Genomic DNA, 458851 nt, shown 5'->3' with positions numbered 1-458851 from the left:
GGCGCTGGAATTGCACGTAGCGCCCGAGCTGGGCTGCACCCTGCTGGGCGACCCCGCCCTGCTGCGGGGAGTACTCGAATACCTGCTGGCCTACCTGATCCGGGAGACCGCTGCCGGCCCGCTGCGCATCAGCCTGCACGGACAGGTCGAGGAGTCCCGTGTGGCGGTTCGGCTGAACGCCGCCGGCCCTGGCACGCCGGAGCAGGATCCACTGGCGCTCTACTCGCTGGAGGAACTGGCTGCCGACGCTGCGCGGCAACTGCTGCAGGATGCCCCGGTCGGGCTGATCGTCGCCAAGCGCCTGGTCAACCTGCTGCTGGGCGAACTGGTCCTGGCCAGCCCTCCGGGCCAGGGCCCGTCGGTCAGCGTACACCTGACCCTGCCGCTGGCCCCGACTACGGCAGCCTGATTGAAGTCGGCTCAGTAGCCCACCGACTTCAGTACCTCGTCCACGTCGAGGCTCGGCGGCCGGCCGAGGAACATCAGCAGCTGGTCGGTACGGTTGGTGAAGAAGCCGTCCACGCCAGCCTTGGTGAGCTTATCGAAGTCCACCGAGTCGTCGACGGTGTAGGCATGCACGAACAGGCCACGCTCGTGGGCGGCCTGGTTCATCCACGGCTGCACCAGGTCCATGTAACTCTGGTCGCCACGGGCGGTCAGGGTCGCCGAAGGACCCGTGCCCAGCGCGCCATGGGCCTTGGCCCAGTCCAGCCAGGCAAAGAACTCTTCCCTGGACTTCACCTCCTGCCGGGCATAGAAGTCCGCTTTGATCTTCTCGCCGGACTGGGCAAAAGTCGTCGGGCTCTTCGCCGCCATGTAGCCGTCACCGGTCCACAGCAGCAGGATCTTGGGCACCTTCGGCATGCTCTTGTGCAGCAGCTCGAGGCTGCTCTTCTCGAAGGTCTGCAGGACGATCTTGCCTTGCGGTTCGCCCTGCGCATCGAGCCAGCCACGGTTCTCCAGGGTTTTGCGCAGGTCTTCCTCGATGCCGGGGAACTGCCCCGGCGCCTTGGTTTCCAGGTACAGGCCGGGGGTTTCAGCGCCACCTTCGGCGATGTCGATCAGCTCATCCAGGGTGAGGATGCGCAGCCCCGCGTACTTGGAGCGGGCGCGCTCGGGATAGGTGGCGTTGAACCAGCTGCCGGCGTCCAGGCGCTTGAGTTCGGCCAGGGTGAACTTGCTCACCGGGTCTTTCTCGCGGCCGGGAAAGACCTTGGCAATGTTGGTGGTGCGCTCCAGGGTGTCGTCATGCACCGCCACCAGCACGCCGTCGCTGGTGCGCTGCAGGTCCGCTTCCAGGTAGTCCGCGCCCAGGTCACGGGCGGCGAGATAGGCCGGCGCGGTTTCCTCCGGCGCATCGTGGGAAGCGCCGCGGTGGGCGATCACCGTCGGCCAGGGAACGCCGGCGGCCTCGCTGAGGGCGCGGCCGGGTGAGTCCTCGGCGCTGGCGGTGAAACTGGAGGCGGCCAGTACGATGGTGCCCAGTAAAGCGATGATGCGACGGCGCATGTGCGAAACCCCTTCGATGGGTTACGAAAAAGCGGATCAGTCTGGCGCTGGAGCATGAACCTTGTGCGATCGGTGCCAAGGGAACTGTATCGGGCCACGAGCGTAGGACTCTGGTCGCCTGGCGTAATTCCGTCCGTTTTACCGTGACCGTTTGGCAGCGTAGGCGAACTACTTTATAAAAGCGCTCGCCATCAAACTGCCACGACGAGCCTCATGCTAACGACCAAAACAGGGAACATCTGCGCGCTCGCTTGCGCACTTGCAGGATGCAGTGTCAGCAGTGAGCCCAACGGTGGCCCCCACCGGCTCATTGATGATCACGCTGCCGACTTGGCTCATCTGTCCACTCCGCTACAGCTGTCGGTACCGCAACCCGACCACAGGCCACCACCAGTGCCGTACCGGGAACCAGAGCCAATGCACCTGGCACGTCAGGCACTCAATCCCTATGATGTGGCGTTTCCGAAGCCGAATTTCCCCCGCGAAGCGCTGCTACGCCACGTCCAGGGTGAGGTGCAGGCTTACTATGCCTACGAGCCACGCTCCGGAGTCGTGCTCGGCGTATTGGCCGAATCCAGCTACCCCGCCTTCGCCCTGGCCGTATCACAGCAAGGACTGCAGGCCTATGTCGCCTCCAGCCTCGAATTCCCTGCCGATCCCTCTCCTTATCGAGTGGTGCTCAAGCGCTACTTCTTCGTCACTGATGCCTCGAACTACAAATCCACTGCAATCGCGACCAAAGCAGAAGACGAAATCTGGAGCAGAATGCTCCAATCTCCAGGCTCGCTACCTGCGACCAGACCCGAAACTCAATGAAAAAGCCCGCGGACGATCGCTCGCCCGCGGGCCCTTTGCTTGCGTCTACCCGATCAGCGCGGCAGGTCGAAGCGGTCGAGGTTCATCACCTTGGTCCAGGCCTTGACGAAGTCATGGACGAACTTGCGTTCGCCGTCCGAGCAACCATAGACCTCCGACAGCGCCCGCAGCTGAGAGTTTGAACCCAGTAGCAGGTCGATGCGGCTGCCGGTCCACCGGGCTTCGCCGGTCTTGCGGTCGCGGCCTTCGAACTCGGTGTTGTCCGCCGAGGTCGGTTTCCACACGGTCCCCATGTCCAGCAGGTTGACGAAGAAGTCGTTGCTGAGGGTTCCGGGGCGCGCGGTGAACACGCCGTTCTGCGAGCCGCCGGTGTTGGCGCCCAGCACCCGCAGGCCGCCGATCAGCGCGGTGACTTCCGGTCCGGTCAGGGTCAGCAGCTGCGCCTTGTCGATCAGCAGCGCTTCGGCCGGCACGGCGAACTTCGCCTTCTGGAAGTTGCGGAAGGCGTCGGCCACCGGCTCCAGCATGCCCACCGAGTGCACGTCGGTCTGCTCCTGGCTGGCGTCCATGCGGCCCGGCGCGAACGGCACGCTGACCTGGTGGCCACCCTTGCGCGCGGCCTCTTCCACGCCGGCATCGCCGGCCAGGACGATCAGGTCGGCCAGGGAGATCTTCTTGCCGCCCGCGGCGGATGCGTTGAACTCGGCCTGGATTTCCTCCAGCACGCCGAGCACCCTGGCCAACTGCTCGGGCTGGTTCACCGGCCAGTCCTTCTGCGGCGCTAGGCGGATGCGTGCGCCGTTGGCGCCGCCTCGCTTGTCGGAGCCACGGAAGGTCGAGGCCGAGGCCCAGGCGGTGGAGACCAGCTCGGAAACCGACAGGCCCGAGGCCAGCACCTTGGCCTTGAGCGATGCGATGTCCTGCTCGTCCACCAGCGGGTGGTTGACCGCAGGGATCGGGTCCTGCCAGATCAGTTCCTCTTTTGGCACTTCCGGCCCCAGGTAGCGAGCCAGCGGGCCCATGTCGCGGTGGGTCAGCTTGAACCAGGCGCGGGCAAAGGCGTCGGCGAACGCGTCGGGATCTTCATAGAAGCGACGGGAAATCTTCTCGTAGATCGGGTCGACACGCAGCGAGATGTCGGTGGTGAGCATCGACGGCGCGCGGCGCTTGGACTTGTCGTGGGCATCGGGAATGCTGCCGGCACCCGCACCGTTCTTCGGCTGCCACTGGTGGGCGCCGGCCGGGCTCTTGGTCAGCTCCCATTCGTAGCCGAACAGGTTCCAGAAGAAGTTGTTGCTCCAGCGCGTTGGCGTGGACGTCCAGGTGACTTCCAGGCCGCTGGTGATGGCATCGCCACCGGAGCCGGTGCCGAAGGTGCTGACCCAGCCCAGGCCCTGGCTTTCCAGGCCGCCGGCTTCCGGGTCGGCGCCGACGTTATCCGCCGGACCTGCGCCGTGGGTCTTACCGAAGGTGTGGCCGCCGGCGATCAGGGCGACGGTTTCCTCGTCGTCCATGGCCATGCGCGCGAAGGTCTCGCGGATGTCGCGGGCAGCAGCCACCGGGTCGGGGTTGCCGTTGGGGCCTTCGGGGTTCACGTAGATCAGGCCCATCTGCACGGCAGCCAGGGGGTTCTCCAGGTCACGCTCGCCGGTGTAGCGCTTGTCGCCGCCCAGCCAGGTGGTCTCCTCGCCCCAGTACACGTCCATGTCCGGTTCCCAGACGTCCTCGCGGCCGCCGGCGAAGCCGAAGGTCTTGAAGCCCATGGACTCCAGGGCGACGTTGCCGGTGAGGACGATCAGGTCGGCCCAGGACAGCTTGGCGCCGTACTTCTGCTTGATCGGCCAGATCAGCCGGCGGGCCTTGTCCAGGCTGACGTTGTCCGGCCAACTGTTGAGCGGGGCGAAGCGCTGCTGGCCACGCCCGGCGCCGCCACGGCCATCGCCGATGCGGTAGGTGCCGGCGGCGTGCCAGGCCATGCGGATGAACAGCGGGCCGTAGTGGCCGAAGTCGGCCGGCCACCAGTCCTGGGAGTCGGTCATCACGGCGCGCAGGTCGGCCTTGACCGCTTCCAGGTCGAGGGTCTTGAAGGCCTCGGCGTAGTTGAAGTCCTCACCCATGGGGTTGGACTTGGAAGAATGCTGGTGCAGCAGGTCCAGCCGCAGTTGGTTCGGCCACCAGTCACGGTTCGATGTGCCACCACCGGCGGTCTGGTGGAAGGGGCAGCTACCTTTCTTTTCTTCACTCATTGCAGGCTCCTTGTGAGCGCCTGGCGTGGCGCTTCGTATACGCACAACCCATCAGAAGATAGATCAAACGGGACGGGCTGCTATTGCAGTTATTGATCGGCTCGAGCGGTAAAAGGCTATCGATGCGGGGATGGCGAAAAGCCGTGTTACAGAGGGGTGTGCCGGCAGGATTGGCGCGGGGAGGGTCGCGGGCATGGCCCGCTCCTGCAGTCCTGGCGTCGGCGCCCTCGCTTTTTCAGGAGCGGGCCACGCCCGCGAACCCGAAAAGGGATCGCTGACAAAGCCCGCTCCTGCGCTCAGGTCAACATCAGAACGCGAAGCACGAACAGCCGAAGGCGCCCCAGAACCCGGCGAAGTCACTCACCGGGACATCCCTGGTGCGCGCTCGCTCGTGGCTGTGGCCGTGTACACCGCAGGAGCCGATGCACTGGTGCACGGCCTGCTGCAGCGGCGCCTGCGGGCGCCAGTGGCCGGGAACCATGGCCACCGGGGACCATTCCGGCACCACCGGGATGCTCGGCGGGGCCAGCTTGTCGAATTCGCGGTCGCCGTGGACGATCTTGCCGCCCACCACGGTGAGCACCGACTCGATGGTCTTGATCGCCTCTTCCTCGACGCTGAAGAAGTCCTCCGAGAGCACCGCCAGGTCCGCCAGCTGGCCGGCCTTGAGCATGCCCTTCTTGCCCTGCTCGCTGGAGAACCAGGCACTGCCGTGGGTGAACAGCTGGATCGCCACCTCGCGGGTCAGGCCCTCCGGGTACAGGCTGAGGCCGCCCACGGTCTTGCCACTGACCATCCAGTACAGCGAGGTCCACGGGTTGTAGCTGGACACGCGGGTGGCGTCGGTGCCGGCGCCGACCGGCACGCCTTCGGCCAGCATGCGCTTGATCGGCGGCGTGGCCTCGGCGGCCTGCTTGCCGTAGCGGTCGACGAAGTACTCGCCCTGGAACGCCATGCGGTCCTGGATGGCGATACCGCCGCCCAGCGCCCTCACCCGCTCGATGTTCTTCGGCGTGATGGTCTCGGCGTGGTCGAAGAACCACGGCAGGCCGTTGAACGGGATATCCAGGTTGACCTTCTCGAACACGTCGAGCATGCGCGAGATGGACTCGTCATAGGTCGCGTGCAGGCGGAACGGCCAGCGCTGCTCGACGAGGTGGCGCACTACCGGCTCCAGTTCGGCTTCCATGGTGCCGGGCAGGTCGGGACGCGGTTCGAGGAAGTCCTCGAAGTCGGCGGCCGAGAACACCAGCATCTCGCCGGCGCCGTTGTGGCGCAGGAAGTCGGTGCCCTGGCCGTAGGTCACGCTGGAGGTCCAGTTCTTGAAGTCCGCCAGTTCTTCCTTGGGCTTCTGGGTGAACAGGTTGTAGGCAATGCGCACGGTGAGCTGGTCGGCGTCGGCCAGCTGCTGGATCACCTGGTAGTCGTCCGGGTAATTCTGGAAACCACCGCCGGCGTCGATCACGCTGGTCAGGCCGAGGCGGTTCAGCTCGCGCATGAACTGGCGGGTCGAGTTGACCTGGTACTCCAGCGGCAGCTTCGGGCCCTTGGCCAGGGTCGCGTAGAGAATCATCGCGTTGGGGCGGGCGATCAGCATGCCGGTGGGTTCGCCGTTGCTGTCGCGGACGATCTCGCCGCCGGGCGGGTTCGGCGTGTCCTTGGTGTAGCCGACGACTCGCAGCGCGGCGCGATTCAGCAGCGCGCGGTCGTACAGGTGCAGGACGAACACCGGGGTATCCGGCGCCGCCTTGTTCAGCTCCTCGATGGTCGGCAGGCGACGCTCGGCGAACTGGAATTCGTTCCAGCCACCGACCACCCGCACCCACTGCGGCGAGGGCGTGCGCTGGGCCTGCAGGCGCAGCATTTCCAGCGCGTCGGAGAGCGACGGCACGCCCTCCCAGCGCAGTTCGAGGTTGTAGTTCAGGCCACCACGGATCAGGTGCAGGTGCGAGTCGTTGAGGCCAGGGATGACGGTGCGGCGATTGAGGTCGACCAGCTGGGTCGCGGCGTCGCGGTAGGCCATCGCCTGAGCGTCGGTGCCGACGACCAGGAACTTGCCGTCGGCGATGGCCACGGCGGTGGCGTGGGGGCGTTCCGGGTCGACGGTGTGCAGCTTGCCGTTGAACAGGATCAGGTCTGCGTTGCGCTCTGCGTTGCTCATGCTCATGCCCCTCAGCGTTGCAGGAAGGCCAGCAGGTCTTCGTTGAGTTGCTGCGTGTGAGTGACGGCGAAGCCATGGGGAGCGCCGGCGTAGACCTTCAGTTCGGCGCCCTTGACCTGCTCGGCGGCCAGCTTGCCGGTGGTCTCGAACGGCACGATCTGGTCGTCGTCACCGTGGATCACCAGGGTCGGCACGTCGACCTTGGCCAGGTCGGCGCGGAAGTCGGTTTCCGAGAAGGCGCTGACGCAGTCCACGGTGCCCTTGAGCGACGCCAGCAGGGCGATGTTGAGGGTCTGGGTGAGCACGCCGTCGGAGACTTTCTGGCCGTGGTTGGTGCCGTAGAACGGCGCGGCGAAGTCGGCGATGAACTGCGCACGGTCCTGCAGCAGGCCGGCCTTGATGCCGTCGAACACGGCAGTGTCCACACCCTGCGGGAAGTCGGCGGATTGACCGAAGATCGGCGTGACGGCGCCCAGCAGCACCAGCCCGGCGACGCGGGAGGTGCCGTGGCGGCCGATGTAGCGGCTGACGTCGCCACCGCCCATGGAGAAACCGACCAGGGTGACGTCGCGCAGGTCCAAATGCTCGATCAGGCCGGCGATGTCATCGGCGAAGGTGTCGTAGTCGTAGCCGTTCCACGGCTGGCTGGAACGACCGAAACCGCGGCGGTCGAAGGCGATGGTGCGGTAGCCGCGGCTGCTCAGGTACTGCATCTGGTATTCCCACATGTCGCCGTCCAGCGGCCAGCCGTGGCTGAACAGCACGGGTTTGCCGCTGCCCCAGTCCTTGTAATAGATCTCGGTGCCGTCGCGGGTAACGAAAGTGCTCATGGAAACTCCTCTGCCTGCCATGCAGGACGATGTGGGTACGGGCGCCACGCGGGCGCCGCGGGAGGGGACGTCAAGGGAAAGGATCAATCGGCGTTGAGCCAGCCAGCGCAGCGACGGGTCACCCAGGGCATGATCAGGTAGACCACCGGAAGGACGATGCACAGGGTCACCAGCAGGTTGCTCGGCACCACCCCGGCCAGTACCGGGAAGCGCTCGAACGCAGGTCCCCAGAGTGGCGGGATGACCATGGTCAACGGGCTGATCACCAGGTAGGTGAGCAGCGCCTGCTTCCATTTCGGTGGCTGGCGCACGTTGCCGTGTTCGGGGGTGAACCAGAACTCGGCGTCGTTGTGGATCAGCGGGTGGTCGCCTTCTTCCAGCAGCGGCGAAACCTCGTCGATCAGCTCGGCGCGCTCGGCGGAGTCGATCCAGGCCTGCAGCTGCGCGGCGGCGGCGAAACGCACCACGGTGGTGTACATCGCGCCCTCGCCGTCCGGGCGGATCACGTTGACGCCCAGATGCCCCGGCTGCCGGCGCGCGGCCGACACCGTGCGGCGCAGCCAGGCCTCGTAGCTGGGCAGGGCTTCGCAACGCACCTTGTGGTGGACCACCAGCGTCACCACGCTGTTCAGATCGATGGTTTCGGCGCTCATGGGTGTTCCGGACTCATGATTGAGGTCCGGTCACTATGGCGGCGGCAACGGTCGTCCTATTGGACGCATGTGCTGGATCGGTGCCCCGGCGGATAACGCTGGCGCGTTATCCGCCCTACGCCCTGCAGCAGAAAGCGATTCAGGCGGCAGTGATGACCGGCTCGGGCAAGGTCACCTGGCGCAGGTAAGCACGCGCGGTATGGGGTACGCGGTAGCGCACCTCGCTCTCGCCCTGCTCCACCCACAGCAGCGACTTGTCAGCCAGCTGCCGCACCGCGGCGAAGGTGCACTCGCGGCACAGGTGATTACCGTCGAGCGAGGCCACGGCAGAGTCCAGGGTGAAGTCTTCGCCCAGCTGCGCCAACAGCCGCAGACAGCGCTGCTCGGCAACGTCCAGCAGCCCGTAGCTCCAGTCGTAGGTCGCCCGCAGGCTCTGCTGCCGCGCCGGCGCGGTGCGGCGGCCGGGCATCAGCAGTTGCATGGGGGTGTCCAGCAGCGCCGGCAGCCCGGCGAGGCCAAGGATGCCCACCTGCCGCGCAGCCATTTCGATGGCCAGGGGAATACCGTCCAGGCGCCGACAGATATCGATGATTGCGCGCACCTGGCCGGCCTTGAGTTCAAAGCGGTCGCAGACCTCCCGCGCGCGCATCACGAACAACTGCACCGCTGAACTGCACATGGCCAGCGCCAGCGGCGCATCGTCCTGCGCGGGCACCTCCAGCGGCGGCAGGCGCACCACGCGCTCCCCTTCCGCGCGCAGCGGCTCACGACTGGTGGCGAGGATGCTCAGTGCCGGGTGCAGGCGCAGCAGGTGCTCCACCGCCTCGGCGCAGCGGTCGGCCAGGTGCTCGCAGTTGTCCAGCAACAGAAGGGTCGGTTCATAGGCCGGCTCGCGCAGGAGAACGGCGAGACTCTGGCTGAGGGAGACACCGTCCGGGTCGGCGGACAGGTCGAGAAAGCGCACCTCTCTGAAATGCCTGCCGAGCTGCTCGGCGGCGTGGATCGCCAGGGAGGTCTTGCCCATGCCGCCGGGACCGACCAGGGTCATCAGGCGCGTGGCGGGCATCTGCTTCACCACCCGTTCGAGCAGCGCCTGGCGGCCGACCAGCCCCATCAGCAGGACCGGCAGGTTGCTGGCGCGCACTTCGCACGGCAGCGCTACTGCCTGCGCCGGAGCGACCACGCTTTCCACCACACCGACGAAGCCGTAGCCGCGCAACGGCACGTTGGCTATGTAGCGCTCACCTGTGCGGCCTTCGCCAAGGGCACGCCGCAGGGCGGCGATATGCACGCGCAGGTTGATCTCTTCGACCACAGTATCGCCCCAGACCTGGGCGATGATGGTGTCCTTGCCGATGATCTCGCCGGGTTGGCGGATCAGCACCTGGAGAATGTCCAGCGCCCGGCTGCCGATGCGCACCGGACGATCCCCCTGCAGCAACTGGCGCTTGTAGGGGTGGAACTGGAAGCGACCGAACTGCAGGATGGTCTCGGTGCGGTTTTCCGTGCTTGCGCTCATGTCCTGCTCACATCTGCGGATCTGACGGATCGCTCTACAACGGGTCCTCCAGGCGATCTGGCCAGTACCGAGGTGACGCGCCCCTGATTATTGGTCAGGGTATTTTCCCGCCCTCGTGTGACAGCGCAATTCCCACGGGGGGAAGGATTCGGCCAACTTGGGTGCGCCGGACGGTCAACCGGCCGAAAATGCGGCGCACTGCCATCAGGCGAAGCCGAATTGCTCGCGGTACTGACTCGGCGTCATGCCGATCCGCTCGCCGAAAACCGTACGCATGTGCCGGGGGCTGCCGAAGCCGCTGCGGCTGGCCACCTGCTTGAGCGGCAGGTCGCTGCTTTCCAGCAGCTTGCGCGCGTGGTCGATGCGCGCGCTCTGCACGTACTGCATGGGCGTCATGCTCGTCTCGCGCTGGAAGGCGCGGGCGAAGTTGCGCGGGCTCATGGCCACCAGCTCGGCCAGGCGATTCACCGTCAGCGGCTCGTCGATGTGGTCCACCACGTGGGCCTGGGCGCGGGCGATCACCGAGCCATCGCGCACCACCGAGACCAGCAGCGGGCCGAACGGCGTCTGCCCGCCCTGGCGCTTGAGCACCACCAGCAGCACCTTGGCGACTTCCAGGGCAACGTCCTTGCCGTGGTCCTCGGCGACCACCGCCAACGCCATGTCGATGCCGGCGGTAACGCCGCCGGAGGTGATCAGGTTGCGGTCGATCACGTAGATGCGCTCGGCCTGCACCTCGGCGCGGGGATACAGCTGTGCCAGGCGGTCCAGGTAGTTCCAGTGGGTGGTGCAGCGGTAGCCGTCGAGCAGCCCGGCGGCGCCGAGCAGGAAGGCGCCGGTGCACACCGCGCCGTAGCGTTTCGCCGCGCGCGCCGCCGCCGGCAACCAGGCGTTGAGCGCCTCGTTGTTGCCGTTGTAGGCACCGGGCCCGCCGGGCACCAGCAGCAGGTCCACGCCGGCGAGCAGCGCTTCCAGCGGCAGGTCGGCGCTCATCTTCAGGCCGCTGGAGGCGCGCACGCCCTCGGGCTTCGCCGCCACCGTGAGCAAACGGTAATGCCGCTCCGGCGGCAGGTAGCGGTTGGCCATGGAGAACACCTCCATCGGCCCCGTCACATCCAGCGCCAGCACATCGTCGTACAGCACCATGGCCACTGTTTTCATTCTTCTACTCGCACGCAAACGGGGCTTGGCGGTCTCGCGTGCCCCGGTATAGGAAAAAACCACTGTACCCATTTGCCGCGCCGGCGAATCGCACGTTTGCATCATTCTGCGCCGCGCGGGCCGAGCACACAGGTCCAATAAATGCCGTGGCGGCGAAACCATAGTCTGCCCATCGAAGCGCCCCGGACACCCTTGCAGAACTGCAAAACCACCCTGCAAGGCTGTCTGTTCCGCGCCTCGCAGTGTTCGGCAAAGATGTGTCCACGGTTTGCAGCCAAGTCCTGCAGGCCGAAAAAACACTCCAGACGCCCACTTCCCACCCCACGCAATCCACCAGGAAATCCGACCATGACCGCCATCGCCAAAGCCGTTCCCGGCAAGACCCTGCTCAACCCCACCGACCACACCCTGATCATGATCGACCACCAGTCGCAGATGTCCTTCGCGACCAAGTCCATCGACGCGGTGACCCTGCGCAACAACGCGGCGCTGGTGTCCAAGGCGGCCAGGGAATTCGGCGTTTCCACCATCCTCACCACCGTTGCCGAAAAAAGTTTCTCCGGCCCGATCTTCGACGAGATCAAGTCGGTCTTCCCCGAACACAACGTCATCGACCGCACCAGCATGAACACCTGGGAAGACCCGCGCATCGCCGTGGAGGTAAACAAGTTCGGCAAGCAGAAGATCGTCCTGGCCGGCCTCTGGACTTCCGTGTGCATCGTCGGCCCGGCCCTGTCGGCCATCGACCAGGGCTTCGAGGTCTACGTGATCGCCGACGCCTGTGGCGACGTGTCCACCGAAGCCCACGAGATGGCCCTGCAACGAATGATCCAGCTGGGCGCGCGCCCCATGACCTCCCTGCAATACCTGCTGGAACTGCAACGCGACTGGGCCCGCGGCGAAACCTACGACGCGACCGTGAAGACCTCCATCGAGCACGGCGGCGCCTACGGCCTCGGCCTGATCTACGCCAAGACCATGTTCAACGCCAGCGAAGGCCACTGAGCCTGAGCAGCAGAAAGGGGCGGCATTGCCGCCCCTTTTTCATTTCCGGGATACCCACCATGCCGACCCAAGACCGTTCCGGCGCCCTGGCGCTGCTGTTCATGCGCGTAGCCGCCGCCCTCCTGCTGCTCCAGGTACACGGGCTGCCCAAGCTGCTGCACTGGCAGAACGAGCTGCAGCACATCGAAGACCCCTTCGGCCTCGGCGCCACGCCGACCCTGGCACTGGCGGTGTTCGCCGAAGTGCTCTGCCCGATCCTGCTGATCCTCGGCGTGTTCGCCCGCCTCGCCTGCCTGCCGGTAATCGCCGTGCTGCTGGTGGCACTGCTGTTCGTACACCCTCAATGGTCGCTGGAAGAAGGCCAGTTCGCCTGGTGGATGCTGATCCTCTTCGCCGGCCTGGCGATGGCCGGCCCTGGCAGCTATCGCCTCGCCCTGCCCCGCCTGGGTGAACTTCGGACGGAGCCCAGACCGTGAAAAACCTCCTGCTCCCCTGCGCACTGGCGCTTGCCTGCGTCCAGGCCCACGCCGCCGACTGGTCGCTGTTGTCACGCAACTATTTTCTCGACAACGACTACCGCAGCCCCGGTCCCAACGGCCAGAGCCTGCGCCGAGAATGGGCGCAGGGTTTCATCGGCAAGTTCAGCAGCGACGTCACACCCGGCACCGTCGGCCTGGGCGTCGATGCCCATGCCTTCCTCGGCCTGAAGCTCGACGGCGGGCACGGCCACGCCGGCACCGGCCTGTTACCACTGGACAGCCACGGCCGCAGCGAGAGCGAGTATTCCGACGCAGGCGCCGCGCTGCGCCTGGTGCATGAAAAGACTTCCCTCGCCTGGGGCGAGATGGAAGTGGAGACCCCGGTGTTCGACACCGGTGACAAGCGCCTGCAACCCGAGTACGCCACCGGCTGGTTCCTCGACGACCGCAGCCTGCCCAACCTGCGCCTGCAGGCCGGGCGCTTCACTGCCTTCAAGAATCAGGACTCCAGCTCCAGCCACGGCGAGTTCGAAGGCTACGGCGCCAGCACCCGCTTCGGCGGCCTGAGCCTGGCTGGCGCCACCTGGAGCGCGCCCGACACCAACTGGGGCGGCGCGCTCTACGCCAGCCAGCTGGACGACGTCTGGCGCCAGGCCTACGCCAACCTCAACGGCCACTTCGGTCGCTGGTCGGTGGACGCCAACCTGTACAAGACCGGCGATACCGGCAGCGCCCGCGCCGGCGAGATCGACACCCTGGCCTGGAGCCTGCAGGGCAAGGTCGCCCTGGGCAGCCATGCTCTGAGCCTCGCCTACCAGAAGATCGATGGCGATACGCCCTTCGACTTCGTCGGCGGCGACTCCATCTACCTCGCCAATTCGATCAAGTACGCCGACTTCAACGGCCCCGGCGAACACTCCTGGCAGGCGCGCTACCAGTGGGACGGCGCCAGCGCCGGTCTCGCCGGCCTGACCTTTTCCACGCGCTACGTGCGCGGCAGCGGCATCGACGGCACTCACGCCCCGTGCGGCGGCGCCTACAACCCCATGGAGGGCGGCGCCTGCCAGCCCGCCTATGGCGACGGCGGGCGCCACTGGGAGCGCGATCTCGACCTGCGCTACGTGGTCCAGTCCGGCCCGGCCAAGGACCTGGCGCTGAGCTTCGCGCAGGTCTCGCACCGCGCCAACGACGCCCAGGGTGGCGCGGATATCGACCGCATCTACGTGATCGTCGAGTACCCGCTCAAGGGTGTGTTCTGAGTCAGACGCTGGCCGGGGCGCCGGCTTCCGGCGCCGCCTTGAACAGCAGCGCTGTTTCCATCAGCAGGGCCAGCACGATGGCGCCCGCTGCCACCGCGAAGAGCAGCGCGTAATGGCCGTGGCTTGCACTGAACAGCGCCGAGTAGGCGTAGCCGGCGATGGCCTGGAAGCTGGCGAAGGACACCGTCGCGCGGCTCCAGGTGGCGTTCTGCGCGGCGTGACCGGGCACCAGCTGATGCACCCGCGCCAGCGCGAGCGGCACGATGCCCGGCGGGAACGAACCGATCACCACGCTCGCCACGCCCAGCAGGCGCAGGTCGCCGGTTTCCAGCAGCAGGCCGAGGGCAATGCATTGCGCCACCAGCACCAGGCGGATCGCCGCCCGCGCACCGAGATGGTCGGCGAGGAAGCCGTAGACCACCGGCCCGACGATGGCGCCGACACCATACAGCGTCCAGATCATCGCGCCGCCGTGGGTACCGGCGCCGAGGCCCCGGGCCACGTAGTCCACCAGGAACATCATCGGCGCCACGAGTGCCGCGGCCATCAGCGCGTACTGGGCGAACAACACGTAGATGCCCGCGGAGGCGCGCACGCCCTCAACGCTGTGCGTCTGGGGATGAGCCTGCTCCTGTGGCCAGCCGAACCAGCTGCTCAGGCTGAGCACCAGGGCCAACAAACCGAGGCCGAGCCAGGTCTGCACCAGCCCCAGCGCCAGCAACAGCGGCACCAGGGTGCCAGAGGCGGCGATGCCCAGGCCGATGCCGAGGAAGATCGCCCCACTCGCCAGCCCACGCCGATTGGCGGCCACGTGCGGGAGGATGGTGCTGGCGGCCAGCACCATGATCACCCCGCCGGAAATCCCCGAGACCAGCCGCCAGAAGAAGAACCACGCCTGGTTCAGCGGCCAGGCGCAGGCGAAGAACGACAGCGTCACCAGCAGCATCATGCCGCGCAGTACCGCCGTGCTCGACCAGCGCGCCGCCAGCGGGCGCCCGGCCAGCGCCCCGACGAGGTAGCCAGCGAGATTGGCGGCGCCCAGATAAACCACGGCGGAAGCCGAGAACCAGTGCGCCTCGATCAGCGCCGGGATCAGCGGCGTGTAGGCGAAACGCGCCAGGCCGATGCCGACCAGGCTGGCGCAGAGGCCCGCCCAGATCGGCAACCAGAGGGAGCCTCGGCTGGCGAGGCGGGAAGCATCGGTATTCATGACAACCCCTATCGCGCCGTCAGGGCGGCGCCGTTGAGTGGTGATGAGGGGATCATAAAGTCGCGCGAAGATGAAATAATGCAGCGAGTTTTCATCTCAGCACCGCATTTTTGCATCACGAGGATTTCGCCATGATGAACTGGGACGACGCGCGGGTGTTCCTCGCCCTGTGCCGCGAACAGACCCTGCGCGGCGCCGCCCGCGTGCTCGCGGTGGACCAGGCGACCGTGGGCCGGCGCCTGGCGTCGCTGGAACGTTCGCTGGAGGCGACGCTGTTCCTGCGCACCTCGGCCGGCTACAGCCTGACCGCCGCCGGCGAGATCGCCCTGGCGGCAGCGCAGGCCATGGAGTCGTCCGCTGCCGAGCTGCAACGGCGGATCCTCGGCATGGACGACCGCATGAGCGGCGAGGTGCGGGTCACCACCACCGACTCCTTCGCCGCCGATTTCATCATCCCCGCGGTCGCCGCCCTGCACCGCGAGGAACCGGGCATCGAAGTGCAACTGCAGACCTCCACGCAGATGCTCAACCTGAGCAAGCGCGAAGCCGACATCGCCGTGCGCACCCACCAGCCGGAAAACCCTGACCTGATCGTACGACGCCTGGCACGCTGGGGCAGCGGGCTGTTCGCCTCCGCGCAGTATGTCGAGCAACGCGGGGCTCCCGAACCGGGGAGCGCCTTCGCCGGGCACGACCTGGTGGTCTATCAGCCGTACATCGACGCGGGCAAGGAAGTATTTCTCGCCTGCGAGCCGATCATCCTCGGACGCATCGCCATGACCTGCACTTCCGGCTTCATGGTCCGCCGCGCCCTGGCCGCCGGCCTTGGCGTCGGGGAATTGCCGCTGCCGATGGGCGAGGCGGACGGACTGGTCCGCCTGTGGCCGGAGCGCCCGCCCCAGCCCTACGACGTGTGGCTGGTGACCCACAAGGACGTGCGCCATACCGCGCGGGTACGGGCGGTGATCGACGCCATCGCCCGGGCGTTCAGCGCCGTCGCGCCGTAGCGAGCAGCCATTGCAGGAGCGGGATATGCCCGGCACTGACGCACTCCGCTGGACGCGGACTTTGTCCGCGATCGCGGGCCTGGCCCGCACCTGCAAGGGTGCTCTGCTCAGTTCGCAGGGCGCACAACGCGCCAGCGTTGTCCGCCGCAGCTGAGCCGGCGGATAGCCTGTTCCAGGATATCCGCCCTGCGAGCTACAAGGGCGCCTGGTAAGTCTTCAGGAGAAACACACCGTAGGATGGCGTGGAGCGCAGCGATATCCATCAATCCCATGCACCAGCAGCATGGGTATCGCTCAGGCTCCACCCATCCTACAAAGGCCGAAACTCGGGCCTCAGGGCACCGGCGCGCTCATGTACTCGACCATCCGCTCGCGCAGCCAGCGCTCGGCCGGGTCGTTGTCGTGGGCGGCGCTCCAGACCAGCGAGAGCTCCGCGGGCTTGATCTCCAGCGGCGGGTCCTCGGCGCGCAGGCAGCTGTCTTCCACCAACGCGCAGGCGGCGTAGTCGGGAACGGTGGCGATCATCTCGGTGTTGCGCAGCAGCGCGCGCAGGCTGCCGAACTGCGGCACGGCCAGCACCACGCGACGGCGGCGGTCGATGCGCTCCAGGTCCAGGTCGATGGCGCCGTTCAGGTCGCCGGAGAAGGACACCATCACGTGCGGCCGTGCGCAGTATTCGTCGAGAGTCAGCGGGCCGGGGCGATCATCGCCACGCAGCACCTTCACGCCGATATCGCGCAGCTTGCGGCGCTTGGCGTTGGCCGGCAGGTCGGTGGTGTAGCTGACGCCGGCGGTGATTTCGCCAGAAGACAGCAGCGCCGGCATCAGCAGGAAATTGGCGCGGCGCACCACCACGGTGATGTTCGGCGCTTCCTGCTGCAGGCGTGCCAGCAGCGCGGGGAACAGGCCGAACTCGGCGTCGTCGGACAGGCCCAGACGGAAGATATTGCAGCTGCTCTCGGGTTCGAAGGTCTTGGCGCGGCTGACCGCGGCGGAGATCACGTCCATCGCCGGGCGCAGCTCCTCGAAGATGTGCAGCGCCCGGCTGGTGGGTTCCATGGCGCGGCCGGCGCGCACCAGCAGCGGGTCGTCGAACAGGTCGCGCAGGCGCGCCAGGGCGGCGCTGACGGTGGACTGGGTGATGAACAGCTTCTCGCCGACGCGGGTGAGGTTCCGCTCCAGCATCAGGGATTCGAAGATCACCAGCAGGTTCATGTCCAGGCGGCGCAGGTCGTTTCGGTTCATGGCTGGTCGCTCGGGGCTGTGGGAGTCGGCATCTTTGCACAAGACAAGGGTCGCGCCAGTCGATCATGAAACTGGGCTTTTTTCTTGGACGTGTGTGCTCATTCGCGTACCGTTTGGCTTAATCCGATTGAGCAACGGATCACCTTGATTTACCTTGAATTTTTTACATTCCGGAGCGGCATTCGGCCGCCATTAGAACGAGAAGAGAGACGCCATGCCCGCACCTGCCCACCAGGTAGCGACCATGCTCGCCCCCCAGACCCACCGCCTCGTCCGGCAGCTCATGGAGGAGCTGGAAAACCAGGGCGACGGCGTACAGCAAGCCAGCCAGCGCCTTTGCCAGCATCTGCTGGAACACTACCGGGTGCCCGAGCCCTGCAACGACGGGGCGGACACGGGTGAACGCCTCGCCCTCGCCCCCTGGCAGGAGCGCAAGGCCAAGGACATTCTCGCCGGCAGCCTGCTCAGCCGCCTGTACATCGCCGATGTCGCCGAGCAATGCGGCATGTCACGCAGCCATTTTTCCCGTGCCTTCAAGCAGGCCACCGGACTTGCGCCACGGGAATGGGCGCTGCGCCTGCGCATCGACCGCGCCCGCGAGTTGCTGGCCAGCGGCGATGCGCCGATCTCCCAGGTCGGCCAGGAATGCGGCTTCGCCGACCAGTCACACTTCTGCCGCAGCTTCCGCAAGCTGGTGGGCTGCACACCGAACCGCTGGCGGCAGGCCAGTCGGGTGGGTGGGACGGAGGAAATGGCGGCGGATTCTTCGCCGGGTTGATGCGCGGACCTTGTCCGCGATCGCGGGCATGGCCCGCTCCTACAGGTTTCCGAGCAATTCCTACGCCGTTCAGGAAGCGTTCAGCTAGGAATCGAAGAACTTTGAGGTATGACAGTTCCGGTGTAATTCCCGCGGTCTAGTCTGGGGGCAGTCCCACTTTCCCAACAGGCAGGAGCCGGGAGTCAGCGCATGACTGCACCGCAAACCACCGACGGCAAACCGCGAAACACCGAATCCAAAGGCACCGACTGGTACCGCAAGAGCGTCGACCAGACCCTGGCCGACCTGCAGACCAGCGCGCAAGGCCTTTCCCCCGACGAAGCCGAGGCGCGGCTGCTGCGCGTCGGCCCCAATGCCTTGCCGGCCAAGGAGGTCGACCCCCTCTGGCTGCGCTTCGCCCGGCACTTCAACGACGTGCTGATCTACATCCTTCTGGCTGCCGCCGTGGCCACCGCGCTGATGGGCCACTGGACCGACACTCTCGTCATCCTGCTGGTGGCAGTGATCAACGCGGGCATCGGCTTCTTCCAGGAGAACAAGGCGGAGAAGTCCCTCGCCGCCCTGCGCGGCATGCTCAGCAGCACCGCCCATGTGGTGCGCAACGGCAAGAAGATCGAGATGGACGCCGCCCAGCTGGTGCCCGGCGACATCGTCATCCTGCGCCCCGGCGACAAGATTCCCGCCGACGTGCGCCTGTTCGACGTGCACCACCTGCAGGTCGAGGAATCCATGCTCACGGGTGAATCCCTCACCGTGGGCAAGCACGCCGACGCGCTGGACAAGGAAGCGCTGCTGGCCGACCGCACCAACCTCGGCTTCTCCGGCACCAACGTCAGCGCCGGCAACGCCCGCGGCGTGGTGATCGAGACCGGGCCGGCCACCGAGCTTGGGCGCATCAACAAGCTGATCGCCAACGTCGACGAGGGCGAAACCCCGTTGCTGCGGCAGATCGCCGAACTGGGCAAGCGTATCTTCCAGCTCATCATCGGCATGATGGTGGTGCTGTTCGTCATCGGCTTCTTCTGGCACGACTACCCCTTCGGCGAACTGCTGCTGTCGCTGATCAGCCTGGCGGTGGCCTCGGTGCCCGAGGGCCTGCCGGCGATCGTCTCGATCATTCTGTCGCTGGGCGTGCAGCGCATGGCACAGAACAAGGCGATCATCCGCAAGCTGCCCACCGTGGAAACCCTGGGCGCCATGAGCGTGATCTGCTCGGACAAGACCGGCACCCTGACCATGAACGAGATGACCGTGAAGAGCGTGCTGCTCGCCAACGGTCGCTACGCGGTGGAGGGCCAGAGCTACGAGCCCAAGGGCCGCATCACCTTCGGCAGCACCAGCGATGAGCTGGACTGGTCGCAACACGCCGCGCTGGCCGACTTCATCCGCGCGGTGGACATCTGCAACGACAGCAGCCTGCAACTCAACGAGGAAGGACGCTGGGGCGTGGTCGGCGGCCCCACCGAGGGCGCGCTGAAGGTCCTGGCGCGCAAGGCGAACCTGCCGGAAATAGAGTTCCAGAAATTCGGCAAGATTCCCTTCGACTCCGCCTACAAGTACATGGCGCGGCGCTGCGACGTTGCCGGGCAGAGCCTGGTCTACCTCAAGGGCGCACCCGACGTGCTGCTGCGCATGTGCCAACAACAGCTCGGCGCCAACGGCGTGGAGCCGCTGGACCGCGAGTACTGGGAGCGCGAGATGAGCTTCATCGCCGGGCAAGGCCTGCGCATGCTCGCCGCCGCGTACAAGCCAGTGCAGCCCGATGACGGCGTGATCGACCACGAGGACGTGCGGGACGGCATGATCTTCCTCGGCGTCGCCGGCCTGCTCGACCCGCCGCGCCCAGAGGCCATCGAGGCCATCGCGCTGTGCAAGCGCGCCGGCATCCAGGTGAAGATGATCACCGGCGACCACCCGGATACCGCCGTGGCCATCGCCGGCATGCTCGGCATGGGCAACGACCTGCGAGCCATGACCGGCCAGGAGCTGGAGCAGGCCGATGACTCGCAACTGAAGGCCCTCGCCATGCAGTACTCGGTGTTCGCCCGCACCAGCCCCGAGCACAAGCTGCGCCTGGTGCGCGCGCTGCAGGCCAACGAGGAAGTGGTCGGCATGACCGGCGACGGGGTCAACGACGCCCCGGCGCTGAAACAGGCCGACGTCGGCATCGCCATGGGCATCAAGGGCACCGAGGTGACCAAGGAAGCCGCCGACATGGTGCTCACCGACGACAACTTCTCCACCATCGCCGGCGCCGTGCGCGAAGGCCGCCGGGTCTACGACAACCTGAAGAAGACCGTGCTGTTCATCCTGCCGACCAACATGGCCCAGGGCCTGCTGATCGTCATGGCGATCCTCGCCGGCGCGGTGATCCCGCTGGCGCCGCTGCAGATCCTCTGGATGAACATGGCGACCTCCACCACCCTGTCCTTCGCCCTGGCCTTCGAGCCTGGCGAGCCGGGAATGATGCGCCGGCCGCCGCGCAACGCGAAGGAGTCGATCCTCAACGGCTTCGCGGTCTGGCGGGTGCTCTACGTGGGCGGCCTGCTGACCGCTGCGGCCTTCCTGCTGGAAGCCTGGATGGTCAGCAACGGCCAGGATACCGACCACATCCGCACCATGATCCTGCACACCCTGGTCACGGCGCAGTGGGCCTACCTGTTCAACTGCCGCCTGCAGGAGGAGTTCTCGCTGAACACGGCGCTGCTGCGCAACGGCGCGCTGCTCACCGTGACCCTGGCCCTGATCCTGCTGCAGTGCTTCGTGATCTACGTGCCCTTCATGCAGACCGCCTTCCACACCGTCGCCCTGCCCTTCAGCGGCTGGCTGATTTCGCTGGGTATCGGTATCGCGGTGTTCTTCGCGGTGGAACTGGAGAAGCTGGTGATCCGTCGCTGGAAGGCTTCGCGGCGGTAATCCGGAGGGTGCACAACGTCGAACGTTGTGCACCCGATTCCCCATGAGACGTAGGAGCGGACTCCGTCCGCGATGGTTTCGCCCGGCTCCCGGTTCGATCGGAGTGGCGGTGAGTCGATCGCGGACGGAGTCCGCTCCTACGTAGGAATGAAACGTCATGCACCCTGTAGGAGCGGGCCATGCCCGCGAACGGCGGACAAGGTCCGCCGCCAGTCTCGTAGGGCGCATAACGCGCCAGCGTTATCCGCCACTGGTGGAGGCGAACGGCGGATAACCTGTTCCAGGTTATGCGCCCTACGGTCTCTGCATTCCTGAACTCACAGCAGCGGCAGGGAGTAGCTGACGATCAGCCGGTTCTCGTCCTGGTCGCGCTGGGTCGGGGTGCCGGAGCCGCTGGCGGGCAGGCCGCTGCGCAGCATGGCGTTGCGCCAGGAGAAGCCCAGGCCCTTGAGGGTGCCTTCGGGGATCACGTAGGACAGCGTCAGGTCGCGCTCCCATTCGCCCTGGTCGCCGCTGGCGGTCTTGATGTCGTCGCCCTTGAGGTAGATCGCCGCGAAGGTCAGGCCCGGCAAGCCGGCCTGGGCGAAGTCGTAGCCGTAGCGCGCCACCCAGGTGCGTTCGCCTGCGTGCAGGAACTTGCCGATCTGCACGTCGGTGATCAGGTACGCGCTGCCGCTGGCACCATCACCACGGTTCAGGTAGGGGAAGTCGCTGTCGCCGTTCATGACCTGGTAGCCGGCGCCGAGGCTGTGCCCGGACAGGCTGTAGGTGAACATCCCGCTGTAGGCGCGGTTGTCCACTTCACCCTTGGTCACCCGGTTGCCGTAGTAGCCGCTGGAGAGGTAACCGTCGGCACGGCCGGAAGTGCTGCCGTTCTTGCCGTCGGAATCACTGTCGAAGGCGCGCAGGTCGGTCTTCAGCACACCGGGGCCGAGGTTCAGGCTGTGCTGCAGGCCGAGGAAGTGCTGCTGGTAGAACTCGCTGAGCTGGCCGTAGTAGTACTGCAGCGTCAGGTCCTTGCTCAGCTTGTAGTCGCCGCCGGCGTAGTAGAACTCGTTGCTGTCGCGAGCCGTGGCGCCGCTGTTGGCGCCCTGGATCGACATGCCGCGCCAGTCGCTGGAGTTGCGCCCACGGGTGTGCTCCAGCTTGCCGGCCACCAGGCTGAGGTTGTCGATATCGGCGCTGGTCACCTGCCCGCCCTCGAAGGTGCCGGGCAGCAGTCGACCGTCGTTGTAGGTCACCACCGGTAGCTTGGGCATCAGGGTGCCGTAGCGCAGTTCGGTGCCGGAAATCTTCGCCTTCAGGGTCGGGCCGAAGCTGCTGAAGTCGTTCACCGCCTCGCCGTTGCTTTTCGACGGAAACACCGTACCCGCCTGCTGGCTGGCCGATTCGTAATGGGTGCCACCGCCGCTGTCGAGGCGGATGCCGAGCAGGCCGATGGCGTCGACGCCCAGCCCAACCGTGCCCTGGGTGTAGCCCGAGGCGTAGTTGAGGATGAAGCCCTGGCCCCACTCTTCCTGGTGGCTCGGCTCGGCCGTGCCATTGCGGTTGTCGCTGTTGATGTAGAAGTTGCGCAGGGTCAGGCTGGCCTTGCTGTCTTCGATGAAGCCGGCAGCCTGGGCGGCGGGCACGAGAAGGCCGAGGGCGGCGCAGGCGATGGCAGCGCCCAGGGTGGAGTTTTTCATTGTTGTCTCCGGGTCGTGGATTTCAGGGTGAGCGCCACCCGTCCCAGTGGTGCGGGCAGGCGCGGGATTTCAGGCAAAGGGAGGCCGGCGGCGCCGGGAGGCGCCGTCGATCACGATCAGGGGTGGATCAGCCCAGCTGTTGCATCAAGTCACGGGGGCCGGGTTGAACAGCACCAGATCGTTGTGCAGGTGATGCCGCTCGGCCCAGGTGTGGACCTTTCCGCTGGCCACGTCGAGGTAGAGCTGGAAGATTTCCCAGCCCAGCTCGTCCAGGGTCATGCGCCCGGAGGTGACGCGGCCGGCGTCGACGTCGATCAGGTCCGGCCAGCGCTCGGCCAGTTCGGTGCGGGTCGCCACCTTGATCACCGGCGCCATGGCCAGCCCGTAGGGCGTGCCGCGTCCGGTGGTGAAGATGTGCAGGTTCATGCCGGCAGCCAGTTGCAGGGTGCCGCAGATGAAGTCGCTGGCCGGGGTGGCGCAGTACTGCAACCCCCTGCCCTTCACCCGTGCGCCCGGCGGGATGACACCAGCGATGGCGCTGCTGCCGGACTTGGCGATGGACCCCATGGCCTTCTCGACGATGTTGTTCAGCCCGCCCTTCTTGTTGCCGGGCGTGGTGTTGGCGCTGCGGTCGGCCATGCCGCGGGCGAGGTAGCGGTCGTACCAGTCCATCTCGGCGACCAGTTGCTCGGCCACCTCGCGGTTGGCGGCGCGGGCGGTGAGCAGGTGGATACCGTCGCGCACCTCGGTGTTCTCGGAGAACATCACCGTGGCGCCGGCCCGCACCAGCAGGTCGGCAGCCACGCCCAGCGCGGGGTTGGCGGTGACGCCGGAGAAGGCGTCACTGCCCCCGCACTGCATGCCCACCACCAGTTCCGAGGCCGGCACCGTCTCGCGGCGGCGCTGGTCGAGGACCACCAGACGCTCCTCGATCAGCTCCAGTATCTGCGTGACCATGCCCTGGAAGCCGTTGCCGGATTCCTGCAGGCGGTACAGCCACTGCGCCTCGTCCTGCCCGGCGGTGAGTGCGTCGCCGTCCATCAGTTGCACCGGCTGCAACTTCTCGCAGCCCAGGCCGATGACCAGCGCCTGGCCGCCGAGGTTGGGGTTGCGCGCCAGGTTGTACAGCGTGCGGATCGGGATGATCGCATCCGGCGCGTTGATCGCTACGCCGCAGCCGTAGCTGTGGGTCAGCGCCACCACGTCATCGACGTGCGGGTACTTGGGCAGCAGTTCGCGACGGGCGCGCTCCACGCAGTGGTCCAGCACACCGGTCACGCACTGCACCGTGGTGCTGACGCCCAGCAGGTTGCGCGTGCCGACGCTGCCGTCGGCATTGCGGTAACCCTCGAAGCTGTAGCCGGTGAGCGGCTCAGCAGTGGGCGGCACTTCGGTGGCCAGCGGCAGCGCGTCCAGCTCCGGCGGCTCCGGCAGGCTGAGCAGTTGCTCGGTGACCCAGCGGCCCCTGGCGATGGGCGCCAGGGCGTAGCCGATCACCGTGCCGTAGCGCAGCACCGGCGCGCCTTCGGCGATATCCACCAGCGCCACCTTGTGGCTCTGCGGGATCGACTCGGCGGCCACCAGCTCATCCGGGAAGCGACCGCCAGCGGCGACGCCCTGGTCGTTGACGACGATGGCGACGTTATCGTCCGCGTGCAATTTCACGTAGCGCGGCGAATCCTGGTGCGGGATCAACTGCATGACACTCATCTCCGAAATACCCCCGGAACTGCTCAGGAATTGGCCGGGGCCAGACGTTTTTCAGGCACCTGGCGACCCTTTGGGTCTTCTTCGCGCAGCTCCACACGCTCGATGCGGCCGACGATGAACAGGTAGCTCAGCACGGCCACCAGCGCGTTGGCGCCGACGAATACCAGGGCCCACTTGAACGAGCCGGTGGCGCTGATCAGGTAGCCGATGACGATCGGCGTGGTGATCGAGGCGAGGTTGCCGAAGGTGTTGAACAGGCCGCCGGAAAGACCGGCGATCTGCTTGGGCGAGGTGTCCGCCACCACCGCCCAGCCCAGCGCGCCCAGGCCCTTGCCGAAGAACGCCAGGGTCATGAAGCCGACCACCATCCACTCGGCGTCGACGTAGTTGCAGAACACCATGGTGGTGGACAGCAGCAGGCCGCAGACGATCGGCAGCTTGCGGGCGAAGGTCAGCGAATGGCCGCGACGCAGCAGGTAGTCGGAGATGATCCCGCCCAGCACGCCGCCGAGGAAGCCCATCAGCGCGGGCAGCGAGGCGATGAAGCCGGCCTTGAGGATCGACATGCCGCGCTCCTGCACCAGGTACACCGGGAACCAGGTGAGGAAGAAGTAGGTGATGGCGTTGATGCAGTACTGGCCCAGGTACACGCCCAGCAGCATGCGGCTGCGCAGCAGTTGGCTGACGTAGTGCCATTTCGGGCCGTCGCTGGCGCGTTTCTGGTCCATGTCGACCATGCCGCCGCCGGCTTCGATGGCGGCGATTTCAGCGGCGTTGGTGCGCGGGTGTTCCTTGGGGTTGTAGATGGTCTTCATCCAGATACCGGCGAAGACCATGCCCAGCACGCCCATCACCACGAACACGTGCTCCCAGCCGAAGTGGAAGACGATCCAGCCCATGATCGGCGCGAACAGCGCGGTGGCGAAGTACTGCGCAGAGTTGAAGATGGCCGAGGCCGTGCCGCGCTCGGCGGTAGGGAACCAGGCGGCGACGATGCGCGCATTGCCCGGGAAGGACGGCGCCTCGGCGAAGCCCACCATGAAGCGCAGCAGGAACAGTGCGATCACCGCGCTGGCTACCGGCAGGTAGCCGACGAAGCCCTGCAGGAAGGTGAACAGCGACCAGATGAAGATCCCCGCGGCGTAGACCTTCTTCGAGCCGAAGCGGTCGAGCAGCCAGCCGCCGGGAATCTGCCCGGCCACGTAGGCCCAGCCGAAGGCGGAGAAGATGTAGCCCAGGGTGACCGCGTCGATGCCCAGGTCCTTCTGCAGGCTGGAGCCGGCGATGGAGATGGTGGCGCGGTCGGCGTAGTTGATGGTGGTTACCAGGAACAGCATCAGCAGGATCAGGTAACGCACATGCGTCGGTTTGGCGGTTGCTTGGCTCATCGATTGCGTCTCGTGTCTTGTTGTTATGGGAGCGACCGGCGCAGGCCGGCCAGATTATCAGCCGGCCCGTCGTGGCGAGCCGTTACCGCCTCCTTGCCGACGTACGGCGGGCGCGGCCGGTACGTCCGTTCCGACTCGCACGCAGGACACAGCGGCGAGCGACACAGCAGATAGCGCGCCACGGCCGGCAGGCAGCCGGATGGCGTACAGCGAGAGAGCGTGGAGCGAAGAAAAGGGCCCCGCCGGACGCCTGGCGAGCAGGCGAGACGACACGACGCGGCCAGGGAACTGGAGCGGGGAAAGCCGGCGCACGGTGGCGCGGCGATGTGAGATCGGACGGTTCTGCATGACGACCTACCTGCGAAGTTGAGCGGAGTGGGACAGCTCGGGGCGCGGTCAGCGCCTGGGTTCGCGGGTACGTGTCGACGGCGGGCAGTCGATGGTCATGGTATTTCCCCTGCTTTGTTCTTGTGTCGGGGTTCGGGTCATGTTTTGTGCAGCGGATGGCGCTGGCAGGCGCCACCCGCGGGTACTGCTATCGGTCAGGCACCGACGTAGGCGGTCTTCACCGTGGTGTAGAACTCCTGGGCGTAGCGGCCCTGCTCGCGCGGCCCGTAGGACGAGCCTTTGCGACCGCCGAACGGCACGTGGTAATCCACGCCGGCGGTGGGCAGGTTGACCATCACCATCCCGGCCTGGGCGTGCCGCTTGAAGTGCGCGGCATGCTTGAGCGAGGTAGTGGCGATGCCGGCGGACAGGCCGAACTCGGTGGCATTGGCCTGGGCCAGCGCTTCGTCGTAGTCCTTCACCTTGAGGATGCTGGCCACGGGGCCGAAGATTTCCTCGCGGTTGATGCGCATGTCGGGGGTGGTCTCGTCGAACAGCGCCGGGGCCATGTAGTAGCCCTCGGTGGCCAGCGACAGGCGCTCGCCGCCGAACAGCAGGCGTGCGCCTTCGTTGCGGCCGATCTCGACGTAGTCCAGGTCCTGGCGCAACTGCGCTTCGGAAACCACCGGGCCGATGTCGATGCCGTCCTGCAGCGCATTGCCTACCTTGATCCGGCGCATGCGCTCGACCATGGCTTCGACGAAGCGCGGGTAGATGCCTTCGGTGACGATCAGCCGGCTCGACGCGGTGCAGCGCTGGCCGGTGGAGTAGTAGGCGCTCTGCACCGACAGCTCCACGGCGCTGGCGAGGTCCGCATCATCGAGGACGATCTGCGGGTTCTTGCCGCCCATCTCCAGCTGCACCTTGGCGCCACGGGCCACGCACTGCGCGGCGATGCGCCGGCCGACGCCGACCGAGCCAGTGAAGCTCACGGCGTCCACCTGCGGGTGGTTGACCAGGGCCTCGCCGATCACGCTGCCACGGCCCATCACCAGGTTGAACACGCCGTTGGGGAAGCCGGCGCGGGAGATGATTTCCGCCAGCGCCCAGGCACTGCCGGGCACCAGGTCGGCAGGCTTGATCACCACGCAGTTGCCGTAGGCCAGGGCCGGGGCGATCTTCCACGCGGGGATGGCGATGGGGAAGTTCCACGGGGTGATCAGGCCGACCACGCCCACCGCTTCACGGGTCACCTCGACGCTGACGCCGGGGCGCACCGAGGGCAGCAGGTCGCCGGCCAGGCGCAGGCATTCACCGGCGAAGAACTTGAAGATGTTCCCCGCGCGGCCGACTTCGCCGATGGCTTCGGGAAGGGTCTTGCCCTCCTCCCGCGCCAGCAGCGCGCCCAGCTCGGCGCGGCGGGCGAGGATCTCGCTGCCGACCTTGTCCAGCGCGTCGGCGCGGGCCTGCACGTTGCTGTTGGACCAGACCGGGAAAGCGGCGCGGGCCGCCTCCACTGCCTGGTTGACCAGCGCGGCGTCGCCCAGCGCGTAGTCGCCGACCACGTCGGATAGGTCAGACGGGTTGCGGTTCGGGGTTGCGTCGGTGACGGCCAGCCACTGGCCGTCGACGTAGTGCGAATACTGATGTGCCACGGGGACCTCCGGCTTACTGCGGGCCGAGTTTCTTGATCAGCGCGTCGAGCATCTCGACTTCTTCGCCGGTGAGGTCGGTCAGCGGTGCGCGCACCGGGCCCGCGTCATGACCAACCAGCTTGGCGCCGGCCTTGATGATGCTCACGCCGTAGCCTTCGCAGCGGTTGCGGATGGCCAGGTACGGCAGGAAGAAGTCGTCGATCAGGCGGTTGACCGTGGCGTGGTCGTCGCTGGCGATGGCGTTGTAGAAGTCGATGGCGGTCTTCGGGATGAAGTTGAAGACAGCGGAGGAATACACCGGCACGCCCAGCGCCTTGTAGGCCGCCGCGTAGACTTCGGCGGTCGGCAGGCCGCCGAGGTAGGTCAGGCGCTCGCCCAGGCGGCGGCGGATGGCAACCATCGGCTCGATCTCGCCGATCCCGTCCTTGAAGCCAATCAGGTTCGGGCAGCGGTCGGCCAGCTTTTCCAGGCTGTCGGCATTGAGGCGGCAGACGTTGCGGTTGTAGACCACCACGCCGAAGTCCACCGAGCGGCAGACCTGCTCGACGTGGGCCACCAGGCCTTCCTGGCTGGCTTCAGTCAGGTAGTGCGGCAGCAGCAGGATGCCGGCGGCGCCCTGCTTCTCGGCTTCCTGGGCGTAGGCGATGGCCTGGCGGGTCGGGCCGCCGGCGCCGGCGAGGATCGGTACCTGGCCACGGCAGGTATCCACCGCGGTCTTGATGATCGAGGAGAACTCATTGGGCTCCAGCGAGAAGAACTCGCCGGTGCCGCCGGCCGCGAAGAGTGCGCTAGCGCCGTAAGGGGCCAGCCACTCCAGGCGGCGGGCGTAGGTGTCCGCGCGGAAGTTGCCCTGGGTATCGAAGTCCGTCACGGGGAACGACAGCAGACCGGACGAAAGGGTGGACTTCAGTTCTTGTGGATTCATTGGCGATCACCCTGCAAAGCGAATTTTTATAGGAAGAGGTGCAACGACAATCGGCTTATGGCGTCATGTTGTCGGTCATCGTACAACTACAAACAAAAGCCGACAAGTCGTCAGACAACCTTTTCTTCCGTCCGCTCGTCAGCCGAGTTTTTCTTCGGCCGATTCGTGGGCGCGGCGCAGGCGTTCGCGGGAGTTGGTGAGGTGCAGGCGCATCGCGGCGCGGGCGGCGTCGGTGTCGCCGCGGGCGATGGCGTCGAAGATGTCTTCGTGCTCGCGGTTGACCCGCGCCAGGTAGTGGCTCTGGTCGTCATGGGCCAGGCGCGCCGAATTGAGGCGGGTGCGCGGGATGATGCTCGCCCCCAGGTGGCTCATGATGTCGGTGAAGTACGGGTTGCCGGTTGCTTCGGCGATGCGCAGGTGGAACTGGAAGTCCGAGGCCACCGCGTCGCGGCCGTTGGCCTGGCTCTCCTCCAGGGCATCCAGGGCATCGCGCAGGCCCTGCAGTTGCTCGGGGCTGCGGCGCTGGGCGGCGAGCCCGGCGGACTCCACCTCCAGGCTGATACGCAGTTCCAGCACGGCCAGCACGTCGCGCAGGGTGACGATGGTCGCCGGGTCGATGCGGAACGGGCCGTCCTTGGGCGTGTCCAGCACGAAGGTGCCGATGCCGTGACGGGTCTCCACCAGCCCCGCGGCCTGCAGCCGGGAGATCGCCTCGCGGACCACGGTGCGGCTGACGCCCTGCTCGGCCATGATTGCCGACTCGGTGGGCAGTTTGTCTCCGGGCTTGATGCGACCATCGCGGATACGCGCGGAAAGCTCGGCGACCACGTCATGGGCGAGGCTGCGGGAACGTTTGCGGGGAAGCGGGCTGGTCGGCATGGTGGTCGCTGGAATGGATGAAGTGGCGGTCATCGTACAACATCGGGATGGCGCGCGGCCATGGTCGAGCCGTTGTGTGATGACTCTCTCCTGCTCCCGTGTTCCGTCTGTAGGAGCGCCGGAGTTTCCCGGTAGTTGCCGATTCCGCCGCGATCTGCAGGGCTTCACTGATGCAACCGCAGCACCGCCTCCAGTTCTTCGCGCAGCCACGGTTCGTCAATCTGGGGCAGGCGCTGGGTGATCTGCCGGGCAACCCAGCGCTGGCCACGGCCGATGAAGTCGAAGCGCAGCTCCAGGTCGTCGATGGCCATGGCGCTGGCATGGAAATCGCCCACGCCGGTATCCGGTGTGGCGCCCAGTCGTTCCAGGCAACGACGCAGGCGCCGGCAGCTTTCCGCCTCGCCCTGGTGCAAACGCTCCAGGCGGTTGCGTGCCACGGCCTCGTCGGCCTGCCGCAGGCTGTCAAGCATCACCCGTGCACCAGCGCGCTCGGCGCGCATCAAGGTCTGCAACCAGTCAATCAGATCGTCGGACATGACGCCCCCAGGTCATCGCGAAGGCCCATCCTAGACCGTCTCGCGAAACGGTTTTAAATGAATTGAATTGCACTGACGCTGCAATTTTCAGAATACATCCAGCCCACGTCGTACCTCTTCCTTTCCGCTGCGCTGCTCGTCGGCCTTGACCCCGGACAAGGCATTGCAGAGCGGCCGCGTGCCAGCACTCCACCTTGAAATCAAAATAACTGCACTTATGCAGCATTATTATTCGTTTGTTGCATCCATCGCCGCTGTTCAGACTGATCGGGCTCCCTGCGGCGAATTGCCTCCTACCTTGCCTCTTCGCCGATTAAGCAACGCTTAGCACTCTCGGGTGCCCAGGGAGCCGTCAGTCAACCGGAGTACGACGGAATCAAGATGGACAGCGCGATACCCCTCGATCAGCACACCCCCCGCGACGCCGAATACAACTACGACATCGTTCGCCGCTTCACCCTCACCACCCTGGGCTGGGGCATCCTCGGGATGCTCATGGGCGTATTCATCGCCGCCCAGCTGGTGTGGCCGCAGCTGAGCCTGGAGATGCCCTGGACCAGCTTTGGGCGCATCCGGCCGATCCACACCAACCTGGTGATCTTCGCCTTCGGCGGCAGCGCGCTGTTCGCCACCTCTTTCTACGTGGTGCAGCGCACCTGCCGTGTGCGGATCATCTCCGACAGCCTGGCCAACCTGCTGTTCTGGGGCTGGCAGGCAAGCCTGGTGGCCATGGTGATCAGCTACCCGCTGGGCATCACCACGTCCAAGGAATACGCCGAGATGGAGTGGCCCATCGCCGTCTGGGTGACCTTCCTCTGGCTGATCTATGCCTACCTGTTCTTCGGCACCATCGCCCGCCGCAAGGTGCGCCACATCTACGTCGGCAACTGGTTCTACGGTGCCTTCATCGTGGTCACCGGGATGGTCCACGTGGTCAATCACCTGGCGATCCCGGTGACACTGTTCAAGTCCTACCCGCTCTACTCAGGCGCTACCGACGCGATGATCCAGTGGTGGTACGGCCACAGCGTGGTGGGCTTCATCCTCTCGGTGGGCTTCCTCGGCATGATGTACTACTACGTGCCCAAGCAGGCCGAGCGACCGATCTACTCCTATCGCCTGTCCATCGTGCACTTCTGGGCGATCATCACCCTGTACATCTGGGCCGGCCCGCACCACCTGCACTACACCGCCCTGCCCGACTGGGCGCAATCGCTGGGCATGGTGATGTCGCTGATCCTCCTGGCACCCAGCTGGGGCGGCATGATCAACGGCATGATGACCCTCTCCGGTGCCTGGCATAAGTTGCGCACCGACCCGATCCTGCGCTTCCTGGTGGTGTCCCTGGCGTTCTACGGGATGTCCACCTTCGAAGGCCCGATGATGGCGATCAAGACGGTGAACTCGCTGTCGCACTACACCGACTGGACCATCGGCCACGTGCATGCCGGCGCCCTGGGCTGGGTGGCGATGATCTCCATTGGCGCGCTCTACCACATGATCCCCAAGCTCTACGGTCGCGAGCAGATGCACAGCGTCGGGCTGATCAATGCGCACTTCTGGTTAGCCACCATCGGAACCGTGCTGTACATCGCCTCGATGTGGGTCAACGGCATCACCCAAGGCCTGATGTGGCGCGCGGTGAACGAGGACGGCACGCTGACCTACTCGTTCGTCGAGGCACTGGCGGCCAGCCATCCGGGCTACATCGTGCGCCTGATCGGCGGGGCCACCTTCGCCAGCGGCATGTTGCTGATGGCCTGGAATACCTGGGCCACGGTGCGCGCCGGCAAGCCGGTGTCGAACCTCGAAGCGGCCGCGGCCTGAGGAGGCGACGATGCTGCTGAGCCTTATCGGCCTGATCGCCTGTATCGCCGCCTGCTGGCAATCCTGTCGCCATGACGACGAGCAGGCGGCACTGCTGCCTTTCGCCGACGACCCGGACGCCGCACGACGCATGAGCGCGGCCACCGGCCGGCACTGCGAAAGAATCGTCCAGCCGCTGCCGGAGCCGCCTCCGCCCTACCGACTGCGCGCCTGATCTCCGACGCTAGTGATTTCCTGCTCCAAGGACGGAGCCTCCCCGAGTGCCGATGTTGGCACCTTGCAGGGCTCTTTCCCGCGAGAGCCCGTTTTTTCAGACTTCGCTCCCCGGACCTTCCGATGCCCGCCCTCACCGGCTGGCGGCACCGCGCCGCCACGTACCTGCCCGACATTCCCCACACCCGCCCGCGCGAATGGCTGCGCGCCTCGCTCGGCGCCAGCCTCGGCTTCCTGCTCAGCGCCGCCACCTGCGGCCTGCTGTTCGGCTCCTCGGTGGCGCTGCACTTCGCCGGCCCCTGGGCCGCTTCGGCGGTGCTGCTGTTCGCCGTCTCTTCCGGCGCCCTCGCCCAGCCCTGGTCGGTGATCGGCAGCTACCTGTGCGCCTCGCTGGTGGCGCTGCTGATCGGCCTCTTCCTGCCCGCCGGCATCGCCAGCGCGGCCCTAGCCCTGGGCCTGAGCCTGCTGCTGATGTACCCACTGCGCTGCCTGCATCCGCCCGGCGGTGCGCTGGCCTTCTGCATGGTTTTCGCCTCACCCGTACCTGGCGAGCCGGTGTGGATGGCATCGCTATCCGCCATCAGCGGCGGCCTCGGCCTGGTGCTGCTGGCCCTGTTGTTCAACAACCTGACGCGCATGCCCTACCCGCGCCGCCGCAGCCTCGCGCCGGACAATCACCAGACCCAGGACCTTGCCCCCGGCGCGCGGGTCGGCATCCAGGCCGCCGACCTCGACCAGGCGCTGGACGAGCTTGAGGGCTTTGTCGACATCACCCGCGACGACCTCGAGCGCCTGGTGCGCAGCACCGAGCGCCACGCCCTGCGCCGCAGCATGGGCGATACCCGCGCGCGGGAAGTGATGTCCCGCGACCTGATCTGTGCCTCGCCGGAAACCCCGCTCAGCCACGCCCTGCGCCTGCTGGTGAAGCACCACCTGAAGGCTCTGCCGATCCTCGACGAGGAGCGCCGGCTGGTGGGCATCGTCAGCCTGATCGACCTGCTGGTGCCCAGGGGCGTCTGGTGGAAGCGCCTGCTGGGCGGCATCGGCCTGCACCGCGACCGCCTGCTGGGCGAAGTGATGACCCGCCCGGTGCTGCACGTGGATGCCGACACCCATGCGGTGGAACTGATCCCGCTGCTCTCCGACCACGGCCTGCACTGCCTGCCTGTGCTGGAACGTGGCGAACTGGTGGGCGTGATCACCCAGACCGACCTGATCGCCGCGCTGGAGCGTGACCTGCTCAGTCACCTGGGCTGACCGCGCTTTCAGTTCACCTGGGCTAACCGCCCTTTCCGTTACACTGGCCGTCTGATTCGCGCAGAAGCTCTCGCATGGACATCGACCTCACCCGCACCTTCCTGGAAATCGTCCGCCACGGCAGCTTCGTGGCCGCCGCCGACCGCATGCACGTCACCCAGACCGCCGTCACCGCGCGGGTGCAGAAGCTGGAGGCGCACCTCAACTGCACGCTGTTCGTGCGCAACCGCGCCGGGGCCCGACTGACGCCGGACGGCGAGGCCTTCGTCACCTACGCCAACCAGATCCTGCAGACCTGGGAGGCCGCCCAGCGCGACCTGCCATTGCCCGAAGGCATCCACAACGTGCTGCATATCGGTGGCGAGGTGAGCCTGTGCAACCCGCTGATGCTGCGCTGGGTCAGCCGTATCCGCCAGTCGATCGGTGACCACGCAGTGCGCGCCGAGATTGGCGACGGCCAGAGCCTGCTGCGCCAGCTGGAGCTGGGCGTGCTGGATGCCGCGCTCGTGTACCAGCCGACCTACTGGCCGGGGATGCAGGTGGAGCAGTTGCTGGAGGAGAAGCTGATCCTGGTGCGTGCGCAGAACCCCGAGCCCTACGTCTACATCGACTGGGGCGATGGCTTCCGCCAGCAGCACGACAGCGCCCTGCCGGAACTGTCCAAGGCGCCGGTATCGTTCAACCTCGGCCCGCTGGCATTGCAGTACATCCTGGAGAACGGCGGCTCGGGCTACTTCCGCACGCGGGTGGTACAGAGTTATCTGGACCGCAAGGTACTGCGCCGCGTGCCCAAGGCGCCGGAGTTCAGCTACCCGACCTATCTGGTGTATTCGCGGGACCGCGATTCGCAGGTGCTGCAGCAGGCCTTCGCGCTGCTGCGCGAGGTGGTGGCGCAGGACCCGGACTGGTCGCAGCGCTGGGATCCGATGATCTGAGCCCGATGAACCGGTGCTGCCGGCCGCCGTAGGAGCGAGCCCGCCCGCAAGCCCCGCCCGGACAACCATGGCAGGCAGGCTCGCCCCTACAGATGCCACGCCTTGTCCTCCCCAGGTTCCCGGCCCTTCCCTGTCAGGGGAAGGAGGCGTATGCCGGGTGTTGCCTTGACCCATTGAATATCAGGCCAGACACGTAGGGCGGATAACGCCACAGGCGTTATCCGCCCTACGCGGCGACCCTTTCAGCCACGGTTACATCAACCGCGCCTTGAGTAACGGCCGCAGCAGGTAGTTCAGCACGCTGCGCTTGCCGCTGAGAATGTCCACCTCGGCGACCATGCCAGGGATGATCGGCAGCACCTCGCCATTGCGCATCAGCTGGCTGCCGTCGGTCTTGATCAGCACCTGGTAGTAGTACTCCTTGCCGTGCACCGTATCTTCTTCGATCGTGTCGGCGCTGATCTGTTCCAGGGTGCCCTTCAAATCACCGTAGATGCTGTAGTCGTAGGCGGTGATCTTGACCTTGGCCGGCATGCCCGGCACCAGGAAGGCCACGTCGCGCGGCTTGACCTTGGCTTCCACCAGTAGGCGTTCCTCCACCGGAATCACCTCCATGATCGGCTCGCCCGGCTGCACCACGCCGCCGCGGGTGCTGATCAACACGGTGTTCACCCGCCCACGCACCGGCGAGAGGATTTCCGTGCGACGCAGCTGGTCCTTGCGCTGCTGGACGATGGGCTCGATCTGCGCCAGCTGGGCCTTCTTCTCCTGCCGCTCAGTGTAAGCATCCTGGAAATAGGTGTTCTTCAGTTCGGTGAGCTTGCCGCTCAGGGTAGCGATGTCCTGGCTCAGCTTGAGTGCCTCCATCTGGCTCACCGCGCGGCGCTCCACCAGCGGCTTGACCAGCGCCAGCTGACTCTGCGCCAGGCGAACCTGCTGCTGCAGCGAGCGAGTGTTCTCCTCCAGCTTGTCGCGCCGCGACTTGAACAGCTCACGCTCGGAACGCGCCACCGGGCCGTCGGCGGGCATGCCTGCGGGGAAGACGATGTGGTCCTGGCCCATGACTTCCGCGTCCAGCCGGGCGATGGCGGCGCCGAGGACCTCGGCCTGGTTGGCCGCTTCCTGCCAGGAGGTCTCGAAGTGCGTGCGGTCCAGTCGCACCAGCGGCTGACCGACCTGCACCAGCTCGCCCTCCTGCACCAGCAGACGGTCGAGGATGCCCCCCTCCAGGCTCTGGATCTTCTGCATGCGGCTAAAGGGCACCACGCGGCCATCGCCTCGCGTCACCTCATCCAGCTCGGCCCAGGCTGCCCAGGCGACAGCGGCGAACAGGCTCAGCAGCAGTGCCCAGAGCAGCGGCCGCGACACCGGGTGACTGGAAGCCAGCAGCGGGTCCTGCAGCTCGCGGCGCAGGCGTTCGGCAGCGCGGGTTTCACTGGCCATGGACGGCTCCTTCCTGTCCGGGAATCTGTACGGTGCGGTCCTTGACGATCTGATCCAGGGCGCCGTCCATCACCACCCGGCCCTGGCTGAGCACCACGGCGCGGGTAGCCACGGCGAGCATGGTCTTCTTGTGCGTGGTCATCACCAGGGTGCGACCTTCCAGCCAGCGTTGCAGGTAACCGATGACGTGCAGTTCGGTGCTCTGGTCGAAGGTAGCGGTCGGCTCGTCGAGCAGCACCACGGGCGGGTCCTGCAGCAGCACACGGGCCAGCCCCACGGCCTGACGCTGACCACCGGAAAGGCTGCCGTTGCCCAGCAGCGGCAGGTCCAGCCCCAGCGGATGCGAGCGGACGAAATCGCCCAGGCCGACGCCATCCAGTGCCTCGAACATCTCGTCATCGCTGATCGCCGCGCCTTCCAGATTGAGGTTGTCGCGCAGGGTGCCGTAGAACAGCGCGACATCCTGGGGCAGGTAGCCGATGTGGCGGCGCCGGTCGGAAGGGTCGATCTGCGCGATGGCCACGTCGTCCAGCAGCAGGCGCCCGGATTGCGCGTCGTACAACCCAGCCAGCAGGCGCAGCAGGGTCGACTTGCCGGCGCCGTTGCCGCCCAGCAGCGCGATGCGCTCGCCGGGGCGGATCTCCAGCGCGGCGATGTCCACCGCCGGCGGGTTCTCGCCGTGGGCCAGCTTCAGCGCCTCCAGGCGATAGTGTCCGGCGAGACGCTCCTTGCGCACGAAGCGCTTGTCCTGCGGGCGCTCCATGGGCGCTTTCATCAACTGGTCGAGCCCTTCCATGGCGACCCTGGTGTGCTGCCAGCGACCGAGGATGCCGGCGGCCTGGGACAGCGGCGCCACCGCGCGAGCGGCGAGGATCGAGCAGGCCACCAGCGCGCCAACGCTCAGTTCGCCGGCGCTGATGCGGTACACGCCGAACACCACCACGCCGACGTAACACAGCTGCTGCACGATGCTCGCGCCATAGGACAGCGCCGTGGTCAGCGTATGCGTGCGCATGGCATTGCCGGCCAGTTGCGCGGTCAGGTTTTCCCAGAGGTGCAGGCAGCGACCCTCGGCGCGGGTGGCCTTGACCGATTCGAGGTTCTCGATGGATTCGAGCAGGATGCCGTTCTTCACCGCGCCCTCTCGCAGGTTCTCCCGCGACAGTCGCGCCAGCACGCCCTGGCAGAACAGTCCGGGAATCAACATCAGCAATGCCGCCACCGCCGGCACCCAGACCAGGTGGCCGCCGATCAGCGCAATGATCAACAGGAACAGCAGCACGAACGGCAGGTCGCTGATCATCGCCGCACTGGAGGCGGTGAAGAATTCACGCACGCCTTCGAACTCGCGCACCTGCGTGCTGAAAGCGCCCACCGAGCCTGGCTTGGCCGCCAGCCGGGTGTTCAGCACGCGCTCGAACAGGAGCGTGGAAAGCTGCAGGTCGATACGCTTGCCCATGGTGGTCAGCAGGTGCCCGCGCAACCCGCGGATGACGCCTTCCAGCACGATGGCCAGGCCCACGCCGGTGGCGAGGATCCACAAGGTATCCATGGCCGCGTTGGGCACCACTCGGTCGTATACCTGCATGGCGAAGAGCGCCGAAGCAATCGCCAGCAGGTTCGCCATCATCGCCGCCATGGCGACTTCGAAATAGGAACGCCAGAGCCGCTTCAGCGGGCCGAAGAACCAGTGGTCCGGCTCACGCCTGGCGAAGTCGCCGACGCGCCCGTCCGCCCGGTAACGGCACTTGGCGAAGATCGCTACGCCGCTGTAGCGATGCTCCAGTTCGGCCAGCGCAATCCGCTCGACGCCGCCATCGCTGTGCGGCACCAGCACGCTGGCGGTCTGCTCATCCTGCTCGCAGAGCACCAGGGTGCAGCCGTCTTCGAGCAGCAGCAGCGCCGGCAGCAGGTAGTTATCCATCTTCGCCAGGGCCAGGCGTTCGACCCGCGCAACTATGTCCGCGCGACGCAGGGCTCGGGGCACGAAGCGCAGCGGCAGGCGGCCCAGGTGCAGTGGCATGCCCTCCCCCAGCTCGGCGACGCCCAGCGGCCGGCCCAGCTGGCGGCAGAGCAGCGAAAGCCCCTGGCGCAGCGGATCGGCCTCGGCCTCATGGTCCGACAGCAGTGCCACATTCTCGGCGTTCATCAGGAGGCTCCCGGGGCCAGGTGGTTTTCCAGCAGTGGCCCGAGCAGGCCGATCTGCGCGGCGGCACGGTACTCCACGCGCTTGCGCTCGAAGCGCAGGTTGGCCAGTTGGCGCTCGGCCTCGAAGCGCTCGCGCTGCACATTGAGCAGGTCGATCACGTCGCGCCGGCCGACCTCGAACTGGTCCCGGTAGACGCCACTGACCTGCTCCGATTCGCGCACCTGCTGGACCAGCGAATCCTGCCGCCAGCGCAGGGTGTCGTCGGTGTCGAAGAGGGTCTGCAGTTTGCGCTTGATATCGCGCTGCATGGCGTCGCGGGTCCAGCGGGTGGATTCCAGGTGCTGCTGGGCGGCGGTGGGCCGGCGGAAGTTGGACAGGCCTTCGAAGGTGTCCATGCGCAGGCGCAGCGACACCACCGAGTCGTTCTCCAGGTGCCCGCCGATCTCCCGGCGCAGCGACGAGGCCTCCAGGTTCACCTGCGGCAGCAGCGAGGCCTTGCTCTCGCGCAGCTTGGCCTCGGCCACTTCGGCGTCCTCGGCGGCCTTGCGGTAGAGCGGGCTGTCGACGATCAGGCGGTTCACGTCGGTACCGACCAGGTAGCGTTGCATGGACAGGGGCTCCGGTTCGGCGAGGTCGGCCGGCGGTTTGCCGACCAGCACCTCGTACTGGTTGCGGGCGTCCTGCAGGGCGCCCTTCTCCAGCGCCAACTGCTCCTGGGCGCGGGACAGTTCGAGGTTGGCGCGGTCCAGTTCGCTGCGGTCGGAATAGCCGTCGCCGCCACGCGCCTGGGTCATCTCGCGGATGTCGCCCAGGCGCTGGATATGCTCGCGTACCGTCTCGATCCGCGCCTGGGCGGCGAGCACGTCGAGGTAGGTCTCGGTGATGTCCAGCGCCGCATCCTCGCGGCTCACCAGCGCGGTTTCATCCAGCTGGCGGTGAGTGGCCCTGGCGCTGTCCACCTTGCTCTTCATCCTGCCCCAGTCGTAGAGCATCTGGGACGCGGTGAGGTCGTAGACCACCTCGCCGAAGTCGAACTCGTTGGGCCCGCCGGACATGCTCACCTGCGGGTAGTAACCGCCCTTGCTGATCTCCACGTCGGTCTTGCCGCGCTCCGCTTCCGCCACCGCGGCGCGCACTTCGGGATGGATGGCGAGGCCGGCGCGCACGGCCTCCTCCAGTGTCTGCCCATGGCCTGCCACGCTCACCAGCAGCAGGCCGTACAACCAGGCGTTGCGTTGCGTCATGCAGTCTTTCCTTCTTCAGGACACGACGACGTGGACGGTGTTCTCCTCCACCAGCAGCGTGGTGTTGCCGAATGAATAGACGTCGTAGCTGACGCCGCTGTGGACCTGGTTGGCCCCGGTATCCACCGCACCCCTCACGGTCAGGGTGTCGTTGGTGTCGCCGGTGATCTGCAGGACATTGTTGGCGTCGGTCACCGCATCGACCTGCGCCGCGGTGAGGGTCAGGCTGCTGGGCGCGGCGTCGCCCTTGCCCAGGCTGATCCGCTCGATGTTGGTCAGGGTCCCGGTGAACAGCGAGCCGTAGGTGAGGTTGATGCCGCTGTCGAGGATCACCGTGTCGAAGCCGGCGCCGCCGTCGACGCTCTTGAAGGTGGTCGACTGCAACTGGATGGTGTCGTTGCCATCGCCCGCCTGCACGATGTCGCCCGTGCCGATATGGAGGAACAGGTCCGCTCCTGCGTTACCGTAGAAGTGCTCGGTGCCGCTGGTGCCCATCAGTACGTCCGCGCCGGCGGTACCGGTGACGCTGATCTCGCCCAGCGCCAGGCTCAGACCGGAGCCGGTCAGGGAAATGCCGTAGGTCGCGCTGGCGTGGCCGGCGGCGTCATAGGCGATCAGGTTGATGCTCAGCTGGCTGCCCAGGTTGAGCAGCTGGGTGACGGACAGGCCGAGTTGCGCCAGCAGGTCCGGCGCCAGCAGGTTGATGGTGAAATGGCCGGTGCTGTCGACGATGGGGTGCAGCGCGACGTTCAGCAGCGGCGTGATGACCTCCACGCCCAGGCTGCCGCCGGCGATGGCCGTGCCGCTGAGGCCCAGCACCGGCGGCAGCAGCCCGACGGCGAGGCCGAGGTTGCCGATGGTGACGGTGTTCTGGGTCAGCACGTTCTCCAGGTTGATGCCCACCAGGTTGCCGACGTTGCCCGCCGCATCACGGGCGCCGACGGTGACATTGGCGTCCAGCAGCTGGTCCCAGCTCATGGCGGTGGCCAGGCCGCTCAGCAGGTCCAGCGAAGCGAGCCCGGCGTTGCTTGCCGAGACTTCCGTATGCGACACCAGCCCGAGCAGCTTGGCATCCACCAGCAGGGTGCTGCTGGGCTCGGCGCCGATGGTCAGCAGGTTGCCCACCAGTGACAGCACCGGGTTGGCCGGCGCGATGGTGTCGAGGGTGAAGTTCGCCGGGGTCGCTGTCAGCCCGCCGTTGACGTCGGCAGTGACGGTCGCCGCGCCCTGCGGGATCGCCGCCACGCCGGCCGCCGGGAGCATGCTCACCAGCACAACGCCAGCGGTGATTTCCGCCGCCGTGAGCACATGGGCCTGGCTGAAGGTATAGCCGCCGGGGCCGTTGTAGCGCAGGGTCAGGGTCTGCCCGGCGCGGGCGCCGGCCGTCAGGCCCACGCGCACCTGGATACCGTCGGCCAGCTCGGCCTTGTTGATGTAACCGTCGGCGGCTTCGGCGATGGTCAGTACCGGTCGCGTGAGGTCTGGCGCCTGCACCTGGATGGTGGCTCCGGCATTGCCGGCAGCATCCACCGCGTTGACCGTCAGCAATTGCCCCGCCGTCAGCGCCGGGCTGAGGTTGACGGTGAAGTTGCCGCTGCCGTTGGCCTGCACCGTAATCGGGTTGGCCGCATCGCCATTGATGACCACCTTCACCGTACTGTTGGCCTCGGCGATGCCGGTGAGCACCGTGCCATTGGCGGAAACGCTCAGGCCGCTGGGTGCGACCGGCGCCACGCTATCGACGCCAATGGTGGTCGCCACGCTGGTGTTGCCGGCGGCGTCCTTCGCCGTGACGCTGACCTGGGTGTTGTTCGCCAGCGGGCTGCCGGGGGTGAAGCTCCAGTTGCCGGTGGCATCGGCGGCGACCTGGGCGATGACAGCGCCGCCGACCTTGAGAATCACCGTCGAACCGATCTCCGCCGTGCCACTGAGTACCGTGCCATTGCTCGGCGCGACGACCGGCGCGGTCGGCGCCACGGCGTCCACCGTGACGTTGGCGGCGACGCTGGTGTTGCCCACGGCATCCTTGGCTACCACGCTGACCTGCACACCGTTGGCCAGCGCCACGCCGGGGGCGAAACTCCACTGGCCCTGGGCATTGGCGGTGACCTGACCGATGACGTTGCCGCCCACGCTGAGTACCACCGTGGAACCGGCCTCGGCAGTACCGGCCAGCAGCGCGCCGTTGCTCGGATTGACCACCGGCAGCGCGGGTGGCAGCGCATCCACCGTGGTGGTGGCGGCAATCAGGCTGACGTTGCCGGCGGCGTCCTTGGCCACCGCGCTGACTACCACGCCATTGCCCACCGGGGTGGTCGGGTTGAAGGTCCAGATACCACTGGCATTGGCCGTCACCTGACCGAGCAGAGCGCCATTGGCGCCGCTGATGATCACCGTCGAATTGGCTTCGGCGGTGCCGGTGAAAGTGACGCCGTTGCTGGCGGCGATGGTCGGCGTATTGGGTGCGACACTATCCACGGTAACGCTCGCCGCGACGCTGGTATTGCCCGTCGCATCCCTGGCCACCACGCTGACCTGCACGCCGTTGGCCAGGGGCACACCGGGGCTATAGGTCCAGTGCCCGGTGCCATCGGCAACGACCTGGGCGATGGGCGCGCCAGCCACGCTGAGCACCACCGTGGCGCCCGCTTCCGCCGTGCCGGCGAGCACACTGCCATTGCTCGGCGAGACCACCGGCACGTTCGGCGCCACCGCATCGACCACCACGGTGGCGACGCCGCTGAGGTTGTTGCTGGCATCGCGGGCCACTGCGTTGATCACAGTACCGTCGACCAGCGGCGTGCCGGGGGTGAAGCTCCAGTTGCCGTTGACATCGGCGTTGACCTGGCCGATGGGCAGGCCGCCGGTGGTGGTCAGGATGATCGTCGCGTTGGCTTCGGCGGTGCCGCTGATGAGCGTGCCGTTGCTCGGTGTGATCACCGGGATCGCCGGCAGGCTGGCGTCGATCACGATGCCTGCCGCCAGGCCTTCGTTGCCCGCCGCATCGCGGGCGCTGGCGGAAACCTCCAGGCCATTGGCCAGGGGCGTGTCCGGGACGTACTGCCAGTTGCCGTTGACGTCGGCCCTAACCTCGGCCAGCAGATTCCCCGCGCCATCACGCAGGATCACCGTGGCGTTGGCCTCGGCGGTGCCCGCCAGTACCGCGCCGTCGCTGGGCACCAGCACCGGCGGCAGCGGCGCGATGGCATCGATGGTGACGCTGACGCTCGCGCTCAGGTTGCCCGTGACATCCACCGTCACGGCGTCCACGACCGTACCGTTGGCCAGCGCCGAGGGCACCGGGAACGACCAGGTGCCATCGCCCTGCACCGCCACCCGCGCCAGCTCCACGCCATCCACGCTGAGCACCACGGTGACGCCCAGTTCGGCAGTGCCGCTGAGCAGCGTGCCGTTGCTGGGGTCGATCACCGGCGGCTCGGGCGCCTGGCTGTCGACCACCGTGGAAGCGGACCCGCTGGTGTTGCCGGCAGCGTCCTGGGCCACGGCGGTGACTGTGGTGCCGTTGGCCAGCGCCGGGCTGGGAGTGAATGCCCAGTCGCCGCTGCCGTTGGCCTGGGTGGTGCCGATGAGGTTGCCGTTGCCGTCGGTGAGGACAACGGTGGCATTGGCCTCGGCGGTACCGGCCAGTTCGGTGCCATTGCTGGGTTCGATGGTCGGCGGCGTCGGTGCGACGTTGTCGACCGTGGTGCTGACCGAGCCGCTGGTGTTGCCCACGGCATCGCGGGTGGCCGCCTGGATCACCACGCCATTGCCCAGCGGCGTGGCCGGGTCGAAGGACCAGTTGCCGGCGCCGTCGGCGACGACGGTGCCGATGGAATTGCCGCCGCCATCGGTGAGCACCACGGTGACGCCGGCCGTGGCGGTGCCGGTGATGTGCACGCCATTGCTCGGGTCGATGGTCGGTACGGCCGGCGCTACGGCGTCCACCGTGGTGCTGGCGGAGCCGCTGGTGTTGCCGGCGGCGTCCCGCGCCACGACGTTGACCACGGTGCCATCGGGCAGCGCGACGCCGGGCGCGAAGGACCACTCCCCGGAGCCATTGGCCGTCACCTGGGCGATGGGGTTGCCGTTGCCATCGGTGAGGATGACCGTGGCGTCTGCCTCGGCAGTGCCCGTGAGCAGCGCGCCGTTGCTGGCATCGATGGTTGGGGTGGGCGGCGCCAGGTTGTCCACCGTGGTGCTGGCCGCGACGCTGGTGTTGCCGGTGGCATCCCTGGCCACGGCATTGACCACAGTGCCATCGGCCAGCGCTGTGCCAGGGGTGAAGGTCCAGTTGCCGCTGCCATTGGCGGTGGTCTGGCCGATCACGTTGCCGTTGCCGTCGGTGAGCAGCACGGTGGCGTTGTTCTCGGCGGTGCCATGCAGTTCGGTGCCGCTGCTCGCCGCGATGGTCGGCGCGACGGGTGCAACCGAGTCCACCGTGGTGCTGACACTGTTGCTGGTGTTGCCGGCGGCGTCCTTGGCCTGGGCATTGACCACGGTGCCGTTGGCCAGCGCCGGGCTGACCGCGAGGCTCCAGGCACCATTGGCGTCGGCGCGCACCTGGCCGATGGCGTTGCCGCCGCCGTCGGTGAGTAGCACCAGCGCATTGGCTTCGGCGGTGCCGGTGAGCAGCGTGCCGTTGCTGAGATTGATGGTCGGGTCGGCGGGCGCGGTGGTGTCCACCGTGGTGCTGACCGAGGAACTCTGGTTGCCGGCCGCATCCACCGATACGGCGTTGACCGTGGTGCCGTTGGGCAGAGCCGGCGATGGCGTGTAGGTCCACTTGCCGTTGCCATCGACGCCGACCTGGGCAATCGGATTGCCGTTGCCATCGGTGAGCACGATGCTCGCCCCGGCCTCGCCGGTGCCGCTGAGCACATTACCGTTGCTGGGCAGAATGGTCGGCGTGGTCGGCGCGGTGGTGTCGACCACCGTGTTGACCACGCTACTGGTGTTGCCGGCGGCATCCTGGGCCACGGCATTCACCGTGGTGCCACCCACCAGCGGCGGGTTGGGGGTGAAACTCCACTGCCCGGTGGTGGCATCGGCGACGACCTGGCCGAGGGGACTGCCGTTGCCGTCGGTGAGAAACACCGTGGCGCCCTGCTCGGCGCTGCCGGTCACCACGTTGCCGTTACTGGCGTTGATGGTCGGGGCGATGGGTGCCACCGCATCCACCGTGGTGCTGGCGGGCGTACTGACGTTGCCGGCGGCATCCTGCGCGACGACATTGACCACCGTGCCGTTGGCCAGCGGCGCAACGGGGGAGAAGCTCCAGTGCCCGGTGCCATCGGCGGTAGTCTGCCCCACAGGGTTGCCGTTGCCATCGGCGAGGATCACCGTGCTGCCGGCCTCGGCGGTGCCGCTGAACTCGGTGCCGTTGCTCGGGACAATGGTCGGCGTATCGGGCGCCAGGGCATCGATGGTGATGGCACTGACGCCACTGGTGCGGCCCTCGACCACGGCCACGGCCACCACTTCGGTGCCATTGGCCAGGGGCAAGCCGGGTTCATAGCTCCATTGGCCGCTGATGGGGTCCGCAGTGACGCGGGTGATCTCGTTGCCGTTGCCATCGCTCAGCACGACCTCCGCGCCGGGCACGGCGGTGCCGGAGATCACACTGCCGTTGCTGGCATTGATGATCGGCGCGTCAGGCAGGGTGTTGTCGACCACCACGCTCTGCAACGGTCCCTGGTTACCCGCAGCGTCACGTGCTACGGCGTTTACCGTGGTGCCGTCGGGCAACGGGCTGGCCGGCGTGAGGCTCCAGTGGCCGTTGGCGTCGGCGATGGCCGTTCCCAGCGGGTTGCCGCTGCCGTCGCTGAGCAGCACGGTGCTGCCGGCCTCTGCGGTCCCCGACAGCAAGGCGCCGTTGGTGGCGTTGATGACGGGCTGCCCCGGCGGCACCGCGTCGATGGTGACTGCGGTCGGCTGGCTGATGTTGCCCGCCGCATCACGCGCGGCGACCTGCAGAACATCCCCGTCGCCGACGGCGCTCGTCGGAGTGATGCTCCACTGCCCCGTCACCGGGTCAGCGGTCGCGCTGCCCAGTTCGACACCGCCACGGCTGATGGTCACGGTACTGCCGGGCTCTGCGGTGCCCGTGAGCACACTGCCGTTGCTCGCCGCGACCACAGGCGCCGACGGCGGCGTGGCATCGATGATGATGCTCGCCACCGAGCTGGCGTTACCGGCGGCGTCCTGGGCGATCACGTCGATCTTCGTTCCGTCGGCCAGCGGCGGGTTCGGGGTGAAGGTCCAGTTGCCGTCCGGGTCCGTCGTGGCCTGGCCGATCAGTACGTTGTTGGCGTACACAAGGGTGATGGTGCTGGCGATCTCGGAGGTTCCGGTGATCAGCGTACCGTTGCTCGGGTCGATGCTCGGCGCCGGCGGTGCGGAAGCATCGACCACCACGCTGTCGCTGCCACTGGTGTTGCCGGCGGCGTCCTGGGCTACCGCGCTGACTGTCACGCCGTTACCCACCGGGGTGGTCGCGGTAAAGCTCCAGCGGCCTTCGGCATCCACCAGGGCGCGGCCGATCTCTCCATCCGGCCCGCTGAGGATGACCGTGCTGCCCGCCTCGGCGGTGCCGGTGAAGGTGCTGCCGTTGCTCGGGAGGATGTCCGGCGCGCCGGGGGCGAGGCCGTCCACGCTGCCGTTGACGATCGGCGTGGTGTTGCCGGCGGCATCGGTGCCCTGCACCGAGATGGCCGTACTATCGGCGATCGGGCTGCCGGGCGTGTAGCTCCAGCGCCCGTCCGGGCCGACCTGCACGCGGGCCGCTTCACTGCCGGCGACGCTGACGATGACCGTACTGCCGATCTCGCCGGTGCCACTCAGTGCCAGGCCATTGCTCGGGTCGAGTGTTGGAGTGCTGGGGGCGCTGGAATCCACCGTCACCTGCACCGGGCCGCTCTCGTTACCGGCTGCGTCGCGGGCGACGATGGTCACCACGGTGCCGTCGGCCAGGGGCTGGTCCGGGGTGAAGGTCCAGTTGCCACCCGCGCCCACCGTGACCTGCCCCAGCGCATTGCCGGCGCCATCGGTGAACACCAGGGTGCTGCCCTCTTCTCCCGTACCGCTTAGCACGGTGCCGTTGCTCGGCCCGGCGGCAGGATTCGTCGGTGCGCTGGTGTCGATGGTCACCGTGGTGCCATTGCTTGCATTGCCGGCCGCGTCGGTAGCGACCACGGTCACGCTGCTGCCATCGGGCAGCGGCGACGCCGGGGTGATGCTCCAGTTGCCCTGGCCGTCGGCGGTGGTCTGCCCCACCGGATTGTTGTTGCCATCGGTCACCGTGACGGTGCTGCCCGGCTCGGCAGTACCGCTGACCTGCGTACCGTTGCCGGGGTTTACCAGCGGGTCGGCCGGCGGCGTGCTGTCGACGGTCACCGTGGTGGTTTCGCTGCGGTTACCGGAGGAGTCCACGGCGACGACGCTCAGGGTCGCGCCGTCGGGCAGCGGCGAGGCCGGGGTGTAGCTCCAGGTGCCGCCGGGGCCGACCGGCACCTCAGCAATGACTTGGCCGTTGGCGGAGATCACCACCACCTGCGCGTTGGGTTCGGCGGTGCCGCTCAGTTCGGCGCCGGTGCTGGGGGTGACCACCGGCGCAGCCGGCGGCTGTGCATCCACGGTCACGCCCACGGTGCCGCTTTCGTTGCCCGCCGCGTCGCGGGCCATCACCGTCACCTGGGTACCGTTGGGCAGCGCCGGCTGTGGAGCGAAGCTCCAGACACCGCCGCCATCGGCGATGGCCTCACCGATGACGTTGCCGCCGGCGTCGCGAATGATCACCGTGGCGTTCGCCTCGGCAGTGCCGGTGAATAGCTGGCCATTGCTCGGATCGACCGCTGGACTTGGCGGCGCCACGGAATCCACCGTGGTGTTCGCCGGCTGGCTGACATTGCCGGCCGCGTCGCTCGCCGTGACGTTGACCAGCGTACCGTCGGGCAAGGCCGTACCGGGTGTGAAGGTCCACTGGCCGTTGCCGTCTGCCGTGACCACAGCGATGGGGTTGCCGCTGCCGTCGGTGAGCGTGACCGTGGAGCCCGGCTCCGCCGTGCCCGTCAGGGTTGCGCCCGTACTGCCGTTGATGGTGGGCGCGACCGGCGCCACGGAGTCCACCGTGCCGACGATGGGCACGCTTTCATGGCCGCTGACCGGGTCGACAGCGACCACCTGGTAATCGGAGCCGTTGGCCAGCGGCGAAGCCGGCGTGACGCTCCAGTTGCCGTCGCCATCGGCGGTGGTGCGGCCGATCTCGTTGCCGTTGGCATCACGCACTATCACCTGCTGGCCGGCCTCGGCGGTGCCGCTGATGACACTGCCGTTGCTCGCATCCGGTGTCGGCGGCGTGGTCAGGTTGCTGTCCACCGTCGTGGTGGTTTCCGCACCGACATTACCCGCCGCATCGCGCACCGCCAGGCGCAGCACGAAGCCTGTGGGCAATGCCTGGCTGAAGCGGAACAGCCAGAAGCCATTGAGGCCCACCGCCGCCTCCCCCAGGGGCTGGCCGGAGGCATCCATGATCACCACGGTGCTGCCCGGCTCGGCGGTCCCGCTGATCTGCGTGCCGTTGCTCGGCCCGGCCGAGGGCGCAGTGGGCGGCAGGTTGTCGACGGTGATCTGACCGACCTGGCTGACGTTGCCCGCCGCATCCGTCGCGGTGGCGCGCACCTGGGTACCGTTGCCCAGGGGCGTGCCCGGCGTGAAGGACCAGTCCCCGGTGATCGGGTCGGCCACCACCTGGGCGATGGGGTTGCCGTTGCCATCGGTCAGCGTCACCGTACTGCCCGGCTCGGCCAAGCCATGCAGCACGTCGCCGTTGCTCGCGTCGATCTGCGGGGCATCGGGCGCCTGGCGGTCCACGGTCACAGGCGTCGGCTGACCGACGTTACCGGCAGCGTCGCGGGCAACCACGGAAACCTGCGTGCCGCTGGGCAAGGCCGACGGCGGCGTGAAGCTCCACTGTCCGGTGCTGGCGTCGGCCGTGACCTGGCCGATGGGATTGCCATTGGCATCGAGGATGATCACGGTGGCGCCTTGCTCGGCGCTGCCACTGAAGCTCAGACCATTGCTGGCGTTGACCTGCGGCGGTGGCGGCGCGACGGCGTCCACCACGACGCTGGTGGGCGGGCTGGGGTTACCGGCGGCATCGATGGCCCGGACCACCACCACCGCTCCGTCGGGCAGCGAGGCTCCGGGAGTGAAGGACCATGCGCCGCTTATACCGTCGGCGCGCACCTGGCCGATGGGGTTGCCCTGGTTGTCGACGAGGGTCACCAGGCTACCGGGCTCGGCGATACCACTGAGAACGGTGCCGTTGCTGACGTCCACCTGGGGCGCATCGGGAGCCACTCCATCGACGACCAGGTTGACCACCTGGCTCTGCTGACCGCTCTGCGGATCCACCGCGACAACCTGCAACTGGGTGCCATCGGGGAACTGCACGCCGGGGATGTAGCTCCAGTGGCCGTCGCCATCGGCAGTCACGGTCGCGATCGGGTTGCCGTTGGCGTCGCGAATCTCCACGCGATCACCGACATCCGCCAGGCCGCTGATGTTCGAACCGTTGCTCGGGTCGACCGTGGGCGTCGAGGGAATGCTGGAATCCACCGTGACGCTGGCCGCCGCTCCGGTGTTGCCGGCAGCGTCCGCAGCCGTCACCGATAGCACCGCGCCATTGGCCAGCGGCGGGTTGAAGATGAACTGCCAGTGGCCGCTGCCGTCGGCCTGGACCTGGCCGATCACCTGGCCGTCGGCATCGCTCAGCAGCACCGTGCTGTTGGCTTCCGCGATACCGCTGAACAGCCCGCCATTGCTCGGGTTGACCGTGGGCGCCGCTGGCGGCTGGGTATCCAGGGTGGTCTGCGCCGGGCCGCTGAGGTTGCCGGCGGCGTCCTTGGCGACGACGGTGACCTGGGTGCCGTTGGGCAGGGGCGAACCGGGATGGTAGCTCCAGTGCCCGGTCTCATCGGCAACGACGGTCGCCAGCGGGGTTCCGTTACCGGTGGTGAGCACGACCGTTGCACCGGCCTCCGCCGTTCCCTCCAGTCCTCCGGCATTGCCCGAGGTGATGACGGGCGTGCCGGGCGCGATGCCGTCCACCGTGATGCTGGTGGAACCGCTCTCCCCCTGCGGCCCGCGTGCCACGGCATTGACCACGGCGCCGTCGGCCAGCGGAGTGATGGGGGTGAAGCTCCAGTGGCCATCGCCACCGACCAGCGCCACGCCGATCAGGGTGCCCTGGGCGTTGGTCAGGTAGACCTGGGTGCCGACCGTCGCGGTGCCCTGGATGAGGTGGCCGTTGCTCGGGTCGATCACCGGTGCGGGCACGCTCCCGCCCGGCGCGTGGATGGTGGCAATCGGGCTGGCGTTGCCGGCTGCGTCGCGGACGATGATCGAAACGATCTGCCCGGCTGGCAGCGGCGAATCGAGGTTGAGACTGAAGCGGCCGTCGGGCCCGACCTGCACGGTCAGGTCAGGGGTGCCGTCATTGTTCAGGTCGATGGACAGCGAGCTGCCTGGCTCGGCGATCCCGGCAAGGCCCCTGCCGTCGGCGCTGATCGTCAGGTCATGGGCCGGTTCCGGCGGCGTCGTGTCGGGCCCGTTCACCACGGTCGACGGGCTGGTATTCCCGGCCGGGTCGGTCACCGTCACCGATACACCCTGGCCGTTGGTCACCGGAGTCGGGAGGGTGATCTCGAAATGCCCGTCGGAGCCGGCAACCCCGGTGGCGTCGGGGACACCGTCGCCGTTGGTGTCAACCTTCACGGTAGAGCCAGGCTCGGCGCTGCCGCTGACCTTGCTGCCATCCTCGGACACCGCCACGCCCGTCGCGGCCTCCGGCGCCGTGGTATCCGGCGCCGTGACGATTGTGCCGGAACTGGCGCCGCCACCATTGGGCCCGCGCACCACCACTGTGACATTCTCACCGTTGCTCAGCGGCGGACTGACGGGCACCTGGAAGTTGCCGTTGCCATCCACTGGCGCGGTGTAGTCGGGTTGGCCATCGCCGTTGACGTCCACCTCGACGGTCGTACCCGGCGTGGCACGGCCGGTGATCACAGCACCGTCAGGGCTGACCGTGACATCGGTGGCCGGCGCGGGAGGCGCTGGTGGGTTGCTGCCTCCACCACCGCCACCGCCACCGCCACCGCCGCTGCTGGCGATGGCGGCGCCGCCGGCAATCACCGCGGCGCCGGCGAGGATGGTCCCGGCGGTCCCCAAACCGGCGATACCACCGGCGGCACCCGCACTGCCCGCAGCGGCGCCGGCCTCGGTGAGTGACTCGAATCCGGCATCGATGGGCTCGGCGGCGTAGGTAGGCATCAGCGTGCCGTCAGCGGCGACCTGATCCAGCTCGGTCACCACCAGGTCGCCCTTCTCGTCCACCAGGTACAGCTGGCTGGGCGGCTGGCCTTCGGCAAAGAAGTTGGCGATGCGGAGGGTCTCGCCATCCTTGAGCTGCACCACGAGGTCGGCGCCGACCTGCTGGTAACTGGCGACCGCGTCGGCAGTGACGTCCAGGGCCACGTTGCTGGCCTGCTGAAGAACGATGCTCCCTTCGACCGTCTGCTGCGTGGCGGTGGCCACCTGCACCTGAGACGCCACGACCTTCGCCTGGATCGCCATGCTGACTTCCTCTGCCCGGAATAATGTTTTTGTTTATGGCCAGAAAGAGATAGCAGCTTCTGTGCAGCGCGCCGGAAGCGCTCCGAAAGGCTCTTGGACGAAGGGTTTAATTGAAAGGTAGTAACCTATGCACCGGGCAGTAAGTTCAGTTTTTATTGACCAATGGAAGATAGGATCGCCATCAACTACCGCTGCGCTTTTTGACAATTATTTGACATTTGCCGCAGGCGCCGTGCGCTCTGCTCTTTCGCACGAACCGGGCGAATCGATAACTTGAACCGCATGTCGCAACAGGCATCCGACAATATTCAGTCGCTTGTTCGAGTATCGCCAATGGCTGACATCCTTGTAATCCCTGGATTACAGAAAAGCCGTTCGTCGGATTGCCTGATCCGACTCGATCCTGTCCGCCCGGACAGGCCACAACCGGAACACAAAGACGCCCGGAGCCCCGAAACAGAGCGAAGCGGCAGAAGAGACCCGCTGACATGCAAAAATGAATGTAAAAGGTCTATCCCCAGCGGGAAACGACAGCCAGTTCCACCTGTTGAATAGCGCTGGATCAACTTCAGGCGAGACCTGTAGAACCGCGCTTAATTGAAGGCTCGGATAGACCCTGATATTCCAGAGTTGGAATCAGCGTCCGCAATAGAAGCGGTCAACGGCGGAATAACGAATGGCATCCGCCAGGAGATATCGCGCGACGGCCACCCAACTAAAGCCGGGGCAGTTAGACCGCCGGGGATATATAACAGAGTGTCCGAAGACCGAACGGGAAGTCCGGGCTTCGGAACTCACTTACTCAGCGCGCCAACTTACAGCGCCATATCGCTGGAGGCCTTTTCCGGCGCCGGGGCGGCATCGGTCGGCTGGGTGGCCGGGGCCTGGTCGATGGCCGGCGGCGGGTCCAGTTGCAGGACCTTGGCGGTGTAGCTCCACTCCTCGAACGTCTTCTCCGGGCTGTCGTTGAGTCTGGTGCCGTAGCTCGGGACGATCTGGTGGACCTTGGCCTGCCATTCAGGGGTGGCGAGTTTGTCCTTGAACACCTTCTCCAGCACGCTGAGCATGATCGGCGCGGCGGTGGAAGCACCCGGCGATGCACCCAGCAGGCCGGCGATGCTGCCGTCGGCGGCAGAAACGATCTCGGTGCCGAGCTTCAGCACGCCGCCCTTGTCCGCATCACGCTTGATGATCTGCACGCGCTGGCCGGCCTGCCAGAGGCGCCAGTCCTCGGCCTTGGCTTCCGGGAAGTACTCGCGCAGCGCAGCGAGGCGGTCGTCGTCGGAAAGCATCAGCTGGCCGGCGAGGTATTCCACCAGCGGGTACTCGTCGATACCTACGCGGGTCATCGGCCAGACGTTGTGGACGTTGGTGCTGCCCAGCAGGTCGAGGTAGGAGCCTTCCTTGAGGAACTTGGTGGAGAAGGTGGCGAACGGCCCGAAGAGGATCACGCGCTTGCCGTCGAGCACGCGGGTGTCCAGGTGCGGCACCGACATCGGCGGTGCGCCGACCGACGCCTTGCCATAGGCCTTGGCCAGGTGCTGCTGGGCGATGGTCGGGTTCTCGGTGACCAGGAACGAGCCGCCCACCGGGAAGCCGGCGTAGTCCTTGGCTTCCTCGATGCCGGACTTCTGCAGCAGGCGCAGGGCGCCGCCGCCGGCACCGATGAAGACGAACTTCGCGTCGGTCTGGGTAACGCTGCCGTCCTTGAGGTTCTTGTAGCCGACGCGCCAGGTGCCGTCGTCGTTGCGCGTGATGTCCTCGACTTCGCTGGAGAGCTTCAGGCTGAAGTTCGGCCTGGTCTGCAGGTAGCCGGCGAACTGGCGGGTGATCTCGCCGAAGTTCACGTCGGTGCCGATCGGCGTCCAGGTGGCGGCGATCTTCTGCGACGGATCGCGGCCCTGCATCATCAGCGGCACCCACTTGGCGATCTGCGCCGGGTCCTCGGAGTACTGCATGCCGCGGAACAGCGGGCTGGCCTGCAGCGCCTCGTAGCGCTTCTTGAGGAAGGCGATGTTGTCGTCGCCCCAGACGAAGCTCATGTGCGGGGTGGTGTTGATGAACGAGCGAGGGTTCTTCAGCACACCGTTCTGTACCTGCCAGGCCCAGAACTGACGGGAGATCTGGAAGGATTCGTTGATCTCCACCGCCTTGGCGATGGTGACGTTGCCGTCCTTGTCCTCGGGGGTGTAGTTCAGCTCGGCCAGGGCGGAGTGGCCGGTGCCGGCGTTGTTCCAGCCGTTGGAGCTTTCCTGGGCGACGCCGTCCAGGCGCTCGACCATCTCCATGCTCCAGCCCGGTTCCAGCTCGTTGAGCCAGACGCCCAGGGTGGTGCTCATGATGCCGCCGCCGATCAGCAGCACATCGACTTTCTTGGTGTCCGCGAACGCGGGCGCGCAATTCACTGCCAGAGCGAGGCCCAGCAGCGCCCCGCTAACTTTCTTGATCATCGAAAGGTTTCTCGTCGTTAGGGCTTGGCCTTCCCCACCGGCGTCATACAGCGTGAAGGCCAGGCCCCGCGCACGGAGCGCAAACGATGGGCAAGGCGACAGATGACGAGGATGAGTCGGGACTCAGTTCCCTCCTCCGCCGGCTCTGGGGCCTGCTTGATGGAATGAGGGACGTCCTGCGCAGAGAGACACGCAAAGCCTTCGGCTTTGGCTTTTGTTGTGGGAGGGATGCATGGTCTGCTGAAACGTTTGCGCATTCTATAGAAAGCGAACTGCATCACCAACCGTTTCGCTCAACTATCCGTTGCACGGTGCTCCAGCCAGCTATCCCGCCCCGGTCGAAGATCCCGCACCGCGCTGGGCACCAGGCCCGTCCAGCGTTTGAATGAACGGCGGAAGTTGGTGGTGTCGGTGAAGCGCAGGTACTCGGCGACCTCCTCGTTGCTGTAGCCACGCGACCAGTACAGGTACAGCGCCACGTGCTTGCGCACCTCGTCGTGCACCGCCTGGAAGTGCGTCTGGTGTTTCTGCAGCTTGCGCTTGCAGGTGGCCGGGCTGATGCCCATGCGCTCGGCGAGCCGGTCGAGGCTCAGCGGGTCGCGGGCCTCGCGCTGCAACAGGCGGTAGACATGCTCCAGAACGCCCTCACCCAGGCCCAGTTGCTCCTGCTCGCGCCGCGCATCGCGCTGCGCCGCCTGGCCGGCGGTGAGCGAGGCGCGCGGCCAGGGCTTCACCAGGTAGTCGCGGGGAATCAGCATGGCATCGACATGGCAGTCGAACTGCAGGTTGAGCCCCAGGTGCGCCTGGTACTGCTCGATGTAGTCGGGCCGCGAATGGGCGAACAGGTACTTCCACGGCAGGCGCTCGTCGGACAACCAGCGGCACAGCGCAGTCACGGCGGTCATGCCACTCTCCACCAGGAAGCGACGGGCGCCGCCGACACCACAGGCGTCGACCCAGTACAGGCAGGCGAAGCGCTCCTCCACCAGCAGGCGCGGGGCGAGCAACGGGCTGAAGCGCGCGCGGTGGCGGATCAGCAGGTCCAGCGCTTCCTGCAGGTTGGCGGCGTGCATCAGCGCGCCACTGGCGGCGCCCTGGTGCCCCGGCAGCAGGCGCTGGCCGAAGAGAAAGCCCAGCTCCTCGCCGCCGCTGCCCTGGCGGCAATTGTCCACCAGCCGCAGGTACTGCTCGGCGCTGATCAGCCGCTGGCCGGCGATGATGTCTTCCTGGAACAGCCCGGTGCCACGCAGCAGGCGGTGACTGTCCAGTTCGCGGCTGAGCGCGAGGTCGAGCAGGCAGGCTGGCTGGTGTTGCGCCGGGATGAAGCGCAGGTCGCGCTCGTAGTAGTTCAACGGGGCCTCCATGCGACAGGCCTCAGGCGCTGCGGGCCAGGCGCGGCCGTGACTTGGCGCGCGCCATGGACAGGCTCAGCCGCTCCAGCAGGCTGTCCGACGATTCGTCGCGCGCCATGCAGGCCACCGCAGTGGCGCTGAGGACGAGGCTCTCGCCCTGGGGCACGCTCTTGTGCGAGTAGTAGCGCACGGCGTTCTCCAGCTCACCGGCGATGCGCCAGGCCTGGGCCTCGCCAGTGCCGGGCAGGAGGGCAACGAAACGATCGCCGGCCAGCCGGCACAACAGGTCGCAGTGGCGCAGGTTGAGCAACAGCAACTGACTCACCGCCTGCAGCACGCGGTCGCCCTCGGCGTGGCCATGGTTGCGGTTGAAGGGTGCGAAGTCGTCCAGGTCCACCAGCACCAGGGAGAACGCCTGCTGCTCCTCGCCGGAGCGACGCTGCTCCAGCTCGATCTGCCGGCGCAGGTAGGCGGCGCCGTTGAGCGGGGTCAGGCGGTCGTGGTGGAGGTGCTCGCGGAACAGCCGCTCGCGCTTGCTCAGTTGCTGGCCGAGGGCTTTCTGCTCCTTGCTCCAGTGGTACAGGCCGAGCGTGATCAGCAGCAGGCCGATGGGCATCGGCACCGATTCGAGCCAGTGGTCCCAGGAAATCTCCGCAGGCAGCTGGATGAATTCGTCGAGGGCATCCATCCACATGGAGAAGAACACCGCCCCCAGGCCCACCGCCAGCAACGTGGTGACCCGCCCGGCCGGCCGGTGCGCGAGCACCAGGCAGACCCAGCAGAAGGCCAGCAGCGCCGAACCGCCCTCGCCCACCACGTCGAGCCAGTCGATCCGGTCCCAGGTCTTGATTTGCCCGGCTGCGAGGTAGAGCACCAGGCCGATGTTGGCGAGCACGACCAGTGCGATCAGTTTCAGGCGGTGCAGCTTGAGCAGGTTGGACATGGGAGCGGTATCCGCAACGAGTGACGGACGCCAGCCAAACAGGTCCCCGTGATGCTTTGATGACAGCGCCGAGGGTGCAATCGGCTCACTCGAAACCGCCCCCATCCTGCGAAAAAGTCCTGTGCCGCCGCTCCCCGCACCAAGCCCTGCGCCCTGCCGCCGGGGCTGAGCCGAACGCACCGGGTCAATTGGGCTCAGAAACCTGCCCTGCAATGCTGAAACCCCTGTATTTCGCGGCCTGCAGCTGATCGCTGTCACGTAACCGTCATTCCCGCTGCCTAGCTTCCGCTCCCCAGTTGACCGGGCCGAATCGCCCCGGTCGGGGGAACAGGCACAAGGGGAAATGCCGTGATCGATCAGCAATTGCCGCGGACGCTGCGTCCGCTGTTCAAGGTCAGCGCCCTGGCGCTGGCGATTGCCGCCACGCCGTCAGGCTGGGCCGAGGAAACCACCGAGGCCGGCGAAAGCGTCACCGTGTACGGCCAGGCCGACAGCCTGGACAAGGCCCTGCGTCAGCAGCGCCGCTCCGACAGCGTGGAGAGCGTGGTGCATGCCGACAGCATCGGCCAGCTGCCCGACAGCAACGCCGCCGAAGCCCTGCAGCGCGTACCGGGGACGTCCGTCGAGCGCGACCAGGGCGAAGGCCGCTTCGTGCGGGTTCGCGGCCTGGGCCCCGACCTCAATGCCGTCACCATCAACGGCACCCTGGTGCCCTCGCCCGAGGCCGGTCGCCGCGCCGTGGCGCTGGACGTGCTGCCCAGCGAACTGATCCAGTCACTGTCGGTGGTCAAGACCCTGACCCCGGACATGGACGCCAACTCCCTGGGCGGCACCATCGAGGTGGAAAGCCTCTCCGCCTTCGACCATGACGGCCTGTTCTTCAGCGGCACCGCACAGACCAGCTACGACGAGAACACCAACCGCTTCAGCCCGAAATACTCCGGCGCCGCCAGCCAGCGCTTCAGCCTGGGCGACGGCACCGACAACTTCGGCGTGGCCGCCGCGCTCAGCTGGCAGAAGCGCAAGTTCGGTTCGGACAACGTCGAGACCGGCGGCGACTGGGACTTCGACGACGGCGCCCGGCTCAACAGCCTGGAGCAACGCGACTACGACATCCAGCGTGAACGCAGCGGCGGCGCGCTGAACTTCGACTACCGCCCGGACGACGACAGCAAGCTCTGGTTGCGCACGCTCTACAGCGAGTTCAAGGACGAGGAAACCCGGCAGTCCACCAAGATCGACTTCGAGGATGCCCTGGCCGAAGGCGAAAGCGGCGAAGCGGAAGTCGAGCGGCGCCTGAAGAGCCGCGAGGAGACCCAGACCATCCAGTCCTATGTCTTCGGCGGCGAACAGCGGCGCGGCGACTGGACCTTCAGCGGCCAGGTCGGCTGGAGCAAGTCCGACGAGGACAGTCCCGGCCACATCGACCCGGCCGTCTACAGCGGCGGCGACATGGACAGTGGCTGGTATGACAGCGAGAAGCCCCGCCTGAACATCGACTCGGCCTTCTACGACCCGACCCGGTTCAGCCTGGACAAGGTCGAGTGGGGCAAGTCCTACACCTCCGACCGCGAGAAGAACCTGCGCCTGGACCTGGCCCGCGACTACGACCTGGCCGGCAACGCGTCGACCTTCAAGTTCGGCGGCAAGCTCAGCCGACGCACCAAGGACAACGACGAGGACGTCTGGAAGTACGAAGACCTCGCCGACGCGGGCCTGAGCGATGACCAGCTGAACCTCTCCAATGCGCTGGACGGCACCGTTCACTATCGCCTGCAGAAGTTTGGCCAGGGCATCTCCGCCGACGCCATCAAGCACCTCATCGGCGGGCTGGACGCATCGCAGTACTACGACGAGGAAGCCTCCACCATCAATGACTTCCGCATGCACGAAGACATCGATGCCGGCTACTTCATGAATACCGTGGACGTCGGCGACTGGCGCTTCATCGCCGGCCTGCGCTACGAGGGCACGCACTTCGAGGCCAGCGGCACCGGCATCGACAACGGCGACTACCAGGCCATCGAGCGCAAGCGCGACTACCACCACTGGCTGCCGGGTCTGCACGCCCGCTACCAGCTGGACGACCAGACGCAGATCCGTGCGGCCTGGACCAACACCGTGGTGCGCCCGACCTTCGAGCAACTCGCGCCCGGCTATGCCATCGACGGCGACGAAGCCGAGTTCGGCAACCCCGACCTCGCCGCCCTGCGCTCGCACAACCTGGACCTGGCCATCGAGCGTTACCTGGGTCGCGCCAGCGTGGTTTCGGCGTCGCTGTTCTACAAGGACATCAAGAACTTCGTCTACAACACCGACCTCGCCGGCAGCGGCGCCTGGGCGGACTTCGACGAGGCGGCCACTTTCGCCAACGGCGACAAGGCCAAGGTCTACGGCCTGGAACTGGCCTGGTCGCAGAAAATGGTCATGCTCCCCGCGCCCTGGGACGGCCTGCTGCTGGGCGCCAACGCCACCTTCAGCCGCTCGCGGGCCGAGATCGCCGATGCCGACGGCAACAAGCGCAACATAGACCTGCCCAGCCAGTCCGACGTCACCGGCAATCTGCTCATCGGCTACGAGAAGGACCGCCTGAGCCTGCGCCTGACCGCCAACTACAAGTCCGATTACCTCTATGAGGTCGGCAACGTCAGCGACAAGCGCTACGACAGTCGTGTCGACGACCAGACGCAGATCGACTTCAGCGCGCGCTACTCGCTGACGGACAACCTGCAGGTGTTCTTCAACGCCGAAAACCTCGGCGACGAGCCCTACTACATCTACAGCGGCCACCGTCGCTACAACTACCAGTACGAAGAGTACGGCCCGACCTACACCGTCGGCCTGACCCTCACACACTTCTGAGGACCGCGCACGCCGGTCCGCCGGCGTCCGCGCAGCACCACAAGGACAGACGCCTTCCATGAAACGCCGCTACTCCCTGACTCCGCTACTCGCCAGCCTGCTGCTGGCCGGCTACGCCTGCGCCGAATCCGTCGCCCTGCAACCCTGGCCGACCCGTGCCAAGGCCCAGGCCATCGCCCTGCTGCCCGGCGCCGGCAGCGTCGTCGCCAGCAAGCGCGACGGTCTCCTGCTGCTGGACGAGGCAGGCAGCGAACGCGGTCGCCTCGCCGGCCGCTACGACTTCCTCGACCAGCGCCCCTGGGGCGACGGCAGCCTGCTCGCCACCTTCGACCGGGAACGCCAGCAGCCGCTGTTGCAGCCGTTGGCCGGCGACGGCCACTGGGGCGCTGCGCTGCGCCTGCCGAGCCCGGACTTCGCGGTCAACGGCCAGTGCCTCTACCGTGACGCCAGCGCCAACCTCTACCTGTTCCTGGTCGGCGAGAACGGCCAGGGCGAGCAATGGCTGGTCGGCCACGGCCAGAAGCTCGAGCGCGAGGCTCGCAAGGTGCGTCGCCTGGCCCTGCCGCCGAGCGCCGAGCTGTGCCGCGCCGACGACAGCGACGGCACCCTGTACGTCGACGAACCGGGCATCGGCCTCTGGGCCTATGGTGCCAACCCGGAGGCAGACGGCAGCCGCCTGCCGGTGGACCTGAGCGCGCCCTATGGCAGGCTCGCCGGATCGCTCAGCGGACTGGCGGTGGTGCCCGGCGGCGTACTCGCGCTGGACAAGGGCCCGGCCCTGCAGCGCTACGTGCGTCAGGGCGACGGTTGGGAGAACCTCGGCGCGATCGCACTGAACGGCCCGAAGAAAGCCGAACAACTTGCGGCCACCGAACAGGCCGGCACGCTGCGCATCGTCCTGCAGGACGATGCCAGCGGGCACTACTACCACGCCGAAGTCCCTGCCCTGCCCGCACGCGCCGAAGCGCCCCGCACGCTACCCGAGGTGATGCCGGCGGTGCAGACGCAGAGCGTGCAGCGCCATGGCGACGCCGCCGATGACCCGGCAATCTGGGTCAGCGCGAAGAACCCGAAACTCAGCCGCGTACTGGGCACCAACAAGCAGGAAGGCCTGCTGGTCTTTGACCTCCAGGGTCGCCAGTTGCAGAGCCTGGCTGCCGGGCTGGTGAACAACGTCGACGTGCGCCACGGCTTCCGGCTCGGCAATCGCCGCGTCGACCTGGCGGTGGCGAGCAACCGCAGCGACAACAGCCTGACTCTGTTCGCGATCGAGCCGGCCGACGGCAAGGTGCGCGAGATCGGCCGTGTGCCAACGCCGCTGGAGGAAGTCTACGGCCTGTGCCTGTATGCGCCCCGCGACGGCGACATCCAGGCCTTCGTCAATGACAAGGACGGACGCTTCCAGCAGTACCGACTGAGCGCTCCCGGCGGCCAGGTGAAAGGCGAGCTGCTGCGCGAATTCCGCGTCGCCAGCCAGCCCGAAGGCTGCGTCGCCGATGACCGCAACCAACGGCTGTTCCTCGGTGAAGAAGACGTGGCGGTCTGGACCCTCGGGGCCGAGCCGGACGCCAAGGCCGAGCCGGAACAGGTACTGGCCGTGGGCGACCTGCTCCGTGACGACGTCGAGGGCCTGGCCCTCTACCACGGCGCCAAGGCCAGCTACCTGCTGGTTTCCAGCCAGGGCAACGACAGCTACCTGGTGCTCGACGCCGCCGCGCCCTACCGCGTTCGCGGTGCCTTCCGCGTCGGCCTGAACGCCGCAGCCGGCATCGACGGCACCTCGGAAACCGACGGTATCGAAGTCACCTCGGCCAACCTGGGCGGCGCGTTCGGCCAGGGAATGCTGGTGGTGCAGGACGGCCGCAAGCGCCTGCCCGAAGGCACGCAGAACTTCAAGTACGTGCCGTGGGCGGACATCGCCCGCGCCCTCAACCTCGACTGACCACCAGGCTCCCCGTGACGGGGAGCCTCACCGGGAGACCACCATGCAAGCCACTCTCGAACACACCAGCATCTGGGCATTGGTCGAAGCCGCCAGCCCGCTCGCCCAGGCCGTGCTGCTGATCCTCCTGGCCGCCTCGCTGGTGAGCTGGTACGTGATCGTCCAGCGCAGCCTGCTGCTGGGCGGCGCCCGCCGACGCCTGCGCGCCTTCGAAGCGCGCTGGCGGGCCAGCGGCGACCTGCAGCGGCTGTTCCGGGAAACCACCGAACCCGGCGAGGACGCCGGCGTCGAGCGTATCTTCCATGCCGGTTACCAGGAGTTCCTGCACCTGCGTGACGAGCCGGGCATCGATCCCGCGCTGCTGATCGAGGGCAGCGAGCGCGCCATGCGCGTGGCCATCGCCCAGGAGGAGGAACGCCTGCAGCGCGGCCTGCCGTTCCTTGCCACGGTCGGCTCCACCAGCCCGTACATCGGCCTGTTCGGCACCGTCTGGGGAATCATGAACGCCTTCATCGGCCTCTCCGGCGTGCAGCAAGCCACCCTCTCCACCGTCGCGCCGGGCATCGCCGAAGCCCTGGTCGCCACCGCCGTCGGCCTGTTCGCAGCGATCCCGGCAGTCATGGCGTACAACCGTTTCGCTGCCAGTTCCGACCAACTGCTGGGCCGCTACTGCGCCTTCGCCGAACAGCTGCAGGCCCAGCTCAACCGTCGCATCCACGCCGCCCCGGCGCTGGCCGCGGCGGCCTGACCGGAGGCCGGCCATGCGACGCATACGCAGCAAGCACGCGCCCAAGGCGGAAATGAACGTAGTGCCCTACATCGACGTCATGCTGGTGCTGCTGGTGATCTTCATGGTCACCGCCCCGATGATCCAGCAGGGCCTGAAGGTGGAACTGCCCAAGGTGGCCAGCGAGGCGTTACCCAGCGAGACCGAGCGCCCGGTGCTGACGCTCACGGTGCAGGCCGACGGCGGCTACCACTGGTACCTGGGCAGCCAGGTGGATACCAAACAGCGCACCGACGCCGCCGGCAATCTGGACGAGCTGACCGCCAAGCTCACCCGCCTGGGCGCCGACACCCAGGTGTTGATCCGCGCCGACCAGGCGGTGGACTATGGTCGGGTGATCGCCGCCATGGCCGCCCTGCAGCGCGGTGGCGTCAGCGATGTCGGACTGATCACCGAGGCGCCGCAATCGTGAACCGCAGGATCACCCGCCGCGCCCTGCCTGCCGCCATCAGCGTCGGGCTGCACGCGCTCGCGCTGGCCGGCCTGTACATCGGTTTCCACCCTTCGGCGCCGGCCACCCCGGCACCGAAGGTGATGCGTACCGCGCTGGTCAGCCTGCCGAGCCCCGCGCCCATCGCACCAGCGCCTCCACCCGTGGTGCAACCGCCCGAGCCCGTTACACCGCCCCCGCCACAGGTCGAAGCGCCTCGCCCAACGCCGCAACCTGACGTCGCCCAACTGACCCGGCGCAAGGCCGAGCAGCGTGAACGCGAAGAGCGCCAGCGCGAGGAACGGCGCCAGGAGCAGCAACGCATCGCCGAGCAGCAACGCCAGGAACAGGAGCAACGCTCACGCCAGCAGGCCGAGCAACGGGCCCGCGCCGAACACGACCGCCAGCTCGCCGCACAGCAGGCAGCCGCCGCCGAGGCCGCCCGCGCCGCGCAGAACTACCAGCCACTGGTGAAGAAGGCTCCGACCTACCCGGACAGCGCCCTCGACCGCCGTCTGGAAGGCGACTGCACGGTGGAATACACCGTCGCCCCCAACGGTTCGGTACGCGACCCGCGCGTGGTCCCCGGCGCCTGCAGTCACAGCGTGTTCGAGCGCCCGTCGCTGCAGGCCGCCACCCGCTTCCGCTACCAGCCACGGGTAATCGACGGCCAGGCCGTCGCCGTGGCCAACGTGCGCAACACCTTCCATTACCGGATCCAGGAAACCTCCCGATGAGTGCCGAGCCAACCGATTTCCACGCCCATCTTTCCGCCTTCGACGATGAGTCGATCAACCCCTCCGGCAACCTGCCGATGAGCGAGATCATCGACGCCTCGCGCCGCCGCCTGCTGAAGAACAGCCTGGTGCTGGGCGCGGTCGGCTTCCTCGGCGGCGGCCTCTTCCCCGGCCGCTCACTGTTTGCTGCCGACGCCCCGGTGCCCACCGCGCTGCTGGGCTTCAAGGGCGTGCCGGTGCAGCAGGACCCGAAATTCGACCGGGTGATCGTCGCCGAGGGCTACAGCGCGCGGCCGTTCTTCTCCTGGGGCGACGCTGTGGTGAGCGGCTCGCCGGCCTGGAAAGGCGACGCCAGCGAGGACTGGAAAGCCCAGGAACTGCAGGCCGGCGACAACCATGACGGCATGCACTACTTCCCCTTCCCCGATGCGCCGGACAGCCACGGCCTGCTGGTGATCAACCACGAGTACATCAACCCGACGCTGCACCCCAAGGGCCAGACCTTCGAGGACCGCCCCGATGGTTCGCGCGGCCGCCCGGAAGGCGAGGTACGCAAGGAAATCGCCGCCCACGGCCTGAGCGTCATCGAGGTGAAGAAGGACGCCGGCGGCCAGTGGTTGCGCGTCGAAGGCTCGAGCTACAACCGCCGCATCACCGGCAGCTCGCCGCTGGACCTGTCCGGCCCGCTGGCCGGCCACGACCTGCTGCGCACCGCCAGTGACCCCGAGGCCAAACAGGTGCTCGGCACCCTGAACAACTGCTCCATGGGCGTCACGCCCTGGGGCACCTACCTGGCCTGCGAAGAGAACTGGCACCAGTACTTCGTCAACCGCGACAAGGACGACTACGCCAAGCGCGTTTCACACAAGCGCTACGGCCTGTCCAACGGCCAGTTCAGCAACTACTACGCCTGGGAAGCGGTGGATGCGCGCTTCGACGCCACGCCGAAAGCCGACCAGCCCCATGGCGGCCACGTCAACGAACCGAACCGCTTCGGCTGGGTGGTGGAGATCGACCCGTTCGACCCGACCTCCACGCCGAAGAAACGCACCGCCGTCGGCCGTTTCTGCCGCGAGTGTTCGACCCTCTCGCTGGGCGCCGACAACCGCATGGCGTTCTATTACGGCGACGACACCAAGGGCGAGTACATCTACAAATTCGTCCCGGCCGGCCAATACGACGCAAACAACCGCGCGGCGAACGTCGACCTGCTCGACGAAGGCACCCTCTACGTCGCCCGCTTCAATGCCGATGGCAGCGGCCAGTGGCTGCCGCTGGTGCATGGGCAGAATGGCCTGAGCGCCGAGAATGGCTTCGCCAGCCAGGCCGAGGTGCTGGTCAACGCCCGCGCCGCCGCCGACAGGCTGGGCGCCACGCCCATGGACCGCCCCGAGTGGGTCGCGGTGCAGCAGACCACCCGCGAGGTCTACGTCAGCCTCACCAACAACGATGCCCGCGGCAAGAAGCAGCCGGTGGACGCCGCCAACCCGCGCAAGGAAAACCTGCACGGGCAGATCCTGCGCTGGAACGAGGCCGGCGGTGATCCGACCGCCACCAGCTTCCAGTGGGAAATCTTCCTGCTGGCCGGCGAGCACCAGGGCGCCAGCGCGCCGGAGAACCTGATCGGTACCATCAACGGCGACATCTTCTCCTCGCCGGATGGCCTGTACTTCGACGCCGCCGGGCGCCTGTGGATCGAGACCGACTACGACGATGACGTCCCGGCGATGCAGGCCATGGGCTGCAACCAGTTGCTCTGCGCCGACCCGCACAGCCGTGAAGTACGGCGCTTCCTGGTCGGCCCGCACGGCTGCGAGCTGACCGGCATCACCCAGACCCCGGACGGCAAGACGCTGTGGGTGAACATCCAGCACCCGACGCTGAGCTTCCCGGCCAGCGACGGCAAGAGCATCCCGCGTTCCACGACGCTGGTGATCACCAAGGATGATGGCGGTGTGATCGGCACCTGATCGGTCCCCTGCAGGAGCGGGCCCTGCCCGCGAACCGGCCGGCAGGCCGGATCCAGCTGCGCGCCGGCCTGACGGACCTGGCGCGCAGCTGGTCGCACGCACGACCCGCTCCTGCACCGTCTCAACACGCACTACAACGTTACCGATGCGCACCGTGAACGCGCACGAATCACCCCATCCGTTACCGTTTCGCCCCCTTTCCCCGTAGCGCCGCCTACGCCAGTTTCCTACGCGCACCGCTCTACCCCGCCCACTTCCAATCGTTTCGCCAAATTTGGCATGGCAACTGCTTAATTGCATGCATGGATAATTGGATCCAAAAATCCACGAGGATCACCCCATGCGCCTGGTACCCGCTGCCCGCCCACCGATGAGCGCCGAAGACGAGGCCTACGACTACCTTCTCCAGGCTATCTGCACCGGCCGCTACAGGACCGGCGACCGTCTGGTGGCCGAGGACATCGCCAGCGAGATCGGCATGAGCCGCATGCCCGTGCGCGGTGCCTTCAAGCGCCTGGACGCCGAGGGTCTGGTGACCCTGCGGCCCAATCGCGGCGCCATCGTCAGTGGTCTGAACATCGAAGAGATGCGCGAAGTCTTCGAGATGCGCAGCGCCCTGGAAGGCCTGGCCATCCGCATCGCCGTGCCGCAACTGACCGACCGCGACCTGTCCCGCCTGGAGCGCATGCTCGACGAGATGGACGACTACCGCGACGACAGCGCCGAGTGGGTCAGCCGCCACCGCGCCTTCCACGAATACCTCTGCAGCCTCGCCGGGCGCCCGCGCCTGCTGCGCCAGATCACCGCGCTGTATTCGGTGATCGAGCCGCACATGCGTCTGTGGCTGCAGCACGTCGACAAGCCCATGAGCGCCCGCGAGGAACACACCGTGATCCTCGACGCCCTGCGCTCGGGCGATGCCCGCGAAGCCGAGCGGGTCATCTGCGACCACATCGAGGGGACGATCCCCTCGCTGGCGAAGTTTCTGGAGGCTCAAGCCACCTGAAAGCACGTGCCACCCACGCGCAATCCACCCAAACGCAATCCACGAAGAAGCGAATCGAAGCAACGGGCGCCTAGACCCGTACTTCTGTGTCCCTGAACTGCCCCTGGCAACCCCACCCCGGAGCTCAACATGTTCGAACGCAGGATCCCGCAGTGCCTTCTCGCCCTTTGCCTGGCCGCCCCGCTGGCGCACGCCGATGTGAAGATTCCCGACCGCTTGCAGAACGCCAGCAAGGTGACCTTCTGCGGCGGCATGGACTCCCCGCCCATGGGTTTCTATGACTCGAACCAGAAGCTCACCGGGGTCACCATCGACCTGGGCGAAGCCATCGCCAAGCGACTGGGCGACAAGAAGATCGACTGGCGCATCACGCCCTTCTCCGGGCTGATCCCGGCGCTGCTGGCCGGCCAGTGCGACATGCTGGTGGATCAGCTGTTCGACAAGCCCGAACGGCGCGAAGTGATCGACATGGTCAACTACATGTACTCCAGCCAGGCCGTGGTGGTCGCCAAGGGCAACCCCGAGGGCATCCGCACCCTGGACGACCTCTCCGGCAAGAAGGTCGCGGTGCTCAACGGTTCGACCATCCGTACCCTGCTCGACGCCCACAACGAGAAGCTGGCCAAGGCTGGCAAGCCGCCGATGAAGGTGGTGGTCTACAACACCGACACCGATGCCTTCCAGTCCCTGCGCATCCGCCAGACCGACGCCTACGGCACCACCGTGGAAACCGCCGGCTACTACCAGAGCATGGCGCCGGACCTGTTCGAGATCGGCGTACCGGCCTTCGCGCGCATTCTCACCGGCCTGGGCATCCGCAAGGACGACAAGCAGCTCAGCGAGGCTGTCACGCAGATCATCAAGGACATGCAGGCCGACGGCAGCTACGCCGCGCTGCTGGCCAAGTGGCACATCGAAGGCGACAAACTGGACTGAGGTAACGAGACATGAACTTCAGTTGGGACGTGTTCTGGCAATACCTGCTGCGGCCGAGCGACATCTACCTCTACGGCCTCTGGCTGACCTGCGTGATCGCCGTCAGCGCGATGGTCCTGGGCTGCGTGCTCGGGCTGCTGGCGGCGCTGATGCGCCTGTCGACCAACCCGCTGCTGCAATACCCGGTGCGCTTCTACGTGTGGCTGATGCGCGGCACGCCGCTGCTGGTGCAGATCGTCTTCCTCTACACCGCGCTGGCCGCCGGCGGGATCTTCCGCTTCGAGGACCTGGACCTGGGGCTGTTCATCCTGCCGGGCAACATCCAGGCGGCGATCATCGCCCTGGGGCTCAACGAAGGCGCGTACATGGCCGAGATCATCCGCGCCGGCATCGGCGCGGTGGACAAGGGCCAGTACGAGGCCGGCAAATCCCTGGGGATGACCTTCCCCAAGCTGATGCGCCGCATCGTGCTGCCGCAAGCCTTCCGCGTGATCGTTCCGCCGCTGGGCAACGAGTTCAACGTGATGCTGAAGAACACCACGCTGGTCAGCGTGATCGGCGTGCAGGAACTGCTGCTGAGCACCCAGATGGTCACTTCGGCGACCTTCCGCGTGTTCGAACTGTACCTCGTCGTGGCGATCTACTTCCTCGCCCTGACTACCCTGTGGGGCTTCTTCCAGCGCTGGCTGGAAGTGCGCTTCGGCAAATCCGACGGCCACACTGCCGCACCGAACCGCATGTTCGGCCGGCAGGCGATGAAACTGCTGAGGGGGCGCTGAGATGATCCCGGACATGAAAGACGTGGTGATCCAGGCCCGCGACGTACACAAGGCCTTCGGCGAGCTGGAGATCCTCAAGGGCGTGTCCCTGGAGGTGCGCCGTGGCGAAGTGGTGGTGCTGATCGGCGCCTCGGGCTCTGGCAAGACCACCTTCATCCGCTGCATGAACCACCTGGAAGACATTCAGGGCGGCAGCATCCGCGTCAACGGCGAGCTGATGGGCTACCGCGAACGCCCGGACGGCAAGCTGGTGCGCGACTCGGAAAGCAACATCGCCCGCCGCCGCCGCGACATCGGCATGGTGTTCCAGCGCTTCAACCTGTTCCCGCACATGACCGTGCTGGAGAACATCATCGAAGCGCCGACCCAGGTGCTCGGCGTCCCCCGGGGCGAGGCGCTGGATCAGGCCCGCCGGCTACTGGCACGGGTACGCCTGTCGGACAAGGCCGAGCACTACCCCGGCCAGCTCTCCGGCGGCCAGCAGCAGCGAGTGGCCATCGCCCGCGCCCTGGCGATGAAGCCCCAGGCCATGCTCTTCGACGAACCCACCAGCGCCCTCGACCCGGAAACCGTCGGCGAGGTCCTGCAGGTCATGAAGGAACTGGCCGACGAAGGCATGACCATGGTCGTCGTCACCCACGAGATGGGCTTCGCCCGCGAAGTGGCCGACCGCGTAGTGGTGCTGCACCAGGGTGAACTCATCGAGGAAGGCCCGCCCGCGCAGGTCTTCGGCAATCCGCACCACCCGCGCACGCGGGAATTTCTAAGCCGCGTTCTCTAACGATAAGGACAAGTCATGCGTAAACGCGTTCTCTTCGCCAGCACTCTGACCCTCCTCGCCTGCGCCACCGCCGCGCAGGCCGACGACAAGCTGGTGCGCTTCTACAACTGGTCCGACTACATGGGCCCGGACACCCTGAAGAACTTCGAGAAGGACACCGGCGTCAAGGTCCAGTACGACGTCTTCGACACCAACGAGATGCTCGAAGCCAAGCTGCTCTCCGGCCACTCGGGCTACGACCTGGTGGTGCCGTCCAGCCAGTTCCTCACCAAGCAGATCAACGCCGGCGTCTACCAGAAGCTCGATCGCTCGCAGCTGCCCAACTGGAAGAACCTCGACCCGCGCCTGATGAAGCGCCTGGAAGCCGCCGACCCCGGCAACCAGTACGCCGTGCCCTACATGTGGGGCACCGTCGGCATCGGCTACAACTACGACAAGGTCAAGGCCGCACTGGGCGACAGCGCCCCGCTGGACTCCTGGGACCTGATCTTCAAGCCGGAGAACCTGGCCAAGCTGCACGGTTGCGGCGTCGCCTTCCTCGACGCGCCAGTGAAGATCATCCCGCAGGCGCTGCACTATCTCGGTCTGAACCCGAACAGCACCAACCCGGACGACTACACCAAGGCCTCCGCCCTGCTGCAGAAGCTCGCCCCGTCGATCACCTACTTCAACTCCTCCAAGTACACCACCGACCTCGCCAACGGCGACATCTGCGTGGCGGTCGGCTACTCGGGCGACGTGATGCAGGCGCAGACCCGCGCCCAGGAAGCCGGCAAGAAGATCGACGTGCGCTACGTGATCCCCAAGGAAGGCGCCAACCTGTGGTTCGACATGCTCGCCATCCCGCGCGACTCGAAGAACCCCAAGGGCGCCCACGAGCTGGTCAACTACCTGCTGCGCCCGGAAGTGATCGCCCCGGTCAGCGACTACGTCGGCTACGCCAACCCCAATACCGGAGCCACCGCGCTGCTCGACCCCAAAGTGCGTGACAACCCCGGCATCTACCCCAGCGACGCGGTGATCGAGAAGCTCTACGTCTCCGCCGACCTGCCGCCGAAAATCCAGCGCGTGATCACCCGCGAATGGACCCGAATCAAGACTGGCCAATGACCTTCGAAGAGCCCTGCCATGCTTAAGTTTTCCGCTCACGAGTATCCCTACGCCTCCCAGCGCCAGAGCGTGTTCGCCCGCAACGGCATGGTCGCCGCCTCGCAGCCCCTGGCTGCCGAGGCCGGCATCGCCATGCTGCGTGCCGGCGGCAACGCCATCGACGCCGCCATCGCCACCGCCGCCGCGCTGACCGTGGTCGAGCCCACCGGCTGTGCCATCGGCGGCGACGCCTTCGCCCTGGTCTGGATCAAGGACCAGCTGCACGGCCTGGACGCCAGCGGCCACGCGCCCGCCTCCCTCTCCATCGACAAGGTCAAGGCCGCAGGCTTCGACAAGATGCCCGTACACGGCTGGCTGCCGGTCACCGTGCCGGGCATTCCCTCGGCCTGGGCGCAACTGTCCGCGCGCTTCGGCAAGCTGCCTTTCGCCGACCTGCTGCAGCCCGCCATCGCTCTGGCCCGCGATGGCTTCCCGGTGTCCCCGGTGGTCGCCCACCAGTGGGAAATCGCCCGCCGCGAATACCAGCAAAGCCGCGCCGCCGTACCGGCACTGGAGACCTGGTTCGACACCTTCACCGTCAATGGCGAAGCACCGCGCGCCGGCCAGCTGTTCCGCAACCCGGCTCAGGCGAAAACCCTCGCCGAGCTGGCCGAGACCAAGTGTGAAAGCTTCTACCGCGGCGCCATCGCCGAGCGCCTGGCCGCCCACTCCGCCGCCACCGGTGGCGCGCTGAGCGCCGCTGACCTGGCCGGCTACAAGCCCAAGTGGGTCGAGCCGATCAAGACCAACTACCGCGGCTATGACGTCTGGGAAATCCCGCCGGCCGGCCAGGGCCTGATCGCCCTGATGACCCTCAACATCCTCCAGGGCTACGACTTCGACCAGCGCGACAGCCAGCTCACCTGGCACCGCCAGCTCGAAGCGATGAAGAAGGCCTACGCCGACGGCCTGCACTACATCACCGACGCCGAGCACATGCGCGTCAGCACCGCTGCGCTGCTGTCCGACGACTACGCCGCGCGCCGCCGCGCCGAGATCGGCGAACAGGCTGCCGAGCCCAAACATGGCGACCCGCACTCCAGCGGCACCGTGTACATCGCCACCGCCGACGGCGAAGGCAACATGGTCTCGTTCATCCAGAGCGCCTACCACGGCTTCGGCTCTGGCGTGGTGCTGCCCGACAGCGGCATCGGCCTGCAGAACCGTGGCTCGGAGTTCAGCCTCGACCCGGCGCACTCCAACGCCCTGGCGCCGGGCAAGAAGACCTTCCACACCATCATCCCCGGCTTCCTCAGCAAGGATGGCGTGGCCGTCGGCCCGTTCGGCGTGATGGGCGGCTACATGCAGCCCCAGGGCCACGTGCAGATGGTGATGAACCTGGTGGACTTCGGCCTCAACCCACAGGCCGCGCTGGACGCCCCGCGCTGGCAATGGCTGGGCGGCATGAAGGTCGGCATCGAGCAGCACGCCAACCGTGACCTGGCCTTCGGCCTGGCGCGGCGCGGCCACGAGGTGGAGATCGCCTGCGACCTGACCGACTACGGACGCGGGCAGATCATCGTCCGCGATCCGCAGACCGGCGTGCTCTGCGGCGGCACCGAGCCGCGTGCGGATTCGCATATCGCCGTGTGCTGAGGAGAAAGCCATGCATGCTCGTGACCTCAACCTTTCGCCATTGATACTGGGCGGCAACGTGTTCGGCTGGACGGTAGACGAAGCCATTTCTCGACGCCTGCTGGACGCGGCGTTCGACGCGGGGCTGAGCAGTATCGACACGGCGGATATGTACTCGGTCTGGGTGCCGGGTCACGAGGGCGGCGAGTCGGAGGCCATCATCGGTCGCTGGCTCGCCAGCCATCCGGGACGCCGCACCGAGGTGACGCTGTGCACCAAGGTCGGCGCCGAACTCTCGGTACAGCGGCGCGGGCTGTCGCGCCGCTGGATCCTGCAGGGCGTCGAAGACTCCCTGCGGCGCCTGAACACCGACTACATCGACCTGTACTTCAGCCATTACCCCGATGACTGCACGCCCCACGAGGAAACCCTGCGCACCTACGAAGACTTGATCGCCTCTGGAAAGGTGCGCGCCATCGGTGCGTCCAATTTCAGCCGGCAACAACTCAAAGCGGCCGAGGCAACTTCGCGCAGCACCGGCCTCCCCGCATACTCCGCGCTGCAAGTCCAGTACAACCTCTACGACCGCGCGGGCCACGAAACGGAAACCGCAGCCATCGCTGCCGAGCACGGCAACGTCGTGGTGACCTACTTCAGCCTCGCCTCGGGTTTCCTCACCGGCAAGTACCGTGGTCCCAGCGACCTCACTGGCAGTGCTCGTGGCGAAGACCTGGAGGGTTACTTCGATGCCCGCGGGTTGAAGATTCTCGCAGCGCTGGACCAGGTCGCCGAAGAAACCCAGTCGTCGCCGGCCGAAGTCGCCGTCGCCTGGCTCCGCCAGCAGCCCGGCATCACCGCCCCCATCGCCAGCGCCACCAGTGAACGCCAGCTCACCAGTCTGGTGCGGGCTACCCTGCTGAGCCTTTCCGCCACTCAACTCGCCACCCTCGACCTCGCCAGCCGGGCGGGCTGACGAGCTGCTGCTAGCCCTCCTTCAGAAGGGCTTGTGAGCAGAGCGCAGCAACCCTTATCATGAGAAGCATTCTCAAATGATAAAAGTTCTGCCATGTCCTCGGTCGACGCTCCTCTCCACGCCGCCGTCAGTGAGCTCTATCAGCACCATCACGGCTGGCTGCAAGGCTGGTTGCGTCGCCGCCTGGGCTGCCATGAACAGGCCGCCGACCTGGCCCAGGACACCTTCACGCGCCTGCTCGGCTCACGCCGGGTGCTGGATGCCCGCGAGCCGCGCGCGTACCTCACCACGGTGGCCAAGGGGCTGATGATCAACTGGTTCCAGCGCCAGTCGCTGGAACGCGCCTACCTCGAAGCGCTCGCCAATCTGCCCGAAGAGCTGGCGCCCTCGCCGGAGCAGCGTTACCTCGTGCTGGAAACCCTGCACGAGGTGGATGCCCTCCTCGCCCGCCTGCCCGAGCCTGTGCGCCAGGCCTTTCTGCTGGCGCAGATCGAGGGGCTGAAGTACGAGGCCATCGCCGAGCGCCTTGGCGTATCCCTGGGGTCGGTGAAGCGCTATATGCAGCAGGCCTTTCGCCATTGCCTGGAGCTGATGGAATGAGCACCGCCGAGCCTATCGCCGCGCGTATCCTCGACGAGGCGGCGGACTGGCTGGTACGCCTGCAGCAGGATGCTAGCGAGGAAAACCGCCGCGCCTGCATCGACTGGCAACGCCAGAGCCCGCAACACGCGCGAGCCTGGGATCGTGCCGAACGTCTGCTGGGCCACCTTGGCAGCCTGCCTCCGGCGCTGGCGATGCCGACACTGGGCCGCGAACGCACGCTGGATCGCCGACGCGCCCTCAAGCAACTGGCTGTGCTGTTGGCCGTCGCTCCGGTCGGCCTGGCCGCCTGGCGGACGCAGCCCTGGCAGGACTGGAGCGCCGACCAGCACACCGGGATCGGCGAGCAGCGCAAGTTGCCGTTACCCGATGGCAGCCTGCTGACGCTCAACACCGACAGCGCCGTGGACATCGCCTTCACCCCGGCACAGCGCCTGGTGCGTCTGCTGCGCGGGGAGATATTCCTCGATGCGCGTGCGGACAGCCGGCCATTTCTGGTGACAACCCGCGAAGGCCGGGTGAATACCCGCGAGGCGCGCTTCAACGTGCGCCAGGGCGACGCCTTGACCAGCGTCTCCGTCCTTCACGGTCGCGTCGAGGTCGCACCGCTGCAGGGCCCCAGCCAATGGCTGGGCGCCGGGGAGTCTGCGTTGCTGTCGAGCAGAAGAATCAGCACCGCCCCGCCATCCCCCAGCCCGGATGCCTGGACCCACGGCATGCTGATGGCCGACCGCATGCCCCTGCAGGCGCTGCTGGGCGAGCTGAGCCGTTATCGCCGTGGCGTGCTGCGCTGCGACCCTGAGGTAGCACAGCTGGCGGTGTCCGGTGCCTTCCCGCTGCTGGACAGCCACCTCGCGCTATCGATGCTGCAGGCCACCTACCCTCTGCGAGTCCGTCGGGTAACGGACTTCTGGATCACCCTAGCAGCGGCCTGAAGACAAGCGCCGGGCGTTGATGCAAAATATTTTCAAAAAGAAGTGAGACTTTTTCTCACTTCAGCTGGCGACAGGGGAACATCTCCCGACACGAAGCCCGCAGAGGCCCGAAGGTACCCCGTCCATGTCCAGCAATCGACACGCGCAACCCTCTTCGCTTTCCCTGGCGGTACGCACCGCCCTCTTCTCCCTGGCGGTTGCCGTGGCGACGCCAGTGACGGCCGCGCCGGCTGCCAGCGAAGTGCGCAGCTACAGCATCGCCCCCGGTCCCTTGGGTCGCGCCCTGGCATCGTTTGCCGCCGAGACCGGCGTGCACCTGTCCTTCGACCCGACGCTGACCGACGGCTTGCAGAGCCCTGGCCTGAGCGGCGACTACTCGACCCGAAGCGCCCTGGAGCGGCTGCTGCAAGACAGCGGCCTGGAACTGGAGCAGCGCGGCGACGGCACTTTCACTCTGATCCGTTCGCCCAGCCCCGATGCCCTGCAGATGCAGCCTTCGCTGATCACCGGCCAGGCCGCCGGCCCTGAAGACCTGCCCGCCGAGTACACCGGCGGCCAGGTGGCGCGCGGGGGACGCCTCGGTCTGCTGGGCAACACTGACCTGATGGATGCGCCCTTCAGCATCACCAGCTACACCGAGAAGACTATCCAGGACCAGCAAGCGCGCAGCGTCGCCGATGTACTGAGCAATGAGCCATCGGCGCAGATCGGTAGTGCGCGCACCAACCTCAACGAGGACTTCTCCCTGCGCGGCTTCCCGGTGGTCAGCGCGGACGTCGCACTCAACGGTATGTACGGCCTGGCGCCATTCTTCCGCGTCCCAGTGGAAATGGCCGAACGCGTGGAGGTGGTCAAGGGCCCGAGCACCATGCTCAACGGCATGCCTCCCAGCGGCAACGTCGGTGGCGCGGTGAATCTGGTGACCAAGCGCGCCGGCGACGAACCGCTGACTCGCGTGACCATGGACTACCTGTCGGATTCGGTGTTCGGAACCCATGTCGACGTCGGCCGTCGCTTCGGTGAGAACAAGGAATTCGGCGTGCGCTTCAACGGCGTGTACCGCAATGGCGACACCACCATCGACAAACAGGAACTGGAAGACGGCCTGGGCTCCCTTGGCCTGGACTACGCCGGCGAGCGCCTGCGCCTGTCCGCCGACTACATCTGGCAGCGCGAGGACATCACCAACGTGGTCCGCCAGTTCTCCGTCGGCCCCGGTGTGACGAAGATTCCCCACGCCCCGGACAACGACCTGAACTACCCCGGCTACGGCGATTCCGAAATGATCGACCGGACCCTGGTGGTGCGCGGCGAATACGACCTCACTGACTGGCTGACCGGCTACGCCGGCTATGGCGACCGGCGCAGCGAGATGGATGCGCTGGCCGGCAACCCGGTGCTCATGGGCAACGACGGCGACTTCGTTTCCAGCCCGGCCTGGCAGGTCTACGACGTTGGCTCGCACTCTGCCGAGGCGGGCCTGCGCAGCACCTTCAACACCGGGCCGGTGGAGCACCGGCTGAACTTCGGCGCGACCCGCGTGGTGCAGAACTCGGACATCTTCTTCCTCTACACCGCCTTCCCGTCACGCGCGTCGAATATCTACAACCCGGTCTACGAAGGCACGCCGAGCACGGACGGCTACCCGAAGAATGTGCAGAAGTACACGGCCCAGACCCTCACCAGCTACGCGCTGGCCGACACCTTGTCGATCCTCGACGGCCGCGTCGAACTGACCCTCGGGGCGCGCAAGCAGCGCGTGGAATCGCAGAACTTCGAGATGAACGTCGGCACTCCGGTGGGCGACGGCTACGACGAGGAAGAGACCACACCCATGGGCGGCATCGTGGTCAAGCCGTGGGAAAACATTTCGCTCTATGCCAACTACATCGAGGGCCTGAGCCCGGGCGAAACCGCCCCCATCGGCAGCATCAACGCCGGTGAAATGCTCTCGCCCTATGTCTCCAAACAGAAGGAAGTCGGCATCAAGGGCGAGTGGGACGGCTTCGGCGCGACCCTGGCCGCGTTCGAGATCAAGCGCCCGAACAGCGTCAACGACAGCGGTCGCTTCACCCGAGGTGGAGAACAGCGCAACCGTGGCCTTGAACTGAGCCTCTTCGGCGAGGTAACCGAAGGCGTGCGCCTTCTCGGCGGCGCGTCCTATACCCAGGCCAAGCTGACCAAGACCCAGGACGGCCAGTACGACGGCAACGATGGCATCGGCGTGCCGCGCAAGCAGCTGAACCTCGGCGGCGAGTACGACATCACCCAGGTGCCCGGTCTGACCGTCACCGCCCGCACGATCTACACCGACGAGCAGTACGTGGACCAGGCCAACAGCCTGAGCATCCCCGACTGGTGGCGCCTGGACCTGGGCGCGCGTTACCGCTTCGACACTCTCGGCAAGCCGGTGGTGTTGCGCGCCAACCTGGATAACGTGTTCGACAAGGACTACTGGGGCACTTCCACCGCCGGGTACCTGTACCTGGGCGAGGGACGCACCCTGCAGTTGTCCGCGAGCGTGGACTTCTAACGAAGAAAGAGCCTGACGATGACCGCCAAAGCCCTCCGCACCTGGTACCTGGTGCACAAGTGGACCAGCCTGATCTCCACGGTATTCCTGCTGATGCTCTGCCTCACGGGCCTGCCGCTGATCTTCCACGAAGAGATCGAGCACTACTTCGAGCCACACCCGGAGCTCAAGCCGCTCACCGAGCAGTCGCCGAAGATCGACTACGACGACGTGGTGGCTCGCGCCCTGGCCAAGCGGCCCGGCGAAGTGGTGCGCTTCGTGTTCTGGGAGCAGGACGATCCGCTGGGCGCGGTCCTCACCGCTCCGACCCTGGTGCCGCCGCCGGAGAACGGCCACATCCAGCCGTTCGACGCTCGCACCGGGGAGTTTTTCGATCCGCTGCCACCACCGGGCGGCTTCATGTACATCATGCTCAAGCTGCACACCGACCTGTTCATGGGCCTGCCCGGCTACCTGTTCCTGGGTTTCATGGGGCTGCTGCTGGTGGCCTCGCTGGTGTCCGGCGTGGTGGTCTACACGCCCTTCATGCGCAAGCTGGACTTCGCCACCGTGCGCTCGCAGCGCAGCTCTCGACTGAAGTGGCTGGACCTGCACAACGTGCTGGGTATCGTCACTCTCGCCTGGGTGCTGGTGGTGGGCGTCACTGGAGTGATCAACACCCTGGCGCTGCCGATCCTCATGCTCTGGCAAGGCGGCCAGTTGGCCGAGATGACCGCGCCCTACAAGGACTTGCCGCCGCTGGAACAGCTCGGCTCGCTGCACAAGGCCATCGAAACCGCCCGCCAGGCGGCGCCGGACATGAAGCCAAGCTTCGTCGGTTTCCCCGGCACACAGTTCAGCAGCCAGCACCATTACGCGGTATTCATGCGTGGCAACACGCCGCTGACCGAACGCCTGCTCAAGCCCGCGCTGGTGGATGCCGAAACCGGCGAATTGACCGACATGCGCGAAATGCCGCTGTACGTGAAGACCCTGCTGCTATCCCAGCCACTGCACTTCGGCGATTACGGCGGCATGCCGCTGAAGATCGTCTGGGCACTGCTGGATATCGTCAGCATCGTCATCCTCGCCAGCGGCCTGTACCTGTGGCTCGGCAGGCGCCGTACGCCCATCGAGAAGCGCCTGGCGGAACTGGATTCCGGCGGCCTGGCGACGGAGGCAAAGGCATGAGACGCGGACTCTGGATGATCTTCCGCTGGCCCGTCGCGCTGGCCGTGCTGAGCACCTTCGGGCTGCTCTCGGCGCTGCTGGGCGATGGGGTTTTCGACCTGCTGTCGTGGATTTCCCTTGGTGTTCCGCTGCTGCTGATCGTCTTTGTATGGATGAGAATGCCCCGTCGTCCCAAGGAGCCACGCTGAAATGACCGCCATGCCGCCCCAGGCGCCCACCCTCAACCTGCGCCCGCTGATGTTCGAGACCTTCGTCTGCACGGTGGCGGTGATGTCCTTCGTCGCGCTGATCGGCCCGGTGGCGCGCACCCTGGGCCTGGCGCCCTGGCAGGCGGGGATGACGGTCACAGTCGGCGGCATTGCGTGGATGCTCATGGCGCGCGTATGGGGTATCGCCAGCGACCGACTCGGCCGCCGCCGCGTGCTGCTCAGCGGCCTGGCCGGCTTCGCGGTGACCTACGCGCTGCTCTGCGCTTTCATGGCGCTGGCACTGAATACCTCGATGTCACCGCTGCCCGCCTTCATCGGCATCGTCGCACTGCGGGGGTTGGCGGGCGGTTTCTATGCGGCCGTGCCAGCCTGCTCGGCGGCGCTGGTCGCGGACCATGTGAGCGCGGACAAGCGCGCTTCGGCCATGGCCGGATTGGGTGCCGCGAGTGCCGTAGGCATGGTGGTCGGCCCGAGCTTCGCCGGTCTGCTGGCCATGCTCGGTCTGGCCCTGCCGCTGCTGCTCACCTGCCTGCTGCCGCTGCTGGCGTTCGCCGTTCTGTGGCGCTGGCTGCCCGATAGCCAGCGCGTCAGCGAACGCAAGGGCCCGGCGCTGGCGATCAGCGACAAGCGCCTGCGCCGCTCGCTCACCCTGGGCTTCATCGCCATGGTCTGCGTGACCGTGGCGCAGATGACCGTCGGCTTCTTCGCCCTCGACCGCCTGCAGCTGCCACCGGCCGATGCCGCCCGCGTCGCCGGCATCGCGCTCACCTCGGTGGGCGTGGCGCTGATCTGCGCGCAGATGCTGGTGCGCAAGCTGAACTGGGCGCCGCTGCGCCTGATCGGCGTTGGCGGCACTGTCTCCGCGCTGGGTTTCGCCACGGTGTGCTTCGCCATGGCGCCCTGGATGCTCTATGCCTCTTGCTTCGTCGCTGCCGCCGGTATGGGCTGGGTCTTCCCTGCCGTCTCGGCGCTCAACGCCAATGCCGTGGAAGCCGACGAACAGGGTGCCGCAGCGGGTAGCCTCGTGGCCGTGCATGGTCTGGGCATGATCAGCGGCCCACTGCTGGGCACCCTGCTGCACCAGCTGGATAGCCGCGCACCCTATGTACTGGTCGCCGCGCTGCTGCTGTTCGGCGTCGCCTGGACCGTGCTGCCGCGCAAGAGCGCCACTGCATGACTATTGCGGACGTCGTGCTGCTGGCCCTTCTCGCTATTGCATTGCTGGGTTGGTGGCTGCGGCGTCGGGCCCTGGCAATGGTCGCCGCCCTGCTCGCTCTGGTCACGGCGCTATATGACGTATGGGACGACCGATGGCAGGCGGGTGCCGGCGCCGTGGTCGCCCTGCTGCTGGTGCTGGCCCTGCTGGTGCGGCGCAAGCGTCCGGCGCGGCTCCCGCTCTGGTCGGGGCTGTTTTTCACCCTGCTGACGGGCGTGGCGGTCGCCGCGCTGTACTGCTTCCCGGTTTCGCCTCTGCCCAAGCCGGGCGGGGCCTATCAGGTCGGCGTACGCGACTTCGAACTGGTCGACGCCAGCCGTACCGGAGTGCTCGGCGCGCCTGCCGGCAAGGCCCGGCGCCTGCTGGTGCGGGTCTGGTATCCAGCCCGGCCGGTGGCGGGCAGCGAACCACGCAATTACTTCAGCGCCGCCGAATCGCGCAGCACCGCGCGCGGCTTCGGCGAGCTGTTCCATTTCCCGCCCCTGCTCACGTACTTGCGTCATCTGCGGACCAACTCTTTTGGGAACGCGCCGCTTCGCGCCGACCTGGGTCGCCTGCCGGTGGTGTTCTACAGCCATGGTTATGGCTCGTTCGCCGGCATGAACGGGCGGATCATGGAGGAGCTGGCGAGCAACGGTTACGCGGTCTATTCCGTGCAGCACACCGGTGACGCGTCTCCCACACAGTTCCCCAACGGCGAGGTAGCACCGACTGACCCGGCACTCTACGAACACCTGCGCTACGCCTTCGAACACGGCTTCTCGCCGCTTCTGCTGCAAGGCTACGGCGAGGACGACCTGGCCCGCCGCCTCGACGGCCAGTTGCGTTTCGCCACCGAAACCACGCCGCCAGCCGACCGCGCCATCCACCTCAGCGCACCGGTCTGGCTGGCCGACCGGCTGTTCGTCCACGACCGCCTGCAGGCCGGCGAAGTGCCGCCGAATGTGGCCGACCTGGTGGCCGCCAGCGACTTCACCCGTACCGGCGAGATGGGCATGTCCTTCGGCGGCTCCACCAGCGGCGCCGTCTGCCTGGTGGACAAGCGCTGCGCGGCGGCGGTGAATCTGGACGGTGGCGACTTCGACTTCCTGCCCTTTGACAAGGACCTGCCAGTGCCGCTGCTGATGCTGCATTCGGACCTGTCGCTGTTCTACCGCATGCTCGGCCTCACGCCGCCGTCCCGGCCGCGCAGCTTCAACGACTTCTCCTACGAGAACCTGCAACACGCCGGGCAGAACCCGCGCATCCATCGCCTGGTACTGCGCGACGCCCTGCATGCGGGCCTCACCGACAATGCGCTGTACATGCGCCGTCCACTGCGCGACAAGCTCATTGGCAGCGCACCCACCGACGTTCTGATCGAGGCACCGGCGGCGCTGGTTCTGGGCTTCTTCGACCACTACCTGCGCGGGCGCGACAACGGCTTCCCGCAGGCGCAGATCGCGCCTTGGTCCGATTGGCTGGAGCCCTACAGCAACCGCACGGTGAGCCAATGGTGGAACGCTCTGCCAGAGCTCGAACGCATCCAGTGGGAAGAGCGCATACGCGCGATGCACGCCCAGCGTCAGGCGCGGGGCCGCTGAAAGTCTGACGGGCGCAACCGATCGACTGCTTTAGCCGCAGACGCCATCACAAGGTCGTGGACACGCCGCGCCGATCCAGCTCGAACACCTTGCTGCGCTGCAGGCACTCGCGCAGCCAGCGCTCGGCCTTGCCCGGTTGACGCCGGCGTTGCCAGAGCAGGTCGACGCCCACCAGCCAGTCCGTGTGCGGGTAGGCCTCCAGCTGCAACTCCACCAGTTCGCCCGCCGCCAGCTCGCGCTGGATCAATTGCCTCGGCAGGGTTGCCCAGCCGAGGCCGGCACGGACCATTTCCACCAGCGCGAGGTAACTCTCTGCCTGCCAGACCTGGGCGGCGCGAAGGTATTCGCTGCTGGGCAGCTTGTGGGCATGGGCGACGAAGGCCAGCCGACGGTGCGCATGCAGGTCCGCGAAGCCAACCCGTTCGCGCTGTGCCAGCGCGAACTGCGCATGGCAGACGTGGGCCATGATCAGTTTGCCCAGTTGCTGGAAGGCCAGCTCCTGTGGGTACTCCGGCTGGGAGAACGCCACGCCGAGGTCAGCCTCCCCCTTGAGCACCAACTCGCTGACATCACCGTGCACGGGGTGGCGGATCAGCAGGTCGACGAAGGGGAATGCGGCGTCGAATTCGCGCAGCACCGGGATCAGTGAACCGTAGGGCACTTCGATGGCCAGGGTGAGCAAAGGCTCGACCTGCTCCGCCAGGCTGTCGGCGCTGCCCTCCAGCGCATAGCAGCGCTCCAGTACCGCCTCTGCCTGCAGCAACAGCTTGCGGCCGGCAGCGGTGAGAGCCGGGATGCGGCTGGAGCGGTCGAACAGTTCCACGCCCAGGTCCGTCTCCAGATTGGCGATCGCCGCGCTGACCGTGGACTGCGTCCGCCCCAGACGCCGCGCCGCGGCGGAAAAGGACCCGGCCTGGACCGCCGTGACGAACACCTGCAACTGCTCCAGCGAAAAGCGCATGGCTGATCTCCCTTCGATCTATCGATGCTAGCGATGGTTATTCATTTGTTCCATCGCTTATTTCGCAGGAATATTCCTTCCGACATCGGCAGCAGCTGCCCCCGACCACTGTGCTGCGTGTCACTCCGGGCGCCCGTAATAACAACAAGAGCCGCACCTTCAGGAGATTCATGACATGAGCCTTACCCGCGTTCACCCGGTGGACGAGATCCTGCCCCTGCGGCAGCTCTTCACCTTCGGCCTGCAGCACGTCCTGGTGATGTACGCCGGCGCCGTCGCCGTGCCGCTCATCCTTGGCAACGCCCTGGGCCTGACCCAGGCGCAGATCGTCACGCTGATCAACGCCAACCTGCTCACCTCCGGCATCGCCACGCTGATCCAGACCCTCGGCTTCTGGCGCTTCGGCGCTCGCCTGCCGTTGATCCAGGGCTGCTCCTTCATCGCCCTGGCGCCGATGATCATGATCGGCAAGCAGTTCGGCCTGCAGGAAGTGTTCGGCGCGGTGATCGCCGCCGGCGCCATCACCATCGCCATCGCGCCGGTGTTCAGCCGGATGTTGCGGTTCTTTCCGCCGGTGGTCATCGGCAGCCTGATCACCATCATCGGCATCTCGCTGATGCCCGCCGCCGCTATCTGGCTGGGCGGCGGCAACCCGGGATCGGAGGACTTCGGCAAACCGGCCAACCTGTTGCTGGGGATGGCCACGGTGGCGATCACCCTGGTGATCTATGCGCGTTTCTCAGGGTTTATCGGCAATCTGAGTGTGCTGATCGGGCTGGTCGCCGGCAGCCTGCTCGCTGCTGCCTTCGGCATGACCCATTTCGGCCAGGTGGGCGAAGCGGCCTGGTTCGAGTTGAGCCCGCCAATGGCCTTCGGTGTCCCGCAGTTCTCCCTCACACCGATCCTGATCATGGTCCTGGCGATGCTGGTGATCATGGCCGAGACCACCGGCAACTGCCTGGCCATCGGCAAGCTGGTGGGCAAGCCGACCGATCAGCGCACCCTGGGCAATGCCTTCCGTGCCGACGGCCTGTCGACCCTGCTCGGCGGCATTTTCAACAGTTTCCCCTACAACGCATTCACCCAGAACACCGGGCTGATCGCCCTTTCCAACGTGAAGAGCCGCTTCGTGGTCGCCGCCGCCGGCGCAATCATGGTGCTGATGGGGCTGTTCCCCAAGCTCGGCGCACTGATCGCAGCAGTCCCCACGCCAGTACTCGGCGGCTGCGCCATCGTGATGTTCGGCATGACTACCGTGGCCGGCATCCAGGAACTCTCCCGCGTGCGTTTCGAAGGCACCCGCAACGGCATCATCGTCGCGGTTTCGGTCAGCGTGGGCGTACTGCCGATGTCCTTCCCGGCCCTTTTCGAACACGCCAGCGGCCCGCTCAAGCTGGTGCTGGAGAGCGGCATCTTCCTCGGTGCGATTACCGCCATCCTGCTCAACCTGCTGCTCAACAACGACAAGAGCGCTACCGCCGAACCCGCCGGACAGGCCAGCGCCACCGAGTGATCCATCCGGCGTGCGCCTCCGGGCGCACGCACCACTTCACTGCCCAAGGAACTTCCATGACTCACTTCAGCAAGCTCACTCCTGCCGGACTGTCGGATCTCGACCTCGACCTGCTGCGCCAGTCGATCCGCCTTTCCGAGGAGTCCCGTGAACGCGGGCGCCATCCCTTTGCCGCACTGGTAGCCGACGCCCAGGGCCGGGTGATCGCCAGCGCCGGCAACAACTCGATGCCGCCCGAAGGCGACCCAACCCAGCACGCCGAACTGGTGGCCGCCGCCCTTGCTGCGCGTCAGCTGAGCCCAGAGGAACTGGCAAACTGCACGCTCTACACCAGCGCCGAACCCTGCTGCATGTGCTCCGGGGCGATCTACTGGACCGGCATCGGTCGGGTGGTCTACGCGCTCTCCGAGCACTCGCTGCTGGGCCTGACTGGCGCACATCCGGAGAACCCGACCTTCTCCCTGCCCTGCCGGGAAGTCTTTGCCCGTGGCCAGCGTGTGATCGACGTGCACGGTCCAATGCTGGAGGACGAAGCCGCGACGGCCCATGTGGGGTTCTGGGAATGAATGGCGGCCTGTCCATCCATGTCGTCGACATCGCCAGCGGTCGGGTCGCGCAAGGGCTGGAACTGAGCGTGGGGCGGTACGATGGCAGCGTCATCCTGCACGGCCGCATCGATGAGCGAGGCCTGCTGCCAGGGCTGGAGGCGCTCGCCGAGCAGTTTGGCAGCGGGGTCTACGAAGTGCGCCTGGAGGTCGCCGATTTCTACCGGGCAGCCGGAGCTGCGCTGCCCGACACGCCCTTTCTCGACGAGCTGATCTACCGCTTCGGCATCGGCGATGCGCACCAGCACTATCACCTTCCGTTCAAACTCACCGCGTGGGGCCTTTCCTGCTTCCGTGGCGGAGCCTGAGCCACGCAACGATGCAGCGGGGCTTCGCTATCGGGCGAAGCCCCTGCGCTCGGTCAGGCATGCCAGCAGCGATACCAGCCGTCCTGTTCAGTCACCTTCAGCGGCGCCTGGTACAGGGCCGACAGGTGCTCGCTGGTGAGAATCTCGGCCTTTGGCCCGTCGGCCACTACCTTGCCATTGGCGATCAGCACCACGCGCTCGATCTCCGGGATGATCTCGTCCAGATGGTGGGTGGTGATGATCATCGCGTGCTCAGGCCCGCAGAAGCGCCGCAGCAGGGTTAGCATCTGTAGGCTGGCGCCCATGTCCAGGCCGTTGGCCGGCTCGTCGAGGATCAGTGCGCGGGGCTCGTGGATCAGTGCGCGGGCCAGCAGCAGGCGACGCTTCTGGCCGGTGGACAGGCGCTGGAACATGCGTTCGGCATAGTCGCCCATCTCCACGGCGGCGAGCATCTCGCGGGACTTTTCGACCTGTTCTGGTGTGGGTTGCAGGTGGCCATGGCTGCCGATGGCACCGAAGAAACCGGAGATCACCACATCCAGCGCCTGGGTGAACGGCGTGTAGTCCTCCTGCAGGTCCTGGGAGACGAAGCCGATGCGGCTGCGCAGGTCCCAGAGCGTGACGTTCTGCAGGCCGAACAGATTCAGCGAGCTGTCCGGGCGATCCACCGGGTAAAGCTCGCGGCTGATCAACTTGAGCAGAGTGCTCTTGCCGGCGCCGTTGGGGCCGAGGATGGCGACCTTCTCGCCTTCGCCGATGTGTAGGGAGAAGCCGTCCAGCACGCGGGTCTGCTGCTGGTAGGCGGTGACGTTGTTGAAGTCGATCATGGCGGGGTCAGCTGGTGGAGAAAAAGAGAACCTCTTCTACCATGCTCCGTCCGTCAGGGCAGCCCTTTCACGCATAAGCAGGCGATAACCTGATCTGGCCATTGTGTCCGAAGTGCCACCTCACAAGGGATGCAGCCTCAATGTACAAACCCACTTCCCCGACGCTGGACGACGACGTCTGCGTACACATCTTTTCCGTTTCCGCCACCATGGTCGGGGTATGCCTGACGGTGATCGGCATCATCCGCGTGGTCATCACCCTGCGTCAGGAGAACCTGATCTTCGACGACCTGGTGGCGGTGAACCTGCTGTTCTATCTCGTCGCAGCCTTCAGCTCCTACTGGAGCCTGCGCACCCACCGCATGCGCCGCGGACGCCGGATGCTGCACGTGGCGGACACGGCGTTCCTCACCGCACTCGTCTTCACCGCAATCAACGCCGCCGGTATCACCTGGATGATCTCCGCTTTTCCCGGCCACTGATCGGCAGAAAGCGACTCAGGGAACCAGCAGGTGCAGCGCTCGCCGCAAACCGTCCGGCAGACTCACTGGCCGGCGCGACTCGCGGCCGACATAGACATGGACGAAATGGCCCTGTGCCGCCGCCTCGCGCTCGCCCTCACGGAACAGGCCGATCTCGTAGCGCACGCTGGATGATCCCAGCTTGGTCACCCGCAGACCGGCGTCCACCACATCCGGGAAGGCAATGGACTGGAAGTAGTTGCACTGGGTTTCAACCACCAGGCCGATGACCTCGCCATCGGTGAAATCCAGCACCTCCTTGCGCATCAGGTACTCGTTCACCACGGTGTCGAAGTAGCTGTAGTAATTGACGTTGTTGACGTGACCATAGACGTCGTTGTCCATCCAGCGGGTCGGGATGGACAGGAAATGCGGGTAGCTTTCACGAAGGCTGACGACGGGTTTCATCGCTCTGACTCCAGCGGTGAGGGATTGGGATTCAACGGGTTGGCCGGATGCCCTCACTGAAAGCATCCGGCGCACGGCCTCCGGCCGGGGTCTTGCCGTAGCGGCGCACGCGGATATCGGCCTGTTCCTTGTGTCCGGCGAAGCCTTCCAGGGCGCACAGGCGCGAGCAGTACTCGCCCACCAGGGCCGAAGCCTCGTCGGTAAGCACGCGCTGGTAGGTGCAGGTCTTGATGAACTTGCCGACCCACAGGCCGCCGGTGTAACGGGCAGCCCGGCTGGTAGGCAGGGTATGGTTGGTGCCGATGACCTTGTCGCCGTAGGACACGTTGGTGCGAGCCCCGAGGAACAGCGCGCCGTAGTTGGTCATGTGCTGGAGGAAATGGTCCGGGTCGCGGGTCATCACCTGGACGTGCTCGGAGGCAATGCGGTCGGCCTCGCGCACCATTTCTTCATAGGTGTCGCAGAGGATGATCTCGCCATACTCCTCCCAGGCTACCCGGGCGATAGGCGCGGTCTCCAGCTTGGCCAGCTGGCGTTCGATCTCCGCCGGCACCGCGCGGGCCAGCGCCTCGCAGTTGGTCAGCAGGATGGCCGGCGAGTTGGGGCCATGCTCGGCCTGGCCGAGCAGGTCGGCGACCGCCAGTTCGGCGTCGCAGGATTCGTCAGCAATGATCAGGGTTTCGGTCGGACCGGCCAGCAGGTCGATGCCCACGCGGCCGAACAACTGACGCTTGGCCTCGGCAACGAAGGCGTTGCCCGGCCCGACGATCATGTCCACCGGAGCGATGCTTTCAGTGCCCAGTGCCAGCCGAGGCGATCGATGCAGGCCTGCGCCTCATCCAGCCGCCATCCAATGAGCAGCGCCTGGGCATTGAGGTAGATAAGAAAAGGCGTGTTTTCCAGCAGGTTCGCCGAAAGCCGCTCGCGCCAACCCAACCAGCTGTGCAGGTGCTGGCCGGCGAACAGCCAGGCCAACGGAACTCGCTCCATATAGCTGGCCGCGGTATCCACCTGCCCTTCCTGCAGTGCCAGCTCCACTGCATCGCCGACGAAGCCGGCTTCGCGCAGCAAGCGACAGGCCTGCAGGCGCAGACGTCGGGCCTCGCGGGGTGGCAACTCATCGGCCAGCGCCCGCGCGACCACAGGATGCAGGTGCCACCAGCGTGCCTCGGCGTCCAGGGGTGACAACATCCCCAGAGAGAGCAACTGCGAGGCAAACTGCCGGCTGGCATCCAGCTCCGGCCAGAACTCTGCGCACAAGGCGGCAGACACCCTGGGCAGGTGCGCAATGCCGCTGAGCATGTGTCGCTGCGCATCGCTCAGGCGCGACAGGAGATCATCGCGAACATACTCGCGGCGCCTGAGCACCGGCGGCCGGACCGGATCATCCCTTCCCTGCAATCCCAGCCGCACCATGGCGCACCAGCCCAGCGTGGCCTCCCACAGTTCATCGGCGAAGTCCTCGGACTGGCTGCCTGCAATCAGCGGCAGCAGGCGGGCGAATTCCTCACGGGTGAGCGCCAGGCTGTCCGCCCCCAACGCGATGACGTCGCCTTCCAGCGACAGCCGCGCCAACGGCCAGCACGGACGCTGGCGAGCGCTGACCCAGAAGCGCACGGGGGCGTCCTCCTCCAGCAGGCCGAGCAGCCAGGCATCCAGTTCCGATGCCTGGGCCGGATAGTCGTCGAGGATGAGATACAGCGGCGCGGAGGCGTGGCGCAGGCAATCGAGCAGGACCTCCGGCGCGGCCTCCCGGCCGAGGCCCAGCTGGCGCGCCAGCAACCCGGAAAGCTGCGCCGGCGACACCGGCCGGCCATGCAGGGCGAGCCAGGCATAGCGGGTGTCCGCCGGCAGCTGCGCCAGGCTCTCGCGCAGCAAGGCGGTCTTGCCGAAGCCGCCCGGTGCTTCGAGCAGACACAGCCGGTGCGCTGCCAGCACCTGCCCGCTCAGACGCTCGCGGGGCAGATGAATGGCCGGGCTGGAAACCTTCAGGGGCAGGAGGCTGGAAAGCGTCATGAGCGGACACCGGACTGACTGTCAGTCGATCCTTGCCAGCCTTGCGACGTCGCACCATCAACCATTCGAGGTATTCGATCCGAACGGTGACAGCTCTAGTTACCTTTCTCTACTCAGGCGCCCGGGCTCCAGTCACTTCAGCGACACCCACAGGTCTCCGGCACACCGGGTAATCCGCGAAATTACCTGAACAGGCAATTCAGGCCCCTCACTCGACTCCCTAGCATGGCCACTCCACTGACTCACCAAGCGTTTCATTGGAGTACCGCATGACTACAAGAACAACAAAGAGCGGCGCGTTCCAGCCGCGCCTCCTGGCTATCGCCGTCACCATGACCTGCGGCTCGCAGGCCGGAGCTGTCGACTTCAACATCGGGGAAATCGAAGGCAAGTTCGACTCGTCGCTGACCTTCGGCACCAGCTGGTCCACCACCGCGCCCGACAAGCAGTTCATCTCGAACAACAACTCGATGGGCGTGCACGGCGGCAAGTCCTCCTCTCGCACCACCGACGACAACCGCCTGAACTTCAAGAGCGGCGAGAACATCTCGACCATCGTCAAGGGCCTGCACGACCTCGAGTTGAAATACGGGGACAGCGGCGCTTTCCTGCGTGGCAAGTACTGGTATGACTTCGAACTCAAGGACGGCCACCAGCACTTCTACGACATCGACGACCACGGCCGCGACCAGGCCGCCAAGAGCTCCGGGGCGATGTTCCTCGACGCCTTCGTCTACCACAACTACAACCTCGGCGACCTGCCCGGCAACGTCCGACTTGGCAAGCAGGTGGTGAACTGGGGCGAAAGCACCTTCATCCAGAACGGCATCAGCTCGATCAACCCGCTCGACGTCGCCGCCTTGCGCCGCCCCGGTTCAGAGGTGAAGGAGGGTCTGGTGCCGGTGCAGATGTTCTACGTCTCCCAGGGGCTGACCGAGAACATCACCGCCGAAGCCTTCTACCAGTTCAAATGGGACAAGACCGTCACCGACAACTGCGGCACCTTCTTCGGCGCCGACGGCGTGGCCAAAGGCTGCGACGACCGCCTCGTCACCGCCGGCTATGACCTGGCCCCGGGTGACGCGACCAACACCGGTGGCGCGGCCGCCCTGGCGGCAATGAGCGACGACGCCTACATCCCCCGCGCCAAGGACAATGATCCGCGCGACAGCGGCCAGTACGGCCTCGCCCTGCGCTGGTTCGTGCCGGAGCTGAACGAAACCGAGTTTGGCGCTTACGCCATGAAGTACCACAGCCGCAGCCCGTTCCTCAGCACCGTGCGCACCACCAACCCCAGTGCCAGCGCTGCCAACTCCCTGGCCTCGATCCGGGACGCCAAGTACTTCATCGATTACCCCGAGGACATCCGTCTCTACGGCCTGAGCTTCGCGACTAACCTTGCGGGCGTTTCCTGGGGCGGTGAACTGAGCTACCGGCCGAATATGCCGTTGCAACTCAACACCGCCGATCTGGTCAGCGCCACCCTGACCCCGGTCGGCCGCAGCTCGCCGTCCCCGCTGTTCACCACCGGTTTCTCCAGCGGCACACCGGCCGGTGACACGATCAACGGCTACGACCGCAAGCCGGTGCTGCAGGTGCAGACCACCGTGACCAAGCTGTTCAACCAGGTGTTGGGTGCCGACCGCCTCACCGTGGTCGGTGAAGTGGGCTACAACCGTATCAACGGCCTGGGCGATACCGACGGAACCGATCTGCGCTTCGGCCGCAGCCCCGCCTTCGGTTCCGGCATCCTGCCCGGTGCTACCGGTGCCGCCAGCTGCCGCGGCACCAACGTAGGCCTGCCCAACGCCAGCAATCCCGCGCAAGAGTGCAACAGCCACGGCTTCTATACCGCCAACTCCTGGGACTACCGCATCCGCAGTCAGCTGGATTACCCCAACGCCATCGCCGGCATCAACCTCTCACCCAACCTCGCCTGGTCCCACGACGTGGAAGGCACCGGGCCGAACTTCGAGGAAGGTGCCAAGGCCGCCAGCCTCGGTCTGAACGCCGACTACCAGAACACCTACACCGCTGCGGTCAACTACACGACCTACTTCGACGGCCAATACAACACGATGACCGACCGCGACTTCGTCTCGCTGAGCCTGGGCGTGAACTTCTAACGATCATCACGGAGACGCACACCATGAAGAAGCACCTCACCCTCGGCGGCGGCGCACTGGCGCTGTCCCTGCTGGCCAGTGGCGCGCTGGCCGCCATTTCTCCTCAGGAGGCCGAACAACTCGGCGGCGCCAAACTGACCCCGACCGGCGCAGAGAAAGCTGGTAACGCCGATGGCAGCATTCCCGCCTGGACCGGCGGCCTGAAGCCCGGCGCCGCGCCGGTGGACAACGGCTTCCTAGGCGACCCCTTCGCCAGCGACAAGCCTCTGTTCATCATCACTGCGGCGAACGCCGAGCAGTACAAGGACAAGCTGACGCCCGGCCAGCTCGCGCTGTTCAAGCGCTACCCGGACAGCTACAAGATCCCGGTCTATCCCACTCACCGCAGCGCCTCGGCGCCGCAGGCGGTCTACGACGCCATCAAGAAGGGCGCAACACAGGTGGAGCTGGCGAACGATGGCAACGCCCTGGCCCACTTCGAGACCCGCTACACGCCCTTCCCAATCCCCAAGAGCGGCGTGGAAGTCGTCTGGAACCACGAGGGCCGCTACCGCGGTACCAGCCTGGAACGCTACAGCGCCCAGGTCGTGCCGCAGGTGAATGGCGACTTCACTGCCGTAGGTTTCAAGGAAAACACTGGTTTCCCGCAGTTCATGAGCGATGTCGAACCGGCCAAGAGCGCGAACATCCTCTACTACTACAAGCAGGAGATCATCGCCCCGTCGCGTCTCACCGGCACCGTGAACCTCGCTTACGAGACCATCGACCAGATCAAGGAACCCCGCCAGGCCTGGACCTACAACGCCGGCCAGCGTCGCGTTCGCCGCGCTCCGGAAGTGGCCTACGACGGTCCGGGCAGCGCCGCCGACGGTATGCGCACCGCTGACAACTCCGACCTCTACAACGGCTCGCCGGACCGCTACACCTGGAAGCTGATCGGCAAGAGGGAAATCTACATTCCGTACAACAGCTACCAGCTGATGTCGCCGAAACTCAAGCTGGCCGACATCGTTCGCCCAGGCCACATCAACCCCGAGCACACCCGCTACGAGCTGCACCGAGTCTGGGAAGTGGAAGGCACCCTGAAACCCGGCGCCCGCCACGTCTATGCCAAGCGCCACATGTACTTCGACGAGGACACCTGGATGCTCGCCGAGGTCGATCACTACGACAGCCGCGGCCAGCTCTGGCGCGTAGCCGAAGGCCACCAGGCGAACGACTATCAGCAGGGCGTCGCCCTGTACGCCGCGCAGACGCTCTATGACCTGATCGCCGGCCGCTACCTGGCGATGAACCTGATCAACGAAGCCAAGCAAGGCACCCGCTACGACATGAAGTACACCGCTTCGGACTTCACCCCTGCCGCCCTGCGCAACTCCGGCATCCGCTGAGCACCATCGGGCGCCCCTCAACGGGCGCCCTTTTCCCGTTTTCGCTTCAACCCTCCCCGCTCTTCCGCACATCGATACCAAAACTTCCAGCGCCCAGGACAGGTCCACTGCATGACCCTGTTTGAAGTGGCGCCCACTCGAAGAGAGGGGCGCGGCACTGCGCCCGCCTCGCTTCAATGGCGCACTTCGCACAATCAGGCCGCGCCGTTGGCTGCACAGGAGTTCCAACATGAGTGACTACATCGCCCCACTGCGCGACATGCAGTTCGTCCTGCGTGACCTGCAACTGCTCGACAGGCTGAACCAACTGCCCGGCCAGGAAGAGATGAACGCCGAGCTGGTGGACGCCATCCTCAACGAGGCCGCGCGCTTCGCCCAGGGCGAACTGGCGCCGCTGAATGTCGTTGGCGACCGCCAGGGAGCACGCTGGAAGGACGGCGATGTGCGCACGGCCGAGGGCTGGCGCGAGGCCTACGGACGATTCGCCGAAAACGGCTGGAACGCCCTCTCCTGCCCGCCCGACTTCGGTGGCCAGGGCGCGCCGCGACTGGTTTCGGCGCTGGTGGAGGAAATGTGGAACGCCGCCAACGTCGCCTTCGGCCTGTGCCCGATGCTGACCCGTGGCGCCATCGAGGCCATCGATCTGCGTGGCTCGGATGAACTGAAGCAGACCTGGCTGCCGAAACTGGTGAGCGGCGAATGGACTGGCACCATGAACCTGACCGAGCCCCAGGCCGGGTCAGACCTCGCCGCCGTGCGTACACGCGCCGAGCCGCAGGCGGACGGCAGTTACCGGGTATTCGGGCAGAAGATTTTCATCACCTACGGCGAGCACGACCTCACCGACAACATCGTCCACCTGGTGCTGGCCCGCGTGCCGGGCGCGCCGGATGGCGTGAAAGGCATTTCGCTGTTCGTGGTGCCCAAGGTGCTACTGAACACCGACGGCAGCCTGGGCGAGCGCAACGACCTGCGTTGCGTCTCCATCGAGCACAAGCTGGGTATCCACGGCAGCCCGACCGCCGTGCTGGCCTTCGGCGACCAGGGCGGCGCCACGGGCTGGCTGGTGGGAGAAGAGAACCGCGGCCTGGAGTACATGTTCATCATGATGAACGCGGCGCGCTTCTCCGTCGGCATCGAAGGCATCGGCCTGGCCGAACGCGCCTACCAGCGCGCGGTGGCCTATGCCCGTCTGCGCATCCAGGGCACCGAGATTGGTGTTCCGGGGCGGGAAAAGGCGGCGATCATTCGCCATCCGGACGTTCGCCGCCAGCTCATGTCCATGCGCTCTCGGGTGGAAGCCATGCGCGCGCTGGCCTGCGAAGTGGCGCTGGCAACGGACCTGGCCCACAGCCACCCGAGCGATGCGGTGCGCCGCGAACGACAAGCCTTCGTCGAGCTGATGATCCCGGTGATCAAGGGCTGGTGCACCGAAAGCGCGGTGGACATCGCCTCCCTCGGCGTGCAGGTCCACGGCGGGATGGGCTTCATCGAGGAAACCGGTGCCGCCCAGCACCTGCGCGACGCTCGGATCACGCCGATCTATGAGGGCACCACGGGCATCCAGGCGCTCGACCTGATCGGTCGCAAGATTGCCCGCGACAAGGGCGCGGCCGCCTTCGCCCTGATCGCCCGCCTGCGTGAAGCGCAACTGGCGCTACCGGACGACGACCCGCAACTGGCCGCGATTCGTCATCGTCTGTTCTCGGCGATCAACGCCCTGGATGACGCGGTGACCTACGTGGTGAACCACTACGATGAGCAGGTGCGCCAGGTGGCGCTGGGTTCGGTGCCGCTGCTGGAACTGTTCGGTATCGTCACCGGCGGCTGGCAGTTGGCGCGCTCCGCCCAGGTGGCCCGCGAGCGCCTGGCCGGCAACAGCGGCGACGCCGCGTTCTACCGGGCCAAGCTGCGTACTGCGCAGTTCTATGCCGGGCATTTCCTCACCCGCGCGCCGGGTCTGGCGCAGGCCATTGTCGAGGGTGGCGACGCTGCCCTGGCGATGGAGGACTTCGCCTTCTGAGCGGACATGCCCGCCCGTCCGAAGTCTCGGCGGGCGGGCGCCATCCGTAACGACAGCTTTACACCTGCCTTCGATCCTGCCGGCCGTGGCAACAACAGGCCGCGCCCCAGGCGTGTGCATGCTTGGCTATTGCAGGGGGGCGCCGTTATGCAGGAATGCTCATTGACAGTCGTCCGCCGCTTCAGTGAGATGGCCTTTCGTTCAGGCAAATGGCATTGCTGGCCGACTGTGTGTGCGTTGTGTCCTGCAATGCCGCGATGACGAAACTTTGGCGATCCCGACTCGCTTACGAAAGTTTTCTCGTTTCATCGACACAGGAGATGCCGGCGATGTTGAACCAGGCAGCCCGGAACACCCAGGACGTCGAATTCGACGAGCAATTCCTCCTCGCCTTCGAGATCCAGGTCCTGCAGAAGGCCCTGCCGGCCTTCGAAGAGGCCTCGCGCTTCGCCCGCGACCGAGGCCTGCGCTGTAGCGTGGAACTGATCACCAACGCTGACGGCCACCCCGAACTCAGCCTTAGCGCTACCCAGCGCGATGACCTTCCGGACAGTTGCTACCGACTGATCGCCGACCCGGCCGCCCAGGGCATAGTCCATGAGGAGTTCACAGCGGTGAACCGCCGCACGCGTCGCCAGGGTGCGCGCCTGGCGACGCTGACCTCGCGCTCGCTGGAGCTGCAGCTGGAAGCCTTCTTCATGCACGCCTTTGGCATGCGGCTGGACTACAACGTGCTGCGCCTGGACTACTCTTACGAGCATGCTTCTGGGCTATAGGCCTTTTCCGACGCTGCCGGCCGTCGGTTCGGCCGGTGGCGGAACGAGCGTTCCGTCGGACAGTTCCTGCAAAGGATGATTTATGGCAACGATGAACGCGTCGAAGTCGCTATTATTCGCGCCCTGTGCGCCACCTCGTGCGTGTTTCCTCGTTGTCGCTTCGCCATGAATGAATTCCTCGTGCATTTTCAGGACGGTCACTGCCTGGGCAAGACCGTGCTGCGCTCGTTTTCCCGTCAGATGACCCTCTCCGAGGCGCGCGTGCGCCTGCAGGCCTGCTACCCGCTGCGCGTTCCGCACCTGCTGAACATCCTGCACCTGACGCCGATGCTGCCCGGCCGCTGATCCGCACCCACCCGTACAGTTTTCCTGCGCCACTGTGCCTGCAACCGGGCATCGACCGTGGCTAGAGTCGTTCGTCCCGACTTCAAGGAAAGCACCATGGCCGACCTGCAGATTCGCCCCGCCACCGCCGATGACGTTCCGGCCATGCTGGACCTGATCTTCGAGCACGGCCCCAACGACTGGAACTTCCTGCCCGAAGGTCCGGTTCGCGAGCACTTCCAGGGCATCGCCGCGGGGACGGTCTGGGCGCTGGTCGCAGTGGATGGCGATGAGCTGCGCGGCCTGGTGACCTTCCATGAAAGCGCTGCGTTCGGCCGCTTCCAGCACGAAGGGCGCCCGCGTCACGCCTATATCGCCGAGGCCACGGTGCATCGCGGCGAAGCCGGGCGCGGCCTGGGTACGCGCCTGCTGCGCGCGGCCATTGCCGATCTGCTCGCCCGTGGCCTGCCCGACATCTACATCGAGCGCCACGAGGAGAACCCCGGCTCCGCCGGGATGATGCGCAAGGCCGGCTTCGACGAGCTGGAAACCTTCGCCGACCCGCAGCGCCGCCCCAATGGGTCGCGGCGCACGACGATCTGTTACCTGGACGCGCGAACCGGCGCCGCCTGAGCTTCGCCCAGACCGGCGAGGGCTTGCCGTGCCGCTTCGCCGGCCTGCTCCAGCACCTGGCGCTTCCAACCGTCCTCGTCCACGTAGAAGGCATCACGCAGCTGGCGATGGATGCGCAGGGCTTTCTCCGCCGGTACGCCGGGGTTGTTGGCCAGCCACTGGTCCGCGCGCAGCGCCTTGAGCACCTTGAGCCCCGGCAGCGTGCCGAACTCCAGGGCGATGGCGGTCAGCTCGGCCTGCGGACACTCGCTCGCAGCGCTGAGGATCATCTGCCCCTGCAGCTGCACCGACACCGATCCCCCTTCGTGCGCCGAAGTCACCTCATCGCTCCACCAGCGGCGCGTGCGCGCCAGCGTCTGCGGATCGTTCCCGCCCACATAGATGCGCTCGCCGTGGCCTTTGGGCCCAAGGCCGGTGTGCACGTCGATCCAGCCCAGTCGTGCGCAGTCCCGGGCGTGCTGGCGCAGCACCTGGCGCACGGCCTGGTTGCTCCAGGTCGGTTTGGCGCCGATGTAGAACAGGCCGTTGGGATGGCTGTCCTGGCCGCTGGATATGGCTGCCTGCAGTTGCTTGCGGCCGTGGCGCATGGCGTAGCGCAGCAGGCGCAGGTGGCTGGCGAAGGACGGCCAGCGCCGCGGGATCAGGATCGGGTCGAGCGCTGCGTAGGCCTGGTTGCGCTGGCGCGGCTGGGAGAAGTCGATGAAGTTGCGGTTGAGGTCGACGTTCTCGTGGGTCCAGCGCCGCCACCAGGAAAAACCGTAGGGGTTGGCCGCGTGCAGGTAAAGCACTGCGCAATCGGCCTTGGCACATTGCTCCAGCCAGTCGGGATCATTGAGCAGCGCAATCTGCACCGCCGAGCCGCAGAAACCTTCCACCCCATGGCAGCCGCTGCTGATGATCAGCAGGTTCTGCGCATCGCGCGGACCACTGCGCGCCACGTCCAGCGCGAGCGGCTCGCCATCGCGGCCGGCCAGCGGGTGGCGGTGGGATTCGACGACCAGGCCGGCGGACAGGCACGCGGCGAGAAACTTGCCACGCGCTTCGGCGTAGCTCTGGGAAAAACAGGCAGACGGGTTCATCACCGCTCCGGATGATTGGATGTTGCAGGGCCCGCTGGGCGGGCCCTTCGGGGAGTATCAGGCGTGGCCGACCGCACCGGGCAGCGGCGCTTCGCTGTGCTCGCCCTGCAAGGACTGGCGGGTGCGCTCGGGGGCGATGATCCGGCAGCCGAGGATGGCACCGACCACGGTGAGCACGCCGAACAGGCCGAGCGCCGTCTCGAAGCCATGGGCGATGTCACCGCCGCGCAACTCGACCAGTTGGCCGACGATCCAGGGCGCGAGCATGCCGGCGCTGGTCATGCCGCCAATGTGAATGGCCAGCATCGAGCCACGCTGGGCACTCGGGGCGATGTAGGCGACCAGGGTGTTGCAGAAGGTCGGCAGGACGTTCACCAGGATCGCGCCCAGGGCGTAGAGCACCAGGATCGCCACCCGATCGCCGTGCAGCAGGGTCAGCGCGCAGAAAGCAACACCGGCGACCGCTGCGAAGGCCATCGGCGGCAGCACCATGGCGCGCTGCACCGAGGCTCCGCGCTTCATCGCCCGCTGGGAGAGCGTGGAGAGCAGCAGGTTGGCAAGGATCACCCCGACCGTCACCACCATCACCGTGTAGCCCGACTGCATGGGCGTCATGCCCTGGCCCTTCTGCAGGTACACCGGCACCCAGCTGTACACCAGCGCAGTGGGCAGGTAGCTGAGGAAGCCCATCAGGGTGATCCAGATGAAACTGCGGTTGAGCAGCAGGCGGCTGTACGGCAGGCGCAGTGACGACCCCGGCCCCTCTTCCTCGGTCTGCTGGCCTTCACGGCCGAAGATCAGCCAGACGACCAGCCAGACCAGCCCGAGCAGCGCCAGCAGGAAGTACGCGGTGCGCCAGCCGAAGTGCTGGATCGCCAGCGGCAGGCTCAGCGCGCCAAGTACCGCGCCGAGCATGATCGACACCTGGATCAGCGCCGAGGGCAGCACACGCTCCTTCGGGCCGAACCACTTGAAGCAGGCGTGCTGGGTAACCGCCGTGCCCGGCCCGGTGCCGGCGCCCAGCAGCAGGCGCCCGGCGACCAGCGCGGCGAAGCCGCTGGACAGCGCCACCAGCAGTTGCGAGGCCATCCAGACCACCGACATGCCGGCGAGAATCCAGCGTGTCGGGAAGCGGTTGGCGAGGAAGCCCACCAGCACGCCGGAGATCGAATAGAGGAAGAAGAACGCGCTGCCGATGAAGCCGAACTCGGTTGGCGAGAGCTTTAGTTCGTCGATGATCTGCGCGCCGGCGAAGGCGAAGATGGTCTTGTCCAGCACGCTGATGACCATCACCAGCATCAGCAGGATGAGGACTACGGTGCGCTGTTTCATGCCTGCTCCTCTCTCGACAGAGAAGTCTCCACCAGCCGCACCCAGAGCGCCGCGCCGAAGGGAATGGCGCCGTCGTTGAAGTCATAGCCGGGGTTGTGGACCATGCAGCCGCTGGGGCCGCTGTTGCCGTTGCCCAGGGCGATGTAGCAACCGGGGCGGCGCTCCAGCATCCAGGCGAAATCCTCGCTGCCGAGGAAGCCCGAAGGGATCTCGGACAGCAGGCGCTGCGGGCCGACCAGTTCGGTCAGCACCTGGCGCGCGAGGCGGGTTTCTTCTGGCGTATTGACCAGCACCGGCACCAGCTCCTCGTACTCGTAGTGCAGTTCCATGCCGTGCACGGCGGCGACGCCACGGCTGATCTCGCCGATGCGTCGCTTGAGCAATTCACGCACTTCCGGCTTGGTGGCGCGCACGCTCAGGCGCAGGTCGGCATGGTCGGGAATCACGTTCGCCGCCTCCCCTGCCTTGAGCATGCCCACGGTCACTACGGCCACTTCGGTGGACGGCACGTTACGCGCCACAATGCTTTGCAGCGCCAGCACCAGTTCGGCGGCGGCGACAATCGGGTCTTTGGTCAGGTGCGGCATGGCGCCATGGCCGCCGACGCCGGTCAGACGGATCGATACGCGGTCCGAGGATGCCGTCAGCGCGCCCTCGCGGGTGAGGAAGCAGCCCACCGGCAGGCCCGGCGCGTTGTGCAGCGCGTACACCGCGTCGCAGGGGAAACGCTCGAACAGGCCGTCGTCCATCATTGCCACGGCGCCACCCAGGGTTTCCTCGGCGGGTTGGAAGATCAGGTTGAGGGTGCCGTCGAAGTGGCGCTGCTCGGCCAGGTCGCGGGCGGCGCAGAGCAGGATGGCAGTGTGGCCATCGTGTCCGCAGGCGTGCATGCGGCCGGCGTGCTGGCTGGCGTAAGGTACGCCGCTGGCTTCGTCGATAGGCAATGCATCCATGTCGGCACGAATGCCGATGCTGCGCGCACTGCTGCCCTGTCGCAGCACACCGACCACGCCGGTGCCACCCACGCCCTCATGGACTTCATAGCCCCATTCGCGCAGGTAGCCGGCAACGATGGCGGCAGTGCGCGCCTCCTCGAAGCCCAGCTCGGGATGCTGGTGAAGGTCCCGGCGAATCCGGGCGAAGGCTTCCTGGGAAGCGAATAGTCTTTCGACTGTCTCGTGCTGGGTAAGGGGGTGCTGACTCATGCCGCATCCTGCTCATTGTTCTGATGTGGCCGGCAGGATGCCCCACGCGCGAGGCGCTGAATAATGACCTTCGCGCATGCTTATCAAGGCTGGTTATCGACGCCTGCTTTCAATCGGCCTTGCCGTCGGCCTTGCGCAGGTGCGGCCCCTTGAAGGCGTAGACCAGTTCGTCCACCAGGGTCTGCGCCTCGCGGGTCATCAGTTCCGGCGGGCGGCAGACCAGCGAGATGTCGGTTCCCGGCACAGTCTCGGCGATGTCCAGCGCCTCCAGGGTGCCGGCAATGATCGGCAGGTCGAACACCCGCCGCGACCAGAAACTCACCGCGTCGGTGTTGGCCGCCAGTTCCGCGTAGAGCACCACCGAGGCGCACTCGATGACGCGCTCGGGGTGGCGCACCTGGTACTGCTCGAACATCTGCCCGGCGAGGGAAACGTCCAGCGAGTCGGGAACCAGCCACTCCTCGTCGAGCAATTCGTGCAGCGACCGCGCGTTGCGCAGCGGGTGGCCCTTGCGCACTGCCAGCGTGGTGGGCTGGGCATAGAGTTCCTGCCAGTGGAAGCCGTCGACGTTGCGCGATGACGGCTGCGAGGTCAGCACCAGGTCCAGCTGGCCTTCGCGCAGGCCTTCGAGCAGCTTGGCCGGGCGTAGTTCGTTGATCTGCAGCTGCACCTTGGGGTAGCGCTTGCGGTAACGCAGCAGGCTGGCGGCGAACTGCTGACTGGGCGTCACCGGTGACACTCCAATGGCCACGCGGCCATCCATGGCACCCTTCAGTGTCTCGATCTCGTCCCGCGCGCGGCGCACTTCCTCCACCACCAGGCGGGCGCGGCGCACCAGGCGCTCGCCGTATTCGGTAGCGGTAATGCCACGGTTGGAGCGTACCAGCAGCGGCACGCCCAGCTCGGCCTCCAGCTCCTTGATGCTCTTGGACAGGGCGGGCTGGGAGATGTGCAGCAGGCGCGAAGCTTCCTGGATGCTGCCGCTTTCGCAGATGGCGACGATGGCGCGGAGTTGATGCAACTTCATGGAGTGGTCGTCGGCTCGGGGATCGGTAACAGGTCGGAACATAAAGCAAAATCGAGGCCGGCGTGAGTAACGGTTGGTAAACGCGGGTGGACTGGTGGGTCGCGGGGGTGTTTTTGCCGGCTGATTCAGGCGGTGGGCATTTATGGGAGTTTCGTGCATTGCCAGCATGGGTATCGCTGCGCTCCACCCACCCTACGACGAGTCACGCCTGTTGCCCCTGAGCTTGCGGACGGGTTCGCGGGCATGGCCCGCTCCTGCAGGTGGGCGCGCGACCCACAAAAAAAGCGGCCCGAAGGCCGCTGATAAACACATCGGAGCGCCGGTGAGCGCGAGTCGGGTCCGCCGTCAGCGGATGCCGGTGGCGCGCAAGGCGTTGGGGGTGAAGTCGTTGCTGCTGGCCTTCACCGCGAAGTCGTAGCTGCTCTTCTCCTCATTGCGCAGGCCGGACACCGTGTAGCGGCCGGACAGCACGTCATAGTGGGTCTCCGCCGTCAGCCAGGTGAACTGCTGGTCGTAGAACGGCCGCGCATGGCCCTCGGACACCCGCCAGAGGCTGCCACGGCCGTCGTAGGCGTCAGCCTCGGCGATCTGCCAGCTGTCCTCGTCGATGTACAGGTCACGCTTGCTGTAGATATGCCGCTGGCCCGGCTTCAGGGTCGCCACCACGTGCCACACGCGGTGCAGCTCGTAGCGGGTGTGGTCCGGGTTCAGGTGGCCGGGCTTGACGATGTCGTCGTACTTCAGCCCAGGCGAGTCGAGCGCGAAGCTGTTGTAGGGGATGTACAGCTCTTTCTTGCCCACCAGCTTCCAGTCGTAGCGGTCCGGTGCGCCGTTGAACATGTCGAAGTCGTCGTAGGTCCGCATGCCTTCCGCGCCGGGGCTGTCGTAGCCTACCTGCGGGGCACGGCGCACGCGGCGCTGGCCGGCGTTGTACATCCACGCCATGCGCGGTTCCTTGACCTGGTCGATAGTCTCCAGCACCAGCATCACGCTGCCTGCGCGACGCGGCGGCGAGAGAATTTCCTGGCGGAAGTAGTAGAGGATATTGTCCATCTTCGCCGGGTCGTAGTCCTTGAGCCCGAATGGGAAGGCGAACTGCTCCTTCATGTAGCTGATGGTGTAGGCGCCGTTGGTCTGCGGGTTCATCTGCGCGGTGGTGCGCAGCATCGCGTTGCCCCGGTAACGGGTGACGTGGTTCCAGATCACTTCCAGTCCGTTCTGCGGGATGGGGAACGGAATGGTCATGCTGAAATGGGTCAGCCCGTTGCCGCCCTCGGCCAGCGAAGTCGCCGTGGCGTTCTTCTTCGCCGCGTCGATCACCGCCTGCGGGTAGCTCGCACTACGGTGGCTGGGGTAGACCGGAATGCGGTAGGTCTCGGGGAAGCGCTGGAACATCGCCAGCTGCCCCGGCGTGAGCTTGTCCTGGTACTGGCTGGCGTTCTGCGCAGTGATGGTGAACAGCGGCTTGTCCGCGGCATAGGGGTCGGCGAGGAAGCCGCCGGCATCGGCCTTGCCGGCGTTCAGCGCCAGGCCACCGGTCCAGGCCGGGATGCTGCCGTCGGCGTTGCCCGCCTTCTCGGCGCCAATCGGGGTGAGTTCATTGCCCAGGCGCGCGGCCTGGTCGGCGCCGACCGCGGCCATGACCTGCCCGGCGAGCAGGCTCAGCGTCAGGCAGCCGGCCTGCAACCATTGTTTGTTGTTCATGCTTTTACCTCAGGGGGCTGGCGGGCATCAGAAGCTGACGCCCATGCTGACGGCGAGGAAATCGCGGTCGGTGTTGACGTTGTAATCACCGCCGAAGTAGTCGGTGTAACTGATGCTGGCGGTGTAGCGGCTCAGGTATTCGGCGTCGACGCCGACGCTGACCGACTTGTCGCCCTCGTTGAAGGTCGGGCCGTAGCCCTGCACGTCGTGGGAGAACGCCAGGTTCGGGCGCAGCGAAACGCCACCGAGCAGGTCGTTGTATTCCAGGCCCGCGCGCACGCGGTAACCCCAGGAGTTCTGGGTGTAGAAGCCCTTGTCATCGCACTGGCCGGGGTTGGCGGTGTTCACCACCTTCTGGCAGATCGCGTTGCCCGACAGCCCCAGCAGCGCCGAGGTGCCGGCGCTGGCCAGCTCGCCATTGCCGTACACGCTGCTGCGGCCGAAGCGCAGGTCGGAGCCGTCGGTAGAGCCCAGGTCGGCGATGTGGCTGAAGCCGATCTCGCCCACCAGGGTCAGGCGCTCGGCGCCGATCAGTTCGATCTGGTCGAAGGTGTTGGTGAAGGTCATCTGCGCCTGGGTGAACGGCTTGCGCTCGTAACCCTGGATCAGCGAGCCGTAGGCCGAGTCGGCCCAGCCGCTGGAGAAGATCGGCAGGCCACCGTTGACCAGCGGGCTGGTCGCCGCCGAGCCGAGGGTGGCGGCGCCGGAGACGTCGCTGGAGTTGATGCCCAGCGGCATGTTCGGCCGGTAGCTGATCTCGCCCTGCACCGCGGTGCTGCCCCAGGTCGTGTTGAAGCCCAGGCCATAGAGGCGGATGTCCTCGGGGTAGTCCAGGTACCAGCGCGCGGTGCTCACGCCGCCCTGCCCGATCAGCCCGCCGACCGGGTCGGCCAGCGCGCCCTTGCCCACCACCCAGTTACTGGTCGGCGTGCGGCTGTGGTAGTTCATCGCATAGGCGGAGAACTCGGTGTCGTTGTACATCCAGCGCAGCGCCACGCCGAACTGGCCGCCGTCGCGGGCGTCGTGGTCCTTGCCACGCGGTACGTAGCCATAGCCACCCTTGATACCGGTGCCGTCTATGTCACGGTCGAAGTCGCTGCCGTTAACCGCCATGTTGATGTCGCAGCCCTTGGCGGCCACGTCGCTGCCGAAGAAGGTGCCGCAGTTGTCCGGCACGGTCTTCTCCCACTCCAGCTGGTAGAAGGCCTCCATGGACAGGGTGTCGGTGAGCCCCTGGTTGAAATACAGCATGCTCACCGGGATCAGTGCTTCCTTCACCTCGGAACCGGGGCGACGCAGCGCGGCGACGTCCGCCGGATTGATCGAGTTGATGCCGTTCTGGATGAAGGTGCTCTCGCCCCAGCTCACCACCTGGCGGCCCACGCGCACGGTACCCGGCCGGTCCTGCAGTTCGTAGTTGTGGTAGAGGAAGGCGTCGAGCAGCTCGGCGCCGGAGGACTGGGCGGCGGTATCGCGGCCGCTGTCGTCGATGTCATAGAGCGGGCGGTGTTCGTCCTTCAGTTCGAAGTCGTACCAGTACTTGCCACGCAGGAACAGGCCACTGTCGCCGTACTTCAGCTCCAGGTCGTGCAGGCCCTTGAAGATCTTGGAGAAGGTCTCGCCGCGCTTGAAGTTCAGCCGGCCGTCATCGGAGGTCTGGCTGGAGGCCGTGCCGCCGTTGCGGGTGCCGATGAATTTCTTGTCCGGGCTGTCCATCGCCCAGCTCGCGCCGATGGACAGGGTCGAGTCGAAGCGACCCTCGATTTCCCCCACGTTGAAGCTCACTGCCTGAGCCGAAGATGCCCCGCCAAGGGCCATGCTGGTAGCCAGCGCCAGCGCGTGCGGCTTGAAGCCTGCGGCGCCGGTTATTGTTTTTTTCATGCTGCTCTCCGCCTGGATCGTGCTGGTCACGGCAAGCCGTGCCACCCCTGCTCCGCGGCTCTTGGGCCGGGAGGCGAGCGCAGGTTAGAGCGCTGTCACATGGCTGACTTCTGAAAAAAAGTGATGCCCATAGCCAGAATGAAAACGCCAGCACATCAACAGCGCGCGAGGCTTTGCGGGTGATAACCGACGGCTATCGCGATACCCAGGATTCAGCCGACCCGGGCCGCGCATTGCCCTAAAGTCCGCCGCCATCAGCGACTCCCCGACCCTGAGGTGGACCATGAAGATTGCGTTGACCGGCGACAGCATCCTGCAGCGCCGCCTGAACAGCCGCGAAGACCAAACCCTGCTCCCGCTGTTCGACCTGCTGCGCGACGCCGACGTCAGCTTCACCAACCTGGAAGTGCTGCCCAACGACTTCCATGGCGATGCCGTGCTGGAAAGCGGCGGCTCGCACTTCGGTGCGCCGTCGTGGGTGCTCGACGAGCTGGTGGAAGGCGGCATCGACCTGTTCTCCACCGCCAACAACCACAGCCTGGACTATGGGATCGCCGGCCTGCAGGCCGCCCACGCCCAGCTGGACAAGCGCGAACTGCTGTTCGCCGGCACCGGCCGCAACCTCGAAGAGGCTCGCCGCCCGGTGTACTGCACCAAGCCTGCCGGCACCGTCTCGCTGCTGGCCTGCACCTCCACCTTCGGCAAAGGCCAGGAAGCCAGCGAGCAGACCCGCGACATGCCCGGCCGCCCCGGGCTCAACCCGCTGCGCTACGACACCGTGCACCAGCTCGACGGCGCACAGATGGAAGCCATGCGCGGCATCATCGCCAGCCTCGGCCTGGACCGTCTGTACCAGGGCGCGGTGGACCTGGGCTTCGCCCACCCGATTCCCGATCCGTCGCTGGCGGTGTTCGGCCCCTTCACCCCGTTGCTGTTCCGCCAGGGCGAGAGCGCGCGCCTGCGCACCCTGCCGCGCAAGAAGGACATGGACGACATCCTGCGCTGGGTCGAGGAAGCACGTACGCTGTCCGACGTGGTGGTGCTGAGCATCCACGCCCACGAACTGGGCCACGACGCCAAGGGTGAGTGGGACCTGGAAGTGGCCGCCGAATTCATCCAGCCGGTAGCCCGGCGCATGATCGACGCCGGCGTCGATATCGTGGTCGGCCACGGCCCGCACCTGCTGCGCGGCATGGAGATCTACAACGGCAAGCCGATCTTCTACAGCCTGGGCAACTTCATCGGCCAGAACGAGCTGGTGGAGCGCCTGCCGGCGGACAGCTACGAGCAATTCCGCGTGGACCGCAACCAGACGCCTTCGAAGGTGTTCCTGCAGCGCACCCAGAACGACACCCGCAGCTTCCCCTCCGATGCGCGCTTCTGGGAAAGCCTGGTGCCGGTCTGCCAGTTCGACGGCCGCCGCCTCACCGGCATTGAACTGTACCCGGTGAGCCTGGGCCTGGGCGAGGCGGTACACCGCCGTGGCCGCCCACGCCTGGCCGAAGGCGAACACGCACAAGCGATCCTGCAGCGCTTCGCCGCGTTGTCGGAACCTTACGGTACTCGGCTGTCGGTGGACGGCTCGATTGCGCGCGTCACACTCTGATGCCGCAGCGCCGGGCGGCCACAAGCTGCCCGGCGCCCTCTTCTTCCCATACCCATGACCACAACCCGCATTCTCATCGTCGAGGATGACCTGCGCCTTGCCGCCCTCACCCGCGACTTCCTCGAACACCATGGCCTGACCGCCGTCATCGAGTCCGATGGCGCACGCGCCGCCGAGCGGGTGCTGGACGAACGCCCGGACCTGGTGATCCTCGACCGCATGCTGCCCGGCGAAGATGGCCTGTCCATCTGCCGGCGCCTCCGCCCGCAGTACCAGGGCGCGATCCTCATGCTCAGCGCCCGCTCCGAAGACACCGAGCAGATCGACGGTCTGGAGAACGGCGCCGACGATTACGTCTGCAAGCCAGTGCGCCCGAGCCTGTTGCTAGCCCGCGTACGGACCCTGCTGCGCCGCCCGCGAAGCGCCGCCGAGCCGGCGGAACGGCTGGAGCATTCGGGACTGACCCTCGACGCCCGCCAGCGCGAAGTGCGGCGCAACGGCTCGCGCATCGACCTGACCGGCGCCGAGTTCGACCTGCTCTGGCAACTCGTCGCCCACGCCGGCCAGACCCTCAGCCGCGACGACCTGCTCCTGGCACTGCGCGGCATCACCTGGGACGGCCTGGACCGCTCGGTGGACGTACGCGTCGCCCATCTGCGCGCCAAGCTGGACCAGGACCCGCCAAGGCCGCTGATCGTCACGGTGCGCGGCAAGGGCTATCGCTTTGTCGGCTGACAGCGCTTCGTCAGCATGACCGCCCAGCCGAAAATTCGTCGCGCGGGGAACTCCGTCCAGTCAAACCAGGCACCCTCACCGCCGCAGGAGTGCCCGGCATGACCGTCAGCATCGACAACCTCAATATCGCCCTGCCCGTGGGCAAGACCCCGACCGATACCGTCTCCATCGAGATTCCCGGCCCGCAGGCGCTGGCGCAGTACCCGAACCTGGTCACCCGCCTGCCGGACGGCAGCCTGCAACTCACCGCGCCGACCAAGGGCGTGGCAAGCAAGAGCGTCCACCGCACCCGCTGCGAATGGAAGGAACCGATCTACTGGGCCTTGAGCGGCGCCACCGAGCATGTGAACCACCAACTGATGAAGGTCACCCAGGTGAACTCGGCACAGAAGGTAGTGGTGGCGCAGATGCACGTGAAGGACGACGACAGCCCGCTGCTCAAGGTGTTCTGGCAGAAGGGCAAGCTGACCATGGGTTTCCGCCAGAACTTCAACCAGACCACGCCGGTGAACAGCACAGTGCTGGACAACGTGCCGCTGGGGGCGGAGTTCGACATCCTGATCCTCGCCACGTCCAGCCTGATGCTGACGGTGCAGGCCAGCTGCAACGGGCGTAATTCGGCGGTGCCGTCGATGCCGCTGGATGTCAGCTGGGCTGCACGGGTGTTCGATTTCCACGGCGGGGTCTACAACCAGATCGATTTCACCGACACGACCCTGGCGAGCGATGCGTCGGTGTGCGTGATCAAGGACCTGCAGATCAGGCATGCGTGAGTGCGGGGACAGCGGCGCCTTACAGGCGCTGTTCGCGGCCATGGCCCGCTCCTACAGAAAAGCGCTGGCATCCGGTAGGCTGTGGGATCGTCGCACCCAGAGCCCATCCGTATGCCCGCCCTCACCTGCCCCCATCTGACAGGCCAGCACGTCGAACTCCTGCCCCTGCGGGCAGAACACGCACAGGCGCTGCTCGACGCCGCCGCCGATGGCGAACTGTGGAACCTCAAGGTCACGGTGGTACCCGGCCCGGATACCGTCGCGGGCTATATCGCCAAGGCCGAAAAGGGCCTGGAGGAAGGCAGCGTCCTGCCCTTCGCCATCCTCGACCGGCGCACCGGCAGGATCGTCGGCAGCACCCGTTTCTGGAAGGTCGACCGCGCCAACCGCAAGCTGGAGATCGGCCACACCTGGCTCGCGCTGTCGGCGCAGCGCACGCCGATCAACAGCGAGGCCAAGCTCCTGCTGCTCACCTACGCCTTCGAGGAACTCGATTGCGTGCGCGTGCAGTTCACCACCGACGAGCTGAACGAGAAGTCCCGCGCCGCCATCCTGCGCCTGGGCGCGGTGCAGGAAGGCATCGTCCGCCACGAGCGCATCATGCCCGACGGCCGCAAGCGCAACTCGGTGCGCTTCAGCATCATCGACAGCGAGTGGCCGGAGGTGAAGGCACGGCTGCTGGAAAGGCTCGGCCGCGCCCCGACCTGATGGCCGCTCAGCCCTGGTAGAACACCTCGTCGCTGTACGGGTACCACCAGGAGTGGATCTGCGGCTGGTGGTCGATGATCACCATCTTCGAGCGGCGGAACGCATCCAGCCCCTGGCGGCCCAGCTCGCGACCCATGCCGGACATCTTCCAGCCACCGAACGGCAACGCATCGTTGTCGATCAGCGGGTTGTTCACCCAGACCATCCCCGCTTCCAGGCGATCCGCCGCCTCCATGGCTTCGGCCAGGTCGGTGGAGAACAGCGAGGCGCCCAGGCCGAAGGGCGAGTCGTTGGCCAGCCGCACCGCCTCGTCGAAGTCCTTCACCTTGCAGATCGCCGCCACCGGGCCGAAGCACTCCTCATGGAAGATCGCCATGGCCGGGGTGACGTCGGTGAGGATGGTCGGCTCGTAATACCAGCCCACCGGGAACTGCTCGGGGATGCGCCCGCCGCAGACCAGCGTGGCGCCCTTGGCGATGGCGTCGTCCACCAGGCGGATGACCTTGGCGCGGGCCGCCTCGCTGACCATCGGACCGATCTCGGAACGCTCCAGGCCGTGGCCGATGCGCAACGCGCGGGTACGCTCGGCGAAGCGCGCGACGAATTCGTCATGCACCTCATCGACCACATAGAAGCGCTCCGCCGAGGTGCAGATCTGCCCGCTCAGGTGGAAGGCCGCGGTCACCGCGCCGGCCGCCGCGACTTCCAGCGGCGCGTGGCGGGAGATGATCATCGGGTCGCTGCCGCCGGCCTCGATCACCGCCGGTTTCATCCGCTCGGCGCAGGCCACCGCCACCGCCTTGCCGGCGGCGACGCTGCCGGTGAAGGCCACGGCGTGGGTACGCTCGGACTGCACCAGGCGCTGCGCAGTGCTGGCATCGCCCGGCACGCAGCTGACCATCCCCGCCGGCAGCACCTTGAAGTGCTGCATGAACTTCAGCGTGCACAGCGTGGTGCTTTCCGCCGGCTTGACGATGCAGGCGTTGCCCGCCGCCAGCGAGGCGGCCAGGGTCCAGCACATCAGCAGGATGGGGAAGTTGAACGGCATGATGTGCACGCTGACGCCGTAGGGCTCGTAGCGCACATGCTGGAACGAGCCGAGCTGCGTGGTACCGGCGACCTTGCCGGCCTCGTCGCGGGCCATCTCGGCGTAATAGCGGAAAATCGGCGCGCAGTTGGCCAGCTCGCCCATGGCTTCGGGGAACGGCTTGCCCATTTCCAGGGTCATCAGCCGCGCCACTTCACGCTGGGTGGCCTGGTCGGTTTCGATAGCGTTGGCCAACTGGTGAAGGATCGCCGCACGGGACTTCGCATCCACGCGCTTCCACTCGCGCTGGGCGGCGTTGGCCGCGTCGATGGTGGCGTCCACGTCTTCCGCTTCGCACAGGGCGATGCGTCCGACCGGGGTGAGGTCGGCGGGGTTGACGATGTCGCGCCGGCGCTGCGTCGCCACGCCCTGGTAATCCGGGCCGATGAAACGCAGGGGCAGATCAACGTGAAAGTCGGTCATGGAATGCTCCGCAGGGAATCGGATGAAGCCAGGCGCTGGGCGATCACGTCGCTCTCAAGCCCCTGGCGCCAGTTCGGCAGATGGGTGTCGAGCAGCGTCGCCAGCGGGCGCAGCTGTTCGCTGTCGAGCGCGCGCTGGAACAGCCGCAGCACGCGCGGCAGATGCTTGAGGTAGCCGTGCTTGCCGTCGCGTTTGGCCAGGCGCACGAAGATGCCCAGCACCTTGGCGTGGCGCTGTGCGGCGAGCACCTGGAAGTCGGCCATGAAGCGCCGGCCGTCCACTTCCGGTCGCTGGCTGAGGTACTGGGTGAGCAGGGTCACGCGCAGAGTTTCGGGAATATCGCGGCGCGCGTCTTCGAGCAGGGACATGAGGTCGTAGGCCGGCGCGCCGAACAGCGCGTCCTGGAAGTCCAGCAGCCCGCACGCCGCCACGCCCGCCCTGCCCTCCAGCAGCATCAGGTTGTCGACGTGGTAGTCGCGCAGCACCAGCACTTCACGGCGCAGCGATACATCGCGCCAGAGCGCGGCGAACTCCGCCAGATAGCGCTCGCGCAGCTTAGCGGCAGCCTGCTCGCCCACCAGCAGCGGCGCATACCAGTCAATGAACAGCGCCGCTTCATCGCCCAGTTTCTGCCCATCGTAGGCCGCCACGCCTTCGGCGGCCTGGGGGCCCGCGCGGTGCAGGCGCACCAGGGCGTCCACGGCAAGGCGGTACAGCGCCACCTCGTCATGACCATCGGCGAGCAACCGGGTGTAGGTGGCCTGTCCGAAGTCCTCCACCAGCGCCAGACCCAGCTCGCGGTCGGCGGCCAGCACGCTGGGCGCCGACAGCCCGCAGTCGCGCAGCAGCTGCGCCACCCGCAGGTAAGGGGCCAGCGGCTCGGCGCCGGGAGGCGAGTCCATCAGCAGCAGTCCCTTGCCGTCGAGGCGGAAGTAGCGCCGCATCGAGGCGTCCGCCGGCAGCGCGGTGATGGCCGCGCCGTCCAGGCCGCTGCCGGCGAGGAAGGTCTCGCGGGCAGCGGCACGGGTGGTTTCGCAGGGCAGGTTCATGGCATCACCGGATCATGTAGACCTTCTTGATGGTCTCGTGCACGGTGCACACGCCCTTCCAGTCCTTGGGGAAGAAGGCCGCGGTGTCCGGCTCGATCTCGATCACATCGCCGGACTCGTGCACGTAGGTGCAACGGCCCTCGAGGAAGTGGCAGAACTCGTCGCTGGTCACGTGGCAGAACCACTTGCCCGGCGTGCAATGCCAGATGCCGCATTCGGACTGGCCTTCGGGCCCCTTGTGCAGGACCACGCCGCTGACATGGGACTCGCCCTCGAGCATGGTCGGGATCACGCCCCAGTCCTTGAGTTCGGTGACCTGCAGGGGGCGGTAGATAACGGGGGTCTTCATCGTTCACTCCTGATGAGTCGAAGCATGTAGGGCGGATGACCGCTTGCGGTTATCCGCCGGTGGGTTCGGGTGGAAATCGACGGCGGATAACGCTTGTGGCGTTATGCGCCCTACGGGTTCAGGCCAGCATGTAGAGGTTGCGCAAGGTGCTGTGCACGGTGCATTCGCCGGTCCAGCCGGCGGGGAACAGCACCAGGGTGTCGGGCTCGACCTCGATCACCTCGCCCTCGTCGGAGCGGTAGGTGGCGCGGCCGGAGACGAAGTGGCAGAGCTCGTCGCGCGGGATCGACAGCCGCCAGCGGCCGGGGGTGCAGACCCACAGGCCGGTTTCCGGGCTGTTGTTCGGGCCCTTGAACAGCAACCGGCCGCTGGAGTGCGAGACGCCCTCCAGCGCGTCGGACTGCACGCCCCAGTCCACCAGGTCGTCGTAGTCGCGGGCGCCGCGGATGTGCGGCGCAGTACTCTCTCCATTAAAGGACGCGGCCTTGAACTCAGGCATGGTTCACCACCTTGCCCTGCACCAACTGGTCGAGGATGCGCGCGGCGTCTTCCGGGCCCTTGCGCGAGCGCATGTAGTCGCTGGTGCGCGCCAGGCGCCCCTGCATCAGCTGGTCACCCAGCAGCTGGGCGATGTTGCGCGCCAGGTCTTCCTCGCTCCAGTCGTAGCGGTCCATGCGCAGGCCGTGGCCGCTTTCCTGGGCACGCATGGCGTTGTCGTGGCCGTCCCAGACATAGGGCATGACGATGGCCGGCTTACCGAAGAACAGGCACTCGGTGAAGCTGTTGTTGCCGCCGTGGTGGATCACCCCGTCGACCTGGGCGATCACCGAGGGCTGCGGGTACCAGTTGGAGACGATCACGTTGTCCGGCAGGTCGGTGTACTTCTCCACGTGCTCGCCGACGTTGAACAGCGCGCGGTACGGCAGCTTGCCGATGGTGGTGACCAGACGCTTGAGCAGCTCGACGTCGCCCGAGCCCAGGCTGCCGAAGCTGACATACAGCAGCGGCTTGTCGTTGTGCGCCTTGAACTGCGGGATTTCATAGGGCTTGTCGGTGCGCACGCAGCCCTGCAGGTAATGGAACTGCCGCGCCGGCAGCGGATGGCGACGTTCGAACTTCACCGGGTCCGGGTAGAGCAGCAGGTTCATGTAGGGCGACTCTTCGAAGAAGGTGCCCAGCGGATACGGCCGCTCGCCACACTCGGCGAGGAAGTCGTTGAAGTCGGCGTGGATCGGCGCGATCACTTCCTCGAAGCGTTTCTGGAAGCGTGCGTGGCCGTCCTTGTCGTCGACGCTCATGCCCGACAGGTACGGCGGGATGTCCGGGTCGTGCACTTCGTTTTCCGAACAGGAGATGATCCGCACCCAGGGCTTGCCGTAGTGCTTGATGGCCGGGAACAGGATCACGTTGTCCACGCAGATCAGGTCCGGTTTGATCCGGTCGAGGATCGCCGGCAGCTCCTTCTGCGCCCACTTGGAGGTGGAGACGATGGCCTCCCAGCACTCCTTCACGTAGTTGTCGAGCTGGTCGATCGGCGCCTTGCGGAAGTTGGGGATGTGGCCGTTGATGAAGTCGGTCCAGTAGCGCGCCATCTCCTCGGCCGGCATCGGCTCGGACATGTTCACGTAATGCTCCTCGAAGCCGTAGGCCGAGTACACCCCGGTCATCCCCGGATCGGTGAGGAACACCGCCTTGTGCCCCAGCGCCTCGCAGGCCTGGGCGATGCCTACCGAGTTGAGGGCCGGGCCGTAGGCGGCCTCGGGGAAGAATGCGATGACCTTGCGTTCACTACTCATGGTGCTCTCCGTTCATGGGGCAGGCCCATTAGTCTTGTTCTTAGGCGATCAGTGAGTCAGCACGCGGCCGTGCCGCGCATCCCAGCCCAGGCGCACCGGCATGCCGGCGGCGAGGCGCAAGAAGTCGTAGTCCGAGGACGGCACGCGGACGATCAGCGGCTTGCTGGAAAGCGCCGTGTTCACGTGCAGGTTGGTGTCCAGGCCGTGGTAGGCCACTTCGGCCACCTCGCCGTGAATCTGGTTGTCGGTGGCCGGCGTGGCGTCGGTGAGAACCCGTAAACGCTCCGGGCGCAGCGCCAGGGTCACGCTCTCCGGGCTGGACTCGGCGGTGGTCTCGATGTTCAGCACCTGGTCGCCGGCCTGCAGGCGATTGGTGCCCACGCGGCGGCCTTCGATCAGGTTGCTGACGCCGATGAAGTCGGCAACGAAGCGGCTGCCCGGGTTCTCGTAGAGTTCACTGGGGCTGCCGCACTGGCAGACCTTGCCGTCACGCAGCACGGCCATGCGGTCGGACATGACCAGGGCTTCTTCCTGGTCGTGGGTGACCATGATGAAAGTGATGCCACTCTCGTGCTGCAGGCGCTTGAGCTCCAACTGCATCTTCTCGCGCAGCTTCTTGTCCAGCGCGCCGAGGGGTTCGTCCAGTAGCAGCACACGCGGACGCTTGACCAGCGCGCGGGCCAGGGCGACGCGCTGGCGCTGGCCGCCGGAGAGCTGGTCCGGCCGGCGGTTGGACAACGGGCCGAGCTGCGCGGTCTCCAGCACCGCATCGACGCGCTGGCGGATTTCCACGGCTGGCAGCTTCTCCATCTCCAGACCGTAGGCGATGTTGCCGCGCACGGTCATGTTGGGAAACAGCGCATAGGACTGGAACATCAGGTTCAGCGGGCGCTTGTTCGGCGGCAGTGGCGAGATGTCCTGGCCATTGAGATAGATCGCGCCGGAGCTGGGCGTCTCGAAGCCGGCGATCATCCGCATCAGGGTGGTCTTGCCGCAGCCGGAGGGACCGAGCAGCGCGAAGAACTCGTTCTCACGGATGCTCAGCGACACCTGGTCCACCGCCGTCAGGCCCTCGCCATAGGATTTGCTCACCTGCTCCAGCACGAGCAGGTCGGATGACTTAGTCATGGGCTTTGGGCACCTTGTTCAGACGTTGGGAGGCGAACAGCGCGGTGAAGCTGACCAGCATCACCAGGGTGGCGAGGGCGTTGATTTCCGGGGTCACGCCGAAGCGGATCATCGAGTAGATCTGCATCGGCAGCGTGGTGGACGCGCTGCCGGAACCGGAGTTGAAGAAGGCGATGATGAATTCGTCCACCGACAGGGTGAACGCCAGCAGCCCGCCGGCCATCACGCCGGGGAAGATCGCCGGCAGCAGCACGCGGCGCGCGGTGGTGAACCAGCCGGCACCGAGGTCGATGGAGGCTTCGAGGATCGAGTAGTCGAAATGCTTGAGCCGCGTGCGCACCACCGCGCAGACGAAGGCGATGTTGAACACCACGTGGCTGAGGATGATCGAGTGCAGCCCCAGGCTCATCTTAAGCAGGTTGAAGAAGCTCAGCAGCGCGATGGCCAGGACGATGTCGGGGATGATCATTGGCGCCATCAGCAGCGTGTCGGCGAGGTTCGCGCCTTTCTTGCCAGGGTTGTTGCGGGCGCGCATCTCCACCCCGAGGGCAAGCAGCGTACCCAGCACGCAGGCGATGAAGGTGGAGGTCAGCGCGACGATCAGGGTGTTCAGCGCCGCGTGCTGGATCGAGGCATTGGCCAGCAGCTTGGCGTACCACTTCAGCGACGCGCCACCCCAGGCGGTGGGCAGGCCGCTGGCGTTGAACGACAGCAGGATCAGCACCAGGATCGGTACATAGAGGAAGGCATACACCAGCCACAGGTGCGCGCCGAGGGCGATGCCTGATGAATTACGCATGGCGTTCGCCCTCCGCACCCTGGGCCCGGCGCGAGGCCATGGCCTGGATGAACAGCAACAGCATCATGATGCCGATCAGGAAGAAGCTCAGCGCCGCGCCGAACGGCCAGTCGCGTGCAGTGAGGAATTGCGCGTAGATCAGGTTGCCGACCATCTGCACCTGCTTGCCGCCCAGCAGGTCGGCGGTGATGAAGTTGCCGATGGAGAGCACGAAGACAAACACCGCGCCGGCGGCCACGCCCGGCACCGACAGCGGCAGGATTACGCGGCGGAAGGTGGTCCAGCCGGAGGCGCCGAGGTCCCGCGAGGCTTCCCAGAGTTCGTTGTCGATGCGCGACAGCGAGCTGTAGATGGCGAGGATGACGAAGGGGATGTAGTTGTAGACCAGCCCGAGCACCACGGTGGCGTCGGTGTACAGCAGGCTGATCGGCTCGCCGCTGTATCCGAGCAGATTGAACAGCCGGTTGAGCAGGCCTTCGCGGTTGAGCAGGACGATCCAGGCGTAGGTGCGGATCAGGTAGTTGCTCCAGAACGGCAGCATCACCAGGAACAGGAACACCGCCTGCCGGCGCGGAGTGCTTCGGGTAATGGCGTAGGCCGCCGGGTAGCCGATGAGCACCGCGAACAGCGTGGCGAGGCCGGCGATCTTCGCCGAGCGCAGGAGAATGTCGAGGTACAGCGGGTCCACCGCGCGGCGGTAGTTTTCCCAGGTGAACACGTAGTCGATGCCGCCATAGGCACCACGCTCGAGGAAGCTGTAGACCAGCACCAGCAGGCACGGCAGCAGCAGGAACAGGGCCAGCCAGCCAAGGCCGGGCGCGAGCAGCCAGGCCGAGAGTTTCCGGTCGGCGGACAAAGCGGTCATGCGTAGTTCCCCCAACCCCACGCCAGGCGGGGGTGCTTCAGGGTTATTCCGGAGAGGGTTGCGGGGCGCCGGCGCGACGCCCCATCGGCCTTACTGCGCCGCCATAATCTCGGTCACGGCGCGGGTATAGGCCTTCTGCGTCGAGCCACCGACGTCACGCAACTGCTGCTGCTTGACCAGTTCGGCCGGCGTGGTGGTGAGGTTCGGGTACTTGGCCAGCAGGTCGGGCTTCAAGGTCGCCATCGCCGCCTGGTTGGGCACCTTGTAGAGGATGTTCTCGGCGACCCAGGCGTGGTTCGCCGGCTCCAGCATGTAGTTGATGAAGCGGTAGGCGGCGTCGGGGTTCTTCGAGCTTTTCAGCACGACCATGGTGTCCACCCAGAGGTCGGAACCTTCCTTGGGCACGACGAACTTGATCGACTCGTTGGCCTGGGTGCCGTAGTTGCACCAGCCGTCCCAGGCGTGGGCCATCAGCGCCTCGCCCGAGGCCAGCTTGGAGTAGAAGGTGGTGTCGTCGAAGGACAGCAGGCGTTTCTTGGTGGCGATCAGCTGGTCGCGCACCGCATTGATCTGGTCCGGGTTGCCGTCGTTCACCGACCAGCCGTTGGCGAGGAAGCCGGCACCCAGCAGCCAGCGGTCGGTGGCGAGCATGGTGGTCTTGCCCTTGAGGGCGTCGGAGGGCTTGAGCAGGTCGCTCCAGCTCGAAGGCGCCGGACTGACCTTGTCCGAGCGGTAGCAGATGCCGGTGGTGCCCCAGGTGTAAGGCACGGAGAAGTGGTTGCCGACGTCGTATTCGAGCTTCTGCGCTTCGGGGTAGAGATTCTTCAGGTTCGGCACCTTGGCCGGATCGATCTCGGCGAGCAGGCCCTGCTTGTGCAGGATCTCGGCAAAGGGCGAGGACACGAACACCACGTCATAGCCTTCGCCGCCGGAGGCCATGAGCTTGCCCATGATCTCTTCGTTGGTGGCGTGGAGGGATTTGTCGGCTTCGAGGCCAGTGGCTTTCTGGAACTTCTCCAGGTTGTCCGGGGCCATGTAGCCATCCCAGATGGAGATCACCAGATCCTTGGCACTGGCCGTGGTGGCGGACAGCGTGAGCGCGAGGGTTGCCCCTGCGTAGAGCATGGTCTTCAGCTTCATCTTGCGCACCTGACGATTGGTTGTTGTTGTGTCGACGGCAGCGGAACGAAAAGCGTACTACATGTCTTTTTTTCAAAATAAAAACCGAACCACTGGCGAAGTCAACCTTTTCTTGCATTCTTGTTGGACCACCCACGCTGTGGCATAAGGGGTCGCCCTGCGGCGACACGCCTGCCGGGGCCTGCTGGAGAAAAGCCGCTTGAGCAAGGACACCGAGAAAAGACCGCGCACCAACCACCTGGAACTGGCCCGGCGGATCATCGAGCACGCCCAGGACACCGGACTGGGAGACGGCGACGGCCTGTCCGAGCAGCAACTGGCGCGCACCTTCGGCGTATCGCGCACACTGATTCGCGCAGGGCTGGACCTGCTGCTGGAACAGCAACTGGTAGCCCACGAGCCGGGCAAGGGCTATCGCCTCGCCGCCGACCCGTCCGCCCAGGTACTCGGCCCCGCCCTGCCCCAGGCCGAGGAACAGGCGCTGGCCGCCTCGGTACTGCGCGACCGCATGGCCGGGCGGCTGGGCAACAGCCTCAGCGCCAGCGAGCTGATGCGCCGCTACGACATCGGCCGCGCCGCCGCGCAGAAGGTGCTCGCGCAACTCAGCGAAGACCAGGTGCTGGAGCGCGGTGCCGGGCAGAGCTGGTCGTTCCGCCCGCTGCTGAACAACCTTGCGGCGCTGGAAGACAGCCTGCGCTACCGCCTGATCCTGGAGCCGGAAGCGCTGCTGGCGCCCGGCTTCGACCCCGATCTGGCGCGCCTCGCGCTGCTGCGCGGCGCCATGGAAGACCTGCTCGGCGCGCCCATTGAACGCTTCGACGTGGCGCAGTTTCGCGAGCTGGACATCGGCTTCCACGAGCTGATCGCCCAGGGCTGCGGCAACCGCTTCGTCGGCGACGCCCTGCTGCAGCACCAGCGCCTGCGCCGCCTGCCCAATCTGCTGCCGATGGTCAGCGTGCACCGCCTGCAGGAAGCCCTGCGCGAGCACCTGCGGATCATCGAGCAGATCGAACGCGGCCAGCTGGAAGTCGCCGCCGACCTGATGCGCCTGCACCTGCGGCTGTCCTTCGCACAACGCCCGCAGACCGCCAACCGCGGGATTCCACAGTCGTTCGCCATGGGCCGTCGCTGATTATTTTTCTCTCACGGTGTTTTTTTTAACGAAAAAATGCAGTATCAGTTTCACGCAGTGCCCGTGAGCAACACCCGGATGTGCCCATGACGCAAAGAACAAGAACCATCGCCTTCTTCCCCGAGGCCAGCTTCGGCGCCGCGCTGAACTGCATCGGCATCGCCCAGGCCCTGCGCGAGCTCGGCGCCCGCCCGGTGTTCATCTGCCATGCGCACTTCCAGGGCATCTTCGCCGAGTACGGCTTCGCCGAGTACCCACTGCAGCTGGACTCGCCGCTCTCCGCCGCCGACCACCAGCACTACTGGGAGCGCTTCATCGAGCGCAACGTGCCGTACTTCGACCAGCCGCCCCTGGCGCAGATCGACAGCTACGTGGCGCCGGCCTGGGAAGCCATCATCGACACCGCCATCGAGTCGGAAAAGCCGCTGCAGCAATTGCTCGCCCGGCTCAAGCCCGACGCCATCGTGCTGGACAACGTGGTCAGCTTCCCGGCCATCGCCGCCGCCGGCTGCCCCTGGGTGCGCATGGTCTCCTGCGCGGAAACCGAGCTGCCCGACGCCGCCGTACCGCCCTACCTGTCCGGCGCCAGCAGCAGCGATGCTCAGGCCTGCTCGACTTACCGCGAGCACTACCTGCAGGCGACCAGGCCGGCACACGAGCGCTTCGCCCGCTTCCTCGCCGAGTGCGGCCACCCCGCCCTGCCCGCCGGCCAGTTCCTCGAGGACTCGCCCTGGCTCAACCTGCTGCTGTCGCCGACGCCGGTGCGCTACGAGCGCGAGAAGCCGCTACCGGCCGAGCGCTACCTGTACCTCGATGGCTGCGTGCGCAGCGAGGCGCCGTACATCCCGCCGCAGTTCCCCCGGCATGACGACGCGCCGCTGATCTACGTGAGCTTCGGCAGCCTGGGCGCCGCCGACGTGGCGATGATGCGCCGGCTGATCGACGCCGTGGCGCAGCTGCCCTACCGCTTCCTGATCAACGTCGGCGCCTACCGCGAGCACTACGACACGGTGCCGGACAACGTCTACCTCGACAGCTGGTATCCGCAGCCGGCGGTGCTGCGCGAGTGCCAGCTGTTCATCCACCACGGCGGCAACAACAGCTTCTGCGAAGCGCTGTATTTCGGCCTGCCGTCGGTGATCATCCCCTACTGCTGGGACGGCCACGACAATGCCCGGCGCGCCGAGGAAGTCGGCGTGGCGCGCTACCTGCCGCGCTTCGAGGATCCGCTGGCGGCGCTGCCCGCCGCCCTTGCCGAACTGCTCGCGGACAAGGCCATGGCGCAACGCCTGAGCACCGTGCGCGAGCAGATGCAGGCCTCGCGCGGCACCGAAACGGCGGCGCGGGCGATCCTCCGCATCTGCGCCGACTGACAACGGATTGGCTCTGTCGAAGTACTGGCGATTGGCACTCGGCGACGGACCATTCCCCCCTTAAGCTGGGCTCCAGCCACCCTGGAGCCCGGCATGACCGCCTTCGATGACCAGCCGACCCTGCTCGGCCACACCCTGCAATTGCGCCCGCTGCGCGCCGATGATTTCGACGCGCTCTACGCAGCCGCCAACTCTCCCGAGACCTGGGCCGGCCACCCGGCAACCGAGCGTTACCGCCGCGAGGTGTTCGAGCCCTACTTCCAGTTCCTGGTGCAGGCCGGCGGTTGCCTGCTGATTCTCGACCGGCAGACGGGCGAGGCCATCGGCTGCTCGCGCTACTACCCGGTGCCGGACCAGCCGGCCGACATCGGCATCGGCTTCACCTTCATCAACCACCGCTACTGGGGCGGCGCGACCAACCGCGAGCTGAAGACGCTGATGCTCGGCCATGCCTTCCAGCATTTCGAGCGCGTGTGGTTCCACATCGCGCCGAGCAATATCCGCTCGCAGAAAGGCACGGCCAAGCTGGGCGCGAGGTTGTCTTATCAAGCGGACCTGGACCTCTCCGGCACGCCCGCATCCTGGCTCTGCTATGAGTTGCCGCGCCAGCGCTGGGGCAGCGCCTAGATCCGCCCCGACTCCTGCGACAGCCAGCGCTTGCGCCAAGCCAGCGGCGTGCAGTCCTGCCAGCGGCGGAAGGCGCGGATCAGGCTGCTGGTGCTGCTGAAGCCGACTCGCTCGGCGATCTGCTCCATCGACCACTGTGGATCGCGTAGCAGCTGCAGCGCCTGCGCCTCCCGCGTCTGGTCAAGCAGCTGGGTAAAGCTCAGGCCGTGCTGCTGCAAGGCCGTCTCGAGCTGCCCACGGGCAATATCCAGATGCCCCGCCAGCTCCTCCAGTGAACTCGGGCCGGTGAGCAATTCCGCCAGGCGCGCGCGCAGGGCGCTGAGCGGCAGCGGCATGCCGTGCTGGGCCAGGTACTGCAGAATGGGGCGTTCCACCTGGGCAAGCAGGCGCGGGTTGGCCCCCGGCAGAGGCAAATCCCAGGAAGTATTGTGGAACACAAAGGCGCTCAGCGGCTGATCGAAGCTGACCCGTACATTCAGCGCGTCCCACTCCTGCCGGTCCGCCGGGCTCGTCCGGGCCAGCTCGATGCCGCGCATGAATGTGGCAGCCGGCTTTCCCGTCAGGCGTTCGAACATGCGTACGTGGAAATGCCAGTAGAAGTCGCGGGCAATGTCGGTGGGCGTGTAACCACCATTGAGGTGGAACTCCATCCTCCAGTCACTCCGCTCGTCCTGTATCAACAGCGGCTGGCCCACGGTGCTGGCCAGGTTGACCAGCTGCACATGGCGCTGCACAGCCTCGCCGAGCGTTGTGCAGGCGTATAGCGCCAGGTCCATCCCGTAGAGGTTGGCGGACTGGTGGTAACGTGCCGCGCGGATGCCGAAGTTCGCATCGCCAGTCACTTCTGCGCAGAGCAGCCACAGAGGGCTGAGCGAGGTGATGGGCAGGCGTGCGTCGACCTCCTGCATGATGCCCGGATCGATCCCTGCGCGCCTGAGCACCGGAATGGGGTCGATCCCGTAGTGCTGGCCCAGGGTGGTTGCCATGCAGCGCACGACAGTGGCCTGTGTGCTGGGCGGCAGTGAGACAGGGAAGGTGCGCTTCATGATCGGCTGACGGACGGTGGCTCTGAAACGAGCATGGCCGCGGCGCGCAGCGCATTCAACCTCCCCTGCAAAAAAAGCCCCGGTGGGGGCCGGGGCACAAAGGAGCGGTCGCACGATGAATCAGGACTCCCGCTGCACCAGCGGCGGTTGCCAGTCCCGCTGGAGGACCTCGGGCTTCGGCCAGTAGAGGCGCAGGAACAGGCTGAACTCGCTGTCCGGCGCCGGCAGCCAGTTGTTGCGCAACTCCGGGCGCTCGGGCGCTTCGTGCTGGATGTACAGGTCCAGCGAGCCGTCGGCGTTGTAGTGCAGGTCGTCACGGTCGCCGACGGCATAGCGATTCAGCGGGTTGTCGGCGAGCAGCAACTGGGGGTTGTACAGCGTGAGCGACCAGAAGCCCTTCACCGGTGGCAGCTGTGCCTTGTCGAAGTGGATCAGGTAGCGATGCCGTCCACTGAGCAACTGGCCATCCTTGTCGGCACGGGTATTGGGATAGATCGCGTCGTCCGCCGTGTTGGCACCCAGGCCCATTTTCGCCACCAGCGCTCGCTGGGCATAACGGTCCGCGTATGCCCCCATGTCGTAGCTGACCCTCCAGCCGTTGACGGCGGGCAGCTTGTCACGCAACTCCTCGGCATGCGCCATCAGGTCGATGACCTTGCGGTAGCCGAAACGACTGCCCAGGCGCTGCCAGGCGGATTGATGCGGCTGACAATCCTGACTGATCAGACCGGCATCCCTGATGCGGCGCATCTGCGCGTCGTCAATGCCACTGGGCGGGTTGTCCGCGAGCAACTGGCAGAAGGCCGAGAAGAACTCATTCTGGGTCCATGTCTGCAGTTGCTGGTCCGGCGGAATGTCGGCGCTCAGCCTTGGCAGATGGGCCATGGCCACGCTGGCTTGCGCGGGAGCATCGGAGTTCTGCTCCTGTCCAAGCGGGCGCAGGTCGAACTGGCGTTGCAGGGCGTTGATCTCGGCGTAGTCGCTCGGGCCGTGGCTCTTGAAGCGGCCGATGATCCATGCCATCTGCGTGGGCACCCGGATGAGCTGCATGCCCTCCGGCAGAGTGCCCTGCCAGTGCGGGCCGGCGATCAGGAAGCGCCCGGCCTTGCTGCCCTGGGTACGGGTGCCGGGGCTGGCCACCACGTTGGTCCAGGCATCCAGGATCGGCATCATGTAGTAGTACCCGTCCGTGTCGGGAACACTCAGCACCACCGGCCCCGATCGCAGGTCCAGATGAGACAGCGAATAGAGCGTATCGACGTTCGGCGCGACGACGCTGTTGAAACGGTAATCGGGGAAGCGCAGACGGTGATTAAGTTGGTTCACCGAAGTCTGGCCGCGACCAAGCTGGTATTGCTTGGTCAGCTCCATGATCACCAGCGGATAGCCAAAGGCGTAGGCCTCGGCTGTGGCGCGGGCTTGTTGATAGAGGCTGTAGCCGGCACCAGCGGTGGCTAACAGCACAGCACCGGACAGCCCCAGGCCGATTCGGGTTCGCTTGGAGAATGGCATCTGTGATTGATCCTCAGAGATAGGGTTCGCAGGGGCCGTGCCTCACGGCCCCTGCCCGCGCTTACTTGCCCAGTCGCTTGAGTTCGGCCGGGGTGAACTCGGCCTCCGTCACGTCCTTGCCGAACTCGGCACGGTGATCGATCGCGTTGGTCAGATAGTTCACCGCATAGATCCCGGAGATCAGGTCATAGGTGGCTTCGGCCGCGGTCATCGGCAGTTGCAGGTCGTGGTACATGGTCAGGAACGACTCGTAGTTGCGCCACAGCTCGCCACGGTTGTCGTAGATGTCGCTGGCCATGACCTGCCAGGTGTCTTCGTCGATGTAGAAGCGACGCTTGCCGTAGACATGGCGGGCTCCCGGTTTGAGGGTGGCCTCGATGACCCACACGCGGTGCTTCTCGTAACGGTTGACGTCCGGGTTGATGTAGCCCGGCTTGAGCATCTCGTCATAGCCGACCTGCTTGCTGGCGAGGCCGAAGGCGTTGTAGCCCACCAGCATTTCGCGCTTGCCGATCAGCTTCCAGTCGTAGCGATCGGGCGCACCATTGAAGCCATCGACGCTGTCGGAAACCACCTGGCCGAAGCTGTACCGTGCGCTGTTGTCGTAGGCCACCGTCGGCGCGCGACGCACGCGGCGCTGGCCGGGGTTGTACTGCCAGGCTGCACGCGGGGTGCTGACCTGGTTGATCGGCTCCTGTACCAGCGTCACTTCGCCGGCATAACGTGACGGGCTGTTGGTCTGCACACGGGTGTAGAACAGCAGGTTCGCTTCCGGCTCGAGGTCGCTGATTTTCTCGCGGAAGCCCACCAGTTGCCGGTAGGTCACCAGCGTGTAGTCGCCCTTGGCCTGCACGGTGGCCGAGGAGAAGTCACGCGCGATCGAGCCACCGCGGTAGCGGGTGATGTGGTTCCACAGCACTTCCAGCGCCTCGGTGGGTTCCGGGAAGGGAACGCCGAAGTGATAGTTGGTCAGGCCGTTGCCGTTGTCTGCCAGGCCTGTCTGGGTGAGGTTCTTGCGCGATTCGTCCAGGTACGCCTGGGGAATGACCGCGCTGCGGTGACTGGGGAAGACACGCATGCGGTAGTCGGGGTAGCGGACGAACATGGCCTGCTGGCCGGGGCTGAGCAGGTCCTTGTACTGCGCCAGATTGGCCTTGCTGACCACATACAGTGGCTGCTCGCTGGCAAACGGGTCGCTGTAGTCGCCATTGCTGGCAATGGCGGCGGCGCCGGCCTTCATGCCGCCAGTCCAGGCAGGAATGCTGCCGTCGGCGTTCGCGGCGCGTTCGGCGCCTACCGGAGTGAGCTTGCCGTCGAGCAATGCGGCGTCGGTCTGCTTGGCTTGCGCCAGGCCGCAAGCGGCTACGAGAGCGACAGCCAGGGAAAGTTTGCAAAGAAGTGGGCGCATGGCTAGAAGCTCGCTTTCAGGGTGACAGAGGCGAAGTCACGGTCATCGACAGTGGAGAACTCGTTGGAGCCGAAGAAGCTGTTGTAGGCCAGCTCCAGCGAGTAGTTGTTGCGGTAGTCGAAGGTCAGGGCGAGTCCTGCCGCCTGCTGGCCTTCCTGGAAGTTCGGGCCGTAGCCCTGCACGTCGTGGCGCCAGTTGATCGAGGGTGTAACCACCGTCGCCGGAAGCAGGTCCTCGTAGTTCAGCGCCAGGCGCAGGCGATAGCCCCAGGAGAAGTGACTCATCAACCCGTCGGTGTTGCAGTTGTCGGCGTTGTAGTCGGCCAGCTGCGCGGCCGTCACACCACCGGGAATACCGGCTGCGGAGGCAGCACTGCACTGCACGCCATTGGTGGGCGGCGTACGTCCGAACGAGCCGGCTCGGCCCAGTCGATCATCACCGATGCCCTGGATCAGGTTGGCCCCTGCCTCTCCTGCCCAGGCCAGGCGAGTAGCGCCCAGGACATTGTTCACCGTGTCGGTGGCGCCAAGGCTGAACTGCCAGACTGGCAAGCGCACGTAGCCCTGCACTTCATCGCCCCTGGCGGCGCCGAGCTCGGCGGCGGTCATCGGCAGGATCGGCGTATTGGCCTGCCCGGAGAGCAGTGCCACCAGGTCCGCAGGGTTGTAGCCCAGCGGCATGTTCGGCCGGTAGCTGAGTTCGCCGAACAGCGCGGTGGTGCCCGCTACGCCGCTCATGCTCAAGCCGAACATATGGATGTCTTCGGGGTAGACGGTGAAGTAGTCACCGGTATTGAGGTTGGTGCGTGAGGCCGATACTGGCCCTTTGCGGGCGATCACCCCGTTAATCAGCGGGGTACGGCTGTGGTAGTTGGCGTAGTAGACACCCAGGTCCGCGTCGTTGAGCGCTTCGATCACGTAGTGCATGGCCAGGCCATACTGGCCGGTATCGCTGGGGTAGTCGGTGCTGGTGCGCTGCAGGTAGCGCCCCTGGGCCAGCGCCTGGCCGGTGGTTCCGGTGCCGCCGGAGACCATGTAATCGACCTGGCAGCCTTCGGCGATGTTGTCATTGCTGCTGAAGAAGGTGCCGCAGCCATCCAGCACCGTCGGGCGGAAGTTGTACTGCCAGAAGCCCTCCAGGCTGAGCGAGTCCGCGAGGTCGTAGTTGAAGCTGACCATCTCCACCGGCAGCTGGCCCTCCTTGAGTTCGACGCCGGGACGGTTGAAAGCCGACGCATCCAGAGGGTTGATGGCGTTGATGCCGTTCTGCAGGAACAGCGCCTCGCCCCAGCTGAGTACCTGCTTGCCGACCTTCACACCCAGCTTGCGATCGGCAACCTGGAAGTCCTTCCAGACGTAGGCATCGAGGTTCTCGAAACCCTTGAATCTGGCCAGATCCTGCCAGCCGGAATCGTCGAACCGCTGGAAGTCGCCATTGCCCTCCTCCATCGCCTGGTCGTACCAGTACTTGAAGCGCAGGAACACGCCCTGGTTGCCGTCCTGCACATCCAGGTCGGTCAGGCCCTTGAACAGCGTTGAGATTGTCTCGTTGCGGCGGTAGTTGAGCTTGCCGTCGTCGCCGTTGTAGTTGATGCCGCTGCCCTCGCGGCCGATGCTGCGCGCGTCGGCCGCGGTCAGCAGATGCTTGTCGGGAGCGTCCAGAGCCCAGCTGGTGCCGAGGCTGAGCGTGGTATTGGAGGTGGCGCTCCAGTCATCGTTGAGCTGCCAGGTGACGCCGTGGGCGCCTGGGCTGATGGCGGCGCCGATGCATAGCGCCAGCAGGCTGGGGCGTGCGATTCCCCGGGCATGCAGAAGGTGATTCATGCTGAGACGTACCTGTAGTTGTTGTAGTTGGCAGGTCGAGGGACTCGGGGGAGTTGCCGGCGACAGAGGCGCCCACTAAATTCCAGTCCCGGGCGCGGAGTGACCGCAGCCCGTGGGCAAGATGGGAGCAGCGCGGTGTCGGCAGATAGTCTGGAAGGGACAAATAGTTTTCCCGAGCACCGACATAGGGGGGCCTTATGCGGCTCCATCATCCTGTCGTGGGTACAGGGGCTGGAGGACCAGGGCGTGGACCTGGCGCATTTCTTCCCGGCGTGGGGTGTCGACCCTGCGGCCTTGCGTGTGGGCAATCTGCGCCTGCCACTGTTTCTCGCGCGGCGCTTCTGGGAAGTGGCACTGGAGCAAAGCGCCGATCCGGCCATCGGCCTGGAGCTGGCCCGGCAACTGGACCCGGTGCAGATGCAGGGTCTGGCCTATCTGATGCAGCTGATGCCGGATCGCTATTCGGCGTTACAGCAGATGCTGCATTTCTGGCCGCTGGTCGCCGCACATTTCGAGCAGCGGCTCGAACAGGATGGCGACTGCCTGCGACTGACTCTTCGGCCCGTCAACGATTATCAGCTGGCCCTTCCTGAAGTGGACTACTGGATGGTTCGCCAACTGCGCCACCTGCGCAGCGCTCCCGGCGCATTGCCGGCATTGCGCGAAGTGCGCCTGCGGCGCCCGGAGCCGTCCGATCCGCGGCCCTGGTTGCAGGTCATCCGGGCACCGGTGGTGTTCTCCTCCTGCCGGGACGAAATGCTCCTTGACCTCGCCGCCTTGCAGGAGCCACGCGATGGGGGCAGCCCGGCCATCCATGAGGCGCTGAAGCTGTCATTGCGCGAGTACGCCGCGCAGACCGAAACCGGCTCGGAGCTTGAGCGCGTGTGCGCCGAGGTCCTGCACAGGCTGGCGGACAATCCGGGGCTGGATGAAGTAGCGGCTCGCTTGCACATGACGCCACGCACTCTGCACCGCGCATTGCAGCGCGATGGCTGGACCTACAGCCGCATCATCGAGGAACACCGACGCCTGCTGGCGGTGGACCTGCTGCAAGCCACCGCCAGCACCATCGCCGAGATCGCCGACCGGCTCGGCTTCGATGAACAGTCCAGCTTCATCCGCGCCTTCCGCCGCTGGTATGGCGCCACGCCCGGCGCGTACCGGATGCAGAGGCAATGAGGCGATCGCCGCGCGAGTGGCGGCAATCCCCGGCCCCAATACCGCTCAGCGGGTCCAGAGCGGGTCAGTGGTGAAGGCGATGGTCAGCCAGCGATTGGGGCCTTCACCGCCGATGGCCTCGCCGATCTCGTCGCGCAGCCTGTCCCATTCGGCGAGCGTCTGCGCCGGCCAGTCCGGCGGAACGATGAAATACAGCTCGATCTGCTGCGCTCGCCCGACCTTGGCGACGTAGGCCTGGTACGCCAGGAAACCATGCTGCGAGACGACAGCCGCGGCCACCTCGTCGACGTGCTCCTTGAGCTCCGGCGGGGTGACCAGGAGGATGTCCTTGAAGGCCTGGCGGATGGTCAGGAAGGGAATCGGCAGAATCACCAGGCAGATCAGCGCCAGCACCGCCGGGTCGACATAAGGGCCGATGTGCGCGTAGCCGCTCACGGTGGCCACATCACCGACCAGGAAGGCGATCAGCAAGGCCAGGGAAATGCTGCCGGACATCACCCAGGACTTCGCGTCGAGGGCGACGAAGTCCGAGCCGATGCGTTTGTTGGCGCGGAACTGCACCGCCGCCAGGGCGAAACAGACCAGCGTGGCAACTGCCGCGTAGAGGATGGCGAAACCGAACTCCAGCGCATGGCCGCCCGTCAGCAACCGGCCGATGGCGTTGATCAGCGCGTACAGCGTGACGCCCGACAGCAGCGTGCCGTTGAGCGCCAGCACCATGGGTTCCAGGTGCCAGAAGCCCATGTTGAACCGCTCGGCCAGGCGCCGGCTGGCGTCGCCCTCGGTGGTATGGCGGCGGATCAGGGTGGCCACCATCAGCGCCAGGCCGCTCATGCTGGCATCGGCCAGGGAATAGACGCCGTCGAAGACGATGGAGAAGGATCCCGAAAGCAGGCCGACGATGATCCCGAAACCGGCCAGCAGGACGGTAACGATGATGGAAAGCCGCAGGATGCCCTGTTCTGTTTTCATGACTGGCGTGCTCCTCGCGCCTTGAGTGGTTGCGTAGCCGGATGCAGGCCCGATGGGAGCTGGCGGCTTCGCTGGGGGGCGCGACTATATGCCAGCGCCCGCACCAAGGCTATTGGCGCCTGGGCAAAGTCGCTATGCGCGATCGCAAGGCAAGTGCTCTGCGGAAATGGGCCTCGGCGATCAGTGAGGCCCAGGCCGGCTGCCCAATGGACAGGTTGCCGGTGTCTTCGTAAGCTGCACGCAACCAGCCGCTCCCCCGGTTTGCCGACAGGCCAGCGCTGGTGGGGATTGCTCAAGGGACTGCAGCGACACCCGGCACGGACGCCCGGCACGGTCCGTTCGTTTCACGCGCTTATCGCCACACACAAGGAAGCGTCATGCGGAGCGTCAATCTCGCGGTCATGTTTGCGGTTTCCGTCATCAGCGCACTGTCAGGTGCGTTCAATCTGCTGAACGGGGTCAAGCATTACCCCAACAGCCTGCCCTTGACGATGTTGCTCGTGGGCCTTTCGCTGATCTCGTTCGCCTACGCACTCCTGCTGCTGAAACCCGCCGAGAAAGGCAGTCCAGGGCAATGGCTGATTCTTCTGCTTTATGCGGTCAGCGCCGTTTCCGGGACCGTCGCATGCGGCATCCTCGGTACACTCCCCTACATCATGCAAAGCATGGATTTGAGCCTCACCCCGGCGTTGAACCACCTTTCGCTCCCCTTCCTGGCTTGCGCCTTCCTTGCCGTGGTCCCCTTCGTCCTGGCATTTGTCTACCTGCGCCGGCAGAGCGCAGCCCTTCGTCTGAATGCGGGACAGTAGTCAGCAGCGCTGCCTCTTCCGAGCAAGCTCAGGCCTTGCATAGCGGCACCTCTTGCAGCAACCACGACAGCGCGAAGGCCACCGCGCTGACCAGGCACGCCACCAGGAACACCCAGTGCATCGACCCGCGCCCAGCAAGGCCATGTAGAGATTCATCTGCACCCGGCGACGGTTTCAGGATCAGCCACTCGGCCCTCCGGAAGGCTTTGTGCAGAGCCTCTGTCGGCTGCGACTTCGCCCTTTGCCGACGAAAACAGCGACGATTTGTGCTGATACAGGTGATCCCGAGAGCTGTATGGAATAACCTTGCACCACGCAATCAACCTCGAAGCTGTGAATTGAACGATGGGTTTTGAACAACTAGCTGGGCTACGTGACCGCCTGCGGGCAGAAAAAGAGCAGGCCAAGGCCGCTAACGAGAAGCGCCGCAAGCCGAAGTCCTCACCGCAGGAGAAACCTCGTGAGCAGGATCCTGCACTGGAAGCGATCTGGCGCTTGCAGCGGCATTTTCCGTTGGCCTTCCCGGTGAATCCGGCACCCAAGGTTCCGCTCAAGGAGGGAATTCTCAAGGATGCCGAGCAACACCTGGCGCAACTGGGTATCAGCAGCGAGCAGCTCAAACTGGGCGTCGCGGCCTGGTGCAAGGGCACCCGATACTGGGCCAGCATGGTGGAGAACGCACCGCGCCTGGACCTGAACGGCCAGCCCGTCGGCACCGTGACCGCCGCCCAGGCGCTGCACGCGAAGCAGCAGGCTTCCCGGCAACGCAGCCAGGAGCGCCGCAATCGCGAGAAGCTGAAAAACCGCACTCCCGCCGCCGCCGATACCACTGATACCACCGCTGCCACCGCTGCCACCGAGGCTCAGTCTTCGGACTGAACCGCGTCGCGCACTGCATCGCATCGGCCATCACCCGGCTGGGTGACTGTCCGATGCGGCAGGCTGCTTCAGGCCAGGGCTGCCGCTGACTGCCGGCAGCTATCGGCCAGGACCGGAGCCAGCTCAGAGTCCGCAGAGGGTGGGTGATCAATACGGCAATCTCCCGTCTCCCCGGTCTCTGCCACGACGACCGCTGACGATCGAAAACTGGCCTTCCCCTAGTCAGCCTCAGGGCGCTTTGCGGGCGCTGCATACCAGTTTTCACGTGACACCACCTTTTCCACGTCAGGGTCACCCAGGTAGTGCGGCGACATGATCTGTACACCGTATTCGTTGAACACGTCCTGGATGTGGGCATGCAGCATGCTCAGCAATTGTGCCCGCGGGCGCGGCTCGCTGGGGATGGCCTGGGCGACCAGTCGGTATTCGGGATAGAAGTCCGACAGGGCCGTCTGGAACACGTAAGGCGGCGGGACCTGCAAGATGCCATCCGTACGCCGGGCAGCCTCGATGAGCATCGCTTCCACCTGCCGCCAGGGGGTGTCGTAGCCGATGGTGACCACGGTGTCGACGACGTAACCCTGGCCCTGCACTATCCGCGAGTAGTTCTTGGTGACCGATCCGGTGATCATCGAGTTCGGCAGTGTCAGCACCTCTCCGAGGCCGGTGCGGATAGTGGTGTTGAACATACCGACTTCCGTCACCGTGCCCTCATGGTCGCCAATGCGCACGAACTCTCCGGCACGCAGGGTCCGCGAGTAGGTCAGGATCAGACCGGAAGCAGCCTGCCCCACGACGCTGGAGGCCCCCAGCGAGATCATCAGGCCCACGAGCACCGACAGCCCCTTGAACGCCTCGGTACCCGAACCGGGAAGGTACGGATACGCCATGACGACGGCGAACAACCAGATGGCCAGCGAAGTCAGGCGCGTGGTGGGCTGCAGGGTCTCTTCGGTCAACCAGCGAATCGTGCCAGGCCGGGACAGGCGCTCCAGCAACCTTTTGCTGAATCCGCTGATGCCCTTGGCGATGAAGAAGATCATCACGGCGACCGCTATGCCCGGTATCGCACTGACGATCCCGCTGAGCAGGTAATCCAGCAGCCGGAACAGGTAGACGTCGAGGCTTTCCCCCCAGGGCCGGGTATAGGGGAACTGCGACAGCACGTAGCTGAGCCACTCGTAACTCAGCAGAAACACGACGGCCCAACAGAACAGCCAGATCAGCCGATCCGCCAGGTAGTAGAGATACTGCATGTCGAACAGCTGCAGTTGCCCCACCCTGATCTGCCGGGCCCGCTCGCGCATCAGTTGAGGTAGCCGGCCACGCACCTTGCGTCTGAGGAAATGCACCAGCCTCAGCAGCAACACGTACAGGACGGTGGCAACCGCAGAGTATCCCAGGGCCTTGAGCAGGAATCGAAGATTGCGCGCCTGGCCGGTTTCCTCCACCACCACCTTGAGGTTCGCGGCAGCTCTTGCTGCGGCCTCCTGCACAGAGCCCTCCGGCGAATCGACGTCCTGTGGTGAAACGATAAAGGCGCGCCGCCCTCCCAGCAGTACCATGTAGCTGTGGAGGATGGGCGCAGTGCTGACCTGCAGGTCGTCAGTCCCTTGCAGCACATCCTCGATGACTGCCTTGGCCCGTTGCTGTCGGCCCGCTGGCGTCTCGCCCAGCAACGTCGCGCGGAACACGACGATGCTGCGGTTGGCAATCTTCAGCTCCACGGGGTCTGCGGCAACGCCCTCGGTTACATCGGAGCCTGACGCAGGTTCGGCCCTGGCTGTAACCGCACAGGCCAATCCCAATACCACCAGCATCAAGCTGAGCCTTGCGCTGATCCAACGCCCCATCCCATCGCTCCTTGGAAGCAAAGCCGACCTGCCGAGAACAAACTGAATCAAGCGTAGCCAGCTTCTGGACGTCCTGGAGACAGAAGCAGCCCCTGCCTCGGGGAAAATCCATTGGCCCGATAGCTGCCGCTGAACGGACGCAAGGACCGACGGAACTCGAAAGCTGCGAGGGAGATCCAGGTCCGGCGTGCACAACGCACGTCCTGGACTGGTTGTCGCTCAGTTACCAGCGCAACAGCCTTGGCCCTAGCACTGCACCCAGCACGGTTGGCAGAAGCATGCCGAGCAGGTACCAGACACCCCAGAACGAAACGCCCATTTCCGGGCAATGCAGGCAGTACGCCAAGGTCGCCGTGGCTCCCGCCAGCAGGCCACCGGCGGCGCCGGCAATGCGCAAGCGCGTCGGTGCGAGGCCGCGCAGTGCCCAGAACACGCCGATGAAAGTCGGCACCGAAAGCAGCGCGATGTTCAGCGGACAGGTGCGCCAGGTCTTGCCGAGGATCAGGCCAGTGCGGGCGTCGGCGGGTACTCCGGCCAGCTCCATCGCTCCGCCGATCCACACCAGCAGCACGGGCAGCGCCAGCAGCACCCAGGCCGCCCCGCCGCTCACGCCTGGCCGTGCCAGGCGGCTGCTCAGCCACAGGGCAAGCGGGGCAAGGCTGCCGGGCAGAGCGACCTTGGCCCAGAACAGCGGTGTGCGCGCCACCTCGCCCAGGTCGGGGCGTACACCGAAAATTGCCGCCATCAACAGCAGTGCGCCCAGGGCACCGGCCAGCAGCGCGATGGCGAAGCGCTTGCCCAGAGCGTGACGGTCCACTGCGCCCTCGCCTGCGCTCAACAGGTCGATCAGTTCATTGGTCTTCATCGCTTCGCAACCCTCGGATGATGTTCGCCAGGGCCTTGAGCCCGCGGTGGATGCCGACCTTCACGGCGGAGCTGGAAAGCCCGGTCAGGCTGGCGGTCTCTTCCACCGACAGACCTTCCAGCTTCACGTGGACAATCGGCAGGCGCTGCTTGTCGGGGAGCTGTTGCAGCAGCTTGCCGAGATCGCGGCTGGCCTGTGCGGGCTCGCTCTCCTCGGCTGCGAACAGCTCTCCCTCGTCGTCCGCCAGCGGATCATGGAGCGCCTCCCGGCGCGAAAAAGCGCGGAAATGGTCCGCCAGCTTGTAACGCGCAATGGCCTGCACCCAGGCAGTCAGTGGCTGATCGGCACGGTAGGTGTGACGCGCATTGTGTACCGCCAGCAGCACCTCCTGCAGCAGATCTTCGATCTCGCCGGGGCGCTGGCTCAGTCGCCGCCCGAGGAAAGCCCGAAGGTGCATGCCGAGTGCGCCGAGGAACTCACGGTATGCCTTGTCATCACCGTCCATGCCACGCAGCAGCAAAGCCTGCAACTGCGTCTCGCGCGCGATCAACACTTCCTGGCTGGTAGTTCGTTGCATCGGCCGTCCTGGTTACACGGAAGGTGAATTCTTTCCCGGTCCCGCCCCAGCCTGCTGGCGTACCACTGGCCTGAAGAGAAAACAGGCCTTCGTTCAATACGTTAGGGCCACGCAAAAGAATTCTCAAAAAAATTTCGCCGCGCTGTAACCGGATCGGCGCCCCCGGCGAACTACTCATCGAGCCGGCGGAAAGCCTTCCACGGCCCTTCAATCGAACGGGAGACCGCACCATGAAAACCCTGACCCTCGCCACCGCCGCCATTGCACTTGCCGCCATCACCGGTAGCGCCCTGGCCGACGACATGAACACCAAGGCCAGCAATGGCGCGGCCATGGAGAAATGCTACGGCGTTGCCATGGCCGGCAAGAACGACTGCAAGGCCGGTGCGGGCACCACTTGCGCAGGCAGCGCCAAGAAGGACTACGACGGTATGCACTGGAAGAACGTCCCGGCCGGCACCTGCACCACGATCAAGACGCCCAATGGCATGGGCTCGCTGACTCCGAGCAAAGCCTGAGCCAAGGCCGCCGACCATGAACGCATTCCATCAACCGGGCGCCGGGCTGGGGCTGAAGGGGGAACACTACGCCCAGGCCCTGGCCTGTTCCGCCCAGGGTCTCTGGTTTGAGGTGCATCCGGAGAACTACATGGTCGGCGGCCCCCGCCTTGCCTGGCTGGAACGGATCGCCGAACGGCATCCGCTTTCGCTGCACGGGGTCTCGCTGTCCCTGGCGGCCGATGCTGCTCCTGAGGAGGCACACCTACGGCACCTGCGCGCGCTGGTCGAGCGTGTGCAACCGCACTTGATTTCCGAGCACCTGGCCTGGTCGACCTGGCGCGGCCAGTACTTGCCAGACCTGCTGCCCTTCCCGCGCAGCCATGCGGCCCTGGTGCGCATCACCGAGAACATCCAGCGCACTCAGGAAGCCCTGGGCCGGCGTATCGCCATCGAGAACCCCAGCCACTATCTGCGTCTGGAAGGCCACGACTGGGACGAAATCGATTTCCTCACGGAACTCGCGCTGCGCACCGGCTGCGGCCTGCTGCTGGACGTCAACAACGTACACGTCAGCTCGCACAACCTCGGCTTCGATGCGAGACGCTACCTCGACCGCTTCCCGGCGGCCGCCGTCCTTGAGATCCACCTGGCTGGACACAGCCTCGACGAGGCCGGCGAACTGCTGATCGACTCCCACGATGCGCCGGTCGCCGAGCCGGTCTGGGCGCTCTATGAGCACCTGATCCAGCGCATCGGCCCTAGGCCGACCCTGATCGAGCGCGACGACCATCTGCCTGCTTTCGAAGAGTTGCTGGCCGAGCGCGAGCTCGCGCAGGCGATCCTCAACCTGGCCGAGATGAAACCATGAAAACCTCACTCGGCACCTTCCAGGATGCCTTCGTCGAAGCCCTCTACCGGCGCCCTGCTCCTGCGCTGCAAGGCGTGACCACACAGGCGGCCTTCGAGGTCTATCGCAACACCGTGCTCAAGGGCTGTGTCGACGCATTGTGCGACAACTTCCCAACCGTCGAACGCCTGGTGGGGACGGACTGGATTCGCGCAGCGGCGGCAGTTCACGCCCGCGAGGCTCCGCCGGATGACGCTCGCCTGGTTCTTTATGGCAAGAGCTTTGCCGATTTCCTCGATGCATTCGAACCGGCACGGGAACTGCCCTACCTTGGCGCCGTGGCGCGCCTGGACCGGTTATGGACAGAGGCCTTCGTCGCACCTCAGGAGGCGCGCCTCGACCTCGCCAGCCTGGCCGGCATGACCGCCTCGGACCTTGCCACCTGCCACCTGGCGCCGCGCGCCTGCGTGCGCTGGAGCTGGTTTCCCGAGCAACCGGTCTACAGCATCTGGCGCTACAACCGCGAGGCCGTGCCGATACCGGAGGAGCTGCCCTGGCAAGGTGAAGGCGCATTGCTGGTTGGCCATGCCGACGGCGTTGCCTGGCACGCGCTGGAAGCTGGAGGCTGCGACTTCCTCGACGCCTGTGCGAACGGTAGCGACCTCGATCAGGCTTCGGCCCTGACACTTCAGGCGCATCCGGACCTCGACTTCCACGACCTGTTCGGCCGCCTCCTCGGCGCCGGCGTTTTCCGTCCCATCAACCTCGCGTGAGGAGGTCATCATGGACATAGCTCGCAATGCTCTAACCGGGACCGGTCTGCGCCAACGCTGGAATCGCATTGCCGACTTCCTGCAACACCTGCTCGGCGACGCTGTTCTTTGCCTGGTGGCGCGCGTCGGGATTGCCGCAACCTTCTTTCTCTCCGGGCGCACCAAGGTGGAGGGCTTCCTGACCATCACCCCGAGCACCTACGAGCTGTTTCGCACCGAGTACATGCTGCCGCTGCTGCCACCGCAGATCGCCGCCCACCTGGCGACCTACGCGGAGCACCTATTCCCGGTGCTGCTGGTACTGGGCCTTTGCACCCGCGTTTCGGCCCTGGCATTGCTGGGGATGACCACGGTAATCGAGGTCTTCGTCTATCCGGACGCCTGGCCCACCCACCTGGTTTGGGCAGGCCTGCTGCTGTTGCTGATCGGACGCGGCGCAGGTGGTTGGTCGCTGGATCGTGCTCTGGGGATAAGCTGATACAGCGGCCGCCAGCGGCCAGAAGCGAACGTTGCGAGTATTCGATCCGTCGTCCCGACTGCGTGCGACGCTCGCCTACTGGGCAGCCAGATGCAGCTCCAACGCCTCGCTTGCCCGCCGCGATGCGTCGGCACTGACCTGTTCGGCCAGCACCCGGATCAGCTGACGGAGTTGCTGCGGCGTAACCCCGGTGTTCATGGCGATACGGATATGGGCCTGCAGTTGTGGCGCTACGCCCTCCAGTGCAGAGAGCATCGCCACGGTGGCAATTTCCCGACTTTGCCAGTCCAGGTTGTCACGCTCGAAGATGTCGCCGAAAAGATGCGTGCGCAGGTATTCATTGGCGACCGGCGCGAAGTCGAACAATGCACCTTCCACCGGGGCGCCGGACAATTTGGTCTGGTTTGCGGTGCCCACCGCCAGCAGCTCATCCCCTTTGGGAATCGATTTGCTGGGTTCGCGTCCCGGTTGGTCCACGATTGCTTGCTGTTGGCGTGCCTGTACCACCTTCATCAACTCGCCCAGTGCATTCAGGCTTCGAGGAAAACCCGCATAGGCGTACAACTGGACCAGCACCTCGCGCGCCTCGCTGATGGTCAGCCCGGCATCCAGTCCCTGATTGATCGCACGGTTCAGACCAGCCATATCGCCAGCTGCCGCGAAGGCGGCAATTGGCACGATGCGTCTCTGGCGATCATCGAGCGTTTCACTGTGAGGGGTTGATGTGTCGTTCTCAGCCATGGATCGGTTCTCCTGTGCGGCCAATGTCTGTGTCATGACGCCCAGCGTACAAACCAGGCCCAGTGCGACCCCGAGTGCGCGGGGCGCCCGGCGCGGGTCAGTCAGCCCGCTCGGCGTTGTATTGTTCATCGGTGACTTTCTCCATCCATTCGACATTCTTTCCATTCACCGAGCCAGTGACCGCCAGGTGGGTCATGGCGGTACCCGGTGCGGCGCCATGCCAATGCTTGACGCCGGCCGGGCACCAGACCACATCGCCAGGGCGAATGACCTGAACCGGCTTGCCCCACTCCTGGGTGAGGCCGACCCCGGTAGTGACTAACAGCCGCTGCCCTGCCGGGTGGGTGTGCCAGGCCGAACGGGCTCCGGGCTCGAAGGTCACCAGACCACCCGAGGCATTGATCTGATCGTCGGCAGGCCAGACCGGATCGATCCGCACGCGCCCGGTGAAGTACTGCTCCGGACCTGCCATCGACGCCTGCGTTCCGGCACGGCTGATCTGCTGCGTGTTTGCAGTTGCCGGCTCAGCGGCGCTGGCCACGGCAGCCTGCATGGCCGCTGCGCACAGGACGGCATCGACAATTTTCTTGCTCATGCTGGTCATCTCCGAAGATGGATTGGCGTGATCGATCAGGCCCGGCGGCGCCGATCCTGCAGTTGCTTGGCATGGGATACTGCGAGTTCCGCAGGCAGAGCGACGGCGTTCTTGGCAGCGAGAACTTCCGCCATGACACTGACTGCGATTTCCGGCGGGGTCTTGCTGCCGATATAGATGCCGATGGGCCCGCGCAGTCGTTGGAGCGACTCCTGCGTCTCGCCAAAATGCTCGATCAGGCGAGCGCGCCGGCTATCGCTGTTGCGCCGCGAGCCAATGGCCCCGATGTAGAACGCCGGGCCGCGCAGCGCCTCCAGCAAGGCCAGATCGTCCAGCTTCGGATCGTGGCTGAGCGCGATGACGCAACTGCGGACATCCGGCGCGAAAGCTCTGACGACGTCATCCGGCATGTCCTGAATGCGCTGCACGCCAGCAACGCTCCAACTCTCCAGGTACTGTGGCCGAGGGTCGCAGAGGGTGACCTGGAACCCGTTGAACTGCGCCATCGTGGCGACGTACTCAGCCAGCGCGCCGGCACCGATCAGCAACATGCGGTAGCCCGGGCCCAGCGTGCTGACCATCCGCCGGCCGTCGAAGATGAACTCATCCGGTGTTGCCGTGCTTTCGAGGCTCGTTCGCCCCGTCTCGATGTCCAGCTTGCGCCGCATCAGTTGCCCCTGGTCGAGGCTCCCCAGCAGTTGTTGCAGAGCCGCCAGGTCGGGCTCGAACTCAAGGATCAGCTCCAGCGTGCCGCCACAAGGCAAGCCAAAACGGTGTGCTTCTTCAGCGCTCACGCCATAGCGAACCAGTTGGGGGCGAGCTTGTGGCAACCCTGTTCCGCCGTAGGCAGTGGTATGTCGATGAATGAGGTCATCCTCGATGCATCCGCCCGACACGCTGCCTACAACCCGGCCGTCGTTGCGCAGGGCCATCATCGAGCCTACCGGCCGCGGAGAAGAACCCCAGGTGCGCGCCACCGTCACCAGCATCACGCGCTCGCCCGCTACCAGCCAGTCACGGGCGGTTCGCAGGACCAACAGATCGATACTTTCCATCCAGGCTCCGCAACCTCATTGCCCAGCCGGCACGAAAACGTGCTCGCTGGCGGTGTCATTCAATCGGATTCCCCGGCGCTGCAGTGAGTCCTCCAACGCCCTCCCCTGCACCTGTACGGTCCACTGCGAAACGACCACCGGCCGCTGCGTCGCGGCGGAAAAAGCTTCGACAAGACGTTGCCGCTCAGGCAGGTAAAGCGTCAGCCCATTGCCTTTCCAACCCGCCACCGAATACCCCAAGTCCTGGCAGATAGACAGCTTCGACGCAGCATCGCGTCGATCCGCCTCGCGCGACGCCTCGATCAACGCGGCGAACTCGGGATTCACACGGTGGTCGGTGGCTATCAACACGTCACTGTCGGCGCGGCCCCAGGATTGCGGCGGACAATCCTTCGCCGAAGGGTTCAGCGGGATGAATGGATTGATCTCCATTGGATAGATCCGGCAAACCAGGGGCCGATCCGCATAGATTGCACAAAGGCTATCGACGCCGAGGTTCGGGCATTGCGGCTGAGCCACACCGGCGAAGATTGCAATGACGTTGAGGTCTGCAGAGCCCGACCGGCCAACGCCAGCGCGACCACTGTCATGGGCGTAGCGTGGCTCATGGCTTCGCGCCGGCTCGAGCAGGAATGCTTCCAGCAGGATCGCCACATCGCCACCGCGGGCCAGCCAGGCAAAGGCTTCGTCCCGGGTCAGCGGTACGAACCGGCCACGACAGCAGGCACCGCAACCCACGCAGGCGAACTTCACGGCGCCGGCGTTATCCATCAGCGACCTCCTGCGAGCTGCTCGCCGGCGTTCCCGGCCATGGCCGGGCAGCGCTTGAGATGGGTGGAGTCAGTGTGTATGTCATGCCTGCCTCAACGCATATGCAGCACGATCGGCGTCGGACTGGCCGGATCGGTATGCTCGCGCAGCCGGGCGACGGCCTTCGGGTCCACCTTGCCGCCCTGGTTTCCCCAGGTGGTTCGTACGAAGCTCACGACAGCGGCGATTTCCTGGTCCGACAACTGCTCGCGGAAGGCCGGCATGCGGTACGCATCCGGCACCCCGGCGCTGACCACGCGCAGCGCCCCGTTGAGGCTGATGTTGATGGCCGAATCGGCGATTGGCGTCATCGCCGAAGTAGCGCCGGCCAGCGGCGGCATCCATTCGTTCTGGCCCTTGCCGTCAGCGCCATGACAGCTCGCGCAGCGTGTCAGATAGAGATGGCCGCCGGGCGAGCTGAGGGCCGCAGCCTCGGCCCTCTGGTACTGCCAGGCAGGCCCGTCACGAGCAGGGTCGCCAGGCAAGGACTTGAGGTAATGGGCAATGGCGCCGAGGTCAGCATCGGTCAGGAATTGCGTGGAGTTGTTGAACGCCTCGGTCATCGATCCGTAGACCACTGCATGCTGGTTGCGGCCCGTCCTGAGGAACCGCGCAATCTCCTCTTCGCTCCAGCGTCCCAGCCCGGTGTTGGGGTCGTTGCGCAGACTCGGGGCATACCAGCCATCGAGCAGAGCGCCGGCCAGGAATGGCGCGCCTGACTCGCTCAGCGCCTTCTCGTTGAAGGCCAGGCCGCGCGGGGTGTGGCAGCTGCCACAGTGCCCGGCGCCCTGTACGAGATAGGCGCCACGGTTCCACTGTGCGTCCTTGCCCGCTTGATCGGTGAAGGGCGAGGAGTCGGTGAACAGCGCATTCCACAGCGCGATGGGCCAGCGCATGTTCAACGGCCAGGGTATCTCGCTGGCCATGTTGGCCCGCTCCGATGGCCGGACGCCCGACATGAAGAAGGCGTACAACGCGCGCACATCTTCATCGCGGAGCTTGGCATAGGACGGATAGGGCATCGCCGGATAGAGTCGCCGGCCGCCCGGCGCCACGCCGTGGCGCACAGCACGGTCAAAGTCCGCCAGGCTGTACTTGCCGATTCCCGCGTTGTCGTCCGGCGTGATGTTGGTGGCGTAGATCGCACCCAGCGGCGTGGCCATCTTCAAACCGCCGGCGAAGGCCGGGCCGTCTGGCAGGCTGTGGCAAGCCACGCAATCGCTGGCACGGGCGACGTACTCCCCCTGGCGGACCAGCGCCTCGTCGGTTGCGCTGCTGACGGCGGAATCGAAAGTCGAACCTGGCTGGCGAGTCCCATACCAGGCCATCAGGCACGCGACTGCGACACCGGCCAGGGCCAGCGCGCCGACGGTTCTTGCGAATGGGCGTCTGCTCATGGGCAAGGCCTCCGGTCAGGCGGTTTTGCTGAAGTCATAAGCCGACAGCGGCATGCTGCGGATGCGCTGGCCGGTGAGTCTGGACACCGCGTTGGCCACTGCCGGTGCCACAGCCGGCAACGGCGGCTCGCCGATCCCGCCCATCTTCGCGCCGCTCTCGATCACCTTCACATGCACCCGCGCCATGCGTGAGGGCGGCAGGATGGGATAGAGGTCGTAATTGCGCGCACGTGGCTTGCCGTCAACGTAGACGGCTTCCTCCACCAGGGCCTGGGACAAGCCCAGGGACACCGCGCCATTGACCTGGGCCTCGACGATGGCCGGGTTGACGATGCTGCCCGGGTCGATCGCCTGCCAGATGTCATGCACCCTGACCTGCCCACTCTCGATGGACACTTCGGCGATCACGGCGGTCTCCGTGCCAAAAGGCGAAGCCATGGCCACGCCGCGCGCTCGGCGCGAACCATCCGGGGCGTCGAACGGCCCGCGCTTCCAGCCCCCCGAGAGTTCGCCCACGGTTTTCAGCAGGTGCAGCAGACGCGCATTGCCCTGCAACAGGTGCAGGCGCAGCTCGAAGGGATCGTGGCCACCCTTGTCAGCCAGTTCATCGAGGAAGGCTTCGTAGAAGAAGTCGTTGAGCGAATTGCCCACCGAGCGCCAGTAGCCCAGCATCACCGGCCCCTTGGCATAGACCTGGGCGATGCGTCGATTGGGGATCGCATAGGATTTGCCGGCCAGGCCCTCGAGCGCGGTGGGGTCGAGCTTGTCGCCCTGCTTGCCGGCAATCCCCTCCGTCGGCCCTTCGGTAGCGCTGATGGCCTCCAGCGCCACAGGCAGGCCCTTGTCGTCCAGCGCGGCACGGAATCTGACCACGGCCATCGGTCGCAACACGTCTCGCAGAAACTCTTCCTCGCGGCTCCAGATCAGCTTGATCGGGCGTCCCACGGCTTTTGCCAACTCGATGGCCTGCGGATAGGGATTGGCGGTGGGGTAGAGAAAGTGCCGGCCGAAGAAGCCGCCAAGCAACGGCGTGTGCAGCTTGACCCTGGCCGGATCGACCCCTGCACGTTTAGCGATATCCCCCAGGAACATGTCCTGGGCCTGGTTGGGCAGCCAGATGTCCAGCGAGCCATCGGCATTGAATCGCACCAGTGTGGCGGGCGGCTCCAACTGGGCGTGGTTGAGATACTGGTTGTAATAGGTGGCCTCGACCCGGGTGTCGGCCTTGGACAGGACGCCTTGCGCATCGCCTTCCTTCTCGGCTTCGCGCCCAGGGTCGGTCTGTCTGGCCAGTTGCTCGCGATAGACCACGCTGGAGAAATCCGCCGGCATGATTCGCAGCGGCGAATCCCCCGCCGGCTCCTGCCATTGCACCTGGATGGCCTCCGCCGCGCGCCTGGCATGCCACCAGCGCTCGGCGACCACCGCTACCGCGCCGTCAAGGCGGTGTACCGAATGCACACCTTTCATCGCCCTGACCTGATCTTCATTGCGCAGTTCGCCCACCGTCATGCCCAGGCGCGGCGCATGCTGGACGGCAGCATGGAGCATGCCGTCGACCTTCATGTCGATGGTATACAACGCCTTGCCCGTGGACTTCTCGTAGCTGTCCACCCGGCGCACCGGCTTGCCGATCCAACGGAACCGGGCGGGGTCACGCAGGGTGACACTGGCAGCGTCGGGTACCGGCAGATCCAGCGCGTGGGCGGCCAGTTCTCCGTAGGTCAGCGAGCGGCCCGAGGCGGCATGCAGCACCCGGCCCGGCTCGGTACTCAGGTTGGCGACAGGCACCTTCCACTGCGCGGCGGCGGCCTGCAGCAGCATCGCCCTGGCCAGCGCGCCGAGCCGGCGCATGGTGTCGTAGCTCATGCGCACCGACATGCTCCCGCCGGTGATCCGTAGGCCGTTGTCCATCACCACGTAAGCTTCGCCCGGAGGCGCGCTCTCGACCAGGAAGGTCGCAGGATCGGCGTCCAATTCCTCGCCGACGATCTGCGCCATCGCGGTATAAGTGCCCTGCCCGCCTTCGATGAAGGGGCACAGCAGGCGCACTCGGTTGTCCGGGCGGATTTCCAGGAAGGCGCCCACTTGCGTGCCGCGCTCGCCGGGCGCCGCCAGGGCTTGCATCCTGGCCGACCCCAACGGCAGGCCGAAGCCCAGGACCAGCGCGCCAGCCGCCGCACCGGCGGAGGCCAGGAGGAAGCGCCGGCGCGACAGGTTGACGGCCTCACCGCGGTCTTCGAACTCGATAGGCTGGCTCATCAGACCTTCTCCTGCGAGGTGGCGGCAGCCGATGCCAGATCGTGGACGGCGGCATGGATGGCGTTGTAGGTGCCGCAGCGGCACAGATTGATCATCGCGGCATCGATCTGTGCATCCGTCGGTTCCGGGGTCTGCTTGAGCAGGGCCGTGGCCGCGATGACCTGCCCGGACTGGCAGTAGCCGCACTGCGCCACCTGGTGCTCGACCCATGCCGTCACGACCCGCTTGCCCACCTCGTCCTCCTCGATGGCCTCGATGGTGGTGACTTCACGGCCCACCACGCCGGCGACGGGCGTGACACAGGAGCGCACGACATTGCCGTCGACCAGCACCGAGCAGGCGCCGCACTGGGCCAGGCCGCAGCCGTACTTGGTTCCGGTCAGTCCCAGGTCGTCGCGAATGACCCACAGCAGCGGCGTGTCCGCCTCGGCGTCGACCTCATAGGTTTTCTGGTTGATCCGCAGTTCCATGGCTCACCCGCTATCACGTTGGTTGGTCTTGGTGTTCTCTTCGGACGGTAGCATGGGCCCCGCCCTGCACAGCCGTCGCTTGCCGATAGCTCTCATTAGCAGGACTCATGAATCGCCCCGCTCAGCACCCGCTCGGGGAAGCCGAAGCGCAACCGGATGTGCTCTCCCGTGAGGCCATGAACGCGAATCCAGCGGCCAGCAGCAGCACGAAAGCGCTGAGTTCGAAGGTTGCCCGATAGCCTTGCAGATCGAAGACCACCCCGCCCACGGTGGCCCCCAGCGCGATGGCCAGCTGAACGATCGCCACCATCAGGCCGCCACCTGCCTCTGCGTCATCCGGCAGACTGCGAGCCAGCCAGGTCCACCAGCCTACCGGCGCGGCCGTCGCAACCAGGCCCCAGAGCCCCAGCAGCGCGGCGGTGGCCACCGAGGAAGCCCCTACGCCGATCAGCGCGAGCGCCAGCAGCGCCATCAGCAGCGGGATGAGCATCAGCGTTCGGTAGAGGCCGCTCTTGAGGAATGCCTCGATGAGGAAGGTTCCGGCCAGCCCGGCCACTCCCAGCACCAGAAGCGTAAGCGACAGACCCGAAGGGCTGACCTGGGTAACCGTCTCGAGGAACGGGCGCAGGTAGGTGAACAACATGAACTGGCCCATGAAGAAAACGCTGACGGCGAGCATGCCCCAGGCCACCGGGCCCCGGCGCAGCAGACGAAATACATTGCTGCTGGCGGCACGGGACTCAATGCGAAGCGTCGGCAGGTGCATCCACAGCCAGAGCGCGGCGGCCACGGCCACCGGAACGACGCAGAAGAACGCACCACGCCAGCCGATCAGCGCGCCGAGGTAGCTGCCCAGGGGCGCGGCGATCACCGTGGCCAGGGCGTTTCCGCCATTGACGATGGCCAGTGCGCGCGACACCTGGTCCTGTGGCACCAGGCGCATCGCGGTAGCCGCTGACAACGACCAGAAGCCGCCGATGGCGATACCGATCAGCGCGCGCCCGACCATGAACCACGCGTAATTCGGGGCGAAAGCCACCAACGCACCTGACAGCACCATCAGCAAGGTCAGTGCAATCAGCAGCGGCTTGCGGCTGACCCGCGCCGCCACTGCGGCAATCACCAGACTGGTGAGCAAGGCGAACAACCCGGAGACCGAGATGCCCTGCCCTGCCTGACCTTCGGAGACTCCCAGGTCGGCGGCGATGGGCGTCAGCAGGCTCACCGGCATGAACTCGGAGGCAACCAGGGCGAAGGCCGCCATCGACATGGCGAGCACCGCGCCCCAGGAACCCTGTTCCGCGGCAGCTGGGCGGGAAGAAGACGTCATCGACAGCGCCCCTCAGCCGGCGAGGCTGGCATTATCGATCACGAAGCGATACTTGACCTCGCCGCGCAGCATGCGCTCGTACGCTTCGTTGATCTGCTCGGCGCGCACCAGTTCGATATCGGCGACGATGCCGTGTTCTGCGCAGAAATCGAGCATCTCCTGGGTTTCCGCAATGCCGCCGATCATCGAGCCAGCCAGCGTGCGGCGCTTCATGATCAGGTTGAAGACGTTCGGCGAGGTATGCGGCGATGCCGGCGCACCCACCAGCGTCATGGCCCCGTCGCGCTTGAGCAGGACCAGGAAGGCATCCAGGTCATGGGGCGCCGCCACGGTGTTGAGGATGAAGTCGAAGCTCTTGGCATGGACCGCCATCTGACTGGCGTCGCGGGAGACCACCACCTCGTCGGCGCCCAGTTCCAGAGCGGCTTCGCGCTTGTTCTCGGACGTGGTGAAGGCCACCACATGAGCTCCCATGGCGTGGGCCAGCTTGATCCCCATGTGACCAAGGCCGCCGATGCCAACCACACCGACCTTCCTGCCGGGGCCGGCATTCCAGTGGCGCAACGGAGAGTAGGTGGTGATGCCCGCGCACAGCAGCGGCGCGACCGCGGCCAATTGCTCCTCCGGGTGGCCGATGCGCAGAACATAGCGTTCATGCACGACGATTGCCTGGGAGTAACCACCCTGCGTCCAGCCCGGCGCGTCCGGCGTCGGGAAGTTGTAGGTGCCGATCATGCCATCGCAATAGTTCTCCAGGCCGGCATCGCAGTCTTCGCAGTGCTGGCAGCTGTCGACAATGCAGCCGACACCGACCAGATCGCCCGGCTTGAAGGCAGAGACATGCGCGCCGACCTGAGTCACCCGTCCGACGATCTCATGGCCCGGTACGCAAGGGTATTGCGTCCCCTCCCACTCGGAGCGCACCTGGTGCAGGTCCGAGTGGCAGATGCCACAGAAAGCGATCTCGATCTGCACGTCGTGGGCATTCGGAGCACGTCGGCTGATACGCAGCGGCTCAAGGGGTTGATTGCCCGCGTGGGCACCGTAAGCGTTGACTTGCATGGGAATGGCCCTCCTTCAATTCGTGGAGGCCATTGTCCGGGCAGGCGCGGCTGAATCAGTAGCGCAATCCACTGGATTACTTGCCTGATCCTCTGGGCGTGCAGCTTTTTGATGGAAAGCGAGCCGAAGCTCGCGGTAGCTTCTAGCGAAACAGGTGCCAGACCCGAACAGCATGACCGAGACCACCACACAGCCAGCCCAGTCGATGGCACAGGCCATTGCCGCGCGCATCGCCCAACCGAGCGACGTTTCCACTGCAATCGCCGGGCTCAGCCTGTTCCGCCGCAACAGCCCGTCACCGCCCTGCATCTGCATGGTCGAGCCCAGCATCGTCCTCGTCGCCCAGGGCGAGAAACAGCTCTGGGTGGGAGCTGAGGGATATGCCTATGACCCATCGCGCTTTCTCGTCACCTCGCTGGATCTGCCGGCTAATTCGGAAGTGCTGAAGGCGAGCGAGGAAGCCCCCTGCGTAGGACTGGTGCTGAAGCTCGACCTTCGGATCCTGGCCGAACTCATCGCCCAGGGCGGCCTGCCACTGACCCGCGAGCGGGCTGTCAGCAGAGGGGTGGGGATCGGCACCATGAGCCCAGGCCTGCTCTCCTCGTTCGGGCGTCTGGTGGACTTGCTGGACGACGCCGATGCGATTCCCGTGCTGGCCCCGCTGATCCAGCGCGAGATCCACTTCCGCCTGCTGCGAAGCGACCAGGCGGCGCGTTTGCGGCAAATCGCCTCGGTGGATAGCCAGGGTTACCGGATCGCCAAGGCCGTCGACTGGCTGAAGCAGAATTTCCACCTGCCTCTGCGGATCGAAGACCTGGCGGCAAGGGTCCAGATGAGCCCGCCGACCTTCCATCACCACTTCCGCCAACTGACGGCCATGAGCCCGCTGCAATACCAGAAGTGGTTGCGCCTGAACGAGGCTCGCCGGCTGATGCTCAACGAGCACCTGGATGTGTCACGGGCGGCCTTCTCGGTCGGGTATGAAAGCCCCTCCCAGTTCAGCCGCGAGTACAGTCGTCTGTTTGGCATCGCGCCCAGGCTGGACCTCAAGTGCTTGCGCGGTCACGCCGACGCGGGGGCACCGCGAGAATAGGCGAGAAGCTTGCGCAGCCCAGCAGCGGGATCGAGGCTGCGCGGGTACCACGCTTAAGGCTTGTAACCTGGCTTTTTGTAGAGATTGTCGCCTGCACCGAGGATGTCGGTGTCGTAGACCGTCCGTTTCCAGTCCGCAGGCGCCACATCTTCAATGGCTACGGATATCGATTCGTCCCCGCACCCGACTACCGACTTCAGTGCATTCGCGATTTCCTCGGTCAACTCGACCTTGAGGGCCTCACTTCGGCCTTCGAGCATTTTGATAATGACATGTGGCATGGGTGTCTCCGCGTCAGGGGGCAGGATCAGGTCGGCCTGAGCCAGGCTCCATTGATAGCAGATCCAGCAGACGGGAGACTGCCACCCTTGAAGCGCAGTCATTCAGCACGGATTCGAATTTCAGCGCAACACTGAACATCCAACCTGTTTGCATCGGCCGTTCTACTTGCCGCCGGACAGGGCAATTGAACGTCCGCCATGAGTCGGTAGCTGCCTCTCGCGAATATCTGCAACTCAGCCACCAGCAGACCGCCAGGAGAAGGCTGCGGCACCGGGCCTCGCCGGCCCGGTGCAAGAGATGCCTGCGGCTCAGGCAGGCGCCATCAAGTCGCTGAAGACCTGCAGGTGGTGGTCATCGTCGCCCAGCTGACGGGCCACCATCAGCAGGTGCTTGGCATGGTGCGAGAGCTGGTATTCCCAGGTCAGGCCGATGCCGCCATGGAGCTGCACACTCTCGTCGGCAATCAGGCGGGCTGCGCGGCTGACGATGTACTTGGCCGCCGCCAGGGCGCGACTGCGCTCGACGCTTTCGGGCTCATCGGCCAGGCACGCGGCGAGCAGCGCCATGGAGCTGGCCTGGTCCAGTTCGATACGCAGGTCGACCATTCGGTGCTGCAGGGCCTGGAACTTACCGATGACGTTGCCGAACTGCTGGCGGGTTTTCAGGTAGTCGAGGGTCAGCGCGCAGGCCGCCTCCATGCTGCCGACCGCCTCGGCGCACTGCGCGGCGATTGCCCGCCCCTGCTGGTAGCGCAGTGCAGCCAGCGCGCCGCCCTCCGCGCCCAGCAGAGCCGCGGCTGGCACGAAGACCTGGTCCAGGTACAGGTCGCAGGCCATGCGCCCGTCCAGCGTCGGGTAGTCCCGGCGACGCACGCCGGGGCTGTCCGGGTCGACCAGGAACAGGCTGATGCCCGTTTCGTCCAGCGGATCCCCGGCGGTGCGGGCCGATACCAGGATCAGCCCGGCGCTCTGTCCGCCGAAAACCACGCTCTTGCGTCCGTCCAGCAGCCAGCCGCCAGACGTGAGGCTGGCGGTGCTGTGCACATCGTGCAGCTGGTAATGGCTTTGCGGCTCATCGACGGCCAGCGCCAGTTGCAACTGGCCGCTGGCGACTCGCGGCAGCAGTTCGGCGCCTTGCGCCGGGTTGCTCAGTTGCGCCAGCAGGCCGCCGGCATACACCACCGAGTACAGATAGGGCTCCAGGCACAGGCCACGACCCAGCTCGGCGCAGACCAGGCCCACTTCCACACCCTGGCCGGAAAACCCGCCATGGGCTTCGGCAAATGGCACCGCGCACAGCCCCAGCTCACCCAGTTGCGCCCAGAAGGCCCGGCTGAAGCCGCCCGGTTCGCGCCGACTGGCCTCGCGCTGCTCGAAACCATAGTGGTCCCGTACCAGGCGTGCCGTGGTGTCCTGCAGCATCTGCTGCTCTTCGCTCAATTTGAAGTCCATGCTGCAGGCTCCTTACAACTCGAGGATCATCTTGGCGATGATGTTCTTCTGGATCTCGTTGGAGCCGCCGTAGATAGAGGCCTTGCGCGAATCCAGGTACTGATAGGTGGCGGTGGCACTGTCGGCGCTGTGCAGCACCTCGCCCGGCATGGCCTCCAGGCCCAGTTCGTCCTCCAGGAAGGGCAGCGCATAGCTGCCCACGGCCTTGGTCAGCAGGTAGACGATCTGCTGGCGTACCTCGGTGCCCTTGACCTTGAGAATCGAGCTTTCGGCACCCGGCACCCCGCCGTCGCGGGCAGCCACCAATGCGCGCAGGTTGCTCATGTCGGCCGCCATCAGTTGCATCTCCACGGCGGCGACCTGCGCACGGAACAGCGGGTCGTCGAGCAGCGGCCGGCCGTTGCGCAGCTCCTGCCCGGCGACCTGCTTGAGCTTGCGCAGCAGCACCTTGGTCTGGTTTATGCCGCCAATGCTGGTGCGCTCGTGGGTGAGCAGGTACTTGGCGCAGGTCCAGCCTTCGTTCTCGCGGCCCACCAGGTTTTCAACCGGAACGCGCACGTTGTCGAAGAACACTTCGTTGACCTCGTGTTCGCCGTCCAGGGTGATGATCGGCCGCACCGTGATGCCCGGTGTCTTCATGTCGATCAGGAGGAAACTGATGCCGCGCTGCTGGGGCGCATCCGGATCGGTGCGGACCAGGCAGAACATCCAGTCGGCGTAATGCGCCAAGGTGGTCCAGATCTTCTGGCCGTTCACCACGTAGTGATCGCCTTCGCGCACGGCGCGGGTCTTCAGCGCGGCCAGGTCGGAACCGGCACCCGGTTCGGAATAGCCCTGGCACCACCAGTCGGAGCTGTCGAGGATGCGAGGCAGGAAGCGCGCCTTCTGCTCGGCCGTGCCAAAGCGGATCAGCACCGGCGCCACCATCTTCGCGCCGAAGGCGACCACCCGTGGCGCGCCGGCGGCGAAGCACTCTTCCTCGAAAATGTGCTTCTGTATGGCGCCCCAGCCCGGGCCGCCGTACTCCGCGGGCCAGCCCGGCACCAGCCAGCCGCGCTGGTTGAGGATGCGCATCCAGCGCACCTGGTCTTCCTTGCTCAGGCGCTTGCCGGCGAGGATGCGTTGCGCCAGTTCAGGGGGCAACGAGGCGCGCAGGAAGGCACGCACCTCTTCGCGGAACGCCTGTTCCTCGGGCGTGAAATGGATATCCATCAGTGAACTCCTGTTGCCGGACCGCCAGCGGGCGGCCCCGGGCAAGTCATTGGTCGAAGACGATCACCGAGCGAGCCAGCTCGCCGCGACGCAATTCATCGAAGGCCTGGTTGATCTGGTCCAGGCGGATGCGCTGGGAAATCATCTCGTCGAGCTTGAGCCGGCCGGCCATGTAGAAATCCACCAGCGCGGGCATGTCCACCGGGAAACGGTTGGAACCCATCAACGAGCCCTGCAGGCGACGTTCGTGGAGCAACTGGTAGGGGTCGACCTCGATCTTCAGGCCCGGCTTGATCATCCCGATGATGGTGGCGGTGCCCCCGCGCGCGAGCATGCCGAAGGCCTGCTCGGCAGTCTGCTTGAGGCCGATGCACTCGAAGGCGTGATGCACGCCGCCACGGGTCAGCTCCAGCACCTGCTTCACCGCGTCGCCGCACTTGCCGTTGACCACATCGGTGGCGCCGAACTGGCGGGCCAGCTCCAGCTTGGAGTCGAGCATGTCGATGGCGATGATCCGCCCGGCTCCGGCCAGTGCCGCGCCATTGATCGCCGCCAGGCCGATGCCGCCACAACCGATCACCGCGACCGTTTCGCCAGGACGGACCTTGGCCGTGTTGAAGACCGCACCGGTACCGGTGGTTACGGCACAGCCCAGCAATGCGGCGCGGTCCAGCGGCATGTCGCGGCGGATCGCCACGCAGGCGTTCTCGTGCACCAGCATCTGCTCGGCGAAGGCCGAGAGGTTGACGAACTGCGGCATGGGCTTCTGCGCATAGCTCAGACGCGGCTCTTCGTCCTTGTCACGCTTGGTCTCCGGCGAAACGCAGCGCGACAGGTGGCCCGTCACACAGTGTTCGCAGTGGCCGCAGAAAACCGTCAGGCAAGTCACCACATGATCTCCGGGCTTGACCGTGCGTACCTCGGAGCCGACCTGCTCGACGATGCCGGCGGCCTCGTGGCCGAGCACCAGGGGGCCTGGATAGGGATAGGAGCCGTCGATCACGTGCAGGTCCGAGTGACAGACGCCCACGGCGACGGTGCGGATCAGCACTTCGCGCGGACCGGGCTTGCTGATGACGACGTCTTCGATGCTCAGCGGCGCGCCGACCTGGTGGAATACAGCTGCTTTCATGTTTTGCCTTCTCGACAGTAGGGGAATTCGACGGTGACGGGAGCCGGTGCCGGTCAACCGGCGCGATAGATGGCCCTGGCGTGGCTGAAGGTGCGGAAGCCATCGATGCCGTGGTAGGCGCCCATGCCGCTGTGGCCGACGCCGCCGAAGGGCAGGCTTTCCAGCCCGGCGTGGTGCATCACTTCGTTGAGCGTCACGCCGCCGGAACAGGTGCGTTCGAGCACCGCTCGCTCCTCGCCGGCATCGCTGCCGAACCAGTACAGGCCAAGGGGGCGCGGGTGGGCGTTGATGTAGGCGATGGCCTCGTCGAAATGGCGATACGGCTTGATCGGCAGGAGCGGCCCGAAGATCTCGTCCTGCATGGCCTGCAGCCCATCGCCAGGGTCACGCAGCAGCGTCGGCGCAAGCTTGCGACGCGCGGGGTCGAGCGTTTCGCCGGCAGGGTTGAGTTCGACCAGTTCGACGCCCGCCGCCCGCGCTTCGTCCAGGTAGCCGCGCAGGCGCTGGTAGTGACGATGGTTGATGACAGCGGTGTACTCGGGGTTGTCGGCCAGCGTCGGGAAGACCTTGGCGACGACGGCTCGGGCGATCTCGACGAAGGCGTCCAGCGACTCTTCGGGAACAAATACGTAGTCCGGCGCAACGCACAGTTGGCCGGCGTTCATCAGCTTGCCGAGCATGATCTTGCTGGCTGCGCTCTTCAGGTCGGCGGTGCGGGACACGATGGCCGGCGACTTGCCGCCCAGCTCCAGGGTCACCGGCACCAGGTTCTCGGCTGCCGCGCGCAGCACGTGCCGGCCAATGCTGCCGGCCCCGGTGAACAGCAGGTGGTCGAAGGGCTGGCGACAGAACGCCTGGCCGACCTCCGCCGGACCGGTGACCACCGCCACCTCGTCCTCGGCATAGACCTCACGGATCATCCGGGCGATCAGTGCCGAGGTCTGCGGGTTGAACTCCGAAGGTTTGATCATGACCCGGTTGCCCGCCGCCAGTGCGCCGGCCAGCCCCTTGAAGACCATATTGGCCGGCACGTTCCAGGCGGTGACGATGCCCACCACGCCCAGCGGCTGGTACTGCACCCAGGCTTCGCCGCGCGGCGCCTGGCGGCGCTCCGGCTGCATCCACTGGTGCAACTCGTCACGGGTCTGACGCAGGGTGGCCAGCGGCGACAGCACGTCGCTATGGCGCGAGAAGGTCGGGCTGCGCTGGCCGAAGTCCGCGTCGAGCGCTTCGATCAGCGCCGCCTCGTGACGGACCAGCAGGTCGATGGCGCGGTCGATCAACTCGATGCGCTGCTCGGCGCTCCACGGCTCGCCCGCTCGGCTGGCGGCGTGCTGGCGCTGCAGGATCGCACGGATCGCGGCGTCATCCGGGTGGGCGGTGGCGGTCATGGCAGGGGCTCCTCAGCTGGGCAATCGGGCCGGCGGACAGCGCCGGCGAGTCGCTGCAATGGTTGGGGCTATGCCCGCCGCAGGGCGCCACCCGGATCAGGTGGTACGGCTTCAGGCGAGCAATCCACGGGCCTTGGCGAAGGCGATCGCCTGGGTGCGCCGGCTGGTGCCGAGCTTCGCGTTGATGTTCTTGGCGTGGTACTTGACGGTATTCACCGAGAGGAACAGGGCATCGGCGATTTCCTGGTTCGACAGGCCCTCGGCGAGCCGCTCGAGCACGGCCGCTTCACGGGCCGTCAGCTCCTCCTGATAACCACCGGCGTCGGCCCCCTCCTCTTCGATTTCCTGCTGTTGCCGGAAGCGCAGTGCCTCCGCGCGCAGCTGGCCAAACCCGCTCCGGCCGCAGTGCTCGACGATCACCCGCAATCGCGCTGCAGCCTGCTCGCGCCGCCCCAGGTGGTGCTCTGCCTGCGCCACGAGCCATTGCACCTCCAGGCTCAGGGTGGGCGACAGCAGGGTCGACAGCGCGCCCCCCACCGGGTACTGCCCGGCGAGCAGGCCGCCGGCTTCGAGCACGCCACGCCAGTCACGCTGTTGCGCCAGGCCCTTCAATTGCTGCAGGGCCAGCGCTGGCTGGTAGCAGTGTCGGTCGATACCGGCGCACTGCATGGCCCGCTCGCCGCGCCGGACCTGGGCCTGCGCCAGGGCCAGGTTGCCGCGACGCCCAGCCACCTCGGCCAGCCCAAGGTAACTGCCCAGCACGAAGGGCGCGTCGCAATCGCGCAGGTGCGGCAGGGCGGCCCGCAGTGCCAGGTCGGCATCCTCCACGGCACCCTGCGCCAGCAACAGATCGGCGCGAGTGAGCATCAGACGCCCCAGTACCGGGTCCCAATCCAGCCCGGCCTGCGCGCGTCCCTGCAGCCCATCCTCGAGCAACAGCCCGGCCAGCTCCAGCTCACCGGCCAGCATCAGCCCGCGCAGGCACTCGCCCTGCAGCAACGCCTCGCTGTCCTGGCAGCCCTGCCGGCGCGCCTGTTCCAGTGCGGCGTGCCAGTGCGTCTGGGCCTCCCGCACGCGACCACTGGCCTGCAGAACCCGTCCCAGGGTGAACTGGCAGAGCAGGTGCGACAGCCAGTCCCTCGGCTCGTCCCTCAGGTTGGCCAGCGCCTCGCGGCAGCGCCGCTCGGCCCCATCAAGCTCACCGCGGAACGCCTGGATGCCACCGGCAAGGGCTTGCCAGTGCGCCAGCAGCAGTCGGTTATGCTCCGCGGTGGCCGCCGGCAGGAAGCGCGACAGGCCAGCCAGGCTAAGCTCGGCTTCGCCGACCCGACCACTGAGCAACAGCGCCAGCGAACTGAGGTAGATCAACCGTGGGGTGCCCTGCAGCAGCTCGCCAGGCAGTTGCCGACGCCACTCCAGCACGCGCCGCAAATGACGGTCGGCGAGTTGCCAGCTGGGCTTCAGGCGCTCCATATAGGTCGCCGCCACTTCGGGCTGCCGCGCCCGCAGGGCCTGGTCGATGGCGTCGTGCAGCTGACCTGCCAGGCTGAGCAGGCGGCAGGCATGCAAGCGCAGGCGCGCCAGCTCGTCCGGCGCGATGGCATCGTGCAGCAGGCTGGCGACCAGAGGCTGGACGCGGTACCAGTGTTCCTCCGCGTCCAGCGGCTGGATGAACACCTGCAGGTGCAGCAGACGACCCAGTGCCAGGGCGCCGGCACCGGCTTCCCAGAGCTGGGCGCAAAGCTCGGCGGAGAACCTGGGCAGGTGGCACAGCCCATGGAACACCCGGCGCTCCCCGTCCGTCAGGCGCGCCAGCACTTCGCGTTGCAGGTAGTCACGCAGCAGTGTCCTTCCCTGGCTGTTGCCGGCCAGCAGAAGGCAGGCGGCACCCCACCAGCCGCCGCACCTCAGCCAGATATCCTCGCGCTGCGCTTCGTCGGCATCAGCCGCGATACGGCAGCAGACCGCCTCATAGTCGCGGTGTGACATGCACAGTTGAGCCACGCCCAGCTCCAGAAGGTCGCCCCGCAACAACAGCGATGGCAGGTCCCACGCGGGCCGCTGGCGGCAGCTGACGCACAGGCGTACACGGCACTCCGGCAGGTGCAGCAACTGCTCGAACCAGTTGTTCAGTTCAAGGCACAGGTCACCCGCCAGATCATCCAGCACCAGGCGCAACGGGCGGCCCGGCAGACCGAGCAGACGCAGCAGTTGCACCGGGCTGGTGGCGGCTGGAAAACCCAGCGCCAAGGTAATCTTCGAGCAGAGTTCGGCCAGCCCCGGCGCCTGCCCGCGGCAGCTCAGCCATAGCAGGCTCTCGCCAGCGGCGCCGCCGGTGAAACTCTCGCAGAGCAGCACCGTCTTGCCGTATCCCGCCGGTGCACACAGCAACGTCAGGCGCTGCCGGCCATGGCGCACAGCGGCGGCAAGCGCGCCGCGCGGCACATGGTGCTCCGGGAGCCGTGGAAGAATGGCAACGGGCGCGCACGCCCAGTTCGAACTGACACCCAGACCTTGCATGATGGGCCTCGATCCATGGTGTGGCGGGAGCAGCAGGCGGTGCGAAGGCACAGGAGCCCGCCGAGTCTGCAATCAGACTGCAAAACACCGTGGAAAAAGGCGCCACCCGTGTCAGGTGGCGGCCGCAGGATGGCGATGCCCGGTGGCCCGGACCAAGAGCGCCGGAGCGGGAGCAGGACGCCCCGGCGCAGGCACGGCGATGACCGACGCATCGCCGCGATCGGACAGACTGCCTCAGCGGATACCGGCGTTGCGCAGGGCCGCGGGGGTGAAGTCGTTCATGCTGAACTTCTGGTCGTACTGGGTGGCCTTCTTCGATTCGTTGGTCATGCCGAACACCAGGTAGCGACCGGCGATCAGGTCGTACAACGCCTGCGCCGCATAGAGGCTGACGCCATGCTGGTAGTCGTTGACCTGGTAACCCTCGCCGACGCGCCAGAGCTGGCCGCGCCCGTCATAGTGGTCCACCTCCAGCAGCGACCAGGTGTCCTCGTCGAAGAACATGTGGCGCTTGGCGTAGATGTGCCGCTGGCCGGGCTTGAGGGTGCCCTCCACTTCCCAGACCCGGTGCAGTTCGTAGCGCGTCAGGTCCTGGTCGATGTGGCCCGGCTTGAGGATGTCGGTGTACTTGAGCTTGGGCGACCAGAGCCGGTAGTTGTTGTACGGCACGTACATCTCGCGCTTGCCGATCAGCTTCCACTGGTAGCGATCCGGCGAGCCGTTGTACATGTCGGCGTTGTCCGCGGTGCGCAAGCCATCGGCAGCGGTACCGGGGCCGTCGTAGGCCACCTGCGGTGCGCGGCGCACACGACGCTGGCCGGCGTTGTAGGACCAGGCATTGCGCGGCTCCTTCACCTGGTCGATGGTCTCGTGCACCAGCAGCACGTTGCCGGCCATGCGCGACGGCGCGGTCACCGCCTGCTTGACCAGGAACAGGTAGTTGGCGGCCTTCTGCGCATCCACGTCGGGCATCAGGAAGGGAATAGCGACATCCTGCTGCATCTCGACCACGGTGAAGTCACCGTTGACCTGCGGCGTGGCCTGGGCGATCTGCTGCGTGTAGCTGGTGCCGCGGTAGCGCGTCTCGTGGTTCCACACCACTTCCACGCCGGACTTGGGAATCGGGAAGGGGTAGTAATGCCCGGCAAAGTTGCTCAGGCCATCGCCGTCGTTGACCAGTTCGGTGGACTGGGCGCTCTTCTTCGCCGCCGCGTAGATCGAGTCCGGTGAGGAAGCGCTGCGGCGGGTCGGGTAGACCGGGATGCGGTAGGTGTCCGGGTAGCGCTGGAACATCGCCTGCTGGCCGGGGGTCAGCTTGTCCTTGTACTGCTCGACGTTGGCGCGGGTGATGACGAACAGCGGCTTGTCGGCGGCGAAGGGGTCACCGAGAAAGCCGTTGCCATCCACCGGCGCCGCGCCGGGCTTCAGTCCGCCGGTCCAGGCCGGGATGCTGCCCTGGGCGTTGGCGGCCATTTCGCCGCCCAGCGGCGTCAGGCTGGTGCCGAGCCGGGCCGCTTCGTCCGCGGAAATGGCGGCCATGACACTGGTGGTCAGCAGCGACAGCGCGAGGACGCCGGTTTGCAGGAATGCGATCTTTTTCATGCGAGTATCTGCCTGTGCTGGATCAGAAGTTCACGCCGAAACTGAGCGAGACGAAGTCGCGGTCAGTCAGGGTGTTGTACTTGCCGTCGAAGTAGTTGGTGTAACTGAGGCTGGCGGTGTAGGTGTTCAGGTAGTCGGCATCCAGGCCCAGGCTGATGGCCTTGGCGCCCTCTTCGAAGTTGGGCCCGCGACCTTCCACGTCATGGGACCAGGCGAGGTTCGGCTTGAGGTTCACCCCGGCGAAGACGTTGGGATAATCGAGCATGCCGCGCAGCCGGTAGCCCCAGGAGTCACTGGTGTAGAAGCCGTGGCTGTTGCACTCCTGCGCGGGGTTGCTGGCGTTGGCCAGGCCGACGTTGGTGCCGGCGCAGGTGGTCGCGCCGGCGGCGCCGGGCAGGATGCCGGAGCCGAACGCGGGGTTGCGGCCGAAACGGATGTCGGTGCCATCGGCGTCGCCCAGGCCGTTGATGCGGTTGTAGCCCACCTCACCGATCAGCGTCAGGCGCTCAGCGCCCATCACCTGGTCGAAAAACTGCGTCGCGGTCATCTGCGCCTGCAGCACCGGCATGCGCTTGTAACCGTTGATCACGCCACCATTGGGCACGTCGGCGATGTAGCCGCTGGTGACCAGCGGCGACAGCCCCGGCGTGCCACGCACGTTGGTGGTGGCGCTGAGCAGGTCGGCGGTGTTGATCTGCAGCGGCATGTTCGGCCGGTAGCTCAGCTCGCCACCCAGCGAGGTCCCGCCAATGTTGGTCTGGAAGCTCAGGCCGTAGAGGCGGATGTCCTCGGGGTAATCGATGAAGTAGCCAGCGCTGCGCGGCACGTTCAGGGCGTTGGGCGGGGAGCCCGCGCCCTTGGTGCGCACGGTGCTGAGGAACGGGTTGCGGCTGTGGTAGTTCATCGCATAGGCCGCGACTTCGGTGTCGTTCAGCTCGGGGATGAACCAGCGCAGTGCCACGCCGAACTGGCCGCCGTCGCGCGCATCGTTGTCCTTGACCCGCGGGATGTAGACATCATCCAGCCCACGGGCGATGGCCAGGGCACTGCCCTTGTTGGTGGCCTGGCCGGGCGCCAGGTCCAGCCCGGACACCACCAGGCGGTCATCGCAACCCTTGGGGATGCCGTCATTGCCGAAGAAGGTGCCGCAGTTGTCGGCCACCGACTTGTCCCACTCGATCTGGTAGAAGCCTTCGGCGGTGACGTTCTCCATCAGTCCCTGGGACAGGTAGAACATGTTCACCGGCACCAGCGCTTCCTTCACCTCGGAGCCCGGGCGGCGCAGCGCGGCGACATCGATGGGGTTGATCGAGTTGATGCCGTTCTGGATGAAGGTGCTCTCGCCCCAGCTCACCACCTGCTTGCCCAGCCGCACGTTACCCGGCAGGTCGCCCAGCTCGTAGTTGTGGTAGACGAAGCTGTCGAGGAACATTGCCCCGGAAGACTTGGCGGCCTGGTCGCGGCCATGGTCGTCGATATCGTAGAAATGCTGGCTGCCATCCTTGAGCTCGGAGTCGTACCAGTACTTGCCGCGCACGAACGCACCGCTGTCGCCGTACTTCAGTTCCAGGTCGTGCAGCCCCTTGAAGATGGTCGAGAAGTTCTCGCCACTCTTGAAGTTCAGACGGCCGTCATCCACGGTACGCGACGACGACTTGCCGCCCTTCACGCCCATCGAGTTGAAGTTGGAGATGAACTGTTTGTCGGGGGACTGGGTGGACCAGCTGGCGCCGATCGACAGGGAGGAGTCGAACTTTCCTTCGATCTCCCCGATATTGAAGTCGACGGCGTAGGCCTGCGAACCGACGCCCAGGGCGACGGCGGCGGCCAGCAGCTGCGGCTGAAAAACTCCGCGTTTTGTTGTTCTTGTCATGCGGCGCTCCGAAAGCGGATCAGTGTTTGGAGAGCCGATGCTAGCGAGGGGTGGAGTGCGCCAATTCACCCGATCGGGTAATTCTTCCGGATGCCACCATGCCCGCCCGCAGATCGCGCCAGGACTGCCGCCGAGCCACGTTACCAAGGGTGACAAGCAGCGGATGGTGCGCTGTCGCAGCCATCCTGCCAGGCCAGAAAAGACGAAGCCCCATCGAGGGTTCGATGGGGCTTGGGTGATTGACGGGAACCTCGATGAATCAGCGGGCGCCGGCCGTACTCCCCTTCCACAGGGTGAAGATGCCAGTGGCCCGCAGCACCGTGCGCTCGCCGACCTTCAGACGGCAATCGGCGTTGGCGAAACTGCCGCCGAACTTGAGAATCTCCACATGGGCCTCCAGCCAGTCGCCCTCGCGTACCGCACCCAGGTAGTCGAGGGAGAGGTTGACGGTGATCGGCGGAAACTCCAGATCGTACGCGCGCCGGAATACTACGCCGAAGGCACTGTCGGCGAGAGTAGCAAGGAAGCCGCCATGAACGATGCGCACCGAGTTGAGCAAGTGTTCGCCGATGCGTACAGCGAGCACCGGCAGTTCGTCGTGCAGGTAGAAGCCGCCACAGTGACGGGCGAAGCCCGGCGGCGTCGGCAGCGGCGAAAAGCCCGCCGGAATGGCCGCCTGCGACAGGTCGACGGCGGCCATCAGTTCACCGCCCGGCTCTTGCCGGCCCAGAAGGGTTCGCGCAGGTCGCGCTTGAGGATCTTGCCAGCCCCGGTGAGCGGCAGCGCGTCGCGGAACTCCACCGACTTCGGGCACTTGTAGCTGGCGATGTACTCGCGGCAGTAGCGACGCAGGTCGTCCTCGTCCACCGTCGCCCCCGGTTTGCGCACCACGATGGCATGCACCGACTCACCCCATTGCTCGTGGGGAATGCCGATCACCGCGCACATCAGCACTGCCGGATGACGGGCGACGACGTTCTCCACCTCGGCGGAATACACGTTCTCGCCGCCGCTGACGATCATGTCCTTGAGGCGGTCGACGATGAACAGGTAGCCCTGCTCGTCCATGTAGGCGCCATCGCCGGTGAACAGCCAGCCGTCACGCAGCGCCCTGGCGGTTTCCTCCGGTTTGTTCCAGTAGCCGAGCATGATGTTCGGGCCGCGCACGATGATCTCGCCCACCGTTCCGCGCGGCACTTCGCTGCCCTGATCGTCGACGATCATCACATTGACACCCAGGCCGGCGCGCCCTACCGAACGGATCAGGCCGCTGGCCCTGGCCTCGGCGCCATGGTTCTGCGGCGGGTTGGTGGAGACGATCGGGCACGCCTCGGTCAGCCCGTAGGAGTGAGAGAGCTGCAGATGCGGCAAGCGGGTCAGCACCTGCTCGATCATCTCGCCGGCGGTCGGCGAGGCGCCGTAGGTCAGGCGCCGAAGCGAGGACAGATCGTGCTGGTCGAATTCCGGGTGGGCCAGCAGGCCGAGGATCATGGTCGGCACCAGGATCGCGTCGGTCACCCCCTCCTCGGCAATGGCGCGCAGCACCGCCGGTGCATCGAAGGTCGGCTGGATGACATGGGAGCCGCCGGCGATGAAACCGGAGACCACCCGCGCCAGCCCGGCGATATGGAACAGCGGCATGACGTGCAGGTCCCGCTGCTCCGCGCCCTGGTGGATTTCCGCCATGCGCTGGATGCATGCCGACCAGAGGTTGAAATGGCTCTGCATCACGCCCTTGGGAAATCCGGTGGTGCCGCCGGTGTACATGATGCAGGCAAGGTCGTTGCCGCCACGACCGGCGTCTTCTACTGGGGTGGCGCCGGCCAGCAGCGTCTCGTAGTCGAGCATCCCCGGCGGAGCGTCCTTCTCCCCGGCGTAGATGAACACCGGCGCATTGCGCGCCTGGGCACGGATGCCCTCGACCTGCGGCAGGAAGTAGTCGTCGACCAGCAGGAAGCGGGTGTTGCAGTCATCCAGCGAATAGACGATTTCCGGCACCGCCCAGCGGATGTTGATCGGGTTGAGCACCCCACCGCCCCACCAGGTGCCCTGCATGTATTCCAGGTAACGGTCGGAGTTGAGTGCGAGCATACCGACGCGGTCTTCGGCGACCATGCCCAGGTTGCGCAAGGCGCCGGCCAGGCGCGCGACGCGCTCGCCGAACTCGCGGAAGGTACGGCGGCGCGCGCCGAAAAGGGTGACGGTACGCTCGGGCGTCTGCTGCAGCGAACGCTGCAGGCCTTGGGTCAGGTACATGCGGGGAATCCTTGGAATTGTTGTTGTCGGGCCCGGTGCTCAGGAGGCGTGCCGGGCCATCTCCTGTTCCTGCAGCTCGCGCCAGGCGATCTTTCCGGTGGCGTTCTTCGGCAGGCTGTCGACGATCTGCGCCAGGCGCGGGGCCTTGTAAGTGGCCATGTGTTCGCGGCACCAGGCGAGCAGCTCCTCGCTGCTCAGCGAGGAGCCGGGCTTCAGGGTCACCACCGCCTTCACCGTCTCGCCCCGGTGGCGGTCGGGAACGGCGATCACACAGGCCTCGGATACCGCCGGGTGGCCGTGCAGCAAAGCCTCGACTTCCGCCGGCCAGACCTTGAAGCCCGAGGCATTGATCATTCGCTTGAGGCGATCGCGCATGAACAGGTAGCCGTCCTCGTCCATGCTCGCCAGATCGCCGGTACGCAGGAAGCGCTTGCCGTCGATGACGATGAAGCTGTCGGCATTGGCCTGCGGATTGTTCCAGTAGCCCAGCATCGCCTGGCCAGCGTGGGCGACGATTTCGCCGACCTCGCCCTGGGCGACCGGTTCCAGGGTTTCCGGATCAAGCAGGCGCAGGTCGACACCGAAGGTCGGGACCCCCAGGCAACCGCGCTTGGGCTTGTACAGCGGGTTGGTGCAGAGGAAGGACGCGGTCTCCGTCAGGCCGTAGCCTTCGATGTAGTCGAGGCCGTAGCGCTGCTTGAGCAGGTCGCTGATGTGCTGCGGCGTGGCCGCCCCGCCGCCGGTGATGATGCGCAGGCTGGAGAGGTCGCGCTGGTCGATGCCGGGCTGCGAGAAGAAGTCCACCAGCATGGTCGGCAGCGCTGCCCAGAAGGTCACGCCGTGGCGTTCGATCAGGGTGGCGGCGGTTTCGCGGTCCCAGCGCGGCATCAGCACGATGGTGCTGCCGTTGAAGATCGCGGCGTTGACGTTGGTCTGCAGGCCGAGCAGGTGGAACAGCGGTGCCACCGCGAGGAACACCGAGGAGGCGTTGGTCGGGCGCCATACGGAGGAGCCGACGAAGGAGGTGCTGACGGTCCGATGGGTGTGTACGCAGGCCTTGGGCTTACCGGTGGTGCCCGAGGTGTAGGGCAGCATGCAGAGGTCGTCGGGACCGGCGCGGTGCGGCGCCGGCGCGTGCTCCTGGGCCAGTGCCGCCGCCCAGCGCTCACCACCGGCGAACAGTGGCTGCGTCGAGGAGCGCTGGCGCACCCAGTCGGGAATGTTCAGTCCGGCGTCGTCCTCACCCAGCGCATCGCCGTAGGCGTGTACGACCACGCTCCGCAGCGAAGTGCGACCCATCAACGGGGCGACCTGCTCCACCAGTTCCTCGGCGACGAAGGCCGCCACCGCGCCGCTGTCGCTGACGATGTGCTCCATCTCCTCGAGCAGCAGCATGGCGTTGGCCGGCACCAGCACGGCATCGGCGCGCAGGATGGCGAAGTAGGCGGCGATGAACTGCGGGCAGTTCTGGCTGAACACCACCACCCGGTCCCCGCGCTCCACGCCGCAGACGCTCTGCAGGTAGCCGGCCATCCGCTCGACGTCTCGCAGCAGGTCGGCGTAGCGGTAGGCGCTGCCGAAGAACTGCACGGCGGTCTTGTCCGGATAGCGCCGCGCGGCGGTCTGCAGGTGGGTGAAGATGCTGGTTTGCGGAATATGCACCTGACGCGCCGGCAGGTGGACGGCATGGCGCGGATCGGCGGCCAGCGGGCCGCTCGGGCGCTCGGCCACGCCGGGCGGCGTCGGGTGGGGATGACTGTAGGCCATGAAGCCTCCTGTTCGCGGGCTGGGGCCCGCTTGTTGGAATTATGGGTCAGAAGCAGGTATCGCCATCGAGCAGACGGCGGGCGATGGTGCGCCGCTGGATTTCCGAGGTGCCATCCGGAATACGCATGGTACGGGCGAAACGGAAGCCCTCTTCCAGGCGCAGCTCGTTGGTCAGGCCCATGCCGCCATGCACCTGCATGCAACGGTCCATCACCCGGCACAGCGCCTCGGTGGAGGAGGCCTTGACGATGGAAACCTCCTTGGTCGCCGGCTGGCCCTCGTCCACCAGCCACGCGCAATGGCGCACCATGCTCTTCACCGCGTAGATATCCATCGCACATTCGGCGAGCATCGCCTGGACCATCTGGTGCTCGGCGATCGGCTGGCCGAAAGTCTTGCGCACCTTGGCGTAGTCCAGCGCCTGGTCCAGGGCCCAGCGGGCCAGCCCCAGGCAGGACGCCGCCATGCTCAGGCGCCCGGCATTGACCCCCTCCAGCGCCGCCTGCAGGCCGCGGTCGAGCGGGCCGATGCGCTGGCTGTCGGGCACCCGCACGTTTTCCAGCGCGATGATGCCGATGTCCGCGCCCAGGTGGCCCATGGTCGGGATCACGCTGGGCACCGAGAAGCCAGGGGTGTCGGTCGAGAGGAAGAAGCCGGTGATGCCGCCCTTCCCTGCCCTGACCTTTTCCTCATCGGTGACGGCGAAGATCATCGCGTAGTCGGCGTAGGGAGCGTTGGTGATCCACTGCTTGCTGCCATTGAGTATCCAGTGGTCGCCATCGCGCACGGCGCGGGTTCGCATGGCCAGCACGTCAGAGCCGGCGTCCGGCTCGCTGAGGCCGAAGCACAGGGTGCGTTCGCCGCTGGTGATGGCCGGCAGGTACTCCTCCAGCACCGACGGCTGCATGTGCTTGAGCACCGGGGTCAGGCCGTTGGTGAAAGGCGACGGCAGGATCACCGTCTGGATCAGGTGCCGGGACGGCCCGACATGGGCATTCAATCGCTCCTGCAGGTAGACCGCCGCCTGGGCGCCCAAGCCGGCGCCTCCGAGTGAGGCATCGCCCAGCGCGGTGTAGAAGCCGGCCTCGGCGGAGAGCCGGCGCACTTGCGCGCGCAGCTCCATCACCTGCGGCGCATAGCGGCCATCCTCGGTGTACAGCCGGCGTTCGTTGTGCAGCAGGTCGGCGTGCTGCTTTTCCAGCGGCAGCACTTCCTGTTCGATGAAACGGATCAGCGCGTCGCCTACCGCCACCCAGTCATCGGGTACGTTGAAATCCATGGGCTTGCTCTCCTCAGACCGGGTCCCAGCCGAACACGTCGGCCGAGGTTTCCAATGGCAGGAACGACGGCTTGAACGCCGGCAGCAGGTGCTCGCTCAGGGCCTCCGGCGTCCAGCCCTCAGCCCGGTGCAGGGAGCGCACCGGGCGCGGCTGATTCATCAGGAACACTTCGTTGCGGCGCACGGTGAAAATCTGCCCGTTGACCTCGCTGGCCGCGTCGCTGGCGAGGAACACCGCCATGGCGGCGATCGGCGCCGGGGTCATCGACTTGATCTTCTCCACCCGCGCAGCCTGGGCCGGATCGCTGGCGGGGATCGAGCCGACCATGCGGCTCCAGGCGAATGGCGAGATGCAGTTGGAGCGCACCCCGTAGCGCGCGCCATCCAGGGCAATGGACTTGGACAGCCCGACGATGCCCAGCTTGGCGGCCGCGTAGTTGGCCTGGCCGATGTTGCCCACCAGGCCGGAGGTGGATGTCATGTGCACGAACGCGCCGGACTTCTGCTCGCGGAACCCGGTGATCGCTGCGCGGCTCATGTAGAAGCTGCCGTAGAGGTGCACGCGGACCACCGCGTCGAATTCCTCCGGGCTCATCTGGTGGAAGATCCGGTCGCGCAGGATGCCGGCGTTGTTCACCACCGCATCGAGGCGGCCGAAGCTGTCCATGGCCTGCTGAACGATGCGCTGGGCGCTGTCCCACTCCGACACGCTGTCACGGCTGAGCACGGCTTCGCCACCGGCGGCGCGGATCGCCTCCACCACTTCGCGGCCGGGGTCCTCGTCGTCGGCTTCGCCGCTGACACTGACGCCCACATCGTTGACCACCACCCGCGCACCCTGCGCGGCCATCTGCAGGGCCATCTCACGGCCGATGCCCCGGCCGGAGCCAGTGACGATGACGACCTTGCCTTCCATCATCTGCGAACTCATGAAGAACTCCTTCGGATTCCTGTTCTGCGAGCCTCAGCGGAAAGCGCTGACGCCAGTGATCTCACGGCCCTGGATCAACGCCAGGATGCCGTTCATGCCGTCGGGCACCTGGAACATCCGGGCGTCACGCCACATGCGTTCGATGCCCAGTTCCTCGGTGATGCCCATGCCGCCGTGCAGCTGCATCGCCAGGCCGAGCGCGCGCTCACAGGCCTGGGTGGCGTAGCGCTTGGCCATCGCCGAGCTGCCGTTGGCGCGCTGGTCACGGTCCATCGCGTCCAGCGCCTGGTAGCAGAGCAGGCGCGCGCTGACGATCAGCGTCTGCATGTCCGCCAGGTCCTGCTGTATCAGTTGGTGCGCTGCCAGTGGCTTGCCGAACTGCTCGCGCACGCCGGCATACTCCACGCACATCTCGAAGGCCTTCTGCGCCAGGTGTACGCACATCAGGCCGATCAGCGGGCGGTTGCCGTTCCAGCCGACCGTGAGGGTCCTGGCGGCATCCCCTGCCTCGCCGATCAGGTGGCTGCGGGGAATACGGGTTTCCTCGAACAGCACCTCGCTCAGGTGGCCCTGCTGCAGGCCGGTGACGCCGATCTCGCGCACCTCCACCGTCGACTGGCTGCGGTCCACCAGGGCGCGCTGGGCAATCGGCCGGCCACGCTCGTCGTTGCCCAGGGTGCAGGAGACATTGAGCAGGTCGCAGACCGAGGCGTTGGTGATCCAGATCTTGCGACCGCTGATGTAGGCGCTGTCGCCTTCGACTCGCAGCCGGGTCTTCACCGCGTTGGAGTCGGAGCCGGCGTTGACCTCGGAGTTGGCGGTGCAGGCGATCTTGCGCCCGGCGATCAGGTCCGGCAGGTACTGCGCGGCGATTTCCGGCGGACAGCCGGAATAGATGCGCGCCACGGTGCCTTCGTGGGAAATCAGCGACAGCGCGACGATGGCCGGCAGCTGTTCGAGGATCAACCCGTAGTCGAGCATCTTCAGCCCTCCGCCGCCGACCTCGACGGGCAGGCGCGGCGCGGTGATGCCCAGCTCGGCGAGGGCGGCGTAGATTTCCAGCATGGCGCTGCGCGGCAGCGGCTTGTCCACGGGGTGACGGGCGAGCACGGGATCGATACGGTCACGCACCATGCGCCGGGCCGCGTCGATCATCATTTCCTGGGAGGGATTGGGAGCGAAATTCATCGATGGTTACTCGGGGATCAGTGGCCGGTGAATTTCGGCCGACGTTTCTCGGCGAAGGCCTTGCGGCCCTCGATGCGGTCGCGGCTGTCGCGTAGCAGGCCCCAGTGCAGGTTGGCCTGGGCGACGAAGTCGCGCGGCGCCAGGTGGCTGGTTTCCACCGCCAGGCGCTTGATCGCCTGCACTGCCAGCGGGCCGTTGGCGGCAATGGTCTCCGCCAGCTCCATGGCCAGCGTGAGCAACTGCTCGCGCGGCACGCAGTCGCTGATCAGGCCGATGCGCAGGGCCTGGGCGGCGTCGATGCGCTCGCCGGTCAGCGCCAGTTTCATCGCGTGGGCCGCCGGGATGGCGCGCAGCAGGTACTGCACGCCCCCCACGGCCGGTACGCTGGCGACCCGCGCTTCGGGCAGGGCGAAGGTGGCTTGCTCGCTGGCGATGCGCAGGTCGCATTGCAGGGCCAGTTCCAACCCGCCACCCAGGCAGTAGCCCTGGATGGCGGCGATCATCGGCTTCCAGATGTCCAGGTCACCGAGGTCGATCAGTCGCGTGTAGCCCCCCTCCTCGGCTTCCGCCGTGCGGCTCTTGAAGTTTCCGCTGGCAAACCCAGTGGACGGCGGCAGGGTCGCCTTGAGGTTGGCGCCGGTGCAGAACGCCTGGTCGCCGGCGCCGGTGAGGACGATGGCGCGCACCTGGTCGTCGTCCTGGGCCGTGCCCAGGGCCTTGCGCAGGTGGCGCAGGTCACCGATGGTCAGGGCATTCATGGACTCCGGCGCATCGAGGGTGATGAGCGCCACGTGGCCGATGATCTGGAACTGGATGGCCATGGCTCAGGCGCTCGGGCTGGACAGGGAGCGGCCGCCGCAGACATAGAGCGTCTGGCCGGTGATGTAGGACGCCTTCGGGTCGGCGAACATCAGCACCGCATGGGCGATGTCCTCGGGCTTGCCGATGCGGCCGACGGGAATGGTCGCCATGATCTTCGCCCGCTGCTCCTCGGAGAGTGGCGCGAGGATCGGCGTATCGATGGCGCCCGGCGCAATGGCGTTGGCGGTGATGCCGTGCCTGGCCAGTTCGATGGCCAGGGTGCGCGTCAGGCTGATCACGCCGCCCTTGGCCGCCGAGTAGTTGGCCTGGCCGAAGCCGCCGAGCCAGGCCCGCGAGGAGATGTTGACGATGCGCCCGAAGCCCTGCTCGACCATGCCCGGCACCACGGCCTTGGCGCAGAGGAACTGCGACTTGAGGTTGACGTCCAGCACCAGGTCCCAGTCCGCTTCGCTCATGTTCACCAGGCGCTTGTCGCGGGTCAGGCCGGCGTTGTTCACCAGCAGGTCCGGGGTCTTCCAGCGCTCCGCGACCTGGGCCACCGCGGCACTCACCTGCTCGGCGGCGGTCACGTCGACCTTCACGCCCATCAGGCTGTCCGCTTGCGCGCCGGCTTCGGCGACCAGTCTGTCCATCGTTTCGCCGTTGAGGTCAAACATGGCGACGGCGTAACCGGCACCCAGCAGGGCCCGGGTCAGGCCCAGGCCAATGCCCTGGGCTCCACCGGTGACGATGGCGACCGGTTTATTCATGGGGGACGTGTTCATGTGGGTCTCCTCAGACGCCCAGGATGTGTACGGCGGAAGCCGCGTGATCGACGCCGGCGATGCCGCCGCCGGTGCATTGGGTCAGCGCCAGCTCGGCGCCCTCGGCCTGGCGTTCACCGGCACGCTGTTGCAGTTGCCAGACCGCCTCAACCATCTGCGCGACGCCGGTGGCGCCCAGCGGGTGGCCCTTGGCGAGAAGACCGCCAGAGGGGTTCACCACGGTCTTGCCGCCCAGCCCGGTAGCACCGCTCTTCAGCAGTTCGTGGGCCTCGCCACGGCCGCACAGACCGAGGGCGTTGTAGTAGATGAGCTCGGCGATGCTGAAGGCGTCGTGCAACTCGATAACGTCGATGTCGGCCGGCTTCACCCCCGCCTCTTGGTACGCCAGCGTGGCGGCGCGGGCGGTGATCTCGGCGGACAGAATGTCGTCATCCGGCTCCTCGGCGCGGCCGGACTGGATGACCGATGCCAGCACCTGTACCGCGCGCGCCTGCTGCGGCTTGCGGGTGGTGAGCACCAGCGCGGCGGCGCCATCCACCGCCGACGGGCAGCACTGCAGCAGGGTCAGCGGGTCGAAGACCGTCCGCGAATTCATCACTTCGTCGAGAGAGACCTCGGTGCGGGTCTGCGCGTAGGGGTTGAGCGCGCCGTGACGACGGTTCTTCACCGCCACCTCGCCCAGCACCTCGGCGCCCACGCCGAACTCATGCAGGTAGCGGGTGGCACGCATGGCGTAGATCGCCGGCAGCGCCATGCCGGCACGGGCATAGAGTTCCGTCATGTAGTCGTTGCGTTGCAGCGGGATGGTGCCACCGCCCAGGCTGGTGAGCTTCTCCACGCCGAACACCACCACGGTGTCGTAGATGCCGGCCTGCAGCGCATGGCAGGCCAGGTGTACGCCGGTGGCGCCACTGGCGCAGGCGTTCTCCACGTTGTAGATCGGCAGGCCGGACAGGCCCAGGTCACGCAGCAGCACCTGGCCCAGCACCATGCCGCCGAACACGTTGCAGGCGTAAAAGGCCTGCGGCTCGTGCAGCTCGATACCGGCGTAGGCCAGCGCCTGCAACACCGACTGCTGGGTGAGGTCCTGCAGGGACGCGGTGTGACGGCCGAAAGGCGTCATCGCCACACCGGAGATGTAGACCGGCTTGTTCATGCGTCCTCCTGCGGACGGAAGGCGTAGATCGGGCCACTGTCGGAGTCGACCAGGCACAGGCTCAGGGCTTCGCCGATGCGCGGCTGGCGACCGGCGTGATAGTCCAGGCGGGCGAACACCCGCAGTCCTTCAGGGAAATCGGCCAGGCCCAGCGGCTGTGGCGACTTGTTGGCCTTCGGGCTGAAATGCACGACGGTGAAGCTGTACAGCTGCGGCGTGGAGTCCAGTTCCACCAGCTCACAGCCTTCGCGCAATGGCGAGGTTTCCGGCAGCGGCGGGAAATGCAGGCCGGCGTGGCCCCGGCGGCGCGAGGCCAGCAGGACCAGGCGACCATCGCGCTCGCGCCAGGGTTGTTCGGCGATGCCGGGCACCGCCTCGGTTTGTGCACTCATGGGAGCTCCTTGGCTCAGACGCGTTCGAACACCGCGGCGAGCCCCTGCCCGCCGCCGATGCACATGGTTTCCAGGCCGTACCGGGCGTTGCGGCGCTGCATCTCGTGGAGCAGCGAGGTCATGATCCGCAGCCCGGTGGCACCGATGGGGTGGCCCAGGGAAATGCCCGAGCCGTTGACGTTGACCCGCGGGTCGTCTTCCAGCTGCCACTCGCGCAGCACGGCGAGCACCTGCCCGGCGAAGGCCTCGTTCACCTCGATCAGGTCCATGTCGGCCAGTTCCAGCTTCAGTCGCTGCAACAGCTTCGCTACCGCCGGCACCGGGCCGAGGCCCATGCGCAGCGGATGGCAACCGGCCGAGGCCCAGCCGGCGAAACGCGCCATCGGCCGCAGGCCGTGCTGGATGACGAAGCGCTCGGAGACCACCAGGCAGCCCGCCGCCGCGTCGTTCTGCTGGCTGGCGCTGCCTGCCGTAACGGTGCCGCCCTTGATGACCGGCGCCAGCCTGGCCATGGCTTCATAGCTGGCCTCTTCACGGATGCCTTCATCGCGGCCGACGATCAACGGCTCACCCTTGCGCTGCGCTACCTCGACCGGCATGACCTCGGCATCGAAACGCCCCTGGCTCCAGGCAGCCGCGGCCTTCAGGTGGCTGCCCACCGCCCAGCGGTCGCAAGCCTCGCGGCTGATGCCGTAGTCGCGCACCAGGTTCTCGGCGGTCTCCACTGCGCCGCCGGGGCAGTCGCCGTAGCGGCTCGCCGGCTGCGAGTTGACCCGGCCACGGTCGAGGCGGTCATGAAGCTTCACGTCGCCCAGCCGTGCGCCCCAGCGCATGCTGGTGCTGTAGTACTCGATGTTGCTCATGCTTTCGACGCCGGCCACCATCAGGCAGTCGGCAGCGCCGGTCTGGACCTGCATCGCCGCATCGATCACCGCCTGCAGGCCGGACCCGCAGCGCCGGTCCACCGAGTAGCCGGCCACCTCGTCAGGCAGGCCGGCCAGGGACGCGGCGTAGCGCCCCATGCAGGGCGCCTCGCTGGACTGGTAGGACTGCGCGACTATCACTTCGTCGACTTGCCCGGCGGGCACACCGCTGCGCCGCAGGACTTCCCGCAGGATGCGCGCGGCCAGCTCCGCCGCCGACACGCTGGCGAGCGCGCCGCCGAACTTGCCGATCGGCGTGCGCACGGGGGAAAGGATGTAGGCGTTGGACATGGCGGTCTCTTCTTCTGCTGTTGTCGGGGTTCAATCAGGCATCGGCGCCCAGGCCGATGGCACGCAGGCGCTCGATCAGTGCGGCATCCAGCCCCCAGTCGCGCAGCGCTGCTTGCCCGCCCTGCCCGCGCGCGGGGGCCGGTTGCGGAATGGCGCCGGGGGTGCCGAGGAAGCGTGGCGCCGGTGTCGGCTGCACCACCCCGCCGATTTCCATGAAGCTGCCGCGCGCCTGGGCATGGGGGTGCCGGGCCGCTTCGGCGAAACCGAGCACCGGCGCCACGCAGGCATCGCTGTCGGCGAAGATTTCGCACCACTCATTGCGGGTTCTCTGCAGGAAGGCGCGAATGAACGCCTCGCGCAGGCGCGGCCATCCCTGCCGGTCGTGCTGGGCCGGCAGGGCCTCGCCGGCGAGGCCGAGCTTGTCCAGCAGTTCGGCATAGAAGCGCGACTCCACCGGGCCGATGGCCATGTAGCTGCCGTCCAGGGTGCGGTAGGTGTCGTACCAGGGCGCACCGCCATCGAGCAGGTTGCTGCCGCGCTCCTCGCGCCAGTTGCCCGAGGCCAGCAGCCCCCAGAACACCGAGCCGAGCTGGGCCGCGCCTTCTGCCATGGCGGCGTCCACCACCTGCCCGGCGCCGCCGCGCTGGACGTTGACCAGCGCCGCCAGCACACCCATGGCGAGCAACATGCCGCCGCCACCGTAGTCGCCGACCAAGTTCAGCGGCGGCAGCGGGCGCCCGGCCACCGGACCGATGCCTGAGAGCACACCCGACAGCGCGATGTAGTTGATGTCGTGACCGGCGCGCTGGGCCAGCGGGCCGTGCTGGCCCCAGCCGGTCATGCGGCCGTAGACCAGACCGGGATTGCGTGCGAGCGCCTGCTCCGGCCCAAGCCCGAGGCGCTCGAGCGTGCCGGGGCGGAAGCCTTCGATCAGCACATCGGCACGCTCGATCAGCTCCAGGACCACCCCGGCGGACTCCGGGCGCTTCAGATCAAGGGTGACCGAGCGCCGGCCGCGGCCGGTGATTTCCACCTTCGGCCCGTCCATCTTCGGCCCCAGGTCGCCGTGGGCCACGGGCCGGTCGATGCGAATCACGTCCGCCCCCATGTCCGCCAGCATCATGGTGGCGAAAGGCGCCGGACCGATGGCCTCGAACTCCAGAACCCGAATACCGCTCAACACACCCATTGACGTCGTTCCCTGCCTTTCTGGCGCGGCTGTTGCCGCAGCGATACCGCCCATTGGCGGCTTTTCCGCATTGGAACAACGCCCGCCGGGCATGGCCGCCACCCGCGTCGGGTGGCACACGGCAGGGGCCGGGACCGGATAGCGAAAGGCACTGGTGAACGCGAGCGCTTGTAGGCATTCTCTGAAGGACGCCCGTACAAACCGACAACAATCGCGGGCGCTCGAGACTGCCTGGAAATGCCATGGAAAAGCCCAGCACCACGACAAGAAGAACTGCCCCTGCCCCACTCGACGAGCGGGCCGAACCCGCCCTGACCACCACGCTGGACCGCTCGCGGCTGGCCCCCCCGCGCAGCGGCGGCCGGGTCATCCCGCGTGAACGCCTGGTCCAGCGCCTGGTGGAAAGCCGCCGGCGGCGCTGCACCGTGGTCAAGGGTCCCGCCGGCTGGGGCAAGACCACCGTCCTGCTCGCCTGTCGCCAGCAACTGCTGTCGCTGGGCTTCGAGGTCGCCTGGCTGAGCCTGTGCGATGACGACAACGAACTGGGCCGCTTCATCGACTACCTGCTTGGCAGCCTGGCGCAGATCGACCTGCAGATGGTCCAGGAAGCCTCCCTGATGGAGGCGCACGGCTTCGACAGCGAATCGGTGGAGCGCACGATCATCACACTGGTTCAGGGCATCGCCAGCAGCCGCCAGGAAGTGGTGCTGGTGCTCGACGACCTGCACAGCCTTACCGATGTTGGTATCCACCAGGCCCTGCAGTGGTTGCTGGACTATGCCCCGGCCAATCTGCACCTGGTGCTCGGCACCCGCAGCGCCGTGCCGCTGTCCCTCGCCCGCCTGCGCAGCCAGGAGCAGATCCTCGAACTGGACCTGCGAGATCTCGGCTTCACCCACGACGAAACCCGGCAGTTTCTCCGGCAGCAGCTGGGCGAGTTGCCGGCCGCGGAAGTGCAGCAGATCCATGAACTGACTGACGGCTGGATCGCCGGCCTGCAACTGCTCGCCGCCAGCCGGCGTAAACCGGCCGACACCGGCACGGCGCTCGGTGAAACACCTTCGCCTTTGCGCGACCACGAGGCCTTTGCCCGCTACTTCGAGTCCACCGTACTGGCCCGCCTGGAGCCCGACGAAGTCGAACTGCTGGTGCACACCGCCGTTTGCAATCGCTTCTGTCCGGCGCTCTGCGCCGCGCTGGTGAACCGCCCCGATGCGGTGGCCGAGGCCCTGGCGCTGCTGGCTCGTCTGGAACAGGACAACCTGTTCCTCATTGCCCTGGACAGCAGCGACCCGGAAAGCTGGTACCGACTGCATCCGCTGCTGCGCGAAACCCTGCTCGGCCTGTTCGCCCGCCGCGACTCCGAACACCAGCGCGCCGTGCACAGCCGCGCCTGGAGCTGGCTGCGCGAGCGCGATCAGCTGATCGATGCGGTGCGCCATGCCGTCGCCGGTGGCGAGGCCGCCGCCGCCGCGCAGCTCGTCGAGGAGCGCCTGGAAGCGCTGTATGCCCAGGGCGACCTGCGCATCCTGGTGGAGCTGGCCCGTCTGCTACCCAGGGAGCAGGTGCAGACCAGCATCCGCCTGCGCCTGCTGCTGGCCCGCATGCAGGTGTTCGCCCGCGACTTCGCTGCCTGCGAACAGAGCATTGCCGAACTCGATCAAGACGTTCCGGTGGATGACAACGACTCGCGCTTCCGTGTCGCCATGCTGCGCGCGGTACTGGCGGTGCAGCGGGACAACACCGACGAGGCCCTGGGTATCCTCCCGCAATTGCTGAATCCGCCGCCCGGGGTCAACTCGGTGATGATCGGCGGCAGCCTGAACATCCTCTCCTGGCTGTACATGAACCGCGGCGAGTACGAACGCGCACGCCAGGTGCAACTAGAGCGCCCGCCCCTGCTGGTGGATGGCGCGCCGCTGCTGGGCACCGCCGGCGGCACCCTGCAGGGGCGCTGCCTGATCGGCCTGAGCCTGGCCATGGAGGGGCAGATCGCCCAGGCCGAGCGCATCTACCGCGAGGTCATCTACGAAGCCCAGCGCCACGGCCGCTCCTGCGCCGACGCCAGGCACCTGGCGACGGCGCTGCTCGGCGATACGCTGTATGAGAGCAACGAGATCGATGACGCCCTGCAGCTGCTGGAGCCGCAGATCGACCTGCTTGAGCGCATCTCGATTCCCGACTCGGTGCTGCGTGCCCTGGAGGTGCTGGGCAAGGCGCACTGGGTGGCCGGCAACCGTCGCGAGGCGTTCGCCTACCTCGAACACCTGGACGAGTACGCTCGGCGGCACCAGCTCGACCGGTTGATGGCCCATGCGCTGGTCTGGCAGGTGCACTGGCACCTGCAACTGGGCGAAGTGGTGGCTGCGGAGACCAAGCTCGCCCGCCTGGACGCCATCGCCGCACGCCACCCCGACGCCGCCACCAGCCATCGCAAGGACATCTTCATCATCGTCGAGAACGCCCACGTGCGCTGGGACGCCGCCCATGGTGACCTGCACAGCGCCACGCTGCGCCTGAACCGCATGATCGAAGCCGGCGAGCAGGATGGCCGGCAGCTCGCCGTGACGCGCCTGAAGATGCTCTGCGCGGTGTTCGACGCCCAGCGCGGACAGATCGACCAGGCCCGTGAAAAAGTCATGGCGCTGCTGCGCACGGCCCAGCGATTTGGCCAGCTGCGTAGCGTGGTCGATGCGCACCCGGACGCGCTGCAACTGATCGAGACGCTCACCCGCGACCAGCAACTCGACCCGGTGTTGGCCTTCTACGTCGAGCGCCTGCGCGGCACACGCCGTGTGGCAGCGCAACCGGCAACGGCTGAAGCGGCTCCCCGCGCCACTGGCCTGCAACTGGGAGCTGGCATGGAGCCGCTGAGCGAGCGCGAACTGGAAGTGCTGCGCCTGCTGGCCCAGGCCCTGCCGAACAAGAAGATCGCGCGGGCGCTCGGCCTGTCCCACGAAACCGTGAAGTGGCACCTGCGGCACATCTACAGCAAGCTCGGCGTCGGCAGCCGGGACGAAGCGGTAGCCCGCCTGCGCGACGCGGAAACCGCCAACAGCACCCCGCGCTGAAGCAACGCCGCCACCCACTCCGGGTGGCGGCGACGGGCCGCGCGCGGCCGAGCATGGATGGACTCTTCCTGCGGAGTCCACCATGAGCACCGAACTGATCGAGCTGCGCGAATCGCAGCTGGCCATCGCCGATGGCATCGCCACCCTCACCCACCTGAAGCCAGCGGCACGCAATGCGTTGTCGCTGGAGCTGCGTGAGGACTACGTGGACATGCTCGACCGCCTGGAGACCGATCGCAGCATCCGCGCGCTGATCATCACCGGATCCGGCGGCAGCTTCTGCGCGGGCGGCGACATCCGGTCGCTCAAGGAGCGCCAGCTCAGCAGCGACCCTGAAATCAATTCGGCCAACGCCATGCGCCTGCGCATCCGCCGCCTGCACGGCTGGCTGGAGCGCCTGCGGGGGCTGGAGATCCCGGTGATCGCCGCCGTCGATGGCCCGGCCTATGGCGCCGGGTTCGCCATCGCCCTGCTGGCGGATTTCATCCTCGCCTCCGAGCGCGCCTCTTTCTGCCTGCCGTTCGCCAAGCTCGGCCTGGTGCCCGACTCCGGGGCGCTCTATACGTTGCCGCGGGCAGTCGGCCTGCAGAAGGCCAAGGAACTGCTGTTCAGTGCCCGCCGAGTGGCCGCGGAAGAAGCCCGGGAGCTGGGCATCGTGCATTCGATACACAGCCCCGAAGAGCTGGCCACGGCCGCGCACTGGCTGGCCCGGCGCTTCCTCGCTTCACCGCGCGACGCCATCGCCCTGAGCAAGCGCCTGCTCAACCAGAGCAGCGAAACCCCATGGGCGACGATGGCCGAACTGGAGGGCCTCGCCCAGGGCATCGCCTCCACCACCCCCTATCACGATGAAGCGGTATCCGCCTTCCTGCGCGGCGAACCCTCGCGCTACGACTGGGACCGCGACTGAACCACCCGGGCCGGGTGGAGTAGCGCCGCCCGGCACGCCCCTACCGTAACAAACAGACCCTCGCGCCTCGCCGCGACAACCCGACAACACCCAACGACCGGCCCGGCCGGTCGGCAACAGGAGCCACCCGTGCACATCGAGCGCAGCGTCTTTCGCGACGACCATGAAATCTTCCGCACCACCGTGCGGCGCTTCTTCGAACGTGAGTGCGTGCCGCGCCAGGAAGCCTGGAACCAGGCCGGACAGTGGGACCGCGAGACCTGGCTGAAAGCCGGCCGCGAAGGCCTGCTGGGCATTACCCTGCCCACCGAATACGGTGGTGGTGGCGGCGATTTCGGCCACAGCGCGGTGTACAACGAGGAGTTCAACCGTGCCGGCCTGTCCGGCAACGGGCTGGGCATGCACTCGGACATCATCGCCCCCTACATCGCCCGCTGCGGCAGCGAAGAGCAGAAGCGCCGCTGGCTGCCCGATGCCTGCTCGGGCGAGCTGATCCTCGCCATCGCCATGACCGAGCCGGGCACCGGCAGCGACCTCAAGGCCGTGCGCACCACCGCCGTGCGCGACGGCAACGAGTACGTGATCAACGGCAGCAAGACCTTCATCAGCAACGGGCTGTCCGCCGACCTGGTGATAGTCGTCTGCAAGACCGACCCGGAGGCCGGCGCCAAGGGCATCAGCCTGATCGCCGTGGAAACCGACCGCGCCGGCTTCCAGCGCGGCCGCAAGCTGGACAAGGTCGGCCAGCATGCCCAGGACACCGCCGAACTGTACTTCGACAACGTGCGTGTGCCGGTGGCCAACCGCCTGGGCGAGGAAGGCAAGGGCTTCGCCTACCTCATGGGCGAACTGCCGCAGGAGCGTTTCTCCATCGCCGTCTCTGCCGCCGCGCGACTGGAGGCGGTGCTCGACCACACCCTGGACTACGTGAAGAGCCGCAAGGCCTTCGGCCAGACCGTCTGGGACTTCCAGAACACCCGTTTCAAGCTCGCCGACATCAAGGCCCAGGCCACCGCCGTGCGCCTGATGATCGATCACTACCTGGCCGAGCACATGCGTCGCCGCCTGACCCTGGAGGAAGCGGCGATTGCCAAGCTGTTCGCCACCGAAACCCTGGGCAAGGCGCTGGACGAGATGGTCCAGCTGCATGGCGGCTACGGCTACATGCTCGAGTACCCGGTAGCCCGCGCCTTCGTCGACATGCGGGTGAATCGCATCTACGGCGGCACCAGCGAAGTCATGCGCGAGCTGATCTCGCGCAAGCTCTGATCACACAAGGACAACAACCATGAGCCAGAAAGCATTCGTCGCCGGCGTCGGCATGATCCAGTTCAAGAAGCCCGGCACCAGCGACTTCTACGACGTGATGGCGGCCCAGGCGATCCGCCAGGCGCTGGAAGACGCCGGCATCGACTACCGCCTGGTGCAGCAGGCCTACGCCGGCTACGTCTACGGCGATTCCTGCTGCGGCCAGAAGGCTGTGTACCACGCCGGCATGACCGGTATCCCGGTGCTCAACGTCAACAACAATTGCGCCACCGGTTCCTCCGCCCTCTTCCTCGCCCGCCAGGCGGTGGCCAGCGGCGCGGTGGACTGCGCGCTGGCGGTAGGCTTCGAGCAGATGAACCCGGGCGCGCTGAAGTCCGCCTGGCCGGATCGCCCGGCGGCGCTGGAGCGCGCCAACGCGGTGGTCAGCGAGCTGGTGACCGGCATCGACGTGCCCAGCAATGCCATCCGCCAGTTCGCCGGCGCCGGCCGCGCGCACATGCAGAAGTACGGCACCAAGCTGGAAACCTTCGCCGCCATCCGCGCCAAGGCCAGCCGCCACGCCGCGCGCAACCCGCTGGCGGTGTTCCGCAACGTGGTCACCACCGAACAGGTGATGAACGACGTGGTGCTCTGGCCCGGTGTGCTGACCCGCCTGATGGCCTGCCCGCCCACCTGCGGCGCGGCGGCGGCCATCGTGGTTTCCGAAGCCTTCGCGAAGAAGCACGGTCTGCGCACCGACGTGCTGATCGCCGGCCAGTCGATGGCCACCGATATCCCGGCGTCCTTCGACACCCGCGACATGATCCGCGTGGTCGGCTTCGAGGTCACCCGCCTCGCCGCACAACAGGCTTATGAACAGGCCGGCATCGGCGTCAACGACATCGACGTGATCGAACTGCACGACTGCTTCGCCCAGAACGAGCTGCTCACCTACGAAGGCCTCGGCCTGTGCGCCGAGGGCGAAGGCGAGAAGCTGGTGAACGACGGCGACAACACCTATGGCGGGCGCTGGGTAGTCAACCCGTCCGGCGGCCTGCTTTCCAAGGGCCACCCGCTGGGCGCCACCGGCCTGGCCCAGTGCTACGAGCTGACCCACCAACTGCGCGGCACCGCAGGGGATCGTCAGGTCGACGCGGCGCGCATCGCCGTGCAGCACAACCTCGGCCTCGGCGGCGCCGGCGTGGTCACCGTGTACCAGAAGCACTGACAGCGGGAGCATTCAGATGATCGATCCCAAGCACATCGGCAAGCAGCTGCCGTCTTTCAGCGTGGTCGCCGAAGCGGGCCAGTTGCGCTTCTTCGCCAAGTCCATCGGCGAGACCGACCCGGTCTACCTCGATGAGCAGGCCGCCCGCGATGCCGGCCACCCCGGCCTGCCACTGCCACCGACCTTCCTCTTCTCGCTGGCGTTCCAGATGCCCAACCAGGCCTGGCGCGACGAGCTGGGCATCGTTCCGTCGCGCATCCTCCATGGCGAGGAATCCTTCACCTACCAGCGCATGGCCTATGCCGGCGACACGCTGCACTACGACGTGCGCATCACCGACATCTACGACAAGAAAGGCGGCGCGCTGAGCTTCGTGGTGCGCGAGTCGAAGGTCAGCAACCAGCGCGGTGAGCCCGTGGCGACCCTGCGCACCACCCTCGTCCACCGCAACGGCTGATCCGGAGGCCCACCATGAACACTGTTCGATACGACTCCGTGCAGGTCGGCGACAGCCTGCCGCCGCTGACCCTGGCGCCAGTCAACCGCACCACCCTGGCGCTGTTCGCCGGCGCCTCGGGCGACCACAACCCGATCCACATCGACCTCGACTATGCGCGCAAGGCCGGCATGGTCGACGTGTTCGCCCACGGCATGCTGTCCATGGCCTACCTCGGCCGCCTGCTGACCGGCTGGGTCGACCAGCGCCAGCTGCGCGGCTTCGGCGTGCGCTTCGCCGGCATCACCCACCTCGGCCACCAGATCACCTGCAGCGGCAAGGTGGTGGAGAAGTTCGAGGCCGAGGGCGAACAGCGCGTCAAGCTGGAAATCCAGACCACCAACCAGTACGGCGAAACCCGCATCGTCGGCGACGCCATCGTCGCCCTGCAGTAAGGAGCAAGAACATGGCAAAACTCGACGGCAAGGTGGCGCTGGTCACCGGTTCCGGCCGTGGCATCGGCCAGGCCATCGCACTCAAGCTGGCCAGCGAAGGCGCACGCATCGTGCTCAACGACCTGGACCTGGCACCGGCGCAGGAAACCGCGGCAATGATCCGCGACCTGGGCGGTACGGCGGCGGTCTGCCACGGCAACGTCAGCGCGCCGGACTTCGCCGAGCGCTACATCCGCACCGCAATGGAGCACTTCCAGGGCATCGACATCATCGTCAACAACGCCGGCTACACCTGGGACGACGTGGTGCAGAAGATGAGCGACGAGCAGTGGTACGCCATCCTCGACTGCCACATGACCGCGCCCTTCCGCATCTTCCGTGCCGCCTACCCGGTCATCAAGGCGCAGGCCCAGGCCGACGCCGAAGCCGGGCGCGAGGTGTTCCGCAAGGTAGTGAATATCTCCTCGGTGTCCGCGCTCAACGGCAACGCCGGGCAGATCAACTACAGCGGCGCCAAGGCCGGTGTCGCCGGCATGACCCGCGCCCTGGCCCGCGAGTGGGGCCGCTTCAAGGTCAACGTCAACGCGGTGGCCTTCGGCTTCATCGAAACCCGCATGACCCGTGCCGACGCCCATGCCGGCGCAACGGTGAACATCGAGGGCCGCGACATCCGCGTCGGCATCAGCCCGGAAGCGGCCAGATCCTTCGCCCAGCGCAATCCGCTGGGTCGCCCCGGCAGCGTGCAGGAAGCGGCCGACGCGGTGTACCTGTTCTGCTCACCCGAATCCAACTACATCACCGCGCAGACCATCGCCGTGGCCGGCAACCTCCAATAGCCCGCCTTGGCATCCAGAACAAGAACATGGAGTCACGCATGAAGTCCCGGATCAGTCGTTACCTGCCTCACAGCCTGCTGGCCGGCGCCATCGCCGCCAGCCTCCACCTGCCGCTGCTGGCCGCCGAACCTGACGCCAGCCAGCCTGCGAGCAGCCTGACCGCAGCGAAGAATGCCGAGGTGCTCAAGGTGCTGCCCTTCAGCGACCGCAGCGACTACGAGTCGGTCACCCGCGGGCTGGTCGCACCCTTCAAGGGGCAGATTCGCAACGCCGCCGGAAGGGTCGTGTGGGACAGCCAGGCGCATGATTTCCTCGACGCGGACAAGGCCCCCGACACGGTCAACCCGAGCCTCTGGCGCGCTGCCCAGCTGAACAACCATGCGGGCCTGTTCCAGGTCGCGGACGGCATCTACCAGCTGCGCGGGATGGACGTGTCGAACATGACCATCATCGAAGGCAAGGACGGTCTGTTCGTCATCGATCCGCTGACCTATGCCGAAACTGCCCGCGCGGCGCTGGAGCTGTACTACCAGCACCGGCCGAAGAAGCCCATCGTCGGCGTGGGCTACAGCCACAGCCACGGCGACCACTTCGGCGGCGTGCGCGGGGTCGTCGACGAGGCCGACGTGAAGAGCGGCAAGGTGAAGATCTTCGCCCCGGCGGGCTTCATGGAACACGCCATCAGCGAGAACATCTTCGCCGGCAACGCCATGAGCCGTCGCTCGCAGTTCCAGTTCGGCACCTTCCTGCCGCGCGGCGAGCGCGGGCAACTGGACGTCGGCATGGGCAAGGCGCTGCCCTCGGGTGGCACCTTCACCCTGATCGCGCCGACCGACCTGATCCGCAACGAGTACGAGATCCACACCGTCGCCGGCATCCCGATCGAGTTCCAGCTCACCCCCGGCACCGAAGCACCGGCGGAAATGAACTTCTACTTCCCGCAGCATCGCGCGCTGTGCATGTCCGAGAACAGCACGCAGATGATGCACAACATCCTCACCCCGCGCGGCGCGCTGGTGCGTGACGCCAAGGCCTGGTCGCAGTACCTAGACGCCAGCCTGGAGCGCTACGGCGACAAGACCGACGTGATGTTCGTCTCGCACAACTGGCCGACCTGGGGCGGCGAGCGCATCCGCACGCTGCTGGCCGACCAGCGCGACATGTACGCCTTCCTCAACGACCGCACCCTGCACCTGATGAACCAGGGCCTGACCTCCACCGAAATCGCCGAGAAGATGGACAAGCTGCCCGGCGAGCTGGAGAAGAAGTGGTACACCCGCGGCTACTACGGCTCGCTCAGCCACAACTCGCGCGCGGTGTACCAGCGTTACCTGGGCTTCTACGACGGCAACCCAGCGAACCTCAACCCGCTTACCCCGGCGGACGCCGGCAACCACTATGTCGAGGCGCTGGGTGGCGCCGATGTGGTGCTCAAGCTGGTCCGCGCGGCCATCGACAAGGGCGATTACCGCTGGGCGGCGACCCTGGGCAACCACCTGATCTTCGCCCAGCCGGACAACCAGCAGGCCAAGGCACTGCAGGCCGATGCCCTGGAACAACTCGGCTACCAGGCGGAGAACGCGCTCTGGCGCAACATCTACCTGACCGGCGCCATGGAGCTGCGCGGCGGCGTGCCGGTGTATGACGCCGGGGCGACCAAGGCCGATGTGGTAAAGAGCATGGAGCCCGGCCAGTTCTTCGACTTCCTGGCGATCCGCCTGGATTCGGACAAGGCCCAGGGGCACGACATGGTCATGAACTGGGTGTTCAGCGACCTGGGCAAGGACTACAGGGTGACGCTGCGCAACGGCGTGCTGACCCACCGCAACGACGAGAAGAGCGCCAACCCGACCGTTACCGTCACCCTGGCCAAGAGCACGCTGGACCAGATCAGCCTGCGCAAGCTGGACTTCCCCACCGCCATCAAGCAGGGAGCCATCAAGCTCGGCGGCGACGGCAAAGCGCTGGGTGCCTTCCTCAGCATGATCGACAGCCCCGCCCCGCAGTTCAACATCGTCACGCCCTGACGCCCTCCCGCACCGGTCCTTCCCGGTGCGGGACATCCCTACCCCTCGAGGCCGGCCCGCTCCGGAACAGTCAGCATGAAGCAACTCACCCCCATGGACGCGCAGTTCTTCTATTCCGACGCCCCGCACCAGCCGATGGTCATCGGTGGCCTGTGGATCTGTGACCAGCGCTCGGCGCCCAACGGCCTGGTCCGGCACAAGGACATCATCCGCTTCATCGACAGCCGCCTGAGCGGCACCTCGCTGTTCCGCCGGCGCCTGCAGCACGCGCCGTTCCGCCTGGACGACCCGTACTGGCTGGAGGACAAGCACTTCGACCTGGAGTACCACATCCGCCATGTCGGCCTGCCGCAGCCCGGCGACTGGCGCCAGCTGTGCATCTTCACCGCGCGGGTGATGTCACGCAGCCTGGACATGGAGCGTGCGCCCTGGGACATCACCATCATCGAGGGGCTGAACAATGTCGAAGGCGTCCCGCCGGGCAGCTTCGCCCTGCTGCTGCGCTTCCACCATGCCTACGTCGACGGCAAGTCCGGGGTGGAGATCACCACCCTGCTGATGGATGACCAGGTCGAATTCGACGAGAACCCGTATCGCCAGCCGCTCAACGAACGGATGCCGACCCGTGCGCAGATGTGGGCCAAGACCCTGCCACGCCTGCTCGGGCAATCGCTGCGCAGCGCCCGCGCCGGCTACTGCGCCGCACGCAAGAGTGTGCAACTGGTCGCGCAGTTGCGCGGTGAGGCCAGCCCGGACCAGCACCGCGTGCCGACCACCCTGTTCAATGCCCCGGTTTCGCCACACCGCACCTACGGCGCCACCTGCTGGCCGATCGCCGAGCTCAAGCAGATTCGCCGCTGCGCCCCGGGCGCCACGCTGAACGACGTGATCATCGCGATTATCGCCGGCGGGCTGCGACGCTACCTGCTGCGTCGCGAAGCCCTGCCGGTGGACCAGTCGCTGGTCGCGCTGTGCCCGGTGGCCATGCGCCCGGAAGGCGCACGCAGGGACATGGGCAACCTGATCTCGATGATGCTCATCGGCATGGGCACCGACCTGTCGGACCCACAGCGGCGCCTGCAGGCCATCACCGAACGGACCCGACGCGGCGGCCCGCTGGCCAGGGAAGTGATGCACGAGCTGATCACCTCCCTGGGCGACATGCTGCCGGCGCCGGTGCGCATGCTCGGTGGCTGGCTGCAGAATCAGGTGCGCTACGTCGGCCTTCTGCACCTGCAGAACACCCTGATCACCAATGTGCCAGGGCCGACCAATGGCGCCGAGAAGAAGTACTTTGCCGGCGCCGAGATCCTCGCCACCTATCCCATCGTGCCGGTGCTCGACGGCATGGGCCTGAGCCACGGCATCACCAGCCTTTACGGGCAGATCATCCTCGGCGTGCTCGCCGACCGGCAGATGCTGCCGGACATGGACGTGTACATGGCCTGCCTGCAGGAGTCCACCGACGAGTACCTGGCGCTCGCCCGCGACACCCCTCCCGGCCCAGCCGAGGACAGGCCCGCCGCGCCACGCAGGCGCTCTGCCACCCGGGACCAGGCAGAGCCCGGAAAATCTTGAAATCCGGGCCGCCCACCGAGCGGCCCAATCCGAAGGTCAGCGCGCACAGCACAGGAAGGAAACGATGTTCAGGCAGAAGTCGGCAGCCCGCCAATGGCAGGACAGGATGGACCATGCGCGTAGCTACCAGGAGTGGGCACAGCACGCGACCGCCCACGACCAGGCCACCGGCATGGATGACTGGCGACGCAACGAAGTCTGTGCAGACTACGACTACCGTACCGTACGCCAGCGATTCGAGAGACTGCGCGACCTGCGCAACGCCGGAGACCACGGCAGCCTGATGTTCACTCTCAACGAGGGCATTCATGGAAACCTTGCCGGCATGGGCCGGGCTTCGCTGTACGGCCATTCGCACCTGGGCACCAAGCACCTGATCCACCAGTACATCGAGGAGGTCTGCCTTGCGCTGGAGGCCATCGATGCGGTCGACGACAGCGTCATACCGCTGGCCGAACGCAAGGACTTCTTCCTGCGCGCCAGCCACTGCTTCGGCCGCTCGGCGCTGATGCTCAGTGGCGGCGCGGTGCTGGGCTACTTCCACGCCGGTGTGCTCACGGCACTGGGCGAACAGGGGCTGCTGCCCCGGATCATCTCCGGCTCCAGCGCCGGCTCGATTCTCGCTGCCATTGCCTGCACTCACAGCGATGCTGAACTGCCGGACCACCTGCAGGCTGAGCACCTGCTGATGCAGGGACGGCACCTGCGTCGTCCGCTGGCACGCGCGACGCTTGAATCAAATGACCTGGCGAGCTACCTGCAGCGACTGATTCCGGACCTGACCTTCGCCGAAGCGTACAAGGTCAGTGGCCGCCACCTGAACATCACCGTCACCGGTCTGCAGCCCAGACAGGCACCGCGCTTGCTCAACGCCATCACGGCTCCGACGGTGCTGGTGCGCTCTGCGATCATGGCGTCCTGCGCGATCTCCGGTATCTACTCACCGGTCACCCTGCAGGCGAAGAATGCCGCTGGCCTGCAGGTTCCCTACCTGCCGGAACAGCAGTGGATTGACGGCTCCTTCCTCGACGACCTGCCGGCCAAGCGCCTCGGCCGCCTGTACGGAGTCAACCACTTCATCTCCAGCATGGCCAACCCGGCGGCGCTGCTCTTCACACCTAACCCCGACGCCCGGCCGAACCTGCTGCAGAGCGCGGTGAACCGGCAGATCCGTCTCGGCAAAGGTGTGGCGACCCAGCTGCTGCGCCTGGGACGCGACCACCTGCGCCTGCGCAACCCCACCCTCGCTCGCTGGCAACACCTGGGCTACAGCATCCTGGCGCAGGATTACACCGCCGACATCAATCTGTTCCTCGGCAAGCGCTGGCACAACCCGCTCAAACTCCTCGCGCCGCTGCCCCTGGCCGAGTTGCGCAAGCTGGTGCGAGAAGGCGAACAAGCCACCTGGGAGCGCATGGAGATGGTCCGCAACTGCACGGCCATCAGCCGCACGCTGGATGCCATCCTGCGTAAACGTTGCTGGCCAATGTGAACCCATTTTTCGCCGGCGAGCCCTGGACAAAGTATGCCTTGAAGCTCCCTTCCCACTGCTGGACTCCCTGCCCGACCGCCCGATGAGCAAGGCGGTGAACAGAGTAGCAACGAGCCAGTAACGGCTAGCCAAGCTCGCGGGCAGGTTCGGCACGACGCACCATACGGCAAACTGCTACGGGCACGACCCTTCGAGATCGCTTTCATCCTTGCTGACCAACTCCCGCAACGTATCGAGAAACAGCTTGATTACCGGCGAGTCATCATCCGCGCGATAGGTGGCGTACAGGGGCACTTCGGGCAGTGCGGGCATGAGACGTCGGAAGACCAGTCCGGCGGGCGCCATCGGTTCGATGGACGCGGGTAGTAGCGCCACCCCGAATCCGGCCCGTACCAGGCTGAGCAGGGTTTGCACCTCGATGACCTGCTGGCGGATTTGCGGAGTGAACCCAGCCTTGATGCAGCACTGATAGAGGAAGTCGGCAAAACGCGACTGCTTGAGCTCCAGCGCCACGAAAGGCTCCTGCGCCAGATCCGCCGGCGCCAGGGTGTCGCGCCGAGCCAAAGGATGATCGGCCGGCATGACCACGCGGATAGGCTCGTAGAGCAGCAGTTCATTACGCAACTGCGGATCGTCGTAACCGACCCGGAACACACAGGCATCGATGCGCTTTTCCTTCAGCGCCTTGACCTGGGCCGCGGGGGTCATTTCATGCAGGCGCCAGGATACCTGCGGGTAGCGCTCGCGGAACAGGTGCAGGGCCCGTGGCAGCACGCCGATCATCACCGAGCTGATCATGCCGATTTCCAGTTCGCCCACCTGGCCCCGACCGGTCTGGCGGGTCAGGGCCAATGCGCGCTCCAGTTGTTCGAACACCAGTGGCACCTGCTCCTTGAGCATCTGTCCGGCCGCCGTCAACTCGACACGATGGTGGCTGCGCTCGAACAGCGGCGTCCCCAGTTCCTCTTCCAGCAGCCGGATCTGCTGGCTCAGCGGCGGCTGGCAAATGTGCAGTCGCTCGGCGGCCCGGCCGAAGTGCAACTCGTCGGCCAGGGCCATGAAGTACCGCAGCAAGCGCAGGTCCATGAGGGCTACCCCAGGGTCAGTGGTGTCGAGCGCTGGCGTACGCCGGTCAGGCTGAACAGGGCATTGGCGATGGCCGGTGCCACCGAAGGACTGCCCAGTTCACCAACGCCGCCGGGTTTGCCCGGCTCGCCGTCCAGCACCAGGATGTCCACGGCCGGCATGTCCGACATGCGGGTCACCCGGTAGTCGTGGAAGTTGCTCTGCACCACCCGCCCCTGCTTGATGTCCATGCGGTCGAACAACGCGTGGCCGAGGCCCCACATCAGGCCGCCGTAGATCTGCTCCTCGACGCCCCCTGGCGACACCGCCAGACCGCAATCGACCACGCAGGTGAGCTTGTCGACGCTGATGGCACCGTCCTTTCTGGAAAGCCGGGCGATCACCGCAATGAAGCTGGTGTACCCCTGGTTGGTGGCAATGCCCAATGCCGTTCCCTCCGGCAATGGCTGGCCCCAGCCAGCACGCTCGGCCGCTTGCTTGAGCACCGCAACGTGGCGGGGCCGCTCGTGCATGTTGGCCAGACGGAACGCCAGGGGGTCCTGCCCCGCGCCGTGGGCCAGTTCGTCCATGAAGCTTTCCACGGCAAACACGTTGGGGATGAAGCTCACCGAGCGATACCAGCCGCTGGGCACTCCGCTTTCATGCCGGACCCAGGCCAGGTCCAGATTCGCCGGGCGATAGGCGAAATCCCACGCGGTAATGGCTTCGGTGGTGCTGTAGTCCATGTGGTCCGGCCGCTCGAAATAGCCCGGTTCCCATTGCTCCGGCGAGGCCGGCGATACCGCATCGAGCTGCAAGGCGGTCAGGCGCCCCTTGGCGTCCAGAGAGCCCTTGGCGCGGTGCAAGGTGGCCGGATGCATGAACAGCGCGCGCATTTCGTCTTCGCGGCTGTTCATCAGCTTGACCGGCACTCCGGCTTGCTGTGCGAGATACGCCACCTCGAACAGCCAGTACTTGGACTCACGCGCACCGAAACTGCCGCCGGAGACCAGCTCATTGATAGTGACCTTGCCCTTGGCGATCCCGCACACTTTTTCCGCGGCTTCCAGCGCCGACGACGGCACCTGTACCCCGCCCCAGTAAGTGATGGCGTTGTCCGCTATCTGCGCGGTGATGCACACCGGCTCCAGTGGGTTCTGCACCTTGTAGGGCATGCGATAGTCGGCCTCAAGCAGCTTCGCGGCTTTCGGCCACTGCGCCGTGACATCCCCCGTCGCCAGCGCGGTAACCCGTTGTGCGGCCTTGTCGTCAATGGCCGCTGCCTGCGCGGCCGCCAGCTGATCGCTGTCGAACCCGCCCAGGGGCGAATCGCTCCATTGCACCTGCAACAACTCGCGCCCCTGACGGGCAGCCCAGTAATTGTCCGCAAGGACAGCGACACCTTCCTGGTTTCCGCCCAACACATCAGGCCTGCCCGGAATCGCGATCACCTTGCGCACCCCCGGCACCTGCAGCGCCACGCTGGAATCCAGCGTCAGCACTTTCGCGCCTATCACCGGCGCGCGCTGAACCACCGCCACCAGCATCTGCGGCAACGTCACATCGATGCTGTAGGTGAAGCGCCCGCAGACCTTGGAAGCCGCATCCCGCTTATGCCGCAGCTTGCCGATGTACCTGAACTGGCTCGGATCCTTCAGCGTGACCTTGGCCGGCGCCGGCAACTGCGCGGCGAGCCCGGCCACCTCACCATAACCGCAGCTGCGCTGACTGGCGGCATGCAGTACCCGTCCGTCCTCGGTCGAGCAGCTGTCCGGACTGACGCCCCACTGTCCGGCCGCCGCGGAGATCAACAGCGCGCGGGCGGTCGCGCCAGCGGTACGCAAGCGCTCGTACTCCAGCGAAACGCTGGTGCTGCCGCCCGTGGAGTAGACCTTCCAGATCGGGTGGATGTAGGCCTCGAAGAAGGGGTCTTCCGGCGTGATCACCTGCACGGTCATCGGGTTGACGTCCAGTTCCTCCGCTACGCACGCAGCCAGCGCGGTCTGGGTGCCCGTGCCGGAGTCGTGCTTGTGCACCACCAGTTTCACCGTGCCGTCGGGCAGCACCCGGACCCAGGCATTGGGCTCGAATTCACTGCTGGGTGCCCTGGCCTTGGCCTCCGTCGCCGCCGCGTCGGTGGGCAGGTAGAGCGCAATCGCCAGACCGGAAGCGACGGTGGCCGCCTGCTTGAGGAAACGCCGGCGCGAGGGTTCGACAGGCATGTCATCGACGAATCGCATCACGCCTCCTTCGGCGCGGACGCCGCACGCTTGATGGCCTTGTTGATCCGTCCGTAGGTGCCGCAGCGGCACAGGTTGCCGGACATGGCGTTGCGGATCGAGTCATCGGTCACCGCTGCTCCGGTATTGAGCAGCGCCGCGGCGGACATGATCTGGCCGGATTGACAGTAACCGCATTGCGGAACATCTTCGGCAACCCAGGCCAGCTGCAGCGGATGCTCACCCGAAGGCGACAAGCCTTCGATGGTGGTGATGCGGTGCCCCGCGACGGCGGCGACCGGCAGCTGGCAGGAACGCACCGCGACACCATCCAGGTGCACAGTGCAGGCGCCGCACAGGCCCATGCCGCATCCGAACTTGGTGCCGGTCAGTTTCAGGTGGTCTCGCAACACCCACAACAGCGGCATGGACGAGGACGTCCCTGCCAGCTCGTGTCGTTCGCCGTTTACCGTTAACTCGATCATTGTCAGGCTCCAGGAGAGCGGCCCGTCTTTGTGCGGGCCTGGTGACCGAATAGTGGTAACCCGGGAAAATTCGGGCCAGCAACGATTTCTGCCATCGTGTGTAAGCAGGACTAACAGCATGTACAAGCGATACCCGTCAGTGCAGTCCATGAGTGCTTTCATCCAGGCCGCGCGCAGCGGCAGCTTCTCCAGCGCTGCGCGCAAGCTCGACCTGACCCACAGCGCGATCAGCCAGCAGATCCGGTCCCTTGAAGACTTCGTCGGCCAGGCGCTGTTCGTACGCGAAGGCGGCGGCAGCAAGCTGACCGATGCCGGGCAGTTGTTCGCCAGCGTCCTGTCCGATGGCCTGGCGCAGATCGACCGGGCGCTGTCGTCGGTCAAGAACCGCAGGGTGGCGCAACGGCTGACGCTCGATGTGGACAGCGAACTGGCCCAGAGCTGGCTCAATCCACGCCTGCCCGAACTACTCGATGCGCTGCCTGAGCATGAGGTGGCGCTGCTGTCGATGCCGCGTTCGGAGCGCGTTTCCTTCGAGCGGGTGGACCTGGCGTTGCGCTACGGCTATGGCGACTGGGATGACTGCGAGATGACGCAGATCTGCGGCGACCGGGTGATGGCGGTGGCTTCCCCGGCGTTGCTGGAGCGCCATGGATTGCAGGTCCCGCTCACCCCGGAGCAGGTGCTGGAGCTGCCGCTGCTGGGGTATACGCGGCGCTCGTGGATTCCGTGGCTGGATGCCGCCGGGATGGCGCCGATCGAACCGGGCGCACGGGTGATCTTCGACAACGCGGCGAACCTGATCGCAGCGGCTGAAGCCGGGGTCGGTGCAGGGTTGGTACGTGGCCTGCTGGCGGCGGATGCACTCTCGGCAGGGCGTCTGGTAGAGCTGAACGAGGCCGAGATTCCGGCGCACTACAACCTGTACGCAGTGTGGCCGCCAGGTCAGGCTGAGCGGGTGGCGCCCGTGGTGGAGCTGATCAAGCGAATGGCCTCGCGAACCCAGGGCTGAACCCGCTGCGCGCACGCCGGTGACAGGTGGCAACGCCGCACCGGCAAGTGGCCCATATCGAACGCATATCAACACCTCGCCCAATTAATATTGTACGGACTTTCCTCCCCCTTCCAATACTGCCCCCCAAGCAGCCAGCGTCCCAGAGTGGATGCGACCAGGCGAGGGAATGCGCGAGTCTGTCGCGCATAGAAACGGCCGATTATCCGGGACGTGGTTGCTGCGAACCGCAAGGTTCCCTTCCCCGCTATCAGGAGATCGACTTCAATGATCATCGATATCAGCTGCTATCCAACTGACCAGGTTGACCTGGCCTGGAGGCATGACGGCGACCCGTTCACCGGCGAGCGTCTGCTGGAGATGATGGATGGCCCGTACATGGTCAACGGCAAACCTCGCCGCATCGACAAAGCCTTCATCCAGCCGCCGCAAGGCAACACCATCTACACCTGGACCGACGGCGAACTCAGCGGTCGCGAATCCATCGACGCCTACATGGCCTACACCCTGAAGATGGTCCAGACCTACCCGGACCGCTTCATCGGCTGCTTCGTCTACAACCCGCGCTGCGGGGTGGAGAACGGCGTCGAAGCGATCGAACGCTATGTCACGGAACATGGCTTCAAGATGGTCCAGATGCAGGCCAACATGCATGCCTATCGCCCGGACCGGGCGCTGGACTGGGTCCGTCCGGCCTTCGAGAAGTGCGCCGAGCTGGGCATCCCGGTCAAGCTGCACACTGGCGACGGGCCCTACAGCATCCCATCGGAATGGGTGCCGATGATCAAGGAATTCCCCAACGTCAACTTCATCATGGCCCACTTCGGCGTGCAGACCGGCGGGGTCTACGTGTTCGAGCCGATGCAATGGGCGATGGAACTGCCCAACGTCTACTGCGAGTCGGGCTGGTGCCTGCAATCGCGGATCGTCGAATTCGCCAAGGTCCTGCCGACGCACAAGATCCTCTTCGGCACGGACACGCCGCCGAACGAGCCGGGCATGTGGCTGCGCCTGCTGGAAGTGCTCTGCCATGAGCCGCCCCAGGGCCTGAACCTCGACGAGGACACCCTCGAGGAATACCTGGGCAACAACACCGCGCGAATGATCGGGCTTGAGCCGACTCCGCCGCCGCGTTCCGTTTCCGAAGCCGAGGCGCAACTCAAGCGCCCTGTCACGACTCAACAGGCCAGGAGCTGAACCCATGATCATCGATACCCATCTGCACCCCACCAACCTGGTCGACGAGGCCTGGCGCCACACCGGCGAACCCTTCACCGGCGAGCGCATGCTCAAGCTGATGGACGGCCCGTACATGATCAACGGCAAACCGCGCCGCATCGACATGGGCTTCATCCAGCCGCCGCCGGGCAACACTGGCTACCGCGACGGCAACCGTCGGGGCCGCGAGGGCGTGCGCGACTACATGTCCTATGTCGCCGAACTCTGCGTGACCTACCCCGACCGCTTCATCGGCAACTTCACCTTCAACCCGCGCTGGGGCCCGGAAAACGGTGCGGCGGAGCTGGAGTTCCATGTCAAGGAATACGGCTTCAAGATGCTCAAGCTGCACGCCAACATGCACGGCTACCGCCCGGACCGCGCGCTCGACTGGCTGCGCCCGGCCATGAAGGTCTGCGCCAAGTACAACATCGTGGTGCTGATCCACACCGGCGATGGGCCCTACACCATCCCGACGATGTTCTACCCGATCATCCGAGAGTTCCCGATGGTCAACTTCATCATCGGCCACTTCGGCATTCAGACCGGCGGCAACTACTCGTTCGAGGCCTTCTGGATGGCCATGGACACGCCGAACGTGTACTGCGAATCCGGCTGGTGCTTCCAGTCGCGGATCGTCGAGTTCGCCAAGGACCTGCCGCGCCACAAGATCGTGTTCGGCACCGACTCGCCGCCGAACGAGCCGGGCATGTGGCTGCGGGAGCTGGAAGTGCTGTGTTCACCGGCACCCCAGGGCCTAGGCATCGACGAGGACCACCTCGAGGACTACCTGGGCAACAACATCGCCCGGCTGTGCGGCATCGAGCCGACACCGCCGCCCAGGAACCTGGTCGAGGCAGACGCCCGTCTGAGCAAGACCTACCTGTAACACAGCGGGACTTCCAGGCGCACAGATGAACCGGTGTTCGATCGGGCAGGCCGCTGGCCTCTCGATCGAACGTCGCCCTCGGCCCTGCGCGCCTGTTTTTTTCAGGAGGTGAAAGCATGCCCCTTTCCACGCTCGGCGATACCCAGGATTTCCACGATTTCATCGACAGCTATCGCCGGCAGTATCCGGACGATGTGCTCACCATCGAGTCCCCGCTTTCCGCCGACCAGGAGGTCACCGCGCTGGTCGATGCCCTGGCCGCGCAAGGCCGCGACCCACTGCTGATCTGCGAAAACGTCGGCACCCTCGGCGTGCCGGTGGTCACCAACCTGTTCGCCTCCCGGACCCGCATCGCGCGGATCTTCGGCGTTACCCCGGCGCAGCTGCACGAGGCCTTCCAGAGCCGTGCCAACCAACCGATCCCGCCCCGCCATGTGGAAACCGGCCCGGTACTCGACGAGATATTCGAGGGCGAAGCGCTGGACCTGGCACTGCTGCCGATGCTCAAGCATTTCGACAGCGACCGCGGGCCGTACATCACCAATGCAATCATCATCGCCGAAGACCCGGTCAGCGGCATCGCCAACATGAGCTACCACCGCTCGATGCGCCACGCCCGGCAGACCCTCGCCACCAGCCTGCACTCCCGTGGCCACCTGTGGCGCATGCTGCAAAGCGCCCGCGAGCGCGGCGAAGAACTGCACGTGGCCATGGTGGTCGGCGCACACCCGCTGTTCATGCTGGCTGCTGCCGCCCGGCTGCCGTTTGGCAGTGACGAGCGCGCCGTGGCCGGCGGACTGTTCGGCGCACCGCTGGAACTGGTCAGGACCCCGCGCTATGGCATCGGCGTACCGGCCTACGCCGAGTTCGTACTGGAAGGTGCGATAGACCCGGCCGGGTATGCCGAAGAAGGCCCCTTCGGCGAGTTCAGCGGCTACTCCTCGGACCGCTCGACCAACAACGTCCTGCGGGTCGACACCCTGATGCGCCGCAAGGACGCCTGGCTGGTGGACGTGGTCGGAGGACGCTATGCCGAGCACCTGACCCTGGCGAGGCTGCCTCGGGAAGCGGAGATGAGCGAGAAACTCAAGGCGCGCTTCCCTGCCGTCACCGCCGTGCACTACCCCAACTCCGGCACGCACTTTCACTGCTACGTGGCGCTGGACCAGAGCCGCGATGGCGAAGCGCGGCAGATCATGCTCGCCCTGCTGGGCTGGGACCCGTACCTGAAAACCGTGATCGCGGTGGACGGCGACATCGACATCACCGATGACAGCCAGGTGCTGTGGGCACTGGCCACGCACTTCCAGCCGCACCAGGACATCTTCGTCGTCGACGGCCTGCCCGGCAGTCCGCTGGACCCCTCCTCCTCGGTCAATGGCACCACCTCGCGGATGGGCCTGGATGCCACCCGTGGATCGGGATTCGATGGAATCAAGGCGCAACTGGACCAGGACGTGGTCGAGCGCGCCCGCGATCTGCTCAAGAGCATCGGGTCATGAGCCGCCAGCGGATGGTGGTCGGCATCAGCGGTGCGTCGGGCTTCATCTACGGCGTACGGCTGCTGGAATTGCTCGCCGAGCTGGACATCGAAAGCCACCTGGTCATCAGCCGCGCCGCGCTGCTGACCATGGCCCATGAAACCGACTACAAGCTGGCGGACGTCACGGCACTGGCCAGCCACTACCACCGCGCCGATGACGTAGCCGCCGGCATCGCCAGCGGTTCGTTCCGCTGCCTGGGCATGGTGGTCGCGCCGTGCTCCATGCGCACCCTGGCGGAAATCGCGACCGGGACCTCCACCGGCCTGATCGGCCGCGCCGCCGACGTCACCCTCAAGGAGCGCCGGACGCTGGTGCTGATGGCCCGGGAGACGCCGCTGACCCTGGCCCACCTGCGCAACATGACTGCCGTCACCGAGATGGGCGGAATCATCGCCTTGCCGGTACCGGCCTTCTATGCCCGCCCGCATTCCCTTTCGCAAATGGTCGATCACAGCCTTGGCCGTGTCCTCGACCTGTTCGGCCTCGACGCCGGTACCGCACTGCGCTGGGGTGAACCCGGCCCGGCGTCCACCGGCCATTTCTCGCAATCGAAGGAGCTCGCATGAACAGCCCACTCCAGCAACCGACCCCGAACCGCAAGATTCCGGTGACCATCCTCACCGGCTTCCTCGGCGCCGGCAAAACCACGCTGCTCAACTACATCCTCAAGGAAAACCACGGTCGCAGGATTGCCGTGATCGAAAACGAGTTCGGCGAAGTCGGCATCGACGGTGACCTGGTGCTCAGCTCCGAGACCGAGGAAATCTACGAGATGGTCAACGGCTGCGTGTGCTGCACCGCGGAGGTGCGCGAGGACCTGGTGCGCATCGTCCGCGAGCTGGTGGCGCGCCCGGTGCGGCTCGATCACATCCTCATCGAAACCAGCGGCCTGGCCGATCCGTACCCGGTGGCGCAGAGCTTCTTCATCAACGACCCGATTTCCGAGGAAGTGGAACTGGACGCCATCGTGGCCATGGTCGACGCCAGGCACATCACCCAGCACCTGGAGGACCTGCAGCTCGACGGCGCGGACAACCAGGCCGTGGACCAGATCGTCTGTGCCGACCGGATCGTCATCAACAAGATCGATCTGGTCAGCGCTGTCGAGGTGGAGAGCCTGAGCGAGAGGATTCGCGGCCTGAATGCCACGGCGGATCTGGTGACCTCCAGCTACGCCGAGATCGACCTGACGAAGATCCTCGGCGTGGGTGCGTTCGAGTCAACCCAGAAACTGATGGAAATCGGCTCGGACCACGATCACCACACCGAAGAACATCATCACGACCACGACGATCTGGCGCATGACCACGATCCCAGTGTGTCCTCCGTCGGCATCGCCGTGGATGGCGCGGTGAACCTGGGCGCCTTCCACCGCTGGATCAGCGAGCTGCGCGTCCAGCAGGCCGACAACCTCTACCGCATGAAAGGCGTGCTGGCGGTCAAGGACCAGGATCAGCGCTACGTGCTGCAGGGCGTGCACAGCCTCGTCGAGTTTCGCGCCTCCACCTCATGGGGCACGGAACCACGCTCCAGCAAGATCGTGTTCATCGGCCGCGACCTGGACCGCGCAGCGTTGAACCAAGGATTCGCGGCCTGTCTGGCCGGCTGAGAAGAAGCATCGGCGCCGGTGGATGGCGGCTCCGGGCACGCAGAACGAATACCCCTCTCTACCCAATAAAAACAGCAAGAGGTGATTCCCCATGTCGTCAGCCAGTACCGTCTCCACCGTCCACCCGGTCGACCAGGTATTACCGGTCCGGCAAATGCTCACCCTCGGCCTGCAGCACATGGCCGTCTCGTACATCGGCGCCATCGCCGTGCCCCTGATCGTCGCCAGCGCCTTGAAGATGTCCGAAGCCGATACCGTGGTGCTGATCAGCACCACGCTGTTCTGCTCCGGCATCGCCACCCTGCTGCAGTGCGTCGGCTTCTGGAAGTTCGGCGTGCGCCTGCCGATCCTCCAGGGCGTGGCCTTCAGCAGCGTCGGCCCGGTCATCGCCATCGGCAGCGACCCGCAGGTGGGTTTCGCCGGGGTTTGCGGAGCGGTGATCGGGGCGGGGATCTTCACCTTGCTCGCCGCGCCGCTCGTGGGTCGATTGCGCCGGTACTTCCCACCGGTGGTCACCGGCTGCATCGTCACAGTGATCGGCCTGCAACTCTTCCCGATCGCCTATGAATGGATCGGCGGCGGCCGCCAAGCCAGCGATTTCGGCGCGCCGACCTACCTGGCCGTCTCCGTGGTGGTGCTGGCGACCATCCTGCTGGTCAACCGCTACGGCACTCCGATGCTGCGCAACATGGCGGTACTGCTGGGCATGCTGGTGGGTGCGGGGCTGGCCTACGGCCTGGGCATGGGCAGTTTCCACAGCGTACAGGAAGCCCCCTGGCTGACCGTGCCCTACCCCTTCCACTTCGGCCTGCCGACCTTCAGCCTGATCCCGATCGCGACCATGGTGGTAGTGATGATCGTGCAGATGGTCGAGTCCATGGGGCTGTTCGTCGCCATCGGCGACATCGTCGATAAACCGGTGAGCGAGAAACAGGTGATCGGCGGCCTACGCGCCAACGGGCTGGCGAGCACCATCGCCGGGATGTTCGCAGCGTTTCCATTCATTGCCTTCATGGAGAACGTCGGACTGGTGATCCTCACCGGCGTGCGCAGCCGCTGGGTGGTGGCGATCAGCGGGCTGCTGATGTGCTCGGTGGCGCTGGTGCCCAAGGCCGGGGCGATCATCGCCTCGATGCCCACCGCGGCTCTTGGCGGCGCCGGTGTCGCCATGTTCGGCGTGGTCGCGGCAGCCGGCATCCAGACCCTGGCCAAGGTCGATTACGAGCGCAACCGCTACAACGTCCTGATCGTCGGTTTCACCATCGTGGCTGCCCTGGTGCCGGTGATGGCGCCGACCTTGTTCAAGCAACTGCCCGAGTGGTCTCAGCCGTTCCTGCACAGCAGCGTGGTGATCGCCTGCCTGGTGTCGGTGCTGCTCAACGCGGCGCTCAATGGCGTCAGCGCCCCCGACAGTACAGGCAGCAAGTCCGCCTCCCACACCCTCTGACTGGAGAAGCCCATGACTCAACTGCAGAACACCCTGATCAAGAATCCCCTGGCGGTGATGACCGGGTTGCGCGGTCCGCGCGCCCGGGCTGGTGGCGTAGACATCCGTGTCGTCGACGGTCGCATCGCCGAAATGGCGGTGGGCCTCACGGCGCAACCGGGGGAGCGAGTCATCGACGCTCGTGACTCGGTGGTGTATCCGGGCTGGATCAATACCCACCATCACCTCTTCCAGAACCTGCTCAAGGCAGTACCAGAAGGGATGAACCAGGACCTGCAGGGCTGGTTGGCCAGCGTGCCCTATCCACGCCTGAACCTCTTCACCCCCCAACTGGCGCGGATCGCTGCGCGGCTGGGCATGGCCGAGCTGCTGCTGTCCGGGGTGACGACCTGCGCTGATCACCATTACCTCTACCACGCCAACGGCACCACCGAGACCGGCGACCTGCTGTTCGACATGGCCGAGACTTTCGGGATGCGCTTCGCTCTGTGCCGAGGCGGAGCGCTGGAGTCGGCAAGCGCACATCCGGGATTCTCGAAAACGGCGCTGCAACCCGAGACCCTGGATCAGATGGTCGGCGACATCGAGCGCCTCAAATCGCTGTACCACCAGGACACTCCGGATGCGATGCGCCGGGTGGTGGTGGCGCCGACCACGCCAACCTTCTCGCTGCCGCCAACCCTGCTGCGCGAACTGGCCCACTCCGCGCGCGGCCTCGGCCTGCGACTGCACACTCACCTTTCGGAGACGCAGAACTACGTCAACTTCTGCCGCGAAAAATACAACTGTCTCCCCGTGGAATTCGTCGCCGAACACGAATGGCTCGGCCCTGACGTCTGGTTCGCCCACGCGGTCCACATGCAGCCAGGCGAAATCCGCATGCTCGCGCAAACCGGCACCGGCATCTCCCACTGCCCGGTGAGCAATGCACGGTTGGGCAGCGGCATCGCACCGGTGCCACAGATGTATGAGGCCGGCGTGCCGATCTCCCTTGGGGTCGACGGCGTCGCCTCGAACGAGTCCGGAAGCATGGTCGGCGAAGCGCATACCGCCTGGCTGATCCATCGCGCGGAGCAAGGCGCGTCGGCCACCACGGTCGAAGACGTGATCCATTGGGGAACGGCTGGCGGGGCAAGGGTGCTGGGGCTGGACTCGGTCGGCACACTGGAAATCGGAAAGGCTGCGGACCTGGTCATCTACAGCCTGGATCATCCGCGCTTCTTCGGCTTCCACGATGCCGCGCTCGCACCGGTAGCTGCCGGCGAGCCGATCAGCGTGCGCTACAGCATGGTCGGGGGACGGCTGGTGGTCGATGACGGCGTGATTCCGGGGCTGGACCTGGAGCGCATGCGCGCCGAAGCCTGGGACGGCGTGCAGCAACTGATGCAGATCGACGACTGATCCACGCACCGCGCAGGAGCCGGCTTGCCAGCGATGGCGCCTTCGGGCCGGGCTCCTGCGGCCTCCTCATTCCCTCGGGACAACTCGACTGGCCCGGCTCATTTCGCCGCGCCGGGAAGCACACGCCCTGAGCAAAGTCCCACCGGGAAAAAACCAGGAATCCCCCGTGCCAACGGGGCGATGACTCACGGGAAACAGAAGATGCAGAAACCTATGTTACCTGCCTGCCAGGCCCTCGCCGTCGGCGTTCTGTCGCTGAGCACGGTCACTTCGGCGCCCGCTGCCGAATGGAGCGACAGCTCTTTCAGCTACCTGTACGGCACTCGCTTTGCCGAGCCGGGCATCGATGATTCGATTGCCAAGAACATCGTCGAATTCACCTATGTCGACGGCTACCAGTACGGCGGCAACTTTCTCGACATCCAGGCGTTGTTTTCCGACAGCAGCGACCCCGCTGAAGACAGCGACGACGGCGCCACGGAATTCTATGTGGTGTACCGCCATCAACTGTCGCTCAACAAGATTTCCGGCCAGGACTTCAAGTGGGGCCCCGTGCGGGACTGGTCGCTGTCGGCCGGCCTCGACTGGAACACGAAGAACACCGCCTTCGCGCCGGAAAAACGCATGTTCGTCGTCGGCCCGACCCTCAACTTCGACGTGCCGGGCTTCTGGGACCTGAGCCTGATGTACCGCACCGAGAAGAACCACAATGGCCTGCCCTTCGCTCGCGAGCACGATATCCGCTTCGACGATACCTACTATGTGGAAACCGCCTGGGACACCCCGTTCCAGCTCGACTCGGTATCACTCAAGTTCAAGGGTTTCGCCAACTTCGTCCCGCCCAAGGGCAAGGATAGCTTTGGCAACGACACCGTGAGCGAGACGCTGGTACACGCGGCTGTGCTGGTAGACGTCGGCGAGTTGACGTTCGGCAGGAAAAACACGCTCTTCGCCGGGGTGGGTTACGAATACTGGAAGAACAAGTTCGGCAACAACTCCGCCAACACGCCAGGCACCGAGGCCAATACGCCGTTCCTGAACCTGGAGTGGCATCTGTGAGACGCCAGAGGCATTGAGAAGGCTTCGCTTACCGGGAGTTTTCGGGCATGTAGAAGGCGACCAGATCGAGGCAGGCACTGATGCCATGCTCGATCGCCTTCATGTTCCGCCGGCGCTGCCAGTCCAGCCAGAGGCCGTCGAGCATGGCCATGATGGCATCGGCCGACTTCTCGATGCGCTCGCTGCCCACTTCGCGCTCCTCGGCGATCCTGCGCAGGATCTCCACCAGGCGTTCGCGATAGATAGCGTAGAGCTTGCACTCGGTGTCGGCGATGTCCTCCTGGAACAGCGAGGCGGACCACAGGTCGATTCGCACCGACAGGTAGCTGCGGTCGAGGAAGGTGCTGGTGAAGCCGCTGCGCAGGAAAACCTCGAGCTGCGCCATGGACGTGCGCGGCTCGGCCACCAGCCCGGCGCGTGTCGCTTCGTAGAGCTGGTGCGAGGCGTACTTGTAGGCCTCCACCAGCAGCTCGTTCATGTCCTTGAAATGGTAGCTGATGTGCCCCAGCGCCATCTCGGCGCGCGCCGCTACCTTGCGTGCGGAGAGCTTGGCGTAGCCCTCCTCGCTCAGGCAGAGGAAGGCCGCCTTGATGATTTCCTCACGGCGCAGTTCGGGGTCGTAGACCTTCTTCGTTTTCTGCTGGGCGGTTTTGTGTTGCGCCGCTTTCTGCTGGGGCATGGCGTGCCGGTTCCGAGGTTGGCAGTTCGGGGCGGATTATTCCGCCCCGGGTCCGTGATGGTCAAAAGTTAGTTCATTCAGAGCCTGATCCAGGTCGCCTTCAGCTCAGTGTACTTGTCGAAGGCGTGCAGCGAGCGGTCCCGCCCGTTGCCGGACTGCTTGAAGCCGCCAAAGGGCGCGGTCATGTCGCCGCCGGAGTACTGGTTGACCCACACCGAGCCGGCCCGCAGCGCGCGCGAGACCTGGTGCGCGCGCGAAAGACTGGACGTCCACAGGGCCGCTGCCAGACCGTAAGGTGTGTCGTTGGCAATGGCAACCGCCTCCCCGGCATCTTCGAAGGCTATCACCGAGAGCACCGCACCGAAGATTTCCTCGCGGGCAATGCGCATGTCGTTGCGCACACCGTCGAAGACCACCGGCGCCAGGTAGCAGCCCTCGCCTTCGCCGGTACCCGTTACCAGCCGGGCACCCTCTTCCAGGCCGCTGGCGATATAGCCCTGCACTGACTGCAGATGTTGCGCGTCGACCAGCGCGCCGTACCGGCTGGCCGGGTCGAGCGCATCGTTGGGCGTCCACGCGGCGAGCGCCTCGCGCAGGTACTCGAGGAACTCCTCGCGCACCGACTCCTGCACCAGCAGCCGTGAGCCAGCGGTGCACACCTGGCCCTGGTTGTAGGCGATGGCGGAAGCCGCGCTGGTGGCGGCGGCGCGCAGGTCCGGGGCATCGGCGAAGACGATGTTCGGGCTCTTGCCGCCGGCCTCGGTCCACACGCGCTTCAGGTTCGACTGCCCGGAAGCGATCATCAGCCGCTTGGCCACGCCGGTCGAACCGGTGAAAGCGATGGCGTCCACATCCATATGCCGGGACAGGGCGTCGCCGGCTTCGGCGCCGTAGCCCGGCACCACGTTGAGCACGCCCTCGGGAATCCCCGCCTCGCACGCCAGCGCGGCGATGCGAATGGCCGTCAGCGGCGAGCGCTCGGAAGGCTTGAGCACCACCGAGTTGCCGCAGGCCAGCGCCGGGCCGAGCTTCCAGCTGGCCATCAGCAGCGGGAAGTTCCACGGCACTATAACCCCGACCACGCCCACGGCTTCGCGGGTGACCAGGCCCAGCTGGTCCTCGGCGGTGGCGGCGATCTCGCCGTAGACCTTGTCGATGGCCTCGGCGGACCAGCGGATGGCATTCGCCGCGCCGGGCACGTCGGTGGCCAGGGCATGGCCGATGGGCTTGCCCATGTCGAGGGTTTCCAGCAGGGCCAGCTCCTCGACATGACTTTCCAGCAGATCGGCGAAGCGGATCAGGATGCGCTTGCGCTGCACCGGCGCCAGGCGCGACCAGTGTCCGGCGTCGAAGACGCGGCGCGCGGCGGCTACTGCGCGGTCAATGTCAGCCGCGCTGCCACGGGCAATGGCCGCCAGCTTGCGGCCGTCCAGCGGGCTGCTCTTGTCGAAACTGCGCTGGTCCTGCGCGGCGCTGTAGCTGCCGGCGATGAAGCAGCGGCCTTCGATGGCGAGCGCGGCGGCGCGTTCGCTCCAGTCCTGGCGAGTTGTTGCGGTCATGGGTTTGCTCCTTGAGCGGAATTGGATTCAGGCGACGCCCCGCTGTGACAGGCCGTCGAGCCAGTCCGGGTCCATCTGCGGCATGCTGTCGAGCAGGCGGGTGACGTAGCTGTCGCAGGGCGGCGTGAACACCCGCTGCTTTTCACCAAAGTCGACGACCTGGCCGGCCTTGAGCACCAGCACGTCGTCGGCGATGGACTTCACCACCGACAGGTCGTGTGTGATGAACAGGTAGGTGACACCCAGGCTCTGCTTGAGGTCGTCGATCAGCCGCAGGATGCCCTCGGCCACCAGCTGGTCGAGGGCGCTGGTGATCTCGTCGCAGACGATCACCGCCGGGTCCGCGGCCAGCGCGCGGGCGATGCCGACGCGCTGCTTCTGGCCGCCGGACAGCTCGCCCGGCCGCCGCATCATGAAGCGGCCCGGTTCCAGCCCTACTGCGGACAGCAGTTCGCGGGTTCGTTCATCGCGCCGCGCGGCGCCCAGGCCGCCGTAGAACTGCAGCGGCCGACCGACGATGTCGCCGATACGCTGACGCGGGTTCAGCGCGGTGTCGGCCATCTGGTAGATCATCTGGATCGCCCGCAGCTCGTCGCGGCTGCGCTTGGCGTAGTGCCCGGCCAGCGGCGCGCCACGGAACAGGATGCTGCCCTCGCGGCTGGGCAGAGCCCCGGTGATACAGCGCCCGAGGGTCGATTTGCCCGAGCCGGACTCGCCGACGATGGCCAGCGTGCGCCCGGGGAAGACCTTCAGCGACACATCGTCGAGCACCTGCTTGTTGCCGTAGCCGGCGCGGATGCCGCGCAGCTCCAGCAGCGGCTGCTGGTCGGCGGCTACCGGCGGGCGCGCCTCGCAGGCGAGGTTGCGCACCGCCCACAGCGAGCGGGTGTAGTCAGCCTGCGGCTGGGCGATCACCCGGCGCTTGTCGCCGCGTTCTACCAGATGGCCGTCCTTGAGCACCATCACCTCGTCGGCCATCTGCGCCACCACGGCGAGGTCGTGGGAGATGTAGATGGCCGCCACCTGGAATTCGCGGACCAGCTCGCGGATGGTCAGCAGCACGTCGATCTGCGTGGTGACGTCCAGCGCCGTGGTCGGCTCGTCGAAGATGATCAGGTCCGGCCGGCAGGACATCGCCATGGCGGTCATGATCCGCTGCAGCTGGCCGCCGGAGACCTGGTGCGGGTAGCGCTCGCCGATGGTTTCCGGCTCGGGCAGGGATATCTTGCGGTACAGCTCCACGGCATCCCGGCGTGCCTGCTCGCGAGCAGCCAGGCCGTGTTCCAGGGCGCTCTCGCAGTGCTGGTCGATCAGCCGGTGCGCCGGGTTGAAGCTCGCCGCCGCGGACTGCGCAACATAAGCGATGCGTGCGCCGAGCAGTTCGCGATGTTGCGACTCGGGCACCTGGCGCAGGTCGATGCCGTCGAAGAGGATTTCGCCGCCGCTGATGCGGCAGCCCTCGCGGGTGTAGCCCATGGCGGCGAGGCCGATGGTGGATTTGCCAGCGCCGGACTCGCCGACCAGGCCGAGTATCTTGCCGCGCTGCAGCTGCAGGTCGATGCCGTGGACGATCTCGTTCCAGCCATCCGCGCCGCCGGCCTCGATGCGCAGGCCGGTGATCTTCAGCAAGGGTTCGCTCATGTTGCGTGTCCTCAAACAATACGGGGGCGGACGTTCATCGCCGCTGGGCGAGGAACCAGTCGGCGACGAAGTTGACGGCAATCGCCAGCACACCGATGGCGGCGGCGGGAATCAGCGGGGTGAGGTCGCCGAAGGAAATCAGCGAAGCGTTCTCGCGGACCATGCTGCCCCAGTCCGCCAGCGGCGGTTGCAGGCCCAGGCCGAGGAACGACAGCGAGGAAATGGTCAGGAACACGAAGCAGAAGCGCAGGCCGAACTCCGCCACCAGCGGCGCGCGCACGTTGGGCAGCAGCTCCATCGCCACCAGCCAGAGCAGCCCCTCGCCGCGCAGCCGGGCGACTTCCATGTAGTCGGTCACCACCACGTTGAGCGACACCGAGCGCGCCAGGCGGAATATCCGCGTGGCGTCCACCAGGGCAATGACGAACACCAGGTTGGCGATGCTGGTGCCGAAGATGGTCAGCAGGAGCAGCGCGCAGATCAGCTGCGGCACCGCCATCAGCACGTCCACCAGGCGCGACAGCGCGCCATCCACCCAGCCGCCCAGCGCGGCGGCGATCAACCCCAGCGAGCCGCCGATGAAGAACGCCAGCGCTGTGGACAGCAGCGCGATGCCGATGGTGTTGCGTGCGGCGAAGATCACCCGCGAGAGCATGTCGCGCCCCAGTGCGTCGGTGCCCAGCCAGTGCTGCGCGCTCCAGGGGTCGTATTCGCTGCCGACGATCTCGGTCTCGCCGAAGGGCGCCACCAGTGGGCCGAACAGCGCGAGGAAGGTGTAGAAGAGGATGATCAGCAGGCCAATGCGGGCGGTCCAGGTCATCTGCTTGAAGGTTGCGATCAAGGCATTCATTGGCTGGCCCTCACTTGCGGTGCAACAGGCGCGGATTGGTGACGATGGACAGCACATCGGCGAGCAGGTTGATGCCGATATAGACCACCGCGAAGATGCAGCAGCAGGCCTGGACCACCATGACGTCGCGCTTGATTACCGAGTCCACCATCAGTTGCCCGAGTCCGGGGTAGACGAACACCACCTCGACCACCACCACGCCGGTGATCAGGTAGGCCAGGTTCACCGCGATGACGTTGACGATGGGCGCCCAGGCGTTGGGCAGCGCGTGGCGCAGGACGATCTTCAGCCGCGACAGGCCCTTGAGCCGGGCCATCTCGATGTAGGGCAGCTGCAACAGGTCGAGCACCGCGATGCGGGTCATGCGCATCATGTGCGCGGTGATCACCAGGGTCAGCGTCAGCGCCGGCAGGAAGGCCGCCTGCAGGTGTTCCAGCAGGCTCGCCGAAGCGGGCACATCGGCAATGGAGGGGAACAGCGGATGCTTCACCGCCAGCCAGAGGATCAGGATGTAGCCGATGAAGAACTCCGGCAGCGACACCGCCGCCAGGGAGATGATGTTCACCACGCGGTCGTAGACCGAGTCCTTGTAGAGCGCCGCGAAGAGCCCCAGCAGCAGCGCCAGGGGCACCGCGATCAGCGCCGTGTAGCCGGCCAGGAACAGGGTGTTGAGCAGTCGCTGTCCGATCAGCTCGGACACCGCCCGGCCGTTGGACAGCGAGGTGCCGAAGTCGCCCTGCAGGCTGCCCAGCAGCCAGTGCAGGTAGCGGCTCAGCGCCGGCTGGTCGAGCCCCAGCTCATGGCGCAGGGCGCTTAGCGCCTCGGGCGTGGCGGACTGGCCGAGGAGCTTCTGCGCCATGTCGCCGGGCAGCAGCTGGACTGCCGCGAAGATGAGTGCGGAGACGCCCAACAGGGTCAGGGCTCCGAGAAGAATGCGCCGCAAGAGAATCGGGTAAATCAGAGCCATGGTAGCGACCTGCTGATCGGTTGGGCCGTTGTTGTTCTTGTGGTTATCGGTTTTCTAATTTTTCTGGTCAGTTGCGGGGAGGGTCAGGCCATGCCCACCCTCCTCCGCGTGTCGGTAGGCGTTACTGCGTGGCCTTGGTCAGGAAGGCCTTCAGGTGCGGAACCACCTTGTCGCTCGCTTCGATCAGGATGGCGTGCTTGAGATCGGGCAACACCACCAGCTCGGAATGCGGCAGCGCCTCGGCAATCTGTCGGTTCAGCCCCGGGTTGCAGCCGCCGTCGAACTCGCCGGTGAGCACCAGGCAGGGCTGCGTGACCTCATGCAGCCACGGCGCCATCTCGGTCTGCGCATAGATGTGGAAGACGTTGAGGAATACCTCGGCCGGTGTCGCCATCACCTGCTGCTTGCGCCACTCGATGACCTCCGGGTGCGCTGCGCAGAAGCTTTCGGTGAACCAGCGCTGGGTCAGGGTATCGAGAACCGGGCCGATACCCTTTTCTTCCATGGCGCGGACCACCTTGCGCACGTTCTCGCTGTCCTGCGGCGAACGGAACGCCGCGGTGGACAGCAGCCCGACGCTCAGCACGTGCTGCGGGTACTTGTGCGCATAGGCCGGGCCGATCATGCCGCCGAGGGAGTGGCCGATGATGTGCATCTGCTCGATGCCCAGCCGCGCCCGCAGGGCTTCCAGGTCCGCGACCAGTTCTTCCAGGCCGAAGTCTTCGCCCGGCAGCGGCGAGTCGCCGTGGCCACGCAGGTCGTAGCGGATGCAGGTGAAGCTGTCCTTCAGCGCCTCGGTGACCTTGTCCCAGCCGGTCTTGCGTGCGCCGATGCCGTGCACCATCACCAGGGCCGGGCCCTGTCCGTCCACCACATAGGCGCAATCGATTGCCTTGCTCATCGTTCGCCTCCTCAGGCCTGGGTCTTGGCGTCTGCAATGATGTCGGCGTAGCTGCGACCACCCACGCCCCAGTCCGCCGGATCCACTTCCTTGAGCAGGATGGTGACGGCCTGGGCCTTGCCGCCGCAGACCTGCAGGTAGGTCTCGGTCAGCGCCTGGATCAACTCGCGTTTCTTTTCGGGGGTTCGTCCGGGGAAAAGTTCTACGGTAAGCAGGGGCATCAGCCGGTCCTCTTTGTCATATTGGTCATGGCGGGTTGCGTGGTGTTGGCGCTGAAGTGCGGGATGATCTGCTCGCCGAAGCGCCGCATCATGTCCAGGCTGTCTTCCTGGGACTGGCCGAAGTTGGCGGTCATGATCACTTCGTCGATGCCGGCCTCGGCGTAGGCCGAGAGCTGGTCGAGCATCTGCTCGCGGGTGCAGATCAGCAGGTTCTTGCCCAGCTCCTCGATGGACTGCTGGCGCGGCAGCGCCTCGATGCCACCGCCATGGACGATGCCGGGGCCGGTGAAGACGTTGTCGAAGCGCCGGTAGTACTCGTAGGCCAGCTGCAGCTTCTCGCGGGCGTCGGCTTCATCGCGGGCCAGGTAAGTGGCGCGCTGCAGCGAGAGTCGGGCGCGGCGGGCGGATTTCGGCCTGGCCTCGGCCTTGCCGCGGCGGAAGGCGTTGACCTGGTCCAACAGCATCTGGTGGTCGCCACTGAGCGGCGTGGTCTGCACCGAGAAGCCCTGGCGCGCGCAGGCCTGGATGCCTTCGGGCGCCATGCTCGCCACCACCAGCGGAATCTCCCGGTCGGGGCGCGGCATGACGGTCAGCGGGCCGAACTGGTAGTACTTGCCGTCCCAGCTCACTTCCTTGCGCGTCAGTAGCGCCTGCAGCACGGCGAGGGATTCGTCGAAGCGCTCACGGGTCTCGTGCATCGGCACGCCGAGCATCTCGATCTCGTACTTGAACGCGCCACGCCCCACTCCCAGCACCAGCCGGCCGTCGCACAACGCGTCGGCCTGCACCACTTCGCCGGCGAAGACGCGCATGTCACGGATCGGCAGCACGGCGATAGAGGTGACCAGCTCGATGTGCCGGGTGACCGAGGCGATTTTCACCGCCATCTGCAACGGCGACGGCACCAGCAGGATGTTGATCAGGTGGTGTTCGGGGATCGAGATGCCGGCGTAGCCGACCTCTTCCGCCACCACGGCCTGCTCGACCATGTGCTCGTAGAGCTGTTTGCCGGAGGCGTCCGGATCGGGCAGGTAGGAACTGAGGAAATGGTTGAATTCCATGTTGTTATCCACTCGGTGGTCTTAGTGTTTCCAGTCCAGCCAGTGCACGGGCTTGCCCGCGATGCCGGCGATTCGTCCGCCATCGGCGGTGTCGCAGTAGATGCCGAAGCTGTCGGCCTGGCGCTCGCTGAAGAAGCGATGGAGCATGCTGGTGAGGTAGTCGCCGCGCACCAGCCGCCAGGGCTCGTCCTCAGCGCGGAACAGGCGCACTTCGCGCCCGGCGCTGGCAGCCGGCGCCAGCTCGCCGCTGGCGTCGGCGCGGAAGATCAGGCGGGTGAAGTCATCCCCCGCCTCCTCGAACATCGAGTAGATGAACGACACCTCGCCCACCAGGCCAACGCGGCGGAATACCTCGTCGATCACCGCCTTCTGGCTCACCCCGGCGCGCCAGAACACCTCGGGGATGCTCCAGTGCTGCTGGCCCGCCTCGCGCACCAGCAGCACGCCGCTGTCGCGGGCGATCAGGCAACCGACCTTGAGCGCACTGCCGCGCTCCACCTGGATGGCCTTGGCACCTTCGGCGAAGTCGATGTAGCTGCCGCGGAAGTAGCCCAGCGGGCTGCCGACGCTGCTGCGGTAACGCTGTACTTCACCGATCAGGATCACGTGGTCGCCCGCCTCCACCAGGCTGTGGCGGCGGCAGCTGAGCACGCTCAGGCTATCGGCCAGGCACGGCACGTCAGACTCGCAGGAGAGCAGCTCGACCCCGGCGAACTTGTCCGCCGTGCGGCCGGCGAAGCGGTTGGACAGCTCGCGCTGCCAGTCGCCGAGAATGTTGATGGCGAAGCGTTCAGCCGCGCTGAACACCGCCAGGCTACCGGCGCTCTTGGCGATGCACACCAGCACCAGCGCCGGGCTCAGCGACACCGAGGTGAAGGAGTTGGCGGTGAAGCCGCGCGGGGTGCCATCGGCCTCGCGGGTGGTGACGATGGTGACGCCGGTCATGAAGGTGCCGAAGACGTTGCGCAGGCTGCGGGTGTCGTCGGCGCTGACCGGATGCCAGTCGAGGTTGCTCATTTCGCTCTCCCGCTTCATGCCAGCGACCAGCGCTCGATGGCGCGCATGCCATCCAGCGCCATGTCGCCGGCAATGGTGGGCGACGCGACCACGTCGTTGCCCATGCCCATGATGTGGTTCATGAACATCGGCACCACGGTGGATCCCTCGTCGCGGAGCATGGCCTGCATGTCCCAGTAGATGGCCTTGCGCCGGGACTCATCGAGCTCGGAGCGAGCCTGCAGCAGCAGCTTGTCGAAGCGCTCGTTGTTCCACTGGGTGTCGCCCCAGGAAGCGCCGCTGGCGTAGATCTGGCTGAAGATCCAGTCCGGGGTGGCGCGGCCGGTCCAGTAGCACATGCACATTGGCTTCTTCGACCAGACGTTGATCCAGTAGCCGTCGTTGGACTCGCGCACCACCTTGAGGTTGATGCCGGCCTTGCGTGCGCTTTCCTCGAACAGCACGCCGGCATCCACCGCTCCGGCGAAGGCCGCGTCGGCGGCGCTGATGCTCACGTCCAGGCTGTCCATGCCGGCCTGCTTGAGGTAGAAGCGCGCTTTGTCCGGGTCGTACTGGCGCTGTGGCAGTTCGCTGTTGAAGTACTTCTGCTGACGCCCGATGGGATGGTCGTTGCCGACGCTGCCGTGGCCGCGCAGCAGCGATTTCACCCACTGGTCGCGGTCCACCGCGTGCTTGAGTGCCAGGCGTACGTTGTTGTCCTGGAACGGGCTGACCTGGGCGATCATCGGCATGGTGGCGTGGTTGAGGCCGGTGACCTCGGCGATGCGCACCTTGTTGCTGCGCTGCAGCAGCGACAGGGTCTTGATCTCCACGCGGTTGATGACGTTGACCTTGCCGGTGAGCAGCGCATTCTGCCGCGCCACCGGGTCGGCGATGGCAATCAGCTCGGCTTCCTCGACATGCGCGCGGCCCGGCTTCCAGTAGTTGGGGTTGCGGACCACGAAGGCGCGCACGCCGGGGTTGTATTCCTTGAGCATGTAGCCACCGGTCCCCACGCCGGAGCGCCAGTCCACCTGGCCGTCGGCGCCGCGCGGGAGGATGCTCAGGTGGTAGTCGCTCATCAGCACCGGGAAGTCGGCGTTGCCGCCCTTGAGGCTGACGCGCACCGTCGAATCGTCGACCGCCTTGACCTCATCGATCTGCGACACGATGGACTTGGAGAGGGACTTGGAGCCGTCCTTGCGGTGGTAGTCGAGGGTGGCCACCACATCGTCGGCAACGAAGGGCTTGCCGTTATGGAACTGCACGCCGCTGCGCAGCTTGAAGGTCCAGACCTTGGCGTCCGGCGAGGACTCCCAGGACTCGGCCAGCTCGGGGATGGCATTGCCGCTGCTGTCGATCTCCACCAGGTTGCCGCGCAACGCCTGGCTCAGCAGCATCATGAAATCGTCTTCGGCCAGACCCGGATCGAGGCTGTCGGTGGTCGACGCCCCGGCCAGGCCGAACACCAGCCGCCCGCCCTTCTTCGGCTCGGCGAACGCCGGCAACGGCAGGCCTCCCAGCAGTACGCCCGCCCACAACAGGCCCATCGTCCCTTTCACCAGGTCACGACGGGTTACGCCGGAGGATGGTTCCCCAGGTTGCTTTTCCTTCATCCCACACCTCGCAAGACACGTGAGTTTTGTACGACCGTACAGGCATGGAGCGAACTGGCACCTGCGGTCTTCTGATAGTTGTTATCGCCTCAATGCGGCTGCCAAGGCGTTCTCTGGCGGAAGGCTTTTGGACAGTTGTACAGATTATTATCAGCAAGGCGCAGGACGCGCAATAAATTTCTGTACAGCCGTACAGAATTCCTCGAGCGATCTAGCGGAGCACTGGGCACCGCGTTTTCGGGCATGCAACTGTTGGGTTGGCGGTGCTGCTACTGGGCCAGGTCGCCGAACCGGCAGGAAGTTCGCCGGCAAAGAGCGGCACTCGACCCAGGCCACATATCAGCGAAAAAGCGCATGCCTGATAGACATTCCGGGCCTTTCCGTACAGAGCCGTTTCGCTAACAATCGTCGTATCAATCCCAGGGGCCGAAGTACCGAAATGGATCAGATACTGTCGCTTCTCTCCGAAACCGTTCCCAAGGCACGAACGCTCGAAGAACTGACGCGGCCATTGCTGTCGCTGCTCAGCAAGGTGACCGGAATGGAATCAACCTACCTGACGACCATCAACATCGAGGAAGGTATCCAGCGCGTCGAATTCGCCCGCAACGTCGGCAACATGGTCATTCCCGAAGGGCTGGTGGTGCCGTGGGCAGATACCCTGTGCAAGCGCGCGCTGGAAGAGAACCGGTTGTACACGGACGACGTCGCGCAATGCTGGGGCGACTCCGAAGCGGCCGCCGCGTTGGGCATCAAGACCTATGTGAGCGCGCCCATCCGCGGCCAGGACGGCAAGGTGCTCGGCACGGTCTGTGCCGCCAGCTCCGATCAGGTGGCCCGACAGCCCGATGCCGAGCCGCTGCTGAACCTGCTGTCGGGGTTGCTGAGCTATTCGCTGGAGCGCGAGCAGCTGGTCGAGCAACTCCATTGCGCCAATGCCGAGCTGGCCAGACTGGCGCTGACGGACTCGCTCACCGGGCTCTCCAACCGGCGCGCGATCCTGGAGAGTTTCGCGCACCTGTTTGCCCTGGCCCAGCGGGAAAAGACCTGCGTCCTCGTCGCGGTGATCGACCTGGATGGGTTCAAGCAGATCAACGACACGCTCGGCCACCTGGCGGGGGATCAACTCCTCTGCGGCGTCGCCGGCCAACTGAAACACGGCCTTCGCTCAAGCGACATTCTCGGGCGGACAGGGGGTGACGAGTTTGTCGTGATCGCCCTCGGCCCGACGGCCTGCCCTGCTGATCCGGCGCTGGAAATGGAGCATGCCGCGCAATTGCTCCAGGAGCGCCTTACCCGGGCCACCATCGGCAATTACGAGCTGGGTGGCGACGTGGGCGACTACAGCTATGCGGGCGCGAGCGTCGGTGTTGCGGCCATCATCCCTGGCCAGATGAGCGCCGAGGAAGCGATCAAGCTGGCAGACCGCGAGATGTACAAGGCCAAACAGCGACGCAGGTTGCAAAGCGCTGGCTGATGCCGCCCGGAGACGTTAGTGATCGGCACAGGCCACGATAGCTACCGTTCCCTGGCGGTAGCTATCGGCCAGGGGCGGACATTCAATCCACCCGCCCGGCGCTGAGGCAGGCCTGCACGCCCACCCTGTTCAGAAACTGTACTTGAGCGACAGCATCATATTCCTCGGCTCCCCATACACATTGCTTGGCACCGTGACGGAGGAGCTCAGCGAGTTGTAGTACTTCTTGTCGAACGCATTGTTCAGGTTCAGCTGCGCATCGATATGGGCAGTCGGCTTGAACCCCACCATGAAGTCCACCAGCGTGAAGGCGTCCTGCTCGACCATGTAGGTGGTGCCCTTGTTGTAGATGCGGTTCTGCCGGTAAAGGGAGCTACCGATGCGCCATTGGTCAAGCGCGCCGGGCAAGGTGTAGGTCGTGCTCATCTTGAACAGGTGCCGCGGAATGTCGGTATCGAACAGGCGCCCTTCGTTGGCCTTGTTCGCATCCTTGCGGTATTTGGCCTCGGTAAAGGTGTAGCCGGCGCCCAGCTGCCAGTTGGGCGTGAGCTGTCCTTGCAGCTCCAGTTCGATGCCTTTGCTGCGCACCTCGCCGGCCGCCTCGTAGCACGAGGTCGTGGGGTAGCTGGGGCAGATGCTCTGGTCGGTGATGGCCTTGGCGCGGTTCTCCTGGTCCAGCTGGAAGATGGCGGCGGAGGCATTCAGCGCACCGTCGAAGTACTCGCCCTTGATGCCGAGTTCGTAGTTCTTGCCGGTGATCGGTTCGATGACCGAGCCTGAGGTATCGAAGTAGCTCTGCGGCTTGAAGATGTCGGTGTAGCTGACGTACACCGAATGATGCGTGTCCAGGTCATACACCAGGCCGGCGTACTTGGTGACGTGACGGTTGACCTTCAGCTCAGTCTCCGTGCCTTTGTAGGGCGCGCTGGTATCGTTTTCGTACCAGTCCAGGCGACTGCCCAGAATCAGCTTCAGCGGGTCGGCCAGGCTCAGTCGGGTGGTCGCGTAAACGCTGTTGAGCTTGGCGTTGGTGTTCTGCCAACCGTATTTGGTCTGGCTGGCAATCTTCGGGGTGTCGCCGTTCCAGTTGTAGATATCGATATTGCTGTGCAGCAGCACGTTTGGCGGCACATCACCATTGAACACCACGCGGCGATGGCTGGCGCCGAACACCAGCTCGTGGTCGCGGTCCATCAGGCGGAACGGGCCACTGGCGTAGGCATCGAAGCTGTTCTGGCTTTCCCGGTAATGGCCGGCACCGACATACTGGTCATAGGTCTGGGTGGCGGTGCGCCCGAGTATGTAGGTGCCCAGCATGTCCAGGTCGGCCCAGGTCCTGGTCGCCGACAGGTTGAGTTTCCACCCTTTGTCCAGCGCGTGTTCGAGGGCGGCATAGGCGGAGGTGCTGGTCTTGTTCCAGTACTCCCAGTCATTGCTCAGGGAGGTGGAGCGCGACAGCTTCAGGTCGCTGCCATCGAAGCCCACGGGCAGGCCGGTCCAGCCGTTGCCGTTGTAGTCGTCCTGCTGGCGCGAAGCGCTGACTGTCAGGGTGGTGCTGTCGTTCAGGTCGGCCTCCACGATCCCGTAGAACAGGTTGCGCTCGTTATCCAATGAGTCGCGGAAGCTGCCCTGGGTCTGGTAGGCGGTGACCAGCCGGCCGCGCACGGCACCGTTGTCGGTCAGCGGGCCGGACACGTCGAGGTCGGTGCGGTAGCGGTCCCAGGTGCCAGCACTGCCCTGGATGCTTGCCTGGAAGGTTGGCGTAGGACGCTTGCGAATCAGGTTGATGGCCGCGGCCGGGTTTCCGGCACCCTGCATCAGACCTGTGGCACCGCGCACCACTTCCACCCGGTCGTACATGGCCATGTCTGCGGACAGCAGATCCTGGGACAGCTGGGAGCTGTCGAGGCTGGTGGGCAGGCCGTCGTACATGATGTTGTCGAGGGCAAAGCCACGGGCGTAGTAAGTAGAGCGCTCCGGCCCCGTGCGCCGGATGACCATGCCCGGGGTGCTCTGCACAACGTCATTGAGGTCGGCCAGGGCCTGGTCGTCGATGCGCTGGCGAGTCATCACCGTAACCGACTGTGGTGTCTCGCGCAGCGATGACGGCAGCTTGGTGGCGGTGCTGGTGCTGCCGGTGGTGTAGGAGCCGGTGTGTTCGGTGGTTTCCCCCAGGCCCTGGCCGATCACCGAAGTGGCGTCCATCTCCAGCGCGCCTTCGGTGGACGCAGCCACCAGGGTAAAGCGGCCATCACTTTCTCGCACGGCGCGAATACCCGTTCCGGCAAGCAGGGTACGCAACCCCTCTTCCACCGGGAAGCGGCCCTCCAGGCCCGTGCTGTTCAGGCCGCGGGTCAAGCGCGAATCGAACGACAGCACGATTCCCGACTCGGCGGCAAAGCGCGTCAGCACCTGGCCAAGTTCACCCGCGGCAATCTGATAACGCTGTGTGGCAACCGTATCGGCCAGCACCGGCAGGGGCGCCAGCAAGGCGGTGCAGAGGATCGCCAGCCGCACACGAGCGCGCAGAGGGTGCAGGGAATTTGCCGGGGGGGTATGCGGGGTATTCATCGTCGTCCTTCTCTCATGGTCACCGACCGTATGAATCGGCCGTCTTTCATGGGTCGAACGAAGATGCGAATTGATATCACCCCACATGAATTATTTCTTGCCGATCAGGCCGGCACGACCGTGATCCAGAAGCGTGTGCGACGCTCCACGCGCACCGGCAAGGCGCTGGCCAGCGCACGAAAAGTCTGCTCGGTGTCGTCCAGTTCGAAGGTGCCGCTCAGACGCAAGTCCGCCACCTGCGGGTCGCAGCGCAGCAGGCCGGGCCGGTAGCGACCCAGGTCGGCCAGGAAGTCGGCCAGGCGCTGGTCGTTGGCGATCAGCAATCCACGGGACCAGGCATCAGCGGCGTAATCCAGCCTCCGCGTGGAGAACACCTCGACGACATCGAACCGACAGGCCTGCCCCTGATCCATCGCGGTGGCGCCCAGTGCGCTCTTCGGCTGCACCTGCACCTGTCCGCTGTAGACCTCCACCTGCGAGACAGCATCGAACTGGCGCACCGAAAAACGCCCGCCCACGGCACGGACGTCACCCTGCCCCGTTGCCACGCTGAGGCTGGAGCCGGCCAGGGCGCTCACCAGCACTTCACCGCTGCGCAAGATCATCCGGCATTGCCCGTCTGCATAAGCGACGTCCAGCGCGCTCTGAGTGTTGAGCAGCAACTGGCTGCCATCGGCGAGGGTGATCGGTAGCCGCTCGCCAATGGCACTGCGGTAATCGGCGAACAGCGCGCCCTGCTCGAACTCGCGGTAGCCACCCAGCCCAAGCGCGCCCGTCCCGAGGGCCAGCAGCATGCCCTTGAGTACGGTGCGACGGTTGCTGCGTCTATCCTCCCGCGCCAGGCCGAAGACACGTCCGCTGAAATCACCGGGCATACCCTGCATGCGCCGCTGCAATCTCTCAGCCTGCTGCCAGGCCCAACCGTTGTGCGGGGATGCATCCAGCCAGCGCTGCCAGGCTTGGCGATCCGCCGCGACGGCGTCACCGCTGGCAAACAGGCTGAACCAGTCTGCCGCCTGTTCGATGGACTCCAGTTGCGCAGCGCTGATGCCGGCGCCGCTCACAAGCCGTGCTCCAGGCTATAGAGCATGCAATGGCGCGAGGCCTTCGCGATGTAGCGGTTCACCGTGACGAGCGACACCCCGAGGGTCTGGGCAATGCGGCGGTAGGTCATGCCGTCGAGCTGGGACAACAGAAAGGCCTGGCGCACCTTGTCGCCAAGCGCGGCGAGCATGGCGTCGAGCTGGACCAGGGTTTCCATCAGGATCAGCCGATCCTCGGCGGATATGTCCAGGGCTTCCGGCACCTCGGCCAGCGCCTGTAGCCACGCGCGCTCCAGGCGCTGACGGCGGTAGTGATCGATCATCAGGCGGCGTGCAACCGTCGCCAGAAAGCTGCGTGGCTCACGCACCGCTTCGATGCGCCCCTGCCGGTCGGTACTGCCGAGCAGGCGGACGAAGACGTCCTGAACCAGGTCAGCCGCCAGTTGGCTGCAATCCACACGGCTGCGCAACCAGCCACGCAGCCAACGGTGCTGTTCCTTATAGAGGTCGCCGACCTCGAGCTGACGGATCGGGCCCTGGCTCGTCATTGCCAATCATCTTTCGAGTGCAAATGGGAATAATTATCATATCAACCCCATGGGAAGCTGGGCAATCTTCCTGAATGCGCGGCAAGGTTGATTGCCGCAATATTCGTCTGGCTGACTTCTGCTACGGGTCGGTAGCTGCCTCTGTCCAGAGGCAGCGGTTGGCTGTGGATTCATTCCTCGAACGCAACACACTGAGCGCTGTATAAGCAGGGGGACCAGGCCACCGCCGGCCCTCAGTTTCGCGGCGCCTGCAACTGCCCCACCGCGCCGAGGAAGATCTTCAGGGTCGCTTCCACCACCACGCCGATCGGCGCCGAGTAGCGACTGCGCACCCAGGCGGCGGCAGCGTGGATGGCCGAGCCGGCCAATGCTGCGCCGACCAGCGCCATCTCACGCGGATCATGGGAAGTGATCGGCACGCCCGCGCGCTCGAGGTACTCCATCATCAGCTCGGCGAACTCGCCCATGTGCCGGCTGTACAGCTCGTCGACCCGCGGGCTGACACCCAGCACTTCGCGGTGGGTCACCTGGGCGAACTGGGGATTGGTCATGGCTTCGAAGAAGCAGGTCAGGCCCGCACGCAGGCGCGGCTCGACGCCGCCTTCCGCCGCGTCCAGCACCTGACTCAGGCGCTCGCGGTAATCGCCCATGAGCTGCTCGTAGCAGGCCACCAGCAGGTCCTCCATGGTCGCGAAGGACTCATAGAAGTAGCGGTTGGTCAGGCCCGTCGCTGCCGTGAGAGTGCGCATGGTGGTGGCGTGGTAGCCCACGGTACCGAACAGCTCGATACCGGCCTCGATGAAACGCTGCCGCCGCTGGGCGGCGCGCTCGGCCACTGCCACACCGGAATAGGTGCGCTCCGCCGACATATCGGCGTGGGAAGGTAAATCACTCATGGCGAAATCTTACTCCTTGACAACAAGCGTTGTCACACTCCAGAGTTAACTGACAACAATCGTTGTCACAACCGTTCACTGTCACAGCCATTCGTTGCCACCACCATCCGTTGCCACAACCAGAGTGCGACTCGATGACTACAACAAAAAACAACAGCCCTGCTGCCGTCGACGTTCTGATCATCGGTGCCGGCATCTCCGGCATCGGCGCTGCCTACCACCTGCAGAAAGACTGCCCGACCCTCTCCTACACCATCGTCGAGGCGCGCGCCGACCTGGGCGGTACCTGGGACCTGTTCCGCTATCCCGGCATTCGCTCTGACTCCGACCTTTTCACCTTCGGCTATAGCTTCAAACCGTGGAAGGAGAACAAGGCTATCGCCGATGGCGCCTCGATCAAGGCCTACATCGCCGAAACCGCCAGGGAGAACGGCATCGGCCGGAACATCCGCTTTCAGCACCGGGTGACCGACACCGACTGGTCGAGCGAACGGCAGCGCTGGCAGGTCACGATCCGCCGCGAAGACACCCATGAGACACAAGTCATCGAGGCGCGCTGGATCTTCACCGCCGCCGGCTACTACCGCTACGACCAGGGCTTCGCTCCCGACTTCCAGGGCCAGGACGAATTCCGGGGGCAGATTGTGCATCCCCAGCACTGGCCGGAGAACCTCAACTACCGCGGCAAGCGCGTAGTCGTCATCGGCAGCGGCGCCACTGCAGTGACTCTGATTCCCTCCATGGCAGACGAGGCCGCGCACATCACCATGCTGCAGCGCACACCGACCTACGTGCTGCCGGTGCCCGCGCAGGACCCGCTCGCGCGCCGGCTGCGTCCGTGGCTGGGCGTCGACCTGGCGTTCGCCCTGACGCGCCGTTTCAATATCGCCAAGCAGCGCTGGGTCTACGCCTTCTGTCAGCGCTTCCCGAACAAGGCCCGCGAGATCATCCATAAGCTGAACACGCGGATGCTGCCCGAAGGCTACCCGGTCGACGTTCACTTCAACCCGCCCTACAACCCCTGGGATCAGCGCATGTGCGCGGTGCCCGGCGGCGACCTGTTCCGGGTGATTTCCTCGGGCAAGGCGTCGATCGTTACCGACCATATCGAGCGCTTCACCCCGACCGGTATCCAGCTTCGCTCCGGCGAGCATCTCGTAGCCGACCTGATCGTCACCGCCACCGGCCTGAACCTGCAGCCGCTGGGCGGCATCCAGCCGAAGATCGACGGCCAGCCGGTGCCGCTGTCGCAGTGCGTCACCTACAAGGGCATGCTGCTCAGCGGCATCCCCAACTTCGCCATCGCAATCGGCTACACCTCCTCGTCCTGGACACTGAAGATCGGCCTGCTGTGCGAGCACTTCACACGGCTGCTCGGCTACATGCACAAGCACGGCTATGAGGTCTGCACCCCCAGGGCCGACCCGTCGATGAAGACCGAACCACTGCTGAACTTCGGTGCCGGCTACGTCCAGCGCTCCCTCGACAAACTGCCCCGGCAGGGCAGCACGCATCCCTGGTCCATGTCCTGGAACTACGCTGCCGACGTGAAGGTATTCCGCAAGGGCCGCATCGACGACCCGGCCCTGGAGTTCATCTCCGCCAAGGCAGGGGGAGCGCACGCATGAGCCTGGCCCTGCACGAAGAACGCTTCGCCACACTGCCCAACGGCCTGCGCCTGTGCTACTCGGAACACGGTAGCGAGGCAGCGCCGGCGCTGGTGCTGATCGCCGGGCTCGGCCTGCAGATGGTCTACTGGCCCGCCGCACTGATTGATCGACTGGTCGAGGGCGGGCTGCGGGTCATCTGCTTCGACAACCGCGACGCCGGGCGCTCCGGCCGCAGCTCGACGCCCCATCCAAGCCAGTTCCAACAGTTGCTCGGCAAGGCTCCGGACGCCTGCTACGGCCTGGAGCAGATGGCCGACGACACCGCCCAGTTGCTCGAGCACCTGAATATCGGCGCCGCCCACCTGGTCGGCATGTCCATGGGCGGGATGATTGCCCAGACCCTCGCCTACCGCCATCCCGGCCGGGTGAAGTCGCTGGTGTCGATCTTCTCCACTACCGGCAACCGCCGCGTCGGCCAGCCCGCCTACTCGACGCTCTGGCGCCTGTCGCGGGCCAAGGCGCCGAAGTCGCGGGACGAAGCCATCGCCAGCTACAGCGCCATGATGAGCCACATCGGCGACGCCAACGCGCCGGATGCGCAGGCCCAGTGGCAGGACTACTCCGCGCTGGCCTGGGTGCGCAACGGCGAGCGCGCCGACGCCAGGGCGCTGTTCCGGCAGATCGGCGCAATCCTGCGCTCCGGCGACCGCACGGCCCACCTGAAAACCATCAGCGCGCCCAGCCTGGTACTCCACGGCGACCTCGACCGCATGGTCCACCCCAGCGGCGGCGAAGCCACCGCCCGAGCTATTCCCCGCGCGACTCACCAGGTGATCCGTGGCATGCGCCACCAGATCGACTCGTTCCAGGCGCATCAGCTCTCCCGCTTGATCGCCGACCACATCCAGCGCACTCAGGACAACCTTCATGAAGCTCGATAATCAGGTTGCCGTACTCACCGGGGCAGCCAGCGGCATCGGTCGCGCCCTCGCCGAGCAACTCGCCGGGAAAGGCTGCCACCTGGCCCTGGTCGACCGCGACGAGGCCGGCTTGCGCGAGACCCTCGCCCGCCTCCCCCGCACCGGCCGCCACGTCAGCCTGCATGTGCTCGACCTGGCGCAACGGGATGCCGTTCGCCAGCTCCCGGAACAGGTGCTGCAGGAACACCCGACCGTCCATCTGGTAATCAACAACGCCGGTGTAGCCGTCGGCGGCAGCTTCGACCGGGTGAGCGAGGAAGACTTCGACTGGCTTATGGCGATCAACTTCCACGCCGTCGTCGATATCACCCGCAGCTTTCTCCCGGTGCTTCAGCGCAATGGCGCGCCCGGCAAGTTCGTCAACGTCTCCAGCCTCTACGGTCTGGTCTCCCCGCCCGGCCAGGCCGCCTACAGCGCCAGCAAGTTCGCCGTGCGTGGTTTCAGCAATTCCCTGCGCCACGAGCTGCGTGGCAGCAACGTAGACATGATGGTCGTCCATCCGGGCGGCATCGCCACCTCCATCGCCAAGAATGCCAAGGCGCCGAAGGACATCGACCCGGCCGAGGTCGAACGCCAGCGCAAGGAAATGAACCGCCTGCTGCGCATGCCGCCGTCCAAGGCAGCCGGCATCATCCTCAACGGCATCGAGAAAGACCGCGCGCGGGTCATCGTCGGCATGGATGCGCTGATCCTCTCGATCATCGAGCGGCTGGTGCCGGTGAACTACTGGGGCATCATCGAGCGGCTGATGAACCAGCGCAGCAGGGCAAAGTAAGAACCCTCACCCGCAGGCAGGTCCCGAGGCCAGCCCTGCTGGCCTCTTTGTTCCGCACCAACTCCGGCGTGTGCGGCGTTCGCTGCACCGGCCAGGAAGGAATCGGGAGGCGCACAGAGCGGGAGCGTTGAGTCTGAACTGGCACCAGCCTGGGGCCATCCGCCGACGCGCCGGGTATGATCGGGTTTCCCAAAACTTCAGCGAGCCCCCGAACGTGAGCAGCACCCTTCCCTTCGGCACAGGCGATGCCTCCTACCAGGCCGCTGGCGGAATCGACGGCCTGCGTCGCCTGGTCGACGACTTCTACCGGTTGATGGATGAACTGCCAGAGGCGGCAGACCTGCGCCGCATGCACCCGCAAAGCCTGGAGCAGTCGCGCGACAAACTGGCCTGCTTCCTCAGCGGCTGGCTGGGCGGCCCAAGGCTGTTCAGCGAAAAATACGGCTCCATCTCCATCCCGTCCTTCCACGCCCAGTGGCCCGTCGACGAAGCTCTCAGCGCCGCCTGGCTGGGCTGCATGGAGCGCGCCATTGCCCTGCAGCCTTTCTCGCAGGATTTCGCCGATTACCTGCTGACGCAATTGCGCGTGCCGGCGCACCGGGTGGTCCAGGCGAGCCAGGCGCGGCACAGCTGAGGCACCTCCGTCGACTGCCCGGCCATTGTCCATTCGAGAGGTCTCTGGCCGATGGCCGGCCGCCACGACGGGCAGAGGCCAGCCAGACGCGGACTACAGCAGCGAATCAATCATGTAGGTCTGCTGTCCGCTGCTTCGGCCCATGCTGGCTGCATTGCCTCAAGTGACAAGTCGCTACCAGCCGACTGAAACACACTTAAAAGCTGATCCGGTCGAGTCGTGCATCCAGGCGCCGTAAAAACATGGCGAAACAATGGCGCGCACGGGTACTCTTTGAACCCGGCTTTCACCCTCACCAGAGGGTGGCTGCACATCACGCCAAGGAAAGAAGATGATCCCGGTTTCAGTCTCAAGGCTTCTAGCAGTCGCAGTATTCGCGTTTTCGTCAGTGGGCTGCATGGACTCGACTCACTTCGTCAAAGACGGCAAGTCGACCGGCCTGCCCTCCCACTCCAGCTACTACGTGGCTCTCCCTGAAGATGGGCAGTACGGCGCGAAGCCCTACCCTGGCTCGGGCAAGATGACCGCCAGCACCATTAAGTCCGCACTTCAGAAGAACTCGCAGAAGGTGACGAGCTCAAATCGCGTCGAAGACTTCGATCAAGCCCTCAACAGCGCCCGTATCGGTGGCTACAGCTACCTGGTTTTCCCCACCATCCTGCACTGGGAAGACCGCGCCACCGAGTGGAACTTCATGCGCGATAAGGTCGAAGTAAAGATCGACATCGTGGATGTCTTCTCCGGCGAAGCGGAGAGCTCCACTGTGATTGAGGGTAAAAGCGGGATTGCCACCCTGGGTGGCGACCATCCTCAAGACCTCCTCCCAGATCCGATCAACGAGTACTTCCGCTCAGCGCTTTATGGCACCGTTCAGTAAATCGCTACCCGCAGGATCAGCAGACATTTACCGTCAGGTCACCCACATGTTTTTCGTCGGGTGCGCCGCGCACAGGAGGCCAGATCGGTGATCTCTTCGGTGCGTACGGCCCCCCTCGGAGATCGTTTGCTCATCGAGTTCGATAGATGCCTCCGCCCGGAAGCTGCCTTTGCCCAGGGGCAGCAATCGGCCACAAGCAGACGTTGGCGCCCCTCCTAAAGGGTCAGATGACCAGTCCATAGCCCCAGCAAACCAGCAAGCGCCATGGCGACAACGGCCAAGCAGACGACCCATTCCGGGATGGTCAGTCTCGAGCCCTGCTCGCGTTTGCCGAGGATGAACAGCGGCATGCCTATCGCCCAGACCACGGCGGCCAGCAGTACATATTTCAGGCCGGCGCCGTAGAGCATGAACAGCACAAAGCAGATGGCGAAGGCCGACAGGCCAAGTTCCCACCAGCGTCCATGCGCTTTTTCACCCTCGTACCCCCGACCGTTGCAGGCGCATTTGAACGAGTACATCGAGGACAGCAGGTACGGAATCAGGGCGAGAGAAGTGGAGAACGAAAGAAGCGCCAAATAGCCAGCGTGACTGAACCCGGCGACCAACATCATCGCCTGGGCTATCCCTGTGGTGAGCCACATGGCATTGCGCGGGGCACCGTTCTCATTCAGCCGGCCCAGCCAGGCGGTGGCACTTTTACCGCGTCCGGAGAGCATGACCTCCTCCGAGCTCAGCGCTACCCAAGCAATGAGCGCACCTACCACCGAGACGATCAGGCAGATGTTGATCAACATACCGCCCCAAGGCCCAGCCATCGCGGCCATGATGCCGGCCATGGAGGGCTGGTGTAGCTGGGTAATCTGCTGCGCCGGCAGGATGCCCAGGGCGAGCACAGAGGTGCCAACCAGCAGAAGCGAGACAATGATCGCGCCTAGGGTGGAGGCCTTTGCCACGTCCGAGAGTTTGCGAGCGCGAGTGGCGTAAATGGTACCCGACTCCAGGCCGATCAGCGTCCACATGGCGGCCAGCAACACCGTCTTGCTCTGGTCGAAGATCGAGGTGCCGTGGCTCTCACCACGGAAATCGGTCATGAACACCTTGCTGTCGAAGTGGTAGATGGCCAGGGCGAGGAACAGCACAATGGGCACCACCTTAGCGACGGTGGCGATGTTGTTCATCATGGTGCTGGTTTTCACGCCGCGCAGCACCAGGGCATTGATGATCCAGAGAAGCGCCGAGGCGACGAAAATGGCCGGCCAGGTGGTGCCGTCTCCGAAGTAGCTGAACACCCCGAAGGCGCCCAGGGCGCTGAAGATCACAACTAGATAAGAGGCGTTGCCGATGGCGTCACCTGCACCATGGCCGTAGGCACCAATGAAACCGCCGATATGGCCGAACCCTGCCTTAGACCAACCGTAAATGCCGTCGTCGATGTTGGGCTGGCGCAGGGTCAGATTACGGTAGACCGACACCAGTGAGAGCATCCCGAAGGCCACGATGGCCCAACCACACAGGATGCCCAGTGCGCCGGCCCCTCCAGTAAGCGTGGCCGGCAGTGCGAAGATCCCCGATCCAATGGCGCTACCGACGATGAGAGAGGTCAGGCCGAACAGGCCGACCTTGCCGTCGCCTGCCCCGCCTTTCACATGGGCTATGTGTTTCATTTTCGACTCCTTCCGAAGGATCGGAACCAGTTCCTGAATGCCTGCACTCAGTTCTAGTCCTGCCCCGTCTGTCAGACCTGACATAAGACAACCTCAGCCTGCTCAAGGCCTCGAACAACTTCGAGACCCTGGCAGCCCAGTCGTGGTTAGAAGATGTACTTGAAACCGACCATGGCGTCGTACCCATGGCTGTCGCCGTCAAAGGCCTCGCGGTAGCCCGCAGAGACGGTGAAGGTCACTTTCTCGCTGGCCTGGTGATCTATGCCGAGGTTCGCTTCCCACCAGGTGCCATCAATATCCGCCTCGAACGGGATGTAGCCGGACTGCGAGGAGAACTCGGTCTTGGGCTGCCCCTTGAATTCATGCCAGACACTAGGGCGAACCCAGCCCTGCGTGCGACGACGACTCTTGTCGCTACCTTCCGTCTCCCAGTCCTTGGCAATGCGCACGCCGAGGCGGCCGATCAGCGATTCGACATCCCGGAAGCGCACGTCGGCACCGACATCATCGCTGTCATCGAGATCGACGTAGCTGTAGATCACCTGGGCTTGGGGCTCGATCCACAGATCCTTGTCCGCCTCGTAGGGGTATCCACCCTCCAGCGAGCCGGTGTAGCCCCAGCCCCTGGTCTCCAGCTTGCCAAGCTCGTTGGGGCGCGCTTCGATGTCGTAGCGACTGACCTGCAGGACGCCATCCAGATACCAGCCTTCCGGGCCGAAGTGCGTCCAGTAGCCACCCAGGCTGTATGCGCGCAGCGTGTCATCGCCGGCGTTGCGGCCGGTGTAGTGGCTGACGCCGGCATCCATGCTGCCGATGCCCAGCGAGAAGCCCGCCTGGTCATGGCCGCCATCGGCCCGCTCCTTGCGGTACAGGTCGGCGCCCACCTGGAAGGCGGTCAAGTCGTAGTTGTATTCGGGGGTATTACCCACGGCGTCCTTGCGGTCGCCATCCTGCTTGCCGCTGCGGTAGATCACCCGGCCCCAACCCAGCGACGGCCCCCAGGTCGCCTCGTCTTCCGCCGGGGGCTCCTGCCAGGCCGTCGGACGCTCCTCTCCCACGCGCTCGTGCAGGGTATCGACCATGGTGCGGCCATAGACAAGGGCCAGCGCCGGCAACGCCCCGTACAGCGAGACTTCGGGACGGAAGTTCGGCGTGCGCGGCTCAGGTGGCGCAGGTGGAGTCGGAGGTTCCGGCGGAGTGGGCGGATCGGGTGGCGTCGGCGGGGTCGGCTCGATGTCCGAGCGCAGGTACCAGGTCTGGGTGCCCGAACCATCTGGCGCGCCACGATAGAGCTGGTACTCGTAGGGCCCGGCTACGACCCGGCGGGCCAGGCTGAACGCATTGGCGTCACTGGCAGCCACTGCCGTGTCCAGCAGGTTCACCACAGCGATACCGTTGCCCTCGGTAAGGGCCCCCTGTCCACCGACATTCCTAACCAGCAGCCCGGTGGAGCCTCCGCTACCTGTGGCGGTGGAATCCACCACCAGCATGTCCGAATGACTGTTCGGGCCGCCCTCGTTGAGCTCGCTGTTGAGCAACAGGCGCCCTCCGTTGGATACAAACACACCGGTTCCGGCGCTGCCGGCGACCTGGGCGTTGCTGATGAGCAATACGTTGCCCACCGCATGACTACCCCCGGTGAGGTCAATCAGGCCACTGTTGGTGAAGGTTCCTACGCCCAGCAACTGGCCTTGTACCGCGCCACCCAGCACTGGGGAGTTCGCACTCTGCCCAAGCGGCAGATAAGCACCCGTGGTGTCGAAGGTCAGAATGCCGCTGCTCGGCTGGGCGGCCAAGGTCAAGGTGCCGCTGTTGTCGATGCTGTTGCCTGCAGCGGTTCCGAGGTTGTTGACCGCCACCCCCCAAGTGTCCCGGACACCATCTCCATTGCTGTCGGCGTAGTTGCGCAGCGTCCAGGAACCCTGGTTGTCGAGGCTTACCTGAGAAGTAGCAGCGTTGATTGCGCCGACGATTGATCCGCCGTTATCAATGGTTACGGTGGCATCCGGGCCGTTGGCATCCCCCAGCACCGCGCGGTCGCTGAGGGCGCCGATGGAGCCGGTATTGGTCAGCGCCTGGGTCTCGCCGGCCAAAGACACACCCGTGCTCTGGCCCCAACCTCCAAGGATCGCCGCGCTGTTGGTGACGCTTGCCGATCCACCGACCGAGAGCGCATCGATACCCGACGCGATGCTCCCATGGGTCGTGATATTGCCGCTGTTCTCCACGCGGATAGTGGCCGCGCCGGAGGCCTGAGCCAGAATCCCCTGGCTGTTCGTATCTCCCAGGGTGGTAATCGCCCCACGGTTGATGACCGTCTGGTCGCCGGTCGCAGTTATTGTTCGTATGCCGCGCTGTTTATCGCCTCTGGCGACCAGCTCCCCGCTGTTGTCCACTGTGGCAGCGCCGACGCCTGTTCCCGTCTTGTAGGTGGTATTGGCAAGGATGGCAGCACCTTGGCCGTTTACATCGATCTTGGTTCCGGTGTAGGTGACGCTGGCATCCTCGAAACCGCTCTCTGCGCGTAACCCATACGCATCAATACCCGTACCTACGCCGCCCGAACCTTCAGAGTGGGTGGTGATGGTGCCGGTGGAGCTGACCGTTGCCTTGCCCTGCAGCGCAGTTGCGTAAATGCCATGAGCGTTCGTGCTGAGTGTTTCGAGCTTCTTGCCCGTGTAGATCACCGTCGCATCGCCATCGATGGATTCCAGGCGAATAGCGCTCGCCCCCGGCCCGCTCGTGATGATTTCACCGCTGTAGTTCACCAGGCCGTCCTGGGCGCTTGTGATGGTGATACCGTTTGCTCGAGTCGACACTGAACCGTTCTTGACCGTGATGTTGCCACTCCCGGTCAGGGTAAAGCTGCCGGTGCCGCGCTTGATGGCGTAAATACCCCGTGAACCAATCGCGTCGGTGTCGTTCCCCACTACCAGATCGCCGTCGTTCTGGATGCTGATATCGCCCGTCGCACCAGGATTGTCAGTAACGTAAATGGCGTGGCCGTTATTACCGGTGGTGGTGATATCGCCGCTGTTGACGATATGGATGCTGCCAGTGGTGGAGATGGAGCGGATGCCGAAGCCGTTCAGCCCGTCGGTGGTAATGCTTCCGGTATTGGCGAGGTTGGTCGTACCCGCACCACCCTCTGTGAAGATGCCGAAAGCGTTCTGACCCATACCGCGAATGGTCGCGGCGTTACTCACGGTCGTGTCGCCATTGACGGCGCGGGTGTGCACCCCAGCATGGTTGCCGGTTCCGGCCTGAGGGTCGTTTTCGTCGTCGATGTTTGGATCGCCTCCCGATAGCGGGTCGTTGTTGTCAACGGTAAGGCTGACGCCAGAACCCACCGTGGCATTCACGTTCCCACTGGAAACTGCCTTCAGCCAGATGTTGTTTCCGCCGTAAGTGAGGATGCTCCCAGTGCCGGCATGCTGGAACACGATGTCCCCGCCCCCGGAAGCGCTCACATCAATACCATCGCGCTCGCTGCCAACTGAGCGGTTATTGATGTTCACCTCAGTGCCGGCGCCAATCAGGACTGTCGATGAACCAGTGTTAGTGTTGAGGATGGCGACAGCGTCCAGGCCGCTGCCTCCTGACTGGATGAGATTGCTCCCGCTCTGGAAGTTGATGAGTGCTTCCCCAGTCCCCAAGATTCCACCCGTGATCTGAGCCTGTACCGCACTGACCGCAGTCAACGGTGTGCTCTGAACTTTAGTGCCGTTGAGCAGGATGCTGGTGTTCGCGTTGGCGGCGCGGGCAAGCAGGGAGTTTCCTGCAGCCGTGGTCACCTGGGTGCCGGTCAGCGTGGTGATGTCAGCCGCGATTCCGCTAGCCGGAGTACAGGTCTGGGTTGTCGTGTAGGTGCCGCTTTGCTGCCCACAGACAGCATGGGCTGTCTCCGGCAGCATCACCAGGGTGAAAGCATTGGCTATGGCGACGCCCAGAGCGGATCGGGCATAGGCAGGCAGGGAATGCCGCGTAAATGGCGGGAGCATGAAGAACCTCCTTGTTGCAGTTACATCCGTGGCAGTTTCGTTGCCTCGGCTGCACGCCGTACTCCCTATATCGTCGTGACCACCTGCCGGCTGGCGCTTGTAAGCGAAATGTAGCGCAAGGCGTCAAAATCGCTACAAATGAAGTGCAGGTCTTAGTGGCTCGAATTGCAGTGCCAGGTGTCCGCTATGGGTCGGAGGCAGGCATTGCAGCTCAACGAAAATATGACCGGCACCAACCCAGCGGCCTGTACCGGCCAGTCATCACGACACTGATACCAGTGCCCCTCAGAAGCCAGGGCTGTAGCGCACCGTCAACATCAGATTGCGCGGGTCACCGAAGCTGTTGGCGCCCCAGCTGTTGCTTATGTTCTGGTAGTAGCGCTTGTCAAAGGCGTTGTTCAGATTGGCCTGCAGCTGCCACTCCGCGGCGGGCTGGTAGGCCAGCATGAAGTCGCTGACGCTGTAGCCGCCCTGCTTCACGCCGAAGCTGGTGTAGGCGCTGCTCTGGGTACGGAAGCCACCGCCTACTGTCCAGCGATCCAGCTCATCGGGCAATCGATAGGTGGTGAAGACCTTGAACAGGTTGTAGGGCGTATCGCTGTCAAAGCGCTCGCCCTTCTCTGCCGAGTCGCTGGACTTGGTGTACTCGGCTCCGGCATAGGTGTAGCCGGCGGAGATCTGCCAGCCTGGCACCAGCTCGCCGCCCACTTCCAGCTCCACACCGCGGGTACGCACTTCGCCACTGGCCTCGTAGCAGGCGCTGACTCCCGGGGCGCATTGTGCGGATGGCAGCGACTTGGCGAGATTTTCCTGCACCAGTTGAAACAGCGCCGCACTGGCATTGAGCGCCCCACCGAAATACTCACCCTTGATCCCGGTTTCGTAGTTGGTGCCGGTCACCGGCTCCAGCAGGCTGCCGCTCACGCTCTGGGCTGCCTGGGGTTTGAAGATGCGAGTCCAGCTGGCGTAGACCGAATAGGTGTCGTTCAGGTCGTAGATGACTCCGGCATAGGGGGTGTACTCGCGAGTCGCCTTGTAGTCGTCGCCAAAGCTGTATTCGCCCGAATGGGTGAGCTGCTCATATTCGTACCAGTCCAGGCGCGAGCCGAGGATCAGGTGCACATCCTCGCGCAGGTTGAAGCGCGCTGTGGCGTATGTGCTCGACTGCTGCTCATGGCCATCGCGCGACCAGTTGTTGTCGATGGCCGGCTTGGGATAGGCCTTGGGGTCGAAGTGCTGCGGATCGACGATCACGTCCGAATCGATGCCGGGGCCGCCGGGGCCATCGTTGGTTTCGTCACGCCGCCAACTGGCGCCGACCACCAGTTCGTGGGTGGCGCCGAACAGGCTGAAAGGCCCGCTGGCGTACGTATCGATACTCTTCTGGGTGTGCTGGTACGTATAGCGGCCGATGTTCAGGTGGTAGGCATCGTTCTCGTCGGTGTAGAGGCTGCCGCCGAGCATGTCCATGTCGCCACGCAGCCAGGTCGCGTTGAGCCGCAGCTTCCAGTCGTTATCGAAACGGTGCTCTACTTCGGCAAAAGCGCTGCGGTTTTCCTTGTCCCAGTAGGTCCAGTCCGGCGCCGTGCGCGCGGAGCGTGAGAAGTCGAAGAAGCTGCCATCGGGGCGCGTGGGCAGACCGTTCCAGTCGGCGCCGGGATTGTCTTCGCGGTTGTACCAGGCTCCCAGCGTGAGGGTCGTGGCTTCGTTGAGATCGTACTCGCCGATACCGTAGAACAGTTGGCGCTGGTTGCCGTAAGCGTCGACGAAGCTGTTGCGATCCTGGTAGGCGCCGACGAAGCGGCCGCGCAGGTCGCCGCTGTCGCTCAGCTTGCCGCTGACATCGACTTCGCCCCGGTAATCGTCCCAGCGTCCGGCACTGCCGGTGAAAGTCAGCTGTGGCGCCAAGGTCGGGCGCTTTCGCACCAGGTTGAGGGTGCCTGAAGGATTGCCCGCGCCGACCATCAGGCCGGAGGCACCGCGCACCACCTCCACGTGGTCGTACATGGCCAGCGTCGAGGTACCGAGGGTGTCGCTGTCATAGGCCACCGGCAGGCCGTCGATCATGATGTTGTCGATGGCCGCGCCACGGGAGTAGAACTCCGGGCGTTCCCCACCGGTCTTGCGCAGGGTCAGGCCCGGCGTGTAGGTGGCGATGTCTTCCAGCTTCTGCAGGTTCTGGTCGTCCATGCGCTGGCGGCTTACCACGGTGACCGATTGCGGCGTCTCGCGCAGCGAGGAGGCCAGCTTGGTACCCACGCTCATGCTCCCGGTGGTGTAGGACCCGCTGTGCTCGGTGACTTCCCCCAGCTGCTGTCCGAGCACCTGAGTGGCATCCATTTCCAACACCGCATCAGTCTGCGGCGCAGCCACCAGGTAACTGCCATCGGCGGTCTGCTCCAGCCGCAGCCGGGTTCCCCGCAGCAGTTGTCGCAAGGCCTGCTGCACGCTCAGTTCGCCGCTGAGCGCCGGAGCCTGCAGACCCGCAGTTGCGTCCGTGGCGAAGAGGATGCGGGTGCCAGTCTGCCGAGCCAACTCGTTGAGCGCCCGATCCAGCGGTTGCGGCGGCAGCGTAAACGCATAGCGCGCTTCCTGTGCCTGCAGGGTGGAAGCGAGCAACAGGCCGCTTGCCAGTAGCGAAAGGCGCGCGAAACCGAAGCGGCGCGAGAGTACTTTAGTGTCCATTCAACTCCCCAGTGACACGATCAAATGACGTTCACAGGGATAGGCGGATGGCGACGCGGAAAAGGTGACGTCGCGTTGAAAATATTTTTCTCTCAGCGCGCGCCGACTTCGACGCTGCCATCCGGCCGGCGACTCACCTGTACCGGCAGGATCGACGGCAGCAGATCGATCAGCGCTTCAACCGCCTGGCTGTCGAACTCGCCTGACACACGCAAGCCCGTCACGCGCGGGTCCGCCAGGCGGATTGGCGCCGTGCGGTAGCGCTGGATATCGACCAGCACATCCTGTAGCGGGGTGCCGTCGAAACGGAGCTTGCCGTGCTGCCAGGCGATGGCGCGATCCGCGTCTACCGCCTGCACCAGTCCCAGACTCGAGCGGGTTGAGGTCATTTGCTGGCCCGCCTCCAGGCGCTGCTCCGGCGAAGTCGCATTGCCTACCGCGACGGCGCCTTCGAGTACCGTCACCGAGACACCGCGCCGGTCGCTGCGCACATTGAAGGCAGTGCCGATGTCCCGGACGGAAACGCCCTGGCTGCGCACGGTGAATGGCTTCGGCCCATGCGCCACGGTAAAGGTCGCCTCCCCTTCCACCAGTTCGATCTGCCGACTGCGCAGGCGACTCTCTACCTGCAGAACGGTGGCGCTGTTGAGAACAACCCGGCTGCCGTCCGCCAACAACAGGCTCTTGCTTTGCCCGACTGCCGTGCGCTGTTCCTCGCTGCGCCATGCAGGGTCGGCGACCCACAATCCCACGCCCAGCGCCAGCACGGAAAGGCCCCCCGCCAGGGTCTGCTTGCGCCGGCGCTGACGCGCGCTGAAGGCCTTGGCTTCGGCGAGCAATTCATTGCGCGAAGGCACACGAGTCTTGAGGGCCTCCTCGTAGGGCTGTAGTGGATCGTTGTCTTGTCGATTGCGTGCAGGATCTTGGTGCATCATCGGCCCGCCAGCGCCTGTCGCGCCGGTTCCCAATCACGAGCGATAGCGATCATGGCGCGGGAAAGATGCTTTCCCACCATGTTCAGGGTAATCCCCAGTTCGCGGGCAATGTCCTGGCGCGACATGTCGTGAATGCGATGCAACAGGAATATCTGCCGCGCGCGCGTTGGCAACGCTTCGATAATGGCGAGCAGGGCTTCCAACTGCTGCTCGAAATCCAGGGCGCAGGCACCATCCACCTCGTGCACGTGCCAGTCGGGCACCTCGGCGGACAACTCGAAATACGCATTGCGAGTATTGTCCGCCCGGCTGCGATCGATGGCCTTGTTGAAGGAAGCGCGGCGCAGGAACGCCAGCGGTAACTTGATGCGCTCCTTCGGCGGTTTCTCCAGGACTTGAACGCAGACATCATGCACGACGTCGCGCGCAAATTGGCTGCCCTGAAAACGCCGGCGGATGAAGTCGACGAGATCGTCGTAATGCAGAGCCAGCGCGCCAATCAGCTCCGCGCTTGGAGGAACCCGAGTCATTGCTTCCACTGCAATCAAATGAGATTGAGTCGCATTATATACAGCGCATCTCAAATGGCTAGTAGCCGCAGTTCGCAGGGCTTGAGGAGCCAGTGGCTCATTCGCGAGTGCGTGTACTAAGTGCAGCGAAAGGCAACTAGCGGCCAGGAGCGGACATTGACACGACCAAGTCGTCCATCACTTCAGAAGACATCTCAAATCGAACTGTCCCGCCACTACTAGACTGTCGAGCGAATTGCTGAGTCTCCATAAAAAAGCCCGCCTCGCGGCGGGCTTTCTCGTTTCGCTCAGCCCTTAGGACTGCCAGTTGGCAGCTATTACAACGTTGAGCTGATCGCGCTGAGACTGGGATAGATTGATCTCTCCGCCTGCAGGCGCGCCAAAAGCAGCCATTGCATTCACCAGATTGTCGACTGCGTTGGCGTACAAGGTCGACCCGCCAGCCTGAATGACATCGACCTTCTGGGCCGGATCGCGGTACCAGTCCTGAATGGTCACACGATCTTCCGATCCCCTCACATCCAGCACCAGGTTGTCGCCATCACGGGACAGCCAGAGGTTTTCACGAGTTACTCCCTCGAAAGCAAGGACGTCGTTATCCACCGGCGTATTTGAGAGGTTGTTGATGACATCCTGCCCATCACCTGCGGCGAACCGATAGGCATCCGCGCCGTCACCCCCGATGAGATAGTCGTTCCCCTTGTTGCCTCGCAGTTGGTCATTACCTGCACCACCATCAATCAGATCTGCATCCGAAGACCCAAGAACGATCTGATCTCCAGCCTGACCTGCGGTCACGGTGCCAAAGGCACGTTCATCAGGGAGATTACGATACGCGGGCGAGCCATTCGGGTCAGGGTTCGTCAGACCGAACGCACCGAAGATCTGGTCCGCAGTCAGCGTGCCTCCACTGGCGAAGACCAGACTGTCGACTACGTAATCGCCGCCAAGGAACCAGTTTTTCACCGTCACCTTGTCCGTACCGCCGCTGATGTTGAGAACCAGATCATTCCCGCTCTTCATCAACCCGCTACCGACCTGGTTGAAGGTTATTCCCTCGAAGCGCAGCGTATCGACACCACCACCGCTGTTGTCGATGACATCCTGGCCGCCTCCTGCAACAAAGACATAGAGGTCATCACCACGTCCCCCTACCAGCGTGTCGTTGCCAACCCCCCCGTTAAGAGTGTCGTTGCCGTTGCCACCTTCAAGGCGATCCGCACCGGCATCGCCGAACAGAACGTCATTGCCGTTGAAACCCTGGATCAGATCGCGCTGGGCGCCCCCGTTCAGTGCTGCATCGTTTCCGGTGCTGCCCTGAACAGTTGCGTCATAGCTGGAAGCGGGAGTCGCGGGGACAGGCAGACCAAAGGCACCGAAAATCTGAGCCGCAGTTAGCTGGCCGCCGGTTTCAAAGGTGATGGTCTCAACCAGGTTCTCCCCTCCCAGGAAGAAGTTCTTGAGGGTTACCTGGTTTGTGGTGCTGCCATTGACCTTGAGGATGAGGTCATTGCCTGACTTGGTGAGCCCGGAACCAACCTGATTAAAGGTGATGCCATTGGCAAAGCGCAGCGTGTCGTTACCGTTGCCCTGCTCCTCAATGACATCCTGACCCGCGGTGTAGATGTACAGGTCATTGCCCTCGCCACCGATAAGCCGGTCGTTGCCTGCACCACCATTGAGGGTGTCATTTCCAGCTCCGCCCAACAGAACGTCGTTACCCGCCGTGCCAGTCAGCACATCGTCCCCCCCCACACCAGCAACTGGCGGCGTGCCGGGGTCTGTGGGATCTGTTGGATCGGTGGGGTCAGTCGGATCACTGGGGTCCGTCGTCCCGCCGGAGCCATCCGGCAGCGCGGTGAGCATCCCCGCAATTTGAGTAGTGGTGAGGTAGTTTCCGCCGTCCGGCTGAACGTAGTCGATCGAGTACTCCGCGCCCAGGAAATGCTTCGTCACGCGGACCTGCTGGTCGAGATCCTTATCAACGAGGATGATCAGATCATCGCCATCGCGGTGGAAGCTCAAGCGAGTCCGATCAATCCCCTCGAGGAAGAACACACCATCGAACCCACCACCGCTATTGTCGATGACGTCCAATCCGCCTTGCGCGCGGTAGTAGTACTTGTCATCACCGGCTCCGCCTGCCAACTGATCATCTCCGTCCTCACCATCAAGGACATCATTGCCAGCTCCGCCAATGATTACATCGTCGCCTGAACCTGTGGCCATGCCGTTTCCGCCAGACAGGTAGTCATTGCCCTCTCCGCCCTCGAGCTGGTCGTTGCCCCCCATCCCAAACAGCGTGTCATTTCCAGCCCCACCACGAATCAGATCACGCCCGTCGTATCCCGAGAGCTGCTCGCCAGCCGTAGTACCGTCGATGACGGCAGTGAATCCTCCGGCGACTCCGTTGGCTGCCACCATGTGAGCGATCCGAGCCGCAGTTAGCATATAGCCACCGCTGGGCTGGACGTAGGAAATGGCCTTGTCTCCACCAACGAAGTGCTCAAGTACACGCACACCCTGAGCAGCATCGCCATCAACCTCGATGACGAGGTCATCTCCATCACGACGGAAGCTCAGACGATCGGCGCTGAGACCGTCACCGAAGAACACCCCATCGTTACCACCACCGGTGTTGTCGATGTAATCGAATCCATCTCCCGTGTTGTAGACGTACTTGTCGTTCCCAGTACCGCCCTCCAGCCAATCCTCACCCGCACCGCCATCGAGCTGATCATCGCCAGCGCCCCCCACCAGGGTGTCATCACCGGCCTCACCTTCCAGGTAGTCGTTGCCGCCCTCTCCATGCAGGGTGTCATTGCCAGCGCGGCCCCAGGCCTTGTCGTCCCCGTCACCCAGGCGCATCAGGTCATCCTCATCGCGATAACCGAGGAAACTGTCCGCGCCGGAAGTGCCCCAATAGGTCACTCGATTCTCGACATCGGCTTGGGATAACTCGCTGCCGTCGGCAAACACGAAACGGTCGAGCTTGAAGTGATCGGTGGGCTCTCTGAACCAGTTCTGCACAGTGATCGCGTCAGCACCATTGCTGTGCTCGATAATCATGTCCAAACCACGGCGGTTGAAGGTCAGGTCGCTTGCGGTAATGCCGTCGCCGAACTCCAGGACATCCGCGGTGGGTGCGATGTTGCTATAGGCCTCATTGGGGCGGCGCTCAATGATCAGGTCACGCCCATCACCCAGGCCAAAGCGATAGGTATCTTCGCCAAATGAGCCATACAGAGTGTCGTTGCCGGCACCGCCCTCCAGTGTATTGCTCCCCTGGTCCCAGGGACTGTTGTAAGCAATGAGGATATCGTCACCAGCCCCGCCAGAGAGGAGATCGAAACCCTCGCCTGTCAGCTGGTCATTGCCCTCACCGCCGTAGAGCTCACCAGAGCCCAGGATGATGTCGTCACCGGCGCCGCCATCCAGCACTCCAAAGCCGGTCAGGGTATCGTCGCCCTCCTCGCCGAAGAGTCGATCATTCCCGCCGCCGCCATCGAGAGTATCGTTGCCGGCGCCGCCATGGAGAACATCATCTCCCCAGTCCCCATTGAGCTGATCCTCTCCGGCACCACCCCAAAGCGTATCGTTACCATCGCCACCATTGAGGATATCGTTGCCGTCCTCACCGAAGACCTGGTCGTCTCCCTCGTCACCGTGCACAACGTCATCGCCACCGCCGGCATGAATCACATCGGCATCCACATGACCGAAGATTTCATCGGCGGATGCCGTCCCAGCCAGAGCCATTTGCTTGATCTGGTCGTAGCTCCACGAGTTTCCGTTGGCGAACTCGAAACGCTCGACCGCAGTGAACCCAGGTTCGCCGGGAGTACGCGAGAACTGGCCGATCAGGCGAAGTTCATCAGACTGGTTCGGGAAACGCACGACCAGATCAAGACCGTCGCGACGAAGCAGGAGATCCGCGGGGGATGCATCTGCAAAGACGACCGTATCCATGCCTGAGCTGTCAGTGATCTGGTCACTACCGCTCCCGACAGCAAATACATAACGGTCGTTACCGGCTCCCCCCTCGAGACGATCATTGCCATCGCCGCCAACGAGCGTATCAGCACCCTCTCCTGCCTGGAGCCAATCACTACCAGCACCGCCGAGCAGCTCATCATCACCGCCCAAGGAGACGATGTGATCATCACCACTACCACCATCAATGTGGTTCGCAAGAGAGTTACCCAACAGAGTATCGGCCAGGGCGGAGCCTTCCATCGTCTTAGCGTTCAGTTGCTGGACATCAAGCGCCAAGGAAGCCCCGGAGGTATCCTTGAGCGTCAGGCCCTGAACGGGGGAGTCTCCCGAGAAGAAGCTCTCGAAGACAATGCGATCAACATCATTTCCCAGGATCTGCACCAGGAGATGATCACCATCGCGACGCAAGATGGCATCAGAGATGGGAGAACCCTCGAGCAACACCGTCGAGGTTTCTGGTAGCCAGCGAACACGGTCCACACCATCCCCTGCACGCAGCACGTACGTATCGTGCTGCCCTCCCCAGAAGACGTCATTACCGGTGCCGCCATCGATCAGGTTGCTTCCAGTGCCACCGGCAAGGTAGTCATCGCCTGCACCGCCCAGAAGGCTGTCATCACCCGCATCGCCTTGGAGGTGATCATTGCCCGCACCTCCGGAAAGTTGGTCGTCCCCTTCGTGGCCAAACAGAGAGTCGTTGCCTTCGAGCCCTGAGAGCACGTCGTTCCCTGCATAGCCGTAGAGCAGGTCGTCTCCATCCGAGCCCAGCTGTACCAGCTGCTTGATCTGCTCGGTATCCCAATACTGGCCGTCGGCAAATACGATCCGATCCAACTGATACCCATCTTGTGCGTCACTCTCGAAGAAGTGGTCGACGATCAACCGGTCTCCGCTATCCAGGATGGTCAGAATCAGGAGATTCTGGCTCCGAGTCAGACGCACGTCGGACATCGATACCCCGGCGTCAAGCTGGATGACGTCCTGCGAGCCGGCCGAGCGGTCAAAGTTATTGATCCGGTCCTGCCCGTATCCGCGACCAAAGCGGTAGGTATCAGAACCTTCGCCACCACTCAGATAGTCGTCGCCGGCTCCGCCATCCAGGATGTCATTCCCGGCACCGCCTTCCAGCCGGTCATTGCCTACCTCGCCAAACAGCTGATCGTTGCCTTCATTGCCATAGAGCGCATCGTTCCCATCACCAGCGGAAATCACGTCGTCGCCGGCGTAGCCATACAGGGAGTCAGCACCGGCCGTGGCGGACAGCGCTCGAGACTTGATTTGGTCCCGATCCCATACAGTCCCGTCAGCAAACTGGATTTGGTCGATCCTCTGACTGCCATTGCCGTCCGAGTAGAAGAACCCTTGCACAAGGATCGAATCGTCAGTGCCGTTGATGCTGACAAGAAGATCGTTGTTGCTGGTTCGAGTCAGCTTGGTATCTGTGCTCAGTACATCTGCGGAGAATCGAATGGCATCGACTTTGTCGCTGCCGGCGTCGTAGTTATTGATACGGTCGTGGCCATCGCCGCGACCGAACAGGTAGATGTCCGAACCGCTGCCGCCTTCAAGGGTGTCGTTACCTGCTCCCCCGCGCAGCGTATCGTTTCCCGCGCCCCCATACAGTGAGTCGTTGCCAAGCCCCCCAACCAGACTATCGTCACCTGCTGCGCCATCCAGATAGTCGTCACCAATACCACCGGCGAGTTGATCCGAGGTGGCATAACCAATGATCCGGTCATTGCCATCGGTAGACTGCAGCGCCTTCTGCTTGATCGAAGCGACGTCCCAGAATGTCCCATTGGCAAACTCGATGCGGTCTACCTGATAGCCTGCCGCAGCGTCGCCGTTGAAGAACATGCGCACACGAATCGAATCTGCGCCACCGGCCAAGGACAGCAAGAGATCGTCACCTGAACGTACCAGGCTCACCTGCTCGGGCAGCACGGACGCAGCGAACAGAATTCGATCCTGACGTCCTGCAGATGTGTCGTAGTTGTCGATGATGTCGTGACCACTGCCCGGCCCGAAGAAATAGGTATCGGAGCCAACGCCACCAATCAGATTGTCATTACCGGCGCCACCGTCGATATAGTCATTACCAGAGCCCCCGTCCAGGCGATCGTTTCCGGCCATGCCGAGCAAAACATCGTTGCCGCCGTTACCAACCACCGACTCGCCTTGGTCACTACCTGTAATGACGTCGTCAGACTCGTATCCCTGGAGCTGCGTCATTCCTTCGGCCGGCTGCATGACGATCTGCTTGATAGCTTCGAGGCGCCAAGAGTCGCCATTCGCAAACAGGAGTCGGTCGATCTGGTAACCACCGTGTCCGTCCTGATCAAAGAAACTGCGCACACGCAAGGTGTCCGGATGATCTTTGATACGAATGAGCAAATCATTGCCCTGACGTTCAAGCCTTGTGTTCTGCTGCGTGACTCCATCGCCAAGTAGAACGACGTCTGACCGCCCGGCAGACCGATCATAATTATTGATCACGTCCTGGCCAGAACCGATCCCGAAGACATACGTATCCGAGCCTTCACCGCCATAAAGTTCATCATTTCCGGCGCCGCCAATCAGAAGATCATTCCCTGCCCCACCATGCAGCGAATCGTCACCCACATCACCCAAAAGAATATCTGCACCATCTCCACCTACAAGATGGTCGTTACCTGCGCCCCCACTGAGCAGGTCATTTCCAGTATTGCCATATAGAGAGTCCGCACCAGAGGCACCCAGCAAGAAATCAGTCGACGCCTGGCCACTCAGCGAATTACTGTTGGCAGGTATAGTCACAAGACTGCTCCCCGCCCCAAGCTCGCCAAGAAGGCTAGCTTGCTGTTCAGCACTGAACCCTTGAACCCATCCAACAAGGTCCGACGTCCATTGCTCTAGCGGTCCGTTCATGTGCGGCAGCAATTCATATAGGTCTACTGCTGCTTTGACCGGATTACTAGAATGCGTCGTGTGAAGCAAAGCAGTGACTCCGGAGTAGTCAAGGTCGAACGCGCCATTCTGAATATCGACCGCTATCTGATCCATATAAGGTTGAAGGCGGGTTTGAAGCAGCAGTCCCTGATAGACAGAAGCTTTCAGAGCCTCATAAGACTGATTGATTAAGTCTGCCTGCGTTGCGTTTATTGACAGATGTTGCTCTGTGACGTAGTGCGTACTGCCGCCTAACACTATTCCACCAAAACTAGCGTTCCCACCATTCATTGAGCCTGCGCTAAACGATGCGTTTATCCGCTTGTTTCCCGAAGAGTCAGTGCTCTGGGATGAAGAGAAGTTGAAGAACCCTCGGCTGTTGAAAATCTCCAGCAGAGCGATTTTCTTTAGAAGGGCCTTCTTTTCCAATTGAGCTGCTGTGGGCTCCAAAGCGCCACCGATCCCCCCACCTGCCGCGGTTCCGGCCCCAGCAGCGAATCGCCCCTGCAGTTCCCAGGAGTATGCGAACTCGAATTTCGCATCGCCGATGTTAAGCATTGACACGCGCTGATCGAACGTCTTGAAGCTTGAGCTTTCGCCCCACTCCTGAAGGACCCTGTCCAACATTGCCATCTGCTCGCTGCGGGTCTGCAATGCTCCGTAGGTAGCCAGCACACCTTTGAGCTCAGGATTGAGCATGCTTGCCTCGCGCAAATCGCGAACAGCTCCCGATCCTTTAATTTGCGGAAGAGCACGCGCTAGGCCATCTAACGCGATCTGATCAGTGTACTCACGATAGAAAGGGTTAGATGCCAGATCCAGATTTGCTGCTTGACTCTGGTTACCATTGACTGAGCTCTCTGTGCCGTCACCTCGGACGTAGCTTCCTATGGCGCTGATAACGTTACCATTGGAGTTCTGATTAGATGAATTGGATGAGAGGCTAATGGACTTGATGTCCAATTCTGTCAGAGTTTTTAGTTCGTTACTCTGGGAGACTCCATCTTGATTCAAGTCCTGCCAGACTCGAACAGAGGAAAACTGAGCATCCAGTGAGTCAAAGACTCCGTCGGAATTTGAATCCATCTCGCTGAGTGCATCGAAACCGTTGGCTGCCTTTTGGCCATTGGACTTTACGGTATCTACACCAAATAGCTCACTTCCGTCATCAATATTCCCATTACCATTACGATCCAACACTAGAAACCCATCATCCCCCTTAACCCAACCTGTCCCCGTCTTGACTCCGTCGCCATCAAAATCGAATGTCAGCCCCGTGCTGGACGGCAATGTTTCTACACCGTCTCCATCAAGATCTAAAGCCAGCGGATCATAGCGCTGGACAAAGTCCATCGCAGAATTATACCCCGCATTGACCTGCGGGTTCACTTCACAACTGGTACCCGTATCAATGTAAGGCTTGGGCAGTTTATCTTTAAGCTTATCACCCAAGTCCTCAAGGGTTTTTCTCCAGTCGTCCAACTCTTTCTGTCGCGGATCATCATCATCCATGAACGGACCATCTGGATAATGATTTTTCTTCTGAGGACCACCCCAAGCATCGTTGAGCCAGTTGGTGAGATCAATCATCGCCCTCAGAACAGTATTGTTCTTTTTAATAGTATCTTCAGTAGGAAATGACGGCTCGCTGAACTCAACGATCGCCAAAGCAGCCTTTAAATATTCAGCTGCCACATTCATACCAGGAATATCCCCAGCAAAATCAGCAATCGTACCCAATCCATCCCTCATGGATTTCTCAGCCATTCCAGGATCGTTTATATTTTGAGCATTTTCTACCTGAGTTCGAATAGCCTCACTCAAGTCTCGCGATTTTTCCGCCATTTCCTTGAGATTTTTAAGTGTATCAGCAGGTCCCGTCGGCATATCCATATCCCTCTAGCTGCGAAGATTTAATTAAAATCCATCTTATTAACAGATTCAATATATGCGCCAACCTTAAACAAAGCCGGCCTACCAAACTGCATTACCCGAGAAACTAAAGTTACGTACTCGTGAAATATCTCAGGTTTCCGTTGAGCCAAGGAGTCGCATACAGGCGTCCTCAGATCCAGCATCATTCCGCCATCACGCTTAATCTTATCGATGGTGTTCGCTGCAACAGAACGCGCCTCATCCGGCTTCATTGACTTCAACTTCGCCTCCCTATATCTCAACATACTGGACTCAAAACTTATGGGGCACTCATCAGTCCCCATACGCGCACGAGCTTTCACCATCATTGACATTGAAGAGTCAAAATCTCCGGAGTCGACCAAGATATTCGCAACCGAGAGATCATTCACAACACATTTGGAGTCTGCAGATTCACATTTATTTTGATTCACATATCCCAATAACTCCTCTCTTTTCGACGCACCATTTTTTAGAGTCATGATATTGACCACTTCCCCTTCGGCGACATTATTTCTGGACCGATTAAAGTACTCTGCATGCCACATCTCACTCACGATCCAACGTGAATCTTTTTCTGCACTATCTGTAACCGAGAACGATACAGCTACGATCGCAACTAGAAGCACTATGACAAACACAGCTACAAGAGCCACCCATTTCATTGCAGCGCTCATCCCAACCACCATCCAACATAAATATAATTTAAAAATACCCTATCTCTCGGAAAAACTCTCGTCCAACCTTCTCTGCAGAGGACTGAGAAAGTAATCAATCACTTTCCTTTTATCCGTTTTTATTTCTGCAGCAACTACCATTCCGGGTGAAAGCGATACCTCGCGACCATTATTTTTAATGTCACTTTTTTCAACCATCATTCTCACGCCATACAAGAGCCCTCGCTTTTCATCCTCAATAGCGTCATTGGTAATATCAACAACTCTCGCATGGGCAACACCATGTTTGGTAAAGCTGAAGGTTTCCACTTTTATCTCTACAGACTGACCAACGTGTACAAATCCGATATCTTTGTTCTCCAAAAAAGCTTCGACTTCAACGGGTTGATTCGATGGCACAATGATCATCAGCGGCTGCGCTTCAGTTACGACACCGCCAGGCGTGTGGATGGCCAACTGCTGGACAGTTCCGTCCACCGGTGAAGTCAAGCGAGTAAGCCGATCGCGCTGAAGTGCTTTAAGCAATTCCTGCTCAAGAGAAGCTATGCGTTGGTCGGCTTCGTGTTGGAGATCAAGCATTGCCCGACGCGCCTGAGCAATCACTCCCTCTTTACGCTCTGCCGCCTCACGGCGTGATGCATTAAGCTCTGTTAATCGAGCCTTTTGAACTGCCAACTCTCGCTCTTGGTCCAAAAGTGCTTGCTCCTTCTCCAGCCAGGCGTGCTTGGCTACGTAGTTTCGCTCAAGCAAACGCTGGTAATCGCTTGCCAACTGGCGAGCAATGGGTAGCGTCTTCCCTAATGAGTCAATCGTGGACTTAACCGCCTCAATTTCAGCACTTCGCTGCTCGATTCCGGCTTGCATTTGCTCGCTGTTCGTTTGCAGCTCTAAAAATTGACCTTGAACCCATGTTTGGGCCGAGCGAACCCGAGCTTCGTCTACTCCAGGCAGTGCAGAATCGACTTGGCCGGGCTCATGCCCAGCAGCTATTGAGTCCAGTAACGCCCCAGCACGCACGCTATCGATACGTGCTGATTGGAGATCACTTTTAATCCTCTCGACATCCGCGCCAGTGATCTGAGAGTCAAGTTCGACCAACAGTTCTCCAGCTCTAACCCGTTGACCATCATAGACATGGATGGCCTTGACCACGGCTACCTCGACCGGCTGGATAACCTTCGTCTTGCCGCTAGGAACAATTTTTCCGGTCGCAGTGGCAACTACATCGATCTCACCGATGCATGCCCAAATGAGAGCCAGAGAGCAGAATGCCAAAATGGCCCACTGGATGTACCTAGGGGCTGGATGTGGTGGCTTTTCCTGTAACGCTAGAGCAGCCGGTAAAAACTGAACCTCGTGGATTAGCCTTGCCGGGCTTTCCATTTGTTTACGTCGGCGCCAAGAATGACGCCATGCACTGCGATAACGCTGAAGCAACTCTTGTTTAGCGCCCATGCTCTTACCCCTGCTGAAGACGGTGCAGGCGGGAATAGTGTCCTGCCTGGTGGGACAAGAGCTCTGCATGTGAGCCTTGCTCTACGATCTGTCCGCGATCCATGACCACGATCCGGTCGGCATCACGAACGGCGCTCAGCCGGTGCGCAATGATGATCACCGTGCGCCCCTTACAGATCGACTGCATGTTCTGCTGAATGACGCGCTCCGATTCGTAGTCCAGCGCGCTGGTGGCTTCATCGAAGATCAGCACTCGGGGATTTCCCATCAGGGCCCGGGCGATGGCGATGCGTTGACGTTGCCCGCCCGAAAGCGAAGCGCCGTGCTCTCCAACTATGGTGTCGTAGCCCTCGGGTAGCTCAAGGATGAAGTCGTGTGCGCCGGCCAATTTGGCGCAATGGATCACGGAGTCGATGGGCGCCCCAGGATCCGACAACGCAATGTTCTCGCGTATGGATCGTGCAAAGAGCATGTTGTCCTGGAGAACAACTCCAATCTGCCGCCTTAGTGACGCAACATTCGCCAAAGCGAGATCCATGCCGTCGACTAGGACTCGGCCCCGCTCGGGCGTGTAGAGACGCTGCAGGAGACGGGTCAGAGTGCTCTTGCCGGAACCGGAACGTCCGACAATGCCAATGACCTCGCCAGGCTCCGCTTGCAAGCTGACGCCGCGCAGTACTTCAGAATCGTCAGGGCGATAGCGGAAGTGCACCTGGTCAAACTCGAGACGTCCTTTGAGCGGGGGCAGATCGCTGCGCCCAGCCTCGCTTTGCTCGGTGCGACTATTGAGGATGTCCCCCAGGCGTTGTACGGATACCCCCGTTTGCTGAAAGTTCGTCCAGAGTTGCGCAAGCCGCATGATCGGCTGGGAGACCCGCCCCGCCAGCATGTTGAAGGCGATCAGCTGTCCGACACTGAGGTCACCGTTGATGACCAAACGGGCTCCGAGCCACAGAGTAGCCACGGTCACCAGCTTGCCGACCAGGCCCACCGATTCATTGGCGATGTTGGACAGATTTTGCGTTTTGAAGCTCGCGGCTACGTACCCGGCGAGTTGGTTGTCCCACTTGCGATTGACCTGCGGCTCAACAGCCATCGACTTCAGTGTATCGATCCCATTGACTGTCTCCACCAGGAAGGCCTGGTTTTCCGCTCCACGACTGAAACTCTCATTCAATCGCGCTCGAAGAATGGGCGTGATGATCAACGAAATGATGAAATACAACGGCAGCGAGAGAACCACTACTAGCGTCAGCCAACCGCTGTAGAACCACATGACGGCAATGAAGACAACCGAGAACAGGACATCGAGGACCAGCGTGATTGCGTTGCCTGTGAGGAAGCTCCGTATGTTTTCAAGCTCTCTAACTCGCGCAACTGAGTCCCCAACGCGGCGGGCCTGAAAGTACGCCAACGGCAGCGTGACTAGATGCCGAAACAGGCGCGATCCCAGCTCGACATCGATCCGGCTCGCGGTGTGGGAAAATACATAGCTGCGCAGCCCTGACAGCAGCGTCTCAAACAACATGATGCCTAGGAGTCCGACCGCAATGACGTCCAGGGTTGTCAGCCCGCGATGTACAAGAACCTTGTCCATCACAACCTGGAAGAACAGCGGCGTGAGCAGCGCGAATATCTGCAGGACAAAGGAGACGAGCAGAACCTCTCCCAGCAGCTTGCGGTATTTGACAATCGCAGGGATGAACCAGGTGAAGTCAAAGCGTCCAAGATCCCTCGCTTCTGCAGCTTGCGACTGCACGAGAATCCCCTCACCCGACCAACGCTCTTCTAGTTGCTCTGCGCTCAGCACCTCAGGCCGATTAACCAACGGGTCGTGAATCAGAACCTTCCCATCGTCGAATCTGGCAACGATGAAAAAACCACCTGAACGATCCGCCGCAATCATCGGTAGTGGGAGGTGGGGCAAGCGGCTGAGTGAGCTACGAATGGAGCGCGCCTTAAGCCCTAGCTCTCGCGCTGCCAGCAAGATCTGCGGCGAGCCAAATGCCTCACCTTTCGAGCAATGGTCGTGAGCAAGCTGTTCAGGCGATGCCGCAACGTTGTGGAATCTGGCGAGCATGCACAGTGAGGCGAGCCCCGAATCTGCAGGTACAGTTTCGGTGCCCCCTGAAGACGCTGTTGCTGACATCTTTCGTCCTTGAAAATCAGCTTCTAAACGAGGTCCGGCGGTCAGTCTTGATCAGATCCGACACACACAGAGGCGAATCATCAGATAAATCTGGAGGCGAAATACCGTCAAATGGCCCAGAACTGCACACGTGACAGCCGTCACAGATCAAGGGCGAGCGGGTGTTACAAATAATGTCAATTTCGTTACATGTTCGTGCAGCCACCTGGAAGAGTGAGCGCCACTGTCTCTGACGCATGTCACTACCAATCGAATCGCGCAATTTGCGGCAAGTCTGCTCGCGAAGCGTGGTCGAGAGTCCGCTATGGGTCGGTAGCGGCCTCTCGCTAGAGGCTGCAATCGGCCAGAAGCAGCCACTCGGCAGCACTAAATGGGGGGGGGAAAGCAGCCAGATAGGTTAGATTTACGGAGCTGGTGCCGATGGCTTATTGAGATTCATCCAAGGAGTGGGCAAACATGTTAGTTTCACTATTTTTCACTACCTCCTTAAGGTGGTTTTTTTCAGCGATTAGTTTCTGATGCTGTGCTTGCATTACTTTTAGATGCTCTCTGCCGGCGTCGCTATTCATCTCCACGCCAGCAGGAGTAATAATCATCCTCGTTGAGTAGCCTTTTTGGTCAATTGTTAGCTGGCCAGCAATAAACCTTGCGTCCGACCGAAGCTGTTCAATATCGCTAATTACTGAGTTCAACAAAGCGGTGTATGCACTCAGCTTGACCGTGTTCGCCATCGCTTCGACCTGTGCCCTTCCTGACTTTGAGGTATCCTGAAGGGCTGCGGCAGCATCAATCAATTCTTCTTTTTGATATCTAACCGCCTTGGTAAGCCAAAAGAATGCAGCAAGAGCGAGCACGGGGTTCAGCGCGCCTCCAATATAATCCCCAAACTCACCCCACCTCGAGGCTTGATGAGATATGGTGCCGGAATTTAAAAATCCAAACCATAGGAAATATATTAAAAAAACGAGCACAACATATATCGCGACAACGACCTGCCAAAGTTTTACGTTTTTTGCAAGCTTATGCAACTCAAATTTCTTGTCTTCTACATTCATGGTTTCTTATAACAAAATAAATTAATGTCTTAATTTTCGGTAGCCACTGGCATCTAACTTCATACGCTTACACACCGAGGAGGAGGTAGGTGCATTGCTACTGTTTATGCTAGGCAGTTCAGTCTCCGCGGTCGGTTGCGAGAAAAGGGGACAGATTTATTTTTCGAGAGCGCGAGGTTTAACAATAAATCTGTTCCCTTTTCTGCCTAACCTAACGCTGGAGTGGCGCGTCAGCCGTCATACTGCTGCGGCCGCAAGCTTGCATGCGCGACAAAAAACATCTACGTCGAAGCTTGATATGGTGTCGAGACGACCCATCCCACCATGCGTGAAGAAGACAAGCAAGTGTTGCCCGCTTCCACCAACGGAAAAGTTGACAGTATTTGATCCACGGTGCTTGAGCTTATTCAGTGCATCAACAAGCCGCAAATCCTTAACCGTTGCGCCCATAGGTATCGAACCACTACCCGCTACTTGCGCTAGAAACGCCGCCTTTTCTGCAGCACTGACAGGATCAACCAAATCCCCAACTTTTTGTTGAAGTGCCACTTGCAAAAGTGATCCCTGCCAGCCAGGCAGCTTGTCGAGTCGATCACGATGCCTGAGCAATTCGTTCTGAATATGGTCTAGAAGTCCAAAGGCTTCCTCACTAGTTGCAAGTGCATCGGACATATCCTGAGCAAGCCAACTCTTGCAAAAGCCGGAAGACGCATTGCCAACTAGGCGAATGGACTCAAATAGTGTGCGGGGCGCCGAAGAATTTGCGGCCACGAGGAACTCAGTAAAACCATTTGCCATAAGTAATCATTCCGAATAAATAGCAATATTGGAGCCAATACTAACTTTTGATTAAGAGGCCAGCTTGAGCCCATGCCAGTGAGTGCAGCAAACGGCTTTAAGCACTTGTCAGACTACATTATCACTGGATTTGGCAAGAATCCCAGAAGCCGCATAAACAATCCTGTTCAGCGACTTTATGTGTTTCTCGAATTCGTGCTCAATTGCATCAGGGCATGAGTCAACCCCTTCAGAACCGAGCATGCTAATAATTCCAGCTAACTCATCTAAGGATAATTCAATTCGATAGTTATGATTTGAGTCGGTATTGAAGTCCCTAACGCTATTAGATCGTATGACTACGCTATTTTTATTTTCATCCCACACCAACCGGATTTTTTTTAGATCTATGGTGCTAGTGCCATGATTTGCGGTTGATCCATAACGAGAAATTTTCATATGAAACCTCTAGTAGCCTAACAATCAAACTAATGGGCGTCCAAAGCGCAGACTTTAGACGTCCAGTGAGCGACAGCTCAGAGCATTGCTATATGCCGACTGTAGCGGGCATGGAGTTTATAAAGGTAATTTTTTAGCCAGCATCGCAAGGAACAAGTAATATACTAAATCGGGTCGGGCGCTTTTCGATTAAGCCATATACCACGCCTGTGCTATTGAGAGTCAACTCTGGCATTGCACGAGGATAGACTCTCACTACCTCATTAAACCTAGACGAAAAAGGGACAGATTTATTTTTCGATAGCGCGAGTTTGAAAATAAATCTATCCTTTTCTATCTGTCCCCTTTTCTACCTGGACAAGCAAAAGGTCTGGCTCAGTAGAAGTCGCACTCTTACTTCACCAGACCTTGGGCGCCATTCAGCTCTTTGCTGCAATCGTGCCCGATACGCCCGCACCTACGGCTGCCCCTGTGCCAGCAACAACGGCAGTACCGACTGCCATGCCACCACCACCAGCAGCAACAGCTCCCCCACCAAGCGCCGCGAGCGAAGCGTTAGTCAATGCGGCACCGGAAAGTGTGCTGATCGCGGTACCTGTGCTTGCCGCACCCAACAGCCCCGCTGCACCAGCTGTTGCAGCAATCGCTGGAGCTGCAACCAACGCAGCGCCTCCGGTTGCTACGGTCGCAGCGACGACAGCGATGGTTTTGCCCGGACTCTCAGAAATCGCATCTACGACATCGCCCACAAGGCCGCCAGCAACACCTGGAGGGCCAAAGAAGAATTCGTCTAACGAACTGAACAGCCCCATGCAATCCACTCCTTGACTGAGACCTGTAACACGATAGAGGCCATATGACATCAAGGAAATAACTTACTCCATACCTAGTCTTGATTCTAGCCCTGCCAGCTTCTGCACATGGTGACGCGGCGAGACCTCACGCAATGGCTACAGCGCCTACTGAGTCGCCCCTTAATTCGTAGGCGCTTGACGCTAGCTCCTGACCAGTCTCTGTCAGCGTGAACGACAGCTGTGGGTCGGTAACCGCCCCACATCAAAGGCACCAATCGGCCGGAAGCGGGCGTATGACCAGATGCCCCCACGGCTGTTCCCGCCACTGAATCGCAGTACTGGCAAGTGAGGTTGGTATCCAGAGTCACCCGTTCGAGGCGGAGCATGCGCAGAGTCGATCAGGGCTGAGCGGCTTTCTGTAATGGTCTAACTCTTCCGTAGGACGAATAACCCGCCGTGTTTTCCGCATTCCTTCCAGTCGAGGCGAGTCATCCTGCATACGCGCACCGCTTGGACTGTCACCCTCTCCCACCTTTCCTGAGCCTGGCTCCTACGTCGCGAAGCATCCTTCCGGCGCGGCGCTGGCCTCCGGGAAGTTCCTGACTCGCCATCGGCATTGCGGTCCTACAAAGCCTCTGCTTAGCGTTTCCTCCGCCACGGAACAGCCGTGGCCAGGTGTGGAAACCTGTTTGGATACCGCTTTGCCGTAGCAGGAACGGCCCAGTCTTTTACCAGGCTGGGTCACCCCTGGCTGTCTATGGCGGACCGTGTGAGGCGGGCTTCGGCCCGGCCGGTCTTTGGCGGTAATCCACCGGTTTCCACCCTTGCACGGTCCGTCTCCCTTCCCTTTCGGAGGCGGTTTTCTCGCTGTACTTCCTGCCCTGCGCACGGAGAACGCCCATGACTCCAAGGATCGAATTCCCGGCCAATTCCGGCCTGATTGCCCAGACCTTTCACCGTTTCGACCGTACCCTGCGCGCGCTGATGATCGACCACCAGGCCTGGTTCGTCGCCCGCGACCTGGCGCGCCTGACCAACACCCACTTCAGCGCCCGCGTGCCGCGCAAGCTCGACCCGGACCAGTACCGCTGGGAGCCGTTGGCCGGCTGCCGCGAGGACGAATTGCTGGTCAGCGAAAGCGGCCTGTATACGCTGCTGTTGCTCTACTTTTTCCACCCGGAAAACCGCAACCTGCGGCAGTGGCTGAGTAACGAGGTGGTGCCGGTGCTGCGGGATTCGCGGCTGCAGCAAGGCAACGGCCCGCGCTATTTCCAGCGCAGGGTGCAGGACCATCCGCTGGCCTTGCTCGAATGGCAGGGCGGCGTATGGATGCGTGTAGGTGATGCGGCGAGACTGCTGGAGGCGGAAGCCCGGGCGTCACGCTGAGGCCCTGCGCGGATCTGCCACAGTTTCAGCCCGCCTCTGTGCGGGCTTTTTGAAGATCGGATATCGTCCTGCGGTAACCCAAACGACCGCAGAGGCGGACTCCCCATGAACATCGTCATCCCCGATGACTACCAGGACGTGATCCGAACGCTGGACTGCTACAGCCAACTGACCGGGCACGACGTGCGCGTGCTGCATGACCTGGGCCCCGCTTCGGCGGACGAGTTGGCCGCGCGCTTCGCCGATGCCGACGCGCTGGTGCTCACCCGCGAGCGCACCCGTATCGACGCCGCGCTGCTCGACAGGCTGCCCAGGCTCAAGCTGATCAGCCAGACCGGCAAGGTGTCCGGCCACCTCGACCTGGACGCCTGCACCGAGCGCGGCATCATGGTGACCGAGGGACGGGGCTCGCCCGTGGCGCCCGCCGAACTGGCCTGGGCGCTCATCCTCACCGCGCGCCGGCAACTCGTTCCGGCTATCGAAGCGTTCAAGGCCGGGCAATGGCAGGTCAACCTGGGCCACGCGCTGGCCGGGCAGACGCTGGGCATCTGGGGCTACGGCAAGATCGGCCAGCGTCTGGCGCGCTATGCGCAGGCGTTCGACATGCCTGTGCTGGTCTGGGGCAGCGACAACAGCCGGGCCGCCGCCATCGCCGATGGTCATCAGGCGGCTGCTTCGCGCGCGGCCTTCTTTGCCGAGGCGGATATCCTCAGCCTCAACCTGCGCCTGTCCGAGAGCACCCGTCATGGGGTCACCTTCGCGGACCTGGCAGGCATGAAGCCCAGCGCCCTGCTGGTGAACATCAGCCGCGCCGAGCTCATCGCTCCTGGCGCGCTATTGCAGGCCCTGAACGCCGGACGGCCTGGCTACGCGGCCGTGGACGTCTTCGAACAGGAGCCGCTGCTCGCCGCCGACAACGACCTGCTGAAGCATCCCCGCGCGCTCTGCACCCCACACCTGGGGTACGTGGAAAAGAACGGCTACGAGCTGTACTTCGGCGATGCCTTCGACAACGTGGTGGCGTTCTTCGGCGGAGCACCGAAGAACATGGCGAACCCACAGGCCCTGGCGAACAGGCGGGCGGAAAACTCCTAGCGGAAACCGCTTCGCCCCCGCACTGCTGTGCCAGGATGCAATACCGGCAGCTGAAAGGCGCCGCCGGCAGACAGCAAAACGTCGGTGCGCCGCCTTCCCAAGCGCCAGGGGCGCCCGGCAAGATAGACGCATTCGCCGCCGCTTTTCGGTGGCCCTCTTCTGCCTTGTGCCACCGGAGTCGTATGCAACCGCGCGACCTTGCCGCCTATCTGTTCCTTGCGATCGGCTGGGGGCTGTCCTTTCTCGTGCTGCTCAAGGCCATCGCCGGGTTCGGCTGGGTTGGCGCAGTCAGCTTCCGCGCGCTGATCGCCAGCTTCACGTTGTTCGCGGTGGCCAAACTATCCGGGCGCCGGCTGAATTTCGAAGGGTTGTGGAAGCCGCTGTGCGTGGTCGGCGCGACCACGGTGGCCGGCCAACTGATCGGCATGACCTACGCCACACCGCGCATCGGCACCGCCATGGCGGCGATCTTCGTCGCCGGCATTCCGCTGTTCTCCATGCTCATCGGCCGCCTCTGGGGCCTGGAGCGCATCACCTGGAGCGGCCTGGGCGGGTTGGTGCTGGGCTTCTGCGGGATGGTGCTGCTGGTGGGCTTCCCGGCGGTGCCGATCACCCACGAGTTCATCCTCGGCAGCGCGGCCTCGGTGTTCGGCGCGGTGTGCGCGGCCTTCGGCAGCAACTACGCCAGCCTCAAACTGCGTACCGCCGGGCCCTGGGAAGTGACCTGCGGCGCATTCGGGATCGGCGGGCTGCTGACCCTGCCCTTGCTGATCTGGGTGCCGGTGCCCGGCACGCCGCAACCGGTCGACTTCCTCTTCCTGCTGCTTTGCGGTTGCGTGTTCAGCGCGGTGAACTACGTCGTCTACTTCCAGCTCGTTTCCCGCATTGGCGCGACCAGGACCATCAGCGTCGAATTCGTCGTCACCGTGGTCGCGGTGCTGGTGGGCGCGCTGGTGCTCGGCGAAAGCCTGTCGCTGATACAGGGCGTGGGCGCGCTGACCATCCTGCTCGGCTGCACCCTGGTGCTCGGCATTGTGCCAGGCACCAGGACGCGCGCGGTCAGTTGATCGCCTGTACCGACGCGCTGCCGGGTGCAACGTCGTCGCGGTCGATCACTTCCATCGACAGGCGCGAGGTTTCGCGCAGCAGCCAGGAGCACACCGCCACCAGCAAGAGTGCCCCCGCGCCGTAGAGTGCCACGCCGAACGGGTTGCGCCCGGTGGCGATGAGGATGGCGGTGGCAATGCTCGACGCCGTGCCGCCGCCCAGTGCCGCGCCGATCTGGTAGCTGAACGAGATGCCCGAGTAGCGCATCTCCCGCGGGAACTGTTCGGCGAGGAAGGCCGGGATCGGCCCCTGGGTCGCGCCCATGAAGAAGCCCACGGCGACATAGGCCAGCAGCGCCAGCGGCAGATTGTGCAGGCCGATCAGCGGGAAGAAGGCGAACAGCCCGAGCGCCATGATGGCCGCGCCGAAGATCATCACCGCGCGGCGGCCAAAGCGGTCCGACAGGTGCCCGAAGAACGGCGCGGACAGGACGATGGCCACCGACAGCGAGAAGTCGAACAGCAAGGCATGGCTGCTGCTGTAGCCGATGTCCGTCGCGTAGGCGAGGAAGAAGGTGCTGCCGATATAGGCAATGGTGACGTAGCCGAAGGCGATGCCGATGCACAGCAGCAGCTCGCGCGGGCGACGGCGGAAGGCTTCCATCAACGGCATGCGCGCCTCGGCTTGCGGCGTGGCCTTGGGCTGCGGCGCGGTGTTCTGCAGGCGCGCGTAGAGACCGACCAGCACCAGCAGGCCGCCGAGCCAGAACGGGATGCGCCAGGCGATGCCGCTGAGGTCGTCGTCGAAGGCGAAGCTGACGATGGCGAACACCGCCGAACCGAAGATGCCGCCGATGCCGATGCCCATGCTGGTGAAGCTGCCCCACAGGCCACGACGCCCCTTGGGCGCGACCTCGATGCCGAACAGCGCTGCCCCGCCCCACTCGCCGCCGGCGGCGAAACCCTGCACCAGGCGCAGCAGCACCAGCAGAACGGGCGCGGCCGCGCCGATGCTGGCGTGGGTCGGCAGGAAACCGATCAGCAGGGTGCTCAGGCCCATCAGCACGAGGGTGGCAACCAGCGCCTTCTGCCGACCGTAGCGGTCCCCCAGGTGGCCGAACACCACGCCGCCCAGCGGGCGGGCGAAGAAGCCGGCGCCGAACGCCGCGAAGGCAACCAGCACGGCGGTCAGGCGGTCCATGCCGGGGAAGAACAGCTGCGGGAAGATCAGCGCGGCGGCGTAGCCGTAGATGACGAAATCGTAGAACTCCAGCGCAGTGCCCATGCCGGAGACGCAGAAGGTGCGGAATGCCGAGCGCGAGCCGGGAGCTGCGGGCGTGTGGTCGATCATGGCGGTTCACTCTTGTTTTTGTGGCAACACGAAACCCTCGCGGCGGCCGGCGGGCCGTTACGGGGCGTTGGTTTGGCAAGTGGTGATACGCAGGGCGCACAATCCAAAACGGGTTATCCGCCGTAGCTCGGCGGCGGATAACGCTGGCGCGTTATGCGCCCTACGACGGGAGGAGGAGCGTCAGAACCGCAGGAACCCCTCATCCGCCAGCTTCTTCGGCGTGCCGGCCACGTACTCCAGCGCGCAGCCAGTGGTATCCAGGCCGATGCTCAGCAGGGTTTCCCAGCGTTCGGTGTCCGGCTCGGACATGTCCGGGTGGAAGCACACCACCGCCTGGTCGCCGTCTGCGCCGCAGAAGGCGTCGGCGCGCTCGCGCAGGGCCTTGCCAGTCATACCGGAGGTGGCGGCCTTGAGGTGCTCCAGGCGCGCGTAGGTGGTGGACACGTCCGCGGTGCGCTCGCCCCAGCTCAACTCGCCGTCGAGGAAGTGGTTGGTGTGCAGCAGCCAGCCATCCTCGCGCGGCACCACCACGGCGGTGTGCGCCGGGCTCATCTCGATGCTGGCGACACGGGCACGGACGTCATTGCGGGTGAAGACGGTCAACACGGTGGACGCACTGACCCGCGCCGAGCGCGCCATGTCGATGGCCTCGGTAACGCTGGTGGCTTCTTCCAGCACGCGGCGGGCGATGGCATGCACCGGCACGCCGGCGCTGCCGTCGTCACTGGCGTGGTGCAGGATGTTGAAGTGCATGCCGAGCCCTGCGCTGTTCACGCCGATCTTGCCGAGCATGCCGAACTCGGTGAACAGCTTGGCGGTCAGGCCGGTGCTGCCGGTGAAGCCCAGCAGCAGGCCGTGGGGCACCAGGCTGTCGTGCCAGTCCCAGGTCTGCAGGCTGCGCGGGGCAGCCGCGCCCGCCGGGGCATAGACGGAGGTGGAGCACTCGCCTTCCACCGGTTGCTCGGGCATCACCGCGAGAATTTCGGTCCGCGCATTCAGCGCCGCCAGCTGCCACAGCGGCAGTCCGACGCCCAGGGCCAGGCCTTCGACTTCCCTGGCCAGGGCCGGGCACCAGTCGGCCAGCGCCGCGAGGCTGGCTTCGCCGATGGCGCGCGCCTTGTCCAACTCCACGCCGACGCGCGGGAAGAAGTCCAGGTACAGCGCCACGGTCTGGCGGATCTGCTCGGCGAAGGTTTCGCCGATCTGCCGGCCACGATGCAGCGGGTCGCGGATGTCGGTGGTGAAGGTATGAAGAATCACGGCAAGGCTCCTGCAATTGCTTTTTAAACGGGCCGGAGCGCGGAGCGCTCCGGTTGGATCAGAGTTTGTCGCCTGGACGACTATAGACTTCGCGGCCGGCGAACCAGGTCTTGAGCACCCGCGTGTCGCGCAGTGCTTCGGGCTTGACCGTGAACACGTCGCGGTCGAGCAGGATCAGGTCGGCCTGCTTGCCCGGCTTGAGCGAACCGATGCTCTGTTCCAGGCGCATGGTGCGCGCGGCATTGAGGGTGTAGGCCTGGAACATGGTCTGCCGGTCGATGTCCTCGGCGGCGTTGAGCACGCCCTTAGGGCCGACGCGCTGGATCGCCTGGTAGATGGCCTTCCAGGGATCAGGCGTGGTAATCGGCCAGTCGCTGGCGCCGGAAAGGGTCGCGCCGTTCTTCAGCAGCGAGCGCGCCGGGTACATGTGCAGGAAGGCCATGGCGCTGACGTAGGGCTTGACCAGGTCGACGCTGTTTTCGTCGGCCGCGGCCCAGTACAGCTGCATGGCGGCGATCACGTCGAGCGCCTTGAAGCGCGGGAAGTCCTTGGGGTTGACCATCTGCAGGTGGGTGATCGAATGCGGGATGCCGCTGTGGCGGTCCTTGCGTGCCTGCTCGATGCCGTTGAGCGACTCACGCACTGCGCGGTCACCGATGGCGTGGATGTGCACCAGCCAGCCGCGGGCGTCGGCTGCGCTGACCAGCTCGCCGAAATGTTTGGGGTCGATCAGCAGTTCGCCGTATTTTTTCGAGTTGCTGTAGGGCTCGAGCATCGCCGCGCTCTGCGCCGGCACCTCGGCCACACCGTCGGCGAATACCTTGATGCCCGGCAGCGTCAGGTTGGGAACATCGATGAATTGCTGGCGCACCTTGTCCAGCTCGTCGAGGTCGGCGGGGGTCGCCCTGGAGTCGGCCATCAGCAGGGCGGCGACGTGCGCGGTCAGCCCGCCCTCTTGCGCCAGCATCCTGTAAGCCGGAAGCACGCCGACGGAATCGTTGTGGATGTCGCCGCCGGGGTTCTCGTTCGCCAGGGGTTCCATCCAGGCGGTGATGCCCAGTTCGTGGTAATAGCTCTGGGCGCCCTTCAGGGCCTTGAGCAACTCGTCGTTGCTGGCCAGCGGCAGCAGCGCCTGCACCGGGTAGAGGCCGGCATCCACCAGGAAGCCGTTGGGCTTGCCATCGGCGCCGTGGCCGATAGTGGCCTGCTCCTCACCCTTGAGCGCCTTGACCTTGGCCGCGTCGATGCCGGCGAGGTCGAGCAACGCCTGATTGGCCCAGCCGGTGTGGTAATCGCCGCCGGCCAGGAGGATCGGCTGTTTCGCCCATTCACCCTGGTTGAAGCGCTGCTGCAACTCGCCGAGCTCGTCCCAGTAGGCCGTCGGCACACCGCCGACATAGAGGAACTGGCCACGCCGCGCACGGCCGTCGTCGCGCCACTGGCGCAGCTTGCTCTCGAACTCGGCGAGCGGCAGGTCCTGGTTGTCCAGGTTGGCCTGGAGCATCTGCAGGCCGCCCTTGACCAGGTGGGTGTGGGCGTCGATGAAACCGGGCATCAGCACCTGGCCGTGCAGATTGATGACCTCGGTCGCCGATTGCTGCAGCTTGAGGATCTGCGCGTCGGAGCCGACGGCGAGGATGCGACCGTTCTCCACCGCCACCGCCTGTTGCAGCGACTGGCCAGGTTCGGCGGTGTAGACCTTGCCGCCGTGGAAGATAAGGTCGGCGGCGGCCATAATTTCCATCGAGGAAAAAGCACAAGCCGCCGACACCAGCGCCGGAATCAGTAGTTTCATCGCAGAGCCTTCGTTATTGTTGATCTGTGACGAAGGTTAAGCAAAAGCCCCGGCGGCTTTAACACTGACTTCCCGCACAACTTCTGTTCCTGTCAGGAAGCAATACCAGGAAGCAATCCATGGACAAGATGACCGCCCTCACCATGTTCGTCGCCACCGCCGACCACGGCGGCTTCAGCCGCGCCGCCGAGCAGCTGGGCAAGACGCCATCAGCGATCACCAAAGGCGTGGCGCAGCTGGAAGCCGAACTGGGTCAGCGCCTGTTCGAGCGTACGACTAGACGTATGGCGCTGACCGAGGCTGGGCACATCTACCTGGACGGCGCGCGCTCGGCGCTGATGCAACTGCAACGCGCCAGCGAGGAAGTCGAGCAATTGCAGACCGAACTGCGCGGCAGCCTGCGCATCGTCTCACCGCCCTCCTTCGCCCCGGCCTTCTTCAACGCGGTGTGCTGCCGCTTCCTCCGCGAGCACCCGCAGGTGCGGCTGGAAGTGGACCTGCTGGACGAGTTCGTCGACCTGGTGGAAGGCGGCTACGACATCGCCCTGCGCGACGGCCCCATCGACCTGCCGGACGTGATCGCCCAGCCGCTGCTGGAGAACCGCCTGATGCTCTGCGCCAGCCCGAAGTACCTCGCGGAAAAGGGCCTGGACGTGACGCTGGAGAACTACGAGGAGCACGACTGGCTGATCTTCCGGCACCCGCTGCTGAACCGGAATTTCTGGTGGGTGCAGAGGGACGGCGAACGCATCCGCATCCGCCAGCCGGTGCCGCGCATCGCCAGCGACAACTACGACTTCCTGCTCTCGTGCCTGCTCGATGGCCAGGGGCTGCAGTTCCTCCCGCAATGGAGCGCACTGCCCTACCTGGAAAGCGGCGAACTGGTGGAACAGCTCCCCGACTGCTGGCGCGACCAGAGCGCCTTCGGGCCCTGGGTGCATGTGCTCTACCTGCCGCACCGCCGCAGCACGCGCAAGGTGCGGGTGTTCATCGACTACCTGCGCGAGCATCTGCAGGGGAAGGGGTTGGTCTGACAGCGCCTTGGTTTCACCGTATGAGCGCAACGTAGGATGGCGTGGAGCGCAGCGATACCCATCAATGCCTCACACCGGCAGCATGGGTATCGCTGCGCTCTACGCATCCTGCAGGAACTCAGTACGCGGAACGGGTTATCCGCTGCCTCATCACATCACCTGACTTGCCTTACTTGATGTACCAGCCCCACGGTTGGTCGCTGAGGTACTCGGTGACCTGCTTGGTCTCCAGGTAGTTGTCCAGCCCCCATACGCCCAGCTCGCGGCCGATGCCGCTCTGCTTGTAGCCACCCCACGGCGCCTGGGTGAAGGTCGGCTGCGAACAGTTGACCCAGACGATGCCAGCGCGCAGACCGCGGCTCACGCGCTGGCAACGCGCCGGGTCGGCGGACATCACCGCCGCTGCCAGGCCGAACTGGCTGTCGTTGGCCAGGCGCAGCGCCTCGGCTTCGTCCTTGAAGCGGCGCACGGCGAGGACCGGGCCGAAGATTTCCTCGCGCCAGACGGCGCTTTCCAGCGGTGCGTCGATGAACACTGTCGGTTCGACGAACCAGCCTTTCTCGCGATGGGCCGGACGCTTGCCGCCAGTGACCAGCTTCGCCCCATCGCGCACGCCAGCTTCGATGGCCTGCAACACCTTGGCGTGCTGGCCGGCGCTGACCAGCGGGCCGAGCAGCACGCCCGGCTCCAGGCCATTGCCGATGGTGATGCGGCGGGTCTCTTCCACCAGGCGCTCGATCAGCCGGTCGTGCAGGCCGTCCTGCACCAGCAGGCGCGATGTGGCGCTGCAGACCTGGCCCTGGTTCCAGAAAATGCCGAACAGGATCCACTCCACGGCTGCCTCGACATCCGCGTCATCGAAGACGATGAATGCCGACTTGCCGCCCAGCTCCAGGCTGACGTTCTTGATGTCCTGGGCCGCCGCCTGCATGATCGCGCGCCCGGTCGGCACGCTGCCGGTGAAGGCCAGCTTGTCCACGCCCGGATGCGCCGAGAGCGGCGAGCCGGCGTCACGGCCCAGGCCGGTGACCACGTTGAGCACGCCCTTGGGCAAGCCCACGGCATCAGCGGCAGCGGCCAGTTCCAGAGAAGTCAGCGGGGTCAGCTCAGAAGGCTTGAGCACGGCGGTACAACCAGCTGCCAGCGCCGGCGCGACCTTCCACGAAGCCATCAGCAGCGGGTAGTTCCACGGGATGATCTGCCCCGCCACGCCGACCGGCTCGCGCAGCACGCGGCAGGCGAAACGCTCGTCGGGCAAGGCGACCACTTCCCCCTCGTCATTCAGCCCTTCGGCCAGCTCGGCGTAGTAGTCGAAGCAGCCGATGGCGTCGTCGATATCCCACTGCGCCTCGGGCAGCGGCTTGCCGTTGTCCTGCACCTCCAGGCGGGCCAGGTCTTCGCGGCGGCCACGCAGGTTGTCGGCGATGGCGCGCAGGTAGCCGGCGCGTTCCTTGCCGCTGCTGCGACCCCACTCGCCCTCATCGAAAGCCCGACGCGCGGACTGCACGGCGCGATCCACGTCCTCGCCGGTGGCAGCGGCGACTTCGGTCAGCACGGTTTCGCTGGAGGGTTCGTACACCTCGAAGCGGCCGCCTTGCGCGGGTGCCTGCCATTGGCCATCGATATAGAGCTGGTCGCGCATGCGAAGGTCTCCTGAGCTTGTTGGAATGCTTGTGGGCCGAGCATAGGGAAATGGGCACGGGGTTGATAACGCGGGCGCCGTGCATGCGGGCACGCGCGGAGCGCGCCATGCGGGTACACGGCACCCCGTAGGATGGGTGGAGCGAAGCGATACCCATCGCCGGGGTCGCCTGCCTATTGATGGGTATCGCTTCGCTCCGCGCCATCCTATAAAAGCGATCCGCTCACGAAGTCGCCTTCTGCTCCAGATAGGCCTTGGGCGACAACCCCGTCTCCTCGCGGAAGCAGCGGTAGAAGGTCGACAACGAGCGGAACCCCGCTGCCCGCGCCAGCTCATCGATGCGCGTGACGCTGGTAGCGCCGTCGAGCTGGCCGAGCAGGTGGCGCAGCCGCAGCTGGTTCAGGTACTGGTAGAAGCTCAGCCCCAGTACCTGGTTGAGGAAGTAGGAAATCTGGTTGCGCGTGTAGCCGGTGGCCGCCGCGACCTGGGGCATGTCCAGATCGGGGTTGAGGAACGGCCGGGTCTGCTGGAAGTACTGCTGGATGTCGCCGCCGAGCAGGCTCAATTGCCGCGCGGAGAGCCCGAGGCGGCTGTCGGCCATGCGCGGCTGCGGCTCGCTGGCGGTTTTCTGCGGCTGGCCGACCAGGGCTGCGTGCTCGTTGACGCGGATGATCCGCCCGTCACGCACGGTGTAGGCCTCGGTGGCGCGGAAGGACACCAGCCCCTGGGTGCCACGCAGGGTCACCTGGTACTGCAGGAAGGCGGTGTCACCATCGACCCGCAGGCGGTCGGCGTAGACCTGCGACTCATCCCCTGCTGCGGGCATGCTGGTCTGCAGGTACTCGCGCAGTTCGTTCGGCGCGATCCGACGACCCTGGAAGAAATCGTTGTACTCCACTTGCGGGTCGAACAGCGCCATCAGCGCCTCGATGTCATGGCGGCGCCAGGCCTGGTGATACCGCATCACCACCGCATGGGTAACAGCGCTCGCCGGATCGGGCTGGTAGGTCGAGCCTTCGAGCGTGGCGCTCCAGCCCTGTTCTTCGCTCATGCTTCTGCGCTCATGGTTTTCCCCTGCCGGTCTTGGCCGGCTTTTGCTGCTCCGGGCGTGCCCGCAAAGAGCGGCAAGCCGTATGCCTGGGCACCCCGGAGCGATTACAAAACTCGGACGCGGCCCGAAGACCGCTTTTTCTTCCGACATTCTGCCGGAGTTTTCCGATGACATCCGCCCTTCTTGCGCACGCCACTCCCCGACCTTTCTGGCTCGACACTCTCGATCCCGCTCCCGCCGCACCGGCTCTGGAAGCGGATCGCCGCTTCGACCTGGTGGTGGTCGGCGGCGGCTTCACCGGTCTCTGGACCGCCCTGCACGCGCGCCTGCGCTGGCCCGGCGCAAACATCGCAGTGGTCGAGGCGCGTCGCTGCGGTGGCGAGGCCAGCGGGCGCAACGGTGGCTTCTGCGCGCCGAGTATTTCCCACGGCGTAGGCAATGCCCTTCGCCGCTGGCCGGAAGAAGCCGAAACCCTGGTACGCCTGGGCCGTCAGAACCTCGACGAGTTCGAGGCGGACCTGAAGCGCTTCGGCATGAACGTGGAGTTCGAGCGCCGCGGCAAGCTCAGCGTCGCCATGCAGCCCTGGCAGGTCGAAGGCCTGCGCGGCATGCAGAGCAACTACCAGCGCTTCGGCATCGACTGCGAGTGGCTCGAAGGCGCGGAACTGGCGCAGAAGCTCGACTCGCCGATGTACAAGGCCGGCGTTTTCGAGCCCAACTACGCGCTGCTCAACCCGGCGAAGATGGCCGCCGAGCTGCGCCGGGTATGCCTGGAGCAAGGTATCGAGCTGTTCGAGAACACTCCCGTGCACGAGCTGCACCAGCGCGGCGATCGCCTGATGCTGCGCTGCGATCGTGGCGAGCTGGAGGCCGGGCAGATCGCCCTGGCGACCAACATCGCACCACCGCTGCTCGACCACCTGAACTCCAGCGTGATCCCGGTGTACGACTACTCGCTGGTCACCCAGCCGCTCACCGACGACCAGCTGCGCGCCATCGGCTGGGTCGACCGCTACGGCATCGCCGATGCCGGCAACCAGTTCCACTACCTGCGCAAGACTGCCGACAACCGCATCCTCTGGGCCGGCTTCGACGCCATCTATCACTTCGGCAGCCGCCGCGACGAGGCCCTGACCCAGCGCCCGGAAAGCTTCCAGCGCCTGGCCGGACAGTTCCGCGAGGCCTTCCCGCAGCTCGGCCCGGTTGAGTTCAGCCATGCCTGGGGCGGCATCATCGACACCTCGGCGCGCACCACGCTGTTCACCGGCTGCGTGCTCGGCGGGCGCGTCGCCTATGCGCTGGGCTTCACCGGCCAGGGCGTGGCGGCCAGCCGCTTCGCTGCGCTGAACATGCTCGACCAACTGGGCGGCGAAAGCACTGAACGCACTCGACTGCGCATGACCTCGCAGAAGCCCTTCCCCTTCCCGCCTGAGCCGCTGCGCTACCTCGGCGTGCGCCTGGCCCAGCGTTCGCTGGCCAAGGAAGACCGCACCGGCCGCCGCGACCTGCTGCTCAAGACTTTCGATGCCTTCGGCATCGGTTTCGATTCCTGATGGAGAACCTCATGTCCACCCTGCCCCGCCACGTCATCGATTTCGCCAACCCCGACCTCGCCCCGCAGGAGCGCGAGATCAACGACCCGGCGATCGTCGATGCGCCGTACCAGAGCCGCAGCTGGCGGCACTTCAGCGCCTCGGAAAAGAACGCCATCGCCGGTATCTGGGAAGCCGGCGTGCACCTGGAACGCTGCGAGTGCGACTACGACGAGCTGTGCCACATCCTCGAAGGCAGCGTGCGCCTGACCGACGCCGATGGCGTGGCGAAGACCTTCGGGCCGGGGGATTCCTTCGTGGTCGCGGCGGGATTCAAGGGCACCTGGGAAAACCTCACGCCGGTGCGCAAGGTGTATTTCATTCTCGGTTGAGTTCGGCGTTGCAGGTGTTCGCGAGCAGGCTCGCTCCTACAAGGGGTGCCACACGCACTGCGTAGAAGCGAACTTGCTCGCGAATCTGCGGACCTGCACCGTAACCTGGTACGGCAGCCAGCCGTACGTCCCCCCAAGCTCCACAGCCGTTTGAAAGGGCTATAACTAGCGAAACGAAACGGCAGGTCGGCAGGTTCAACCCTGCCAAGACCACCCCTGATGGCTCTTCCCTTTACCCGGATCAGGCTTCTCCGGCCTGATCGGCGCCTGCAGCGCGGAGCGGTTTGATGAGTTCCAGAACCTGGCGATGGGCTCGCAGGAGCCTTCCTGGCTGCATCGGACTGGCGCTGCTGGCCGCTCCGTTCTACGCCAACGCCCTGTTCAAATGCCAGGCCCGCGACGGGACCGTCAGCCATACCAGCCACGCCGTTGCCGGCGCGCGCTGCACGCCTCAGAACGGTAAGACAAGCCAGACCAGCAAGTCGGGCGCGACTGCCGGTGCCAGGTCGAAAGCCTCGCCAGCGACCGAGCGCGGGGACGAGCCGGGCGCAGGGCGGGTTCGGGTGTACACCTTCGTCCACAAGGGCGTTCGCCAGTACGTGAGCCGTCGCCCGGTCGGGATCTCGGCACGGGTCGATGTGATCGATGTGTATTACATCAAGGGCTGCTACCTGTGCATGGCGCCGAAGGATTTCAACGTCGCCAACCTGCGCCTGGACACTCGCTCCTACCGGAGGGAAATCGAGTCGGCCTCGACGCGCTACGGCGTCGACCAGGCATTGGTCCGTGCGGTGATCCATGCCGAATCGGCGTTCCAGCCCAACGCGATTTCCATCGCCGGCGCCCAGGGTCTGATGCAGTTGATGCCCGACACCGCTGAGCGTTTCAATGTCAGCAACCCCTTCGATGCACGGCAGAACATCCGTGGCGGCGTGCGCTACCTGGCCTGGCTGCTCAAGCGCTTCAACGGCAATCAGCGGCTGGCGCTGGCCAGCTACAACGCCGGTGAAATGACCGTCGACAAGTACAACGGAATACCGCCCTACGCCGAGACGCAAACCTACGTCGCCCGCGTGCAGTCCCTGACCGAGCGCTATCGCAATCATCGCTAGCCAGTTGAATGTCGAGGTCAGAGAGAGTTCGTAGGATGGCGTGGAGCGCAGCGATACCCATCAGTTTCCTGCGCCATCCGCATGGGTATCGCTGCGCTCCACCCATCCTACAAAGAGCGCAGCGGCATGCCGGCCCGACTCGTAGGGCGCATGACCTGGAACAGGTTATCCGCCGGGCCTTCTGCGGCGGATAACGCTGGCGCGTTATCCGCCGCAGAAGGCGGTCAGCCCGGCGCGAACTGGGCGCGCCGGAGGCTCAGGCGAACTTCCATCCCGCCGTCGCCAGCCGCGTGTCCAGCGCGGCGAGGTCGGCTTCCACCCGCGCGGCCGGTTCCGGCATGTACGCCAGCGGGTCGGGCAGCGTGGACGGCTGGCCAAGGAAGCCTTCTGTCGCGGCATGCAGGCAATAGGCGCTGTAGGCCGGGTTGTAGCCGCCCTCCTGCACCACCAGCAGGCGCCCCTGGCAGAGCTCGTCGGCCAGCGCACGGGCGCGGCGGGCCAGGCGGTTGAAGCCCTGCATGGTCACCAGCTGGCGACCGTTGGGGTCGAACTGCGAGGCGTCCAGGCCGTTGGCGATGATCAGCAGGTCCGGCTTGAAGGCGCGCAGCGCCGGCTCGACGAAGCGGCTGAAAACCATCTCGTAGAGCTGGTCGCCCGAGCCCATGGGCAGCGGCAGGTTGAGGTTGCTGCCCAGCCCCGCGCCGTAGCCGCGCTCATCGGCCGCACCGCTCTGCGGGTGGCTTGGCCCCCAGGCGCCGTGGTCCATGTGCAGGGACACGGTGAATACCGAAGGATCGTCGTAGAAACCTTCCTGGGTGCCGTTGCCGTGGTGCACGTCCCAGTCGACGATGGCCACCCGCTCCAGCCCCGCCGCCTGCGCGGCGCGCGCGGCAACCCCGACGTTGTTGAAGAAGCAGTAGCCGTCGGCCATGGCCGGCGCAGCGTGGTGGCCCGGAGGGCGCACCAGGGCCATGGCCGGGTTGCCGGTCGCCAGCACGCTTTCCAGCGCCAGCAGGCTGGTGCCGGCGGCGGCCAGCAGGCCGGCGAGACTGCCGGCGGACATCAGCGTGGTGCTGCTGAAACGCTTGCCCTGGGCGTCCGCCGCGAAGATGCCGCGCAGGTAATCGGCATCGTGGAAGCGCAGCAGTTCCTCTTCGCTGGCATGTCGGCCTTCGTGCCAGTTCAACGAGCCGGCGACCGGCCCGCGCTGGAGGATGGCGCGCATGTTGAGCAGCCGGGGGTTGCTCTCCGGGTGCAGCAACTGCTCGGCCAGCAGGTCGCTGGGCGGCGCCTCGAACACGCCAGCGGCGGTGTCGTGGCGCAGCACGTCGTCGTGCCAGAAAATATCCATCGTGTGACTCATCAGAAACCCTCGGACTTCATCACTGCGCCCGCAGGCGCATACACGCTTCAATCAGGTTCATACGGGTTTGCATTCAGCTGGAGAACCAGGCGGGCGGCCGAAGACAGTGCTTTAGCACGGCAAGGCCGCCCAACGACGTTATACGGCTGAAGGCGAGCCCGTATCAGTCGATGATGGTGAGTTCCGGCGGTATCTCCGACAGGCTCGCCGAACCCTTCTCGCCGCACAGCACGGTGTCGCCGAGCTTGATGCCGAAGCCTTCGTTGTACAAGGACAGGTTGGGCTCGATGGAGAACGACATGTTCGGCTGGAACACGTGGTCGTCGGCCTCGTCCACCATCATCGCTTCCAGCCAGGTCGGCGGGTAGGCCAGGCCCAGGCTGTAGCCGATGCGGTGTACGCGGGTACGCGACAGGTCGATGCGGTCGAGGATCTGGTTGCACACGCGGTTGGCCTCGCCCACCGGGGTGCCCGGCTTGGCGATGTCGATGGCGGCGTTGAAGGCCTCGGTGAGCAGGGTCGCCACTTCCTTCACCCGCGGGCTGGGTTTGCCGATCACCGCGGTGCGCATGAGGATCGCGTGGTAGCGGTTGCACACGCCGGCGTGTTCAAGAATCACCACGTCGCCATGGCTGATGGTCTGACGGTGCGGCATCGCGTGGGTCATGGTGCTGCGACGGCCGGTGGCGCACATCGGGCTGATCGCCGAGTACTCGCTGCCGGCGCGGCCCAGGGCGTTGGCGACGATGCCCGCAACTTCCACCTCGGAGATGCCCGGACGCAGCGCTTCGAAGGCGGCCAGCATGCCCTGGTCGGCCATGCGTGCGGCGCTGCGCTGGTACTCGATTTCCTCGGCTGTCTTGATCAGGCGGTTCTCGGCGACCAGCGGGCCGGCGTCTTCGAAACGGGCTTCGGGCATGTAGCCCAGCAGCGCGTTGTACTGCGCCGGGGAGAAGGTCGAGGCGGTCATTTCCAGGCCGATGCGCGCCTGGGACAGGCCGGCCTGGGCGAGCACGTCGGCGACGATCTTCAGCGGGTCCTGCTTGGCGATGTCATAGAAGATCGCCTCGTTGATGCACGACAGCTCCCAGGTGCAGGGCTCCTCGCTGGTGCGGGTGAGGAACACAGGCTCCGCCAGCTTCGGCGAGATGATCAGCGCCTGGTACCAGAGGAAGCCCAGGCTGTCGAAGCCGGTCAGGTAGTTGATGTTGTCCGGGTAGTTGACCACCAGGGCATCCAGGCCACGATCGGCCATGCGGCGTTTGACGGCTTCGACGCGTTGACGGTAGGTGCGCGCGGGGAAAGCGGTAAGCATGGGGATTCCCTCCTCAGGGACAGGCAGGTGCTTTGCTACAGAGTGGTTGGGGTCGCCAGCGCGGCGACCGGATGTGAGTCGGGGTGGATCAGGACGGCGGTCGCTGTCGCTCCAGGTACATGCGTAGCAGCATCACCGCCAGGGTGAGGACGATCATCAGCGTGGACACGGCGGCGATCGCCGGGTCGAGGTTGTAGCGCAGGCCGTCCCAGATGCGCTTGGGCAGCGTCACCACGTTCAGGCCGCTGGTGAACAGGGTCACCACGACTTCTTCCCAGCTCATCACGAAGCCCATGAAGAAGCCGCCGAGAATGCCGCCGCGCACGTTGGGCAGCAGCACGTGCCAGAGCGTCGGCCAGAGCCCGGCTCCGAGCGAGCGCGAGGCCTTGTACAGGCTCAGGTCGAGCCGCGCGTAGGCCACCAGCATGGCGATCACCGAGTACGGCAGCGCCATCAGCAGGTGGCCGAAGCCGACGCCCAGCAGGTTGTCGAGGATGCCCAGGCGCGCGTCGAGGTAATAGATCGACATCGCCGAGACCACCTGCGGGACGATCATCGGTAGCAGCACGATCAGCGTCAGCGCGGTGCGGAAGCGCCGCTGCAGCCAGATGCCGGTGGCAAACAGGAAGGCCAGCGCCGTGGACAGCGCACCGACCACCAGCGCCAGACCCAGGCTCTGCAGGATCGACAGCAGCCACGCGCCGTCGAACAGCGTTGCGTAGTGGCGCAGCGACCAGCCGCCGTCCGGGAAGGCCAGGTAGCGCTGGTTGCCGAACGACAGCGGCACGATCACCAGGATCGGCAGCAGCAGGAACAGCGCGGACAGCACCAGCGCGGTCCAGGACAGCCAGCGCCCCAGCGCCGGGCTTGGCAGCTGCGGCTTTTTCACTGGCATGGCGGAGAGATAGGTTCCCTGCGGAGTCACAGCTCAGTCCTCCCGAGCAGGCGGCGGTAGCCGATGAGTTGTCCGAACAGCAACGCGCAGCCCACCACCAGCAGCATCAGCACAATGCTCAGCGCCGCACCCAGGCCCCAGTTGGAGAGCTGGAACATCTGCACGTAGATGTACTCGGCGAGCATCGCGGCCTTGCCGCCGCCCAGCAGCGCCGGGGTGACGAAGCAGCCGAGGCTGAACACGAAGACGATGGCGGACGCGGCGACCACGCCCGGCAAGGTCAGCGGGATGAAGACGTCCTTGAGCGTCTGCCAGTGGCTCGCACCCAGGCTGCTGGAAGCGCGCAGCAGGCTGTCGTCCACCTGCTTCAGCGAAGACAGCAGCGGCAGCACCGCATACGGCACCATGAAGTGCACCATGCCGATCAGCGCGCCCAGTTCGTTGCGCACCAGCGGCGGCGGCGCGTCGAACCAGCCGGTGGCCATCAGGCCCTGGCTGACCAGCCCACCGTTGCGCAGCAGCACCAGCCAGGCGAAGGCACGGATCAGCATCGACAGCCAGAACGGCAGCAGCACGAACAGCTCGATCAGCTGCCGGCCGCGCGGCGTCGCGAAGCGCCAGCGGTAGGCGATCAGGTAGGCGATGGCGACGCTGATCGCGGTGGTCAGCAGGCAGATGCGCAGGGTGCGCCAGATCACTGCCTGCAGGTTGGCGTTGTCGGCGATGGCCGCATAGTTCTGCGTGCCCCACTCCGGCAGGCTGAAGCTCCAGCCGAGCACGCCGAGGGTCGGCAACAGGTAGCCGACTACGACGAGCACAGGCAGGGGCAGGATCAGCAGGCCGTAGACCGGCAGCACGCCCGGTGCGAAACGTCGCATCTCAGCCACCGATCAGCGCGAGGTAGCGCTCCAGGGTTTCGCCGTAGTGTTCGGCGTGCCACTTGTTGTTCAGCGACACCTGCTTCTTCAGGTTGTCCGGTGCAGTGGGGTTGATCGCCTGCAGCTGGGCGCTGAGCAGGTCGTTGGCCGCAAGGTTCACCGGGCCCATGTTGTAGACCTCCATGAGCTTGGCCTGCACCTCGGGGCGCAGCGCGTAGGCGATGAAGTCCATGGCCGCCTTGGCGCCGGCCGGGTTGCCCTTGGGCACCATCCATACCGAGGGCGAGACGATGCCGCCGTCGAAGCTCCAGTCGATCTTGCCGGCGGTGTCGTTCTTCACCAGTTCGGCGCGGGTGTGCCACATCTGCGCCATGCTCACCTCGCCATCGCGGATCAGCTGCTGCGACTCGGCGCCGGTGGACCAGTGGGTGGCAATGTGCGGCAGCAGCTCCTCGATCTTGCGCAGCGCGCGGTCCACGTCCAGCGGGTAGAGCTGTTCCGGCGGCACGCCATCGGCCAGCAGCGCGCATTCGAGGTTGGCGCTCATCCACTTGTAGAGGGTGCGCTTGCCCGGGTACTTCTTCACGTCCCAGAAGTCGGCCCAGGACTTGGGCGGGTTCTTGCCGAACTGCTCGTGGTCGTAGCCGATCACGTAGCTGTAGGTGTAGTTGGCGAGGCCGAAGTCATGCACGTCGCCGTAGCCGATCAGTGATCTGTCGACGATGCCGAAGTCGATGGGGGTGAGGAACTTGTCCTTGCCCAGCCGGTAGGACGAATACATCTCGCCGTCGCACACGTCCCAGCGCACCGCGCCGCTGCTCACCTGGGTCTTCAGCGCGCCCTCGGTGGGGCCGCTGCCGTCGACTTTGAGGGTCAGCCCGGAAGCCTGGTCGAAGCCGCCGAAGCTCTTCTCGAAGGCCGGCACCGCATCACCGCCCCAGTTGGCCAGCACCAGGTTGCCGCCGGCTGCGAAGGCCCGGCCGCCGGCGCCGAACGGCAGCGCACTGGCGGCGGCGAGCAGCAGCAGGCTGCGGTTGAAATCGCGGCGGCTGATGCCGGCGCGCTCGCCCTTCTGGGCGGCGATTTCGATGGCGTCTTCGATGAAGCCTTGGCCTGCTTTTACAGAGTCGCTCATGTGATTGCTCCCCGATCGTTTGTTTTCGTTATGGGTTTGTCAGGCGGACAACAGGTGGCAGTGCTGCGGCGACCAGCTGCACCAGTAGCGCTGGCCGCCGCGCAGGCTGCCCAGCAGCGGGTGCGACACCGGCAGGCGCAGGTCGAGGCGATCGCCCTGCTCCAGGGTCAGTTCGAGATTGACGTGGGCGCCCTGGTAGGTCGCAGGACCCGCGGTGGCGCATAGCCCGTTGTCGCGGCCGGCGTCCTGCAGCGGGCGCAGGTCGATGTGTTCCGGGCGCACCGCCAGCCAGCTCTTGCCGCTCTTTCCGCCCTGGCCGGCATTGGGCGTATTGGCCACGCGCAGGTGCTGGCCACGGAAATCGCAGAGCGTGGCTCCGGCCTCGTGCCGCACCACGCCGACCTCCAGCAGGTTGGTGTCGCCGAGGAAGTTGGCGACGAAACGGCTGGCCGGGCGCTCGTAGACCTCGCGCGGGGTGCCGACCTGTTCCAGGCGGCCCTTGTTGAACACGGCGATGCGGTCGGACAGAGCCAGGGCTTCTTCCTGGTCGTGGGTGACGAAGACGAACGTCGTGCCGAAGTCCTTGTGCATGCGCGCCAGCTCGCCTTGCATCTCCTGGCGCAGGCGGCGGTCGAGGGCAGACAGCGGCTCGTCGAGCAGCAGCAATTTCGGCTTGAACACCAGCGCCCGCGCCAGCGCCACGCGCTGCTGCTGGCCGCCGGAGAGCTGGCTGATGCCCCGCCCACCCATGCCGGCGAGGCCGACGCGTTCCAGCACCTCGGCGACCCGGCGTTCGATCTCCGCACCCGGCACCTTGCGGATACGCAGCGGGTAAGCGACGTTCTGCGCCACGCTCATGTGCGGGAACAGCGCGTAGCCCTGGAACACCACGCCGAATTCGCGCTGGTCGGGGGACAGGTGGGTGATGTCGCGGCCGTCCTGCTCGATGCGCCCTTCGCTGGGTTCGACGAAGCCGGCGAGCATCATCAGCGTGGTGCTCTTGCCCGAGCCGGATGGGCCCAGCAGCGTGAGGAATTCGCCCTGGCGGATGCTCAGGCTGAGGTCGCTCAGGACCTGCAGGTTGCCGTAGCGCTTGCCCAGGCCGAGCAAGTCGACGAAATGCTGCATGGCGGATCTCCAGCCGTTTTTTCTTGTTGATCGGTGTTGGCTTGGGGCCGTTTGGGTATTGGCTTGAGGCAATCTTCTGTGCAAATTTAACTAACGACAATTCAATAGATTTCCGTCTTAATCGTTAGTCAAATTCACGAAAGAAGGTCCTTCATGCGTCAGAACAGTGCGTTTCGCATGCCCTCGCTCATCGCCCTGCGCGCTTTCGAGGCGCTGGTCCGCCAGGGCAGCATCAGCCGTGCGGCGCTGGAGTTGCACGTCACCCACGGGGCGGTCAGCCACCAGGTGAAGAAGCTCGAGGAAGAACTGGGCATGGCGCTGGTGGAGCGTCAGGGCAAGGGCGTCAAGCTGACCCCGGCCGGGCGCCAGCTGAGCCAGCAGATCAGCAGTGCCTTCGACCAGCTGCGCGACATCCGCCGCGCGCTGCCCACCGAAGAGCCCGCCGGCGAACTGCGAATCGCCTGCGCCCCGGCGCTCCTGGCACGGGTGTCATCGCTGCTGGAGAAATTCCTGCGCAACTACCAGGAGGTCGCCCTGCACCTGCTGCCAATGAGCAGCGACCTGGGCCAGGTAGACATGGTGATTTCCTTTGGCGAGACGCACATCGAAGGCCAGCGCTTCGCCGCACTGGGAGATATCCGCTACTTCCCGGTGTGCAGCCCGCGCCTGCTCAACACCCAGGAACACCTGCGCAAACCCCGCGACCTGGCGCGCCAGGTGCTGCTGCATGAGGACGACGGCTTCGACTGGAGCCGCTACTTCCTCGCTGCTGGCGTGCCCGGCCTGCAGGCACGGCAGAACGTCTTCCTGCCCGACGCCTACCTGACCATCCGCGCCGCCCTGGCCGGCGGCGGCGTGACCATCAGCGACCACATCCTCGCCGGCGAGGAGCTGCATCAGGGACGGTTGGTGCGCCTGTTCGACATCGACTTCCCGGCGCCCCACCCCTACTTCCTGATCATCCCTCCCCATGGCAACCAGGCGCTGGCGCGGGAATTCGCCGATTGGCTGCTGCATGAGCTGGAGGCGATTCCGGCTTTTGACTGAGGGATCTCGTCTTTCACAGAAGCGTCCGGAGGAACACTTCGTAGGATGGCGTGGAGCGCAGCGATACCCATCGATTCCGTACGGCGACAGCATGGGTATCGCTGCGCTCCACCCATCCTACGTTCGAGGCTTGCCTGTTGCTTCTTTAGGACCGTAGGGCGGATAACGCGCCAGCGTTATCCGCCGTCGTGGGAGCGGCGGATAACCCGTTCCGGGTTATGCACCCTACGGGGGCACCTGAGCGCGACGGTGGGCGCGCCCAGGGCTGGCTCAGAGCTTCTTCCCGCCCAGCAGGAAGTGTGACAGCGCCGGAATCAGGATCAGCGCTCCGAGCATGTTCCACAGGAACATGAAGGTCAGCAGAATCCCCATGTCGGCCTGGAACTTGATCGGCGACCAGGCCCAGGTGATGACGCCCGCCGCCAGGGTCACGCCGACCAGCGCGACGACCTTGCCGGTGAAAGCCACGGCCTGCTTGTAAGCCACCGACAACGGCAACCCGGCGCGTTGCATCTGTAGCTGCACGCTGAGCAGGTACAACGCGTAGTCCACCCCGATCCCCACGCCCAGCGCGATCACCGGCAGCGTGGCGACCTTCACGCCAATGCCCATCATCACCATCAGCGCCTCGCAGAGGATCGAGGTGAGCACCAGCGGCAGCAGCGCCACCAGGGTCGCGCGCCAGCTGCGGAAGGTGATCAGGCAGAAGATGCCCACCGCTGCGTAGACGTAGAACAGCATGCGGTGGTTGGCCTCGCGCACCACGCGGTTGGTCGCCGCCTCGATCCCGGCGCTGCCGGCGGCCAGCAGGAACTGGCGGTCCGGCGTGCTGTTGGCGCGGGCGAAGCTCTCGGCGATGCCGGCCACTTCATCGAGGGTCTGCGCCTTGTGGTCCTTGAGGAAGGCGATCACCGGCATCAGCGAGCATTCGGTGTTGAACAGCTCCGGGGTGTTCACCGAGGCCTGCTGGGCGGCGTAGTTGAGCACGTCCTGGTTGCGCTGCAGGCTGGCGAACTTGGGGTTTCCCTCGTAGGTGCCGGCGGTGATCTGCCGTACCGCGGTGACCAGCGAAGTGGTCGCCTGCACGCCTTCGTGCTGTTGCAGCGCCCAGCCCAGGCGGTCGGCGAGGATCAGCGTGCGGTAGTTCAGGCAGCCTTCCGGCGCGGTCTTCACCATCACCGCGAAGAGGTCGCTGGAGAGTGCGTAGTGGCTGGTGATGTAGGCGTTGTCACGGTTGTAGCGCGAGTCGGCGCGCAGCTCCGGAGCGCCGGCGTCGAGGTCGCCGATCTGCAGGTGCTGGCTGACCATCAGCCCACCGGCACCCAGCAGCGCGGCGATGATCAGGGTGATGCTGGCCCAGCGGCGCTCGGTGAAGCGGTCCAGCAGGTCCCACAGCTTGCCCAGGCCGGCATGCTGGTCCACCTGGCGATCCTCGCGCAGGGCACGCGCTGCGGCCTTCGGGCTGACGCCGACGTAGGACAGCGCCACCGGCATCATCAGCAGCGAGGTGAAGATCAGCACCGCCACGCCGATGCTGGCGGCGATGGCCAGGTCCTGGATCACCGGGATGTCGATCAGCATCAGCACGGCGAAACCCACGGCGTCCGACAGCAGCGCGGTGACGCCGGCCAGGAACAGGCGGCGGAAGGTGTTACGCGCGGCCACCTGCTTGTGGGTGCCACGGCCGATGTCCTGCATGATGCCGTTCATCTTCTGGGTGGCGTGAGACACGCCGATGGCGAAGATCAGGAACGGCACCAGGATCGAATACGGATCCAGCGCGTAGCCCAGCCAGGCCACCAGCCCGAGCTGCCAGACCACCGCCAGCAGCGAGCAGCCGATCACCAGCAGACTGCTGCGCAGGCAGCGGGTGTAGAAGAAGATGATGACGAAGGCGGTGACCACCGCCAGGCCGAAGAACAACATCACCCGCACCAGGCCGTCGATCAGGTCGCCCACCAGCTTGGCGAAGCCGATCACGTGCAGGCGCACCGGGCCCTTGCCCTCCTCGCCGGCGGCGAAGGCGCGGGCGTCACCCAGGTACTCGTACTTCAGGCGCAGGTCGTCGAGGGCGCGGGAGAATTCGCGGTAGTCGATGCCCTTGCCGGTGGCCGAGTCGCGGTCCAGCAGCGGCACCACCAGCATGCTCGAACGGAAGTCGTTGCCCACCAGGCTGCCGACGATGCCGGCGCGGGCGATGTTCTGGCGCAGCTGAGCAATGGACTCGGGTTTGCCGTCGTAGCCGTCGGGCATCACCGGGCCGCCCTGGAAGCCTTCCTCGGTGACCTCGGTCCAGCGCACCGCCGGCGACCACAGCGATTTCATCCAGGCACGGTCGACGCCGTGGCTGAGGAACAGCTGGTCGCTGATCTGCCGCAGGCTGTCGATATAGGCCGGGTCGAAGATGTCGCCGTTGGGGTTCTCCACCACCACCCGCACCGAGTTGCCCAGGCCACGCAGCGCGGCGCGGTTGTCCAGGTAATTGCGGATATAGGGATCGCTGTGCGGGATCATCTTCTCGAAGGCCGGACGCATCTCCAGACGCGTCACGGCCATGTAGCCCAGCACCAGGGTGACCAGCGCGATCAGGGCGATGAACAGCGCGCGGTGGTTGAACACCAGGCGCTCCAGCAGGTTGCCGCTGTGGGTGTCAAAGTCCCGCAGTTCGCGGACTACAGGCATCTCGCCTTGCTTCAGGTCGACCATGAGGCTGTCTCTCTATCTCTTGTTCTTATGGTTCTTGAACGGGTGAAACACCGGTGCGCTCAGCGCACCGGCATCGCGTTCTCGCGTACGCCGCGAGCGCCGACCAGCAGCAGGCGGCCGGGGCCGGCCACGGCGCCGCTGACAGGCAGTCGCTCGGCCAGGTCCAGGGCTTTGAAGCTCGCGCCGCTGTCATCGCTGACCAGGCCCTGGCCGGCCTGGCTGAACAGGTACAGCCGGCCGTTGGCGTCGAAGCTGGCGGCGGTCAGGCTGACCGGCAGGCCCGTGTCCACGGTTTTCCAGCTTTCGCCGCCGTCGAGGCTGCGGATCGCGTGGCCGCGCAGGCCGTAGGCGAACACCAGGCCCGGCCGCGCGACCACACCGAAGAAGCTGCCGGCGTAGGGCGACTGCAGGGCGACGAAGCGCTGCTGTTGGCCCTCCTGTTGATGGGAAAGGCGCAACAGCAGGCCCTGCTCGCCGACGACGAACAGGTCATCACCGCTGGCCGCCATGGCGGTCAGGTGCAGTGCCTGCGGGTTGTCGATGCGGTGGTTCCAGGGCTCCCACGTACGCCCGCCGTCACTGGTGTGCAGGATCAGGTTGAAGGCGCCGACCACGAAGCCTTCCTTCGCGTCGCGGAACCACAGGTCGAGGAACGGCTTGTCGGCGCCCTCCTCCTGGTACCGGCGCGCCTGGTCCAGCCAGGTGGCGTTGTCCGGCTGCGGGTGGGCGGCGTAGTAGTCGAGCATCAGCTGGCCGATCTGCCGGCCGTCGAGCTGGCGCTCCCAGTGCTTGCCGCCGTCGGCGCTGTGCAGCACCACCCCGTCGTGGCCCACCGCCCAACCGTCCTGCGGCGTGGGGAAGCGCACGGCGGTGAGGTCGGAGCTGACCGGCACCTCGGCCTGCAGCCAGCTGGTGCCGCCGTCATCGGAATAGAGGATGTGGCCGCGCTGGCCAACGCTCACCAGGCGCTTGTCGACGCGGGTGACGGCCAGCAGCGGCGCGCGGCAGGGAACGGCGCTGTGGGGCGCCGGCTGGTCGAGCACGTCGACGAACGTGTCGGCCTTCTCGCCGGCTTGAGCGCCGCCCGCCAGAAGCAAGGCGCCAAGGAGCATCAGGCGCTTGAAGGGGATCTGCATGGTGCTTTCCTCGCAACTCTCTTCGCATCTTTTCCGGCAGCATTCGCTGCAGGAGCCGCGGCGACCCCGCCTGGCATCAAGCCGGGCCGCCGCGTCCCGGGTCAGCGAATGCCGCTACCGGCCAGCGCCTCGGGGGACCACTGGGTCTTGGCCAGCGGGTCGATGTAGCTGATGCCGCCGTACGGGCCGACGACGCCGTTGATGTTGTAGGAGCCGGCAGTCAGGTCGTAGATCATGAACGGCGTGGCGTCCGGGATGCGCTTGTCGTAGCTCTGGCTGAGGAAGGCGAAGGAGCCGCGATAGAGTTGGCCACGGGCGTCGTACTGGTCAGAGGCCACGGCCACCCAGCTGTCTTCATCGAGGTAGAAGCGACGCTTGGCGTAGATGTGCCGCGCGCCGGACTTCAGGGTGCCTTCGACGACCCACACGCGGTGCTTCTCCCAGCGCACATAGTCCGGCGACAGGTGGTTGGGCGTGACCACCGGCTTGATGTCGCTGGCGTAGGTCAGGCGGTAGGTGTTGTAGGGCACGATCATTTCCTGCTTGCCCACCAGCTTCCAGTCATAGCGGTCCAGCGCACCGTTGAAGACGAACACGTCGTCGTAGGTGCCGGCGCCGGCCATGCCGGGGTTCGGGGTGTCATAGGCCAGGTTCGGTGCCAGCTTCACGCGGCGCTGGCCGGGCAGGTACTGCCAGGCGCGGCGCGGCTGCTGCAGCGGGTTGGCGGCGTCCTTGAGCATCATCGCCTCGCCGGCGCGGCGGGCCGGGCCGCTGTAGTACAGCTTCATCTGGTAGTAGACCTCGGAGCCCTTCACCGGCTGGGTGAGGTCTTCGTACACCGGGTAGTTGATGAAGGCCTGGCCGGTAGTGGCGAGGTTGGCGCTGCCGGAGGCATCGACGTTCCAGGAGTCGTACTTGGCCTTGATGTTCACGCCCTGGTAGCGCAGCAGGAAGTTCCACATCGCCTCGGCGCCGGTCTTCGGAATCGGGAACGGCACGCCCGGCAAGGCGTTGTCGATGGCGGTGCCGCCTTCCAGGGACTGCGCGGTGACGGCGTTCTTTTTGCTGTTCTCCAGCACGGTGTCCGGCAGCGCGGCGCTGCGGTGGGTCGGGTAGACGTCGACGCGGAAGGTCGGATAACGCTTGGCCAGCTCGACGGTGGTGGCCGACAACTGGTTCTTGTACTGGTCGACGTTCTTGCCGTCGATCACCAGCACCGGCTTGTCGCTGGCGAACGGGTCCGGACGCATGCTGTCGCCGGCCTTGAAGCTGGCCGGGGCAGTGGTCAGGCCACCGGCATAGGCGGGAATCGCGCCATCGCTGCTGGCGGCTTTCTCGGCGCCGACCAGAGTCAGGGTGCTGCCCAGCTGGGCGGCGTCCTGCGGGGAAACGGCGGCCTGGGCCAGACCGCAGAGGGTCAGGCCGAGGGCGGTGGCGATCAGGGTGGGCTTGAAGTTCATGCTGTTTTTCTCCTGCTTCGGGAGCGAAGCCTGGGGTGAAATCAGAAGGTAGCCTTCAGGGAAGCGGTAACCATGCCGCGGTCCTTCAGCAGGGGCGCGAGGCCGCCTTGCGAGGTGATCTGGCCGGGGATGCACTGGTACTGACCGTTGGCGCCGGGGGTGTTGTTGTCGCGGCCGCTCTCACAGGTATCGAAGGGGCCGAAGGCGTCGACGTATTTCAGGTCCAGGCGGTATTTCTGGTGGAAGTCCGCGGCCACGCCGACCGAGTAGCTGCCGGCGTCTTCGTTGCCGCCCAGCTGCACCGCCGAGTTGCCGTGCAGGCCGACGTTGTAGGCCATGGGCATGGACAGATCGACGCCCGGGAAGGCCTGGTACCAGGTCGGGGTGAAGTTGGCGGACATGGCGTAGGCGTTGGTGGTGACCTTGTCGACACCGCGGTAGCTGGAGTCGCCCTTGAAGGTCTGCTCGCCTTCGGTGACGTCGATCAGGTGCGTCAGGGTGCCTTCCACGGCCAGCGACGAGGCGTCCCACAGCGGGGTGGCGCCGAAGGTCACCAGGCCGTTGAGCACGACGTGGAAGGTCTTGCCGCGGGCAAGGCCAGTGTCGCCATCGCTGGGCATCTCGCCGATCAGGTTGGCGCCGTTGACCGCGCCGCGCTTGGAGGCTGCATAGAGCGTGGAGTTGACCGTGGTGAAGTTGCTCGCCAGCGGCATGTTCTCGCGGTAGTTGAGGTCCATGCCGACGCTCACACCGCCGATTTCCTTGGACAGGCTGATGCCATAGATGTCGATGTCGTCGGCGTAGGCGGTGACGTAGTTCATCCCCTGCAGGCCGGCCAGGCCGGGCTTGTGCAGGTTCGGCGCATTCACCAGTACCGCCGGCAGGGTGTCGGAGGTATTGCGGTAGTAGAAGCCCAGGGTTCCGTCGAGCCATTCCGGGCTCCACTTGGCCATCAGGCCAAAGTCGCCGGTGTTGTCCGGCTCGCGGTCATGGCCGCGCGGCGCGCCGTAGAAGGCGTTCTGTGCAGGCAGTGGCAGCCAGAAGACGTTGCCGCCGTCGTTGAGCATGTCGTAGGGGCCCATGTAGGTGCCGCCTTCGGGGAAGCGCGAGTTTTCGAACTCGAGGAAGTACTGTGCGGCCAGGGTCAGCTCGGGATTGACGGTCAGCGAGGCGGACAGCTGGTTGCGCGGCATGAACAGCTCTTTCGCCTCGGTGCCCGGCACGTTGTACAGCTTGCCCAGGTCCAGGGCCGACTGGCCGTAGTTGATGCCGTTGGCGGCGCTGAACAGGGTCTCGCCCCAGTAGATGGTGTGGCGACCGAGCTTGCCGCTGAGCTGCATGTCGTCGCCGACCTGGTGGCTGGCGAAGACGAAGGCATCAAGCAGTTCACCGGACGGGCCGTTGTAGTAGCGGTCGGCGAAGTTGCTCAGGCCGTGGGTGGCCGGCTGCGCGCCACGCGGGGCGATCACCGTGCCGTTGCGGCTGACCAGATGGCCGGCGTTGCCCTTCTGGCCGGGGAACGGGTTGTCGGAGCCGACATCATCGTAGGCGTGGTCGTACCAGCCGGCGGCGGACAGGCGGAAGCCCATGCTGTCGCGGTAGACGAAGTCCAGTTCGCTGAGCAGGTCGAAACGCTGGGTCACCGGGGTGCCGGAGGAGAAGTTGCGGTCGCCGTCGTTGGTGTTGGCGGTGCCGGCGATCTTGCTGTTGGGCGACTCGACGCGCTGCCCGTAGCTGAGCTTGACGGTATTGTCGAAGCGGATCGAAAAGTCCGGGTTGCCGGTGTCCAGCTCGAAGGCCTGCAGCGGTTGGCCGGCCATGGCGGCGAGGACTGCGGTCGCCAGCAGGCAGCGTTGCAGGGGGTTGCTCTGATGATGCATTCGTGTGCTCCGTTTCTTGTTGTGGTCGGGACGCTTTCCGGGCCCGTCCCGCAGCCCCTTTTTTCCCGCGCCAGGGCGCAGGAGGGCCTGCCCCGGCGCGAGCGCCGGAACCGGGGGTTGCTTGGTTGAGTGAGTTGCCTGGGTGAATCAGCTATCCAGCATCTGGATCAGCGCCTCGGCCTCTGGCCAGTCGCCGAATCCCGAAGCGGGGTTGAGGTGGCCGACCCGCCCCAGTTCCACCAGGCTGGCGCGCCAGTGGCGGGCCATGCGCTGGACTGCCTCTGGGCTCGCCAGCGGGTCGTTGTCGCTGCAGGCCACCAGCGTGGGGAACGGCAGCGGCTCCAGCGGCAGCGGCGACCAGCCCATCTCGGCCAGGACTGCAGGCTTGGGGTAGTGCGCCGGCCAGTCACCGTCCAGATCCGGCGGAGTAGCCAGCAGCGCGCCCTTGATCGGCCGGCTGTAGCGTGCCGCCCAGTGAGCGACCATCAGTACACCGGCACTGTGGGCGACCAGGATCACCTCGCCGTCGATGCTTTCCAGCTCGCGCTGGATGGCTTCGATGCGGGCATTCAGGTCCAGCTTGTTCTCGGTCAGCGGCGGTACGCTGCGCACATTGGGCAGGCGCTGCTCAAGCAGGGTCTGCCAGTGCTCGGCGACGTGGTCGCGCAAGCCGGGGACCATGAGGACGGTGGTGGAAGTCTTGTTGTTGCTCACCGGTTCACCTTTGGGTGATTTCGAACTTGTTGGACAGACAGTAGAGGTGCACCGGTGAAGGTGCTTTGCATTGAGCGTCAGGCACTTCGCATTTGATGACAGGCCCCGGCCAGCCTGCTGTCCCGCCGACTCCACGCGTGGCGGGCGTACCGGGACGTACGGTGCATTCCAGAGCGCCGCAGGCACTGGCCGAAGTGAGAACTTTCGTACACGATTGGTAACAGCTGTCGCTAGAATCTGACGTCATCGACCCAGCCAGCGTGCACTCCGGCCACAGGGCGTCCACGGACCCCTTCGGCACGGAGCAACCACAAGAACAAGAAGGCGATCGGCATGACCCCAATGGTTCGCATTGCGGCCCTCACCAACTACCTGGAAGTGGCCCGCCACCTGGGCCTCAACCCCCATCAGCAGTTGAGCGCGGTGGGCCTGTCCCAGTCCATGCTCGAGCACCCGGAGCAGCGCATCCCCGTTGCCACGGCGGTGACCCTGCTGGAGGAATCGGCGCGCATCAGCGGCTGCGAGACCTTCGGCCTGCGCATGGCCGAATCGCGCCAGCTCGCCGACTTCGGCGTGATCAGCCTGCTGCTGTCACACCAGGCGACACTGCGCGAGGCCATCGACACCATCATTCGCTACCGCCACCTGCTCAACGAATCCCTGGCCCTGTACATCGACCAGGAAGGCAAGCTGGCGATCCTGCGCGAAGAGCTCCTCACCGTGCCGCCGATGCCCATGCGCCAGGGCCTGGAGCTGGCCCTTGGCACGCTCTACCGCCTCTGCGCCGCCCTCCTCGGCCCGCACTGGCGACCGGTGAGCGTGAACTTCAGCCACGACGCCCCGGCGGACATGCAGGTGCATCGCCGGGTGTTCGGTTGCAAGATCGAGTTCGGCAGCGAGTTCAACGGCATCGTCATCCCCGCCGCCGACCTCGACGCCGCCAACCCCATGGCCGATCCGGCCATGGCGCGGCATGCACGCAGCTTCGTCGACTCCCTGCCCGGCGCGACCGACGGCAGCACCCTGAACGAGGTGCGCAAGTCCATCTACCTGCTGCTGCCCATGGGGCGCGCGACCATCGAACAGATCGCCCAGTCGCTGGGGCTGAACGTGCGTACGCTGCAACGCCGACTGGAGGACAACGGCGTGACCTTCTCCGACCTGATCAACGAGGTCCGCCGTGAGCTGGTGTTGCGCTACATGGAGAACCCGCGCTATTCGCTGGGGCGCATCGCCGACCTGCTGGGGTACTCGATGCCCAGTTCCTTCACCCGCTGGTTCGCGGTGCAGTTCGGCGTGTCGCCGGCGGCGTGGCGCAAGGAGCATCTGGGGCGGGAGACGGAGTGATCATTTCCGGATGCGCCGGCCCTGCCGGCGGATCGCGGGCGTGGCCCACTCCTACAGGTCAGCCACGCTCCTGCTCTTGGCGCTGAAGACTTCCACTGAAACCGCCGCACGCGCCGAACGCCCCGTTCAGGAGGCCTCGATGAAGCGCAGTTTCAGGGGCCCGCTGCGAAGGGGGACTCCGGAGCGGGCGGATGTTTCTCTGTAAGACATCAATATCCAGAGCCAGAGCCGATGCCTGTACGTAGGGTGCATAACCCGGAACGGGTTATCCGCCGATACCACGTCGGCGGATAGCGCTGACGCGTTATGCGTCCTACGACCCGGTCGGCTCAACCCGCGAACTTCAACATCCCCAGCACCAGCACTGCAAGGAACGCGGTCTCCCCCAGCATCAGCAGGATCGGCTTGATCCCCACCGTCGCTAGTGCCCGCAACTGGGTCTTCATGCCCAGCGCCGCGATGGCGATCACCAGGCACCACTGCGACAGCCTGCCACCCGCCTGCTGCACCAAGGGCGGCAGCCAGCCGGTGCTGTTCACCGCCGCCAGCAGCACGAAGCCCACGGCGAACCACGGCAGCAGCGGCGGACGCTGCTCGCCCGGTTCCACACCGCGGGCGCGGGTGATCATCGCCGCGCAGAGGATCACCGGCAGCAGCATCGCCACGCGCATCAGCTTGACCACCGTGGCGCTGTCACCGACTTCCTTGGAGATGCTGTAGCCGGCGCCGACCACCTGGGCCACGTCGTGGATGGTGCCGCCGAGGAAGATCCCCGCCTGCAACGGCGGCAGGCCCAGCGACTTGACAATCATCGGGTAGAGGATCATCGCCAGGGTCGACAGCGCCGAGACGCCAAGCACGGTGAACAGCGTGGCTTTTTCCTTCTGCGTGTGTGCCGGCAACGCCGCCGCCAGCGCCAGCGCCGCCGAAGCCCCGCAGATGGCCGTGGCGCCGCCGGTGAGCAGGCCGAAGAGGAAGTTGAAGCCCATGGCGCGGGCTGCGGCGATGGAGACCAGGATGGTCACCGTCACCAGCACGACTACCATGATCACCGGCTGCCAGCCCAGCTCGGCGATCTGCCCGAAAGTGATGCGGATGCCCAGCAGCGCCACGCCCAGGCGGAGGATTTCGCGGGCAGTGAACTCGATGCCGGCCTTGCACACGCTGTCGGCCGAAAGGAAGTTCATCGCCAGGCCGAGCAGCAGCGCGAAGAGCATCACCGGCGCGCCGTAATGCTCGGAGAGGAAGGTCGCGGCGGCCGCCACCATGGCGCTGACCAGCAGGCCCGGCAGCAGGGTGCGGCTGCGGGTGCCGAGGGCGGAAAGGGTCAGCGTGGTCATGCCGGCACCTCCTGCCGGGCCAGCACCACGTAGCACTCGCTGGCGCGCCATTCGATCTCGTAGCGCTGCAGGCCGAAGCCCTTGATGCCCGCCGGGCAGCCTGTAGCCAGGTCGAAGCGCAGGCCGTGGGCCGGGCACTGCAGCCAGCGGCCGTCCAGGCGGCCGCTGAACAGCGAGGCGCCGGCATGGGGGCAGCGGTCGTCGATGGCATGCAGTTCGCCGTCGATATCGAACAGCAGGATGATGCCCTTCTCGTGATGCACCAGGCTGCGGCTGCCGCGCGCCGGCAGGCGGTCGGCGGGAATACGGATCGAGCAGCTCATGCCGGGATCGCCTCGGGGTGCTGTCGATCAATCGCTCGATGGAGGGCCGCCAGCAGCTGCTCGGGGCTCTGCCCGCCGAGGGCGAAGGCGCGGCCTTCGAGGAGGAACATCGGCACGCTGGAATCGGCCAGGGCCACGCGGCGGCCGATGAACTGGCGCGCACCGTCGGCCAGGGCGTCGTCGAAGTCGGCCACGTTGAAATCGCAGGCACGCAGCAGGCGGCAGAGGGTATCGCGGTTGCCGATGTCCTGGCCCAGCTGGAAGTGCGCGCGGAAGATCATCTCCAGGAGCTGTTCCTTCTGGTTTTCACTGCCCACGTGTACCGCACGCTGGAACACCCGGTGGGCATAGGTGGTGTTGGGCATGGTGAGGATGCGTTCGAGGTCCAGGTCGACCCTGGCGCCCTCGGCCGCACGGCGCACTTCACCCATCCGCGCACGCACGGCGCGCTTGCCGCCCAGGCGGCGCTGGTAGAACTCGGCGAAGGGTTCGCCTTCCATGGAAATCTGTGGCAGCAGCTGCAGGCCGAGCCAGTTCACCCGCACGTCCAGTTCCGGACGCTGGCGCGCCAGCAGGCGCAACGCGACGTCGAGGTTGCGCTTGCCGATCAGGCACCAGGGGCAGATGAAGTCGAAGGTCATGTCCAGGTTGAGAGTCGGCATCAGGCGCCCTCCTCTTCACCGCGCAGGCGGCGGATATCGCTGTGGTAGTGGCGCCGGGCGTAGAGGAAGACCAGCGCGGCGAGAATGCTCAGCAAGGGGATGAGCTGGAAGGCACGGTCCAGGCCGATGCGGTCGGCCAGCACACCGGTGAGCAGCGGGCCGGGCGCCAGGCCCAGCAGGTTGTTGGCCAGGGTCAGGGTGGCGAAGGCGGTGCCATGCACGGCCGGTGCAGTGAGGTTGGCGACCATGGCGCCGGACGGCCCGGAGGTACCGGCCGCGACCAGCATGCCGAGGGCGATCAGGCTCAGCTGCGCAGTGCCCGGCGGCAGGTGGAAGGCCACCGACAGCAGCAGGCAGCTGGCCAGGCAGAAGCCGATGGCGAGGATGATCTTGCGCGGCGGGTTGCTGCGGCCCAGGCGGTCGCAGAGGATGCCGCAGAGCACCATGCCGCTGCCGCCGACCAGTACGATCACCGCGGAGATCATCCCGGCCTTGCCGGTGTCCAGGTGGTAGTAGCGGTTCAGGTAGCTGGGAATCCACACCATCACCGCGGCGGCGACGAACAGCTGCAGGCCGCTGCCCAGGTAGGCGGCGATCACCGAGCGGCTGCCGAACAGGCTGCGCAGCGAGCGCCCGCCGGTCTGGCGTGGCGCCTCGGCGGCGGCCACCGGGGCGATGCGTTTCTCGCTCACCACCAGCGGGTATAGCAGCGCCAGCAGCAGGCCGAACAGCGCCATGCCGGCGAAGGCCCAGCGCCAGCCCAAGTGCGCGGCGAGCACGCCGCCCAGGCCCATGCCGAGCACCGAGCCGAACATGCCGCCGGCCATGAAGGCGCCGGTCAGGGTGGCGCGCAGGTGCGCCGGGAATACCGAGATGACCACGGCGATACCGACGCTGCCGTAGGCGGCCTCGCCGACGCCGACGAAGAAGCGCGCGGCGAACATCTGCGGGAAGGTCTGCGCCACGGCGCAGCCCAGGGTAGCGAGGCTCCACAGCATGGCCATCAGCGCCAGGCTGCGTACGCGCCCCCAGCGGTCGGCGAGCAGCGACAGCGGGAAGGTCAGCAGGCCGACCATCACCGCGACGATGCCGCTGAGCAGGCCCAGCTGCGCATCGCTCAGGGCCCATTCGACCTTGAGCAGCGGGAAGACGGCATTGAGCACCTGACGCGACATGTAATCGGAGATCAGCAGGCCGAAGGTCAGAGCGAACACCACCCAGGCATAGCGGCGCGGCACGCTGGGCACGGTGGCAGGGATGTCGCCCAGGGCGACGGAGTGGATGGCCATGGTGCTAGCTCTCCAGGTGGGTCAATGGATTCTTGTTGTTCTGGGATAAAAGCCGTGGCGCGGTACTGGCAGACCGCGCCACGGAGCCTGTCACGCGCGAAGCGGAACGGACTTCTGGCCCGGCTGGCGGTTGGGCGCCATGCCGTTCATGCGCAGGGTTTCTTCCACGCTGTCGTACTGCACGCCGATCTTGTAGATGGCGCGTGCTTCCTTGCCACTGGCGACCTCGCGGCCCAGCTCATGGGCGACGCGGACGCACTGCTGGATCTGCTCCACCGAGGTCATGCGCTGGCCGTGCTGGCCAATGATGGTGTCCTCGATGCCGCAACGCGGGTGCAGCCCCATGGCCATCGCCATCATGTTGAACGGCAGGACGTTCTTGAGCAGCGACTCGGCGGTGACGGTGGCGCCGTCCGGTGCGCGGTGCACGAAGTTCATGAAGTTGAACGGGTTGGGGCCGTCGAAGCCGCCGCCGATGCCAATCCAGGTCAGGTTCAGCGGGCCCTTGTAGACGCCCTTGCGCACCAGGCGCTCGAGGGTTTCCAGGGCATGCATGCCGGTCAGCTGGAAGTGCGGCTGGATGCCGGCGGCCTGCAGGCGCTTCAGGTGCTCCTCGACCCAGGCCGGGCCGGCCGGCACGGTCATCTCGCTGTAGGCCGCCTGGTAGAGCGGGTTCTCCAGGGAGGTACCTTTCAGGTACTCCGGATAGAGCAGCTCCATGATGTTCATCTGGGTGGTGTTGATCGCCACCGTCACCTGGTCGGGCTTGGGGGTCAGCTCGGCGAGCATGTGACGGGTGTCGTCGGACAGCCACTTGGCCGCTTCGCCGTCGCTTTCCGGGGCGAAGGAAATCGAGCCGCCGACCTGGATGATCATGTCCGGCACGGCTTCGCGCACGCCGGCGATCAGCTCGTTGAACTTGGACAGGCGCTTGGAGCCCTTGCCATCCAGCTCGCGCACATGCAGGTGCAGCACGGTGGCGCCGGCCTCGTAGCAGTCAACGGCCTTCTGGACCTGCTCGTCCATGGTCACCGGGATGTCTTCGGGGAAGTCCTCGGGCATCCATTCGGGGCCGTAGGGAGCCGTGGTGATGACCACCTTGTCCTGGTTCTCGGGGTGCAGCGAATCGTCGAAGAATTGCATGTCGGTCTCCGTAATTGTTCTTGTCAGAAGTCTTTCTTCAGGGATCAGAACGGCTTGTCGCCGATGATTCCGGCGCGCTCCATGCGGCGCACGCAGGGCGGGTAGTCCATCACCGCGTAGTGCTGGGTACAGCGGTTGTCCCAGATCGCCACATCGTTCTTCTTCCAGCGCCAGCGCACCTGGAATTCGGGGATGTACACCTGGCTCACCAGGTAGCGCAGCAGGTCGGCCGCGCCGGGGTTGGCGTCCTGGCCGAAGCGCACGTTCTGCGGCGTGTGGTAGTTGCTGAAGTGGGTGGTGAAGGCATTGACGAACAGCACCTTCTCGCCGGTTTCCGGGTGGGTGCGCACCACCGGATGCTCGGCGTCGGGGTACATGGCCTTGAGCGCCAGGCGCTTTTCGATGGGCATGGCCGCGCCGAAGCTGGCCTCGATGCTGTGGCGCGCACGCAGTTTGGCGATGCGCTCCTTGATCTCGGCCGGGAGCATGTCGTAGGCCAGGGCCATGTTCGCCCACATGGTGTCGCCGCCCACCGGTGGGCACTCCACGCAGCGCAGGACGCAGCCCAAGGGCGGCACCTCGCGCCAGGTAGCGTCTGTGTGCCAGGCGTTCTCGTAGCGGTCGTTGGGCAGGTCCGGGGTCTTGTAGATGCGCACCAGGCCCGGGTGCTCCGGGTCACTGCCGGCCACCGGGTGGTCTTCCAGTTCGCCGAAGCGGCGGGCAAAAGCCACGTGCTCGGCACGGGTGATGTCCTGGTCGCGCAGGAACAGCACCTTGTGCTTGAGCAGCAGCTCGCGCAGCTCGGCGAACAGGCCTTCATCGCGGGAGGCGTCGCCCAGGTTCACCCCGGAGATTTCGGCGCCGATGCTGCAGGTCAGACGTTCTACGTGCATGGCGGCGCCCTCAGATGACGAAGATCGACGAGCCGGTGGTCTTGCGCGACTCGAGGTCGCGGTGGGCCTGCACGGCATCTTCCAGCGCATAGTGCTGGTTGATCTCGATGCGGATGTCGCCGTTGCCCACATGGGTGAACAGCTCGTCCAGCAGCGCCGCCTTTTCCGCCGGGTCGGCGATGTAGTCGGCCAGGGCCGGGCGAGTGAGGAAGAGCGAGCCCTTCATCGCCAGCAGCACCGGATCGAACGGCGGGATCGGGCCCGACGCGGTGCCGACGCAGACCATCAGGCCACGACGCTTGAGCGACTCCAGGGAGGTCATGAAGGTGTCCTTGCCGACGCTGTCGAAGACCACGTCCACACCACGGCCATCGGTCAGTTCGCGCACGCGCTCGGCGACGCCTTCCTGGCTGTAGTTGATGACGTGCTCGCAACCGTGGGCGAAGGCGATTTCGGCCTTGGCGTCGCTGGAGACGGTGCCGATCACCCGCAGGCCGAGCAGCTTGGCCCACTGCGAGACGATCAGACCGACACCGCCGGCGGCGGCGTGCAGCAGGATGCTCTGGCCCGGCTTGAAGTCGTGTATGCGACGCAGCAGGTAGGCCGAGGTCAGGCCGCGCATGGTCATGGCGGCGGCGGTCTCGAAGGCGATGTTCTCTGGCAGGCGGATCAGCGGCGCCGCCGGTACCAGGCGCTCGGTGCTGTAGGCGCCGAGGGTGTTGATGAAGCCGGTGTAGGTCACGCGATCACCGGGCACGACGTTGGTCACGCCCTCGCCCACCGCCACCACCACGCCGGCGGCTTCCACGCCCATGCCGCTGGGTAGCGGAACGGCGTAGGTGCCATTGCGGAAATAAGTGTCCGCGTAGTTCAGGCCCACCGCCACATGGCGAATGCGCACTTGCCCCGGGCCGGGCTCGCCGACCTCCACGTCCTCGTAACGCAGGACTTCGGGTCCCCCTGTTTCATAGAAACGAACGGCTTTGGCCATGGCCGGAATCTCCAGTTGTCTTGTTGTCTTGGGCGCCCCGTTTGGAGCAGGCAAGCGCCCTTTGAGCGGACAATAGGCAGGGGCCGGGCGGGAAGCTTCACATCGTGCGACAGGGGCTTTTCATTTCATGACAGGCCGATGCGGCGCCACGCTGGGCGCCGCATGGAGAGCAGGTTTATCAGTGCGGGGGCAGGTCCTGGCGGACGAGCGGGATTGCTTGAATGACGTGAACTACTTGAGTTCGCGCAATTTGCTGTAGGTCAGGCGCATGTCGCGGGCCCAGCCGTCGAGCACACCTTTGAAGTCGCTGGCAGCCATGGCCTGGCTGTCGTTCTCCAGCGCATGCCCGGTGCCTTTGCGCACTACCTGGGCGACCACACGGCTGGAGGGGCCGTCGAGAATCGCCGCTTCGGTGGCGATCTGGGTGTCCTGGTCGCGGATGCCGGTGGCAGTGCTGACGCCGGCGGCGATCAGGGCGATCGGGATGACTTCATAGGGCTTGAGTGATTGGGTGTGGCTGCTCACCGCGGTGATCGCCGGACGCAGCACCAGGGTGCCCGGGCCGGGCTTGTCGACGACCTGCAGCACCTGGCCCAGCTCGCGGCGCAGCGCCTTGTCGTAGTAGTCGGTGATCTGCGTCATGGTTGCTTGCGAGAGCTGATCGGTGGCCTTGGGCGCCGGGTAGAACTGCGAGCGCTCGATGACGATGCTGCGGTAGTTCATCAGGTTCAGCTTGGGGTCGATCCAGGCCAGGACCTTGGTGCCCGCGGCGTTTTCCTGTTCGGTGAGACGGGAGTAGTCATACAGGAAGCCGGAGTACTCCTCCGGCTGGACCTGCTTTTCCGCGCAGCCTTGCAAAAACGGCAACAGCAGCAGGGACAACAACGCGACATAGGACTTCATAGGGTTCTCCGGTTGAGCTATCGATGTCGCCAGGTTGTACGGCAGGAGACTGCGCTACCCCCTCCCCCGTGTTGTTCGCGCGCAGACGGACGCCCACGCGCAGGCGCCCCCGTGGGGGCGCCGCAATGCCGCGAATCAGTGGAACGGGAAGATGTAGTTCATCCAGGCCGCCATGCGCAGGAGGATCTTGCGCATGATCGCCACATGGTGGAAATGCTCGCTGTAGAGCGCCGCCTGGCCGTAGGAGCCGCCGGGCATGATGCTCGCGTACTGGGCGAAATCCGGGTCGGTGATCTTGATCAACACCGGTACCCGCCCCGGCGGCGGGGAGCCGGTATAGCTGATCAGGGTGCCGGAGGGCTGCACCTGGCCCTCGCCGATCACCGGCAGGACCTTGTCCACGGTGCCGGCGAAGACCCTGCCGGGTATGCCGTCGAAGGCGACTTCGGCCTCATCGCCGACGGTCAGGCGCAGCTGGCTGTTCTGGCGCATCCAGGCGGTGAAATACGGGCCTTCATCGGGCACGAAGACCATCGAGGGTCGCAGCGGCAAACGGCTGGCCATCATCCCGGGGCGCAGCGACACGTGGCTGACGAAGCCCCGCGAGGGCGCGCGCACCACGGTGTTCTCCAGGTTGAACTGGGCCAGCGCCGCCTGCGCATTGAGGTCATCGACGCGGGCGGTGGTCAAGTCCACGTCGCGCTTGTTGCCGACGTTGCGCAGCGCCAGCTCACGGGCGCGGGCCTGGTCGGCACGCGCCGAGACCAGTTGCGCCTTGAGCGAATCCAGCTTGAGCTGGAAGGGTTTGGGATCGATGCGGAACAGCACGGTTCCCTTCTCGATGATCTCGTTCCCTTTGACCGGCACCTCCACCACTTGCCCGGTAACCACCGGGATCACCGGCGTGGTGACGAAGTAGGTACGCGCCACCTCGGAATACGGGTGGTTGTAGTTCATCAGGAAGATCAGCGTACCGATCAGCACGATGCCGCCGAGCGCGGCGGTAGGTACCGTCCACTTGTTCAGCGGGATGCGGAAGATCTTGAAAATGGCGACGCAGAAGGCGGTGTAGGTGAGGATCAGCAACAGGTCCATGGCTCAGCCCTCCCCGCCCGGTTGAGTGGTTGCCGGTGCGGCGGGGGCGTTCTGGCGGCCTTCCAGCACCTCCAGGCGCTGGCGCAGCTCGGCCAGTTGCTGTTCGAGGTACTCCGCCTCCTGCGCCGGCGTCTTGCCGTGGTGGAAGCCCCACCCCCGGTCCTCGCGGTACAACATGGCCCAGATCCACAGGAACGGCCACAGCGCATGCAGCGTGAAAAGGCTTACCCAGCCGGCCGCGTGGATCGCGTCCTGGTGGGGATGGTTGCGGTGTACCGCAATCTCATAAGGAATGTCGTGCAGCACGATGATCCCGTAGAACAGTACCAATCCGACAAAGATCAGTACCCCCAGCGCAAAATAGTCGAGCATCCCGCCCTCCTTGTTCCCCCGAGCACAACGCCGGAGCGAGTCGCCTGAGTATGGTTGATCCATGGCAATCTGCACGATCGTAACCGCGCGAAAACAGCGGGATTTCAAGCGATTGCCAGGGAAATCGGCGGGCCGGTTGCGGCGCCGCCCATTCGTCCGACTGGCCGGCTCACCGGCGGGTTTTCGTTTTCACTGGAAGGACGGCTCACCAGGAGCAACCACCATGGGAAAAACCACCGTTCTACTCATGATCGGCGCGCTGGCCGTGCTGCTGGGCGGCTCGTCCTGCGGCAGCCACAATGACCACGACGCACCGCGCCCGCCGCCCATGGAAGAAGGCCAGATGGGCTATCGGAACATCCCGCAGCAGCAGATGCAGCCGCAGGTGCAGTCCATTCCCCGGCGCTGAGCCGAATAGGCCCTGCACCGATGGCGCCTACACAGGCTTCAGCCGCAACAGGATCAACCGCGCCACCACCAGCGCCAACGCACCGACCCCAGTGAAGGCGACAATGGTTGCCACACCGCCATCGCGCTGCAGGAAGTCGGTCAACGCCGCAAGCCCCACGGCCAGGAACAGCAGCACCAGACCGAACCATTGAATCCGCTGGGCGCGCAGGTACAAGGACGCCCGGTGCGCGCTCGTGGTGTTTTCGTCTTTGCCCATGGCGGCATCTCCATTGGGATGTCTCTCCACGCTAACAGGCGACGCCCGTCGCGGCACGGCAGCTGACGAAGGGCAGGCTCTGCGACGCGGGGTAGCGGCCCGCGTCAGGGTCCTGGGGCGAATAACTGTCTATCCTTCACCGGGCTGTCATGAATCAGGGATGGGCCGATGCCTAAGAAGCTGGTGCTGGTGGCGCTCGTTGCGCTGCTGCTGGGGGGCGGACTGTGGTGGTACCTGCAGTCCCGCGAAAGTGATGACAAACGCCTGGTGCTCTACGGCAACGTGGACATCCGTCAGGTGTCGCTGGCCTTCACCGGCAGCGAGCGCATCGCGAAGATGAATGTCGAGGAAGGCGACGTGGTCAAAGCCGGCGACGTGCTGGCGAGCCTGGACACCCGCGCCCTGCGCCTGCAGATCGACAAGGCCCGGGCACAGATTGCCGCCCAGGAGCAGAACCTGCTGCGCCTGAAGAACGGCTCGCGCCCCGAGGACATTGACCGGGCGAAAGCCCAGGACAAGGCCGCCCGCGCCCAGCTCGACCTCGCCAACACCCAGCTGCGCCGGCTGGAAAGTATCCGCGCCAACAGCCCCGGTGGTCGCGCCGTCAGCCAGCAGGACATCGACAGCGCCACCTCGCAGCAGAAGGTCGCCCAGGCCGAGCTGGAAGACCGGCAGAAGTCCCTGCGCCTGGCGCAGATCGGCCCGCGCGCGGAAGACATCGCCCAGGCCGAGGCGCAGCTTGCCGCCGCCCGCGCCGACGTGGCGCTGCTGCAGCACAACCTCGACGAAGCCGACCTCAAGGCGCCGCAGAATGCCACCGTGCGCTCGCGCCTGCTGGAACCCGGCGACATGGCCTCGCCGCAGCGCCCGGTGTACTCCCTGGCGCTGACCGATCCGAAATGGATTCGCGCCTACGTCAGCGAAACCAACCTGGGCCGCATCAAGCCCGGCATGAAAGCCCAGGTGTTCACCGACAGCCACCCGGACCAGGCCATCGACGGCCATATCGGCTTCATTTCCTCGGTGGCCGAGTTCACCCCGAAATCGGTGCAGACCGAGGAGCTGCGCACCAGCCTCGTCTACGAGGTGCGCGTGCTGGTAGCCGACCCGGACAACCGCCTGCGCCTGGGCATGCCGGCCACGGTGCGCTTCGCCGACGAGCCGCACTGATGGCCCTGGATCAGGGAGCACGCAACGACGGCCCGGTAATCCGCGCCGAGGGCCTGTCCAAGCAGTTCCTCGTGAAGGAGTCGGGAAAAACCGTGCAGGCGCTCAAGGACATCAGCCTGGACATCCCGCGCGGCCAGCTCACCGCGTTGGTCGGCCCGGACGGCGCCGGCAAGACCACCTTCCTGCGTCTGGTCGCCGGGTTGCTGCAGGCCGATGCCGGCACGCTCACGGTGCTGGACGTGGACGTCCACGCCCACCCGCAGCAGGTGCAGGACCGTATCAGCTACATGCCGCAGCGCTTCGGCCTCTACGAGGACCTGAGCGTGCAGGAGAACCTCGACCTCTACGCCGACCTCCACGGCGTGCCGCACAAGGAGCGCCAGGAGCGCTACCAGCGCCTGCTGGAGATGACCGACCTGGCACGTTTCACCGATCGCCCGGCGGGCAAGCTCTCCGGCGGCATGAAACAGAAGCTGGGCCTGGCCTGCACCCTGGTGCGCTCGCCGGACCTGCTGCTGCTCGACGAGCCCACCGTTGGCGTCGATCCGCTGTCGCGCCGCGAGCTGTGGGAGATCATCCAGCAGCTGATCGAGCAGGAGCAGCTCAGCGTGCTGGTCTCCACCTCCTACATGGACGAAGCCGAGCGCTGCGCTGAAGTCTTCCTGCTGCACCAGGGCCAACTGATGGCCAAGGGCGACCCGGCGTCGATCCGCGAACACGCCGACAACCTCTGTTTCATCGCCACCCCGCCCGCCGACGAGCCCGCGCGCACCCTGCAGGCGCGGCTGCTGGACGACCACCAGAACATCGTCGACGCGGTGCCGCAGTCCGGCGAGGTGCGCTTCATCCGCCAGCCGGACGCCGACCAGGGCAAGCTTGAGCAGATGCTCGACGGCGCACCGGTACGCCAGGTGGACGCGCGCCTGGAAGACGGCTTCATGTTCCTCCTGCGAGCCCGCAGCGATGCCGAAGCCGTCGACATGGAATCGCTCAAGGCCGGCACACGCCGTCACGACGACAGCAACGAAGCGGTGATCGAAGTGAAGGACCTGGTGCGCAAATTCGGCGACTTCACCGCGGTCGCCAGCACCAGCTTCAGCGTACGCCGGGGGGAAATCTTCGGCCTGCTCGGGCCCAACGGCGCCGGCAAGACCACCACCTTCCGCATGCTCTGCGGGCTGCTGCCGGCCACCAGCGGTACGCTGCAGGTCGCCGGGGTCAACCTGCGCCACGCGCGGGCCCAGGCGCGGCGCAAGGTCGGCTACGTGTCGCAGAAGTTCTCCCTCTACGGCAACCTCTCGGTCGCCGAGAACCTGCGCTTCTTCGGCGGCGCCTATGGCCTGGGCGGCAAGCGCCTGAGCCAGCGTATGGACGCGGTGTCCCGGCAGTTCGACCTCAGCGGCCAGGAGGACTCGCCCAGCGGCCAGCTGCCCGGCGGCTTCAAGCAGCGCCTGGCAATGGCGGTCGGCCTGCTCCACGAACCGGAAATCCTCTTTCTCGACGAACCCACCAGCGGCGCCGACCCCCTCGCCCGCCGGGGCTTCTGGCAGCGCATCACGGCGCTGGCGGCGTCGGGCACCACCATCATCATCACCACCCACTTCATGGAAGAAGCCGAGTACTGCGACCGCATCGTCATCCAGGATGCCGGCAAGCTGCTGGCCATGGGCACCCCGCAGGAAGTCCGCGAACAGGCCGGGGGCAAGGGCAGCACGCTGAACATGGAGCAGGCTTTTATCCAGATCGTTGAAAGCAATCGCCTTGAGAGCAATCGCGTCGAAAGCAACCGCCATCCAGCCAAGGGGGGCGCGGCATGAGCGCCGGCGGCTTCTGGCGGCGCCTCGCCTCGCTGACCCGCAAAGAGGTGCGGCAACTGGTGCGCGACCGCAGCAACCTGCTGATCGGCATCGGCCTGCCCATCGCGCTGATCCTGATCTTCGGCTACGGCCTGTCGCTGGACGTGAAGCGCGCCATCGTCGCCATCGTCCTCGACGACCCGTCCCCCGTGGCCCGCGACGTGGCCGCCGGGATCAGCCGCACCGAGTACCTGGAGCCTCACCTGGTGCGCTCCTTCGCCGAAGGCGAGGCGCTGATGAAGGCGCGCGAGGTGGACGCGCTGGTGCAGTTCCCTGCCGATTTCACCCGCCGCCTGAACGACGGCAACGCGCAGGTCCAGGTACTGGTGCAGGGCTCGGATGCCACCCGCGCCGCCAGCGTCTCCACCTACGTCAGCAGCGCCCTGGCCGGCTATGGCGAGAAGCAGGCCGACCGCAGCGCCGGCGGCACGGCCCAATCCACGGAGCAGCGCGGCGCGGTCACCATCGTCCAGCGCATGTGGTTCAACGCCGCCAACACCAGCACCTGGTACCTGGTGCCGGGGCTGATCGTGCTGATCATGACCCTGGTCGGCGCCTTCCTCACCGCTCTGGTGATGGCTCGCGAATGGGAGCGCGGCACGCTGGAGGCGCTGTTCGTCACGCCGGTGCGGCCGGTGGAAATCCTCCTGGCGAAGATCATCCCCTGCTTCGGCATCGGCATGATCGGCCTCGCCCTGTGCCTGCTCGCCGCGCGCTTCCTGTTCGACGTGCCGATCTACGGCTCCTTCGTCGTGCTGGTGATCGCCTCGATGCTCTACATGCTGGTAGCGCTGGGTATCGGCCTGCTGATCTCGGCGGTGACCAAGAACCAGTTCCTCGCCAGCCAGATCGCCCTGCTCGCCAGCTTCCTGCCGGCGATGATGCTGTCGGGCTTCATCTTCGACCTGCGCAACGTGCCCACCGCCATTCGGGTGATCGGCAACCTGCTGCCGGCGACCTACTTCATGGAGCTGGTGAAGTCCCTGTTCCTGGCCGGCGACTTCTGGCCGATGATCTTCAAGAACTGCGCCATCCTCGTCGCCTACGCCGTCGCCCTGCTGAGCCTGGCGCGGATGGTGACGCGCAAGCGGCTGGACTGAATCCCATGGAATTTCTCTGGCGCATCCTCAACCTGTGGCGCAAGGAACTGCTGGTGATCCTCAAGGACCCGGCCAACCGCATCGTGCTGGTGGCGCCGGTGCTGATGCAGAGCGTGCTGTTCGGCTACGCGGTGACCTTCGACCTCAACGATGCGCCCTACGCCATCCTCGACCTGAGCCACAGCGAATCCTCCACCCGCCTCGCCTCGCGCCTGGACGGCAGCGGTATCTTCCACCGGGTGGCGACGCTGACCCGCGTGGAGGAAATCCAGACGGTGATCGACGAGCAGAAGGCCCTGCTGGTGATCCATATCCCGTCGGACTTCCAGACCCGCCTGGCGCAGGGCGACCCGGCTCCGATCCAGGTCATCCTCGACGGGCGCAACTCCAACACCGCCGGCTCCGCCGCTGCCGGGCTGGCCGTGGTGGTCGGGCAGTTCAACCAGGAACAGGGCCTGGCCTCGGCGCCCATCAGCGTGGTCAGCCGCTCCTGGTACAACCCCAACCTGGAGACCCGCTGGCCGCTGATCCCGGCGCTGATCGCCACCCTGAGCATGATGCAGACGCTGATGCTCACCGCGCTCTCGGTAGCCCGCGAACGCGAACAGGGCACCTTCGACCAGTTGCTGGTGACGCCCTACACGCCGCTGGAGATCATGCTCGGCAAGGCCATTCCGCCTCTGCTGATCGGTATGCTGCAGGCCACATTGGTGCTGCTGATGGCGCTGTTCTGGTTCCGAATACCCATGGCCGGTTCGCTGCTCAACCTCTACGGAGGGCTGACGGTGTTCACCATCGCCTGCGTCGGGCTGGGCATGTCGATCAGCGCGGTGTCGCTGAACATGCAGCAGGCAATGCTCTACACCTTCGTGCTGATCATGCCGCTGACACTGCTCTCCGGCCTCGCCACGCCGGTGCGCAACATGCCCGAATTCCTGCAGGTGGTGACCTACGCCAACCCGCTGCGCTTCGGCATCGACCTGATCCAGCGGGTCTACCTCGAAGGCGCGACCCTGGCCGATGTCTGGCACAACCTGATTCCCATGCTGGTGGTGGCCGCCGTCACCCTGCCGCTCGCCTCGTGGCTGTTCCGCCACCGGCTTGCGTAGTCGATCACTGGAGATGGCCCCGCGATGCAATACCCTCACCCGGAACCCCACTTCAGAAGCCGCCGCCCATGAGCGAAACCAGCCAGTTCGTCATCTTCGCCGTCACCCAACTCGCCCTGCCGTTCGGGCTGGGCTACCTGTACTGCCGCCGCAAGGGCATCCCGACCGACACCTGGAGAGCCGGCGGCATCTACCTGACCGCCCTGTCGCTGGCGATGCTGTTCTTCATCGGCCTGCTTGGCCTGCCGACCCATGTGAAAAACGTCGGCATGGTCAGCAACCGCTCCATGGGCCTGACGCTGGGCGTCGTCGGCATTGCCGCAGGCCTGCTGCTGGGCTACGTCGCACGGCGTTTCGAGGGCTCGTCCGATGACTAGCGCCCAGCGAATCTGAAAAGGTGCAATTCTGAAAAGGTGCCATCGATGAACCGCACGTATCGCCTCGTCTCCTTCGCCCTGCTCGGCACCGGCCTCGCCGGCTGTGCCGTCGGCCCCGACTACGAAGCGCCGCGAAACCAGGCGCCGGCCAGCTGGCAGGCCGCGCACTCGGGCGATGCGCAGTTGCACCCCGCCCAGGGCGATGTCCACCTCAGCGAAGACTGGTGGACGCTGTTCAACGACCCGGTGCTGAACAACCTGCAACGCCGCGCCGACAAGGCCAGCCCCGACCTCAACAGCGCTGTCTTGCGATTCGCCCAGAGCCGCATGCAGCGGCAGATGGTGGCGGCGCAGCGTGGCGTGGACGTCAACGCCTCAGGCGGCGTGACCCGCCAGCGCATGAGCGAGAACGGCGCCAACGCGCTGATGATCCAGCGCATCGCCCCCGGCGCCAGCAGCGACGAGATCAGCAAGGTGCTGGCGCAGCCCTTCACCCTCTACCAGGCCGGTTTCGACGCCTCCTGGGAGCCCGACCTGTGGGGACGAGTGAGCCGCTCCATCGAAGCCGCCGATGCCAGCGTGGCGGCGCAGCTGGCTATGTTCGAGGAGACCCGACTGGGCGTCTCGGCCGAACTGGCCCGCGCCTACTTCGAGCTGCGCGGCGTGCAGCAGCAGATCGCCGTGGCCAATCAGGACATTGTCGCTACCGAGCAATCCCTGCAGCTGATCCAGGTGCGCGCCGACGGCGGCCTGGTGGACGACTTCGACGTCGAACGCCAGCGCGGCCAGCTCGCCGACCTGCGCTCCAGCCTGCCGCAGCTGCACGCCAGCGAGAGCGCGGCGATCAACCAGATCGGCGTGCTGATCGGCGCCGAGCCCGGCAGCCTGCGCGATGACCTGAAACCCGTTGCGCAGACCACTGCGCAAACGCCCGACCTGAGCCTCGGCCTGCCGTCGGAAGTGGCCCGCCGTCGCCCGGATATCCGCGCCGCCGAGGCCCAGCTGCACGCCGCCACCGCCAACATCGGCGTGGCCGTGGCAGACCTCTACCCGTCCATTCGTCTGGGCGCGAGCTTCGGCTACGAGTCCGCCGACGACGGCAAGTTCAGCGACTGGGGCAGCCGCACCTGGAGCGTCGGGCCGAGCCTGTCGCTGCCGATCTTCGACAACGGCCGGCGGCGCTCGCAGATCAACCTGCGCAAGCTGGAGCAGCAGGAAGCGGCGGTGTCCTACCAGCAGACCGTGCTCAAGGCCTGGCAGGAAGTGGACGACGCGCTGACCCACTACGGAGCCGAACGCCAGCGCAACCAGCGCCTGCAGGAAAAACTGCACAGCAGCGACGTCGCCTATGGCATGGCCAAGGCGCGCTATGCCGGCGGCATGACCGACTTCCTGGTGGAGCTGGACGCCCAGCGCGCGTTCCTGCAGTCGCGCCGCGACATGGTGGACAGCGATACCCAGCTGCGCCTGACGCTGATCGCCCTGTGCAAGGCGCTCGGCGGTGGCACGCCGGCGCCGGAGGCCAGCGCCAGCCGCTGAGGTCAGTTCTGCTGTGCGGTGACCTTGCCATCGCGCAGGTCCTTGGCGACCCGGCGCTGCATCTCGTAGGCCGGGGCCTCTACGGCGTCAAAGTCCTCGGAATAGCGAGTGGCGAAGCCCTGCACGCCCCACTCCTGGTACTGCTTCACGTGCCACAGCTCGTGGGCCCAGAGGGCGACGTCCTTCTGCGCGTCGTCCTCGCTGCGGAAGACGATCACGTCCACCAGGGTGACCGCCTCGGTATCAGGGTTCTGCATGATCGCCTGGGCAGCGTTCAGCTCGTCCAGCGCACCGGTGGAATAGCGCGCGGCCATCAGCACGTCGTCGGAGAAATACGGCTGCAACTGGGCGCGGATCTCCAGCGGGATCGGCTCGGTGCCGCCCTGCGCCGCCTGCTCGCGGGACTGCTGTAGCCACACGCCCAGCGCCTGGGCGGCCATCTTGCGGGTATCCGACAGCACCGGGCCGAGCACCGCGCCCAGGTCCGGCAGGCAGGTGCAGGTGTCCAGGCAGACCTGGCGCTGCCCCGGCGGGCAGGTCGCGGCAAGGGCATCGACGGACGCGGCCAACCCGGCGAGCAGCGCCAGAGCGTGCAGGAAGCGGGTTGCGAGGGGGGATGGCATGAAAAGACTCCGCTACAGCGTGGAGAAAGGCATGGTGCTCAGACCATGGCGCGGCGCGATCATGCCATGCCGCCAGCAAAAAAGAGCGCTGGCGCGACGTATGAAACTTCTGATAGCTTCTGAGCCATGAATGCCGCCAATCCCACCTTCCAGCAGATTATTACCACCATCGCTCCGATGGTGGGTTAGCGCATTCCGCGAACAACCAAACCCGCCTCCCGGCGGGTTTTTTAATGCCCGCCGTCCGAGGCTCCCGATCGAGGAGACACTGATGGACCAGGCACCTTCCCCTACTCTTTCTGCGGCACTGCATCCCCTGCAAGCGCTCATCCAGGCCGCCGACGAGGCCATCGGTCGCGAGGACTTCGACGCGCTGCTCGGGTTCTACACCGAAGACGCCCTGCTGGTGGTCAAGCCCGGCCTGCTGGCACGCGGCAAGGCGCAGATCCGCCAGGCCTTCGTCGCCATCGCCGAGCACTTCGGGCACAACCTGCGGGTACGCCAGGGCCGCCTGGACATCCTCGAAACCGGCGACACCGCCCTGGTGGTCGCGCAGACCCTCCTCGACACCAGCCACGGCAAGCTGAGCCGCCGCGCCACCTACGTGTTCCGCCGCGAAACCGACGGCGCCTGGCGTTGCGCGGTCGACAACTCCTACGGCACCGACCTGCTGGAGGCCACCACATGAATACACAGACAGGCACGCTGCACCTGCTGTGCGGCAAGGCGGCGTCGGGCAAATCCTGCCTCGCCCGCGAACTGGCCGAGGCACCGGGCACCGTGATGCTGGCCGAGGAGCAGTGGCTGGCCGAGCTATTCCCCTGGGGCATCAGCAACCCCGACGACTACCAGCTCTACGCCCGCCGCGTGCGCAAGGTCATGGGCCCGCACGTGGTCGGCCTGCTCCGCGCCGGCACCAGCGTGGTGCTGGACATCCCCGCCAACACCCTGGCCGACCGCCGCTGGCTGATCGACCTGGCGCAGCAGGCCGGTGCGGCGCACTGCCTGCATTTTCTCGACGTCGACCCGGCCACCTGCCGCAGCCGCCTGCTGGCGCGCCATGCCATCGCCCCACTGGCCGCGCCGCTGGACCCGGCCGGCTACGAGGCGCTCAACCGCTACTTCGTCGCCCCGCGCCCGGAGGAAAAACTGCAGGTGCAGCGCCACGGCGCCTGAGCGCGTAGAATCGCCGCCCCGAATTGCTCCCATCGCCTGAATTCAGAAAGACCGGATAGATGAACACCGAAGCCATCGCCACCCTTCGCGAGCAACTGCTCACCGCCCTGAACCCCGTCCCTGCGGAAACCCGCCGCCTGTTCCATGGCCGTGGCCGCCGCTGGCCGGGGCTGGAGCAGGTCACCGCCGACTGGCTGGAAGGCGTGCTGCTGGTGTCGCTGTTCCGCGAGCCGGGCGAAGACGAGCTGAGCGCGCTGCGGGCGATGCTGTTGGAACTGGCACAGGGCGACATCTGGCGCGCCACCGGCGCCCGCAGCCTGATGCTGCAGCACCGCTACACCCTGGAAAGCACCATGGAAGTGCTCCACGGCGAAGCCTTCGACGGCTGGCAGATCAGCGAACACGGCCTGCGCTACCAGCTGGACCTGGGCCGCAAGCAGAACAACGGCCTGTTCCTCGACATGCGCTACGGCCGCCAGTGGGTGCAGGCCAACTCCGCCGGGTTGCGCGTGCTCAATCTGTTCGCCTACACCTGCGGCTTCTCCGTGGCGGCGATGGCCGGCGGTGCGCAGAAGGTGGTCAACCTCGACATGGCCCGTGCCGCCCTCAGTCGTGGCCGCGACAACCACCGCCTGAACGGCCACGACCTGTCGAAGGTGAGCTTCCTCGACCATGACCTGTTCAAGTCCTGGGGCAAGGTGAAGAAATCCGGCCCGTACGACCTGATCATCATCGACCCGCCGAGCTTCCAGAAAGGCAGCTTCGTCCTCGACAAGGACTACGCCCGCGTCCTGCGCCGCCTGCCGGAACTGCTGGATGGCGCCGGCACCACCGTGCTGGCCTGCGTGAACGACCCAGGCATCGGCGTGGACTTCCTGCTCCGTGGCATGGCCGCCGAGGCGCCTCAGCTGCGCTTCATCGAACGCCTGGAAAACCCGCCGGAGTTTGCCGACATCGAGGAAGACAGCGGCCTCAAGGCGCTGGTGTTCCGCCTGGACTGATCCGGTGAAACAACGTGGGGCGTGAAGAGCTTCCGTAGGATGGCGTGGAGCGAAGCGATACCCATCGATCCTGCGCACCCCACCGCATGGGTATCGCAAGCTCCACCCATCCTACAAAAGCGTCCCTCGGCCGATGTCGGACATATCCCGATGAAAGGCCGTGCCAACCCTTGCGGCCAGGCCCCCATCACGCCATCCTTGCCACTGTATGTAAAACCAGTGCCAACCGATGTCCGTGCCGCTCGACCCCAGCCTCTACTACCTGACCAACTTCCACCGCGCCCTCGACTGGATCGACGAACGCTACGCCGACCTGCTTGACGCCGAGGAAGCCCGGTTCATCGCCGATTTCCGCGCGCTGCCGCTGCCGTCGCGGGCGCTGCTGGTGCGGCTGGTGATGCGCAAGGGGCCGCACTTTCGCGCCGGCAAGCTGAGCTACGCGGAGATCGGCGACATCCCCAGCGCCGCCGCGCCGCTGCTGGAACTGGGCTGGCTGGACGATGCCTACCCTCTCGCGCTGGAAGAGTTGCTGCCACTGCTGCTCAAGGACGAACTGCTCGCGCGCTTCCGCGCTGACCTGCCGCGCGGCGCGCTGAAGAAGGCCGAGCTCTACGAGCACCTGCAGGCCTACCACGAGCAGGTACAACCCTTCGCCGGCTGGTACCCGGAGCTCGACCACCTCTACACGCTGATGGCAACGCCGTTGTGCGATCGCCTGCGTCTGCTGTTCTTCGGCAACCTGCAGCAGGACTGGTCCGAATTCGTCCTTGCCGACCTCGGCATCTTCCGTTACGAAACCGTCCCTTTCACTGCCGACTCCCGAGCCTTCCGCCGCCGCGATGACCTTGAGGCCTACATCCACCTGTGGAACGGCGCGGTGCGCTTCGAAACCGGCGAACCCATCGCCGAGCTGCTGGCCGAACTGGGTGACTTCCACAGCGACAACAGCTATCTGCAAGCCCGCCACGACCGCCTGCTGTACCGCATGGCCTACCAGCTGGAGCGCGAAGGTGAGCTGGACGCCGCCCTGGCGCTTTACCAACGCACCGCCGCCGGGGGCTCGCGACAGCGGCAGATTCGCGTGCTGGAACGTCTGCAACGCTTCGAGGAAGCCCACGCGCTGGTGCAAACCGCCCTGGCCGTGCCGGAAAGCGACGGCGAGCTGCAGTTGGTCGAGCGTGCGCTGACCCGGCTGGTCCGCCAGCTCGGGCTGCCAAAGGAAAAAACCGCCAAGGCCGCGCCGCCGCTGCGCATCGACCTGGAGCTGCCGCGCCCGGACGTCAACGTCGAATTCGCCGTGCAGGCCGTGCTTCACGAGGACGAAGCGCCGGTGTACTACGTGGAGAACGCGCTGATCTGCAGCCTGTTCGGCCTGCTCTGCTGGGACGTGATCTTCGCCCCGCTGCCCGGCGCCTTCTTCCACCCCTTCCAGGTCGGGCCCAGCGATCTCAACCGCAGCGACTTCGTCAGCCGCCGCGCGGAAGCCTTCGCCACACGCCTGGCATTGCTGGATAGCGACGCCTATCTCGCAGCCGTCCGCGAAACCTATGTTGCCAAGTCCGGCATCCTCTCGCCCTTCGTACACTGGGAGCTGCTCGACGAAAACCTGCTGGAGCAGGCCCTGCACTGCCTGCCGGCGGCGCACCTGAAGCTGTGGTTCGAGCGCCTGCTGGCCGACCCGAAGGCCAACCGCGCCGGCATGCCCGACCTGATCCAGTTCTGGCCCGCCAAGGCGCGCTACCGGATGATCGAGGTGAAAGGCCCCGGTGACCGCCTGCAGGACAACCAGAAGCGCTGGCTGGCCTTCTGCGCCGAGCACGGCATGCCGGTGGAGGTCTGCTACGTGCGCTGGCAGGGCGAGGCGGGCGAGGTCGAATGAGCTACGCCATCGCCGTACGCGCGCTCTGCGAATTCACCGCCAAGGAAGGTGACCTCGACCTGCGCTTCACCCCCGCCCCCACCGCCCAGGAAGGCATGGCCGGCCACGCCACGGTGGTCTCTCGGCGTGGCCTGGGCTACATCGCCGAACTGCCGCTGCGCGGCGAATATCCGGGGCTGGTGGTCAGCGGCCGCGCCGACGGCTACGACCCGAACGAAAACCTGCTGGAAGAGATCAAGACCCACCGCGGCGACGTCACGCGCATCCCGCAGAACCACCGGCTGCTGCACTGGGCGCAGGTGAAGGTATATGGCTGGCTGCTGTGCCAGACCCTGGAGATCGACGCCATCGATCTCGCCGTCGTCTACTTCAACGTCGTCACCCAGAAGGAAACCGAGTTCCGCGAGCGCTTCGCCGCCGCCGAGCTGCGCGCCTTCTTCGAGCTGCAATGCCAGCGCTTCGTGCAATGGGCCGAGCAGGAAAGTGCCCACCGCGTCGAGCGCGACCAGGGGTTGGAGACGCTGCGCTTCCCCTACGCCGATTTCCGCCAGGGCCAGCGCATGCTTGCCGAGTCGGTGTACCGCGCCGCCCGCGACGGCCAGACGCTGATGGCGCAGGCAACCACCGGCATCGGCAAGACCCTCGGCACGCTGTTCCCGCAGCTCAAGGCCTTCCCCGGCCAGCAGCTGGACCGCCTGTTCTTCCTCACCGCCAAGACCCCCGGCCGGCGCCTGGCGCTGGACGCCCTGGCGACTCTGCGTCAGCAGGAGGCCGCCCAGCCGCTGCGAGTGCTCGAACACGTCGCCCGCGACAAGGCCTGCGAGCACCCGGACAAGGCCTGCCACGGCGAATCCTGCCCGCTGGCCAAGGGGTTCTACGACCGCCTGCCCGCCGCCCGTGAGGCCGCGCTCAAGCAGTGCTGGCTGACCCAGGAGGCGGTGCGCAAGGTGGCACTGGAGCACCAGGTCTGCCCGTACTACCTGAGCCAGGAGCTGTGCCGCTGGTCCGACGTGGTGGTGGGCGACTACAACTACTACTTCGACATGACCGCCCTGCTCTACGGCCTCACCGTGCTCAACGACTGGAAGGTCACCCTGCTGGTGGACGAGGCGCACAACCTCATCGAACGCGGGCGAGGCATGTACAGCGCCGAGCTGGATCAGGGCGAGTTCAACGCCCTGCGCAAGGTCGCCCCGGCCAAGCTGAAAAGTGCGCTGGAGCGCGTCGGCCGGCACTGGAACCAGCTGCACCAGGACCAGGACGTCGATTACCAGATCTACCCGACCATCCCCGACCTGTTCATCGCCGCGTTGCAGAAGGCCGTCAGCGCCATCACGGACCACCTCACCGACCAGCCCACCGGCAACGAGGCCGAGCTGTTGAGCTTCTATCTCAACGCCATGCTGTTCTGCCGGCTGGCCGAGGCCTACGGACCGCACTCGCTGTTCGACATCACCCGCCACGACGTCAGCGCGCGCCGCGCACTCTCGACCCTGTGCCTGCGCAACGTGGTGCCGGCGCCCTTCCTCGCCGAGCGCTTCAAGGTGGCCCACAGCACCACGCTGTTCTCCGCCACCCTGACCCCGGCCCACTACTACGCCGACCTGCTCGGCCTGCCCGAAGACACCGGCTGGCGCGAAGTGGAGTCACCCTTCCACGCCGAACAGCTGGAAGTCCACGCGCTGAGCAACCTGTCCACCCGCTACCAGCACCGCGAGGCCAGCCTCACGCCGATCAGCACCCTGATGGCGCGGCAGTTCCGTGCCCGTCCCGGCAATTACCTGGCCTTCTTCAGCAGCTACGCCTACCTGCAACAGGCGCTGGACCGCTTCACCGCCGAGCACCCGGACATCCCGCACTGGGCACAGTCGCGCAGCATGAACGAACTGGAGCGCCAGGCCTTCCTCGACCGCTTCACCACTGGCTCGCGCGGCATCGGTTTCGCCGTGCTCGGCGGCGCTTTCGGCGAAGGTATCGACCTGCCGGGCGAGCGCCTGATCGGCGCCTTCATCGCCACGCTGGGGCTGCCGCAGGTCAACGAGGTCAACGAAGAGATCAAGCAGCGCATGCAGGGGATGTTCGGCGACGGCTACGACTACACCTACCTGTTCCCCGGCTTGCAGAAGGTCGTCCAGGCGGCGGGCCGGGTAATCCGCACGCCGACGGATTCGGGGGTGATCTACCTGCTCGACGACCGCTTCAACCAGCCAGCGGTGCGGCGGTTGCTGCCGGGGTGGTGGAAGCCGGAGCGGCTGAAGTTCATCGCCGATCCGCCGCGATTCAAGGCGCCGCAGGGGTATCTGCTGCTGTAAGCCGTTGGGTGGTGCTCCTCCCTTCCTACGTCCGTGCTCCGCCGTGATGCAGGTGCGAGCGGAAACTCTGGTCGCGGTCAGGGCCCGCTCCTACAGTGAGTCCCAACGTCCGTCAGTCCAACCGCCATTGACGGCGCCTTCCCACCGGATAAACTGTATATACATACAGTATTATCCGAGTCATCCCATGCCCCTTCACCTCATCTCCCTCCCCCGGTCCTGCCGCCGGGCGCATGACCGTCGCCGTTCGCCGGCTGGGAGGCCGTGATGGGTAGCGTCGTCGCACTCGACACCCTGTTCCACCAGCGGCAGGTCTGGAAGGGCCAACCGCAAGGCCTGCCGCCCAGCCAGCAGCCCACCGGCCATGCGGAGCTGGACGCCGCCCTGCCCAGCGGTGGCTGGCCGGAAGCGGCGCTCAGCGAAATCCTCCTGGCTGCCGAAGGCACTGGCGAACTGCAACTGGTCTGGCCGACGCTCGCGCGACTCAGTGCAGCAGGCGAGCGCATCGTGCTGGTCGCACCACCCCACATCCCCTACCCGGCCGCCTGGCAGGCCGCCGGCGTCGCGCTGGAGCAGCTCGCCATCATCCAGGCGAGCGGTCGCGATGCGCTCTGGGCCGCCGAACAGTGCCTGCGCTCGGGAAGCTGTGGTGCTGTGCTGTGCTGGCCGCAGCAGGCCGATGACCGTGCCCTGCGCCGCCTGCAGGTGGCCGCCGAAACCGGGCAGACCCTGGCCATCGCCTACCGCCCGCAGCGCGAAGCGGTCAATCCGTCGCCCGCCGCGTTGCGCCTGGCGCTGGACGCCAATCCGACGCAGCTGCGCGTGCTCAAGTGCCGGGGTGGCCTGGCGCCGGCGCGGCCCATCCCGCTGCCCTGGCACTGACCATGCTCTGGGCCTGCATTCTCCTGCCTCAGCTGGCAATGGACGGCGTGCTGCGCGGCCGTCCCGAGCCGGACGCCGCCCTGGCGCTGCTCGCCGGGCCGACCCAGCGCCGCGTGCTGCAGGCGGTGAATCCAGCCGCGCTGGCGCTGGGGCTCAAGCCCGGCCAATCGCTCACCGCCGCCCAGGCCTTGAGCCGCGACTTCGCCACCGCCGAGTACGACCTGGGCGAGGTGCAGCGCTGGCAGAACCTGCTGGCCGCCTGGGCCTATGGCTTCAGCTCGCAGGTCAGCCAGCACTACCCGCGCGCACTGCTGCTGGAGGTGCAGTCCAGCCTGCAATTGTTCGGCCCCTGGCCGCGCTTCGAGGCACGCCTACGCGAGGAGTTGAACGGGCTGGGCTTCCGCCACCGCATCACCGCCGCGCCCAACCCGGCCGCTGCGCGCATCCTCGCCAACGGCCACGACGGCCTGGCGATCCACGACAACCAGCAGCTGCGCCAGTACCTGGGCAGGATGCCGCTGGAGCGCCTGGGCCTGGGGCGCGACGCCGCCACCTCGCTGGGGCGCATGGGCCTGCGCAGCCTGCAGCAACTGCTCGCCCTGCCGCGCGAAAGCCTGGCCCGGCGCTTCCCGCCACAGCTGCTGCGACAGGTCGACACCCTGCTCGGCCAGCGCCCGCTGGCCCTGGAGTTCTACCGGCCGCCGGACTGTTTTGAATCGCGTATCGAGCTGAACTTCGACGTGGAGTCCACCCAGGCGCTGCTGTTCCCGCTGCGCCGCCTGACCGCCGATCTCGCCGCCTTCCTCGCCGGACGCGACAGCGGCGTGCAGCGTTTCGTCCTCCATCTGGAGCACCACGAAGGCAGCGACACGCTGATGCCGGTCGGCCTGCTCAGCGCCGAACGCGAGGCGACGATGCTCTTCGAGCTGACCCGTGGCCGCCTGGAGCAACTGCAACTGCGCGCCCCGGTGCACAGCGTGCGGCTGCTGGCCGACGACCTGCCGGCCTTCGTGCCGCAGCACCGCGAGCTGTTCGACGACCGCCCGCAACAATCGCTGCCCTGGGAACAGCTGCGCGAACGCCTGCGCGCACGCCTGGGCGACGACTCTGTGCATAGCCTCGGTGGCCGCGCCGACCATCGCCCGGAGCGCGCCTGGCATGGCAGCCCGACGCCGCTGCAAGCCATCATCGAGGCCCCGCGCCCCGGCTGGCTCCTGGCCGAGCCCCAGCCGCTGCGCGAGTCCGCCCCGGCCCTGCTGGCCGGCCCCGAGCGCATCGAATCCGGCTGGTGGGACGGCGAGGACATCCGCCGCGACTACTACCAGGTGCGCACCCGCAGCGGTCAGCACGCCTGGGTGTTCCGCCCGGTGGGCGACGACGGCCCGCTGCTGCTGCACGGCTGGTTCGCATGAGTGCGGAAAGTGAAAGCATCGGCTACGCCGAGCTGCACTGCCTGTCCAACTTCAGCTTCCAGCGCGGCGCCTCCAGCGCCGCCGAGCTCTTCGAGCGGGCGAAGAAGCTCGGCTACCGGGCACTGGCGATCACCGACGAATGCAGCCTGGCCGGCATCGTCCGCGCCTGGCAGGCGGCGAAGAAACACGAGATCGCGCTGATCACCGGCAGCGAACTGAGCATCGAGCAAGGCCCGAAGCTGGTGCTGCTGGCGGAGAACCTGGCCGGCTACGAGAACCTCTGCCGCCTGCTCACCCACGCCCGCCGCCGCGCCGAGAAAGGCAGTTACCGCCTGGTACGCACGGACTTCGACGGCAACCTCGACCACCTGCTGGCGATCTGGCTGCCGCGAGACGAGCAGGACGACGACGGCCGCTGGCTGCGCGGGCTTTTCCCCGAGCGCCTGTGGCTGGGCGTCGAGCTGCACAAGGGCCCGGACGACGCCGGCAAGCTGCGGCGCCTGCAGGAACAGGCCGCACGCCTGGAGATTCCCGCCGTGGCCTGCGGTGACGTGCACATGCACGCCCGTGGCCGCCGCGCCCTGCAGGACTGCATGACCGCCATCCGCCAGCACCTGCCGGTGCACGAGGCCGGCCAGCACCTCTATCCCAATGGCGAACGCCATCTGCGGCCGAGGGAGACGCTGGCGTCGATCTACCCGGCCGAACTGCTGGCGGAGACATTGAAGATCGCCGGGCGCTGCACCTTCGACTTGAGCGATCTGAAGTACCAGTACCCGCGCGAACTGGTACCCGAAGGCCATACGCCCACCTCCTGGCTGCGCGAGAAGACCGAGGAAGGCATCCGGCGCCGCTGGCCGGACGGCGAGACCGAGAAGGCGCGCGCGCAGGTGGAATACGAGCTGGAGCTGATCGCCGAGCTGGGCTACGACAGCTACTTCCTCACCGTCCACGACATAGTCGCCTTCGCCCGTCGCCAGAGCATCCTCTGCCAGGGGCGCGGCTCGGCGGCCAATTCGGTGGTCTGCTTCGCCCTCGGTATCACCGAGCTGGACCCGTCCAAGGCCAGGCTGCTGTTCGAACGCTTCATCTCCCGCGAGCGCAACGAGCCGCCAGACATCGACGTCGACTTCGAACACGACCGCCGCGAGGAAGTCATCCAGTACGTGTTCCAGCGCTACGGCCGCAGCCGTGCCGCGCTCACCGCCGTGGCCAGTACCTACCGCGGCGCCGGCGCGGTGCGCGACGTGGCCAAGGCGCTGGGCCTGCCACCGGACCAGGTCGGCGCGCTGGCCGACTGCTGTGGCGCCTGGAGCCGCGAGGCGCCGCCGCCCGAGCGCCTGCTGGAGGCTGGCTTCGACCCGGAAAGCCCGATCCTGCGCCGCGTGCTGGCCCTGACCGGGCAACTGGTCGGCTTCCCCCGGCACCTGTCGCAGCACCCCGGCGGCTTCGTCATTTCCCAGCAGCCACTGGAAACCCTGGTGCCGGTGGAGAATGCGGCGATGCCCGAGCGCACCCTGATCCAGTGGGACAAGGACGACCTCGACGCCGTCGGCCTGCTCAAGGTCGACGTCCTCGCCCTCGGCATGCTCAGCGCCCTGCGCCGCTGCTTCAACCTGGTCGCCGGCTATCGTGGCCAGCAGTGGACCCTGGCGACGCTGCCGCAGGAGTGCGCGAAGACCTACGAAATGATCAGCCGCGCTGACACCGTGGGCGTGTTCCAGATCGAGTCCCGCGCGCAGATGGCCATGCTGCCGCGGCTGCGGCCCGAAACCTTCTACGACCTGGTGATCGAAGTGGCCATCGTCCGTCCCGGCCCGATCCAGGGCGACATGGTCCATCCCTACCTGCGCCGGCGGAACAAGGAGGAAAAGGTCGAGTACCCGCACGAAGAGCTGATCCCGATCTTCGAACGCACCCTGGGCGTGCCGCTGTTCCAGGAACAGGTGATGGAGCTGGCGGTGGTTGCTGCCGAATACACGCCCGGAGAAGCCGACCAACTGCGTCGTTCCATGGCTGCCTGGAAACGCCATGGCGGGCTGGAGCCGCACCGCCAGAGATTGTCCGAACGCATGGGCGCGAAGGGCTACAAGCAGGAATACATCGACCGCATCTTCGAGCAGATCAAGGGCTTCGGCAGCTACGGCTTCCCCGAATCCCACGCCGCCAGCTTCGCCCTGCTCACCTACGCCAGCTGCTGGTTGAAATGCCACGAGCCGGCGGCCTTCACCTGCGCGCTGATCAACAGCTGGCCCATGGGTTTCTACAGCCCCGACCAGTTGCTGCAGGACGCCCGCCGCCACGGCCTGGAGATTCGCCCGGTGGACGTGCGCCACAGCCACTGGGACTGCATCCTGGAACCTATCGCCGAACGCCAGCCGGCGATCCGCCTCGGCCTGCGCATGGTGCGCGGGCTGCGTGAGGACGTCGCCAACGCCGTGGCCCGGGCGCGCGAGCAACGCCCCTTCGCCGATGTCGCCGACCTCTGCCTGCGTGCCCATCTCGACGGCCGCGCCCGTGAACAGCTGGCCGACGCCGGCGCCCTGCGCGGCCTCGCCGGCCACCGGCACAAGGCGCGCTGGGCGATCGCCGGGGTCGAGCCGCAGCTGCCGCTGTTCGCCGGCCAGGCTACCGAGGAAGCGCCGGTCAGCCTGCCGTTGCCCAGCCGCGGCGAAGACCTGCTCACCGACTACGCGACCCTTGGCACCACCCTCGGCCCGCACCCCATGACCCTGCTGCGCGGTGCCCTCAAGGCCCGTCGCTGCCGCAGTTCAAGGGAACTGGCCAGCCTGGAAGCCGACCGCCCGGTGCGCGTCGCCGGCCTGGTCGTCGGCCGCCAGCGCCCCGGCACGGCCAGCGGCGTCACCTTCGTCACCCTGGAAGACGAGTTCGGCATGATCAACGTGATCGTCTGGCGCGACCTCGCCGAACAGCAGCGCCGCCCCTTCCTCAGTGCCCGCCTGATGCAGGTGGACGGCACCCTGGAAGCCAAGGACGGCGTGCGCCATGTGATCGCCGGGAGGCTGACGGACCTGAGTGAGCTACTGGAGGGGCTGGATGTGCGGAGTCGGGATTTCCATTGAGCCAGCACAGGAGTTCAGCCTACGAAGAGCGCTCAGCAACGTAGGGCGCATAACCCGGAACGGGTTATGCGCCAGTGCCGGCGGATAACGCCTCAGGCGTTATTCGCCCTACATGACTCCATCCTGATGCTTATGTGCTGGGCCTGTCGCAGGCATGGCCAGCTCCTGCAAGTCGACCGCGCACAACCCCTGTAGGACCGGGGGCGCCTAGTCCATACCCGCGAAAAGCGGACAAAGTCCGCACTGACATGCCACGCCAGCCCCACTGGTGCCCTACCCCGAACAACGCCACAATGACCCGCACTCCAGCATCGGACCCAGCATGATCACCCTCCGCCACATCGAAGTCTTCCGCGCGGTCATGACCACCGGCAGCGTCACCCGCGCGGCGGCGTTCCTGCATACCAGCCAGCCCACCGTCAGCCGCGAGTTGGCGAGACTGGAGCAACTGGTCGGCTTCGAGCTGTTCCTGCGCGAGCGTGGGCGGCTTGCGCCGACGGCGCGGGCGCTGATGCTGTTCGAGGAGGTGGAGCGTTCCTTCACCGGGCTGGACCGCATCGTCGCCTTCGCCGGTAGCCTGGGGCAATTCGCCGAGGGCAAGTTCTCCATCGGCTGCCTGCCGGCGCTGTCACAGGCGCTGCTGCCGGAAGCCTGCAAGCGCTTCAGCCGGGAAAACCCGGCCATCAGCCTGGAAGTGGCGGCGCTGGAGTCGCCGCACCTGGAAGAGGCGCTCAGCGCCCAGCACCACGACATCGGCCTGATCGAGAACGACGACACCCCGCGCGGCACCGAGCTGCAACCGCTACTGGCAGTGGACGAGGTGTGCATCCTCCCGGACGGGCATCCGCTGCTGACCCGCGAGCGCCTGGAGGCGGAGGATTTCGCCGGCCAGCCCTTCGTCAGCCTGGCCACCAGCGACCGCTACCGGCACCTGATCGACGCCGTGTTCCTCGGCGCCGGCGTGCAGCGGCAGATGCAGGTGGAAACCCACAGCGCCGTCTCGGTGTGCAGCATGGTCCGCGCCGGCCTGGGCCTGGCCGTGGTCAACCCGATCACCGCGCTGATGTTCCGGGACCAGGGCATCCAGCTGCGCCCGCTGGCCTTCTCGCTGCCGTTCCAGGTCAGCGTGGCGAAACCGCTGTACCGCCCCGCTACGCCGCTGCGCGAGCGCTTCGTGGCGGCACTTCAGGCAGAGGCTGGCGTGCTGGTACAGCGCCTGCGCGAAGCCGGCGTGGGCTGCACCCTATATCAAAATTGAATTGATCCGATAACAAGCGGCATTATTCAGCCATGCAAAGGGCCGGTAGACTAGCGCCATCTACCTTCGGAGCCCATTCATGACTTTCCTCGCCCTGCCCCGTGCCGAACAGCTCGCCCTGCAATTCGGCACCCCGCTGTGGATCTACGACGCAGCCACCATCCGCGGCCAGATCGAGCGCCTGAAGAGCTTCGACATCATACGCTTCGCCCAGAAGGCCTGCTCCAACCTGCACATCCTGCGCCTGATGCGCGAACAGGGGGTGAAGGTCGATGCGGTATCCCAGGGCGAACTTCTGCGCGCCCTGGCCGCTGGCTACTCGTGCCGCGAGGATGAGTCCGAGATCGTCTTCACCGCCGACCTGCTGGACCGCACCACCCTGGAAACCGTGGTCGAGCACGGCATCCCCGTGAACGCCGGCTCCATCGACATGCTCCGCCAGCTGGGCGAAGTCGCCCCCGGTCATCCGGTGTGGCTGCGCATCAACCCCGGCTTCGGCCACGGCCACAGCAACAAGACCAACACTGGCGGCGAACACTCCAAGCACGGCATCTGGCACAGCGACCTGCGCGCCGCCCTGGACGTGATCGGCGAGCGCGGCCTGCGCCTGGTCGGCCTGCACATGCACATCGGTTCGGGCGTCGACTACGGCCACCTGGCTCAGGTCGGCGAAGCCATGCTCGGTCTGGTTCAGCAGGTGAAGGACGCCGGCCACGACCTGTCCGGCATCTCCGCCGGCGGCGGCCTGTCCATCCCCTACCGCGCCGGCGATCCTGAAGTGGACACCGCGCACTACTTCCAGCTGTGGGACAAGGCGCGCAAGGCCGCCGAAGCCGTGGTCGGCCACCCGCTGCACCTGGAGATCGAACCGGGCCGCTACCTGGTCGCCCAGTCCGGCTGCCTGCTCAGCGAAGTGCGCGCCACCAAGGACGCCGGCCGCAACCACTTCGTGCTGGTGGACGCCGGCTTCAACGAGCTGATGCGCCCGTCCATGTATGGCAGCTACCACGGCATCCGCGTACTGGCCGGCGACGTCGCCAGCCGCGAGGTAATCGACACCGTGGTGGCCGGCCCGCTGTGCGAGTCCGGCGACGTGTTCACCCAGGGCGACGGTGGCGTGGTCATCCCCCGGGCCCTGCCGCGTGCCCAGGTCGGCGACCTGCTGCTGATCGAGGACACCGGCGCCTATGGCGCATCCATGTCGTCCAACTACAACAGCCGCCCGCTGATCGCCGAGGTGCTGCTCGAAGGCGCCGAGGCGAAGCTGATCCGCCGCCGCCAGCGCGTGGAAGAGCTGCTGGCCCTGGAAGAAGACCTGGGCTGATTCCCGCCGTCACGATCCGCCGGCCCTGCCGGCGGGTCGCGGGCGTGGCCCGCCCTCTACCGGAAGCGTCCGCCCCTCACCGATCGATACGCGTCGACAGAATGATCGACGACATCGTCCGCTCCACCCCGTCCAGTGCGCCGATGCGGTCCAGCACCGCGTCCAGGTCACGGATCGACAGCGCCTCGACTATCACGATCATGTCGAAGTTGCCGCTCACCGAATGCAGCGTCTTCACTTCGGCAATCTTCTCCAGCGCCTGCACCACCTGGTGTGACAGCTTGGGCAGCGCCGTCACCAGCACGTGGGCGCGCACCAGTGACTGCGCGTAGCTGTCCGACACCTTGATCGAATAGCCGGTGATGACGCCCTGCTGCTCCAGCCTTTCGATGCGGCTCTGCACCGTGGAGCGCGACACCCCGAGCTTGCGCGCCAGCTCGGAGATCGACTCGCGGGCATTGGCGCGCAGCAGGTTCAGCAAGGCCGCGTCGGCATTTTTCGTCATATTGCTCATCGTATTGGTCAATCTGCCTGAAAGCTCCCGACAATCTTGCAGATTGTCAGGTTCATTTCAACGACGGCCTTTGCAATAGTGGACGCCACGGCGAGCCCTCAGAGCTCGCCATTTCTTTGCCCGCGCGCCATCCATCGACTGGTCCCTGCGGGCCGCGAAAAGCCTTGCCAAGCTGGTGCTACAAGCCGGCACGTCGAAGAAAAAGGAAGCCTCCAATGCTCAAGAACCGCCACCCCCACACCCCCGGCAAGAAACCGGTGACCATCTTCGGCCCGGACTTCCCCTTCGCCTTCGACGACTGGATCGAGCACCCCGCCGGCCTGGGCAACATCCCCGCCGAGAAGCACGGCCAGGAAGTGGCCATCGTCGGCGCCGGCATCTCCGGCCTGGTGGCGGCCTATGAGCTGATGAAGATGGGCCTGAAGCCCGTGGTCTACGAGGCCTCGAAAATGGGCGGCCGGCTGCGCTCGGAGACCTTCGAAGGCGCCGACGGCATCATCGCCGAGCTGGGCGGCATGCGCTTCCCGGTCTCCAGCACCGCCTTCTACCACTACGTCGACAAGCTCGGCCTGGAAACCAGACCCTTCCCCAACCCGCTGACCCCGGCCTCGGGCAGCACCGTGGTCGACCTGGAAGGCACCAGCCACTACGCCGAGAAGATGGCTGACCTGCCGGAAATCTTCCGCGAAGTCGCCCAGGCCTGGGCCGAAGCGCTGGAAGACGGCGCGCGCTTCTCCGAGGTGCAGGATGCGTTGCGCGAGCGCGATACGGTCAAGCTCAAGGCCCTGTGGGACGAGCTGGTGCCCAAGTGGGACGACCGCACCTTCTACGACTTCGTCGCCACCTCCAAGGCCTTCTCGCGCCTGTCCTACCGCCACCGCGAAATCTTCGGCCAGGTCGGTTTCGGCACCGGCGGCTGGGACTCGGACTTCCCCAACTCCATGCTGGAGATCTTCCGCGTGGTGATGACCAACTGCGACGATCACCAGCATCTGGTGGTGGGCGGCGTCGAGCAGGTGCCACGCGGTATCTGGAGCCATGAGCCGGAGCAATGCGCGCACTGGCCTGCCGGTACTTCCCTGGCCAGCCTGCACAACGGCGCGCCGCGTCCGGGCGTGAAGAAGATCGCTCGCGCCGCCGACGGCACCTTCGCCGTCACCGACTACTGGGGTGACACCCGCCACTACGCGGCCGTCCTGGCGACCTGCCAGACCTGGCTGTTGACCACCCAGATCGAGTGCGAGGAAGCACTGTTCTCGCAGAAGATGTGGATGGCCCTGGACCGCACCCGCTACATGCAGTCCTCGAAGACCTTCGTGATGGTCGACCGGCCGTTCTGGAAGGACAAGGACCCGCAGACCGGCCGCGACGTGATGAGCATGACCCTCACCGACCGCCTCACCCGCGGCACCTACCTGTTCGACAACGGCGACGACAAGCCGGGGGTGATCTGCCTGTCCTACTCCTGGATGAGCGACGCCATGAAGATGCTCCCGCACCCGGTGGAGAAGCGCGTGCAGCTTGCGCTGGATGCATTGAAGAAGGTCTACCCGAAGGTCGACATCGCCGGCCACATCATCGGCAACCCGATCACCGTGTCCTGGGAGGCCGACCCGCACTTCCTCGGCGCCTTCAAGGGCGCGCTGCCGGGCCACTACCGCTACAACCAGCGCATGTACGCGCACTTCATGCAGGACGACATGCCCGCCGAGCAGCGCGGCATCTTCATCGCCGGCGACGATGTGTCCTGGACCCCGGCCTGGGTGGAAGGCGCGGTGCAGACCTCGCTGAACGCCGTGTGGGGCATCATGAAGCACTTCGGCGGCGCGACCCATCCGGAAAACCCCGGCCCCGGCGACCGCTTCGCCGAACTGGGTCCGATGGAACTGCCGGACTGATCCGCGCCACTCCCCTGCCTTGACTGAACAGCGGCTCGCGCGGGGCCGGGATCGGGTGCAAACTGCCTGATCCCGGCCTTGCGCGTTTCGAAGGAGAACACCATGTACCTCGCCCTCTACCAGTGCCCACCCGGCCCCGACGACGTCGCCGGCAACCTGCGCCGCCTGGAGCAGGCCGCGCAACAGGCGGTGCAGAACGGTGCGGACCTGCTGGTGCTGCCGGAGATGTACCTGTCCGGCTACAACATCGGCGCGAAGCGTGTCGCGGAACTTGCGGAAAGCTGCGACGGCCCGTCGGCCCTGCGCATCGCCGAGATCGCCCGCGAGCACAAGCTCGGCATCCTCTACGGCTATCCCGAACGTGACGGCGACGCCATCTTCAACAGCGTGCAGCTGATCGACCGGCAGGGCGAACGCCGCGCCAACTACCGCAAGACCCACCTCTACGGCGACCTCGACCGCAGCCAGTTCAGCGCCTCCGATGAGCCGCCGGCGATCTTCGAGCTCGACGGCTGGAAGGTCGGCCTGCTGATCTGTTTCGACGTGGAATTCCCCGAGGCCGTGCGCACGCTCGCTTTGGCCGGCGCGGATGTCGTGCTGGTGCCCACTGCGAACATGCGCCCGTACGAATTCGTCGCCCAGGTGCTGGTGCCGACCCGCGCCTACGAGAACCAGGTGTTCCTGGCCTACGCCAACTACGTCGGCAGCGAGGGCGAAATCGAGTACTGCGGCCTGAGCAGCATCGTCGCCCCGGATGGCCAGGTGCTGACCAAGGCCAAGCAAGGCGAGGAGTTGCTGGTGGCCGAGCTGGACCCGCACCGCATAGCCCTGGCGCGCGAGGGGTACAGCTATGTACACCTGCGGCGGCCGGTGCTGTATCGCAGTTGAAAAAAGCCCGGCTGATGCCGGGCTTTCTTTTGCCCAAGAACAATCGTAGGGCGGATAACGCCACCGGCGTCATGCGCCCTACGGGTACAACTGCCCAGTTGTATCGCGGTGGCAAGCCTGGCAGCTGCGCACCGGCCCACTGGCGTGGAACGCCTGCAGACGCTGCAGGTGGCAGCTCTGGCAGAGCTGGTGGAAATCCGCCTCGATGCGTACGGCCAGCGCCGGGCTCTGCTTGTGGCAGAGGATGCAGGTGCGGTTGCCGGAGACCGAGGGCGACTGGTCCTGGTAGTCGTGGTGGCAGGTAATGCAGTTTACCGAGGCGTGCGGCTCATGGGGGAACGCCAGCGGCATCAGCGGGCGGCTGCGTTGCCAGTGCTCGTGGGCGAACCACGCCCCCGCCGACAGCGCCACGGCAGCGGTGACGCCAAGTCCGATCCAGATACGCCTCACAGCGGCAGCTCCAGATTCGCCAGCAGACTGTAGAGCGCCGACAGGCCGATGATCGCGCCGCTGGCCGCCAGCGCGATCCAGATGGCGCGTTGCGCCGTGTTGCGCTTGCGACCGCTGATACCGTTGACGGGCTTGGGCAGGCGCGGCCAGGCAGCCACCGCCAGCATCAGCGCCACCAGCAAGGCGCCCTTCCAGACTCCGCCGCTGTAGTAGCCCGCACCGAGCACATGGACAGCCATCAGCGACAGGGCGAGAAAACTGCCGCCGTAATGCCAGCGGCGGAACGAAGCGGCGCTGCTGCTCCAGCGCGGGCGGACGCGGCTCAGGCTGGAAACCGCCAGCACCAGCATCAGGATCGCCGACGCCAGCCCGGCCAGCATGTAGGCTGGGGCGGATGGCAGCAGGTCCTCGACCAGCAGCGGCTCATCGATCAGCAGCACGACGATGTGCACCAACAGCAATGCGACGGCAGCAAAGCCCAGGTCACGGTGCAGGCGCAGGAAGAACTTGCCCTCGTACAGCGGGCGCGGTTGCGGCCGGCCGCCAATCACGAACAGCAGCCCCAGCAGGCAGGCGCCGAGCAGCCCGGCGGCGTTGGCGAAATCCCAGGCATAGCCGAGCCCCGGCATGGCGCCGAGGCCAAGCAGGACGGCGACCGGCAGCAGGCAACCGAGCGCCAGGCGCGCGATCAGCGCAGGCATGGGGGACTCCGAACGAGGGACGGTCGCAGGAGGCTAGCAAGCGCCGACCAGGCGCGCGTGTCGATCCCTGCCAGACGAATTGCCGGCTCTGCCACACCCTGTAGGAGAGAGATTGCTCACGAACCGACGCCGGCATCTGCCGGGATCGTACTGCCACCCTGTAGGAGCGCCCCATGGGCGCGATCGCGGGCATGGCCCGCTCCTACACTGGGCTCCGTAGCCCGCCAGGAAACGCCAAACAGGATGGTGTGGAGCGCAGCGATACCCTTCAATCCGCACACCAGCAGCATGGGTATCGCTGCGCTCCACCCATCCTACAAGAGCGGTTCGGCTTACAGGTCCAGCACCAGCCGCGCCGACCTGGCGCGAGACACGCAGGCGCAGATCTGCTTGTTGGCGGCCTTTTCCTTGTTCGACAGGCAGTTGTCGCGGTGCTCCGGCTCGCCCTCCAGCACTTCGACGATGCAGGTGCCGCAGATGCCCTCGCGGCACTCGGTATCGATGTCGCAGCCATGGGCCTGCAGCACGTCCACCAGCGTCGAGTCCGCCGGTACGTGAAGCACCACGCCGGAGCTGGCCAGTTCCACTTCGAAGGAACCGGTCGGCGCCGCGTTGGCAGCCGGGTCGGCCTGGAAGTGTTCCAGGTGGATGGCGTCCTCCGGGCGGCTGCGCGCAGCGATCTCCACCACCTTGTTCATGAACGGCGCCGGGCCGCAGGTGTAGACATGGGCCTGTTGCGGCGCACGCTCCAGGCACTCGCCCAGCACGCGGCCGAGGTCGGCGGGTTCGACGCCGTAGTGAAGCTCCACCTTGCCGGCGAAGGCCTCGCTGGCCAGCAGTTCGACGAAGGCCGCGTGCTCGGCCGAACGGGCGAAGTAATGCAGGCGATAGGACTCGCCCCTGGCGTTCAGGCGGTAGGCCATGCTCAGCAGCGGCGTGACGCCGATGCCGGCGGCGAACAGCACGTGCTCGCGCGCTTCGGGCGCCAGGCGGAACAGGTTGCGCGGCGCGCCGATGTCCAGCTCCATGCCTTCGCGCACTTCGTGCAGCGCGCTGGAGCCGCCACGGGAGGCGCCTTCCTTCTTGATCGCTACCAGATAGGCCGCGCGGTCATCCGGCGGGCTGCACAGCGAATACTGGCGCGTCACCCCGGTGGGGCCGGTGACGTCGACGTGGGCGCCCGGCTCGTAGGCGTCGAACGGCTGGCCATCACAACGTACGAGGCGCAAGGAACGGATGTCCTGCGCTTCCTCGACGATCCTTTCGATTCTGACCTTCATCATGGCGTTACCTGCAAGGCGTTGAGTGCGGGCTCTGTGGCCCCTTTCCGGCCTCTTTTTCACGAGCGGACGGGTTGTCGATGTTGCTCTGGAGAGAGGTTTCCTCTCTCCGATTGATTGGTTTCGGAGCAAGGGCGCTGCCCTCACCCCAGCCCTCTCCCGGAGGGAGAGGGAGCAGAATGTGCCGGCTGACGATGCGGTTTCATCCTGCTCCAAACGGTCCCCTCTCCCTTCGGGAGAGGGTTAGGGTGAGGGGGTCTTGAAGCCCATCACCCAAGCCAGGAGCGAGCGTAGGGCGGATAACGCACAGCGTTATCCGCCGATCACTCAGCCAAAGCCTCAACGCATGAACAACCCGCCATTGATATCCCAGCAGGCGCCCGTCACCGATCCGGCGTTCTCCGCGCAGAGCAGCAGCACGCTGTCGGCGATGAAGGTCGGGTCGCCCAGGCGGCCGGTGGGGATGGTCTTGAGGATCAGTTCCAGGCGCTCGGGCGCCACGCTCTCGTAGACCACCGGCAAGTCCAGCGGCCCCGGCGAGATGGCATTGACGGTCACGCCCTGCCCCGAGAGTTCGCGGGCGAACACCTTCGTCAGGGTCGCCACGCCGCCCTTGGCCGCCGCATAGTGGCCGCCGGTGGCGGTGCCGCCGTTCTGTCCGGCCAGCGAGGCGATGTTGACGATGCGGCCATAGCCGCGCGCCGCGAAGTGCGTGCCGAACACCTGGCAGGCGACGAAGGTGCCGCGCAGGTTCACCGCCATGGAGGCGTCGAAGTCCTCCGGGCTGATGTCCATGAGCGCGGCCACCTTCGACATCCCGGCGTTGTTCACCAGGATGTCGGTGCCACCCCAGCGCTCGGCGAGCAGGTCACGGGCGCGTTCGAAATCGGCTTTCTCTCGCGCGTCCAGCTTCAACCCGACAGCCGTGCGGCCCTCGGGGTCGAGTTCGTCGGCCAGTCGCTGTACCGCTTCTTCGTTCAGGTCGGCCAGCGCCACGCGCAGGCCGGCAGCGTGCAGGCGGCGCGCAATGACTTCACCCAGCCCGCGTGCGGCGCCGGTTACCAGGGCTACTCGTTGCATGGTGCGGCCCTCAGAGCAGGAAGCCGAGCGCGTTGAGCGCGTCTTCGGCATTGATCAGGCGGATCACCTTGCGCTCCAGTCGCGGCTGGCCGTCATTGAGGCGGATGCGGTGATTCAGGTCGGCAATGAACGGAGTCGCCACACCGCGCTTGTAGGCGTAGAGCACCTGCGCCGAGTTCACCTCGACCAGGTCACCCGCCGCTTCCACCAGGGAAAAGCGCGAGATGGTACGCACGGTCTTCGCCGCGTCCACCGCCGACGGCGAATGGCCGCCGGTGAGGCGTTCGATACGCAGGGCGCGCATGCGCGCGTCGTCGAAGACGTAGTTCAGGCGCGAGGCGAAGTCATCGTCTTCTCCGTCGATCGGCACCACGTAGACGCCGTCCTCGCTCCACAGCTGCGACCACTGTGCGTAGTCCTTGCGGTCCAGCAGTTCGGCTTCGCGCCAGACGAATTCGATGGCCTTGGCCAGCGGGCCGGAGAAGCCGTTCAGGGTGTCGTTGCTCATTGGCTCATCATCCTTTTCCACATCTGGTACGCCTCGCGCATGCCGCCTTCGTCGGTGGCGTGGGAGACCTTGTCGCCGTTTTCGGCGACCACTTCGCGGTTCAGGCCACGGTTGACCAGGATCGGCGCGTCGACGCCGGCGTAGGAGCCACGCTGCACGCGGTCCCAGGCCTCGGCGTCATCCGGGCTGCCGAAGCCGAACGGGCCCTGGAAGTGCTCGTGGATGCGCATGCGCTCGCGGTTGGCGATTTCCGGGCCGCCGTCCATGCCCAGCGCGACGTGGCGAATTTCGGTCTCGGTGACGGAGATCGGCCGCAGCACGCGGAAGAACGACATGGACATGGCCACGTTGGGGAACAGGTTGAGGTTGAAGCCGGCGCCGTGCAGCGAACGGACGATGCGGCGCACCTGTTCCGGCGGCATGGTTTTCGACAGTTCCTCGGTGACGTGAGCGAAGCGCTCCTGGAGCTGCTCGGTGCCGTCGTCGTGGTCGAGGTCGACGTGCTCGGGAACCATCACCATCACGCTGTGGCCGTTGCCCAGGGCGTGGGTCACCGCCTGCTCGTCGCTCATGAACGAGAGCATCTCTTCGGTCTCTTCATCCACCGAGGACATGAACGACTTGTGCACGATGGGGAAGTGGTAGCCGTCGGTGGTGTTCTCCAGCTGGATCTTCCAGTTGCCGCGGAAGGTGAACTTGTGTTCGCCCTGGGTCTTGATCGGGTAGCCGGCGCCCTGCTTCATGAACAGGTCCATCCAGTGCTTCGCCCCGCCGAGGAATTCTTCGAGCGGCTCGATGTCGTCGTTGTAGGTGGCGAACACCATGCCGGCGTAGCTCTCCACACGCAGGCTGGTCAGCGGCAGCTCGGACTTGTCGAGGATGTCCTCGTAGCCGTCCGGGTACGGCAGCGCGCGCAGCTTGCCGTCCAGCGCATAGGACCAGCTGTGGTACGGGCAGGTGAAACCGGTGGCGTTGCCCTTGTGCTTCTCGCACACGGTGGCGCCGCGGTGGCGGCAGCGGTTTTCCAGGACGTTGATAGTGCCCTTCTTGTCGCGCACCACGATCACCGGGCGGCGACCGACGCTGGTGGTCTTGAAGTCGCCGGCGTTGCGCACTTCGCTTTCGTGGGCGACCCACACCCAGGTGCGGTAGAAGATCTTGTCCATCTCCGCTTCGAACAGCTGCGGGTCGTTGTACAGCGAAACATCGACGCGGTCGTCGCCGACCAGCTCTTCGACGCTGCGCGACCGGGCGATCAGCCGGTATTCGTGAGCGCTCATGCCCATCTCCTCATGCCGATTTCTTATGTTTTTGCGCAGGCCGCGTGGCAGCCAAGCTGTGTTCGAGTTGCGCGCCGAAGGCACACACACGTTCGTCGTCGCCCTTGCGGCCGACGATCTGCAGGCCGACTTTCAGCCCGCCGCAATCCAGGTCCACCGGCACGGTCAGCGCCGGGTGTCCGCTCAGGTTGAAAGGCCGTACCAGGGGCGTCATGCCGGCCACGGACTTGCCGTTGCGCGCATCGCTGAGCAGCGGCGGCAGGTCGGGCATGGTCGGCAACAGCAGGACTTCGAAGTCCTCCAGCGCGGCGTCGATGGCGCGGGTGAAACCGTCGCGCACCTTCTCCGCTTCGGCGCGCTCGGCGTCGGTGGTGCGGCTGGCCAGCAGCAGGCGCTGCTCGACATCGGCGCCGATCAGGCCCTTGCCGGTCAGCGCCGCATAAGCGGCCCAGTTCTCGTGGTTGATCACCACCAGCCCGGCCTGGAAGGCCGCCTCGAACTCGCCGAGGAACAGGTGGCTGCGGCGCCAGCCGGCGCGGTCGGCGGCGGCACCCAGGCAAGCCTGGATGTGCGGCGCCGATGGCACTTCGAGGAAGGCCACGCGGGCACCCTCGCCCGGCATCCGCACCTCGCCGAAGCCGGGGCAGATGACCTGCATGGCGGCGATCAGGTCGGCCATGTTGGCGGCGAACGGGCCGACGCAGTCCAGGCTGCTCTGCGCCGGATGCACGCCGTCGCGGCTGACCCGGCCGAAGGTCGGCTTCAGCCCGGCGATGCCACAGCAGGCCGCCGGTACGCGGACCGACCCGCCGGTATCAGTGCCCAGGGCGATATCCGCCAGCCCGGCCGCCACGGCAGACGCGGAACCGCTGGACGAGCCGCCCGGCACGCGGTCGGGCGCCATCGGGTTGATCGGCGTGCCGGTCCAGTCGTTGATGCCGGTGACGCCGAAGGCCAGTTCGTGAAGGTTGGTCTTGCCGACGATCTGCCAGCCGGCGTTGAGCACGGCGTCGACGACGAAGGCGTTGCGCTCGGCTGGCGCGGCATCGGCCAACGCGCGGGTGCCGCAACGGGTCGGGTAGCCGGCGATGTCGATGCTGTCCTTGACCGCGACGCGCTTGCCGCCGTTGCCGAGGAGGAACTCGCTGACGAAAGTGCTCATGGACGGGTCTCCTCTGCGCTGCCCAGCAGGCGCTGCGACAGGCGCTGGGTGCGGAAGTGACTGATCTGCCAGCGCCCGTCGATCTCGCGGAAATCGATGTCCAGGCGCGTGCCGAACAGCTCGGTGTGCCCCTCGGCGTAGGTCGAAAGCTGCTGCATGATCCATTGCCCACGAGCGGTGCGACCGTCGACGCGGATCGACTCGCTGGTGAGGAAGTGCAGGTTCAGCGTGAAGTGCGGCGACGGCGGCAGGTAGCCGAAGACGAACGCGGCAATCGCCTCGCGGCCCTGGTGATGACCGAAGGTCTGCGCCGTGGAAGAGCCGATGCCCTCCCACACCGCGTCCTCGCTGAACAGCTCGGCCAGCTCGCTCATCGCCACCGGCGCATGCGGCACGTCGCAGAGGTCCATGTAGCGGGCCATCAACCGGCGCACCTGGCTTTCCCCTTCGAGGGTCTCCAAGCGGCGGTTCAGCTCGGCCATGCTCAGGCTGCTCATGGCTCAGGTCCGCGCGGCTTCGGGAATGGTCAGCGGGCGGCCGATGCGCGCCTCGACCTTGGCGTACTTCCACAGGCTGTACTCGCCCACCGGAGTGGTGCGGAACAGGTTGCAGGCGTCGATCACGGTCTGGTGGCAGTCCACGTCGGCCATGATGTAGACGGTCCAGGGCGAGGTAGTGGACGGGCCGACCATCAGGCGGTCGTCATCCAGCACGCCGAGCACGTTCATGCCCGGCAACGCGCCGAGGTCGCCCATCATCTGCGAGAAGCCCTTCCACACGGTGATGCCTTCACCGGTGGGCAGGTCGAAGAACGGCTGGGCGATGCCGATGCAGAACAGTACGCGCAAGGGTTCGGTGGTGGGACGGGTCATGGCTCGGTCCTTAATTTTTATGGTTCGAAATCAGATGTATCCGGGGAACGGCGGCACATCGAGCAGCACCGCGCCGGCGCCGTCGTACATGCCATCGCTGAGGAAGGCGTGCTGGGTGACCACCATGGCGTCGCGCAGGTAGCGCTGCAGCGGGTGGTGCATGTAGATCGCCGTGGTGCCGGCCAGGGTGTAGGCACGGCGCACCACGTCGGCACCGGCGCGGGACACGTGCACGGCGGACAGGCGCAGCTGGCTGACCTGCTCGGGACTGACCGCATCGCCGGCGAGGATGGATTCCCAGACGGCCTCGGTGGCGTCATAGAAGAAGCCGCGCGCGGCCTGCAGCTCGGCTTCGGCCTTGCCGATCTCGATGCGCACGTAGGCGCGGTCACCCAGTTTGGGCGCGCCGGTCACGCCGCTGGACGACGCCATGCGGGTGATCTCGTCCAGCGCCGCGCGGGCCAGGCCGAGGTTCACCACGGCGAGTACCTGGGCGGCGTAGGCAATGGTCGGGTAGCGGTACAGCGGCTCGTCGATGTTGGATTCGCCGCCACGGATGAAGGTCCAGTCGTCCGCGACGAAGGCGTTGTCCAGTTTCAGGTCGTGGCTGCCGGTGCCCTTGAGGCCGACCACGTTCCAGTTCTCGACGATTTCCACGTCCCTGGCACGCAGCAGCGCGGTGCGCGGCTTGCCGCCCGGCCCGCCGATACCGATGCCGACGCCGAGCACGTCGGCGCCCTTGCAGCCGCTGGCGAACTTCCAGGTGCCGCTGACACGCCAGCCGCCTTCCACCTGGGTAGCCGGCTGGATCGGGAACAGGCCACCGGCGAACACCAGGTCAGGGCCGTCGGCATAGAGCTCGGCGAGGGTGTGACGCGGCAGCGCGGTGAGGTAGGTGCTGGCGCTGCCGAAGCTGGCAACCCAGCCGGCGGAGCCGTCGGCTTCGGCGATGCGCTCGACCAGACGCAGGAACTGGGCCGGCGGCAGCGCGTCGCCACCGAAGCATTTGGGCGTGGCGGCACGGTAGATGCCCACGTCGCGGAAGCGTTCGATCATGTCGCGCGGGACAAAGGAGCGGGTGTCGAACTCCTCGCGACGCTGGCGGACTTCATCCAGTACGCGCTGGAATTCGAGGGCACGGCCGTCCGCATCGAGCGGTTCGGCGAGGGCGGCACGCAGCATGGCGTCATCTCCGGTTGTTCTTGTAGGGCCAACCCGTTCGATGCGGGCCGGTCTTCGTTGGGGCCAGTGTATGAACCGCCCTGCCCGCCCAACTATTGGTGCGTGCAGCCCCATGCCTAAAGAAATCCCCTAGTCGGCGCCGGGTTACTCCGCAGTCCCTTCGCGCTACGCTGCGCGGTATAAAGACGCCACTGCATTGCGAGACCGATTTCGATGTTTCAGCCCAAGCCCGACGACTTCCTCGCCCTGCTCCAGGCCATGCCGCTGTGCGTGATCCTCCACGACGCGCAGACCAAGGAAATCCTCTGGGCGAACAACGCAGCGCTGGCCGTGCTCGGCTTCACCCTCGAAGAGCTGGTACCGCTGAAAGCGCCGGACATGACCGCCAAGGCCCCGCAGTACCGCCGCTCGGTCGGCCTGCGCTGGCTGGAAGGCGCCGCGCGCACCGGGCAGCGCACCATCGAGTGGTGCTACCGCTCCAAGCAGGGCGTGGAAATCCTCTCTGAAGCCGTCGCCACCCGCGTCCACCTGCAGGAGCGCGATGTGCTGATGGTGCAGTTCCGCGACATCTCGAAGGAGAAGCAGGTCGAGCGCGACCTGCAGCGTTTCGAGAGCCGGCTGAAGGCCTTCATGCAGGACCTGGCAGAAGGCGTGGCAGTGCTGGATGCCGACGGCAAGCTGCGCTTCCTCAGCGAATCTGCCCTGCCCCTGCTGGGCGGCAGCCAGGACGACTGGCTGGCGCACAACTTCCTCGGCCGCTGCGACACCGCCACGCGCCCGCGCCTGGAACACCACCTCGCCATGCAGCCGCCGAGCCGCGAGCCCTACTCGGTCAGTTACCAGTTGCAGCGCCTGGACGGCGAATGGCGCTGGCACCACGCGACCTGCCGCTACATCGAGATCGAGGACGACCTGGTCGGCCACCTTCTGCTGTTCCGCGACGTCACCGACCAGGTGCGCGCGGCCCAGGCGCAGCGCCAGAGCGACCAGAAGCTGGAGTACCTGGCGCGGTACAACGCCATGGGCGAGATGGCCCTGGCGATTGCCCACGAGCTCAGCCAACCGCTGGCGGCCACGCGCAACTTCATCGAGGGCGCGCTGATCCGCCTGGACCGCGAACAGAAGACCGAGGCCTCCGCCGCCTGGGGCCTGGACAGCGCGGTGCGGCAGATCGAGCACGCCTCCCTGATCATCAAGAGCGTGCGCGAATACGTGGTGAAGCTGGAGCAGGCCGAACAGCGCATCGACCTCAACGAACTGCTTGGCGAGACTCTCTACTTCATCAGCCTCAAGGCCCAGCCGAGCAACGTGCGCGTGGAGCTGGAGCGTTGCGAGGAACCGCTGTGGGTGAGCTGCGAGAAGGTGCTGGTCGGCCAGGTGATCCTCAACCTCGCCTTCAACGCCATCGAGGAGATGCTCAACCTCCCCGAAGACCGCCGCCTGCTGCGCATTCGCACTTCTAGCGAAGGGAACAGCGCGCGATTGTCAGTCCTCGATCAGGGCCGGGGCATCGATGCCGGCGCCAAGGAAAGGTTGTTCGATGGCTTCTTCACGTCGAAGGTGAGCGGCAACGGCATCGGTCTTGCGCTGTGCCAGAGCATCGTCTCGCGGCATCGCGGTGATATCTGGGCGGAGAATGTCGAGCCGTGTGGCGCGATGTTCTGTTTCGAGTTGCCGTTGGCGCAGTGATTGACCGCCGGCCCAGCCGGCGGGTCGCGGGCATGGCCCGCTCCTACAAAAGAAGGCCGGCGCACACCCTGCTTTTCGCTCCTGAAGACTTCCAGAGAAATATCCGTGCGCGCCGAGTGCCCCGTTCAGGAGGCCTCGTTGAAGCGAAGTTTCAGGGGTTGAGCGGCATGGATGCCGCGAGAGCGCTGTCGGACCAGGGATGGCCCTTCGCAGCGTGCCCCTGAAACTTCGCTTCAACGAGGGTATTTTTCGCCTAAGCGAAAAACCGGATGTCCGGGGCAAGCCTTTTGGTTACTTTTCGGCGTTTGGAAAAGTGACTCGCCCGAGGGGGCGAAACACTATGTCCGCGCGCACGCCGAAGCGACGCAGAAACACCCAAGTCAATGCAGCACCGTAGGGCGGATAACGCTGGCGCGTTATCCGCCCTACGAAATGCGCCATCGCTAGGCTCCACCAAAGAAAACGGCGCCCGTGGACGCCGTTATCGGTTAAGGAACAACTCACCCCTGGGACTTCTTGATGATCGCCTCGGCAATGTTCGCCGGCGCCTCGGCGTACTTGGTGAACTCCATCGAGTAGCTCGCCCGCCCCTGGGACATCGAACGCACGTCCGTGGCGTAGCCGAACATCTCGCCCAGCGGCACCTCGGCACGGATGACCTTGCCTGCCGGCGTATCCTCCATGCCCTGGATCAGCCCGCGACGGCGGTTGAGGTCGCCCATCACGTCGCCCATGTAATCCTCGGGCGTCACCACCTCGACCTTCATCACCGGCTCCAGCAGCACCGCGCCGCCCTTCTGCGAGAGCTGCTTGGTGGCCATGGAGGCGGCGATCTTGAACGCCATCTCGCTGGAGTCGACGTCGTGGTAAGAGCCGTCGAACACCGAGGCCTTCAGGCCGATCAGCGGGTAGCCGGCGAGCACGCCGTTCTGCATCTGTTCCTCGATACCCTTCTGGATCGCCGGGATGAACTCGCGCGGGATGACACCGCCGACCACCTCGTTGACGAACTCCAGCCCGTCCTTGCCCTCGTCGCCCGGCTCGAAGCGAATCCAGCAGTGGCCGAACTGGCCACGGCCACCGGACTGGCGGACGAACTTGCCTTCGATCTCGCACTTCCTGCGGATCGCCTCGCGGTAGGCCACCTGCGGCTTGCCGATGTTGGCCTCGACGTTGAACTCGCGGCGCATGCGGTCGACGATGATGTCCAGGTGCAACTCGCCCATGCCGGAGATGATGGTCTGCCCGGTTTCCTCATCGGTCTTCACGCGGAACGAGGGGTCTTCCTGGGCCAGCTTGGACAGGGCGATGCCCATCTTCTCCTGGTCGGCCTTGGTCTTGGGTTCCACGGCCACGGAGATCACCGGATCGGGGAAGTCCATGCGCTCGAGGATGATCGGCTTGTCGATGGAGCACAGGGTGTCGCCGGTGGTGACATCCTTCATGCCGATCAGCGCGGCGATGTCGCCGGCGCGCACTTCCTTGATCTCTTCGCGCTGGTTGGCGTGCATCTGCACCATGCGGCCGACGCGCTCCTTCTTGATCTTCACCGAGTTGAGCACGGCGTCGCCGCTGCTCAGTACGCCGGAATAGACGCGGGCGAAGGTCAGGGTGCCGACGAAGGGGTCGGTGGCGATCTTGAAGGCGAGCGCGGAGAACGGCTCGCTGTCGTCGGCGTGGCGTTCCAGGTGCTTCTCTTCGTCGTCCGGGTCGGTGCCGTTGATCGCGGGGATTTCCGTGGGCGCCGGCAGGTAGTCGATCACCGCGTCGAGCACCAGCGGCACGCCCTTGTTCTTGAACGAGGAGCCCAGCACCGCCGGGACGATCTGGTTGGCCAGGGTGCGCTGGCGCAGGCCGGCCTTGATCTCCTCGATGGTCAGTTCCTGGCCTTCGAGGTACTTGTTCATCAGGTCATCGTTGGCTTCGGCCGCAGCCTCGACCATGTGCGCGCGCCACTCGTCCGCCAGCGCCTGCAGTTCGGCCGGGATAGGTTCCTCGGTGTAGCTGGTGCCCTGGTCGGCGTCGTTCCAGACGATGGCCTTCATCTTCACCAGGTCGATCTGCCCGGCGAAGTTTTCCTCCGAGCCGATGGCCAGCTGGATCGGCACCGGGGTATGCCCCAGGCGCTGCTTGATCTGCGCCACCACGCGGAGGAAGTCGGCGCCCTGGCGGTCCATCTTGTTGACGTAGGCCAGGCGCGGCACGTGGTACTTGTTGGCCTGGCGCCAGACCGTCTCGGACTGCGGCTCAACGCCATCGGCGCCGCTGAACACCACCACCGCGCCGTCGAGCACGCGCAGGGAGCGCTCCACCTCGATGGTGAAGTCCACGTGGCCAGGAGTGTCGATGATGTTGAAGCGGTACTTGTTGGGGTACTGCTTGGAGGAGCCCTGCCAGAACGCCGTGGTGGCCGCCGAGGTGATGGTGATGCCGCGCTCCTGCTCCTGCACCATCCAGTCCATGGTCGCCGCGCCGTCGTGCACCTCGCCCATCTTGTGGTTCACACCGGTGTAGAAAAGGATGCGCTCGGTCGTCGTGGTCTTGCCGGCGTCGACGTGGGCGACGATGCCGATATTGCGGTAAAGCTCGATGGGCGTGGTGCGAGCCATGGTGTGCTCCGTATCTGCTGGGTGACTGCCGGGCCTGCTGCTGCAGATCCGTTGCCTGCGCGGGACGGCGAGAGGAAGTGCGGCGTCAGAAATTTCTGAGCGCAACAGGCTCAAGGTAGCGCGTCTTCGTGGCAATTCCAGTGTCGGAGGGTCGCAGGCAGTGTCGTCCGACCGGCTGCGCCGCCGTGCCATTGCGCTATGCGGCGGGAAAACCATAAAATGATAGGCATTCTCAAATGAAAATCTGACGCACGCACCGTGGCCCTCGTCGAAACCCCGTCCCCGCAGCATCTGCACACCCTCTACAACGAGCACAACGGCTGGCTCCAGCAGTGGCTGCGCGGCAGACTGGGCAACGCCTGGGATGCCGCCGACCTCGCCCATGACACCTTCCTGCGGCTGCTGCGGCGGCCGCTGGAGGACCTCGGCGAACGCCCGCGCGCCCTCCTCACCCATATCGCCAAGGGCCTGCTGGTGGACCGCTGGCGGCGTCAGGAGATCGAACGCGCCTACCAGGAAAGCGTCGCCGCACTGCCCGAAGAGCAGGCGCCCGGCCCGGAAACCCGCGAGCTGATCCTCGAAGCGCTGGAGCGCATCGATGCCGCCCTGAGCGAGCTGCCGGCACTGACCCGCGAGGCCTTCCTGCTGTCGCAACTGGACGGCCTGACCTACCCGGTGATCGCCGAGCGCCTGGGCATTTCCCTGGCCAGCGTGAAGCGCTACATGCGCGCCGGCTTCGTCGCCTGCCTGAGCGTCGCCTGATGCGCGAGCAACCGCTGGACCCCGGCATCCTCGGCGAAGCCGCCGACTGGCTGGTGCGCCTCAACGAACACCCGGCCAGTAGCGCCGACCTGCAGGCCATCGAGCAATGGCGCGCGCGCAGCGCCCAGCACGCCGAAGCCTGGCGCCGCGCCGAAGCGCTGCTGGGCCTGCGCCAACTGCCGCCGGGCCTTGGCCGGCAGAGCCTGCAACGCAGCGGCCTGAGCCGCCGGCAGATGCTCAACCGCCTGGGCGTGCTGATGGCCGTGGCGCCGGCTGCCTGGCTGGCGGCGCGGCAGCTGCCCTGGGCGGAATGGAACGCCGACCTGCGCACCGCCGTAGGCGAGCGCAAGCACCTGCGCCTGCCCGATGGCAGCCAGCTCACCCTGAATACCGACAGCGCGGTGAACGTGGCCTTCAACGCCCGTGAGCGGCGCCTGAGCCTGCTCGAAGGCGAAATCCTCGTCGACGCCCTGCCCGACCCGCGCCCCTTCCTCGTCGACAGCCGCCACGGCCAGCTGCGCACCCCGGCCGCACGTTTCAGCCTGCGCGACCTGGGAGATGCATGCCGCGTCGCGGTGCTCGACAAGGAGGTCAGCGTCGAGCTGCCGGGCTATGCGAGCCAGACGGTCGGCGCCGGCCAGCAACTGGTGTTCGGTGCACAGGGCTTCCAGCCGCTGCAGACAGCGGACGCCAACGCCAGCGCCTGGGAAAACGGCATGCTGCTGGCCCAGGGCATGCGCCTGGACGACCTGCTGGGTGAGCTGGGCCGCTACCGCAGCGGCTTCCTGCGCTGCGACCCGCGCCTGGCGAACCTGCGCGTGACCGGGGCGATCCCGCTGGGCGACAGCGACGCCGGCCTGGCGCTGCTAGCGGACATGCTGCCGGTGAAGCTGCGGCGGATGACGCGCTACTGGGTCACGGTGGAGCCAGCGTGAAAGGCCGTTTCCCCCGTAGGGCGCATAACCTGGGACAGGTTATCCGCCGGCATGCTCATGGCGGATAACGCTGGCGCGTTATCCGCCCTACGAACTGTGACTCCTGTGCCTGTGATTCCCCCTCACCCCAGCCCTCTCCCTCAGGGAGAGGGAGCAGATCGTACCGGCGGACGCCACGGTTTCCTCCTGCACCCAGACAGTCCCCTCTCCCTCCGGGAGAGGATTAGGGTGAGGGCGGCCCAGCGCCGGGCTATCCATCTACCTGTAGGAGCGGGCCATGCCCGCGATTGCCCCCATGGGCGCACCCCCCAAAAAACTACCTGAAAATTTCTTCGCCCATCCCTGACACCTTTTCCAATCTCGCCCGGTGAAGAGGAAGACAACCTCTATTTGCCGACAGGAACACTCCATGCTCCTCCGCTCCCGCCTCCGCCCGCACTCCCTCGCCCTGGCCGTCGGCCTGGCCCTGACCGGCGGCGTCGTGCTGCCCAGCCTGGCCGCCGAAGCCGCCAGCCAGCAGCGCCAGTACGACATTGCCCCCGGCCCGCTGGGCGAGGTGCTGGCACGCTTCGCCGCCCAGGCCGGCGTGCCGCTGGCGTTCGAGGCGCAGGCGCTGAACCGCCAGCAGAGCACGGGTCTGAAAGGCAGCTTCGCCCCCGAGCAGGGCCTGGAGCAGTTGCTTGAAGGCAGCGGCTACCGCCTGGTGCGCAAGAGCAGCGGTTACGGCGTAGAGGCCGCCCCCGATGACAGCGGCGCCCTGGAAATGGACGCCACCACCGTCAGCGGCGCGGCCCAGCAACCCGGTGACCTGCCGCCCGCCTATGCCGGCGGCCAGGTCGCCCGTGGCGCGCAGTTGGGCATGATGGGTAACCAGGACATCCAGGACGTGCCCTTCAGCTTCGCCAGCCACACCGCCAAGACCATCCAGGACACCCAGGCGCAGACCGTCGGTGACGTGCTGCTCAACGACGCCTCGGTGCGCCAGGGCAACGGCTACGGTAACTTCTCGCAGATCTTCGTCATCCGCGGCCTGCCGCTGAGCACCGACGACGTCTCGCTCAACGGCCTGTACGGCGTCACCCCGCGGCAGATCATCGGTACCGAGTCGCTGGAGCGCGTCGAGCTGTTCAAGGGCCCCAACGCCTTCATCAACGGCGTAACGCCCAGCGGCAGCGGCATCGGCGGCGCGGTCAACCTGCAGACCAAGCGCGCCGAGGACACCCCCACCCGCAGCGTGACCCTGGGCTACGGCAGCGACAACCAGATCGGCGAACACCTCGATCTCGGCCAGCGCTTCGGCGAGGACAACCGCTTCGGCGCGCGGGTCAACCTGGCCCAGCGCGAAGGCGAGACTGGCGTTGACGACGAGAACCAGCGCTACAAGCTGGCCACCGTCAACCTCGACTACCGTGGCGAGCGCCTGCGCCTGAATACCGACTTCGGCTACCAGAAGCAGCGCATCAACCAGGGCCGCCCGGTGGTCTACGTCGGCAGCGGCGTCACCAGCATTCCCCACGCCCCGGACGCCGACCACAACTACGGCCAGTCCTGGAGTTATTCGCAGCTGGAAGACACCTTCGGCATGTTCCGCGCCGAGTACGACCTCAACGACAACTGGACGGCCTACCTCTCCGGCGGCGCCAAGCACACCCGCGAGAACGGCGCCTACTCCGCGCTGACCCTCAACGACAACAGCGGCGACGCGGGCGGCGGCACCATGGATGCTACCCACGACGAGGACAACAAGAGCGCCATGGCCGGCCTCAACGGCCACTTCGCCACCGGCCCGGTCACCCACCAGATGAACCTCAGCGTCGCCGGCATCTGGGCCGAGCAGCGCAGCGCCTACACCATGGCCACCAAGCGCTACCCGACCGACCTCTACAACCCGGTGCAGACGCCCAAGCCCGCGCCGACCCTGGCCGGCGGCGACTACAGCGACCCGGGCATCGTCGGCAAGACACGGAACAGGAGCGTGGCCGCCGCCGACACCCTGGGCTTCCTCGACGACCGCGTGCTGCTGACCGTCGGCGTGCGCCGCCAGAGCATCGGCACCGACGGCTGGAACTACGTCGGCAAGCGCACCGCCAGCTACGACGAATCCATCACCACGCCGGTCTACGGCCTGGTGGTGAAACCCACCGAGTACCTGTCGCTCTACGCCAACCGCATCGAAGGCCTGGCCGCGGGCCCGACCGCGCCCAGCAGCGCTTCCAACTTCGGCGAAGTCTTCGCGCCGAACCGCTCCAAGCAGGTGGAAGTGGGCGCCAAGCTGGACTTCGGCAGCTACGGGGGCAACCTGGCCTTCTACCGCATCGAGCAGCCGTTCAGCACCACCGACCCGGATTCGAAGATCTTCAGCGTCGACGGTGAGCAGGAGAACCGCGGCATCGAACTGAACCTCTTCGGTGAGCCGGTCGACGGCCTGCGCCTGCTGGCCGGCGGCACCTGGATCGACACCGACCTGAAGAACACTGCCGGCGGCAAGACCGACGGCAACCGTGCCGTGGGTGTACCGACCTTCCAGTACAACCTGGGCGCCGACTGGGACGTCCCCGGCATCCAGGGCGCCGCCATCAATGGCCGCGTGCTGCGCACCGGCGGCCAGTACCTGGACGCCGCCAACGACCTGAGCATCCCGGCCTGGACCCGCTTCGACCTCGGCGCCCGCTACGCCTTCAAGGTGGACGAGCGCGACGTGACCCTGCGCGCCAACCTGGAGAACGTCGCCAACAAGTCGTACTGGGCCTCCACCATCGGCGGCTACCTGACCCAGGGTGACCCGCGCACCCTGAAGCTGTCGATGACCGTCGACTTCTGATTTCCCCATCGCGACAGGGACGTCGCACCCCAGCCCCACCCCGGCCGCCGGCCTCCAGACCGGCGGCGCAGGCACCCGGCAAGCAGGCGAAAAACACCCCCGGCCGTCTCGCCACTGGATCGCAACACCCATCCGGGTCCATGCTAGAAGCTCGCCCATTTGCCGGAGTTCGCCCCATGAGCGACGCCATCACCATCGATTTCGTCTCCGACGTGGTCTGCCCCTGGTGCGCCATCGGCCTCAACGGCCTGCTGACCGCCATCCGCCGGGTGGACGGCGAACTGACCGTGGAGCTGCGCATCAAGCCCTTCGAGCTGAATGCCGACATGCCCGCCGAAGGGGAAGACCTGGTGGAGCACCTGCAGCGCAAGTACGGCAGCAGCGCCGAGGACATCGCCCGCAATCAGGAGCACCTGCGCTCCATGGGCGAGGAAGTCGGCGTGCACTTCGACCTGAAGAAGCGCAGCCGCATCTACAACACCTTCGACGCCCATCGCCTGCTGCACTGGGCGGGTGAATCGCACCGCGACATCGCTCTGAAGCAGGCGCTGCTGCACGCCTACTTCGGCGAAGGGCGCGACCCGAGCGACCCGGAAGTGCTGCTGGAAGTGGCCGTCAGCGTCGGCCTGGACGCGGTGCGCGCGCGGGAAATCCTCGACAGCGACGCCTACGCCGACGAGGTGGTGGCCGAGGAGGACTTCTACACCAGCCATGGCATCCGTGCGGTGCCGGCGGTGATCCTCAATGGTCGCCAGCTGATCTCCGGGGCGCAGAGCACCGACTACTACGAGCAGGCGCTGCGCCAGGTGGCGCGCCATGCGCCGTTGCCGGAGTGAGCCTTCTACCGCAGTGAAATCGCCCGCTTCGCGCGGGCCTTTTCATTTGGCACTCTCGTTTCCTGCGAACGCGGTGCTCCCCTGTAGGAGCGGACATTATCCGCGAAGGATTGCAGGACCGTAGGGCGCATAACCGGGAACAGGTTATCCGCCGGCACCCGCACGGCAGATAACGCTGGCGCGTTATGCGCCCTACAAGGGCCGCCCGCCTGCATTTGCCACAAAAGAAAAACGGCGCCCGAAGGCGCCGTTTCTCGTGCAGCATCAGCCGATCAGAGCGCCGACCAGCCGTCCATCTGACCGCCCAGGTCAGCGGAGTGCTCGGACAGCAGCGCCGCGTAGCCGCTGATGTGCTCATGGGAGAGCTCCATGACCGGGTACGCCAGGACCTGCCAGGGCAGCTTGTCGTTGCCGTCGTACTCGGAGTACGCCACCTTCTGCCCGTTCTGCAGCAGCATGATGGCGAAGTCCAGGGCGGACTGCTCGTCCGGGAAGATCACCGCGAACTCCACCTCATGCTCGAGGGAGAGGTCTTCGCCGTCTTCCTGCAGGGCCCACAGGGCATCGCCGATTTCGTCTTCCGGGAAAAGCTGCTTGTCGCGGCTCATGTCACTGCTCCAGTTCGATTTACAAAGTGCCCGGTGTGGGCACGCCCGCGCAGGATACCCGTCCTGCATGACAACTGCCGGAAAATCTCGCCGGCACCATCGCCTTTCGTGATGTTCACCATCACGGCGTTTCACTTCCGAGCTTGCCCGCCTGGCGCGAGGATGTGTCCATCGGGCCTGCGCCCTCCCCTCATCGAGCCTGCGACCATGCACAGCACCGAGGCCTACCGCATCACCTACATCACCCTGGACGAGGTGCAATTGCACTTCGAGACCGAAATCGCCATCCCCGACGAGGACGGTGGCCTCGCCCTGCTCCGTGCCGCCACGCCGCCAGCCGAACGCCGGGCGCTGCGCGAGCTGATCTGCGAGCAGGCTCCGGCGGTTCTTTCAGCGTAGACCCTGCAAAGCAATAGCCCCGCATTCGCGGGGCTATTGCTTCAGGCTTCGAACCTCACGCCTGCAACTGATTGCCGATCGGTAGCGTGCGGATACGCTTGCCGGTCGCCGCGAACAGCGCGTTGGCCAGCGCCGGCGCCAGGGGCGGCACGCCCGGCTCACCGACACCGGTCGGCGGTTCGGCGGACGGCACGATGTGCACCTCCACTACCGGCATCTCGTTGATGCGCAGCACCTGGAAGTCGTGGAAATTGGACTGGTCGACCTTGCCGTCGGTCAGCGTGATGGCGCTGTGCAGCGCCGCCGACAGGGCGAAGCCGATGCCTCCCTCCATCTGCGCCTTGATCACGTCCGGGTTGATCGCCAGGCCGCAGTCCACTGCGCAGACCACGCGGTCCACCTTGAAGCTCTTGTCGGCCTTGTAAGTCACCTCGACCACCTGGGCGACGAAGCTGCCGAACGACTCGTGCACGGCGATCCCGCGACCGCGCTGTTCGCCGTCCTTGCCCTTTTCCAGCGGGGCCAGCCAGTTCGCCCGCTGCGCCACCAACTCCAGCGCGCCACGATGACGCGGGTGCTTTTCCAGCAGCTTGCGGCGGAACTCGTACGGGTCCTGCTTGGCGGCAATGGCCGCTTCGTCGACCAGCGTCTCGGTGGAGAACGCCGTGTGGGTATGACCCACCGAGCGCCACCACTGGGTCGGCACCGTGACGTTCTCCGCCAGCGCCTGTTCGACGCGCAGGTTGGGCACGGCGTAAGGCAGATCGGCGGCGCCCTCGACGGCGATCTTGTCGACACCGTCCTTGACCATGAACTTCTCGAACGGCGTGCCGACGATGAAGGATTGCCCCACCAGCCGCTGCTCCCAGCCCACCAGATTGCCCTGGGCATCCACCGCCAGCCGCGCGCGGTGCAGGAAGGCCGGACGGTAGTAGCCGGCGCGGGTGTCGTCTTCGCGGGTCCAGACCATCTTGATCGGTACCTTCACGCCTTGCTCGCGGGCCGCCTTGGCAATGGCGACCGCCTCCAGCACGTAGTCCGAATGCGGATTGGCGCGGCGGCCAAAGCTGCCGCCGGCGTACAGCTGGGTGATGCTCACCTGCTCGGGCGGCATGCCCAGCAGCTGCGCCACCGACATCTGGTCGCCGGTCTGCCACTGCTCGCCGTTCCAGATCTGGCAGCCGTCTTCCTTGAGGAAGACCACACAGTTCAGCGGCTCCATGGCCGCGTGGGCAAGATAGGGGAACTGGTATTCCGCCTCGATCAGATGCGCTGGTTTCTCCAGCGCCTTGCCGATGTCACCTTCGTTGCGCGCCACCAGGCCCGGCTTGCTGGCCATGTCGCGGTACTGGGCGAAGATTTCCTTGCTGCCCATCTTGAAGGCCTTGCTCTCGTCCCACTCGACCTGCAGCGCGTCACGACCCTGGCGCGCGGCCCAGGTGTTCTTCGCCAGTACCGCGACCCCGGCAAAACGCCGCTCGCTGCCGGGGAACTGCACCACGTCGACCACGCCGGGCACGGCCTTGGCCTTGCTCGCATCGACTTTCACCGGCACGCCGCCGAAGCGCGGCGGATGGGCAACCACGGCCACCAGCATGTCGGGCAGGTGTACGTCCTGGGTGAACTGCGCGGTGCCATCGGTCTTCGAGGGGCTGTCCTTGCGTGGCAGCTTCACCTGGCCGATCAGCTTGAAGTTCTTCGGGTCCTTTAGTTTCACGTCCGCCGGCACCGGCTGCTTCGCCGCCGCCTCGGCCAGTTCGCCGAAGCCGGCCTTGCGCCCGGAAGCCGGATGGGTGACGACGCCGTCGTGCACTTCGATCTGCGCCGCCGGCACCTTCCACTGTTCCGCCGCTGCGCCGACCAGCATGGCGCGGGCACTGGCGCCGGCCTTGCGCATCTGTTCGAAGGAGTTGGCCATGGCGTTGCTGCCGCCGGTGCCTTGCAGGTTGCCGAAGGCCAGGTTGGCGTAGCGCTTGGCATCAGCCGGTGCGCCTTCGACCTGCACGTGGCTCCAGTCGGCGTCCAGTTCCTCGGCGACCAGCGTGGCCAGGCCGGTGTAGCTGCCCTGGCCCATTTCCACATGCTTGGCGATCACGGTGACGGTGCCGTCCGGGGCGATGCGCACGAAAGCGTTGGCCTCGAAATCGCTGGCCGCCTGGGCGTCGCCCAGCTTGCCCAGCAGCGGCGCGAAATAGATGCCCAGGGCCAGACCGCCAGCGCCACGCAGGAAGCTGCGGCGGCTGACGTTGAGGATGCTGCCGGGCTGCGCCGGCTGTTCGTCGGTACGGGGTTCGAGCATGACTTCGGTCCTCAAGCCAGGGTCTGGGCGGCGTCGTGGATGGCCGCGCGGATCCGCGCATAGGTGGCGCAACGGCAGATGTTGCCGCTCATGGCGGCGTCGATGTCGGCGTCGCTGGGCTTCTTGTTCGAAGCCAGCAGCGCGGTGGCCGACATGATCTGCCCGGACTGGCAGTAGCCGCACTGCACCACGTCGAGCTTGCGCCAGGCCTCCTGCACCGCCTTGCCGGCGGCCTGCTCGGCCACCGCTTCGATGGTGGTGATCTTCTTGCCGGCCACCGCCGCCAGCGGGGTGACGCAGGAGCGCGTCGGCTGGCCATCGATGTGCACGGTGCAGGCGCCGCACAGCGCCATGCCGCAGCCGTACTTGGTGCCGGTCAGCCCGGCGACGTCGCGGATGGCCCAGAGCAGCGGCATCTCACCGGGGGCGTCGAGCTCGTGGTCCTTGCCGTTCAGGTTCACGGTAATCATCAGGAATTTCACCTCTTTCACTGGGTGATAAAAAACAGGGTCTTGAAAGGGAGCCAAGCGCAGCGGCTCCGGCACGCAGTGGATTCAGCCTAGGCGCAGCGGCCGGCAGGTGCCGCGACGATACGCGAGGAAGGCGCCGAGCGGTTTGCCTGGTTCTCCCGAGGCTTGCCTGATACTGCGGGGGATGTTGCGGCGTATAGAAGGCTCTACTCCGAGACTTTGCGGCCGGCGGATCAGTACCGGAAGCCCGCATTTGCCCCGAGTAGGATGGCGTGGAGCGCAGCGATATCCATCACACCTGGCGTGGAGACAGCATGGGTATCGCCTAGGCTCCACCCATCCTACGTTCCAGCAAGTCTTTATCCGTCGCAGAGGCGGCAATAATGAGTGCGCATAAAAAAGCCACTCCGAAGAGTGGCTTTTTCAATCACGAATGACGGATCACTCCGGCATCTTCATCACCACACGGCCGCCGCCCGGGCAGGTTTCCATGTAGTAGTTGGCATCGCGGTACTGGGCGAAATCGAACACCCGGTCGATGCTCGGCTTGAGCAACTGGTCGGCGGTCATCTGGTTGATCGCGGTCAGCGCCCGTTGCACGGCTTCGTCGTTGCGGGTCAGGCCGATCTCCGGTTGCCCGGTGAAGTCCAGCACGCAGTGGCGGTAGAACTGCAGGTGCTTCTTGAACGCCGCGCAGGCCGGGAAGGCTGCGTCGTTGCCGCCATTGATGCCGTAGAGGATCAGCTTGCCACGCGGCGCGGCAACGTCACCCAGCAGCTTCATCTGCGGACCGGCGCACTGGTCGAGGACGATCTCCACGCCTTCACCCTTGGTGAAGCGCTCGACTTCCAGCACCAGGTCCTGCTCCTCGGTGTAGATGATCTTGTCCGCACCCAGGCCTTTCAGAAACTCGCGGGTTTCCTCGTGGCTGGTGGTGGCGATCACCTGGGCGCCGAGCGCCTTGGCCAACTGCACCGCCTGCGGGGCGAGGCAATGACCAGCCTCGGTGATCAACACGCGCTGGCCGGGCTTGATCTGCGCCAACTCCACCAGGGCGAAGTAGGAATACAGCAGGCCGGTGTAGTGCACGGCGGCTTCGACCGGGGTCAGCACCTCGGGATAACGGGTCAGCGAGGTGCGCGGCACGATGACGTGGTCGCCCCAGGCCGGGTACAGGTTCGGCGAGTTCGCCGGGAAACTGGCCACCGCCACGCCGGGCTCGAGGTCTTCAACGCCCTCGCCCACGGCTTCGACGATGCCGGAGAGTTCATAGCCGATGCCCGCCGGCAGCTTGGCCTGATCCGGGGCGAGGTTCTGCCGCCAGAGCACGTCGCGCCAACTGACGCCCAGTGCCTGGGTACGGACCAGCACTTCACCCGGCCCCGGCTGCGGGGTCGGCATTTCCTCGATCTTCAGGACCGAGGCGTCACCGAACTGGTGGAAACGGATCATGCGGGACATCACATACCTCGCCTTAGTAGTGCTCATAGCCACGGACTCTATCCGGGCTTTAGGGGTGACGCCACCGTTCACCATTGATAATTGACATAAACGCCGATGATTCGGCCCGCGTTGAAAGCCTTGTCCGGCGCGGCTGCAAGGCTCTGCGACGGGGCTGCGGGAGAGAACGGGGCGGCTCTGTTCCTACAGAGTCTGACCACACTGCCGGGGCGAGATTCTCATTAAAAAAGTGGAAATTGATCAAGGACTTATCTGACAGACTTGACTCAGGACACGCTCGGCCCCACTTTTCCCCCATCGCCAGGGAGTCCCTATGAACCGCAACGACCTCCGCAAGGTTGATCTCAACCTGTTGATCGTTTTCGAGACGCTGATGCACGAACGCAGCGTGACCCGCGCCGCCGAGAAGCTGTTCCTCGGCCAGCCGGCGATCAGTGCGGCCCTGGCGCGCCTGCGCGGTCTATTCGACGATCCGCTGTTCGTCCGCACCGGGCGCAGCATGGAACCCACCGCGAGGGCGCAGGAAATCTTCGGCCACCTCTCGCCGGCGCTGGACTCCATCTCCACCGCCCTGAGCCGTGCCGCCGACTTCGACCCGGCCACCAGCAAGGCGGTGTTCCGCATCGGCCTGTCCGATGACGTGGAGTTCGGCCTGCTACCGCCGCTGCTGCGCCGCCTGCGCTCCGAGGCGCCGGGGATCACCCTGGTGGTGCGCCGCGCCAACTACCTGCTGATGCCGCAACTGCTGTCGTCCGGGGAAATTTCCGTAGGCGTGAGCTACACCGACGAGTTGCCGGCCAACGCCAAGCGCAAGACCCTGCGCCGCAGCACCTGGAAGATCCTGCGTGCTGACTCGATCCCCGGTGCGCTGACCCTCGATGACTACTGTGCGCGCCCGCACGCGCTGGTGTCCTATGCCGGCGACCTGGACGGCTTCGTCGACCAGACCCTCGCCGAGATGGACCGCAAGCGCCAGGTGGTGCTGGCCGTGCCGCAGTTCGTCGGCCTCGCCCAGTTGCTGGCCGGCACCGACATCATCGCCACCGTGCCCGAATACGTGGCACTGGCGCTGACCGCCGCCGGCGGCCTGCGCGCCGAGGAGCCGCCCTTCCCCACCCGCCTGGCCGAGCTGTCCATGGTCTGGCGCGGTGCCCAGGACCAGGACCCGGCCGAGCGCTGGCTGCGCTCGCGCATCACCATGTTCGTGGGTGATCCGGACAGTCTCTGACCCCACCCCACCGTAGGGCGCATAACCTGGAACAGGTTATCCGCCGGCAACGACGCGGCGGATAACGCCCGAGGCGTTATTCGCCCTACGCAACTCGCTCCTACAAAAGTCCTTTCGGCCAAACATCAGCGTGGGGCGGCCCCCTCTCCCCAGCCCTCTCCCTGAAGGGAGAGGGAGCTAAAAGCGGCAAACCCCGTGCCCACTCCTTCTATCTATTCCTGCGCATAGTGCAAAAGCATTTATCACTGCGCGTGATAATCAAAATCTGCTCGTTCGATTAGTTCCCGGGCGCCCCCTTGCGCAGACTCCGCTCCATCAGAAATCCCAAAACCAATTAGATCGCCGGAGTATTTCCATGGAGCGAAATCTGAACACCTTGCGTATTCCGTTGGCGTTGGCCGCCGTGCTGGTTCTCAGCGCCTGCGGCAAGGGCCAGGAAGCGGCGCAGAACATGGCCGCCCCCAAGGTCAGCGTGGCGGACGTCATCGAACAACCGATCAACGAATGGGACGAGTTCACCGGCCGCCTGGAGGCCCCGGAGTCCGTTGAACTGCGTCCGCGCGTCTCCGGCTACATCGACCGCGTCGCCTTCCGTGAAGGCGCGCTGGTGAAGAAAGGCGACCTGCTGTTCCAGATCGACCCGCGGCCGTTCCAGGCCGAGGTCCATCGCCTGGAAGCCCAGCTGCAACAGGCTCGCGCCAACCAGACCCGTACCGTCAACGAAGCCTCCCGCGGTGATCGCCTGCGCGCCACCAACGCCATTTCCGCGGAGCTCGCCGACGCCCGCACCGCCGCCGCCACCGAGGCGAAAGCCGTGGTCGCCGCGACCCAGGCGGAACTGGACAACGCTCGCCTGAACCTGTCGTTCACCCAGGTCACCGCGCCCATCGACGGCCGCGTCTCGCGCGCCGAAGTCACCGCCGGCAATCTGGTGAACAGCGGCGAAAGCGTGCTGACCACCCTGGTCTCCACCGACAAGGTCTACGCCTACTTCGACGCCGACGAGCGCGTCTACCTGAAGTACGTCGACCTCGCCCGCAAGGGCGGCCCGGACGCCCGCGGTACCAGCCCGGTGTACCTGGGCCTGACCGGCGAGGACGGTTTCCCCCACCAGGGCCGCCTGGACTTCCTCGACAACCAGGTCAACCCCAAGACCGGCACCATCCGTGGCCGCGCCGTGTTCGACAACGACGCCAACCAGTTCACCCCCGGCCTGTACGCCCGCATCAAGCTGGTCGGCAGCGGCACCTACCCCGCCGCGCTGATCAAGGACGAAGCGGTCGGCACGGACCTTGGCAAGAAGTTCGTGCTGGTGCTCGACAAGGACAGCAAGGTGCAATACCGCGGCATCGAACTGGGCCCGAAACTCGAAGGCCTGCGCATCGTCCGCAGTGGCCTGGTGAAGGGTGATCGCATCGTGGTCAACGGCCTGCAACGGGTTCGCCCGGGCGCCCAGGTCGATGCCCAGGGTGTCGAGATGGCCAGCAAGGAAACCCTCGCCAACCTCGAAAGCCAGCGTCGCGCGCTGGAGAGCTTCGAGGCGCCGAAGGTCGCCGAGAAATCCTCCAAGCCGGGTGCGCCGCGCGGCTGACCCCAACCCGTAAGTCCTGAATCGATGTACCAGGCCCTGTCCCACCAGGGCCTTGGGTGACCTTTGTCCCGGGTTTGGCGAACCGCAGCGTTCGCGACAGGAACCAGCCATGAACTTTTCGCAATTCTTCATCCAGCGGCCGATCTTCGCCGCCGTGCTTTCGCTGATCATTCTGATCGGCGGGGCCATCTCGCTGTTCCAGCTACCGATCAGCGAATACCCCGAAGTGGTGCCGCCCACCGTGGTGGTGCGCGCCAACTTCCCCGGCGCCAACCCCAAGGTGATCGGCGAGACCGTCGCCGCACCGCTGGAACAGGCCATCACCGGCGTCGAGAACATGCTCTACATGTCCTCGCAGTCCACCGCCGACGGCAAGATGACCCTGACCATCACCTTCGCCCTGGGCACCGACCTGGACAACGCGCAGGTGCAGGTGCAGAACCGCGTGACCCGTACGCAGCCCAAGCTGCCTGAGGAAGTCACGCGGATCGGCATCACCGTCGACAAGGCCTCGCCCGACCTGACCATGGTCGTGCACCTGACCTCGCCGGATAACCGCTACGACATGCTCTACCTGTCCAACTACGCCATCCTCAACATCAAGGATGAGTTGGCGCGCCTGGACGGCGTGGGCGACGTGCAGCTGTTCGGCATGGGCGACTACTCCCTGCGCGTCTGGCTGGACCCGAACAAGGTCGCCTCGCGCAACCTGACCGCCACCGACGTGGTCGCCGCGATCCGCGAGCAGAACCGCCAGGTCGCCGCCGGTTCGCTGGGCGCCCCGCCCTCGCCGAGCGACACCAGCTTCCAGCTGTCGATCAACACCCAGGGTCGCCTGGTCACCGAGGAAGAGTTCGAGAACATCATCATCCGCAGCGGCCCGGACGGCGAGATCACCCGCCTGAAGGACATCGCCCGCGTCGAACTCGGCTCCAGCCAGTACGCCCTGCGCTCGCTGCTGGACAACCAGCCGGCGGTCGCCATCCCGATCTTCCAGCGCCCCGGTTCCAACGCCATCGCCATCTCCAACCTGGTGCGCGAGAAGATGGCCGAGCTGAAGAAGGACTTCCCCCAGGGCGTGGACTACTCCATCGTCTACGACCCGACCATCTTCGTCCGCGGCTCCATCGAAGCGGTGGTGCACACCCTGTTCGAAGCCCTGATCCTGGTGGTGCTGGTGGTCGTGCTGTTCCTGCAGACCTGGCGCGCCTCGATCATCCCGCTGGCCGCCGTGCCGGTGTCGCTGATCGGCACCTTCGCGGTGATGCACGCCTTCGGCTTCTCGCTCAACGCGCTGTCGCTGTTCGGCCTGGTACTGGCCATCGGCATCGTGGTGGACGACGCCATCGTGGTGGTGGAGAACGTCGAGCGGAACATCGGGCTGGGCCTCACACCCATCGAGGCGACCCAGCGCGCCATGAAGGAAGTGACCGGGCCGATCATCGCCACCGCGCTGGTACTGTGCGCCGTGTTCATTCCCACCGCGTTCATCTCCGGCCTCACCGGGCAGTTCTACCGGCAGTTCGCCCTGACCATCGCGATCTCCACGGTGATCTCCGCGTTCAACTCGCTGACCCTGTCGCCAGCGCTGTCCGCCGTGCTGCTCAAGGGGCACCACGAGCCGAAGGACCGCTTCTCGGTGCTGCTGGACAAGCTGCTGGGCGGCTGGCTGTTCCGTCCGTTCAACCGCTTCTTCGACCGCGCCAGCCACGGCTATGTCGGCACCGTCACCCGCGTGCTGCGTGGCAGTTCCATCGCGCTGCTGCTGTATGCGGGGCTGATCGGCCTGACCTACCTGGGCTTCTCCAGCACCCCGACCGGCTTCGTGCCGCAGCAGGACAAGCAGTACCTGGTGGCCTTCGCGCAACTGCCCGACGCCGCCACGCTGGACCGCACGGAAGCTGTGATCAAGCGCATGTCGGAAATCGCCGGCAAGCACCCGGGCATCGAGCACACCGTGTCCTTCCCGGGCCTGTCGATCAACGGCTTCACCAACAGCCCCAACAGCGGCATCGTCTTCACCCCGCTGAAAGACTTCAGCGAGCGTAAGGGCCCAGGGATGTCGGCCAACGAGATCGCCGCCGAGCTGAACAAGCAGTTCGCGGATATCCAGGACGCCTACATCGCGATCTTCCCGCCGCCGCCGGTACAGGGGCTGGGCACCATCGGCGGCTTCCGCCTGCAGATCGAGGACCGCGGCAACGCCGGTTACGAGGAGCTCTACGCACAGACCCAGAACATCCTCAACAAGGCCCGCGCACTGCCCGAGCTGAACCCGATGTCGGTGTTCACCAGCTACCAGGTGAACGTGCCGCAGGTGGATGCCGCCATCGACCGCGAGAAGGCCAAGACCCACGGCGTGGCGATCAGCGACATCTTCGACACCCTGCAGGTCTACTTAGGCTCGCTGTACGCGAACGACTTCAACCGCTTCGGACGCACCTACCAGGTCAACGTCCAGGGCGAGCAGCAGTTCCGTCTCGAACCCGAGCAGATCGGCCAGCTGAAGGTGCGCAACAACCTGGGTGAAATGGTCCCGCTGGCCACCTTCATCAAGATCAGCGACACCGCAGGTCCCGACCGCGTGATGCACTACAACGGCTTCATCACCGCCGAGATCAACGGCGCCGCCGCACCGGGCTACAGCTCCGGCCAGGCCGAGGCCGCCATCGAGCGCCTGCTCAAGCAGGAGCTGCCCAATGGCATGACCTACGAATGGACCGAGCTGACCTACCAGCAGATCCTCGCCGGCAACTCCGCGATCTACGTGTTCCCGCTCTGCGTGCTGCTCGCCTTCCTCGTGCTGGCCGCGCTGTACGAGAGCTGGGGTCTGCCGCTGGCGGTGATCCTGATCGTGCCGATGACCCTGCTGTCGGCCATCGCGGGCGTGATCCTGTCCGGTGGCGACAACAACATCTTCACCCAGATCGGCCTGATCGTGCTGGTGGGCCTGGCGTGCAAGAACGCGATCCTGATCGTCGAGTTCGCCAAGGACAAACAGGACGAAGGCATGGACCGCCTGAGCGCGGTACTGGAAGCCTGCCGCCTGCGTCTGCGGCCGATCCTGATGACCTCCATCGCCTTCATCATGGGCGTGGTGCCCCTGGTGCTGTCGTCCGGCGCCGGCGCCGAAATGCGCCATGCCATGGGTGTCGCGGTGTTCTCCGGGATGCTCGGCGTGACCTTCTTCGGCCTGTTGCTGACCCCGGTCTTCTATGTGCTGATCCGCCGCTTCATGGAAGCCCGTGAGGCGAAGAAGCAGGAACGCGCCGCCCTGAGCCACACGACCCATAACGAGGCCCACCAGGCATGAGCGTCATGACCATCAATGCTGTGAGCAAGAGTGCCGTGAAACTGTTCGTCCCTTCCCTGCTCGCGCTGGCCCTCAGCGCGTGCATGGTCGGCCCCGACTACCAGAAGCCGGACACCGCGCCGGCCCGGCTGGACAGCAACGCCCAGGCGCAGAACTACGACCGCACCCGCTTCGAAGACGCCTGGTGGAAGCAGTTCGACGACCCGGTACTGACCCAGCTGGTCGACCAGGCCCTCAAGGAAAACCGCGAGCTGCGCGTGGCCTATGCCCGCGTGCTGGCTTCGCGGGCGATCCGCGATGACGTTGCCAATGACCGTTTCCCCACGGTCACCAGCCGCGCCGAAGGCCAGGTCGGCAAGGGCCAGGTGCCCGGCCAGACCGAGGACCGGGTCAACCAGGAGCGCTACGACCTGGGCCTGGACATGATCTGGGAAGTCGACCTGTTCGGCCGCGTGCGTCGCCAGCTAGAATCCAGCGACGCGCAGAGCGAAGCCATAGTCGCCGACCTGCAGCAGCTGCAGGTCAGCCTGATCGCCGAGCTGGCCGATGCCTATGGGCAGCTGCGCGGTGCGCAATTGCGCGAAAGCATCGCCAAGAGCAACCTGGACAACCAGCGCGAGTCCCGTGACCTGACCATCCAGCTGCGCGACGCCGGCGTCGGCAGCGAGCTGGACGTGCAGCGCGCCGAAGCACGCCTGGCCGCCACCGAAGCCAGTGTGCCGCAACTGCAGGCCGAGGAAGTGCGCCAGCGCAACCGCATCGCCACCCTCCTCGGTCAGCGCCCGAATGCGCTGAGCGTGGACCTGTCGCCGAAGAAACTGCCGGCCATCGCCAAGGCCCTGCCCATCGGCGATCCGGGCGAGCTGCTGCGTCGCCGGCCGGACGTCGCCTCCGCCGAACGGCGCCTCGCAGCCGCCACCGCGGACGTGGGCGTGGCCACCGCCGACCTGTTCCCGAAAGTCAGCCTCGGCGGCTTCCTTGGCTACACCGCCGGCCGTGGTTCGCAGATCGGCTCGTCCGCCGCCAGCGCCTGGGGCGTGGCCCCGAGCATCACCTGGGCGGCCTTCGACCTGGGCAGCGTGCGGGCCCGCCTGCGAGCCTCCAAGGCCGACGCCGACGGCGCCCTGGCGACCTACGAGCAGCAGGTCCTGCTGGCGCTGGAAGAGTCGTCGAACGCCTTCAGCGACTACGGCAAGCGCCAGCAGCGCCTGGTGTCGCTGGTGCGCCAGTCCGAAGCCAGCCGCAATGCCGCGCAACAGGCCGGCCTGCAATACCGCGAGGGCACCGTGGACTTCCTCAACCTGCTGGACGCCGAACGCGAACAGCTGGCCGCCGAGGACGCCCAGGCCCTGGCGGAAGTCGATGTGTACCGCGGCATCGTGGCGATCTACAAGGCCCTTGGCGGCGGCTGGCAGCCGACGCCGGCGGCCTGATCGATCCTCACCGGTCGGGAATCTCCCGACCTTCCAGCCCTGCGGTCTGACGCTCCGGACCGCGGGGCTTTTTTATGCCCGCAGCCGGGCAGTTCCCGCACAACCCGTCACTTTCTGCCCCACGAAGGCAAGCGCGAAAGGACACCGTTTCGAGAATCTGTCAGAAACCTGGATATCGATCAGTATTTTCCGATAGCAAACGAAAATAAGCTGAAGCTGGTTCGAATTCAGAATTCACTGACATCGGGAATCAGGGAAACCGCTCAGTGCCCAACAATGAGGTCGAGAGAAGTCCATCACCCTCCGGCGACAACGAGCTGTGCCGGCTCCTCCTGCGCGTCAGGCGCGGCGAGGTCATCCACCCTCGTTTGAAGCGGCTGCTGGTCCACCTCGGATTCGCCGAACTGCGCGGCCTGCAGCTTGCCCTCACGGGCAAGGGCCGGCTCCTGCTGGAGACCTGAGCTTGGGCTGAGCGCCGTGGGCCGCTATGATCCGGACCGGCTTGCCAGGGATCAAAGGAGTTCGGTCCTGCTCTGGCCTAGACTCTCTATATCGGATCTTTCAGACAAGGACACGCCGTGGACGCCACTGCCCATTTCATCCCGCTGGACCCCACGTCTCTCTTCATCACCCTCGGCATCATCGTCTTCGGCATGTTCATGCTGGGCATCGGCTTCACCATCCGCCAACGCCCGGTGGGCGTGTTCCTGATGTGGGTCGGCACGCTGAGCATGCTGTCGATCATCGCCTACCGCATCTACATCGCTACCTCCGTGTAACGACGCAGGCAAAAAAATGGCGCCCTCGGGCGCCATTTTCGTTTCATCCAGTCTCAGCGCTGCATCGCTCGCGCATAGCCCCTGGGCGAGAAGCGCAGGGTCACGCCCAGCATCAGCACCACCGACACCGCCAGCAGGACCCAGGAAGCCTGGAAGCTGCCCGTGCTGTCGCGCAGCCAGCCGGTAACGTAGGGCACGATGCCGGTGACGATGAAGCCAATCCCCTGCACGAAGGCCGCCAGGCGCCCGGCCGCGCCGGCGTCGGCGAGGTGGTCCAGGGTCAGGGTCAGGCTCAGGGCGAAGCAGGCGCCCAGGCCGTAGCCGATCATCGCCACCCAGATGCCCGGCAGGTGCAGCGGCGCGCAGATCAACCCGACGAAGCCGGCGAGCTGGATCAGCAGGCACAGGCACAGCCAGCCACGGCGGTCCAGCGAACGGCGGATCAGCAACGGGATGGTCAGCGCGGCGATCACCTGGAAGATGGTCATCAGGCCGATCAGCTGGCCGCTGGCCTGGGCCGTCCAGCCAAGCTGGCGGTAATACACCGGCAACCAGGCCACCATGCTGGTATAGCCGCCGTTGATCAGGCCGAAGTACAAGGCCAGCAGCCAGGCGCGACGGCTGCCGAAATAGTGCTGCACCTTCTGCCTGGGCGGCACGGCTACCGGCGTCTCGCGCGGGCGGGCGACGGACCACAGCAGCAGGCCGACGACAGCCAGCAGCAGCCAGGCGCCAAGGCCGTCCTGCCAGCGGTGGAAGTGCTCCGATACCACCGGCGCCAGCACGGCCGCGCTACCACCACCGGCCATCAGCGATGCCGAGTACAGGCCCATGGCGGACGGTACCTTGTGCGGGAACCAGCGCTTGATCACGCCCGGCACGAACGCCTGAATCACCGCCACACCGCAACCCGCCAGCACCGCGCTGGCGATCAGTGCGAAGCCGCTGTCCAGCAGCAACCGCCAGAAGCATGCCGCGCCGATGGCCAGCAGGCCGAGCACCATGCCGCGGCTCTCGCCCAGGCGCGGCCCGACCCACGGAAGGCCCAGGGCGAACAGGCCCATGCACAGCACCGGCAGCACCGTCAGCATCGACAGGCCCTGGAAGCCCAGGCCGGTGGCATCGTGGATATCGGCCAGCAACGGGCCGATGGAGGTGAGGATCGGCCGCAGGTTGATGCCCAGCGCGACTATCACCAGCAGGCCGATCCAGCCGGCGTGGCTGCTCTGCCCCGCTGCTTCACCCTGGGCCGGTAGCGTCATGCCGCGGCTCATGAGCGCTGCTCCTGCCAATGGTTGTAGAGACCCTCTTCACCGCTCGGACGCAGCGCACGCAGCGGAACCGACTGCCACTGCGGCGGCTGGGTCATCTGCTGGTACACGGCGGCAGTCGACAGCCCGAACGGCTCGCCATCGTCGTTGGAATAGGCGAAGTACGCGCCTTCCACGCCGCACAGGTGCATGGCCGCCAGGCACATCGGGCATGGATGGCCGCTGGCGTAGATCACGCAGCCGTCCAGCCGCGACATGCCCAGCACCGCCGAGGCACGGCGGATCGCCAGCAGCTCGGCGTGGGCGGTGGGGTCGAAATCCAGGTGGATGGAATTGGCGGCGCGGGCGATCACCCGCCCGTCCTTGACCAGCACGGCGCCGAACGGGCGACCACCGGCCTCGATGTTATCGCGGGCCAGTTGCAGGGCCTCGCGCATGAAGACTTCGTGTGACATGGCAGTTTCCAGCGAATCGGTTCGATCAATGCGCGCCGGCGACTTCCAGCATCCTGGCGATGGTGGTCTGGTTGCGCTGGCGGGCGTGTTGCAGCGGCGTGACGCCGTCGTTGTCGGCCAGGTTCAGGTTCGCCCCGGCTTCTATGAGTTGTTTCACGATGGCCTGGTGACGCGGGCCGCCGTCGCTGAGCAGGATGGCTTCGAGCAGCCCGGTCCAGCCCAGCTTGTTGATGTGATCGGGGTCGACGCCAGCCTTGAGCAGCGTCGCTACCACCTCCACATGGCCGCGCTCGCAGGCAGGGATCAGTGCCGTGCCGCCATAGCGGTTGGTGCTGCGCAGGTCGGCGCCGTGGGCCAGGGTCAACCGGAGAATCTCCAGGCGCCCCGCCGCACCGGCCAGCAGGTAGGCGCTGTCATGGATGCGGTTCTGCCGGTTGACGTCGGCGCCAGCGGCAATCAGCAGCCGCGCGACTTCCACACGGTTGCCGGCGGTGGCCAGCAGCAGCGGCGTGTTGCCCTGCCCGTCACTCACATCCACCGGTACGCCGCGTTTGAGCAGGGCCGCCACCTCGGCTTCGCGACCGTCGCTGGCAGCGCCCAACAGCGCGTCTGCGGCGGCACGGCTGTGCACTTCTTCGGTCTGAACAGTCGGCATATCCATGGGCGCTCCCCCGTGATGGCTGTCGTGCCTCTAATCACTGCAGCCAGTATGACGAAGGGATGTTCTATGCTGAAATTAAATAGAAACATGACTTTCAGTGGGAATCGCAATGCTTGACCCCAACCTGCTGCGCAGCTTCGTGATGGTGGTGGACGCCGGCAACTTCACCCGCGCCGCCGAGTTGCTGCACCTCACCCAGTCCACCGTCAGCCAGCAGATCCTGCGGCTGGAGCAGAGCCTGGACTGCCGTCTGCTGGACCGCAGCCAGCGCCAGGTGCTGCCCACCGAACAGGGCGAGCAGCTGCTGGGCTACGCGCGGCGCATCCTCGAACTCGGCTCGGAGGCGCGCGAGGCGCTGAGCAGCGAGCACAGCGAGGGCGTGCTGCGTCTGGGGATGCCGGAGGACTTCGCCGGCGAACGGATGATGCCGCTGCTGGCAGCCTTCAGCGCGGAACGCCCGAGGCTGCGCCTGGAAGTCTCCAGCGGCCTCAGCCAGGAACTGCTGCGCCAGTACCGCAGCGGCGAGCTGGACCTGGCGCTGGTCAAGCAATGGGGCGCGGACAGCGACTGCCTCGCCCACTGGCCCGAACCCCTGGCCTGGCAGGACAGCGCCGCCACCCCCGCCGCCGCCCGTGACCCGCTGCCGCTGGTGGTCTTCCCGCTGGGGGCGTTGTATCGCCAGGAAATGATCCACGCCCTGGAAGCCAGCGGGCGGCGCTGGCGCATCAGCTACAGCAGCGCCAGCCTGGCGAGCCTTTCAGCGGCGGTGGCGGCGGGCATGGGCGTCAGCCTGCTGCCCCTGCGCGGCCGTCACGAAGGGCACCGCGTGCTGACCGCCGAGGAAGGTTTCGCGCCCATCGAGGGGCTGGAACTGGCGCTTTATGCACGCCCGGAGCTGGGCAGCGCCGGACGCAGCCTGTGCGAGCAACTGCGCGAACTGTGCGCGCAGCTGGCGGCGATTGCGCCGGAAAGCTGAAGGGCTCAGGCCGGCGCGCTGAGACGCTCGAGAAACTGCTCGGCCGGCACCGGCTTGCCGAGCAGGAAGCCCTGCAGCGAGTCGCAGCCCAGGCGAGTGAGGAAGTTCTGCTGGCCGGAGGTTTCCACCCCCTCGGCGACGATGCGCAGGTCCAGCGCCTGGCCCAGGGCGACGATGGCCGAGACGATGGCGGCGTCGTCGCTGTCCTGCTCCAGGTCGCGGACAAAGCCACGGTCGATCTTCAACTCGTTGGCCGGCAGGCGCTTGAGGTACAGCAGACTGGAGTAGCCGGTGCCGAAGTCGTCGATGGACAGGTCGACGCCCATGTCCGACAGCCTGCCGAGGATTTCCAGGCTGGAATCGGCGTCGCGCATGGCGGTGGTCTCGGTGATCTCCAGGGTCAGGCAGCGCGCCGGCAGCTGGTGGCGCTGCAGCGCGTCGGCCACCGACTGCACCAGGGCCGCATGGCAGAACTGCAGCGCCGACAGGTTCACCGCCACACGCCAGCTTTCATGGCCCTGCAGGTACCACTCGCGCATCTGCCGGCAGGCTTCGTCCAGTACCCAGTCGCCGATGGGGATGATCAGCCCGGTGCGCTCGGCCAGGGCAATGAAGGTGTCGGGCATCAACAGGCCACGCTGCGGATGCTGCCAGCGCAGCAGCGCCTCGGCGCCGATGGGCTCACCGCTGGCGGCGAACTTGGGCTGGTAATGCAGGATGAACTCGCGGCGCTCCAGAGCCGCGCGCAGGTCATGCAGCAGCTGCAGGTGGTTGCGCGCGTTGGTGTTCATCGACTGCTCGAAAAAACTGTAGCCGTTCTTGCCGTTGCCCTTGGCGTGGTACATCGCTGCGTCGGCGTTGCGCAGCAGTTCATGCTGGCTGGCGCCGTCGCCGGGATAGACCACGATGCCGATGCTGGCGGCGATGCGCAGCTCCTGGCCAGCGACCTGGAACGGCTGGGCCAGCAGGCTGATCTGCTGCCCGGCGACGGTCACCGCGTCCTCGGCCTCGGCCAGTTCGGCGAGCACCACGAACTCGTCGCCGCCGATGCGCGCCACGGTGTCTTCACTGCGCAGGCTGTCGCGCAGGCGCTGGGCGACAGCCTTGAGCAGCAGGTCGCCGACATGGTGGCCGAAGGCATCGTTGACCGGCTTGAAGCCGTCGAGGTCGAGGAACATCAGCGCGAAGTGCCCGCCAGCGCGTTGCACCTTGCCGATCATCTGTTCGATGCGGTCCTCCAGCAGGATGCGGTTGGGCAGGCGCGTGAGGTTGTCGTGCAGGGCGAGCTGGGTCAGTTCCTGGTTGGCCTGGGCCAGCGACGAGGTGAGCTGCGCCGTGCGCGACTCCAGGCGTGCGTCCAGCACCGAGGTGAGCAGCGCGATGCCGATCACCGCCAGGGTGACGATGATGATCAGCAGGGCCAGCCAGTCACTGTTCAACCCGCTGGGGGAGGCGCCGCAGAAGCTGCCCTCGGGGAAGCGCGCGGCCGCCATGCCTGTGTAGTGCATGCCGACTATGGCCACGCCCATCACCAAGGCCGCGCCAGCGCGGGCCAGGCGCACGTAGGGCGTGTTCTGCCGCAGCCTGAAGGCAATCCACAGTGCCGCGCCGGAAGCCGCCACGGCGATCGCCAGGGACAGGCCGAACAGCGTCGGGTCGTAGTCGATACCCGGCTGCATCAGCATCGCGTGCATGCCCAGGTAGTGCATGCAGCTGATCCCGGCGCCCATGGCCAGCGCACCGCAGATCAGCTGCCAGAGCGGCAGGCGGTCCTGGCTGACCAGCGCCAGGGCGAAGCCCGAGCTGAGCACGGCAATGGCCAGCGACAGCAGCGTCAGGGTGAGGTCGTAGCCCAGCGGAATAGGCAGGCTGAAGGCGAGCATGCCGATGAAGTGCATCGACCACACGCCGATGCCCATGGCCACCCCGCCGCCGCCGATCCACAGCAGCACCGGCCAGCCACGGGTGGTCGCGATGCGCCCGGCCAGGTCCAGGGCCGTGTAGGACGCCAGCATGGCGACACACAGCGAAATCAGGACAAGGGAGGGATCGTAACTACCGGCAAGCATGGGAAATCTCGGTGCCCGTGGGGCGGGCGCAAAAGTGCGGAATTCTAGCGAAGACCGGTAAAGAGGAACCAGCGCTTCCGGTGGAATTTCTATCGGCGTGCCCGCAGCTGCCTTGAGCCCGTTCGGCGGCTCGCCAGAATGATCCATCGCAGGCTCTGGCCGGCGCAACCGACTACCCTTGCAGAGTCCCCCACAACCGGAGCCGCTTCCCTTGGCGAAGCAACCCTCGATCCTCACCCTGCCGTTCCGCCGCCTGGCCAACCCCTACACCCGCTACCGTTACGCCGCCTGGATTCACTGCGTGCGCGTCGGCCTCGCACTGCTCGCCTCGATGCTGCTGACCAGCGTGCTGAAATTGCCCCACGGTCTCTGGGCCTCGGTGACGGTGCTGGTGGTGATGGGCGGGCTGGTGCACCAGGGGACGATTCGCGGCAAGTCCTACGAGCGGGTGATGGGCACCCTGGTCGGCGCGGCGCTGGGGCTGTGCGTGATCGCGATCTACGACCAGACCCGTTCGCTCACCCTCACCTACCTGGCCATGTCGGTGCTGGGCGCGGCCTCGGCCTTCTATGCGATCCGCCGGCCCGGCTACGTCGCGCTGCTGGCGGGGATTACGATGTGCATCGTCGCCGGCCCCGGCGAGACGGGATTCACCGAAGGGCTATGGCGCTCGGCCAACGTACTGATCGGCGTCGCCGTGGCCCTGCTGTTCTCGCAGATCTACCCGTTGCGGGCGGTCTATGTCTGGCGCTATCTGCTCTCGGACAACCTGCGCGCCTGCGCGCGGATGTACGGGCAGCTGTCTTCCAACCACGACTTCACGCCCGAGCATTTCGCCCGCCAGCTGGAGGAGCTGGACCACCGTCTGGTGGCATCGCGTGCGCACCTGGGGCCGGTGTCGCGGGAGACCGGCATGCCGCTGCGCGAGCTGGAGATTCTCCAGCGCATCCACCGCGCGATCATGGGGACCCTGGAATCGCTGATCGCCTCCAGGCAGTTCGCCGCCCAGGCCGGGGAGATAGAACCGGTGCCGGCCAGCCTCGACTCGCACCGGCAGATCATCGGCCGTCTGCTGCTGCAATCGGCCCATGCCCTCAAGTTCAGTCGCACCAGCAAGCTGGTGCAGGCCTGCCAGGGTCTGGACAACCTGCCGGTGCGGCCGCACAACCTGACCGACTCCTTCGAGAAGCAGGGTTTCTACTGGCTCACCCTGCGTCTCTATGAACAGGTGGAGATGCTTTCGGAAAAGCTCGCCGCCACCTCCGGGCACTGGAACATCCAGAGCCGCGACCGGGCCTGAGCCCGGCCGCGCCGTTTTTACCAAGAGTCGATCAGGAATCGATCAGGCCCCGAAGCCGCCGTCGATGGTCAGGCTGGCACCGGTGATGTAGCCCGCTTCCGGACCGGCCAGGTAGGCGACGAAGGCGGCGATTTCTTCCGCGCGGCCATAACGACCCACCGCCATCAGGTCCATCAGGGAGGCAGCGAAGTCGCTGTCGGCGGGGTTCATGTCGGTATCCACCGGGCCGGGCTGCACGTTGTTCACGGTGATGCCGCGCGGGCCGAGGTCACGGGCCAGGCCCTTGGTCAGGCCGACGATGGCCGACTTGCTCATGGCGTAGACCGCGCCGCCGCCGAAGGGCATGCGATCGGCGTTGGTGCTGCCGATGGTGATGATGCGACCGCCCTGCCCCATGTGCCGCGCGGCGGCCTGGGTGGCGACGAAGACGCTGCGCACGTTCACCGCCAGGGTGCGGTCGAGGTCTTCCAGGCTGAATTCTTCCACCGGGGCGATGGCCAGTACGCCGGCGTTGTTCACCAGGATGTCGATGCCGCCCAGGCGCTGGGCTGCGGTGTCGATGGCCTGTTGCACGGAAGCTGCATCGCCGCTGTCGGCTTTCAGGGCCAGGGCGCGGCCGCCGGCGGCTTCGATGCTGGCGGCGAGGTCTTCGGCCTTCTGCGCCGAGCTGACGTAGGTGAAGGCCACGGCAGCGCCTTCGCGGGCCAGGCGCTGCACGATGGCGGCGCCGATGCCGCGGGAGCCGCCCTGTACGAAAGCGACTTTGCCGGTGAGGGATTGGGTGGTTTGCGTGGTGGTCATTTCGTGTCTCCAGGAATCCAGTGGGGGAGTAAGTTCGACGGGGCCAGTTTCCCTCGCGGACTCGTTACTCGGTAGCCAGCAATCGCTATATTCAGTCGATACCAAACGTCCGGAATACCACCCATGGAAAGCCTGATCAGTATCGAATGCTTCGTCCGCAGCGCGGAGGCCGGCAGCTTCGCCGCAGCCGCGCGCCGCCTGGGGCTGACCCCGGCGGCGGTGAGCAAGAACGTGGCGCGACTGGAGAACAACCTGGGCGTGCGGCTGTTCCAGCGTAGTACCCGCAGCCTGGCCCTGACCGAATCCGGCGAACGATTTCTCGACGAAGCCGGCGGTGGCCTGGCCAGCCTGCAGAGCGCCATCGCCAATCTGGCCAGCGCCGACGGCCAGCCCAGCGGCATGCTGAAGGTGAGCATGGGGCTGGTGTTCGGCCGCGACTACATATTGCCGCTGCTGGGCGACTTCCTCGGGCGCTACCCGGCGATCCGCCCGGACTGGCACTTCGACAACCGCCAGGTTGACCTCATCGCCGAAGGCTTCGACGCGGCCATCGGCGGCGGCTTCGAGCTTCCGCCCGGCGTCGTGGCGCGCAAGCTGAGCCCGGCGCACCTGGTGCTGCTGGCCTCGCCGGCCTACCTCGACGGCCGCCCGGCAATCCGCTATCCGTCGGACCTGCCCAGCCACGACGGCATCCGCATCCGTTCACCACAGACCGGCCGCGTGAGGCCCTGGCCGCTGACCAACCGCCAGCAGGCTCAGGCGCCGATCGCGCTGAAGGAGCGCATGACCTTCAGCGACCCGGAAGCCGCCTGCGTCGCCGCCCTGATGGGACTGGGCGTGACCCTGGTAAGCATGCAGCACGCCGCGCCCTACCTCGACAGCGGCCGCCTGGTGCGCGTGTTGCCGGAGTGGTACGTGGACGCCGGCAACACTGCGCTCTACTACGCCGCGCAGAAGCTGCTGCCGGCCAAGACGCGGGTATTCGTCGACTGCGTCATCGAGCACTTCCGCAGCCAGGGCCTGGAGCAGCGCTTCAGTGCGCTGTGAAGCGCTACGACCTCAACCTTTGTTGCGGAAATTGAAATGAATCTTGCCAGTCGCCAGCGGGTCGATACTTAGCAAGCTACGCAGACCAGAAGCTTGCGCATCAAGAATCGAGGAGAACCTGGATGAAAAAATATGCCCTGCTCCTGGCCATGGTGTTTTCCGTACCGGCCTTCGCTGACAGCGCGCTGTGCGACGGCAACCTGCAGCAGATCAACGACTTCCTCAAGACCGCCAGCAAGAACGCCACCGGCGTGAAGGTCAATACGGTTCACGAGTACGTCGCCAAGGCCGAGGCGGCGAAGAAGGCCGGCAACTACGAGGAGTGCGTCAACCAGTCGAGCCAGGCGCTGCGCGTGATCAAGAAGCCCGCCAACCGTTGATCCGCACTGGAAACGAAAAAGCCCCGCCTAGGCGGGGCTTTTTCATGGGCGCCGGCCGGCGAAGGACTCAGCCGCAGGAGACCTGCTTCACCACCTGGTTGTCATCGACATCGATGTTCAGGCGCTGCGAGTTGTACTCCATGGTCACCGGCTGGTGCGGGGTGAGCACACGGGCAACGCTGGCGCCGGCATCGCGGCGGGCTTCCTCGGTCAGGGTCGGGTTGACGACCTTGCCGATGATCGATTGCACCGCCTTGGCGTTGCAGGTGCCGGTCATGGCCGACGAATCATCCGCGGCCGGCTGGGCGGCATCGGACGAGGAATCCTTGGAACTGCAGCCGGCGAGCGCGGCGACAGCGAGAAGCGACAAGAGAGTCACTCGGTTGAAGGGCATGGAAGGTCTCCCTGGTTCTTCATGGAAAAAAACGCGAAAGGCGCCACCTTACCAGCCCGAAGGCTGCGGCAGCGCGATGGATGTATTGCAGGCTGATACATGCAATGCCCGACGCAGAGCCGTACGGCGCCATTTACACAACCTTTACACCGGCGGCGTTACGATTCTTTCGAGGCCGATGTCTCATAGATACCTGGTTCCTCGCCGGGTTCCTCAGGAGGTGCATCATGCTTCACCGTCTCCCCCAGATCGCCCTGCTCTGCGCCGGCCTTGCCCTCGCCGACCAGGCCGCGGCCAACAGCAACACCGATGCCGCGGCAATCGGCGCGGTGGTCGGCGCCGTTGTCGGGGGTGCCGTGGTCGCCGGCTCGCAACCCGCGCCGGCGCCCTATTACGCTCCACCGCCCCCAGTCGCCTATTACCCGCCGCCACCGGTGTACTACCAGCCGGCGCCGGTCTATCAGCCCGTGTATCAACCGGTGTACCAGCCGGTCTATCGCCCGGTCGTGGTGGTGCCCGGCCCGCGTTATTACGGCCCACCCCGCTACTATGGTCCGCCGCGCTATTACGGCCCCGGCTACTACGGCCCGCCGGGGCACTACCGCCACTGGTAAGCACTGCTACAGACCAAAGACCCCGCTTCTCTGGCGGGGTCTTTTCATTCAGGCCGGCAGACGAATGCTCCCGGCCAGTTCCTCGAACAGTGTCACCACCGCCCGCAGCGCCCGGCAGTCCGGCCGGGTCAGCAACCAGAGATGGATGCTGCAACCGGGCAGTTCCGGCTCCAGCACCTGCAGCCCGTCGTCCGGGCGCAGCAGGAACGCCGGCAGCGCAGCCAGCCCCAGCCCCGCGCGGCACAGATCGAGCACCGACAGCATGCTGTTGCAGCGGTAGGCCGGAAGCACCGTCGGAAACGCCTGGCGGCGCCAGGCGACGCTGGAGTGGTCGGGCAGAAAGTCGTCCGGGGCGATCCAGCTCATGTCTTGCCAGGGGCGTTCGCCCTGCTCGGCCAGGTAATCGCGATGGGCACAGAGGACGTAGTGCACCTCGCCCAGCTTGCGTCCGACAAGATGCTCCGGCGGCGCGTTGGTCAGGCGCAGGGCGATGTCGGCGTCGCGGCGGCTGAGGTTGGCGAAGGCGTTGGAGGTGGTCAGCTCCAGGTTCAGCGCCGGGTAGCGCTTCATGAAGCGCGCCAGGGCCGGTAGCAGCAGGCCTTGCAGCACGGTGTCGGAACAGGTCAGGCGCACGGTGCCGCTGAGCACGTCGTGGCCCTGCTCCAGCCCCAGACGAGCCGCTTCCAGCGCCTGTTCGGCGAGTTCCGCCTGGGTCGCCAGTTGCTGCGCGGTGGCGGTCGCCAGGTAGCCGTTGCGGCCCTTCTCGAACAGCGCGGTGCCCAGCGCCTTTTCCAGCCGGCGCACGGCGCGGAACACGGTGGAGACGTCGACCTCGAGCAATTCCGCGGCGCGCGCAAGGCTGCCTCCGCGTACCAGCGCCAGCACCAGGGCCAGATCGGCGTATTCCAGACGGTATTGCATCGACGCACTCCAAGGTTGCGCAACCGCCCATTTTCGATTGCACCTGCGCAACTATAAATTGCCTCCCATGGGCCCGCCAATGGGCCACGACGCCAGGGGGAACACAGGATGGGAAAACGTCGTAAAACACTGCGCATCGGCCTGATCGGCGACCGCGACAGCCGCGTCACCGCCCACTGGGCAATTCCCCTGGCCCTGCAGCAATCGCTGCTGCCGCATTCGGGCACGCTGCGCGTGGACTGGCTGGACACCCCGCGCCTCGCCCAGAGGCTGGACCTTGAGCCCTACTCCGGCTTCTGGGCGATCCCCGGCAGCCCCTACCAGAACACCGAAGGCGCATTGCGGGCGATCACCTTCGCCCGCGAAAACCGGGTGCCCTTCCTCGGCACCTGCGGCGGCTTCCAGCACGCCCTGCTGGAGCGCGCCCGCAACGTCCTCGGCTGGAGCGACGCGGCCCACGCCGAGACGGACCCGGAAGCGGCGCGCCCGGTGGTGCATGCCCTGCCCTGTTCACTGGTGGAAGTCAGCGAGACCATCCGCCTTACCGCCGGCTCGCACCTGGCGGCCATCTATGGCCTGCCGGATATCCGCGAGGGCTATCGCTGCAGCTACGGGTTGAACCCGCAGTTCCAGGACGAGCTGTTCAGCGGCTCGCTGCGCGCCTGTGCCCACGGCGAGGACGGCAGCATCCGCGCACTGGAAGCGACCGACCATCCGTTCTTCGTCGCCACCCTGTTCCAGCCCGAACGCAAGGCCCTGGCCGGCATCGCCGTGCCGCTGGCCGAAGCGTTTCTGTCCGCTGCTTTCCGCCATCAATCCAGCCAAGAGCCCACTCGCATCGGGAGCCCCGCATGATCGCCAGCACACCGCAACCGCCCTACTACGCCGTGACCTTCACCTCCTACCGCACCGAGCTGGACGAAGGCTATGGCGCCACCGCCGAACGCATGCTGGAACTGGCCGCGCAGCAGGACGGCTTCCTCGGCGTCGAGTCGGCCCGTGGCGCTGACGGCCTGGGGCTGACCGTGTCCTACTGGCGCGACGAGGCCGCCATCCGCCAGTGGAAGCAGCAGACCGAGCACCGCATGGCCCAGCAGGCCGGCCGCCGCGACTGGTACAGTGCCTTCCGCGTGCGCATCAGCCGGGTCGAGCGCGAATACGGTTTCGAACGCTGAGCGACCCGTTCTGGCCCAGACACGACATGCCGGGTTCGATGCCCGGCGCACATCGTCTAGGCTGGTCCCCATTGAGCACGGGGGACCGACGCATGCACCGACAAGCCAGTGAACTGCAGGCCGCCTACCTGGGCGAAGTCCGCGGTGAAAACTTCTTCCTCGGCCTGGCCGAGCAACTGCCGGAGGGGGCCTCCTCGATGCTCCTGCTGGCGCGACTGGAACGCCAGACCGGCCTGCGCATGGCGCGGCTGCTGCAGCGTCACGGCCTGCCGCTGGGCGACACCGCGCACGCCGCCGCCCAGGGCCGCCAGCGCGCCGCCGACTGGCTCGGGCTCGACTGGCCACAGACCCTGGAAAAACTCGAAGTGCTGGTGGAGCCCTACGTCCGGCGCTACGACAGCCTGGCCATCGAGGGCGACGACGATGACCGCGACATCCTCGACGACCTCGCCGAGCACGAACACGCCCTGCTGGACTTCACCCGCCTCGCCCGTGAGGGCCAGATGAGCGCGGCCAAGGCCACCATCAGCCGCCTGCTGGCCGTACCGGCCTGAACCTGACAGGGAGCACGTCCATGGCTCTATCGCCCTTCCACCTAGCCATTCCCGTCTACGACCTCGCCCTGGCCCGGCGTTTCTACGGCGAGGTGTTCGGCCTCGCCGAGGGCCGCAGCAGTGCCCAGTGGGTGGACTTCGATTTCTTCGGCCACCAGCTGGTGATCCACGAGCACCCGCGCACCGCCAGCCAGGAGGCAGCGCACACCAATGCCGTCGACGGGCATGACGTGCCGGTACCGCACTTCGGCGTGGTATTGCCCTGGGAAGATTGGGAGGGTCTGGCGCAGCGGCTGCGCGAACGTGGCACGCAGTTCGTCATCGAACCCCATGTGCGCTTCCAGGGCCAGGTGGGCGAGCAGGCCACGCTGTTCCTCTTCGATCCCTGTGGCAACGCCCTGGAGTTCAAGGCCTTCAAGGACATCGGCCAGCTGTTCGCACGCTGAGTGCTGACCGATCATCCTCAGTGGAATTAGCCTTCAGGCCTACTGGAAATTTCCTACATCGATCTTTTCTAGCCGTTCCTAGGATGGCGCCCGTCCCCACCGTTCACCCCGAGGTGATCCGACGTGCGCCCCCTCTGCTGGTTCCCGCTCTACCTGCTCTGCACCCTGGGAGCACCGACCGCCCTGGCCGATGATTTCGACGCGCCGGACTGGCGCCGCTACGAGCACGCCTCCATCGACCGGGGCTTCACGCGCGCTGGCACCGCCTGGCGGGTAGCCCAGTTGGGCCGCAGCCCGGCGCACAGCCCGGCGGAAACCTCGCGCATCATTGCCCGCGCCCACGAGCTGATCGGCACGCCCTACCGCTGGGGCGGCCAGAGCGAGAAAGACGGTTTCGATTGCAGCGGGCTGCTGGTCTACCTCTACCGCAGCATCGCCAATCGCAAGCTGCCACGCACCACCCACTCAATGATCGCCCAGCGCCACAACGAAGTGAGCCGCGATGAACTGAAGCCCGGCGACGCGGTGTTCTTCAACCATAACGGCGAGGGCGGAACCAGCCACGTCGGGCTGTACATCGGTGGCGACCGTTTCATCCATGCCCCGAGCACCGGCAAGAGCATCCGCATCGACTCCCTGGACAACAGCTACTGGAAGCGCAGCTACACCACGGCGCGTCGCTTCAGCGGCTGACCTGCCAGGCAGACGAAGGCAGGTCACTCCCCATTTCTCAATCGGAAAATGCCTACGACGATTTGCAGCTTCCCCTCGTTAATCCGACGCAGGGGATTTCTAAGATGGCGCCCCGTTCCGCTACCCAGTCACTCGATGTACCCAAGATGCGTTTCCTCACCCTGTTGAGCACAACCCTTTTGCTCGCCATCACCACTCCTCACGCCGAAGCCCGCGAGTCAAAGCGCACGACGCAGCACAAGGCCACATCCAGCCTGTCTCGTTCCAGCCATGTGAAAGTGGTCAATCGCAACAACGTCCGCCTGCACCACGAAGTGAAGCGTCCACTGCAACCGGGGGTGCACAAGGCTCAGGCGGGCAGCAGCTCCCGTGTGGTAGCCCGCGCCCGCCAGCTGATCGGCGTGCCCTACCGTCGCGGCGGCACCACGGTTGCCAACGGCTTCGACTGCAGCGGGCTGCTGGTCTACCTGTTCCGCACCGAAGCGGGCATGAAGCTGCCGCGCACCACCGGCCAGATGATCGACAGCGGCAGCCAGCGAGTCGGCCGCGGTGAGCTCGAGCCCGGTGATGCGGTGTTCTTCAACCGCAATGGCCGCGGCGATGTCAGCCACGTCGGCCTGTACATCGGCAACAACCAGTTCATCCATGCACCCAGCAGCGGCGAGCGCATCCGCATGGATTCGCTGAACAACAGCTACTGGGAACGCAGCTACAGCACCGCCCGCCGTTTCAACGGCTGATCTCCCTTCCCGCCACCGGAACTCCCTGACGATGCCCAGCCTGCTGGTCGAGATAGTGCGCTACACGCAAGAGTGCTTCCCGGGTTGGGCCGAATGCCGGCTGATCGACGCTGGCGGGCGTGACTGGCGCTTTCTCAAGCCGCGCGCGCGCCTGCGCACCCTCAATCAGGACGATCGCCTGCCGGCCGTAGGCCAGATCGACTGCGAAGTCCTCGAGCGCCTGGATGGCACCGCGCTGGTGAGCACGGCGCTACCGCGCGGGATCAAGTCACTGGATGGGGAAAGCCACTTCCGCATTCCCCTCAGCGCGCTGATCGAGGACTGACGCGAAATCAGTCCCGCGTCGCCTGCCCTTCCTCGGTGATCCTCGCCGCATCCCAACCGCCGCCCAGCGCGGCGATCAGTTGAACGCTGGCGGTCAAGCGGCTGCCGGTCAGGGTCAGCAGCGTGCGCTCGTTGGAAAGCGCGCTGGTCTGGGTGGTGACCACATTGCTGTAGTCGATGGTGCCGGCCTTGTACTGGTTGGTGGTCAGGCGCAGCGCCTCGCGGGCGGAATCCAGCGCTTCCTGCTGCACGCCGCTTTCCTCTTCCAGCACCTTGAGCTGGACCATGTAGTCCTCGACCTCGCGGAAACTGTCCAGAACGGTCTGCCGGTAGCTGGCCACGGTCTGGTCGTAGCTCGCCTCGGCCTGCTCGACCTGGGAGGCAATCAGCCCGCCGTCGAACAGGGTCATGGCGAACTGCGGGCCAATGGACCAGTAGCGGTTGGGCGTCTCGATCCAGTTCTGGAAGCTGCCGCTGCGGTACCCGCCGGCGGCGGTGAGGGTCAGGTCGGGGAACCAGGCAGCCTTGGCCACGCCGATCTTGGCGTTGGCGGAAATCACCTGGCGCTCGGCGGAGGCCACGTCCGGGCGCCGCTGCAGCAGTTCGGACGGCAGCAGCGCCGGCACATTCGGCAGGCCTGGCACGCCGTCCACGGCAGCCAGGGAGAACTGTGCCGGTGGCACGCCGACCAGCACGGCAATGGCATGTTCCAGCTGCGCGCGCTGGTACTTCAGGTCGATGGCCTGGGCCTCGGTGCTTTTCAGCTGAGTACGCGCCTGGGCGACATCGGCCTTGGTGACGATGCCGGCGTTGTACTGGTTCTCGGTGAGCTTGAGCGAGCGCTGGTAGGCCGTGACCGTGTCGTTAAGCAGCTTGATCTGCTGGTCCATGACGCGCAGTTGCAGGTAGTTCTGGGTCAGCTGCGATTGCAGCGAAAGCCGCGAGTTGGCCAGGTCCGCCGCGCTGGCGTCCATGCTCGCGTTGTCGGCTTCCAGCTGGCGGCGCAGCTTGCCCCACAGGTCCAGCTCCCAGCTCACACCGAGGCTCGCCGAGTAGCTGTTGCTGATCGAACTGCTGCCACCGCCGCTGCTGACGGTGGAACCGTCCGGCAGACGCACGCTGCCGCCGCTACCGGTGCCTTGCCCGGAGCGGGTCTTGCCGACGTCGGCGCTGATCGTGGGGAAGAAGGAAGAACGCGCACCTTTGGCCAGCGCCTGAGCCTGGCGATAGGACGCGAGCGACTGTGCCAGGGTCTGGTTGGCAGCCACCAGACGGGTCTGCAGATCGTTCAGCGTGGCGTCGCCGTACAGCTCCCACCAGGCGCCGTGGTTGAAGCCGTCCTGCGGCTTCGCCAGTTGCCAGCCCTCGCCCTCCTTGAAGCTGGCGGGCACCGTCAGCTCGGGGCGCTGGTAGTCCGGGCCGATGGCACAACCGGCCAGGGCCACGGCCAGCGCCAACGGAAGAAGGGAACGGGAACGGATCATACGGGTGTCTCCAGGGCGCCGTCGGTGCGCACGCCGCGCTTCTTGTTGACCCAATGGCGCAGGCGGTCGAGGTAGAGGTAGACGACGGGGGTGGTGTACAGGGTCAGCAACTGGCTGCCGATCAGACCGCCGACGATGGTCATGCCCAGCGGGCGACGCAGCGCGGCGTCGCCGCCAATGCCGAAGATCAATGGCAGTGCGCCGAGGATGGCGGCCAGGGTGGTCATCATGATCGGCCGGAAGCGCTTCATCGCCGCCTCCAGGATCGCGTCCCGAGGGGACAGGCCCTGGGTGCGTTCGGCGTCCAGGGCGAAGTCGATCATCATGATGGCGTTCTTCTTAACGATGCCGATCAGCAGGATCACTCCGATCAGCGCGATCAGCGACAGCTCGGTGCGGAACAGCATCAGCGTGAGCAGCGCGCCGACGCCCGCCGAAGGCAGCGTCGAGAGGATGGTCAGCGGATGAACGTAGCTCTCGTAGAGGATGCCCAGCACGATGTAGACCGACACCAGCGCCAGCAGGATCAGCCAGGGCATGTCGTTCTGCGTGTCCTGCACCGCGCCGGCGTTGCCTTCGAAGGTGGCCTGGATTTCCATCGGCAGGTGGATGGGCTCCACCGCCGCCAGGATCGCGTCGCGGGCCGGGCCGATCTGCGCGCCCTGGGCGAGGTTGAAGGAGAAGGTGGTGGCGGCGAACTGGCCCTGGTGATTGACCTCCAGCGGCGCGCGACTCGGCTCGATATGCGTGAAGGCCGACAGCGGAATGCGCTGCCCTTCGCTGTTGATCACATAGACCTGGCGCAGCTCCTCGGGCGTTTCCTGGTACGGCTGGGCGACTTCCATCACCACGTGGTACTGGTTCAGCGGGTTGAAGATGGTCGAGACCTGCCGCTGGCCGTAGGAGTTGTTCAGCACCGCGTCCACCTCGGCGACGTTCACCCCGAGGCTCGCCGCGCGGTCGCGGTCGATCACCAGGCGGCTCTGCACGCCCTTGTCCTGGGCGTCGCTGTTCACGTCGACGATCTGCGGCACCTTGTTCATCGCCGCCTCGACCTTGGGCGCCCATTCGCGCAGCAGGTTGAGGTCATCGCTGCGCAAGGTGAAGTCGTACTGCGCGTTGCCCTGGCGGCCGCCGATGCGCACGTCCTGGCCGGCGACCAGGAACAGGTTGGCGCCTGGCACCTCCGCCAGCTTCTTGCGCAGGCGGTTGACGATGGTCTCGGCAGAGTCGCGCTCGGTGATGTCCTTCAGCGTGACGAAGAACGAGCCGGTGTTGCTCGACTGCCACTTGCCGCCACCGACGAAGCCCACCACGTTCTCCACGCCCGGGTCCTCGGAGAGGATCTTGCGGAACTGCGCCATCTTCTTGTCCAGCGCCTGGAACGAGATGCTCTGGTCGGCCACCGCGAAGCCGCGCAGGCGCCCGGAATCCTGCTGTGGCAGGAAGCCCTTGGGCACCACCACGAACAGATAAAGGTTCAGCGCGATGCAGCCGAGCATGATCATCACCATCAGCCGCGAGTGCTCCAGTGCCCAGCTCAGGCTGGCGCGGTAGCGCTGCATGAAGGCGACGAAATAGCGGTTGCTCTGGCGCTCCACCGAGGCCTTTTTCGGCCCGCGCTCGACCGGCTTGAGCAGGCGCGCGCAGAGCATCGGCGTCAGCGTCAGGGAGACCACCAGCGATACCAGGATGGCCGCCGCCAGGGTCACCGAGAACTCACGGAACAGCCGCCCGGTGATGCCGCCCATGAGCAGCAGCGGGATGAACACCGCCACCAGCGACAGGGTCATCGACAGCACGGTGAAACTCACTTCCCGCGCACCGCGGATCGCCGCCTGGATCGGCGGGTCGCCTTCCTCGATGCGCCGGGCGATGTTCTCCACCACCACGATGGCATCGTCCACCACGAAACCGGTGGCGATGATCAGCGCCATCAGCGACAGGTTGTTCAGCGAGAAGCCGCACAGGTACATCACCGCGAAAGTGCCCACCAGCGACACCGGCACCGCGAGGCTGGGAATCAGCGTGGCGCGGCCGTTGCGCAGGAACAGGTAGACCACCAGGATCACCAGCACCACGGAGATGATCAGGGTCAGCTCGGCCTCCTCCAGCGAGGAGCGGATCGACGGGCTGCGGTCGTCCATCACCGACAGTTTCACCTGCGGGCCGAGCACGTCCTGGATGATCGGCAGCTGCTCGTGGATGGCGTCGGTGGCTTCGATGATGTTGGCGCCGGGCTGGCGGGTGATGATCAGCAGCACCGCCGGCAGATCGTCGGAGAAGCCGGCGTTGCGCACGTCCTCCACCGAGTCGGTGACCTTGGCCACATCGCGCAGGCGCACCGCCGCACCGGTGTCGGCGTTGTAGTGGACGATCAGCGGGGCGTACTCGCTGGCCTTGCGCAACTGGTCGTTGGAGTCCACCTGCCAGTGGCGCTCGCCGAACTCCAGCGAGCCCTTGGGCCCATCGGCGTTGGTGTTGTTGATGGCGTTGCGCACCGTGTCCAGGGAAATGCCGTAGTGGCTGAGCTGGTCCGGATTCACGTCGACGCGCACCGCCGGCAGCGAGGAACCGCCGATGCTCACCTGCCCCACGCCCTTCACCTGCGCCAGCTTGGGCGAGACGATGGTCGAGGCCAGGTCGTACATCTGCCCGCGGGTGTAGGTATCCGAGGTCAGCGTGAGGATCATGATCGGCATGTCCGACGGGTTCGCCTTGCGGTACGTCGGGTTGTTCGGCATGCCCGAGGGCAGCAGGCTCATGGCCGCGTTGATCGCCGACTGCACCTCGCGCGCGGCGCCGTCGATGTCCTTGGACAGGTCGAACTGGATGATGATGGTGGTGTTGCCCAGGGAGCTGCTGGAGGTCATGTCGGTGACCCCGGCGATGCGCCCCAGCGAGCGCTCCAGCGGTGTTGCCACCGTGGAGGCCATGGTTTCCGGGCTGGCGCCGGGCAAGGAGGCCTGCACCAGGATGGTCGGGAAATCGACGTTGGGCAGCGGTGCCACCGGCAGCAGACTGAACGACAGCGCGCCGGCCAGCATCAGCGCCAGGGTCAGCAGGCAGGTGGCGACCGGGCGCAGGATGAACAGGCGAGACAGGCCGCCCATCAGCCACGCTCCGCCGGGTCGATGCTGTTCACGTCCAGGCCGTGGCGCTGCCGCCAGTTGGCCCAGCGCGTGGCCAGGCGGTCGAAGTACAGGTAGATCACCGGCGTGGTGAACAGCGTCAGCAACTGGCTGACCAGCAGGCCGCCGACCATGGTGACGCCCAGCGGCTGGCGCAGCTCGGCGCCGGCGCCGCCGGCGAGCATCAGCGGCAGCGCGCCGAGCAGCGCGGCCATGGTGGTCATCAGGATCGGCCGGAAGCGCAGCAGGCACGCCTGGTAGATCGCCTCATGGGGCGGTTTGCCCTCGTTGCGTTCGGCATCCAGGGCGAAGTCGATCATCATGATCGCGTTCTTCTTCACGATGCCGATCAGCAGGATGATGCCGATGATCGCCACGATGCCGATGTCCTGCCCCGAGAGCATCAGCGCCAGCAGCGCGCCCACACCCGCCGAGGGCAGCGTGGAGAGAATGGTCACCGGGTGGATGAAGCTCTCGTAGAGGATGCCCAGCACGATGTACATGGTGACGATGGACGCCAGCACCAGCAGCAGGGTGTTGGACAGCGAAGCCTCGAAGGCCTGCGCCGCACCACGGAAGCTGCCCTGCAGGCTGACGGGCATTTCCATCTGCGCCTCGACGTCGCGGATCGCCTGCACCGCCTCGCCGAGGGCGACGCCCTTGGCCAGGTTGAAGGAGATGGTCGCGGCCGGGAACTGGGCGATGTGGTTGACCGCCAGCAGGGTGTGGCGCTCCTCCACCTTCGCCAGGCTCGACAGGCGCACCTGGGTGCCGTCGCTGGACGGCACGTAGAGGTTCTCCAGCGACTGCGGGCCGATCTGGAATTCCGGCGCCACTTCCAGCACCACGCGGTACTGCGTGGCCTGGGTGAAGATGGTGGAGATCAGTCGCTGGCCGAAGGCGTTGTACAGCACGCTGTCGATGCTCGACAGGCTCACGCCCAGGCGCGAGGCGGTGTCGCGGTCGATGTTGATGTAGGCCTGCAGGCCCTTGTCCTGCCAGTCGGTGGCCACGTCGGCCAGCTCCGGCAGTTGCTGCAGCCGGTCCACCAGGCGCGGCACCCAGTCGGCGAGGACATCCGGGTCGGCGTCCTGCAGGGTGAACTGGTACTGCGTGCGGGCGATACGGTCCTCGATGGTCAGGTCCTGCACCGGCTGCATGTACAGCTTGATGCCGGCGATCTGGTCCAGCTCCGGCTGCAGGCGATGGATCACCTCGCTGGCGGTTACGTCACGCTCGGCGTGGGGCTTGAGGTTGATCAGCAGGCGCCCGGTGTTGAGGGTAGCGTTGGTGCCGTCGACGCCGATGAACGAGGACAGGCTGTCCACCGCCGGGTCCTTCAGCACGATCTTCGCCAGGTCCTGCTGGCGGCTGGCCATGGACTGGAAGGAGATCGACTGCGGCGCCTCGGCGATGCCCTGGATCACCCCGGTGTCCTGCACCGGGAAGAAGCCCTTGGGCATGAAGAGGTACAGCAGCGCAGTGAGCACCACGGTGGCGACGGCCACCAGCAGGGTCAGCGGCTGATGGCGCAGCACCACGCGCAGGGCGGCGGCGTAGCGCTCGATCATGTTGTCGATGAAGCGCCCGGCGGCGCGGGCGAAACGCCCTTCCTTCTCCGGCTCGACGTGGCGCAGCAGCTTGGCGCTGAGCATCGGCGTCAGGGTCAGGGAAACGAAGCCGGAGATCAGGATCGCCACCGCCAGGGTGATGGCGAATTCGCGGAACAATCGCCCGGCCACATCGCCCATGAACAGCAGCGGGATCAGCACGGCGATCAGCGAGAAGGTCAGCGAGATGATGGTGAAGCCGATCTGTTTCGAGCCCTTGAGCGCCGCTTCCAGCGGCTCGTCGCCCTGCTCCAGGTAGCGCGCGATGTTCTCCACCATGACGATGGCGTCGTCCACCACGAAGCCGGTAGCGATGGTCAGCGCCATCAGCGTCAGGTTGTTGATCGAGAAGCCGGCGAGGTACATCACGCCGAAGGTACCGATCAGCGACAGCGGCACGGCGAAGCTGGGGATCAGCGTCGCGGAAATATTGCGCAGGAACAGGAAGGTGACCATCACCACCAGGCAGACGGCGAGGAACAGCTCGAACTGCACGTCCGCCACCGAGGCGCGGATGGTCGTGGTGCGGTCGGTGAGCACCGTCACTTCCAGGCTGCCGGGCAGGGTCGCCTGCAGCTGCGGGAGCATCTTCTTGATGCTGTCCACCACCTCGATGACGTTGGCGCCCGGCTGGCGCTGGATGTTCAGCACCACCGCCGGCGAGGTGTTGGCCCAGGCGGCCAGGCGCACGTTCTCGGCGTCGTCTTCCACGCTCGCCACGTCGCGCACGCGCAGCGGCGAGCCGTTCTTGTAGGCGATGATCAGGTCGCGGTAGGCGTCGGCGGACTTGAGCTGGTCGTTGGCGTCCAGGGTCGAGGAGCGGGTCGGGCCGTCGAAGCTGCCCTTGGGGCCGTTGAGATTGTTGTTGGTGACGGTGGTCTGCAGGTCCTGCAGGCTCAGGCCGGCGGCCGCGAGGGCGCCGGGGTTGGCGCGGATGCGCACGGCCGGGCGCTGGCCGCCGCTGATGCTGACCAGGCCGACGCCGGAAATCTGCGAAATCTTCTGCGCAAGGCGCGTGTCCACCAGGTCCTGGATCTGCGGCAGTGGCATGTCCGGGGACATCACTGCCAGGGTCAGGATCGGCGCGTCCGCCGGGTTCACCTTGCTGTACACCGGCTGGTTCGGCAGGTCCTTGGGCAGCAGGCTCTGCGCCGTATTGATCGCCGCCTGGACTTCCTGCTCGGCCACATCGAGGTTGATCTGCAGGCTGAACTGCAGGGTGATCACCGAGGCGCCGCCGGAGCTGGTGGAGGACATCTCGTTCAGGCCGGGAATCTGCCCCAGCTGGTTCTCCAGCGGCGCAGTCACCGAGGAGGTCATGATGTCCGGGCTGGCGCCGGGGTACAGGGTCACCACCTGGATGGTCGGGTAGTCCACTTCCGGCAGCGCCGAGATCGGCAGGAAGCGGTAGGCGATGATCCCTGACAGCAGGATCGCCACCATCAGGAGCGTGGTGGCGACCGGCCGCAGGATGAACAGGCGCGACGGGTTCATTCGCTCTTACCGCTGTCCTGGACCGGGGTGTCCGAACCGAACGGCTTGGCGGTGGACTTGTCGCCCTCCTCGGTGGCGGCCGCACGGGCCTTCTCGTCGGAGGTGGCGATGTTCATGCGGGTGCCGTCGCGCAGGCGGTCGGTGCCTTCGACGACGACGCGATCACCCTCCTTCAGGCCCTCGGTCACGACCACGCGCTCGCTCTCGCTGGTGCCCAGGGTGACCAGCTGGCGCTTGGCCTTGCTCTCTTCGCCCACCAGATAGACGTAGGTGCCGTCGTTGCCGCGCTGCACGGCGTTGGCCGGAATGGTCAACACGCCCGGCAGGGTCTCGGCGAGCAGGCGCACGTTGACGAACTGGTTGGGGAACAGCTTGTGGTCGTCGTTCTCGAAGCCGGCCTTGAGCTTGACGGTGCCGGTGGTGGTGTCGATCTGGTTGTCCAGGGTCTTCAGCACGCCGGTGGCCAGGGTCTGGTTCTGGTTGCGGTCCAGCGCCTCGACCGGCACCGGCTTGTTGCTGTAGAGCTCGCGGGCGATAGTGCCCAGCTGCTGCTGCGGCAGACTGAATACCACGGAGATCGGCTTGACCTGGGTGATGACCACCAGCGGCGTGGTGTCGCCGGAGGTGACCAGGTTGCCCACGTCCACCTGACGCAGGCCGACGCGGCCGGAGATGGGCGCGCGCACCTGGGTGAATTCGAGGTTGAGTTTGGCGTCGGCGACCTGGCCCTGGTTAGTCTTCAGGGTGCCTTCGAACTGGCGCACCTGGGCTTCCTGGGTGTCCAGGGTCTGCTTGGCGATGGAGTCCTCGGCGTACAGACCCTTGTAGCGGGCCAGGTCGATCTGTGCGTTCTTCAGTTGCGCCTGGTTCTGCAGCAGGGTGCCCTGGGCCTGGTCCAGCGCGGCCTGGAACGGACGCGGGTCGATCACCGCGAGGACATCGCCGGCCTTCACTTCCTGGCCTTCCTGGAACGGCACCTTGACCAGCTGGCCACTGACCCGCGCGCGGACGTTGACGGTGTTGTAGGCCGTCACCGTGCCCAGCGCGTGGTAGTGCACTGGCAGGTCGCCCTTGACCACCGGCGCGACGCTGACGGTCACCGTCGTGCCGCCCTGCCCCGCGGCCATCTGCCCCGGCCCCGGTCGTCCGCCGCGCCCGCCCTGGGCCGCCGGCGCCCCCGAAGACGTCGAGTGCAGCCACATGATCAGCCCCACCACCGCGGCGAACAGCAGCGCGGTGATGAGCCAGGGGCGCAGGGTGCGAAGTTTCGAGGGCGATCCGTTGCTTGCAGTCATGGGACTCTGTCTTTTGAAAAGGGGGCTTGGCGCAAAGAAGTGAGAATACCGAGGCTGAACGATAAGCACAGCATGGCCGCAGGCAAAGTCTCTTTACCCGCTATTTACCTTTGATTTACCGGGAGTTACGAATTACCGGGGCATTGCGACCCGGAAATGGCGCGGGAGGTTCCGCGCCATTGGGGCCAGTCCTGATGGACCGGCCCGATCCTTCCATCAGGCCAGGGCGGCGATGGCGGCGGCGTAGTTCGGCTCGTCGGCAATCTCGCCTACCAGCTCGCTGTGCAGCACCTTGTTCTGCTCGTCCAGCACCACCACAGCGCGCGCAGCCAGGCCGGCCAGCGGGCCGTCGGCGATGGCTACGCCGTAGTTGGCAAGGAACTCGCGGCCACGCAGGGTGGACAGGTTCACCACGTTCTCCAGGCCTTCGGCGCCGCAGAAGCGCGCCTGGGCGAACGGCAGGTCGGCGGAAACGCACAGTACGACAGTGTTGGCCAGCTTGCTGGCTTCAGCGTTGAACTTGCGCACGGAGGTGGCGCAGGTCGGGGTGTCGACGCTGGGGAAGATGTTCAGCACCTTGCGCTTGCCGGCGTAGGTTTCCAGGGTGACGTCGGACAGGTTGCCGGCGACCAGCGACAGGGCCGGAGCCTGTTCGCCTTTCTGCGGCAGCTTGCCGTCGACGGAAACCGGGTTGCCCTTGAGGGTAACTTGAGCCATTGCTTGGGTCCTTCTGTGAGGGATGGCGGCGCTGGCGGGTTGCCAGCGCCGCAGGAGGATTCGGGGCCGGGGCAGATGCTAGCACGACTTTCCCGAGCGGATTGCTCGGACATGCATCCGACCCTTGAGCGTCAACAGCCCCGACCTCCCTCAGACCCGGCTCAGGCAGCAGCGGCCAGGGCGGTTCCCACGCAAGGCTGCTCGTGAAACCCACGAGGCAGGCGCTGGCTGCCCGGCATAGCGGCCAGGCGTTTCTCCCAGAAGCTGCGCCAGTCGTTGTGCACGGCGGCGGCGCGGGCCTTGCGCTGGGCGCGGCGCGCGGCATTGCGCGCATCACGGCGGGCGTCCTTGTAGACCTCGGTGTTGCGGCAGCTCCGGCATTTCACCCGGTTCAGCTCGGTGGTGGATTCCAGGTGCTTGCCCGCATGCCCGCAGGCCAGGTGCCCCTTGACCTTGTAATGAGTGACCATCGCAGATTCTCCCTGTCCGGCGAGCGCACCCTCGCCGCTTGGCGGTGCCGCAGTCGGGCAATCGGTGCGTACCCGGTGACTGCGACGCTCAGGGAGTTGGACGAGCCGCCGCGCTGGCAGGTTCGAAATTTCTCTCGCGCCGGCTCACTCCTGCAGATGGCAAACGCAACACACCTTATTGCCATCCAGGTCGCGCACGTAGGCACCGTAGTAGGTCGGCGAATAGTTCAGGCGCAGGCCGGGCGACCCTTCGTCGACGCCGCCCAGTTGCACGGCGCGGGCATGGAAGCTGTCGACCTGGTGCCGCGTGCGCGCCTCGAAGGCCACCAGGCTGCCGTTGCCGACCGTGGCCGGCAGACCATCGATGGGCTGGTAGACGCAGAACACCACGTCGCTGTCCGGGTGGGCGAAGATCGCCCGCTCAGGCGCGTGGCGATGCGCCTTGAGGACGATACCCAGCGCGCCGAGCACCCTGCCGTAGAACTCGATGGCACGCGGCAGATCGTTGGTGCCGACGGTGATATGGCTGAACATGCCGCGCCCCCTCCTCTGCCGGTAGGAATCAGTTGCCGGCGTGAGCGCGCTCGATAGCGGCCATGTCCAGCTTCTTCATGCCCATCACCGCCTGCAGCGTTCGGCTGGCCTTCGCCGGGTTCGGGTCGGCCACCATGTCGCCGACGTGGCGCGGGCAGATCTGCCAGGACACCCCATAGCGATCCTTCAGCCAACCGCAGACCTGCGCTTCCTCCGGGCCGCCGGCGCCGAGCTTGTCCCAGAAGTGATCGATCTCCTTCTGGCTGTCGCACATCACCTGCAGCGACAGCGCCTCGGTGAACTGGAATGTCGGCCCGCCATTCAGGGCGATGAAGGTCTGCCCGTCGAGGACGAACTCCACCGTCAGCACCGAGCCGGGCTCGCCGCCGTGACGGTCCTTCTCGGCTTCGGGGTAGTAGGCGGTCTGGACGATCCGCGAGTTGGGGAAGATGGCGACATAGAACTCGGCCGCTTCCTCGGCCTTGCCGTCGAACCACAGGCAGGGGGTGACGCGTTGCAGGCTGGACATGGTGAATCTCCTGATTCTCGCGCGGTCGGCTTGACCGGCATGCAGCTTGGTCGCCTGGGCGACGACGGAATCGACAAGTCTAGGCGGACTTTCGCGCTTCACCGGACGACCGGTCGAGCGGCATGCAGGACTGCCAACCCAATGGCCAGACATGAAAAAGGGCACCCGAAGGTGCCCTGTCCGTGCAGTTCCGTAGGGCGCATAACCCGGAACGGGTTATCCGCCGTTTGCTCCGCGGCGGATAACGCTGCGCGTTATTCGCCCTACGGACTCGCTGACTACGCGAAATCGACTTTGTCGGATCAGCGGCCCGCCACCGCCCTGGCCCGTGCCTGGTGCAGCTTCTTGTAGCTGTCGATCAGGCGCAGGTGCTTGTCGAGCCCTTCCAGCCTGGTGCTGGTCGGCGTCAGGCCGTAGAAGCGCACGCTGCCGTCCAGCGAGCCGAGCACCGCGTCCATGCGCTCGTTGCCGAACATGCGGCGGAAGTTGGCCTCGAAGTCGGCCATCTCCAACTCCTCGTCCAGGTGCACTTCCAGGGCGGCGCTGAGCGCCTGGTAGAACAGCCCGCGCTCGACGGTGTTGTCGTTGTACTGGAGGTACATTTCCACCAGCTCCTTGGCCGTCTCGAAGCGCTTCGCCACGAGATTGATCAGCAACTTGAGCTCGAGGATGGTCAGTTGGCCCCAGACCGTGTTGTCGTCGAACTCGATGCCGATCAGCGTGGTGATGTCGGTGTACTCGTCCACCTCGCAGGCTTCCAGGCGCTTGAGCAGCGACTTGAGGCGGACGATGTTGAGGCTGTGCAGGTTGAGGATGTCCGCGCGGAACGCCAGCGCCTTGTTGGTGTTGTCCCAGATGAGGTCTTCCACCGGGTAGATTTCCGAGTAGCCCGGCACCAGGATGCGGCAGGCGGTGGCGCCCAGGTGCTCGTACACGGCCATGTAGACCTCCTTGCCCTGCTCCTCGAGGATGCCGAACAGGGTCTGCGCTTCCTGCACGTTGGAATCGTCACCGTGGCCGGAGAAGTCCCACTCGACGAACTCGTAATCGGCCTTGGCGCTGAAGAAGCGCCACGACACCACGCCGCTGGAGTCGATGAAGTGCTCGACGAAGTTGTTCGGCTCGGTCAGCGCCTGGCTTTCGAAGGTCGGCCGCGGCAGGTCGTTGAGGCCTTCGAAGCTGCGGCCCTGGAGCAGCTCGGTGAGGCTGCGCTCCAGTGCTACCTCGAAGCTCGGGTGCGCGCCGAAGGAAGCGAACACGCCGCCGGTGCGCGGGTTCATCAGGGTCACGCACATCACCGGGAACTCGCCGCCCAGGGAGGCATCCTTGACCAGCACCGGGAAGCCCTGCTCCTCCAGGCCCTTGATGCCGGCGACAATGCCCGGGTACTTGGCCAGCACGTCCTGCGGCACGTCCGGCAGCGCCAGTTCGCCCTCGAGGATTTCGCGCTTCACCGCGCGCTCGAAGATTTCCGACAGGCACTGCACCTGGGCTTCGGCCAGCGTGTTGCCGGCGCTCATGCCGTTGGACAGGTAGAGGTTCTCGATCAGGTTGGACGGGAAGTACACCGTCTCGCCATCGGACTGACGCACGAACGGCAGCGAGCAGATGCCGCGCTCGGTGTTGCCCGAGTTAGTGTCATAGAGGTGCGAGCCACGCAGCTCACCGTCCGGGTTGTAGACCTCCAGGCAGTGCTCGTCGAGGATTTCTTCCGGCAGCTCGTCTTTCGCGCCCGGCTTGAACCAGCGCTCGTCGGGGTAATGCACGAACGGCGCGTTGGCGATCTCCTCGCCCCAGTACTGGTCGTTGTAGAAGAAGTTGCAGTTCAGCCGCTCGATGAACTCGCCCAGCGCCGAGGCCAGCGCGCTTTCCTTGGTGGCGCCCTTGCCGTTGGTGAAGCACATCGGCGACTGCGCGTCGCGGATGTGCAGCGACCAGACGTTGGGCACGATGTTGCGCCAGGATGCGATCTCGATCTTCATGCCCAGGCCGGCGAGGATTTCCGACATGTTGGCGATGGTCTGTTCCAGCGGCAGGTCCTTGCCCTGGATATAGGTGCTGGCACCGGCGGCGGTGCTCGGCATCAGCAGCGCCTGGGCGTCGGCGTCGAGGTTCTCGACTTGCTCGATGACGAAGTCCGGGCCGGTCTGCACCACCTTCTTCACCGTGCAGCGGTCGATGGAGCGCAGGATGCCCTGGCGGTCCTTCTCGGAGATGTCCGCCGGCAGCTCCACCTGGATCTTGAAGATCTGCTTGTAGCGGTTTTCCGGGTCGACGATGTTGTTCTGCGACAGGCGGATATTGTCCGTGGGAATGTCGCGGGTCTGGCAGTAGAGCTTGACGAAGTAAGCCGCGCAAAGCGCCGAGGAAGCCAGGAAGTAATCGAACGGCCCCGGTGCCGAACCGTCGCCCTTGTAGCGGATGGGCTGGTCGGCAATCACCGTGAAGTCGTCGAACTTGGCTTCGAGTCGGAGGTTGTCGAGAAAATTGACCTTGATTTCCATGCGGGCATTACCACGAAAAAGTAGAAAGCGAACTGCCGCGCATTATCCGGACAAAAGCGCCGCGGGGATATCCCGACGTGCCCGGCACCGGTCGGGAAGCCTGCTTGCACAATCGACACGTGGTCGGCTACACGCAGCCCGCACGGCGCCCTTGGGGTAAGATGCGCGGCTTTTGCGTCGCCCAGGCGCTCGTCCACGAGGAATCCACCGTGCTCACTTCCCAGGTCATCATCATCGGCGCCGGCGCCGCGGGACTGATGTGCGCCATGAGCGCCGCCGCGCGCGGTCGTCAGGTACTGCTGATCGATCATGCCAACAAGGCCGGCAAGAAAATCCTCATGTCCGGTGGCGGGCGCTGCAACTTCACCAACCTGTACTGCGAGCCGGCCAACTTCCTCTCGCAGAACCCGCACTTCTGCAAGTCCGCGCTGGCGCGCTTCACCCAGTGGGACTTCATCGCCCTGGTGGCCAAGCACGGCGTGCCCTACCACGAGAAGAAGCTCGGCCAGCTGTTCTGCGATAACAAGTCCAGCGACATCCTCGGCCTGCTGCTGGACGAGTGCGAGCAGGCCGGCGTCGACCTGCGCCTGGACACCTCGGTGAGCGAGATCGCCCGTCTCGACGAAGGCGGCTACCAACTGCAGACCAGCCTCGGCCTGGTGCGCTGCGAATCCCTGGTGATTGCCACCGGCGGCCTGTCGATCCCGACCTTGGGCGCCACCGGCTTCGGCTACCAGATCGCCCGCCAGTTCGGCCACAGCGTGCTGCCGACCCGCGCCGGCCTGGTGCCCTTCACCATTACCGATCCGCAGCTCAAGGCCCTGTGCACCGAGCTGTCCGGCACCTCGGTGGAGGACTGCCGGGTCAGCTGCAACGGCCAGAGCTTCGTCGAGAACATCCTGTTCACCCACCGCGGCCTCAGTGGCCCGGCGATCCTGCAGATTTCCTCCTACTGGCAGCCGGGCGACACCATCAGCATCGACCTGCTGCCGCGCATCGACCTGCCCGTCTGGCTCGTCGAGCAACAGCGCGAGCGCCCCAACAGCGAGCTGAAGACGCTGCTGGGCGAGCTGTTCACCAAGAAGATGGCCGGCCTGCTGGCCGAGCAGTGGTTCGTCTCCAAGCCGATGAAGCAGTACACGCCAGCCGAGCTGAAGGCGATCGCCGAACGCCTGGGCGATTGGCAACTGGTGCCGGCCGGCACCGAGGGCTACCGCACGGCGGAAGTGACCCTGGGCGGCGTCGACACCCGCGAGGTGTCGTCCAAGACCCTGGAGTCGCTGAAATCCCCCGGCCTGTACTTCGTCGGCGAAGTGCTGGACGTCACCGGCCACCTGGGCGGCTTCAACTTCCAGTGGGCCTGGGCGTCGGGTTACGCGGCGGCGCAGTTTGTCTAGGGCAGACGCCCCACGCCGAGGCTTTCGAACGGTAGGACCGTAGGGCGCATAACCCGGAACGGGTTATCCGCCGATTGCCTGACGGCGGATAACGCTGGCGCGTTATGCGCCCTACGATCTTCGCCCTGCATCGGCGCCCCCTCCTACAGGGGAGCTCGATTTCAGAGGTTTACAGGCTGCTGGCAGCAAAGGATGCACAGCTGTCCGGATTCGCTCCCTCGCCCTCGTTGTCCCTCCGGGGGGCGCGGATTTCCAATGGCATGGAGCGCGACGCAACCCGCTTCGCGCCTTGGAAACCCAGCCCAGGAGCCCGCCATGAGCCTCGACCTGAACGGCGTCAAAGTCCCCGACAGCACCCTTGCCAAGGCCATCACCGAGATGGTCCGCGACAACACCACCCCGCTGCTCTTCCACCATTCCTCGCGCGTCTACTACTGGGGCGCACTGACCGGCGCGCGCAAGGAGCTGAAGTTCGACGCTGAGCTGCTCTACGCCGGCGCGATGTTCCACGACATGGGCCTGATGCCGCGCTACTGCAGCCAGTGCGAGCGCTTCGAAGTGGATGGTGCCGACTGCGCGGCAGAGTTCCTGCGCAGCCACGGCATCGCCGAGAGCGATATCGACACGGTGTGGACCGCCATCGCGCTGCACACCACGCCCGGCATTCCGCAGCACATGAAGCCGGAGATCGCGCTGGTCACCGCCGGGGTGGAAATGGACGTGCTGGGCATCGCCTACCCGCAGTTCAGCGACGCCCAGCGTGAGGCCGTGGTCGCCGCCCATCCACGCGGCGGGCAGTTCAAGCAGGACATCCTGCAGGCCTTTTACGACGGCATCAAAGCCAAGCCGGAAACCACCTTCGGCAACGTCAAGGCCGACGTGCTGGCGATGAAGGATGCGGGCTTCGTGCGCGGCAACTTCTGCGAAGTGATCCTGAATTCCGACTGGGCCAGCTAGGTCTTCACAGTCACGGGCGTGCCCAGCACACCGGGCTCACCCAGCAACTGCGTCAGCCATTGCATGAACATCCGCACCCGCTGCGGCAGGCGGCGATGGGCGTAGAGCAGGGAGATTTCCATGGGTGGCAACGGGATGTGCTCCAGCACCGCTACCAGCCGCCCTGCTTCCAGGTCGTCCAGCACGCCATGGATCGGCACCTGGATGATCCCCAGCCCACCCATGGCCGCGCTTTCGTAGGCCTCGGCGTTGTTCACCGACAGCGCCCCGCCCATCTGCACGAAGCGCACCTCGCCGTGGTGCAGGTACTCGAAGCCCGGCGGCCGCGCACCCAGCACCGTCACGTAGTGGATCAGCTGGTGCCCGGCGAGGTCGTCCAGTGTCTGCGGCACGCCGTGTTCGGCGAGATAGGACGGGCTCGCGCAGGTCACCTGCGGAAACCGCCCCAAGCTGCGCGCCACCACCGATGGATCGCTCACCGAACCGACCCGCACCACGCAGTCGAAACCCTCGCGCACCAGATCGACGCGGCGGTCGGTGCAGCTCACCTCCAGTTCCAGCGCCGGGTGCCGCGCGAGGAATTCGCCCAGGCGCGGCATCACCAGCTTGCGCGCCATCACCGTCGGCATGTCCACCCGCAGGCGGCCGCCGAGGGCTTTGTCGTCCTGTCGGAACAGGCCCTGCAACTCGTCCAGCTGGGCCAGCATGTCCTTGCTGCGCTCATACAGCACCAGACCGTCCTGGGTTGCGGTAACGCGTCGGGTGGTGCGTTGCAGCAGACGCGTACCGAGCAGTTCCTCCAGCGCCTGAATGTGCTCGGACACCGTGGAGCGCGGCAGGCCGAGCTGTTCGCCGGCCTGGGTGAAGCTGGCCAGCTCGGTGACGCGGACGAAGGTGCGGAGCAGGTCGGGGCGGATCATGGGCGGCTCTCTGTGGAGTTCACTGTTTATTGTTCGTCAATGCCGACCAGTATTTCCGATTCATGTCGGTTTATCACGAGCCAATCGAACAATAAGCTTTCCCTCAATCCCACCTGCTCTCCAAACCAGCACAGGAGCTTCGCCATGACCCGCAAGATCGCTCTCATCACCGGCGCCAGCCGTGGCCTTGGCCGCAACGCCGCCCTGCACCTCGCCGCTGCCGGCGTCGACATCATCGGCACCTACCGCAGCCAGGCTGACGAAGCCCACGCCGTCGCCGCCGAGATCGAGCAGCACGGCGGTCGCGCGGTGATGCTGCAACTGGATGTCGCGGACAGCACCCGCTTCGCTGCCTTCGCGCAGCAGATCCGCGCCACCCTGGGCGACACCTTCGGCCGGCAGGACTTCGACTTCCTGGTGAACAACGCCGGCATCGGCCTCTACGCCAGCTTCGCCGAGACCAGCGAAGAGATGTTCGACCAGCTGATGAACATCCAGCTCAAGGGCCCGTTCTTCCTGACCCAGAAGCTGCTGCCACTGATCGCCGATGGCGGCCGCATCCTCAACGTCTCCAGCGGCCTGACGCGTTTCTCGCTGCCCGGCTACGCCGCTTACGCAACCATGAAAGGCGCCATGGAAACCCTGACCAAGTACCAGGCGAAGGAGCTGGGCGCACGCGGCATCGCCGTGAACATCCTCGCTCCCGGCGCCATCGAGACCGATTTCGGCGGTGGCCAGGTGCGCGACAACGCCGAGCTGAACCAGCAGATCGCCAGCAACACCGCCCTGGGCCGCGTCGGCCTGCCGGACGACATCGGCGCGGTGATCGCCACCCTGCTCTCCGACGGCGGCCGCTGGATCAACGGCCAGCGCGTGGAGGCTTCGGGCGGGATGTTCCTCTGAGCCCCACGGCAGCATGACCCTGCCGTAGGAGCGGACTGCGTCCGCGATCAGTCCGCATCGCGCCGGGCCATCACGCACAAAGTCCGCTCCTTCACCCCCTGTTAGTCCGCGGCGTGTCTAGCCCGCGGATTTTCTCAAAATCCGCAACAAGCCTTTACCGCGAAAAAACCTGCAACATTTTGTTACGGTCTCTAGTCTAAAAACGCGCGTGGAAAAGACGAAGCGCCAATCCGGCACAGGCCAGGGACCATTTCCGGCCAGCCGATCGGCACAGTGCCCCTTGCGGGCCGACTTCGCACCCCCGCTCCGCTCGACTGCCCTGGCACAGAGCGCACCACCGTGAATTGACCTGGCAAGACCCTTCCACTCCCCCTCGACAACGAGCGGACGGGTATTGCCTCAGGAGCCGAAATGACCGAACACCCCAAGGGCTTCACCCGGCGCCAGCTGTTGAAGTCGTCCGCCGCCTCGCTGGCCGTCGGCGCTGCCGCCAGCGCCCAGGCCGCCACCGTGATCGGCACCCCGAAATGGCTGCCCTTCGACCAAAACGGCCCGCTGCACTACGACAGCCCCGGCTGGCAGTTCTTCACCGCCGAGGAAGCCACCGAGGTGGAAGCGATAGTTGAACAGCTGATTCCCGCCGACGAGCTGAGCGTCAGCGGCAAGGACGCCGGCTGCGCGGTGTTCATCGACCGCCAGTTGGTCAGCGACTACGGCGACTTCGGTCGCCTGTACATGCAAGGCCCTTTCACGCCGGGCACACCGGCCCAGGCCGATCAGTCGCCGCTGGTGCCGCGCGAGCGCTACCGTATCGGCCTCGCCGCGCTGGGCAAGTACTGCCAGGGCAAGTTCCAGAAAAACTTCAGCGCGCTAACCGGCGAGCAGCGCGACCAGGTCCTGACTGACCTGGAAAAAGGCGCCATCACCCTCGAAGGCATCGACGCCAGACAGTTCTTCCAGCAGGTGCTGGACAACACCATGGAAGGTTTCTTCGCCGACCCGATCTATGGCGGCAACCGCGACATGGTGTCGTGGAAGATGCTCGGCTTCCCTGGCGCACGCTACGACTACCGCGACTACATCGCCCTGCACAACCAGAAGCTCGACCTCGTGCCGCTCTCCATCATCGGCAGCTCCGCCTGGACGAAAAAGGGATAACCACCGCATGGCCAAGAAACTACCTTCCACCGATGTGGTGGTCGTCGGACTCGGCTGGGCCGGTTCCATCATCGCCCACGAGCTGGCTGACGCCGGGCTGAATGTGATCGGCTTCGAACGCGGGCCGTGGCGCGACACCGCCGCCGACTTCAACCTCGCTTCGGCGGCTGACGAACTGCGCTACAACCGTCGCCAGGAACTGATGCTGCGCACCCGGCAGAACACCTGCACCATGCGCAACAAGGAAACGGAAACCGCCCTGCCGATGCGCTCCTGGGGCTCGTTCCACCCCGGCAACGGCACCGGCGGCGCCGGCAACCACTGGGCCGGCATCACCTTCCGCTTCCAGCCCGAGGAATTCCGCCTGGCCAGTCATCTGAAGGAGCGCTACGGCAAGGAAGTGCCCGAAGAGCTGACCCTGCAGGACTGGGGCACCACCTGGGAGGAAATGGAACCGCACTACGACGCCTTCGAGCGGCTGGCCGGGGTTTCCGGCAAGGCCGGCAACCTCAAGGGCAGCATCGTCGAGGGCGGCAACCCCTTCGAGGGTGCGCGCTCGCGCGAATACCCCAACCCGCCCACCGCGCAGACCTACGCCCCGACCCTGTTCGCCGAGGCCGCGCGCAACCTGGGCTACAAGCCCTTCCCGGTGCCCTCGGCGCTGGCCTCCCAGGGCTACACCAACCAGCTCGGCGTGACCATGGGGCCGTGCACCTTCTGCGGCTTCTGCACCAACTACGGCTGCGCCAACTACTCCAAGGCCAGCGCCATCGTCAACGTGATGCCGGCGCTGATCCGCAAACCCAATTTCACCGCACGGACCAATTCCGAAGTGCTCAAGGTCAGCCTGGACAGCACCGGCCAGCGCGCCACCGGTATCGTCTACGTCGACTCCAGCGGCGAGGAATGGGAGCAGCCGGCGGATATCGTGGTGGTCGCCGCGTTCATCTTCGAGAATGTGCGCCTGATGCTGCTCTCCGGCATCGGTGAGCCGTACAACCCGATCGCCAACACTGGCACCACCGGGCGCAACTTCGCCTACCAGACGGCCAACAGCGTGAAGCTGTTCTTCAAGGACAGGAACTTCAATCCCTTTATCGGTGGCGGCGCCATCGGCATGGGCATCGACGAGTTCAACAACGACAACTTCGATCACTCCGGGCTCGGCTTCGTCGGCGGTGGCAGCACCCGCGTGACGCCCATCGGTGCCGCCCCCATCGACTCGCGCCCGACACCGCCGGGCACCCCGACCTGGGGCGCGCAGTGGAAGAAGGCCACGGTGGAAAGCTACCTGAGCAACATGTCCATCGGCTGCGAAGCCAGCAGCTACACCACCCGCGGCAACTACCTGTCGCTGGACCCGAACTACAACGACCCCCACGGCCGGCCGCTGCTGCGCATCACCTTCGACTTCCCCGAGAACGACCTGCGCATGGCGCAGTACTGCACCGGCAAGGTGGCCGAGATCGCCCGCAGCATGAACCCGCAGCAGATCGTCCCGGCGCCGCGCAAGGGCCCCTGGTCCAACACCTCCTACCAGTCCTCGCACATCGTCGGCGGCTTCATCATGGGCGCCGACCCGAAGAACAGCTCGGTGAACAAGCACCTGCAGGTGTGGGGCGTGCCCAACCTGTTCGTGGTCGGCTCTTCGGCCTTCCCGCAGAACCCCGGCTACAACCCCACCGGCACCGTCGGCGCCCTGGCCTTCAAGACCGCCGATGCGATCCGCCGGCTGTACCTGAAACGCCCCGGGGAGATGATCAGCGCATGAAGACTCTTCTCTCCCTCGGCACCCTCGCCCTGCTCGGGCTCAACCTGCAGCCGGCCTTCGCCGGAACGGCTGCTGACTCCTACAACCTGGTGGAAAAAGGCCGCTACCTCGCCGTGCTGGGCGACTGCACCGCCTGCCACACGGTGCCCGGCCAGGCCCCCTTCGCTGGTGGCGTGGCGATCGAGACGCCGTTCGGCAAGCTGGTGGGCGCCAATATCACGCCCGATACGGAAACCGGCCTCGGTCGCTGGAGCTTTGACGACTTCCAGGCGGTGATGTCCACCGGCCATGGGCGCAACGGCAAGCGGCTGTACGGCGCGATGCCCTTCACTGCGTACACCAAGGTGCGGCGGGAGGACAACCTGGCGCTCTGGGCCTACCTGCAGACCCTGGAGCCGGTACGCAACCCGGTGGAAAGCAACCAGTTGCCCTTCCCCTTCAGCGTGCGCACCAGCCTGATCGGCTGGAACTGGCTGAACTTCACCCAGGGCGAATTCGTGCCCTCGCCGGACAAATCGCCGCAGTGGAACCGTGGCGCTTACCTGGTGGAAGGCCTGGGCCACTGCGGTACCTGCCACACGCCGAAGAACCTGATCGGCGGCGACGACAACGAGCGCTTCCTCGCCGGCGCCAACCTGCAGGGCTGGGCCGCCCCGGACATCACCGCCAACCCGCACAGCGGCATCGGCCAGTGGAGCACCGAGGACCTCGTGCAATACCTGAAGACCGGCGCCAACCGCTTCGACATCGCCTCCGGCCCCATGGCCGAAGCGGTGGAGAACTCGACCCAGCACTGGGACGATGAAGACCTGCTGGCCGTGGCGGTATACCTCAAGGATGGCGCGGCCGATAAACCGGCACCGACACCGGTGGCGGCCAGCGACGCGGCGATGGTCGCGGGAAAGGCGATCTACGCCGACCGCTGCTCCGCCTGCCACGTGAGCAACGGTACCGGGGTGAAGAACCTGTTCCCGACCCTCGCCGCCGCACCGCTGGTCAACAACGACGACCCGACCTCGCTGATCCGCGTGGTACTGGCCGGCAGCCGGGCCGGTGGCACCGAGGCTGCGCCCACCTCGCCAGCCATGCCTTCGTTCGCCTGGAACCTCGACGACAAGAAGGTCGCCAACGTGCTGACCTACGTGCGCAATACCTGGGGCAACGCAGCGGCGCCGGTCACCGCCGGCCAGGTGGCGGACCTGCGCAAGGAGCTGGCCCAGTAGCGTCCGGCAAGACGCCAGAGCGGACGCCGTCCGCTCTGGCTGGTCCCGATATCCCGGTTTCTGCAGGAGCGGGCCCGCGAACCCCTCCCCGGCTTCGCGCTGCCCGGCGCTTCCCCGCCCCTGCGAACGCCCGGCGCGCGGGCGTGGTGATCACTTCAGGCAACGCTCGGCGGCGATCTCCGGCAGGTCGGTGCGACGCAGGTAGGTCAGCAGCGCCTCGTTGAGGTTCAGGCGGTCGTGGATGTTCTGCTCGGCGAGAATCTGCAGGCACTCGCGGCTCAGGGTCATCACCACGCCGTTCTTCGGTGCCCAGACGAACTCGCAGGCGGGGCGGATGCTGTCCTCGGCCACGTCCATGCCGAAAGAATCCTCGCTGAAACGCACGATGTACTTGCCGGTCTTGAGATTGAAGCCGACGAAGCCGGACAGCCCGTCGGCGGCGTTGCAGATATCGCTGGAAGTAATGGCCATGCTGCCCCCTGGATTTGTTCTGTTATGGATTCGCACGCAGGAGGTCCCCGCTTCTGTGAGCAGGTGAACTTCGAATTCTGACAGCCTTGCCGGCGCCTGCTCAGGGGCCGGTTGTCGCACCCGTCGCTGTTGCCTGACCAACACTTGCCCAGCAGCTGTGCGCCGTGCGGAACACCCGCCGCTGTCCTGGCCAAACGCCAAGCTGCTGATCCGCCGGGAATTTCCCGCGTGGCACGGCTTTCGCTCTGCACAGCCTGCGGCACCTTCGCCGCTGTGCAGCCCCGAGGAGCCCGAGCCATGAGCCAACAACCGATCCGCTTCGCCTACTGGGTCCCGAACGTCAGTGGAGGCCTGGTGGTCAGCAAGATCGAGCAGCGCACCCACTGGGACATCGACTACAACCGCCAGCTCGCGCGCATCGCCGAGGAGGCCGGGTTCGACTACGCGCTGACGCAGATCCGCTTCACCGCCGGCTACGGCGCCGAGTACCAGCACGAGTCGGTAGCCTTCAGCCACGCCCTGCTGGGCGCTACGGAAAAGCTCAAGGTGATCGCCGCCATCCTCCCCGGCCCGTGGACGCCCGCGCTGGCGGCCAAGCAACTGGCGACCATCGACCAGCTCACCGCTGGACGCATCGCAGTGAACATCGTCAGCGGCTGGTTCAAGGGAGAGTTCCAGGCCATCGGCGAACCCTGGCTGGAGCATGACGAGCGCTACCGCCGCTCGGAGGAATTTATCCGCGCCCTGAAGGGCATCTGGACCCAGGACAACTTCAGCTTCCACGGCGACTTCTACCGCTTCCACGACTACAACCTGAAGCCCCGGCCACTGCAGCGCCCGCACCCGGAAATCTTCCAGGGCGGCAGCTCACGGGCCGCGCGAGACATGGCTTCACGAGTCTCCGACTGGTACTTCACCAACGGCAACAGCGTGGAAGGGATCAAGGCACAGGTGGACGACATCCGCGAAAAGGCCACGGCCAACGGACACGCGGTGAAGATCGGGGTGAACGCCTTCGTCATCGCCCGCGATACCGAGGAGGAAGCCCGCGCAGTGCTCGCCGAGATCATCGACAAGGCCGACCCTGAAGCGGTGAACGCCTTCGGCCACGCTGCCAAGCAAGCCGGCGCCGCCTCGCCGGAGGGCGAAGGCAACTGGGCGAAATCCAGCTTCGAGGACCTGGTGCAGTACAACGATGGCTTCAAGACCAACCTGATCGGCACGCCACAGCAGATCGCCGAACGCATCGTCGCGCTCAAGGCGGTGGGTGTGGACCTGGTGTTGACGGGCTTCCTGCACTTCCAGGAAGAAGTGCGCTACTTCGGCGAGAAGGTGCTGCCACTGGTGCGCGAACTGGAACGTAAGAAGGCACGGCAGACCGAGGCGGCCTGAGACGTCAGGTGCCCAGTCGTTCGCGAGCAAGAACTAGGCGTCCCCCTCGGTCCTACGAAAAGCGCACCGAGCGGCTCGGCGATTGTAGGAGCGAGCTTGCTCGCGAACGCTTTTACGTCAGCCCTGTAGGGCGGATAACGCCTACGGCGTTATCCGCCCTACAGGCAAGCACCTACGTTCAGGCCCCCTGAGTCAGATGTCTGGCTATCGCCGTGCGCAGCGGCGGCAGGCTCTGCGCCAGGCGCAGGCCGGCGTTGCGCAGCAGGCGCACCGGCGGGCGCGGATCGGTGTACATGCCGACGATCAGCCGGGTGGCCTGGTACAGCGGCCAGGTCGCCAGGCGATGAGCCATGGCGTAACGGCGCAGCGGCCAGGTGCCGCCGATATCGCCGCCACGGCGATGGGTCGCGAGGATTTCATTGGCCAGCCGGCGCTGGCTCTGCAGGCCGAAGTTGAAGCCGTGGGCGGTGACCGGGTGCATGCCGACGGCAGCATCGCCGATCAGCGCGCTGCGCGGGCCGACGAAGCGGTCCGAGTACACGCCCACCAGCGGGTAGCTGTGGCGCGGGCCGAGCAGCTGCATGCCGCCCAGGCGGCGGTCGAAGCGGCGCTCCATCTCGTGGGCAAAGGCCTTCTCGTCCAGTTCCAGCAGCGGCGTCATCTCGCGCTGCGGCAGAGTCAGGACCACCGAAGAACGGTCGCCGTTGATCGGCAGCAACGCCAGGGTCTGGCCGTAGCCGAACCATTCCCAGGCGACGTTGTGATGCGGTTTTTCGTGGGCCATGCGGCAGACCATCATGGTCTTGCCGAAGTCTTCCATGTGCGCGCCGATGCCGAGCATGCGGCGGGTCTCGGAGAAGCGGCTGTCGGCCGCCACCAGCAGGCGCGCGTGGACGCGGCTGTCATCGTCCAGGGTCAGCGACACACCATCCTGCTGCACCTGCAGCGCGCGCAGAGCACGACCACAGACCAGCGAGACGTCCGCGCATTCGTGCACCGCGTCGAAGGCGGCGCGGCGGATCATCTGGTTGGATACGAAGTAGCCCAGCTGCTGGGCGCCGGCGTGCTCGGCCTCGATGCGCAGGGTGAACAGCGAGGGGCCATTGAGCACCTGGGCATCGCGCAGTGGCGAGACTTCCTCCGGGTCGATCCGCGACCACATGCCCAGCCGCTGCAGCTCGGCGCGGGAAGCGTGGGTCAGGGCGATCTCCCGGCCGTCCTCGGCGGGCTCGGACACGGCAGACAGTGGCTGGCGGTCGATCAGCAGGATCGACAGGCCGTTGCCCGACAGCGAGCGGGCCAGGCAAAGCCCGGCGGGGCCGGCGCCGACGATGGCGATGTCCACGTGCATGGGAGACTCCTTTCGCGAGGGATGGGCGGTCCCGGAGTCTAGGCTGGCCACTGGCCCGTTTCGTTGCCGTGGATCAGTGGCCCGCGGCGAATACCTCCAAATAGACGGGCCCGAACAGAGCGGGCTAGATCGACAGCCGCACGCCCCGCTGCGGGTCGATCACCGCCGCGCCTCGGCGCTTGTTCACTACCAGCTCGCCGATCTCGATCAGCCGAGTGCGCGTGACGTTGCGGCTCAGGCCGAGCAGGTTGGCGGTGTGTACCTGATTGCAGTGGCAGAAACGATAGGCCGCGCGCAGCAGCGCGTCTTCCACCCGCGCGTGCAGGTTGCCGCCCTGCTCCTCGAACAGCCGTTGGAACGCCTGCTGGAGAATCTGCTCGGCGCCGAGGGACTCCAGCCGTGGCTCCTCGCTGCGTTCGATACGCAGGTTGGAGAGGTGCAGGTCCTCCGCGCGGACCACGCCGTCGCGGCAGATCAGCAGCGTGTGGTGGATGACGTTTTCCAGCTCGCGGATATTGCCCGGCCACGAGTAGCTGCGCAGCTTCTGCGCGGCCTCGGCGCTCAGCTGGCTCTGCCCGTAGCCCAAGCGGCGGCTGTATTCGGCGATGAAGTGGCGGGTCAGCGGGAGAATGTCGCCGGGCCGCTCGCGCAGCGGCGACAGCTCCAGGCTGACCACGTTGAGCCGGTAGTAGAGGTCCTCGCGGAAGTGCCCGGCGTTGATCGCTTTCTCCAACTGCACGTTGGTGGCCGCCAGCACTCGCACGTTGATCGGGATGCTCTTGCGCGAGCCCAGGCGTACCACCTCGCGCTCCTGTAGCACGCGCAGCAGCTTGACCTGGATCGGCATCGGCAGGTCGCCGATCTCGTCGAGGAACAGCGTGCCGCCGTTAGCCTCCTCGAACCAGCCGGCCTTGGCCGCCAGCGCGCCGGTGAAGGCACCCTTCTCGTGGCCGAACAGCTCGGCCTCCACCAGGGATTCGGAGAAGGCCCCGCAGTTCACCGCCACGAACGGACCGCCGCGCCGCGCACTGAGGTTGTGGATGTGCCGCGCCACCAGCTCCTTGCCGGTGCCGGTCTCGCCGATGATCAGCACGCTGGCCTCGCTGGGCGCAACCTGCTGCAAGTGGTCGAGCAGCGCCTGGGACTTCGGGTCCTCGAAGACCTGTGCCGTGGCGCGGATGGAGGTGGCCAGCGCGGGGGATTTGGGCAGGGTCAGCAGACCCTCGGGTGTGGTCGCGTTCATGAGTAGAAAGTCGGTTGCGGCAGTTGCTGATTCAGCGCCCAGTCGCCCAGCTCGCGGACCTTGTAGTCCACTGGGTCGTGCAGGGTCTGGGTGCGCAGGTTGCGCCAGTAGCGGTCGATGCGCAGCGCGGCGTGGGTGGAGCGCGCGCCGGTGACTTCGAACAGGCGGTTGCAGATTTCCAGGCCGTTGCGGGTCGCCGCCACCTTGGCGGTAGCGATGGCCACGGCCAGCCGGCCACGCTCCTCGGCGTCCAGCGCGGCGCCCTTGTTCCAGGCTTCGTCGAGCAGTTGTGCGGCACGGCGCACCAGCAGGCGGGTGCTTTCCAGGCCGACCCAGAACTCGCCGTAGTGCGCGAGCACGTAAGGGTCCTCACCCACCGTGGGGACGCTGGCGCGGAACCACGGGCGGGCTTCCTTGAGCGTGTACTGCCGCGCTTCCTCGAACGCGCCTTCGGCGATGCCGAGGAAGATGTGGCTGAAGATCAGCTGGGCGATCAACGGACGCAGGCAGGCGAAGGGTGTGCTCAGCGGGCCCGGATCGAGCAGCAGCTCGCTCTCCTCCACCCGCACGCGCTCGAAGGTAGCGCTGCCGCTGTCGGTCTGGCGCTGGCCCATGTTGTCCCAGTCGTGGGCCAGGCTGATGCCGCTGCGCGCGGTGGGGATGGCGGCGATCAGCAGCTTGCCGCCCTCGCCGTCCAGCGCCGAGGCGATGAGCATCTGCGAATCCAGCGCGCCGGAGCAGAAGCTCTTGCGCCCGGAAAATTCGCGCCAGCCGGCGAAGCTGCGCGACACGGTGCGGGTGTCCAGCGGGTTCAGTGCGTTGCCCCAGAACCATTGATTGCGCGCGGTCAGCTCGAACCACGGCTGCCACTGCTCGGGGCGGGAAAACAGGCGCACGGTGGCCAGCATCAGGTGCTGGAAACCGAATACGTGGGCGATGGAGCTGTCGGCCACGGCGAACTGGCGGACGATGTCCAGCGTGGTGCTCCAGTCGGCACCCAGGCCGCCGTACTCGCTGGGGATGATCAGCGACAGCAGGCCGCTCTGGCGCAGCGCGTCGCGCTCGGCCTTCGGCGTGCCGCCACGGATATCGCGCTCGGCGGCGGTTTCGGCGAAACCGGCGGCCAGGCGCTGGGCAATCTGTCCGGGAGTCGCTTCGAACTGTCCGGATGTCTGTGCGTCGAGACGCGTCTTGGCGTTCACGCTCGCTTCCTCTTGAGTCTGTTCAGGGCAAGCCGGGCCTGTGCCCGGCAAGTCGGGGCGCGGAGAGCCGGGTCAGCCGGCCTTGCGTCCGGGCAGCACATCGTTGGCGATCATTTCGCCAAAGGGCCCGGTGAGGTTGGTCACGCCGCGCCCGGCAAGGCTGGCGTAGGGCTCAGGAAGCAGCGGGAAAACCAGCTCGGCGAAGCGATAGGCCTCTTCCAGATGCGGGTAGCCGGAGAAGATGAAGCTGTCGATGCCGAGGTCCGCGTACTCCCTGATGCGCTCGGCCACCTGCTGCGGGTCGCCCACCAGCGCGGTGCCGGCGCCACCACGGACCAGGCCGACACCGGCCCAGAGGTTGGGGTAGATCTCCAGCTGGTCGCGGCGCCCGCCGTGCAGCGCAGCCATGCGCCGCTGGCCTTCGGAGTCGAAGCGGGCGAAGGACTTCTGCGCATTGCTGATGGTCTCGTCGGAGATGTTGGCGATCAGCCTGTCGGCGGCCTGCCAGGCTTCCTCGGCGGTCTCGCGGACGATCACGTGCAGGCGAATGCCGAACTTCACGCTGCGCCCCTGCTTCGCGGCCTTCTCGCGGACGTCGGCGATCTTCTGCGCGACCGCTTGCGGCGGCTCGCCCCAGGTCAGGTAGACGTCGACCTGCTCGGCGGCCAGGTCGTGGGCCTCGGCCGAGGAGCCGCCGAAGTACAGCGGCGGATAAGGCTTCTGGATCGGCGGATAGAGCGCCTTGGCGTTCTCTACCTGCAGGTGCTTGCCGGCGAAGTCCACGGATTCGCCCTGCAGCACGCGGCGCCAGATACGCAGGAATTCGTCGGTGACTTCGTAGCGCTCGGCATGGCTGAGGTGGATGCCGTCGCCACGGTTTTCATCCGGGTCGCCGCCGGTGACCACGTTGATCAGCAGGCGCCCGCCGGAGAGGCGATCCAGGGTCGCGGCCATGCGCGCGGAAACGGTCGGCGAGATGATTCCCGGACGGATCGCCACCAGGTAACGCAGGCGTTCGGTGAGCGGCGCCAGGGCCGAGGCGACCACCCAGGAGTCCTCGCAGGAGCGCCCGGTGGGAATCAGCACGCCGTAGTAGCCCAGGGAATCTGCGGCCTGGGCGATCTGCTTGAGGTACGGCAGCGACACCGGGCGCGCGCCCTCGCTGGTGCCGAGGAAGTGGCCGTCGCCGTGGGTGGGCAGGAACCAGAACACATTCATCGAAGGCTCCTCAGGCGGTCTTGCGCAGTTGCGGACGGGCGAACAGCGGCGCGGCGCGCTCGGCGGCCAGCTGGATGCGGGCGCGCAGGGTGTCGCTGGTGATCTGGTAGTTGGCGAAGTCCGCCTCGCTGGCGTACACACCGATCGGCAGCGTGATCGACTGGAAGAAGCTGAACAGCGGGCGCAGCTGATGATCGAGGACCAGCGCGTGGCGCTCGCTGCCGCCGGTGGCCGCGAGCAGCACCGGGGTGTCGATCAGGGCATTCATGTCCACCAGGTCGAACAGGTGCTTGAGCAGGCCCGGATAGGAGCCGCGGTAGACCGGCGAGGCCACCACCAGCAGGTCGGCGGTCTCGATCTCGCGCAGGGTGGCTTCCAGCTCGGCGGACAGTTCCTGGCGCGACAGCGCGGCGCCCAGCGGGCGGGCGATGTCGGCCAGTTCGATGACTCGGGCTTCTACCGGAAGCTGCTCGCCGAGGGCGTCGAGCACGGCCTGGGTGAGCACCAGGGTGCGCGAGGGGCGATAGGTGCCGCCGGAGACGGCGACCACTTTGATGGGGCTGGTCATGGGTTTTCCCTGTTGACTGTTGCGCTAGGTACAGAAGCCTTGAGCAAGGGCCGTACCAACAGGGAAATGTATGATTTTCGGGCACTTCAGCCGGTTTTTCCGGCGCTTCATGTCACTCAGGCAACAACGCTGCTGATCGACTGTTGCCTGGGCAACAGTCTGCTATCAATGCGCAGCCAGTTCGCGCAGCCCCTGGGAGATGTCCAGCCCTTCCAGTTCGGCCACGTATTCATCCGTGGTGAGCAGGCCGATACAGGGGGTCGCGCCGCGCTGCCGCAACTGCCCGGCGGCGAGCTTGCGCGCCAGCGCCACCGCCGCCATGCAGGGGATGTTCGGGCCGTGGTCCTGATGCGCGAGAATTTCCCAGCACAGCGCCAGGGGTTTGCCGTCGCCATCGACGCCCTGCAGGTGGACGAACATGCCGCTGCGCCCATCGCCCAATGGCTGCATCGCCACAGCCAGGCGGTGCAGGCTGGCGCCCAGGCGCGCAGCGTCCTTCACCAGCCCGGCGCGCACCAGCCACGACAGTCCCCAGGTGCCGAACTGGGTGAGCTTCAGGCCGAGGCCGGCGGAGAAACGCACGTCCTGCACACCGGGGTAGCGCTGCGGGAACAGGTCGAGGTCCGGTACATCACAGTGGGCCAGCCAGCGTTTGCCCAGCGGGGCGGGAAAGCGGTGGCGATTCAGCCCCTGCCAGCCGTGTACGTCCTGCCAGCGCCCCTGGCGCCACTGGCGCAAAGGTTTGCCGCAGTAGCCCAGCACCGCGGAGACCGTGGCCTGGCCGGGAATCTTCGCCGAGGAGCTGATGCCGTGGTGGATGCTGTCCAGCCGCTGGAAGCGTGGCAACAGATCGTCGATCACCGAGGCCGCCAGAGCAGGCACCGAACTGGCGCCGCTGCATACCAGCACCCCCGCGCTGCGTGCGGCGCGGTCGAGTTCGTGGATGCCGCAGACGAACTGGCGGGCGTCGGCCAGATCGATGTAATGGGCGCGAGCGCCGATGGCAGCGCGGGCAACGCGATAGTCCTGACCCTGGAACGGCCCGGCGGTGGAAATCACCAGGTCGACCTTCAGTTCATTGAGGCGGCCGGCCAGCGTCGGCTGGTTCATGTCCAGGCACACCGCCTCGCCGCCCACCTGCGCGGCCAGTTCATTGGCGCGGCGCTGGTCGCGCCCGCCGACCAGCACGCGGATGCCTTCGATGCCGCTGAGGCGATGCACGATCAGGCTGCCGAAGTTGCCGTAACCGCCCAGCACCAGCACGCGAAATTTCCGTTCCATTGCCACTGACCTTATTGCTCCCTGACTGCTGCTGGCGGTGCCAGCTCCTTCATCCCGACCTGGCGCCCCCGTGATGGGGCAGATTGTCCTCCAGCGGCCACCAGCTGGCGCGGGAGTCGACGTAGTAATGTGCTTCGAGCTTTGTCCGCACGGGCTCGTCCAGGGTTCCCGCCCGCACCCGCAAAGTGTCCGGCAGCGCATCGCGAGCGCTGTAGATGGGCGAGCCGCAGGTGCGGCAGAACACGCGTTTCTTTTCCGGCGTGGCGCGGTACTCGGCCAGCTCCGACTCGCCGCTGAGCAGACGAAACGCCGCACTCGCCACCGGGACATTGGTGGCGAACGGCCCGCCCTGCGCCTTGCGGCACTGGCTGCAATGGCAGACCTGGATTGGCGCCAGCTCGCCGCTGATCTCGTAGCGCACCGCGCCGCACAGACAACCGCCCGAATTCATGCCCAGCCCCTTCTTCCGGTTTCGCGCAGCGAAGCAGTCTAGATCAGGCTCGGTTACCTGCACCACCGTGCGTGGGAGCAACTGTCTTCCCCTGGGGATGTCCGTGCCTGCATTTCCCCTCACCCCAATCCTCTCCCGGAGGGAGAGGGAGCCGTCCGTGCCAGCTGAAACCAAGGTCTCTCCCTGCACCGAACGGTCCCCTCTCCCCCTGGGAGAGGGTTAGGGTGAGGGCGAACCCGAGCGTCGGACTTTCACTAACGGGGCAGTTCTTCGCTGCCCCAGCCCAGCGGATAGAGCAGTTCTTCCTTGTAGCCGGCCCACACCCGCACCGCCGCCGGGAAGCTCGCGTCCAGCCCGGCGTCACCACTGTCCACCAGCAGCGGCCGGCCCTCGAGTGTGCCGAGCTTGCGCTTGGTGGCAATCACCCGCAGTCGCTCAATTCCGATGGCGCGCAGCACGCGCGGGCTGATCTGCTGGTTGCCACGGCCGAGGATGTGCCCCTGCCCACCGATGGCGGTCACCAGCAGGAAGGCCGGGTGCCCGTCCACCAGTTCGAACAGCTGCGCCTCAGTGACATCGCGGGCGATCACTTCGCCGTTCTCGATCACATCCACGCCCAGCAGCGTGGTCTCCAGGTGCAGGTCGGCGGCCAGCCCGTGCAATGTCGAGCCAGGGCCGAAGACGTAACGCACATCGTCCTCCCAGCTGTCCTCCAGCCAGGCGGCAAGATCGGCAAGCACCAGCTCCTCGGTTTCCATGCCGGCCTGCTTCACGTGCTGCATGAAGTGGCCTTCCTCGGGCACCGTCAGTTCGGCGTACCAGCGCGCGGCGACGCGACCTTCGCGCAGCGCGGCCTCGTCGAGATCGCGCACTTCACCCTGGGTCAGGCGCACCAGCCCACCGTCCACCAGCCGCCGCGCCAGTTCCCCGGCGGCGCGCGGGCTGATGGTGTAGACCCCGGAGTGGATCTTCACTCCGGCAGGAATGCCCAGCACCGGCTGGCCTTCGCGGGCCACCTCGGCCACATCCCGCGCGGTGCCGTCGCCACCGGCAAAGAGAATCAGCGCTACGCCGGCTTCCTGCAGCGCCTGCACGGCGTGACGGGTATCCGCCGCGCTGCTCTGCTGCTCTTCCAGGGCACCCGCCAGGCGATAGGCAAAGCCCATGTCCGCCAGCAGGTCGGCGCCCATCGGGCCGGGGAAGGTGAGGAATTCCAGGCGCTCGCGCACCGGCAGCAGGTGCTCCAGGGCAACCCGCGTACGCTCCGCCGCCCGTGGTTCGGCGCCGCGCGCCAGGGCCAGCGCGGCCACGCCATCGCTGCCCTTGAGCGCGGTCGGGCCGCCGATACCGGCCAGCGGATTGATGATCAGCCCTATGCGAATCCTGTCCATACTCAACCTCGAGGGAAACTTCTTCGAACCACCGGCGCAACGCCGGGTCGGACCAGGGAAGCGGCAACTCCACTCACTATAACGACAAGCAAACGACCGGGGACCTCGCGATTGGCACGCAATCTGCGAGTCATCCGGTCGTCTGTCTTCGGTGACGGATATTCGGCGCAGCCCTGCGCGCCTCTGTCACCGGGGTTTCATCTGATCTGCCTAGACTGCAACGAACCTGATGTAGAGGAGATTGGCCATGAGCCTGCAAACCCACCAGCAATCCGCACCCCGCCCCACTCCGCGTCAACCGCAGCAGCCAGTCGGCGGTTCGATCATCGATGCCCAGGGCCGCGAAGTGCCGATTACCGAAGACATGATCCAGCGCGCCTGCCAGGAACTGGACAAGACCTGCGAGCCGCCACGCCGCCAAGCGGAATAAAGGCGCGGCGGCGCGTCCGCCCTACTCCCCGACCCGGTTGGCCCCCAGCGCGGTCAGCAGGCTTTCCAGGCGCGGCGAATCGCCCTGGATGTCTACCCACAACCCGGTGATTTCCCGGCGCGGCGGGTAGTGCTTGCGCAGCGCGTCGAAAGCCGCGCGCCGGGTCTGGGTGTCTCCGATCAGACTGCGACGGAAATTGGCGTCATCGCTGCGCGGGTCGTACACCGCGCGGCAGAGCATCGCCAGCGCCCAGTCCGGATCGCATTCCTCTTTCAGACTCAGTTCTGCCAGCCATTGCGCCGGCAGCAGGTCGTCGAGGTCGACGGCCGGCTCGCAACGCTGCCAGGCGCAGAACGCCTCGTAGATCTGCGCCGTGCCGCGCAACTTGCCATCCAGGCTGTAGCCGGCGATGTGTGGGGTGGCGATACGGCAGTGATGGGCCAGTTGCACGTTCACTTCCGGCTCGCCTTCCCAGACGTCCAGCGCCACGTCGATATCCGCGCCGGACTCCAGGTGGATGCGCAGCGCCGTGTTGTCGACCACACCGCCCCGGCTGGCATTGATCAGCCAGGCGCCGGGGCGCAATGCCTTGAGGCGCTGCGCGTCGATCAGGTGGCGCGTCGGGTTTTCGCCTTCGCGGGTCAGCGGCGTGTGCAGGCTGATCACGTCGCACTCGCGCAGCACTTCTTCCAGACTGCGGAAATCACCCCCTTCGGCGGCGGCGCGCGGCGGGTCGCAGACGCGCACGTCCCAACCCAGCCCGCGCAGCACGTCCACCAGGCGACCACCCACCTGCCCCGCGCCGATCACGCCATAGCGGCGTTCGGATAACTTGGCGCCATGCACTTCGGCCAGCGCCAGCAGGCTGCCCAGCACCCAGTCCACCACGCCGCGGGCGTTGCAACCCGGCGCGCTGGACCAGGCGATGCCAGCCTCGGCGAAGTACTCGAGGTCCAGGTGATCGGTGCCGATGGTGCAGGTGCCGACGAACTTCACCTGGCTGCCCTGGAGCAGCTCACGGCTGACGTCCGTCACCGAGCGCACCAGTAATACTTCGGCATCGCCCAGGGCCGCGCGGTCGATCCCGCGTCCGGGCAGGCGACGGATGTCGCCATGGGCGCCGAAGAAGGCTTCGACCAGGGGAATGTTTTCATCGGCAAGGATACGCATGGGCTGACTCCATAAATCGACACCGGCTACTTTACCAGCGCCGTTGCGCGCGGTCCCGCGCCACACACGCCAGGCTTTGCTGCCCGGGCGGACAGCCCTTAAACTGGCCGGCTTCCCGTTCATTTCTTCTGCCAAGGAAAGCCGTGACCAGCCTCACCCAGCCCGTCTCCCGCGGACGGCGCACCGCCACCGAACTCAAGGAACTGCTGACCCTCGCAGCGCCCATCATGATCGCCCAGCTGGCAACCACCGCCATGGGCTTCGTCGATGCGGTGATGGCCGGCAGCGTGGGCCCGCGCGATCTGGCCGCGGTGGCACTGGGCAACTCGATCTGGATTCCGATCTTCCTGCTGATGACCGGCACCCTGCTCGCTACCACCGCCAAGGTGGCCCAGCGCTACGGCGCGGGCGACCAGGCCGGCACCGGCCCGCTGGTGCGCCAGGCGCTGTGGCTGGCACTGCTGGTCGGCCCGCTGGCGGGGGCGACGCTGTGGCTGCTCTCCGAGCCGGTGCTGCGGGCGATGAAGGTCGAGGAAGCGCTGATCGAGCCGAGCTGCTTCTACCTGCGCGGCATCGCCTGCGGCCTGCCGGCGGTGGCGCTGTATCATGTGCTGCGCTGCTTCAGCGATGGCCTGGGGCGCACCCGGCCAAGCATGGTGCTGGGCATCTGCGGACTGATGCTGAACATCCCGATCAACTATGTGCTGATCTACGGCCACCTCGGCTTCCCGGCGCTGGGCGGCCCCGGCTGCGGCTGGGCCACCGGCTCGGTGATGTGGTTCATGCTGCTGGGCATGCTGGTCTGGGTGAACTGGGCGAAGGTCTACAAGCCGAGCCTGCTGTTCAGCCACTGGGAGCTGCCGAAGCCGCAGGTGATCGGCAGCCTCGTAGGGGTCGGCCTGCCCATTGGCATCGCGGTGTTCGCCGAGTCCAGCATCTTCTCGGTGATCGCCCTGCTGATCGGCGAACTCGGCGAGAAAGTGGTGGCGGGCCACCAGGTGGCGCTGAACTTCAGCGCACTGGTGTTCATGATCCCCTACTCGCTGGCCATGGCCGTGACCGTCCGCGTGGGGCAGTCGCTCGGTGCCGGTGCGCCGCGCGATGCTCGTTTCGCTGCCGGCGTGGGCATGGGCGCGGCGCTGGCGTACGCCTGCATTTCCGCCAGCGGCATGCTGCTGATGCGTGAGCATATCGCCGGGCTCTATACGCAGGACCCGGACGTACTGGCGCTGGCCGCCACGCTGCTGGTGTTCTCGGCGCTGTTCCAGTTCTCCGACGCCGTGCAGGTCACCGCCGCCGGCGCCCTGCGCGGCTACCAGGACACCCGCGCGACCATGATCATGACCCTGTTCGCCTACTGGGGCATCGGCCTGCCGGTGGGCTACAGCCTCGGCCTCGCCCACTGGCTGCAGGAGCCCACCGGCCCGCGCGGCCTTTGGGAGGGCCTGATCGTCGGTCTGACCTGCGCCGCGGTAATGCTGTGCATCCGCCTTTCGCGCAGCGCCAAGCGGCAGATCGTGCTGAACGAGATGCGCACGGAGGGCTGATCGCCCACAACGCAGAAAGCCGCCCGAGGGCGGCTTTTTTATTTGGGAGTCGTGCAAGAAAAACACTGCGTAGGATGGCGCTCCACCCATCCTACAAAAGCAAAAAGCCGCCCAAGGGCGGCTTCTTCGTAGTGCAGGGAGGATCAGTCGGTAACCAGCGCCGGCTTCGGCCGGCTGCTCAGCGTCGTGCCCACCGAGGCGACGATGATCGCGCCGATGGCGATCCACTGGTGCGAAGTCAGCTGCTCGCCCAGGAACACCAGACCGGACAGCGCGCCGAAGGCCGGCTCGATACTCATCAGGGTGCCGAAAGTCCGCGCCGGCAGGCGAGTCAGCGCCACCATCTCCAGGGTGTAGGGCAAGGCGCTGGAGAGGATCGCCACGCCCAGCAACGCCGGGAACAGGCTGATGTCGAACAGCGCCATGCCGCTGTGCGCAAGGCCGATGGGCGCTACGCAGATCGCCGCGATGCTGATGCCCAGCGCAGCGCCCTGTGCGCCCAGGTCGTTACCGGCGCGCTGGCCGAAGATGATGTAGAGCCCCCAGCAGACGCCCGCCCCCAGCGCCAGCGCGGCGCCCTTGGGGTCGATGCCGTGGCCGAAGTCGGCGATCGGCAGAAGCAGGCCGAGGCCGACCACGGCGATGGCGATCCACAGGAAGTCGATCGGCTTGCGCGAATAGAACAGCGCGACTGCCAGCGGCCCGGTGAACTCCAGCGCCACGGCAACGCCCAGCGGAATGGTCTGCAGCGCCATGTAGAAGGTCAGGTTCATCAGGCCCAGCGTCACGCCGTAGATGAACAGCGGCTTGAGCGGCTTGCCGCGCAGAGAGGTGCGCCACGGGCGGAGGATCGCCAGCAGGAGGATGGCCGCGAAGATCAGGCGCATGGAGGTCACGCCTTCGGCGCCGAGCACCGGGAACAGGCTCTTGGCGACCGATGCGCCGGTCTGGATCGAGGCCATGGACACGATCAGGATGAGAATGGGGAAGGCAGTGGAAATAAAGCGAGAGCGAGGCATGATGCGGACCTGAACAGGCGTTGCAACGGTTGGGATTTCTTGGTTGACTGTTATGCGCAACATAATGCGCAAAAAGGCCAGAATGAGCAATATACTGCCCACTCCTTCCGAACGTCCCAGCGTGCTGGTGCACGTCGCCGATAACGTGAAGACGCACCGCCGCAATGCCGGCTTCAGCCAGGACGCGCTGGCCAAGGCATCGGGCGTCAGCCGGCGGATGCTGGTCGGCATCGAGAGCGGCGACACCAACGTCAGCCTCGCCACCCTCGACCGCATCGCCGCCGCTTTGACAGTCACCTTCGCCGACCTGGTTCGCCCGCCATCCACCGGCGGCCTGTCCCGCGTCGACGCCGTCGCCTGGGGCGGCCAACAGGCCGACAGCCGCGGCACCCTCCTCGCCAGCACCCCCGCCACCCGCCAGGCCGAGCTCTGGCACTGGACGCTCGCCCCCGGCGACCGCTACAACGCCGAGCCCGATGCCGAAGGCTGGTACGACATGGCCTATGTCATCGAAGGCCGGCTGACCATCGTCCTTGCCGATGAAACGGTGGAGGTCGACGCCGGCGGTTTCCACGTATTCAAGAGCAACCAGCCGTTTTCCTACCAGAACCATGGGGATGTGCTGGTGCGGTTTGTGCGGAACGTTGTGAACTGATTACTGCTGACAGTCGCGCCTGTCGGCGCTGATCGTGGGCATGGCCCGCGACCGTATGCACTACCCCCCATGAAAAAGGCCCGCACAAAGCGGGCCTTTTTCATGAACACCAGGCGTCAGCTGCCCTGCGGCATCTCACCCCGCGCCAGGCGCGCATTGATGTCGGCAATCACCGCCGGCAGTTCGGCGATGGTGTCGATCAGGTAATGCGGGCGCGAGCCTTCGAACATCTGGCCGATGCGGCGACGTTCCTGCTCCAGTTTCTCCGCCGGCAGCGCCTTGTACTGCTCATAGGTCAGGCCCAGGGCGTTGCCCGAGCAGGTCAGCGCCACGGTCCACATGCCGGCACTGCGGCCTTCGAGGATGCCCGGCCAGGTGTCGTCGACCTTCACGCAGGCCGCCACGTCGTTGATGCCCAGGGCAATCACGTTGGCCAGCGCCTGTGCCGGGTGCGGGCGGCCGTTGGGCACTTCATCGGTAGCGACCACGTGGTCGGCGACGTAGCCGTTGGTCTTCGCCAGGGCAACGACCTTCTCCATCACCACCGCCGGGTAGCCGGAGCAGGAGCCGATCTTCAGCCCTTGCTTGCGCAGTGCGGCGATGGCGTCCAGCGCGCCGGGAATCAGCGCCGAGTGCTCGGCGATCTTCTCGATCTGCAGCGGCATGAAGCGCTCGTAGATGGCGGTGACGTCATCGTCACTCGGTACGCGGCCGAACCTGGCCTTGTAACGTTCGGCGATGGCCGGAATGTCGCACAGGGTGCGGATGTGGTCCCACTTGCCCATGCCCATCGGGCCGCGGGCCTCTTCCAGGCTGACCTGGACGCCGAACTCGGCGAAGGCCTCGACGAAGATCTGCGTCGGTGCAAAGGAGCCGAAGTCGACCACGGTGCCGGCCCAGTCGAGGATGACGGCTTGCAGTTGCTTGGGTTGCTGGTAATTCATGGCGTTCAATCCTGTGAGAATTCGGGCGGGCGTCAGATTTCGAAGACTTCCATTTCCTTCAGCGTCTCGGCGATGGCCGCGACGGCGGCGCGCATGCCGCTGGCGTCGACCTGGCCGATGCAACCGACGCGGAAGGTTTCCACCTGGGTCAGCTTGCCCGGGTAGAGGATGAAGCCCTTCTCGCGCACCCGGTTGTAGAACTCGGTGAAGGTGTAGCGGGCGTCACTGGGGGCATGGAAGGTGACGATGATCGGCGCCTGGATCTCGGCCGGCAGGAAGCTGCGGAACCCCAGCTCGGCCATCTCCGCCAGCAGAGTCTGGCAATTGTTTGCGTAACGCTGATGACGGGCCGCGAGACCGCCCTCTTCCTCGTACTGGCTCAGCGCTTCGTGCAGCGCGGCCACCACGTGGGTCGGCGGGGTGAAGCGCCACTGGCCTGTCTTGGCCATGTAGGCGTGCTGGTCCTGCAGGTCCATGGACAGCGAGTGGCAATTGCCGGCGCTGGCGTTCAGGGCGGTGCTGCGGGCGAAGACGAAGCCCATGCCCGGTACGCCTTCCAGGCATTTGCCGGAAGCGGCGATCAGCGCGTCGAAGGGGATGTGGCGGGCGTCGATGTCCAGCGCGCCGAAGGAACTCATGGCATCGATGATCAGGCGCTTGCCGTGGGATTCGATGACCCTGGCGATCTCGGCCAGCGGGTTGAGGATGCCGGTGCTGGTTTCGCAGTGGATCAGCGCCACATGGGTGACGCTCGGGTCTGCGCTGAGCAGGCGGTCCACGTCGGCGGCGGTGGTCGGCACGTCTTCTTCGGTTTCGAAGGTGCTGAACTCACGGCCGATCACCTGGCAGATCTTCGCCAGTCGCTTGCCGTAGGCGCCATTGATCAGCACCAGCACCTTGCCGTCACGCGGTACCAGGGTGCCGATGGCGGCTTCGACGGAGAAGGTGCCGCTGCCCTGCAGGGGCACGCAGGTGTGGCTCGCCTCGCCGTGGATGATCGCCAGCAGGCGCTTGCAGACGTCGGCGGTCAGGTCGTTGAAGTCGCGGTCCCAGGAGCCCCAGTCGACCATCATGGCGCGACGGGTGCGGGGGGACGTGGTCAGCGGACCGGGAGTCAGCAGGATGGGGGCTCGCTCGGCAGTGCTCATGCTCGATTCCTCTTTCGTGGGAACGTCGTCAGGGCTGAATTCGGTTGGGCCGGGGCGGGATCGCGGCGGCCTGGGCATAACTTGCCGGCCGGGAAGATATCGTTCAAATTGTTTATCACGATGCACTGCATAAGCCGGACATATATCTCATGAACCTCTTCCAGCTCCGCGCCTTCGACGCCGTCGCCCGCGAACGCAGCTTCACCCGCGCCGCCGAGCGCCTGTTCATCAGCCAGCCGGCCGTGACCGGGCACGTGAAGGCGCTGGAGGAGCACTACCAGGTCAATCTGTTCCGCCGCACCGCGCGCGGCGTGGAGCTGACAGAAGATGGCGTACGCCTGTCGGCCATCAGTCGCACCCTGTTTGCCCTGGAGGAGGAAGCCGAAGCCGTGCTGGACGCCAGCCGCGAGCTGGTGACCGGGCGTATCGAAGTGGCCGCCGACGGCCCGCACCTGGTGATGCCGATGCTTGCCCGGCTGCGCGCGCGCTACCCCGGCATCACCGTCAACCTGCGCCTGGGCAATGCGCAGGAAACCCTTGCCGCGCTGATGGACGAGCACGTCGATATCGCCGTGCTGACCGAGGTGGAGCCGCGCGCCGGACTGTTCCTGCGCGAGCTGGTGGAGTCGCGCATCTGCGCCCTGGTGCCGGCCAGCCACGCCTGGAGCGAGCATGCTGGCGAGCTGCCGCTGGGCGAGCTGGACCAGCAGATCATGGTGCTGCGCGAGCCCGATTCGATCACCCGGCGCACCTTCGATGCGGCCTGCTCGGCGGCATCGGTCGAGCCCCGCGTGCTGCTGGAGCTGGACAGCCGCGAGGCCGTGACCGAAGCGGTGGCAGCGGAGCTGGGGATCGGCATCGTGTCGTCGCTGGAGGTCAGTCCGGACCCACGGGTAAAGGCGATTCCGCTGGGCGGCAACGGCCTGCTCAACCGCCACGCCATCGGCTGCCTGGAGCGGCGCCGGGGGTTGCGGGTAGTGAGTGCGTTTCTGGAATTGGCGGAGGGCTGAGGATCATCGCCTGAATCGACTTCAGGAGCGCCGCGCGCAGATATCCCCTGTAGGGCGCATAACACCCAGGGCGTTATCCGCCGTCCTGGCGAATAACCCGTTCCGGGTTATTCGTCCTACGGGTGCCGACGGAATCTTAGGAAGGATGCGAACAGCCGCCCTACTCCGCCGGCAGATCTTCCTTCACCAGATCGAGAAAGGTCGCCACGATCCGCCGGGTGCTCTGCTCACGCAGGCACACCAGCGTCTCGCTCATGCGCCAGTGGCAGTCGAGGATCGGCAGCGCATGCACGCGCGCATCGGCCCCCAGTTCGGCAGCCGACACCACGCCGACGCCAATCCCCACCGCTACCGCTTCCAGCGACGCCTCGCGGCCTTCCACCTCGATGGCCGGGCGGATGCGCCAGCCAGCGCGGGCCATCTCCGCCTCGAGCATCTGCCGGGTCACCGAGCCCTGCTCGCGCAACACCAGCGGCGTGTCGTCGAGGTCGGACAGTTCGATGGACTCGCGCCCGGCCCAGGGATGGCTGCGGCCGACGAAGGCGACGATGGGGTCGCTGCGCAGGGTGAAGGTCAGCAGGCGCTCGTCCTGCACCTCGCGGCCGAGCAGCGCCAGGTCCGCCTGGTAGTCGAACAGGCGCTGCAGGGATTCGTCGGTATTGCCCGTTTCCAGCTTCACGCGGATGCCCGGATGGCGCTGGCAGAAGCGCGCGATCTGCGGCAATACGTGCACCGGCGCGTCCACCGCCAGGGTCAGGCTGCCGGTCTGCAACGCGCTGGATTCCTGCAGCAGCTCCTGCGCCTCCGCCTCGATCACGAACAGCCGCTGGGTCACCGCCAGCAGACGTTCACCCAGCTCAGTCAGGCGCACCGAGCGCTTGTTGCGATGGAACAGCAGCACGCCGTAGCGCTCCTCCAGCTTGCGCACCTGGTCGGAAACCGCCGGCTGGGTGAGGAAAAGGCGCTCGGCGGCGCGGGTGAAGCTGCCGTGTACCGCAACGGCATGGAAGGCCTTGAGCTGAGCGTGGGAAACGGACATGGGCGCGCCTCTGCAGGAAGGTTCTGACCGTCTTTTCACCAGCAGACGGAAAGCGACTACAAGGTCATTCGCGCAGAACACTAGCGTCATGGCCCTCTGTCATACAAGTCCAGCTTATTTTTGAAATCTGATAAATCGATTTCAGTTATTTATTCGAAATTGTTTCCATCCCTCCACCGCCGCCGAACCTGAAGGGTTCAGCAAGGCGGCACAGAGCAGTTCCAGCGCTTCTGACCCGCACCGCAAAGACGGTGCGACGTGCTTCGAAAACAAAAATAAAAAAGGCGTTACCCACTGACTGCCGGCACAGCACAACAACAAAGAGGTCAGATCATGCTCAACCCTCACGGCACCGCTTCGCCGCGCGCTTCCCTGGCGCGCTGGAAATGGCAGATCTTCGCCATCACCTGGCTGGCCTACGCAGCCTTCTACTTCACCCGCAAAGCCTTCTCGGTGGCCAAGCTCGGCATCGCCGAAGACCCTACCTTCCATCTCGACAAGATCGCGATGGCCAACCTCGACGCCATCTACCTCACCGCCTACGCGGTGGGCCAGTTCACCTGGGGTGTCTTCGCCGACCGTTACGGCCCGCGTGTGGTGGTGTTCGGTGGCCTGCTGATCTCCGCCGCCGCCGCGCTGGTAATGGGCAGCTTCGCCACCCTGCCGGTCTTCGCTACCTGCATGGTGGTCCAGGGCCTGGCGCAATCCACCGGCTGGTCCGGGCTGTGCAAGAACATTGGCAGCTTCTTCGCCACCCATGAGCGCGGCCGCGTGCTCGGGCTGTGGAGCACCTGCTACGCCTTCGGCGGACTGGTCGCCTCACCCTTCGCCGGCTGGTGGGCCTATGAAGTGTTCGGCACCTGGCATGCGGCGTTCTATTCCACCGCCGCGGTGGTCGGTGCGGTCGCCATCCTGTTCCTGCTGCTGCAACGCAACCGTCCACAGGACGTCGGCCTGCCGCCGGTGGAAGCCGATGTGCAGCAACCCGAAGCCGTGAACTACGCCGGCTTCAAGCACGAGGGCGAGAACGGCAAGTCCCTGCGCATCCTCGGCAAGGTGCTGCGCAACCGCACCGTGCTGACCCTGGGCCTGGCGTACTTCCTGCTCAAGCCGGCGCGCTACGCGATCCTGCTGTGGGGCCCGGTGATCGTCTACGAACGCATGCCGGGGCTGGGCAAGGTCGGCGCGGCGATCCTGCCTTCGGCCTTCGAGGTCGCCGGGCTGCTCGGGCCGATCCTGATCGGCTACGCTTCCGACCGCATCTTCGGCGCACGGCGCATGCCCGCCTGCGTGATCAGCCTGCTCGGCCTGACCGTCTGCCTGGCGCTGTTCGTCCCGGCCATGCAGACCGGCAGCAGCCTGCTGGTGCTGGCCCTGCTGTTCATGATGGGCCTGACCCTGTACGGACCGGACTCGATGATCAGCGGTTCCGCCGCCGTGGACTTCGGCACCGGCGAAGCGGCCGGCACCGCGGCGGGCTTCGTCAACGGCTGCGGCTCCATCGGCGCGATCCTCGGCGGCCTGCTGCCGGGCTACTTCGACACCTACACCGTGTTCATCGGTTTCACCGTCACCGCGCTGATCGCCGCCGGCATCCTCATCCCGCACTGGAACAGCCGCCCGGAAGTGGCCGACCAGGCGCAATCCAGCAGCGACGAACCTCGCCTGAACGCACGCCCCGTTCGCTCCTGAGTCCCGCTTCCCCCTCACCGGCCGGCTGAGGGAACGGGCGAGGCGCCCCGCGCGCCTCGCCCTTTTTTCGTTGGCGCCTGCACATCCGGAACCACGGATGGGCTTGTGCCATGAGCCCCACCTGAATAACATTGATTATCATTTAAAAATTATTCCTGCTGGACGCCCTTGTGAGCACTTCCAACCTCGACGCGGTCTTCCTGGCCCAGCGCCTGCCTTTGCTGCGCACGCTCGTACGGATGGTGAAGAACCCGAGCATCGCCGAAGACCTGGTGCAGGAAACCTACCTGCGCGTCGCCCGCACCCTGCTCGATCGCCGCATCGATCACCTGGAACCCTTCCTCTTCCAGACCGGCCGCAACCTCGCCCTGGACCACCTGCGCCACCTGCGCATGCAGTCGCGGACCATGCTCGAGGACGTGCCTTTCGACGTGGTGCAGGCCGTGCCGGCGCCCGCCTCCAGCGCCGAGGACCAGTTGCATGCGGAGAAACTGCTCGAGCGCCTGGGTGCCACCCTCGAAGAACTCAGCGAGCGCCAGCAGCGCATCTTCATCCTCAGCCGCCTGCACGGCTGCGGCTACGCGGAGATCGCCGAGCAGCTCGACATCTCGCCCAGCACGGTGCAGAAGGAACTGAAACTGATCATGGCGATCTGTGTCGGACTGGTCAGCCGCCTTGAGGAATCGGTATGACGGACTACCGTTCGCCGGCCGATTCGACAACAATGCGCGGCTCACCACCCCAGCACCGCCCTGAGGATCGCCCCTTGCCCCACGCCACGCCGCCCGACGACCAGCAGATGGCCGAAGCTCTCGACTGGCTGATCCTCGAGGACGACATGGACGCCGCCACCCGCGCGCGCTTCGATGCCTGGCTCGCCGCCAGCGAAGGCAACGCGCGTGCCTACCAGCGCGTGCGCGATGCGTGGCAGTCACCGTTGCTGCCGGTCGCCGCTGCGCGCCTGGAACGCAAACGGGCGCAGGAAAAAGCCCGGCCGCTGCGTCGCCCGCGGCGCTTCTGGAAACCCGTCGCCACGGCTGCGGCGCTGGTACTCGCCATCGGTGTCGTGGTGCAGGGCGACCTGCTGACGCGCCTGCGCGCGGACCATCTCACCGCGGTCGGCGAACGCCAGAAAGTCCAGCTGGCCGACGGCTCGAACGTGCTGCTCAACACCGACACCGCATTCTCCAGCAAGGTCGACGACCAGCAGCGCGTGGCCCGTCTCTACCGCGGCGAAGTGTTCTTCGACGTCGCCCATGACCGCAGCCGCCCCTTCGAGGTGGAGGCCGGGCCAGTGCAGGTCACGGTGCGCGGCACGGCGTTCGCCGTGCGCTACCTCGGCAACGAGGCGGAGGTCAGCGTGCAGCGTGGTGAAGTCGACCTGCGCACGCGACTGGACGACGCCCGCGTCAGCCTCGGCGCCGGCGACAGCATCCGCGTCGGCCCACAGGGCTTCGGCGAGCGCCAGCACGGCGCCGAGGCCGAATCCCAGCTGGCCTGGGTGAAGGGCCGCATGGTGTTCGAGAACTGCCCGCTCAGCCAGGTGCTGGCCGAATTGCGCCGCTACTACCCCGGCTGGATCGTGAATACCAACGAGCGCCTGGAGAACGTCAGCGTCACCGGCAACTGGCGCCTGGACGACCCGCTGGGCGTGGCACGTTCGCTGGCTCAGATCACCTCCGCCGAGCTGCACGAATACCCGAAACTGCTGATCCTCAACTGACTTCCCGCCCCGCACAGAAAGTTTTTTTACGCGATCCGAAAGGCTCGTTCGTTTAGTCAGAAGCCAATGCAATAGATTCGCATTTACGAATGCGAACAAAGACTGACTAAGAGAGCCCTTCGATGACCATTGCTTCTTCGCGTGCCCCCCTGCGCCGGCTGTCCGCGCCGGCCAGCATCTCGCTGCTCGCCCTGTCCATCGGCCTCGCCAGCCTGCCGGTCGCTTCCGCTCTCGCGGCGGAAGCGAGCCAGACTCAGGCCGGCTACAGCTTCGACATCGCCCGCCAACCATTGCCCCAGGCACTCAACGCATTCAGCGCGGTGACCGGCTGGCAGGTTGGCGTGGCCGGTGACCTGGCTGACGGGGTGGTCTCTCCGGGCGTCAGCGGCCGCCTGCCGGCGGAGCGCGCGCTGAAGACCCTGCTCGGCGGCACCGGCCTGAGCGTGCGCCAGCTCGGCCCGCGCAACGTGGTGCTTGAGCGCAACCTCTCCTCCGTCGCCGAGATGCAGCCGCTCACCGTCACCGCGACCCGCCAGGCGCAGAGCGTCACCTCGGTTCCGTCCACGGTGAACGTCGTCGGCCGCGAGGAACTGGACCGCAAGAACGTCAACAGCATCAAGGAACTGGTGCGCGACATGCCCGGCGTCTCCGTCGGCGGCACCGGCAACCGTGCCGGCATCACCGGCTACAACATCCGTGGCATCGACGGCGACCGCGTGCTGACGCAGATCGACGGCGTCGAGATCCCCAACAGCTTCTTCAACGGCCCCTATGCGCAGACCGAGCGCAACTATGTCGACCCGGAAATCGTCAAGCGCGTGGAAGTTCTGCGCGGCCCGGCCTCGGCCCTGTATGGCAGCAACGCCATCGGCGGCGCGGTGAGCTACTTCACCCTCGACCCGGACGACATCATCAAGGACGGCCAGGACGTCGGCGCGCGCCTGAAGACCGGCTACAGCTCCGCCGATGACAGCTGGCTGACCTCCGCCACCGTCGCCGGCCGCCACGACGACTTCGACGGCCTGCTGCACCTGAGCCAGCGCAACGGTCACGAGACCGAGTCCTACGGCAGCACCGGCGGCACCGGCCTGTCGCGCACCGAAGCCAACCCCGAAGACGTGCGCACCACCAACGTGCTGGCGAAACTGGGCTGGAACTACGCAGAAGGCAGCCGCTTCGGCCTGGTCTACGAGAAGTACAAGGACGACGTCGACACCGACCAGAAGAGCGCCTACGGTGGCCCGTACTTCAATGGCGCACCGACCATCCCCGACAGCGTGCTGCCCGGCGGCATGTATCAGTGGCGCACCGGCAACGACACCATCACCCGCGAACGCTACGGTCTGGAACACCAGATGCTGCTGGACAGCGCGGTGGCCGATCACCTGAAGTGGACCTTCAACTACCAGATCGCCAAGACCGACCAGAGCACCGACGAGTTCTACTACCCCATCACCCGCCAGGTGCTGCGGACCCGCGAGACCCAGTACAAGGAGCGCCAGTGGGTGCTCGACCTGCAGATGGACAAGGCCTTCGCCCTGGGCGACACCGACCACCTGCTGACCTACGGCACCACCCTCAAGCGCCAGAAGGTCACCGGCTACCGCGAAGGCGACGCCACCTGCCTGGCTGTCAGCCGCACCTGCACCACCATCGGCGGCCCGAGCTCGGTGGCCTCCGACCGCCTGGCCCGCAGCAGCGACTTCCCGGACCCGACCATCGATACCTACGCCCTGTTCGCCCAGGACGAGATTCGCTGGAACGACTGGACCTTCCTTCCCGGCCTGCGCTACGACCACACCCGCCTGGACCCGCACATCACCGAGGAATTCCTGCGTACCGTCGACCAGAGCGGCGAAGGCGACGTCAGCAGCGAAAGCAAGAGCTGGCACCAGCTCTCGCCCAAGCTCGGCGTGACCTACGCGTTCAACGACAACTACCTGTGGTACGGCCAGTACGCCCAGGGCTTCCGCACCCCGACCGCCAAGGCGCTCTACGGCCGCTTCGACAACCCCACCACCGGCTACCGCGTGGAGCCCAACCCGGACCTGGACCCGGAACGCAGCCAGAGCTACGAGACCGGCCTGCGCGGCAACTTCGAGGAAGGCTCGTTCGACGTGGCGGTCTTCTATAACAAGTACCGCGACTTCATCAACGAAGACGCCATCACCCCCGGCTACGACGAACCGACCTTCACCAGCAACAACATCAAGAACGCCATCATCAAGGGCGTGGAGCTGAAGGGCCGCCTGGAACTGGGCGCCTTCGGCGCGCCGCAGGGGCTCTACACCAAGGGCTCGGTGGCCTACGCCTACGGCCGCAACAAGGACACCGGCGAGCCGATCAACAGCGTCAACCCGCTCACCGGCGTGTTCGGCCTGGGCTACGACGAACAGGCCGGCCGCTACGGCGCCCTGCTCGACTGGACCCTGGTCAAGCGCAAGACCCGCGTCGACGACAGCCAGTTCAACGCCCCCGACGGCACCAGCAGCCAGTTCAAGACCCCGGGCTTCGGCATCCTCGACCTGACCGGCTACTACAAGCTGACCGACGACCTGACCCTCAACGCCGGCCTGTACAACCTCACCGACAAACAGTACTGGCTGTGGGATGACGTGCGCGGCTACGACGGCGTCGGCGAAGCCTCGGTACTGGCCCCGGCCAACCTTGATCGCCTGACCCAGCCGGGCCGCAACTTCGCGATCAACCTGGTGTGGGATATCTGATGCTCACGCGCCCTCGCTGGTCGTAGGGCGCATAACCTGGAACAGGTTATCCGCCGCCCGGCGCGGCGGATAACGCTGACGCGTTATGCACCCTACAAAAGCTGGCTCGCACAGTGAACGCCGACAATCTTTACGCTTTCCCCGAACTCGTTCGTCTCGTCTGTAAAGACCTGTAATTTCAAGGAATTGGACATGACCACCCTGGAACTCCCCGCCCTGCGCTCGCAGCGCCTGAACGCGCTGACCCACGCCCCCCACGAGCGTCTCGACCACGCCGTGAAGGCCCGCGAGCCCTTCTCCAGCCGCGAGCGTTTCGCCCGCTTTGTGGTCGCCCAGTACCTGTTCCAGTCCGAGCTGCAGGCCCTGTACCAGGACGCCGAGCTGGGCAAGATCTTCCCCGACCTGCCGCAGCGCTGCCGCGCCGAACAGGCCCGCCTGGACCTGGCCGACCTCGACACCCAAGTGCCCGCCCCGGTTGCCGGCGCCATCAGCAACCCGAGCCAGGCACACGCCTTGGGCTGGCTGTTCGTCTCCGAAGGCTCCAAGCTCGGCGCGGCCTTCCTGATCAAGCGCGTCGCTGTGCTGGGCCTGGACGAGAACACCGGCGCCCGTCACCTGGGCGAACCCGAAGGCGGCCGTGCCGAAGGCTGGAAGCGCTTCACCCGCACCCTCGACGGCCTGGAGCTGAGCGAAGCCGAAGAGCGCGAAGCCGAAGCCGGCGCCGTGGCCGCTTTCGAGCGTTTCTCCGAACTGCTGCAACACAGCTACGACAGTGCTCCCGCCGCCGTCTGACGCCCTCGAGCGCGCGCCTGCCGATGCGGCGCGCGCCACCCCCTTCGCCCCCGCGCGCTCGCGGCTGGCCCGGCTGGCATTCGCGTTGCTGGCGTACACCAGCCTCGGCGTGGGCATGGTGGGATTGGTGGTGCCGGGGTTGCCGACCACCGAGTTCGTCCTGCTCGCCGCCTGGGCCGCGTCGAAGAGTTCGCCGCGCCTGTCCGCCTGGCTGGAGAATCACCGGCTGTTCGGCCCCATCCTGCACAACTGGCGCAACGGCCGCGCCATTGCGCGACGCGCCAAGATCAGCGCCAGCCTGGCGATGCTCGCCGCCCTGGCGATCATGCTGGTCACCCTGCCCCACGGCCTCTGGCTGTACGCTGTGATCCTCGGCATGGCGGTTGGCAACCTGTGGATCTGGTCGCGCCCGGATACGCCCAGGCCGTAGCCAGCGCGCGGCAGCGGACTTATGCTGGAAGTCCGATTCCACACTCTCTTCTACGAGCCATGAACCAGCCCACCAGCAAAGTCGACGCCGTCCTCGCCGAAGCCCAACGCCGCCGCGAAACCAGCTACCGCGAAAAAGCCCTGAAGATGTACCCCTGGATCTGCGGGCGCTGCGCCCGCGAGTTCAGCGGCGTGCGCCTGCGCGAGCTGACCGTCCACCACCGCGACCACAACCACGACAACAATCCCGAGGATGGCTCCAACTGGGAACTGCTCTGCCTGTTCTGCCACGACAATGAGCACCAGCGACAGGTGGACCTGCATTACCAGAACAGCAACGACGCGGGCGCGAAAGGGCCGAAGGTCACCCACAAGGGCCTGGCCGGGCTGGCGGACCTGCTGAAGAAGAAGGACCACGGCGAGGCCTGAAGCCTCCCCCATTTGCTGCCGCAGGTTTCTGCCGATGCAGGCGGATGGGTAGGAGCGGACTCCGTCCGCGATTGGCCTGCATCGCGTCGGACACCATCGCGGACAAAGTCCGCTCCTACCGGATAGATCTGCGCTCGGATCGGCCCTCACCCTAACCCTCTCCCAGGGGGAGAGGGCTGGGGTGAGGGGAAAAGCACAAACACGGAACTACCAGGGAAAGACAGTTGCTCCTACGCCATTCTCGGACGCTGAATCTCCCTGTAGAAGCGGGCCATGCCCGCGATCGCGCCCATGGGGCGATCCTGAAGGCGAGGCTCGGCGCAGTCCTGTAGAAGCGAGCTTGCTCGCGAACCCAGCCCCGCTGCGAGGCCATTCGCGAGCAAGGGCTAGGCGCCCCCTCGGTCCTACGAAGAGCCTTGCTCAGCGCAGGCCGGCAACAATCTCCAGCGAGCGCAGGCGCAGCTCGTGGTCGTAGATGTCGCTGGTGAAGATGATCTCGTCCACACCAGTCTGCTCCAGCAGGATTTCCAGGCGGCTGCGCACCTTCTCCGGGCCGCCGATCACCGCCAGGCCGAAGAAATTGCCCACCGCATCCTGCTCATGGGGCAGCCACAGGCCGGCCATGCTCTTCACCGGCGGTTTCTGTTTCAGGCTGTCGCCACGGATCAGCGCCAATACGCGCTGGAAGGCGGTGGTCGCCAGGTATTCGGCTTCCTCGTCGGTCGGCGCGGCCACCAGCGGCACACCAATCATGGCGTAGGGCTTGTCGAGCACCGCCGAGGGCTGGAAGTTCTCGCGATAAATGCGCAGCGCGTCGTGCAGGTAGCGCGGCGCGAAGTGCGAAGCAAAGGCGTAGGGCAAACCTTTCTGCGCGGCCAGATGGGCGCTGAACAGACTGGAGCCCAACAGCCAGATCGGCACGTTGGTGTCCTCCCCCGGAATTGCCAGCAGCGACTGCTGCGAGCGGCGCGGGCCGAGGAGCATTTCCAGTTCGGCAACCTGCTCGGGGAAGTCCGCGCCGTCGCCCAGGCGATCGCGACGCAGGGCGCGCATGGTCGCCTGGTCGGCGCCGGGCGCGCGGCCCAGGCCCAGGTCGATACGGCCGGGGTAGAGGGTTTCCAGAGTGCCGAAGTTCTCCGCCACCACCAGCGGCGGATGGTTGGGCAGCATCACCCCGCCGGAGCCGACGCGGATGCGCTCGGTCTTGCCGGCGATGTGGCCGATCAGCACGGCGGTGGCCGAGCTGGCGATGCCGTCCATGTTGTGGTGCTCCGCCAGCCAGTAGCGGGTAAAGCCCAGGCGCTCGACGTGCCGGGCAACCTCGACGGCGTTGTTCAGCGCCTCGGCAGCGCTGCCCTGGTCGCGCACGGGCACCAGGTCGAGCATGGAGAAGGCAATATCTGACAGGGACTTCATAGGCACTCCGATTCGGGTCACACAGGCGCTGACACGCAACGCCGCGGACATGACTTTGACCGTGACTCTATCGAGGCACTCCGCGCCTGACCACTTGTCGGGATCGATAGTGCTCATGCCGCCGAGTGATACAGGGCCGCCAGCGTATTGCCATCACCTGTTCACTGGACGGTCACCGCTCTGTCATGCGGAGTGGCCAGAATGCCCTTGCGCTGAAGGACCAGCGCCCCATCTCTACGGGAAACCGCCGCCAATCCTCCCCAGGCAACGGCGAAATCCTGTGGCCTACGAAGCAAAAAGCCCGCATCCGTGCGGGCTTTTTGCTTTGTCATCGCCGGAAGCTTCAGTCGCGGTTCTTCACCATTTCGAAGAGCTTCAGGCGATCGCTGATTTCCTGCAGGGTGTGGCGGAACGGGTCGTGCTGTTCGCTGTGGGCCGGATCGGCGAAGTTCCACACGATCACTTCGCTGGAGTTCGGCAGTTCGTCGCCCTCGTCGGTGGACTTGTCGCACAGGTCGATCAGGTAATCGAAGTGCTGGCCGCGGAATTCGTCGATGGACTTGCTGCGCAGGCCTTCAGCGGAGATCCCGGCGTGCTCCAGCACGTTGCGCGCGCGGGGGTCGATGTCGGTCGGGTGGATACCCGCGCTGAAAGCTTCGAAATGCTCGCCATCGGTGTGCCGCAGCAGCGCTTCGGCCATTGGCGAGCGGGCGTCGTTGGCGACACAGACGAACAGGACTCGGCGTTTCTCGGTCATCTTTACCTCGGCACGGGGGTCGGCTCTGCGCCCCTTATACGTCAGGTTTTATGACAGAGCCGTGTCAGCGCCATGAAGGCTCACAGCACGATGTAGTCGCTGCGCTGCACGATGCCGCGGCTCTCCCCTTCCACCAGGTGCACATAGCGTCCGCCGATCTGGTCAATGGCGATGCAGTCGTCGACGTCGATCACCGCGTCGGTGTGCGCCTTGTCCCAGCTGCGCGGCATGCGACGCTTGGCCCGCACCTTTGCGTCGGCGGCGTCGCGCGCGGCCACCAGCACGTACTGGTGCGCCTCGCCGAAGCTGCCCAGCTCGTAGCCACCCAGGTTGACGAAGAACAGCCGCTGCTCACCCGGCGCCGGCATCGCCTCGCTGAACTCGACGCGATACGCCTCCACGCCCTCCACCTCCAGCCAGGAGTCGATGTGCAGGCCGTCCGGGCTGCCGAACCAGGCCTCGCGCAATTGCGGGTAGGTGGATTTCAGGTTGTCGCCAATGACGAAGGCCACGTCATGGACCTCGATCCGCGCGCGCGGATGGCGTCCCCCCAGCATGACTACGAACAGCATTTCAGACCCTTCCCAGGTTTCAGATTTGGTCTGACAGATCCGTCATACGGCAGGTTCAATCTACTGGCGGATAAATGGCCATCCGCCAGTCAATCCGGTGGGTGGCAATCGCTATATAGAAAGTTATATTCTGAATCTTCGTTTCACTGCCCCGATGTTTTCCCATGCCCCAGACCGCGCCTGCCCCGACGCGACGCCGACAACGCCCTGCCCTCAGCATCCGCGACCGCAACCGCCAGCGCATCCTGCTGGCTGCCGGCGAAGAATTTGCCGAGAAGGGCTTCACCGCCGCCAAGACCCAGGACATCGCCAGCCGCGCCGAGCTGCCCAAGTCCAATGTCTACTACTACTTCCAGAGCAAGGAGAACCTCTACCTGCGCCTGCTGGAGAACGTGGTGGACGCGGTGCTGGAAGCCGCCGCCCTGCTGCGCGAGTGCGACGACCCGGCCTGGGCGCTGCCCGCGCATATCCGCGCGCGCCTGCACATCGCCCGGCAGTGGCCGCACGCCTACAAGGTGTTCGCCAGCGAGATGCTCCACGGCGCGCCGCACCTGCCACCGGAGTGGCTGCAACGCCTGCGCGCCGAATCGCGCCGCAACGTCGAGTGCATCGCCGCCTGGATCGACCGCGGCCTGCTCGCCCCGGTGGACCCGCAGCACCTGCTGCTGAGCATCTCCGCGGCCACCCGCACCTATGTCGACTTCGACTGGCAGATCGCGATGATCACCGGCAAGGCGCAACCCGCCGCCGATGACTTCGAGGCGGCAGCGGCGACCATCACCCGCCTGGTCCTGCGCGGCACCGAAGCAGAACCGGCGGCGCGCCTGCGTCCCTTGCCGCTGTAGCGGCCAGCGGCGGCTGCACTAAGCTGAGAATGTCCGCACGGCCATGCGCCGTGCCTGCATTCGTCTGGGAGACGCCATGAAATCGCTACTGATCGCCGCATCGCTGATCGTTGTGCAGCCCGCCTTTGCCGCCATCCCCATGCTCAACTACGACTGCCCGAACGATATCCAGATCCACACCGACGAGAACGGGCCGGTCTACATCAATGGCCAGGAAGCCAAGGTCACGCAGAACACCGACAGCACCGTGGTCGCCAAGGGTGAAGGCGTGACCGTGCAGATCAGCACCAACGACGACGGTACTGTCAGCGTCTCCTACACCGGCCCGAACGGCGACAGCGGCGTCTGCGACCCCGCCGAGGGCGACTGATCAAGCGCTACGGCGCCCGCCCCAGGCAGCGCTGGTAGCGCTCGTCGACGCGCTGGGCGAACCAGGCAGTGGTGAGCTGACGGGTGATCTTCGGGCTGTGCAGCGTGATGCCCGGCAGCATCGCCCGCGGCATCGACTTGCCAGCAGCGCGTTCGGCCAGCGCGAAAACCTTGGTGTAGAGCTCCGACTTCGTGAACTCCGGCTTGTCGCCGAGTTCCAGGTCGCGGCGGATTTCCCTTTCGCTCATGCCCAGCTTCGGCCCCAGTGTGCGCACCGCCTTTTCAGTGCTGCCGGCGTCGTAGCTGCCGTAGAGGATCAGGTCGCCATCCAGTGCCAGGGTGATGCCGGTGAGGTCCGCCACCACGCGCTGGAACGCCGCGTTGCGGCTGGCGTACCAGCCCGCGTTGAAGTCGGCGAAACGGTACAGCTGGCGCGGGTAGTTCACCGGGTAGCCGAGCAGATGGGCGATGCCGAAGTACATGCCGCCACGACGGCTGAACACCTCGCGGCGGATGCTGCCGTCCACCGGATACGGATAGCCTTCGGCATGGGCCTGGGCGAACTCGATGCTGACCTGCATCGGCCCGCCGGTATGCACCGGGTTGAAGCGGCCGAACAGCTGCTGGCCCAGCGGTACCCCGCCGATGAAGTCATCGAAGATCGCGCTCAGCTCCCGCTCGGTTTTTGCACTCGCCAGGCGTTGGCTGTAGGTGCGGCCGTTCGGCGATTTCAGCGCCAGCGCGGTATCGATGAGGAAGCCCGGCACATGCACCTTGCCCGCACGCCGGTCGATCTCGGCGCGGGCGATCTTGCCCAGCCCCGGTACGGGCGGGTCAGCCTTGAAGTTGGACTCCTGCTCGGTGATCGCCACGACCGAACAGAGGTTTTCGGTGGTCGCCGGAATGCGCTGGGTGGTGAAGGCAACCTGGATGTCCTTCGCCCAGCCCTGGCGGTCGGACGCGCCAGCGGGAATCAATTTGACCAGCTTGCCGCGCACCTCTTCCGGAGTCGGCTCCGGCACGCTGGGTGCGCGGCTGCTGCAGCCGGCCAGCGCCAGCAGCGCGGCCACGCCCAGCAGATGAATGAATCGTGATGAAGGCCTTTTCAGGCTGAATGAATCTGCCGTCAGGGCAGCCGCAGTCATAGTCCGTTCCTTGCTTGATTTCTGCCGCCTACAGGACCTGTGCCCGGCGGCACAGGTTCCCCGGCATTGTCAGGCAAGCACGGATTTCAGCGCCAGGCCAGGCGCCTCAGGTTCAGGCTCCAGCCGCGCTGCATGCCGGCGGCGGCCAGCAGGATGGCAACCACGCCTAGCCATTGCAATGGAGTCAGGCGGTGGCCGAAGGCGAACCAGTCGACGAAGATCGCGGCGATCGGGTAGATGAACGACAGCGCGCCGGTCAGCGCCGTGGGCAGTTTCTGGATCGCGCCATAGAGCAGCACGTACATGATGCCGGTATGCACGATACCCAGGGTCGCCAGGCTGGCCCAGGCGCTGGTGGCCTGCGGCAATGGCGACAGGTTCGCCCAGGGCGCCAGCAGCAGGACGCCGGTCACCGCCTGGATCAGCGCGATCAGGTGCGGCGGCACGCCGGTCAGGCGCTTGATGATCAGCGCCGCCACCGCATACAGGGCCGCCGCGCCGAGGGCCAGAGCGATGCCGCCCAGATAGTCGCTGCCCACCTGCCCCACCTCGCCGTGTGCGCTGACGATGGCCAGCATGCCGACGAAGGAAACGCCGAGCCAGGCGAGTTTTTGCCCGGTCACCTTCTCGCCGAGGAACAGCGCCCCCAACAACACCAGCAGGAACGGCTGCACGTTGTAGACCGCCGTGCCGATGGCGATGGACGCCCGCGAGTAGGAGCCGAACAGCAGCACCCAGTTGCCGACGATGGCCGCGCCACTGAGCAGCGCCAGGCCGAAGGTGGCGCGGGTGAGAATGCCGGGGCGCAGGAAACCCATGGCCGCGCAGATCACCAGGAGCGTCGCGGCGCCGAACACGCAGCGCCAGAACACCACGTCCAGCACCGGCTGACCCGAGACCACCACCAGCCAGCCGATGGTGCCGCAGATCAGCATGGCGCTGATCATTTCCAGGGTGCCGCGTCTGATGGATTCGTTCATGGATCACCTCCGCTTGTTGGTGATCAGTATGAACAGGTGGATTCGTGCACTCCATCGCCTGGCGCAGGCAAACCCCAGAGATCACCTTTATTATCAAGGCAAATCTTCGACTTCACCTTTCGAGGCAAAGATGACCGACGACATCGACCAATTGCTGATCTCCGCGCTGATGGAGGATTCGCGCCTTTCCCTCAAGGCCCTGGCCCAGGTCAGCGGCCTGAGTTCGCCCAGCGTCGCCGAGCGCCTGCGCAAGCTCGAGGAACGCCAGGTGATCACCGGCTACACGGTGAACGTCGACCCGCGCGCCTTCGGCTACCAGCTGCAGGCCATCGTCCGGGTGCGGCCGCTGCCGGGGAAATTGCAGGACGTGGAGAAGCAGATCCTGGCGATCCCCGAATTCACCGAGTGCGACAAGGTCACCGGGGAGGATTGCTTCTACGCGCGAATGTGCGTGCGCTCCATGGAGCAGCTGGACGAGATCCTCGATCACCTCAACGGCTTCGCCGAGACCAACACCGCCATCGTCAAGAAGAGCCCGGTGAAGCGGCGGTTGCCGCCGATGGCGTGAAGCCCGCCCTACGATCTCTGCCCTACCCGGCGCCGAAAATGATCCCGGCTCGACGTAGGATGGCGTGGAGCGCAGCGATACCCATCAAGCCCGTCCGGCGCCGCACTTCCGAGCCTGCGCACTCCGCAGGGCGCATACAGCGACGCGTATAATCCGCCCGACCTCACGGCCAGCACGGCTGGATTGACACCCTACCCTTGAGTCCCTAACTTTGCCTCGCTGCCCCACCTGGGCAGTTCGGGATTGGCGTCCCGGAAATAGGAAGGTGCCGAGAATCTCTCGGTACCTGGCATGGTTGCACCTGCGTTATGGGGGGACCGTGCAGGGCATCTTCGGATGCGCCGGTCTCCTATTCCGGTACGCCAACCTGTACGGTCCACCCACCCTGATTGGCGTCAGGACGTGGAAACTCCGCAAATAGGGGATACAACCATGAATTTCACAGCACCATCCCTGCTCCACCTCAAAGACGACATTTCCAACCTGTCGCTCCAAGACGCCGCCGACTGCCGTCATCAGGCCCTGTGCAATATGCTCAGTTTCCTCGCCGGTATTTCCGACCACGGGAATCCGTCGACGGATGTGCTGGCCGGCACATTCGCCGGCCTGGAATACCTCGCAAAAGATTCAGCCCAGCTGTACGCCGCCGCCGAAGCTCGGTCTCGGGCAAAGGCACAGGCACAGGCACGGGCGTAGCGGAAGGTTCGGAGCGCTGCCGGACGATGGGTATCGCTGCGCTCGACGCCATCCTACCCGGAGCGCCTGCCTGACCCGTCACAGCGCCCGGGAGACGAAAAAGACAAAGGCCCCTTTCGGGGCCTTTGTCGTTCACACGCTTAGCGCGATGCCTTGCGGCGCAGCGCCGACGGGCTGAAGTTGGAATCGTCCGGCGCCGGCTGACTGAAGTCAGCGGTGCCCGGCTCCTCGTTGTCCAGCCACTGGATGCTGTAGCGGTGTGCCTGGAGGTCGTGGAAGGTGTCCAGCGCAGTCCACACCATCGGCTGCTCGTAGAAGCTCTTCAGGTAGGCCAGCGACACACGCCACAGTTCACCGCGACCATCGTACTGGTCCACCACGGCGGCACCCCAGCTGTCCTCGTCGAGGTAGAGGGTGCGGCGCGAGTAGATGTGCCGCGCGCCGGCCTTCAGCTTGCCATCCACCACCCAGACGCGGTGCAACTCATAGCGGGTGTACTTGGGATTGACGTGGCCGGGGGTGAGCAGGTCCTTGTACTTAACCTCCGGGCTGGTGATCTGGTAGTTGTTGTAGGGGATGTAGATTTCCTTCTTGCCCACCAGGGTCCAGTCGTAGCGATCCGGCGCGCCGTTGTACATGTCGGTGTCGTCGGCGGTACGCAGGCCATCGGAGTCTTCGATCGGGGTGTCGTAGGCCAGCGTCGGGGCGCGGCGCACGCGGCGCTGGCCGGGGTTGTAGCCCCAGGCCTGGCGCGGTTCCTTGACCTGGTCGAGGGTCTCCTGCACCAGCGCGCCGTTACCGGCCAGGCGGGCCGGGGCGGTGGTGAAGGTCATGTAGTAGAACATGGTGTTGCCGAGCTTCTCGAAGCTGCCCTTGGGGTCGTAGAAGCGGAACAGCGCCTCGTCCTGCGAGGTCACCAGCGCGTACGCGCCGTTGCGCTGTACACCGGCCTGGGATGAGCGCCGCACGATGTAGGTGCCACGGTAGCGGGCGATGTGGTTCCACACTGCTTCCACGCCGCTCTGCGGGATCGGGAACGGCACGCCGCCGTAGGCATCGGAGAAGCCGTTGCCACCTTCCACCAGCTTGGCGCTGGTGGCGTTCTTGTAGATGTTGTCGTAGATCCACTGCGGCGCCGAACCGGTGCGGTGGGTCTCGTAGACCGGCATCTGGTAGCTGTCCGGGTAGGCGTTGAACAGCGCGATCTGCCCCGGTGTCAGGTTGGCCTTGTACTGGTCGAGGTTGGCCTTGGTGATGACGAACTTGGGCTTCTCGCCGGCGAACGGGTCGACATGGTGCGAGCCCGGCCCCTTGTAGCCGGCGGGCGCAGAAGTCAGGCCGCCGCTCCAGGCGGGGATGCTGCCGGCGGCGTTGCCGGCCTTTTCCGCGCCCATGGGCGTCAGGCTGCTCTTGAGCTGGTCGGCCTGGTCGGCCGAGACGGCAGCACGCGCATCGGTGACGGCCAGGGCCGTCAGCGTGGCAAGGACGATCAGGGAACTCTTCTTGTACATGGTTCTCTCCGGATCAGAACGAGTATTTCGCGGTGATCGAGACGTTGTCGCGGTCACGCGCGGAGTTGCTGGAGCCGGCGCCGTAGTAGCTGGTGTACTGGGTGCCGACCTCGAAGGTGTTCAGGTAGCTGGCGTCGATGCCGAGGGTGTAGGCCTTGCGGCCTTCGATGAAGTTGCCGGTGCGGTCGGAGTTGCCGCTGAAGTCCTCCTGGTAGACGGCGTAAGGCGAAAGCTTCACCCCAGCGTAGACGTCGTTCCAGCTGCCGGTGAGCAGCAGCGTGTAGCCGTAGCTGTCGCGGCTGATCTGCACGTCATCGTCATTGCCGCCGACGTAGGCCTTGTCCTGGGCGCCGACGAACTTGCGCTTGCTGCCGTCCCAGGCGGTGTATTCCAGGCTGCTGCCGCGGATGTGCTCGGAGGCCAGCTCGGCCACGCCGGTCATGGAGTCGAAGGTCAGGTGCGGGCCGAAGTTGTAGATGGTCGACAGCGAGATGTTGTAGGTCTCGGCACGCTCGTAGTTCTCGAACAGCTCGCCACGGCACAGCTGCTTGCCGGCCACCGGGGCGCAGGCCTGGCCGGCCGGCGTGTTGGCATCGAACAGGTTGGTCTGGCCAAGCACGCCCTGGGTCAGCAGGTCGCCCAGCAGGTCGTCGGTGGCGGAGATGCTGATCGGCATGTTCGGCCGGTAGGCAATCTCGCCGGACACCGAGGCGTCGCCCAGGGTCGTGTTGAAGCTGAAGCCGTACATGCGGATGTTTTCGACGTAGTCACGGCGTGCTTCGGCGTTGCTCGCCATGTCCAGCGTGGCCAGCCCCGGCACCGCTTCGCCCAGGCCCAGCGGGCCGAGCAGCGAGTTGAGTTCGTCGACATCAACCCCCTGGTAGCCGCGCAGGTCGACCGCGATCTGCGGCTCCTTGGCGTGGTAGTTGACGAAGTAGAAGCCGAACTCGGTGGAGTTCAGTTCCTCGGCGATGTAGCGGAACGCCACGCCGAACTGGCCGCTGTCGCTGGCTTCGATGTCCTTGCCGACGTTGGCGACCTTGAAGGTGCCGGTATTGGGGTTCAGGTAGGAGTTGGGCCCATGCGGCCCGTTGCCCAGCAGGCCGAGGGAAGCCACGGTCGGGTAGCCGGCCAGCAGCTCCTTGATCAGCGGGTTGTCTTCGGTGGTGTAGGCGGTGTTGCCGCCGTCGCTGAACAGGTCGGTGTCGGAGAAGTAGGTGCCTACCGAGTCCAGGCGGGTCTCCTTCCACTTCCACTGGTAGAAGCCTTCCATCGACAGGTCGTCGGTCAGGCCGAAGTTGAGGCTCAGCGCCTCGGTCGGCACCAGCACTTCCTTGAGTTCCGAGCCCGGCAGGTGGAAGCGCGCGGCGTCCACCGGGTTGATGGTATTGATGCCGCCCCGGTAGAACACACCCTCGCCCCAGTTCAGCACCTGGCGGCCGACGCGGCCGGTCAGCGGGTGCTCGGCGACGTCCCAGCTGCCGGACAGGTAGGCATCCAGCAGCTCGGCCTTGCGCCCGGCGATGTGGCGGGTGTCGTCGGTGAAATGATCGTCCTGCGGGAACGACTGGCTGGGACGCTCCACGCCATTGGTGGTGTCGTAGTAGTCGTTGCGCTTGTCCATGATCTGCGTGTCGTAATAGGCAGTGCCACGCATGAACAGGCCGTAGTTCTGGTACTTGGCCGAGAGGTCGGAAGTGAGCTTGAAGACCTGGGAAACCAGGCCGGTATCGAAGTTGCGGTTGCCGTCGTCGGCGTTGATGTCGCTGATGTTGCTCTTGTCACGCCCCTGCACGCGCCACATGGCGCCGTAGGACAACGTGCTGTCGAGCGAGCCGGTGATCTCGTTCTCGGCCAGCTTGAACTCCAGGGCCTGGGCCGACCCCGCCGCCAGCAGCGGCAAGAGTCCCATCACCGCCCCCGCCCGCCGCGGCGCCCAGAAAATGGACGAACGCGCACCCAATCGACTGTTCATAGACAGCATTACCTCCATGGCCAAGATTTATCGCCCCGGTCATTGCGACCGGCGCTGTTCTTATTCGTTTCTCGGCTGCCGACGACCTCGGAATAACCGGGCCACCGTGCAGTAACACTCCTGCCAGAGCGCTTGCGGGCGCCTTGGCCCCCACTCCTCTTCTGCTTGCACGCCGGGAGTTGGGACTATCGTGCAGGCAAAGTAACAAACTGTTTCTCCCCTGCCAATGGAAAGGATGTAATCCGTGCCTTTCAACGGGCAAAGAAAAGCCCGGCACATGGCCGGGCTTTTCTCTTACAGAGAGTTCACACAGCGAGACTTACTCGACGGTGAACGTCTTCTCCGCCAGCAGGCGGTCGCCCTGGAACACCATGAAGCGCCACTGGCCCTGCACCACCTCGTGGTTCTCGGTGAACTGGTAGGCCATCACGTCGGTGGGCGCGCCCACGACCAACTTCTGCACGACCTCGAGCTTGTCGTGGCGCTGGCCGTCGGGGGTCACCACGCCGGGAGTGAAGTACAGCAGGGTCAGCGGCGTGTCGCCTTCCTGCTTGCCGCTGAGCTGGTAGCGCATGCCGAACTTGGTGCCCAGCTTGGCCGGAACGCGAGTGGTGGACTCCAGCTGCTCCTTGCTGCTGGTCAGCACGCGCTCACCGGGCTGGTAATCCTTGTAATTGCTGACGAAGACGCCGTACTCCACCGGGCCGTTGACGCGCACTTCGGCAAAGGCCGAGGAAGCGAAGGCACAAGTCAGGGAGAGAGCCAGGACTGCTGGCAGGCGGGAAATGGACATGTCGCGCTCCTTGTTGGGGTCCGCGCGAGGCTATGACATCGCCGTGACAGCCTGATGACAGCTTGACGCCGCGCGGGTCGGTGCGGCGCCAAGCGTCTATCATGCGTGGATCGGACCACTGGACACCACCATGAGCGACAGCCTGCTAGCCATCCGCCCGCGCGCCGAAGACGTCGAGGGCGTGCCTATCCTGCGGCCCCTGCCCTCGGCCCAGCGCCGCAGTGTCGGGCCCTTCGTGTTCTTCGACCACATGCTCGAAAGCAGCTTTGCGCCGGAGCACGGCATGGACATCCGCCAGCACCCGCACATCGGCCTGTCCACCCTCACCTACCTGTTCGAAGGCCAGGTACAGCACAAGGACAGCCTCGGCTCGGACCAGCTCGTGCTGCCTGGCGACGTCAGCTGGATGACCGCCGGGTGCGGCGTCGCCCATGTCGAGCGGACCCCGGCCAACCTGCTGCACAGCGGCTCGCGCCTGCACGGCCTGCAGGTCTGGCTGGCCCTGCCTCGGGAGCTGGAAGGCTGCGAGCCCAGCTACAGCCACCACGCGGCCGCCAGCCTGCCGGAAAGCGACAGCCTGGGCGTGCGCATCCGCATGATCGCCGGCTCCGGCTTCTGCCTGGAGTCGCCGGTGCCGGTGCGTTCGAAGACGCTCTATGCCGACCTGCAGTTGTCCGCCGGTGCCACCCTGGCGATCCCCGACGAACACCCCGAGCGCGCGCTATACCTGATCGAAGGCGAAGCGCTGCTGGACGATGAATCGCTGCCGTTGCACCAACTGGTGGTTCTGCCCGAGGGAGCAACCTTCACCCTCTCCGCCTGTGGCGACTGCCACGCCGTGATGATCGGTGGCGACGCGCTGGACGGGCCCCGGCGGATGAACTGGAACTTCGTCGCCAGCGACCCCGATCTGATCGACAGCGCCCGCGCCCGCTGGGCCGCCCGTGACTGGCCGACGGTGCCGGGCGAGCAGGAACGCATCGAACTGCCGCGCTAGTCGTACAGAGACGCCGATCAGAAATCGCCGCCACGCAGTCGAAACCGGCGAATGCCTGAGGACTTGCGCAGCGGCTTGCCGCACCATCGCGCGCCCCGAACCCTTGCCGACGGCAAGCCCGCTACTTCTGGCCCAAGGAGTCCGTGATGGACCAGTCGACCGCCAACCGCCACACCAGCGCCCTCACCGTGCTGACCCTGCTGTTCTTCATGTGGGGCCTGATCACTTCGCTGAACGACATCCTCGTACCGCACCTCAAGGCAGTCTTCACCCTGTCCTACGTTGAGGCCTCGCTGGTGCAGTTCTGCTTCTTCGGCGCCTACTTCATCATGTCCTTCCCCGCCGGGCGACTGGTGGAGAAGGTCGGCTACAAGAGCGGCATCATCGTCGGCCTGGCCACCGCCGGTATCGGCTGCCTGCTGTTCTACCCGGCGGCCGGCGCGCAGTCCTACCCGTTCTTCCTCGCCGCGCTGTTCATCCTCGCCTCGGGCATCACCCTGCTGCAGGTCGCGGCCAACCCCTACGTGAACATACTTGGTCCGGCGGCCACCGCCGCCAGCCGGCTGAACCTGACCCAGGCCTTCAACTCGCTGGGCACCACGGTCGGTCCGCTGGTGGGGTCGGTGACCATTCTCGCCATCGGCGCCGGCGCCGCCTCGCAGATCGGCAACTCCGCCGCCAGCGAAGCGGACTCGGTGAAGACCCCCTACCTGGTGCTGGCCGGCCTGCTGTTCGCCATCGCCGTGCTGATCGCCCTGTTCCGCCTGCCAAAGATCCACCACGGCGAGCCCACCGACGGCGTGGCCGGGCGCCAGTCGATCTTCGCCCACCGCCACCTGGTCTTCGGGGTCATCGCGATCTTCTGTTATGTCGGTGCCGAGGTGTCCATCGGCAGCTACCTGGTCAGCCTGATGGGCCAGCCGGATATCGCCGGGCTGCCGGCGGACCAGGCCGGCAAGTACCTGTCGTTCTACTGGGGTGGTGCCATGGTCGGCCGCTTCATCGGCAGCGCACTGATGCGCGCCATCGCGCCGAACCGCCTGCTGGCCTTCAACGCCGTGGCCATCGCCGTGCTGATCGTCATCGCGCTGAGCATCGGCGGGCACGTGGCGATGTGGGCGCTGATCCTGATCGGCCTGTTCAACTCGATCATGTTCCCGACCATCTTCTCCCTCGCTCTGGAAGGCCTGGGCAACCTCACCAGCAAGGGCTCCGGCCTGCTCTGCATGGCCATCGTCGGCGGCGCCGTGATGCCGCTGGTGCAAGCCTTCTTCGCCGACCGTATCGGCCTGCTGCCTTCCTTCGCCGTACCGCTGGTGTGCTACCTGTACATCGTCTGGTTCGGCGCACGCGGCTATCGCGCCGACCAGGCCTCCACGGCTCCCGCCGGCAACGCCTGACGCTGATCCCTGACGGGGCGCAGTACCTGCGCCCCTATCACCTGATTCCTACAGCCCTTTCGGCCTGCGCGCCCTAGCTGGCGTCAGGCTGCTCCCGAAGACTTCCTTCCTTTTCCCTACGCCCGGCCGACGCCAGGTGTCGGGCATGACACTCTCAGGAAGGAGCCCACCCCATGGCTGATCCCCTCTCGCTGGTCGTCAACGGCCAGTCCTGGCCACTCGCTGTGGCAGCCGATACGCCCCTGCTGTACGTCCTGCGCAACGACCTGCAGCTCAACGGTCCCAAGTTCGGCTGCGGCCTGGGCGAGTGCGGCGCCTGCACCGTGCACCTCGATGGCGTCGCCACCCGCTCCTGCATCACGCCAGTCTCCGCAGCCCTGGGGCGCCAGGTCACCACCCTGGAAGGCCTCGGCACGCTGGAAGCCCCGCATCCGGTGCAGCAGGCCTTCATCGACGAGCAAGCCGCGCAGTGCGGTTACTGCACCAACGGCATGGTCATGACCAGCGCCGCCCTGCTCGAGCGCAATCCCAAGCCCAGCGACGAAGAGATTCGTCAGGAACTGGCCTACAACCTGTGCCGCTGCGGCACCCATGTTGAAATCCTCAACGCCGTGAGAAGGGCCGCCGGCCGCAGCGGTGACGACGGACAGGGGAGCCCCGCATGACCCCGCTCAGCCGCCGCAACTTCCTCAAGGCCGGCGGCGTGCTGCTGGTCAGCGTCCAGCTGCCACGCCTGTCGCTCGCACAGGGCACTGACGCCACGCTGCCGCTCGATCAGGTCGACAGCTTCATCGCCATCGCCGCCAACGGCACCATCACCGCGGCCTGCGGCCATGTCGACCTGGGCACCGGCATCCGCACTGCCCTGAGCCAGATCGTCGCGGAGGAGCTGAATGTCGATATCCATCAGGTGACCCTGCTGCTGGGCGATACGCGCTACACCCCCGACCAGGGGCCGACCATCGCCAGCTCGAGCCTCCAGGTCAGCGCCATTCCCCTGCGGCGCGCGGCGGCCGAAGCGCGGGAATTCCTGATGCAACGCGCGGCACAGGTCCTGAGGACCGACATCCGGCAGCTCGACTGCGCTGACGGCGCCATCTTCGTCAAACGCAAACCGGCGCGCCGTATCGGCTATGGCGAGCTGCTGCAAGGGCAGCGCTTCGAGCTGAAGATCGACGCCAGCGCGCCGCTCAAAGCACACAGCGAATACCGGGTGGTCGGCCATTCGGTACCGCGCCTGGATATCCCGGCCAAGGTCACCGGGGGGCTGACCTACGTGCACGACATGCGCCTGCCGGGAATGTTCCACGGCCGCGTGGTGCGCCCGCCCTACACCGGGGCTGACGTTAACGCGCCCCTGGGCCGGAGCCGGCTGGAAGTCGATGAGCAATCCGTGGCCCGGTTGCCCGGCTTCGTCCGCCTGGTGGTGATCGGGGACTTCATCGGCGTGGTGGCCGAGCGCGAAGAGCAGGCGATCCGCATCGCTCGGGCGCTGAAGGTCCGCTGGAAAAGCTGGAGCGACCTGCCGCCGCTAGGCCTCGACGACCTGGAAAAGACCCTCCGCGAGCACCCCAAGCAGCCACGCATGCTGCAGGACGACGCGCAGATGGATGCCGTGCTCAGGCAGGTCGACCGTCCGCTGCAGCGCACCTACGTCTGGCCCTACCAGCAGCACGCTTCCATCGGCCCGTCCTGTGCGTTGGCAAACCCCGAGGATGGCGTGATGAAGGTCTGGTCCGGCAGTCAGAATCCCCACGACCTGCGCGCCGACCTGATAACGCTGCTGGGCATGCAACCCGAGCAGGTCGAAGTCATCAGGATGGAAGCCTCCGGCTGCTACGGGCGCAACTGCGCCGATGACGTGTCCGCCGACGCCGCCCTGCTCGCCCTGGCTGTTGGCCGCCCGGTGCGTGTGCAATTGATGCGCGAACAGGAACACGGCTGGGAACCCAAGGGCTCGGCGCAGCTGATCGAAGTCCGTGGCGGGCTGGACAAGGACGGCAACGTGGCCGCCTACGACTTCGCCACCTGCTACCCCTCCAACAACGGCATCAACCTCGCGCTGCTGCTCACCTCGAAGGTGGACGCCAAGCCCCAGGTGACGCGGATGGGCGACCGCACTGCCGTGCCGCAGTACGCCTACCCGCACATGCGCGTGGTCTGCAACGACGCCGCGCCCATTGTCCGGGCGTCGTGGATGCGCGGGGTGTCGGCATTGCCCAACGTCTTCGCCCACGAGTCCTATATCGACGAACTGGCACAGATGGCCGGCGCCGACCCCATCGAGTTCCGCCTGCGCTACCTGCACGATGAGCGCGCGGTCACGCTGATCAGGGCACTGGCAGCTTCCGCCCACTGGCAGCCGCGCGCCTCACCCAACCCGCAGGCGCGCCAGGGCAATCTGCTGGTCGGCCGCGGCTTCGCCTATGCGCGGTACTTCCACAGCGACTTCCCGGGGTTCGGTTCGGCCTGGGCCGCCTGGATCGTCGACGTCGAGGTCGAACCGCACACTGGCGCCGTCCGCGTGACCGACGTCCACGTCGCGCAGGACTGCGGGCAGATGGTCAACCCCGACGGCGTGCGCCATCAGGTCCACGGCAACGTGATCCAGGCGACCAGCCGGGCACTGATGGAGTACTCGACCTTCGACCGCAGCGGGGTCACCAGCCTGGAATGGGGCGGCTATCCGATCCTCGGGTTCCCACAGGTGCCGAAGATCACCGCGCTCCTGCTCGACCGCCCCGGCACCCCGCCGCTGGGGGCCGGCGAGTCCACCTCGGTGCCCAGCGCCGCAGCCATCGCCAATGCCCTGTACGACGCCACCGGCGTGCGATTCACCCGTCCACCGTTCACGCCCGAGCGGGTTCGCGCCGCGCTGCAGGAGAAACAAGCGTCATGAACAAGACCTCTCTGGCCATTATCGGCGGGCTGGCCGCACTCGTCGCGACGGGAATGATCGCCACCGGGAAACCGAGCATCGCTCCGATCGACCCGCCGGCTGCCCAAAGCTTCAGCGCCGAAGCCATCGCCCGCGGGCAGCAGTTGGCTGCGCTCGGCGACTGCGCGGTGTGCCACACCCGTGACGGCGGCGCGCCACTGACCGGCGGTCGCGCCATGGTGACGCCCTTCGGCACGCTCTACACCTCCAACCTCACTCCGGATCGCGAGACCGGTATCGGCGTCTGGTCCTTCGAAGCCTTCAAGCGGGCGATGCGCGAAGGCATTTCGCGCGAGGGCGACTACCTCTACCCGGCCTTCCCCTATACCGCGTTCACCCGTGTCGGAGACGAAGACCTGCGCGACCTGTACGCCTACCTGATGACCCGCCCGACCGTCGTAGCGGATACGCCGGACGACCGCCTGCCCTTCCCCTACAACCAGCGCCGGATCATGGCGGGCTGGAACTTCCTGTTCTTCGACAAGGGCGTCTTCCAGCCGCAGCCGCATCGCGATGCCGCGTGGAATCGTGGCGCCTATCTGGTGGAAGGGCTGGGTCATTGCAGCGCCTGTCACACGCCACGCAACGCGCTGGGCGCCGAGCGCACCGGCAAAGATCGCTTCGCCGGCGCAACGGTGGACGGCTGGCAGGCTCCGCCGCTCAACGGTGGCAGCAAACCCGCCATCCCGTGGACCCAGGCGACGCTGTACGACTACTTGCGCAACGGTTTCTCGCGCTACCACGGAGCCGCCGCCGGCCCGATGGCGCCAGTGGCCGCCGGGCTCACGCAGCAACCGGACGCGGACCTGCAGGCCATGGCGCGCTATCTTGCGACCTTCCTCCCGGAGCAAACCGGCGACGTCTCGCCGGAGCAACGGGCCGTCGAACTGGAGCAGCGCACCTACGGCACGCTGCAGCCCGTCAGTGGCAGCGGTGGTCGGATATTCAATGGCGCCTGCATGGTCTGCCACCATGACGGCGACAACCCGAAACTCAATGGCGTGCGGCCATCGCTGGCGGTGAGCAACAACCTGCATGCGGCCACGCCGGACAATCTGCTGCGGGTGATCCTGGACGGCATCGGCCACCCGGCGCGGCCGGAGCTGGGCTACATGCCGGCCTTCCGCAACAGCCTCAACAATGAGCAGATCATCGCGCTGGCGCGCTATCTGCGAGAGGACTTCGCCGGCCTGCCAGCCTGGCCGGACCTGGAGTTCAAGGTGGCCAAGCTGCGTTGAATCCGGCAGGGGGGGCGGCGCGACGCCCTCCCCCGATCCGGTCAGGCGCCGAAGCGTTCGTCCAGCAGGTCGAACATCGCAGCGAAGGCGCGACGCGCCACCTTGGCGTCGTACTGCATCTTGCCCGGTACCTGCGCGTGCGGGTCGGTGAAGGAGTGCGCGGCGCCGCCGTAGCTGGTCAGGGCCCAGTCGACATTGGCGGCGGTCATTTCCCTGGCAAACTCGCCCAGCTGCTCGCGCGGCACCAGCGGGTCGATGGCGCCGTCGAGGACCAGCACCGCGCCCTTGATGTTCTTCGCGTCCGCCGGGTTCGGCGTGTCCAGGGTGCCGTGGAAGGAGACGGCGGCGGCCACCGGAGCGCCATCGCGGGCCAGTTCCAGGGAGCAGCAGCCGCCGAAGCAGAAGCCGAAGGTGGCCAGCTTCGCGGTGTCCAGCGGTGCCTTGCCGGCCTGTTCCAGCAGCGCCTTGAGCGAGCCCTGCATGCGTTGGCGCAGCAGCGAGCGGTCGTTCTTCAGCGGCATCATGGCGGCGAGGGCCTGGTCCGGACCGTTGGGACGTACATCCTTGCCATAGAGGTCGGCCACCAGCACCACGTAGCCGCGCTCGGCGACCTTGCGTGCGGTGTCCAGGGCGCCCTGGCTGACGCCCATCCAGTTCGGCGCCATCAGCAGGCCGGGACGTGGCACGGTGCTGGAAGCATCGAATACCAACTGGCCTTCGAAGGCCTGGCCATCGACGCTGTAGGCGACGGGTTGCACGCTGATCTGACTCATCGGGGTAGTCCTCTGGTAAATGCCGGGGATGCCTATCGAACCGGGAACAAGCCTACTCGACTATCTCGGGTTCGGTGGGTGATTGTTTCAGGGCAAGCAGCAGCAGAAGGCACAGTGCAAGGCCTCTGCTGCGTCCGCCCTTCAGTAGATGCTGACGAGCACATGTCGCTGCTCAGTGGCGCAGACATGATAGAAGTCGCGCAGTTCCCGGAAGGCTGCTTCGAGTTCAGTCTTTAGCTGCACAGGATCGTCCGTCCAGATCTTCGGGTAGAGTTTGGCCTTGCGGAACCTGGCGAAATCGGCGGCGGCCAGCGCCTCATCGATCGACACCGTATCGAGCGCAGCGACGATAGCCGGCAGTTCCTCACTTCTTGTGCAGGCAATGAAATCCTCGCAATCGAAGACCTGCACACCGACCACCGCCTCGCTGAGCGGGTTGCCTTCGATCGGCGAACTGGCCGACACGCCGGTGAGCAGGAAGTGCAGGCCATCCCACAGCTTGTCCAGCCCGACTTGCGGGCAGTCTGCTTTCTCGAGCGCTTCGGCCAGATCGAGCAACTCTTCAGCCGGCGCTTCGCCGAGGCGCTTGAGCGCGGCGTCATCCACGCTCAGATAGACGGCCTGGATTCCCATGTTGATTCTTCCCGTGTGCGTTGAAGTTCCAGGGCTTGTCGCGTTGGTCTGGCGAGCATCACTGCTGTTCGAACTCCTCCAGCACATCGCGGGCATGCTCGCGGATGAAGGCCCACTTCGAGGTCAGCCCCCGTTGCGCCGCCACCACTTCGTCGGCTCGCAGCGTGCAGAAGCCACAGCCAGGCGCCAAAGCCTCGGCGACTGCTGGCGCAATAGCCGGGTGTTGCTCCAGCACCGCTTCGAGCGGGCGGTAGTCCAGGGGCTGGTGCTTGCCACGATCGCGGAAGGAGCGGTAGGGAGCGCTGAGCCCACGCGCGGCCACTTCGGCGGGCAAGCCGTTCAGATACGCGGCAATCAGGTCCATGCGGTCGAGCCGTGCCAGGGCTGAGGCGGCCCAGGCACGCTCGCTTTCACTGGAAGCCTCGCTGCACAGGGCGGTTTCCAGCGTGCTGATGACGTCGGGCGTCGAGTGGTTGATCTCGGCCAGCAGCATGCTCGCCTGCCACGCTTCGCCGGCACTACGCCCGGCGACGACGTCGAGCAGCGCCGGTACGGCGGCTTCGCCCAGGGCGCGGACGAGGGCGTCGTACTCGCCGAGCAGCGGTCCGGGCGCAACCGCCCGCACGGCTTGCGGCACCACGTCGGCGACCTGCTCCACAAGCGGCAACGCCGCGATGCGCGCACGTTCGCGCTCGGCCTCGTCGTACATAGGGAAGTGCCGCAGCAACTGCGCGCGGGTCAGGCTGAGCGGCACCAGGTCGCCCGCTTCATCGGTGGCAACGGCGATGAAGTGCCTGTCGACCAGACCCTCCTTGAGCAACTGAGCACGGGCCCGCTTGGCCGCACGGGGGAAACAGTGCAGGAAGCGGTCATAGACCGCCTCCCAGGCGCTGAAGCTGCCCTTGGCCGTGGCTTGCGCGAACTCGGCACACTGCGTCGCCCATTGATCCTGCTCGTCGCCCGGCTCGAAGCCATGATCCTCGGCGTGCTGGCTCAGGTCCGGGCCGGACCAGCGCAGGTCCTCGCCATCGTCGTCGTAGTCTGCGGCCACCTGGGCCAGGACCTCTTCCGTAGCGACCGTCACCATCGGCCAATAGAGCACCGAGCCGTCGCCGTAGAACTCGTGGAACATCGCGCCGTAGACGGTCTCGTCCGGATGGTCACGGCGAATCTTGCGCACTGCATTCACCATATGGTCCACGGCGACGTTTTCCAGGGCCTTCCAGTCGAACTTCTGCTTCGGGGGCATCCTTACTCTCCGCTGGCGCTGAACTGTCCTGACGGTTCGTCTATAGCCACCAGGGTACGAACCAACCCGGCCGCGTAGTCCGCCGCGAAGCGGTAGCCACCCTCGACGTCAACGATGCTGCCGGCGGCGAGCCGTGCATCCCACCAGTCACTGAGGAAGCCAGGGGCATAGCCGCCGGTGCAGAATCCGTAGGGGTCGGCCACATAGCTGGTGGTCAGCATCAGGGTGTAGCAGGGGCGCCGGTAGTCGCTCTGCTCCCGGGAGCAGTCATGGAAGTCTTCATACGACTCGGCGAGCTTGAGATGGGAGAACAGCCAGAACATCGCGTCGTACATCAAATGCGAATCCGCGTCGGCATGCAGGGCGAAAAAGCCCTTGGCGCGGACGATCCGTTCGGCCAGGCGGCGGATGCGCAGCTCGCCATCGGGCAGCTCGGCCGCCGCTGCTTCCAGCGCGCGGCTCAGGAGGGGCGACAGCGTGCCGCGCTGCACCGTGGCGAGGTCGGCTTCGAGGGTTTCCGCGTCGTCGTTGAACTCATCCTCGCTGACCAACCCGCGAATGAAGGTCGCGAAGTCCGGTGCGACCTCGGTAATTGCATAGTCGGCTTCCTGATCGACATGCACCACCCGTGGCTCCCCCTGCGGCCCGCACTGGCGGTAGTCGAGCATGATCATCTCGTGCCCGGCGCTGGGAGTATTGGCGATACCGATACCGATGTCGGGATAGCCCCACTCGGCGCGCATGAAGGCCGAGCCGAGATCACCGCACAGCGAATACGCAGCGCTGCGCCCGATGGCGTAGAGGCCAGTGATCGCGATGTGATCCTCGGCCCAGCCGGTCGGTTCATTCATCGGGTAGCAGCAGCGCTCGACAGCACCACCATTGCGCAGGCGCGCCAGCTCCACGTAGGCATCCGGCAAGCGATAGCCGCACTCCGCCTCGATCTGCCCAATCAGTTCGTCGCTGGGGGCTGGCTCGGTGTAGTGGCTGAGCGAGTAGTCGCCATCGTCCCAGAAGCCTTCAAGATCGAAGCCTTCGAAGGCCCCGGTAGTTCTTGCGACAGGTTGCGTCATTCCATTCTCCCTTGGGGGGCGCAGCATTTCGTGTTGGCGCCGAGTCAGCTTGCCGAGCGCTTGATGGCCTGCGTCGGCATATCCTTGCAGCGGTCTTTGACAGTCCTGCGCAATGAAAAACGCCACGATTCCAGCACTGAAATCGTGGCGTCTGTTTCAACCCTCGCAGAGGGTTAGGCGGAAAGCTCCACCAACAGCTTGTTCAGGCGGCGCACGTAGGCGGCCGGGTCCTTCAGGCTGTCCCCCGCGGCCAGGGCGGCCTGGTCGAAGAGGATGTGGGTCAGCTCGCCGAAGCGGTCTTCGTCAGCTTCCGCGTCGAGCTTCTCGATCAGCGGGTGGGCCGGGTTGAACTCGAAGATCGGCTTGGCTTCCGGCACCTTCTGCCCGCTGGCCTCGAGAATCTGGCGCATCTGCAGGCCCAGGTCCTGTTCGCCGATGGCGAGGATCGCCGGCGAATCGGTCAGGCGATGGGATACGCGCACCTCGGCGACTTCATCGCCCAGCGCGGCTTTCAGACGCTCGGCCAGGCCCTCTTTGGCCTTGGCGATCTCTTCCTGTGCCTTCTTGTCCTCGTCGGAGTCCAGGCTGCCCAGGTCCAGGTCGCCACGGGCGACATCGACCAACTGCTTGCCATCGAACTCCGGCAGGTAGCTCATCAGCCACTCGTCGATGCGGTCGGTGAGCAGCAGCACTTCGATGCCTTTCTTGCGGAAGACTTCCAGGTGCGGGCTGTTCTTCACCTGGGCGAAGCTCTCGCCGGTGAGGTAGTAGATCTTGTCCTGGCCTTCCTTCACGCGACCGATGTAGTCGGCCAGGGAAACGCTCTGCTCGCCGCTCTCGTCGCTGGTGGAAGAGAATCGCAGCAGGCCGGCGATCTTGTCCTTGTTGGCGAAATCCTCGGCAGGGCCTTCCTTCAGCACCTGGCCGAAGTTCTTCCAGAAGCCCTTGTAGGCTTCGGCGTCGTTGCTCGCCAGCTTCTCCAGCATGTCCAGGGAGCGCTTGGTCAGCGCGGACTTCATCGAGTCGACGATCGGGCCGGACTGCAGGATCTCGCGGGAGACGTTCAGCGACAGGTCGTTGGAGTCCACCACACCCTTGATGAAGCGCAGGTACAGCGGCAGGAACTGGTCGGCCTGGTCCATGATGAACACGCGCTGCACATACAGCTTCAGGCCGCGCGGGGCCTCGCGGTGGTAAAGGTCGAACGGCGCGCGGGCCGGGACGTAGAGCAGCGAGGTGTACTCGAGCTTGCCCTCGACCTTGTTGTGGCTCCAGGTCAGCGGGTTCTCGAAGTCATGGGCGATGTGCTTGTAGAACTCCTGGTATTCGTCGTCCTTCACCTCGGTGCGCGGACGGGTCCAGAGGGCGCTGGCGCGGTTGACCACTTCCCACTCGGTCTCAGCCGGGGCGTCTTCGCCAGCGGCCTCTTTCGGCAGCTCGATGGGCAACGCGATGTGGTCGGAGTACTTCTTGACGATGTTGCGCAGGCGCCAGCCGTCGGCGAACTCGTCTTCGCCGTCCTTGAGGTGCAGGACAATGCGGGTGCCACGTTCGGTCTTGTCGATGCTCGCCACATCGAACTCGCCCTCGCCTTTCGACGACCAGTGGACGCCCTCGCTGGCCGGGGCACCGGCGCGGCGGGTGAACACGTCCACCTTGTCGGCAACGATGAAGGCGCTGTAGAAGCCCACACCGAACTGGCCGATCAGGTGGGAATCCTTCTTCTGGTCACCCGAGAGGTTCTTCAGGAAGTCGGCGGTGCCGGACTTGGCGATAGTGCCCAGGTGCGCGATGACTTCCTCGCGGCTCATGCCGATGCCGTTGTCTTCGAGGGTGACGGTCTTGGCGTCCTTGTCGAAGCTCACACGGATCTTCAGCTCGGCGCCGCCTTCGAGCAGCTCGGGCTTGGCCAGGGCTTCGAAACGCAGCTTGTCGGCGGCGTCGGAGGCGTTGGAAATCAGTTCTCGAAGGAAGATTTCCTTGTTCGAATACAGGGAATGAATCATCAGGTGAAGCAGTTGCTTCACTTCGGTCTGGAAGCCCAGTGTTTCTTTTTGAGTCTCCGCGCTCATTGTTTCTCGCTCCGAGGATGACAAATGCCGCGTCATGCGGCCGATGTCAGCGAGATGGGGGCTTCCCGAACCAATTCAAGGGGTTGGCGAAAAAACGTCGGCACATCGACGGCAGAGCGCCGGCGGACGGTCAGTGCGCCGGCAACTCGATATCGGTGATTTCGCTGGGGCGCAGCGTGTAGCTGGCCTCGCCCGGCCCCTCGATGACCCGACGGATGACAACACGGCCGTCGGCATTCAGGCCGACGAAGACGCCCTCGGCGGTACGCCCGCGCTCGGTGGTCACGCGCATGCTGCGGTTGACGTAGCGCTGGGGAGCGACCAGCAAGCGCTCCAGGGTCAGGCGGCCGCTTTCCATCGCCGCTGGCGCCGAGCTGCTGACTGTGGCAGGAGCAGGAGCCTGAGCGGGTACCACGGAGACGCTTGCCGCCTTCAATCGCGGATAGTGGTCGCCGCGCACACCCCAGCCGCGCGTCGGATTCTTCTCCAGCTTCACCTGCAGGTCTTGCGTCTGCCCGTCCATCTCGACGGTCAGCGGGACCTCCTGGGAAGCCCGCTGGGTATCCAGCGTCGGCATCCGGCTGATGGCGACGTCACCCCGGGCGAAGCGGCGCTGCAGGTAGTCCTGCACTACATAGCGCAGGGTGTCGCGGGAGTCGAAGCGGGTATCCACCTCGCCATCGCGGTAGCGCAGGCGGTCGGTGAAGACCTCGATGTTGCCCGACAGCGTGGTCTGCATCTGGGCCGGCAGCACCAGGTGGAAGACGCCTTCCATGCGGTTGGGGGCCTTGGGCGTCAGGTCCAGGTGCAGGCTGTAGCCGCGTTGCAGGCGCACCGCCTCGGGCAGGTCCTGGCCCGGCGCGAGCCAGCTGACTTCGATTTCCGGCAGGCTGCCCTTGTCGTCGGGCAGCACATCCAGCCGGAGCGGGCCGCTGACCGGCGCCGCCAGGCGCACCTGGACTTCGCGATGGGCATAGAAATCCTGCCCTTCGCGCAGGCTGAGCACGCCGTCGATGAACTCGGCCTGCTCGGGCACGAACGGCTTGCCGTTGAGCTCGCCACGCAGGTCGATGGCCAGTTCAGGCTGCACGACCGGTTCAGGCTTGAGCCATTCGAGGCGCAGAATGGCCTCCAGGCGCGCGCTGTCGTGGCTGGCCAGCAGGGTCAGGCCGACCACCAGCGGAATGCAGCCCAGCCCACCGAGGGCGACAGCACTGCGCGCATGGCGCCAGTGAATCAGGACGAACAGCAGCGCCAGCGGCGGCAACAGGCTGGCAAGCCCCCAGAACAGGCTGCGCTCGAAGGCGCGGGCGATGAGCCAGACGTACCCGGCGAGGGTCAGCAGCAGGCCGAGCAGGATCAGCAGCGTGTCCATTCAGGCGCCGTCGACCTTGAAGTGCGCGCGGGCGGTGGCGATGGGCTCGGTGCGGGTGGTCTGCCAGGCGGTGATGGCGACGTTGGCCACGCGCCGGCCCTGGCGCCAGACCTGGCACTGGGCGTAGGTATCGCGGAAGTGCCCGGCGCGCAGGTAATCGATGGAGAAGTCGATGATCTTGGGCATGTGCGGGATGCCCATGAACATCAGCAGGTGCAGCAGCGCCGATTGCTCCATGAAGCCGGCGATCACCCCGCCATGCAGGGCCGGCAGCGTCGGGTTGCCGATGTTGTCCGGGTTGGCCGGCAGGTGGAAGATCGCGTCGTCGCCCAGGCGCAGGCAGCGGATGCCCAGCAGCCTGGCGTAGGGAATCATGTCCAGCAGCGGATCGTAGTTCTTGCTCTCGTGCGCCGCGCGCACCATCGCCTCGATGTTCACCGCGCTCATCCCTGGCCTCCCTCGACGTCACGCTTCACGGCGCCGGCGGAAACCGCCTTGCCCATGCGCATGAAGGTGCCGACCACATGGGCGATGGGCTCCGAGGGATCGTCCTGGTAGGCGTAGCCGCGGGTAAAGATGATGTTCGGGGTGACCCGGTAGCATTCGGCGAACCCGTAGACGTCCTTGTGCGGCTGCGCCGGGTGCATGTAGTCGATGCGCAGGTCCAGGGTCGGGCATATCTCGAACTGTGGCAGCACACAGACGGTGGAAATGCCGCAGGTGGTGTCCATCAGCGTGGTGATGGCGCCGCCGTGGATCACGCCAGTCTCCGGATTGCCGACGATGGCCTCGCTGTAGGGAAGCCGCAGGGTCAGGCCGGAAGCGTCCGCCGCGTGCGCGCTGATGCCCAGCAACTGGCAGTGGCGCAGCGCCGACAGGAAGCGCTGGGCGCGCTCCAGGAGTGGGTTTTCGGACATGGGAGGGGTCGACCGATTGACTGCACGGGGCCGCATCATACCCCGTGCGTTGTCACTCCTGCAGTGATGGATTACAGGGCCTGCGGAATATTCGTTGAACTAATTCACACAACCTCTGTTCAAAGGGCTAACACCAGGAAAGCCGCACATGGAGGCTCCGCATGAAAAAAACCCTTCCCTTCGCTCTGCTGATCGTTGCCGGTCTCGGCCTTGCCGCCTGCGACAAGAAAGAAGAGCCGAAAGCGCCGGCCGCACCCGCCGCGACCGAGCAGCCGGCAACTCCGGCGCCGACCACCCCGCCGGCACCTGAAGCCGCCCCGGCTGCTCCGGCTGCCCCGGCCACCGCGCCGCAGGAGCCCGCCGGCGAGCAGAAGCAGCAGTAACAGCGCTTTTGCCGCACAAAACAAGGCCCGCACTATGCGGGCCTTGTCGTTTCTGTCGTTTGCCAGTCAGCCGCTGGGGGGAATGTCATTGTCCCGTGGCGCGTCACCCTGCAGCGTCGGCGTGTAAACCATCACGTGGAGCACGCTGGAGTGGAATTCGCGCTGGTACAGCACGCCCACCACCCCCGCCGTCACCAGCATGAAGATCCACGGGTTGATGAACCAGGCCAACATCGCCAGGGCAAAGTAATAGGTCCGCAGCCCCTGGTTGAACTGGTGCGCCGCCAGCGACACCACGCGCGCCGCCCGTTCGGCGAAGGACTTGCGCTCGAGCTCGCCGACGTTGCGCTCCCCCACCATGGGCGCGGAGCCGATCAGCACCGCCGCGAAGTTGTACTGGCGCATGCACCAGCTGAAGGTGAAGAAGGCGTAGACGAACACCACCGCCAGGCACAGCAGCTTCAGCTCCGACAGCCCGCGGGTCGGCGCCGTGACGAAAGGCAGGTCGGCCAGCACGGAGATCGTGCGCTCGGCGGAGCCCAGCAGGGTAAGGATGCCGGCCAGGATGATCAGGGTGCTGGAGGCGAAGAACGAGGCGTTGCGCTCCAGGTTGCCGATCACGCTGGCGTCCGCCACGCGGTTGTCGCGCAGCAGCACGCGGCGCATCCAGTCCTGGCGGTAGAGGTGCAGCACGCTGGCCAGGCACGCGGTGTCACGGGCTTTGGTCTTGGCGTAGCGGGTGTAGCCGATCCAGCAGAAGAGGAACCAGAGGATGGCAAGCAGGTTCCAGAAATACTGGATGTCGAACAGGTCGACGACGTCGGTCATGGATGTCCTTGCGATTCGAGACGGGATGAAGTCAGTACGCAGCCGATAGACGCCAGATCCTACCCTCAAGACACGATTTCTGCTGCCCAGGGCAACACCCTCCTCCGCTGCGCCCCGCCATCAACATGCCTGTCCAGGGCCCCGGTCAAGCTGGAAGAATTTCTTACTAAAAAACCAATATTGACGAATTTATCATTTTTGTTAGATTCCGCCTCACCCGGATCAGCAAGAATCCGGGCCCACTTCTGGCTGCGGATCTCCCAATGCATAACAACAATGAGCTCCTTCCCGAATCGGTCGATGTCCTGGTGATCGGCAATGGCCCGGTCGGCGCGACGCTGGCTGCCCTGCTCGGCCGTTATGGCGTGGACGCCCTGGTGATCGACAAGGCCCATGACATCCTGCCCATGCCGCGCGCCATCGCCCTGGACAATGAAGCGCTGCGCATCCTCCAGCTCGCCGGGCTGGAGGAAGACGCGTTCGAAACCGTGGTCATCCCCCAGGTGAAGATGCACTGCCCCATCGTCGGCCAGTTCGGCCAGGCCAACACCAGCGGCCGCATCGACGGCCACCACAAACTGGTGACCTTCTACCAACCGGACCTCGAACAGGCGATGCGCCGACAGGCCCGGCACTACGAGAACCTGCGCTGCCGGGGAGGCCTGGAACTGCAGGAGTTCACCCAGAACGACTGCGGCGTCAGCGCCACCTTGCTTGACGGAGCCGGCGTGGAGCACCACGTACGTTGCCGCTATTTGGTCGGCGCGGACGGCGCAAGCTCGCGGGTACGCGGGTCGATCGGCCAGGAATTCAACGGCCAGAGCTATTCCGAGGACTGGCTGATCGTCGATGCCGGCTCACGCCAGGGAAAGGCCATCGACCACGTCGAATTCCTCTGCGACCACCGCCGGCCGACACCGCACATGCCCGCCCCCGGCGGCCGCGAGCGCTGGGAGTTCATGCTCCGCCCCGGGGAAACCCGCGACGAAATGGAAGACCAGGAGCGCATCCGCAGCCTGCTGGCGCCCTGGATCGAGCCGCAGCACCTGACCATCGAGCGCCAGGCGGTCTATCGCTTCCACGCCCGCTGCTGCGAACGCTTCCAGCAGGGTCGGGTGTTCCTCGTCGGCGATGCCGCGCACATCACTCCGCCCTTCGTCGGCCAGGGGCTGGTGGCCGGCTTGCGCGACGTGGCCAACCTGGCCTGGAAGCTCTCCTGGGTACTCCAGGAACGCGCCTCGCCGCGGATACTCGACAGCTACGATCAGGAGCGCCAGCCCCACGCGCGGGAGATGATCGACCTGGCCAAGCTCATGGGTCGCCTGGTCATGCCCGGCAATGCCCTGGCCGCCGCCCTGATCCACGGCCTGATGAAGGCACTGCGGCTGATCCCGGCGGCACGGCGGCACTTCGAGGAGCTGGACATCAAGCCCAAGCACCGCTTCCGCCGCGGCCTGTTCGTGCGCAGCCCGCGGCAGGCACGACTGGTCAGCGGCGGGCTGTTCCCCCAGGGCTGGGTGCGCAACGCCGGACGCATCTGCCTGAGCGACCAGTTGCTGGGCGATCGCCTGCAACTGGTCGGCCTGGGCACCGACCCGCGCCAGTGGCTCGACGCTGCGCAACAGCAGCAATGGCTGGAACTGGGAGGCAGCTTCCTGCAGATCGTCCATGCCCGCGACGACAGCCGCGTGGATCTCGCCGAAACCCTCGACGGATCACTGCTCGCGCCCTGGCCTGATCCGGCGCTGGTGGTGGTGCGCCCGGACCGCATCATCATGCATCAGGGCCGGCCCGAGCAGGCCGCCGAGTTGCTGCGCCATTGCCAGGCGCTGCTGCGGGCATGAGCGGGTACCGGTTGGCCATGGGCATCCCGTATCATCGCGGCAGCCCCGCAGACGAATGATCGCCATGACCGACCGCCAGCCCCGCGAAGACCACAGCGAACCGCTCACCCGCGGCCACAAGAAGCGCGCCCGCACCCGCCAGGGACTGCTCGATGCGGCGCTGCGGGTGTTCGCCCGGCAGGACATCGCGGCCACGGTGTTCCAGGACCTGGCCGCCGAGGCGCAGGTCTCCACCGGCACCATCTACAACTACTTCAAGACCCGCGAGGAGCTGGCCGAGGCCGTGGGCATCTCGCTGGCCGGCGACTTCTCCGAGACCATCACCCAGCTCAGCGCCGGCATTTCCAGCGGTGCCCGGCGACTGGCCATCGGCGTGCGCATGTTCGTCCTGCACGCACAGGCCGACCCGCAATGGGCCAGCGCGCTACTGCGGGTGATCCACTATGACCAGGCCATGCATTCGACGCTGGCCAACCATGTTCGCGACGACCTGCGCGGCGGGCAGGCCGAAGGCGTCTTCAACTACGCGAACGAAGATGTCGCCCTGGACCTGGTGCTTGCCTGCGCCACCGGAGCCATCCGCGCCAGCCTCGAGGGCCGGGCGCCGGAGGGCCAGGACATCCTGCTCGGCGAGATGGTCCTGCGCGCTCTCGGCGCCACTCCCGCCAGGGCGGCGAAGCTAGCCGCCCTGCCCTTGCCGCAGGGCGACTGAACGCGCCTCAGGCCTGAGCGACCCAGCGCCGGTAGCGGCGCGACAGCTTGCGCAGCTTCAGCTGGTTGCCGATCAGCGCCAGCAGTGGCGAGGTACGCGGATTGGTCGGGCGGCCCTGGCTGAGCAGCGTCAGTTGCTTCTTCACCACCGACTGGGTCGCCACGGCGGCGAAGGCCTTGTTCTTCCACGCCACGACTATCGGCTCGACCTGTGCACCCTCGCCGGCCTGCCAGCGCCGTGGCAGCGTGGGATCGACTGCCAGGGCCGTGGCCATCCCCACCATCGCCACCGGCCCCTGCAGTGCGCGTTCGGCGACCTCGCAGCGGCGAATGCCGCCGGTGACCATCAGCGGCATGCGTGCCGTCGCGGCGATACGCTCGGCGAACTCGAGGAAGTAGGCCTCCCGCGCCAGTGTGCTGCCGTCGCGAGTCTGCCCCTGCATCGCCGGGCTTTCGTAGCTGCCGCCGGACAGCTCGACCAGGTCCACGCCGCGCTCGTTGAGCAGATGCACCACGGCCTCGGCGTCCCGCGCCTCGAAACCGCCGCGCTGGAAATCGGCGGAGTTGAGCTTCACCGCCACGCAGAATTCCGGAGCCACCCGCTCGCGGATCGCCTCCACCGTGCGCAACAGGATGCGCGCGCGGTTCTCCAGGCTACCGCCCCAGTCGTCCTTGCGCTGATTGCTCAGCGGAGAGAGGAACTGGCTGAACAGGTAGCCATGCGCGGCATGTACCTGCACGCCAGTGAACCCGGCCCTCTCGGCCAGCAGCGCGGCGTTCAGGTAGCGCTGGATCAGCCCGTCGATCTCCGCGCCGGACAAGGCACGCGGCTGCGCGAAGACGCCCTTCAAACCGGGAATGTCCACGGCGATAGCCGATGGCCCTAGGGCTTGCTGGCCAAGGTCGGCCATCAGTTGGCGGCCCGGATGGTTGATCTGCATCCAGGCCTGCGCGCCCTGGCTGCGACAGACCTCGGCCCAGCGACGAAAACGCGGTAGCAGGCGGTCATTCTCCAGCACTACTCCTGCCGGGCCGGTCAGCGCGCGGCGATCGACCATCACGTTGCCGGTGATGATCAGCCCGGCCCCGCCTTCGGCCCACCGCTGGTAAAGGCGCAGCAGCGTTTCGCCAGGCGCGTGGTCGGCATCGGCGAGGTTTTCTTCCATCGCCGCCTTGGCGATGCGGTTGCGGATCACCTGCCCGTTGGGCAGGCGCAACGGTTCGAACAGGGTGCTCATGGGATCGCTTCTCCGTTAATCACTCGGACCTGGCTCAACGGCTGCGCACCCGCTCGACGTAGGCGCCCAGCGGACGGGTGAGACTGCGCTTGATCCGGCTGGCGAACGACTCGCCGCTGTAGATCGGCGCCGCCACCACCTGCTCGCGGGCATCACGGTACTGCGGGAACAGGCTCAGCGCGTGCCCCCGATTGATCCCGTAGCGCTGCGCATCCGACCACAGGGTGTTCTGCTCCAGGGTCTGGCAGGTCAGGGTGGTGACCGGCGCCGGCGCGAAGGGGAAGTCGCTGCCGAAGAGAATCTGCGAGGGCTCCACCAGCTCCTTGAGCGCCGCCATGGAGTAGCGCGACGGCGACAGCGCGGTGTCGAAGTAGAAGCGCTTGAGGTAGGTCATCACCCCCTGCGGGGCCTTGTCCTGGAACTGCGGCAGGGCATTGGCAAGGGACACGCGCCAGGCCACGTAGGGCAGGAAGCCGCCACCGTGGGCGAGGATCCAGCGGATGCGCGGGTACTTCTCCAGGGTGCCGGTGAGGATCAGGTTCACTGCCGCACGGGTGGTGTCGCAGAGGAACTCGACGAGGAAACCCGGCGCGGCTATGCTCAGCTTCTCGCTGCTTTCGTGCATGTTCGGGTGGACGAAGACGATGGCCGCGCGGCGGTCCAGCTCGGCCATCAGCTCGTCGAAACGCTCGTCGCCAAGGAACACCCCATCGGTGCTGCCCAGCAGCACCACGCCTTCGGCCTTCAGCTCGTCCAGTGCGCGGATGGCCTCGCGACAGGCGGCTTCGGTGAAGGGAGTGGGCAGCACGGCGAAGTTGCCGAAGCGCCCCGGATGATCGGCCCGCATCTGCGCGGCGAAGTCGTTGCAGCGCATCGCCAGCTCGCGGGCCTGCTCCACTCCTCCGCCGAAATGCACGCCCGGCGCCGACAGCGAGGTAATGGCGGTCTGGATGCCGTTGAGGTCCATCACCTCGATGGACTTCTGCGGCGTCCATTTCGGCAGCGGCGCGCCGGCGACCATGTCCAGGCCTTTTTTCGCCATGACCTCGACGAAGGCCGGCGGGATGATGTGATGGTGCACGTCGATTCGACCTTGTTGGATCGTCATTCTTGTTGTCCTTGTGTGATCCGTGAGGGGCTAGGCAGCCCGGGCGATCTTCATGGCTTCGTTGAACCACAGGGCCACCGCGAAGCGCCCCTGCAACTGGCACTGCCCGCCTTCGACGGCGCGCAGCATGTCGGTCTCGTCGCGGCTGAGCATCACCCGCAGCGCGTCCGCGCTGCGTTGCCAGTGCTGGATGAAGTCCGGCCTGCGGTGCTCGCCACGGTGCAGGCTGAGCACTCCGCCGCGCAGTTGGTAATAACCGCCGACGCCATCACCGGTGCGAATCTGCAGCACGAACGAGTCCTCGTGGAGCAGCTCGCGCAGGCGCGCCGAGCGGCGTTCGGCCCCGCGCAGCAGTGGGATGGACGCCAGCAGGAGCAGGCGCAGTTTCAGCGAATCGATGAACAGGCTCATGGTCAGCGGGCTCCGCGCAGACGGTTTAACAGCGAATAGCAATCGACCGGCAGGCTGTCGCCACGCCAGCACACATGCTGGTCCGGGCGTACCAGTACGAAGCGCCGTTCGTACAGGCTGGCCAGGTACTTCTCGTGAATCGGCAGAACGCTCAGCGGCACGCGGCATTCCTCGGCGGCCTCCTGCAGCGGTGCGCAACTCTCGGCGTCCACATCGAAGGCCAGCAGGGTATAGCCGCCCAGGGCCAACTGGTCGAAGACCGCCGTGCCATCCTCGCGGAACGCGCTGGGCAGGCGCGCGCCGGACCAGGTGGTGGGGGTGTAGCGAATCTCCTCGTAGGCCGGCTCACTCGCGGTGTCTGCTTCGATCGCCGGAGAGCCGTGATAGCGATAGCCGATCTCCACGCCCAGCGACTCGTAGAGCCGCGATACCTTGCGTTCGAACTCGCGCCCGGCGGCCTCTCGCGCCGCCTCACCGGCCGGCCCCTGGGCGAGTAGCGCGTCGTCGCGGCGCATCTGCGCCTCGAAGGTCGCTGCCGCGCATTTCTTCACGTGGTCGCGGTTGCGCCGGGCAACGGGCAGGCGCTCCGCCTCGTAGCTCTCCAGCAGGCGCGGGCCACCCCAACCGGCCAGGCAGGCCGCGAGCTTCCACGCCAGGTTGTGCGCCTCGGCCACGCCGGTGTTCATCCCCAGTCCGCCGGTGGGCATGAACTGGTGGGTAGCGTCGCCGGCAATGAATACACGCTGCCGGCCGAACGAACGGGCTACCAGGAACTGCGGGCGCCACGGGCCGGACTGGACGATCTCATAGCGCAGCCGGGTGCCGAGGGCAGCGTCCACCACGCTCTCCAGCGACTCGCCGGGGCGCGGCGCAAAGGGCCGGTGCAGCACGTAGTCGTTGCGGCTGGCATCCGGCGAGACCAGCAGCCCGGCGAAGCCCGGCCGGGTCAGCCAGGTGTGCCAGTACGGCTGGTTGTTCGGGAACAGCCCGGCGATCTCGTCGGAACGCAGGTGGATGATGAACAGCTCGCCGACCAGGTCGCGGGTGCCGTCGTAATCGATGTTGAGGAAGTTGCGCACGCGGCTGTTGGGGCCGTCGCAGCCGATCAGGTACTGGGCGAAGAACTGCTGCGCCTCGCCGCTATCCACTTCGTGGGCCATCGCCACCACGCCGGTAGAGCCCTGCTCGAAGCCGTACAGGCGCCAGCCCATGCGCAGCTCGATGTTCGGGTCAGCTTGCACCTCGGCCATCAGCACCGGCTCCAGGTGCATTTGCGCGATTCGCTGCATCGACTCCAGCGGCAGGCTGCCGTCGCGGCAAGCGCGGATGGCCTGTTCGGCCTGGCTGACCGGCTGGTAAATGAGGTGACGGTCCGCCATCACGCTGTAGAACGGCCCGTTGGCCGACGCCGCCATTGCCGAGTACTGGTTGGCGTCGACCGGGTTGCCGGCCGCGCGGATGCGCTCGGCCAGGCCCAGCTGGCGGAAGATTTCCATCGAGCGGCAGTTCACCACGTCCAGCTTGGGATGCGTGGTGGTCTCCCGGCGATCGTTGAGCAGCACCGAGCGAATGCCCAGGCGGCTGAGGTTGAGCGCCAGGGTCAGGCCGACCGGACCGGCGCCGCTGATGAGAACGGGCGTGTCGATCATGCCGCCACTCCTTGGGGTTGGTTGCTGTACCGGACCAGTGCCAGACCGGCGAGGAAGCGCTCGGCGACACGACCCAACTGGTCGGCACGGCCGGCGTCGAAGACGTAGCGGTCGGGGCGGATCAGCACGAAGTCCATGTCGGCTTCGTCGAACCAGTCCTGCAGCGCGCCGGTGGGGTCGCCCAGCACCGGGCTGGTCGGGTCTTCGGCGAACTCCAGCAGGCGCAGCTCCACCTGTTGCGCCAGCCGCTCCAGCAGGGCGCGCTGGGTGTCCAGGCAACCTCGCCGGGCGAGCAAGGCGAAGCCGTGGCCGAGCGCCTCGTCGAGCAGCACCCGCTCGCCCTCCTCCTCCCGCAGCACCTTCGGCTGCAGCGCGAGGTGGCCCGACAGCCGATGCCCCCAGCCGCAGAAGCCGGCAGCCAGCGGTTTCTTGCGATTGGCCTTGTCGGCGAAAGCCTTGTTGGCGAAAGGCAGCATCCCGGCGATGCGGAACAGCAGCCAGTCGCGCAGGAAGGCCACGCCGCGGTGGCGGGTCTGGATGACGTTGCCGAGGAACATCGCGCCGTTGATGATTTCGCGCACGTGGGCCGAGCGCTCGGCCTCGTAGTCGTCAAACAGTTTCTCCTGCGCGGCCCCGCGCAGCACCATGTCCAGCCGCCAGCACAGGCTGCTGGCATCGCGCACGCCCGAGCACATGCCCTGGCCGAGGAACGGCGGCATCTGGTGAGCCGAATCGCCGGCCAGGATGATCCGGCCGTTGCGCCAGTCGTTGGCCCACAGGCCGTGGAACTTGTAGTAGGCGATGCGGGTGATCTCGATCTTGTCGAGGTCGACGAAGTCGCGCAGCTGCTGGCGCACCAGGTAGGGATCGGTGGCCTCGCGCTCGGACTTGCCGCCGGTGACCATGAACTGCCATTCGTAGTACGGGCCGGCCATGGGCACATAGGTCACCGGCTGGGCCGGGTTGCACACCTGCGAGTGGTTGGCCGGCAGCTGTGCATCCTTCTCGCCGGAGCGCGTCTTGGTGTCCACCACTACCCAGGCCTCGTCGAAGTCCGCCGACTCCAGGCGCAGCCCGGCCTCGCGGCGGACGAAGCTCTTGCCGCCATCGCAGCCGATCAGGTAGCGGCCCTGGAACACCCGCTCGCTGCCGTCGCGCTGTACGGCGGTGGCGCGCACGCCTTCGGCATCCTGCTCGACGCCGGTGACTCGGCAGCCATACACCGGAGTGACGTTGGGGTAGCGCTTGAGCCCGTCGTGGAAATGCCGTTCCAGGGTCGGCTGGTGGAACCACCAGGCGCCGGGATGGCCGTAGCGGCGGTCCTGGCTGCCGATGCGCGAGCGGGTCACCGGCTTGCGACCGGGGCGCAGGATGATTTCCATGTCGGTGAACGACTCGCTGGTGCGGCCGATGTCGTCGGCCAGGCCAGCGGACTGGAAGATGCGCATGATCTCGTCGTCGAAGTGCACGGCACGCGGGGCATAGTAAAGGTCCTCGTCGCGCTCCAGGCCGACCACCGACCAGCCATAGCGGCCCAGCAGGTTGGCCAGTACCGCCCCGGTGGGGCCGAGGCCGACGATGATCACGTCACAGGTTGTCGTTGTTGTTGTGGACTGTTGCATTGCTTGCTCCAGGGGAAGACATCGCCGAATCATTTTGAACACTAGTGTTCAATTCAGTCAACTGGAGATCAATTTTGATTCAAATTGCCTAACCAAACCCGCCGGCCAGAGCCTTTCCAGAGCACCGCCGCCGTACTGGATAGGCCCGGAAGTCGGAAGAGACTGAGGAGAAAGCAGGAAAAATGACGGACAATGGACCCTGTTGACTTATTTTGAACGCAAGTGTTCAATCGCTCCAAGCTTGACCTTGGAGCCATTTCTTCATGGAAACCCTCAACGCCGTACAACGCCGCATCCATCAGGCCGCCCTGCGCCTGTTCGCCGAGAAGGGCGCCAGCCAGGTGAACATCAGCGACCTGGCGCAGGAGGCCGGTGTGGCCCGGGGCACCATCTACAACAACCTGCAGTCGATCGACGACCTCTTCCAGCACGTGGCCAGCCACCTGGCGGCGGAGATGCACCAGCGCGTGGTGAAGAGCTTCGGCGAGACCTCGGACCCGGCCCTGCGCCTGGCCAACGGCATGCGCTTCTTCGTCCGCCGGGCCCACGAGGAACCGCACTGGGGCGCCTTCATCAGCCGCTTCTCGATGAGCGAGGAATCGCTGCGCGGCATGTGGTTCGGGCCACCCACCGCCGACCTGCTCAGCGGGCTCGCCAACGGCCGCTACAGCTTCCGCCAGGAGCAGCTGCCGTCGGTGATCTCGATGATTGCCGGGTCCGTGCTCAGCTCCATCTTTCTGGTCCTAGAGGGCCACCGCACGTGGCGCCAGGCTGGCAGCGATGCCGCAGAACTAACCCTGCGCGCGCTCGGCGTGGCGCCGGAGGAAGCACACAGCCTGTCCACCGGTGAGCTGCCGGTGCTACCGCCAGCGGACTGATCCAGCCGAACCTGCCAACGCTCCTTTTCAGGGGTGATGGCGAAGCCTTGCCTGACGAAAGCCACGGAGAACAACAAACATGAGCCGTCAGCACTCCTCTACTTCCCTGGCAACGCCGCAGCCGGCGCGCCATCCGCAGCCGACGGTCAAGGCCCGCGCGCTGGCGCACCTGATCTTCGAGCGCCCGGACCTGGAGCAGGCCGAACGCTTTCTTGGCGACTTCGGCCTGACCCTGGCGCGCCGCGATGCCGACTGTCTCTATCTGCGCGGCACCGGCCCGGCGCCCTACTGCTATCGGGTGCAACAGGCGGCACAGGCGCGCTTCGTCGGCTTCGGCCTGGCCGTGGAATCGCGCGAGGACCTGCAACGGCTGGCACGCCTGCCGGGCGCCTCGCCGATCCAGAAGCTCAGTACTCCCGGTGGCGGCGAGTCCGTCAGCCTGAACGACCCTTCCGGCTTCGTCGTCGAGGCGATCCACGGCCAGCAGCCGGCCAGCCAATTGGCGCACCGCCCGGCCCTGCCGCTGAACCAGGTCGACGACGCACCGCGGATCAACACCACCCAGCGCCCGCCTGTGGCGCCGCCGGACATCATCAAGCTCGGCCACGTGGTGCTCGAAGTGGCCGACTACCAGGCCACCGCCGGCTGGTACACCGAGCATTTCGGCCTGATTCCCAGCGACGTGCAGGTGCTGCCCGATGGCTCCCCGGCGGTAGCCTTCCTGCGCCTGGACCTGGGCGACACACCCGCCGACCACCACACCCTGGCACTGGCCCAGGGCTTCATGGCGGCCTACAGCCACAGCGCCTACGAAGTAGTGGATGCCGACGCCGTCGGCATGGGTCAGCGGGTGCTGCGCGAGCGCGGCTGGAAACATGCCTGGGGTATCGGCCGGCACATCCTCGGCAGCCAAATCTTCGATTACTGGCAGGACCCCTGGGGCGACAAGCACGAGCACTACTGCGACGGCGACCTGTTCACCGCCGAGCGTCCCACCGGACTGCACGGCGTCAGCCCCGAAGCCATGTCGCAGTGGGGCCAGCGCATGCCCAAGAGCTTCACCAAGCCGGCGATGAACCTGCAGAAGCTGCGCATCCTGCTGCACAACCTGCGGCACAGCCCGGATCTGACGCTACGCAAGCTGATTACCCTGGCGCGGATGTTCGGCTAGCCCCGCAACACAACAAACAGCACAACAACAATCGCCGCCCCGACGCGGCCCACAGCAGTACCAGGAGTCGCCCCCATGCCCGTGCACCTTGTCCGCTTCGAACACCAGAACGAAACCCGCTGGGGCGTGCTGCGCCAGGGGCGCATCAGCCCCCTGCCCGACCGCTACGCCAGCACCGGCGAGCTGATCCGCCAGGTGCCGGTCGAGGAACTGTGTGAGCTGCGCGGTGACGAACTGGCGCTGGATGCGGTGAAGCTGCTATCGCCGATCACCCGCGACCAGCAGTTCGTCTGCCAGGGCGCCAACTACCGCCAGCACATGATCGAGTCGGGCATGGACCCGGACGCCAAGCACTTCAACATGATTTTCACCAAGGCGCAGAGCTGCATCGTCGCTGCCGACAGCGACCTGATCAAACCGCGCCAGGTGCGCTTCCTCGACTACGAGATCGAACTGGGGCTGGTGCTGCGCCGCGAGATCACCGGCAAGGTCGCGGTGAGCGACGCCAACCTGCACGAGTTCATCGCTGGCGTGGTCATCGTCAACGACTACTCGGCGCGCGACATCCAGATCCCGCAGATGCAGTTCTACAAGGGCAAGAGCTTCCGCACCTTCGGCCCGGTCGGCCCGTACCTGTGCCTGCTGCAGAAGAACGACATGCGTTACCTGAAGGATCTGCAGCTGCGCCTGACAGTCAACGGCGAAGTGCGCCAGAGCGACAGCACCGCCAACCTCGTGCACGGCCCGGCGGAGACTCTGAGCGAGCTGTCCGGCGTGCAGGACTTCGCCGCCGGCGACCTGATCGCCACCGGCACGCCGGCCGGCTGTGCGCTGTCGGTGCCGTCGCCGGCCAAGCAGCGCATCGCCGCGCTGCTGCCCGAGCACATCAAGTGGAAAGCCTTCCTCAAGACCCAGGCGGGGCGCAGCCAGTACCTCAAGGCCGGCGATCTGGTCGAAGCCAGCATCCGTAGCGCCGACGGCGTGATCGACCTGGGCGTGCAGCGCAACCGTGTGGTGGAGGAAGCCTGATGGCCGTGCAGACCCTCGCCGACATCCAGGCACTGGAGAGCGTACCGCTGTCCCGTCGCGAACTGCCCGCCAGCACCTATGAGGCCCTGCGTCGCTGCGCTGCGCAGCACGGCCAGGCAACGGCGCTGAGCTTCTTCCTCGAAGCAAAGGATTTCCGCCGTACCCATGACTGGACCTACGCCGAGCTGTTCGCCGACATCACCCGCGCCGCCAACGCCTTCCATCGGCTTGGCGTCGGGCCGAAGGACGTGGTCGCCTTCCTCCTGCCGAACCTGCCGGAAACCCATTTCGTCATTTGGGGCGGCGAGGCCGCAGGCATCGTCCTGGCGATCAACCCGCTGCTGGAGGCCGCGCAGATCGGCGATCTGCTGCGTGCCGCCAATGCGCGGCTGGTAGTGACCCTGGCGCCGACACCCGGCAGCGACCTGTGGCCCAAACTGGCCAGCCAACTCGACAGCTTGCCCGGCGTGCACGATGTGCTCTGGGTGAGCATGGCGCCCTACGTCGGCAGCGTGGCGTCTCTCGCGCTGCGCTGGATAGCCCGGCGCGAACGCGCTCGCCACCCGCGCCTGCGCATCCAAGACCTGCGCCGCCTGATGCGCCGCGAGAACAGCAAGCAGCTCAGCAGCGACCGGGTGATCCGCGCGGAGGAGCCCTCTTCCTATTTCTGCACCGGAGGCACCACCGGTCTGCCGAAGATTGCCAAGCGCAGCCACGGCTCGGAAGTCTTCAACGCCTGGGCCATGGCCGCCAACATGCAGCCACGCCAGAGCGGCCAGGCAATCTTCTGCGGGCTGCCGCTGTTCCACGTCAACGGCCAGCTGGTGACCGGGCTGATGCCCTGGACCCATGGCGACCGGGTAATCATCGGCACGCCTCAGGGCTATCGCGGCGAGGGGGTGATTCCGGCGTTCTGGGCGATGGTCCAGCACTTTGGCATCAACTTCTTCTCCGGCGTACCAACCGTCTATTCGGCACTCCTGCAACAACCGGTCGCCAACCATGACCTGTCCAGCCTGCAGTACGCGCTGTGCGGCGCCGCGCCTATGCCGGTGGAGCTGTTCCGCGAGTTCGAGCGGGTGGTCGGCGTGCGCATCCTCGAAGGCTACGGCCTGACCGAAGGCGCCTGCGTGTCCTCGAGCAACCCGCCCGACGGCGAGCGCCCGATCGGCTCCATCGGCCTGCGCCTGGCCTACCAGGGCATGCGCGCGGTGATCCTCGACGACCACGGCGACTACCTGCGCGATGCCGAAGCCGACGAAGTCGGGGTGATCGCCATCCACGGCCCGAACGTCTTCCTCGGCTACCTCGAGGCCAGCCACAACAAGGGGCTGTGGATCGACATCGGCGGGCAGTGCTGGCTGAACACCGGCGACCTCGGCCGGCAGGACGCCCAGGGCTACTTCTGGCTCACCGGGCGCAAGAAGGAACTGATCATCCGCGGTGGCCACAACATCGACCCGAAGCAGATCGAGGAGGCACTGCAGGCGCACCCGGCGGTTGCTCTGGTAGCCGCGGTGGGCAGCCCCGATCCGCATGCCGGCGAGATTCCCGTGGCCTACGTGCAGCTCGCCGCCGGCCAGCGTACCGACAGCGCCGCGCTGCTGGACTTCGCCAACCAGCGGATCAGCGAACGCGCCGCGGTGCCCAAGCGCATCGAGATTCTCGACGCCCTGCCAGTCACGCCGGTGGGCAAGATATTCAAGCCCGCGTTGCAGCAACGCGAGATCGCTCGGGTGATCCACCAGGAGGCGGACAACCAGGGTCTGGCCGGCATCGCCGTGGAGGTGGTGCAGGACGCCCGTCGCGGGCTGGTGGCGCAGGTTCGCGCCGGCAGCGGACGTGATGAACTGGCCCGCGCGCTGGGCCGCTACAGCTTCGCGGTGGACTGGCACGGCTGAGACCAATCACACCACCGCCTCGCTCGCACCCGAAACAACAATAAAACGAAGGAAGTGCCATGCGCCCCCGACTGCCCCGAGCCCTTGCCCTGCTGCTCGTCCTCGCCCTGCCCGGCTGCGAACGCATCCAGCAAGCGGCCCTGGATACGATGGTCAAGGACCACACCGACCAGTCCCTGATCCAGGGCGGCAACGCCATCCGCGTCATCCTCTGCGGCACCGGCACGCCGCAGGTCAACGCTACCCGTGGCCAGGCCTGCACCCTGGTGGCTGCCGGCGGCCGACTGTTCCTCTTCGATGCCGGCGAAAACGCCATGCGCAACCTGGAGACCAACCACGTGCCGGTGCAGGCGCTGAACCAGGTGTTCATCACCCACTGGCATTCCGACCATTTCAATGGCCTTGGCGCGCTGATCAACCACAGCTGGATCTACGGCCGGCAGACGCCCTTCCTGGTCTACGGCCCGCCCGGCGTCGAGCAGGTCGTCGAGGGTCTGGCCATGGCCTACGCCCAGGACGCCGGTTACCGCAGCGCCCACGCCCTGCCGCCGACCAACCAGCAGCTGGCGTTCGCCGAGCCGCGCCGGGTGGAGATCGTCGAGGGGCTGGAGTCGGTGCGTGTCTATGACCAAGGCGGCGTGACCATCGACGCCTACCGTGTCGATCACCACCCGGTGGAACCGGCCTACGGCTACGTACTGCACTACCAGGGCAAGAAGCTGTTCATCAGCGGCGACACCCGCGTCAGCGAGCGCTATCTCGAGGCCATGCGCGATGCCGACCTGGTGGTGCACGAGGTGATCAACGCCCATCTGGTCCGCGAAGGCGCCGCCGCGCTGGAACGCACCGGGCAGCCGGATCGCGGGGCGCAGGCCGTGCGCGTGCTCGACTACCACGCCGACACCCTGGAGCTGGCGCGCATGGCCCAGCGTGCCAGGGTGCGCCACCTGCTGCTTACCCACCTGATTCCCGCCCCGGACAACTTCCTCGCCCGACGCATGTTCGTCAGCGGCATGGCCGATGAGTATTCGGGCGAGATCACGCTCGGGGAGGACGCACTCGACCTGAGCCTCTAGCACCTCCACCTCACCACCTTCATCAACTGGCCCGCAGACCGCGGGCCAGCGGGGAGCCGCTGCGCCCGAAAAAGGGCCGGCAGACGACAGAACAACAACAAGAGGTCGTTTCAGATGAACCGCAGATCACCCGCCTTGCACAAGCTTGCGCTTCCCGCCGCCATCGGCCTGGTCCTCTACGGTAACGGCGCGCAAGCCTTCACCTTCTCCCTTGGCGAGATCGAAGGGCAGTTCGACTCCAGCCTATCAGTCGGCGCCAGCTGGGCCATGCGCAACGCCGACGCCGCACTGCTGCACAGCCACAGCTCGGATGACGGCAAGCGCAACTTCCGCGAGGGCGACACCTTCTCCAAGGTGTTCAAGGGCATCCACGACCTGGAGCTCAAGTACGGCGACTCCGGCGCCTTCCTCCGCGGCAAGTACTGGTACGACTTCAAGCTCAAGGACGAGCACCTGCACTTCAAGGACATCGATGACAACGGCCGCGAGGAAGGCGCCAAGGCGTCGGGCGCCGAGTTCCTCGATGCCTTCCTCTACCACAACTACAGCATCGGCGACCTGCCCGGCACCGTGCGCCTGGGCAAGCAGGTGGTGAGCTGGGGCGAGAGCACCTTCATCCAGGGCGGCATCAACGCCATCAACCCGATCGACGTCGCCGCCTTCCGCCGGCCCGGCTCGGAGATCAAGGAAGGCCTGATCCCGGTGAACATGTTCTACGTCTCGCAGAACTTCAGCGAGCACCTGTCCGCCGAGGCCTTCTACCAGTTGCAGTGGCAGAAGACAGTGATCGACAACTGCGGCACCTTCTTCTCCACCACCGACGTGATGGCCGACGGCTGCAACGGTCTCGCCGCCGGCCCGGTGATCAATCAGAACCCGCTGGCGGTACAGGCCCTGGCGCCAGCCGGAATCAACCTGACCGACGAAGGCATCGTCATCCCTCGCGGCAAGGACAACGAAGCGCGCGACGACGGCCAGTGGGGCGCGGCGCTGCGCTGGTTCGCCCCGGAACTGGACAGCGAATTCGCCGGCTACTTCATCAACTACCACAGCCGCCAGCCCTACCTCAGCGTGCGCAGCGGCCCGCACGCCGCCGACCTGGGCTTCGCCCCGCAGCTGTGTGGCAACCTCGGCATTCCCGACGCGCTCTGCGGCGCGGTGATCGGCAGCAGCGCCGGCCAGCAACTGACCCAGGCCTATCGGCTGGGCAGCGCGCAGTACTTCGCCGACTACCCCGAGGACATCCAGCTCTACGGGCTGAGCTTCAGCACCAGCCTGCCCACCGGCACCACCCTGGCCGGCGAGATCAGCTACCGGCCGAACATGCCGGTGCAGATCAACCCGGTCGACCTGGTCACCTCGACCCTGGGCATACCGGCGCTCACACCGGTCTACGGCGATGCGCCGGCACCGGCCAACGACGCGGTCCTCAAGGGTTACCGGCGCAAGGAAGTGACCCAGGCGCAAGTCACCGCCACGCACTTCTTCGACCAGGTGATGGGCGCCGACCGCCTGACCCTGATCGGCGAGATCGGCGTCACCCACGTCGGCGGCCTGGGCGACGACGACGAGCTGCGCTACGGCCGCAGCCCGGTGTTCGGCCAGGGCGCGTTGTACCCCGATAACAGCCTGTGCACCGGCAACAGCGTCACGCCGCAGTACTGCAACGACTCCGGCTTCGTCACCAGCACCGCCTGGGGCTACCAGACGCGGGCGATCTGGGAATACGCCGACCTCATCGACGGCGCCACGGTGCGACCCAACCTGGCCTGGTCCCACGACGTCCACGGCTACGCCCCGGAGCCGGGCTTCAACCAGGGCGCGCGGGCGATCAGCATCGGCGTCGATGGCACCTACCTCAACACCTACAACATGAGCCTTTCCTACACCAACTTCTTCGGCGGTAAGTACAACGTGAATACCGACCGGGACTTCCTTGCCCTGAGCTTTGGCGTGTCGTTCTAAGCGGAGAAAAACCGATGAACAAGAAACTTGCGTGCGCTTCACTGCTGTTCCTGGCCCTGCCCTTCAACCTACAGGCTGCCGTTCCCGAAATGGAAGCGGCGAAACTGGGCAACACCCTCACGCCCCTGGGTGCAGAGCGCGCCGGCAATGTCGACGGCAGCATTCCCGCCTGGGACGGCGGCCTGCCAGCCAACGCCGGCAGCCGCGGCGCTGACGGCCGCCTGAGCGACCCCTTCGCCGCGGAAAAACCGCTGTTCACCATCACCGCGAAGAACATGGCGCAGTACGCGGCGAACCTCACGCCGGGCCAGCAGGCGATGCTGCAGCGCTACCCGGATTACCACCTCAACGTCTATCCCGCGCATCGCTCGGCGACCTACCCGGCAGCGGTACTGCAAGCTGTCTCCGCGAATGCGCGCCATGCCAGCCTGGTCGAGGGCGGCAATGGCCTGAAGGACTTCCAGACGGCGATTCCCTTCCCCATTCCGCAGAGCGGCGTCGAGGCGTTGTGGAACCACATCACCCGCTACCGCGGCGGCAGCGCCCAGCGTCTGCACGTTCAGGCGACGCCCACCGCCAGCGGCACCTACACGCCCACCTACTTCCAGCAGCAGTTCAGCTATCGCGACCAGCTCACCGACTACATCCCGGACAAGGACAACAACGTCCTCTTCTACTACAAGCAGCTGGTCACCGCGCCGGCGCGTCTGGCGGGCGATGTGGTGCTGGTCCACGAGACCCTCGACCAGGTCCGCGAGCCACGGATGGCCTGGGTCTACAACGCTGGCCAGCGCCGCGTGCGCCGCGCCCCGCAGATCGCCTACGACGGCCCCTACCCGGCCTCCGATGGCCTGCGCGTGGCGGACAACCTGGACATGTTCAACGGCGCGCCGGACCGCTACGACTGGAAGCTGATCGGCAAGAAGGAAATCTATGTCCCGTACAACAGCTTCGCCCTCGACTCCACCGCCCACCGCTATGACGACCTGGTCAAACCCGGCCACCTCAATCAGGACCTGGTGCGCTACGAGAAACACCGCGTCTGGCAGGTCGAAGGCACCCTGCGCGCCGGCGAGCGACACATCTATGCACGCCGCGTGCTGTTCCTCGACGAGGACACCTGGCAGGCCGTGCTCGCCGACCACTACGACGGCCGCGGCACCCTCTGGCGCGTGGGCGAGAGCTTCATGACACCGCTGTACGACAAGCAGATTCCCTGGCTGGGCGTGGAGGCCATCTATGACCTCATCAATGGTCGCTACCTGGTGTCCGGCCTGACCAACCAGGAGAAGTCCCAGGTGGAGTTCGGCTTCAAGGCCAGCAGCGTCGACTACACCCCGACGGCGCTGAGGAACCAGGGCATCCGCTGACCTTCAGCGAACGGGATAAATCGACCTGCATGAAAAAGGCCGCCTTGTGGGCGGCCTTTTTCGTGGATGGCAGGATATCAGGCCATCGCTTCCTGAGGTTTGCCCAGCAGGCGGTCGATCACCACCATCACGGCCAGCATGGCGACCGAAGGGATCAGCCAGGCGAGGCCCTGTTCGGCCAGCGGCAGGTGTTCCATCCAGGCCGGCATCCAGGCGTCGAGCTTGGCCCCCTTCAGGGCATCGATGAGACCGAAGACGAAGGAGATCACCATCACCGGAGCGACGATGCGGGTCTGCGAACGCCACAGGCTGGCGCAGAAGCTCAGCGCCACCAGCACGATGCACGGCGGGTAGATGGCGGTCAGCACCGGGATCGAGAACTGGATGAGCTTGGTCAGGCCCAGGTTCGATACCAGCAGCGAGAAGCCGGCCAGGATCACCACCAGGCTGCGGTACGACAGCGGCACGATGCGGCAGAAGTACTCGGCGCAGGCGCAGGTCAGGCCGACGGCGGTCACCAGGCAGGCCAGCGCGATGAGCACGGCGAGGAAGGTGCTGCCCAGTGAGCCGAAGGTGTGCTGCACGTAGGCGTGCAGGACGGCAGCGCCGTTGGCGGCACCGGCGGCGATGTCGTGGCTGCCCGAGCCCAGGCGGAACAGGCTGATGTATACCAGCGCCAGGCCGACCCCGGCGATCAGGCCGGCAATGATGGCGTAACGAGTGATCAGCCGCGGCGAGTCGACACCACGGGAGCGGATCGCGTTGACGATGACGATGCCGAAGACCAGCGCGCCGAGGGTGTCCATGGTCAGGTAGCCATTGACGAAGCCCTGGGAGAACGCCGCGGCCTGGTAGGCCGGTTCAGCGACGCCGATGGGGCCGGCCGGCAGCATGAAGGCGGCGATGCCCAGTGCGGCCAGGGCGATGATCTTCAGCGGCGCGAGGAAGCGGCCGACGGTATCGAGCAGCTTGCCCGGATACAGCGAGATCACCAGCACCACCGCGAAGTACACAAGGCTGTAGAGGAACAGCGGCAGCGCGCCCTCCCCGGTCAACGGCGCGAGGCCGACTTCGAAGGAAACGGTGGCGGTACGCGGGGTGGCGAACAGCGGCCCGACCGACAGGTAGCAGACAGCCGCCAGCAAGCCGCCGGCGACCTTGCCGATGGGGTGGCTCAGGGTGTCCATCGCACCACCGACCTTGGCCAGCGCGACGACAGTGATCACCGGCAGGCCGACCGCGGTGATCAGGAAGCCCAGCGCGGCCATCCACACGTGCGGCCCCGACTGCAGGCCCACGATCGGCGGGAAGATGATGTTACCCGCGCCGACGAACAGCGCGAAGGTCATAAAACCAAGTGCCAGGACGTCCTGGCCTTTCAAGACTTTCATGAAGGGAAATACCACAGTGCTGAAACGGTTTCGTGGTCTCCCAAGGCACGCACACCATACAGACGTGACAAAGCCGCATCGAACGGGATTGGCCGACTCACGCTGGGCGAGCCTGGGCATCCTGTGATGCTGCTGTCATCGGTACGGTGATTTGTTCTTGGAAGTCCGATAGCAGAGGTTTTCCATGGGCTCGTGGCCCGGTTGCTCCTGCATTCTGGTTATCCCGACATCCTTGCCGGTCAGGAATCGCCGTCGCTTCCGGGTAGGAATGGACGGTGAGCGAGCCTTCCCTTGTGGGGAACGCGACGCTTCATATAGTTGCTAGCCTAACGATCTATTCCGATGAACTGCACTGACATACGTCAGATCGTCCGCGGAATGAAAGCGGGTGTCGCCTGAACGACACTTTGTAGACGCCGCCATAACGACAGAGGCCACCCGAAGGTGGCCTCTGTTGATGGACGGTTAAATAAGCGAGGCGCTTACTTGACCGGCCAGCCGGTCAGCTCGGCCAGGGCCTTGCCGATGTCAGCCAGGGAACGCACGGTTTTCACGCCAGCGTCCTGCAGGGCAGCGAACTTCTCGTCCGCAGTGCCCTTGCCACCGGAGATGATGGCGCCCGCGTGGCCCATGCGCTTGCCGGGCGGTGCGGTTACACCAGCGATGTAGGACACCACCGGCTTGGTCACGTTGGCCTTGATGTAGGCAGCCGCTTCTTCTTCGGCCGAACCACCGATTTCGCCGATCATCACGATGGCTTCGGTTTTCGGGTCTTCCTGGAACAGCTTCAGGATGTCGATGAAGTTGGAGCCAGGGATCGGGTCACCACCGATGCCCACGCAGGTGGACTGGCCGAAGCCGGCGTCAGTGGTCTGCTTCACGGCTTCGTAGGTCAGGGTGCCGGAACGCGACACGATGCCTACCTTGCCCGGCAGGTGGATGTGACCCGGCATGATGCCGATCTTGCACTCGCCGGGAGTGATCACGCCCGGGCAGTTCGGGCCGATCAGGCGTACGCCCAGCTCGTCGCACTTGACCTTGGCTTCCAGCATGTCGATGGTCGGGATGCCTTCGGTGATGCAGACGATCAGCTTGATGCCGCCGAAGGCCGCTTCCAGGATCGAGTCCTTGCAGAACGGAGCCGGAACGTAGATGACCGAAGCGTCAGCGCCGGTAGCTTCCACGGCTTCCTTGACGGTGTTGAACACCGGCAGACCCAGGTGGGTGGTGCCGCCCTTGCCGGGGGTCACGCCGCCAACCATCTTGGTGCCGTAGGCAATGGCTTGTTCGGAGTGGAAGGTACCCTGCGAGCCGGTGAAGCCCTGGCAGATGACTTTGGTGTCTTTATTGATCAGGACGCTCATTACTTACCCTCCGCGGCCTTGACGACTTGCTGGGCAGCGTCGGTCAGGCTGGTCGCCGCGATGATGTTCAGACCGCTTTCGGCCAGGACCTTGGCGCCGAGGTCGGCGTTGTTGCCTTCCAGACGAACGACAACAGGGATTTTCACGCCGACTTCTTTCACGGCGCCGATGATGCCTTCGGCAATCATGTCGCAGCGAACGATGCCGCCGAAGATGTTCACCAGAACGGCAGCGACGTTGCTGTCGGACAGGATGATCTTGAACGCTTCGGTCACGCGCTCTTTGGTGGCACCGCCGCCAACGTCGAGGAAGTTGGCCGGCTTGCCGCCGTGCAGGTTGACGATGTCCATGGTGCCCATGGCCAGGCCAGCGCCGTTGACCATGCAGCCGATGTTGCCTTCCAGTGCGACGTAGTTCAGTTCCCACTTCTGCGCATGGGCTTCACGAGCGTCGTCCTGGGACGGGTCGTGCATGGCGCGCAGCTTGGGCTGACGGTACATGGCGTTGGAGTCGATGTTGATCTTGGCGTCCAGGCAGTGCAGGTTGCCGTCTTTCTTGATCACCAGCGGGTTCACTTCCAGCAGTGCCAGGTCGTAGTCCTGGAACAGCTTGGCCAGGCCAACGAAGATGTGGGTGAACTGCTTGATCTGGTCGCCTTTGAGGCCCAGCTGGAAAGCCAGCTCACGGCCCTGGTAGGGCTGAGCGCCAACCAGCGGATCGATGGTGGCCTTCAGAATCTTCTCGGGAGTCTCGTGCGCAACTTTCTCGATGTCCACGCCACCTTCGGTGGAGGCCATGAAGACGATGCGACGGCTGGAACGGTCGACAACGGCGCCGAGGTACAGCTCCTTGTCGATGTCGGTGCAGGATTCCACCAGGATCTTGCTGACCGGCTGGCCGTTGGCGTCAGTCTGGTAAGTCACCAGACGCTTGCCCAGCCAGTTGGCGGCGAACGCCTTGGCGTCCTCTTTGCTCTTGACCAGCTTCACACCGCCCGCTTTACCGCGGCCACCGGCGTGTACCTGGGCTTTAACGACCCACTCGGTACCACCGATTTTTTCACAGGCTTCTGCGGCCTCTTCGGGTGTGTCGACGGCGAAGCCCTTGGATACGGGCAGGCCGTACTCAGCGAACAGCTGCTTACCCTGATATTCGTGGAGATTCATGCTTGTCTACCGTTTTCGTCTTGGGTATTGCGCATTCGGCGCGGCGCTCGTGGCACCACGCCACCTGTGACCGAGTCCCCCTCGGGGGAGAAACGATCCGGCGGGATGGACGGCAGCCCCTCGCAAAAGACTGCCGCCCTCCCCGCCGTGGTCCCGTTCCTTAGCGCTTCTTGCGGTTGGCGATGTGGATGGCGTGGCCATTCACTGCCAGGGCCGCTTCGTGCAGCGCTTCGGACAGAGTCGGGTGGGAGAAGACCATCATGCCCAGGTCTTCGGCACTGGTACCGAATTCCATGCCGATCGCGCCTTGCTGAACCAGCTCGGCGGCGCTCGGGCCGATCACGTGGACGCCCAGTACGCGGTCGGTCTTGGCATCGGCGATGACCTTGACCAGACCGCCGGTGTCGTTGGCAGCCATGGCGCGGCCGCTGGCGGCGAACGGGAAGGTACCGACGTTGACTTCGACGCCTTCACCCTTGAGCTGCTGCTCGGTCTTGCCGACCCATGCGATTTCCGGGTGGGTGTAGATCACCGACGGAATCAGGTCGTAGTTCATCTGGGCCTTGTGGCCGGCGATGCGCTCGGCAACCATCACGCCTTCTTCCGAGGCCTTGTGCGCCAGCATGGCGCCGCGGACCACGTCACCGATGGCGTAGACGCCCGGAACGCTGGTCTTGCACTGGTCGTCGACGAAGATGAAGCCACGCTCGTCCAGGGTCACGCCGCTGTCGGCAGCCAGCAGATCGGTGGTCACCGGGCGACGGCCCACGGCCACAATCAGCTTGTCGAAGACTTCCTTCTGCTCGCCGTTGGCGTCGGTGAAGGTCACGGTGACCTGCTTCTTCTTCACGTCCGAACCGGTAACGCGAGCGCCCAGGCGGATGTTCAGACCTTGCTTGGTCAGGGTCTTCAGGGCTTCCTTGGCGATCTGCTCGTCGGCAGCCGGGAGGAACTTGTCCAGGGCTTCCAGGACGGTGACTTCAGCGCCCAGGCGAGCCCAGACCGAACCCAGCTCCAGGCCGATGACGCCAGCGCCGATCACGCCGAGTTTCTTCGGTACGCTCTGGAATTCCAGGGCGCCGGTGGAGTCGACGATGATGTCTTCGGTCAGCGGGGCCGGCGGGATTTCAACCGGCTTGGAGCCCGAAGCGATGATGATGTTGTCGGCTTCCAGAACCTGGGTCTTGCCGTCCAGGCCGGTCACTTCGACCTGCTTGTTGGCCAGGACCTTGCCGTGGCCTTCGAAGGAGGTCACGCCGTTGGCCTTGAACAGGGTGGCGATGCCGCCGGTCAGGTTCTTCACGATGTTGGCCTTGCGACCAATCATCGCCGGAACGTCCATCTTCACTTCGCCAGTGGAGATACCGTGAACGTCGAAGCTCTCTTTGGCTTCCTTGTACTTCCAGGAGCTGTCCAGCAGCGCCTTGGACGGAATGCAGCCTACGTTCAGGCAGGTACCGCCGAGAGCGACCTTGCCCTCTTTACCGATGTACTTCTCGATGCAAGCGGTCTTCAGGCCGAGTTGGGCGGCACGGATGGCGGCTACGTAACCGCCGGGGCCGGCACCAATCACAACCACGTCGAATTTCTGGCTCATGTCTCAATCCTTATTCCGGTGAAGCGGACGGCCCCTTGCGGGGCCGTCGTGTAGTACGGGGCCGTCGTGTGAACTGACGTATCAGACGTCGAGCAGCAGGCGAGCCGGATCTTCCAGCAGATCCTTCATGGTGACCAGGAAGCTTACCGCTTCCTTGCCATCGATCATGCGGTGATCGTAGGACAGCGCCAGGTACATCATCGGCAGGATCACTACCTGGCCATTAACGGCCATCGGGCGTTCCTGGATCTTGTGCATGCCGAGGATGGCGGTCTGCGGCGGGTTGACGATCGGAGTCGACAGGAGGGAACCGAATACGCCACCGTTGGAAATGGTGAAAGTACCACCGGTCATGTCTTCGATGGACAGCTTGCCGTCTTTGGCTTTCTTGCCGAAGGTGGCGATACCGTTCTCGATCTCGGCCAGGCTCATGAACTCGGCGTTGCGCAGAACCGGTACGACCAGACCGCGGTCGCTGGAAACTGCCACACCGATGTCCTGGTAGCCGTGGTAGACGATGTCGTTGCCGTCGATCGAGGCATTGACGCCCGGGAAGCGCTTCAGGGCTTCGGTGGCGGCCTTGACGAAGAAGGACATGAAGCCCAGGCGAACGCCGTTGTGCTTCTTCTCGAACAGGTCCTTGTACTTGTTGCGCAGGTCCATGATCGGCTTCATGTTGACTTCGTTGAAGGTAGTCAGCATGGCCATGGAGGACTGGGCTTCGACCAGACGCTCGGCAACCTTGGCGCGCAGGCGGGTCATCGGCACGCGCTTCTCGACGCGGTCGCCAGCGGCGAACACGGGAGCAGCGGCAGCGGCCGGAGCAGCTGCCTTGGCGGCCGGAGCGGCAGCCGGGGCATTCTTCTTGGCTTCAACGGCGGCTACGACGTCTTCCTTGGTCACGCGACCGCCCTTGCCGGTGCCGGCCAGGCTGTTCGGGTCGATGCCGTTCTCTTCGGCCAGCTTGCGGGCAGCCGGCGAGAGGATGTTGTCGTCGCCGGCAGCGGCGGCCGGGGCAGCAGCAGCCGGTGCGGCAGCCGGAGCCGAGGCAGCAGCCGGAGCGGCAGCGGCAGCACCGCCTTCGCTCAGCTTGCCCAGCAGTTCGTTGGAAAGAACGGTGTCGCCTTCGTTCTTGACGATCTCAGCCAGGACGCCGTCGGCCTCGGCCAGTACTTCGATCACGACCTTGTCGGTCTCGATGTCGACGATCAGCTCGTCACGCTTGACGGCTTCACCGACCTTCTTGTGCCAGGTTGCGACGGTGCCGTCGGCAACCGATTCCGGGAAGGTTGGGGCTTTGATTTCGATAGCCATTATGTGTGTTTCCTTAAATTCGGTATCAACTGCGCGTTGGCGTTAAACGGTGAAGGCGTCCTGCAGCAGTTTTTCCTGCTGCTCGGCGTGCATCGAAG

Annotated in this window: 383 protein-coding genes and 2 pseudogenes (2 of these 385 cut by a window edge); 171 read left to right on the top strand and 214 right to left on the bottom strand. The window is 65.8% G+C overall.

All coding sequences use genetic code 11. The features are described 5' to 3' along the window. On the top strand, positions 1 to 409 hold the end of the coding sequence (locus tag IB256_RS08050; protein ID WP_192402031.1) for a response regulator. Its footprint begins 1373 nt before the window's first position; only the last 409 of its 1782 coding nucleotides appear in the window; the start codon falls outside the window, past its left edge; it ends in the stop codon at positions 407 to 409. A gap of 11 nt (positions 410 to 420) precedes the next feature. Here the strand turns inward: IB256_RS08050 and IB256_RS08045 are convergent, their stop codons facing one another. Then, positions 421 to 1509, bottom strand: a complete 1089-nt coding sequence (locus IB256_RS08045; RefSeq protein WP_192295787.1) for a glycerophosphodiester phosphodiesterase — start codon at positions 1507 to 1509, stop codon at positions 421 to 423. A 417-nt stretch (positions 1510 to 1926) separates the two neighbouring features. Here IB256_RS08045 and IB256_RS08040 point away from each other — a divergent pair, with 417 nt between their 5' ends. Continuing rightward, complete coding sequence (locus IB256_RS08040; protein WP_192402029.1) at positions 1927 to 2325, top strand: hypothetical protein; 399 nt, start codon at positions 1927 to 1929, stop codon at positions 2323 to 2325. Positions 2326 to 2378: 53 nt separating this feature from the next. On the opposite strand, the gene katG is transcribed toward IB256_RS08040, so the two are convergent. From katG to IB256_RS08010, 6 genes are all read right to left on the bottom strand, one after another. Then, complete coding sequence (katG, locus tag IB256_RS08035) at positions 2379 to 4571, bottom strand: catalase/peroxidase HPI (protein WP_192295789.1); 2193 nt, start codon at positions 4569 to 4571, stop codon at positions 2379 to 2381. Between the two features lie 307 nt (positions 4572 to 4878). Beyond that, the gene (locus IB256_RS08030; RefSeq protein WP_192402027.1) at positions 4879 to 6732 is read right to left on the bottom strand and encodes an amidohydrolase; all 1854 of its coding nucleotides are present in this window, start codon (positions 6730 to 6732) and stop codon (positions 4879 to 4881) included. Between the two features lie 11 nt (positions 6733 to 6743). Further along, positions 6744 to 7562, bottom strand: coding sequence for an alpha/beta fold hydrolase (locus IB256_RS08025; protein ID WP_192295791.1), 819 nt, complete (start codon positions 7560 to 7562; stop codon positions 6744 to 6746). A gap of 83 nt (positions 7563 to 7645) precedes the next feature. Then, complete coding sequence (locus IB256_RS08020; RefSeq protein WP_138216777.1) at positions 7646 to 8215, bottom strand: antibiotic biosynthesis monooxygenase; 570 nt, start codon at positions 8213 to 8215, stop codon at positions 7646 to 7648. A 139-nt stretch (positions 8216 to 8354) separates the two neighbouring features. After that, positions 8355 to 9734: an ATP-binding protein gene (locus tag IB256_RS08015; RefSeq protein ID WP_192402026.1), complete on the bottom strand. Its 1380-nt coding sequence runs from the start codon at positions 9732 to 9734 to the stop codon at positions 8355 to 8357. A gap of 204 nt (positions 9735 to 9938) precedes the next feature. Further along, entirely contained in the window at positions 9939 to 10895 is a 957-nt protein-coding gene (locus tag IB256_RS08010) for a GlxA family transcriptional regulator (RefSeq protein WP_167523198.1), read from the bottom strand. A 348-nt stretch (positions 10896 to 11243) separates the two neighbouring features. Here IB256_RS08010 and IB256_RS08005 point away from each other — a divergent pair, with 348 nt between their 5' ends. The 3 genes from IB256_RS08005 to IB256_RS07995 are packed head-to-tail and all read left to right on the top strand — an operon-like array spanning position 11244 to position 13638. Further along, entirely contained in the window at positions 11244 to 11900 is a 657-nt protein-coding gene (locus IB256_RS08005) for a hydrolase (RefSeq protein WP_151187302.1), read from the top strand. A gap of 59 nt (positions 11901 to 11959) precedes the next feature. Further along, a complete protein-coding gene (locus IB256_RS08000; RefSeq protein ID WP_081520540.1) occupies positions 11960 to 12376 on the top strand; it encodes a DoxX family protein in 417 nt (138 codons plus the stop codon). Further along, positions 12373 to 13638: an OprD family porin gene (locus IB256_RS07995; protein WP_192295793.1), complete on the top strand. Its 1266-nt coding sequence runs from the start codon at positions 12373 to 12375 to the stop codon at positions 13636 to 13638. The genes IB256_RS08000 and IB256_RS07995 overlap by 4 nt, the downstream gene beginning before the upstream one ends. 1 nt (position 13639) lies before the next feature. On the opposite strand, the gene IB256_RS07990 is transcribed toward IB256_RS07995, so the two are convergent. Next, positions 13640 to 14848 (bottom strand): YbfB/YjiJ family MFS transporter, encoded by a 1209-nt coding sequence (locus IB256_RS07990; protein ID WP_192295794.1) that lies wholly within the window; start codon positions 14846 to 14848, stop codon positions 13640 to 13642. A gap of 134 nt (positions 14849 to 14982) precedes the next feature. Here IB256_RS07990 and IB256_RS07985 point away from each other — a divergent pair, with 134 nt between their 5' ends. Beyond that, positions 14983 to 15855, top strand: a complete 873-nt coding sequence (locus IB256_RS07985) for a LysR family transcriptional regulator (RefSeq protein WP_192402426.1) — start codon at positions 14983 to 14985, stop codon at positions 15853 to 15855. 333 nt (positions 15856 to 16188) lie between these two features. Here the strand turns inward: IB256_RS07985 and IB256_RS07980 are convergent, their stop codons facing one another. Next, positions 16189 to 17100 (bottom strand): LysR family transcriptional regulator, encoded by a 912-nt coding sequence (locus IB256_RS07980; protein ID WP_192295795.1) that lies wholly within the window; start codon positions 17098 to 17100, stop codon positions 16189 to 16191. Positions 17101 to 17314: 214 nt separating this feature from the next. On the opposite strand from IB256_RS07980, the gene IB256_RS07975 reads away from it, so the two are divergent. After that, positions 17315 to 17878 carry an AraC family transcriptional regulator gene (locus IB256_RS07975; RefSeq protein WP_192295796.1) on the top strand — a complete coding sequence of 188 codons (564 nt, stop codon included), beginning with the start codon at positions 17315 to 17317 and terminating at the stop codon, positions 17876 to 17878. Positions 17879 to 18067: 189 nt separating this feature from the next. Next, a complete protein-coding gene (locus tag IB256_RS07970) occupies positions 18068 to 20794 on the top strand; it encodes a cation-transporting P-type ATPase (RefSeq protein ID WP_192402024.1) in 2727 nt (908 codons plus the stop codon). 317 nt (positions 20795 to 21111) lie between these two features. Here IB256_RS07970 and IB256_RS07965 read toward each other — a convergent pair whose 3' ends face one another. The 7 genes from IB256_RS07965 to IB256_RS07935 form a co-directional block, all read right to left on the bottom strand. Next, entirely contained in the window at positions 21112 to 22479 is a 1368-nt protein-coding gene (locus IB256_RS07965) for an OprD family porin (protein WP_192402022.1), read from the bottom strand. Between the two features lie 144 nt (positions 22480 to 22623). Next, a complete protein-coding gene (gene garD, locus IB256_RS07960) occupies positions 22624 to 24180 on the bottom strand; it encodes a galactarate dehydratase (RefSeq protein WP_192402020.1) in 1557 nt (518 codons plus the stop codon). A 32-nt stretch (positions 24181 to 24212) separates the two neighbouring features. Then, positions 24213 to 25577, bottom strand: a complete 1365-nt coding sequence (locus tag IB256_RS07955; protein WP_081519707.1) for an MFS transporter — start codon at positions 25575 to 25577, stop codon at positions 24213 to 24215. A 542-nt stretch (positions 25578 to 26119) separates the two neighbouring features. Next, positions 26120 to 27559 (bottom strand): aldehyde dehydrogenase family protein, encoded by a 1440-nt coding sequence (locus IB256_RS07950; protein ID WP_192402018.1) that lies wholly within the window; start codon positions 27557 to 27559, stop codon positions 26120 to 26122. A 13-nt stretch (positions 27560 to 27572) separates the two neighbouring features. Further along, positions 27573 to 28484: a 5-dehydro-4-deoxyglucarate dehydratase gene (gene kdgD, locus IB256_RS07945; protein ID WP_081519705.1), complete on the bottom strand. Its 912-nt coding sequence runs from the start codon at positions 28482 to 28484 to the stop codon at positions 27573 to 27575. 138 nt (positions 28485 to 28622) lie between these two features. Beyond that, positions 28623 to 29363, bottom strand: coding sequence for a FadR/GntR family transcriptional regulator (locus IB256_RS07940; RefSeq protein WP_192295823.1), 741 nt, complete (start codon positions 29361 to 29363; stop codon positions 28623 to 28625). Positions 29364 to 29527: 164 nt separating this feature from the next. Further along, entirely contained in the window at positions 29528 to 29899 is a 372-nt protein-coding gene (locus IB256_RS07935; protein WP_192295801.1) for a DUF6306 domain-containing protein, read from the bottom strand. 381 nt (positions 29900 to 30280) lie between these two features. On the opposite strand from IB256_RS07935, the gene ccoN reads away from it, so the two are divergent. From ccoN to IB256_RS07915, 4 genes are all read left to right on the top strand, one after another. Beyond that, positions 30281 to 31726, top strand: a complete 1446-nt coding sequence (ccoN, locus tag IB256_RS07930; RefSeq protein ID WP_192295802.1) for a cytochrome-c oxidase, cbb3-type subunit I — start codon at positions 30281 to 30283, stop codon at positions 31724 to 31726. Between the two features lie 10 nt (positions 31727 to 31736). After that, positions 31737 to 31940 carry a hypothetical protein gene (locus IB256_RS07925; RefSeq protein WP_192295803.1) on the top strand — a complete coding sequence of 68 codons (204 nt, stop codon included), beginning with the start codon at positions 31737 to 31739 and terminating at the stop codon, positions 31938 to 31940. A gap of 122 nt (positions 31941 to 32062) precedes the next feature. Further along, entirely contained in the window at positions 32063 to 33196 is a 1134-nt protein-coding gene (locus tag IB256_RS07920) for a CBS domain-containing protein (protein ID WP_192295804.1), read from the top strand. A gap of 74 nt (positions 33197 to 33270) precedes the next feature. Continuing rightward, the gene (locus tag IB256_RS07915; protein WP_192295805.1) at positions 33271 to 34131 is read left to right on the top strand and encodes a LysR family transcriptional regulator; all 861 of its coding nucleotides are present in this window, start codon (positions 33271 to 33273) and stop codon (positions 34129 to 34131) included. A gap of 252 nt (positions 34132 to 34383) precedes the next feature. Here the strand turns inward: IB256_RS07915 and IB256_RS07910 are convergent, their stop codons facing one another. The 7 genes and pseudogenes from IB256_RS07910 to IB256_RS07880 form a co-directional block, all read right to left on the bottom strand. After that, positions 34384 to 35574, bottom strand: coding sequence for an HlyD family efflux transporter periplasmic adaptor subunit (locus tag IB256_RS07910; RefSeq protein ID WP_192295806.1), 1191 nt, complete (start codon positions 35572 to 35574; stop codon positions 34384 to 34386). Beyond that, entirely contained in the window at positions 35564 to 37723 is a 2160-nt protein-coding gene (locus IB256_RS07905; protein ID WP_192295807.1) for a type I secretion system permease/ATPase, read from the bottom strand. Before IB256_RS07905 ends, IB256_RS07910 begins: the two co-directional genes overlap by 11 nt. Further along, positions 37723 to 39040 (bottom strand): annotated as a pseudogene (locus tag IB256_RS07900) (TolC family protein). The gene IB256_RS07905 and the pseudogene IB256_RS07900 overlap by 1 nt, the downstream one beginning before the upstream one ends. Next, the gene (locus tag IB256_RS07895; RefSeq protein WP_192402014.1) at positions 38983 to 50604 is read right to left on the bottom strand and encodes an Ig-like domain-containing protein; all 11622 of its coding nucleotides are present in this window, start codon (positions 50602 to 50604) and stop codon (positions 38983 to 38985) included. Before IB256_RS07895 ends, IB256_RS07900 begins: the two are co-directional and overlap by 58 nt. 815 nt (positions 50605 to 51419) lie before the next feature. Then, a complete protein-coding gene (gene mqo / locus IB256_RS07890) occupies positions 51420 to 53054 on the bottom strand; it encodes a malate dehydrogenase (quinone) (RefSeq protein ID WP_192295810.1) in 1635 nt (544 codons plus the stop codon). A gap of 293 nt (positions 53055 to 53347) precedes the next feature. Next, positions 53348 to 54418, bottom strand: a complete 1071-nt coding sequence (locus IB256_RS07885; protein WP_037005978.1) for an AraC family transcriptional regulator — start codon at positions 54416 to 54418, stop codon at positions 53348 to 53350. A 10-nt stretch (positions 54419 to 54428) separates the two neighbouring features. Beyond that, complete coding sequence (locus tag IB256_RS07880) at positions 54429 to 55349, bottom strand: GGDEF domain-containing protein (protein WP_192295811.1); 921 nt, start codon at positions 55347 to 55349, stop codon at positions 54429 to 54431. A 348-nt stretch (positions 55350 to 55697) separates the two neighbouring features. Here IB256_RS07880 and IB256_RS07875 point away from each other — a divergent pair, with 348 nt between their 5' ends. The 20 genes from IB256_RS07875 to IB256_RS07780 all read left to right on the top strand — a co-directional run bounded on the left by IB256_RS07875 (position 55698) and on the right by IB256_RS07780 (position 79522). Continuing rightward, the gene (locus IB256_RS07875; protein WP_192295812.1) at positions 55698 to 58211 is read left to right on the top strand and encodes a TonB-dependent receptor; all 2514 of its coding nucleotides are present in this window, start codon (positions 55698 to 55700) and stop codon (positions 58209 to 58211) included. 58 nt (positions 58212 to 58269) lie between these two features. Next, positions 58270 to 60153, top strand: coding sequence for a phytase (locus IB256_RS07870; protein WP_192402006.1), 1884 nt, complete (start codon positions 58270 to 58272; stop codon positions 60151 to 60153). A 43-nt stretch (positions 60154 to 60196) separates the two neighbouring features. Then, positions 60197 to 60901, top strand: coding sequence for a protein TolQ (gene tolQ / locus IB256_RS07865; RefSeq protein ID WP_192402004.1), 705 nt, complete (start codon positions 60197 to 60199; stop codon positions 60899 to 60901). A gap of 13 nt (positions 60902 to 60914) precedes the next feature. Next, positions 60915 to 61352 carry a protein TolR gene (gene tolR, locus IB256_RS07860; protein ID WP_192402002.1) on the top strand — a complete coding sequence of 146 codons (438 nt, stop codon included), beginning with the start codon at positions 60915 to 60917 and terminating at the stop codon, positions 61350 to 61352. Continuing rightward, positions 61349 to 62107 (top strand): energy transducer TonB, encoded by a 759-nt coding sequence (locus IB256_RS07855; protein WP_318653560.1) that lies wholly within the window; start codon positions 61349 to 61351, stop codon positions 62105 to 62107. Before tolR ends, IB256_RS07855 begins: the two co-directional genes overlap by 4 nt. Beyond that, positions 62104 to 64077 (top strand): PhoX family protein, encoded by a 1974-nt coding sequence (locus IB256_RS07850; RefSeq protein ID WP_192402000.1) that lies wholly within the window; start codon positions 62104 to 62106, stop codon positions 64075 to 64077. The genes IB256_RS07855 and IB256_RS07850 overlap by 4 nt, the downstream gene beginning before the upstream one ends. Before the next feature lie 340 nt (positions 64078 to 64417). After that, on the top strand, positions 64418 to 65083 hold the full coding sequence (locus IB256_RS07845) for a GntR family transcriptional regulator (protein WP_192294706.1): 666 nt from the start codon (positions 64418 to 64420) through the stop codon (positions 65081 to 65083). Positions 65084 to 65212: 129 nt separating this feature from the next. Further along, the gene (locus IB256_RS07840) at positions 65213 to 66019 is read left to right on the top strand and encodes an ABC transporter substrate-binding protein (protein ID WP_081518193.1); all 807 of its coding nucleotides are present in this window, start codon (positions 65213 to 65215) and stop codon (positions 66017 to 66019) included. An 11-nt stretch (positions 66020 to 66030) separates the two neighbouring features. Further along, positions 66031 to 66798 (top strand): amino acid ABC transporter permease, encoded by a 768-nt coding sequence (locus IB256_RS07835; protein WP_192294707.1) that lies wholly within the window; start codon positions 66031 to 66033, stop codon positions 66796 to 66798. A gap of 1 nt (position 66799) precedes the next feature. Continuing rightward, a complete protein-coding gene (locus IB256_RS07830; RefSeq protein WP_081518195.1) occupies positions 66800 to 67579 on the top strand; it encodes an amino acid ABC transporter ATP-binding protein in 780 nt (259 codons plus the stop codon). A 15-nt stretch (positions 67580 to 67594) separates the two neighbouring features. Further along, positions 67595 to 68689 (top strand): polyamine ABC transporter substrate-binding protein, encoded by a 1095-nt coding sequence (locus IB256_RS07825; protein WP_192223659.1) that lies wholly within the window; start codon positions 67595 to 67597, stop codon positions 68687 to 68689. An 18-nt stretch (positions 68690 to 68707) separates the two neighbouring features. Next, the gene (locus tag IB256_RS07820) at positions 68708 to 70324 is read left to right on the top strand and encodes a gamma-glutamyltransferase family protein (RefSeq protein WP_192401998.1); all 1617 of its coding nucleotides are present in this window, start codon (positions 68708 to 68710) and stop codon (positions 70322 to 70324) included. Positions 70325 to 70334: 10 nt separating this feature from the next. Then, positions 70335 to 71276, top strand: coding sequence for an aldo/keto reductase (locus IB256_RS07815; protein WP_192294710.1), 942 nt, complete (start codon positions 70335 to 70337; stop codon positions 71274 to 71276). 93 nt (positions 71277 to 71369) lie between these two features. Further along, the gene (locus IB256_RS07810) at positions 71370 to 71876 is read left to right on the top strand and encodes a sigma-70 family RNA polymerase sigma factor (protein WP_192294711.1); all 507 of its coding nucleotides are present in this window, start codon (positions 71370 to 71372) and stop codon (positions 71874 to 71876) included. After that, positions 71873 to 72811: a FecR domain-containing protein gene (locus IB256_RS07805; protein ID WP_192401996.1), complete on the top strand. Its 939-nt coding sequence runs from the start codon at positions 71873 to 71875 to the stop codon at positions 72809 to 72811. The genes IB256_RS07810 and IB256_RS07805 overlap by 4 nt, the downstream gene beginning before the upstream one ends. A 124-nt stretch (positions 72812 to 72935) precedes the next feature. Continuing rightward, a complete protein-coding gene (locus IB256_RS07800; protein WP_225601669.1) occupies positions 72936 to 75344 on the top strand; it encodes a TonB-dependent receptor in 2409 nt (802 codons plus the stop codon). Between the two features lie 18 nt (positions 75345 to 75362). Beyond that, positions 75363 to 76514, top strand: a complete 1152-nt coding sequence (locus IB256_RS07795; protein ID WP_192401994.1) for a PepSY-associated TM helix domain-containing protein — start codon at positions 75363 to 75365, stop codon at positions 76512 to 76514. Continuing rightward, positions 76511 to 76702 carry a hypothetical protein gene (locus IB256_RS07790; protein WP_138216809.1) on the top strand — a complete coding sequence of 64 codons (192 nt, stop codon included), beginning with the start codon at positions 76511 to 76513 and terminating at the stop codon, positions 76700 to 76702. Before IB256_RS07795 ends, IB256_RS07790 begins: the two co-directional genes overlap by 4 nt. Before the next feature lies 1 nt (position 76703). Continuing rightward, on the top strand, positions 76704 to 77900 hold the full coding sequence (locus tag IB256_RS07785) for an MFS transporter (RefSeq protein ID WP_192294714.1): 1197 nt from the start codon (positions 76704 to 76706) through the stop codon (positions 77898 to 77900). Then, on the top strand, positions 77897 to 79522 hold the full coding sequence (locus IB256_RS07780) for a hypothetical protein (protein ID WP_192401992.1): 1626 nt from the start codon (positions 77897 to 77899) through the stop codon (positions 79520 to 79522). The genes IB256_RS07785 and IB256_RS07780 overlap by 4 nt, the downstream gene beginning before the upstream one ends. A 46-nt stretch (positions 79523 to 79568) precedes the next feature. Here IB256_RS07780 and IB256_RS07775 read toward each other — a convergent pair whose 3' ends face one another. Continuing rightward, on the bottom strand, positions 79569 to 80483 hold the full coding sequence (locus IB256_RS07775; protein ID WP_192401990.1) for a LysR family transcriptional regulator: 915 nt from the start codon (positions 80481 to 80483) through the stop codon (positions 79569 to 79571). A 175-nt stretch (positions 80484 to 80658) separates the two neighbouring features. On the opposite strand from IB256_RS07775, the gene IB256_RS07770 reads away from it, so the two are divergent. Genes IB256_RS07770 through IB256_RS07760 form a run of 3 tightly spaced genes read left to right on the top strand, consistent with a single transcriptional unit; the run spans position 80659 to position 82909 of the window. Beyond that, positions 80659 to 81996 carry a nucleobase:cation symporter-2 family protein gene (locus IB256_RS07770; protein WP_192294716.1) on the top strand — a complete coding sequence of 446 codons (1338 nt, stop codon included), beginning with the start codon at positions 80659 to 80661 and terminating at the stop codon, positions 81994 to 81996. A gap of 56 nt (positions 81997 to 82052) precedes the next feature. Beyond that, on the top strand, positions 82053 to 82562 hold the full coding sequence (locus tag IB256_RS07765; protein WP_192294717.1) for a nucleoside deaminase: 510 nt from the start codon (positions 82053 to 82055) through the stop codon (positions 82560 to 82562). Next, the gene (locus IB256_RS07760; RefSeq protein ID WP_192294718.1) at positions 82559 to 82909 is read left to right on the top strand and encodes a hydroxyisourate hydrolase; all 351 of its coding nucleotides are present in this window, start codon (positions 82559 to 82561) and stop codon (positions 82907 to 82909) included. The genes IB256_RS07765 and IB256_RS07760 overlap by 4 nt, the downstream gene beginning before the upstream one ends. A gap of 53 nt (positions 82910 to 82962) precedes the next feature. Here IB256_RS07760 and IB256_RS07755 read toward each other — a convergent pair whose 3' ends face one another. Then, entirely contained in the window at positions 82963 to 83736 is a 774-nt protein-coding gene (locus IB256_RS07755; protein ID WP_192294719.1) for an ABC transporter ATP-binding protein, read from the bottom strand. A gap of 140 nt (positions 83737 to 83876) precedes the next feature. On the opposite strand from IB256_RS07755, the gene IB256_RS07750 reads away from it, so the two are divergent. Beyond that, positions 83877 to 84218 carry a hypothetical protein gene (locus IB256_RS07750; protein WP_192294720.1) on the top strand — a complete coding sequence of 114 codons (342 nt, stop codon included), beginning with the start codon at positions 83877 to 83879 and terminating at the stop codon, positions 84216 to 84218. A gap of 15 nt (positions 84219 to 84233) precedes the next feature. On the opposite strand, the gene IB256_RS07745 is transcribed toward IB256_RS07750, so the two are convergent. The 3 genes and pseudogenes from IB256_RS07745 to IB256_RS07735 form a co-directional block, all read right to left on the bottom strand. Beyond that, positions 84234 to 84665: an acyl-CoA thioesterase gene (locus IB256_RS07745; RefSeq protein ID WP_192294721.1), complete on the bottom strand. Its 432-nt coding sequence runs from the start codon at positions 84663 to 84665 to the stop codon at positions 84234 to 84236. Positions 84666 to 84696: 31 nt separating this feature from the next. After that, a pseudogene (hisD, locus tag IB256_RS07740) lies at positions 84697 to 85473 on the bottom strand (histidinol dehydrogenase); the annotation flags it as partial. Next, a complete protein-coding gene (locus IB256_RS07735; RefSeq protein ID WP_192401988.1) occupies positions 85434 to 86681 on the bottom strand; it encodes a hypothetical protein in 1248 nt (415 codons plus the stop codon). The pseudogene hisD and the gene IB256_RS07735, both read right to left, overlap by 40 nt. Before the next feature lie 269 nt (positions 86682 to 86950). Here IB256_RS07735 and IB256_RS07730 point away from each other — a divergent pair, with 269 nt between their 5' ends. The 6 genes from IB256_RS07730 (at position 86951) to IB256_RS07705 (ending at position 93954) form a co-directional block, all read left to right on the top strand. Beyond that, entirely contained in the window at positions 86951 to 88807 is a 1857-nt protein-coding gene (locus IB256_RS07730) for a DUF1302 domain-containing protein (RefSeq protein ID WP_192401986.1), read from the top strand. Positions 88808 to 88830: 23 nt separating this feature from the next. Beyond that, the gene (locus IB256_RS07725; RefSeq protein ID WP_192401984.1) at positions 88831 to 90198 is read left to right on the top strand and encodes a DUF1329 domain-containing protein; all 1368 of its coding nucleotides are present in this window, start codon (positions 88831 to 88833) and stop codon (positions 90196 to 90198) included. 229 nt (positions 90199 to 90427) lie between these two features. After that, complete coding sequence (locus tag IB256_RS07720) at positions 90428 to 92221, top strand: acyl-CoA dehydrogenase (protein ID WP_192401982.1); 1794 nt, start codon at positions 90428 to 90430, stop codon at positions 92219 to 92221. 329 nt (positions 92222 to 92550) lie between these two features. Continuing rightward, complete coding sequence (locus tag IB256_RS07715) at positions 92551 to 92997, top strand: hypothetical protein (protein WP_081518247.1); 447 nt, start codon at positions 92551 to 92553, stop codon at positions 92995 to 92997. Between the two features lie 165 nt (positions 92998 to 93162). Then, entirely contained in the window at positions 93163 to 93342 is a 180-nt protein-coding gene (locus IB256_RS07710; RefSeq protein WP_024762799.1) for a hypothetical protein, read from the top strand. Between the two features lie 96 nt (positions 93343 to 93438). After that, positions 93439 to 93954: a GNAT family N-acetyltransferase gene (locus IB256_RS07705; RefSeq protein ID WP_138216976.1), complete on the top strand. Its 516-nt coding sequence runs from the start codon at positions 93439 to 93441 to the stop codon at positions 93952 to 93954. On the opposite strand, the gene IB256_RS07700 is transcribed toward IB256_RS07705, so the two are convergent. The 6 genes from IB256_RS07700 to IB256_RS07675 all read right to left on the bottom strand — a co-directional run bounded on the left by IB256_RS07700 (position 93924) and on the right by IB256_RS07675 (position 102182). Continuing rightward, positions 93924 to 95033, bottom strand: a complete 1110-nt coding sequence (locus IB256_RS07700) for a M14 family metallopeptidase (protein WP_192294742.1) — start codon at positions 95031 to 95033, stop codon at positions 93924 to 93926. The two genes, IB256_RS07705 and IB256_RS07700, sit on opposite strands and share 31 nt — an antisense overlap. 57 nt (positions 95034 to 95090) lie before the next feature. Continuing rightward, positions 95091 to 96365 carry an MFS transporter gene (locus IB256_RS07695; RefSeq protein ID WP_192294743.1) on the bottom strand — a complete coding sequence of 425 codons (1275 nt, stop codon included), beginning with the start codon at positions 96363 to 96365 and terminating at the stop codon, positions 95091 to 95093. Further along, positions 96362 to 97570, bottom strand: a complete 1209-nt coding sequence (locus tag IB256_RS07690) for a M20 aminoacylase family protein (RefSeq protein ID WP_192401980.1) — start codon at positions 97568 to 97570, stop codon at positions 96362 to 96364. The genes IB256_RS07695 and IB256_RS07690 overlap by 4 nt, the downstream gene beginning before the upstream one ends. 109 nt (positions 97571 to 97679) lie before the next feature. Beyond that, positions 97680 to 98597, bottom strand: a complete 918-nt coding sequence (locus IB256_RS07685; RefSeq protein WP_138216980.1) for a LysR family transcriptional regulator — start codon at positions 98595 to 98597, stop codon at positions 97680 to 97682. Positions 98598 to 98942: 345 nt separating this feature from the next. Then, positions 98943 to 100301, bottom strand: coding sequence for a DUF1329 domain-containing protein (locus tag IB256_RS07680; RefSeq protein ID WP_192294745.1), 1359 nt, complete (start codon positions 100299 to 100301; stop codon positions 98943 to 98945). A gap of 27 nt (positions 100302 to 100328) precedes the next feature. Next, entirely contained in the window at positions 100329 to 102182 is a 1854-nt protein-coding gene (locus tag IB256_RS07675; protein ID WP_192294746.1) for a DUF1302 domain-containing protein, read from the bottom strand. A gap of 283 nt (positions 102183 to 102465) precedes the next feature. On the opposite strand from IB256_RS07675, the gene IB256_RS07670 reads away from it, so the two are divergent. The 4 genes from IB256_RS07670 to IB256_RS07655 all read left to right on the top strand — a co-directional run bounded on the left by IB256_RS07670 (position 102466) and on the right by IB256_RS07655 (position 106004). After that, on the top strand, positions 102466 to 103788 hold the full coding sequence (locus tag IB256_RS07670; RefSeq protein ID WP_192294747.1) for a CapA family protein: 1323 nt from the start codon (positions 102466 to 102468) through the stop codon (positions 103786 to 103788). Between the two features lie 54 nt (positions 103789 to 103842). After that, positions 103843 to 104523, top strand: coding sequence for a response regulator (locus tag IB256_RS07665; protein ID WP_192294748.1), 681 nt, complete (start codon positions 103843 to 103845; stop codon positions 104521 to 104523). A 98-nt stretch (positions 104524 to 104621) separates the two neighbouring features. Then, positions 104622 to 105296, top strand: a complete 675-nt coding sequence (locus tag IB256_RS07660; protein WP_081518257.1) for a polysaccharide lyase family 7 protein — start codon at positions 104622 to 104624, stop codon at positions 105294 to 105296. Positions 105297 to 105407: 111 nt separating this feature from the next. After that, positions 105408 to 106004, top strand: a complete 597-nt coding sequence (locus IB256_RS07655; RefSeq protein ID WP_192294749.1) for a GNAT family N-acetyltransferase — start codon at positions 105408 to 105410, stop codon at positions 106002 to 106004. A gap of 7 nt (positions 106005 to 106011) precedes the next feature. Here the strand turns inward: IB256_RS07655 and IB256_RS07650 are convergent, their stop codons facing one another. The 9 genes from IB256_RS07650 to IB256_RS07610 form a co-directional block, all read right to left on the bottom strand. Then, positions 106012 to 107514 carry an aldehyde dehydrogenase family protein gene (locus IB256_RS07650; protein ID WP_192294750.1) on the bottom strand — a complete coding sequence of 501 codons (1503 nt, stop codon included), beginning with the start codon at positions 107512 to 107514 and terminating at the stop codon, positions 106012 to 106014. Further along, complete coding sequence (locus IB256_RS07645; protein ID WP_192294751.1) at positions 107511 to 108563, bottom strand: aminoglycoside phosphotransferase family protein; 1053 nt, start codon at positions 108561 to 108563, stop codon at positions 107511 to 107513. Before IB256_RS07645 ends, IB256_RS07650 begins: the two co-directional genes overlap by 4 nt. Positions 108564 to 108567: 4 nt before the next feature. Beyond that, positions 108568 to 108912: a cupin domain-containing protein gene (locus IB256_RS07640; protein ID WP_192401978.1), complete on the bottom strand. Its 345-nt coding sequence runs from the start codon at positions 108910 to 108912 to the stop codon at positions 108568 to 108570. A 118-nt stretch (positions 108913 to 109030) separates the two neighbouring features. Further along, positions 109031 to 109411 carry a cupin domain-containing protein gene (locus IB256_RS07635; RefSeq protein ID WP_151187413.1) on the bottom strand — a complete coding sequence of 127 codons (381 nt, stop codon included), beginning with the start codon at positions 109409 to 109411 and terminating at the stop codon, positions 109031 to 109033. Continuing rightward, positions 109404 to 110708 carry a nucleotide disphospho-sugar-binding domain-containing protein gene (locus IB256_RS07630; RefSeq protein WP_192294752.1) on the bottom strand — a complete coding sequence of 435 codons (1305 nt, stop codon included), beginning with the start codon at positions 110706 to 110708 and terminating at the stop codon, positions 109404 to 109406. The genes IB256_RS07635 and IB256_RS07630 overlap by 8 nt, the downstream gene beginning before the upstream one ends. 48 nt (positions 110709 to 110756) lie before the next feature. Continuing rightward, positions 110757 to 111836: an ABC transporter ATP-binding protein gene (locus IB256_RS07625; RefSeq protein WP_151187414.1), complete on the bottom strand. Its 1080-nt coding sequence runs from the start codon at positions 111834 to 111836 to the stop codon at positions 110757 to 110759. Next, entirely contained in the window at positions 111829 to 112635 is an 807-nt protein-coding gene (locus IB256_RS07620) for an ABC transporter permease (RefSeq protein WP_192401976.1), read from the bottom strand. Before IB256_RS07620 ends, IB256_RS07625 begins: the two co-directional genes overlap by 8 nt. Next, entirely contained in the window at positions 112628 to 113500 is an 873-nt protein-coding gene (locus IB256_RS07615) for an ABC transporter permease (protein ID WP_192401974.1), read from the bottom strand. The genes IB256_RS07620 and IB256_RS07615 overlap by 8 nt, the downstream gene beginning before the upstream one ends. A 90-nt stretch (positions 113501 to 113590) precedes the next feature. Beyond that, positions 113591 to 114640 (bottom strand): spermidine/putrescine ABC transporter substrate-binding protein, encoded by a 1050-nt coding sequence (locus IB256_RS07610; RefSeq protein ID WP_017519222.1) that lies wholly within the window; start codon positions 114638 to 114640, stop codon positions 113591 to 113593. Between the two features lie 199 nt (positions 114641 to 114839). Here IB256_RS07610 and IB256_RS07605 point away from each other — a divergent pair, with 199 nt between their 5' ends. From IB256_RS07605 to IB256_RS07595, 3 genes are all read left to right on the top strand, one after another. Then, a complete protein-coding gene (locus IB256_RS07605; RefSeq protein WP_192294755.1) occupies positions 114840 to 115772 on the top strand; it encodes a GntR family transcriptional regulator in 933 nt (310 codons plus the stop codon). 86 nt (positions 115773 to 115858) lie between these two features. Then, entirely contained in the window at positions 115859 to 117145 is a 1287-nt protein-coding gene (locus tag IB256_RS07600; RefSeq protein ID WP_192401972.1) for a glycosyltransferase, read from the top strand. Positions 117146 to 117238: 93 nt separating this feature from the next. Next, a complete protein-coding gene (locus tag IB256_RS07595; RefSeq protein WP_192401970.1) occupies positions 117239 to 117772 on the top strand; it encodes a GNAT family N-acetyltransferase in 534 nt (177 codons plus the stop codon). Here IB256_RS07595 and IB256_RS07590 read toward each other — a convergent pair. From IB256_RS07590 to IB256_RS07575, 4 genes are all read right to left on the bottom strand, one after another. After that, a complete protein-coding gene (locus tag IB256_RS07590; protein WP_192401968.1) occupies positions 117769 to 118758 on the bottom strand; it encodes an AraC family transcriptional regulator in 990 nt (329 codons plus the stop codon). The genes IB256_RS07595 and IB256_RS07590 overlap by 4 nt on opposite strands. Positions 118759 to 118938: 180 nt before the next feature. Beyond that, positions 118939 to 120330 (bottom strand): DUF1254 domain-containing protein, encoded by a 1392-nt coding sequence (locus IB256_RS07585; RefSeq protein WP_192294759.1) that lies wholly within the window; start codon positions 120328 to 120330, stop codon positions 118939 to 118941. A 61-nt stretch (positions 120331 to 120391) separates the two neighbouring features. Beyond that, the gene (locus IB256_RS07580; protein ID WP_192294760.1) at positions 120392 to 121738 is read right to left on the bottom strand and encodes a DUF1329 domain-containing protein; all 1347 of its coding nucleotides are present in this window, start codon (positions 121736 to 121738) and stop codon (positions 120392 to 120394) included. 2 nt (positions 121739 to 121740) lie between these two features. After that, positions 121741 to 123561: a DUF1302 domain-containing protein gene (locus IB256_RS07575; protein ID WP_192210761.1), complete on the bottom strand. Its 1821-nt coding sequence runs from the start codon at positions 123559 to 123561 to the stop codon at positions 121741 to 121743. Positions 123562 to 123696: 135 nt separating this feature from the next. On the opposite strand from IB256_RS07575, the gene IB256_RS07570 reads away from it, so the two are divergent. Beyond that, positions 123697 to 124740 (top strand): helix-turn-helix transcriptional regulator, encoded by a 1044-nt coding sequence (locus IB256_RS07570; protein WP_192401966.1) that lies wholly within the window; start codon positions 123697 to 123699, stop codon positions 124738 to 124740. Positions 124741 to 124785: 45 nt separating this feature from the next. Here the strand turns inward: IB256_RS07570 and IB256_RS07565 are convergent, their stop codons facing one another. Further along, entirely contained in the window at positions 124786 to 125712 is a 927-nt protein-coding gene (locus IB256_RS07565; RefSeq protein ID WP_081518274.1) for a cation diffusion facilitator family transporter, read from the bottom strand. A gap of 377 nt (positions 125713 to 126089) precedes the next feature. Between IB256_RS07565 and IB256_RS07560 the strand changes: the two genes are divergently transcribed. Together IB256_RS07560 and IB256_RS07555 are read left to right on the top strand one after the other, a co-directional pair. After that, a complete protein-coding gene (locus IB256_RS07560; protein ID WP_192401964.1) occupies positions 126090 to 126521 on the top strand; it encodes a hypothetical protein in 432 nt (143 codons plus the stop codon). Between the two features lie 345 nt (positions 126522 to 126866). After that, a complete protein-coding gene (locus tag IB256_RS07555; RefSeq protein ID WP_192294765.1) occupies positions 126867 to 127400 on the top strand; it encodes a ProQ/FinO family protein in 534 nt (177 codons plus the stop codon). Between the two features lie 218 nt (positions 127401 to 127618). On the opposite strand, the gene IB256_RS07550 is transcribed toward IB256_RS07555, so the two are convergent. The 3 genes from IB256_RS07550 to IB256_RS07540 form a co-directional block, all read right to left on the bottom strand. Then, complete coding sequence (locus IB256_RS07550; RefSeq protein ID WP_192294766.1) at positions 127619 to 129253, bottom strand: mechanosensitive ion channel domain-containing protein; 1635 nt, start codon at positions 129251 to 129253, stop codon at positions 127619 to 127621. 223 nt (positions 129254 to 129476) lie between these two features. Next, positions 129477 to 130118 carry a DUF1109 domain-containing protein gene (locus IB256_RS07545; RefSeq protein ID WP_192294767.1) on the bottom strand — a complete coding sequence of 214 codons (642 nt, stop codon included), beginning with the start codon at positions 130116 to 130118 and terminating at the stop codon, positions 129477 to 129479. Further along, positions 130105 to 130695, bottom strand: a complete 591-nt coding sequence (locus IB256_RS07540; protein ID WP_192294768.1) for a sigma-70 family RNA polymerase sigma factor — start codon at positions 130693 to 130695, stop codon at positions 130105 to 130107. Before IB256_RS07540 ends, IB256_RS07545 begins: the two co-directional genes overlap by 14 nt. A gap of 230 nt (positions 130696 to 130925) precedes the next feature. On the opposite strand from IB256_RS07540, the gene IB256_RS07535 reads away from it, so the two are divergent. Genes IB256_RS07535 through IB256_RS07520 form a run of 4 tightly spaced genes read left to right on the top strand, consistent with a single transcriptional unit; the run spans position 130926 to position 133293 of the window. Beyond that, positions 130926 to 131213, top strand: a complete 288-nt coding sequence (locus IB256_RS07535; RefSeq protein WP_045207635.1) for a DUF2282 domain-containing protein — start codon at positions 130926 to 130928, stop codon at positions 131211 to 131213. 16 nt (positions 131214 to 131229) lie between these two features. Next, entirely contained in the window at positions 131230 to 132063 is an 834-nt protein-coding gene (locus IB256_RS07530; protein ID WP_192401962.1) for a DUF692 domain-containing protein, read from the top strand. After that, positions 132060 to 132815, top strand: coding sequence for a putative DNA-binding domain-containing protein (locus IB256_RS07525; RefSeq protein ID WP_192401960.1), 756 nt, complete (start codon positions 132060 to 132062; stop codon positions 132813 to 132815). The genes IB256_RS07530 and IB256_RS07525 overlap by 4 nt, the downstream gene beginning before the upstream one ends. Before the next feature lie 10 nt (positions 132816 to 132825). Next, a complete protein-coding gene (locus IB256_RS07520; RefSeq protein WP_192294771.1) occupies positions 132826 to 133293 on the top strand; it encodes a DoxX family protein in 468 nt (155 codons plus the stop codon). Positions 133294 to 133368: 75 nt separating this feature from the next. Here IB256_RS07520 and IB256_RS07515 read toward each other — a convergent pair whose 3' ends face one another. From IB256_RS07515 to IB256_RS07475, 9 genes are all read right to left on the bottom strand, one after another. Then, positions 133369 to 134163 (bottom strand): carboxymuconolactone decarboxylase family protein, encoded by a 795-nt coding sequence (locus tag IB256_RS07515; protein ID WP_405308293.1) that lies wholly within the window; start codon positions 134161 to 134163, stop codon positions 133369 to 133371. Then, entirely contained in the window at positions 134132 to 134629 is a 498-nt protein-coding gene (locus IB256_RS07510; RefSeq protein WP_192294773.1) for a cupin domain-containing protein, read from the bottom strand. The genes IB256_RS07515 and IB256_RS07510 overlap by 32 nt, the downstream gene beginning before the upstream one ends. A 35-nt stretch (positions 134630 to 134664) precedes the next feature. Beyond that, positions 134665 to 135684 carry an XdhC family protein gene (locus IB256_RS07505; RefSeq protein WP_192294774.1) on the bottom strand — a complete coding sequence of 340 codons (1020 nt, stop codon included), beginning with the start codon at positions 135682 to 135684 and terminating at the stop codon, positions 134665 to 134667. A 15-nt stretch (positions 135685 to 135699) separates the two neighbouring features. Next, the gene (locus tag IB256_RS07500) at positions 135700 to 136455 is read right to left on the bottom strand and encodes a YkgJ family cysteine cluster protein (protein ID WP_192401958.1); all 756 of its coding nucleotides are present in this window, start codon (positions 136453 to 136455) and stop codon (positions 135700 to 135702) included. 92 nt (positions 136456 to 136547) lie between these two features. Then, positions 136548 to 137891 carry a c-type cytochrome gene (locus tag IB256_RS07495; RefSeq protein ID WP_192401956.1) on the bottom strand — a complete coding sequence of 448 codons (1344 nt, stop codon included), beginning with the start codon at positions 137889 to 137891 and terminating at the stop codon, positions 136548 to 136550. Positions 137892 to 137906: 15 nt separating this feature from the next. After that, the gene (locus IB256_RS07490; RefSeq protein WP_192401954.1) at positions 137907 to 140153 is read right to left on the bottom strand and encodes a xanthine dehydrogenase family protein molybdopterin-binding subunit; all 2247 of its coding nucleotides are present in this window, start codon (positions 140151 to 140153) and stop codon (positions 137907 to 137909) included. After that, positions 140153 to 140623 carry a (2Fe-2S)-binding protein gene (locus IB256_RS07485; RefSeq protein ID WP_192294778.1) on the bottom strand — a complete coding sequence of 157 codons (471 nt, stop codon included), beginning with the start codon at positions 140621 to 140623 and terminating at the stop codon, positions 140153 to 140155. The genes IB256_RS07490 and IB256_RS07485 overlap by 1 nt, the downstream gene beginning before the upstream one ends. A 121-nt stretch (positions 140624 to 140744) precedes the next feature. Next, positions 140745 to 141953 carry an MFS transporter gene (locus IB256_RS07480; protein ID WP_192401952.1) on the bottom strand — a complete coding sequence of 403 codons (1209 nt, stop codon included), beginning with the start codon at positions 141951 to 141953 and terminating at the stop codon, positions 140745 to 140747. Positions 141954 to 141965: 12 nt separating this feature from the next. Continuing rightward, a complete protein-coding gene (locus IB256_RS07475; protein WP_192401950.1) occupies positions 141966 to 143015 on the bottom strand; it encodes an NAD(P)-dependent alcohol dehydrogenase in 1050 nt (349 codons plus the stop codon). Positions 143016 to 143220: 205 nt separating this feature from the next. On the opposite strand from IB256_RS07475, the gene IB256_RS07470 reads away from it, so the two are divergent. Beyond that, on the top strand, positions 143221 to 144108 hold the full coding sequence (locus IB256_RS07470) for an AraC family transcriptional regulator N-terminal domain-containing protein (RefSeq protein WP_412547957.1): 888 nt from the start codon (positions 143221 to 143223) through the stop codon (positions 144106 to 144108). A 53-nt stretch (positions 144109 to 144161) separates the two neighbouring features. On the opposite strand, the gene IB256_RS07465 is transcribed toward IB256_RS07470, so the two are convergent. The 20 genes from IB256_RS07465 to IB256_RS07370 form a co-directional block, all read right to left on the bottom strand. Then, positions 144162 to 144389 carry a tautomerase family protein gene (locus IB256_RS07465; RefSeq protein WP_081516876.1) on the bottom strand — a complete coding sequence of 76 codons (228 nt, stop codon included), beginning with the start codon at positions 144387 to 144389 and terminating at the stop codon, positions 144162 to 144164. A 309-nt stretch (positions 144390 to 144698) separates the two neighbouring features. Continuing rightward, complete coding sequence (locus IB256_RS07460; RefSeq protein ID WP_192294782.1) at positions 144699 to 145841, bottom strand: acyl-CoA dehydrogenase family protein; 1143 nt, start codon at positions 145839 to 145841, stop codon at positions 144699 to 144701. A gap of 12 nt (positions 145842 to 145853) precedes the next feature. Further along, entirely contained in the window at positions 145854 to 147053 is a 1200-nt protein-coding gene (locus IB256_RS07455) for an acyl-CoA dehydrogenase family protein (RefSeq protein WP_192294783.1), read from the bottom strand. 46 nt (positions 147054 to 147099) lie between these two features. Further along, the gene (locus IB256_RS07450) at positions 147100 to 148185 is read right to left on the bottom strand and encodes a Zn-dependent alcohol dehydrogenase (RefSeq protein ID WP_192401946.1); all 1086 of its coding nucleotides are present in this window, start codon (positions 148183 to 148185) and stop codon (positions 147100 to 147102) included. Positions 148186 to 148238: 53 nt separating this feature from the next. Further along, positions 148239 to 149576 carry a coniferyl aldehyde dehydrogenase gene (locus tag IB256_RS07445; RefSeq protein ID WP_192401944.1) on the bottom strand — a complete coding sequence of 446 codons (1338 nt, stop codon included), beginning with the start codon at positions 149574 to 149576 and terminating at the stop codon, positions 148239 to 148241. Between the two features lie 111 nt (positions 149577 to 149687). Continuing rightward, positions 149688 to 152021 carry a helix-turn-helix transcriptional regulator gene (locus tag IB256_RS30860; RefSeq protein WP_192401942.1) on the bottom strand — a complete coding sequence of 778 codons (2334 nt, stop codon included), beginning with the start codon at positions 152019 to 152021 and terminating at the stop codon, positions 149688 to 149690. 309 nt (positions 152022 to 152330) lie between these two features. After that, positions 152331 to 153698, bottom strand: coding sequence for a DUF1329 domain-containing protein (locus tag IB256_RS07435; RefSeq protein ID WP_192294787.1), 1368 nt, complete (start codon positions 153696 to 153698; stop codon positions 152331 to 152333). A gap of 22 nt (positions 153699 to 153720) precedes the next feature. Beyond that, entirely contained in the window at positions 153721 to 155571 is a 1851-nt protein-coding gene (locus IB256_RS07430; RefSeq protein WP_192294788.1) for a DUF1302 domain-containing protein, read from the bottom strand. Between the two features lie 259 nt (positions 155572 to 155830). After that, the gene (locus tag IB256_RS07425) at positions 155831 to 156271 is read right to left on the bottom strand and encodes a PaaI family thioesterase (protein WP_192294789.1); all 441 of its coding nucleotides are present in this window, start codon (positions 156269 to 156271) and stop codon (positions 155831 to 155833) included. After that, complete coding sequence (locus tag IB256_RS07420) at positions 156271 to 157827, bottom strand: long-chain-fatty-acid--CoA ligase (protein ID WP_192401940.1); 1557 nt, start codon at positions 157825 to 157827, stop codon at positions 156271 to 156273. Before IB256_RS07420 ends, IB256_RS07425 begins: the two co-directional genes overlap by 1 nt. Before the next feature lie 39 nt (positions 157828 to 157866). After that, the gene (locus tag IB256_RS07415; protein ID WP_192401938.1) at positions 157867 to 159594 is read right to left on the bottom strand and encodes a long-chain fatty acid--CoA ligase; all 1728 of its coding nucleotides are present in this window, start codon (positions 159592 to 159594) and stop codon (positions 157867 to 157869) included. 46 nt (positions 159595 to 159640) lie between these two features. Further along, complete coding sequence (locus IB256_RS07410) at positions 159641 to 160873, bottom strand: acyl-CoA dehydrogenase family protein (protein WP_192294792.1); 1233 nt, start codon at positions 160871 to 160873, stop codon at positions 159641 to 159643. A gap of 13 nt (positions 160874 to 160886) precedes the next feature. Beyond that, positions 160887 to 161804 carry an SDR family oxidoreductase gene (locus IB256_RS07405; RefSeq protein ID WP_225601667.1) on the bottom strand — a complete coding sequence of 306 codons (918 nt, stop codon included), beginning with the start codon at positions 161802 to 161804 and terminating at the stop codon, positions 160887 to 160889. Positions 161805 to 161837: 33 nt separating this feature from the next. Continuing rightward, the gene (locus tag IB256_RS07400) at positions 161838 to 162992 is read right to left on the bottom strand and encodes an acyl-CoA dehydrogenase family protein (RefSeq protein ID WP_192401936.1); all 1155 of its coding nucleotides are present in this window, start codon (positions 162990 to 162992) and stop codon (positions 161838 to 161840) included. A 17-nt stretch (positions 162993 to 163009) separates the two neighbouring features. Then, on the bottom strand, positions 163010 to 163813 hold the full coding sequence (locus IB256_RS07395; protein WP_192294794.1) for an enoyl-CoA hydratase/isomerase family protein: 804 nt from the start codon (positions 163811 to 163813) through the stop codon (positions 163010 to 163012). 3 nt (positions 163814 to 163816) lie between these two features. Continuing rightward, complete coding sequence (fabG, locus tag IB256_RS07390) at positions 163817 to 164578, bottom strand: 3-oxoacyl-ACP reductase FabG (RefSeq protein ID WP_192401933.1); 762 nt, start codon at positions 164576 to 164578, stop codon at positions 163817 to 163819. 10 nt (positions 164579 to 164588) lie between these two features. Continuing rightward, positions 164589 to 165734: a thiolase family protein gene (locus tag IB256_RS07385; RefSeq protein WP_192401931.1), complete on the bottom strand. Its 1146-nt coding sequence runs from the start codon at positions 165732 to 165734 to the stop codon at positions 164589 to 164591. Beyond that, positions 165731 to 166126 carry a Zn-ribbon domain-containing OB-fold protein gene (locus IB256_RS07380; protein WP_192401929.1) on the bottom strand — a complete coding sequence of 132 codons (396 nt, stop codon included), beginning with the start codon at positions 166124 to 166126 and terminating at the stop codon, positions 165731 to 165733. Before IB256_RS07380 ends, IB256_RS07385 begins: the two co-directional genes overlap by 4 nt. A 14-nt stretch (positions 166127 to 166140) precedes the next feature. Further along, a complete protein-coding gene (locus tag IB256_RS07375) occupies positions 166141 to 167340 on the bottom strand; it encodes an acetyl-CoA C-acetyltransferase (RefSeq protein WP_192401919.1) in 1200 nt (399 codons plus the stop codon). Positions 167341 to 167374: 34 nt separating this feature from the next. Further along, positions 167375 to 168529, bottom strand: a complete 1155-nt coding sequence (locus tag IB256_RS07370; protein ID WP_192294799.1) for a CaiB/BaiF CoA transferase family protein — start codon at positions 168527 to 168529, stop codon at positions 167375 to 167377. 242 nt (positions 168530 to 168771) lie between these two features. Between IB256_RS07370 and IB256_RS07365 the strand changes: the two genes are divergently transcribed. The 10 genes from IB256_RS07365 to IB256_RS07320 all read left to right on the top strand — a co-directional run bounded on the left by IB256_RS07365 (position 168772) and on the right by IB256_RS07320 (position 181810). Then, the gene (locus tag IB256_RS07365; RefSeq protein ID WP_192294800.1) at positions 168772 to 171600 is read left to right on the top strand and encodes a LuxR C-terminal-related transcriptional regulator; all 2829 of its coding nucleotides are present in this window, start codon (positions 168772 to 168774) and stop codon (positions 171598 to 171600) included. Between the two features lie 82 nt (positions 171601 to 171682). Then, positions 171683 to 172510: an enoyl-CoA hydratase/isomerase family protein gene (locus tag IB256_RS07360; protein WP_192294801.1), complete on the top strand. Its 828-nt coding sequence runs from the start codon at positions 171683 to 171685 to the stop codon at positions 172508 to 172510. Positions 172511 to 172639: 129 nt separating this feature from the next. Then, positions 172640 to 173779, top strand: a complete 1140-nt coding sequence (locus IB256_RS07355; RefSeq protein ID WP_192294802.1) for an acyl-CoA dehydrogenase family protein — start codon at positions 172640 to 172642, stop codon at positions 173777 to 173779. A 19-nt stretch (positions 173780 to 173798) separates the two neighbouring features. Then, positions 173799 to 174986 (top strand): lipid-transfer protein, encoded by a 1188-nt coding sequence (locus IB256_RS07350; RefSeq protein WP_192401917.1) that lies wholly within the window; start codon positions 173799 to 173801, stop codon positions 174984 to 174986. 16 nt (positions 174987 to 175002) lie between these two features. Next, on the top strand, positions 175003 to 175443 hold the full coding sequence (locus IB256_RS07345; RefSeq protein ID WP_192401915.1) for a MaoC family dehydratase N-terminal domain-containing protein: 441 nt from the start codon (positions 175003 to 175005) through the stop codon (positions 175441 to 175443). Positions 175444 to 175457: 14 nt separating this feature from the next. After that, on the top strand, positions 175458 to 175877 hold the full coding sequence (locus tag IB256_RS07340) for a MaoC family dehydratase (RefSeq protein WP_192401913.1): 420 nt from the start codon (positions 175458 to 175460) through the stop codon (positions 175875 to 175877). Positions 175878 to 175888: 11 nt separating this feature from the next. Then, positions 175889 to 176713 carry an SDR family NAD(P)-dependent oxidoreductase gene (locus tag IB256_RS07335; RefSeq protein WP_192401911.1) on the top strand — a complete coding sequence of 275 codons (825 nt, stop codon included), beginning with the start codon at positions 175889 to 175891 and terminating at the stop codon, positions 176711 to 176713. A 38-nt stretch (positions 176714 to 176751) separates the two neighbouring features. After that, positions 176752 to 178740: an alkyl/aryl-sulfatase gene (locus tag IB256_RS07330; RefSeq protein WP_192401909.1), complete on the top strand. Its 1989-nt coding sequence runs from the start codon at positions 176752 to 176754 to the stop codon at positions 178738 to 178740. A 75-nt stretch (positions 178741 to 178815) separates the two neighbouring features. Continuing rightward, positions 178816 to 180318, top strand: a complete 1503-nt coding sequence (locus IB256_RS07325) for a wax ester/triacylglycerol synthase family O-acyltransferase (RefSeq protein WP_192401907.1) — start codon at positions 178816 to 178818, stop codon at positions 180316 to 180318. Positions 180319 to 180382: 64 nt separating this feature from the next. Further along, a complete protein-coding gene (locus IB256_RS07320; RefSeq protein ID WP_192401906.1) occupies positions 180383 to 181810 on the top strand; it encodes a DUF3336 domain-containing protein in 1428 nt (475 codons plus the stop codon). 174 nt (positions 181811 to 181984) lie between these two features. Here IB256_RS07320 and IB256_RS07315 read toward each other — a convergent pair whose 3' ends face one another. From IB256_RS07315 to IB256_RS07305, 3 genes are read right to left on the bottom strand one after another with little or no spacing between them, the layout of a single operon-like run. Then, positions 181985 to 182896 (bottom strand): LysR substrate-binding domain-containing protein, encoded by a 912-nt coding sequence (locus IB256_RS07315; RefSeq protein WP_192294807.1) that lies wholly within the window; start codon positions 182894 to 182896, stop codon positions 181985 to 181987. A 5-nt stretch (positions 182897 to 182901) separates the two neighbouring features. Next, positions 182902 to 185115 (bottom strand): xanthine dehydrogenase family protein molybdopterin-binding subunit, encoded by a 2214-nt coding sequence (locus IB256_RS07310; protein ID WP_192401904.1) that lies wholly within the window; start codon positions 185113 to 185115, stop codon positions 182902 to 182904. Further along, complete coding sequence (locus IB256_RS07305; protein ID WP_192294809.1) at positions 185115 to 185579, bottom strand: (2Fe-2S)-binding protein; 465 nt, start codon at positions 185577 to 185579, stop codon at positions 185115 to 185117. Before IB256_RS07305 ends, IB256_RS07310 begins: the two co-directional genes overlap by 1 nt. A gap of 118 nt (positions 185580 to 185697) precedes the next feature. On the opposite strand from IB256_RS07305, the gene IB256_RS07300 reads away from it, so the two are divergent. From IB256_RS07300 to IB256_RS07260, 9 genes are all read left to right on the top strand, one after another. Beyond that, positions 185698 to 186588: a LysR substrate-binding domain-containing protein gene (locus IB256_RS07300; RefSeq protein WP_192294810.1), complete on the top strand. Its 891-nt coding sequence runs from the start codon at positions 185698 to 185700 to the stop codon at positions 186586 to 186588. A 267-nt stretch (positions 186589 to 186855) separates the two neighbouring features. After that, positions 186856 to 187785: an amidohydrolase family protein gene (locus IB256_RS07295; protein ID WP_192294811.1), complete on the top strand. Its 930-nt coding sequence runs from the start codon at positions 186856 to 186858 to the stop codon at positions 187783 to 187785. A gap of 4 nt (positions 187786 to 187789) precedes the next feature. After that, the gene (locus IB256_RS07290) at positions 187790 to 188695 is read left to right on the top strand and encodes an amidohydrolase family protein (RefSeq protein WP_192294812.1); all 906 of its coding nucleotides are present in this window, start codon (positions 187790 to 187792) and stop codon (positions 188693 to 188695) included. A gap of 116 nt (positions 188696 to 188811) precedes the next feature. After that, positions 188812 to 190197, top strand: coding sequence for a UbiD family decarboxylase (locus IB256_RS07285; RefSeq protein ID WP_192294813.1), 1386 nt, complete (start codon positions 188812 to 188814; stop codon positions 190195 to 190197). Beyond that, positions 190194 to 190805, top strand: a complete 612-nt coding sequence (locus IB256_RS07280; protein WP_192401902.1) for a UbiX family flavin prenyltransferase — start codon at positions 190194 to 190196, stop codon at positions 190803 to 190805. The genes IB256_RS07285 and IB256_RS07280 overlap by 4 nt, the downstream gene beginning before the upstream one ends. Beyond that, the gene (locus IB256_RS07275) at positions 190802 to 191848 is read left to right on the top strand and encodes a CobW family GTP-binding protein (protein WP_192401900.1); all 1047 of its coding nucleotides are present in this window, start codon (positions 190802 to 190804) and stop codon (positions 191846 to 191848) included. The genes IB256_RS07280 and IB256_RS07275 overlap by 4 nt, the downstream gene beginning before the upstream one ends. A 91-nt stretch (positions 191849 to 191939) precedes the next feature. After that, complete coding sequence (locus IB256_RS07270; RefSeq protein WP_192401897.1) at positions 191940 to 193295, top strand: nucleobase:cation symporter-2 family protein; 1356 nt, start codon at positions 191940 to 191942, stop codon at positions 193293 to 193295. 12 nt (positions 193296 to 193307) lie between these two features. Further along, positions 193308 to 194696 (top strand): amidohydrolase family protein, encoded by a 1389-nt coding sequence (locus tag IB256_RS07265; RefSeq protein WP_192294817.1) that lies wholly within the window; start codon positions 193308 to 193310, stop codon positions 194694 to 194696. A gap of 201 nt (positions 194697 to 194897) precedes the next feature. Continuing rightward, a complete protein-coding gene (locus IB256_RS07260) occupies positions 194898 to 195755 on the top strand; it encodes an outer membrane protein OmpK (protein WP_192294818.1) in 858 nt (285 codons plus the stop codon). Between the two features lie 28 nt (positions 195756 to 195783). On the opposite strand, the gene IB256_RS07255 is transcribed toward IB256_RS07260, so the two are convergent. From IB256_RS07255 to IB256_RS07210, 10 genes are all read right to left on the bottom strand, one after another. Then, positions 195784 to 196434: a TetR/AcrR family transcriptional regulator gene (locus IB256_RS07255; protein ID WP_192294819.1), complete on the bottom strand. Its 651-nt coding sequence runs from the start codon at positions 196432 to 196434 to the stop codon at positions 195784 to 195786. 77 nt (positions 196435 to 196511) lie between these two features. Next, positions 196512 to 197993 carry an aldehyde dehydrogenase gene (locus IB256_RS07250; protein WP_192401895.1) on the bottom strand — a complete coding sequence of 494 codons (1482 nt, stop codon included), beginning with the start codon at positions 197991 to 197993 and terminating at the stop codon, positions 196512 to 196514. A 27-nt stretch (positions 197994 to 198020) separates the two neighbouring features. Further along, positions 198021 to 199634: an ABC transporter ATP-binding protein gene (locus IB256_RS07245; RefSeq protein ID WP_192294821.1), complete on the bottom strand. Its 1614-nt coding sequence runs from the start codon at positions 199632 to 199634 to the stop codon at positions 198021 to 198023. A 34-nt stretch (positions 199635 to 199668) separates the two neighbouring features. Further along, the gene (locus IB256_RS07240) at positions 199669 to 200484 is read right to left on the bottom strand and encodes an ABC transporter permease (RefSeq protein WP_192294822.1); all 816 of its coding nucleotides are present in this window, start codon (positions 200482 to 200484) and stop codon (positions 199669 to 199671) included. A 10-nt stretch (positions 200485 to 200494) separates the two neighbouring features. After that, positions 200495 to 201451: an ABC transporter permease gene (locus IB256_RS07235; protein ID WP_192401893.1), complete on the bottom strand. Its 957-nt coding sequence runs from the start codon at positions 201449 to 201451 to the stop codon at positions 200495 to 200497. A gap of 121 nt (positions 201452 to 201572) precedes the next feature. Beyond that, positions 201573 to 202352 carry an alpha/beta fold hydrolase gene (locus IB256_RS07230; RefSeq protein ID WP_192294824.1) on the bottom strand — a complete coding sequence of 260 codons (780 nt, stop codon included), beginning with the start codon at positions 202350 to 202352 and terminating at the stop codon, positions 201573 to 201575. An 11-nt stretch (positions 202353 to 202363) separates the two neighbouring features. Then, entirely contained in the window at positions 202364 to 202573 is a 210-nt protein-coding gene (locus IB256_RS07225; RefSeq protein WP_192294825.1) for a tautomerase family protein, read from the bottom strand. Then, on the bottom strand, positions 202573 to 203634 hold the full coding sequence (locus IB256_RS07220; RefSeq protein ID WP_192294826.1) for an LLM class flavin-dependent oxidoreductase: 1062 nt from the start codon (positions 203632 to 203634) through the stop codon (positions 202573 to 202575). The genes IB256_RS07225 and IB256_RS07220 overlap by 1 nt, the downstream gene beginning before the upstream one ends. 21 nt (positions 203635 to 203655) lie before the next feature. Continuing rightward, the gene (locus tag IB256_RS07215; RefSeq protein WP_192401891.1) at positions 203656 to 204651 is read right to left on the bottom strand and encodes a flavin reductase; all 996 of its coding nucleotides are present in this window, start codon (positions 204649 to 204651) and stop codon (positions 203656 to 203658) included. 14 nt (positions 204652 to 204665) lie between these two features. Further along, positions 204666 to 206180, bottom strand: a complete 1515-nt coding sequence (locus IB256_RS07210; protein ID WP_225601666.1) for an ABC transporter substrate-binding protein — start codon at positions 206178 to 206180, stop codon at positions 204666 to 204668. Positions 206181 to 206685: 505 nt separating this feature from the next. Between IB256_RS07210 and IB256_RS07205 the strand changes: the two genes are divergently transcribed. Continuing rightward, a complete protein-coding gene (locus IB256_RS07205) occupies positions 206686 to 207723 on the top strand; it encodes a GGDEF domain-containing protein (RefSeq protein ID WP_192401889.1) in 1038 nt (345 codons plus the stop codon). 129 nt (positions 207724 to 207852) lie between these two features. On the opposite strand, the gene IB256_RS07200 is transcribed toward IB256_RS07205, so the two are convergent. The 4 genes from IB256_RS07200 to IB256_RS07185 form a co-directional block, all read right to left on the bottom strand. Then, positions 207853 to 210294, bottom strand: coding sequence for a TonB-dependent siderophore receptor (locus tag IB256_RS07200; protein WP_192401881.1), 2442 nt, complete (start codon positions 210292 to 210294; stop codon positions 207853 to 207855). Positions 210295 to 210398: 104 nt separating this feature from the next. Continuing rightward, entirely contained in the window at positions 210399 to 211358 is a 960-nt protein-coding gene (locus tag IB256_RS07195; protein WP_285888482.1) for a FecR domain-containing protein, read from the bottom strand. Next, positions 211355 to 211885: a sigma-70 family RNA polymerase sigma factor gene (locus IB256_RS07190; RefSeq protein WP_192294831.1), complete on the bottom strand. Its 531-nt coding sequence runs from the start codon at positions 211883 to 211885 to the stop codon at positions 211355 to 211357. The genes IB256_RS07195 and IB256_RS07190 overlap by 4 nt, the downstream gene beginning before the upstream one ends. A 233-nt stretch (positions 211886 to 212118) precedes the next feature. Continuing rightward, positions 212119 to 212781, bottom strand: coding sequence for a TetR/AcrR family transcriptional regulator (locus IB256_RS07185; RefSeq protein ID WP_192294832.1), 663 nt, complete (start codon positions 212779 to 212781; stop codon positions 212119 to 212121). A gap of 134 nt (positions 212782 to 212915) precedes the next feature. On the opposite strand from IB256_RS07185, the gene IB256_RS07180 reads away from it, so the two are divergent. The 5 genes from IB256_RS07180 (at position 212916) to IB256_RS07160 (ending at position 217657) form a co-directional block, all read left to right on the top strand. Next, positions 212916 to 214409, top strand: a complete 1494-nt coding sequence (locus IB256_RS07180; protein WP_192401879.1) for a flavin-containing monooxygenase — start codon at positions 212916 to 212918, stop codon at positions 214407 to 214409. Next, complete coding sequence (locus IB256_RS07175) at positions 214406 to 215332, top strand: alpha/beta fold hydrolase (RefSeq protein ID WP_192294834.1); 927 nt, start codon at positions 214406 to 214408, stop codon at positions 215330 to 215332. The genes IB256_RS07180 and IB256_RS07175 overlap by 4 nt, the downstream gene beginning before the upstream one ends. After that, a complete protein-coding gene (locus IB256_RS07170; protein WP_192401877.1) occupies positions 215319 to 216146 on the top strand; it encodes an SDR family NAD(P)-dependent oxidoreductase in 828 nt (275 codons plus the stop codon). The genes IB256_RS07175 and IB256_RS07170 overlap by 14 nt, the downstream gene beginning before the upstream one ends. A gap of 214 nt (positions 216147 to 216360) precedes the next feature. Further along, the gene (locus IB256_RS07165; RefSeq protein WP_192294836.1) at positions 216361 to 216780 is read left to right on the top strand and encodes a group II truncated hemoglobin; all 420 of its coding nucleotides are present in this window, start codon (positions 216361 to 216363) and stop codon (positions 216778 to 216780) included. A gap of 397 nt (positions 216781 to 217177) precedes the next feature. Further along, positions 217178 to 217657 (top strand): DUF4823 domain-containing protein, encoded by a 480-nt coding sequence (locus IB256_RS07160; protein WP_192294837.1) that lies wholly within the window; start codon positions 217178 to 217180, stop codon positions 217655 to 217657. A gap of 215 nt (positions 217658 to 217872) precedes the next feature. Here the strand turns inward: IB256_RS07160 and IB256_RS07155 are convergent, their stop codons facing one another. The 13 genes from IB256_RS07155 to IB256_RS07095 all read right to left on the bottom strand — a co-directional run bounded on the left by IB256_RS07155 (position 217873) and on the right by IB256_RS07095 (position 243697). Beyond that, on the bottom strand, positions 217873 to 219324 hold the full coding sequence (locus IB256_RS07155; protein WP_192401875.1) for an amino acid permease: 1452 nt from the start codon (positions 219322 to 219324) through the stop codon (positions 217873 to 217875). 146 nt (positions 219325 to 219470) lie between these two features. Beyond that, positions 219471 to 223325: an autotransporter outer membrane beta-barrel domain-containing protein gene (locus IB256_RS07150; protein ID WP_192401873.1), complete on the bottom strand. Its 3855-nt coding sequence runs from the start codon at positions 223323 to 223325 to the stop codon at positions 219471 to 219473. A 285-nt stretch (positions 223326 to 223610) separates the two neighbouring features. Next, entirely contained in the window at positions 223611 to 226010 is a 2400-nt protein-coding gene (locus IB256_RS07145) for a TonB-dependent siderophore receptor (RefSeq protein ID WP_192401871.1), read from the bottom strand. 92 nt (positions 226011 to 226102) lie between these two features. After that, positions 226103 to 226945: a FecR family protein gene (locus IB256_RS07140; protein ID WP_318653559.1), complete on the bottom strand. Its 843-nt coding sequence runs from the start codon at positions 226943 to 226945 to the stop codon at positions 226103 to 226105. Next, positions 226942 to 227475: an RNA polymerase sigma factor gene (locus IB256_RS07135; protein WP_151187369.1), complete on the bottom strand. Its 534-nt coding sequence runs from the start codon at positions 227473 to 227475 to the stop codon at positions 226942 to 226944. Before IB256_RS07135 ends, IB256_RS07140 begins: the two co-directional genes overlap by 4 nt. A 294-nt stretch (positions 227476 to 227769) precedes the next feature. Next, on the bottom strand, positions 227770 to 236292 hold the full coding sequence (locus IB256_RS07130; RefSeq protein WP_192401869.1) for a calcium-binding protein: 8523 nt from the start codon (positions 236290 to 236292) through the stop codon (positions 227770 to 227772). 20 nt (positions 236293 to 236312) lie between these two features. Next, complete coding sequence (locus IB256_RS07125) at positions 236313 to 236990, bottom strand: hypothetical protein (RefSeq protein WP_192401867.1); 678 nt, start codon at positions 236988 to 236990, stop codon at positions 236313 to 236315. 39 nt (positions 236991 to 237029) lie between these two features. Further along, the gene (locus IB256_RS07120; protein ID WP_192401865.1) at positions 237030 to 238445 is read right to left on the bottom strand and encodes an HlyD family type I secretion periplasmic adaptor subunit; all 1416 of its coding nucleotides are present in this window, start codon (positions 238443 to 238445) and stop codon (positions 237030 to 237032) included. Between the two features lie 4 nt (positions 238446 to 238449). Next, positions 238450 to 240594: a type I secretion system permease/ATPase gene (locus IB256_RS07115; protein WP_192401863.1), complete on the bottom strand. Its 2145-nt coding sequence runs from the start codon at positions 240592 to 240594 to the stop codon at positions 238450 to 238452. Between the two features lie 425 nt (positions 240595 to 241019). Further along, positions 241020 to 241649 carry a hypothetical protein gene (locus IB256_RS07110; protein WP_192401860.1) on the bottom strand — a complete coding sequence of 210 codons (630 nt, stop codon included), beginning with the start codon at positions 241647 to 241649 and terminating at the stop codon, positions 241020 to 241022. Between the two features lie 237 nt (positions 241650 to 241886). After that, positions 241887 to 242321, bottom strand: coding sequence for a hypothetical protein (locus IB256_RS07105; protein ID WP_192401858.1), 435 nt, complete (start codon positions 242319 to 242321; stop codon positions 241887 to 241889). 234 nt (positions 242322 to 242555) lie between these two features. Continuing rightward, a complete protein-coding gene (locus IB256_RS07100; protein WP_192401856.1) occupies positions 242556 to 242885 on the bottom strand; it encodes a hypothetical protein in 330 nt (109 codons plus the stop codon). Between the two features lie 419 nt (positions 242886 to 243304). Next, on the bottom strand, positions 243305 to 243697 hold the full coding sequence (locus IB256_RS07095) for a hypothetical protein (protein ID WP_192401854.1): 393 nt from the start codon (positions 243695 to 243697) through the stop codon (positions 243305 to 243307). Between the two features lie 882 nt (positions 243698 to 244579). On the opposite strand from IB256_RS07095, the gene IB256_RS07090 reads away from it, so the two are divergent. From IB256_RS07090 to IB256_RS07080, 3 genes are all read left to right on the top strand, one after another. Beyond that, positions 244580 to 245065, top strand: a complete 486-nt coding sequence (locus IB256_RS07090; protein ID WP_192401851.1) for a phage antirepressor — start codon at positions 244580 to 244582, stop codon at positions 245063 to 245065. A 105-nt stretch (positions 245066 to 245170) separates the two neighbouring features. Then, entirely contained in the window at positions 245171 to 246160 is a 990-nt protein-coding gene (locus IB256_RS07085; RefSeq protein ID WP_192401849.1) for a D-2-hydroxyacid dehydrogenase family protein, read from the top strand. A gap of 182 nt (positions 246161 to 246342) precedes the next feature. Further along, on the top strand, positions 246343 to 247227 hold the full coding sequence (locus tag IB256_RS07080) for a DMT family transporter (protein ID WP_192401847.1): 885 nt from the start codon (positions 246343 to 246345) through the stop codon (positions 247225 to 247227). Here the strand turns inward: IB256_RS07080 and IB256_RS07075 are convergent. The 3 genes from IB256_RS07075 to IB256_RS07065 all read right to left on the bottom strand — a co-directional run bounded on the left by IB256_RS07075 (position 247220) and on the right by IB256_RS07065 (position 251612). Beyond that, the gene (locus tag IB256_RS07075) at positions 247220 to 248557 is read right to left on the bottom strand and encodes an MFS transporter (RefSeq protein WP_192401845.1); all 1338 of its coding nucleotides are present in this window, start codon (positions 248555 to 248557) and stop codon (positions 247220 to 247222) included. The genes IB256_RS07080 and IB256_RS07075 overlap by 8 nt on opposite strands. A gap of 180 nt (positions 248558 to 248737) precedes the next feature. Next, entirely contained in the window at positions 248738 to 249817 is a 1080-nt protein-coding gene (locus IB256_RS07070; protein ID WP_192401843.1) for a C45 family autoproteolytic acyltransferase/hydolase, read from the bottom strand. A gap of 58 nt (positions 249818 to 249875) precedes the next feature. Beyond that, positions 249876 to 251612, bottom strand: coding sequence for an amidohydrolase (locus IB256_RS07065; RefSeq protein WP_192401841.1), 1737 nt, complete (start codon positions 251610 to 251612; stop codon positions 249876 to 249878). A 119-nt stretch (positions 251613 to 251731) separates the two neighbouring features. Between IB256_RS07065 and IB256_RS07060 the strand changes: the two genes are divergently transcribed. Further along, the gene (locus IB256_RS07060) at positions 251732 to 252646 is read left to right on the top strand and encodes a LysR family transcriptional regulator (RefSeq protein WP_192295275.1); all 915 of its coding nucleotides are present in this window, start codon (positions 251732 to 251734) and stop codon (positions 252644 to 252646) included. A gap of 169 nt (positions 252647 to 252815) precedes the next feature. On the opposite strand, the gene IB256_RS07055 is transcribed toward IB256_RS07060, so the two are convergent. Together IB256_RS07055 and IB256_RS07050 are read right to left on the bottom strand one after the other, a co-directional pair. Then, a complete protein-coding gene (locus tag IB256_RS07055; RefSeq protein ID WP_192295274.1) occupies positions 252816 to 254288 on the bottom strand; it encodes an aldehyde dehydrogenase family protein in 1473 nt (490 codons plus the stop codon). 223 nt (positions 254289 to 254511) lie between these two features. Then, positions 254512 to 255252, bottom strand: a complete 741-nt coding sequence (locus IB256_RS07050; protein WP_225601688.1) for a nuclear transport factor 2 family protein — start codon at positions 255250 to 255252, stop codon at positions 254512 to 254514. Between the two features lie 254 nt (positions 255253 to 255506). On the opposite strand from IB256_RS07050, the gene IB256_RS07045 reads away from it, so the two are divergent. From IB256_RS07045 to IB256_RS07035, 3 genes are all read left to right on the top strand, one after another. After that, the gene (locus tag IB256_RS07045; RefSeq protein WP_192401837.1) at positions 255507 to 256892 is read left to right on the top strand and encodes an NAD(P)/FAD-dependent oxidoreductase; all 1386 of its coding nucleotides are present in this window, start codon (positions 255507 to 255509) and stop codon (positions 256890 to 256892) included. 11 nt (positions 256893 to 256903) lie between these two features. Further along, the gene (locus IB256_RS07040; protein ID WP_192295271.1) at positions 256904 to 257263 is read left to right on the top strand and encodes a cupin domain-containing protein; all 360 of its coding nucleotides are present in this window, start codon (positions 256904 to 256906) and stop codon (positions 257261 to 257263) included. 287 nt (positions 257264 to 257550) lie between these two features. Beyond that, positions 257551 to 258375: a lytic transglycosylase domain-containing protein gene (locus tag IB256_RS07035; protein ID WP_192295270.1), complete on the top strand. Its 825-nt coding sequence runs from the start codon at positions 257551 to 257553 to the stop codon at positions 258373 to 258375. Positions 258376 to 258631: 256 nt separating this feature from the next. Here IB256_RS07035 and IB256_RS07030 read toward each other — a convergent pair whose 3' ends face one another. The 6 genes from IB256_RS07030 to IB256_RS07005 form a co-directional block, all read right to left on the bottom strand. After that, positions 258632 to 259726 carry a hypothetical protein gene (locus IB256_RS07030; protein ID WP_192295269.1) on the bottom strand — a complete coding sequence of 365 codons (1095 nt, stop codon included), beginning with the start codon at positions 259724 to 259726 and terminating at the stop codon, positions 258632 to 258634. A gap of 175 nt (positions 259727 to 259901) precedes the next feature. Beyond that, positions 259902 to 261053 carry a M24 family metallopeptidase gene (locus IB256_RS07025; protein WP_192401835.1) on the bottom strand — a complete coding sequence of 384 codons (1152 nt, stop codon included), beginning with the start codon at positions 261051 to 261053 and terminating at the stop codon, positions 259902 to 259904. 88 nt (positions 261054 to 261141) lie between these two features. Then, complete coding sequence (locus IB256_RS07020) at positions 261142 to 261948, bottom strand: ABC transporter permease (protein WP_192295331.1); 807 nt, start codon at positions 261946 to 261948, stop codon at positions 261142 to 261144. A gap of 26 nt (positions 261949 to 261974) precedes the next feature. Continuing rightward, a complete protein-coding gene (locus tag IB256_RS07015) occupies positions 261975 to 262826 on the bottom strand; it encodes an ABC transporter permease (protein ID WP_192295267.1) in 852 nt (283 codons plus the stop codon). A 1-nt stretch (position 262827) separates the two neighbouring features. After that, positions 262828 to 263961: an ABC transporter substrate-binding protein gene (locus tag IB256_RS07010; RefSeq protein ID WP_192295266.1), complete on the bottom strand. Its 1134-nt coding sequence runs from the start codon at positions 263959 to 263961 to the stop codon at positions 262828 to 262830. Positions 263962 to 264000: 39 nt separating this feature from the next. Continuing rightward, the gene (locus tag IB256_RS07005) at positions 264001 to 265089 is read right to left on the bottom strand and encodes an ABC transporter ATP-binding protein (RefSeq protein ID WP_192401833.1); all 1089 of its coding nucleotides are present in this window, start codon (positions 265087 to 265089) and stop codon (positions 264001 to 264003) included. A gap of 153 nt (positions 265090 to 265242) precedes the next feature. Here IB256_RS07005 and IB256_RS07000 point away from each other — a divergent pair, with 153 nt between their 5' ends. Further along, positions 265243 to 266136, top strand: a complete 894-nt coding sequence (locus IB256_RS07000; protein ID WP_081516854.1) for a LysR substrate-binding domain-containing protein — start codon at positions 265243 to 265245, stop codon at positions 266134 to 266136. Positions 266137 to 266406: 270 nt separating this feature from the next. On the opposite strand, the gene IB256_RS06995 is transcribed toward IB256_RS07000, so the two are convergent. The 5 genes from IB256_RS06995 to IB256_RS06975 form a co-directional block, all read right to left on the bottom strand. After that, positions 266407 to 268842: an efflux RND transporter permease subunit gene (locus IB256_RS06995; protein WP_192295264.1), complete on the bottom strand. Its 2436-nt coding sequence runs from the start codon at positions 268840 to 268842 to the stop codon at positions 266407 to 266409. Positions 268843 to 268901: 59 nt separating this feature from the next. Next, positions 268902 to 269978, bottom strand: coding sequence for a WD40/YVTN/BNR-like repeat-containing protein (locus IB256_RS06990; RefSeq protein WP_192295263.1), 1077 nt, complete (start codon positions 269976 to 269978; stop codon positions 268902 to 268904). A 101-nt stretch (positions 269979 to 270079) separates the two neighbouring features. Next, positions 270080 to 271438, bottom strand: a complete 1359-nt coding sequence (locus IB256_RS06985; protein ID WP_151186768.1) for a DUF1329 domain-containing protein — start codon at positions 271436 to 271438, stop codon at positions 270080 to 270082. Between the two features lie 41 nt (positions 271439 to 271479). Further along, positions 271480 to 273318, bottom strand: a complete 1839-nt coding sequence (locus IB256_RS06980; protein WP_192295262.1) for a DUF1302 domain-containing protein — start codon at positions 273316 to 273318, stop codon at positions 271480 to 271482. Positions 273319 to 273465: 147 nt separating this feature from the next. Continuing rightward, positions 273466 to 273999, bottom strand: coding sequence for an alpha/beta hydrolase (locus tag IB256_RS06975; protein WP_225601687.1), 534 nt, complete (start codon positions 273997 to 273999; stop codon positions 273466 to 273468). A gap of 375 nt (positions 274000 to 274374) precedes the next feature. Here IB256_RS06975 and IB256_RS06970 point away from each other — a divergent pair, with 375 nt between their 5' ends. Beyond that, a complete protein-coding gene (locus IB256_RS06970; RefSeq protein WP_081516849.1) occupies positions 274375 to 275379 on the top strand; it encodes an AraC family transcriptional regulator in 1005 nt (334 codons plus the stop codon). Between the two features lie 329 nt (positions 275380 to 275708). On the opposite strand, the gene IB256_RS06965 is transcribed toward IB256_RS06970, so the two are convergent. The 10 genes from IB256_RS06965 to IB256_RS06920 all read right to left on the bottom strand — a co-directional run bounded on the left by IB256_RS06965 (position 275709) and on the right by IB256_RS06920 (position 284390). After that, the gene (locus tag IB256_RS06965) at positions 275709 to 276719 is read right to left on the bottom strand and encodes a YeiH family protein (RefSeq protein WP_192401831.1); all 1011 of its coding nucleotides are present in this window, start codon (positions 276717 to 276719) and stop codon (positions 275709 to 275711) included. Beyond that, a complete protein-coding gene (locus IB256_RS06960) occupies positions 276716 to 277042 on the bottom strand; it encodes a Rieske (2Fe-2S) protein (protein ID WP_192295260.1) in 327 nt (108 codons plus the stop codon). The genes IB256_RS06965 and IB256_RS06960 overlap by 4 nt, the downstream gene beginning before the upstream one ends. Next, positions 277039 to 277704, bottom strand: coding sequence for a DsbA family protein (locus IB256_RS06955; RefSeq protein ID WP_192295259.1), 666 nt, complete (start codon positions 277702 to 277704; stop codon positions 277039 to 277041). The genes IB256_RS06960 and IB256_RS06955 overlap by 4 nt, the downstream gene beginning before the upstream one ends. After that, positions 277704 to 278993: an MFS transporter gene (locus IB256_RS06950; protein ID WP_192401829.1), complete on the bottom strand. Its 1290-nt coding sequence runs from the start codon at positions 278991 to 278993 to the stop codon at positions 277704 to 277706. Before IB256_RS06950 ends, IB256_RS06955 begins: the two co-directional genes overlap by 1 nt. Before the next feature lie 90 nt (positions 278994 to 279083). Continuing rightward, positions 279084 to 280136 (bottom strand): 3-keto-5-aminohexanoate cleavage protein, encoded by a 1053-nt coding sequence (locus IB256_RS06945; RefSeq protein ID WP_081516844.1) that lies wholly within the window; start codon positions 280134 to 280136, stop codon positions 279084 to 279086. Between the two features lie 44 nt (positions 280137 to 280180). After that, positions 280181 to 281029: a TauD/TfdA dioxygenase family protein gene (locus IB256_RS06940; RefSeq protein WP_081516843.1), complete on the bottom strand. Its 849-nt coding sequence runs from the start codon at positions 281027 to 281029 to the stop codon at positions 280181 to 280183. A 10-nt stretch (positions 281030 to 281039) separates the two neighbouring features. Further along, complete coding sequence (locus IB256_RS06935) at positions 281040 to 282020, bottom strand: quinone oxidoreductase family protein (protein ID WP_081516842.1); 981 nt, start codon at positions 282018 to 282020, stop codon at positions 281040 to 281042. A gap of 231 nt (positions 282021 to 282251) precedes the next feature. Beyond that, positions 282252 to 282923, bottom strand: coding sequence for a DUF3313 domain-containing protein (locus IB256_RS06930; RefSeq protein ID WP_151186763.1), 672 nt, complete (start codon positions 282921 to 282923; stop codon positions 282252 to 282254). A gap of 135 nt (positions 282924 to 283058) precedes the next feature. Further along, positions 283059 to 284018 (bottom strand): HlyD family secretion protein, encoded by a 960-nt coding sequence (locus IB256_RS06925; RefSeq protein WP_192295255.1) that lies wholly within the window; start codon positions 284016 to 284018, stop codon positions 283059 to 283061. 3 nt (positions 284019 to 284021) lie between these two features. After that, positions 284022 to 284390, bottom strand: a complete 369-nt coding sequence (locus IB256_RS06920) for a DUF3302 domain-containing protein (protein WP_192295254.1) — start codon at positions 284388 to 284390, stop codon at positions 284022 to 284024. Between the two features lie 223 nt (positions 284391 to 284613). Between IB256_RS06920 and IB256_RS06915 the strand changes: the two genes are divergently transcribed. Beyond that, complete coding sequence (locus IB256_RS06915) at positions 284614 to 284799, top strand: hypothetical protein (RefSeq protein WP_192223150.1); 186 nt, start codon at positions 284614 to 284616, stop codon at positions 284797 to 284799. Positions 284800 to 284826: 27 nt separating this feature from the next. On the opposite strand, the gene IB256_RS06910 is transcribed toward IB256_RS06915, so the two are convergent. Further along, entirely contained in the window at positions 284827 to 285057 is a 231-nt protein-coding gene (locus tag IB256_RS06910; RefSeq protein ID WP_192295253.1) for a hypothetical protein, read from the bottom strand. Between the two features lie 168 nt (positions 285058 to 285225). Between IB256_RS06910 and IB256_RS06905 the strand changes: the two genes are divergently transcribed. From IB256_RS06905 to IB256_RS06880, 6 genes are all read left to right on the top strand, one after another. Next, positions 285226 to 286227 carry an HlyD family efflux transporter periplasmic adaptor subunit gene (locus tag IB256_RS06905; protein WP_192401827.1) on the top strand — a complete coding sequence of 334 codons (1002 nt, stop codon included), beginning with the start codon at positions 285226 to 285228 and terminating at the stop codon, positions 286225 to 286227. Continuing rightward, positions 286227 to 288044, top strand: coding sequence for an ATP-binding cassette domain-containing protein (locus tag IB256_RS06900; protein WP_192401825.1), 1818 nt, complete (start codon positions 286227 to 286229; stop codon positions 288042 to 288044). The genes IB256_RS06905 and IB256_RS06900 overlap by 1 nt, the downstream gene beginning before the upstream one ends. Further along, positions 288041 to 289183, top strand: coding sequence for an ABC transporter permease (locus IB256_RS06895; protein ID WP_192401823.1), 1143 nt, complete (start codon positions 288041 to 288043; stop codon positions 289181 to 289183). The genes IB256_RS06900 and IB256_RS06895 overlap by 4 nt, the downstream gene beginning before the upstream one ends. 5 nt (positions 289184 to 289188) lie before the next feature. Beyond that, the gene (locus IB256_RS06890) at positions 289189 to 290292 is read left to right on the top strand and encodes an ABC transporter permease (protein ID WP_192401821.1); all 1104 of its coding nucleotides are present in this window, start codon (positions 289189 to 289191) and stop codon (positions 290290 to 290292) included. A gap of 68 nt (positions 290293 to 290360) precedes the next feature. Then, positions 290361 to 290669 (top strand): hypothetical protein, encoded by a 309-nt coding sequence (locus tag IB256_RS06885; RefSeq protein WP_192401819.1) that lies wholly within the window; start codon positions 290361 to 290363, stop codon positions 290667 to 290669. A 45-nt stretch (positions 290670 to 290714) separates the two neighbouring features. Continuing rightward, entirely contained in the window at positions 290715 to 292208 is a 1494-nt protein-coding gene (locus tag IB256_RS06880) for an efflux transporter outer membrane subunit (RefSeq protein ID WP_192401817.1), read from the top strand. A gap of 2 nt (positions 292209 to 292210) precedes the next feature. Here the strand turns inward: IB256_RS06880 and IB256_RS06875 are convergent, their stop codons facing one another. After that, the gene (locus IB256_RS06875; protein WP_192295246.1) at positions 292211 to 292831 is read right to left on the bottom strand and encodes a DUF4157 domain-containing protein; all 621 of its coding nucleotides are present in this window, start codon (positions 292829 to 292831) and stop codon (positions 292211 to 292213) included. Between the two features lie 271 nt (positions 292832 to 293102). Here IB256_RS06875 and IB256_RS06870 point away from each other — a divergent pair, with 271 nt between their 5' ends. From IB256_RS06870 to lysA, 10 genes are all read left to right on the top strand, one after another. After that, on the top strand, positions 293103 to 293519 hold the full coding sequence (locus tag IB256_RS06870) for a YybH family protein (protein WP_192295245.1): 417 nt from the start codon (positions 293103 to 293105) through the stop codon (positions 293517 to 293519). Then, positions 293516 to 294007 carry an AAA family ATPase gene (locus IB256_RS06865; RefSeq protein ID WP_081516829.1) on the top strand — a complete coding sequence of 164 codons (492 nt, stop codon included), beginning with the start codon at positions 293516 to 293518 and terminating at the stop codon, positions 294005 to 294007. The genes IB256_RS06870 and IB256_RS06865 overlap by 4 nt, the downstream gene beginning before the upstream one ends. A 59-nt stretch (positions 294008 to 294066) precedes the next feature. After that, positions 294067 to 295008: a class I SAM-dependent methyltransferase gene (locus tag IB256_RS06860; protein ID WP_192401815.1), complete on the top strand. Its 942-nt coding sequence runs from the start codon at positions 294067 to 294069 to the stop codon at positions 295006 to 295008. Between the two features lie 229 nt (positions 295009 to 295237). After that, positions 295238 to 296887, top strand: a complete 1650-nt coding sequence (locus tag IB256_RS06855; protein WP_192401813.1) for a VRR-NUC domain-containing protein — start codon at positions 295238 to 295240, stop codon at positions 296885 to 296887. After that, positions 296884 to 299199: an ATP-dependent DNA helicase gene (locus IB256_RS06850; protein WP_192401811.1), complete on the top strand. Its 2316-nt coding sequence runs from the start codon at positions 296884 to 296886 to the stop codon at positions 299197 to 299199. The genes IB256_RS06855 and IB256_RS06850 overlap by 4 nt, the downstream gene beginning before the upstream one ends. A 267-nt stretch (positions 299200 to 299466) precedes the next feature. After that, positions 299467 to 300081 carry a translesion DNA synthesis-associated protein ImuA gene (imuA, locus tag IB256_RS06845; protein ID WP_192295241.1) on the top strand — a complete coding sequence of 205 codons (615 nt, stop codon included), beginning with the start codon at positions 299467 to 299469 and terminating at the stop codon, positions 300079 to 300081. Positions 300082 to 300083: 2 nt separating this feature from the next. Continuing rightward, positions 300084 to 301493 (top strand): Y-family DNA polymerase, encoded by a 1410-nt coding sequence (locus IB256_RS06840; RefSeq protein WP_192401809.1) that lies wholly within the window; start codon positions 300084 to 300086, stop codon positions 301491 to 301493. Beyond that, a complete protein-coding gene (locus IB256_RS06835) occupies positions 301490 to 304576 on the top strand; it encodes an error-prone DNA polymerase (protein ID WP_192401807.1) in 3087 nt (1028 codons plus the stop codon). Before IB256_RS06840 ends, IB256_RS06835 begins: the two co-directional genes overlap by 4 nt. A gap of 322 nt (positions 304577 to 304898) precedes the next feature. Beyond that, complete coding sequence (locus IB256_RS06830) at positions 304899 to 305834, top strand: LysR family transcriptional regulator (protein WP_192401805.1); 936 nt, start codon at positions 304899 to 304901, stop codon at positions 305832 to 305834. A 79-nt stretch (positions 305835 to 305913) separates the two neighbouring features. Then, positions 305914 to 307158: a diaminopimelate decarboxylase gene (gene lysA, locus IB256_RS06825; RefSeq protein ID WP_192295237.1), complete on the top strand. Its 1245-nt coding sequence runs from the start codon at positions 305914 to 305916 to the stop codon at positions 307156 to 307158. Positions 307159 to 307234: 76 nt separating this feature from the next. Here lysA and IB256_RS06820 read toward each other — a convergent pair whose 3' ends face one another. Continuing rightward, complete coding sequence (locus IB256_RS06820) at positions 307235 to 307663, bottom strand: Lrp/AsnC family transcriptional regulator (protein WP_041712568.1); 429 nt, start codon at positions 307661 to 307663, stop codon at positions 307235 to 307237. A 224-nt stretch (positions 307664 to 307887) separates the two neighbouring features. On the opposite strand from IB256_RS06820, the gene IB256_RS06815 reads away from it, so the two are divergent. After that, positions 307888 to 309570, top strand: coding sequence for a flavin monoamine oxidase family protein (locus tag IB256_RS06815; protein WP_192401803.1), 1683 nt, complete (start codon positions 307888 to 307890; stop codon positions 309568 to 309570). 102 nt (positions 309571 to 309672) lie between these two features. Continuing rightward, positions 309673 to 310458, top strand: coding sequence for a carbon-nitrogen hydrolase family protein (locus IB256_RS06810; RefSeq protein WP_081516817.1), 786 nt, complete (start codon positions 309673 to 309675; stop codon positions 310456 to 310458). A gap of 78 nt (positions 310459 to 310536) precedes the next feature. Here the strand turns inward: IB256_RS06810 and IB256_RS06805 are convergent, their stop codons facing one another. The 10 genes from IB256_RS06805 to IB256_RS06760 form a co-directional block, all read right to left on the bottom strand. Continuing rightward, positions 310537 to 310908 (bottom strand): cytochrome c3 family protein, encoded by a 372-nt coding sequence (locus IB256_RS06805; protein WP_192401801.1) that lies wholly within the window; start codon positions 310906 to 310908, stop codon positions 310537 to 310539. Further along, entirely contained in the window at positions 310905 to 311609 is a 705-nt protein-coding gene (locus IB256_RS06800; RefSeq protein WP_192401799.1) for a ferric reductase-like transmembrane domain-containing protein, read from the bottom strand. Before IB256_RS06800 ends, IB256_RS06805 begins: the two co-directional genes overlap by 4 nt. 332 nt (positions 311610 to 311941) lie before the next feature. Continuing rightward, positions 311942 to 312892: a PDR/VanB family oxidoreductase gene (locus tag IB256_RS06795; RefSeq protein ID WP_192295233.1), complete on the bottom strand. Its 951-nt coding sequence runs from the start codon at positions 312890 to 312892 to the stop codon at positions 311942 to 311944. A gap of 336 nt (positions 312893 to 313228) precedes the next feature. After that, positions 313229 to 313969 (bottom strand): SDR family NAD(P)-dependent oxidoreductase, encoded by a 741-nt coding sequence (locus IB256_RS06790; protein ID WP_151186743.1) that lies wholly within the window; start codon positions 313967 to 313969, stop codon positions 313229 to 313231. 10 nt (positions 313970 to 313979) lie between these two features. Continuing rightward, positions 313980 to 314477, bottom strand: a complete 498-nt coding sequence (locus tag IB256_RS06785; RefSeq protein WP_192295231.1) for an aromatic-ring-hydroxylating dioxygenase subunit beta — start codon at positions 314475 to 314477, stop codon at positions 313980 to 313982. Continuing rightward, complete coding sequence (locus IB256_RS06780) at positions 314474 to 315757, bottom strand: aromatic ring-hydroxylating oxygenase subunit alpha (protein ID WP_192401790.1); 1284 nt, start codon at positions 315755 to 315757, stop codon at positions 314474 to 314476. The genes IB256_RS06785 and IB256_RS06780 overlap by 4 nt, the downstream gene beginning before the upstream one ends. Positions 315758 to 315767: 10 nt before the next feature. Beyond that, the gene (locus tag IB256_RS06775; RefSeq protein WP_192295229.1) at positions 315768 to 316919 is read right to left on the bottom strand and encodes an amidase; all 1152 of its coding nucleotides are present in this window, start codon (positions 316917 to 316919) and stop codon (positions 315768 to 315770) included. Then, positions 316916 to 317416, bottom strand: coding sequence for a nuclear transport factor 2 family protein (locus tag IB256_RS06770; protein WP_405307951.1), 501 nt, complete (start codon positions 317414 to 317416; stop codon positions 316916 to 316918). Before IB256_RS06770 ends, IB256_RS06775 begins: the two co-directional genes overlap by 4 nt. A 3-nt stretch (positions 317417 to 317419) precedes the next feature. After that, the gene (locus tag IB256_RS06765; RefSeq protein ID WP_045207771.1) at positions 317420 to 317791 is read right to left on the bottom strand and encodes a hypothetical protein; all 372 of its coding nucleotides are present in this window, start codon (positions 317789 to 317791) and stop codon (positions 317420 to 317422) included. Between the two features lie 30 nt (positions 317792 to 317821). Further along, positions 317822 to 318973, bottom strand: a complete 1152-nt coding sequence (locus IB256_RS06760) for an acyl-CoA dehydrogenase family protein (protein WP_192401788.1) — start codon at positions 318971 to 318973, stop codon at positions 317822 to 317824. 213 nt (positions 318974 to 319186) lie between these two features. On the opposite strand from IB256_RS06760, the gene IB256_RS06755 reads away from it, so the two are divergent. Beyond that, positions 319187 to 320662, top strand: coding sequence for an ATP-binding protein (locus tag IB256_RS06755; RefSeq protein WP_192401786.1), 1476 nt, complete (start codon positions 319187 to 319189; stop codon positions 320660 to 320662). A gap of 500 nt (positions 320663 to 321162) precedes the next feature. Here IB256_RS06755 and fusA read toward each other — a convergent pair whose 3' ends face one another. Next, positions 321163 to 323271, bottom strand: a complete 2109-nt coding sequence (gene fusA / locus IB256_RS06750; protein WP_192295226.1) for an elongation factor G — start codon at positions 323269 to 323271, stop codon at positions 321163 to 321165. 258 nt (positions 323272 to 323529) lie between these two features. Between fusA and IB256_RS06745 the strand changes: the two genes are divergently transcribed. The 4 genes from IB256_RS06745 (at position 323530) to IB256_RS06730 (ending at position 328625) form a co-directional block, all read left to right on the top strand. Further along, a complete protein-coding gene (locus IB256_RS06745; RefSeq protein ID WP_192401785.1) occupies positions 323530 to 324033 on the top strand; it encodes a sigma-70 family RNA polymerase sigma factor in 504 nt (167 codons plus the stop codon). Next, positions 324033 to 324968 (top strand): FecR domain-containing protein, encoded by a 936-nt coding sequence (locus tag IB256_RS06740; protein ID WP_081516805.1) that lies wholly within the window; start codon positions 324033 to 324035, stop codon positions 324966 to 324968. The genes IB256_RS06745 and IB256_RS06740 overlap by 1 nt, the downstream gene beginning before the upstream one ends. Positions 324969 to 325377: 409 nt before the next feature. Then, positions 325378 to 327789, top strand: a complete 2412-nt coding sequence (locus IB256_RS06735; protein ID WP_192401783.1) for a TonB-dependent receptor — start codon at positions 325378 to 325380, stop codon at positions 327787 to 327789. Positions 327790 to 327965: 176 nt separating this feature from the next. Beyond that, positions 327966 to 328625 (top strand): DsbA family oxidoreductase, encoded by a 660-nt coding sequence (locus IB256_RS06730; protein WP_192295222.1) that lies wholly within the window; start codon positions 327966 to 327968, stop codon positions 328623 to 328625. A gap of 272 nt (positions 328626 to 328897) precedes the next feature. On the opposite strand, the gene IB256_RS06725 is transcribed toward IB256_RS06730, so the two are convergent. After that, positions 328898 to 329233 carry a ribonuclease E inhibitor RraB gene (locus tag IB256_RS06725; RefSeq protein ID WP_024762270.1) on the bottom strand — a complete coding sequence of 112 codons (336 nt, stop codon included), beginning with the start codon at positions 329231 to 329233 and terminating at the stop codon, positions 328898 to 328900. Between the two features lie 207 nt (positions 329234 to 329440). Here IB256_RS06725 and ptrC point away from each other — a divergent pair, with 207 nt between their 5' ends. Then, positions 329441 to 329632: a type III secretion system co-regulatory protein PtrC gene (ptrC, locus tag IB256_RS06720; protein WP_081516802.1), complete on the top strand. Its 192-nt coding sequence runs from the start codon at positions 329441 to 329443 to the stop codon at positions 329630 to 329632. A gap of 55 nt (positions 329633 to 329687) precedes the next feature. On the opposite strand, the gene IB256_RS06715 is transcribed toward ptrC, so the two are convergent. The 3 genes from IB256_RS06715 to IB256_RS06705 all read right to left on the bottom strand — a co-directional run bounded on the left by IB256_RS06715 (position 329688) and on the right by IB256_RS06705 (position 333862). Continuing rightward, positions 329688 to 331931, bottom strand: coding sequence for a xanthine dehydrogenase family protein molybdopterin-binding subunit (locus IB256_RS06715; protein ID WP_192401781.1), 2244 nt, complete (start codon positions 331929 to 331931; stop codon positions 329688 to 329690). A gap of 11 nt (positions 331932 to 331942) precedes the next feature. Beyond that, on the bottom strand, positions 331943 to 332401 hold the full coding sequence (locus IB256_RS06710) for a (2Fe-2S)-binding protein (protein ID WP_081516800.1): 459 nt from the start codon (positions 332399 to 332401) through the stop codon (positions 331943 to 331945). A 441-nt stretch (positions 332402 to 332842) separates the two neighbouring features. Continuing rightward, positions 332843 to 333862, bottom strand: coding sequence for a zinc-dependent alcohol dehydrogenase family protein (locus tag IB256_RS06705; protein ID WP_081516799.1), 1020 nt, complete (start codon positions 333860 to 333862; stop codon positions 332843 to 332845). 313 nt (positions 333863 to 334175) lie between these two features. Between IB256_RS06705 and IB256_RS06700 the strand changes: the two genes are divergently transcribed. From IB256_RS06700 to IB256_RS06675, 6 genes are all read left to right on the top strand, one after another. Further along, on the top strand, positions 334176 to 335090 hold the full coding sequence (locus IB256_RS06700) for a LysR family transcriptional regulator (RefSeq protein WP_017517481.1): 915 nt from the start codon (positions 334176 to 334178) through the stop codon (positions 335088 to 335090). 355 nt (positions 335091 to 335445) lie between these two features. After that, positions 335446 to 336681: a multidrug efflux RND transporter periplasmic adaptor subunit MexE gene (gene mexE / locus IB256_RS06695; RefSeq protein ID WP_192295220.1), complete on the top strand. Its 1236-nt coding sequence runs from the start codon at positions 335446 to 335448 to the stop codon at positions 336679 to 336681. Positions 336682 to 336790: 109 nt separating this feature from the next. Continuing rightward, positions 336791 to 339994 (top strand): efflux RND transporter permease subunit, encoded by a 3204-nt coding sequence (locus IB256_RS06690; RefSeq protein WP_192401779.1) that lies wholly within the window; start codon positions 336791 to 336793, stop codon positions 339992 to 339994. 5 nt (positions 339995 to 339999) lie between these two features. Further along, positions 340000 to 341427, top strand: a complete 1428-nt coding sequence (locus IB256_RS06685; RefSeq protein ID WP_192401777.1) for an efflux transporter outer membrane subunit — start codon at positions 340000 to 340002, stop codon at positions 341425 to 341427. Between the two features lie 266 nt (positions 341428 to 341693). After that, positions 341694 to 341888, top strand: coding sequence for a hypothetical protein (locus IB256_RS06680; RefSeq protein WP_192295217.1), 195 nt, complete (start codon positions 341694 to 341696; stop codon positions 341886 to 341888). A gap of 117 nt (positions 341889 to 342005) precedes the next feature. Beyond that, positions 342006 to 342206 (top strand): hypothetical protein, encoded by a 201-nt coding sequence (locus tag IB256_RS06675; protein WP_045207810.1) that lies wholly within the window; start codon positions 342006 to 342008, stop codon positions 342204 to 342206. Positions 342207 to 342259: 53 nt separating this feature from the next. Here the strand turns inward: IB256_RS06675 and IB256_RS06670 are convergent, their stop codons facing one another. From IB256_RS06670 to IB256_RS06660, 3 genes are read right to left on the bottom strand one after another with little or no spacing between them, the layout of a single operon-like run. Further along, a complete protein-coding gene (locus IB256_RS06670; RefSeq protein ID WP_192401775.1) occupies positions 342260 to 343480 on the bottom strand; it encodes a CynX/NimT family MFS transporter in 1221 nt (406 codons plus the stop codon). Continuing rightward, positions 343477 to 343932, bottom strand: coding sequence for a nucleoside deaminase (locus IB256_RS06665; RefSeq protein WP_138216536.1), 456 nt, complete (start codon positions 343930 to 343932; stop codon positions 343477 to 343479). The genes IB256_RS06670 and IB256_RS06665 overlap by 4 nt, the downstream gene beginning before the upstream one ends. Before the next feature lie 25 nt (positions 343933 to 343957). Beyond that, positions 343958 to 344593: an ankyrin repeat domain-containing protein gene (locus IB256_RS06660; protein WP_192295214.1), complete on the bottom strand. Its 636-nt coding sequence runs from the start codon at positions 344591 to 344593 to the stop codon at positions 343958 to 343960. Positions 344594 to 344702: 109 nt separating this feature from the next. Here IB256_RS06660 and IB256_RS06655 point away from each other — a divergent pair, with 109 nt between their 5' ends. After that, entirely contained in the window at positions 344703 to 345569 is an 867-nt protein-coding gene (locus tag IB256_RS06655) for a LysR substrate-binding domain-containing protein (protein WP_192295213.1), read from the top strand. A gap of 5 nt (positions 345570 to 345574) precedes the next feature. Here the strand turns inward: IB256_RS06655 and IB256_RS06650 are convergent, their stop codons facing one another. After that, positions 345575 to 347638: a putative bifunctional diguanylate cyclase/phosphodiesterase gene (locus IB256_RS06650; RefSeq protein ID WP_192401773.1), complete on the bottom strand. Its 2064-nt coding sequence runs from the start codon at positions 347636 to 347638 to the stop codon at positions 345575 to 345577. Positions 347639 to 347849: 211 nt separating this feature from the next. Between IB256_RS06650 and IB256_RS06645 the strand changes: the two genes are divergently transcribed. Continuing rightward, positions 347850 to 348938: an FUSC family protein gene (locus IB256_RS06645; protein WP_192401771.1), complete on the top strand. Its 1089-nt coding sequence runs from the start codon at positions 347850 to 347852 to the stop codon at positions 348936 to 348938. 42 nt (positions 348939 to 348980) lie between these two features. Here IB256_RS06645 and IB256_RS06640 read toward each other — a convergent pair whose 3' ends face one another. Beyond that, positions 348981 to 349739 (bottom strand): 3-oxoacyl-ACP reductase family protein, encoded by a 759-nt coding sequence (locus IB256_RS06640; protein WP_192295210.1) that lies wholly within the window; start codon positions 349737 to 349739, stop codon positions 348981 to 348983. A 123-nt stretch (positions 349740 to 349862) separates the two neighbouring features. Here IB256_RS06640 and IB256_RS06635 point away from each other — a divergent pair, with 123 nt between their 5' ends. Further along, positions 349863 to 350786: a LysR family transcriptional regulator gene (locus IB256_RS06635; RefSeq protein WP_192401769.1), complete on the top strand. Its 924-nt coding sequence runs from the start codon at positions 349863 to 349865 to the stop codon at positions 350784 to 350786. A gap of 122 nt (positions 350787 to 350908) precedes the next feature. Beyond that, positions 350909 to 351166: a hypothetical protein gene (locus tag IB256_RS06630; RefSeq protein ID WP_192295208.1), complete on the top strand. Its 258-nt coding sequence runs from the start codon at positions 350909 to 350911 to the stop codon at positions 351164 to 351166. A gap of 67 nt (positions 351167 to 351233) precedes the next feature. On the opposite strand, the gene IB256_RS06625 is transcribed toward IB256_RS06630, so the two are convergent. Continuing rightward, positions 351234 to 351560 (bottom strand): I78 family peptidase inhibitor, encoded by a 327-nt coding sequence (locus IB256_RS06625; protein WP_192295207.1) that lies wholly within the window; start codon positions 351558 to 351560, stop codon positions 351234 to 351236. Positions 351561 to 351787: 227 nt separating this feature from the next. Here IB256_RS06625 and IB256_RS06620 point away from each other — a divergent pair, with 227 nt between their 5' ends. Next, complete coding sequence (locus IB256_RS06620; protein WP_192401767.1) at positions 351788 to 352174, top strand: hypothetical protein; 387 nt, start codon at positions 351788 to 351790, stop codon at positions 352172 to 352174. A gap of 48 nt (positions 352175 to 352222) precedes the next feature. Here the strand turns inward: IB256_RS06620 and IB256_RS06615 are convergent, their stop codons facing one another. Beyond that, positions 352223 to 353095 carry a LysR family transcriptional regulator gene (locus tag IB256_RS06615; RefSeq protein ID WP_192382988.1) on the bottom strand — a complete coding sequence of 291 codons (873 nt, stop codon included), beginning with the start codon at positions 353093 to 353095 and terminating at the stop codon, positions 352223 to 352225. Between the two features lie 108 nt (positions 353096 to 353203). Here IB256_RS06615 and IB256_RS06610 point away from each other — a divergent pair, with 108 nt between their 5' ends. The 7 genes from IB256_RS06610 (at position 353204) to IB256_RS06580 (ending at position 357028) form a co-directional block, all read left to right on the top strand. Beyond that, positions 353204 to 353950: a CTP synthase gene (locus tag IB256_RS06610; protein WP_192401764.1), complete on the top strand. Its 747-nt coding sequence runs from the start codon at positions 353204 to 353206 to the stop codon at positions 353948 to 353950. Continuing rightward, positions 353947 to 354270: an antibiotic biosynthesis monooxygenase family protein gene (locus IB256_RS06605; RefSeq protein ID WP_081516783.1), complete on the top strand. Its 324-nt coding sequence runs from the start codon at positions 353947 to 353949 to the stop codon at positions 354268 to 354270. Before IB256_RS06610 ends, IB256_RS06605 begins: the two co-directional genes overlap by 4 nt. A 92-nt stretch (positions 354271 to 354362) precedes the next feature. After that, entirely contained in the window at positions 354363 to 354824 is a 462-nt protein-coding gene (locus tag IB256_RS06600; protein ID WP_192295202.1) for a hypothetical protein, read from the top strand. Positions 354825 to 354844: 20 nt separating this feature from the next. Continuing rightward, positions 354845 to 355270 (top strand): VOC family protein, encoded by a 426-nt coding sequence (locus IB256_RS06595; protein ID WP_192401762.1) that lies wholly within the window; start codon positions 354845 to 354847, stop codon positions 355268 to 355270. A gap of 123 nt (positions 355271 to 355393) precedes the next feature. Then, positions 355394 to 355963, top strand: coding sequence for a C40 family peptidase (locus IB256_RS06590; RefSeq protein WP_192401760.1), 570 nt, complete (start codon positions 355394 to 355396; stop codon positions 355961 to 355963). A 104-nt stretch (positions 355964 to 356067) separates the two neighbouring features. Continuing rightward, positions 356068 to 356703, top strand: coding sequence for a C40 family peptidase (locus IB256_RS06585; protein WP_225601665.1), 636 nt, complete (start codon positions 356068 to 356070; stop codon positions 356701 to 356703). 31 nt (positions 356704 to 356734) lie between these two features. Beyond that, complete coding sequence (locus tag IB256_RS06580) at positions 356735 to 357028, top strand: hypothetical protein (protein ID WP_192295199.1); 294 nt, start codon at positions 356735 to 356737, stop codon at positions 357026 to 357028. A gap of 7 nt (positions 357029 to 357035) precedes the next feature. On the opposite strand, the gene IB256_RS06575 is transcribed toward IB256_RS06580, so the two are convergent. The 9 genes from IB256_RS06575 to IB256_RS06535 all read right to left on the bottom strand — a co-directional run bounded on the left by IB256_RS06575 (position 357036) and on the right by IB256_RS06535 (position 370795). Continuing rightward, positions 357036 to 358511 (bottom strand): efflux transporter outer membrane subunit, encoded by a 1476-nt coding sequence (locus IB256_RS06575; protein ID WP_192295198.1) that lies wholly within the window; start codon positions 358509 to 358511, stop codon positions 357036 to 357038. Further along, positions 358508 to 361624 (bottom strand): multidrug efflux RND transporter permease subunit, encoded by a 3117-nt coding sequence (locus tag IB256_RS06570; RefSeq protein WP_081516777.1) that lies wholly within the window; start codon positions 361622 to 361624, stop codon positions 358508 to 358510. Before IB256_RS06570 ends, IB256_RS06575 begins: the two co-directional genes overlap by 4 nt. Then, entirely contained in the window at positions 361624 to 364746 is a 3123-nt protein-coding gene (locus tag IB256_RS06565; protein ID WP_192401758.1) for an MdtB/MuxB family multidrug efflux RND transporter permease subunit, read from the bottom strand. The genes IB256_RS06570 and IB256_RS06565 overlap by 1 nt, the downstream gene beginning before the upstream one ends. After that, positions 364743 to 366041, bottom strand: coding sequence for an MdtA/MuxA family multidrug efflux RND transporter periplasmic adaptor subunit (locus tag IB256_RS06560; protein WP_192401756.1), 1299 nt, complete (start codon positions 366039 to 366041; stop codon positions 364743 to 364745). The genes IB256_RS06565 and IB256_RS06560 overlap by 4 nt, the downstream gene beginning before the upstream one ends. A 216-nt stretch (positions 366042 to 366257) precedes the next feature. Further along, positions 366258 to 366758: a thiol peroxidase gene (gene tpx / locus IB256_RS06555; RefSeq protein ID WP_081516774.1), complete on the bottom strand. Its 501-nt coding sequence runs from the start codon at positions 366756 to 366758 to the stop codon at positions 366258 to 366260. Between the two features lie 161 nt (positions 366759 to 366919). Next, positions 366920 to 367228 carry a hypothetical protein gene (locus IB256_RS06550; RefSeq protein ID WP_192401754.1) on the bottom strand — a complete coding sequence of 103 codons (309 nt, stop codon included), beginning with the start codon at positions 367226 to 367228 and terminating at the stop codon, positions 366920 to 366922. 144 nt (positions 367229 to 367372) lie between these two features. After that, positions 367373 to 367762, bottom strand: coding sequence for a VOC family protein (locus IB256_RS06545; RefSeq protein ID WP_192295195.1), 390 nt, complete (start codon positions 367760 to 367762; stop codon positions 367373 to 367375). 28 nt (positions 367763 to 367790) lie between these two features. Next, entirely contained in the window at positions 367791 to 368291 is a 501-nt protein-coding gene (locus IB256_RS06540) for a VOC family protein (RefSeq protein WP_192295194.1), read from the bottom strand. 302 nt (positions 368292 to 368593) lie between these two features. After that, complete coding sequence (locus IB256_RS06535; protein ID WP_192401752.1) at positions 368594 to 370795, bottom strand: OsmC domain/YcaO domain-containing protein; 2202 nt, start codon at positions 370793 to 370795, stop codon at positions 368594 to 368596. 161 nt (positions 370796 to 370956) lie between these two features. On the opposite strand from IB256_RS06535, the gene IB256_RS06530 reads away from it, so the two are divergent. Further along, entirely contained in the window at positions 370957 to 372192 is a 1236-nt protein-coding gene (locus tag IB256_RS06530) for an NAD(P)/FAD-dependent oxidoreductase (RefSeq protein WP_225601683.1), read from the top strand. Between the two features lie 315 nt (positions 372193 to 372507). Then, complete coding sequence (locus IB256_RS06525) at positions 372508 to 373149, top strand: HD domain-containing protein (protein WP_192401748.1); 642 nt, start codon at positions 372508 to 372510, stop codon at positions 373147 to 373149. On the opposite strand, the gene IB256_RS06520 is transcribed toward IB256_RS06525, so the two are convergent. Continuing rightward, complete coding sequence (locus tag IB256_RS06520) at positions 373146 to 374069, bottom strand: LysR family transcriptional regulator (protein ID WP_192295190.1); 924 nt, start codon at positions 374067 to 374069, stop codon at positions 373146 to 373148. The two genes, IB256_RS06525 and IB256_RS06520, sit on opposite strands and share 4 nt — an antisense overlap. 144 nt (positions 374070 to 374213) lie before the next feature. Here IB256_RS06520 and IB256_RS06515 point away from each other — a divergent pair, with 144 nt between their 5' ends. The 4 genes from IB256_RS06515 to IB256_RS06500 all read left to right on the top strand — a co-directional run bounded on the left by IB256_RS06515 (position 374214) and on the right by IB256_RS06500 (position 379124). Next, positions 374214 to 374972 carry an SDR family NAD(P)-dependent oxidoreductase gene (locus IB256_RS06515; RefSeq protein WP_192295189.1) on the top strand — a complete coding sequence of 253 codons (759 nt, stop codon included), beginning with the start codon at positions 374214 to 374216 and terminating at the stop codon, positions 374970 to 374972. Positions 374973 to 375383: 411 nt separating this feature from the next. Next, positions 375384 to 376130 (top strand): gluconate 2-dehydrogenase subunit 3 family protein, encoded by a 747-nt coding sequence (locus IB256_RS06510; protein WP_192401747.1) that lies wholly within the window; start codon positions 375384 to 375386, stop codon positions 376128 to 376130. A 7-nt stretch (positions 376131 to 376137) separates the two neighbouring features. Next, positions 376138 to 377901, top strand: a complete 1764-nt coding sequence (locus IB256_RS06505; RefSeq protein ID WP_192401745.1) for a GMC family oxidoreductase — start codon at positions 376138 to 376140, stop codon at positions 377899 to 377901. Further along, a complete protein-coding gene (locus tag IB256_RS06500) occupies positions 377898 to 379124 on the top strand; it encodes a c-type cytochrome (protein WP_192401743.1) in 1227 nt (408 codons plus the stop codon). Before IB256_RS06505 ends, IB256_RS06500 begins: the two co-directional genes overlap by 4 nt. Before the next feature lie 150 nt (positions 379125 to 379274). Here the strand turns inward: IB256_RS06500 and IB256_RS06495 are convergent, their stop codons facing one another. Then, positions 379275 to 379595 carry a DUF2025 family protein gene (locus IB256_RS06495; protein ID WP_081516762.1) on the bottom strand — a complete coding sequence of 107 codons (321 nt, stop codon included), beginning with the start codon at positions 379593 to 379595 and terminating at the stop codon, positions 379275 to 379277. A gap of 297 nt (positions 379596 to 379892) precedes the next feature. Between IB256_RS06495 and sfnG the strand changes: the two genes are divergently transcribed. Next, on the top strand, positions 379893 to 380987 hold the full coding sequence (sfnG, locus tag IB256_RS06490; RefSeq protein ID WP_192401741.1) for a dimethylsulfone monooxygenase SfnG: 1095 nt from the start codon (positions 379893 to 379895) through the stop codon (positions 380985 to 380987). A 178-nt stretch (positions 380988 to 381165) separates the two neighbouring features. Here the strand turns inward: sfnG and ubiM are convergent, their stop codons facing one another. The 8 genes from ubiM to IB256_RS06450 form a co-directional block, all read right to left on the bottom strand. Further along, a complete protein-coding gene (ubiM, locus tag IB256_RS06485) occupies positions 381166 to 382338 on the bottom strand; it encodes a 5-demethoxyubiquinol-8 5-hydroxylase UbiM (RefSeq protein ID WP_192401739.1) in 1173 nt (390 codons plus the stop codon). Positions 382339 to 382462: 124 nt separating this feature from the next. Further along, positions 382463 to 383581, bottom strand: coding sequence for a sigma-54 interaction domain-containing protein (locus IB256_RS06480; protein WP_045207883.1), 1119 nt, complete (start codon positions 383579 to 383581; stop codon positions 382463 to 382465). Beyond that, positions 383578 to 384783 (bottom strand): acyl-CoA dehydrogenase family protein, encoded by a 1206-nt coding sequence (locus IB256_RS06475; protein WP_192401737.1) that lies wholly within the window; start codon positions 384781 to 384783, stop codon positions 383578 to 383580. The genes IB256_RS06480 and IB256_RS06475 overlap by 4 nt, the downstream gene beginning before the upstream one ends. Before the next feature lie 72 nt (positions 384784 to 384855). After that, positions 384856 to 386001: an FMNH2-dependent alkanesulfonate monooxygenase gene (ssuD, locus tag IB256_RS06470; protein ID WP_081516757.1), complete on the bottom strand. Its 1146-nt coding sequence runs from the start codon at positions 385999 to 386001 to the stop codon at positions 384856 to 384858. 10 nt (positions 386002 to 386011) lie between these two features. Next, the gene (gene msuE, locus IB256_RS06465) at positions 386012 to 386569 is read right to left on the bottom strand and encodes an FMN reductase (protein ID WP_081516756.1); all 558 of its coding nucleotides are present in this window, start codon (positions 386567 to 386569) and stop codon (positions 386012 to 386014) included. 165 nt (positions 386570 to 386734) lie between these two features. Then, positions 386735 to 387850, bottom strand: coding sequence for a saccharopine dehydrogenase family protein (locus IB256_RS06460; protein ID WP_192223097.1), 1116 nt, complete (start codon positions 387848 to 387850; stop codon positions 386735 to 386737). Positions 387851 to 387899: 49 nt separating this feature from the next. After that, a complete protein-coding gene (locus IB256_RS06455) occupies positions 387900 to 388301 on the bottom strand; it encodes a GFA family protein (protein WP_192401735.1) in 402 nt (133 codons plus the stop codon). Positions 388302 to 388555: 254 nt separating this feature from the next. Then, complete coding sequence (locus IB256_RS06450) at positions 388556 to 389692, bottom strand: ATP-NAD kinase family protein (RefSeq protein ID WP_192295179.1); 1137 nt, start codon at positions 389690 to 389692, stop codon at positions 388556 to 388558. Positions 389693 to 389939: 247 nt separating this feature from the next. On the opposite strand from IB256_RS06450, the gene IB256_RS06445 reads away from it, so the two are divergent. Then, entirely contained in the window at positions 389940 to 390122 is a 183-nt protein-coding gene (locus IB256_RS06445) for a PA1571 family protein (protein WP_192295178.1), read from the top strand. Between the two features lie 21 nt (positions 390123 to 390143). Here IB256_RS06445 and pdxB read toward each other — a convergent pair whose 3' ends face one another. Then, the gene (pdxB, locus tag IB256_RS06440; RefSeq protein WP_192295177.1) at positions 390144 to 391292 is read right to left on the bottom strand and encodes a 4-phosphoerythronate dehydrogenase PdxB; all 1149 of its coding nucleotides are present in this window, start codon (positions 391290 to 391292) and stop codon (positions 390144 to 390146) included. A gap of 143 nt (positions 391293 to 391435) precedes the next feature. Here pdxB and IB256_RS06435 point away from each other — a divergent pair, with 143 nt between their 5' ends. Then, positions 391436 to 392839, top strand: coding sequence for an MATE family efflux transporter (locus tag IB256_RS06435; protein WP_192401733.1), 1404 nt, complete (start codon positions 391436 to 391438; stop codon positions 392837 to 392839). Between the two features lie 143 nt (positions 392840 to 392982). Here IB256_RS06435 and rhtA read toward each other — a convergent pair whose 3' ends face one another. Next, positions 392983 to 393858: a threonine/homoserine exporter RhtA gene (gene rhtA, locus IB256_RS06430; protein WP_081516750.1), complete on the bottom strand. Its 876-nt coding sequence runs from the start codon at positions 393856 to 393858 to the stop codon at positions 392983 to 392985. A 52-nt stretch (positions 393859 to 393910) separates the two neighbouring features. On the opposite strand from rhtA, the gene IB256_RS06425 reads away from it, so the two are divergent. Next, positions 393911 to 394513 carry a helix-turn-helix domain-containing protein gene (locus tag IB256_RS06425; RefSeq protein ID WP_192401731.1) on the top strand — a complete coding sequence of 201 codons (603 nt, stop codon included), beginning with the start codon at positions 393911 to 393913 and terminating at the stop codon, positions 394511 to 394513. A gap of 116 nt (positions 394514 to 394629) precedes the next feature. On the opposite strand, the gene phnX is transcribed toward IB256_RS06425, so the two are convergent. After that, entirely contained in the window at positions 394630 to 395457 is an 828-nt protein-coding gene (gene phnX / locus IB256_RS06420; RefSeq protein WP_192401729.1) for a phosphonoacetaldehyde hydrolase, read from the bottom strand. A gap of 32 nt (positions 395458 to 395489) precedes the next feature. After that, the gene (locus IB256_RS06415; protein WP_081516747.1) at positions 395490 to 396605 is read right to left on the bottom strand and encodes a 2-aminoethylphosphonate--pyruvate transaminase; all 1116 of its coding nucleotides are present in this window, start codon (positions 396603 to 396605) and stop codon (positions 395490 to 395492) included. Between the two features lie 149 nt (positions 396606 to 396754). Here IB256_RS06415 and IB256_RS06410 point away from each other — a divergent pair, with 149 nt between their 5' ends. Further along, entirely contained in the window at positions 396755 to 397615 is an 861-nt protein-coding gene (locus IB256_RS06410) for a LysR substrate-binding domain-containing protein (protein ID WP_192401727.1), read from the top strand. A 160-nt stretch (positions 397616 to 397775) separates the two neighbouring features. On the opposite strand, the gene IB256_RS06405 is transcribed toward IB256_RS06410, so the two are convergent. Then, a complete protein-coding gene (locus IB256_RS06405) occupies positions 397776 to 398654 on the bottom strand; it encodes a LysR substrate-binding domain-containing protein (protein WP_192295171.1) in 879 nt (292 codons plus the stop codon). A 333-nt stretch (positions 398655 to 398987) separates the two neighbouring features. On the opposite strand from IB256_RS06405, the gene IB256_RS06400 reads away from it, so the two are divergent. From IB256_RS06400 to IB256_RS06370, 7 genes are all read left to right on the top strand, one after another. After that, positions 398988 to 400346 carry an MFS transporter gene (locus IB256_RS06400; protein WP_192401725.1) on the top strand — a complete coding sequence of 453 codons (1359 nt, stop codon included), beginning with the start codon at positions 398988 to 398990 and terminating at the stop codon, positions 400344 to 400346. Positions 400347 to 400516: 170 nt separating this feature from the next. After that, entirely contained in the window at positions 400517 to 401038 is a 522-nt protein-coding gene (locus IB256_RS06395) for an RNA polymerase sigma factor (protein WP_192223093.1), read from the top strand. Positions 401039 to 401145: 107 nt separating this feature from the next. Further along, entirely contained in the window at positions 401146 to 402069 is a 924-nt protein-coding gene (locus IB256_RS06390; protein WP_192295328.1) for a FecR family protein, read from the top strand. Positions 402070 to 402191: 122 nt separating this feature from the next. Continuing rightward, positions 402192 to 404795 (top strand): TonB-dependent receptor, encoded by a 2604-nt coding sequence (locus IB256_RS06385; RefSeq protein ID WP_192401724.1) that lies wholly within the window; start codon positions 402192 to 402194, stop codon positions 404793 to 404795. A gap of 192 nt (positions 404796 to 404987) precedes the next feature. Beyond that, a complete protein-coding gene (locus IB256_RS06380) occupies positions 404988 to 405587 on the top strand; it encodes a biliverdin-producing heme oxygenase (protein ID WP_192295168.1) in 600 nt (199 codons plus the stop codon). Further along, a complete protein-coding gene (locus IB256_RS06375; protein WP_412547955.1) occupies positions 405568 to 406017 on the top strand; it encodes a YbaN family protein in 450 nt (149 codons plus the stop codon). Before IB256_RS06380 ends, IB256_RS06375 begins: the two co-directional genes overlap by 20 nt. Before the next feature lie 59 nt (positions 406018 to 406076). Continuing rightward, the gene (locus IB256_RS06370) at positions 406077 to 406445 is read left to right on the top strand and encodes a YajD family HNH nuclease (RefSeq protein WP_192295167.1); all 369 of its coding nucleotides are present in this window, start codon (positions 406077 to 406079) and stop codon (positions 406443 to 406445) included. Between the two features lie 420 nt (positions 406446 to 406865). Here IB256_RS06370 and IB256_RS06365 read toward each other — a convergent pair whose 3' ends face one another. From IB256_RS06365 to IB256_RS06355, 3 genes are all read right to left on the bottom strand, one after another. Further along, entirely contained in the window at positions 406866 to 407861 is a 996-nt protein-coding gene (locus tag IB256_RS06365) for an LLM class flavin-dependent oxidoreductase (protein WP_081516739.1), read from the bottom strand. Between the two features lie 343 nt (positions 407862 to 408204). Further along, positions 408205 to 408618: an arsenate reductase ArsC gene (locus IB256_RS06360; protein WP_192295166.1), complete on the bottom strand. Its 414-nt coding sequence runs from the start codon at positions 408616 to 408618 to the stop codon at positions 408205 to 408207. An 80-nt stretch (positions 408619 to 408698) separates the two neighbouring features. Then, positions 408699 to 409190: a DUF1543 domain-containing protein gene (locus tag IB256_RS06355; RefSeq protein ID WP_192295165.1), complete on the bottom strand. Its 492-nt coding sequence runs from the start codon at positions 409188 to 409190 to the stop codon at positions 408699 to 408701. 164 nt (positions 409191 to 409354) lie between these two features. On the opposite strand from IB256_RS06355, the gene IB256_RS06350 reads away from it, so the two are divergent. Together IB256_RS06350 and IB256_RS06345 are read left to right on the top strand one after the other, a co-directional pair. Continuing rightward, positions 409355 to 410035, top strand: coding sequence for a TetR/AcrR family transcriptional regulator (locus tag IB256_RS06350; RefSeq protein WP_192401723.1), 681 nt, complete (start codon positions 409355 to 409357; stop codon positions 410033 to 410035). Between the two features lie 76 nt (positions 410036 to 410111). Further along, positions 410112 to 410405 (top strand): hypothetical protein, encoded by a 294-nt coding sequence (locus tag IB256_RS06345; RefSeq protein WP_081516735.1) that lies wholly within the window; start codon positions 410112 to 410114, stop codon positions 410403 to 410405. Positions 410406 to 410412: 7 nt separating this feature from the next. Here the strand turns inward: IB256_RS06345 and IB256_RS06340 are convergent, their stop codons facing one another. After that, positions 410413 to 411549 carry a DUF1615 domain-containing protein gene (locus IB256_RS06340; RefSeq protein WP_412547954.1) on the bottom strand — a complete coding sequence of 379 codons (1137 nt, stop codon included), beginning with the start codon at positions 411547 to 411549 and terminating at the stop codon, positions 410413 to 410415. 86 nt (positions 411550 to 411635) lie between these two features. Continuing rightward, positions 411636 to 412529 carry a DMT family transporter gene (locus IB256_RS06335; RefSeq protein WP_192401722.1) on the bottom strand — a complete coding sequence of 298 codons (894 nt, stop codon included), beginning with the start codon at positions 412527 to 412529 and terminating at the stop codon, positions 411636 to 411638. Between the two features lie 130 nt (positions 412530 to 412659). Between IB256_RS06335 and IB256_RS06330 the strand changes: the two genes are divergently transcribed. Both IB256_RS06330 and IB256_RS06325 read left to right on the top strand, forming a co-directional pair. Continuing rightward, the gene (locus tag IB256_RS06330) at positions 412660 to 413097 is read left to right on the top strand and encodes an Lrp/AsnC family transcriptional regulator (protein ID WP_138216592.1); all 438 of its coding nucleotides are present in this window, start codon (positions 412660 to 412662) and stop codon (positions 413095 to 413097) included. A gap of 432 nt (positions 413098 to 413529) precedes the next feature. After that, a complete protein-coding gene (locus IB256_RS06325) occupies positions 413530 to 413793 on the top strand; it encodes a hypothetical protein (RefSeq protein ID WP_192401721.1) in 264 nt (87 codons plus the stop codon). A 140-nt stretch (positions 413794 to 413933) separates the two neighbouring features. Here IB256_RS06325 and IB256_RS06320 read toward each other — a convergent pair whose 3' ends face one another. From IB256_RS06320 to IB256_RS06310, 3 genes are all read right to left on the bottom strand, one after another. Further along, a complete protein-coding gene (locus IB256_RS06320) occupies positions 413934 to 415304 on the bottom strand; it encodes a DUF1329 domain-containing protein (protein WP_192401720.1) in 1371 nt (456 codons plus the stop codon). A 13-nt stretch (positions 415305 to 415317) separates the two neighbouring features. Continuing rightward, positions 415318 to 417279: a DUF1302 domain-containing protein gene (locus IB256_RS06315; RefSeq protein WP_192401719.1), complete on the bottom strand. Its 1962-nt coding sequence runs from the start codon at positions 417277 to 417279 to the stop codon at positions 415318 to 415320. 319 nt (positions 417280 to 417598) lie between these two features. Next, a complete protein-coding gene (locus tag IB256_RS06310; protein ID WP_151186696.1) occupies positions 417599 to 418072 on the bottom strand; it encodes a DUF3859 domain-containing protein in 474 nt (157 codons plus the stop codon). A 130-nt stretch (positions 418073 to 418202) separates the two neighbouring features. Between IB256_RS06310 and IB256_RS06305 the strand changes: the two genes are divergently transcribed. The 5 genes from IB256_RS06305 (at position 418203) to IB256_RS06285 (ending at position 424645) form a co-directional block, all read left to right on the top strand. Further along, positions 418203 to 419069: a pirin family protein gene (locus IB256_RS06305; RefSeq protein WP_192401717.1), complete on the top strand. Its 867-nt coding sequence runs from the start codon at positions 418203 to 418205 to the stop codon at positions 419067 to 419069. Between the two features lie 146 nt (positions 419070 to 419215). Further along, on the top strand, positions 419216 to 420469 hold the full coding sequence (gene fucP, locus IB256_RS06300; RefSeq protein WP_192295160.1) for an L-fucose:H+ symporter permease: 1254 nt from the start codon (positions 419216 to 419218) through the stop codon (positions 420467 to 420469). Positions 420470 to 420642: 173 nt separating this feature from the next. Beyond that, complete coding sequence (locus IB256_RS06295; RefSeq protein WP_192295159.1) at positions 420643 to 421134, top strand: (2Fe-2S)-binding protein; 492 nt, start codon at positions 420643 to 420645, stop codon at positions 421132 to 421134. Next, positions 421131 to 423368, top strand: a complete 2238-nt coding sequence (locus tag IB256_RS06290; protein WP_192401715.1) for a xanthine dehydrogenase family protein molybdopterin-binding subunit — start codon at positions 421131 to 421133, stop codon at positions 423366 to 423368. The genes IB256_RS06295 and IB256_RS06290 overlap by 4 nt, the downstream gene beginning before the upstream one ends. Then, positions 423365 to 424645: a cytochrome c gene (locus IB256_RS06285; RefSeq protein ID WP_192401713.1), complete on the top strand. Its 1281-nt coding sequence runs from the start codon at positions 423365 to 423367 to the stop codon at positions 424643 to 424645. The genes IB256_RS06290 and IB256_RS06285 overlap by 4 nt, the downstream gene beginning before the upstream one ends. 41 nt (positions 424646 to 424686) lie before the next feature. On the opposite strand, the gene IB256_RS06280 is transcribed toward IB256_RS06285, so the two are convergent. From IB256_RS06280 to IB256_RS06245, 8 genes are all read right to left on the bottom strand, one after another. Next, the gene (locus IB256_RS06280) at positions 424687 to 425418 is read right to left on the bottom strand and encodes a dienelactone hydrolase family protein (protein WP_192401711.1); all 732 of its coding nucleotides are present in this window, start codon (positions 425416 to 425418) and stop codon (positions 424687 to 424689) included. 141 nt (positions 425419 to 425559) lie between these two features. After that, a complete protein-coding gene (locus IB256_RS06275) occupies positions 425560 to 426051 on the bottom strand; it encodes a YfbM family protein (protein WP_192295155.1) in 492 nt (163 codons plus the stop codon). Positions 426052 to 426109: 58 nt separating this feature from the next. After that, positions 426110 to 427300, bottom strand: coding sequence for a DUF4303 domain-containing protein (locus IB256_RS06270; protein WP_192295154.1), 1191 nt, complete (start codon positions 427298 to 427300; stop codon positions 426110 to 426112). A 2-nt stretch (positions 427301 to 427302) separates the two neighbouring features. Next, positions 427303 to 428373: an SMI1/KNR4 family protein gene (locus IB256_RS06265; RefSeq protein WP_192401709.1), complete on the bottom strand. Its 1071-nt coding sequence runs from the start codon at positions 428371 to 428373 to the stop codon at positions 427303 to 427305. A 173-nt stretch (positions 428374 to 428546) separates the two neighbouring features. Beyond that, positions 428547 to 430445: a molecular chaperone HtpG gene (gene htpG / locus IB256_RS06260; protein WP_192401707.1), complete on the bottom strand. Its 1899-nt coding sequence runs from the start codon at positions 430443 to 430445 to the stop codon at positions 428547 to 428549. 130 nt (positions 430446 to 430575) lie between these two features. Then, a complete protein-coding gene (locus IB256_RS06255; protein WP_192401705.1) occupies positions 430576 to 431820 on the bottom strand; it encodes an MFS transporter in 1245 nt (414 codons plus the stop codon). Further along, entirely contained in the window at positions 431821 to 432267 is a 447-nt protein-coding gene (locus IB256_RS06250; RefSeq protein WP_081516718.1) for a PaaI family thioesterase, read from the bottom strand. Continuing rightward, positions 432264 to 432737, bottom strand: coding sequence for a PaaI family thioesterase (locus IB256_RS06245; RefSeq protein ID WP_081516717.1), 474 nt, complete (start codon positions 432735 to 432737; stop codon positions 432264 to 432266). The genes IB256_RS06250 and IB256_RS06245 overlap by 4 nt, the downstream gene beginning before the upstream one ends. A 161-nt stretch (positions 432738 to 432898) precedes the next feature. On the opposite strand from IB256_RS06245, the gene IB256_RS06240 reads away from it, so the two are divergent. Beyond that, the gene (locus IB256_RS06240) at positions 432899 to 433120 is read left to right on the top strand and encodes a hypothetical protein (protein WP_138216606.1); all 222 of its coding nucleotides are present in this window, start codon (positions 432899 to 432901) and stop codon (positions 433118 to 433120) included. A gap of 66 nt (positions 433121 to 433186) precedes the next feature. On the opposite strand, the gene IB256_RS06235 is transcribed toward IB256_RS06240, so the two are convergent. After that, on the bottom strand, positions 433187 to 433948 hold the full coding sequence (locus IB256_RS06235) for a DUF599 domain-containing protein (protein WP_045207986.1): 762 nt from the start codon (positions 433946 to 433948) through the stop codon (positions 433187 to 433189). A gap of 65 nt (positions 433949 to 434013) precedes the next feature. Then, positions 434014 to 434217, bottom strand: a complete 204-nt coding sequence (locus IB256_RS06230) for a hypothetical protein (RefSeq protein ID WP_192401703.1) — start codon at positions 434215 to 434217, stop codon at positions 434014 to 434016. Between IB256_RS06230 and IB256_RS06225 the strand changes: the two genes are divergently transcribed. Together IB256_RS06225 and IB256_RS06220 are read left to right on the top strand one after the other, a co-directional pair. Further along, positions 434212 to 435792: a bifunctional 3-(3-hydroxy-phenyl)propionate/3-hydroxycinnamic acid hydroxylase gene (locus IB256_RS06225; RefSeq protein ID WP_192401701.1), complete on the top strand. Its 1581-nt coding sequence runs from the start codon at positions 434212 to 434214 to the stop codon at positions 435790 to 435792. The two genes, IB256_RS06230 and IB256_RS06225, sit on opposite strands and share 6 nt — an antisense overlap. 64 nt (positions 435793 to 435856) lie before the next feature. After that, on the top strand, positions 435857 to 436504 hold the full coding sequence (locus IB256_RS06220; RefSeq protein ID WP_192401699.1) for a TetR/AcrR family transcriptional regulator: 648 nt from the start codon (positions 435857 to 435859) through the stop codon (positions 436502 to 436504). 7 nt (positions 436505 to 436511) lie between these two features. On the opposite strand, the gene IB256_RS06215 is transcribed toward IB256_RS06220, so the two are convergent. From IB256_RS06215 to IB256_RS06195, 5 genes are read right to left on the bottom strand one after another with little or no spacing between them, the layout of a single operon-like run. After that, positions 436512 to 437741 carry an NADH:flavin oxidoreductase/NADH oxidase family protein gene (locus IB256_RS06215; protein ID WP_192295146.1) on the bottom strand — a complete coding sequence of 410 codons (1230 nt, stop codon included), beginning with the start codon at positions 437739 to 437741 and terminating at the stop codon, positions 436512 to 436514. A 34-nt stretch (positions 437742 to 437775) separates the two neighbouring features. After that, entirely contained in the window at positions 437776 to 438849 is a 1074-nt protein-coding gene (locus tag IB256_RS06210) for an amidohydrolase family protein (RefSeq protein ID WP_192401697.1), read from the bottom strand. Positions 438850 to 438879: 30 nt separating this feature from the next. Further along, a complete protein-coding gene (locus IB256_RS06205; protein ID WP_192401695.1) occupies positions 438880 to 439260 on the bottom strand; it encodes a hypothetical protein in 381 nt (126 codons plus the stop codon). A 2-nt stretch (positions 439261 to 439262) separates the two neighbouring features. Continuing rightward, entirely contained in the window at positions 439263 to 440909 is a 1647-nt protein-coding gene (locus IB256_RS06200) for an FAD-dependent monooxygenase (RefSeq protein WP_192401693.1), read from the bottom strand. Continuing rightward, on the bottom strand, positions 440906 to 442531 hold the full coding sequence (locus IB256_RS06195; protein WP_192401691.1) for a bifunctional 3-(3-hydroxy-phenyl)propionate/3-hydroxycinnamic acid hydroxylase: 1626 nt from the start codon (positions 442529 to 442531) through the stop codon (positions 440906 to 440908). Before IB256_RS06195 ends, IB256_RS06200 begins: the two co-directional genes overlap by 4 nt. A 263-nt stretch (positions 442532 to 442794) precedes the next feature. Here IB256_RS06195 and IB256_RS06190 point away from each other — a divergent pair, with 263 nt between their 5' ends. The 7 genes from IB256_RS06190 to IB256_RS06160 all read left to right on the top strand — a co-directional run bounded on the left by IB256_RS06190 (position 442795) and on the right by IB256_RS06160 (position 451921). Further along, on the top strand, positions 442795 to 443409 hold the full coding sequence (locus IB256_RS06190) for a TetR/AcrR family transcriptional regulator (protein WP_192295141.1): 615 nt from the start codon (positions 442795 to 442797) through the stop codon (positions 443407 to 443409). A gap of 79 nt (positions 443410 to 443488) precedes the next feature. After that, positions 443489 to 444580 carry a VOC family protein gene (locus IB256_RS06185; protein ID WP_192401689.1) on the top strand — a complete coding sequence of 364 codons (1092 nt, stop codon included), beginning with the start codon at positions 443489 to 443491 and terminating at the stop codon, positions 444578 to 444580. A 75-nt stretch (positions 444581 to 444655) separates the two neighbouring features. Then, complete coding sequence (locus IB256_RS06180) at positions 444656 to 445609, top strand: fumarylacetoacetate hydrolase family protein (RefSeq protein WP_192401687.1); 954 nt, start codon at positions 444656 to 444658, stop codon at positions 445607 to 445609. Then, positions 445609 to 447510: an acyl-CoA synthetase gene (locus IB256_RS06175; protein WP_192401685.1), complete on the top strand. Its 1902-nt coding sequence runs from the start codon at positions 445609 to 445611 to the stop codon at positions 447508 to 447510. Before IB256_RS06180 ends, IB256_RS06175 begins: the two co-directional genes overlap by 1 nt. Positions 447511 to 447569: 59 nt before the next feature. After that, the gene (locus tag IB256_RS06170) at positions 447570 to 448586 is read left to right on the top strand and encodes an MBL fold metallo-hydrolase (protein ID WP_192401683.1); all 1017 of its coding nucleotides are present in this window, start codon (positions 447570 to 447572) and stop codon (positions 448584 to 448586) included. Between the two features lie 114 nt (positions 448587 to 448700). After that, on the top strand, positions 448701 to 450551 hold the full coding sequence (locus tag IB256_RS06165) for a DUF1302 domain-containing protein (RefSeq protein WP_192295136.1): 1851 nt from the start codon (positions 448701 to 448703) through the stop codon (positions 450549 to 450551). Between the two features lie 14 nt (positions 450552 to 450565). Further along, positions 450566 to 451921: a DUF1329 domain-containing protein gene (locus IB256_RS06160; RefSeq protein WP_192401681.1), complete on the top strand. Its 1356-nt coding sequence runs from the start codon at positions 450566 to 450568 to the stop codon at positions 451919 to 451921. Positions 451922 to 451998: 77 nt separating this feature from the next. On the opposite strand, the gene brnQ is transcribed toward IB256_RS06160, so the two are convergent. The 6 genes from brnQ to IB256_RS06130 all read right to left on the bottom strand — a co-directional run. Next, a complete protein-coding gene (brnQ, locus tag IB256_RS06155) occupies positions 451999 to 453312 on the bottom strand; it encodes a branched-chain amino acid transport system II carrier protein (protein ID WP_192295134.1) in 1314 nt (437 codons plus the stop codon). 482 nt (positions 453313 to 453794) lie between these two features. Next, positions 453795 to 454676, bottom strand: coding sequence for a succinate--CoA ligase subunit alpha (gene sucD, locus IB256_RS06150; protein ID WP_038803160.1), 882 nt, complete (start codon positions 454674 to 454676; stop codon positions 453795 to 453797). Continuing rightward, positions 454676 to 455842: an ADP-forming succinate--CoA ligase subunit beta gene (gene sucC, locus IB256_RS06145; RefSeq protein ID WP_015477516.1), complete on the bottom strand. Its 1167-nt coding sequence runs from the start codon at positions 455840 to 455842 to the stop codon at positions 454676 to 454678. Before sucC ends, sucD begins: the two co-directional genes overlap by 1 nt. A 160-nt stretch (positions 455843 to 456002) precedes the next feature. Continuing rightward, complete coding sequence (gene lpdA, locus IB256_RS06140; protein ID WP_081516701.1) at positions 456003 to 457439, bottom strand: dihydrolipoyl dehydrogenase; 1437 nt, start codon at positions 457437 to 457439, stop codon at positions 456003 to 456005. An 81-nt stretch (positions 457440 to 457520) separates the two neighbouring features. Continuing rightward, positions 457521 to 458753 carry a 2-oxoglutarate dehydrogenase complex dihydrolipoyllysine-residue succinyltransferase gene (gene odhB, locus IB256_RS06135; protein WP_138525723.1) on the bottom strand — a complete coding sequence of 411 codons (1233 nt, stop codon included), beginning with the start codon at positions 458751 to 458753 and terminating at the stop codon, positions 457521 to 457523. 42 nt (positions 458754 to 458795) lie between these two features. Continuing rightward, a protein-coding gene (locus IB256_RS06130) for a 2-oxoglutarate dehydrogenase E1 component (protein WP_081516699.1) crosses the window boundary here: on the bottom strand, positions 458796 to 458851 show its final stretch. The gene runs 2776 nt beyond the window's last position; only the last 56 of its 2832 coding nucleotides appear in the window; its start codon lies beyond the right edge, outside the window; the stop codon is at positions 458796 to 458798.

Origin of the sequence: Pseudomonas sp. PDM17 (assembly GCF_014851985.1) — a bacterium.
In the GTDB taxonomy this organism is placed as follows: domain Bacteria; phylum Pseudomonadota; class Gammaproteobacteria; order Pseudomonadales; family Pseudomonadaceae; genus Pseudomonas.
Note: the sequence above shows the minus strand (reverse complement) of the source record. Positions and strands in the feature narration are given on the sequence as shown.

What these genes read in the sequence shown, in the direction of transcription:
- IB256_RS08045 (WP_192295787.1), bottom strand. Translation starts at nt 1,509, where the DNA reads ATGCGCCGTCGCATCATCGCTTTACTGGGCACCATCGTACTGGCCGCC.
- IB256_RS08040 (WP_192402029.1), top strand. Translation starts at nt 1,927, where the DNA reads ATGCACCTGGCACGTCAGGCACTCAATCCCTATGATGTGGCGTTTCCG.
- katG (WP_192295789.1), bottom strand. Translation starts at nt 4,571, where the DNA reads ATGAGTGAAGAAAAGAAAGGTAGCTGCCCCTTCCACCAGACCGCCGGT.
- IB256_RS08030 (WP_192402027.1), bottom strand. Translation starts at nt 6,732, where the DNA reads ATGAGCAACGCAGAGCGCAACGCAGACCTGATCCTGTTCAACGGCAAG.
- IB256_RS08025 (WP_192295791.1), bottom strand. Translation starts at nt 7,562, where the DNA reads ATGAGCACTTTCGTTACCCGCGACGGCACCGAGATCTATTACAAGGAC.
- IB256_RS08020 (WP_138216777.1), bottom strand. Translation starts at nt 8,215, where the DNA reads ATGAGCGCCGAAACCATCGATCTGAACAGCGTGGTGACGCTGGTGGTC.
- IB256_RS08015 (WP_192402026.1), bottom strand. Translation starts at nt 9,734, where the DNA reads ATGAGCGCAAGCACGGAAAACCGCACCGAGACCATCCTGCAGTTCGGT.
- IB256_RS08010 (WP_167523198.1), bottom strand. Translation starts at nt 10,895, where the DNA reads ATGAAAACAGTGGCCATGGTGCTGTACGACGATGTGCTGGCGCTGGAT.
- IB256_RS08005 (WP_151187302.1), top strand. Translation starts at nt 11,244, where the DNA reads ATGACCGCCATCGCCAAAGCCGTTCCCGGCAAGACCCTGCTCAACCCC.
- IB256_RS08000 (WP_081520540.1), top strand. Translation starts at nt 11,960, where the DNA reads ATGCCGACCCAAGACCGTTCCGGCGCCCTGGCGCTGCTGTTCATGCGC.
- IB256_RS07990 (WP_192295794.1), bottom strand. Translation starts at nt 14,848, where the DNA reads ATGAATACCGATGCTTCCCGCCTCGCCAGCCGAGGCTCCCTCTGGTTG.
- IB256_RS07985 (WP_192402426.1), top strand. Translation starts at nt 14,983, where the DNA reads ATGAACTGGGACGACGCGCGGGTGTTCCTCGCCCTGTGCCGCGAACAG.
- IB256_RS07980 (WP_192295795.1), bottom strand. Translation starts at nt 17,100, where the DNA reads ATGAACCGAAACGACCTGCGCCGCCTGGACATGAACCTGCTGGTGATC.
- IB256_RS07975 (WP_192295796.1), top strand. Translation starts at nt 17,315, where the DNA reads ATGCCCGCACCTGCCCACCAGGTAGCGACCATGCTCGCCCCCCAGACC.
- IB256_RS07970 (WP_192402024.1), top strand. Translation starts at nt 18,068, where the DNA reads ATGACTGCACCGCAAACCACCGACGGCAAACCGCGAAACACCGAATCC.
- IB256_RS07965 (WP_192402022.1), bottom strand. Translation starts at nt 22,479, where the DNA reads ATGAAAAACTCCACCCTGGGCGCTGCCATCGCCTGCGCCGCCCTCGGC.
- garD (WP_192402020.1), bottom strand. Translation starts at nt 24,180, where the DNA reads ATGCAGTTGATCCCGCACCAGGATTCGCCGCGCTACGTGAAATTGCAC.
- IB256_RS07955 (WP_081519707.1), bottom strand. Translation starts at nt 25,577, where the DNA reads ATGAGCCAAGCAACCGCCAAACCGACGCATGTGCGTTACCTGATCCTG.
- kdgD (WP_081519705.1), bottom strand. Translation starts at nt 28,484, where the DNA reads ATGAATCCACAAGAACTGAAGTCCACCCTTTCGTCCGGTCTGCTGTCG.
- IB256_RS07940 (WP_192295823.1), bottom strand. Translation starts at nt 29,363, where the DNA reads ATGCCGACCAGCCCGCTTCCCCGCAAACGTTCCCGCAGCCTCGCCCAT.
- IB256_RS07935 (WP_192295801.1), bottom strand. Translation starts at nt 29,899, where the DNA reads ATGTCCGACGATCTGATTGACTGGTTGCAGACCTTGATGCGCGCCGAG.
- ccoN (WP_192295802.1), top strand. Translation starts at nt 30,281, where the DNA reads ATGGACAGCGCGATACCCCTCGATCAGCACACCCCCCGCGACGCCGAA.
- IB256_RS07925 (WP_192295803.1), top strand. Translation starts at nt 31,737, where the DNA reads ATGCTGCTGAGCCTTATCGGCCTGATCGCCTGTATCGCCGCCTGCTGG.
- IB256_RS07920 (WP_192295804.1), top strand. Translation starts at nt 32,063, where the DNA reads ATGCCCGCCCTCACCGGCTGGCGGCACCGCGCCGCCACGTACCTGCCC.
- IB256_RS07915 (WP_192295805.1), top strand. Translation starts at nt 33,271, where the DNA reads ATGGACATCGACCTCACCCGCACCTTCCTGGAAATCGTCCGCCACGGC.
- IB256_RS07910 (WP_192295806.1), bottom strand. Translation starts at nt 35,574, where the DNA reads ATGGCCAGTGAAACCCGCGCTGCCGAACGCCTGCGCCGCGAGCTGCAG.
- IB256_RS07905 (WP_192295807.1), bottom strand. Translation starts at nt 37,723, where the DNA reads ATGAACGCCGAGAATGTGGCACTGCTGTCGGACCATGAGGCCGAGGCC.
- IB256_RS07895 (WP_192402014.1), bottom strand. Translation starts at nt 50,604, where the DNA reads ATGGCGATCCAGGCGAAGGTCGTGGCGTCTCAGGTGCAGGTGGCCACC.
- mqo (WP_192295810.1), bottom strand. Translation starts at nt 53,054, where the DNA reads ATGATCAAGAAAGTTAGCGGGGCGCTGCTGGGCCTCGCTCTGGCAGTG.
- IB256_RS07885 (WP_037005978.1), bottom strand. Translation starts at nt 54,418, where the DNA reads ATGGAGGCCCCGTTGAACTACTACGAGCGCGACCTGCGCTTCATCCCG.
- IB256_RS07880 (WP_192295811.1), bottom strand. Translation starts at nt 55,349, where the DNA reads ATGTCCAACCTGCTCAAGCTGCACCGCCTGAAACTGATCGCACTGGTC.
- IB256_RS07870 (WP_192402006.1), top strand. Translation starts at nt 58,270, where the DNA reads ATGAAACGCCGCTACTCCCTGACTCCGCTACTCGCCAGCCTGCTGCTG.
- tolQ (WP_192402004.1), top strand. Translation starts at nt 60,197, where the DNA reads ATGCAAGCCACTCTCGAACACACCAGCATCTGGGCATTGGTCGAAGCC.
- tolR (WP_192402002.1), top strand. Translation starts at nt 60,915, where the DNA reads ATGCGACGCATACGCAGCAAGCACGCGCCCAAGGCGGAAATGAACGTA.
- IB256_RS07850 (WP_192402000.1), top strand. Translation starts at nt 62,104, where the DNA reads ATGAGTGCCGAGCCAACCGATTTCCACGCCCATCTTTCCGCCTTCGAC.
- IB256_RS07845 (WP_192294706.1), top strand. Translation starts at nt 64,418, where the DNA reads ATGCGCCTGGTACCCGCTGCCCGCCCACCGATGAGCGCCGAAGACGAG.
- IB256_RS07840 (WP_081518193.1), top strand. Translation starts at nt 65,213, where the DNA reads ATGTTCGAACGCAGGATCCCGCAGTGCCTTCTCGCCCTTTGCCTGGCC.
- IB256_RS07835 (WP_192294707.1), top strand. Translation starts at nt 66,031, where the DNA reads ATGAACTTCAGTTGGGACGTGTTCTGGCAATACCTGCTGCGGCCGAGC.
- IB256_RS07830 (WP_081518195.1), top strand. Translation starts at nt 66,800, where the DNA reads ATGATCCCGGACATGAAAGACGTGGTGATCCAGGCCCGCGACGTACAC.
- IB256_RS07825 (WP_192223659.1), top strand. Translation starts at nt 67,595, where the DNA reads ATGCGTAAACGCGTTCTCTTCGCCAGCACTCTGACCCTCCTCGCCTGC.
- IB256_RS07820 (WP_192401998.1), top strand. Translation starts at nt 68,708, where the DNA reads ATGCTTAAGTTTTCCGCTCACGAGTATCCCTACGCCTCCCAGCGCCAG.
- IB256_RS07815 (WP_192294710.1), top strand. Translation starts at nt 70,335, where the DNA reads ATGCATGCTCGTGACCTCAACCTTTCGCCATTGATACTGGGCGGCAAC.
- IB256_RS07810 (WP_192294711.1), top strand. Translation starts at nt 71,370, where the DNA reads ATGTCCTCGGTCGACGCTCCTCTCCACGCCGCCGTCAGTGAGCTCTAT.
- IB256_RS07805 (WP_192401996.1), top strand. Translation starts at nt 71,873, where the DNA reads ATGAGCACCGCCGAGCCTATCGCCGCGCGTATCCTCGACGAGGCGGCG.
- IB256_RS07800 (WP_225601669.1), top strand. Translation starts at nt 72,936, where the DNA reads ATGTCCAGCAATCGACACGCGCAACCCTCTTCGCTTTCCCTGGCGGTA.
- IB256_RS07795 (WP_192401994.1), top strand. Translation starts at nt 75,363, where the DNA reads ATGACCGCCAAAGCCCTCCGCACCTGGTACCTGGTGCACAAGTGGACC.
- IB256_RS07790 (WP_138216809.1), top strand. Translation starts at nt 76,511, where the DNA reads ATGAGACGCGGACTCTGGATGATCTTCCGCTGGCCCGTCGCGCTGGCC.
- IB256_RS07785 (WP_192294714.1), top strand. Translation starts at nt 76,704, where the DNA reads ATGACCGCCATGCCGCCCCAGGCGCCCACCCTCAACCTGCGCCCGCTG.
- IB256_RS07780 (WP_192401992.1), top strand. Translation starts at nt 77,897, where the DNA reads ATGACTATTGCGGACGTCGTGCTGCTGGCCCTTCTCGCTATTGCATTG.
- IB256_RS07775 (WP_192401990.1), bottom strand. Translation starts at nt 80,483, where the DNA reads ATGCGCTTTTCGCTGGAGCAGTTGCAGGTGTTCGTCACGGCGGTCCAG.
- IB256_RS07770 (WP_192294716.1), top strand. Translation starts at nt 80,659, where the DNA reads ATGAGCCTTACCCGCGTTCACCCGGTGGACGAGATCCTGCCCCTGCGG.
- IB256_RS07765 (WP_192294717.1), top strand. Translation starts at nt 82,053, where the DNA reads ATGACTCACTTCAGCAAGCTCACTCCTGCCGGACTGTCGGATCTCGAC.
- IB256_RS07760 (WP_192294718.1), top strand. Translation starts at nt 82,559, where the DNA reads ATGAATGGCGGCCTGTCCATCCATGTCGTCGACATCGCCAGCGGTCGG.
- IB256_RS07755 (WP_192294719.1), bottom strand. Translation starts at nt 83,736, where the DNA reads ATGATCGACTTCAACAACGTCACCGCCTACCAGCAGCAGACCCGCGTG.
- IB256_RS07750 (WP_192294720.1), top strand. Translation starts at nt 83,877, where the DNA reads ATGTACAAACCCACTTCCCCGACGCTGGACGACGACGTCTGCGTACAC.
- IB256_RS07745 (WP_192294721.1), bottom strand. Translation starts at nt 84,665, where the DNA reads ATGAAACCCGTCGTCAGCCTTCGTGAAAGCTACCCGCATTTCCTGTCC.
- IB256_RS07735 (WP_192401988.1), bottom strand. Translation starts at nt 86,681, where the DNA reads ATGACGCTTTCCAGCCTCCTGCCCCTGAAGGTTTCCAGCCCGGCCATT.
- IB256_RS07730 (WP_192401986.1), top strand. Translation starts at nt 86,951, where the DNA reads ATGACTACAAGAACAACAAAGAGCGGCGCGTTCCAGCCGCGCCTCCTG.
- IB256_RS07725 (WP_192401984.1), top strand. Translation starts at nt 88,831, where the DNA reads ATGAAGAAGCACCTCACCCTCGGCGGCGGCGCACTGGCGCTGTCCCTG.
- IB256_RS07720 (WP_192401982.1), top strand. Translation starts at nt 90,428, where the DNA reads ATGAGTGACTACATCGCCCCACTGCGCGACATGCAGTTCGTCCTGCGT.
- IB256_RS07715 (WP_081518247.1), top strand. Translation starts at nt 92,551, where the DNA reads ATGTTGAACCAGGCAGCCCGGAACACCCAGGACGTCGAATTCGACGAG.
- IB256_RS07710 (WP_024762799.1), top strand. Translation starts at nt 93,163, where the DNA reads ATGAATGAATTCCTCGTGCATTTTCAGGACGGTCACTGCCTGGGCAAG.
- IB256_RS07705 (WP_138216976.1), top strand. Translation starts at nt 93,439, where the DNA reads ATGGCCGACCTGCAGATTCGCCCCGCCACCGCCGATGACGTTCCGGCC.
- IB256_RS07700 (WP_192294742.1), bottom strand. Translation starts at nt 95,033, where the DNA reads ATGAACCCGTCTGCCTGTTTTTCCCAGAGCTACGCCGAAGCGCGTGGC.
- IB256_RS07695 (WP_192294743.1), bottom strand. Translation starts at nt 96,365, where the DNA reads ATGAAACAGCGCACCGTAGTCCTCATCCTGCTGATGCTGGTGATGGTC.
- IB256_RS07690 (WP_192401980.1), bottom strand. Translation starts at nt 97,570, where the DNA reads ATGAGTCAGCACCCCCTTACCCAGCACGAGACAGTCGAAAGACTATTC.
- IB256_RS07685 (WP_138216980.1), bottom strand. Translation starts at nt 98,597, where the DNA reads ATGAAGTTGCATCAACTCCGCGCCATCGTCGCCATCTGCGAAAGCGGC.
- IB256_RS07680 (WP_192294745.1), bottom strand. Translation starts at nt 100,301, where the DNA reads ATGAACAACAAACAATGGTTGCAGGCCGGCTGCCTGACGCTGAGCCTG.
- IB256_RS07675 (WP_192294746.1), bottom strand. Translation starts at nt 102,182, where the DNA reads ATGAAAAAAACAATAACCGGCGCCGCAGGCTTCAAGCCGCACGCGCTG.
- IB256_RS07670 (WP_192294747.1), top strand. Translation starts at nt 102,466, where the DNA reads ATGAAGATTGCGTTGACCGGCGACAGCATCCTGCAGCGCCGCCTGAAC.
- IB256_RS07665 (WP_192294748.1), top strand. Translation starts at nt 103,843, where the DNA reads ATGACCACAACCCGCATTCTCATCGTCGAGGATGACCTGCGCCTTGCC.
- IB256_RS07660 (WP_081518257.1), top strand. Translation starts at nt 104,622, where the DNA reads ATGACCGTCAGCATCGACAACCTCAATATCGCCCTGCCCGTGGGCAAG.
- IB256_RS07655 (WP_192294749.1), top strand. Translation starts at nt 105,408, where the DNA reads ATGCCCGCCCTCACCTGCCCCCATCTGACAGGCCAGCACGTCGAACTC.
- IB256_RS07650 (WP_192294750.1), bottom strand. Translation starts at nt 107,514, where the DNA reads ATGACCGACTTTCACGTTGATCTGCCCCTGCGTTTCATCGGCCCGGAT.
- IB256_RS07645 (WP_192294751.1), bottom strand. Translation starts at nt 108,563, where the DNA reads ATGAACCTGCCCTGCGAAACCACCCGTGCCGCTGCCCGCGAGACCTTC.
- IB256_RS07640 (WP_192401978.1), bottom strand. Translation starts at nt 108,912, where the DNA reads ATGAAGACCCCCGTTATCTACCGCCCCCTGCAGGTCACCGAACTCAAG.
- IB256_RS07635 (WP_151187413.1), bottom strand. Translation starts at nt 109,411, where the DNA reads ATGCCTGAGTTCAAGGCCGCGTCCTTTAATGGAGAGAGTACTGCGCCG.
- IB256_RS07630 (WP_192294752.1), bottom strand. Translation starts at nt 110,708, where the DNA reads ATGAGTAGTGAACGCAAGGTCATCGCATTCTTCCCCGAGGCCGCCTAC.
- IB256_RS07625 (WP_151187414.1), bottom strand. Translation starts at nt 111,836, where the DNA reads ATGACTAAGTCATCCGACCTGCTCGTGCTGGAGCAGGTGAGCAAATCC.
- IB256_RS07620 (WP_192401976.1), bottom strand. Translation starts at nt 112,635, where the DNA reads ATGCGTAATTCATCAGGCATCGCCCTCGGCGCGCACCTGTGGCTGGTG.
- IB256_RS07615 (WP_192401974.1), bottom strand. Translation starts at nt 113,500, where the DNA reads ATGACCGCTTTGTCCGCCGACCGGAAACTCTCGGCCTGGCTGCTCGCG.
- IB256_RS07610 (WP_017519222.1), bottom strand. Translation starts at nt 114,640, where the DNA reads ATGAAGCTGAAGACCATGCTCTACGCAGGGGCAACCCTCGCGCTCACG.
- IB256_RS07600 (WP_192401972.1), top strand. Translation starts at nt 115,859, where the DNA reads ATGACGCAAAGAACAAGAACCATCGCCTTCTTCCCCGAGGCCAGCTTC.
- IB256_RS07595 (WP_192401970.1), top strand. Translation starts at nt 117,239, where the DNA reads ATGACCGCCTTCGATGACCAGCCGACCCTGCTCGGCCACACCCTGCAA.
- IB256_RS07590 (WP_192401968.1), bottom strand. Translation starts at nt 118,758, where the DNA reads ATGGCAACCACCCTGGGCCAGCACTACGGGATCGACCCCATTCCGGTG.
- IB256_RS07585 (WP_192294759.1), bottom strand. Translation starts at nt 120,330, where the DNA reads ATGCCATTCTCCAAGCGAACCCGAATCGGCCTGGGGCTGTCCGGTGCT.
- IB256_RS07580 (WP_192294760.1), bottom strand. Translation starts at nt 121,738, where the DNA reads ATGCGCCCACTTCTTTGCAAACTTTCCCTGGCTGTCGCTCTCGTAGCC.
- IB256_RS07575 (WP_192210761.1), bottom strand. Translation starts at nt 123,561, where the DNA reads ATGAATCACCTTCTGCATGCCCGGGGAATCGCACGCCCCAGCCTGCTG.
- IB256_RS07565 (WP_081518274.1), bottom strand. Translation starts at nt 125,712, where the DNA reads ATGAAAACAGAACAGGGCATCCTGCGGCTTTCCATCATCGTTACCGTC.
- IB256_RS07560 (WP_192401964.1), top strand. Translation starts at nt 126,090, where the DNA reads ATGCGGAGCGTCAATCTCGCGGTCATGTTTGCGGTTTCCGTCATCAGC.
- IB256_RS07555 (WP_192294765.1), top strand. Translation starts at nt 126,867, where the DNA reads ATGGGTTTTGAACAACTAGCTGGGCTACGTGACCGCCTGCGGGCAGAA.
- IB256_RS07550 (WP_192294766.1), bottom strand. Translation starts at nt 129,253, where the DNA reads ATGGGGCGTTGGATCAGCGCAAGGCTCAGCTTGATGCTGGTGGTATTG.
- IB256_RS07545 (WP_192294767.1), bottom strand. Translation starts at nt 130,118, where the DNA reads ATGAAGACCAATGAACTGATCGACCTGTTGAGCGCAGGCGAGGGCGCA.
- IB256_RS07540 (WP_192294768.1), bottom strand. Translation starts at nt 130,695, where the DNA reads ATGCAACGAACTACCAGCCAGGAAGTGTTGATCGCGCGCGAGACGCAG.
- IB256_RS07535 (WP_045207635.1), top strand. Translation starts at nt 130,926, where the DNA reads ATGAAAACCCTGACCCTCGCCACCGCCGCCATTGCACTTGCCGCCATC.
- IB256_RS07530 (WP_192401962.1), top strand. Translation starts at nt 131,230, where the DNA reads ATGAACGCATTCCATCAACCGGGCGCCGGGCTGGGGCTGAAGGGGGAA.
- IB256_RS07525 (WP_192401960.1), top strand. Translation starts at nt 132,060, where the DNA reads ATGAAAACCTCACTCGGCACCTTCCAGGATGCCTTCGTCGAAGCCCTC.
- IB256_RS07520 (WP_192294771.1), top strand. Translation starts at nt 132,826, where the DNA reads ATGGACATAGCTCGCAATGCTCTAACCGGGACCGGTCTGCGCCAACGC.
- IB256_RS07515 (WP_405308293.1), bottom strand. Translation starts at nt 134,163, where the DNA reads ATGAACAATACAACGCCGAGCGGGCTGACTGACCCGCGCCGGGCGCCC.
- IB256_RS07510 (WP_192294773.1), bottom strand. Translation starts at nt 134,629, where the DNA reads ATGAGCAAGAAAATTGTCGATGCCGTCCTGTGCGCAGCGGCCATGCAG.
- IB256_RS07505 (WP_192294774.1), bottom strand. Translation starts at nt 135,684, where the DNA reads ATGGAAAGTATCGATCTGTTGGTCCTGCGAACCGCCCGTGACTGGCTG.
- IB256_RS07500 (WP_192401958.1), bottom strand. Translation starts at nt 136,455, where the DNA reads ATGGATAACGCCGGCGCCGTGAAGTTCGCCTGCGTGGGTTGCGGTGCC.
- IB256_RS07495 (WP_192401956.1), bottom strand. Translation starts at nt 137,891, where the DNA reads ATGAGCAGACGCCCATTCGCAAGAACCGTCGGCGCGCTGGCCCTGGCC.
- IB256_RS07490 (WP_192401954.1), bottom strand. Translation starts at nt 140,153, where the DNA reads ATGAGCCAGCCTATCGAGTTCGAAGACCGCGGTGAGGCCGTCAACCTG.
- IB256_RS07485 (WP_192294778.1), bottom strand. Translation starts at nt 140,623, where the DNA reads ATGGAACTGCGGATCAACCAGAAAACCTATGAGGTCGACGCCGAGGCG.
- IB256_RS07480 (WP_192401952.1), bottom strand. Translation starts at nt 141,953, where the DNA reads ATGACGTCTTCTTCCCGCCCAGCTGCCGCGGAACAGGGTTCCTGGGGC.
- IB256_RS07475 (WP_192401950.1), bottom strand. Translation starts at nt 143,015, where the DNA reads ATGCAAGTCAACGCTTACGGTGCCCACGCGGGCAATCAACCCCTTGAG.
- IB256_RS07470 (WP_412547957.1), top strand. Translation starts at nt 143,221, where the DNA reads ATGGCACAGGCCATTGCCGCGCGCATCGCCCAACCGAGCGACGTTTCC.
- IB256_RS07465 (WP_081516876.1), bottom strand. Translation starts at nt 144,389, where the DNA reads ATGCCACATGTCATTATCAAAATGCTCGAAGGCCGAAGTGAGGCCCTC.
- IB256_RS07460 (WP_192294782.1), bottom strand. Translation starts at nt 145,841, where the DNA reads ATGGACTTCAAATTGAGCGAAGAGCAGCAGATGCTGCAGGACACCACG.
- IB256_RS07455 (WP_192294783.1), bottom strand. Translation starts at nt 147,053, where the DNA reads ATGGATATCCATTTCACGCCCGAGGAACAGGCGTTCCGCGAAGAGGTG.
- IB256_RS07450 (WP_192401946.1), bottom strand. Translation starts at nt 148,185, where the DNA reads ATGAAAGCAGCTGTATTCCACCAGGTCGGCGCGCCGCTGAGCATCGAA.
- IB256_RS07445 (WP_192401944.1), bottom strand. Translation starts at nt 149,576, where the DNA reads ATGACCGCCACCGCCCACCCGGATGACGCCGCGATCCGTGCGATCCTG.
- IB256_RS07435 (WP_192294787.1), bottom strand. Translation starts at nt 153,698, where the DNA reads ATGAAAAAGATCGCATTCCTGCAAACCGGCGTCCTCGCGCTGTCGCTG.
- IB256_RS07430 (WP_192294788.1), bottom strand. Translation starts at nt 155,571, where the DNA reads ATGACAAGAACAACAAAACGCGGAGTTTTTCAGCCGCAGCTGCTGGCC.
- IB256_RS07425 (WP_192294789.1), bottom strand. Translation starts at nt 156,271, where the DNA reads ATGGCCGCCGTCGACCTGTCGCAGGCGGCCATTCCGGCGGGCTTTTCG.
- IB256_RS07420 (WP_192401940.1), bottom strand. Translation starts at nt 157,827, where the DNA reads ATGTACCTGACCCAAGGCCTGCAGCGTTCGCTGCAGCAGACGCCCGAG.
- IB256_RS07415 (WP_192401938.1), bottom strand. Translation starts at nt 159,594, where the DNA reads ATGGCCTACAGTCATCCCCACCCGACGCCGCCCGGCGTGGCCGAGCGC.
- IB256_RS07410 (WP_192294792.1), bottom strand. Translation starts at nt 160,873, where the DNA reads ATGGATTTCAACGTACCCGATGACTGGGTGGCGGTAGGCGACGCGCTG.
- IB256_RS07405 (WP_225601667.1), bottom strand. Translation starts at nt 161,804, where the DNA reads ATGAGTTCGCAGATGATGGAAGGCAAGGTCGTCATCGTCACTGGCTCC.
- IB256_RS07400 (WP_192401936.1), bottom strand. Translation starts at nt 162,992, where the DNA reads ATGAATTTCGCTCCCAATCCCTCCCAGGAAATGATGATCGACGCGGCC.
- IB256_RS07395 (WP_192294794.1), bottom strand. Translation starts at nt 163,813, where the DNA reads ATGGCCATCCAGTTCCAGATCATCGGCCACGTGGCGCTCATCACCCTC.
- fabG (WP_192401933.1), bottom strand. Translation starts at nt 164,578, where the DNA reads ATGAACACGTCCCCCATGAATAAACCGGTCGCCATCGTCACCGGTGGA.
- IB256_RS07385 (WP_192401931.1), bottom strand. Translation starts at nt 165,734, where the DNA reads ATGAACAAGCCGGTCTACATCTCCGGTGTGGCGATGACGCCTTTCGGC.
- IB256_RS07380 (WP_192401929.1), bottom strand. Translation starts at nt 166,126, where the DNA reads ATGAGTGCACAAACCGAGGCGGTGCCCGGCATCGCCGAACAACCCTGG.
- IB256_RS07375 (WP_192401919.1), bottom strand. Translation starts at nt 167,340, where the DNA reads ATGTCCAACGCCTACATCCTTTCCCCCGTGCGCACGCCGATCGGCAAG.
- IB256_RS07370 (WP_192294799.1), bottom strand. Translation starts at nt 168,529, where the DNA reads ATGGGTGTGTTGAGCGGTATTCGGGTTCTGGAGTTCGAGGCCATCGGT.
- IB256_RS07365 (WP_192294800.1), top strand. Translation starts at nt 168,772, where the DNA reads ATGGAAAAGCCCAGCACCACGACAAGAAGAACTGCCCCTGCCCCACTC.
- IB256_RS07360 (WP_192294801.1), top strand. Translation starts at nt 171,683, where the DNA reads ATGAGCACCGAACTGATCGAGCTGCGCGAATCGCAGCTGGCCATCGCC.
- IB256_RS07350 (WP_192401917.1), top strand. Translation starts at nt 173,799, where the DNA reads ATGAGCCAGAAAGCATTCGTCGCCGGCGTCGGCATGATCCAGTTCAAG.
- IB256_RS07345 (WP_192401915.1), top strand. Translation starts at nt 175,003, where the DNA reads ATGATCGATCCCAAGCACATCGGCAAGCAGCTGCCGTCTTTCAGCGTG.
- IB256_RS07340 (WP_192401913.1), top strand. Translation starts at nt 175,458, where the DNA reads ATGAACACTGTTCGATACGACTCCGTGCAGGTCGGCGACAGCCTGCCG.
- IB256_RS07335 (WP_192401911.1), top strand. Translation starts at nt 175,889, where the DNA reads ATGGCAAAACTCGACGGCAAGGTGGCGCTGGTCACCGGTTCCGGCCGT.
- IB256_RS07330 (WP_192401909.1), top strand. Translation starts at nt 176,752, where the DNA reads ATGAAGTCCCGGATCAGTCGTTACCTGCCTCACAGCCTGCTGGCCGGC.
- IB256_RS07325 (WP_192401907.1), top strand. Translation starts at nt 178,816, where the DNA reads ATGAAGCAACTCACCCCCATGGACGCGCAGTTCTTCTATTCCGACGCC.
- IB256_RS07320 (WP_192401906.1), top strand. Translation starts at nt 180,383, where the DNA reads ATGTTCAGGCAGAAGTCGGCAGCCCGCCAATGGCAGGACAGGATGGAC.
- IB256_RS07315 (WP_192294807.1), bottom strand. Translation starts at nt 182,896, where the DNA reads ATGGACCTGCGCTTGCTGCGGTACTTCATGGCCCTGGCCGACGAGTTG.
- IB256_RS07310 (WP_192401904.1), bottom strand. Translation starts at nt 185,115, where the DNA reads ATGCGATTCGTCGATGACATGCCTGTCGAACCCTCGCGCCGGCGTTTC.
- IB256_RS07305 (WP_192294809.1), bottom strand. Translation starts at nt 185,579, where the DNA reads ATGATCGAGTTAACGGTAAACGGCGAACGACACGAGCTGGCAGGGACG.
- IB256_RS07300 (WP_192294810.1), top strand. Translation starts at nt 185,698, where the DNA reads ATGTACAAGCGATACCCGTCAGTGCAGTCCATGAGTGCTTTCATCCAG.
- IB256_RS07295 (WP_192294811.1), top strand. Translation starts at nt 186,856, where the DNA reads ATGATCATCGATATCAGCTGCTATCCAACTGACCAGGTTGACCTGGCC.
- IB256_RS07290 (WP_192294812.1), top strand. Translation starts at nt 187,790, where the DNA reads ATGATCATCGATACCCATCTGCACCCCACCAACCTGGTCGACGAGGCC.
- IB256_RS07285 (WP_192294813.1), top strand. Translation starts at nt 188,812, where the DNA reads ATGCCCCTTTCCACGCTCGGCGATACCCAGGATTTCCACGATTTCATC.
- IB256_RS07280 (WP_192401902.1), top strand. Translation starts at nt 190,194, where the DNA reads ATGAGCCGCCAGCGGATGGTGGTCGGCATCAGCGGTGCGTCGGGCTTC.
- IB256_RS07275 (WP_192401900.1), top strand. Translation starts at nt 190,802, where the DNA reads ATGAACAGCCCACTCCAGCAACCGACCCCGAACCGCAAGATTCCGGTG.
- IB256_RS07270 (WP_192401897.1), top strand. Translation starts at nt 191,940, where the DNA reads ATGTCGTCAGCCAGTACCGTCTCCACCGTCCACCCGGTCGACCAGGTA.
- IB256_RS07265 (WP_192294817.1), top strand. Translation starts at nt 193,308, where the DNA reads ATGACTCAACTGCAGAACACCCTGATCAAGAATCCCCTGGCGGTGATG.
- IB256_RS07260 (WP_192294818.1), top strand. Translation starts at nt 194,898, where the DNA reads ATGCAGAAACCTATGTTACCTGCCTGCCAGGCCCTCGCCGTCGGCGTT.
- IB256_RS07255 (WP_192294819.1), bottom strand. Translation starts at nt 196,434, where the DNA reads ATGCCCCAGCAGAAAGCGGCGCAACACAAAACCGCCCAGCAGAAAACG.
- IB256_RS07250 (WP_192401895.1), bottom strand. Translation starts at nt 197,993, where the DNA reads ATGACCGCAACAACTCGCCAGGACTGGAGCGAACGCGCCGCCGCGCTC.
- IB256_RS07245 (WP_192294821.1), bottom strand. Translation starts at nt 199,634, where the DNA reads ATGAGCGAACCCTTGCTGAAGATCACCGGCCTGCGCATCGAGGCCGGC.
- IB256_RS07240 (WP_192294822.1), bottom strand. Translation starts at nt 200,484, where the DNA reads ATGAATGCCTTGATCGCAACCTTCAAGCAGATGACCTGGACCGCCCGC.
- IB256_RS07235 (WP_192401893.1), bottom strand. Translation starts at nt 201,451, where the DNA reads ATGGCTCTGATTTACCCGATTCTCTTGCGGCGCATTCTTCTCGGAGCC.
- IB256_RS07230 (WP_192294824.1), bottom strand. Translation starts at nt 202,352, where the DNA reads ATGAGCAAGGCAATCGATTGCGCCTATGTGGTGGACGGACAGGGCCCG.
- IB256_RS07225 (WP_192294825.1), bottom strand. Translation starts at nt 202,573, where the DNA reads ATGCCCCTGCTTACCGTAGAACTTTTCCCCGGACGAACCCCCGAAAAG.
- IB256_RS07220 (WP_192294826.1), bottom strand. Translation starts at nt 203,634, where the DNA reads ATGGAATTCAACCATTTCCTCAGTTCCTACCTGCCCGATCCGGACGCC.
- IB256_RS07215 (WP_192401891.1), bottom strand. Translation starts at nt 204,651, where the DNA reads ATGAGCAACCTCGACTGGCATCCGGTCAGCGCCGACGACACCCGCAGC.
- IB256_RS07210 (WP_225601666.1), bottom strand. Translation starts at nt 206,180, where the DNA reads ATGGGCCTGTTGTGGGCGGGCGTACTGCTGGGAGGCCTGCCGTTGCCG.
- IB256_RS07205 (WP_192401889.1), top strand. Translation starts at nt 206,686, where the DNA reads ATGGATCAGATACTGTCGCTTCTCTCCGAAACCGTTCCCAAGGCACGA.
- IB256_RS07200 (WP_192401881.1), bottom strand. Translation starts at nt 210,294, where the DNA reads ATGAATACCCCGCATACCCCCCCGGCAAATTCCCTGCACCCTCTGCGC.
- IB256_RS07190 (WP_192294831.1), bottom strand. Translation starts at nt 211,885, where the DNA reads ATGACGAGCCAGGGCCCGATCCGTCAGCTCGAGGTCGGCGACCTCTAT.
- IB256_RS07185 (WP_192294832.1), bottom strand. Translation starts at nt 212,781, where the DNA reads ATGAGTGATTTACCTTCCCACGCCGATATGTCGGCGGAGCGCACCTAT.
- IB256_RS07180 (WP_192401879.1), top strand. Translation starts at nt 212,916, where the DNA reads ATGACTACAACAAAAAACAACAGCCCTGCTGCCGTCGACGTTCTGATC.
- IB256_RS07175 (WP_192294834.1), top strand. Translation starts at nt 214,406, where the DNA reads ATGAGCCTGGCCCTGCACGAAGAACGCTTCGCCACACTGCCCAACGGC.
- IB256_RS07170 (WP_192401877.1), top strand. Translation starts at nt 215,319, where the DNA reads ATGAAGCTCGATAATCAGGTTGCCGTACTCACCGGGGCAGCCAGCGGC.
- IB256_RS07160 (WP_192294837.1), top strand. Translation starts at nt 217,178, where the DNA reads ATGGACTCGACTCACTTCGTCAAAGACGGCAAGTCGACCGGCCTGCCC.
- IB256_RS07155 (WP_192401875.1), bottom strand. Translation starts at nt 219,324, where the DNA reads ATGAAACACATAGCCCATGTGAAAGGCGGGGCAGGCGACGGCAAGGTC.
- IB256_RS07150 (WP_192401873.1), bottom strand. Translation starts at nt 223,325, where the DNA reads ATGCTCCCGCCATTTACGCGGCATTCCCTGCCTGCCTATGCCCGATCC.
- IB256_RS07145 (WP_192401871.1), bottom strand. Translation starts at nt 226,010, where the DNA reads ATGGACACTAAAGTACTCTCGCGCCGCTTCGGTTTCGCGCGCCTTTCG.
- IB256_RS07140 (WP_318653559.1), bottom strand. Translation starts at nt 226,945, where the DNA reads ATGATGCACCAAGATCCTGCACGCAATCGACAAGACAACGATCCACTA.
- IB256_RS07135 (WP_151187369.1), bottom strand. Translation starts at nt 227,475, where the DNA reads ATGACTCGGGTTCCTCCAAGCGCGGAGCTGATTGGCGCGCTGGCTCTG.
- IB256_RS07130 (WP_192401869.1), bottom strand. Translation starts at nt 236,292, where the DNA reads ATGGATATGCCGACGGGACCTGCTGATACACTTAAAAATCTCAAGGAA.
- IB256_RS07125 (WP_192401867.1), bottom strand. Translation starts at nt 236,990, where the DNA reads ATGAGCGCTGCAATGAAATGGGTGGCTCTTGTAGCTGTGTTTGTCATA.
- IB256_RS07120 (WP_192401865.1), bottom strand. Translation starts at nt 238,445, where the DNA reads ATGGGCGCTAAACAAGAGTTGCTTCAGCGTTATCGCAGTGCATGGCGT.
- IB256_RS07115 (WP_192401863.1), bottom strand. Translation starts at nt 240,594, where the DNA reads ATGTCAGCAACAGCGTCTTCAGGGGGCACCGAAACTGTACCTGCAGAT.
- IB256_RS07110 (WP_192401860.1), bottom strand. Translation starts at nt 241,649, where the DNA reads ATGAATGTAGAAGACAAGAAATTTGAGTTGCATAAGCTTGCAAAAAAC.
- IB256_RS07105 (WP_192401858.1), bottom strand. Translation starts at nt 242,321, where the DNA reads ATGTCCGATGCACTTGCAACTAGTGAGGAAGCCTTTGGACTTCTAGAC.
- IB256_RS07100 (WP_192401856.1), bottom strand. Translation starts at nt 242,885, where the DNA reads ATGAAAATTTCTCGTTATGGATCAACCGCAAATCATGGCACTAGCACC.
- IB256_RS07095 (WP_192401854.1), bottom strand. Translation starts at nt 243,697, where the DNA reads ATGGGGCTGTTCAGTTCGTTAGACGAATTCTTCTTTGGCCCTCCAGGT.
- IB256_RS07090 (WP_192401851.1), top strand. Translation starts at nt 244,580, where the DNA reads ATGACTCCAAGGATCGAATTCCCGGCCAATTCCGGCCTGATTGCCCAG.
- IB256_RS07085 (WP_192401849.1), top strand. Translation starts at nt 245,171, where the DNA reads ATGAACATCGTCATCCCCGATGACTACCAGGACGTGATCCGAACGCTG.
- IB256_RS07080 (WP_192401847.1), top strand. Translation starts at nt 246,343, where the DNA reads ATGCAACCGCGCGACCTTGCCGCCTATCTGTTCCTTGCGATCGGCTGG.
- IB256_RS07075 (WP_192401845.1), bottom strand. Translation starts at nt 248,557, where the DNA reads ATGATCGACCACACGCCCGCAGCTCCCGGCTCGCGCTCGGCATTCCGC.
- IB256_RS07065 (WP_192401841.1), bottom strand. Translation starts at nt 251,612, where the DNA reads ATGAAACTACTGATTCCGGCGCTGGTGTCGGCGGCTTGTGCTTTTTCC.
- IB256_RS07060 (WP_192295275.1), top strand. Translation starts at nt 251,732, where the DNA reads ATGGACAAGATGACCGCCCTCACCATGTTCGTCGCCACCGCCGACCAC.
- IB256_RS07055 (WP_192295274.1), bottom strand. Translation starts at nt 254,288, where the DNA reads ATGCGCGACCAGCTCTATATCGATGGCCAATGGCAGGCACCCGCGCAA.
- IB256_RS07050 (WP_225601688.1), bottom strand. Translation starts at nt 255,252, where the DNA reads ATGCGGTATCACCAGGCCTGGCGCCGCCATGACATCGAGGCGCTGATG.
- IB256_RS07045 (WP_192401837.1), top strand. Translation starts at nt 255,507, where the DNA reads ATGACATCCGCCCTTCTTGCGCACGCCACTCCCCGACCTTTCTGGCTC.
- IB256_RS07040 (WP_192295271.1), top strand. Translation starts at nt 256,904, where the DNA reads ATGTCCACCCTGCCCCGCCACGTCATCGATTTCGCCAACCCCGACCTC.
- IB256_RS07035 (WP_192295270.1), top strand. Translation starts at nt 257,551, where the DNA reads ATGAGTTCCAGAACCTGGCGATGGGCTCGCAGGAGCCTTCCTGGCTGC.
- IB256_RS07030 (WP_192295269.1), bottom strand. Translation starts at nt 259,726, where the DNA reads ATGGATATTTTCTGGCACGACGACGTGCTGCGCCACGACACCGCCGCT.
- IB256_RS07025 (WP_192401835.1), bottom strand. Translation starts at nt 261,053, where the DNA reads ATGCTTACCGCTTTCCCCGCGCGCACCTACCGTCAACGCGTCGAAGCC.
- IB256_RS07020 (WP_192295331.1), bottom strand. Translation starts at nt 261,948, where the DNA reads ATGCCAGTGAAAAAGCCGCAGCTGCCAAGCCCGGCGCTGGGGCGCTGG.
- IB256_RS07015 (WP_192295267.1), bottom strand. Translation starts at nt 262,826, where the DNA reads ATGCGACGTTTCGCACCGGGCGTGCTGCCGGTCTACGGCCTGCTGATC.
- IB256_RS07010 (WP_192295266.1), bottom strand. Translation starts at nt 263,961, where the DNA reads ATGAGCGACTCTGTAAAAGCAGGCCAAGGCTTCATCGAAGACGCCATC.
- IB256_RS07005 (WP_192401833.1), bottom strand. Translation starts at nt 265,089, where the DNA reads ATGCAGCATTTCGTCGACTTGCTCGGCCTGGGCAAGCGCTACGGCAAC.
- IB256_RS07000 (WP_081516854.1), top strand. Translation starts at nt 265,243, where the DNA reads ATGCGTCAGAACAGTGCGTTTCGCATGCCCTCGCTCATCGCCCTGCGC.
- IB256_RS06995 (WP_192295264.1), bottom strand. Translation starts at nt 268,842, where the DNA reads ATGGTCGACCTGAAGCAAGGCGAGATGCCTGTAGTCCGCGAACTGCGG.
- IB256_RS06990 (WP_192295263.1), bottom strand. Translation starts at nt 269,978, where the DNA reads ATGCAGATCCCCTTCAAGCGCCTGATGCTCCTTGGCGCCTTGCTTCTG.
- IB256_RS06985 (WP_151186768.1), bottom strand. Translation starts at nt 271,438, where the DNA reads ATGAACTTCAAGCCCACCCTGATCGCCACCGCCCTCGGCCTGACCCTC.
- IB256_RS06980 (WP_192295262.1), bottom strand. Translation starts at nt 273,318, where the DNA reads ATGCATCATCAGAGCAACCCCCTGCAACGCTGCCTGCTGGCGACCGCA.
- IB256_RS06975 (WP_225601687.1), bottom strand. Translation starts at nt 273,999, where the DNA reads ATGGTCCCCGGCTTGCGCGACCACGTCGCCGAGCACTGGCAGACCCTG.
- IB256_RS06970 (WP_081516849.1), top strand. Translation starts at nt 274,375, where the DNA reads ATGGTTCGCATTGCGGCCCTCACCAACTACCTGGAAGTGGCCCGCCAC.
- IB256_RS06965 (WP_192401831.1), bottom strand. Translation starts at nt 276,719, where the DNA reads ATGACCACGCTGACCCTTTCCGCCCTCGGCACCCGCAGCCGCACCCTG.
- IB256_RS06960 (WP_192295260.1), bottom strand. Translation starts at nt 277,042, where the DNA reads ATGAGCTGCTCGATCCGTATTCCCGCCGACCGCCTGCCGGCGCGCGGC.
- IB256_RS06955 (WP_192295259.1), bottom strand. Translation starts at nt 277,704, where the DNA reads ATGCCGACTCTCAACCTGGACATGACCTTCGACTTCATCTGCCCCTGG.
- IB256_RS06950 (WP_192401829.1), bottom strand. Translation starts at nt 278,993, where the DNA reads ATGGCCATCCACTCCGTCGCCCTGGGCGACATCCCTGCCACCGTGCCC.
- IB256_RS06945 (WP_081516844.1), bottom strand. Translation starts at nt 280,136, where the DNA reads ATGCAATTCTTCGACGATTCGCTGCACCCCGAGAACCAGGACAAGGTG.
- IB256_RS06940 (WP_081516843.1), bottom strand. Translation starts at nt 281,029, where the DNA reads ATGCACGTAGAACGTCTGACCTGCAGCATCGGCGCCGAAATCTCCGGG.
- IB256_RS06935 (WP_081516842.1), bottom strand. Translation starts at nt 282,020, where the DNA reads ATGGCCAAAGCCGTTCGTTTCTATGAAACAGGGGGACCCGAAGTCCTG.
- IB256_RS06930 (WP_151186763.1), bottom strand. Translation starts at nt 282,923, where the DNA reads ATGAAGTCCTATGTCGCGTTGTTGTCCCTGCTGCTGTTGCCGTTTTTG.
- IB256_RS06925 (WP_192295255.1), bottom strand. Translation starts at nt 284,018, where the DNA reads ATGGACCTGTTGCTGATCCTCACCTACACCGCCTTCTGCGTCGCCATT.
- IB256_RS06920 (WP_192295254.1), bottom strand. Translation starts at nt 284,390, where the DNA reads ATGCTCGACTATTTTGCGCTGGGGGTACTGATCTTTGTCGGATTGGTA.
- IB256_RS06915 (WP_192223150.1), top strand. Translation starts at nt 284,614, where the DNA reads ATGGGAAAAACCACCGTTCTACTCATGATCGGCGCGCTGGCCGTGCTG.
- IB256_RS06910 (WP_192295253.1), bottom strand. Translation starts at nt 285,057, where the DNA reads ATGGGCAAAGACGAAAACACCACGAGCGCGCACCGGGCGTCCTTGTAC.
- IB256_RS06905 (WP_192401827.1), top strand. Translation starts at nt 285,226, where the DNA reads ATGCCTAAGAAGCTGGTGCTGGTGGCGCTCGTTGCGCTGCTGCTGGGG.
- IB256_RS06900 (WP_192401825.1), top strand. Translation starts at nt 286,227, where the DNA reads ATGGCCCTGGATCAGGGAGCACGCAACGACGGCCCGGTAATCCGCGCC.
- IB256_RS06895 (WP_192401823.1), top strand. Translation starts at nt 288,041, where the DNA reads ATGAGCGCCGGCGGCTTCTGGCGGCGCCTCGCCTCGCTGACCCGCAAA.
- IB256_RS06890 (WP_192401821.1), top strand. Translation starts at nt 289,189, where the DNA reads ATGGAATTTCTCTGGCGCATCCTCAACCTGTGGCGCAAGGAACTGCTG.
- IB256_RS06885 (WP_192401819.1), top strand. Translation starts at nt 290,361, where the DNA reads ATGAGCGAAACCAGCCAGTTCGTCATCTTCGCCGTCACCCAACTCGCC.
- IB256_RS06880 (WP_192401817.1), top strand. Translation starts at nt 290,715, where the DNA reads ATGAACCGCACGTATCGCCTCGTCTCCTTCGCCCTGCTCGGCACCGGC.
- IB256_RS06875 (WP_192295246.1), bottom strand. Translation starts at nt 292,831, where the DNA reads ATGCCATCCCCCCTCGCAACCCGCTTCCTGCACGCTCTGGCGCTGCTC.
- IB256_RS06870 (WP_192295245.1), top strand. Translation starts at nt 293,103, where the DNA reads ATGGACCAGGCACCTTCCCCTACTCTTTCTGCGGCACTGCATCCCCTG.
- IB256_RS06865 (WP_081516829.1), top strand. Translation starts at nt 293,516, where the DNA reads ATGAATACACAGACAGGCACGCTGCACCTGCTGTGCGGCAAGGCGGCG.
- IB256_RS06860 (WP_192401815.1), top strand. Translation starts at nt 294,067, where the DNA reads ATGAACACCGAAGCCATCGCCACCCTTCGCGAGCAACTGCTCACCGCC.
- IB256_RS06855 (WP_192401813.1), top strand. Translation starts at nt 295,238, where the DNA reads ATGTCCGTGCCGCTCGACCCCAGCCTCTACTACCTGACCAACTTCCAC.
- IB256_RS06850 (WP_192401811.1), top strand. Translation starts at nt 296,884, where the DNA reads ATGAGCTACGCCATCGCCGTACGCGCGCTCTGCGAATTCACCGCCAAG.
- imuA (WP_192295241.1), top strand. Translation starts at nt 299,467, where the DNA reads ATGGGTAGCGTCGTCGCACTCGACACCCTGTTCCACCAGCGGCAGGTC.
- IB256_RS06840 (WP_192401809.1), top strand. Translation starts at nt 300,084, where the DNA reads ATGCTCTGGGCCTGCATTCTCCTGCCTCAGCTGGCAATGGACGGCGTG.
- IB256_RS06835 (WP_192401807.1), top strand. Translation starts at nt 301,490, where the DNA reads ATGAGTGCGGAAAGTGAAAGCATCGGCTACGCCGAGCTGCACTGCCTG.
- IB256_RS06830 (WP_192401805.1), top strand. Translation starts at nt 304,899, where the DNA reads ATGATCACCCTCCGCCACATCGAAGTCTTCCGCGCGGTCATGACCACC.
- lysA (WP_192295237.1), top strand. Translation starts at nt 305,914, where the DNA reads ATGACTTTCCTCGCCCTGCCCCGTGCCGAACAGCTCGCCCTGCAATTC.
- IB256_RS06820 (WP_041712568.1), bottom strand. Translation starts at nt 307,663, where the DNA reads ATGACGAAAAATGCCGACGCGGCCTTGCTGAACCTGCTGCGCGCCAAT.
- IB256_RS06815 (WP_192401803.1), top strand. Translation starts at nt 307,888, where the DNA reads ATGCTCAAGAACCGCCACCCCCACACCCCCGGCAAGAAACCGGTGACC.
- IB256_RS06810 (WP_081516817.1), top strand. Translation starts at nt 309,673, where the DNA reads ATGTACCTCGCCCTCTACCAGTGCCCACCCGGCCCCGACGACGTCGCC.
- IB256_RS06800 (WP_192401799.1), bottom strand. Translation starts at nt 311,609, where the DNA reads ATGCCTGCGCTGATCGCGCGCCTGGCGCTCGGTTGCCTGCTGCCGGTC.
- IB256_RS06795 (WP_192295233.1), bottom strand. Translation starts at nt 312,892, where the DNA reads ATGATGAAGGTCAGAATCGAAAGGATCGTCGAGGAAGCGCAGGACATC.
- IB256_RS06790 (WP_151186743.1), bottom strand. Translation starts at nt 313,969, where the DNA reads ATGCAACGAGTAGCCCTGGTAACCGGCGCCGCACGCGGGCTGGGTGAA.
- IB256_RS06785 (WP_192295231.1), bottom strand. Translation starts at nt 314,477, where the DNA reads ATGAGCAACGACACCCTGAACGGCTTCTCCGGCCCGCTGGCCAAGGCC.
- IB256_RS06780 (WP_192401790.1), bottom strand. Translation starts at nt 315,757, where the DNA reads ATGAGCGCTCACGAATACCGGCTGATCGCCCGGTCGCGCAGCGTCGAA.
- IB256_RS06775 (WP_192295229.1), bottom strand. Translation starts at nt 316,919, where the DNA reads ATGAGCACTTTCGTCAGCGAGTTCCTCCTCGGCAACGGCGGCAAGCGC.
- IB256_RS06770 (WP_405307951.1), bottom strand. Translation starts at nt 317,416, where the DNA reads ATGAGCAGCCTGAGCATGGCCGAGCTGAACCGCCGCTTGGAGACCCTC.
- IB256_RS06765 (WP_045207771.1), bottom strand. Translation starts at nt 317,791, where the DNA reads ATGACCCGTCCCACCACCGAACCCTTGCGCGTACTGTTCTGCATCGGC.
- IB256_RS06760 (WP_192401788.1), bottom strand. Translation starts at nt 318,973, where the DNA reads ATGCTGCGTGCCGCCCTCGCCGAACCGCTCGATGCGGACGGCCGTGCC.
- IB256_RS06755 (WP_192401786.1), top strand. Translation starts at nt 319,187, where the DNA reads ATGTTTCAGCCCAAGCCCGACGACTTCCTCGCCCTGCTCCAGGCCATG.
- fusA (WP_192295226.1), bottom strand. Translation starts at nt 323,271, where the DNA reads ATGGCTCGCACCACGCCCATCGAGCTTTACCGCAATATCGGCATCGTC.
- IB256_RS06740 (WP_081516805.1), top strand. Translation starts at nt 324,033, where the DNA reads ATGCGCGAGCAACCGCTGGACCCCGGCATCCTCGGCGAAGCCGCCGAC.
- IB256_RS06735 (WP_192401783.1), top strand. Translation starts at nt 325,378, where the DNA reads ATGCTCCTCCGCTCCCGCCTCCGCCCGCACTCCCTCGCCCTGGCCGTC.
- IB256_RS06730 (WP_192295222.1), top strand. Translation starts at nt 327,966, where the DNA reads ATGAGCGACGCCATCACCATCGATTTCGTCTCCGACGTGGTCTGCCCC.
- IB256_RS06725 (WP_024762270.1), bottom strand. Translation starts at nt 329,233, where the DNA reads ATGAGCCGCGACAAGCAGCTTTTCCCGGAAGACGAAATCGGCGATGCC.
- ptrC (WP_081516802.1), top strand. Translation starts at nt 329,441, where the DNA reads ATGCACAGCACCGAGGCCTACCGCATCACCTACATCACCCTGGACGAG.
- IB256_RS06715 (WP_192401781.1), bottom strand. Translation starts at nt 331,931, where the DNA reads ATGCTCGAACCCCGTACCGACGAACAGCCGGCGCAGCCCGGCAGCATC.
- IB256_RS06710 (WP_081516800.1), bottom strand. Translation starts at nt 332,401, where the DNA reads ATGATTACCGTGAACCTGAACGGCAAGGACCACGAGCTCGACGCCCCC.
- IB256_RS06705 (WP_081516799.1), bottom strand. Translation starts at nt 333,862, where the DNA reads ATGTCCCGCATGATCCGTTTCCACCAGTTCGGTGACGCCTCGGTCCTG.
- IB256_RS06700 (WP_017517481.1), top strand. Translation starts at nt 334,176, where the DNA reads ATGAACCGCAACGACCTCCGCAAGGTTGATCTCAACCTGTTGATCGTT.
- mexE (WP_192295220.1), top strand. Translation starts at nt 335,446, where the DNA reads ATGGAGCGAAATCTGAACACCTTGCGTATTCCGTTGGCGTTGGCCGCC.
- IB256_RS06690 (WP_192401779.1), top strand. Translation starts at nt 336,791, where the DNA reads ATGAACTTTTCGCAATTCTTCATCCAGCGGCCGATCTTCGCCGCCGTG.
- IB256_RS06685 (WP_192401777.1), top strand. Translation starts at nt 340,000, where the DNA reads ATGACCATCAATGCTGTGAGCAAGAGTGCCGTGAAACTGTTCGTCCCT.
- IB256_RS06670 (WP_192401775.1), bottom strand. Translation starts at nt 343,480, where the DNA reads ATGAGCCGCGGCATGACGCTACCGGCCCAGGGTGAAGCAGCGGGGCAG.
- IB256_RS06665 (WP_138216536.1), bottom strand. Translation starts at nt 343,932, where the DNA reads ATGTCACACGAAGTCTTCATGCGCGAGGCCCTGCAACTGGCCCGCGAT.
- IB256_RS06660 (WP_192295214.1), bottom strand. Translation starts at nt 344,593, where the DNA reads ATGGATATGCCGACTGTTCAGACCGAAGAAGTGCACAGCCGTGCCGCC.
- IB256_RS06655 (WP_192295213.1), top strand. Translation starts at nt 344,703, where the DNA reads ATGCTTGACCCCAACCTGCTGCGCAGCTTCGTGATGGTGGTGGACGCC.
- IB256_RS06650 (WP_192401773.1), bottom strand. Translation starts at nt 347,638, where the DNA reads ATGCTTGCCGGTAGTTACGATCCCTCCCTTGTCCTGATTTCGCTGTGT.
- IB256_RS06640 (WP_192295210.1), bottom strand. Translation starts at nt 349,739, where the DNA reads ATGACCACCACGCAAACCACCCAATCCCTCACCGGCAAAGTCGCTTTC.
- IB256_RS06635 (WP_192401769.1), top strand. Translation starts at nt 349,863, where the DNA reads ATGGAAAGCCTGATCAGTATCGAATGCTTCGTCCGCAGCGCGGAGGCC.
- IB256_RS06630 (WP_192295208.1), top strand. Translation starts at nt 350,909, where the DNA reads ATGAAAAAATATGCCCTGCTCCTGGCCATGGTGTTTTCCGTACCGGCC.
- IB256_RS06625 (WP_192295207.1), bottom strand. Translation starts at nt 351,560, where the DNA reads ATGCCCTTCAACCGAGTGACTCTCTTGTCGCTTCTCGCTGTCGCCGCG.
- IB256_RS06620 (WP_192401767.1), top strand. Translation starts at nt 351,788, where the DNA reads ATGCTTCACCGTCTCCCCCAGATCGCCCTGCTCTGCGCCGGCCTTGCC.
- IB256_RS06615 (WP_192382988.1), bottom strand. Translation starts at nt 353,095, where the DNA reads ATGCAATACCGTCTGGAATACGCCGATCTGGCCCTGGTGCTGGCGCTG.
- IB256_RS06610 (WP_192401764.1), top strand. Translation starts at nt 353,204, where the DNA reads ATGGGAAAACGTCGTAAAACACTGCGCATCGGCCTGATCGGCGACCGC.
- IB256_RS06605 (WP_081516783.1), top strand. Translation starts at nt 353,947, where the DNA reads ATGATCGCCAGCACACCGCAACCGCCCTACTACGCCGTGACCTTCACC.
- IB256_RS06600 (WP_192295202.1), top strand. Translation starts at nt 354,363, where the DNA reads ATGCACCGACAAGCCAGTGAACTGCAGGCCGCCTACCTGGGCGAAGTC.
- IB256_RS06595 (WP_192401762.1), top strand. Translation starts at nt 354,845, where the DNA reads ATGGCTCTATCGCCCTTCCACCTAGCCATTCCCGTCTACGACCTCGCC.
- IB256_RS06585 (WP_225601665.1), top strand. Translation starts at nt 356,068, where the DNA reads ATGGCGCCCCGTTCCGCTACCCAGTCACTCGATGTACCCAAGATGCGT.
- IB256_RS06580 (WP_192295199.1), top strand. Translation starts at nt 356,735, where the DNA reads ATGCCCAGCCTGCTGGTCGAGATAGTGCGCTACACGCAAGAGTGCTTC.
- IB256_RS06575 (WP_192295198.1), bottom strand. Translation starts at nt 358,511, where the DNA reads ATGATCCGTTCCCGTTCCCTTCTTCCGTTGGCGCTGGCCGTGGCCCTG.
- IB256_RS06570 (WP_081516777.1), bottom strand. Translation starts at nt 361,624, where the DNA reads ATGGGCGGCCTGTCTCGCCTGTTCATCCTGCGCCCGGTCGCCACCTGC.
- IB256_RS06565 (WP_192401758.1), bottom strand. Translation starts at nt 364,746, where the DNA reads ATGAACCCGTCGCGCCTGTTCATCCTGCGGCCGGTCGCCACCACGCTC.
- IB256_RS06560 (WP_192401756.1), bottom strand. Translation starts at nt 366,041, where the DNA reads ATGACTGCAAGCAACGGATCGCCCTCGAAACTTCGCACCCTGCGCCCC.
- tpx (WP_081516774.1), bottom strand. Translation starts at nt 366,758, where the DNA reads ATGGCTCAAGTTACCCTCAAGGGCAACCCGGTTTCCGTCGACGGCAAG.
- IB256_RS06550 (WP_192401754.1), bottom strand. Translation starts at nt 367,228, where the DNA reads ATGGTCACTCATTACAAGGTCAAGGGGCACCTGGCCTGCGGGCATGCG.
- IB256_RS06545 (WP_192295195.1), bottom strand. Translation starts at nt 367,762, where the DNA reads ATGTTCAGCCATATCACCGTCGGCACCAACGATCTGCCGCGTGCCATC.
- IB256_RS06540 (WP_192295194.1), bottom strand. Translation starts at nt 368,291, where the DNA reads ATGTCCAGCCTGCAACGCGTCACCCCCTGCCTGTGGTTCGACGGCAAG.
- IB256_RS06535 (WP_192401752.1), bottom strand. Translation starts at nt 370,795, where the DNA reads ATGGAAATCAAGGTCAATTTTCTCGACAACCTCCGACTCGAAGCCAAG.
- IB256_RS06530 (WP_225601683.1), top strand. Translation starts at nt 370,957, where the DNA reads ATGCGCGGCTTTTGCGTCGCCCAGGCGCTCGTCCACGAGGAATCCACC.
- IB256_RS06525 (WP_192401748.1), top strand. Translation starts at nt 372,508, where the DNA reads ATGAGCCTCGACCTGAACGGCGTCAAAGTCCCCGACAGCACCCTTGCC.
- IB256_RS06520 (WP_192295190.1), bottom strand. Translation starts at nt 374,069, where the DNA reads ATGATCCGCCCCGACCTGCTCCGCACCTTCGTCCGCGTCACCGAGCTG.
- IB256_RS06515 (WP_192295189.1), top strand. Translation starts at nt 374,214, where the DNA reads ATGACCCGCAAGATCGCTCTCATCACCGGCGCCAGCCGTGGCCTTGGC.
- IB256_RS06510 (WP_192401747.1), top strand. Translation starts at nt 375,384, where the DNA reads ATGACCGAACACCCCAAGGGCTTCACCCGGCGCCAGCTGTTGAAGTCG.
- IB256_RS06505 (WP_192401745.1), top strand. Translation starts at nt 376,138, where the DNA reads ATGGCCAAGAAACTACCTTCCACCGATGTGGTGGTCGTCGGACTCGGC.
- IB256_RS06500 (WP_192401743.1), top strand. Translation starts at nt 377,898, where the DNA reads ATGAAGACTCTTCTCTCCCTCGGCACCCTCGCCCTGCTCGGGCTCAAC.
- IB256_RS06495 (WP_081516762.1), bottom strand. Translation starts at nt 379,595, where the DNA reads ATGGCCATTACTTCCAGCGATATCTGCAACGCCGCCGACGGGCTGTCC.
- sfnG (WP_192401741.1), top strand. Translation starts at nt 379,893, where the DNA reads ATGAGCCAACAACCGATCCGCTTCGCCTACTGGGTCCCGAACGTCAGT.
- ubiM (WP_192401739.1), bottom strand. Translation starts at nt 382,338, where the DNA reads ATGCACGTGGACATCGCCATCGTCGGCGCCGGCCCCGCCGGGCTTTGC.
- IB256_RS06480 (WP_045207883.1), bottom strand. Translation starts at nt 383,581, where the DNA reads ATGAACGCGACCACACCCGAGGGTCTGCTGACCCTGCCCAAATCCCCC.
- ssuD (WP_081516757.1), bottom strand. Translation starts at nt 386,001, where the DNA reads ATGAATGTGTTCTGGTTCCTGCCCACCCACGGCGACGGCCACTTCCTC.
- msuE (WP_081516756.1), bottom strand. Translation starts at nt 386,569, where the DNA reads ATGACCAGCCCCATCAAAGTGGTCGCCGTCTCCGGCGGCACCTATCGC.
- IB256_RS06460 (WP_192223097.1), bottom strand. Translation starts at nt 387,850, where the DNA reads ATGGAACGGAAATTTCGCGTGCTGGTGCTGGGCGGTTACGGCAACTTC.
- IB256_RS06455 (WP_192401735.1), bottom strand. Translation starts at nt 388,301, where the DNA reads ATGAATTCGGGCGGTTGTCTGTGCGGCGCGGTGCGCTACGAGATCAGC.
- IB256_RS06450 (WP_192295179.1), bottom strand. Translation starts at nt 389,692, where the DNA reads ATGGACAGGATTCGCATAGGGCTGATCATCAATCCGCTGGCCGGTATC.
- IB256_RS06445 (WP_192295178.1), top strand. Translation starts at nt 389,940, where the DNA reads ATGAGCCTGCAAACCCACCAGCAATCCGCACCCCGCCCCACTCCGCGT.
- pdxB (WP_192295177.1), bottom strand. Translation starts at nt 391,292, where the DNA reads ATGCGTATCCTTGCCGATGAAAACATTCCCCTGGTCGAAGCCTTCTTC.
- rhtA (WP_081516750.1), bottom strand. Translation starts at nt 393,858, where the DNA reads ATGCCTCGCTCTCGCTTTATTTCCACTGCCTTCCCCATTCTCATCCTG.
- IB256_RS06425 (WP_192401731.1), top strand. Translation starts at nt 393,911, where the DNA reads ATGCGCAACATAATGCGCAAAAAGGCCAGAATGAGCAATATACTGCCC.
- phnX (WP_192401729.1), bottom strand. Translation starts at nt 395,457, where the DNA reads ATGAATTACCAGCAACCCAAGCAACTGCAAGCCGTCATCCTCGACTGG.
- IB256_RS06415 (WP_081516747.1), bottom strand. Translation starts at nt 396,605, where the DNA reads ATGAGCACTGCCGAGCGAGCCCCCATCCTGCTGACTCCCGGTCCGCTG.
- IB256_RS06410 (WP_192401727.1), top strand. Translation starts at nt 396,755, where the DNA reads ATGAACCTCTTCCAGCTCCGCGCCTTCGACGCCGTCGCCCGCGAACGC.
- IB256_RS06405 (WP_192295171.1), bottom strand. Translation starts at nt 398,654, where the DNA reads ATGTCCGTTTCCCACGCTCAGCTCAAGGCCTTCCATGCCGTTGCGGTA.
- IB256_RS06400 (WP_192401725.1), top strand. Translation starts at nt 398,988, where the DNA reads ATGCTCAACCCTCACGGCACCGCTTCGCCGCGCGCTTCCCTGGCGCGC.
- IB256_RS06390 (WP_192295328.1), top strand. Translation starts at nt 401,146, where the DNA reads ATGGCCGAAGCTCTCGACTGGCTGATCCTCGAGGACGACATGGACGCC.
- IB256_RS06385 (WP_192401724.1), top strand. Translation starts at nt 402,192, where the DNA reads ATGACCATTGCTTCTTCGCGTGCCCCCCTGCGCCGGCTGTCCGCGCCG.
- IB256_RS06380 (WP_192295168.1), top strand. Translation starts at nt 404,988, where the DNA reads ATGACCACCCTGGAACTCCCCGCCCTGCGCTCGCAGCGCCTGAACGCG.
- IB256_RS06370 (WP_192295167.1), top strand. Translation starts at nt 406,077, where the DNA reads ATGAACCAGCCCACCAGCAAAGTCGACGCCGTCCTCGCCGAAGCCCAA.
- IB256_RS06365 (WP_081516739.1), bottom strand. Translation starts at nt 407,861, where the DNA reads ATGAAGTCCCTGTCAGATATTGCCTTCTCCATGCTCGACCTGGTGCCC.
- IB256_RS06360 (WP_192295166.1), bottom strand. Translation starts at nt 408,618, where the DNA reads ATGACCGAGAAACGCCGAGTCCTGTTCGTCTGTGTCGCCAACGACGCC.
- IB256_RS06355 (WP_192295165.1), bottom strand. Translation starts at nt 409,190, where the DNA reads ATGCTGTTCGTAGTCATGCTGGGGGGACGCCATCCGCGCGCGCGGATC.
- IB256_RS06350 (WP_192401723.1), top strand. Translation starts at nt 409,355, where the DNA reads ATGCCCCAGACCGCGCCTGCCCCGACGCGACGCCGACAACGCCCTGCC.
- IB256_RS06345 (WP_081516735.1), top strand. Translation starts at nt 410,112, where the DNA reads ATGAAATCGCTACTGATCGCCGCATCGCTGATCGTTGTGCAGCCCGCC.
- IB256_RS06340 (WP_412547954.1), bottom strand. Translation starts at nt 411,549, where the DNA reads ATGACTGCGGCTGCCCTGACGGCAGATTCATTCAGCCTGAAAAGGCCT.
- IB256_RS06335 (WP_192401722.1), bottom strand. Translation starts at nt 412,529, where the DNA reads ATGAACGAATCCATCAGACGCGGCACCCTGGAAATGATCAGCGCCATG.
- IB256_RS06330 (WP_138216592.1), top strand. Translation starts at nt 412,660, where the DNA reads ATGACCGACGACATCGACCAATTGCTGATCTCCGCGCTGATGGAGGAT.
- IB256_RS06325 (WP_192401721.1), top strand. Translation starts at nt 413,530, where the DNA reads ATGAATTTCACAGCACCATCCCTGCTCCACCTCAAAGACGACATTTCC.
- IB256_RS06320 (WP_192401720.1), bottom strand. Translation starts at nt 415,304, where the DNA reads ATGTACAAGAAGAGTTCCCTGATCGTCCTTGCCACGCTGACGGCCCTG.
- IB256_RS06315 (WP_192401719.1), bottom strand. Translation starts at nt 417,279, where the DNA reads ATGAACAGTCGATTGGGTGCGCGTTCGTCCATTTTCTGGGCGCCGCGG.
- IB256_RS06310 (WP_151186696.1), bottom strand. Translation starts at nt 418,072, where the DNA reads ATGTCCATTTCCCGCCTGCCAGCAGTCCTGGCTCTCTCCCTGACTTGT.
- IB256_RS06305 (WP_192401717.1), top strand. Translation starts at nt 418,203, where the DNA reads ATGAGCGACAGCCTGCTAGCCATCCGCCCGCGCGCCGAAGACGTCGAG.
- fucP (WP_192295160.1), top strand. Translation starts at nt 419,216, where the DNA reads ATGGACCAGTCGACCGCCAACCGCCACACCAGCGCCCTCACCGTGCTG.
- IB256_RS06295 (WP_192295159.1), top strand. Translation starts at nt 420,643, where the DNA reads ATGGCTGATCCCCTCTCGCTGGTCGTCAACGGCCAGTCCTGGCCACTC.
- IB256_RS06290 (WP_192401715.1), top strand. Translation starts at nt 421,131, where the DNA reads ATGACCCCGCTCAGCCGCCGCAACTTCCTCAAGGCCGGCGGCGTGCTG.
- IB256_RS06285 (WP_192401713.1), top strand. Translation starts at nt 423,365, where the DNA reads ATGAACAAGACCTCTCTGGCCATTATCGGCGGGCTGGCCGCACTCGTC.
- IB256_RS06280 (WP_192401711.1), bottom strand. Translation starts at nt 425,418, where the DNA reads ATGAGTCAGATCAGCGTGCAACCCGTCGCCTACAGCGTCGATGGCCAG.
- IB256_RS06275 (WP_192295155.1), bottom strand. Translation starts at nt 426,051, where the DNA reads ATGGGAATCCAGGCCGTCTATCTGAGCGTGGATGACGCCGCGCTCAAG.
- IB256_RS06270 (WP_192295154.1), bottom strand. Translation starts at nt 427,300, where the DNA reads ATGCCCCCGAAGCAGAAGTTCGACTGGAAGGCCCTGGAAAACGTCGCC.
- IB256_RS06265 (WP_192401709.1), bottom strand. Translation starts at nt 428,373, where the DNA reads ATGACGCAACCTGTCGCAAGAACTACCGGGGCCTTCGAAGGCTTCGAT.
- htpG (WP_192401707.1), bottom strand. Translation starts at nt 430,445, where the DNA reads ATGAGCGCGGAGACTCAAAAAGAAACACTGGGCTTCCAGACCGAAGTG.
- IB256_RS06255 (WP_192401705.1), bottom strand. Translation starts at nt 431,820, where the DNA reads ATGGACACGCTGCTGATCCTGCTCGGCCTGCTGCTGACCCTCGCCGGG.
- IB256_RS06250 (WP_081516718.1), bottom strand. Translation starts at nt 432,267, where the DNA reads ATGAGCGCGGTGAACATCGAGGCGATGGTGCGCGCGGCGCACGAGAGC.
- IB256_RS06245 (WP_081516717.1), bottom strand. Translation starts at nt 432,737, where the DNA reads ATGTCCGAAAACCCACTCCTGGAGCGCGCCCAGCGCTTCCTGTCGGCG.
- IB256_RS06240 (WP_138216606.1), top strand. Translation starts at nt 432,899, where the DNA reads ATGAAAAAAACCCTTCCCTTCGCTCTGCTGATCGTTGCCGGTCTCGGC.
- IB256_RS06235 (WP_045207986.1), bottom strand. Translation starts at nt 433,948, where the DNA reads ATGACCGACGTCGTCGACCTGTTCGACATCCAGTATTTCTGGAACCTG.
- IB256_RS06225 (WP_192401701.1), top strand. Translation starts at nt 434,212, where the DNA reads ATGCATAACAACAATGAGCTCCTTCCCGAATCGGTCGATGTCCTGGTG.
- IB256_RS06230 (WP_192401703.1), bottom strand. Translation starts at nt 434,217, where the DNA reads ATGCATTGGGAGATCCGCAGCCAGAAGTGGGCCCGGATTCTTGCTGAT.
- IB256_RS06220 (WP_192401699.1), top strand. Translation starts at nt 435,857, where the DNA reads ATGACCGACCGCCAGCCCCGCGAAGACCACAGCGAACCGCTCACCCGC.
- IB256_RS06215 (WP_192295146.1), bottom strand. Translation starts at nt 437,741, where the DNA reads ATGAGCACCCTGTTCGAACCGTTGCGCCTGCCCAACGGGCAGGTGATC.
- IB256_RS06210 (WP_192401697.1), bottom strand. Translation starts at nt 438,849, where the DNA reads ATGACGATCCAACAAGGTCGAATCGACGTGCACCATCACATCATCCCG.
- IB256_RS06205 (WP_192401695.1), bottom strand. Translation starts at nt 439,260, where the DNA reads ATGAGCCTGTTCATCGATTCGCTGAAACTGCGCCTGCTCCTGCTGGCG.
- IB256_RS06200 (WP_192401693.1), bottom strand. Translation starts at nt 440,909, where the DNA reads ATGATCGACACGCCCGTTCTCATCAGCGGCGCCGGTCCGGTCGGCCTG.
- IB256_RS06195 (WP_192401691.1), bottom strand. Translation starts at nt 442,531, where the DNA reads ATGCAACAGTCCACAACAACAACGACAACCTGTGACGTGATCATCGTC.
- IB256_RS06190 (WP_192295141.1), top strand. Translation starts at nt 442,795, where the DNA reads ATGGAAACCCTCAACGCCGTACAACGCCGCATCCATCAGGCCGCCCTG.
- IB256_RS06185 (WP_192401689.1), top strand. Translation starts at nt 443,489, where the DNA reads ATGAGCCGTCAGCACTCCTCTACTTCCCTGGCAACGCCGCAGCCGGCG.
- IB256_RS06180 (WP_192401687.1), top strand. Translation starts at nt 444,656, where the DNA reads ATGCCCGTGCACCTTGTCCGCTTCGAACACCAGAACGAAACCCGCTGG.
- IB256_RS06175 (WP_192401685.1), top strand. Translation starts at nt 445,609, where the DNA reads ATGGCCGTGCAGACCCTCGCCGACATCCAGGCACTGGAGAGCGTACCG.
- IB256_RS06170 (WP_192401683.1), top strand. Translation starts at nt 447,570, where the DNA reads ATGCGCCCCCGACTGCCCCGAGCCCTTGCCCTGCTGCTCGTCCTCGCC.
- IB256_RS06165 (WP_192295136.1), top strand. Translation starts at nt 448,701, where the DNA reads ATGAACCGCAGATCACCCGCCTTGCACAAGCTTGCGCTTCCCGCCGCC.
- IB256_RS06160 (WP_192401681.1), top strand. Translation starts at nt 450,566, where the DNA reads ATGAACAAGAAACTTGCGTGCGCTTCACTGCTGTTCCTGGCCCTGCCC.
- brnQ (WP_192295134.1), bottom strand. Translation starts at nt 453,312, where the DNA reads ATGAAAGTCTTGAAAGGCCAGGACGTCCTGGCACTTGGTTTTATGACC.
- sucD (WP_038803160.1), bottom strand. Translation starts at nt 454,676, where the DNA reads ATGAGCGTCCTGATCAATAAAGACACCAAAGTCATCTGCCAGGGCTTC.
- sucC (WP_015477516.1), bottom strand. Translation starts at nt 455,842, where the DNA reads ATGAATCTCCACGAATATCAGGGTAAGCAGCTGTTCGCTGAGTACGGC.
- lpdA (WP_081516701.1), bottom strand. Translation starts at nt 457,439, where the DNA reads ATGAGCCAGAAATTCGACGTGGTTGTGATTGGTGCCGGCCCCGGCGGT.
- odhB (WP_138525723.1), bottom strand. Translation starts at nt 458,753, where the DNA reads ATGGCTATCGAAATCAAAGCCCCAACCTTCCCGGAATCGGTTGCCGAC.